Source organism: Lwoffella lincolnii, assembly GCF_037201985.1.
Lineage (GTDB): Bacteria > Pseudomonadota > Gammaproteobacteria > Pseudomonadales > Moraxellaceae > Psychrobacter > Psychrobacter lincolnii.
This window is the reverse complement of sequence record NZ_CP147511.1, coordinates 115,343-576,715: the sequence shown is the minus strand read 5'-3', so window position 1 is coordinate 576,715 and position 461,373 is coordinate 115,343. Positions and strand designations below refer to the sequence as shown.

Annotated in this window: 386 protein-coding genes, 9 tRNA genes, 3 rRNA genes, 1 other RNA gene, 1 pseudogene and 1 riboswitch (1 of these 401 running past the window's edge); of the genes and pseudogenes, 141 read left to right on the top strand and 259 right to left on the bottom strand. The window is 42.5% G+C overall.

Annotation, left to right across the window (positions count from 1 at the left end; translation table 11 throughout):
• Positions 1 to 355 precede the first annotated feature (355 nt).
• The gene (corA, locus tag WDM69_RS02560) at positions 356 to 1,402 is read left to right on the top strand and encodes a magnesium/cobalt transporter CorA (protein ID WP_143823219.1); all 1,047 of its coding nucleotides are present in this window, start codon (positions 356 to 358) and stop codon (positions 1,400 to 1,402) included.
• Here corA and folD read toward each other — a convergent pair.
• Complete coding sequence (gene folD / locus WDM69_RS02555) at positions 1,397 to 2,251, bottom strand: bifunctional methylenetetrahydrofolate dehydrogenase/methenyltetrahydrofolate cyclohydrolase FolD (RefSeq protein ID WP_338755861.1); 855 nt, start codon at positions 2,249 to 2,251, stop codon at positions 1,397 to 1,399. The genes corA and folD overlap by 6 nt on opposite strands.
• A 73-nt stretch (positions 2,252 to 2,324) precedes the next feature.
• Complete coding sequence (gene ubiA / locus WDM69_RS02550; protein ID WP_338755860.1) at positions 2,325 to 3,239, bottom strand: 4-hydroxybenzoate octaprenyltransferase; 915 nt, start codon at positions 3,237 to 3,239, stop codon at positions 2,325 to 2,327.
• 502 nt (positions 3,240 to 3,741) lie between these two features.
• Here ubiA and cspE point away from each other — a divergent pair.
• Positions 3,742 to 3,954, top strand: coding sequence for a transcription antiterminator/RNA stability regulator CspE (gene cspE, locus WDM69_RS02545; RefSeq protein ID WP_078306096.1), 213 nt, complete (start codon positions 3,742 to 3,744; stop codon positions 3,952 to 3,954).
• 114 nt (positions 3,955 to 4,068) lie between these two features.
• Here cspE and WDM69_RS02540 read toward each other — a convergent pair whose 3' ends face one another.
• From WDM69_RS02540 to WDM69_RS02525, 4 genes are all read right to left on the bottom strand, one after another.
• A complete protein-coding gene (locus WDM69_RS02540) occupies positions 4,069 to 4,956 on the bottom strand; it encodes a class I SAM-dependent methyltransferase (protein WP_338755632.1) in 888 nt (295 codons plus the stop codon).
• Positions 4,957 to 4,981: 25 nt separating this feature from the next.
• Positions 4,982 to 5,827 carry an undecaprenyl-diphosphate phosphatase gene (locus WDM69_RS02535; protein WP_338755631.1) on the bottom strand — a complete coding sequence of 282 codons (846 nt, stop codon included), beginning with the start codon at positions 5,825 to 5,827 and terminating at the stop codon, positions 4,982 to 4,984.
• Positions 5,828 to 5,870: 43 nt separating this feature from the next.
• Positions 5,871 to 6,650, bottom strand: coding sequence for a tRNA (adenosine(37)-N6)-threonylcarbamoyltransferase complex dimerization subunit type 1 TsaB (gene tsaB / locus WDM69_RS02530; protein WP_338755630.1), 780 nt, complete (start codon positions 6,648 to 6,650; stop codon positions 5,871 to 5,873).
• Between the two features lie 172 nt (positions 6,651 to 6,822).
• Positions 6,823 to 7,926, bottom strand: coding sequence for an AI-2E family transporter (locus tag WDM69_RS02525; RefSeq protein WP_078306092.1), 1,104 nt, complete (start codon positions 7,924 to 7,926; stop codon positions 6,823 to 6,825).
• Positions 7,927 to 8,131: 205 nt separating this feature from the next.
• Between WDM69_RS02525 and purM the strand changes: the two genes are divergently transcribed.
• From purM to nhaA, 3 genes are all read left to right on the top strand, one after another.
• Positions 8,132 to 9,226, top strand: coding sequence for a phosphoribosylformylglycinamidine cyclo-ligase (gene purM, locus WDM69_RS02520; RefSeq protein WP_078306091.1), 1,095 nt, complete (start codon positions 8,132 to 8,134; stop codon positions 9,224 to 9,226).
• A 103-nt stretch (positions 9,227 to 9,329) separates the two neighbouring features.
• A complete protein-coding gene (purN, locus tag WDM69_RS02515; RefSeq protein WP_078306090.1) occupies positions 9,330 to 10,046 on the top strand; it encodes a phosphoribosylglycinamide formyltransferase in 717 nt (238 codons plus the stop codon).
• A 386-nt stretch (positions 10,047 to 10,432) separates the two neighbouring features.
• On the top strand, positions 10,433 to 11,656 hold the full coding sequence (gene nhaA / locus WDM69_RS02510) for a Na+/H+ antiporter NhaA (protein WP_078306089.1): 1,224 nt from the start codon (positions 10,433 to 10,435) through the stop codon (positions 11,654 to 11,656).
• A gap of 222 nt (positions 11,657 to 11,878) precedes the next feature.
• On the opposite strand, the gene WDM69_RS02505 is transcribed toward nhaA, so the two are convergent.
• Positions 11,879 to 12,859 carry a LysR family transcriptional regulator gene (locus WDM69_RS02505; RefSeq protein WP_078306088.1) on the bottom strand — a complete coding sequence of 327 codons (981 nt, stop codon included), beginning with the start codon at positions 12,857 to 12,859 and terminating at the stop codon, positions 11,879 to 11,881.
• 112 nt (positions 12,860 to 12,971) lie between these two features.
• Positions 12,972 to 13,772 (bottom strand): lysophospholipid acyltransferase family protein, encoded by an 801-nt coding sequence (locus WDM69_RS02500; RefSeq protein ID WP_078306087.1) that lies wholly within the window; start codon positions 13,770 to 13,772, stop codon positions 12,972 to 12,974.
• A gap of 338 nt (positions 13,773 to 14,110) precedes the next feature.
• Here WDM69_RS02500 and hflX point away from each other — a divergent pair, with 338 nt between their 5' ends.
• From hflX to WDM69_RS02480, 4 genes are all read left to right on the top strand, one after another.
• Complete coding sequence (hflX, locus tag WDM69_RS02495) at positions 14,111 to 15,481, top strand: ribosome rescue GTPase HflX (RefSeq protein WP_338755629.1); 1,371 nt, start codon at positions 14,111 to 14,113, stop codon at positions 15,479 to 15,481.
• 243 nt (positions 15,482 to 15,724) lie between these two features.
• Entirely contained in the window at positions 15,725 to 16,753 is a 1,029-nt protein-coding gene (locus WDM69_RS02490) for a galactose ABC transporter substrate-binding protein (RefSeq protein WP_078306085.1), read from the top strand.
• A gap of 41 nt (positions 16,754 to 16,794) precedes the next feature.
• Positions 16,795 to 19,164 (top strand): ATP-binding protein, encoded by a 2,370-nt coding sequence (locus WDM69_RS02485; protein ID WP_338755628.1) that lies wholly within the window; start codon positions 16,795 to 16,797, stop codon positions 19,162 to 19,164.
• A 34-nt stretch (positions 19,165 to 19,198) separates the two neighbouring features.
• On the top strand, positions 19,199 to 19,570 hold the full coding sequence (locus tag WDM69_RS02480) for a response regulator (protein WP_078306083.1): 372 nt from the start codon (positions 19,199 to 19,201) through the stop codon (positions 19,568 to 19,570).
• A gap of 88 nt (positions 19,571 to 19,658) precedes the next feature.
• On the opposite strand, the gene tsf is transcribed toward WDM69_RS02480, so the two are convergent.
• The 15 genes from tsf to WDM69_RS02405 form a co-directional block, all read right to left on the bottom strand.
• A complete protein-coding gene (gene tsf, locus WDM69_RS02475) occupies positions 19,659 to 20,534 on the bottom strand; it encodes a translation elongation factor Ts (protein WP_078306082.1) in 876 nt (291 codons plus the stop codon).
• A 129-nt stretch (positions 20,535 to 20,663) separates the two neighbouring features.
• The gene (rpsB, locus tag WDM69_RS02470) at positions 20,664 to 21,521 is read right to left on the bottom strand and encodes a 30S ribosomal protein S2 (RefSeq protein WP_338755627.1); all 858 of its coding nucleotides are present in this window, start codon (positions 21,519 to 21,521) and stop codon (positions 20,664 to 20,666) included.
• Between the two features lie 272 nt (positions 21,522 to 21,793).
• Positions 21,794 to 22,243, bottom strand: a complete 450-nt coding sequence (locus tag WDM69_RS02465) for a chemotaxis protein CheX (protein ID WP_338755626.1) — start codon at positions 22,241 to 22,243, stop codon at positions 21,794 to 21,796.
• Positions 22,244 to 22,321: 78 nt separating this feature from the next.
• Complete coding sequence (locus tag WDM69_RS02460; protein ID WP_078306079.1) at positions 22,322 to 22,774, bottom strand: chemotaxis protein CheX; 453 nt, start codon at positions 22,772 to 22,774, stop codon at positions 22,322 to 22,324.
• Positions 22,775 to 22,778: 4 nt separating this feature from the next.
• Positions 22,779 to 23,141, bottom strand: a complete 363-nt coding sequence (locus tag WDM69_RS02455; protein ID WP_078306078.1) for a response regulator — start codon at positions 23,139 to 23,141, stop codon at positions 22,779 to 22,781.
• A gap of 36 nt (positions 23,142 to 23,177) precedes the next feature.
• Complete coding sequence (locus WDM69_RS02450; RefSeq protein ID WP_338755625.1) at positions 23,178 to 25,427, bottom strand: ATP-binding protein; 2,250 nt, start codon at positions 25,425 to 25,427, stop codon at positions 23,178 to 23,180.
• Positions 25,428 to 25,649: 222 nt separating this feature from the next.
• Positions 25,650 to 26,597 carry a transporter substrate-binding domain-containing protein gene (locus WDM69_RS02445; protein ID WP_338755624.1) on the bottom strand — a complete coding sequence of 316 codons (948 nt, stop codon included), beginning with the start codon at positions 26,595 to 26,597 and terminating at the stop codon, positions 25,650 to 25,652.
• A 539-nt stretch (positions 26,598 to 27,136) separates the two neighbouring features.
• On the bottom strand, positions 27,137 to 27,427 hold the full coding sequence (locus WDM69_RS02440) for a hypothetical protein (RefSeq protein ID WP_078306075.1): 291 nt from the start codon (positions 27,425 to 27,427) through the stop codon (positions 27,137 to 27,139).
• Positions 27,428 to 27,584: 157 nt separating this feature from the next.
• Positions 27,585 to 27,929 (bottom strand): hypothetical protein, encoded by a 345-nt coding sequence (locus WDM69_RS02435; protein WP_338755623.1) that lies wholly within the window; start codon positions 27,927 to 27,929, stop codon positions 27,585 to 27,587.
• On the bottom strand, positions 27,929 to 28,267 hold the full coding sequence (locus WDM69_RS02430; RefSeq protein ID WP_338755622.1) for a hypothetical protein: 339 nt from the start codon (positions 28,265 to 28,267) through the stop codon (positions 27,929 to 27,931). The genes WDM69_RS02435 and WDM69_RS02430 overlap by 1 nt, the downstream gene beginning before the upstream one ends.
• A 33-nt stretch (positions 28,268 to 28,300) precedes the next feature.
• Positions 28,301 to 28,999: a ribulose-phosphate 3-epimerase gene (rpe, locus tag WDM69_RS02425; RefSeq protein WP_338755621.1), complete on the bottom strand. Its 699-nt coding sequence runs from the start codon at positions 28,997 to 28,999 to the stop codon at positions 28,301 to 28,303.
• Between the two features lie 41 nt (positions 29,000 to 29,040).
• A complete protein-coding gene (gene ispD, locus WDM69_RS02420; protein ID WP_338755620.1) occupies positions 29,041 to 29,787 on the bottom strand; it encodes a 2-C-methyl-D-erythritol 4-phosphate cytidylyltransferase in 747 nt (248 codons plus the stop codon).
• Between the two features lie 70 nt (positions 29,788 to 29,857).
• Positions 29,858 to 30,235, bottom strand: coding sequence for an FtsB family cell division protein (locus WDM69_RS02415; RefSeq protein ID WP_338755619.1), 378 nt, complete (start codon positions 30,233 to 30,235; stop codon positions 29,858 to 29,860).
• A gap of 68 nt (positions 30,236 to 30,303) precedes the next feature.
• A complete protein-coding gene (eno, locus tag WDM69_RS02410; RefSeq protein WP_078306071.1) occupies positions 30,304 to 31,620 on the bottom strand; it encodes a phosphopyruvate hydratase in 1,317 nt (438 codons plus the stop codon).
• Between the two features lie 175 nt (positions 31,621 to 31,795).
• Positions 31,796 to 34,114, bottom strand: coding sequence for a heavy metal translocating P-type ATPase (locus WDM69_RS02405; RefSeq protein ID WP_411350513.1), 2,319 nt, complete (start codon positions 34,112 to 34,114; stop codon positions 31,796 to 31,798).
• 302 nt (positions 34,115 to 34,416) lie between these two features.
• Here WDM69_RS02405 and hpf point away from each other — a divergent pair, with 302 nt between their 5' ends.
• Positions 34,417 to 34,806 carry a ribosome hibernation-promoting factor, HPF/YfiA family gene (gene hpf / locus WDM69_RS02400; protein ID WP_078306069.1) on the top strand — a complete coding sequence of 130 codons (390 nt, stop codon included), beginning with the start codon at positions 34,417 to 34,419 and terminating at the stop codon, positions 34,804 to 34,806.
• 83 nt (positions 34,807 to 34,889) lie between these two features.
• On the opposite strand, the gene WDM69_RS02395 is transcribed toward hpf, so the two are convergent.
• The 3 genes from WDM69_RS02395 to WDM69_RS02385 form a co-directional block, all read right to left on the bottom strand.
• A complete protein-coding gene (locus WDM69_RS02395; RefSeq protein ID WP_078306068.1) occupies positions 34,890 to 35,312 on the bottom strand; it encodes a hypothetical protein in 423 nt (140 codons plus the stop codon).
• A 164-nt stretch (positions 35,313 to 35,476) separates the two neighbouring features.
• Positions 35,477 to 35,857 (bottom strand): SirB2 family protein, encoded by a 381-nt coding sequence (locus WDM69_RS02390; RefSeq protein ID WP_078306067.1) that lies wholly within the window; start codon positions 35,855 to 35,857, stop codon positions 35,477 to 35,479.
• A gap of 26 nt (positions 35,858 to 35,883) precedes the next feature.
• The gene (locus WDM69_RS02385) at positions 35,884 to 36,204 is read right to left on the bottom strand and encodes a BolA family protein (protein WP_078306066.1); all 321 of its coding nucleotides are present in this window, start codon (positions 36,202 to 36,204) and stop codon (positions 35,884 to 35,886) included.
• Positions 36,205 to 36,463: 259 nt separating this feature from the next.
• Here WDM69_RS02385 and aat point away from each other — a divergent pair, with 259 nt between their 5' ends.
• A complete protein-coding gene (gene aat / locus WDM69_RS02380) occupies positions 36,464 to 37,225 on the top strand; it encodes a leucyl/phenylalanyl-tRNA--protein transferase (RefSeq protein WP_078306065.1) in 762 nt (253 codons plus the stop codon).
• Here the strand turns inward: aat and rimI are convergent.
• From rimI to WDM69_RS02350, 6 genes are all read right to left on the bottom strand, one after another.
• Positions 37,217 to 37,684: a ribosomal protein S18-alanine N-acetyltransferase gene (gene rimI, locus WDM69_RS02375; RefSeq protein WP_338755618.1), complete on the bottom strand. Its 468-nt coding sequence runs from the start codon at positions 37,682 to 37,684 to the stop codon at positions 37,217 to 37,219. The genes aat and rimI overlap by 9 nt on opposite strands.
• 181 nt (positions 37,685 to 37,865) lie before the next feature.
• The gene (gene tuf / locus WDM69_RS02370) at positions 37,866 to 39,056 is read right to left on the bottom strand and encodes an elongation factor Tu (RefSeq protein ID WP_338755227.1); all 1,191 of its coding nucleotides are present in this window, start codon (positions 39,054 to 39,056) and stop codon (positions 37,866 to 37,868) included.
• Positions 39,057 to 39,204: 148 nt separating this feature from the next.
• Positions 39,205 to 41,337, bottom strand: a complete 2,133-nt coding sequence (gene fusA, locus WDM69_RS02365) for an elongation factor G (protein ID WP_078307178.1) — start codon at positions 41,335 to 41,337, stop codon at positions 39,205 to 39,207.
• Positions 41,338 to 41,360: 23 nt separating this feature from the next.
• Entirely contained in the window at positions 41,361 to 41,834 is a 474-nt protein-coding gene (gene rpsG, locus WDM69_RS02360; protein ID WP_078307176.1) for a 30S ribosomal protein S7, read from the bottom strand.
• 223 nt (positions 41,835 to 42,057) lie between these two features.
• Positions 42,058 to 42,432, bottom strand: coding sequence for a 30S ribosomal protein S12 (gene rpsL, locus WDM69_RS02355; protein ID WP_078307175.1), 375 nt, complete (start codon positions 42,430 to 42,432; stop codon positions 42,058 to 42,060).
• Positions 42,433 to 42,577: 145 nt separating this feature from the next.
• Positions 42,578 to 43,639 carry an EcsC family protein gene (locus WDM69_RS02350; protein ID WP_338755617.1) on the bottom strand — a complete coding sequence of 354 codons (1,062 nt, stop codon included), beginning with the start codon at positions 43,637 to 43,639 and terminating at the stop codon, positions 42,578 to 42,580.
• 296 nt (positions 43,640 to 43,935) lie between these two features.
• Here WDM69_RS02350 and WDM69_RS02345 point away from each other — a divergent pair, with 296 nt between their 5' ends.
• The 3 genes from WDM69_RS02345 to WDM69_RS02335 all read left to right on the top strand — a co-directional run bounded on the left by WDM69_RS02345 (position 43,936) and on the right by WDM69_RS02335 (position 50,289).
• Positions 43,936 to 45,738, top strand: a complete 1,803-nt coding sequence (locus WDM69_RS02345) for an anthranilate synthase component I family protein (RefSeq protein WP_338755616.1) — start codon at positions 43,936 to 43,938, stop codon at positions 45,736 to 45,738.
• A gap of 128 nt (positions 45,739 to 45,866) precedes the next feature.
• Positions 45,867 to 48,767, top strand: a complete 2,901-nt coding sequence (gene ppc, locus WDM69_RS02340) for a phosphoenolpyruvate carboxylase (protein ID WP_338755615.1) — start codon at positions 45,867 to 45,869, stop codon at positions 48,765 to 48,767.
• A gap of 85 nt (positions 48,768 to 48,852) precedes the next feature.
• Positions 48,853 to 50,289 carry a UDP-glucose/GDP-mannose dehydrogenase family protein gene (locus WDM69_RS02335; protein WP_338755614.1) on the top strand — a complete coding sequence of 479 codons (1,437 nt, stop codon included), beginning with the start codon at positions 48,853 to 48,855 and terminating at the stop codon, positions 50,287 to 50,289.
• 39 nt (positions 50,290 to 50,328) lie between these two features.
• Here WDM69_RS02335 and WDM69_RS02330 read toward each other — a convergent pair whose 3' ends face one another.
• Positions 50,329 to 51,825 carry a UDP-N-acetylmuramoyl-tripeptide--D-alanyl-D-alanine ligase gene (locus tag WDM69_RS02330; protein ID WP_411350514.1) on the bottom strand — a complete coding sequence of 499 codons (1,497 nt, stop codon included), beginning with the start codon at positions 51,823 to 51,825 and terminating at the stop codon, positions 50,329 to 50,331.
• 106 nt (positions 51,826 to 51,931) lie between these two features.
• On the bottom strand, positions 51,932 to 53,479 hold the full coding sequence (gene gltX, locus WDM69_RS02325; RefSeq protein WP_338755613.1) for a glutamate--tRNA ligase: 1,548 nt from the start codon (positions 53,477 to 53,479) through the stop codon (positions 51,932 to 51,934).
• Positions 53,480 to 53,740: 261 nt separating this feature from the next.
• Between gltX and rsmH the strand changes: the two genes are divergently transcribed.
• The 6 genes from rsmH (at position 53,741) to WDM69_RS02295 (ending at position 61,357) form a co-directional block, all read left to right on the top strand.
• Positions 53,741 to 54,790 carry a 16S rRNA (cytosine(1402)-N(4))-methyltransferase RsmH gene (gene rsmH / locus WDM69_RS02320; RefSeq protein WP_338755612.1) on the top strand — a complete coding sequence of 350 codons (1,050 nt, stop codon included), beginning with the start codon at positions 53,741 to 53,743 and terminating at the stop codon, positions 54,788 to 54,790.
• A gap of 94 nt (positions 54,791 to 54,884) precedes the next feature.
• Positions 54,885 to 55,412 (top strand): cell division protein FtsL, encoded by a 528-nt coding sequence (locus WDM69_RS02315; RefSeq protein ID WP_338755611.1) that lies wholly within the window; start codon positions 54,885 to 54,887, stop codon positions 55,410 to 55,412.
• A gap of 2 nt (positions 55,413 to 55,414) precedes the next feature.
• Complete coding sequence (locus WDM69_RS02310) at positions 55,415 to 57,637, top strand: penicillin-binding protein 2 (protein ID WP_338755610.1); 2,223 nt, start codon at positions 55,415 to 55,417, stop codon at positions 57,635 to 57,637.
• 58 nt (positions 57,638 to 57,695) lie between these two features.
• Complete coding sequence (locus tag WDM69_RS02305; RefSeq protein WP_338755609.1) at positions 57,696 to 58,793, top strand: site-specific DNA-methyltransferase; 1,098 nt, start codon at positions 57,696 to 57,698, stop codon at positions 58,791 to 58,793.
• Positions 58,786 to 59,574, top strand: a complete 789-nt coding sequence (locus WDM69_RS02300; protein WP_064637761.1) for a HinfI family type II restriction enzyme — start codon at positions 58,786 to 58,788, stop codon at positions 59,572 to 59,574. Before WDM69_RS02305 ends, WDM69_RS02300 begins: the two co-directional genes overlap by 8 nt.
• A gap of 148 nt (positions 59,575 to 59,722) precedes the next feature.
• Entirely contained in the window at positions 59,723 to 61,357 is a 1,635-nt protein-coding gene (locus WDM69_RS02295) for a UDP-N-acetylmuramoyl-L-alanyl-D-glutamate--2,6-diaminopimelate ligase (protein WP_338755608.1), read from the top strand.
• A gap of 15 nt (positions 61,358 to 61,372) precedes the next feature.
• Here WDM69_RS02295 and WDM69_RS02290 read toward each other — a convergent pair whose 3' ends face one another.
• Positions 61,373 to 61,861, bottom strand: a complete 489-nt coding sequence (locus WDM69_RS02290; RefSeq protein ID WP_338755607.1) for a ComEA family DNA-binding protein — start codon at positions 61,859 to 61,861, stop codon at positions 61,373 to 61,375.
• Between the two features lie 35 nt (positions 61,862 to 61,896).
• A complete protein-coding gene (mazG, locus tag WDM69_RS02285) occupies positions 61,897 to 62,877 on the bottom strand; it encodes a nucleoside triphosphate pyrophosphohydrolase (RefSeq protein WP_411350519.1) in 981 nt (326 codons plus the stop codon).
• A 356-nt stretch (positions 62,878 to 63,233) separates the two neighbouring features.
• Between mazG and WDM69_RS02280 the strand changes: the two genes are divergently transcribed.
• Together WDM69_RS02280 and polA are read left to right on the top strand one after the other, a co-directional pair.
• Positions 63,234 to 63,647 (top strand): Ohr family peroxiredoxin, encoded by a 414-nt coding sequence (locus tag WDM69_RS02280; protein ID WP_078307156.1) that lies wholly within the window; start codon positions 63,234 to 63,236, stop codon positions 63,645 to 63,647.
• Positions 63,648 to 63,752: 105 nt separating this feature from the next.
• Positions 63,753 to 66,707, top strand: coding sequence for a DNA polymerase I (gene polA, locus WDM69_RS02275; protein ID WP_422393269.1), 2,955 nt, complete (start codon positions 63,753 to 63,755; stop codon positions 66,705 to 66,707).
• 80 nt (positions 66,708 to 66,787) lie between these two features.
• Here the strand turns inward: polA and WDM69_RS02270 are convergent, their stop codons facing one another.
• Together WDM69_RS02270 and WDM69_RS02265 are read right to left on the bottom strand one after the other, a co-directional pair.
• Complete coding sequence (locus WDM69_RS02270; protein ID WP_078307155.1) at positions 66,788 to 67,780, bottom strand: aminotransferase class IV; 993 nt, start codon at positions 67,778 to 67,780, stop codon at positions 66,788 to 66,790.
• Positions 67,781 to 67,857: 77 nt separating this feature from the next.
• Positions 67,858 to 68,499, bottom strand: a complete 642-nt coding sequence (locus WDM69_RS02265; RefSeq protein ID WP_338755606.1) for a hypothetical protein — start codon at positions 68,497 to 68,499, stop codon at positions 67,858 to 67,860.
• 191 nt (positions 68,500 to 68,690) lie between these two features.
• Here WDM69_RS02265 and aroE point away from each other — a divergent pair, with 191 nt between their 5' ends.
• Complete coding sequence (gene aroE / locus WDM69_RS02260) at positions 68,691 to 69,572, top strand: shikimate dehydrogenase (RefSeq protein ID WP_338755855.1); 882 nt, start codon at positions 68,691 to 68,693, stop codon at positions 69,570 to 69,572.
• Between the two features lie 121 nt (positions 69,573 to 69,693).
• Positions 69,694 to 71,517: an acyl-CoA dehydrogenase C-terminal domain-containing protein gene (locus tag WDM69_RS02255; protein ID WP_338755605.1), complete on the top strand. Its 1,824-nt coding sequence runs from the start codon at positions 69,694 to 69,696 to the stop codon at positions 71,515 to 71,517.
• A 124-nt stretch (positions 71,518 to 71,641) separates the two neighbouring features.
• On the opposite strand, the gene WDM69_RS02250 is transcribed toward WDM69_RS02255, so the two are convergent.
• Together WDM69_RS02250 and glyS are read right to left on the bottom strand one after the other, a co-directional pair.
• Entirely contained in the window at positions 71,642 to 72,274 is a 633-nt protein-coding gene (locus tag WDM69_RS02250) for a hypothetical protein (protein WP_338755604.1), read from the bottom strand.
• An 82-nt stretch (positions 72,275 to 72,356) separates the two neighbouring features.
• On the bottom strand, positions 72,357 to 74,423 hold the full coding sequence (gene glyS, locus WDM69_RS02245) for a glycine--tRNA ligase subunit beta (protein ID WP_338755603.1): 2,067 nt from the start codon (positions 74,421 to 74,423) through the stop codon (positions 72,357 to 72,359).
• Positions 74,424 to 74,695: 272 nt separating this feature from the next.
• Here glyS and WDM69_RS02240 point away from each other — a divergent pair, with 272 nt between their 5' ends.
• A complete protein-coding gene (locus WDM69_RS02240) occupies positions 74,696 to 75,748 on the top strand; it encodes a metallophosphoesterase (protein ID WP_338755602.1) in 1,053 nt (350 codons plus the stop codon).
• A gap of 145 nt (positions 75,749 to 75,893) precedes the next feature.
• On the opposite strand, the gene WDM69_RS02235 is transcribed toward WDM69_RS02240, so the two are convergent.
• Complete coding sequence (locus WDM69_RS02235) at positions 75,894 to 76,826, bottom strand: substrate-binding periplasmic protein (protein WP_338755601.1); 933 nt, start codon at positions 76,824 to 76,826, stop codon at positions 75,894 to 75,896.
• Positions 76,827 to 77,233: 407 nt separating this feature from the next.
• Between WDM69_RS02235 and rlmH the strand changes: the two genes are divergently transcribed.
• From rlmH to WDM69_RS02215, 4 genes are all read left to right on the top strand, one after another.
• Positions 77,234 to 77,722, top strand: coding sequence for a 23S rRNA (pseudouridine(1915)-N(3))-methyltransferase RlmH (gene rlmH, locus WDM69_RS02230; RefSeq protein ID WP_078307141.1), 489 nt, complete (start codon positions 77,234 to 77,236; stop codon positions 77,720 to 77,722).
• 43 nt (positions 77,723 to 77,765) lie between these two features.
• Positions 77,766 to 78,380: an IS607 family transposase gene (locus tag WDM69_RS02225; RefSeq protein ID WP_338755600.1), complete on the top strand. Its 615-nt coding sequence runs from the start codon at positions 77,766 to 77,768 to the stop codon at positions 78,378 to 78,380.
• Positions 78,377 to 79,543: an RNA-guided endonuclease InsQ/TnpB family protein gene (locus WDM69_RS02220; protein WP_338755599.1), complete on the top strand. Its 1,167-nt coding sequence runs from the start codon at positions 78,377 to 78,379 to the stop codon at positions 79,541 to 79,543. Before WDM69_RS02225 ends, WDM69_RS02220 begins: the two co-directional genes overlap by 4 nt.
• 603 nt (positions 79,544 to 80,146) lie before the next feature.
• On the top strand, positions 80,147 to 80,986 hold the full coding sequence (locus WDM69_RS02215) for a DODA-type extradiol aromatic ring-opening family dioxygenase (protein ID WP_240494883.1): 840 nt from the start codon (positions 80,147 to 80,149) through the stop codon (positions 80,984 to 80,986).
• A gap of 97 nt (positions 80,987 to 81,083) precedes the next feature.
• On the opposite strand, the gene WDM69_RS02210 is transcribed toward WDM69_RS02215, so the two are convergent.
• The 3 genes from WDM69_RS02210 to WDM69_RS02200 form a co-directional block, all read right to left on the bottom strand.
• Entirely contained in the window at positions 81,084 to 82,337 is a 1,254-nt protein-coding gene (locus WDM69_RS02210) for a multidrug effflux MFS transporter (RefSeq protein ID WP_338755598.1), read from the bottom strand.
• A gap of 97 nt (positions 82,338 to 82,434) precedes the next feature.
• Positions 82,435 to 84,018, bottom strand: coding sequence for a peptide chain release factor 3 (locus WDM69_RS02205; protein WP_078307129.1), 1,584 nt, complete (start codon positions 84,016 to 84,018; stop codon positions 82,435 to 82,437).
• 321 nt (positions 84,019 to 84,339) lie between these two features.
• Positions 84,340 to 87,330, bottom strand: a complete 2,991-nt coding sequence (locus WDM69_RS02200) for an ATP-binding protein (protein WP_338755597.1) — start codon at positions 87,328 to 87,330, stop codon at positions 84,340 to 84,342.
• A gap of 149 nt (positions 87,331 to 87,479) precedes the next feature.
• Here WDM69_RS02200 and cysM point away from each other — a divergent pair, with 149 nt between their 5' ends.
• A complete protein-coding gene (cysM, locus tag WDM69_RS02195; protein ID WP_078307128.1) occupies positions 87,480 to 88,415 on the top strand; it encodes a cysteine synthase CysM in 936 nt (311 codons plus the stop codon).
• A gap of 47 nt (positions 88,416 to 88,462) precedes the next feature.
• On the top strand, positions 88,463 to 89,287 hold the full coding sequence (locus WDM69_RS02190; protein ID WP_338755596.1) for a 3'-5' exonuclease: 825 nt from the start codon (positions 88,463 to 88,465) through the stop codon (positions 89,285 to 89,287).
• Positions 89,288 to 89,461: 174 nt separating this feature from the next.
• Here WDM69_RS02190 and WDM69_RS02185 read toward each other — a convergent pair whose 3' ends face one another.
• Positions 89,462 to 89,701: a CsbD family protein gene (locus WDM69_RS02185; RefSeq protein ID WP_078307124.1), complete on the bottom strand. Its 240-nt coding sequence runs from the start codon at positions 89,699 to 89,701 to the stop codon at positions 89,462 to 89,464.
• Positions 89,702 to 89,966: 265 nt separating this feature from the next.
• Entirely contained in the window at positions 89,967 to 90,467 is a 501-nt protein-coding gene (locus tag WDM69_RS02180; RefSeq protein WP_078307123.1) for an FKBP-type peptidyl-prolyl cis-trans isomerase, read from the bottom strand.
• Between the two features lie 284 nt (positions 90,468 to 90,751).
• Between WDM69_RS02180 and WDM69_RS02175 the strand changes: the two genes are divergently transcribed.
• A complete protein-coding gene (locus WDM69_RS02175) occupies positions 90,752 to 92,896 on the top strand; it encodes a M61 family metallopeptidase (protein ID WP_338755595.1) in 2,145 nt (714 codons plus the stop codon).
• Here WDM69_RS02175 and WDM69_RS02170 read toward each other — a convergent pair.
• Positions 92,845 to 94,434 carry a DUF389 domain-containing protein gene (locus WDM69_RS02170; protein ID WP_338755594.1) on the bottom strand — a complete coding sequence of 530 codons (1,590 nt, stop codon included), beginning with the start codon at positions 94,432 to 94,434 and terminating at the stop codon, positions 92,845 to 92,847. The two genes, WDM69_RS02175 and WDM69_RS02170, sit on opposite strands and share 52 nt — an antisense overlap.
• Before the next feature lie 272 nt (positions 94,435 to 94,706).
• Here WDM69_RS02170 and rlmD point away from each other — a divergent pair, with 272 nt between their 5' ends.
• Positions 94,707 to 96,335, top strand: coding sequence for a 23S rRNA (uracil(1939)-C(5))-methyltransferase RlmD (gene rlmD / locus WDM69_RS02165; RefSeq protein WP_338755593.1), 1,629 nt, complete (start codon positions 94,707 to 94,709; stop codon positions 96,333 to 96,335).
• A 43-nt stretch (positions 96,336 to 96,378) separates the two neighbouring features.
• On the opposite strand, the gene WDM69_RS02160 is transcribed toward rlmD, so the two are convergent.
• A tRNA-Ser gene (locus WDM69_RS02160) sits at positions 96,379 to 96,469 on the bottom strand.
• 192 nt (positions 96,470 to 96,661) lie between these two features.
• On the opposite strand from WDM69_RS02160, the gene map reads away from it, so the two are divergent.
• The 4 genes from map (at position 96,662) to WDM69_RS02140 (ending at position 102,536) form a co-directional block, all read left to right on the top strand.
• On the top strand, positions 96,662 to 97,471 hold the full coding sequence (gene map / locus WDM69_RS02155) for a type I methionyl aminopeptidase (protein ID WP_078307117.1): 810 nt from the start codon (positions 96,662 to 96,664) through the stop codon (positions 97,469 to 97,471).
• A gap of 530 nt (positions 97,472 to 98,001) precedes the next feature.
• Entirely contained in the window at positions 98,002 to 100,860 is a 2,859-nt protein-coding gene (gene glnD, locus WDM69_RS02150) for a [protein-PII] uridylyltransferase (RefSeq protein ID WP_422393262.1), read from the top strand.
• Between the two features lie 115 nt (positions 100,861 to 100,975).
• Positions 100,976 to 102,184 carry a succinyldiaminopimelate transaminase gene (gene dapC, locus WDM69_RS02145; RefSeq protein ID WP_422393268.1) on the top strand — a complete coding sequence of 403 codons (1,209 nt, stop codon included), beginning with the start codon at positions 100,976 to 100,978 and terminating at the stop codon, positions 102,182 to 102,184.
• A 49-nt stretch (positions 102,185 to 102,233) separates the two neighbouring features.
• Positions 102,234 to 102,536, top strand: coding sequence for a rhomboid family intramembrane serine protease (locus WDM69_RS02140; protein WP_338755591.1), 303 nt, complete (start codon positions 102,234 to 102,236; stop codon positions 102,534 to 102,536).
• Here WDM69_RS02140 and WDM69_RS02135 read toward each other — a convergent pair.
• Complete coding sequence (locus tag WDM69_RS02135; RefSeq protein ID WP_338755586.1) at positions 102,469 to 103,296, bottom strand: transposase; 828 nt, start codon at positions 103,294 to 103,296, stop codon at positions 102,469 to 102,471. The two genes, WDM69_RS02140 and WDM69_RS02135, sit on opposite strands and share 68 nt — an antisense overlap.
• A gap of 66 nt (positions 103,297 to 103,362) precedes the next feature.
• Between WDM69_RS02135 and WDM69_RS02130 the strand changes: the two genes are divergently transcribed.
• The gene (locus WDM69_RS02130) at positions 103,363 to 104,070 is read left to right on the top strand and encodes a glutathione S-transferase (protein ID WP_338755589.1); all 708 of its coding nucleotides are present in this window, start codon (positions 103,363 to 103,365) and stop codon (positions 104,068 to 104,070) included.
• A 58-nt stretch (positions 104,071 to 104,128) separates the two neighbouring features.
• Here WDM69_RS02130 and WDM69_RS02125 read toward each other — a convergent pair whose 3' ends face one another.
• From WDM69_RS02125 to WDM69_RS02115, 3 genes are read right to left on the bottom strand one after another with little or no spacing between them, the layout of a single operon-like run.
• The gene (locus WDM69_RS02125; RefSeq protein ID WP_338755590.1) at positions 104,129 to 105,442 is read right to left on the bottom strand and encodes a hypothetical protein; all 1,314 of its coding nucleotides are present in this window, start codon (positions 105,440 to 105,442) and stop codon (positions 104,129 to 104,131) included.
• The gene (locus WDM69_RS02120; RefSeq protein WP_143823365.1) at positions 105,435 to 105,998 is read right to left on the bottom strand and encodes a hypothetical protein; all 564 of its coding nucleotides are present in this window, start codon (positions 105,996 to 105,998) and stop codon (positions 105,435 to 105,437) included. The genes WDM69_RS02125 and WDM69_RS02120 overlap by 8 nt, the downstream gene beginning before the upstream one ends.
• 40 nt (positions 105,999 to 106,038) lie before the next feature.
• Complete coding sequence (locus WDM69_RS02115) at positions 106,039 to 106,866, bottom strand: transposase (protein ID WP_338755586.1); 828 nt, start codon at positions 106,864 to 106,866, stop codon at positions 106,039 to 106,041.
• A gap of 66 nt (positions 106,867 to 106,932) precedes the next feature.
• Here WDM69_RS02115 and WDM69_RS02110 point away from each other — a divergent pair, with 66 nt between their 5' ends.
• Complete coding sequence (locus tag WDM69_RS02110; RefSeq protein WP_338755589.1) at positions 106,933 to 107,640, top strand: glutathione S-transferase; 708 nt, start codon at positions 106,933 to 106,935, stop codon at positions 107,638 to 107,640.
• 58 nt (positions 107,641 to 107,698) lie between these two features.
• Here the strand turns inward: WDM69_RS02110 and WDM69_RS02105 are convergent, their stop codons facing one another.
• The 3 genes from WDM69_RS02105 to WDM69_RS02095 are packed head-to-tail and all read right to left on the bottom strand — an operon-like array spanning position 107,699 to position 110,436.
• A complete protein-coding gene (locus WDM69_RS02105) occupies positions 107,699 to 109,012 on the bottom strand; it encodes a hypothetical protein (protein WP_338755588.1) in 1,314 nt (437 codons plus the stop codon).
• Positions 109,005 to 109,568: a hypothetical protein gene (locus WDM69_RS02100; protein WP_338755587.1), complete on the bottom strand. Its 564-nt coding sequence runs from the start codon at positions 109,566 to 109,568 to the stop codon at positions 109,005 to 109,007. The genes WDM69_RS02105 and WDM69_RS02100 overlap by 8 nt, the downstream gene beginning before the upstream one ends.
• A gap of 40 nt (positions 109,569 to 109,608) precedes the next feature.
• Positions 109,609 to 110,436: a transposase gene (locus WDM69_RS02095; RefSeq protein WP_338755586.1), complete on the bottom strand. Its 828-nt coding sequence runs from the start codon at positions 110,434 to 110,436 to the stop codon at positions 109,609 to 109,611.
• 77 nt (positions 110,437 to 110,513) lie between these two features.
• Here WDM69_RS02095 and WDM69_RS02090 point away from each other — a divergent pair, with 77 nt between their 5' ends.
• The 10 genes from WDM69_RS02090 to WDM69_RS02045 all read left to right on the top strand — a co-directional run bounded on the left by WDM69_RS02090 (position 110,514) and on the right by WDM69_RS02045 (position 123,225).
• On the top strand, positions 110,514 to 110,999 hold the full coding sequence (locus WDM69_RS02090) for a rhomboid family intramembrane serine protease (protein WP_338755585.1): 486 nt from the start codon (positions 110,514 to 110,516) through the stop codon (positions 110,997 to 110,999).
• A 58-nt stretch (positions 111,000 to 111,057) separates the two neighbouring features.
• On the top strand, positions 111,058 to 112,674 hold the full coding sequence (locus tag WDM69_RS02085) for a cytochrome ubiquinol oxidase subunit I (protein ID WP_338755584.1): 1,617 nt from the start codon (positions 111,058 to 111,060) through the stop codon (positions 112,672 to 112,674).
• A complete protein-coding gene (cydB, locus tag WDM69_RS02080; protein ID WP_338755853.1) occupies positions 112,667 to 113,803 on the top strand; it encodes a cytochrome d ubiquinol oxidase subunit II in 1,137 nt (378 codons plus the stop codon). The genes WDM69_RS02085 and cydB overlap by 8 nt, the downstream gene beginning before the upstream one ends.
• Positions 113,804 to 113,956: 153 nt before the next feature.
• Entirely contained in the window at positions 113,957 to 114,112 is a 156-nt protein-coding gene (gene cydX, locus WDM69_RS02075; RefSeq protein WP_078307541.1) for a cytochrome bd-I oxidase subunit CydX, read from the top strand.
• A 147-nt stretch (positions 114,113 to 114,259) separates the two neighbouring features.
• Positions 114,260 to 114,778, top strand: coding sequence for a peroxiredoxin (locus WDM69_RS02070; protein WP_078307539.1), 519 nt, complete (start codon positions 114,260 to 114,262; stop codon positions 114,776 to 114,778).
• Positions 114,779 to 114,945: 167 nt separating this feature from the next.
• On the top strand, positions 114,946 to 116,511 hold the full coding sequence (locus WDM69_RS02065) for a dihydrolipoyl dehydrogenase (RefSeq protein WP_078307537.1): 1,566 nt from the start codon (positions 114,946 to 114,948) through the stop codon (positions 116,509 to 116,511).
• Positions 116,512 to 116,523: 12 nt separating this feature from the next.
• A complete protein-coding gene (locus WDM69_RS02060) occupies positions 116,524 to 117,612 on the top strand; it encodes a mechanosensitive ion channel family protein (RefSeq protein WP_078307535.1) in 1,089 nt (362 codons plus the stop codon).
• 80 nt (positions 117,613 to 117,692) lie between these two features.
• Entirely contained in the window at positions 117,693 to 120,065 is a 2,373-nt protein-coding gene (locus tag WDM69_RS02055; protein ID WP_338755583.1) for a hypothetical protein, read from the top strand.
• Between the two features lie 113 nt (positions 120,066 to 120,178).
• The gene (locus WDM69_RS02050; RefSeq protein WP_338755582.1) at positions 120,179 to 123,073 is read left to right on the top strand and encodes a hypothetical protein; all 2,895 of its coding nucleotides are present in this window, start codon (positions 120,179 to 120,181) and stop codon (positions 123,071 to 123,073) included.
• Between the two features lie 14 nt (positions 123,074 to 123,087).
• Positions 123,088 to 123,225, top strand: coding sequence for a hypothetical protein (locus WDM69_RS02045; protein WP_338755581.1), 138 nt, complete (start codon positions 123,088 to 123,090; stop codon positions 123,223 to 123,225).
• A 4-nt stretch (positions 123,226 to 123,229) separates the two neighbouring features.
• Here WDM69_RS02045 and WDM69_RS02040 read toward each other — a convergent pair.
• Positions 123,230 to 123,314 (bottom strand) — tRNA-Leu (locus WDM69_RS02040).
• 395 nt (positions 123,315 to 123,709) lie between these two features.
• Between WDM69_RS02040 and WDM69_RS02035 the strand changes: the two genes are divergently transcribed.
• Positions 123,710 to 125,914, top strand: a complete 2,205-nt coding sequence (locus tag WDM69_RS02035) for a carboxy terminal-processing peptidase (protein WP_078307531.1) — start codon at positions 123,710 to 123,712, stop codon at positions 125,912 to 125,914.
• 575 nt (positions 125,915 to 126,489) lie between these two features.
• Here WDM69_RS02035 and WDM69_RS02030 read toward each other — a convergent pair.
• From WDM69_RS02030 to WDM69_RS01990, 9 genes are all read right to left on the bottom strand, one after another.
• Positions 126,490 to 127,608, bottom strand: a complete 1,119-nt coding sequence (locus tag WDM69_RS02030; protein ID WP_078307529.1) for a type I glyceraldehyde-3-phosphate dehydrogenase — start codon at positions 127,606 to 127,608, stop codon at positions 126,490 to 126,492.
• 28 nt (positions 127,609 to 127,636) lie between these two features.
• Positions 127,637 to 129,556 carry an AAA family ATPase gene (locus WDM69_RS02025; protein WP_338755580.1) on the bottom strand — a complete coding sequence of 640 codons (1,920 nt, stop codon included), beginning with the start codon at positions 129,554 to 129,556 and terminating at the stop codon, positions 127,637 to 127,639.
• 58 nt (positions 129,557 to 129,614) lie between these two features.
• Entirely contained in the window at positions 129,615 to 130,844 is a 1,230-nt protein-coding gene (locus WDM69_RS02020) for a LysM peptidoglycan-binding domain-containing protein (protein WP_338755579.1), read from the bottom strand.
• Between the two features lie 106 nt (positions 130,845 to 130,950).
• Complete coding sequence (locus tag WDM69_RS02015) at positions 130,951 to 132,384, bottom strand: bifunctional folylpolyglutamate synthase/dihydrofolate synthase (protein ID WP_338755578.1); 1,434 nt, start codon at positions 132,382 to 132,384, stop codon at positions 130,951 to 130,953.
• Between the two features lie 153 nt (positions 132,385 to 132,537).
• Positions 132,538 to 133,386: an acetyl-CoA carboxylase, carboxyltransferase subunit beta gene (accD, locus tag WDM69_RS02010; RefSeq protein ID WP_338755852.1), complete on the bottom strand. Its 849-nt coding sequence runs from the start codon at positions 133,384 to 133,386 to the stop codon at positions 132,538 to 132,540.
• 226 nt (positions 133,387 to 133,612) lie between these two features.
• Positions 133,613 to 134,425 (bottom strand): tryptophan synthase subunit alpha, encoded by an 813-nt coding sequence (gene trpA / locus WDM69_RS02005; RefSeq protein WP_338755577.1) that lies wholly within the window; start codon positions 134,423 to 134,425, stop codon positions 133,613 to 133,615.
• 332 nt (positions 134,426 to 134,757) lie between these two features.
• The gene (gene mtgA, locus WDM69_RS02000) at positions 134,758 to 135,426 is read right to left on the bottom strand and encodes a monofunctional biosynthetic peptidoglycan transglycosylase (RefSeq protein ID WP_078307517.1); all 669 of its coding nucleotides are present in this window, start codon (positions 135,424 to 135,426) and stop codon (positions 134,758 to 134,760) included.
• Positions 135,427 to 135,514: 88 nt separating this feature from the next.
• Entirely contained in the window at positions 135,515 to 136,036 is a 522-nt protein-coding gene (locus WDM69_RS01995) for a protein disulfide oxidoreductase (protein WP_240494904.1), read from the bottom strand.
• Positions 136,037 to 136,242: 206 nt separating this feature from the next.
• Positions 136,243 to 136,695 (bottom strand): CopD family protein, encoded by a 453-nt coding sequence (locus tag WDM69_RS01990; protein WP_078307516.1) that lies wholly within the window; start codon positions 136,693 to 136,695, stop codon positions 136,243 to 136,245.
• A 335-nt stretch (positions 136,696 to 137,030) separates the two neighbouring features.
• On the opposite strand from WDM69_RS01990, the gene WDM69_RS01985 reads away from it, so the two are divergent.
• Positions 137,031 to 142,535, top strand: a complete 5,505-nt coding sequence (locus WDM69_RS01985; RefSeq protein WP_338755576.1) for a UvrD-helicase domain-containing protein — start codon at positions 137,031 to 137,033, stop codon at positions 142,533 to 142,535.
• 182 nt (positions 142,536 to 142,717) lie between these two features.
• Here the strand turns inward: WDM69_RS01985 and WDM69_RS01980 are convergent, their stop codons facing one another.
• Entirely contained in the window at positions 142,718 to 144,322 is a 1,605-nt protein-coding gene (locus tag WDM69_RS01980; protein ID WP_338755575.1) for an inorganic phosphate transporter, read from the bottom strand.
• Positions 144,323 to 144,520: 198 nt separating this feature from the next.
• On the opposite strand from WDM69_RS01980, the gene WDM69_RS01975 reads away from it, so the two are divergent.
• The gene (locus WDM69_RS01975; protein WP_003662283.1) at positions 144,521 to 144,982 is read left to right on the top strand and encodes a hemerythrin domain-containing protein; all 462 of its coding nucleotides are present in this window, start codon (positions 144,521 to 144,523) and stop codon (positions 144,980 to 144,982) included.
• Between the two features lie 197 nt (positions 144,983 to 145,179).
• On the opposite strand, the gene rocD is transcribed toward WDM69_RS01975, so the two are convergent.
• Together rocD and rocF are read right to left on the bottom strand one after the other, a co-directional pair.
• A complete protein-coding gene (rocD, locus tag WDM69_RS01970; protein ID WP_338755574.1) occupies positions 145,180 to 146,433 on the bottom strand; it encodes an ornithine--oxo-acid transaminase in 1,254 nt (417 codons plus the stop codon).
• Between the two features lie 40 nt (positions 146,434 to 146,473).
• The gene (rocF, locus tag WDM69_RS01965) at positions 146,474 to 147,406 is read right to left on the bottom strand and encodes an arginase (RefSeq protein WP_338755573.1); all 933 of its coding nucleotides are present in this window, start codon (positions 147,404 to 147,406) and stop codon (positions 146,474 to 146,476) included.
• 246 nt (positions 147,407 to 147,652) lie between these two features.
• Between rocF and WDM69_RS01960 the strand changes: the two genes are divergently transcribed.
• On the top strand, positions 147,653 to 148,300 hold the full coding sequence (locus tag WDM69_RS01960; protein ID WP_338755572.1) for an RDD family protein: 648 nt from the start codon (positions 147,653 to 147,655) through the stop codon (positions 148,298 to 148,300).
• Positions 148,301 to 148,539: 239 nt separating this feature from the next.
• Here the strand turns inward: WDM69_RS01960 and panD are convergent, their stop codons facing one another.
• From panD to acs, 18 genes are all read right to left on the bottom strand, one after another.
• The gene (gene panD / locus WDM69_RS01955; protein ID WP_338755571.1) at positions 148,540 to 148,920 is read right to left on the bottom strand and encodes an aspartate 1-decarboxylase; all 381 of its coding nucleotides are present in this window, start codon (positions 148,918 to 148,920) and stop codon (positions 148,540 to 148,542) included.
• Positions 148,921 to 148,981: 61 nt separating this feature from the next.
• Positions 148,982 to 149,563, bottom strand: a complete 582-nt coding sequence (pth, locus tag WDM69_RS01950) for an aminoacyl-tRNA hydrolase (protein WP_338755570.1) — start codon at positions 149,561 to 149,563, stop codon at positions 148,982 to 148,984.
• A 50-nt stretch (positions 149,564 to 149,613) separates the two neighbouring features.
• A complete protein-coding gene (locus WDM69_RS01945; RefSeq protein ID WP_338755569.1) occupies positions 149,614 to 150,300 on the bottom strand; it encodes a 50S ribosomal protein L25/general stress protein Ctc in 687 nt (228 codons plus the stop codon).
• A gap of 297 nt (positions 150,301 to 150,597) precedes the next feature.
• Positions 150,598 to 151,548 carry a ribose-phosphate pyrophosphokinase gene (locus WDM69_RS01940; RefSeq protein ID WP_078307500.1) on the bottom strand — a complete coding sequence of 317 codons (951 nt, stop codon included), beginning with the start codon at positions 151,546 to 151,548 and terminating at the stop codon, positions 150,598 to 150,600.
• A gap of 152 nt (positions 151,549 to 151,700) precedes the next feature.
• Positions 151,701 to 151,776: transfer RNA gene (locus WDM69_RS01935), tRNA-Gln, on the bottom strand.
• 214 nt (positions 151,777 to 151,990) lie between these two features.
• A tRNA-Gln gene (locus WDM69_RS01930) sits at positions 151,991 to 152,066 on the bottom strand.
• Positions 152,067 to 152,161: 95 nt separating this feature from the next.
• Positions 152,162 to 152,662, bottom strand: a complete 501-nt coding sequence (gene ccmE / locus WDM69_RS01925) for a cytochrome c maturation protein CcmE (RefSeq protein WP_078307499.1) — start codon at positions 152,660 to 152,662, stop codon at positions 152,162 to 152,164.
• Between the two features lie 96 nt (positions 152,663 to 152,758).
• Positions 152,759 to 152,950 (bottom strand): heme exporter protein CcmD, encoded by a 192-nt coding sequence (ccmD, locus tag WDM69_RS01920; protein WP_411350594.1) that lies wholly within the window; start codon positions 152,948 to 152,950, stop codon positions 152,759 to 152,761.
• A 46-nt stretch (positions 152,951 to 152,996) separates the two neighbouring features.
• Positions 152,997 to 153,776 carry a heme ABC transporter permease gene (locus WDM69_RS01915; protein ID WP_078307608.1) on the bottom strand — a complete coding sequence of 260 codons (780 nt, stop codon included), beginning with the start codon at positions 153,774 to 153,776 and terminating at the stop codon, positions 152,997 to 152,999.
• 187 nt (positions 153,777 to 153,963) lie between these two features.
• Complete coding sequence (locus WDM69_RS01910) at positions 153,964 to 154,713, bottom strand: heme exporter protein CcmB (protein WP_338755568.1); 750 nt, start codon at positions 154,711 to 154,713, stop codon at positions 153,964 to 153,966.
• Complete coding sequence (ccmA, locus tag WDM69_RS01905) at positions 154,710 to 155,381, bottom strand: heme ABC exporter ATP-binding protein CcmA (protein ID WP_338755567.1); 672 nt, start codon at positions 155,379 to 155,381, stop codon at positions 154,710 to 154,712. The genes WDM69_RS01910 and ccmA overlap by 4 nt, the downstream gene beginning before the upstream one ends.
• Before the next feature lie 136 nt (positions 155,382 to 155,517).
• Entirely contained in the window at positions 155,518 to 158,439 is a 2,922-nt protein-coding gene (gene rapA, locus WDM69_RS01900) for an RNA polymerase-associated protein RapA (protein WP_338755566.1), read from the bottom strand.
• Positions 158,440 to 158,624: 185 nt separating this feature from the next.
• Positions 158,625 to 159,926, bottom strand: a complete 1,302-nt coding sequence (hisD, locus tag WDM69_RS01895; protein WP_338755565.1) for a histidinol dehydrogenase — start codon at positions 159,924 to 159,926, stop codon at positions 158,625 to 158,627.
• Positions 159,927 to 160,321: 395 nt separating this feature from the next.
• Positions 160,322 to 162,976 carry an ImpA family metalloprotease gene (locus WDM69_RS01890; RefSeq protein ID WP_422393267.1) on the bottom strand — a complete coding sequence of 885 codons (2,655 nt, stop codon included), beginning with the start codon at positions 162,974 to 162,976 and terminating at the stop codon, positions 160,322 to 160,324.
• Positions 162,977 to 163,486: 510 nt separating this feature from the next.
• On the bottom strand, positions 163,487 to 163,636 hold the full coding sequence (locus WDM69_RS01885; RefSeq protein WP_338755563.1) for a hypothetical protein: 150 nt from the start codon (positions 163,634 to 163,636) through the stop codon (positions 163,487 to 163,489).
• Between the two features lie 53 nt (positions 163,637 to 163,689).
• Positions 163,690 to 167,706, bottom strand: a complete 4,017-nt coding sequence (gene purL, locus WDM69_RS01880) for a phosphoribosylformylglycinamidine synthase (RefSeq protein ID WP_338755562.1) — start codon at positions 167,704 to 167,706, stop codon at positions 163,690 to 163,692.
• An 80-nt stretch (positions 167,707 to 167,786) separates the two neighbouring features.
• Positions 167,787 to 168,431, bottom strand: coding sequence for a CDP-diacylglycerol--glycerol-3-phosphate 3-phosphatidyltransferase (gene pgsA, locus WDM69_RS01875; RefSeq protein ID WP_078307486.1), 645 nt, complete (start codon positions 168,429 to 168,431; stop codon positions 167,787 to 167,789).
• Positions 168,432 to 168,659: 228 nt separating this feature from the next.
• Positions 168,660 to 170,624 carry an acetate--CoA ligase gene (gene acs / locus WDM69_RS01870; RefSeq protein WP_338755561.1) on the bottom strand — a complete coding sequence of 655 codons (1,965 nt, stop codon included), beginning with the start codon at positions 170,622 to 170,624 and terminating at the stop codon, positions 168,660 to 168,662.
• A 468-nt stretch (positions 170,625 to 171,092) separates the two neighbouring features.
• Between acs and WDM69_RS01865 the strand changes: the two genes are divergently transcribed.
• Positions 171,093 to 172,313 (top strand): NAD(P)/FAD-dependent oxidoreductase, encoded by a 1,221-nt coding sequence (locus WDM69_RS01865; RefSeq protein ID WP_338755851.1) that lies wholly within the window; start codon positions 171,093 to 171,095, stop codon positions 172,311 to 172,313.
• A 148-nt stretch (positions 172,314 to 172,461) separates the two neighbouring features.
• Here the strand turns inward: WDM69_RS01865 and ahpF are convergent, their stop codons facing one another.
• Positions 172,462 to 174,069 carry an alkyl hydroperoxide reductase subunit F gene (ahpF, locus tag WDM69_RS01860; protein WP_078307482.1) on the bottom strand — a complete coding sequence of 536 codons (1,608 nt, stop codon included), beginning with the start codon at positions 174,067 to 174,069 and terminating at the stop codon, positions 172,462 to 172,464.
• A gap of 304 nt (positions 174,070 to 174,373) precedes the next feature.
• On the opposite strand from ahpF, the gene WDM69_RS01855 reads away from it, so the two are divergent.
• Positions 174,374 to 174,598: a YdcH family protein gene (locus tag WDM69_RS01855; RefSeq protein WP_078307480.1), complete on the top strand. Its 225-nt coding sequence runs from the start codon at positions 174,374 to 174,376 to the stop codon at positions 174,596 to 174,598.
• A 243-nt stretch (positions 174,599 to 174,841) separates the two neighbouring features.
• On the opposite strand, the gene WDM69_RS01850 is transcribed toward WDM69_RS01855, so the two are convergent.
• A complete protein-coding gene (locus tag WDM69_RS01850) occupies positions 174,842 to 175,081 on the bottom strand; it encodes a hypothetical protein (protein WP_338755850.1) in 240 nt (79 codons plus the stop codon).
• A gap of 380 nt (positions 175,082 to 175,461) precedes the next feature.
• On the opposite strand from WDM69_RS01850, the gene WDM69_RS01845 reads away from it, so the two are divergent.
• Both WDM69_RS01845 and WDM69_RS01840 read left to right on the top strand, forming a co-directional pair.
• Positions 175,462 to 176,469, top strand: coding sequence for a bifunctional nicotinamide-nucleotide adenylyltransferase/Nudix hydroxylase (locus tag WDM69_RS01845; protein WP_338755849.1), 1,008 nt, complete (start codon positions 175,462 to 175,464; stop codon positions 176,467 to 176,469).
• A gap of 202 nt (positions 176,470 to 176,671) precedes the next feature.
• Positions 176,672 to 178,111, top strand: a complete 1,440-nt coding sequence (locus WDM69_RS01840; protein ID WP_338755560.1) for a nicotinate phosphoribosyltransferase — start codon at positions 176,672 to 176,674, stop codon at positions 178,109 to 178,111.
• 506 nt (positions 178,112 to 178,617) lie between these two features.
• On the opposite strand, the gene WDM69_RS01835 is transcribed toward WDM69_RS01840, so the two are convergent.
• From WDM69_RS01835 to WDM69_RS01825, 3 genes and pseudogenes are all read right to left on the bottom strand, one after another.
• Positions 178,618 to 179,172 (bottom strand): copper resistance protein NlpE, encoded by a 555-nt coding sequence (locus tag WDM69_RS01835; protein WP_240494897.1) that lies wholly within the window; start codon positions 179,170 to 179,172, stop codon positions 178,618 to 178,620.
• Between the two features lie 191 nt (positions 179,173 to 179,363).
• A complete protein-coding gene (ahpC, locus tag WDM69_RS01830) occupies positions 179,364 to 179,930 on the bottom strand; it encodes an alkyl hydroperoxide reductase subunit C (RefSeq protein ID WP_078307469.1) in 567 nt (188 codons plus the stop codon).
• Between the two features lie 562 nt (positions 179,931 to 180,492).
• Positions 180,493 to 181,152 (bottom strand): annotated as a pseudogene (locus tag WDM69_RS01825) (OmpA family protein); the annotation flags it as partial.
• Positions 181,153 to 181,446: 294 nt separating this feature from the next.
• On the opposite strand from WDM69_RS01825, the gene WDM69_RS01820 reads away from it, so the two are divergent.
• From WDM69_RS01820 to WDM69_RS01790, 7 genes are all read left to right on the top strand, one after another.
• Positions 181,447 to 182,391, top strand: coding sequence for an acetyltransferase (locus tag WDM69_RS01820; RefSeq protein WP_078307467.1), 945 nt, complete (start codon positions 181,447 to 181,449; stop codon positions 182,389 to 182,391).
• A gap of 213 nt (positions 182,392 to 182,604) precedes the next feature.
• A complete protein-coding gene (minC, locus tag WDM69_RS01815) occupies positions 182,605 to 183,420 on the top strand; it encodes a septum site-determining protein MinC (protein ID WP_338755847.1) in 816 nt (271 codons plus the stop codon).
• A gap of 236 nt (positions 183,421 to 183,656) precedes the next feature.
• Positions 183,657 to 184,469, top strand: a complete 813-nt coding sequence (gene minD, locus WDM69_RS01810) for a septum site-determining protein MinD (protein ID WP_078307465.1) — start codon at positions 183,657 to 183,659, stop codon at positions 184,467 to 184,469.
• A gap of 1 nt (position 184,470) precedes the next feature.
• Entirely contained in the window at positions 184,471 to 184,761 is a 291-nt protein-coding gene (gene minE, locus WDM69_RS01805) for a cell division topological specificity factor MinE (RefSeq protein WP_078307463.1), read from the top strand.
• Between the two features lie 124 nt (positions 184,762 to 184,885).
• Positions 184,886 to 185,545 carry a YcxB family protein gene (locus tag WDM69_RS01800; protein ID WP_078307462.1) on the top strand — a complete coding sequence of 220 codons (660 nt, stop codon included), beginning with the start codon at positions 184,886 to 184,888 and terminating at the stop codon, positions 185,543 to 185,545.
• Positions 185,546 to 185,813: 268 nt separating this feature from the next.
• Complete coding sequence (locus WDM69_RS01795; protein ID WP_143823306.1) at positions 185,814 to 186,284, top strand: Dps family protein; 471 nt, start codon at positions 185,814 to 185,816, stop codon at positions 186,282 to 186,284.
• A 79-nt stretch (positions 186,285 to 186,363) separates the two neighbouring features.
• A complete protein-coding gene (locus tag WDM69_RS01790; RefSeq protein WP_338755559.1) occupies positions 186,364 to 188,595 on the top strand; it encodes an NADPH-dependent 2,4-dienoyl-CoA reductase in 2,232 nt (743 codons plus the stop codon).
• An 83-nt stretch (positions 188,596 to 188,678) separates the two neighbouring features.
• Here the strand turns inward: WDM69_RS01790 and WDM69_RS01785 are convergent, their stop codons facing one another.
• The 9 genes from WDM69_RS01785 to trxA all read right to left on the bottom strand — a co-directional run bounded on the left by WDM69_RS01785 (position 188,679) and on the right by trxA (position 196,781).
• Positions 188,679 to 188,990, bottom strand: coding sequence for an NGG1p interacting factor NIF3 (locus tag WDM69_RS01785; protein WP_338755558.1), 312 nt, complete (start codon positions 188,988 to 188,990; stop codon positions 188,679 to 188,681).
• 15 nt (positions 188,991 to 189,005) lie between these two features.
• Positions 189,006 to 189,716 (bottom strand): phosphoribosylaminoimidazolesuccinocarboxamide synthase, encoded by a 711-nt coding sequence (gene purC, locus WDM69_RS01780; RefSeq protein ID WP_078307458.1) that lies wholly within the window; start codon positions 189,714 to 189,716, stop codon positions 189,006 to 189,008.
• Between the two features lie 83 nt (positions 189,717 to 189,799).
• Positions 189,800 to 190,099, bottom strand: a complete 300-nt coding sequence (locus WDM69_RS01775; RefSeq protein WP_078307457.1) for a hypothetical protein — start codon at positions 190,097 to 190,099, stop codon at positions 189,800 to 189,802.
• An 84-nt stretch (positions 190,100 to 190,183) separates the two neighbouring features.
• Entirely contained in the window at positions 190,184 to 191,089 is a 906-nt protein-coding gene (gene dapA, locus WDM69_RS01770) for a 4-hydroxy-tetrahydrodipicolinate synthase (protein ID WP_338755557.1), read from the bottom strand.
• Between the two features lie 277 nt (positions 191,090 to 191,366).
• On the bottom strand, positions 191,367 to 192,812 hold the full coding sequence (locus WDM69_RS01765; RefSeq protein WP_411350850.1) for a Do family serine endopeptidase: 1,446 nt from the start codon (positions 192,810 to 192,812) through the stop codon (positions 191,367 to 191,369).
• A gap of 234 nt (positions 192,813 to 193,046) precedes the next feature.
• Entirely contained in the window at positions 193,047 to 193,733 is a 687-nt protein-coding gene (tmk, locus tag WDM69_RS01760; RefSeq protein ID WP_411350601.1) for a dTMP kinase, read from the bottom strand.
• Between the two features lie 3 nt (positions 193,734 to 193,736).
• Complete coding sequence (gene mltG / locus WDM69_RS01755; protein ID WP_338755556.1) at positions 193,737 to 194,921, bottom strand: endolytic transglycosylase MltG; 1,185 nt, start codon at positions 194,919 to 194,921, stop codon at positions 193,737 to 193,739.
• Positions 194,922 to 194,982: 61 nt separating this feature from the next.
• Positions 194,983 to 196,104, bottom strand: a complete 1,122-nt coding sequence (gene nagZ, locus WDM69_RS01750; RefSeq protein WP_078307591.1) for a beta-N-acetylhexosaminidase — start codon at positions 196,102 to 196,104, stop codon at positions 194,983 to 194,985.
• 350 nt (positions 196,105 to 196,454) lie between these two features.
• Positions 196,455 to 196,781: a thioredoxin gene (trxA, locus tag WDM69_RS01745; protein ID WP_078307452.1), complete on the bottom strand. Its 327-nt coding sequence runs from the start codon at positions 196,779 to 196,781 to the stop codon at positions 196,455 to 196,457.
• A 211-nt stretch (positions 196,782 to 196,992) separates the two neighbouring features.
• Here trxA and WDM69_RS01740 point away from each other — a divergent pair, with 211 nt between their 5' ends.
• Positions 196,993 to 197,754, top strand: a complete 762-nt coding sequence (locus tag WDM69_RS01740; protein WP_078307589.1) for an RluA family pseudouridine synthase — start codon at positions 196,993 to 196,995, stop codon at positions 197,752 to 197,754.
• 94 nt (positions 197,755 to 197,848) lie between these two features.
• Here WDM69_RS01740 and WDM69_RS01735 read toward each other — a convergent pair whose 3' ends face one another.
• Positions 197,849 to 198,490 carry a LysE family translocator gene (locus tag WDM69_RS01735; RefSeq protein ID WP_078307451.1) on the bottom strand — a complete coding sequence of 214 codons (642 nt, stop codon included), beginning with the start codon at positions 198,488 to 198,490 and terminating at the stop codon, positions 197,849 to 197,851.
• Positions 198,491 to 198,723: 233 nt separating this feature from the next.
• Positions 198,724 to 200,112, bottom strand: coding sequence for a class II fumarate hydratase (gene fumC, locus WDM69_RS01730; protein WP_078307587.1), 1,389 nt, complete (start codon positions 200,110 to 200,112; stop codon positions 198,724 to 198,726).
• 155 nt (positions 200,113 to 200,267) lie between these two features.
• Here fumC and WDM69_RS01725 point away from each other — a divergent pair, with 155 nt between their 5' ends.
• From WDM69_RS01725 to WDM69_RS01650, 16 genes are all read left to right on the top strand, one after another.
• Positions 200,268 to 200,960 carry a 5-formyltetrahydrofolate cyclo-ligase gene (locus WDM69_RS01725; RefSeq protein WP_143823305.1) on the top strand — a complete coding sequence of 231 codons (693 nt, stop codon included), beginning with the start codon at positions 200,268 to 200,270 and terminating at the stop codon, positions 200,958 to 200,960.
• Positions 200,935 to 201,486, top strand: a complete 552-nt coding sequence (locus WDM69_RS01720) for a DUF2235 domain-containing protein (RefSeq protein ID WP_078307449.1) — start codon at positions 200,935 to 200,937, stop codon at positions 201,484 to 201,486. The genes WDM69_RS01725 and WDM69_RS01720 overlap by 26 nt, the downstream gene beginning before the upstream one ends.
• Positions 201,476 to 202,210, top strand: a complete 735-nt coding sequence (locus WDM69_RS01715) for a hypothetical protein (protein ID WP_078307447.1) — start codon at positions 201,476 to 201,478, stop codon at positions 202,208 to 202,210. The genes WDM69_RS01720 and WDM69_RS01715 overlap by 11 nt, the downstream gene beginning before the upstream one ends.
• A 30-nt stretch (positions 202,211 to 202,240) precedes the next feature.
• Positions 202,241 to 203,035 (top strand): phospholipase effector Tle1 domain-containing protein, encoded by a 795-nt coding sequence (locus WDM69_RS01710; RefSeq protein ID WP_338755555.1) that lies wholly within the window; start codon positions 202,241 to 202,243, stop codon positions 203,033 to 203,035.
• A 9-nt stretch (positions 203,036 to 203,044) separates the two neighbouring features.
• On the top strand, positions 203,045 to 203,620 hold the full coding sequence (locus WDM69_RS01705; protein ID WP_338755554.1) for a hypothetical protein: 576 nt from the start codon (positions 203,045 to 203,047) through the stop codon (positions 203,618 to 203,620).
• Between the two features lie 17 nt (positions 203,621 to 203,637).
• Positions 203,638 to 204,414 carry a phospholipase effector Tle1 domain-containing protein gene (locus WDM69_RS01700; protein WP_338755553.1) on the top strand — a complete coding sequence of 259 codons (777 nt, stop codon included), beginning with the start codon at positions 203,638 to 203,640 and terminating at the stop codon, positions 204,412 to 204,414.
• Between the two features lie 10 nt (positions 204,415 to 204,424).
• Positions 204,425 to 205,090, top strand: a complete 666-nt coding sequence (locus WDM69_RS01695) for a hypothetical protein (RefSeq protein WP_338755552.1) — start codon at positions 204,425 to 204,427, stop codon at positions 205,088 to 205,090.
• Between the two features lie 16 nt (positions 205,091 to 205,106).
• Positions 205,107 to 205,949: a phospholipase effector Tle1 domain-containing protein gene (locus tag WDM69_RS01690; protein ID WP_338755551.1), complete on the top strand. Its 843-nt coding sequence runs from the start codon at positions 205,107 to 205,109 to the stop codon at positions 205,947 to 205,949.
• Positions 205,949 to 206,473: a hypothetical protein gene (locus WDM69_RS01685; protein ID WP_338755550.1), complete on the top strand. Its 525-nt coding sequence runs from the start codon at positions 205,949 to 205,951 to the stop codon at positions 206,471 to 206,473. Before WDM69_RS01690 ends, WDM69_RS01685 begins: the two co-directional genes overlap by 1 nt.
• Positions 206,474 to 206,490: 17 nt before the next feature.
• Positions 206,491 to 207,282, top strand: coding sequence for a phospholipase effector Tle1 domain-containing protein (locus WDM69_RS01680; protein ID WP_338755549.1), 792 nt, complete (start codon positions 206,491 to 206,493; stop codon positions 207,280 to 207,282).
• 9 nt (positions 207,283 to 207,291) lie between these two features.
• A complete protein-coding gene (locus tag WDM69_RS01675; RefSeq protein WP_338755548.1) occupies positions 207,292 to 207,849 on the top strand; it encodes a hypothetical protein in 558 nt (185 codons plus the stop codon).
• Positions 207,842 to 208,078 carry a phospholipase effector Tle1 domain-containing protein gene (locus tag WDM69_RS01670; RefSeq protein ID WP_338755547.1) on the top strand — a complete coding sequence of 79 codons (237 nt, stop codon included), beginning with the start codon at positions 207,842 to 207,844 and terminating at the stop codon, positions 208,076 to 208,078. The genes WDM69_RS01675 and WDM69_RS01670 overlap by 8 nt, the downstream gene beginning before the upstream one ends.
• A 34-nt stretch (positions 208,079 to 208,112) precedes the next feature.
• Positions 208,113 to 210,635 carry an endopeptidase La gene (gene lon, locus WDM69_RS01665; RefSeq protein ID WP_422393266.1) on the top strand — a complete coding sequence of 841 codons (2,523 nt, stop codon included), beginning with the start codon at positions 208,113 to 208,115 and terminating at the stop codon, positions 210,633 to 210,635.
• Positions 210,636 to 210,737: 102 nt separating this feature from the next.
• Entirely contained in the window at positions 210,738 to 211,160 is a 423-nt protein-coding gene (locus WDM69_RS01660; protein ID WP_338755546.1) for a hypothetical protein, read from the top strand.
• 91 nt (positions 211,161 to 211,251) lie between these two features.
• Positions 211,252 to 212,055 carry an SDR family NAD(P)-dependent oxidoreductase gene (locus tag WDM69_RS01655; RefSeq protein ID WP_338755545.1) on the top strand — a complete coding sequence of 268 codons (804 nt, stop codon included), beginning with the start codon at positions 211,252 to 211,254 and terminating at the stop codon, positions 212,053 to 212,055.
• A 191-nt stretch (positions 212,056 to 212,246) separates the two neighbouring features.
• Positions 212,247 to 212,432 carry a hypothetical protein gene (locus WDM69_RS01650; protein ID WP_338755544.1) on the top strand — a complete coding sequence of 62 codons (186 nt, stop codon included), beginning with the start codon at positions 212,247 to 212,249 and terminating at the stop codon, positions 212,430 to 212,432.
• Positions 212,433 to 212,471: 39 nt separating this feature from the next.
• Here the strand turns inward: WDM69_RS01650 and hemH are convergent, their stop codons facing one another.
• Positions 212,472 to 213,512 carry a ferrochelatase gene (gene hemH, locus WDM69_RS01645; protein WP_338755543.1) on the bottom strand — a complete coding sequence of 347 codons (1,041 nt, stop codon included), beginning with the start codon at positions 213,510 to 213,512 and terminating at the stop codon, positions 212,472 to 212,474.
• Between the two features lie 505 nt (positions 213,513 to 214,017).
• Between hemH and metX the strand changes: the two genes are divergently transcribed.
• The 4 genes from metX to metW all read left to right on the top strand — a co-directional run bounded on the left by metX (position 214,018) and on the right by metW (position 217,899).
• A complete protein-coding gene (gene metX / locus WDM69_RS01640) occupies positions 214,018 to 215,181 on the top strand; it encodes a homoserine O-acetyltransferase MetX (RefSeq protein ID WP_338755845.1) in 1,164 nt (387 codons plus the stop codon).
• A gap of 67 nt (positions 215,182 to 215,248) precedes the next feature.
• Complete coding sequence (locus WDM69_RS01635) at positions 215,249 to 216,277, top strand: DNA cytosine methyltransferase (protein ID WP_338755542.1); 1,029 nt, start codon at positions 215,249 to 215,251, stop codon at positions 216,275 to 216,277.
• Positions 216,258 to 217,283 (top strand): hypothetical protein, encoded by a 1,026-nt coding sequence (locus WDM69_RS01630; protein ID WP_338755541.1) that lies wholly within the window; start codon positions 216,258 to 216,260, stop codon positions 217,281 to 217,283. The genes WDM69_RS01635 and WDM69_RS01630 overlap by 20 nt, the downstream gene beginning before the upstream one ends.
• 7 nt (positions 217,284 to 217,290) lie before the next feature.
• On the top strand, positions 217,291 to 217,899 hold the full coding sequence (gene metW, locus WDM69_RS01625; protein WP_078307429.1) for a methionine biosynthesis protein MetW: 609 nt from the start codon (positions 217,291 to 217,293) through the stop codon (positions 217,897 to 217,899).
• Between the two features lie 161 nt (positions 217,900 to 218,060).
• Here metW and gdhA read toward each other — a convergent pair whose 3' ends face one another.
• The 3 genes from gdhA to WDM69_RS01610 all read right to left on the bottom strand — a co-directional run bounded on the left by gdhA (position 218,061) and on the right by WDM69_RS01610 (position 221,182).
• The gene (gdhA, locus tag WDM69_RS01620) at positions 218,061 to 219,392 is read right to left on the bottom strand and encodes an NADP-specific glutamate dehydrogenase (RefSeq protein ID WP_338755540.1); all 1,332 of its coding nucleotides are present in this window, start codon (positions 219,390 to 219,392) and stop codon (positions 218,061 to 218,063) included.
• Between the two features lie 201 nt (positions 219,393 to 219,593).
• Positions 219,594 to 220,139: an META domain-containing protein gene (locus WDM69_RS01615; RefSeq protein WP_338755539.1), complete on the bottom strand. Its 546-nt coding sequence runs from the start codon at positions 220,137 to 220,139 to the stop codon at positions 219,594 to 219,596.
• Positions 220,140 to 220,225: 86 nt separating this feature from the next.
• Positions 220,226 to 221,182 carry an Hsp33 family molecular chaperone HslO gene (locus tag WDM69_RS01610; RefSeq protein ID WP_078307423.1) on the bottom strand — a complete coding sequence of 319 codons (957 nt, stop codon included), beginning with the start codon at positions 221,180 to 221,182 and terminating at the stop codon, positions 220,226 to 220,228.
• 254 nt (positions 221,183 to 221,436) lie between these two features.
• On the opposite strand from WDM69_RS01610, the gene WDM69_RS01605 reads away from it, so the two are divergent.
• Entirely contained in the window at positions 221,437 to 222,750 is a 1,314-nt protein-coding gene (locus WDM69_RS01605) for an NAD(P)/FAD-dependent oxidoreductase (RefSeq protein WP_078307581.1), read from the top strand.
• 1 nt (position 222,751) lies between these two features.
• Here WDM69_RS01605 and WDM69_RS01600 read toward each other — a convergent pair whose 3' ends face one another.
• The 5 genes from WDM69_RS01600 to WDM69_RS01580 all read right to left on the bottom strand — a co-directional run bounded on the left by WDM69_RS01600 (position 222,752) and on the right by WDM69_RS01580 (position 226,935).
• Positions 222,752 to 223,471, bottom strand: a complete 720-nt coding sequence (locus WDM69_RS01600; protein ID WP_338755538.1) for a pantothenate kinase — start codon at positions 223,469 to 223,471, stop codon at positions 222,752 to 222,754.
• An 11-nt stretch (positions 223,472 to 223,482) separates the two neighbouring features.
• On the bottom strand, positions 223,483 to 224,574 hold the full coding sequence (locus tag WDM69_RS01595) for a biotin--[acetyl-CoA-carboxylase] ligase (protein ID WP_338755537.1): 1,092 nt from the start codon (positions 224,572 to 224,574) through the stop codon (positions 223,483 to 223,485).
• Between the two features lie 64 nt (positions 224,575 to 224,638).
• On the bottom strand, positions 224,639 to 225,334 hold the full coding sequence (locus tag WDM69_RS01590; protein WP_078307418.1) for a fumarylacetoacetate hydrolase family protein: 696 nt from the start codon (positions 225,332 to 225,334) through the stop codon (positions 224,639 to 224,641).
• Positions 225,335 to 225,444: 110 nt separating this feature from the next.
• Complete coding sequence (locus WDM69_RS01585) at positions 225,445 to 226,176, bottom strand: ABC transporter permease (protein WP_078307416.1); 732 nt, start codon at positions 226,174 to 226,176, stop codon at positions 225,445 to 225,447.
• A 9-nt stretch (positions 226,177 to 226,185) separates the two neighbouring features.
• On the bottom strand, positions 226,186 to 226,935 hold the full coding sequence (locus WDM69_RS01580; RefSeq protein WP_078307414.1) for an ABC transporter permease: 750 nt from the start codon (positions 226,933 to 226,935) through the stop codon (positions 226,186 to 226,188).
• A 616-nt stretch (positions 226,936 to 227,551) separates the two neighbouring features.
• On the opposite strand from WDM69_RS01580, the gene WDM69_RS01575 reads away from it, so the two are divergent.
• Positions 227,552 to 228,991, top strand: coding sequence for an alanine/glycine:cation symporter family protein (locus tag WDM69_RS01575; RefSeq protein ID WP_143823303.1), 1,440 nt, complete (start codon positions 227,552 to 227,554; stop codon positions 228,989 to 228,991).
• A gap of 177 nt (positions 228,992 to 229,168) precedes the next feature.
• On the opposite strand, the gene WDM69_RS01570 is transcribed toward WDM69_RS01575, so the two are convergent.
• The 4 genes from WDM69_RS01570 to WDM69_RS01555 all read right to left on the bottom strand — a co-directional run bounded on the left by WDM69_RS01570 (position 229,169) and on the right by WDM69_RS01555 (position 232,964).
• Positions 229,169 to 230,041, bottom strand: a complete 873-nt coding sequence (locus WDM69_RS01570) for an ABC transporter substrate-binding protein (RefSeq protein ID WP_338755844.1) — start codon at positions 230,039 to 230,041, stop codon at positions 229,169 to 229,171.
• Between the two features lie 142 nt (positions 230,042 to 230,183).
• Entirely contained in the window at positions 230,184 to 231,032 is an 849-nt protein-coding gene (locus WDM69_RS01565; RefSeq protein WP_078307410.1) for a transporter substrate-binding domain-containing protein, read from the bottom strand.
• Between the two features lie 81 nt (positions 231,033 to 231,113).
• On the bottom strand, positions 231,114 to 231,884 hold the full coding sequence (locus tag WDM69_RS01560; protein ID WP_143823310.1) for a transporter substrate-binding domain-containing protein: 771 nt from the start codon (positions 231,882 to 231,884) through the stop codon (positions 231,114 to 231,116).
• 216 nt (positions 231,885 to 232,100) lie between these two features.
• Positions 232,101 to 232,964 (bottom strand): ABC transporter ATP-binding protein, encoded by an 864-nt coding sequence (locus WDM69_RS01555; protein ID WP_078307406.1) that lies wholly within the window; start codon positions 232,962 to 232,964, stop codon positions 232,101 to 232,103.
• A gap of 628 nt (positions 232,965 to 233,592) precedes the next feature.
• Between WDM69_RS01555 and WDM69_RS01550 the strand changes: the two genes are divergently transcribed.
• The gene (locus WDM69_RS01550; protein WP_240494893.1) at positions 233,593 to 234,198 is read left to right on the top strand and encodes a tetratricopeptide repeat protein; all 606 of its coding nucleotides are present in this window, start codon (positions 233,593 to 233,595) and stop codon (positions 234,196 to 234,198) included.
• Positions 234,199 to 234,332: 134 nt separating this feature from the next.
• Here WDM69_RS01550 and WDM69_RS01545 read toward each other — a convergent pair whose 3' ends face one another.
• Both WDM69_RS01545 and WDM69_RS01540 read right to left on the bottom strand, forming a co-directional pair.
• The gene (locus WDM69_RS01545; protein WP_078307404.1) at positions 234,333 to 234,590 is read right to left on the bottom strand and encodes a YfhL family 4Fe-4S dicluster ferredoxin; all 258 of its coding nucleotides are present in this window, start codon (positions 234,588 to 234,590) and stop codon (positions 234,333 to 234,335) included.
• A 1-nt stretch (position 234,591) separates the two neighbouring features.
• Positions 234,592 to 235,302 (bottom strand): YdcF family protein, encoded by a 711-nt coding sequence (locus WDM69_RS01540; protein ID WP_338755536.1) that lies wholly within the window; start codon positions 235,300 to 235,302, stop codon positions 234,592 to 234,594.
• Between the two features lie 122 nt (positions 235,303 to 235,424).
• Here WDM69_RS01540 and radC point away from each other — a divergent pair, with 122 nt between their 5' ends.
• The 3 genes from radC to phbB all read left to right on the top strand — a co-directional run bounded on the left by radC (position 235,425) and on the right by phbB (position 240,321).
• Positions 235,425 to 236,105 carry a RadC family protein gene (radC, locus tag WDM69_RS01535; protein ID WP_338755535.1) on the top strand — a complete coding sequence of 227 codons (681 nt, stop codon included), beginning with the start codon at positions 235,425 to 235,427 and terminating at the stop codon, positions 236,103 to 236,105.
• 197 nt (positions 236,106 to 236,302) lie between these two features.
• Positions 236,303 to 239,353: an acyl-CoA dehydrogenase gene (locus WDM69_RS01530; RefSeq protein WP_338755534.1), complete on the top strand. Its 3,051-nt coding sequence runs from the start codon at positions 236,303 to 236,305 to the stop codon at positions 239,351 to 239,353.
• 200 nt (positions 239,354 to 239,553) lie between these two features.
• The gene (phbB, locus tag WDM69_RS01525) at positions 239,554 to 240,321 is read left to right on the top strand and encodes an acetoacetyl-CoA reductase (protein WP_338755533.1); all 768 of its coding nucleotides are present in this window, start codon (positions 239,554 to 239,556) and stop codon (positions 240,319 to 240,321) included.
• Between the two features lie 129 nt (positions 240,322 to 240,450).
• Here the strand turns inward: phbB and WDM69_RS01520 are convergent, their stop codons facing one another.
• The 6 genes from WDM69_RS01520 to WDM69_RS01495 form a co-directional block, all read right to left on the bottom strand.
• Positions 240,451 to 242,973 (bottom strand): TonB-dependent receptor, encoded by a 2,523-nt coding sequence (locus WDM69_RS01520; protein ID WP_338755532.1) that lies wholly within the window; start codon positions 242,971 to 242,973, stop codon positions 240,451 to 240,453.
• Between the two features lie 181 nt (positions 242,974 to 243,154).
• Complete coding sequence (locus tag WDM69_RS01515; RefSeq protein ID WP_078307396.1) at positions 243,155 to 243,487, bottom strand: TIGR01244 family sulfur transferase; 333 nt, start codon at positions 243,485 to 243,487, stop codon at positions 243,155 to 243,157.
• Positions 243,488 to 243,627: 140 nt separating this feature from the next.
• On the bottom strand, positions 243,628 to 243,951 hold the full coding sequence (locus tag WDM69_RS01510) for a hypothetical protein (protein ID WP_143823301.1): 324 nt from the start codon (positions 243,949 to 243,951) through the stop codon (positions 243,628 to 243,630).
• A gap of 10 nt (positions 243,952 to 243,961) precedes the next feature.
• Positions 243,962 to 244,156: a hypothetical protein gene (locus tag WDM69_RS01505; RefSeq protein ID WP_143823300.1), complete on the bottom strand. Its 195-nt coding sequence runs from the start codon at positions 244,154 to 244,156 to the stop codon at positions 243,962 to 243,964.
• Positions 244,157 to 244,200: 44 nt separating this feature from the next.
• Positions 244,201 to 245,952, bottom strand: a complete 1,752-nt coding sequence (locus WDM69_RS01500; protein WP_078307392.1) for a SulP family inorganic anion transporter — start codon at positions 245,950 to 245,952, stop codon at positions 244,201 to 244,203.
• A gap of 64 nt (positions 245,953 to 246,016) precedes the next feature.
• Entirely contained in the window at positions 246,017 to 246,382 is a 366-nt protein-coding gene (locus tag WDM69_RS01495) for an ArsR/SmtB family transcription factor (protein WP_422393261.1), read from the bottom strand.
• Positions 246,383 to 246,573: 191 nt separating this feature from the next.
• On the opposite strand from WDM69_RS01495, the gene WDM69_RS01490 reads away from it, so the two are divergent.
• Together WDM69_RS01490 and WDM69_RS01485 are read left to right on the top strand one after the other, a co-directional pair.
• Positions 246,574 to 247,446 (top strand): MBL fold metallo-hydrolase, encoded by an 873-nt coding sequence (locus tag WDM69_RS01490; protein WP_338755531.1) that lies wholly within the window; start codon positions 246,574 to 246,576, stop codon positions 247,444 to 247,446.
• 120 nt (positions 247,447 to 247,566) lie between these two features.
• Positions 247,567 to 247,683, top strand: a complete 117-nt coding sequence (locus WDM69_RS01485; RefSeq protein ID WP_338755530.1) for a DUF2892 domain-containing protein — start codon at positions 247,567 to 247,569, stop codon at positions 247,681 to 247,683.
• A gap of 8 nt (positions 247,684 to 247,691) precedes the next feature.
• On the opposite strand, the gene WDM69_RS01480 is transcribed toward WDM69_RS01485, so the two are convergent.
• The 6 genes from WDM69_RS01480 to WDM69_RS01455 form a co-directional block, all read right to left on the bottom strand.
• Positions 247,692 to 248,870, bottom strand: coding sequence for an alanine--glyoxylate aminotransferase family protein (locus WDM69_RS01480; RefSeq protein WP_338755529.1), 1,179 nt, complete (start codon positions 248,868 to 248,870; stop codon positions 247,692 to 247,694).
• Between the two features lie 118 nt (positions 248,871 to 248,988).
• Complete coding sequence (locus WDM69_RS01475) at positions 248,989 to 249,489, bottom strand: hypothetical protein (RefSeq protein WP_338755528.1); 501 nt, start codon at positions 249,487 to 249,489, stop codon at positions 248,989 to 248,991.
• Positions 249,489 to 249,752 (bottom strand): succinate dehydrogenase assembly factor 2, encoded by a 264-nt coding sequence (locus tag WDM69_RS01470; protein ID WP_078307572.1) that lies wholly within the window; start codon positions 249,750 to 249,752, stop codon positions 249,489 to 249,491. Before WDM69_RS01470 ends, WDM69_RS01475 begins: the two co-directional genes overlap by 1 nt.
• Positions 249,736 to 250,668 carry a dihydropteroate synthase gene (gene folP, locus WDM69_RS01465; protein WP_338755527.1) on the bottom strand — a complete coding sequence of 311 codons (933 nt, stop codon included), beginning with the start codon at positions 250,666 to 250,668 and terminating at the stop codon, positions 249,736 to 249,738. Before folP ends, WDM69_RS01470 begins: the two co-directional genes overlap by 17 nt.
• 219 nt (positions 250,669 to 250,887) lie before the next feature.
• The gene (gene ftsH / locus WDM69_RS01460) at positions 250,888 to 252,780 is read right to left on the bottom strand and encodes an ATP-dependent zinc metalloprotease FtsH (protein ID WP_078307570.1); all 1,893 of its coding nucleotides are present in this window, start codon (positions 252,778 to 252,780) and stop codon (positions 250,888 to 250,890) included.
• Between the two features lie 375 nt (positions 252,781 to 253,155).
• On the bottom strand, positions 253,156 to 253,788 hold the full coding sequence (locus tag WDM69_RS01455) for an RlmE family RNA methyltransferase (protein ID WP_078307568.1): 633 nt from the start codon (positions 253,786 to 253,788) through the stop codon (positions 253,156 to 253,158).
• Between the two features lie 230 nt (positions 253,789 to 254,018).
• On the opposite strand from WDM69_RS01455, the gene WDM69_RS01450 reads away from it, so the two are divergent.
• Both WDM69_RS01450 and WDM69_RS01445 read left to right on the top strand, forming a co-directional pair.
• Positions 254,019 to 254,348 (top strand): YhbY family RNA-binding protein, encoded by a 330-nt coding sequence (locus tag WDM69_RS01450; protein WP_078307380.1) that lies wholly within the window; start codon positions 254,019 to 254,021, stop codon positions 254,346 to 254,348.
• 50 nt (positions 254,349 to 254,398) lie between these two features.
• The gene (locus WDM69_RS01445) at positions 254,399 to 255,094 is read left to right on the top strand and encodes a hypothetical protein (RefSeq protein ID WP_338755526.1); all 696 of its coding nucleotides are present in this window, start codon (positions 254,399 to 254,401) and stop codon (positions 255,092 to 255,094) included.
• 136 nt (positions 255,095 to 255,230) lie between these two features.
• Here WDM69_RS01445 and WDM69_RS01440 read toward each other — a convergent pair whose 3' ends face one another.
• Positions 255,231 to 256,067: a CHAP domain-containing protein gene (locus tag WDM69_RS01440; RefSeq protein ID WP_078307376.1), complete on the bottom strand. Its 837-nt coding sequence runs from the start codon at positions 256,065 to 256,067 to the stop codon at positions 255,231 to 255,233.
• A 107-nt stretch (positions 256,068 to 256,174) separates the two neighbouring features.
• Between WDM69_RS01440 and WDM69_RS01435 the strand changes: the two genes are divergently transcribed.
• On the top strand, positions 256,175 to 256,549 hold the full coding sequence (locus tag WDM69_RS01435) for a DciA family protein (protein WP_158077876.1): 375 nt from the start codon (positions 256,175 to 256,177) through the stop codon (positions 256,547 to 256,549).
• A 471-nt stretch (positions 256,550 to 257,020) separates the two neighbouring features.
• Here the strand turns inward: WDM69_RS01435 and lpxC are convergent, their stop codons facing one another.
• From lpxC to gshB, 11 genes are all read right to left on the bottom strand, one after another.
• A complete protein-coding gene (gene lpxC / locus WDM69_RS01430) occupies positions 257,021 to 257,950 on the bottom strand; it encodes a UDP-3-O-acyl-N-acetylglucosamine deacetylase (RefSeq protein ID WP_078307370.1) in 930 nt (309 codons plus the stop codon).
• Positions 257,951 to 258,148: 198 nt separating this feature from the next.
• Positions 258,149 to 259,378 (bottom strand): cell division protein FtsZ, encoded by a 1,230-nt coding sequence (gene ftsZ / locus WDM69_RS01425; RefSeq protein ID WP_078307566.1) that lies wholly within the window; start codon positions 259,376 to 259,378, stop codon positions 258,149 to 258,151.
• 130 nt (positions 259,379 to 259,508) lie between these two features.
• Positions 259,509 to 260,792: a cell division protein FtsA gene (ftsA, locus tag WDM69_RS01420; RefSeq protein ID WP_078307368.1), complete on the bottom strand. Its 1,284-nt coding sequence runs from the start codon at positions 260,790 to 260,792 to the stop codon at positions 259,509 to 259,511.
• 85 nt (positions 260,793 to 260,877) lie between these two features.
• Positions 260,878 to 261,612 (bottom strand): cell division protein FtsQ/DivIB, encoded by a 735-nt coding sequence (locus WDM69_RS01415; protein WP_078307366.1) that lies wholly within the window; start codon positions 261,610 to 261,612, stop codon positions 260,878 to 260,880.
• Between the two features lie 354 nt (positions 261,613 to 261,966).
• On the bottom strand, positions 261,967 to 262,896 hold the full coding sequence (locus WDM69_RS01410) for a D-alanine--D-alanine ligase (protein WP_078307364.1): 930 nt from the start codon (positions 262,894 to 262,896) through the stop codon (positions 261,967 to 261,969).
• 35 nt (positions 262,897 to 262,931) lie between these two features.
• Positions 262,932 to 264,392, bottom strand: coding sequence for a UDP-N-acetylmuramate--L-alanine ligase (gene murC / locus WDM69_RS01405; protein ID WP_064625373.1), 1,461 nt, complete (start codon positions 264,390 to 264,392; stop codon positions 262,932 to 262,934).
• Positions 264,393 to 264,614: 222 nt separating this feature from the next.
• A complete protein-coding gene (locus WDM69_RS01400; RefSeq protein WP_078307362.1) occupies positions 264,615 to 265,139 on the bottom strand; it encodes a GNAT family N-acetyltransferase in 525 nt (174 codons plus the stop codon).
• 116 nt (positions 265,140 to 265,255) lie between these two features.
• Positions 265,256 to 266,530 carry a DNA cytosine methyltransferase gene (locus tag WDM69_RS01395; RefSeq protein WP_078307360.1) on the bottom strand — a complete coding sequence of 425 codons (1,275 nt, stop codon included), beginning with the start codon at positions 266,528 to 266,530 and terminating at the stop codon, positions 265,256 to 265,258.
• 28 nt (positions 266,531 to 266,558) lie between these two features.
• A complete protein-coding gene (locus tag WDM69_RS01390) occupies positions 266,559 to 267,689 on the bottom strand; it encodes a hypothetical protein (RefSeq protein ID WP_078307358.1) in 1,131 nt (376 codons plus the stop codon).
• A 77-nt stretch (positions 267,690 to 267,766) separates the two neighbouring features.
• Positions 267,767 to 268,861 carry an undecaprenyldiphospho-muramoylpentapeptide beta-N-acetylglucosaminyltransferase gene (murG, locus tag WDM69_RS01385; protein ID WP_078307356.1) on the bottom strand — a complete coding sequence of 365 codons (1,095 nt, stop codon included), beginning with the start codon at positions 268,859 to 268,861 and terminating at the stop codon, positions 267,767 to 267,769.
• A 118-nt stretch (positions 268,862 to 268,979) separates the two neighbouring features.
• On the bottom strand, positions 268,980 to 269,963 hold the full coding sequence (gshB, locus tag WDM69_RS01380; RefSeq protein WP_078307354.1) for a glutathione synthase: 984 nt from the start codon (positions 269,961 to 269,963) through the stop codon (positions 268,980 to 268,982).
• 700 nt (positions 269,964 to 270,663) lie between these two features.
• On the opposite strand from gshB, the gene rho reads away from it, so the two are divergent.
• Positions 270,664 to 271,932: a transcription termination factor Rho gene (gene rho / locus WDM69_RS01375; protein ID WP_078307350.1), complete on the top strand. Its 1,269-nt coding sequence runs from the start codon at positions 270,664 to 270,666 to the stop codon at positions 271,930 to 271,932.
• Between the two features lie 180 nt (positions 271,933 to 272,112).
• On the opposite strand, the gene rplS is transcribed toward rho, so the two are convergent.
• The 4 genes from rplS to rpsP form a co-directional block, all read right to left on the bottom strand.
• The gene (gene rplS / locus WDM69_RS01370) at positions 272,113 to 272,481 is read right to left on the bottom strand and encodes a 50S ribosomal protein L19 (protein WP_078307348.1); all 369 of its coding nucleotides are present in this window, start codon (positions 272,479 to 272,481) and stop codon (positions 272,113 to 272,115) included.
• A gap of 262 nt (positions 272,482 to 272,743) precedes the next feature.
• Positions 272,744 to 273,490 carry a tRNA (guanosine(37)-N1)-methyltransferase TrmD gene (trmD, locus tag WDM69_RS01365; RefSeq protein WP_078307346.1) on the bottom strand — a complete coding sequence of 249 codons (747 nt, stop codon included), beginning with the start codon at positions 273,488 to 273,490 and terminating at the stop codon, positions 272,744 to 272,746.
• Between the two features lie 74 nt (positions 273,491 to 273,564).
• Positions 273,565 to 274,197 (bottom strand): ribosome maturation factor RimM, encoded by a 633-nt coding sequence (rimM, locus tag WDM69_RS01360; RefSeq protein WP_240494890.1) that lies wholly within the window; start codon positions 274,195 to 274,197, stop codon positions 273,565 to 273,567.
• 56 nt (positions 274,198 to 274,253) lie between these two features.
• On the bottom strand, positions 274,254 to 274,514 hold the full coding sequence (gene rpsP / locus WDM69_RS01355) for a 30S ribosomal protein S16 (protein ID WP_078307344.1): 261 nt from the start codon (positions 274,512 to 274,514) through the stop codon (positions 274,254 to 274,256).
• Positions 274,515 to 274,764: 250 nt separating this feature from the next.
• Here rpsP and WDM69_RS01350 point away from each other — a divergent pair, with 250 nt between their 5' ends.
• Positions 274,765 to 276,225 carry an ATP-binding protein gene (locus WDM69_RS01350; RefSeq protein WP_078307342.1) on the top strand — a complete coding sequence of 487 codons (1,461 nt, stop codon included), beginning with the start codon at positions 274,765 to 274,767 and terminating at the stop codon, positions 276,223 to 276,225.
• 80 nt (positions 276,226 to 276,305) lie between these two features.
• Here the strand turns inward: WDM69_RS01350 and WDM69_RS01345 are convergent, their stop codons facing one another.
• The 13 genes from WDM69_RS01345 to WDM69_RS01285 all read right to left on the bottom strand — a co-directional run bounded on the left by WDM69_RS01345 (position 276,306) and on the right by WDM69_RS01285 (position 288,940).
• The gene (locus WDM69_RS01345) at positions 276,306 to 276,485 is read right to left on the bottom strand and encodes a hypothetical protein (RefSeq protein ID WP_078307340.1); all 180 of its coding nucleotides are present in this window, start codon (positions 276,483 to 276,485) and stop codon (positions 276,306 to 276,308) included.
• 236 nt (positions 276,486 to 276,721) lie between these two features.
• Positions 276,722 to 278,413: an ATP-binding protein gene (locus tag WDM69_RS01340; protein WP_078307338.1), complete on the bottom strand. Its 1,692-nt coding sequence runs from the start codon at positions 278,411 to 278,413 to the stop codon at positions 276,722 to 276,724.
• A gap of 334 nt (positions 278,414 to 278,747) precedes the next feature.
• Positions 278,748 to 279,464, bottom strand: a complete 717-nt coding sequence (locus tag WDM69_RS01335) for a response regulator (protein WP_078307336.1) — start codon at positions 279,462 to 279,464, stop codon at positions 278,748 to 278,750.
• A 153-nt stretch (positions 279,465 to 279,617) separates the two neighbouring features.
• Entirely contained in the window at positions 279,618 to 280,034 is a 417-nt protein-coding gene (locus WDM69_RS01330) for a F0F1 ATP synthase subunit epsilon (protein WP_078307334.1), read from the bottom strand.
• A gap of 53 nt (positions 280,035 to 280,087) precedes the next feature.
• On the bottom strand, positions 280,088 to 281,521 hold the full coding sequence (atpD, locus tag WDM69_RS01325; protein WP_078307333.1) for a F0F1 ATP synthase subunit beta: 1,434 nt from the start codon (positions 281,519 to 281,521) through the stop codon (positions 280,088 to 280,090).
• Positions 281,522 to 281,551: 30 nt separating this feature from the next.
• Positions 281,552 to 282,427 carry a F0F1 ATP synthase subunit gamma gene (gene atpG / locus WDM69_RS01320; protein ID WP_078307331.1) on the bottom strand — a complete coding sequence of 292 codons (876 nt, stop codon included), beginning with the start codon at positions 282,425 to 282,427 and terminating at the stop codon, positions 281,552 to 281,554.
• A 601-nt stretch (positions 282,428 to 283,028) separates the two neighbouring features.
• Positions 283,029 to 284,573 (bottom strand): F0F1 ATP synthase subunit alpha, encoded by a 1,545-nt coding sequence (gene atpA, locus WDM69_RS01315; RefSeq protein WP_078307329.1) that lies wholly within the window; start codon positions 284,571 to 284,573, stop codon positions 283,029 to 283,031.
• Between the two features lie 97 nt (positions 284,574 to 284,670).
• A complete protein-coding gene (locus tag WDM69_RS01310) occupies positions 284,671 to 285,273 on the bottom strand; it encodes a F0F1 ATP synthase subunit delta (protein ID WP_338755525.1) in 603 nt (200 codons plus the stop codon).
• A gap of 63 nt (positions 285,274 to 285,336) precedes the next feature.
• Positions 285,337 to 285,807 (bottom strand): F0F1 ATP synthase subunit B, encoded by a 471-nt coding sequence (locus WDM69_RS01305; RefSeq protein WP_338755524.1) that lies wholly within the window; start codon positions 285,805 to 285,807, stop codon positions 285,337 to 285,339.
• A gap of 115 nt (positions 285,808 to 285,922) precedes the next feature.
• The gene (gene atpE, locus WDM69_RS01300) at positions 285,923 to 286,180 is read right to left on the bottom strand and encodes a F0F1 ATP synthase subunit C (RefSeq protein WP_338755523.1); all 258 of its coding nucleotides are present in this window, start codon (positions 286,178 to 286,180) and stop codon (positions 285,923 to 285,925) included.
• Positions 286,181 to 286,226: 46 nt separating this feature from the next.
• Complete coding sequence (gene atpB, locus WDM69_RS01295) at positions 286,227 to 287,096, bottom strand: F0F1 ATP synthase subunit A (protein ID WP_338755522.1); 870 nt, start codon at positions 287,094 to 287,096, stop codon at positions 286,227 to 286,229.
• A 91-nt stretch (positions 287,097 to 287,187) separates the two neighbouring features.
• On the bottom strand, positions 287,188 to 287,625 hold the full coding sequence (locus WDM69_RS01290) for an ATP synthase subunit I (RefSeq protein ID WP_078307319.1): 438 nt from the start codon (positions 287,623 to 287,625) through the stop codon (positions 287,188 to 287,190).
• A gap of 250 nt (positions 287,626 to 287,875) precedes the next feature.
• A complete protein-coding gene (locus WDM69_RS01285) occupies positions 287,876 to 288,940 on the bottom strand; it encodes a metal ABC transporter substrate-binding protein (protein ID WP_338755521.1) in 1,065 nt (354 codons plus the stop codon).
• Positions 288,941 to 289,125: 185 nt separating this feature from the next.
• Here WDM69_RS01285 and WDM69_RS01280 point away from each other — a divergent pair, with 185 nt between their 5' ends.
• The 6 genes from WDM69_RS01280 (at position 289,126) to gluQRS (ending at position 294,123) form a co-directional block, all read left to right on the top strand.
• The gene (locus WDM69_RS01280) at positions 289,126 to 289,698 is read left to right on the top strand and encodes a Fur family transcriptional regulator (protein WP_338755520.1); all 573 of its coding nucleotides are present in this window, start codon (positions 289,126 to 289,128) and stop codon (positions 289,696 to 289,698) included.
• Positions 289,686 to 290,513, top strand: coding sequence for a metal ABC transporter ATP-binding protein (locus tag WDM69_RS01275; RefSeq protein ID WP_338755519.1), 828 nt, complete (start codon positions 289,686 to 289,688; stop codon positions 290,511 to 290,513). The genes WDM69_RS01280 and WDM69_RS01275 overlap by 13 nt, the downstream gene beginning before the upstream one ends.
• On the top strand, positions 290,510 to 291,331 hold the full coding sequence (locus WDM69_RS01270; RefSeq protein WP_338755518.1) for a metal ABC transporter permease: 822 nt from the start codon (positions 290,510 to 290,512) through the stop codon (positions 291,329 to 291,331). The genes WDM69_RS01275 and WDM69_RS01270 overlap by 4 nt, the downstream gene beginning before the upstream one ends.
• Positions 291,332 to 291,490: 159 nt before the next feature.
• Positions 291,491 to 292,375 carry a metallophosphoesterase gene (locus tag WDM69_RS01265; protein ID WP_338755517.1) on the top strand — a complete coding sequence of 295 codons (885 nt, stop codon included), beginning with the start codon at positions 291,491 to 291,493 and terminating at the stop codon, positions 292,373 to 292,375.
• 358 nt (positions 292,376 to 292,733) lie between these two features.
• Positions 292,734 to 293,168 carry an RNA polymerase-binding protein DksA gene (gene dksA, locus WDM69_RS01260; protein ID WP_078307311.1) on the top strand — a complete coding sequence of 145 codons (435 nt, stop codon included), beginning with the start codon at positions 292,734 to 292,736 and terminating at the stop codon, positions 293,166 to 293,168.
• 58 nt (positions 293,169 to 293,226) lie between these two features.
• Positions 293,227 to 294,123, top strand: a complete 897-nt coding sequence (gene gluQRS, locus WDM69_RS01255) for a tRNA glutamyl-Q(34) synthetase GluQRS (protein ID WP_338755516.1) — start codon at positions 293,227 to 293,229, stop codon at positions 294,121 to 294,123.
• Between the two features lie 105 nt (positions 294,124 to 294,228).
• On the opposite strand, the gene WDM69_RS01250 is transcribed toward gluQRS, so the two are convergent.
• From WDM69_RS01250 to ileS, 6 genes are all read right to left on the bottom strand, one after another.
• Positions 294,229 to 294,678 (bottom strand): GatB/YqeY domain-containing protein, encoded by a 450-nt coding sequence (locus WDM69_RS01250; RefSeq protein ID WP_078307307.1) that lies wholly within the window; start codon positions 294,676 to 294,678, stop codon positions 294,229 to 294,231.
• A gap of 177 nt (positions 294,679 to 294,855) precedes the next feature.
• Positions 294,856 to 295,071, bottom strand: a complete 216-nt coding sequence (gene rpsU, locus WDM69_RS01245; protein ID WP_078307305.1) for a 30S ribosomal protein S21 — start codon at positions 295,069 to 295,071, stop codon at positions 294,856 to 294,858.
• Positions 295,072 to 295,757: 686 nt separating this feature from the next.
• Positions 295,758 to 297,152, bottom strand: coding sequence for a tRNA 5-hydroxyuridine modification protein YegQ (yegQ, locus tag WDM69_RS01240; RefSeq protein ID WP_078307303.1), 1,395 nt, complete (start codon positions 297,150 to 297,152; stop codon positions 295,758 to 295,760).
• 218 nt (positions 297,153 to 297,370) lie between these two features.
• Entirely contained in the window at positions 297,371 to 297,880 is a 510-nt protein-coding gene (locus tag WDM69_RS01235) for an FKBP-type peptidyl-prolyl cis-trans isomerase (RefSeq protein WP_078307301.1), read from the bottom strand.
• A 101-nt stretch (positions 297,881 to 297,981) separates the two neighbouring features.
• The gene (gene lspA, locus WDM69_RS01230) at positions 297,982 to 298,539 is read right to left on the bottom strand and encodes a signal peptidase II (protein ID WP_338755515.1); all 558 of its coding nucleotides are present in this window, start codon (positions 298,537 to 298,539) and stop codon (positions 297,982 to 297,984) included.
• Positions 298,540 to 298,587: 48 nt separating this feature from the next.
• Positions 298,588 to 301,449 carry an isoleucine--tRNA ligase gene (ileS, locus tag WDM69_RS01225; RefSeq protein WP_338755514.1) on the bottom strand — a complete coding sequence of 954 codons (2,862 nt, stop codon included), beginning with the start codon at positions 301,447 to 301,449 and terminating at the stop codon, positions 298,588 to 298,590.
• A 247-nt stretch (positions 301,450 to 301,696) separates the two neighbouring features.
• Between ileS and WDM69_RS01220 the strand changes: the two genes are divergently transcribed.
• The 6 genes from WDM69_RS01220 (at position 301,697) to WDM69_RS01195 (ending at position 311,163) form a co-directional block, all read left to right on the top strand.
• Positions 301,697 to 304,378 (top strand): DUF3141 domain-containing protein, encoded by a 2,682-nt coding sequence (locus WDM69_RS01220; protein WP_338755513.1) that lies wholly within the window; start codon positions 301,697 to 301,699, stop codon positions 304,376 to 304,378.
• 110 nt (positions 304,379 to 304,488) lie between these two features.
• Positions 304,489 to 305,709 (top strand): bifunctional phosphopantothenoylcysteine decarboxylase/phosphopantothenate--cysteine ligase CoaBC, encoded by a 1,221-nt coding sequence (gene coaBC / locus WDM69_RS01215; protein ID WP_078307295.1) that lies wholly within the window; start codon positions 304,489 to 304,491, stop codon positions 305,707 to 305,709.
• Between the two features lie 304 nt (positions 305,710 to 306,013).
• Entirely contained in the window at positions 306,014 to 307,750 is a 1,737-nt protein-coding gene (locus WDM69_RS01210; protein ID WP_411350852.1) for an AMP-binding protein, read from the top strand.
• 137 nt (positions 307,751 to 307,887) lie between these two features.
• Complete coding sequence (locus tag WDM69_RS01205; RefSeq protein ID WP_338755511.1) at positions 307,888 to 309,705, top strand: AMP-binding protein; 1,818 nt, start codon at positions 307,888 to 307,890, stop codon at positions 309,703 to 309,705.
• Between the two features lie 169 nt (positions 309,706 to 309,874).
• A complete protein-coding gene (gene rph / locus WDM69_RS01200; RefSeq protein ID WP_078307289.1) occupies positions 309,875 to 310,600 on the top strand; it encodes a ribonuclease PH in 726 nt (241 codons plus the stop codon).
• Positions 310,601 to 310,659: 59 nt separating this feature from the next.
• Entirely contained in the window at positions 310,660 to 311,163 is a 504-nt protein-coding gene (locus WDM69_RS01195) for a hypothetical protein (RefSeq protein WP_078307287.1), read from the top strand.
• A gap of 88 nt (positions 311,164 to 311,251) precedes the next feature.
• Here the strand turns inward: WDM69_RS01195 and hemJ are convergent, their stop codons facing one another.
• From hemJ to WDM69_RS01180, 3 genes are all read right to left on the bottom strand, one after another.
• The gene (gene hemJ / locus WDM69_RS01190) at positions 311,252 to 311,683 is read right to left on the bottom strand and encodes a protoporphyrinogen oxidase HemJ (RefSeq protein WP_078307285.1); all 432 of its coding nucleotides are present in this window, start codon (positions 311,681 to 311,683) and stop codon (positions 311,252 to 311,254) included.
• A 99-nt stretch (positions 311,684 to 311,782) separates the two neighbouring features.
• Positions 311,783 to 312,802, bottom strand: coding sequence for a biotin synthase BioB (bioB, locus tag WDM69_RS01185; protein ID WP_338755510.1), 1,020 nt, complete (start codon positions 312,800 to 312,802; stop codon positions 311,783 to 311,785).
• Between the two features lie 46 nt (positions 312,803 to 312,848).
• Complete coding sequence (locus WDM69_RS01180; protein WP_338755509.1) at positions 312,849 to 313,397, bottom strand: SCP2 sterol-binding domain-containing protein; 549 nt, start codon at positions 313,395 to 313,397, stop codon at positions 312,849 to 312,851.
• A gap of 302 nt (positions 313,398 to 313,699) precedes the next feature.
• On the opposite strand from WDM69_RS01180, the gene WDM69_RS01175 reads away from it, so the two are divergent.
• The 3 genes from WDM69_RS01175 (at position 313,700) to WDM69_RS01165 (ending at position 314,343) form a co-directional block, all read left to right on the top strand.
• Positions 313,700 to 313,790 (top strand) — tRNA-Ser (locus WDM69_RS01175).
• Between the two features lie 95 nt (positions 313,791 to 313,885).
• Positions 313,886 to 313,962, top strand: a tRNA-Arg gene (locus WDM69_RS01170).
• 243 nt (positions 313,963 to 314,205) lie between these two features.
• Positions 314,206 to 314,343, top strand: a complete 138-nt coding sequence (locus tag WDM69_RS01165) for a hypothetical protein (protein WP_205760108.1) — start codon at positions 314,206 to 314,208, stop codon at positions 314,341 to 314,343.
• A 108-nt stretch (positions 314,344 to 314,451) separates the two neighbouring features.
• Here the strand turns inward: WDM69_RS01165 and WDM69_RS01160 are convergent, their stop codons facing one another.
• The 28 genes from WDM69_RS01160 to sdhC all read right to left on the bottom strand — a co-directional run bounded on the left by WDM69_RS01160 (position 314,452) and on the right by sdhC (position 348,242).
• Positions 314,452 to 315,444: an NAD-dependent epimerase/dehydratase family protein gene (locus tag WDM69_RS01160; protein ID WP_078307281.1), complete on the bottom strand. Its 993-nt coding sequence runs from the start codon at positions 315,442 to 315,444 to the stop codon at positions 314,452 to 314,454.
• A gap of 75 nt (positions 315,445 to 315,519) precedes the next feature.
• Positions 315,520 to 316,023, bottom strand: a complete 504-nt coding sequence (gene yjgA, locus WDM69_RS01155) for a ribosome biogenesis factor YjgA (protein WP_078307279.1) — start codon at positions 316,021 to 316,023, stop codon at positions 315,520 to 315,522.
• 49 nt (positions 316,024 to 316,072) lie between these two features.
• Positions 316,073 to 316,960 carry an RNase adapter RapZ gene (gene rapZ / locus WDM69_RS01150; protein WP_078307278.1) on the bottom strand — a complete coding sequence of 296 codons (888 nt, stop codon included), beginning with the start codon at positions 316,958 to 316,960 and terminating at the stop codon, positions 316,073 to 316,075.
• 85 nt (positions 316,961 to 317,045) lie between these two features.
• Positions 317,046 to 317,894 (bottom strand): pantoate--beta-alanine ligase, encoded by an 849-nt coding sequence (gene panC / locus WDM69_RS01145; protein WP_078307276.1) that lies wholly within the window; start codon positions 317,892 to 317,894, stop codon positions 317,046 to 317,048.
• Positions 317,895 to 318,042: 148 nt separating this feature from the next.
• Positions 318,043 to 318,309 carry a type II toxin-antitoxin system mRNA interferase toxin, RelE/StbE family gene (locus WDM69_RS01140; RefSeq protein ID WP_078307275.1) on the bottom strand — a complete coding sequence of 89 codons (267 nt, stop codon included), beginning with the start codon at positions 318,307 to 318,309 and terminating at the stop codon, positions 318,043 to 318,045.
• Positions 318,310 to 318,597: a type II toxin-antitoxin system RelB/DinJ family antitoxin gene (locus WDM69_RS01135; RefSeq protein ID WP_078307273.1), complete on the bottom strand. Its 288-nt coding sequence runs from the start codon at positions 318,595 to 318,597 to the stop codon at positions 318,310 to 318,312.
• Between the two features lie 105 nt (positions 318,598 to 318,702).
• Entirely contained in the window at positions 318,703 to 319,548 is an 846-nt protein-coding gene (gene panB / locus WDM69_RS01130; RefSeq protein WP_078307272.1) for a 3-methyl-2-oxobutanoate hydroxymethyltransferase, read from the bottom strand.
• A 52-nt stretch (positions 319,549 to 319,600) separates the two neighbouring features.
• A complete protein-coding gene (locus WDM69_RS01125; RefSeq protein WP_338755508.1) occupies positions 319,601 to 320,527 on the bottom strand; it encodes an Rpn family recombination-promoting nuclease/putative transposase in 927 nt (308 codons plus the stop codon).
• Between the two features lie 32 nt (positions 320,528 to 320,559).
• Positions 320,560 to 321,066 carry a 2-amino-4-hydroxy-6-hydroxymethyldihydropteridine diphosphokinase gene (gene folK, locus WDM69_RS01120; protein ID WP_078307270.1) on the bottom strand — a complete coding sequence of 169 codons (507 nt, stop codon included), beginning with the start codon at positions 321,064 to 321,066 and terminating at the stop codon, positions 320,560 to 320,562.
• Positions 321,067 to 321,118: 52 nt separating this feature from the next.
• Complete coding sequence (gene pcnB / locus WDM69_RS01115; RefSeq protein ID WP_078307269.1) at positions 321,119 to 322,945, bottom strand: polynucleotide adenylyltransferase PcnB; 1,827 nt, start codon at positions 322,943 to 322,945, stop codon at positions 321,119 to 321,121.
• A gap of 159 nt (positions 322,946 to 323,104) precedes the next feature.
• Complete coding sequence (locus tag WDM69_RS01110; protein WP_078307267.1) at positions 323,105 to 324,550, bottom strand: phosphomannomutase; 1,446 nt, start codon at positions 324,548 to 324,550, stop codon at positions 323,105 to 323,107.
• Positions 324,551 to 324,604: 54 nt separating this feature from the next.
• Positions 324,605 to 326,371: a glucose-6-phosphate isomerase gene (gene pgi / locus WDM69_RS01105; RefSeq protein ID WP_078307554.1), complete on the bottom strand. Its 1,767-nt coding sequence runs from the start codon at positions 326,369 to 326,371 to the stop codon at positions 324,605 to 324,607.
• A gap of 77 nt (positions 326,372 to 326,448) precedes the next feature.
• Positions 326,449 to 327,336: a UTP--glucose-1-phosphate uridylyltransferase gene (locus tag WDM69_RS01100; RefSeq protein ID WP_078307265.1), complete on the bottom strand. Its 888-nt coding sequence runs from the start codon at positions 327,334 to 327,336 to the stop codon at positions 326,449 to 326,451.
• A gap of 136 nt (positions 327,337 to 327,472) precedes the next feature.
• The gene (locus WDM69_RS01095) at positions 327,473 to 328,831 is read right to left on the bottom strand and encodes a glycosyltransferase family 2 protein (protein ID WP_158077873.1); all 1,359 of its coding nucleotides are present in this window, start codon (positions 328,829 to 328,831) and stop codon (positions 327,473 to 327,475) included.
• 87 nt (positions 328,832 to 328,918) lie between these two features.
• Positions 328,919 to 330,091, bottom strand: a complete 1,173-nt coding sequence (locus WDM69_RS01090) for a nucleotide sugar dehydrogenase (RefSeq protein WP_078307261.1) — start codon at positions 330,089 to 330,091, stop codon at positions 328,919 to 328,921.
• A gap of 23 nt (positions 330,092 to 330,114) precedes the next feature.
• Entirely contained in the window at positions 330,115 to 332,160 is a 2,046-nt protein-coding gene (locus WDM69_RS01085) for a glycosyltransferase (RefSeq protein ID WP_205760107.1), read from the bottom strand.
• A 158-nt stretch (positions 332,161 to 332,318) separates the two neighbouring features.
• Positions 332,319 to 333,983, bottom strand: a complete 1,665-nt coding sequence (locus WDM69_RS01080; protein WP_338755507.1) for a glycosyltransferase family 2 protein — start codon at positions 333,981 to 333,983, stop codon at positions 332,319 to 332,321.
• The gene (locus WDM69_RS01075; RefSeq protein WP_338755506.1) at positions 333,958 to 334,179 is read right to left on the bottom strand and encodes a hypothetical protein; all 222 of its coding nucleotides are present in this window, start codon (positions 334,177 to 334,179) and stop codon (positions 333,958 to 333,960) included. Before WDM69_RS01075 ends, WDM69_RS01080 begins: the two co-directional genes overlap by 26 nt.
• A 32-nt stretch (positions 334,180 to 334,211) precedes the next feature.
• Positions 334,212 to 335,942, bottom strand: coding sequence for a hypothetical protein (locus WDM69_RS01070; RefSeq protein WP_078307257.1), 1,731 nt, complete (start codon positions 335,940 to 335,942; stop codon positions 334,212 to 334,214).
• A gap of 224 nt (positions 335,943 to 336,166) precedes the next feature.
• Complete coding sequence (gene sucD, locus WDM69_RS01065) at positions 336,167 to 337,069, bottom strand: succinate--CoA ligase subunit alpha (protein ID WP_078307256.1); 903 nt, start codon at positions 337,067 to 337,069, stop codon at positions 336,167 to 336,169.
• Between the two features lie 69 nt (positions 337,070 to 337,138).
• Positions 337,139 to 338,305, bottom strand: a complete 1,167-nt coding sequence (gene sucC, locus WDM69_RS01060; RefSeq protein ID WP_078307254.1) for an ADP-forming succinate--CoA ligase subunit beta — start codon at positions 338,303 to 338,305, stop codon at positions 337,139 to 337,141.
• A 148-nt stretch (positions 338,306 to 338,453) separates the two neighbouring features.
• The gene (gene lpdA / locus WDM69_RS01055) at positions 338,454 to 339,911 is read right to left on the bottom strand and encodes a dihydrolipoyl dehydrogenase (protein WP_078307253.1); all 1,458 of its coding nucleotides are present in this window, start codon (positions 339,909 to 339,911) and stop codon (positions 338,454 to 338,456) included.
• Between the two features lie 124 nt (positions 339,912 to 340,035).
• Positions 340,036 to 341,277, bottom strand: coding sequence for a 2-oxoglutarate dehydrogenase complex dihydrolipoyllysine-residue succinyltransferase (gene odhB, locus WDM69_RS01050; RefSeq protein WP_078307252.1), 1,242 nt, complete (start codon positions 341,275 to 341,277; stop codon positions 340,036 to 340,038).
• 172 nt (positions 341,278 to 341,449) lie between these two features.
• On the bottom strand, positions 341,450 to 344,308 hold the full coding sequence (locus WDM69_RS01045) for a 2-oxoglutarate dehydrogenase E1 component (protein ID WP_078307250.1): 2,859 nt from the start codon (positions 344,306 to 344,308) through the stop codon (positions 341,450 to 341,452).
• Between the two features lie 137 nt (positions 344,309 to 344,445).
• Positions 344,446 to 345,156, bottom strand: a complete 711-nt coding sequence (locus WDM69_RS01040) for a succinate dehydrogenase iron-sulfur subunit (protein ID WP_078307553.1) — start codon at positions 345,154 to 345,156, stop codon at positions 344,446 to 344,448.
• Positions 345,157 to 345,432: 276 nt separating this feature from the next.
• Positions 345,433 to 347,283: a succinate dehydrogenase flavoprotein subunit gene (gene sdhA, locus WDM69_RS01035; RefSeq protein ID WP_078307248.1), complete on the bottom strand. Its 1,851-nt coding sequence runs from the start codon at positions 347,281 to 347,283 to the stop codon at positions 345,433 to 345,435.
• A 192-nt stretch (positions 347,284 to 347,475) separates the two neighbouring features.
• Positions 347,476 to 347,853, bottom strand: coding sequence for a succinate dehydrogenase, hydrophobic membrane anchor protein (gene sdhD, locus WDM69_RS01030; RefSeq protein WP_078307244.1), 378 nt, complete (start codon positions 347,851 to 347,853; stop codon positions 347,476 to 347,478).
• Complete coding sequence (sdhC, locus tag WDM69_RS01025; protein WP_338755843.1) at positions 347,853 to 348,242, bottom strand: succinate dehydrogenase, cytochrome b556 subunit; 390 nt, start codon at positions 348,240 to 348,242, stop codon at positions 347,853 to 347,855. Before sdhC ends, sdhD begins: the two co-directional genes overlap by 1 nt.
• A gap of 781 nt (positions 348,243 to 349,023) precedes the next feature.
• On the opposite strand from sdhC, the gene gltA reads away from it, so the two are divergent.
• Positions 349,024 to 350,313 (top strand): citrate synthase, encoded by a 1,290-nt coding sequence (gltA, locus tag WDM69_RS01020; protein ID WP_338755505.1) that lies wholly within the window; start codon positions 349,024 to 349,026, stop codon positions 350,311 to 350,313.
• 2 nt (positions 350,314 to 350,315) lie between these two features.
• Here gltA and WDM69_RS01015 read toward each other — a convergent pair whose 3' ends face one another.
• Entirely contained in the window at positions 350,316 to 350,774 is a 459-nt protein-coding gene (locus WDM69_RS01015; RefSeq protein WP_338755504.1) for a type IV secretion protein Rhs, read from the bottom strand.
• A 245-nt stretch (positions 350,775 to 351,019) separates the two neighbouring features.
• Between WDM69_RS01015 and WDM69_RS01010 the strand changes: the two genes are divergently transcribed.
• A complete protein-coding gene (locus WDM69_RS01010; RefSeq protein WP_078307236.1) occupies positions 351,020 to 352,312 on the top strand; it encodes a replication-associated recombination protein A in 1,293 nt (430 codons plus the stop codon).
• A 148-nt stretch (positions 352,313 to 352,460) separates the two neighbouring features.
• Here WDM69_RS01010 and WDM69_RS01005 read toward each other — a convergent pair whose 3' ends face one another.
• On the bottom strand, positions 352,461 to 353,570 hold the full coding sequence (locus WDM69_RS01005; protein WP_078307234.1) for a hypothetical protein: 1,110 nt from the start codon (positions 353,568 to 353,570) through the stop codon (positions 352,461 to 352,463).
• 345 nt (positions 353,571 to 353,915) lie between these two features.
• Between WDM69_RS01005 and WDM69_RS01000 the strand changes: the two genes are divergently transcribed.
• From WDM69_RS01000 to WDM69_RS00980, 5 genes are all read left to right on the top strand, one after another.
• Positions 353,916 to 356,219: a M3 family metallopeptidase gene (locus WDM69_RS01000; protein ID WP_338755503.1), complete on the top strand. Its 2,304-nt coding sequence runs from the start codon at positions 353,916 to 353,918 to the stop codon at positions 356,217 to 356,219.
• A gap of 87 nt (positions 356,220 to 356,306) precedes the next feature.
• Positions 356,307 to 356,603: a YheV family putative metal-binding protein gene (locus WDM69_RS00995; RefSeq protein WP_338755502.1), complete on the top strand. Its 297-nt coding sequence runs from the start codon at positions 356,307 to 356,309 to the stop codon at positions 356,601 to 356,603.
• A gap of 157 nt (positions 356,604 to 356,760) precedes the next feature.
• Positions 356,761 to 358,089 carry a hypothetical protein gene (locus WDM69_RS00990; protein WP_338755501.1) on the top strand — a complete coding sequence of 443 codons (1,329 nt, stop codon included), beginning with the start codon at positions 356,761 to 356,763 and terminating at the stop codon, positions 358,087 to 358,089.
• An 8-nt stretch (positions 358,090 to 358,097) separates the two neighbouring features.
• On the top strand, positions 358,098 to 358,742 hold the full coding sequence (locus tag WDM69_RS00985) for a hypothetical protein (protein ID WP_078307227.1): 645 nt from the start codon (positions 358,098 to 358,100) through the stop codon (positions 358,740 to 358,742).
• Between the two features lie 76 nt (positions 358,743 to 358,818).
• Positions 358,819 to 359,112: an oxidative damage protection protein gene (locus WDM69_RS00980; protein WP_078307226.1), complete on the top strand. Its 294-nt coding sequence runs from the start codon at positions 358,819 to 358,821 to the stop codon at positions 359,110 to 359,112.
• A gap of 138 nt (positions 359,113 to 359,250) precedes the next feature.
• Here WDM69_RS00980 and phoU read toward each other — a convergent pair whose 3' ends face one another.
• From phoU to pstS, 5 genes are all read right to left on the bottom strand, one after another.
• Positions 359,251 to 359,961: a phosphate signaling complex protein PhoU gene (phoU, locus tag WDM69_RS00975; RefSeq protein ID WP_078307225.1), complete on the bottom strand. Its 711-nt coding sequence runs from the start codon at positions 359,959 to 359,961 to the stop codon at positions 359,251 to 359,253.
• Between the two features lie 197 nt (positions 359,962 to 360,158).
• Positions 360,159 to 361,064 carry a phosphate ABC transporter ATP-binding protein PstB gene (pstB, locus tag WDM69_RS00970; protein ID WP_411350853.1) on the bottom strand — a complete coding sequence of 302 codons (906 nt, stop codon included), beginning with the start codon at positions 361,062 to 361,064 and terminating at the stop codon, positions 360,159 to 360,161.
• A 57-nt stretch (positions 361,065 to 361,121) separates the two neighbouring features.
• Positions 361,122 to 362,009, bottom strand: coding sequence for a phosphate ABC transporter permease PstA (pstA, locus tag WDM69_RS00965; RefSeq protein ID WP_078307224.1), 888 nt, complete (start codon positions 362,007 to 362,009; stop codon positions 361,122 to 361,124).
• A 168-nt stretch (positions 362,010 to 362,177) separates the two neighbouring features.
• Positions 362,178 to 363,131, bottom strand: a complete 954-nt coding sequence (pstC, locus tag WDM69_RS00960) for a phosphate ABC transporter permease subunit PstC (RefSeq protein ID WP_078307223.1) — start codon at positions 363,129 to 363,131, stop codon at positions 362,178 to 362,180.
• A 137-nt stretch (positions 363,132 to 363,268) separates the two neighbouring features.
• Positions 363,269 to 364,426, bottom strand: coding sequence for a phosphate ABC transporter substrate-binding protein PstS (gene pstS, locus WDM69_RS00955; RefSeq protein WP_078307222.1), 1,158 nt, complete (start codon positions 364,424 to 364,426; stop codon positions 363,269 to 363,271).
• 167 nt (positions 364,427 to 364,593) lie between these two features.
• Positions 364,594 to 364,718: riboswitch (TPP riboswitch) on the top strand.
• Here pstS and WDM69_RS00950 point away from each other — a divergent pair.
• The gene (locus tag WDM69_RS00950; RefSeq protein ID WP_158077872.1) at positions 364,707 to 364,862 is read left to right on the top strand and encodes a hypothetical protein; all 156 of its coding nucleotides are present in this window, start codon (positions 364,707 to 364,709) and stop codon (positions 364,860 to 364,862) included. It overlaps the preceding riboswitch by 12 nt.
• 20 nt (positions 364,863 to 364,882) lie before the next feature.
• Positions 364,883 to 366,871, top strand: coding sequence for a phosphomethylpyrimidine synthase ThiC (gene thiC / locus WDM69_RS00945; RefSeq protein ID WP_338755500.1), 1,989 nt, complete (start codon positions 364,883 to 364,885; stop codon positions 366,869 to 366,871).
• Between the two features lie 149 nt (positions 366,872 to 367,020).
• Here thiC and ribBA read toward each other — a convergent pair whose 3' ends face one another.
• A complete protein-coding gene (ribBA, locus tag WDM69_RS00940; RefSeq protein ID WP_338755499.1) occupies positions 367,021 to 368,145 on the bottom strand; it encodes a bifunctional 3,4-dihydroxy-2-butanone-4-phosphate synthase/GTP cyclohydrolase II in 1,125 nt (374 codons plus the stop codon).
• 444 nt (positions 368,146 to 368,589) lie between these two features.
• Here ribBA and WDM69_RS00935 point away from each other — a divergent pair, with 444 nt between their 5' ends.
• Entirely contained in the window at positions 368,590 to 368,907 is a 318-nt protein-coding gene (locus WDM69_RS00935) for a PepSY domain-containing protein (protein WP_338755498.1), read from the top strand.
• Between the two features lie 154 nt (positions 368,908 to 369,061).
• On the opposite strand, the gene WDM69_RS00930 is transcribed toward WDM69_RS00935, so the two are convergent.
• From WDM69_RS00930 to WDM69_RS00920, 3 genes are all read right to left on the bottom strand, one after another.
• Complete coding sequence (locus tag WDM69_RS00930; RefSeq protein WP_422393260.1) at positions 369,062 to 372,235, bottom strand: lactoferrin/transferrin family TonB-dependent receptor; 3,174 nt, start codon at positions 372,233 to 372,235, stop codon at positions 369,062 to 369,064.
• 485 nt (positions 372,236 to 372,720) lie between these two features.
• Entirely contained in the window at positions 372,721 to 374,838 is a 2,118-nt protein-coding gene (locus WDM69_RS00925) for a transferrin-binding protein-like solute binding protein (protein ID WP_338755842.1), read from the bottom strand.
• Between the two features lie 275 nt (positions 374,839 to 375,113).
• On the bottom strand, positions 375,114 to 376,625 hold the full coding sequence (locus tag WDM69_RS00920; protein ID WP_338755496.1) for a surface lipoprotein assembly modifier: 1,512 nt from the start codon (positions 376,623 to 376,625) through the stop codon (positions 375,114 to 375,116).
• 324 nt (positions 376,626 to 376,949) lie between these two features.
• On the opposite strand from WDM69_RS00920, the gene WDM69_RS00915 reads away from it, so the two are divergent.
• Positions 376,950 to 377,708, top strand: a complete 759-nt coding sequence (locus WDM69_RS00915) for an endonuclease/exonuclease/phosphatase family protein (RefSeq protein ID WP_338755495.1) — start codon at positions 376,950 to 376,952, stop codon at positions 377,706 to 377,708.
• Between the two features lie 3 nt (positions 377,709 to 377,711).
• Here the strand turns inward: WDM69_RS00915 and WDM69_RS00910 are convergent, their stop codons facing one another.
• From WDM69_RS00910 to WDM69_RS00875, 8 genes are all read right to left on the bottom strand, one after another.
• Positions 377,712 to 379,604 (bottom strand): ABC transporter ATP-binding protein, encoded by a 1,893-nt coding sequence (locus WDM69_RS00910; protein ID WP_338755494.1) that lies wholly within the window; start codon positions 379,602 to 379,604, stop codon positions 377,712 to 377,714.
• 16 nt (positions 379,605 to 379,620) lie between these two features.
• The gene (glyA, locus tag WDM69_RS00905; RefSeq protein WP_338755493.1) at positions 379,621 to 380,877 is read right to left on the bottom strand and encodes a serine hydroxymethyltransferase; all 1,257 of its coding nucleotides are present in this window, start codon (positions 380,875 to 380,877) and stop codon (positions 379,621 to 379,623) included.
• A gap of 90 nt (positions 380,878 to 380,967) precedes the next feature.
• Complete coding sequence (locus WDM69_RS00900; protein ID WP_422393259.1) at positions 380,968 to 381,441, bottom strand: chorismate--pyruvate lyase family protein; 474 nt, start codon at positions 381,439 to 381,441, stop codon at positions 380,968 to 380,970.
• 118 nt (positions 381,442 to 381,559) lie between these two features.
• Positions 381,560 to 381,673 (bottom strand): 5S ribosomal RNA (rrf, locus tag WDM69_RS00895).
• 126 nt (positions 381,674 to 381,799) lie between these two features.
• A 23S ribosomal RNA gene (locus WDM69_RS00890) occupies positions 381,800 to 384,960 on the bottom strand.
• Between the two features lie 263 nt (positions 384,961 to 385,223).
• A tRNA-Ala gene (locus WDM69_RS00885) sits at positions 385,224 to 385,299 on the bottom strand.
• Positions 385,300 to 385,304: 5 nt separating this feature from the next.
• Positions 385,305 to 385,381, bottom strand: a tRNA-Ile gene (locus WDM69_RS00880).
• A 129-nt stretch (positions 385,382 to 385,510) separates the two neighbouring features.
• Positions 385,511 to 387,041: ribosomal RNA gene (locus WDM69_RS00875) — 16S ribosomal RNA — on the bottom strand.
• Together the 16S, 23S and 5S rRNA genes with 2 tRNA genes alongside form the textbook arrangement of a ribosomal RNA operon.
• A 769-nt stretch (positions 387,042 to 387,810) precedes the next feature.
• Here WDM69_RS00875 and WDM69_RS00870 point away from each other — a divergent pair.
• Positions 387,811 to 388,548, top strand: coding sequence for a phosphoglycolate phosphatase (locus WDM69_RS00870; RefSeq protein WP_338755491.1), 738 nt, complete (start codon positions 387,811 to 387,813; stop codon positions 388,546 to 388,548).
• Here WDM69_RS00870 and WDM69_RS00865 read toward each other — a convergent pair.
• Positions 388,531 to 390,111 (bottom strand): YifB family Mg chelatase-like AAA ATPase, encoded by a 1,581-nt coding sequence (locus tag WDM69_RS00865; protein WP_338755490.1) that lies wholly within the window; start codon positions 390,109 to 390,111, stop codon positions 388,531 to 388,533. The genes WDM69_RS00870 and WDM69_RS00865 overlap by 18 nt on opposite strands.
• Positions 390,112 to 390,215: 104 nt before the next feature.
• On the opposite strand from WDM69_RS00865, the gene hemN reads away from it, so the two are divergent.
• Positions 390,216 to 391,682: an oxygen-independent coproporphyrinogen III oxidase gene (gene hemN / locus WDM69_RS00860; RefSeq protein WP_078308440.1), complete on the top strand. Its 1,467-nt coding sequence runs from the start codon at positions 390,216 to 390,218 to the stop codon at positions 391,680 to 391,682.
• Positions 391,683 to 391,804: 122 nt separating this feature from the next.
• Here hemN and WDM69_RS00855 read toward each other — a convergent pair whose 3' ends face one another.
• The 9 genes from WDM69_RS00855 to WDM69_RS00820 all read right to left on the bottom strand — a co-directional run bounded on the left by WDM69_RS00855 (position 391,805) and on the right by WDM69_RS00820 (position 404,518).
• On the bottom strand, positions 391,805 to 392,368 hold the full coding sequence (locus WDM69_RS00855; RefSeq protein WP_078308442.1) for a porin family protein: 564 nt from the start codon (positions 392,366 to 392,368) through the stop codon (positions 391,805 to 391,807).
• A 274-nt stretch (positions 392,369 to 392,642) separates the two neighbouring features.
• Entirely contained in the window at positions 392,643 to 393,923 is a 1,281-nt protein-coding gene (locus WDM69_RS00850; protein ID WP_240494969.1) for a CynX/NimT family MFS transporter, read from the bottom strand.
• 37 nt (positions 393,924 to 393,960) lie between these two features.
• A complete protein-coding gene (locus WDM69_RS00845; RefSeq protein ID WP_338755489.1) occupies positions 393,961 to 394,584 on the bottom strand; it encodes a type IV pilin protein in 624 nt (207 codons plus the stop codon).
• Positions 394,585 to 394,613: 29 nt separating this feature from the next.
• On the bottom strand, positions 394,614 to 399,248 hold the full coding sequence (locus WDM69_RS00840; RefSeq protein ID WP_338755488.1) for a PilC/PilY family type IV pilus protein: 4,635 nt from the start codon (positions 399,246 to 399,248) through the stop codon (positions 394,614 to 394,616).
• Positions 399,249 to 399,331: 83 nt separating this feature from the next.
• The gene (locus WDM69_RS00835) at positions 399,332 to 400,177 is read right to left on the bottom strand and encodes a hypothetical protein (protein ID WP_338755487.1); all 846 of its coding nucleotides are present in this window, start codon (positions 400,175 to 400,177) and stop codon (positions 399,332 to 399,334) included.
• Between the two features lie 413 nt (positions 400,178 to 400,590).
• Positions 400,591 to 400,824: a zinc ribbon domain-containing protein gene (locus WDM69_RS10015; protein WP_078307615.1), complete on the bottom strand. Its 234-nt coding sequence runs from the start codon at positions 400,822 to 400,824 to the stop codon at positions 400,591 to 400,593.
• A 377-nt stretch (positions 400,825 to 401,201) separates the two neighbouring features.
• Positions 401,202 to 401,489 carry a (Na+)-NQR maturation NqrM gene (nqrM, locus tag WDM69_RS00830; RefSeq protein ID WP_078307616.1) on the bottom strand — a complete coding sequence of 96 codons (288 nt, stop codon included), beginning with the start codon at positions 401,487 to 401,489 and terminating at the stop codon, positions 401,202 to 401,204.
• Positions 401,490 to 401,765: 276 nt separating this feature from the next.
• Entirely contained in the window at positions 401,766 to 403,334 is a 1,569-nt protein-coding gene (gene nhaD / locus WDM69_RS00825; protein ID WP_338755486.1) for a sodium:proton antiporter NhaD, read from the bottom strand.
• 41 nt (positions 403,335 to 403,375) lie between these two features.
• Positions 403,376 to 404,518, bottom strand: a complete 1,143-nt coding sequence (locus tag WDM69_RS00820; protein WP_338755485.1) for an FAD:protein FMN transferase — start codon at positions 404,516 to 404,518, stop codon at positions 403,376 to 403,378.
• Positions 404,519 to 404,922: 404 nt separating this feature from the next.
• Between WDM69_RS00820 and WDM69_RS00815 the strand changes: the two genes are divergently transcribed.
• The 5 genes from WDM69_RS00815 (at position 404,923) to oppF (ending at position 411,051) form a co-directional block, all read left to right on the top strand.
• A complete protein-coding gene (locus WDM69_RS00815) occupies positions 404,923 to 406,605 on the top strand; it encodes an ABC transporter substrate-binding protein (RefSeq protein WP_338755484.1) in 1,683 nt (560 codons plus the stop codon).
• Between the two features lie 300 nt (positions 406,606 to 406,905).
• Positions 406,906 to 407,826 (top strand): oligopeptide ABC transporter permease OppB, encoded by a 921-nt coding sequence (gene oppB / locus WDM69_RS00810; RefSeq protein ID WP_078307778.1) that lies wholly within the window; start codon positions 406,906 to 406,908, stop codon positions 407,824 to 407,826.
• A gap of 125 nt (positions 407,827 to 407,951) precedes the next feature.
• Positions 407,952 to 408,848 carry an oligopeptide ABC transporter permease OppC gene (gene oppC / locus WDM69_RS00805; protein WP_078307624.1) on the top strand — a complete coding sequence of 299 codons (897 nt, stop codon included), beginning with the start codon at positions 407,952 to 407,954 and terminating at the stop codon, positions 408,846 to 408,848.
• A gap of 115 nt (positions 408,849 to 408,963) precedes the next feature.
• Positions 408,964 to 409,950 carry an oligopeptide ABC transporter ATP-binding protein OppD gene (gene oppD / locus WDM69_RS00800; protein WP_338755483.1) on the top strand — a complete coding sequence of 329 codons (987 nt, stop codon included), beginning with the start codon at positions 408,964 to 408,966 and terminating at the stop codon, positions 409,948 to 409,950.
• Positions 409,951 to 410,007: 57 nt separating this feature from the next.
• Positions 410,008 to 411,051 (top strand): murein tripeptide/oligopeptide ABC transporter ATP binding protein OppF, encoded by a 1,044-nt coding sequence (gene oppF, locus WDM69_RS00795; protein ID WP_338755482.1) that lies wholly within the window; start codon positions 410,008 to 410,010, stop codon positions 411,049 to 411,051.
• 41 nt (positions 411,052 to 411,092) lie between these two features.
• On the opposite strand, the gene parE is transcribed toward oppF, so the two are convergent.
• The 3 genes from parE to WDM69_RS00780 form a co-directional block, all read right to left on the bottom strand.
• Positions 411,093 to 412,976, bottom strand: coding sequence for a DNA topoisomerase IV subunit B (gene parE, locus WDM69_RS00790; RefSeq protein WP_078307629.1), 1,884 nt, complete (start codon positions 412,974 to 412,976; stop codon positions 411,093 to 411,095).
• 92 nt (positions 412,977 to 413,068) lie between these two features.
• Complete coding sequence (locus WDM69_RS00785) at positions 413,069 to 413,644, bottom strand: Uma2 family endonuclease (RefSeq protein ID WP_078307631.1); 576 nt, start codon at positions 413,642 to 413,644, stop codon at positions 413,069 to 413,071.
• A 47-nt stretch (positions 413,645 to 413,691) separates the two neighbouring features.
• Positions 413,692 to 414,324: a YqiA/YcfP family alpha/beta fold hydrolase gene (locus WDM69_RS00780; protein WP_078307633.1), complete on the bottom strand. Its 633-nt coding sequence runs from the start codon at positions 414,322 to 414,324 to the stop codon at positions 413,692 to 413,694.
• Between the two features lie 302 nt (positions 414,325 to 414,626).
• Here WDM69_RS00780 and WDM69_RS00775 point away from each other — a divergent pair, with 302 nt between their 5' ends.
• Complete coding sequence (locus WDM69_RS00775) at positions 414,627 to 415,976, top strand: AI-2E family transporter (RefSeq protein WP_240494908.1); 1,350 nt, start codon at positions 414,627 to 414,629, stop codon at positions 415,974 to 415,976.
• Between the two features lie 88 nt (positions 415,977 to 416,064).
• Here the strand turns inward: WDM69_RS00775 and pnp are convergent, their stop codons facing one another.
• From pnp to WDM69_RS00755, 4 genes are all read right to left on the bottom strand, one after another.
• Positions 416,065 to 418,170 carry a polyribonucleotide nucleotidyltransferase gene (gene pnp / locus WDM69_RS00770; protein ID WP_078307635.1) on the bottom strand — a complete coding sequence of 702 codons (2,106 nt, stop codon included), beginning with the start codon at positions 418,168 to 418,170 and terminating at the stop codon, positions 416,065 to 416,067.
• A 354-nt stretch (positions 418,171 to 418,524) separates the two neighbouring features.
• Positions 418,525 to 418,791: a 30S ribosomal protein S15 gene (gene rpsO / locus WDM69_RS00765; RefSeq protein ID WP_143823315.1), complete on the bottom strand. Its 267-nt coding sequence runs from the start codon at positions 418,789 to 418,791 to the stop codon at positions 418,525 to 418,527.
• Positions 418,792 to 419,007: 216 nt separating this feature from the next.
• Positions 419,008 to 419,163, bottom strand: a complete 156-nt coding sequence (locus WDM69_RS00760) for a hypothetical protein (RefSeq protein WP_158077877.1) — start codon at positions 419,161 to 419,163, stop codon at positions 419,008 to 419,010.
• A gap of 118 nt (positions 419,164 to 419,281) precedes the next feature.
• Complete coding sequence (locus WDM69_RS00755) at positions 419,282 to 419,809, bottom strand: type 1 glutamine amidotransferase domain-containing protein (protein WP_078307637.1); 528 nt, start codon at positions 419,807 to 419,809, stop codon at positions 419,282 to 419,284.
• Positions 419,810 to 420,073: 264 nt separating this feature from the next.
• Between WDM69_RS00755 and uvrC the strand changes: the two genes are divergently transcribed.
• Positions 420,074 to 421,948 (top strand): excinuclease ABC subunit UvrC, encoded by a 1,875-nt coding sequence (gene uvrC / locus WDM69_RS00750; protein ID WP_078307638.1) that lies wholly within the window; start codon positions 420,074 to 420,076, stop codon positions 421,946 to 421,948.
• A gap of 271 nt (positions 421,949 to 422,219) precedes the next feature.
• Here uvrC and WDM69_RS00745 read toward each other — a convergent pair whose 3' ends face one another.
• The 6 genes from WDM69_RS00745 to WDM69_RS00720 all read right to left on the bottom strand — a co-directional run bounded on the left by WDM69_RS00745 (position 422,220) and on the right by WDM69_RS00720 (position 428,986).
• On the bottom strand, positions 422,220 to 422,639 hold the full coding sequence (locus WDM69_RS00745; RefSeq protein WP_143823316.1) for a hypothetical protein: 420 nt from the start codon (positions 422,637 to 422,639) through the stop codon (positions 422,220 to 422,222).
• 217 nt (positions 422,640 to 422,856) lie between these two features.
• Positions 422,857 to 424,107 (bottom strand): beta-ketoacyl-ACP synthase II, encoded by a 1,251-nt coding sequence (gene fabF / locus WDM69_RS00740; RefSeq protein WP_240494915.1) that lies wholly within the window; start codon positions 424,105 to 424,107, stop codon positions 422,857 to 422,859.
• 281 nt (positions 424,108 to 424,388) lie between these two features.
• Positions 424,389 to 425,903: an anhydro-N-acetylmuramic acid kinase gene (locus WDM69_RS00735; protein ID WP_276206629.1), complete on the bottom strand. Its 1,515-nt coding sequence runs from the start codon at positions 425,901 to 425,903 to the stop codon at positions 424,389 to 424,391.
• 18 nt (positions 425,904 to 425,921) lie between these two features.
• Entirely contained in the window at positions 425,922 to 426,416 is a 495-nt protein-coding gene (locus WDM69_RS00730) for a hypothetical protein (protein WP_338755480.1), read from the bottom strand.
• Positions 426,417 to 426,742: 326 nt separating this feature from the next.
• The gene (gene hemA / locus WDM69_RS00725) at positions 426,743 to 428,107 is read right to left on the bottom strand and encodes a glutamyl-tRNA reductase (RefSeq protein WP_338755479.1); all 1,365 of its coding nucleotides are present in this window, start codon (positions 428,105 to 428,107) and stop codon (positions 426,743 to 426,745) included.
• Between the two features lie 120 nt (positions 428,108 to 428,227).
• Positions 428,228 to 428,986: a TSUP family transporter gene (locus WDM69_RS00720; protein WP_078307645.1), complete on the bottom strand. Its 759-nt coding sequence runs from the start codon at positions 428,984 to 428,986 to the stop codon at positions 428,228 to 428,230.
• A gap of 706 nt (positions 428,987 to 429,692) precedes the next feature.
• Here WDM69_RS00720 and WDM69_RS00715 point away from each other — a divergent pair.
• Positions 429,693 to 430,061, top strand: coding sequence for an MliC family protein (locus WDM69_RS00715; RefSeq protein WP_338755478.1), 369 nt, complete (start codon positions 429,693 to 429,695; stop codon positions 430,059 to 430,061).
• A gap of 117 nt (positions 430,062 to 430,178) precedes the next feature.
• On the opposite strand, the gene pyrE is transcribed toward WDM69_RS00715, so the two are convergent.
• Positions 430,179 to 430,853 (bottom strand): orotate phosphoribosyltransferase, encoded by a 675-nt coding sequence (gene pyrE, locus WDM69_RS00710; protein ID WP_078307648.1) that lies wholly within the window; start codon positions 430,851 to 430,853, stop codon positions 430,179 to 430,181.
• Between the two features lie 351 nt (positions 430,854 to 431,204).
• Between pyrE and ampD the strand changes: the two genes are divergently transcribed.
• Together ampD and murJ are read left to right on the top strand one after the other, a co-directional pair.
• Positions 431,205 to 431,831: a 1,6-anhydro-N-acetylmuramyl-L-alanine amidase AmpD gene (ampD, locus tag WDM69_RS00705; protein WP_078307649.1), complete on the top strand. Its 627-nt coding sequence runs from the start codon at positions 431,205 to 431,207 to the stop codon at positions 431,829 to 431,831.
• Positions 431,832 to 431,871: 40 nt separating this feature from the next.
• Positions 431,872 to 433,422, top strand: a complete 1,551-nt coding sequence (gene murJ, locus WDM69_RS00700) for a murein biosynthesis integral membrane protein MurJ (RefSeq protein WP_078307650.1) — start codon at positions 431,872 to 431,874, stop codon at positions 433,420 to 433,422.
• A gap of 54 nt (positions 433,423 to 433,476) precedes the next feature.
• On the opposite strand, the gene WDM69_RS00695 is transcribed toward murJ, so the two are convergent.
• The 18 genes from WDM69_RS00695 to coaD form a co-directional block, all read right to left on the bottom strand.
• Positions 433,477 to 434,235 (bottom strand): pyridoxine 5'-phosphate synthase, encoded by a 759-nt coding sequence (locus WDM69_RS00695; protein ID WP_078307652.1) that lies wholly within the window; start codon positions 434,233 to 434,235, stop codon positions 433,477 to 433,479.
• Between the two features lie 43 nt (positions 434,236 to 434,278).
• A complete protein-coding gene (gene recO / locus WDM69_RS00690; protein WP_078307653.1) occupies positions 434,279 to 435,172 on the bottom strand; it encodes a DNA repair protein RecO in 894 nt (297 codons plus the stop codon).
• Between the two features lie 14 nt (positions 435,173 to 435,186).
• Complete coding sequence (era, locus tag WDM69_RS00685) at positions 435,187 to 436,254, bottom strand: GTPase Era (protein ID WP_411350631.1); 1,068 nt, start codon at positions 436,252 to 436,254, stop codon at positions 435,187 to 435,189.
• A gap of 51 nt (positions 436,255 to 436,305) precedes the next feature.
• Positions 436,306 to 437,070: a ribonuclease III gene (rnc, locus tag WDM69_RS00680; protein WP_338755477.1), complete on the bottom strand. Its 765-nt coding sequence runs from the start codon at positions 437,068 to 437,070 to the stop codon at positions 436,306 to 436,308.
• An 86-nt stretch (positions 437,071 to 437,156) separates the two neighbouring features.
• Entirely contained in the window at positions 437,157 to 437,561 is a 405-nt protein-coding gene (locus tag WDM69_RS00675) for a DUF4845 domain-containing protein (RefSeq protein ID WP_078307658.1), read from the bottom strand.
• A gap of 228 nt (positions 437,562 to 437,789) precedes the next feature.
• Positions 437,790 to 438,692: a signal peptidase I gene (gene lepB, locus WDM69_RS00670; protein WP_078307659.1), complete on the bottom strand. Its 903-nt coding sequence runs from the start codon at positions 438,690 to 438,692 to the stop codon at positions 437,790 to 437,792.
• Between the two features lie 50 nt (positions 438,693 to 438,742).
• A complete protein-coding gene (gene lepA / locus WDM69_RS00665) occupies positions 438,743 to 440,542 on the bottom strand; it encodes a translation elongation factor 4 (RefSeq protein ID WP_078307661.1) in 1,800 nt (599 codons plus the stop codon).
• Between the two features lie 130 nt (positions 440,543 to 440,672).
• Positions 440,673 to 441,854, bottom strand: a complete 1,182-nt coding sequence (locus WDM69_RS00660; protein WP_240494909.1) for a capsule biosynthesis protein — start codon at positions 441,852 to 441,854, stop codon at positions 440,673 to 440,675.
• 220 nt (positions 441,855 to 442,074) lie between these two features.
• Positions 442,075 to 444,423 (bottom strand): capsular polysaccharide biosynthesis protein, encoded by a 2,349-nt coding sequence (locus tag WDM69_RS00655; protein ID WP_143823317.1) that lies wholly within the window; start codon positions 444,421 to 444,423, stop codon positions 442,075 to 442,077.
• Between the two features lie 44 nt (positions 444,424 to 444,467).
• On the bottom strand, positions 444,468 to 446,267 hold the full coding sequence (locus tag WDM69_RS00650; RefSeq protein WP_240494910.1) for a polysaccharide biosynthesis/export family protein: 1,800 nt from the start codon (positions 446,265 to 446,267) through the stop codon (positions 444,468 to 444,470).
• A gap of 35 nt (positions 446,268 to 446,302) precedes the next feature.
• Positions 446,303 to 447,412 (bottom strand): capsule biosynthesis protein, encoded by a 1,110-nt coding sequence (locus WDM69_RS00645; protein WP_169832907.1) that lies wholly within the window; start codon positions 447,410 to 447,412, stop codon positions 446,303 to 446,305.
• Entirely contained in the window at positions 447,390 to 448,061 is a 672-nt protein-coding gene (locus WDM69_RS00640) for an ABC transporter ATP-binding protein (protein ID WP_078307667.1), read from the bottom strand. Before WDM69_RS00640 ends, WDM69_RS00645 begins: the two co-directional genes overlap by 23 nt.
• Positions 448,062 to 448,079: 18 nt before the next feature.
• On the bottom strand, positions 448,080 to 448,835 hold the full coding sequence (locus WDM69_RS00635; RefSeq protein WP_240494911.1) for an ABC transporter permease: 756 nt from the start codon (positions 448,833 to 448,835) through the stop codon (positions 448,080 to 448,082).
• A gap of 240 nt (positions 448,836 to 449,075) precedes the next feature.
• Positions 449,076 to 450,122, bottom strand: coding sequence for a hypothetical protein (locus WDM69_RS00630; RefSeq protein WP_078307669.1), 1,047 nt, complete (start codon positions 450,120 to 450,122; stop codon positions 449,076 to 449,078).
• Positions 450,123 to 450,729: 607 nt separating this feature from the next.
• Positions 450,730 to 450,806: transfer RNA gene (locus WDM69_RS00625), tRNA-Met, on the bottom strand.
• 116 nt (positions 450,807 to 450,922) lie between these two features.
• Positions 450,923 to 451,290, bottom strand: an RNA gene (gene rnpB / locus WDM69_RS00620) — RNase P RNA component class A.
• 56 nt (positions 451,291 to 451,346) lie between these two features.
• The gene (locus WDM69_RS00615) at positions 451,347 to 451,595 is read right to left on the bottom strand and encodes a YfhL family 4Fe-4S dicluster ferredoxin (protein WP_078307671.1); all 249 of its coding nucleotides are present in this window, start codon (positions 451,593 to 451,595) and stop codon (positions 451,347 to 451,349) included.
• Between the two features lie 98 nt (positions 451,596 to 451,693).
• Positions 451,694 to 452,248, bottom strand: coding sequence for a pantetheine-phosphate adenylyltransferase (gene coaD, locus WDM69_RS00610; RefSeq protein ID WP_338755476.1), 555 nt, complete (start codon positions 452,246 to 452,248; stop codon positions 451,694 to 451,696).
• 337 nt (positions 452,249 to 452,585) lie between these two features.
• Between coaD and WDM69_RS00605 the strand changes: the two genes are divergently transcribed.
• Both WDM69_RS00605 and topA read left to right on the top strand, forming a co-directional pair.
• The gene (locus WDM69_RS00605) at positions 452,586 to 453,152 is read left to right on the top strand and encodes a hypothetical protein (RefSeq protein WP_078307673.1); all 567 of its coding nucleotides are present in this window, start codon (positions 452,586 to 452,588) and stop codon (positions 453,150 to 453,152) included.
• Between the two features lie 161 nt (positions 453,153 to 453,313).
• Positions 453,314 to 455,962 (top strand): type I DNA topoisomerase, encoded by a 2,649-nt coding sequence (topA, locus tag WDM69_RS00600; protein ID WP_078307675.1) that lies wholly within the window; start codon positions 453,314 to 453,316, stop codon positions 455,960 to 455,962.
• Between the two features lie 79 nt (positions 455,963 to 456,041).
• On the opposite strand, the gene ettA is transcribed toward topA, so the two are convergent.
• Positions 456,042 to 457,703, bottom strand: coding sequence for an energy-dependent translational throttle protein EttA (gene ettA, locus WDM69_RS00595; protein WP_338755475.1), 1,662 nt, complete (start codon positions 457,701 to 457,703; stop codon positions 456,042 to 456,044).
• 396 nt (positions 457,704 to 458,099) lie between these two features.
• On the opposite strand from ettA, the gene WDM69_RS00590 reads away from it, so the two are divergent.
• The 3 genes from WDM69_RS00590 to WDM69_RS00580 all read left to right on the top strand — a co-directional run bounded on the left by WDM69_RS00590 (position 458,100) and on the right by WDM69_RS00580 (position 460,442).
• A complete protein-coding gene (locus WDM69_RS00590; RefSeq protein WP_338755924.1) occupies positions 458,100 to 459,620 on the top strand; it encodes a catalase in 1,521 nt (506 codons plus the stop codon).
• 193 nt (positions 459,621 to 459,813) lie between these two features.
• Entirely contained in the window at positions 459,814 to 460,086 is a 273-nt protein-coding gene (locus tag WDM69_RS00585) for a GNAT family N-acetyltransferase (RefSeq protein WP_078307679.1), read from the top strand.
• A gap of 41 nt (positions 460,087 to 460,127) precedes the next feature.
• Entirely contained in the window at positions 460,128 to 460,442 is a 315-nt protein-coding gene (locus WDM69_RS00580; protein ID WP_078307681.1) for a 4a-hydroxytetrahydrobiopterin dehydratase, read from the top strand.
• 50 nt (positions 460,443 to 460,492) lie between these two features.
• Here the strand turns inward: WDM69_RS00580 and WDM69_RS00575 are convergent, their stop codons facing one another.
• Positions 460,493 to 460,804 (bottom strand): integration host factor subunit alpha, encoded by a 312-nt coding sequence (locus tag WDM69_RS00575; protein WP_078307682.1) that lies wholly within the window; start codon positions 460,802 to 460,804, stop codon positions 460,493 to 460,495.
• 140 nt (positions 460,805 to 460,944) lie between these two features.
• Positions 460,945 to 461,373: the 3' end of a phenylalanine--tRNA ligase subunit beta gene (gene pheT, locus WDM69_RS00570; RefSeq protein ID WP_338755474.1), read on the bottom strand. Its footprint extends 2,016 nt past the window's final position; 429 of the gene's 2,445 nt are visible here — the last part of the coding sequence; its start codon lies beyond the right edge, outside the window; it ends in the stop codon at positions 460,945 to 460,947.

Genomic DNA, 461,373 nt, shown 5'->3' with positions numbered 1-461,373 from the left:
GATGGAAAATGGGAATAATGGGGAAAATGGGGACACGGCAGATGCCAAGCAAGCTGTTTTTGATGCCATGCACCTTGACAATCTTGGTGATGAGCCTGTTGATGAGCCTGATGTCAGTTATCGTGCCAACACAATTGACAAGAACGACAACACAGATGATGCTGACAACACCAATCATGTGAACAATACCGACAATGGCATCAACATCTCTACAAATACCTGCATTCCCATCAATGCCCATGACCACCATCATGACCATGATGATAATACAGAGTCCCAAGACTTACCACACGACTATAGCAATGACAGCTTTATCTATGGCGATGCCGACAGTGAAGAAGACACCCTAGAAATCATGACCATATACGACCCCGATGCGGATCGTTTTGAAGATGTCGAAGAGTTCTCTCACCAAGAAGTGATTAACTGCCATGTTTATTCTCGTAAGACAGGTGAACAGCTGCATGAAGTGAGCATCGAAGAAGTCAGCAAAATCCTAACTCACAACAATCAATTTGTTTGGCTGGGATTATACGAACCAAGCTTACAGACCCTAAAACAAATGCAAGAATCCTTTGATTTGCATGAGTTGGCATTAGAAGATGCCGTCGCTGACCATCAGCGAGCCAAAATCGAAAGCTATGGCAATGACACCTTATTTGTGGTGGTGCAAACCGCCAAGCTAGAAGACAACCATATCCGCTATGGCAAAACAGCCATGTTTATGGGTAAAAACTTCATCATCACCATTCGCACAGGCCCATCTAACAGCTATGCCCCTGTGCGTGAACATTATCAACGCCGTCCTGACAAACTGCGTCTTGGTCCTATCTTTGTCATGCACGCCATTTTAGACTTTATCGTGGATAATTATTTGCCCGTTACTGACCGTATGGGGCGGTATTTACGAGAGCAAGAACACGCCATTTTTTCTGCTGAGTTTAGCAAATCCACTTTACGAAGTTTATATGAGCTAAAGTCCCAACTGGTACACATGCGGGCGGTGATTTTACCTGTACAAGACATTTGTAACTTTTTTATCAATCACAAAAGAAATGAGCTGATTTCATTTTTTCCAAGCTCCGCCAAACCCTACTTTCGAGATGTCAATGACCATCTGGTACAAGCCTTAGATGCGGTTAATGGGCTAAACGAAATGCTCAGCGTCGCCATGGATACCTATATGGCGGTGGTTACCATGGGGCAAAACGATGTGGTTCGGAAGCTGGCAGCATGGGCGGCGGTACTGGCTGTCCCCACCGCCATTGCAGGCATCTATGGCATGAACTTTGACAACATGCCAGAATTACATTGGCAATACAGCTACTTTGTGATTTTAGCTGTCATTATCAGCATCTGCGTAACCTTATATTATCGATTTAAAAAAATCGGCTGGCTATGACGTTTGTGCCTCTTTTGCCGCTGCCAGCGTCTGACGTATCAAGGTGTTGATGGTCATCGGTCCTACGCCACCAGGCACAGGGGTGTAAGCACTGGCAATCTTATCAATGCCATCAAGCTCAATATCACCCACACCACCATCATCGGTTGGGTGAAAACCTGCATCCACCACCACAGCACCCTGTTTTATCCACTCTTTTTTAATCAGCTCTGGTACACCCACAGCACCGACTAAGATGTCTGCTTGCTTGACATGACTCGCCAAATCAGCAGTTTTTGAATGACAAATGGTTACCGTACAATTTTCGTTAAGCAACATCATTGCCATCGGCTTACCCAAAATGGCACTGCGACCGACCACAACCGCATGTTTACCAGCCATATCAATCTTATGGTGCTTAAGCAAATGGATAATGCCTTGTGGCGTACAAGAGCCAAACGCTGGCTCACCCATGCTCATGCGTCCAAAACCCAAACAAGTTACCCCATCGACATCTTTTTTTAAATCAATGGCATCAAAACATGCCCGCTCATCAATTTGACTTGGCACAGGATGTTGCAACAAAATACCATGCACATCTGGATTGTCATTAAGCGTTTGTATTTTTGCCAAAAGCTGTTCGGTGGTGGTTTGTTCTGGCATTTGCACTCGTAACGACTTCATGCCCACTCGCTGACAAGCATTGCCTTTCATACGCACATAAGTGGCAGATGCAGGATCATCACCGACTAAAATGGTTGCCAAAATCGGCATGCGTCCCGTGCTGTCTATTAACGCTTGCACCTGCTCACTCAGCTCCCTTTCAATCTGTTTGGCAAGTGCTTTACCATCAAGTACGACATCAGCCATCATAGATTCTCCTTGTTATTAAAATGTAAAATGACCATTAAAACTGCTGTTATTTAGATACCGCCATCGCCATTTAGATAAAATTAACCCATAAAACGCTTGCCAACACCAAGGCAAACACATAGCGTCCCACCCAAACATTATGTAAAAACGCTTCAAAACAAGCAGATGGCTCTCGGCTGGCACACGCCACATCTTGCTTAACAAACATCATCGCCGCCACACTCAAGCCAAACACAGGCAACAGACCAAGCGGTGTTGGGGCAAAATAATGCCAAAACACCACAGCCAACGCCAGTAAGAACAGCGTTTGTAACACCGCAATCATAAGCACATCATGCCGTCCAAACAAAATGGCGGTTGATTTAACCCCAATCTTTAGGTCATCGTCCCTATCTGCCATCGCATACTGCGTATCATACGCCACCGTCCAGCACATATAAGCACCAAACAACAACCAGCACCACACATCAGTATGCCCAAGCACCGCCACATATGCCATCGGAATCGCCCAGCCAAATGCTGCCGCCAAAACCACTTGTGGCATGTGCGTAAACCGCTTCATAAACGGATACACAAATGCCAATGCCACAGCCACCAGCGACCAATAAAACACCTGAAGCGGTAAAAATAACAACAGCCCAGCACTCATCAGCGACAACAACAAAAATGCCCCCACCGCTTCTTTGCCTGACAACCGACCATCTGCCAATGGGCGGTTTTTGGTACGCCACACATGCCCATCTACCTTACGGTCAGCAAAATCATTGATGGCACAGCCTGCCGCGCGCATCAGTGTTGCCCCCAACGCATAAATCAGCACCACCTTAAAACTTGGCATTCCTGCCATCATGCCACGGTCTTGCCCTGCTGACATACCTGCAAATAACACCGCCCATAGGGTTGGCCATAATAAAAGCTCAATCCCAACAGGTCTATCAAAACGAGTGAGTTGAACATAAGCAAGCAATTTTTGTCGATAATTCATCGGTTCGTTATGCTTTAATTGATTGTGGTTGAATTCGTTGTATTTTAACTGATTGTGCTTTAATTGATTGTGCATTAAGTGTTCAGACTACTGTGAACGTGGACATGATGACTAAAAAAAATAAGATGACTGAACAAGCAACAATTATAACGGATATTGGCATTCATCACAGGGCAAAGCCATCTTTTTTTTCAATGATGGGTAAATAGTGCTTGCAACCATATCAAATACGTTTATACTGTCCTTGCTAGAAAGAAGTCATCAATATCGCAATATCGTTTTAAATCGCTACTTATCGTATTTTGTCAGATTTGACAGTGGCCAACCCTTTGACACTTTTCATCTCTATCATCATTCTTTAGTTTCAGATTTTGACGTATGGCCCATTAGTTGGGGGTTCATTCGAGCGTTTGCTCTGCTTAGGCATTTTTTATTTTTAAATTTTTATCTATAAGAAATAGCCAGCAGGTATCATAAATCTGTTATTTTTAGGAAAATTGATATGTCAAATACAGTTGAAGGTACTGTTAAATGGTTTAATGAAGCCAAAGGTTTTGGTTTTATCGCTCAAGAAAATGGTGGCAGTGATGTGTTCGCCCACTATAGCGAAATCCAAGGTTCAGGTTTTAAAACTTTAGCAGAAGGTCAGCGTGTGTCTTTTGAAGTAACCGATGGTAAAAAAGGCCCACAAGCCAGTAACATTCAAGCCATTTAATTGTTTTTAAATTCTTTTTGAATGTAAACAACAAAATATAAATAATAAATGAATAAAAGCAAAAACATCAGTTTTTGCTTTTTTTATGGCGGTTGTTTGACAATCACTGACTGTTCATGACAAATAGCCATCAAACCTTAACGCATCATTATGCCAACTTTTAAATGGGGTTTTACCTGCCAAATAAGGGGCATTTTTGGGGCGTTTAACCACCACCCGCCCCGTATGATGAATGGCGTTAATGGCAGTAGTGAGCATCAGACTTTCTTGCGATGCTGTGGGTGGATGGGCGATTTTATGCAATATCTGCATGTGCTTGCCCACTTTGGCATCATGGCTGTCATTGGGAAACATGGGGTCTAAATAGATGGCTGATATGTCGCACGCCTGCTCATTCAAAGCAGTCAAATAATCCACTGCATCGGCACAGACAATGTTTAATCTGCCCATCAACGCTTGCCAGTTTTTTTGTTGGCTCATGCGTTGTTTCTCAAGCAATAAGAGCATTGCCATCACAGGGTGCGATTCAACCAAGGTTACCCTTGCCCCTGCGCTTGCCAATATCAGACCATCATGCCCAAATCCTGCGGTTGCATCTATCAGTTGCTTATCAACGTTGGCTTTTATCGCTTGCAATAAAAGCTCTGATTGACGCCCAGCATTGACTATCCTTTTTTGTAACTTGTGCCAATCCAATGCCACTTGCATGTCATCTTGCCACAAACTGACGCTAACGCCCATGTTGGTCATTTTTACCACTGCTAAAGGTGATGCTGGCTGTTTTTTTATGCCATTGGCAATTTGGCGAATGGTTTTGTTATTGAGTTTTGTCATCTCGTGGTATTGCACGTTAAGCGACAGGTGTTGGTGGTTGTGCTTATTGATTTGAGTGTGTTCATCTAACCAAGCACTCACATACTCAAGTCCCAAAGACTCGCCAACCACCACCAAATTAGGCGTGGTTTTTTGTTTGTTTGTTAATTTATTTTGCCATATGGTCATATATTAGCCATGTATTTGCCATGTATTAACCTTGAATGTCATAGCCAAACACCAAAGTTGATAACAGCACAACAACGCCTGTCATGATTCTTAACCAAGCAAAAATGGTAAAATCTCGTCTAGACACCCAAGCCACCATCCAACGAATACATAGCAATGCCACCACAAACGACACCAAAACGCCTGCCCCCAGCACCCACCAGTCTTGAGTATGAGTCAATGTGTCTTGATGCTCAAGCAAATCCAACAGCCCTGCCCCCACAATCACAGGAATGCCCAAAAAAAAGGAAAATTCTGCCGCTGCCTTACGAGACACCCCCAACCACAATGCCCCAATGATGGTTGCCCCTGAACGTGATGTGCCGGGAACCAGTGCCAAACACTGAAACAGCCCAATCATCATGGCGGTTTTAAGGCTCACCTGTTCTGCTTCTTTGGCAATGATGGGCTGGGGGCGTTTTTCCACATAAAATATCAACAAACCACCCATTATCAGCATCACCGCCACCACCATGGGGCTAAACAAATATGCCTTAATCACATCAGCAAACACGATTCCCATCACCATCACAGGTATGGTTGCCACAATTAACGACAATCCTAATTGCTTAGGATTTGTCATGTCCACCACTGCCTTGCCAGTTACCAAACCCATCAGTGAATGCCATAATCTACCCCAATACTCATAAATGACCGCCAATATTGCCCCAAGTTGTATCACCACCACAAATAAATCTGCCTTGTCTTTTGTCCAAAAATTCAGCAAATCAGCGGTTAAAATCAGATAACCTGTGCTGGATATGGGCAAAAACTCAGTAATGCCTTCAACCACGCCCATGATGATGGCTTTTATTAACAACACAATGTCCACTTTTTTTACCTTTTAACTTTTTTAGTTTTATGCTTTTTTAGTTTTACGTTTTGCCTTGCTCTTTTAGTGTTTTCCAAGCATTGTGCCTAAGATACACAGGCAAGGCTTGCTCTGCTGGCACACCACCATGTTGGGCATAATGATTTGATGCCAATTTTGCCAAAATACCTGCATCAAGCGATAAGTGTGTCTGTTGTGTTTGCTCAGCAGCAGCCATCAATAACACAGCACCATTACCAACCATCGGATAATTGGCGTGCGTTTGTGCATCATAATCAAGCAAATATTCATTGGGTCGTGCTTGATTAGATTGTTTTTGATTAGATTGTGTTTGCTCTGCTGATTGCTGATTACCATGTGAAGTGCCATGTTTAACACCATGGTTCACAGGTTGCATCAGACCGTCTTGCACAGCAAATTCACCCACATAGACTTGTTGCATTCTGGCATCAAGACAGGCAAAAACATGGTCATGACCATATTGTTCATAAGCGGATTGAGCCATGATTTGCAAACTTGACACCCCAACACAAGGCACATCATAAGCAAATGACAAGGCTTGAGCCACTGCCGTATTGATTCGAATGCCACTAAATGCCCCCGGCCCTTGGTTAAAGGCAATCGCATCAAACTCACAAGACTGCAAACCTGTCTGATTGATGGCAGTGTCAATCATTGGCAACACAACTTGCGTTTGTTCACGTTTGCCAGCCACGGTGTGTGAATAGATGACTTGCTGATTGTGCCAAATCGCCACTGAGCATTGCTCAAAAACGGTGTCAATAACAAGGATAGAATTTGACTGGTTTATTAAAGATTGCATGGGCATGAATTATTTTTTAAATTATTTTGTTGATAAAAAAGGTCAGATGATAAAAAAGTCAAACGTGAGACATTCACCATCAAAGACATCACATCGCTGTTCACAACAGCGCCGACCATGTTAAAGCGAAACACCACTTTAAGCAAACACTACTTTAAGCAAACAACGAATACTAATCAAACAACGAATACTGGCGATGACCTTGATACCAATGCGAACGCAAATACGCATGATACAGATGACGAAACAGCACATTGATGATGGCAGACACAGGCAGGGCAATCAACATGCCCACAAACCCCATCAATGCTGCCCCTGCCAGCACTGAAAAAATCACCCATAATGGGGACAAACCAATCTTATCACCAAGTAATAACGGCTGTAGCACATAACCTTCCACCGCCTGCCCCACCAAAAACGCCCCCACAATCAACCCCAAATGCAGCCAATCCAACCCAAATTGAAACCAGCCTGCAATGATGGCTGCCACAAAACCAATCCCAAACCCCAAATAAGGCACAAAACTTGCCAATCCAGCAACCATACCAATGGTTAAACCAAGACCCAAGCCAATCAGCTGCAACTGTATGGCATAAATAACCCCTAACAATATCATGACCACAAGCTGACCTTGCACAAAGGACATTAACGCCTTATCCATGTCAATGAATATTTCAATGATTTTTGCCCGATAAACCTTTGGTAATGCTTGTTGCCACTGAAGCAAACGCTCATTCCAGTTTAATAAAAAATAAAACATCAAAATGGGCATCAACACAATCAATCCTGCATTGTTGATAAAGTTCATGCCTGACACCAGCACTTGTTGAAATAAAGCTTGAGCATCTTGTACGTTATAATTATTACGCATATAATCGACCAACGTCTCAGACAGACGTTTGGATTCCATCGCAGGCAAGCGAATGCGTGTGTAGTGTTGTATCACATCACGCACTTGCCCATTGTACCACTCTTGAGCAACAGGCAAATAATTCCATGCCATCTGCATCTGATTCCAAAGCATGGGGGCGAGCCACCACACCAATAACACCACCCCCACAGTGATGCCCACATACACCACCATGATGGCAAGCCATCTGGGCATAATCAAAGCAATCCGCTTGACCAAAGGGTTAAACAAATACGCCAAAATAAATGCACACAAAAACGGCATGATGACAGGCATCATCAGATACAACAAATACAACCCAATGACCATAATCGCCACCAAAAATAAACGGCGAAAAAATGGATCGATGGTGTAACGAGTTTGCATGTTAGATGTCCTTATGATAATAATGACCATAAAAATAAACCGACCGATAATGATGACGGATTTATCATGCTGTTTCCAGTTTGTTTATGTTAATCCTAAAATTGATGATGAGTAGACGAATCAGCACCAATATCTATATAATGACGACATCATCTCACCCCATCTTATAAACATGCCCACAATACCTATTTAAAGGCGACACATCATGACCCAAGCCCCCCCAAAAAACCCATCAAGCTCTCAACCTTTCAGCACTCAACCTTTAAGCTACAAAGATGCAGGTGTGGACATTGACGCTGGCGAAACCTTGGTACAACGCATCAAATCGGTTGCCAAAGCCACAACTCGCCCTGAAGTCATCGGTGGATTAGGCGGATTTGGGGCATTATGCCGTATCCCACAAGGCTACCAATCCCCACTGTTGGTGTCAGGCACGGACGGCGTGGGAACAAAACTCAAACTGGCATTAGACTTCAACAAACATGACACCATTGGGCAAGATTTGGTTGCCATGTGTGTCAATGACCTGCTTGTGTGTGGGGCAGAACCATTGTTTTTTTTAGATTACTATGCCACAGGCAAGCTGGATGTGGACACCGCCGAAGCGGTGATTAAAGGCATTGGTGATGGGTGTCAATTGGCAAATTGTGCCTTAATCGGTGGCGAAACTGCCGAAATGCCCGGAATGTATCAAAACGAAGACTATGACTTGGCAGGATTTTGTGTCGGTGTGGTGGAAGAAAGCGAAGTCATCACAGGAAAAAACGTACAAACAGGCGACATACTCATTGCGATTGCTTCAAGTGGGGTGCATTCCAATGGCTATTCATTGGTACGCAAAATCATTGACGTGGCAAACATAGACATCAACACCCAAACCATTGATAACAAACCACTCAAAGACGTGCTACTTACCCCAACTAAAATCTATGTCAACGCCATTCAAACCCTACAAAAATCCCTTGGTAACACCAACCTACACGCCATGGCACACATCACAGGTGGCGGCTTAACCGACAACTTGCCCCGAGTGTTGCCCGACAGCTTAACCGCTCAAATTGATGTCCATTCTTGGGACTTACCAGCTGTGTTTGCGTGGCTACAACAAACAGGCAACATTGAACAAACAGAGATGTATCGCACCTTTAACTGTGGCGTGGGATTTGTTGTGATTGTGCCACATCATAAGGCAGATGAAGCCATTAAACTGCTCAATGACAATGGCGAAAACGCATGGAAATTGGGTAAAATTGTTCAACGCTCTGATGATGCCAGCGGTGATGCGGTCACATATCTTTGATAAGATTTGACATGCTCTTTATTAAAAATCTTATCTTGATGTTTTTTAAGTAGGAAATAATCTCAATATCTCATCAAATTCATTCAATCATGTTCATTAAATCATGCAAACCAATTCTTTAAAAATCGCCATTCTTGTTTCTGGTGGCGGAAGCAATCTACAAGCCTTAATCGATGCCAAGCAGGCAGGTGAGTTGCCCATTGACATCGTTGGGGTCATCAGCAATAAAAATGACGCTTATGCCATTACTCGTGCCAAACAAGCGGGCATCAAGGTGGCGGTACTGTCGCACACCGACACTGGCAAAAAAATGGGCATCAAGACCTTTGAGCAACATGCCCAACGCCAGCTCAACGACTGGCAAGCGGATTTGGTGGTGTTGGCTGGGTTCATGCGTGTGCTAAGCGGTGAGTTTATCAATCAATGTCCCGCTCCGATAATCAACCTACACCCATCACTATTGCCCAAATATAAGGGACTAAATACCCATCAAAGGGCATTATCAGCCAAAGAGACCACCCACGGTTGTAGCGTGCATGTGGTTACCGCTCAGCTTGATGCAGGGCAGGTATTGACCCAAGCGGTCATGAACGTGCCAGTTGACATCACCGCCGATAAGCTACAGCAATGCGTGCATCGTCTTGAGCATCAACTTCTGCCATGGACAATCAAGCTGATTGCTCAAGGTGTGTTGCCTTTAACTGTGCTTAAACAGGCTCAATATCACCAACCTACTGACAGCTCAACCAATGCCAGCTCGCCCAGCCCCTTATCTTTTACTCAGTTGCCTGATTTACCTTGGCGGTTATTTTTTAAATGACATTGAAGCATGTTGCCATGGGCATAAGACTTAAGACATATATTACCCACGACCATGTTTTGCTGACGACAGCAAAAAATCTAAAATCTAAGATGCTGACCACACGGCACAAACACGGTAGCCATAGTGCTTATTATTGAGGTAGCCGTAGCCGTCGCTGAAGCACACGCCCTCCTTGGTCATATTAGACACATTAGGCATCAGGTGGCGTGAATTGGGGGTAAAGCATTAATTTATTACTCTTATGTAAATTACTGGTAATTTTTTATCAGCATTTGACTGGCGATGGGGCATTTACTTTATAATGTGGCTTTTTTTTAGACGCTGGTTGATTTTTGAGTATTATTTCACTTGAGATTTAATTGAAGAGTTCATTTGGGGATTTCATGCAACGCATTCGTGATTTTTTTCAGTCAGACATTGCTGGTGGCGTGGTGCTGGCATTCGCCGCTGTGTTGGCGATGATTATCGCCAACACACCGTTATACGGACATTACCACCATTTATTAGAGATGTCCATTGGCGTGCATGTGGGTGATTTTGTCTTAGATAAACATGCCATACATTGGATTAATGATGGTCTAATGGCAATATTTTTCTTTTTGGTGGGGCTTGAGCTAAAGCGAGAAATGCTGGTCGGTGAGCTGTCAGAAGTCAAAAAAATCGTCTTGCCTGCACTGGCTGCCGTTGGTGGTATGATTATGCCTGGTTTGATATATGCCGCCATTAACTGGAACAATCCTGAGTTTTTAAAAGGTTGGGCGATTCCTGCTGCCACCGACATCGCTTTTGCCTTAGGGGTCATCAGTCTGCTTGGCAATCGTGTGCCTGTTGCCCTAAAGGTATTTTTGGCATCGGTGGCTATTTTTGATGACATTGGGGCAATTTTAATCATTGCTTTTTTTTATTCTCACGGTTTGTCTTTGACAGCATTGGCTTGGGCGGGCGGTATTTTGGCAGTGGTGTTTGCCTTAAACCGCTTAAATGTTACTCGCATTGCCCCTTATCTGATTTTGGGCTTGTTTATGTGGCTTGCGGTACTCAAATCTGGCATTCACGCCACCATCGCAGGGGTATTATTGGCGTTTTGTATCCCCATGTATGATAAAGACGATGAAGAGCATTCACCGCTAGAAGATTTAGAGCATGATTTACAAGACGGTGTGGCATTTATTGTGTTGCCAATATTTGCTTTTGCCAATGCAGGCATTCATTTGGGTGGGGCAGGTTTGGGTGAGATTGCCCACCCTGTGCCACTGGCGATTGCCGCTGGGCTGTTTTTAGGTAAACCAATTGGGGTGATGTTGTTTAGCTGGTTGGGGGTAAAATTTGGACTTGCCAGCATTCCCAATGAAATTAACTGGAAGCACATCTTTGGAGTCTCGTTATTGTGCGGTATTGGCTTTACCATGAGCTTGTTTATTGGTGGTTTGGCATTTAGTGCCGTTGATAAGGTGTTTGATGAACGTTTGGGCATTATTTTGGGGTCATTGTTATCAGGCATTGCAGGCTATGTGTATTTAAACATCATCAGTAAACGCACCAACATGGATTTGGCAGATTTAGCTCAACCAAGCGACGACAACACTTATATCCCAGATGCCCATTGATACATTTCTTCGCCACCACATACCCACCACTTACTTCTCTTGCCATATCAGCCAACACCTGTTGGCTGTATGCTTGATGGGTAAAAAAGCAATCACGACTGACCCTTGTTAAAAAGGGCAAGTGTCAAAATAAAAATGCCCTGATTAAGTTGCCCATGCTGACATCACCACCAAAATCAAAAATGATGGGTAAAGAATGACGCATGGTATGTTAAAGTTGGTTTAACGTTGATTGTTAGGCAATAAGCCTTGACTTTGTTCTTCTGCCACCACTTGCCGTGCCACGTGCATGATAAGTTGACGCAACCAACGATGGGCAGGGTGGTGTTGCAACAAAGGCGACCACGCCATGGTCAATTCAAATTCAGGGATAAAAAATGGCGGTTCTTTTATGATGATGTTGTCATTATCTGCTTGCATTTTTGCCACTCGAGTCGGTAAGGTTGCAATCAAATCTTTATTGGCAGTCAACATGGCAGGCATTTGATAATGACGAGTAAAGATACTGATTTGACGTTTTTTGCCCAGCCGTTGTAAAGCTTGGTCAATCGAACCAAGACCGCCTGACTTTTCTGGATTTACCCCAAATCCCACACCCATGCCCGTCTTAGATACCCACACATGTTGAGCCTTTAGGTAGTTTTTTAAGTTAAAGCGGTTGACATAGGGGCTATCGGCAGACAACAGACAACTAAAGGTATCTCGCCACACCAACACCTGATGAAAACTTTGCGGTATTTCATTAAAGCGGTTAATCGCCAAATCCACTCGCCCTTGCTCCATATCACGGTACGACACATCAGATGGGGTCAAAAAATCCAATATCACGTTGGGTGCTTCACTACGCAAGGCTTTCACCAACCTAGGCACAAGGGTCGCCTCGGCATAGTCAGATGTCATGATACGAAACACTCGAGACGTGCTATAAGGACGAAACTCAGTACGTGGCTCTAGCACCTGTGATAAATCCGCCAAAATCTCACGAATGCGTGGCTGTAGCTCTAAAGCTCGTTCGGTTGGAGACATGCCCTCGGACGAACGTATCAACAAAGGGTCATGAAACAATTGACGCAATCGACGTAAAATATTGCTCATGGCTGGCTGAGTGATGCCCAACTGTTCTGCCGCTCGAGTAACATTTTTTTCTCTTAACAAGACATCTAAATGCACCAACAGATTTAAATCCACTTTTTGTAAATTCATACGCTTATTCCTACTGATGCCATCATGGCATAAAAAACCACCCATGACATCAAAACACATCAACAGCAGTTTTTGGGTTGGTTATTTGCCACCGTTATCTGTCCACAGTCATTTACCACAGGGCATCTGTGGGCTTTACCGTCAATACCTGTTGCTGTAACGTGCTTAGCCCCTCTTGCAGACGTTGCTGTAATAGGTCCGTTAATTCATGCTGGCTTTTGCCATCAGGATAAAGTGGTTCAAGGGGCAACACATACGCCGTGATTTCATTATCATCTAAAACGTTCATGAAACTGTCTTTAATCGTCATATCACCATAATAAGGAATTTGGGTGCTGATATGCCCATGTCTATCCACATAACAAATCACCATCGGTTGAATGGGCAAATTGGTCTGTATGGCCGCTTGTAACAACTTACCGTGAATGCGTTTAATTTTGTGTCCGTTGGTGGTGGTCGCCTCAGGAAAAAACAACACCGATGCCCCTTGTGTCATAAACTTGGCAATTTGCTCCGCCACCGTACCAGCATCTCCCGACCCCCGCTGAATAAACAAAGTGCCTCCCGCCTTTGCCAATGCTCCAACCAATGGCCATTTTGCAATCTCAGCTTTGGATAAAAAAAATGCCCCACTGACACTACCAGCGACAGGAATGTCCAGCCAAGAGATGTGATTAGATGCCCATAAACCATGGGTGGCGGGCATGGGTTTAACCGTAACCACTTGTACGCCAAACGCCAAGCACATCTTACGACAAAACACTTGAATGTATTTGGGCAAAATGTCTCTGGGTGGCTCTTTAAACGCCCCAATTTGATGTGCTTTTTTAAATCCACCAATAAAAGCATGGGTAACAGAAGCCATTTTTTTACTGCGTTGCCATTGGGTACGAATTCGATGTTGTAAGCTCATGTATGCAATAGCCCTAATTTTATGTGGTCAATTTCAGGTGGTTAACTTAGTTTGATTAATTTAATCAATAAACATGCCATCTTAGCACCAAACCCCCATGGGGTAAATAACCATCACCAGCAACCTTAATAAGACACACCTTTACAACATCTGTTAAACACCCCATAAAAAGCCGTTATCCCCCATCATTTGATTAAACCATGCCATTAAAATGTTACAAAATGCGTCTTTATTCTGCCAACCCTCCCATGTCAATATGGCTAAGCCACCATGGCGAATGACACACAACATGCAACTAACAACTAACAACACACAACTGATAAATAAAGGATAATGTCTTGCAATATTTTGACAGACACAAAGGCGGTGAACGGGCAATCTTAGTACATTTAGACATTCACCAAATCCAAGACCCTGATGATTTAGATGAATTTGAATTATTGGCAGACTCAGCAGGGGCAGAGCGATTGGCACTGGTAACAGGCTCACGGCTCAAACCTGATGCCAAATACTTTGTTGGTACAGGTAAAGCCCAAGAAATTGCCGAATTGGTACAACATCATGATGCCCAGATTGTGATATTTAACCATAGCCTATCACCATCACAAGAGCGTAACCTAGAAGCTTTGATAAAATGTCGAGTTTTGGACAGAACTGGACTGATTTTAGACATTTTTGCCCAACGAGCACGCACCTATGAAGGCAAACTGCAAGTAGAACTGGCTCAGCTGACCCATCTCTCTACTCGCCTGGTCAGAGGCTGGACGCACTTAGAACGACAAAAGGGCGGTATCGGTCTAAGAGGCCCTGGCGAGACGCAACTAGAAACCGACAGACGACTGCTACAAACTCGAGTCAATCAGCTAAAAACCAAGCTTGATAAAGTCAAACAAACCCGAACGCAAGGACGAGCCAAACGACAAAAATCCGAAACCCCCACCATATCACTGGTTGGCTACACCAATGCGGGCAAATCCACTTTATTTAACCGATTGGTTGATGAAAACATCTATGCCGCCAACCAACTGTTTGCCACCCTAGACCCTACCCTACGCCACTTAAATTGGACAGGTGTGGGACGTGTGGTGTTGGTTGACACAGTGGGGTTTATTCGTCATCTTCCCCATGAGCTGGTTGAATCTTTCCACGCCACTTTAGAAGAAACATTAGAAGCAGACCTATTGTTGCACATCATCGATTCTGCCAGTGAAGACATGCACGAACAAATCGATGCAGTCAAACAAGTATTGGCTCAAATCAATAATGACGTTCCTGTGTTGGAAGTGTATAACAAAATTGACTTGTCAGGCGAACCTGCACACATCGGCTATGCCAGTCAAAATGTCCCCAATCGTGTCTATGTCTCTGCCCAAGCCAACATGGGCATGGATAAGCTGACTCAAGCGGTGCAACAACTGCTCACAGGCGAACTTGGCCACTTCACCTTAACCCTGCCCCATGACGCAGGTCAGCTCAAAAACACCTTATATGAACTGAATGTCATCAAAAGCAAACATCACAACCCTAACACAGGGCAAGAAGTGTTTGACATCACCCTACCCATCTCCAAACTACAACAGCTGTTAGGACAAGCAGGCATCACGCCCAATGACGTACTGCCACCAGAGCAAGCACAACAACTGTTGGTTGAACCTGAATTTTTTGAAATAGACAAACAACAGGCATTTAACAAAAAAAACAAAACATAACCATTGATAATTTATGGGTTTTGTATGGTAATCAAATTTGTTAAGATACAATTTGTTAAGATACAAATAGACAAGTTTTTTACCCATCAATCCATTACCTAATACGCAGAACTCTTCCACGTTGCCTATTAAGATTTAAGATACTTAAGGCAGGAAGTCATCGTCAAATTTCCTTTGATGGATTTAAGAAATAGTTTTGGAACAGCATTCTCATCGTCATGATGTTATTAATAGGTCAATTTTATGATAAATCGCTATTTTCTAACCCTACTGGTTATTGCCCTTGGGACAACAACAGCCTGCTCACAGCAGATATCAAATACCACACCATCTGATGCTGTCAATGTTTACCCAGCCACTACGGTGGGAGTATCCATGAGTGCCACCACCACAAACGATTTTTTCCAAGACATGTACAACGCCTTTAAAACGACAGCAGAACAGCAATCATCACTGACTTTACTGCTTGATGAAGCCGATAACGACCAAGAACGCCAATATAAACAACTTGATGACATGATTGCTAAAGGTGCAAAAGCTCTGGTAGTCAATATGGTTGACGTATCTCAAGGCACAGAATTTGTCCAAAAATACTGCAATAAAAATATTCCCGTTGTTTATATCAACCGAAACCCCGGTGAAAAAAATATCGCCGACTGTCAAAATGCCTACTTTGTTGATGGCGATGCTAACCAAGCAGGAGTCATACAAGGACTAAAAATTTTAGAAAGTTGGCAAAAAAATCCTGATTGGGATAAAAATAAAGATGGCATCATTCAATATGCCATATTAGAGGGCATTCCAAACCACTCAGGAACAATGGCCCGCACCAAATGGTCAATCGGAACTATGCAAAACTACCCAACTTTACAAGTTCCTGTACATAAAATATTTCAAGATTACGCCCTATTTAACAAACAAAGAGCCAGTGACATGGTAGAGTCATGGATTAACGACCCCAATTTTACCAATGTCGAAGTACTTTTAGCAAACAATGACAACATGGCAATCGGTGCGATTGAGACTCTTAAACAGCATAATATCAAACTGCCTGTCTTTGGCATTGATGCAGGAGAAAAAGCTCAAGAACTTGTCAAATCTGGCGACATGCAAGCAACGGTATTTAACGACTATGACAATCAAGCCAAAGTGGCCTTACGCATGGCAGCCAATTTAGCAACAGAAAAACCTGTGATGGAAGGCATTGATTATCGTTTGGAATACGATACAGTGCTTATTCCTTACCAAGATATTGATGTCAAAAATAACTAATTTTTACACTATCAAAATAAAATCGTATAGGAAATATAATCATGGCAGACAGCAAGCCCACTGCTAATACCCATACCACAGGTTCAAAGTACAAAAAATACTCAACCTTAATCATATTGGTTGTGTCATTTTTGCTTTTGATTCTTGGCATGTTGGCACTTAACTTTATCTCAACCAACCGCTTTGCCACACTTACCCAAGAGCTTGATGTATCCAGTCACCAAGGGGCGATAACTCAACAATTATCCAAAAACCTACTGGACATCAACCTTTATGTGGACACAGCATTAAACCAACAGGACAACACTCAATCTACACAAAGCCCAAGCCCTATCCAAAACCCCACACAAACCATTGATTCTCAATCTACAGATTTAGCTGAGCAAAGCATAAACGACCTTGACACAGGTGATATCGTACCACTCTCAGACTTACCACAAATCGCCCTGTATAAGATTGAAGCTATTCAAGAGCAACGTGATGACTTTGAACATGCACTCAAAGCTTTTAAACAAGGTGGTGAAGTTACCCTGACATCAGGAGAAACCGTTACCTTAACCGCCGAAACTAATCCTGATGCTGTTAAAGCATTAGAAGAAATGCAAGAAATTTGGACTCCTTATTTGGGTCTATTAGATAACTTCATCGCCGAAACCAAGCAAGGCTATATTGACAAACAAACCAGTGATTATTTGGTTGACTATACTCGTCTTTATAACTTGGCATTACTGACCGAAGCAAACAACTTATCATCAGCACTAAACCAACAAGCATCTAAGCAAACCCAAATACAGATATACATTCTCATCGTAGGGGTAATCACCGCTTTTATCCTATTTTTCATGATTGTATTTGGTTCTTTACGTCAATTACTACAAGGTGATGAAAAACTTGCCATCGCACGTCAACAAGCAACTGACATTCTAAGAACCGTTAATGATGGCTTATTTTTGATTAATAAAGATTTAGTGATTGATTCAGAATACTCCAACCAGCTAGAACCTATCTTAGGCACTAAAAATATTGCTGGCAGAAAACTGACAGATATCTTAAATAACAAAATTAATGATAAAGAGCTTGAAACCACCAACACCTTCGTTGACCAACTATATAGTAATTGGGTAGTTGAAGACTTAATCAAAGAACTCAACCCATTACAAACCATCTCATACAACTATGTAGAAAATGACACACCAGTACAAAAATACCTAGACTTTGACTTTTCACGAGTTAACAAAGGTGATGAGATTGATAGAGTGCTGGTCAGTGTGCGTGATGTTACTGCTGCCAAAATCTTACAAGATAAACTGGAAAAAGAACAAGCACAAAATAACCGCCAATTTGAAATGATTAGCAACATTCTATCAATGGATCATGTTTTATTAGGTGAATTTATTGATAATACTGCTCATCGAATAGAGCAAATCAACGAAACTCTCAAAAACACAGCAGGCAATACCTCTGCCCTACACCAAAAAGCCAACAGTATTTATCGCCATATCCATGGGCTAAAAGGTGAAGCATCTGCACTCAGATTTACAGCTTACATCGATTTATCAGAAGCAATCGAACAACAAACACAAGCTTTATTAACCAATCATAGTTTAGCTGGTGATGATTTCTTACCGTTGGCAGTACATCTAGATGAATTAATGAGCTTGCATCAATTTGTCATTGAATTAAATGAACGCCTACACCTAGTACCAACATCATCAACACACAACACCAAATCAACCAAACCTATCACCATATCACAAAAAAGAAACAGCACTGCCTATGATGATGAGTTAAAAAAGCCACCTCAAGAACACAAGCCCACCATAAACACACCCACCATAAACGCACAAGAGCAATCACAATCTAACGGCTCTGATGCTTATTTTGAACAATTTGCTCAAGATATCGCCACTCGTCAACACAAACAAGTAACCTTAGATTATCAATGGCAAGATGAGGGCTTAAACAAACAAGACACCAATCGGCTTAAAGAAATCAGCATTCAACTATTACGTAACGCCATCGTACACGGCATTGAATTGCCAGATGAACGTGAACAAATTGGTAAATCTCCTGTCGGTCAACTGACACTAAATCTACAACGTGAAGCCAATGGTAAATATCAGCTGATTTGTCGGGACGATGGGCGTGGCATATCTTATGATAAGCTCAAACAATCTGCAATCAACGCAGGTCATATTACCGCTGAACAAGCCCAGTCTATGACAAAAAATGATATCTTGCAGTTGCTGTTTCTGCCCATGGTAAGTACTGCAGAGCAAGTCAGTGAAGATGCAGGTAAAGGTGTTGGCATGGATATTGTCAAACATGAGATACAAGCACTTGGTGGCAAGCTAACTATCAGCTCACAAATAAACGACCATACCCAATTTAGTATCAAAATAGACCGCTAAATTATTTAACAATCAACCCATACGAGGTTTTCTTATGTATACTTTAATGATCGTTGATGACTCAAATATCATTCGTAATCGTATTGGACGTAGCGTACTGGCTTCTGACATCAATATTGTGGCTCAGGCCAGTAATGGCGAAGAAGCTCTTAAACTGTTTGAAGAATTTCAACCAGATTTAATCACCATGGATTTGACCATGCCAAAAATGGACGGACTAGAATGTATTGAGAAAATTGTTGCCAAAAATCGTAAAGTCAGTATCTTAGTCGTCTCAGCCCTATCTGATAAAGCCACTGCCCTACAGGCACTTAAATTAGGTGCCCGTGGCTTTGTCGGCAAACCCTTTAGTGAAGAAGACTTGACCAATGCGTTGCACAAACTGATGGCAGTAAATCGTAAATAACCGTTTGTTCAAACCTTTGACCTTTACAGCACACAAAAAAACCAAGCTTTCGCTTGGTTTTTTTTATTTTTCTATTTAGACTAGAAAGTTATTTCTTAGCAGCAGCTTGGGCAGCGGCAACTTCATCAGCAAAGTTCTCTTCTTTTTTCTCAATGCCTTCACCCACTTCCAAACGTTTAAAGCCCAACACTTTGACACCTTCAGCTTTTAAAACATCACCGACTTGCTTATCATTATCCATCACATAAGGTTGACGCAATAACGTTACCTCATCTAGATATTTACGCAAACCACCTTCAATCATTTTCTCAACGATGTTATCAGGCTTGCCTGACTCTTTAGCCTTAGCTTCGATGATGTCTTTTTCACGAGCCAAAGTATCCGCTGGTACATCTGTGTCATCTACCGCTATTGGGTTAAAGGCAGCGATGTGCATGGCTAGGTTTTTATTGGTTTCTTCATTACCACCTTCGGTAGCAACCACAACACCAATACGGATACCATGACGATATGCACCCAGATTATTGCCCTCGATGACCTCAGCACGGCGAATTTGGATATTTTCACCAATCTTTTGTACCAATGCCACACGAGCTTCTTCAACAGTCTGTCCGTCATAGTCAAGCTCAGAGATTTTAGCCACATCAGTGGTGTTATTGGTCAAAGCGATTTGTGCCACTTTATTAGCAAAGTTTGTGAAGTTATCATCTTTTGCCACAAAGTCAGTTTGACAATTCACCTCTAACAATAACGCCTTGTTGCCCTCTTGAGCAATAATAATCGCACCATCAGCAGCAATGTTGCCTGCTTTTTTAGCAGCTTTGGCTTGACCAGATTTACGCAAATTATCGATGGCAAGCTCAATATCACCACCTGCTTCTTCTAACGCTTTTTTGCATTCCATCATACCCAAACCAGTACGATCACGCAGTTCTTTTACCATTTTGGCAGATACTTGTGCCATGTTGATACCTCTTATTTTTTTATGTTTTAACCCATATCACCGCTAACTTACATCACCGCTCACTTATATCAATGCTAATTCATATCAACGGTTAAGTTATCAGCGACATTTAAACTTCTTAATCTTAACTTACTGACCCACTTCTTGAGTTGCAGCGACCGCTTCAACAGTAGGTGCGTTGGCAGTGTCTTCTGGCACCACATCAGACACAGAAACGTTTTGACTGCTGTGGGCTTGTTCTTGAACTTGCTCTTGGGCTTGCTCAATTTTGCCACCTGCTTGTGCTTGGGCGTACTCTTTACCTGCGATGATGGCATCTGCCATGGCAGTCACATAATAAGTTACCGCACGAATGGCATCATCATTGGCAGGAATGACATAATCAACATTATCAGGATTTGAGTTGGTGTCCACGATGCCGATGACAGGAATGCCCAGATTTTTGGCTTCTTTGATGGCGATGGCTTCATGATCAACGTCCACCACAAAGATGGCATCTGGCAAGCCGCCCATGTCTTTGATGCCACCAAGTGAACGCTCAAGTTTTTCCATACTGCGTGTCAGCTCTAGAGCTTCACGTTTGGTCAGCTTAGCAAATGTGCCATCTTGTGATTGAGTTTCAAGCTCTTTTAGGCGGTTGATGGATTGACGCAAGGTTTTCCAGTTAGTCAGCATGCCACCCAACCAACGATGGTCAACATAAGGCATGCCTGCACGGCGAGCTTGCTCACGGATAACACCACTGGCAGCACGTTTGGTACCGACAAATAAGATTTTGTTACGTTTTGATGCCAAATTGTTGACGTAATTTAGGGCTTCATTAAAAGCTTTAACGGTATGCTCTAAGTTGATGATGTGGATTTTATTGCGAGCACCAAAGATAAAAGGTGCCATTTTTGGATTCCAAAAACGGGTTTGATGTCCAAAGTGAGCGCCTGCTTGCAACAGCTCACGCATAGAGACTTGAGTTGGGTTATTGCTTGACATAAAAGTTCCTTAAAGTTTGGGTTATGCCTCCACATTGCCAGTAAAACTGATTCATAAGCACGCATTCGCATCATAATAACTAATCATCAACATTTAATCATCAGAATTTAATCCAATCATCAGAGTTCATCAATTAATCATGAGAATTAATCAAGCTTACAAACACCCAGTTTACCGTTGGGCAATGTGTGTGTCATTGGTTGATAAATAAAATAAACCGCTATTATAAAATAACGGTCTGATCTTTTCAATTAAAAGTTTTATTGGAAAGCTTACGTTACACTGATACCAATAACGCCAGGCATTCCCCGCCATCGAAAAGGAATGATGTAACTGCGACGGTCTTTTGGTAGATAACTGGCAGGAGGCAAGCCATCAACCACCTTGGGTGTAGAGATGATGAATTCTGAGCCAAATTCAGTACGAGCATTACCCGCAATGGTATTGGCAATCTCCCCCACCAAATCTTTCATCAATGTGATGGTGGTGTCTGGCTCTTGCATGACCTTAAGCACTTCACGCAATAGATTACTAGGAGCACTGACAAACACACTACCTTTTAATGGTCCTGTAATACTAATGATGCCAGTATAATCATAAACACTGATGTCGGTATTTGAGCTGATGTATGGCGTGCCTATTTCTTCAAGAGGATAACCCACTTGCATAAAAAACGCCATCACTGAAGTGATAAACACCCCCAGCTTTTCTGCTTTAACCATAGTTTATGGTTCCGTAATTAATCTATTTATCAATAGAGTGACTGCTTGATGTTATTTTATATTAGCTGTCTTTTTGCATTAACTGTCTTTTAGACAAATAACAATCTCACCAGCATGACCTTGCCATGTGACAGGAATAATAAAAGAACGTTCTTCTCTGGGCAAGATGACACTTTGTGGCGCACCTTTGAACACAAAAGGCACTGAAATGTGGAATTCATGTCCAAATTCTGTGCGAGCATTGCCTGATATGGTGTTGGCGATTTCACCAACCAAATCTATCATCAGCTCATCGCTGACTTCTTCGCCCATTCTTAGCAAAATGCTCTCTAGTAATTCTTGAGAAGCTGTTACATAAACCACACCTTTATGAACACCTGAAATGCCAATCAATCCTGTGTATTCTTTAACATTGGGATTTTGGGTATTTTCTAACAGATATGGCGTATCAACCACCAGCTCTTCTTCGCCAAACTGGTCAAAGTAATGACGGACAATATCAACAAATATTTGCAGTTTTTTTTCTTTCATAAAACTAATCCTGAGTTAACTCATCTAAGGCAGCAACCAATTCTTCTTCTGAAAACGGTTTACATAAAAAACCACTGGCGCCTAATGACAATGCTTCAATGCCTGTTGCCTTATCAGATAAGGCAGAGACGACCAAAATTCGAACATTCTCATCAATCGAAACCAGTTTTTCAATACATTCAAGACCGTCCATGTGTGGCATAGTAATGTCCATAGTAACCACATTTGGACGATGAACTTCAAATTTTTCTACCGCTTCTACTCCACTGGTGGCAGTCGCTACCAACATAAAATGATTAGAATCATAAGCTCTTTGAATGCGGTTACGGATGATATTAGAATCATCAACAATCATAAGTTTGTACATAGTTTATCTACTCATTGGCTAAAAGTCTATGCTGGATTACTTGGGTAATTTTACATTAAAGCGAGTCAGACGACCATATTCGCTGTGTACATTTAACTTACCACCCAACTCTTTGGTACGTGACTTAATGATATCCAGCCCAACACCACGCCCACCATCTTCATCGGCTGACTCTTTGGTGGTAAATCCTGATGAAAAAAGAGTACTTAATAATTGCTGTTTGCTCAATTCTTTAACTTCATCTTCAGAATGTCTTCCCAAGCTTAACAATTTTTGGCGAATTTTATCATAATCAATGCCATGACCATCATCTTCAACAGTAAGAACAATCATATCATCTTGTTCTGCCAAAGCCATATTAATCACACCTGTGGTGGTTTTAAATGACAATTTGCGCTGCTCTGGCGTCTCAACACCATGAACAATGGCATTTCGTATCAATTGCAAGGCAATTTCTTTGATTGCAGATTGTGTGTCATTTGACATGTCCATGTCATCAATGGCATCAAAACCTTCAATGTGCATCTCAATTTGTTTGCCCTGACGTTTGGCAATATCGTCAGCAAAGTTTTTATAGTAGCTTTCAATCGACGATAATGATTTTTGTGTGGCATGATGTTCATCAAAGTCAATATCCACATTAGCAGATTGCATGCCATCTGTTTGTTGTTGTGTTAAGTGATTGGCTGTTGTTTGGGTTGATGTATGATTGGTGGAATTATTGGTGATATCTTCGACAGTAACAGTATCTTGCGATGGTTTGGTAGCGGTCGGATTGACACCAGAAGATGCCGTGATGCGTTCACCCAAAGCTTCAATGGTCTGAGACAGACTTAATAAATCATCTAAATGCACCGCCAATGGCAGAAAGTCATTACCCGATAGCTGATTTTGGTTTTGCAAGGCTTGAAGTTTGTCTTCTGCATCGGTGGCAATCTTGGTAAAGCTATGTAACTTCAAGGCGGAAGCTTCGCCTTTTAAGCTGTGCATTTCTCTATATAGCGACTTAAGTTTTCCTTCTAACTCAAACTGAGAACTGCCAGGATTTTTAAGAATGTTGTTCATCTTATCGATGTGGGCTTTGGTGTTATTAATAAAGTCATTAATTAATGCTGGGCTTACGTTTAAGATGGTGGTGAGCATCTCAACCTGCATGTCATTTTGAGCACGTTCTTTTTCAAGGCGTTGCTCTAGTAACACCGCATCAGACACATCTTGTACGTTAACCAAAATACGAGCAATGTCTTTGCCTTCATAAACACGAGAGAATCTAAAGTCCAAATAACGACTAGACACCCCATCTTCAGACTCACTGTGCAGATTGACTTTATTCAATGGGTTTAAGTCATTGACCAGTTTTGTTTTTACCCTTGGGTTATATAACTGACCGATGAATTGGCGAGTGGTCTCTAGGTCTTTATCAGAAATGCGACCACGCAATATGCTGTCAAATTTTTCACCCGCTATGCGATCTGTGCCGATAATGTCCTTAAGTGCTTTAGAGTGTTGGTTACCGATGTTTAAATCTTTATCAAGTAGGAACAGACCTGTGTTTACCGTTTCCATGATTTCTTCGGTTTCACGGCGAGCTTCGATGGTTTCAGCATCAGCAATACGCAAACGACGCAAGGCGATGAAAATAAAGAACACCAAATAAGTAACCATCACTGCGATGGCAAGAAACTGAGCAATCTCAATTCGTTTGGTAAGACCAAACACGATGCCACGGATATGTTGGTTTAAATCCTGAAAACTCTCGGTCATCACCACCGATGACGTCTTGGCCTGTTCAACAGCGACCGCCAGTTCAGTTCTAGAGTCTTTGGTGATATCACCAGAAACAGCCAAGAAATCATCAATCTTAGGTTTTAATTTTTCCCATTCTGCTTTTGACTCACCTGCCAAAGCCAAAGTTTGTGAGTCATTGATATGCGGCATCTGCTCATTAGCACCAGTAAAGTCGATGGCAACCCCTGCATTCAAAATGGCATCAAGGTTTTGGGAAATATCTGCTGACGCTTCTTTTAAACCTTGGCTCACCGTACGATAATGCGGAGAGTTGATGTCCTCACCTTGTGAGTTTTGTAAATCAAATAGATGTTTGATGGCCACCTGCTCATCAATCGAGACTTTATCAGCAACGTTAAGTAGGGCTTCATAACGAGCCAGTTGTTCTGTTGAGTAAATGGTAAATGCCAAAAAACTGGCAACCAACAGCAAAAATATGATGATCGAGATAATCAAACCTCGATAACGACCTGTGTTAAGTGCGTTATTTTTAGCCATAGATACATACCCTATAAATCATTAAAAATCTTATTACTAAAATTTTATAGTAAACATCATCTAACATGATGCTAACATTTGAAACTAGAATACCACAAATGATGACTTAATTATTAATTATTTCATAATTATTTCAGATAAATCAATAATTTTAAATTAAAAACCGATTGATAATAAGTTTGTTCAATCATACAGTATGAACTGTTTGATGATAAGTTGCTTTTATTGCCCAAACCATTTTTGCTCAATTTGTTGATATTTGCCATTTTGACGAATGTTGGCCAGTCCTTGATTGACTTGATTAAGTAACTCTGTGTTGTCTTTTTTTACCACAATGCCATAAGGGTCATCACCAAACTCTTTGTCCATCACTAAACCAAAGTTCATATCTGCCTGTTGCTGTTGATAATATTGTAAGATTCCACTGTCAAGCACCACCGCATCGGTTTGTTCATTGACCAAACTTTTGATTAGCGGAAACACCATGTCTTTGTTTGTGGTGCTAATGCCCATTTGTTGTATTATCTCTTCTTGTATTGACCCTGATAAAACTTCCACCCTATGACCATCTAAGCCTTTAAAAGACGTGATATTGGCAAGTTCAGGTTTGGTTAGGGCTGCCTGGTGTGAGACGTAATAAGAATTTGAGAAGTTGTGAGTTTTTTGACGCTCGGGGGTGATGCTGATGTGGGCAATGGCGATGTCCGCTTTGCCTTCAGCCATACTGGGCAATATCAATGACCACGGCAGCACTTCATAGGTAACGGCAAAGTGTTGATCTTGGGCGATGGCATTTAGCACATCAATATCAAACCCTGTCGGTTGTCCTTTTTCGTCCCGATAGGTAAAAGGCATGCCATCAGCATCGGTATAGACTTTATAGCTGGCTGTGCTGGTAGTATCAGCGGTATTGTTTGGGTTGTCAGCCACATCAGATGAAGCATGGGTTTGCGTCTCTCCAGAGCCACTTGTCGAACCGCCATCAGGCGAACCACCACACCCTGATAACAGACTGGCAGTTGTGAACAACAACATCAAAGATAATGGTTTGACTGAGCATTTGGCAAATGATGATTTGGTTAAGACACTTTTTCTGACAACGTTTTTGGTTAACACGTTTTTGGTTAACATGTTTTTGGTTAATACATTGATGAATGAAGAATGATTCATATTGCACCTTGGTGTTTATGGTTAAGCTAAGTTTGGTTTGGGTTTAAATTTGAGTTAGGTTGGCACTTTTTGCTTAATTTTAATCTTTTTGCTTAATTTTAATAAAGTGAACATACAATAATACTTTGATATTTATTCATAATGACAAATTTTAAGCAAAAATACAAACATTTAATCAAATTTAATAAAACTGTCAGCAACTGGTTGAGTGATGTGGCTTAGCAATAAAATTTTGTTCACCAATTTTTTATTTTTATTGAATTTATCAACATAAATTTACTAAAAATGATGCCCAAGTGAATGATGATAAGATTAAATTCTCCACAAACCACAAAAAATAAAAAAGCCTGATAAAATAAATGTAAAAGAGATAAAAAATGTCATATAAGGGATAATGTCGTTCAATGATTTTAAAAACAGCACACTTTTGTTTATTATGCCAATCGCATCAAATCATCACGCAAATAACGCAAATTGGCACTTCAACAGATTCAATAAAAAAAGACCAGTTACTGCTGGTCTTTTTTTGCTTGACATCATTAGCTGTAATGGGGTGGCTCTTCGTCATAAACGTTGGCATGCCATTGCTTAAGCTGTTGATACATGATGCTTTGAATGGCAGCGTGTATCATGTGCTGGCCAACCATACGCACTTCTTGCCCAAGCATGCTTTTGACTTTTTCTGAAAAATCAATGGTTACCATTGGCTCTTCTTTACCATGCACGTCTCTTAAAACCAAACTGCCATCTTCAAGCTCAATCAGCTCCAGCATGGTCTCTTGGGTAAAGCCTTCTTCCATATGGGTATCCACATCTGCATTATGTTGCATGATAGTTCCTTTTACTAACCAGTTTGTTGCTCTTTTTAACAACCAAATTTATTAAAAACCAACCATGTCGCAACTGTTATAATGGTTGTTTTAATCATGAATTTCAAGGGGCTAATCAAAAGGCTCATTCAAGGGCTAAGGCATGTCTCTGAACGTCTTAACGCCAATAACGTAATTTGGCCAAGGTAAACAAGAATGCCACAAACATGCCAAGATAGTACGCCTTTTTTACATCAAAACTGGGTTCTCGGTATTTGTGTGGTAAGGTTATCACGGCAGTGGCGGTGGGAATGATGATGAGCATAAATAACCATTGCTCCAAAACAGCAAGCCACGCATCTTGTCGATAACGCAATGCCGCCAACCCAAGCAACAAGCACGCCATAATCAGAGCAACAAACAGTCCCCTTGGTAAGTCATTGGGGAATAACTTATCAAAGATTGAGTGTTTGTTGGCTGTTACCGACTGTAAATCTTGTGAGTCATTTGGATTTAGGTTCATCAGCTATATGTTCCCATTAACCACAGCATGGTTACACAAGAGAGCAACAACCCAAGCGTGATGGCGTTGCGATGATGCACATCGTTACCTGTGATGCGAGTAAATACTTTTGCTCCCAGCCACATCAGCAATGGAAAACCCAGCACAAATGTGGGAATGATAATCACAGCATGAGTTACAACCTGTTGCCAAGGTTCACCAAATGCCAAGCGAAATCCATATCCCACCGTACTAAGCAACACTGCCAAGATGGCAAGTCCAATGGTGTAGCCTTTGGGAATGACAGAAACCTTGGTTTGGGTTGATGAGCGGATATTATGTGATTCAGTGTTCATCATTGATGGTCAAATTTGTTATCGCTCATGAACTGTTTATCGCTCATGATGGCAGTTAGGCGTTACTTGTGCCAGCTGTTCACGCATGTCAGCGATGGCTTTGGCATAGTCAGGTTGGTTAAAAATGGCAGAGCCAGCCACAAACATATCTGCCCCAGCTTCGGCAATGGCCCGAATGTTATCTGCTTTTACCCCACCATCAACCTCTAAACGGATACGTCTGCCACTGGCATCAATGCGTTCACGCACTTGGCGGATTTTATCAAGCGTACTGCCAATAAAGGTTTGCCCACCAAAACCTGGATTGACACTCATCAAAAGAATCTGATCAAGCTTATCCATCACATGATCAAGATGGTAAAGGGGTGTGGCGGGGTTAAATACCAAGCCGCATTCTGCACCGCCATCTTTGATGAGTTGTAATGATCGGTCAATGTGTTCGCTGGCTTCAGGGTGAAAGGTGATGATGTCTGCCCCTGCCTCTAAAAATTGCTCAATCATGCCATCAACAGGTTTGACCATCAAATGTACGTCAATGGGAGCGGTTATTCCATAATCCTTAAGTGCTTGGCATATCATGCTGCCAAATGTTAAGTTAGGAACATAATGGTTATCCATCACATCAAAATGCACCACGTCTGCCCCTGCGGTGATGACGTTGGCAACGTCTTCACCCAAACGAGCAAAATCCGCTGATAAAATAGATGGGGCTATCAGATAGTGAGAATCAGTCACAGTTTACCTCGATATTGATGGATACTTGATATTGATGGGTACTAGACATGAATGGATAATAGTGCTTCAATCATTTGTAAATCACTTGGATAAGTCAGTTTAATATTGCTACGACTGCCTTCCACAACATAAATGGGCAAACCCAACTGCTCAAAACCACTGGCCTCATCGGTGATGTGACTGCTTTGGGTAGTTATATGCTGCTTGGCAACATAACTGAGAACGTGTTGTAACTCTTTGAGCCGAAATACTTGTGGCGTTTGTGCTTGCCATAAATTTTGCCGTTGTATCGTCTGTTGTATTTGTCCATGTGCATCTACCTTTTTAAGGGTATCTGCCACAGGCGTGGCCAGTATTGCCCCATAGGGTTGCTGATGGGCAACTGCCAGCACGCTATGAATGTCATCGACCGCCACACAAGGTCTGGCTGCATCATGAATAAGCACCAAATCGTTAGGGTCAGCCCCTGCATTGGCAATGGCAATCACTCCTTGCCAAACTGATTGCCAACGCTCTTTGCCACCTTCTACCAAAGTCATGGGAACACAAAAGCTGACATCGTCAGTTAGGTGCTGTGCGATTTGTGTGGCAACGCCATCATCTTTTGCCACCACCAAATACAGATGCTTAAGCTGATTGCTCTGTGCCAACCGCAATAACCCATGTTCTAAAATGGTCTTGCCAGCCACTTGAACATATTGCTTGGGTTGATGTCCACCAAAGCGACTGCCCACACCCGCTGCCACCACCAAGCCATATACTTGTCCGTTTGCTTTAACCAGCGTCACTGTGTCCTCGACGGAATTAACTTATCCATTATCAATGTGTCCATTGTCAATGTATCTATCATCTCCATCATCAATTTATCCCTTCAGGAATTGGCTCAATCGCATCTTCAATGGGGGGCTGAGTTTTTAATACGTCATGGTTGGGGTTGGTTACTGGCACATCGGCGGTGGAAAACTGCACAAAGGTCTCGTATGGTTTGATTAATCCTAAGTCCAAACGTGCATGTTCTTCTACTGCTTCTAATCCTGTTTTTAGGTCTTTGACATCAGCAACTAAGATGCGATTCTTAGCGTGTTGCTCTTCGATTAGGGTTTCTTTTTCCTTGATTTGTTGTTGTAAGGCATTGCGTGCATCATACCCTCTACCACCAAACCAATATTGGTATTGCAATGACGCAAGCACCACCACCGCCACCAGCAATAACAACAACTGAGCTAAATACTTCATCAATCACAACCAAAACCGTATTTTCTTCACTTTTTTCTTAGCTTAACTTTTTTTAACTCAGAGCAACATTAACCACGCAATCCAATAAACTCTTGAGACCCACGATAGCTTGCTCGCACTTGCTGTTCAATTCGCAACAGCTGATTATACTTAGCAACCCTATCTGAACGACACAATGACCCTGTTTTGATTTGTCCAGCAGCAGTACCCACTGCCAAATCAGCGATGGTGCTGTCAGCAGTCTCACCTGAGCGGTGTGAAATGACGGTCGCATAGCCATGCTCTTTTGCCAAATAAATGGCATCTAACGTTTCAGATAAAGTTCCGATTTGATTAAATTTAATCAAAATGGCATTACCAATTTGCTTATCAATGCCCTGCTGTAAAATGGCAGGATTGGTTACAAACAAATCATCACCAACCAATTGTATTTTATCTCCCAGCTTCTGGGTTAGATAACGCCAACCGTCCCAATCTGATTCATCTAAGCCATCTTCGATAGAAATGATGGGATATTGTCTGACAAGACTGGTTAAATAATCAACAAATCCTTGACTGTCAAAACTTTTGTTATTTTCACCTGCCAATACATACTGCCCATGTTGATAAAATTCGCTGGCAGCACAATCTAACGCCAGATGAATGTCTTTGCCTGTTCTATAGCCTGCCTGCTCTATCGCCTGCATAATGACGGTAATGGCTTCTTCATTGCTACGCAAATTAGGAGCAAACCCCCCTTCGTCGCCAACAGCGGTGTTTAGCCCTTGCCCTTTTAGCACCGACTTTAAGCTATGAAAAATTTCTGTCCCTGCTCGCAATGCTTCAGAAAAGCTGGTAAAGCCAACAGGCTCAATCATAAATTCTTGAATGTCAACCGTGTTGTCAGCATGAGCCCCCCCATTTAAAATATTCATCATCGGCACTGGCATGGTTAAGGCAGTTTGACCACGTAAATTGGCAATATATTGGTGCAATGGCAGTTTGTGTGATTTGGCGGCAGCTTTGGCAACCGCCAGTGAAACTGCCAACATGGCATTTGCCCCAAGGTTGGCTTTGTTGTCTGTACCGTCCAGCTCAATCATAATATCATCAATGCGTTGTTGTTCATGGACATTGACATCTAATAAAGCTGCACGAATTTGACTATTGACGTTACTAACGGCTTTTTTTACCCCTTTGCCCATATAACGTTTGCTGTCGCCATCTCTTAATTCCAGTGCTTCTCTTGAGCCTGTTGATGCCCCACTGGGGGCTGATGCCCGTCCGCACGTCCCATCTGCCAAAATGACATCGGCTTCGATGGTGGGGTTACCCCGTGAGTCTAAAATTTCACGAGCTCGAATGTCTTGAATTTCATAAGTATGTTTGGCTTCTTCAGCATACATGGCAAAATCTCACAAGATGATGGCAAAATTAAAATAAATAAAGTCAATGACCAATGATAACTTGATAAATGAATAAGCTCGATTGACATATCCAAGCTTGACTGCCAACATCATACCATATTCATGCCAAACAGATGATTAAAATTTAGCCCTTTATCTCTCTTAACTCTTAACATCAGTCCTTAACATCTGTTGGTTGGTAGTACGTGAGCCGTAACGCATTCAGCAACACCGAGATGGAACTTAATGCCATGGCAGCAGCGGCAATCATGGGATTTAAAAAACCAAATGCAGCCAATGGTATGCCAATCACATTATAAATAAACGCAAAAAACAGATTTTGTTTGATGTTGGTCAGCGTTTGCTTGGCTATTTGTTGAGCATGAAACACATGCTGGAGCGACTCACCCACCAGTTTTGCAGACGCACTGTGTTGTGCAATGTCGGTGGCTTTTGCCATGGCAAAACTGGCATCTGCTTGAGTCATGGCGGCAGCATCATTGACCCCATCACCCACCATGGCAATCTTTTGCCCTTGAGTTTGCATGTTGGCGATTTTTTCTGCTTTTTGGCGTGGGTTCATCTGTGCATAGGCTTGCAAAATACCCAATTCATCTGCCATATGACTGACCACCGATTTGCCATCACCACTCATCATCACCACTTCAATGTTGGCGTGTTGTAGTGCTTTAACCGTGGCAGCAGCGTCTGATTTTAGCTTATCTGCCAAAGCAAATGCTGCTAATGGATAAGCGTCAGCACTGACCGTAACCACACTGGCTAACTGCCAAACTTTTGGCATCTGTTTGGGAAATTCAAATCCTGTCAATTCAGGACTGCCCACCTTAATCAGCCCTATCCCATCAATCACCCCCATGATGCCTTGCCCTGCCACCACTTGCACCTGATGCACAGGTAATAAAGGCAACTTGTATTGCTTCGCCAACGCCAACAGTGGCACAGCAAGTGGGTGGCTGGTATGTGCTTCAAGGCTGGCAACCAGTTGTAACACGTCTTTAAACTCAATCTGATGACTGACCAACATCTTATCCACTACTTTGGGCTTACCAACAGTGAGTGTGCCCGTTTTGTCCATCACCACCACATTGATATTGCCTGCCTGCTCTAAACTCTTGGCATCTTTAAACCACACGCCATATTTGGCCGCCAGTCCCATGCCTGCCATGATGGCGGCAGGCGTGGCAAGTCCCAACGCACAAGGGCAAGCAATGACCAACACCGACACACTGTGTAACAAACTGGTCTCAATCGACTGGGTAAAATGATAAGTTACCACGGCAGTTACAAGGGCAATCAATATCACCATAGGCACAAACACCGCTGCCACTTTGTCCGCCATACGTGCCATGGGAGCTTTTGAGCCTTGGGCTTCACTTAAGGCTTGTATCATATCGCCAAGTTGCGTCTGTGAGCCTAATGACATCACTTTATACAAAAAACTGCCATTAACCACCAACGCCCCTGCCAACACATCATCACCACATTGCTTGTTCAGTTGCCTAGATTCACCCGTTAGGTGACTTTCATCACAATAACCATTGCCTTCAATGACCTTACCATCTGCTGCAATGCGACTGCTTTGCTTGGCACGCAAAACATCACCAACCTGCACATCACTCAATGCCACTTCATGAAAATCACCCATATCAGAGCGACGCTCAACCACAGTTGGCGTTAAAGACAATAACAAATTGATGCTGTTTAAGGTATGTGATTTAGTACGATTCTCAAGATATTTGCCCAATCGCACAAATGCAATCACCATCACCCCAGCTTCAAAATACACATGCCCACCCATCACAGAGCCGACATTCATCACCCCAAGCTGTGCCAGCCACACCACCGTAGAATAGCCCCAAATTGCCAACGTACCAACCACCACCAGCACGTCCATATTTGCCATGTTCTCTTTAATAGAACTCCACGCACTTTTATAAAACGGAACAGCCAACACAAACTGCACAAAACTTGCCAAGACAAACTGTATCCAAAGTGGCGGCATCCAGCTCATGCCTTGAGCCAATAACATTCCCAACATGCCCCACAAAAACGGCAACAAACACATCAGCAACAAGATTAACCGCCACGGCAACTCATTTTTTATGCCATCTGCCTCATCAACATCTGACGCCCTGTCCAATCGATGGTCCAATTGATGGTCCAATCGATAAGCTCTGGCTTCATAGCCAATGGCATGTATCCAATCAATGATGTGTTCATCTGTCAGCTGTGGGTCAGTATGTTCAACCGTTACCATTTCACTGGCAAAATTAACCGATGCTTGTTTAACCATTGGTTTTTTATTCAATGATTTTTCAATACGAATGGCACAGTTTTGACATCTCATGCCCTGCACGACAAATTGTGAACGCAACTGTTCATTAGGACGCTCATTAGGGTTGCTAGAATCAGCACTGTCATCAGTGACGTGGTGATAATCAGAACTTGAAGAAGAACTTGAGTAAATAGGCATGGTCAATCAAACAATAAAATGATAAAGAATATAAAGAAAAGGACACAATCAAAAAATAAAAGATTTGAATTATACCCAAATAAAAAACCACCGCAATAAATATTTACAAAAATAAACCAATTTATGGGTTGCTAGCATCGGTATTTTATGACAAATTAAAGACGTGATGACCACCGTGATAAGCGTGATAATCACTGGGTATCACATCTGTCTCTTGCCTGCCTAAATGTCATTGCATGACACACATCGTGATTACATGACACACAGATTGGTAGGCATTGTTTGTTAAGAAGGAATTTACCATGAATATCATCATTAACAGCCATCATCTCACCATCACCGATGCCATGAAAGAAGCGGTCATCAACAAACTGTCAAAAGTTGAACGTCATTTTGACCAAATTCAAAGCATCAACGTGATTTTATCGCTTGATAACCATCACAGTGACAGCACCCATCAAGGACACAACTGTTATAAAGCAGAAGCCATCTTGCGAGTATCAGGCAAAGAGATGTTTGTCAGTAGCCATGATGATGACATGTATCAAGCCATCAACCAAATGGCAGATAAGTTAGATAGGCAAATTCGCAAATACAAAACTCGCATCAACCATAAACACCGCAACCAAAAACACCATTTGTGGCAATCGACTGATGAAACAGTGATTGATAAAGCAGTGGTTGCTGTTTAAATCTTACTAAGACAAACAAAAAATAAAACAAAAAAAAGTGCCTTAAATTAGGCACTTTTTTATAAGCACATGTTTGCTTACCATCAAGTACTGTTACAATGTTCTCTAATTAAAACGCTTTCAATATTTGATAAATCACCACTTTTAGGGTAGTCAGGCATATAAAAAATTAGCACACCATCATCAATACATAGACCATCATCATCAATTTTGTATTTTTTGTTGATGCCATGTAAAATATCTTTCAATTTTTTCAAGTTAACAGAAAAAATATCAACACCTTGCATATAAAAAGCTGAATTTGGCGAGTAAATTTCAATTTCTTTTACTTGATTATTAGGGTAATAAAAAATACCCACACCATCACCCCATGAAAAATCCATGGTGTTTTCTGAAAATATATTTTTTTTAATCTCTCTATATTCAGTCAAGAATTGACGAATTTCTTCTCTGCTTTTTGCTTTCAGAAAAGATGTTTGATACAAAAGTGGATAATGAAATTTCATTTTTCAATCCTTTTTTCTTTAAAATTATTAGGATTTAAAGTTTTAGAATAGTCAATCATTTCTTTAATTGCCTTATCGTACTTATCTAAGCTCAATCAGTTTAAAGCCATTGAGATAAAAGCCACTTAAATGACTTAAATAACTTAAATCTCAAATCTTAAATCTCAAATAAAGTTACTCGGCTTAATAAACGCCAAGCCAAATATCCCCACAAGAGCAATCAATGCCACAAACAATCCCATCAACACCTTGATACGTAAGTCATTCCCTGTTAAATTTGATGACCCAGCCAGTCGATATGCCTTACTGCTGGCACTGATAAAGGCAATGAACACCACCACCTTAGCAATGAGCCACTGCATGGGAACATTTAACTGTAAAAGAGGCATCAGCATAATTATCCCCGTTATCAGCATCACCCCATAAGCAATGTGAGTAATGATTTTAATCGGTTTGTGAGCCATGCGTCCTTGCCATGCCATCACGCCTTGATAAACAAACAGCAAGACAATCACCACAGCAATCAACATGTGTAGATGTTTCATGATTTTTCTCTGATTGATTTCAAAAACTACTTATTTTGACCTGCACAATTTGGACTTTTGGGCGAATCGCTGAGAATCTGCCATTCAGTTGGCGTATAAGTATGCAATGCCAGTGCGTGTACTGTACCACCACCAGATGTCAACAACTCTGCCAGCTCTTGATATAGCAACTGGTGACGAGTGGCTAAGCGTTTATCAATAAACACCTCACTGACCAAAGTTACCTTAAAATGACTTTCTTTGCCATCAAAGTAGCCAGCATGGTTCATGCTTTCGTTAACAATTTGCAAATAAACAGGCTCAAATGTTTGCAAACGGTGGAATATGTCATCTTGAATGGGAGTCATGGTTTTATACAGCTCATCTAATCAAAAAAGTCAAATCAATAACACAATCATCAACCATATCACCAGATAAGCTCAACAATATTATGGTCTAACAATATCATGTGGTTATGTGTCTAACAACTTCACACCAAACCATTATACATCAAATAAAGCTCAAATTTTGCTTAACTCGTTTTTGACATCAACCGTTGTGTGTTTTCGTTAAGTTACGTATCATTGACAATGATACTTCATCAGAGTTGAAAATGAGATAATAATTGTGAACCATCAACACATTAACCACTCTTGCCAATACGACTTTCCCAACCCGTTACATTGTGATGACAATCATGGCTTGGTTGCCATAGGGGCAGATTTATCCCCACAAACGTTACGATATGCTTATGCTCACGGACTGTTCCCTTGGTTTAATGACGGCGACCCCATCATGTGGTGGTCCCCCAACCCCCGCTGTGTCATCTACCCACACACTTACCAGCCAAGCAAAAGCCTGTCTCGCAAACTGAAAAAAAGCGATTGGCAAATCACCATCAACAGTGACTTTCTTTCGGTGATACAAGGCTGTGGTGATGCCCGTGTCTGTACCGATGGCACATGGATAACCGAAGAGATGATAACCGCCTATCACCAATTACACCACCTTGGTGATGCGGTGAGTGTGGAAGTCTGGGACGACGACAACCTTATCGGTGGATTATACGGCATCAAATTAGGGCAAGCATTTTTTGGCGAAAGCATGTTTCATCGGGTAACCGATGCGTCCAAAGTGGCATTTTTTGCTTTGATGACATTGTGCAGATTGTCTAACTTTGCTTGGGTAGATTGTCAACTGCCCAATGAACATTTGCTAATCCTTGGGGCAAGTGTGATAAGCCGTGATGCGTTTTTAACCAGCCTACCCAAACAAGTGTACCAACCAAGCTGTGACTGGTCGACACTCTATCAACACAAAATAGCGGTAAAAGCGTTATTTTTGGCTGAGCCAATTGTCAATCAACATCATCATTTGCGGTTAATCTAACCCTTTTTGTAGAATCAATGCATCAGTAAACGTTCCGTCTTTATTGTCATAATAATTTTTACGAACATGAATTTGTTTAAAATCAAACCCTTGATACAGTCCAATCGCTGACAGATTATCATTCCTCACTTCCAATAATAGTTTATCAACTTTTATATTTCTTAAAAATGTCATCACATCCATTAAAATCTGCTTTGCCACCCCCTGCCCTTGATGAGCCCTACCCACCCCAATTCGCAAAATTTCTGCCGTATCGAACATGGCTTGTGTCATACAATAGCCCATTATTTTATTATCCAATCGCATGACAAAAAAATGGGTGTGTCTTTGGCTAAAAAATTCTTGTAAAACGTCATCAGTCCAACTGCCGACAGAAAAAAGTTGCTTCTCAAGCTGAGCAATTTGAGATAAATCAGATTCTGATTGCTCCGTCAGCATATGTGATATTTGCTGTTTCATGTTTACATCACCTTTTATCTTTGCATCTATCTTTGCATCACTTTTCATCGACACTCAACACCATCTAAAAAAACAATCTCTAAAAAACAACAAACCACAAAAAAGAGCCACCGAAGTGACTCTTTTTTTTGTGGAATTTTTGTTTTGTGAATTGTCTGTTCTTAAAATAAGTCTATCAGAATCAGTCTTTTACAGATGATACTACACCAGCACCTACTGTACGACCGCCTTCACGAATGGCGAAGCGTAATCCTTTGTCCATGGCGATTGGGTGGATTAGCTCAACACTCATTTCGACGTTGTCGCCTGGCATGACCATTTCAGTGCCTTCTTGTAGGGTGATTGCTCCAGTAACGTCGGTGGTACGGAAGTAGAATTGTGGACGGTAGCCGTTTAAAAATGGGGTGTGACGTCCACCTTCTTCTTTGCTTAGTACGTAGACTTCAGCGTCAAATTTGGTGTGGGGGGTGATTGAGCCTGGTTTGGCCAGTACTTGCCCACGTTGTACTTCTTCACGTTTGGTGCCACGTAAAAGTACGCCACAGTTTTCGCCTGCTCGTCCTTCGTCCAGTAGTTTGCGGAACATTTCAACACCTGTGCAGGTGGTTTTGGTGGTGGGTTTGATGCCGACGATTTCGATTTCTTCGCCGACTTTGATGACGCCTGATTCAACTCGTCCTGTGACGACTGTGCCACGCCCTGAGATTGAGAATACGTCTTCGATGGGCATTAGAAAGTCTTTGTCAACGGCTCTTTCTGGTTCTGGTATGTAGGTGTCTAGGGTTTCTAGTAGTTCTAAGATGGCTGGTTCGCCGTATTTGCTGTCTTTGCCATTTAGGGCTTCTAGGGCTGATCCTTTGATGATTGGGGTGTCGTCACCAGGAAATTCGTAGTCGCTGAGCAGTTCACGTACTTCCATTTCAACCAGTTCTAGGAGTTCTTCGTCATCTACCATGTCGCATTTGTTCATGAATACCATGATGTAGGGTACGCCTACTTGGCGTGATAGTAGGATGTGCTCACGTGTTTGGGGCATTGGTCCATCGGTGGCTGATACGACTAAGATGGCTCCGTCCATTTGGGCGGCACCGGTAATCATGTTTTTGACGTAGTCGGCATGCCCTGGGCAGTCGACGTGGGCGTAGTGGCGGTTGGCGGTGTCGTATTCGATGTGTGAGGTGTTGATGGTGATGCCTCGGGCTTTTTCTTCAGGGGCGTTGTCGATGGCGGCGTAGTCTTTGGCTTCGCCTCCATGGTGCTTAGCAGCAACAGTAGCGATGGCGGCTGTTAGGGTGGTTTTGCCGTGGTCAACGTGCCCAATTGTGCCTACGTTTAGGTGGGGTTTGTTTCGTTCAAATTTCTCTTTGGCCATGGGGCTATTCCTCTTGATGTTAGGTGAGAGATAAAATTAAAATTTTTACTTAAGCTTATCGCTTCAATATTAAAACGATAAGCCAAATTACTGCTTTTAGATGATTAATTACTACTGATTAATGATATGAACTGGCTTGTTCTTATCCTTACTCGTCATCATCATCTTTTTTGCCATTGTATTTAGAAATGATTTCATCAGCAACAGATTTTGGAATTTCTGCGTATTTTTGGAATTCCATTGAGTATGTGGCACGACCTTGCGACATAGAGCGAAGTTGGGTTGCATAGCCAAACATCTCTGCCAATGGCACTTCTGCACGAATTTGCTTAGTCCCACCAGGCAAGTCATCCATGCCTTGAACCATACCACGGCGACGATTTAAGTCACCCATAATATCACCCATGTAGTCTTCAGGTGTTTCAACTTCAACTTTCATGATGGGTTCAAGCAGGGCAGGACTGGCATTCATAAAGCCTTTTTTAAAAGCGATAGAGCCTGCCATCTTAAATGACAATTCATCAGAGTCAACATCATGGTATGAACCATCATATAAAGTGGCTTTAACACCCACCACTGGGTATCCAGCCAAAACGCCGTTCTTCATGCGTTCTTGGATACCTTTATCAACCGCACTGAAGTATTCTTTTGGCACAACACCGCCAACAACTTCTTCTGCAAATTCATACTCAACTTCACCAGCAGGATCAAGTGGTTCAAGCCGTATCCACACATGACCGAATTTACCACGACCACCAGTCTGACGCACAAATTTACCTTCTTGCTCGACGGTTTGACGGATGGTTTCACGGTAAGCAACTTGGGGCGCGCCCACATTGGCCTCTACGTTGAACTCACGCTTCATACGGTCAACAAGAATTTCCAAATGAAGTTCGCCCATGCCACTGATGATGGTTTGACCTGACTCTTCGTCTGTGTGTACACGGAACGATGGGTCTTCTTTTGCCAAGCGGTTTAATGCAATTGACATTTTTTCTTGGTCAGCCTTGGTTTTTGGTTCAACTGCCAATGAAATCACTGGGTCAGGGAATTCCATACGCTCCAAAGTGATGACATTTTCTTCATCACATAGGGTGTCACCTGTGGTCACATCTTTTAGACCAACAAAGGCGACGATGTCACCTGCACGCACTTCGCTGACTTCATTTTGTGAATTGGCGTGCATCTCAACGATACGACCAATGCGTTCACGCTTCATTTTCACAGGGTTATATACGCTATCCCCTTGCTTGGCAACACCTGAATAAACACGAATAAAAGTCAAATTACCGACATACTTATCATTCATGATTTTAAAGGCTAATGCTGAAAACGGTTCATCATCTGATGATTCACGAGTAGCAACCGTTTCATCTTTATCATCTAAGATGCCTTTGATGGCGTCAACATCATTGGGTGCTGGTAAAAACTCGATTACCGCATCTAGCATGCGTTGTACACCTTTATTTTTAAAGGCTGTACCACATAGCATGGGTTGAATCTCAGTGGCTAGCGTACGCGCACGAAGACCTGCGATGATGTCTTCTTTTGATAAATCACCTTCTTCTAAGTATTTATCCATAAGCTCTTCAGAAGATTCAGCGGCAGCTTCCACCATGTTATTACGCCATTCATTGGCGGTTTCTTCCAAATCAGCAGGAATGTCTTGATAATCAAATTTCATGCCTTGGGTTTCGGTGTCCCAAATGATGGCTTTCATTTCAAGGAGGTCAACAACTCCTTCAAAGTTCTCTTCTGCACCGATAGGCACAACGATGGGAACAGGGTTGCCACCAAGGCGAGTTTTTACCTGCTCAACCACACGGAAGAAATTAGCACCCGTTCTGTCCATTTTATTCACAAACGCAAGACGAGGTACTTTATATTTATTGGCTTGTCTCCATACGGTTTCTGATTGAGGCTGTACACCACCAACCGCACAATACACCATACAAGCACCATCTAGCACACGCATAGAACGTTCAACTTCAATGGTGAAGTCAACGTGGCCTGGGGTATCGATGATGTTGATGCGATGTTCAGGGAATTGATTTGCCATACCAGACCAAAAACAAGTAGTGGCAGCAGAGGTGATGGTGATACCACGCTCTTGCTCTTGTTCCATCCAGTCCATGGTGGCAGCACCTTCATGCACTTCACCAATTTTATGGCTTTTACCTGTATAAAACAAAATACGTTCTGTGGTGGTGGTTTTGCCAGCATCAATGTGGGCAGAAATACCGATGTTACGGTAGCGTTTTAAGGGCGTTTTACGAGCCATAGTGTTATCCTAAGAGTGGTATGTTAAAAGCGGAAATGTGAGAACGCTTTGTTAGCATCTGCCATACGGTGTACTTCATCACGTTTTTTGACAGCGTTGCCTTTACCTTCGGCAGCGTCAGCCAGCTCACTCGCCAAACGTTGTACCATCGATTTTTCTGAGCGTTTTTTGGCAGCTTCCACCAACCAACGCATTGCCAAAGCGGTACGACGGGAGGGACGTACTTCCATAGGCACTTGGTAGGTTGCACCACCCACACGGCGAGATTTAACTTCAACCATGGGGCGAACAGCTTCTAGCACTTCTTCAAAAAATGCAACAGGGTCTTCGATATTTTTCTTGGTTTTAACGGTGTCTAATGCACCATATACGATGCGTTCTGCAACAGATTTTTTGCCGTCAACCATCACTTGGTTGATGAATTTGGCAAGGGTTTGGCTGCCGTATTTTGGGTCAGGTAAAATTTCACGGGCAGCAACGACACGACGTCTTGGCATGGTTAGTTTCCTTATTCTTCAGGACAGTCTGGCATTCACAAAATCGTGCTTATCAAACATCTTGGTTATTAAGTTGTTAAGATGATGGCTTTATCAAGCTCAAGCAAGATGGTTATCAGCCAGCCTTACTGCATATATATACAAAAAATATGCAAAAAAATTTATCATCAAATGATGACGGTGATATGGTGATTGATGGACAAAAACATACGCCATTGGTATTTTATGCCTTAGGCTTTTTCGCTCCATACTTAGAGCGACCTTGCTTACGGTCTTTTACGCCAGCTAAGTCTAAAGCACCACGGACAGTGTGATAACGCACGCCTGGCAAATCTTTAACACGACCACCACGGATAAGCACTACGCTGTGCTCTTGTAGGTTGTGACCTTCACCACCGATGTAGCTAGATACTTCATAGCCAGAAGTCAAACGCACACGGCAGACTTTACGCATGGCTGAGTTGGGTTTTTTGGGTGTGGTTGTGTAGACACGAGTACACACACCACGGCGTTGTGGGCATGCTTGCAACGCAGGAACTTTTGACTTTTCCTTGATGGTTTTGCGACCCTTACGAATTAATTGGTTAGTTGTTGCCATAAGGCATCTTTCTCCCGTTGAGTGAAATAAAAACTGGGTGAATTGGCTTGAAATGTTCATTTAAACTAAAATCACCCATTTTTAGGACAATATATTATAAGGATGTCAATGATGTTTATCAACCTTTTATTTTATCAACCTTGGATTAAGACGTTGAGACATCACCACCACGATTGTCATCGTTCGCATTGTCATCGCTGTTGACATCATCATTTAAGTCATCTGCCATCTGTTCGTTACGCTTATCGGTTAAACTTGCCAATTTAATTTCAGGAGCAAAGGTGGCTTGAGCCACACCAATGATCTCTTCAATGAGTAGGCTATTGTAGTGACAGCCTGCAACAACCGCTGTCATGGGGAATATTTTTTTTGCCCAACCCATGCTTAGGTTTTCTAAATCTAAATTCATTTTTTCTATGAGCAGGTCGATTTGTTCGGCATAATAGCTGACACTACCACCAGCAAATGCTTGGTTTTTTAATTCATGATGCAGCCCATTTTGTTCAGCATTGTCGACCATTTTACCTGCCACACCAAGCCCTGCTAAGATGGCTTGTTTTTCTTGCATTTTGCTTAAATTACTGGCAGCAATGACAGCGTAGGCTTTATTGATGCCTTCTTTACCTATCAGTGGTTGGTCATAGACGGCCGCCAGTTGATAGGTGGTGCGCAGTGATACAAGCAATAGCCACAAGGTATCTGCTAACATGCCTGGCAGTCCTGCCAATCCTGTCAGGCCGCCCAATGTTGCCAATGCTCGGTTTTGATTAGCGATGTCTCGTGCCAAGGTGTGACGGTCAATGTCTGATAGATGCTGTGAGTTTAGACGCTGTTCTTGGTTTAAATCCAGCTGACTCCAGTTGGCGGCTAAGTGAGCAATTTGCGAAAATATGGCATCAACTGCTTTTTCAAAGGTGCTGTCTGGCACGACTTTTTTGATGTATTTGCCATAACTGGCAAAGCGGTTACCCACCAGTTGAGCTGATGTGCAGATGGTTTGGTTACGAAATAAGTTAGCTTTATCAACAGATAAATCGGCGGCATGGAATTTATGGGGGGTTTCTCGTTTGATGTTAAAGGATTCAATGAGTGAGCCTAGGTTTTCTAGTTGGTCACGAGCAAACATACCCAAATTTACCAATTTGCTTTTTTTATCAAGGTTGTTGGTCTGATTGTCGGTTTGGGCAGTGCGGTCATTATCGGTCATAAGGTTCTCCAAAATTAGGGTAACACAGTTAGTCCATTTGATTATGGAAATTAGTCTGTATAATTGTCATGATAATAAGTTCAGGACAATAATTGCAAGGCAGAGTATGTTACCAAACACATATAATTAGTAACGAAATTTTGAGTAATGACAATTTTGTTTGTTTGTTCTTTATATAAATGCCACAAAATATAAACGCCACAAACATGATTTAGCAAAATTAACTTTTTACCAAGATTGCTTAACATATCATACTGCACTGCTACTTAACTCTCTATATATTTAGGTTACTTAACATGCTACCTACTTTTCTTCATTCATTTGAGTGTGAGTTTTTATCTGCTTTTTGTGCGCCTAAGTTATTACAGCGGTTAATGATTTATCAACGTTACCACAATTTACCAATAACACCCATTTGGCTTAATCATCACACAACAGATGAAGCAAGCCAGCAGTCGCATTCGGTGATTGGTCTGTTGCCCATGGTCAGTTTTCTTTATGAACGGTGTGATACGCTTTGTGCTAAGGCAGTTTTATCTAAACAGATATCCAAGCAAATGCAGGTATTTACAAAATGCGTTATCCATAGTCATGCAAATATACAAACTTTAAAACAATGGCAATCAGCAAAGACGGTAACTTTTACTCAGGCATCTGATTATCATCATTATTTATTAGATAACAAAATAAATATATCGCAACTATCAAACAGGTCAATCAACCAACAAATTATTAAATTTGAGTTAAGCCATGATGACGCTGGTTATCGACAGTTTGCTGATTATTTAATGGCATATTGTTGCCATCAGGATTATGTATCAATAAATAACACATCAAATAAAATAAATAAACCACCAAACACAGGTTATCATCATGGGTTGATGGGATTTATCAGTTATGATGCATCGGTAATTTATTTGACAAATGATTTTACAGAACAATCAAAGCAAATAAATCAGCCACAACCATTGGCATATTTTGGCCATTATCCTTTATTTTTAAGTGTAATGACTTTAAAAGATGGTAACAATCACCCCTATTATAAATGGAAACTGCATGCACAAAATGCGTGGGCAGTTTCCTTAATAGATGATGTGGTGCAATTACTAAAGGACATGTTAACTTTATCAACGTCCATCTTGACAACTTTGTCATCTCATGAACAAAACATGTCTAAACAAAGTAAGCAAGCAAGCCCACCACCATTAATACTCACACCATTATGGACAAAAACTGATTATCAACATGCTTTTGATAAGGTACAAGCACACCTACACGCAGGAGATTGTTATCAGATTAATTTAACCCAATGTTGGCAAGCTAAATTACCAATAAAAGCCAATGGTGATTTGTGTCAGTTAGTGGAATACTTACCTAAACTGCATGGCAGCACTCACGCTCCTTTTGCAGGATATTTGATGCTGGCAAATACGCCATCATTTAATCATGACTGTAAATACTTTGAGTTATTAAGTTGTTCGCCTGAGCTGTTTGTGCAGTTTCAATTTACGCTCGATGGTTTAAGCCCTTTAAAAATTACCACAAAACCCATCAAAGGCACACGGCCCAGAGGTAAGACATTAGCCGAAGACCAAGCTTTGTACAACGAGCTATTAAATAGCCAAAAAGATTTGGCAGAAAATGTGATGATTGTGGATTTGTTGCGTAATGATTTGGGTAAATATGCCCAAACTGGCAGTGTTACTGTGCCAAAGCGATTTGCTATAGAAAGTTTTAGTAATGTTCATCATATGGTCAGCACCATCACCGCCACATTAAAGCAAGATGTGCATCCCATTTGGGTATTATTTGATAGCCTGCCTGCTGGGTCAATTACTGGCACACCAAAAAAACGCTCGGTAGAGCTTATTCACCAGCTAGAGCTTATGCCTAGAGGGGCATATTGTGGCACATTGGGTTATCTTAATTTTGATGGGACGGGTGTGTTTAATGTGTTGATACGTACCTTACAAGCAAAAAATGACGGCACTGTACAATTATGGGCTGGTGGTGGCATTACTGTGGCATCTGATTGTGAGTTGGAATGGCAAGAATGCCATGATAAAGTGGGTAATTTATTGAACATTTTGTCCAATTAGATAGCGTCATTAACCAGATAAGGCAGTGTATGGCATACCATCATTATCATGGTATGTGTGCGATGGTTTAATTGATGTTGACTGTTGCCATCATGATTATTACTATGATGCAATCAAAAGGAGGTTTTATGTCGCCCACCAGTAATCATCAGTTTGCCAATAATCAGCTTGCTAATAGTCAACTTGCCAACCGCCTGGCCGATGTGGTCAATGCCACAGATAACGTTCCTACCCAAGACCAGGTGCTTGATAGCGACAAAGATGCTCCGCTATTGGCAGAAACTAAGCTGTTAAGTGAGTTGATTGTTAAAGTCATTGAATCACAAACTTCTCAGTTAGTGACTAATTTGGTGCATCAACTGTTATCTGGTGATAATCCCAAAACCACCATCACCGAAGCTTTGCCAAAACTGGACGAGACGCAAACCGAAAACTTAATTCGAGCGTGTGGGCTGTTTGCTCAAATGTTTAACATCGCTGAAGACCGTCATCATGAACGTCGTCGTGAAGCATATGAACTGGCGGACACTGTTTCACCCAATAGTTTTGCTGGTGTATTAGCAGATATCAAAGCTCAAGGAGTCCAAACAGAACAGTTGCAACAACAGTTAGAAACAATGCAGGTAAGTGCTGTCTTGACGGCTCATCCCACTGAGGTTCAGCGACAAAGTGTGTTGGGAATGCACCGCAAAATCCGCCAATTATTAGACAAACACAGCCACACTCAAGGCAACAAGCAACAACGCATTAAAGACAAGATAACTACTGTATTATTGGCACTTTGGCAGACTAATGAAACTCGCCATTTCAAAATCACAGTAGATGATGAAATTCAAAATGGCATCGCTTACTTTGACTTAAGTTTTTTTCAGGCACTACCCAATTTATATGCAGATTTACAGCGACAGTTGAATGAACATTACCCCAATGCTTGGATACCAGAGATGATTAATATCGGTGGTTGGATTGGTGGAGACAGAGATGGTAATCCTTTTGTCGATGCAGACATTTTAAAAAAAGCTTTTACCAAACAGGCTCAAACCGTATTTTGCTTTTATCATAAAGCATTATTGTCATTGTATGATGAGTTACCATTATCCATCAAACGAGTACAAGTAGATAAAAGTGTCTTAAAGATGGCAGCCATATCACCTGATATGGCAATCTCTCGTACCGAAGAGCCTTACCGCCGTGCCATTGCGTTGATGATTGCTCGCTTAAATGCTTGTGCCGATAACCTTGGCTTATCACTTCATTTTACCTATCAATTTAAGTCTTATCATGATTCTGTTAACAAGAATAATGAAATAGCAAATAATGCAACTAACCCACAAGGATACCAAAATAGCGAAGCATTTTTGGCAGATTTGAAGTGCATTAAAACATCTTTACTCAGTCATGGTAGTGGCGAATTAGCACAAACAAATCTTGATAATCTTATCCGTGCAGTATCAGTATTTGGTTTTTATTTGATGCCACTGGATTTACGTCAACACGCTGGTATTTACACCCAGACGGTACATGAGTTATTTGAAAAAGCCGACTTGGAAGATTATTTATCATTATCTGAGTCAGCACGACAACGAGTACTGTTAAGAGAGTTAGCAACTGCCCGTCCACTTTATAATCGTTATCTCAATTATAGTAAACAAACTCAAAAAGAGCTTGCCATCTTTATGCAAGCTGGCAACATAAAAGACAACTATGGTGAGCTTGCCATTACTCAAAGCATCATCTCTAACTGTGAATCCTTAAGTGATTTGTTGGCATTATCATTACTGATGAAAGAGACGGGGCTGTTAATCATCAAAAATGGCAAACCGCACAGTCGAATCAACATTGTGCCTTTATTTGAAACCATTGATGCTCTTAAAACCTGCCATCACATCATGAATAATCTTTTTACCATACCATGGTATCGCCAGCTATTAACCAGTCGAGATAACATTCAAGAAATTATGCTTGGCTATTCAGATAGTAATAAAGATGGTGGCTATGTTACCAGTCAGTGGTCATTATACCAAGCTGAAGCAGAGCTGGTGAATATCTTTGCTCAACATGGTATACGACTGCGTTTATTTCATGGACGTGGAGGTAGCGTGGGGCGTGGGGGTGGTCCATCATTTGAAGCAATTTTAGCACAGCCAGCAGGATCGGTAGCAGGGCAGATACGCATCACTGAACAAGGGGAGACCATCACCGCCAAATATGCCGATGCCACCAATGCCGAACATAATCTTGAGGCTTTGGTATCTGCCACATTAAAAGCCACTATATTGCCAAATACCACGTTAACCCCCGACCATAATCTGATGCAAACATTCTCACAAGCGGCATTTGTGCATTATCGTGAATTAATCAGTAATCCTGCGTTTATTGATTATTTCATGCAAACCAGTCCCATCACTGAAATTGCCAGCTTAAATATTGGCTCTCGTCCCGCCAGTCGTAAAACATTATCTTGCATTCAAGATTTACGAGCCATTCCTTGGGTGTTTTCTTGGATGCAAAATCGGCTCATGCTCCCTGCATGGTACGGCTTCGGTACAGGAGTACAAACCTTGCTAAAAGATGATGCTCATAATCTTCAAGTACTACAACATCATGCCAAGCACAGTGCTTTTTTTTATGCCATGCTATCTAATATGGAACAAGTGCTTGCTAAAGCTGATTTAACCATTGCTGAAAGTTATCTTGAGTTATCAGAAGACCAAGCCTATGCTAAAGTCATCTTTAGCAAGATAACCGATGAGTTTAACCTTAGCAAACAAGCCTTATTAGACATCACCCAACAAACACATCTACTCACCAGCAACCGATCGCTTGCTCGTTCACTAGCGTTGCGATTACCTTATTTAAATGCCCTAAACTGGTTACAAGTATCATTACTTAAAGAACGTCGAGGGCAGGGTAAACAAAAACCATCATCATTATTTGCTCAAGGAGCAAGTTTTGATGATGAGCGTTTATTAAAATTAACACAATTAACCATCAATGGAGTGGCGCAAGGACTTAGAAATACAGGCTAATCCCAGTAATTAGCCAACGAGAGATAAAATCAAGCCCTAAATACACCCCAAATAAAACCATCGCAACCATATAAACAGTAACCACATGACCATAACAACCACCAAAAACATGACAAATGATATCTTATTGGGCGATGACATTGATGCCGTAACCACCGCTGTGGTGCTGGCAACGTTTGGTCATCAAGTGCAGATTTACAGTCACAAACAACGACTACAAGCAACCTTAGAAAAATACAGTTTTGAGCATCAGGTGATGGCGTTATGGCAGTTGTATGTGAATAAAGGGTGTATTGAATTATCCCAGCTACCCCAAAAAATTCATGCTAATGATGCTGACATATCCGTTTGGCAAAATATTTGTCAATCAAAGGTTGAAGTGATTTGGTGGTTTGTGAATGACACCATTCAAGCCAATCAACAGCTGATTAATCAACAGCTGGTCAATCAACAAACACAGGCTCAACACGACATCATTGATTGGACAACAAATGACTGGACAGATGCCATGGTTACGGCTTGTAACACCAGTGAATACCAGTCGGTTGCCATTGTGTTATCAGGCAAACAACCCATCGGCTATTTTCATCAATTATCACAACAATTACACCGCCCTTGGGTGTATTATGTGCCGTTTGTATTTTTACAAGATGGTCAAGCATATCACTCAATGCTGTCTCCATTTTTATGGCTATTGGGTGAAAAAACACCCAACAGTGGTCAACGGGTGTCTTCTTTGACTTTATTGCAAAATCATGCCAAACAAAGTGAAGTGGCGGATATCAATACCATGGAGTTTGCTCGTAGTGGCATCATGGCGATGCTTGCCACTCGAGTCAGTTATATGAATGAGCTGTCAAGACTGGCAGACGCACATAAAGTAGACATCACACGCATCAGTCACATCATGGGATTAGACAGTCGCATCGGAGCAAGCTATTTACAAGCTGGTTGGGGCTTTGGTGGGCGAACGCTTCCTGTCGAGATGCAGCTGATTAAGCAAAGTTTTGCACAGACACACACTGACAGTCGGCTCATCACGGCAGTAGATGCCATTAATGAAGACCAAAAAGAGCTGATATTTCGCAAGTTCTGGCAGTATTTTGATGGTTTGATAGACAATAAAACCGTACTGATTTGGGGTGGCAGTTATAAAGCAGGCTCAGGACGCACACAAAACTCTGCCATTCATCCGTTATTGCGTTTATTATGGTCGTATGACATTCAAACCTTAGTGTATGCAGATAAAGCCACAGAAGAATTGCGATTGACTTATCTACAATCAGAACAATCACAACCAAATCAACCACAATCGGTTAAGCCAAAACTGACGTTGTTACAGCACCCTTATGAACGCATCAATGATGCCCATGCGTTATTTGTGATAAGCTGGGATAACGCTCAGGCGGTGCAAGTGGCTCGCATCAATGACGTGGCAATTCCAGTATTTGACGCAAAAAATTGTTTCAGCACATCTCAAGTTGCTCAGTTGGTGGGAGACTATGTGGGCATGGGCAGATAGATATAGATAATGGATATAGATAATGTGAGCATGGGTTAGTCATGCTTCGCTTTCTTTGGTCAGTGCTTCAATCAAGGTTTCCATGCACATATGCCGTGAGCCTTTAAATAATAAGGTGGCTTTGCTGGTTTGTTCTTGGTTGATGCGTGCTTGTAAAGCAGTGAGCAAATCCGTTTTATTATCAAAAGCAACCGCCTCGATACCGCCCACTTCATTTGCCCCTTTGATGGTATATGGGGCAAATTCCCCAACGGCAAATAAGGCATCAATACCAACAGTGGCAATGGTGCGTCCTAAAGCTTGGTGTTCGGCAACTGCTGCCTTGCCAAGCTCGCCCATGTCGCCCAATACCAAAATCTTATCCCCTGTTTGCGATGCCAATACTTTGGCAGCAACACGAACAGAATGGGGATTGGCGTTATAGGTGTCATCAATCAAGCGATGTTTGCCAAGTAACTGACTGCTTAAACGGCCTTTTGGTGGGCGGGTCTGCTCAAGGCCTATGATGATGTCTGCGATGTCAATACCCACAGCATAAGCACAAGCAGCAGCGGCTAAGGCATTATTGACGTTATGTTCACCAGATAAAGGCAGTTTTACGTGATGAGTAAAATGTCCAAAATGCAACATAAATTCACTGCGTTCTGGCTCAACTTCCAAGTGACTGGCACTGATGTCTGTGTTGCCAAAACCGATGACATGGCTGGTATGTTGTTCAGCGACTTTACGTAATTCATGACTAAAGTCATCTTTATCAGGGACAATGGCATGTTGTTTGTCGCTTAAAGTATGATAAATCTCAGCTTTGGTTTGACAAATACCTTGACGACTGCCAAACTCGCCCAAATGTGCCGTCCCAACATTCAGCACACAAGCCACATCAGGACGGACAATATTGCTGGTGTAAGCAATCTCACCAATGTGATTTGCCCCAAGCTCTAGTATTGCATATTGATGTTGGTCGGATAATTCTAGGAGCATCATGGGTACGCCCAAATCATTATTAAGATTACCACGAGTAATTAAAGTCGGAGCAAGACGGCTAAAAATACTACCAAGCATCTCTTTACACGTGGTTTTACCACTTGAGCCTGTGATGGCGATGATAGTAACACCACGATGAGCCATACGGCGATGAGCCGCCAACAAACCTAGGGTAATGCGAGTGTCTTCAACGACCAACTGGGGAATATTGATGGAACTCGGACGCTCAACAATGACAGCCACTGCCCCAAGACTGACTGCCCTATTGATATAATCATGCCCATCAAAGTTATTACCTGATAACGCCAAAAAAACATCACCCATCTGTAGTGTGCGAGTGTCTGTTGAAATACGACCACTGGCAAAAGATGGCATTGTGTCATCAGCAGTCAGCCATTTGCCATTCATCGCTTTGGTGGCGGTGAGTAGATTATTTGCTTGCCAAATATACAACCCTTGACTGTTCATGGTGTTTTGTTTGGTGTGTTTCTGACCATTAAATTGCTGATTGGCAAGTTGCTGATTGGCGTATTGACCATCGGTTTTCGTCATAGGGCATTGTCCTTATTATGATTATGTTGACCATCTGATGTTTTTAACATTCACGTTTTTAACATTCACGTCCATTCACGTCATTGTTATCATCAATCACGTCCGCTCACACAAATGTCCCCATCTCGCTTGCTTGTTTTTCTAATTTTTTGAGTTTCTTTTTACCCAAACCGCCAAGTACGTCAATGGCATGACGCAAGCGTACCAGTGTCATGTCTGCACCGATGACAAACATGGCGTTCATCACAGGGGTAGATGAAGCACTGCCTGCAATCGCCACAAAAAACGGGGCCATCATGTCTCGCAATTTGATGTCCAATGCCCCACTCAGTCCTTTTAAGGTGGCAAATATGTTGTCTTCTGTCCATATTGGCAAGGATTCAAGTTGCCATGTGGCAAGCTGTAAGATGTCCACAATTTGCTCTTGGCTTAAGGTTTTATGCTCAAAATCACCCGCTGTGATGGTCGGCAGATTTTGAAAATAAAACCCTGCCCAATTAACCGCATCAGAGAGCAAATGAATGCGTGGTTGAATGGCGGCGGCGATGGCGGTCAGTTTATCGCTGTCATTTGCCCAGTTTAGGATTTTATTTTTTAGCTGTTCTGGGGTCAGCTCACGCAGATATTCGCCATTAAGCCAGCTTAACTTGTCAGTATCAAAGATGGGGCCACCCAATGACACTCGTTTAATATCAAAACCATCAATCATCTCATCTAGACTAAATTTTTCTTGTTCAGATGGCAATGAATATCCCATACGACCCAAATAATTAAGCAAGGCTTGTGGTAAAAATCCTGCATCTCGATAATAGGTGATGGATGTGGGGTTTTTTCGCTTAGACAGCTTGGATTTATCAGGATTACGCAATAAAGGCATGTGGCACAAAACAGGCATTTCCCAACCGAAGTATTGATACAACAACTGATGTTTGGGTGCAGAGCTGATCCACTCTTCACCACGAATGACATGGCTAATCTGCATCAAATGATCATCGACCACATTGGCAAGATGATAAGTTGGCATGCCGTCCGTTTTTAGCAACACTTGCATGTCCACTTGTTCCCAAGGAATGGTTACTTGCCCACGGAGCATGTCATCAAAGGTGCAATTGCCTTCGCTTGGCACACGCATACGGATAACAAAAGGTTTGCCTGATTCGGCAAGTTTGTCCGATTCTTCTTTGGACAAATGGGCATAGCGTCCGTCATAGCGAGGGGCTTCACCTTTTGCCATTTGCTCAGCACGCATGGCATCGAGTTCTTGCGGGGTACAAAAACAACGAAACGCATGTCCATCATTCAACAATTTTTCGGCATACTGCTTATAAATATCACGACGCTCACTTTGGCGATAAGGAGCGTGTGGACCTCCCACGTCAGGACCTTCTGACCACTCAAGCCCAACCCATTTTAGGGCATCTAAAATCATCTGTTCTGATTGGCTGGTTGAGCGAGTTTGGTCGGTGTCTTCGATGCGTAAAATAAATTCACCACCATAAGCTTTGGCAAATACCAAATTAAATAAGGCAATATACGCCGTTCCCACATGCGGAAATCCTGTCGGACTTGGGGCGATGCGGGTTCGGACAGGACGGTGATTGACAGTGGCTGGTTGTTGATTGGGTTGATTGGGTTGGTTGGCAAGTGTGGACATGATGGCTCTTTGGTTTGTTAAAGTTGGTTTACTGACATTGAATTGGTTAAAAACATGAATTGGTTAAAAACAAGCGTGATGGCTTTATTATACTGGTTTCGTAAGATAATTTCATGTTTGCTTGCCAAAACCTGTTTTTATTCAGATTATCACCATAAAATTCACCATTTACTCTTGACCAATGATAATTGTGCGTCATAATAGTAGGTTGTATAAATTTTAGCCAAAATGTGCCTGCCTGATTTTGATGTGTGTTCTGCGATGAATGACCACTTGCCTAATGATTGCCTAACTGACGATGCCTGCTTGACTGGCAATGATGTCAGCGATGATTTTGCTCACAATTTTGCTCACAAAGACTTTACGCACAAAAGTGTGTTGTTGTCAGAGACAGTGGCAGCAGTGCTTGGGGTGAATGATTTGGCACATGCCAATTTAGCCACAGGGACATTTGTTGATGCAACTTTTGGGCGTGGTGGGCATAGCCGTTTGTTATTAAAGTATTTACATGACGATGCTCGTTTATTGGTGTTTGATAAAGACCCAGAAGCGATTGCAGTGGCACAGGCATTGGCTGGTCATGACCCCAGAGTGAAGGTGATACACGACAGCTTTGCTCATTTAACCCAACAGTTACAACGACTGGGCATTGAGCATGTCGATGGCATCATGGCGGATTTGGGGGTGTCATCACCCCAGCTTGATGATGCCAGTCGTGGCTTTAGTTTTATGCGTGATGGGGCGGTGGACATGCGAATGGACACCAGTCAAGGGCAGTCAGTGGGAGAATGGCTGTCATCAGTAGATGAGACAACACTGGCAAACATACTGTATGAATACGGTGAAGAACGCCACAGTCGCCGTATTGCCAAAGCGATTAAACAAATGGACAGCTATTCATCAACACTTGAGCTTGCTGAAGTCATCAAACAGGCTCACCCTAACTGGCAAAAAGGCAAACACCCTGCCACACAAAGTTTTCAGGCGATGCGAATTTTTATTAATAATGAGCTTGGTGATATTGACACATTTTTGCACCAAAGCATACAGGCATTAAACACAGGTGGACGGCTGGCAGTCATCAGTTTTCATTCATTAGAAGACAGACGCATCAAGCAGTTTTTGCAAAACCACAGCAAGGGGCAATACCTTGAAGATGCCATCTTGCCCATACCCCCAAAACGTCCAAAGTACTTTGCCAAACCCAAACGCATTGCCCCAAGTCGCCAAGAAATGCACACCAATCCCAGAGCCAGAAGTGCTTGGTTGCGGTTTGCGGTGCGTTCTGATGTCCGCCATCAGATGGGGTGATTTGACAGTTTTTTAAAACAACCCATTTTTAAAACAGCCCATTTTTTCAAAATAACCAAACAGCCGTTGATATGTTATTGAGTAACCCCACACCATGACCAACCACCGCCACACCCATTCATTTAAATACGATGGGCTTGCAAACAACCCCCACACACAAGTCTCCCATCATAACGCCCAACACGATGGTTCTGACCTTGCCGATTTGTTGTCACACCGTTATCGGGGGGTGAGCATTTATTTAGTGGCAATGATTGCCTTAGTCATTGGCATCATTGGCACGGGCATCAACATTGCTGAACAAACCATGCAATATCGTCAAGATTATCAAACCCTAAAAAACAAAGAAAAAACGCTCAGTCAATTACAAATCGAACACCAACGCCTATTGATTGAACAACAAACCTTCAGTGCCACCCCACAAATCGCCGCCCGTGCGGTGGCCCAGTTGCGTATGTATTCACCCAAATTGTCTGAAAAACTCATCGTTCAACCCGTCAGCATCAAAGGCATGCCACAAACAACCACACCCAACCAAAATCAACACCGCCAAAACCAACACCACCAAAATCAACAAAACATTGCTCAGTCAATCAACAACAAACCAAAGGCAGGGCAATGACCATGGCAAAGCAACCCACAAACCCAAATGGCAAAATAAGCCATACCCACAAAAAACCAGCCAACCAAACAGCAAAAGCAACCAAAGTAACCAAACTTTTGAAGCGAAACTCACCATCAACATCACCAACAGGGGCAAAACAAACAGGAACAAAACAAACACAGACAAGTTCTCAAAATAAGACAAATACAAAAATTACTTGGCTAAATAAAGTCAAACGTGAACCAACCAATGACGCTCGTCTGACAAAACGTAAAAAAAACAAGCACGCTGATGACAAGCGAGGACGGTTGGCTCGTTGGTTCATATATGAATCATCAGGAGCATCTACCTTAGGCAACCATCAAACTGATAAATTCCGCTTTTATTTTATGTGGGGAGTCAGCGCGTTGCTGTTTGCCATCTTAATCAGCAAGGCATTTTATCTGCAAGTCATCAACCCCAAGTTTTATCAAGACAAAGGCAACCAGCTTATTCACAGTGTCAGCACACAAACCGTCTATCGAGGAATGATTGTTGACCGCAACGGATACCCTTTGGCAATCAGTGCCCCACTGTCTACAGTATATTTTAGCCCCCACGACTATGCCCGTGATTTTTATGAACTCAAAAAACAATGGATTGACAGCAAACCTGGTGAAACCAAAAATAACTTAGCCAAAAAAATGCAACAGATGGATTTGAACAACTTAGCAACCACCGCCAAAGTCGATGTCAATGCCCTAAAAAAAAGCGTCAATCTGCGTGATGACATTGATGTGCATGACGATGATGCGGTTAAATCTGCTTTACCATCAGGGGCAGGGTCACATTATTTTTTGTTGTTTAACAAAGTTACCCCAGAAATTGCCAAAAGCGTTACTGATTTAAAGTTTTATGGCGTATATGAAGATAGGCTCACACGCCGTTATTACCCACAATCACAACCCAACGCACAACTCATAGGCTTTATGGCAGAAAGTGCAAGCGACCCCAAAAGTGGCTATCGAGGACGGGCAGGTATCGAACGCCAGTATGATGACGTACTGGCTGGTAAAGCAGGCAAGGTATTGGTGGTCAAAGATGGCAAACGCAACACGTTGCAAGAAGTGGCACAGATTGAACCAGAGGTGGCGGGGCAAGATGTTACCTTAACCATCGATTCTCGCTTACAATATCTGTTATATAAAGAGCTTGAAGCAGTCGGCAAATACCAGCAAGCCATGTGGGCAACGGGCATTGTGGTCGATATCAAGACTGGTGAAATATTGGGGTTATCGTCATGGCCATCTTTTAATGCCAACAACCTATCTGAGATGACAGGAGAAAGTCAACGTAACCGAGCCTTATTAGACAGCTTTGAGCCAGGGTCGGTGATGAAACCATTTACTGTTGCTGCGGCATTGGCGTCAGATAAATATCACAAAGATTCGCTGATTGACACATCACCAGGCTATATTCGCATTAAAGGACATACGATTAATGATCATGGCAATCTTGGCACAATCAGCTTTGCCACACTATTACAAAAATCCAGTACTGTTGCTTCCACCAAAATTGCCCTATCGTTACCCAGTGATGCCATCAGTAACATGCAACATAAGTTTGGTTTTGGACAAAAAACAGCCTTAAACTTTCCTGGTGAACAAAAAGGCACGGTTGTTATCCCCAAGGATAACGAAACCGCCCGCCGTGCCACAGTCAGCTATGGTTATGGGTTAGAAGTTACCTTAGCACAATTGGCTCAAGCCTATGCCACATTAGGTAATGGTGGCATTAAAGTGCCACTTAGCCTGATTAAATCTGACCCATCTCAAGACACATCGAACACAACCCCATATCAGCCAAAACAAGACAAGCCCAAAATGGCACCAAGCCCAACACAAGTTATCAGTCGTGCCGATGCCAACGCCATTGTTGATATGATGGAAGCAGTTACCCTACCAGGAGGAACAGCAACATCAGCTGCCATTGATGGTTATCGAGTGGCAGGCAAGTCTGGCACATCACGCCGTGTTAACCCAAAAGGGGGGTATTTTAGCGACCAGCATCGCACCGTTTTTGCTGGTGTTGCTCCTGTGTCCAACCCACGTTTGGTGGTGGTCATCTCAGTAGAGAACCCACAAAAGCAACACTATGCAGGTAAAGTGGCCGCTCCTGTCTTTCATAACGTCATGCAAGAAGCCTTACGCCTGTATGATGTGCCATATGACAAACCATTAAAATCCACCACAACGTCATCATGATGAGCAATTAAATCCAATAATATAAAAAAACATTCCTAGAATTAAGAGTTTATAAACCATGAAAAAAGAAATTGTTAATAATTTACTCAATACCATTTTAAAAGGCGATTGTATTGAGCAATTAACAACTGTGCCAAGTGAAAGTATTGATTTAATCTTTGCTGACCCTCCTTATTTTATGCAGACAGAGGGTGAATTATTACGCACTAATGGGGATAAATTTGCAGGCGTTGATGATGCGTGGGATAAGTTTAATGATTTTTCAGAATACGATTCTTTTTGTGAATCATGGCTAAAAGAATGCAAAAGAATCCTTAAACCTACTGGCTCTATTTGGGTTATCGGCTCATTTCAGAATATTTATCGAATCGGCCATATCATGCAGAATTTAGATTTTTGGATTTTAAATGATGTGATTTGGAATAAGACAAATCCAGTTCCAAACTTTGGCGGTACAAGATTTTGTAATGCTCACGAAACCATGCTATGGTGTTCAAAAGGCAAAAAAAATAAATTTACTTTTAATTACAAAACAATGAAACATTTAAATGATGACAAGCAAGAACGCAGTATTTGGCAAATATCATTATGTACAGGAAGTGAAAGAATTAAAGGGGAAGACGGTAAAAAGGCCCATTCCACACAGAAGCCTGAAGCCCTACTTTACAAGGTGATTTTATCATCTTCAAAACCAAATGATGTCGTGCTAGACCCATTTTTTGGAACGGGGACAACTGGGGCGGTGGCTAAAGCATTGGGACGCAATTATATCGGGATTGAGCGAGAACAAAAATACATTGATATAGCCGAAAAAAGGCTTAGAGAAATCAAGCCAAAACCTAGCGATATTGAACTGCTTTCTTTGGAGACAAAACCTCCAAAAGTACCAATGAAAACACTTATTGAAGCTAATTTTTTGAGTATTGGACAAACTTTATTTGATAAAAATAAAAATGAAATCTGTATTGTTACCCAAGACGGTAATGTAAAAGACAATGAAGAAACCTTGTCAATACATAAAATGAGTGCCAAATATCTAAAGAAAATAAATAATAACGGCTGGGATTATTTTTATTTGTTTAGAGATGGTAATTTTATTACCCTTGATAGTTTAAGATATGAATACACCAACCAATCAGGAAAACCCCATGAATGATGAAATTTCAGACCTAATAAACCAAGCGGTTTCTAATATTTTAATCAATAGCAGCAGTGAAAATAAACTAAAAAATTTGATTAAAAAGCATGAACTAAAAATACATTTTATACCAAGAAATTACCGTATTTTTGGTGGAATATTACAAAGTATGAATATCCAATTTGGGAACTTTTTAGAAGAGTTTATGACTCTTCTAATAAAATCTGACGGTAGATATGAAATTCTAGAAGATTATAGTGGTAAAAAAAGCAATAAATTTCAATTATCTACACAAAATGACAACCGAATAGACCAGTTCATAAGTTTATGCCAGTATAGCAATATAATCAATCTTGATGAAGAATTTCTAAAACTTTTAAATGAAATTAAAAATGATGATGATTTAAATCTTTCTTCAATCAGTCATGATATTGATATTTTATTTAAAAATAAAGAAACAGGTATCGTTTATTATTTGGAAGTTAAATACAATGATGACCACGATACGGGAAAATTTGTTGATATAAACAGAAAATTCATTAAAACATATGCTTATTTGGTTCGCGAACTTCCAAACACACAAATTAAACCGATACTTTTCTTTTTTAATAACAAGAAAATGAAGGGAAATATTTATGTTCCAGAAAATACAAACATCAGGCGTGGTAAATCATTTTTTGATGAGTTTTTGAAAATTAAATATGAAGATGTTGACTTGTATATGCGTACTCTTTCAGAAAGCTCAGAAAATATCAAAGCCTTTGATGATTTGTATAGAAAAATAATGGCGATAAAGTAGAGAGCTTGGATTTAAATATTGATGATTTCATCACCAAAGTAAGCAATCATCTTGTTGGTAAAAAGTAGCAAAAATTTACGTAAATATAATATATGGTTGTTTAATGTCATCATGATTCAACAAAAATTCCCCACAAGGACACCGTATCATGCCAATCACCCTTGCCCAGCTTTTTGACCACTCATCATTACATGCGATGAATACCGATGACTTACAACACGCATTAGCACCCATTTGGCAGGTGGCGTTTGATGGTTTTTGTTTGGACTCAAGACAACTGTCCAGTCAGTCGCCACAATATGACAATAAGCATGATGACAGTAAGCATGACAACAAGCCAGCTTTTGTCTTACTTGCCAGCACCACACAAGACATGGCGCGCAGTGCTGAATATGCCAAACAGGCCTTACCAAACACCGCTTTTATTTTAAGCGAGATTGACCCAATATTGTTAGTCAAACATTGTCCACAACTGTCAGATTACCCCCATATCGTACACACACCTGACATTCGTCAATTTTTGGGCAGTATGATGGCCGTTTTTCTATCAACCAAACATTCAACTAAAAACCAAGCAAGCACCCCCTTACCCACTGTGGTGGCAGTAACAGGTACGAATGGTAAAACCACCATCACCCAGCTGGTTGCCCAGCTGATGCAAAGCATGGGCAATACCAGTGTAGTCATGGGAACAGCAGGTAACGGCAAACTTGGCTCACTGACACAAGCCACCCATACCACAGGTGATGCCTTGACGGTACAACAGTTTTTTTATCAAATGGCACAAGATGGCGTGTCAATCTTGGCAATAGAAGCCAGTTCACATGGGCTTGACCAATACCGCTTGCAAGGTCTGCCCATCAAAGTTGCCATTTACAGCAATTTAAGCCGTGATCACATGGATTATCACGCCAATATGGACGAATACGCCATCGCTAAAGCACGGTTGTTTGACCGTCACCATTTCCCAAGCCTTACCCATGCCATCATCAATGCCGATGACACTTATGCCAACTTGATGATAAACACTGCCAAACATGGCGGACTGACGGTATGGACGTATTCTTTAGTCAAGGACAAAAGTATTGGCAAAGAAACAGATGCTCACTTTGTCGCTACCGACATTCAGCCAAGCCTGACTGGCACACAAATACACCTTAACAGCCCCTTTGGTCAGCTGACAGTCAACAGCCCATTGTTGGGTCGGTTCAATGTTGCCAATTTATTGGCAGCCATGGCAACATCGACTGCCTTGGGTGTATCATTAGATGCTTTACCGACACAAGTCAGCCAGCTCAAAGGGGCGGACGGACGCATGGAGCAAGTGCCATCACCGATGGGGTGTTTTATTGTGGATTATGCCCATACACCTGATGCGTTAACACAAGTGCTTAGCAGTCTAAAGCCCCATTGTATGGGCAAACTTTGGGCAGTATTCGGTTGTGGTGGCAATCGAGATAAAGGCAAGCGACCACTCATGGCACAAGCAGGTCTGGCAGTGGCAGATAAGGTGGTATTGACTTCTGACAACCCCAGATATGAAGACCCCAATCAAATTTTAAATGACATGCAAACAGGCATGACTTGTGAGCAACATTATAAAACCATCATCGAAGCTGACCGCAGACAAGCAATTGAATATGCGGTACGCCATGCCAAAAAAAACGACATCGTGGTCATCGCTGGCAAAGGACACGAAACCTATCAAGAAATCCAAGGGGTGCGTCATGATTTTGATGACCGTCAAGTGGTCAGCGAACTGTTAAAAGCCCATCACCAATAATCCAATCAGCCACGCTTAATCAATCACGCTTAATCTGTCTCGGTTATTATCCACCGTCTTTTGCCCAATGCCTTTGACCTTTGTCAGCTCATCAACATTGGCAAAACCACCAAACATCTCTCGATAAAGAATGATTGCTTGAGCCTTGCTTGCCCCAATACCCTCTAATGTGGTCAATGTGGCTTCATCAGCACGGTTAATATTAACCATCGGACGATACCGTTCATCATACTGCAATCGCTCTTGAGTAATGACGTGAGCATAAGCGGTGTGTATGTCAGCATGGCATTGATGACTGCCATGCTGACCACCATGTTTCAGATTTTTATTTGCCAAAACCTTACCCATATCAGCAAACGCACCAATGGGTAATGTGATGAACAAAGCAAATAGAAACAAAACAACCAAAAATGACATATTGGCAAACAAGACATAAAAATCAGACATTCGACAGCCTTTTTTTAGCTGTTTTTGATGCCAATATTTGGTTATTATTTGTGTCATGATGTCTGTCTTATGAGGTCTGTATCATGATTGGGTTAAGGACTTTCAAGGTCTTTTGCTTGTTCCCACAGAATATCCATATCGCCAAGGGTGCTATTTTCAGGGGTTTTGCCAATTTTAGCCAGTTCTTGTTCGACATAAGCAAAGCGTGAGCGAAACTTATGCACACAACTAAGTGTTGCAATCTCTGCATCTAATCCCAATTTGCGAGCAATGTTCACCAAGGCAAAAAAGCAATCGCCCATTTCTTTGTTCATCGCTTGTTTGTTCATCGCTTGCTGTTGATTATCGCACTGTTCTTGATTCAGTCTTTGCCTATCTTCAATCAGGGCTTTTAATTCGTCAATTTCTTCTTGTAGTTTGTCAATGGCATCAAACACCCCCACATCATCATCGCTCCAATCAAAACCAAGTTTGCTGGCATGGTGTTGTAAAGCTTGGGCTTGCATCAATGCTGAGCCTGCCTTGACCTTATCCAACTGACTGATTGCCTTGCCACGAGCCAGTTTATCTGCCAATTCTTGAGCCTTAATGCTGTCCCAACGCTGTTTAACAGCGGCTTCATCGGGTAGATTATCAGCATCAAACACATGTGGATGACGGCGGATAAGCTTCTGTTGCAAGGTTTGGATAACATCTGCCATGCCAAAACGCCCTTGCTCAGCATATAATTGACAATGAAAAACCACTTGTAACAACACATCACCCAACTCAGACTTTAATTCCTCATCATCTGTGCCACCGTCTTGCAAGTCAGCTTGTACTGCTTCTGCCAGTTCATAAGCTTCTTCAATGGCATAAGGAATCAGACTTTGATTGGTCTGTTTGATGTCCCATGGACAATCCGCTCGTAACCGTGCCATCAATGACAGTAAGTCAGCAAGTTGTCCTGTGGCAACTGGGGGATTATCAGCAGTCGGTGTGGGTGTGGTTACCACAGTGGTTATGTTGGTGGGTGGGTGAACTGAGTGGATTAATGAGTTGATTAAATTGATGTGGTTAGCTTGATTGGTCATCACAATACCTTTGTTAATCACAATGCCCTTGTTAATCGTGCCAATGACGTTAAGCAAAAGACGTTAAGCAAAAAATGTAAAATACCATTTAAACAAATTTTTGCACAAAACACACACATAGCAACAGGATAACATGCCAATTTATAGCAATATGTGCTAAAGTAGACAACGGTTTAAGAGCGGTTTAAGTAAAGTCGATGATGGTTCAAGTGTACCAATTTGAATTGAACTTGTTACTTGTCACTTGTCATTAAACCCAACTTGAATCCAAATAGAACCTAAAAATGTAACATTGAACCTTAAATACAAATACGCCATTTACTCTACCATAATCAACAAATAAGGAAAACATTCTCATGAAATCATTATATTCAACTCAAGCCACGGTAACAGGTGGACGCACTGGTAAAGCAACACTGAGCGACAGCGATTTAAGCATCAACATGGTATCACCTGGTAGCGGTCAGGACGGCAATAATCCTGAACAGTTATTTGCTGTTGGCTATGCTGCCTGTTTTGATGGGGCTTTATCTGTGGTCAAAAAATCACAAAACGTTAACTTTGCATCAACCACTCAAATCACCGTGGAGCTGTTGCAAGGTGATGAACATGATTATCAGTTGGCAGCCAAAATTCATGTCATTGCAAAAGACACTGAATTATCTTCTGATGATGTGCAAAAATTAGTTGAAAAAGCTCACGAAGTTTGCCCTTACTCTAAAGCCACCAGAGGCAATATTAAAGTAGAAGTAACATCAGAAGTTCAATAATTGCCATTTTTTACCATCAAAAGCCCCAAATCACAAATATGGTTTGGGGCTTTTATCGTTTTTTTGTTAGTTTTTTCATTTTCTGTTATTTGACACCACATGACCATGACCAACAACACCATGACCAACCATTCTGCCATGAATCTGACCCAACTTTCTTCAGCCCACCTGCATCAGTTAAATGACATGCCCAATGTGGCAATCATGGACACCACACACATTAATAAAGAACAGCCACCTTTTGTGTTGGTTGATGGCTCTTATTATCTGTTTCGTACTTATCATGCCCTGCCACCGATGACCACCAGCAAAGGTTTACATACCAACGCCATCAAAGGCACATTAAATGCACTCAACAAGCTGATGCGTCATCATCACCCCACACACATGGCAGTGGCATTTGACAGCAAATCACCCACGTTTCGCCACAAGCTGTCTTCTGATTATAAAGCCAACCGCCCATCTATGGACAGCGAACTTGCTGAGCAAATCCCCTACATTCATCGCCTTATTCAAGCGTTAGGAATTCCACTGATTCACATCGAAGGAGCAGAAGCCGATGACATCATTGGCACACTGACCCATCGTGCTTGTCAAGAAGGGCATCATGTCATCATCTCCACAGGGGATAAGGACATGGCTCAACTGGTCAATGACTGCGTGTTGCTAGAAGACAGCTTTACTGGAAAAATCACCGATGTCGCTGGGGTAAAAGAGAAGTTTGGCGTTGAGCCACGACAAATGATAGACTATTTGACCTTAATGGGTGATCGTTCAGATGGCATTAAAGGCATACCTGGAATTGGTGAAAAAACCGCTAAAAAACTGCTTAATGAACACAACAGTTTAGACCGCATCTTACAAAATGTTACCAACATCAAAGGACGAGTGGGTAAAAATTTGGTCGAATATGCCGATGACATTCCCATAAACCGCCAGTTAGCAACCATCGTTACCGATTTACCGATAGGATTGGATTGGAATGACTTGGTCATTAATACCGACCCCACCGCTCACGTTGATGAGCTAAGACAGCTTTATGGTGAGCTTGAGTTTAAAGGTGAGTTGGCATCACTTGGACACCCACACCACCCTGCCAACCGCCATCATATCCAAACACAAAAAAACCCAAATCAAGCCAACACACTCACAAACACCGTCATCAATGATGTCAAATCCAGTAAAGCCAGCCCATCACAGGATAAAGCATGGCACATCATACTGGACGACTCTGCATTTGATGCTTTGGTTAAGCGGCTTAGCACTGCCAAGCAGTTTGTTATTGATACTGAGACCACCGATTTGGATTGGCAACATGCCAAGATTGTTGGGTTATCCTTTGCACTGCAATCTCATGAAGCCTATTATGTGCCATTGGCTCACTGCCATCAAGATGACCCACTCACCAATAAACAGCTCAACCGTGAGCAAGTATTAGCAAAGCTAACACCAATTTTACAAAACCCTGCCATCGGCAAAATTGGGCAACACCTAAAATATGACGCTCATGTGCTGTCAAATCATGGCATCAACTTAAACATCAACTTTGATAATTGGCAATTTGATACCATGCTTGCCAGCTATGTCATCAACGCAGTTGCCACTCACCATGGCATGGATAACTTGGCACGGCACTATCTACACACCCAAACCATCAGTTATGAAGACGTGGCAGGTAAAGGGGCAAAACAGGTCAGCTTTGATAAGGTTGCCATTGACATCGCCAGTCGCTATGCTTGTGAAGATGCTGACGTAACCTATCAGTTATTTGAATTGTTTACCCAAACACTAAAAGATGATGACAACAACCAACGCCTATTACATCAGCTTGAAATTCCCATCGCCCAAATCCTAACGCAAATGGAATCAGATGGCATTTTATTAGACATTGATTTTTTAACCAAACTGTCTGCTCGTTTTGATGAAGAGATTGCTGTGTTAGAAAAACAGGGGCATAAGCTGGCTGGTGAAGCGTTCAATCTGGCATCTCCCAAACAACTGGGGGAAATTTTATTTGAAAAATTGGGCATCAGTGGTCATAAAAAGACCAAATCAGGACAATATTCCACCTCAGAAGCCATCTTATCCACCATTGACCACCCATTAGCAGACGTGGTACTGGAATACCGTAGTCTTGCCAAACTGAAAAATACTTACACCGATGCCCTAGCAACGGTGGCAGATGCTGACAGCCAACGAGTGCATACCAGCTATCATCAAGCATTGACCAGCACAGGGCGACTGTCATCTACCAATCCAAATTTACAAAACATTCCCATACGCACCAAGACAGGAAGACTTATACGCCAAGCGTTTATCGCACCTGCTAACCGCTTGATTATGGCAGCGGATTATTCTCAAATTGAGTTGCGATTAATGGCTCATTTTTCTGCTGATGCCAATCTTACTCGCGCCTTTAACAAAAACTTAGACATTCACACTGCCACCGCTGCTGACGTACTGGGTAAAACGGTGAATGAAGTCACTGCCACTGAACGCCGTAATGCCAAGGCAATTAATTTTGGTTTGCTGTATGGCATGAGTGCTTTTGGACTTGCTAAGCAGTTGTCCATGAGCCGAGTCGAATCCCAAGAGTATATTGATGTGTATTTTACCCGTTATCCTGCTGTTAAAGATTATATGCAAAACACCCGAGCCTACGCTTATGATAACGGCTATGTGAAGACAATTTTAGGGCGAAAGCTATACACCCCAGACATTTATCACAAAAATCGTATGATAAAACAAGCCGCTGAGCGAGGTGCCATCAATGCCCCTTTACAAGGCAGTGCCGCTGATATCATTAAGCTTGCCATGATTGCGGTCGATGCCATTATCAAAGATGGTTATGCCAATCATGCCAAGATGTTGCTACAAGTGCATGATGAGTTGGTATTTGAAGTGGATACCAACAAGGCAGATGAATTTGCCAGTGCCATCAAAATTGCCATGCAAAATGTGTTGTCTGATACCGCCAAAACCTTAGGTTGGGACATTGATTTTACAGTGCCATTATTGGTAGAAATGGGAATGGGTAAGAATTGGGACGAAGCTCATTAGCTTAAGCCCTTATCAATCACAAGACAATATTGATTATTCATACATGCCAAAAGCGGTAGATTTAGTGCTAATGACATGTTCTAGTAATTTACTCTTAGCTCATACCACCGCCCATCAATGTATAGCCGTGCAATGGGGATAATCCCACGCACGGCATTACAAAAAAATAAAGCAGATAAATTAGCCAAGTCGGCATTGGTAAGCCTACGTTCATTGACCTTTTTCCCTTGCGATTGCAACGTATCCATAACCACTTGTCGCATCACTCCTGACACACCAGATTGAATGATTGGGGGAGTATGCCAATGAGCATGATTTAATTTAATGTTTGTTCTGACATTGTTTTTGGAATTTAAGTTAGCATTTATTTTATGCTGTGGCTGATTATCAGATTGCTGTTTGTCAATTTGCGATATCGGCTCAGCCAATTGATAAAACACATTACTCATCACCCCTTCTACCCAGTTACCCATCACATCTTGCACCAATCCCTCTACCAATGTTGGTTGTTTTTGTCTGTACCTTTCTAATTCACCTGTAACCAATACGCTATCTAAACGGTTAAGTGATTTTAATCCCACCAGTGGCTTAGGCAGACAGGCTATTTGTTGGTGAATACACATGGCATCACCTGTGGGCTGTTTAGGTAAGTCATCAAAGCTCAACGATTGACCTGCCATTAATTTATCAACCAACAACTGATTAATAAAATTTTGCTGTAAATTGTTGGTTTGGGTAAAAATTGCGGTTTTGGTTTCTGTAATGTCCACCACACTGTCGCCATTTATCCAACCATAGCCACGAACAGGCTGTGATACACGACTAACCACCACCTTGATGATGCCATCACCCAAACCAAGAGCGCGCTCAATCAGTTGTTGCATCAGCATTGGCACATCAAGAGTCAGTGATAATGCCATCGCATGACTAAGCAGACGCTGACGATGATGGATAGCCCATAAAATTTGCCCTTGACATACCCCCATGGTGCTAAAAAATCCGTCCGCATAGGCAAAACCACGTTCTGCCAGTAATTTTTGGGAATAATCCTGCGTGCGAATGGTCATGGTCATGAAATTGAGATTAGTTTTGATTTTGAGTGTTTTTTGAGTGTTAAAGTGTCAAATAGCAATGCTGGTTTTATAATCAACTATTTTGATGATGAGCTGTTTCGTTTATCTAGCACCAGCATACAGCTATAAAATTGGCATTTTGCCAACGCCACTTTGACACCGCTGACGTCTTTATCTTTGATGGTCTGTCCGCTGAGCATTTGCTTCACCAAATTGCCCCCTTGGTCGCCCATCACATGCCGAGCGAGTAAATACGCTTTTTTGGCATGGCTGATGCTGGTTTTTTTCTCGCTGTCGCTGTCGTTGGGGTTGGCATAGTACCAGTCAATTTCAAAGTAATTGGCAGAATCCACGATGTCCAGATATGGTTCATCGTTTGCCATATGGCGGTATTTGGTGGCAGGACTGCTGTCAAAATCAAGACTATTTTCGTCAATGTCTTTAGGCTTGCCCAACACTGAAAAAATGGCGTCTGTGTCGCTAAGGGCAATGCGTTTGACATCACCACCGCCCCATGATGGGGTATCATAATTGATGGTGGTGCTTTGGGTAATGGCGTTGTTTTGGGTGTTTTTTAACTTGACTTTATCCACAGATTTGTCAGTATCAGCAGAATTGGCAGATGTGTCTGCCACCACTTGTTCACTGCTTTTTTGTTGACAACCCCCAAGCCCCATTAACACAGTAAACGACAAAGACGATGCGACTAAAAAAGTCATTAAGTTATGCAAGGCTGGCATATATAAGCACTCTTTGAGTAAAAAACTTCAGTTGGCTAAGTTTATTAAGTTTATTGAGTTGGCTAAGTTTATTAATGAATATGTTTATGAGCATTTCGTTAAGTTTACTTTTTTTTGTCAGTTTTGACCAGTTTTTAGATTGGCTTTTAGCAATAGGAACATCACCCATCATGCCCTTACATTTCATTGTCATTGGCAATCCCATCAGTCACAGTAAATCGCCCCAAATTCATCATGCGTTTGCCAAGCAAGTGGGCTTAGATATCTGCTATCAACGACAGTACTGCCCCAATGATGCCAATGCCTTTACTGCTGTGGTGGGGGCGTTTTTTGCTGGGGGTGGTATTGGGGCAAATGTTACCGTTCCCTTTAAACAAACTGCCCATCAGCTGTGCCAACAAACAGGCAGACTGACCGCACAAGCTGAACTGGCACAAGCGGTCAATACCTTGTATCAACAAGATGGCGTTTTGGTTGGGCATAACACCGATGGTAACGGTTTGGTCAATCATTTGCATCAACTTGGCTGGCTGAGTTCAACCAATTCTACCAATAACAATTCTAACAGCAACCATTTTGCCAGTAAAAAAGTTGCCATCATTGGGGCAGGTGGGGCGACTCGTGGCATCATTTTACCCTTGCTGTCAGCAGGCATTCATCATATTGACATCGCCAATCGCACCGTGGATAAAGCCAAACAGCTCATTTGTGATTTGCATTCAAAAGCCAAACAGATGCCCAATGACATCAAATATTTGTTTGCTCAAGCGTCATTATCTGCTTGTGCCATTGATGCACTGACGGGGCATTATCATCTCATCATCAACGCCACCTCGGTGGGGTTATCAGATTCTCGTTTGCCTTTATCAGAGCATCTTCGTTGTCAGCATGCTTATGATTTGATGTATGGGCGAGAATTGCCATTTTTGCAACACTTTGACGCATTAGGAGCAGACACCAGTGATGGCATGGGCATGTTGATTGGGCAGGCAGCGTTAAGCTTTAAACAGTGGACTGGTAAATCTATTGATACGAGCCAAATTTATAAATAAAAGTTATTAAAATAATACAATTATATGAAATAATTTTATTATTAATAGGTTTATAAAAATCTTTTGGTTATACTGAAGTTGGTTATGCCTGCTTATCAATTTACATACATAAGGAAATTCCATGCTGACTTATAAAGCCCCCTTGCGTGACATCAAATTTTTGCTAAATGATGTGTTTGATTATCCCTCACACTTTAAGACCTTAAGAAATGGCGATAATGCTGACCCCGAAACTGTGGATATGATTTTACAGGGCTTGGCAGACTTCACCGAAACTGTGCTGTCCCCTCTTTATCAGCCTGCTGATGAAGAAGGCTGTCATTTTAAAGAAGGTGAGGTAACCACACCAAAAGGCTTTAAAGAAGCATATAATCAGTTTGTTGAAGGTGGCTGGCAAGGGCTGTCTTATCCTGAAGAATATGGTGGTATGAACCTACCCATGTCATTAAACTTAATCAAGTCTGAAATGATGGGTACTGCCAACTGGCCTTGGGCAATGTATCCTGGGCTGTCCACAGGCTGTATCAACACCATCATGCAATATGGCACTCAAGAACAAAAAGACGTGTATCTGCCCAAACTGGTTGATGGCACTTGGGCTGGCACTATGTGCTTGACTGAGCCACAGTGTGGCACAGATTTGGGACAAGTCAAAACCAAAGCTGACCCCAACAAAGACGGCTCATACACACTCAATGGCACTAAAATTTTCATCTCCAGTGGTGAGCATGACCTGACCGAGAACATCATTCACATCGTATTGGCACGCTTGCCCAATGCCCCTGAAGGCACCAAAGGCATCTCATTGTTTATTGTGCCAAAGTTTTTGCCAGATGAAAACGGTGAGATTGGTGAGCGTAACGGCGTTACTTGTGGCTCAATCGAACATAAAATGGGCATTAGCTCATCTGCCACTTGTGTGTTGAACTTTGATAACGCCATCGGTTTTTTGATTGGTGAGCCTCACAAAGGACTAAAAGCCATGTTCACTTTCATGAACACCGCTCGCATTGGCACAGGCATTCAAGGCTTGGCACATTGTGAACTTGCGTTCCAAAATGCCCTACCCTATGCCAAAGAACGTCGCTCGATGCGTGCATTATCTGGCACGAAAGAAGCCAATAAACCTGCCGATGCCATCATCTATCATGCTGATGTCGCGCGCATGTTACTCACCATGAAAGCCTTTGCCGAAGGCGGTCGCTCAATGATTTATCACGTTGCTCGCTATGGTGATAAAATGGCTGAAGGCATCGCCACAGGCAATGACAAAGAGTTTCACAAATGGGACGATAAATTGGGCTTTTTTACCCCTGTTATCAAGGGCTTTTTAACCGAACTTGGTATTGAAGCTGCCAAACATGGTCAACAGGTCTATGGCGGTCATGGCTACATCAAAGAATGGGGCATGGAACTGATTGCCCGTGATGCACGAATTGCCACCCTTTATGAAGGCACAACAGGCGTGCAGGCACTTGATTTATTGGGGCGTAAGGTCATCTTGCAATCCAAAGGCAAGGTGGTGCGTGATTACACAGCAGGCATCATGAAGTGGTGTGGCGAATATGCCTTAGATAAAGACATGCGTAAGTTTGTTTGGGCGTTGACCAAGCTATGTGCTGAGTGGAATACCCTAACCGTGCGTATCATGTTAATGGCACGCAAAGACCGTGAAATCATCTCAGCTGCCAGCGAAGACTATTTGATGTATGTTGGTTATGTGATGATGGGCTATCATTGGGCTCGCATGGCGGCCGTGGCATATGACAAGCTAGAAAATGGTGGCAGTGAATCTGCTGAGTTCTATAAAGCCAAAATCCAAACAGCAGAGTTCTATTTTGATAAAATCTTGCCACGCACGTCAGGGTTAGCAGAGAGCATGGTTGCCCCAAGCCAATCCATGACCGACATGGAAATTGACAATTATTCGTTTTATGATGAATAATGGGTTTTATGATGAATAATGGATTGTGTTGGCACATTCTTGTGTTGGCACAATCACATAAAAACCCCAAGCGTTGGCTTGGGGTTTTTATGGTTTTGGATTGATGGGGGTTGTTTGCCATGGCTTATGATTTGGTAAGTGATATTGAAACAAGTAACCATTTACCATATTCATTTTTCATGGTGAAATGCCTTGTCTCAGGTTTTCCTGTGGCATTAGAGCTAAATACCGCACTGAATTTCAACGTATTTTCTCCATCTAAACGCCAACCACCGACATTATTCACCGTCAAACATTGATCTTTTGGCTCACCCACCATAAAGGGAATGATGGAATGATTAACACCATGATTGGGTGATAAAGCATCACCTGCTGCCAAATCATAACCTTGTACTTGGCATGAAGCGACCAATAGAACCTGAGAAATATTGTGCTTTGCACCAAGAATCGCATTATCTAATTTTATATCTCCAGTATGAATTGTTAAATTATTGGCAATGCTTGCTAATTGAGACTCGGTTGGGGAAGCAATGGCAGAACTGCTCATTGTCATCACGTTACCTGACGTATCATGATTACCTGTCGTCGTATTGACTGTATTTAATACTTGATTAACATTACCTGTCGTCGTATTGACTGTATTTAATACTTGATTAACCGCCCCAAGTGCTTTGTTTACCTCATCAAAAAAACCAGCATTCGCATGGTTGCTTATGATAAGGACAGATGAAGCCATCATTAGTTTTAAAATATTCATAGCATTCCTTTATTAAATGTTTAAAATGTTTAGAAACCACAATTTACCATATCAAATCCTAAATACATTAACAATCAACATATCAAATCTGCAATTCACCAATGTCTGCCACACTCAAAAACAGATTTCTCACCTGTTTAAGCAAGGCTAAACGATTGTTTTTTAAACTCACCTCATCGGTATTGACCATGACTGTATCAAAAAATGCGGTCAATGGCTCAGCAAGATTGGCTAAAGCGGTTAAAATGCCTTGATAATCAGCATTTTCTTGTAACGGTTTGGTCGCTGTTTGGGCGTTTTGTGTCGCTTTAAAAAGCTCTTTTTCTGCAGATTCGGTGAGCAGATTTTTATCAACCGTTTGGCTAATGTTGCCATCAACCTTGGCTAAGATGTTGCCCACCCGTTTGTTGGCTTGTGCCAAGCTTTGTGCTTGGGGCAAACGACGAAACGCCTGCACAGCACGGATACGCTCGTCAAAATCCAATGGCATGTGCGGATTTATCGCTTGTACTGATTGAATGGTATCCGCCGCCACACCTTGGTCTTCATACATTGCACGGTAGCGAGCATTGATAAAGTCCATCACATCAGTGAACGTTTTGCCCAGATTGTCAATTTTATTACCATAATTTTTTAGGGCTTGCTCAATTAATATCACCAAATTGAGCGGTAACTTTTTTTCAATTAAAATTCGCAAAATACCGATGGACGCTCGCCGTAAACTAAACGGGTCTTTTGAGCCTGTTGGGGCTTGCCCAATGGCAAAAATACCTACCAAAGTATCAATGCGGTCAGCCAATGCCAATGCTGTGCCAATGTCAGTCGTGGGCAGGTCATCGCCACTAAATTTTGGCAAATATTGCTCTTTGATGGCATCTGCCACCGCTTTAGGCTCGTTATTTAAGTGAGCGTAATAAGTGCCTGCCACCCCTTGTAATTCAGGAAATTCACCCACCAATGTGCTTGCCAAATCGCATTTGGATAAGATGCCTGCTCGAGTAGCATATTCTACATTAGCGCCGATTTGATTGGCAATAAAGGCACAAAGTTTGGCAATGCGTTCAGATTTTTCCCAAATTGTGCCAAGTTTTTCTTGAAATACTCGGTTTTTTAGATTTTCAGTCAGGGCAAATAAGGGTTGTTTTTGGTCTTGTAAAAAGAAAAATTCAGCATCAGCAAGGCGTGGGCGCACCACTTTTTCGTTGCCTGCGATGACTTGTGATTTGTCTTTGCTATCAATGTTACTGATAAAGATAAAATAAGGCTGTAGTTTGCCATCTTTATCGGTTAGGCAAAAATATTTTTGGTCAGCTTGCATGGTGCTGATTAGTGCTTCTTGTGGTACTGCCAAAAATCGCTTCTCAAAACTGGCTCTCATGGCAACAGGTAAATCCACAAGGGCGGTAACCTCATCAAGCAAGTCTGGTGGTACGATGGGCATCGCATTCACTTCATCGGCAAGGTGTTGTACTTGGTTTTTAATGTCAGCTTGACGTTGGTCAAAGTCAGCTTTGACAAAGGCATTATCCAAAATTGCTTCATAATTATCAGCGTGGTCAATCGCCACACATTCAGGAGCATGAAAACGATGCCCACGGGTTTGATTGCCAGTTGGGTGTCCTTGAATGATGGCATCAATGACTTTGTCATCTGCCATTAATACCACCCACTGCACAGGACGGACAAATTCATCACGGCTGTCTGCTGAACGCATACGCTTGGCTATGGGCAGGTCATCTAAGGCTTTTTGTAATATGGTGGGTAATAGGTCGTTGGTGGCTTGACCTTGCACCTGTAATTCATGGCCGACATAGTCGCCTTTATCGGTGTTGATGATGATAAGGTCATTGACATCAATGCCTAAGCCTTGGGCAAACCCTTGGGCGGCTTTGGTGGGGTTGCCATCTGAGTCAAACGCACCCTTGACAGCTGGGCCTCGTTTTTGTTCCACTCGGTCGGGTTGTTTGTTGCTGATGCCATGGATTTGTAGGGCAAGACGGCGTGGGGCAGCATAACTTTTGATGTTGTCAAAACTGATATTGGCTTCAGCCAACGCTTGGCTGACATTGTCATTTAACGCATCACGCAGTTGTCTTAGGTTTTTGGGTGGCAATTCTTCTGTGCCAAGTTCAAATAAAATCGTGGTCATGGTGGTCATTTATCCTTTTCATTACTTTTATGGCTTTACTTTTGTGGCTTTGCTTTTTATTGGGCTTTTTTGGCTTTCTTTGATTGCGGTTGATTTTATTATAACAAAACCATGATAAAAATCTGCTGATGTTTTGTTTGCTTATTGGCTTAAGCAAGTTTGTTAATCACCAAGTTTGTCAATCACCTGAGTTAAAAAACATGCTAAGATGATGATGCCCCAAAACAGCGAATAAACACATAGATAAAACAGCCACGTTTTTAGGAACGATTATGATTTATGACATCATTGGTGATGTACACGGACAAGCCAATAAGCTGATAGGACTGCTTGGCAAACTTGGCTATCAGCAACATTTTTATGAGCAAAATGATGAACAAAATGATGAACAAAATGGCATCACCACCCCCTATTATCAACCACCCGTGGGTCATCATGCTGTCTTTATTGGTGATTTGATTGATAGGGGTAAACAAGAAGTAACAACGCTACAGATTGCCTTTGCCATGAAAGATGCGGGGGTGGCGGACATCGTCATCGGCAATCATGAATACAATGCCCTTGCCTACGCCACCAAAAACCAAATTCACCATGCTGACAATGCCAACAATGCTTTCAATGCTTTCAATGCCAACAACATTGACAATCACGATGGGGGTTATTTACGCTCACATTCGGACGTGCATCGTCGTCAGCATCAAGCATTTTTGGCAGAAGTGCCGTTTGGCTCAGATGCTCACGCTTATTGGCTGTCTCGTTTTTATGAGCTACCTCTATGGCTTGAGACACCACACGCCTGCTTTGTTCATGCGTGTTGGGATACCGACAGCATGGCGGTATTAGCACCGCTATTGACCAATGACAACCGCCTTACCCCACATGCCTTACAACTGACAGGACAAAAAAACTCAATACAATACGATGCCCTAGAGCGTGTGCTAAAAGGGGTAGAAACGCCCCTGCCTGATGGCTTGTATCTGCTGGATAAAGACGGTGGCAAACGCCACAATGTGCGAGTCAAATGGTGGCTAGATGAACTTAACAACCGCCCCATTCATCAGATAGCTCACGCCCCTAACTTCGCCTTAGCCAGCATTCCCATTGATGCGATTAGCCCACCCATCGAATTTGGGTTAAAGACGGATAAGCCTGTGTTTGTTGGGCATTATTGGTTGACTGGCACACCCAAGCCGTTAAGTAAGCAAGTGGTGTGTGTGGATTATTCAGCAGCAAGTAAGACAGGGCATTTGACGTGTTATCAGTTTGACACGGACAATCCATTGCCATTATCAGCAGATAATTTTGTGCAATATCGGCAGGACTGATAAACAAAACACACGTTAATAAAGGTAAAAGCATGTCACTCATTTAGCAAAATCAAGCTTGGCACAACAAGACTTCATGAGCCAAATCAAAGACACGCCCTAACATGACCTAAAACAATCTAAATCAAACAGAAACCAAACACCGTTATTGCCCAAACCATTTTTGCTCAATTTGCTGATATTTGCCATTTTGACGAATGTTGGCCAGCCCCTGATTGATTTGATTTAGCAGTGCTGTGTTGTCTTTTTTTACCACAATGCCATAAGGGTCATCACCAAACTCTTTATCTATCATTAAGGCAAAATTTTTATCCGCTTGTTGCTGTTGATAATATTGCAAAATGCCACTGTCATGCACCACCGCATCGGTTTGATCATTAACCAAGCTTTTGATTAGCGGAAACACCATGTCTTTATTTGTGGTGGCAATGCCCATCTGTTGCATTTCTTCTTCTTGTATTGTTCCTGCCATCACTTCCACCCGATGACCTTTTAAGTCTTTAAAAGACGTGATATTGGCAAGCTCAGGTTTGGTTAGGGCTGCTTGGTATGAGACATAATAGGGGTTAGAAAAATTATGAGTTTTTTGACGTTCTGGGGAAGCACTGATATGGGCAATGGCAATGTCCGCTTTGCCTTCAGCCATGCTTGGCAATATCAATGGCCATGGCAATATGTCATAGGTAACAGCAAAGTGCTGATCTTGGGCAATGGCATTCATCACATCAATGTCAAACCCTACTGGTTGTCCGCTTTCATCACGGTAGGTAAAGGGTATACCATCAGTATCGGTATAAACTTTATAAGTGGCGTCTGTGCCAGAAGCATCAGTGGTATTGGCATTATTTGGGTCATCGGTCAAATCAGGTGAAGCATGCGTTTGCGTCTCGCCAGAGCCACTTCCAGAAACATTTTCAGAACCACCAGCAGGCGAACCACCACACCCTGATAACAGGCTGGCGGTTGCAAACAACAAAGATAATGGCTTGACTGAGCATTTGGTAAATAAGGATTTGCTGAAAGCACTTTTTGTTAAAACACGGCTGCTTAACACATTGAGAAGTGAAGAATAATTCATATTGCACCTTGATATTTATTGTTAAATTCATTACTTTTCTTAATTATGAGTATTTTACTGAATAAAATAGGCATACGATAATGCCATTATATTGATGAATAATGATGAATTTTGCCATTTTACCCAAACACGTATCAAGAAGTAAGTCCAAAAAAAGACAGGCCAGCACATGATATCATGGTGAAATGCCAATCACACCATACATCAACAGTCCAGCCTGTCTTGGCACAGTATAAAGAAAAGTAGCAAGAAAAGCCATGCTAAACAAGACCGCCAATGCCAAGATTGCATGTGATTGAATATGATGGTTTTATCACTTCAGATATTAAAACAGATAAGATAAGATAAGATAAAACAACAGAGATGAAACAGATAACATAAGACAGACAAAAAAAGGAGCATCAACCATGAGAATACGCATCATCAGCATCGGACAAAAAATGCCCAACTGGGTAGAAACTGGTTTTAAAGAATACCACAAACGCATACAACCCATGCTCAGCACGGAGCTAATTGAACTAGCTGCTGCCAAACGCCACAAAAATCCGTCTTTGGCAAATGTGGTTCAATATCGCCAAGCTGAAGGTGAAGCGATTTTAAACACACACGCCCAAGCCAGCCAAGAAAAACTGTGGGTGTTGGATATCAAAGGAACGATGCTGTCAACAGAACACTTAGCCAGCAAACTGGCAACCGCCATGCAAGACGGTAACGACATCGCTTTGGTGATTGGCGGGGCGGACGGTGTGTCGCCAGAGGTGCTTGCCCAAGCGGATTTTAAATGGTCTTTGTCTCATCTCACTTTGCCACACCCAATGGTGCGAGTAGTGTTAATGGAACAACTGTACCGTGCCATGAGCATCAATCACAACCACCCGTACCATCGAGGGAATTGAACTGTTTCTTGAAATCTAACTAAATCTATCTTATAATATCCAAATGAATAGATTAATTAGTATCAACGAAGCTTCCAAACAACTTGGCGTGTCCATCTCAACATTACGCAGATGGGACGAAAGTGGTGTGCTTGTTGCCCAAAGAACACCTAAAGGACACAGACGTTACGATATTAGTAAAATCAACCCAAACCTACTGCATGGCATAGGCAACAAAGACCGAAAAACCATTGCCTATGCACGTGTATCAAGCCACGACCAAAAGGACGATTTAGAGCGTCAAATCCAAGTTTTAGAACTCTACTGTACCAAACAAGGCTGGACTTATGAGATCATCAATGATTTAGGTTCTGGCATGAACTACCACAAAAAAGGACTTAAACAACTGCTTGACGACCTATTAAACAATAAAATTGGCAGATTGGTTTTAACCCATAAAGACCGCCTATTACGCTTTGGTGCAGAACTTGTCTTTGCTATCTGTGAAGCAAGAAACGTTGAAGTTATCATCATCAACCAAGGCGAAAACCCATACTTTGAAGAAGAATTAGCCCAAGATGTGCTAGAAATCATCACGGTATTTTCAGCAAGACCATATGGCTCACGAAGTAAAAAGAATAAAAAACTGCTTGAAGCCGTTAAGGTAGCATTGGAATGACGGTTATTCGTGGACACATCATTGAGCTAAAACCTAACAACGCCCAAGCAACATATTTCAAAAAAGCATGTGGCGTTGCAAGATTTGCCTATAATTGGGCGTTGGCAGAATGGAAAAAGCAATATGAACAAGACAAAAACTACCGTGATGAATGTCAAGCAAAAGGCATAACCATTGACGAAACCAAACTTCATAAACCCACACAAGGCAAACTAAGAAAACAGCTTAATGCCATTAAGCATGAACAATTCCCCTTTATGCTAGAAGTTACCAAATGCTCCCCACAACTTGCTATTATGCAGCTAAGCGATGCCTTTAAACGCTTTTTTAAGGGTGAAAGCAAATACCCCCAATTTAGAAAGAAAGGCGTCAATGACCGCTTTTCTCTTTCCAACGACCAATTTAAACTTAAAAGTAAAAATAACAAACCACACATTCAAATCCCCAATCTGGGCTTGGTTAGAATGACCGAACATCTAAGATACAATGGCAAAATCCTATCCGCCAAAGTCTTTACAAAGGGCGGTAAATGGTTTGTGAGTATTGCGGTTGAATTGTCAGAAACAACCAAGCCTTTACCCAAAACAAATAAATCCGTTGGCATTGATTTGGGCATTACAAGCCTTGCCACGCTTTCAGATAGTACAAAAATCAAAGCCCCAAAACCACTTAAAAACAAACTTAAAAAACTGCAAAGATTGTCAAAATCTTTATCAAGAAAACAAAAAGGCTCTAAAAATCGTGAAAAAGTGAAAACCAAGCCATCACGGCTACACTATAAGATTGCCTGCATTCGCAAGGACTATTTGCATAAGCTTACCACAAACATTGTCAAGCAATTTGACATGATTTGCCTTGAAAACCTTAACGTTAAAGGCATGGTTAAAAATCGCAAGCTTGCAAGGTCTATCCATGATTTGGGATTTTATGAATTTAAACGGCAACTGATTTATAAAGCCAACCAATGGGGCAAGAGCATCAAAGAATTGGACAGGTTTTATCCATCAAGCAAGACCTGCCACTGTTGTAATCACAAAGTAGACGAGTTGCCACTTAACATCAGAAATTGGCAATGCCCAAGTTGCAACACAATGCACGACAGGGACATTAACGCCAGTGTTAATATTTTAAATCATGCCACAAAAATTTTAACGACAATTTAGTCGTTAAAAGGCGGTGAGTTCCACCGTGTCAGTCTATGGAGTTGATGTAAGACTTTAGCCCAATGGCGAGAGCAGACAACGGTGAAGTAGAAAGAAAACGCTAAATTTGCTATTAAGTAGGTTTAGGTAGGTTTTTCAGAACGGAATTGACATCACATAAAACGTTGAGCAAAATATCACACAAAGTTGCAACCGTGGCATTTTATCGTCGCTGACGATGATATAGGTAAGGTAAAAAGCAAGTTGCCAATGACCACACATCACAGCGGTGATTGAGCAAGAAACCCAAGACGGTCGCCATGCCACTGATGATGATTTTAATGCCGAATTGGCAAAATCTCGTTTACCAACTGATGTGGTGTTTGGCCAATATTGATAATCAATTCAAAAGGCAATGGCATGAAGCACAACAGCGATAAATCCACCCCACTTGGCATCAGTAAGCTGATACAAAGGCGTATCAGCTCAGCGGTGTTAAAGACCCTACACGCAAGCAACACGGTCAGTGAGCCAGACGGCAAACGAAACGGTGAGCCAAATGATGAAGCAAATGATGCGTTAGCCACATTGTCCACATCGCTCACCGAACAACAGCCACACGCCATTGATGTCAGCAGTCTGACCTCCTTACCAGCGGTATTTATCTCGCATGGTGCTCCAACATTGGCAACCGAGCAATCTGCCACCACCCACGCATTGGCACGAATGGGGCAAAACCTACCTAAGCCTGTCGCCATTATCATCATGTCAGCACATTGGCAATCGCCCAAACTGGAGATTAACAACAACCCCAGCCCTGCCACTTGGCATGATTTTAGTGGGTTTGACCGCTCACTTTATCAGATAAACTACCCTGCCAAAGGGGCACAAGCCTTAGCAGAGACGCTCAGCGATGAGCTGGCAGGTGTGTTGGCAGAATATGGGGACGTGTTTGCCAGTGATTCTGATGAGCAAAAGGATAAAACACACGCCAACACAAAGGTCAGTACCAACCCTTTGCGGCCTTTTGACCATGGGGTTTGGGTGCCTTTGTTGCACCTATACCCGCAAGCGGACGTGCCTGTGGTACAATTATCACTGCCCACACACTTTGATTCTCATGCCTGCTATAAGCTTGGGGCGATGCTATCAGGTTTGCGTCATTTACAAATCTTGCTAATCGGTTCAGGCAGTATCACCCACAATCTAAGTCATTTACGATGGCAAGCGGACACCGAAGACAAACTCGCCAAAGACTTTAAAGTATGGCTATTACGCCAGCTTAAGACCGACATCGCAAGTGCATTGGACTGGCAGACGTTTACGGATTATCAACAAGTACACCCAAGCGATGAACATTTATTGCCGTTATTTTTTGCTTTAGGAGCAGGGCAACGAGTGTCAGTGGTGCATGAAAGCATGATACATCATAGTTTGGGTATGGACATTTATCGGTTTGATTAGGGGTTTTAATGGCACGACAAATCCCAAAATGCACAGCACCGCTTAGCCATCTTATTCTTAATCACTTTATTCTAAGCCTCTTATTCCAAGCTTAATGTTAATTCAAACTTAACTTTGGGTTAATATTCCATACCAATACCGTGCCAATTAACATCAGCACAAACATCGTCATGCCAAGCTTTGCCACAGGATTGATGGGCAGTAAATTCAGCAAAAATCCACCAAATATCCCCACACTAAACATCAATGCCCCTTGCAACGCACTTGCCATACCAGCTCGATGTTTTTGAAACGCCAACGAAATTGCCCCAGCGTTGGGCTGAGTCAAACCAAGCCCAGAAATGCACATAAAAATGCACACCAACACCAAAGGCAACCACGCCGTTGTCCCCATGGTCAAACCAAGCAACATTAGCCCAGCAGAAGCGATGACCTGTTGCATTGCCCCAAAACGCAAAATACTCACCAAGCGAAAATGGTTGGTCAGCCATTGATTGAGTTGAGTCAAGGCAATATAGCCTGCTGCATTCGCCCCAAAAACCACACTAAACGTGGACTCAGACAGCCCATAGCTTTCCATCAACAACTCTGATGCTGAGCTAATATACACAAACATCGACCCCATCAACAGACCACCGCCAATGGCAGGCAGGCTAAACCGCTTATCGGTCAACAGTTCCCAATACTGCTTAAACACTTGCTTAATAGAATGATGGTTACGGTATTCTGGCGGTAAGGTCTCTTTAAAAAACAACTTGGTTAAGAGCAAATTGAGTACCCCAAATGCAAGTAAAAACCAAAAAATGGCATGCCAATCAAAAAACCGCAAAAATACCGCTCCCAAAGATGGGGCCAAAATCGGAGCAATGCCCATCACCAACACCATCAAAGAAAATGCCTTTGCCATCTGTTTTGGGCTCATCACATCACGAATGGCAGCTCGAGTAACCACCGACGTTACACATGCCCCCAAAGCTTGCATGGTGCGAGCAATAAACAGCACATACTCACTGCTTGTGGTCACACAAACCAAGGTTGCCAACACAAATAAAGTCATGCCAATGTATAATGGCAATACTCGCCCAACTCGGTCGCTAAACGATCCATAAAATAGTTGTCCAAACACCAATCCCACAAAATACGCTGGCACAGAATTGGCAATAAAAGCGGTTGACACACCAAAGTCATCTGCCATTGCTGGTAAGGCTGGTAAATACATGTCAATTGATAAAGGACCAATGGCAACCATTATCCCCAACATCATCACCCATAGCTTGGCAAAGGTGGGGCTAGGTGTGTTGATAGATGTGTGGGGGCTGTCAGTTGATGACTGCTGGGTTTGGTTGGTCATTTGGTATTTATTGTATTTTTTGGTGTTTATTGTGTTTGCTGTGCAAGCATTGCCTCAGATGACACGACCATAGATGAGACGACTATTGAATACAAAATCAATGCTCCCGAGTCGCCCGAAATTCCACTTCAGGATACCGCTCTTGCATCAGTTGTAGATTGACACGGCTGGGGGCAAGATAGGTCAAATAGCCACCACCATCAATCGATAACTGGTCATGGGCTTTTTTCTTAAATTTGGCAAGCACAACAGGGTCATTGCAATGTATCCAACGCACAGTGGCAATGGATACAGGCTCAAAACTGCATTGTACCTTATACTCTTCTTTTAAACGATGAGCAACCACATCAAATTGCAATACCCCAACTGCCCCCAATATCAAATCATTGTTGATTTGAGGCATAAATACTTGTGTTGCTCCTTCTTCAGACAGCTGTTGCAAGCCTTTTTGTAGAGCTTTAGACTTGAGCGGGTCTTTTAGCACCACACGGCGGAACAGCTCTGGTGCAAAGTGTGGAATGCCCGTAAAATTAAGCTTTTCACCAGAGGTGAAGCTATCACCAATCTGTATCGTGCCATGGTTATGCAAACCAATGATGTCACCGGGGTAGGCTTCTTCTAGGGCTTCACGGTCGCCTGCCAAAAAGGTCAACGCATCAGAGATACGCACCTCTTTGCCAATACGAACGTGATTCATTTTCATGCCTTTTTCGTATTTACCTGAGCAAACCCTTAAAAAAGCAATGCGGTCACGGTGGCGAGGGTCCATGTTGGCTTGGATTTTAAACACAAATCCAGTAAAGTCGCTTTCGGTGGCAGATACCACACGCTCTTTGGTGGGGTGGTCTTTGGGAGCGGGGGCATGTTCGATTAACACATCTAACACCATGTTAACGCCAAAGTTACCTAATGCCGTACCAAACAACACAGGCGTTATTTCTCCTGTTAAAAAGGCATTGACATCAAAATTTTCTAGTGCCAGTTGTACCAATTCAAGCGACTCTTCAAAGGCAGTGAACATCAGATTCCCCAAACGTTGTCTGACATCTGGATAATCGTAGCCGTCTCGCACTTCGATGTCCACAATCTCACCACCATGCCCTTTTTGATAAAAGTAAGTCTTATTTTCGGTCAAATGATACACGCCAACAAAGTCTTGCCCCATACCCACAGGCCAGGTGATGGGGACACACTTGATGTTTAAAACCGTTTCAATTTCGTCAAGCAGCTCAAGCGGATCACGGATTTCTCGGTCAAGTTTATTGACAAATGAGATGATGGGTGTATCACGCATTCGGCACACGTCCATCAGTTTGATGGTGCGTTCTTCCACGCCTTTTGCCCCATCAATCACCATCAAAGCACTGTCCACAGCAGTGAGCGTGCGATAAGTGTCTTCACTAAAATCAGCGTGTCCAGGCGTGTCTAATAGATTAATCACATGGTCTTTATAAGGGAATTGCATCACGGAAGTGGTGATGGAAATGCCACGTTCTTGCTCCATGCTCATCCAGTCACTGGTGGCATGGCGGTCAGATTTGCGAGATTTGACCTCGCCTGCCACTTGAATGGCCTGCCCCCATAACAGCAGTTTTTCGGTCATGGTGGTTTTACCCGCATCGGGGTGCGAAATGATGGCAAATGTTCTTCTAGCCTTGATTTCATTTAGATGTGATTTCAATTTAAGCCCTTTTATTACCCTATTACCAGTATTGTCAACATGTACACCATATTGCTAATGATACACGCCAAAATAGGTACACGCCAAAAAATAAAAAAATAGATGCACACTCAAATCATGTTACTTATTATATCATGACAGTTTTGTCTGCTTAAAAAATAATGACATTCGCCATGCAACCAGCAACCAGCAACCAGCAACCAGCAACCAGCAACCAGCAACCAGCAACCAGCAACCAGCAACCATGCGACATTCTGTCATTTCACTGTTAAATCGTGTTACATTGTTTTGCAATATTTTTAAACGGTTCTACAATAGGTTCTACAACATTTTCCAAGTCACTTTATCCACTTGAGCATTGGCATCGTTTGCCTGTGTGTATGGGTGTTCATGGTTGGGCAAAGCGTGATTTGCTGGTTCATGCGATGATTGATTTTGCTGTTGGGCAATTTCACTGGCTAAGTCAACCGTTTGCATCTCTTTAAGTGCTTCTAGCAACAGCTCATAGTTGGGTGAGAGCATCGCCATTTGTGATGGGTTATTTTGCTTAACATTAAGCAAACATTTGTCTTCAAAATCTTGACTGGCTTGGCGGATTTTTGGCACACCTGTGTAGCGACTTGCTCCCAAAATTCGATGACTTATCTGTGCCAATTCTTCTCTATCACACGCTTGCCATGCTCGTTGTAGTCTGTCTTTATCGTCGCTGATGCCATCTTGCATCATGTGTAATAGTTTGACTGCCAACTCTGAGTTATGTGCCGCTCGAGTTAAGGCATCTTGCCAGTCGATTGATTTGTCTGTGTGGGTGTCCGTCATTTTATCAGCGTTGTCATGATGATTGGTATTGGCTTGCCTTTGCTTGTCGTCAACACTGCTGATGCTGGCTTTAGCAGGGTCATTGATGGCAGATGCTGGCGGGGTTAACCAACGTTGCAATACTTGTTGTAGTTGCGGTCGGCTAATGGGTTTGCCTATAAAGTCATCCATGCCTGATATGGCCATGTTGGCTTTTTCGTCAGCGACACTGTGAGCAGATAAAGCAATGATGGGTGTGCGGCGGCGTTTGCCATTGCTTTCGATTTTACGGATTTGTTGGGCGGTTTGGTGTCCTGACATTTTTGGCATTTGAATGTCCATAAATATCAAATCAATGTCTGGTTGACGGAAGCTACTGATGATTTCTAACGCATCAAAGCCGTTAGTGGCGGTTACCACGTCGATGCCCATTTCTGCCAATAACGCATCAAGTACCAATAAATTGGGTAAATGGTCATCAACCGCCAGTACCCGTTTGCCTTGCCATGGCAGATGCTCAGGCTTGGAAGTTGGGCGTTTTTGTGAGTCCAACCAGCCATAAAATTGCCGTTTGCCAAAAGGTTCATATAAAACAGCCGCTTGATAACGGCTCAACAATCCCATGTCTATTGCCACTTGATAACCATACAACGCCAAATCACCTTGATAATGCAGACGGATTTGCTTGAGTAAGGCAGTCATGCCATCACTGTCGGTATTATTGACAGTATCGACAATCACATAGTCATAAGGTTGGGTATGTTCTTTTAAGGCGGTCAACAACTCCGCCAAACCATAAGCTTGTGTCAAATGAATGGGCAAAGGTTGCAAGCTGGCAGTCAATGCGTGCATGACCGCATCACTTTCAAGCCATGCCAAAAGACGGTATGGCTTGCTGTGAAAACTGGCTTGCAAATCCTTAATGGGCTTGAGTATTGGCAAAGGCATGTCTGCTGCCAATGGCACATCTGGCATATTCACTTGGGTGGGCAGTCCAAACCAAAATGTTGAGCCAGATTTGGCAAGGTTATGCTGTTCATTATCCCAATAACCAATCTGACCACCCCACAACCGAGTCAACTGCTTACTGATGACCAAGCCCAAACCTGTGCCACCATATTGCCTTGTGGTTGATGGGTCGCCTTGACTAAAGGACTGGAACAGATGGGCTTGGTCTTCTTTGGCAACCCCACGCCCTGTGTCTTGAATGGCGATTAAAAGCTGATTGTCTTTATCTTCATCGACACGCACTTGTATCAGTACTTGCCCCACATCGGTAAATTTAATGGCATTACCCACCAAATTGGTCAATACCTGCTTGATGCGTAACGCATCGCCCACCATTCGCATCGGCACATCATGATAATAATTCACCGCCAATCTTAGCCCCTTTTCGCTTGCTAAAGGCGATAACATGTCCGCAACATCATAAATGACATCGTATAAACTAAATTCATGATATTCTAGCTCCAGCTTACCTGCTTCAATTTTAGAAAAATCCAACACATCATTCACCAATGCCAACAGATGAGCAGATGATTTGCGAATGGTCTGCACATATAAGTCTTGTTCATCGCTTAACTTACCATGCCGTGCCAACAGATTGCTAAAGCCATCAATGCTGTTAAGCGGTGTTCTAAGCTCATGGCTGATGTTTGCTAAAAAAGCGGACTTTGCAGCACTGGCAGTGATGGCAGCATCACGAGCGTTACGGATTGAAATGTTTTGCATCTCCATGGCATCAAAGGCCTGCCTTAAATCCGCTTCAGTCTGTTCAGCATGTTCTTTTAGCTCTTGAAAGCTTGAATACACTCGCCTTAACGTATAAACCAAATCTTGTTGTAATAGATTAATCTCCCCTTCTGACCGCACCGCAATGGGCTGATACAACGTATCAATCGTTACCCTTTGTAAATACATACGCATTTCATAAATCGGAGCAACCCAGCGTTTGGCATAACCATTGATGCTCAGCAACAACATCAAAATGGTAAACAGCCCCGTTACCGCCAACGCCAGCATAATCCTAAGATTGGCGTTATCAATCGGCTCATTATCCATGTTAATGATGAGCCAATATCGCCGATTGTTATCAGCGATGATTTGTCGTTTGTACTCTGTTCCCCCATCTTCTGTCCCCACATCATTTTGATAACCAACCGCATGGACAATTTGACCATCATCATCAATGATGCCAATGCGATGTACGTGGGTGTGCATCTTGACATTAAGCAGCGTTTGATGTAATGGTTGATATGGGGGTGATTGATACGAAGAGGATTGATGAATGGGCGTGTCTTGTTGAGCCAAAACCGATAACTGCTCACTGATGGCAGGTTCATAACGCAACAACAAAGCTTGAGCAATGGCTTGCTGTTCGTTACGACTGGCACGGCTGGTCTCAGTATACACCAACACCGCTCCCACCATTGCCAACAAACAAATGGGCAAAAACACCAATAAAATTAACTGCCCATAAGCAGAAGTTAAGTCTAAACGTTGTTTTAAACTCACAAAAAGCGTTCCTTGGTTATGATAAACGGATTATAACCAAATTATGTTTTTATGCCAAAATTCGCTACAATGGGCAGTCAACTTATTGATAAAATCAAATACTGATAAAATCAAACAAAAGCAAACATTGATACAAAACAGAGAGTCACATGAACCTTTTAAACAACCAAACCATCACCAACTTCACCACCAAAACCAGTCAGCTTGCCGACTGTGTGGGCTTAACACCACTGGTCAAACTGCAACGCTTTGGCTCACATGCCACCAATGCCACCTTGCTTGCCAAACTTGAAGGCAATAACCCAGCAGGTTCAGTCAAAGACCGCCCAGCGTTTAATATGATATATCAAGCCGAACAGCGAGGCGACATCAAACACGGTGATACCCTAATCGAAGCCACCAGTGGCAACACAGGCATTGCCTTGGCAATGGTCGCTGCCATGCGTGGCTATAAAATGACGCTCATCATGCCTGCCAACGCCACCCAAGAGCGTAAAGATGCCATGACAGCATATGGTGCAACATTGATTGAAAGTGATGGCATCGAACAAGCCCGAGACATCGCCAAGCAAATGCAAGCAGAGGGCAAAGGCGTGGTACTTGACCAGTTTAACAACCCTGACAATGCCCAAGCTCATTACTTAAGCACAGGACCTGAAATCTGGCAACAAACACAAGGTAAAATCACCCATTTTGTCAGCTCAATGGGAACAACAGGCACCATCATGGGTGTGGGAAAATACCTAAAAGAACAAAACCCCAACATTAAAATCATCGGCCTACAACCTGCCGATGGGGCAAACATTGCTGGCATTCGCCGTTGGCCAACAGAATACTTACCAGGTATTTTTGATGCGTCTTTGGTGGATAAGGTGATGGACATTAAACAGTCTGACGCTGAACAAAGCATGCGACAGCTTGCCAAAACCGAAGGTATTTTTGCAGGCGTGTCATCTGGTGGGGCAGCATGGGCAAGCCAAAAAATCGCCCAACAAATCACAACAGATGACCCACATGCACTGATTGTGTTTATCGTCTGTGACCGTGGTGACCGTTATTTATCCACTGGACTTTATTCACAATAACGACTGGCTCATCAATTTTATCCCTTTTATAAAATAGGATGCCATCAATGCCTTTTCCCCAATCGTTACTGGTGTTTGATATTGAAACCGTCCCTGACCTTGAAACAGGCAGAAGACTGTACCCCAACTTAGCCAAGCTGTCTGATGCTGACACTCTGTCTGCTTTGGCCGCCATTCGCCAAAGTGAAGCAGGCAATGACTTTATGCGACCACCTTTGCATAAGGTTGCCTGTTTGTCATTATTTTGGTTTGGCTTTACCCAACAGCCAAATCAAGCACAAATGCGACTTAAATCATTTAGCCTAGCAGACATGGACGAAGCACAAATCCTTAGCAAGTTTTTTGCCATATTTGCTGATAAACACCCCAACCGACTGCCCAATTTGGTCAGCTGGAATGGCTCAAGCTTTGACATTCCTGTGCTGATGTACCGTGCCATGCACCATAAACTGTCTGCCCCAGAGTTTTTTGACGAAAACTCCAACCGAGACATTCAATACAATAACTACCTAAATCGCTATCACGATAGGCACACCGACCTGATGGACAAGCTGAGCTTATTTGCTGGTCATAACAAACAACCGCTGGACGTGATGGCAAGCGTTTGTGGTTTTGCTGGTAAAGGGGGCATGAACGGCTCACAAGTGGTGGGGCTTGTACAAGCTGGCAACTGGCAACAATTGACCACTTATTGTGAAAGCGACGTGCTAAATACTTGGCTCATTTATCTGCGATGGCAGTTACTGGTGGGTGGACTTGATGCCACTACCCACCAGCAGTTAGAACAAATCACAGTAAACTACCTTGACACCCTGACCGATGCTCAAGGGCAACGCATTCATCAGGCATTCTTAGACGGTTGGAAGAGGTGATGGTTTATTTGCTGCATCAAATTGGTGCATAACGTAAAAGGTGCATAAAATATAAAAGGTGCATAAAAAAAGCCCCCCAAACAACTTTGGTTTGGGGGGATTTTTAATTTAACGTGCTTAATTTAGCAAAATTTAGCAAACGTTAACAGCATACAAATTACAAATTACCAAGTGTTACCAAGTGTGTTTATTTTTCTCAGTCCATGCGTCGATTTCTTGTTCAACTTCGTCTTTGGCTTTACCATAACGTTCTTGGATACGACCAGATAATTTTTCACGGCTACCATCGATTTGGGTGATTTCGTCATCGGTCAACTCACCCCACATCTCTTTTACTGAGCCAGTCAGTTGCTTCCAGTTGCTTTCTAGTGTGTTTTTGATTGAATCTAAAGTGTCATTGACGTCATTACTCATACGGATATTCCTTGTTTAAATGGGTTGGTTGATTAAAAGGGTTGTTTTATGGGTTTGTTTGCCATATTGACATATTGATAGGCAGATAATTAATCTAATATCATCTAATTCAAATATCAATAATTCACACACTTACCCTATTTTACAATATCGCTTTTAATGGCTGTTTTCTATTGACAAATTGTGTGTGATTGTGTTGATTTGTTGTCATTTTGCTAAGCATTTGTGCATTGTGGCATTGCTTAGGTACTGGTGCTTAACTGGTTTAGTGATGTACGCCACCCACGCCATGCACATGACCATGTTTGAGCTCATCAGCCGTTGCAACACGCACATCGGTAATCTCCACATCGAAGTGTAGACGCTTGCCTGCCAATGGGTGGTTGGCATCAACGATGACCATATCGTCGGTGACATCTTTGACGGTTACCAACATCACTTGATCACCCGCTTGTGATTGAAATTGCATGCCAGGTTCGATGTTATCCACACCTTGGAAGTTCTCACGGGGGACTTCTTGCACCGCTTCTTCTAAAAATTCACCATAGGCATCGGCTGGCTCAACGACGGCTTGCACTTTATCACCAACAGATTTGCCTTCAAGTTGTGCTTCTAATCCTGGAATGATGTTTTGATGACCGTGTAAGTAGGCAAGTGGTTGACCTTCTTGTGATTGGTCAATGAGCTGACCATCATCGTCTGTTAGGGTGTAGTGAAAGGTAACGGCACTGTCTTTACTGATGGGTGCTTTGTTGATGTCTGTCATGATAATTATCCTAATAAAAGAAATTTAAAAAATATAACGATTAAAACAAAAAACAGCAGATTATCTTGCTTATCTTAAGTTAATGGTTAATTGTGATGATAACCTTAACTTTCAAGAAAAGACAGTAAAATTCAAAAAAGACAGTAAAAATTTTTGAGTTTGAATATTGGTTTGAATAACCATCACTTTTGCCATAGACTTAAGCCCATATGACTTGAGTATTTATCATTTTTTATTTAATTTACCTTTTATTTGATTTGTCGTGTTTATGGGGAATCCGTTTAATGACATATGTACAATACCAATTCAACTTTGACCGTTATCGTGAGCATTTGGTCGATGTGCGCCTGTATTGGCAGGCTGATGATGATAAGCCGATGCTTTGGTTGCCATCATGGCTACCAGGCAGTTATCTGATGCGTGAGTTTGCTCGGCACATCACGGTGGTAACGTATGATGTGTATGATGGCAGTGATGTGCTTGTTGCCAAGCAGGATAATGTTGTTGCCACCAAACACCGTGCCATCAAATTAAGTAAAAACCAATGGCAATTACCCAACGTAACCACAGGGCAATGGGTGCAAGTGCATTATGAAGTGTATTGTTATGATTTGTCGGTTCGCACCGCTTATGTTGATCAGCGTCGTTTGTTTGGGAATTTTTCGTCATTGGCGTTGGCGGTGATGGGGCAGGAACAACAAGCGTGCAAAGTGTGCTTACACGTGCCAATGGGCTTTATTGATGGTTTAATGGGCTTAGTCATTGATGACTTAGCTGATGGGTTGGGCAAAAGCAAGTTTAATAAAACAGAAACAGACAAACGTTTACCCAATAAAGCAAATGCGGCGTTTACTCAGCAACGTGAAGCGTTTAAAGCATTGCTGGCATGTGGTTTGTCTGCCAGCGTCTGTCAATCGACAGATTATCAGAGTTATGAACTGGTGGCAGACAGTTATGATGAGCTGATTGATTATCCATTTGAGTTTGGGTTACAGACCCATACTCAGTTTATGGTAACGGCTCAAGATGAAGAACTTACGCAAGACAAAAAGCTCACGCTTAACAAGCAGATTTGGCATCATGTCTATATTTCAGGTCATCATCACACAGACATGAGTCGACTTCAGCGAGATTTACAACGGATTTGCCAATGTTATGTCAATGTGCTTGGCAGTACACCATTTGATGAGTATCATTTTTTAACCCATGCCAGTGGTCATGATTATGGCGGGTTGGAGCATGGCAACAGCACGGCATTGATAACCCCTAGGGCAGACTTGCCAAGTTTAACTGAGCCTGACGAGCCAAGCGATGGTTATCAACGATTTTTGGGGTTATGTAGCCATGAGTATTTTCATGCGTGGTGGGTTAAGACCATTCGCCCTGATGTGATGATGGCGGTGGATTTGACCAAAGAAGCTTATACGCCATTGCTATGGGTATTTGAAGGTTTTACGTCTTATGTTGATGATTTTATGCTACAAGCCAGTGGGGTCATCAGTACTGACAGTTACCTTAAACTGCTGACAGAGCAAATCAATCGCCATCAGCAAACCGATGGACGAGCTTGGCAATCGGTGGCAGAGTCAAGTTTTGATGCGTGGATTAAGCTGTACCGCAGTGATGAAAATACCGCCAACGCAGGCATTAGCTATTATAATAAAGGAGCATTGGTGGCATTGTGTCTGGATATTTTGCTGTTGACGCAAACTCAAGGCAAAAAGCGATTGTTTGATGTCATTAAGCAGTTTTATCAGCTTGCCAAATGTGAGCCAATCGGTCGCATTGGTATGAGCATGGACAGCTTAAATGCAGTGATGTGCGAATATCTGCCATCATCGGTGTGGCAGGCGTTTGTGGATAATTATGTTAATGGTGTCAAACCCTTGCCCATCAAAGACATGTTGGCAAGTGTGGGTGTGAGTATGGACAATCCACACAACAAGCCACACGGCAATCCACACAACAAGCCACCCAAACATCTGCCTTGGGGAATACATACCCAAAGTTCTCCAGCAGGCCTGCTTATCCAAAAGGTCAAACGTAACAGCGTGGCAAGCCAAGCAGGCCTGTCTGCCAACGATGTCATCGTGGCGATAGATGGCATCAAAGCCAGCAATGAGCAGTTGGCACGGGTGGCAAAACAGCAAAGCCAAATCAGCACGCTGACCATACGCTGTCATGCGTTCCGTGGTGATGAGTTGATTTGTGTCCATGTGCCAGCCCAAACGAACACAGGGGTATCTGCCAATCCGCCACTGGATACGGTACGATTGCAACTTAGGTCAGACTCACAAGATGGCACTGAGTTACAGACTGAATCACAAGATGCTGTGATGAATGATTCAAAAGACAATCCATCAAATGGGGCTAAAAATCAAGCATTACCATCAAACCTTTGGCTAAAGCTGGTTAATGACTTCTGTTGAGTATCCGCTTCTTGACTGACATTTTGTTGAGCATCAGCTTCTTGTAAGATTTCAGTAATCTCTGTATCACCGCTGTTAAAATGCACCCTGAGCAAACTCTGCTCATATTTGCTATCAAGCCAAGCGGTGATGCGTTGTTTATCAGTATTTTTTAGAGGTCGTTTGCTGTCAATGTTCACTTGCGTGAGCGTTTGTTGAACGATGTTGTCGCTTGGGCTTGAATGCTCACTTTGATTTGAATGAGCGTCAATCACCGTATTGTTGTGATTGGCAGTGATGTTTGGCGGTTCGTTTATTGATTGTTCGTTTATTGGCTGTTTGGGTGTTTTGTTGGCTTTAGCGTGTATGAACCTATCCCCTCGTGTGATGGTAACACTGTCAATCTGTGGATATTGAGCCAGCAATTCTTTATAAAGTTGTTTATCAGCACTGCTGGTTTGTTCAGACAGTGATGAGTTGCTTGCCAACTGTTGTGTCAGTTGTTCGTTTTCTTTACTGAGACTTTCGATTTGATTAACCAAGTTACGATAGGTAGATTGGGTCAATTCCGTTTTTAAGCTGTTGATGTCCACTTGGTTACTGCCTGTATAACGCACCTCCACCTTGCTTTTAGCAAAGCCTCTGCCAGCTAAGTTTTGGGCTAAGCGGTCTTCTAGGTGTGTAGGGAAGTGAACACCACCCACGGTTAATACCACTTCACGGGCTTGTGGACGCACTTCATGTGCCAATATTAAAAATTCATTATTAAAATCTTGCCCATCAACAAAGGCATCTACTGCTTGAGTAAAGCGGGTACTTTGTACCAAATTAAACGCCAAATAACCACTTGGCACAATCATCAAAACAGCAGTAACAGCAATCAACATGTTGGTGCGTTTTTCGGTGATTTCATCTAAAAATTTATGTTTAGGCAGATGAAAAATTTTCACAAACAGTAAGGTTGCCAAAGCAATAAAGACGCTATTAATACAATATAAAAAAAACGCCCCAAAGAAAAAACTCCAATTACCCGTGGCAATGCCAAATCCTGCGGTACACAAAGGTGGCATTAATGCCGTGGCAATGGCAACGCCCGGCACGACGTTAGAAATGCTTTTACGAGTTAAGGCAATGATGCCAGCTGCGCCACCAAAAAAGGCAATCAACACATCCCAAAGATTTGGGGAAGTGCGAGCAAGCAACTCAGGCTGTATTGCATCTAAGGGGCTGATGGCAAAGTACATGGTCGATGTGACAATGCTCAAAGCAGTAAAAATGCCCAAATTACGTAACGACAGCTTAAGTAAGTCCACATCGTTAATGCCCAGTCCATATCCAATGCCCACAATAGGACCCATTAAGGGCGAAATTAACATCGCCCCAATGACCACCGCTGTAGAATTGACATTTAACCCCACAGATGCCACTAAGATGGCAAAAAAAAGCACCCAAAGATTCGTACCCACCACCCTAACATTATCTCTGATGGTTTGGTCAATGACGCTAGGCTCAGCTTGGTCAGTATGTAAATCAAACAGCTCTTTGACTAATGGTGTCATGGTAAAAAAGGCTCATAAAAACCAAAAAAAATTTTGGCGATGATAATACGTTATGAACATATTGGCAATCACCACCACATCAAGAACCAATCCGATGATTTGCGATAAGCAAGGCGTGGCAGGTTGATGTTTTGTGATTGGGCAATTTTACGTTATCATGCAGCTTAATTTTGATGCCACTCCTTGTTATCTCAATTTTTTCTCACTTTTTTTAGGTTACTTATCCACAAGACCATCGACCCGATTAACACACCAAATTAATGAGCCAAACCATGAACCAAGCCATGAACCAAACCAACAACCCCCCAGACAGCCCAATTCATCAAGTTGCCATTCATCAAATCGCAACGGCTGGGGAACACAACCTTACTCACCCACCAAGTAAAAAAAAATCCAAACCCTCTGCACGAGTGCGTCATCGTCTAAAAGATGCCCACCCCCTGCCTTTTGTGGTCGATGGCTTATCACATGATGGGCGTGGTGTGGCAGTATATGGCAACACCCGTAATAACAATGACAACAATAACAACAATGACGATATGGGCATTGATTTTAATCACCTGCCTGATAAACATGGTAAAAAGGTGTTTGTCAACTTTGCCCTACCCCATGAAACCGTGCAAGTGCAACTGACCAACAGCCGTAACAGCTTTGAAGAAGGCGATGCCATTGCCGTGCTTGCCAACCCCAACCCAGAAAGACAACTGCCACCTTGTCCACACTTTGGTGTTTGTGGTGGTTGTAGCCTACAACATTGGCAACCTGATGGGCAGATTGCCTTCAAACAGTCAGTCTTAGCAGAATTATTGGCACATCAAGCAGGCGTACAGCCTGATAACTGGTTGCCTCCTGTGGTGGGTGACCGCCTGGGTTATCGCACCAAAGCACGCTTAGGCGTTCGCTATGTGGTAAAAAAAGACACCGCTTTAGTGGGCTTTCGTGAACGAAGCAGTAACTACCTTGCCGAGCTAAACGAATGTCATGTTCTAGACCCTCGCATTGGCTTTGACATGCAGGCGTTAAAATCACTCATCAGCTCTTTGGATACTCGTGAACACATTGCCCAACTGGAGTTGGCAATGGGTGAGCAGATAAGCAACTTACCTGATGGCAATCAACCCGTGGCATTGATTGTGCGTCATTTGCAACCGTTAACCGATGCTGATTTGGATAAGCTAAAGACATTTTTTGCTCAGCGTCATTGGCAACTGTATCTTCAGCCCAAAGGCGCTGACAGCATCTACCGCATCGCTCTACCAACCGATGACCATCTCTGTTACCCCACCAACAACCGCCATGACCAGCAGTTTGGCAATTTGTATTATCGTTTGCCCAAATATGATTTAATTTATCGCTTTATCCCCACCGACTTTACCCAAGTCAATTTGTCGGTCAATCAACAGATGACACAACTGGCATGTGAGCTGTTGGATTTGCAAGTAGGCGAACAGGTGTTGGATTTGTTCTGTGGTTTGGGGAATTTTAGTTTACCGATGGCACGTCTGGTTGGTGGTAAAGATGGTCAGCAAGGGCAAGTGATTGGCGTGGAAGGCAGTGATGCGATGACCCAAAGAGCCAAGGACAACGCTCAACACAACAAGTTACACAACACTCAATTTTTTAGCCAAGATTTGACGCAAGACTTTTCAGACAAACCATGGGCAAAAGCGGTTGATGCGTTACTCATCGACCCACCACGCTCAGGAGCATGGGAAGTGATGCAATATTTACCCCGCTTTAATGCCAAACGCATCGTCTATGTGTCCTGCAATCCCACCACACTTGCTCGTGATGCTAAGGCATTGATTGACAACGGCTATCGGCTAACACACGCAGGTGTGATGGACATGTTTTGTCATACAGGACATGTGGAGAGCATTGCAAGATTTGAGCGAGTTTAAACAAAAAAACCAGTGCCATCAGGCACTGGTTTCGTAAAAAACTTGGCGGAAGCGGAGAGATTCGAACTCTCGAAGGGCTATAAACCCTTGCCGGTTTTCAAGACCGGTGCATTCAACCGCTCTGCCACGCTTCCAATAGGACGGCTATTATAAAGCATTTTTTACCAAATGCAAGCCAATTGATGTGATTTTTAGCCAATCAGTAAACAAAAAACCATCATCACCCTTGTGCATGTCATTGACATCTTTAAAATATGATACAATACCATTTTTTATGATTATCCATTTTTAAGCCATTTGCTTAACCCATTTTGTCGAGCCATTTTATGTCCAATACTCCCAACAATGCCCCCAATATCCCAATTCAATCGACCGATGCCATTGCCAAAATGCGAGTGGCTGGTAAGCTTGCCAGCGATGTGCTGGTGATGTTAGATGACCATGTTAAAGTTGGTGTCAGCACCGAAGCCCTTAACCAAATCGCTCATGACTATATCGTCAATGTGCAACACGCCATTCCAGCCCCACTTAACTATCATGGCTTTCCAAAATCCATCTGCACATCAATCAATCATGTGGTGTGCCACGGCATTCCAAGCGATGACAAACTGCTTAAAGACGGTGATATCATCAACATCGATGTGACGGTCATCAAAGACGGCTATTATGGTGATACATCTAAGATGTGGATTGTTGGTGAGGGTTCCATCATGGCAAAACGCATTTGTGATGTGGCTCAAAGGGCGTTGTACGCAGGCATGGCAATGGTGAAAAATGGGGCATATTTGGGGGATATTGGAGCGGCAATCCAGCAAGTGGTTGAGCCAGAACGCTTTAGCATCGTGCGTGAGTTTTGTGGTCATGGCATCAGCAATCAGTTTCACCATGAACCACAGGTCATGCACCATGGGCAGGCAGGCACAGGCATTGAGCTGAAAACGGGCATGACCTTTACGATTGAACCGATGATTAATCAAGGCACTTGGAAGACCAAAATCATGCCTGATAAATGGACGGCAATCACCAAAGACCGTAAGTTATCTGCCCAATGGGAGCATACATTGGTGGTTACTGATGATGGTTGTGAGGTGTTCACCGCTCGCCCTGAAGAAGATTTAAGTTTTTTGACACCATAAGACGTTTTAGTACACAAACCGCTTACTTTTAGGCAGTTTTTTTTGTTAAAGTGAGCATCTTGACTTCCTCCCCTCCCTATCGTTCGGGGATTCCTGCTCCCAGACGGTCAAGCCCGACCGCAAGCCTAAGATAGTGGCAACCGCCCGTACGACACACCGTACATCTTAGGTTCTTATTTTAAGCTAATCCTACTGTTAGGATTGTCATAGACACGAATTAGCTTAAGTGTGTGTTTGGAAACGTCTTACCAGTTAAGTTACTGCGTACTCGCAATTTAGTCTTAACTTAACTGTGGAATGTAAGACATTGAATATAGTGAGATGAGGATAGCAAAACTTATCGCATTTAACAATTGCCTTATATCCACCGCCCAAAGTCGCAGGTTTACGGCAACGGAGGATAAAAGTGGGTATCATAAAATAGACAAGTGTTACTTTAACACTTGTTCATATGTGCAAATTTTTATATGTGCAAAAATTTGATTGATAACGATAAAAACACGCTTAAAAAAGGATAACTTGGATTTATCATGCGTTTAAATCACCTTCCTAACACCAACCATGATGTAACGGTGCTAAAACTGGCAAAGCCAAAATTGGCAAAGATTGTGCCACTTTTAGATAATGACAATGCTGATGCCAGAGGTCTTGTGTCCGAACAATTATCCATGTGGCTTAGTCAAACCTTAACCACATTGGACACCGCTTTAGCCAATGGTGTGAGCATTCGTCAAGTGGTGCAAGCTCATGTGGCGGCAGTCGATGATTTGTTGGTGGCGTTGTTTGAGCATCATCAGCTGAAAAATCATGGGCTGGCACTTTTCGCTGTGGGTGGTTATGGTCGGGGTGAGTTGGCACGGCATTCAGATGTGGATATTTTATTGTTGTATCAAGACGAACTGGCAACAGGTGTTGATAAGCATGTTGAGCAATTTGTTACCACACTTTGGGACATCGGGCTTGAACCTTCGTTGGCGGTGCGAAGCGTTAGCGATACAATGGAATCTGCCCATGACCACACCGTTGCCACGGCACTGCTAGAAGCTCGTCTGCTCACAAATGACCCTACCCTGACCTGCAATCTTGCTGCTAATTTTGGCAAGATACCCCATAACGTGGTGAATGATTGCTGGGGGCAAGAAGAGTTTTATCATGCCAAAATGAATGAGAGCAAAAAACGCCATTTGGCACACAACGCCACCGAATACAATTTAGAACCAAACATCAAATCTGCCCCCGGAGGGCTGCGTGATATTCATACGGTCGGTTGGGTCAGCAAACGCTATTTTCGGGTAAATAAGCTGTTTGATTTGGTGCAACAAGCGTTCATCACTGAGCGAGAATATGATGAGCTGATACAGGCAGAGGAGTTTTTGTGGCAAATTCGTCATCATTTGCATCAGATAACAGGGCGTAATCAGAACCAATTGCTGTTTGACCATCAGCGAGAGGTTGCCAATCGCATGGGCTATCAACAGTCAGCTACTGACCCTGCCAACACGGCGGTTGAGCGGTTTATGAAAGATTATTACCGCTGTGCCATGCACATTTCCACCTTATCTGAGATGCTCACCAATCATTATTATGAGACATTAATTGAGGCACGCCTGCCTGATGCTGATAAACCACAAAAAACCACTTTAACTGCCCTATTTAACCGCATCGGTGATCAAATAGCCATCGCTCATCATCGAGTGTTTGCCCAGTACCCTGAGGCGATATTGCACATGTTTTTGTTAATGGGGCAACACGGCATCAAAAAAGTGCGTACCCGCACACTTCGGGCATTAAAAGTCGCCGCCTGTGGCATTGACCAAGCCTATCGAGACAATCCAAAACACCAACAGCTGTTTTTAGCCAATCTCAAAGAGCAAAACTATCTGTTCCACCGATTACGAACCATGAAACGCTATGGTGTATTGGGCAGTTATTTACCAGCTTTTGGGCAAGTGGTCGGGTTGATGCAGTATGATTTGTTTCACCGTTATACGGTCGATGCTCACACGTTGTTGGTCATCAGAGTGTTGCACCGCTTTATTGACCCCAAATATAAAGAAGTGTTTGGCTTGGTCAGTGGCATTTATCAACGCATTGAGCGTAAAGAGATTTTGGTGTTGGCAGCGATTTTTCATGACATTGCAAAAGGGCGTGGTGGTAACCACAGTGTGCTTGGTGAGACAGATGCGGTGGCATTTTGTTTGGCACATGGGCTAAGTGATGCTGATGCCAAACTGGTTGGTTGGCTGGTTCGCCAGCATCTGCTGATGTCTAACACGGCACAAAAAAAAGACATACTAGACCCCCAAGTCATCACCAACTTTGCCCACATGGTCGGTAATGTGACTCAGTTAAATCATCTGTATGTGCTGACTGTGGCAGACATGACTGCCACCAATCCTAAGCTTTGGAACAGTTGGCGAGCCACTTTGATGAAACAGCTATACACACGCACTCGCAGTATTTTGCGAGCCGACATTGATGCCCCAACCAACCGCCAAGAGATGATAACTGCCACACGAGAACAGGCAATAAAATTACTTGATGACTTATACACATCACAAGACTTAAACACATCACAAACAGATGTGTTGGCCTTTGACCGAAAGGACGTTTTGATGTTGTGGGACGAGTTGGGTGATGAGTATTTTTTACGAGAAATCCCTGAAGACATCTTATGGCACACCCACGCCATTTTAACTCAGCCACCTGTTGACAATGTTGACAATGTTGATAATGTTGATAATGTTGATAATGTTGATAATGTTGATAATGTTGATAAGAGTTCCAACATCAACCGTAAACCGCTGATTGTGCTAAGAGAACATCGAGATTTGGCACTTGATGCGGTGCAGGTGTTTATCTATACCCAAAACCAAGACAATCTGTTTGCGGTAACCATGGCGGTGTTTGATTTGATGGGGTTAGATGTGTTAGACGCTCGCATCATCACAGGCACTCGTGATTTTGCCTTAGATTCTTATGTTTTGCTTGACCATCAAGGCACGTTGTTGACTGATGTTGAGCGACAAGATGAACTCAAATGGCGACTGGTAACGGCATTTGCCAACCCCACCCAACCCAAGCTTGCTCACAAACGCTTGCCAAGACAGCTTAAGCACTTTAGCGTACCAACCCAAGTCCGTTTTGAGACGGTGGCTCAAACTGGGCAACACATCTTGTATCTGACCGCCTTAGACCAACCGAGTTTATTGGCACGTGTGGGGGCAGTGTTTTTACAACATGGCATTGAAGTGCATGCCGCTCGCATCACCACACTGGGCGAAAAAGCACAAGATTTGTTTTATATCAGCGACCGTAAAGATAACCGCTTAAGCGATGATAAATTAAACACACTGACACAAACAATCATTGACATTTTAGACAATTAGTCATCTGGACAATCAGTCATCGACATTCATATGGCTAAGTTCAATCAGCTTAGCAACAGGATAAATTGCCATGAACTCAGCTTTTATCAATTCTGCTTCTATCAATTCCGCTTTTATTAATCCAGTCATAGAGCAACTACCCCCCTACCCATTTGCTAAGATGACCACATTGCTTGCTGGTATTGAGCCTGCAAAAGACCAGCCACTTATCAAATTGGGCATTGGCGAACCAAAACACCCACCACCTAAATTTGTATTAGATGCCTTGCTAGAGCATGTTGGCAAAGTGCAACATTATCCAAATACAGGCGGCATGCCAGAGCTGAGCCAAGCGATTGCTGATTGGTTAAGCAAGCGTTTTCATTTGACTGATGTTGACCCAAACCATCACATCATACCAGTGATGGGCAGTCGTGAAGCCATTTTTAGCTTTGTACAAGCGGTCATCAATCGCCATCACATCAAAAAACCTTATGTGGTGATGCCCAATCCCTTTTATCAAATCTATGAAGGGGCAACGCTATTGGCAGGGGCTAAGCCGTATTATGTGCCGTGTACTGCTGATACAAAGTTTAAAGCAGATTATGCCAATGTGCCAGCAGATGTATGGCAACGCACTCAGCTTGTGTTTGTCTGTAGCCCCAATAACCCCACAGGCTCAGTATTAAACCAAGATGACTGGCAACATTTGCTTGCTTTGGCAGATGAGCATGATTTTGTGATTGCCAGTGATGAATGCTACAGTGAATTGTATTTTGACACACCACCCATTGGGCTACTACAAGCCTGTGCCACGCTTGGACGTGATGACTATGACCGCTGCGTGGTGTTTCATTCATTATCCAAACGCTCTAATCTGCCAGGGTTGCGTTCTGGCTTTGTGGCAGGCGACGCCAAGCTGTTAAATTCTTATTTGCAATACCGAACTTATCACGGCTGTGCCATGCCCCTGCACCATCAACATGCGTCCATGACCGCTTGGCAAGATGAGACCCATGTGCAAGCCAATCGTGATTTGTATGCCCAAAAATTTGACTTATGGTTAGACAGATTGGGTAACAAACTCAATCTACGCCGTCCTGAAGCTTCTTTTTATCTGTGGGTGGCTGTGCCTGATTGTTTTGATAATGATGATGAACTTTTTGTCAAATCCCTATACAGTCAGTGTGGCATTCATGCGTTAGCAGGGCGATATCTGTCTCGTGATGTGGGCGGGCAAAATCCGGGGCAAGGTTTTATCAGGTTGGCATTGGTGGCGAGCATGGAAGAGAACCATGATGCCATTGAACGCATCGACAGCTTATTAAATGAGATAATGAGATGACACACATCAAAACAAGCGGGCACAAAGTCGGTCAATGTGAGACCAGCCAATGAATGCTCAAAATCTTTGGCAACATGCCCCCAGCACCGCTTTATTATTGGCAAGCTTTGTGGGCTTATTCACTTGGCAAGTGCTGACAGGCACCAGCATCACTGAGCCAAACACACAAGACCTGATAGCGTGGGGAGCAAATGCCTTGCCCTTAACCATGATAAATGAACCATGGCGACTGCTTACCAGTGCGTTTTTGCATGTTGGGGTGATACATTTGTTGTTTATAGGACTTACGCAAACACAACCGAAGGCGACTTCAACTGCTCTCGCAAATAATTGCTCAGCAAGCCATATTTAACTTGATACAACGTTTGCTTTAATCTTTTAGCCTGTTTGGCTAACTGCACCCAAACAAGCATAGAACAACAAATGTGATTACGCCAAATACGAGCTTTACGACACTGATTGTTTTCAATGCCAGTTAATTGCTTGATTTCTCGGTGAAACTGCTCAATCTTCCAACGGATGGCACACACCAGTCGTGTGTCATCTGATGAATCTTGAGTGGTGTCATTGGTGACAATCCAGTCCGTGCGGTTGTCATTGTAGAGCATGATGTCTTTGGTAGCGTACCATGTGTCCATTAGAACATATTTGAATTGAAGTTGTTTGTGTTCAATACTGTGTTTTAGCATGTCCTTTAAATGGTCAAGTTTGCTTTTGCCATCGGTATTTTTGTCATAGATGCGGTAGTCAATGAGCCAATACTGCTGCGTCTTTGGATTGACGTAAATACAGTTAACGATACAGATGCCCTTGATGATGCGATGGGCGTTACCACTATATTGACGGTTAACCAGTTCGATTTTATGGCTGTGATTTTTGTCTAAAATACTGTCGTCAAAGATGAGTATGCCTTCGTCATCTGGTAGGATGTCTTGTTTGACTTTCTCCCATACTAGCTTGGGTATGAGCTTGTCATCTCGAAGATACCGATTAATGCGGTCGTGGCTTATTTCTTCAGGATGATGCTTGGCATAGTGGGTAAGTGTGTAGTTATTTTGGCTTACCAGTAAGTATTGGCAGTAGTCTAGTCGGGTGATGGCTTTTGCTTGCATTCTTTTATGCTACTATATTTTAATCCGCTTACGCAAATTTATTGGTTTTGCGTAAGTCCTATTTTTATGTCAAAACTACATTTACATCATTTACAAAGTTCTCGCTCTTTTCGTATCATTTGGCTACTAGAAGAGTTAAATTTAACTTATCAATTAACCACGTATGAGCGTGTCAATGGTCTTGCTCCCAAAGCCCTGCAACAGGTTCACCCAATGGGAAAAGCCCCCATTTTACAAGATGGTGATAAGACATTGATTGAATCTGCCATCATGATTGAATATTTGATTGATAATTATGATGCCAAAGGTGAGCAAAATTCTGAACTCATCGCCCAAATGGTGCTAAATAAACAATTTCGCCCAGATTATGGCACGCCTGCTTATGAAGATTATCGCTATTGGTTGCATTTTACCGAAAGTTCACTCATGCCTTTGTTAATTATTCGGCTTTTGTTTGGCAAAATGATTAAAAAATCACCGATTGGTATCAAACAAGTTGCCAAACTGCTCAAAAAAGGCGTGGACGAATCGTATGTAAATAAAACCCTTGAAGCAGAACTCAATATGTTAGACAAACATTTGTCAAGCAATGATTGGTTGGCAGGTTCGCAGTTTACAGGGGCGGATATTCAGCTTGAATTTGCGATTAATGCAATGAAAACCACACGCCAACTTGAGCCACGTTTTGCCAATATTCATAATTGGTTAAAACGCTGTCATGCTCGTCCTGCTTACCAAAAAGCCATCGCAAAAGCAGGTGAAAATCGGTTTTGATGATGAAGTTTAAAAAAAGCAATCTTGTTAGGATTGCTTTTCTTGTATTATCATCATTTTATTCAACTTTTGCGTGATAATTGCCCATATCATCTTTTGATACATGGACATTGGCAATAAAGTGAGTTGGGTTATCTTCTGTTGCTTCACCCATTACAGCACTTTTGGTCAAAACAACGCCTTGTTTATTGGTGGCGATTTGGACTGTGGCAGTACGTCCATCAGCTCGGTTATAGTTTGCAAGTTTAATTGTATAAGTACCTTCTTGGAGTTTGGTTTTATCGCAACTTGCAAAATAATGTTCTGGACCAAAACCGTGCGTATTATCCACATCAAGATAGCCTGATTTACCTTGCATATTACGATAGAATACTTGCATATTGGGTTCAAATGTGTGTAAATCTACATCACCAGTACCATTCCATGTTAATGTTGTTGTGAAAAAGCCAGAAGATGCTTGAGCCACAGGTTTTTGTAATGTATTAAAAGAAGTATTTACATAATCGGCTATTTTGACAGAGGTTATTAAACTTTTATTTAAATAAATTTCCAATAGTCCATGTCCTAAAAAATCTTTTTTCCCATTCAATCCTGCAGGTCTCAGTAAGAATGTCGGAATTACATCAGTAACTGGTGGAACAGAGCCTACCAATCTTAAACCATTAATCACGTAGTCTTTATCAGCCAACACATGATTTCCATTGAGTGTTGGCGATGCAGGAGCAACATGTATGATATGTACGGAAGATGCGTCCATTTTTGTTCTTGCATATTGATAGGCAGAATTGGCAAATAAATTTCCTTGAGAATGGGCAAAAAATAACACTTTATAACCCTCTAATGCCCATGTGTCAATTCTAGATTGATGTTCCTTATAGTCTTCTAATGTTGGTGGATTACCGAATAGCGTTGTAAGTTTTTGAGCCATCCATACTTTTTGTCTGTCTTTAAAGGCAATAAAAATATCTGTTAGATTTGGTACAGCTTTTTTAATTTTATCTAAAAAAGTACCTTCATCATGTAGAGCTTCAAAAAATAATTCAAATCTACCCTTTAAGGCAATATCTTGCTCAAGTAATCTTTGTTCAAATACTTCTACAAAATCTGAAAAACCGTTTGTTTGATTGTAAAGTAGCTCGTATCTGATAGCTTCACCTTTTGGTGTTGTATTACCATATAAGTATTTCATATGATTTAAATTGATACGAGCTTGACGTGATGTGGTTTGAACGCCATTTAAAAACCCAAATATTATCCCTTGTGATTGGCAAATATTATTTTCTGGTGATATAGTTTCTGCATATACCACAGGTGTAAACAAATAAGTATTGATAAAAAATACTAAACCAAATGTTGCTGTTCTTTTATTCATAACAATCTCCTTTTGGGTCGGTTAGAGCGTGAACTGTGCCATCTAATGCTTTATCATACGCTAGATAGGCAAGTAATCTCTCTTTTGTGTTTGTTGTGAGAGATTCTATTTGATCAAGAATATCAAGATCAAAACTTGGGTTAATGCTATTCATGTAAAAAGCACAGTCTATGCCTTTTCCTATTTCTAAAGAAAGTTTTTTTGCTTCAAGCCGTCTTGTTTCTTCATCAGCTATCATACCGACAGTCAGCGATTTTTGCATGGCTTTTGCCATATTTTCTACTGCTTTTTTTTGTGCAGGGTCTGTATATTTTTTTGCGATATACGCATCAATATCATCACGAATGCCATTATTATTGCTATCTGTGCCTAACAATGTATTGGTTCGGTCAAGATGGTCTTGATTATCCACTTTGTCTTTCTCCTTATCATTGTTTGGTAAGTCCATTGTTGGTGGATTTGGTTCTGTCTGCGGTGGGGATGGATGGTTAGAGTTGCTTTGCGTACAGGCTGTGAGCAAACTAATACTAAGCAAAATAATCATAAAACTTCTCATAAAAACTCCTTTATTATATATTTAGATAAATAAATAGAACTTACGCAAACACAACCGAAGGCGACTTCAACTGCTCTCGCAAATAATTGCTCAGCAAGCCATATTTAACTTGATACAACGTTTGCTTTAATCTTTTAGCCTGTTTGGCTAACTGCACCCAAACAAGCATAGAACAACAAATATGATTACGCCAAATACGAGCTTTACGACACTGATTGTTTTCAATGCCAGTTAATTGCTTGATTTCTCGGTGAAACTGCTCAATCTTCCAACGGATGGCACACACCAGTCGTGTGTCATCTGATGAATCTTGAGTGGTGTCATTGGTGACAATCCAGTCCGTGCGGTTGTCATTGTAGAGCATGATGTCTTTGGTAGCGTACCATGTGTCCATTAGAACATATTTGAATTGAAGTTGTTTGTGTTCAATACTGTGTTTTAGCATGTCCTTTAAATGGTCAAGTTTGCTTTTGCCATCGGTATTTTTGTCATAGATGCGGTAGTCAATGAGCCAATACTGCTGCGTCTTTGGATTGACGTAAATACAGTTAACGATACAGATGCCCTTGATGATGCGATGGGCGTTACCACTATATTGACGGTTAACCAGTTCGATTTTATGGCTGTGATTTTTGTCTAAAATACTGTCGTCAAAGATGAGTATGCCTTCGTCATCTGGTAGGATGTCTTGTTTGACTTTCTCCCATACTAGCTTGGGTATGAGCTTGTCATCTCGAAGATACCGATTAATGCGGTCGTGGCTTATTTCTTCAGGATGATGCTTGGCATAGTGGGTAAGTGTGTAGTTATTTTGGCTTACCAGTAAGTATTGGCAGTAGTCTAGTCGGGTGATGGCTTTTGCTTGCATTCTTTTATGCTACTATATTTTAATCCGCTTACGCAAATTTATTGGTTTTGCGTAAGTCCTATTTTTATGTCAAAACTACATTTACATCATTTACAAAGTTCTCGCTCTTTTCGTATCATTTGGCTACTAGAAGAGTTAAATTTAACTTATCAATTAACCACGTATGAGCGTGTCAATGGTCTTGCTCCCAAAGCCCTGCAACAGGTTCACCCAATGGGAAAAGCCCCCATTTTACAAGATGGTGATAAGACATTGATTGAATCTGCCATCATGATTGAATATTTGATTGATAATTATGATGCCAAAGGTGAGCAAAATTCTGAACTCATCGCCCAAATGGTGCTAAATAAACAATTTCGCCCAGATTATGGCACGCCTGCTTATGAAGATTATCGCTATTGGTTGCATTTTACCGAAAGTTCACTCATGCCTTTGTTAATTATTCGGCTTTTGTTTGGCAAAATGATTAAAAAATCACCGATTGGTATCAAACAAGTTGCCAAACTGCTCAAAAAAGGCGTGGACGAATCGTATGTAAATAAAACCCTTGAAGCAGAACTCAATATGTTAGACAAACATTTGTCAAGCAATGATTGGTTGGCAGGTTCGCAGTTTACAGGGGCGGATATTCAGCTTGAATTTGCGATTAATGCAATGAAAACCACACGCCAACTTGAGCCACGTTTTGCCAATATTCATAATTGGTTAAAACGCTGTCATGCTCGTCCTGCTTACCAAAAAGCCATCGCAAAAGCAGGTGAAAATCGGTTTTGATGATGAAGTTTAAAAAAAGCAATCTTGTTAGGATTGCTTTTCTTGTATTATCATCATTTTATTCAACTTTTGCGTGATAATTGCCCATATCATCTTTTGATACATGGACATTGGCAATAAAGTGAGTTGGGTTATCTTCTGTTGCTTCACCCATTACAGCACTTTTGGTCAAAACAACGCCTTGTTTATTGGTGGCGATTTGGACTGTGGCAGTACGTCCATCAGCTCGGTTATAGTTTGCAAGTTTAATTGTATAAGTACCTTCTTGGAGTTTGGTTTTATCGCAACTTGCAAAATAATGTTCTGGACCAAAACCGTGCGTATTATCCACATCAAGATAGCCTGATTTACCTTGCATATTACGATAGAATACTTGCATATTGGGTTCAAATGTGTGTAAATCTACATCACCAGTACCATTCCATGTTAATGTTGTTGTGAAAAAGCCAGAAGATGCTTGAGCCACAGGTTTTTGTAATGTATTAAAAGAAGTATTTACATAATCGGCTATTTTGACAGAGGTTATTAAACTTTTATTTAAATAAATTTCCAATAGTCCATGTCCTAAAAAATCTTTTTTCCCATTCAATCCTGCAGGTCTCAGTAAGAATGTCGGAATTACATCAGTAACTGGTGGAACAGAGCCTACCAATCTTAAACCATTAATCACGTAGTCTTTATCAGCCAATACATGATTTCCATTGAGTGTTGGCGATGCAGGAGCAACATGTATGATATGTACGGAAGATGCGTCCATTTTTGTTCTTGCATATTGATAGGCAGAATTGGCAAATAAATTTCCTTGAGAATGGGCAAAAAATAACACTTTATAACCCTCTAATGCCCATGTGTCAATTCTAGATTGATGTTCCTTATAGTCTTCTAATGTTGGTGGATTACCGAATAGCGTTGTAAGTTTTTGAGCCATCCATACTTTTTGTCTGTCTTTAAAGGCAATAAAAATATCTGTTAGATTTGGTACAGCTTTTTTAATTTTATCTAAAAAAGTACCTTCATCATGTAGAGCTTCAAAAAATAATTCAAATCTACCCTTTAAGGCAATATCTTGCTCAAGTAATCTTTGTTCAAATACTTCTACAAAATCTGAAAAACCGTTTGTTTGATTGTAAAGTAGCTCGTATCTGATAGCTTCACCTTTTGGTGTTGTATTACCATAAAGACGTTTCATTGCTTTTAAATTATTATTTGCTTGTATTTTAGTTGTTTGCACGCCATTAAAAAACCCAAATATGATCCCTTGTGATTGGCAAATATTATTTTCGGGAGCAATATTTTCTGCTTGAGCCACAGTTGTAAATAAAACATTTACAACTAAAACTAATAAAGGTACTGAAATCATATTCTTATTCATAACAAGACTCCTTTTCGTCCATTAAACTACTTACTGTGCCATCCAATGCCTTATCATAGGCTAGATAAGCGAGCAACCTTTCTTTTGTATTGGTTGTTAAAGATTCTAATTCTAAAATAATATCCTCACTAAAGTTAGGGTTATGGTCTGCTAGATAAAAAATGCAACCACTATTTTTATCCATTTCTAAAGAAAGTTTTTTTGCTTCAAGCCGTCTTGTTTCTTCATCAGCTATCATACCGACAGTCAGCGATTTTTGCATGGCTTTTGCCATATTTTCTACTGCTTTTTTTTGTGCAGGGTCTGTATATTTTTTTGCGATATACGCATCAATATCATCACGAATGCCATTATTATTGCTATCTGTGCCTAACAATGTATTGGTTCGGTCAAGATGGTCTTGATTATCCACTTTGTCTTTCTCCTTATCATTGTTTGGTAAGTCCATTGTTGGTGGATTTGGTTCTGTCTGCGGTGGGGATGGATGGTTAGAGTTGCTTTGCGTACAGGCTGTGAGCAAACTAATACTAAGCAAAATAATCATAAAACTTCTCATAAAAACTCCTTTATTATATATTTAGATAAATAAATAGAACTTACGCAAACACAACCGAAGGCGACTTCAACTGCTCTCGCAAATAATTGCTCAGCAAGCCATATTTAACTTGATACAACGTTTGCTTTAATCTTTTAGCCTGTTTGGCTAACTGCACCCAAACAAGCATAGAACAACAAATATGATTACGCCAAATACGAGCTTTACGACACTGATTGTTTTCAATGCCAGTTAATTGCTTGATTTCTCGGTGAAACTGCTCAATCTTCCAACGGATGGCACACACCAGTCGTGTGTCATCTGATGAATCTTGAGTGGTGTCATTGGTGACAATCCAGTCCGTGCGGTTGTCATTGTAGAGCATGATGTCTTTGGTAGCGTACCATGTGTCCATTAGAACATATTTGAATTGAAGTTGTTTGTGTTCAATACTGTGTTTTAGCATGTCCTTTAAATGGTCAAGTTTGCTTTTGCCATCGGTATTTTTGTCATAGATGCGGTAGTCAATGAGCCAATACTGCTGCGTCTTTGGATTGACGTAAATACAGTTAACGATACAGATGCCCTTGATGATGCGATGGGCGTTACCACTATATTGACGGTTAACCAGTTCGATTTTATGGCTGTGATTTTTGTCTAAAATACTGTCGTCAAAGATGAGTATGCCTTCGTCATCTGGTAGGATGTCTTGTTTGACTTTCTCCCATACTAGCTTGGGTATGAGCTTGTCATCTCGAAGATACCGATTAATGCGGTCGTGGCTTATTTCTTCAGGATGATGCTTGGCATAGTGGGTAAGTGTGTAGTTATTTTGGCTTACCAGTAAGTATTGGCAGTAGTCTAGTCGGGTGATGGCTTTTGCTTGCATTCTTTTATGCTACTATATTTTAATCCGCTTACGCAAATTTATTGGTTTTGCGTAAGTCTTAGTTTAATGGCTTTGCCATGCTGGTCTTTGGTCGGGTGGCTGAGCCAATCTTTGGCTCTGTGGCATTTTTGTGCTTGTTTGTTTTATCTGCCATCGGTGGCAATCTGTTAAGCAGTTATGTGACTTGGCATCAAGTACTGCATGAAAGGCAAGCAATCGGTGTGATGGCAGGTGCATCTGGTGGCATCATGGGAATTGGTGCATCACTGTTGATACTGGCACTGTTTAAGATAAAGATAAATGGTGTTCAGCTTAATCCAAAGTCCTTAGGGTGGATAATGGCGATAAATCTGCTGTATGGCTTTGTTGTGCCTGGTATTGATAATGCTGGTCATATTGGTGGGGCATTGACAGGCATGGTATTGGCTTTGTTGGTGGGATTAACATGGCGAACATCACTCGGTCTGCAACGCTTTGGCTTTGCGTCGGGCGTGCTGGCATTGTCGGTAGGATTTGTGTGGGGCTGGTGGACATTGCACCAAAACATATTGGCAGTGATTTAAAATTAGGTTATTAGTCGTGTTTTGATTTTTATCTTTTATGGCGGTTTGGGGGTGTGTTGTGATAACAGAACATCTGGTCGATATGTCTCGATTGCAGTTTGCGGTAACGGCGTTATACCATTTTTTGTTTGTACCATTGACCTTAGGTATGGTGTGGATGTTGGTCATCATGGAATCGGTGTATGTGATGACAGGCAAGACGATTTGGAAAGACATGACCCAATACTGGGGCAAGTTATTTGGGATTAACTTTGCACTTGGGGTAACCACAGGCATTACCATGGAGTTTCAATTTGGCACTAACTGGGCGTATTATTCGCATTATGTGGGCGATGTTTTTGGAGCACCACTTGCCATTGAAGGCTTGATGGCATTTTTCTTAGAATCCACGATGGCGGGGTTATTTTTCTTTGGTTGGGATAAGCTGTCTCGCACTCAACATCTGTTAGTAACGATATTGATGGCATTGGGAACAAACCTATCTGCCTTATGGATTTTAGTTGCCAACGGCTGGATGCAAAACCCTGTGGGGGCAGAGTTTAATTATCTGACCATGCGTATGGAAATGGTGAATTTCTTTGATGTCATATTCAATCCTGATGCCCAAAATAAGTTTGTGCATACAGTGTCAGCAGGCTACACCGCTGGGGCAATGTTTGTATTATCTATCTCAGCATTATATCTACTCAAACAACGAGACGTGGAATTTGCCAAACGCAGTTTTCAGGTGGCAGCAGCGTTTGGCTTTGCGTCAATTTGTAGTGTGATTGTGTTGGGAGATGAATCTGGCTATTCGATTGGTCTGGCACAACAGACCAAAATCGCCACCATGGAAGCTGTGTGGCACACTGAGCCTGCCCCTGCTAATTTTAACTTAATTGCCAAAATTAATGAAAAAAAACAAACCAACGATTGGGCGGTACAAATCCCTTATGTCATGGGCATCATTGGCACACGTTCATTAGACAAGCCCATTCTTGGCATTAAAGAAATTAAAGAAATCAACAAAGAACGCATCATCAATGGGCAACATGCGGTGGGTCTACTTGAGCAGTTGCGACAAAATCCCAATGATGCCTCTTTGGTCTTAGAATTTGAGCAAGTTAAAGATGACTTGGGCTTTGGTCTGTTGCTCAAAAAATACACCAAAGATGTCAGCACTGCCACGCCTGAGATGATAACCAAAGCCACCGAAGATACCATTCCTAGAGTATTGCCCATGTTTTGGGCTTTTCGCATCATGGTAGGCTTGGGCTTTTTAATGCTGATATTGTTTGGCATTTGCCTGTGGCATACCGTTAAGGGTAAATTCACCGAAAATAAATGGCTACTAAGATGGGCAGTTTTGATGTTACCTGCCCCTTGGATTGCCATTGAAGTGGGTTGGTTTGTTGCTGAATATGGGCGACAACCGTGGACGATATATGGCATGTTGCCCACACATTTTTCTGTGTCCAATATCAGCGTAACCAATGTGTATCTGTCGCTGGCAGGTTTTGTGCTGTTTTATACGTTTTTGTTGATTGTGGAGATGTATTTAATGATTAAATACGTCAAAAAAGGTCCTGCCAGCTTAGGCACAGGGCGTTATGATGGGGAAGACAAGCCTGCTGTTAACTCAGCTTTTAACCCAGTCAATACATTGAATAAGCAGGAGACCGACCATGCTGTTTGATTATGAAACGTTAAAAATCATCTGGTGGCTACTCATCGGTGTGTTGCTCATTGGCTTTGCGATTATGGACGGTCATGACATGGGGGTATGTGGTTTGTTGCCGTTTGTGGGTAAAAACGATGAAGAACGACGTGTCATCATCAACACCATTGGGGCACATTGGGAAGGCAATCAAGTGTGGTTTATCACAGGGGGTGGGGCGATATTTGCCGCTTGGCCGTTGGTATATGCAACAGCGTTTAGTGGTTTTTATTGGGCATTAATGGCGGCGCTGTGGGCGTTGTTTTTTCGCCCTGTGGGCTTTAAATACCGAAGCATGATTGCCAATGCCAGATGGCGACAATGTTGGGATTGGGCATTGTTTGTGGGGTCATTTGTGCCTGCGGTGATTTTCGGGGTGGCGTTTGGTAATTTGTTTTTGGGTGTGCCATTTGAGTTTGATAACAGCTTGGTGTCTAAATACTCTGGCACTTTTTTTGCCTTGCTTAATCCATTTGCCCTGCTGTGTGGTTTGGTGAGTGCCAGTATGCTTATCATGCAAGGTGGTGTGTATCTGGCTCACCGTACTGTTGGTGATATTCAAGCTCGTGCCATTCGCCATACCCAATTGTCTGCTGTGGTCATGGTGATGCTGTTTGTGCTAGCAGGGGTATGGGTTCGTTCACTTGATGGTTATGTTATCGTCTCTGTGATAGATGGCAACGCATTACCCAATCCATTAGATAAAACGGTCATGACTCAAACAGGGGCATGGCTACATAACTTTATGACCTACCCACAAACATGGACATTCCCAATGCTGGGTGTGGTGATGCCATTGATAAGCATGATTTTATTAAGACTTAAACATACATTAACTGCATTCATTGCCTCTAGTCTGGCGGTACTTGGGGTAATCATGACCGCTGGGGTGGCACTGTTCCCCTTTATCATGCCGTCATCCAGCCAGCCCAATGCCAGCTTAACCGTGTGGGACAGTGTGTCTAGTCATCTCACCTTAATGGTGATGCTGTATGTAACCGTATTGCTACTGCCCCTTGTGATGATGTACACCAGCTGGGCATATGCGGTGATGCGTGGTAAGGTTACTAAAGCGTATATACGAGAACAAGAACATACGCTGTATTAGAGCGTATTCCATTAAAACGCATTCCCAATACCTTACCTACCCAATAAAAATAAAGACAAACGGAACGATTAACCAGCACTTGCAAACCCATCTAAAAATATCCATAATTTAATAAAATAGATGGGTTATTAGCCAATGCACTTGGAGACAATCATGTGGTATTTTGCTTGGATTTTGGGGCTAGGATTTGCGGTATTACTTGCCATCTTAAATGCGTTATGGTTAGAAAATGAGCAAGGGCGAGTAAAAGCCTTTAGCCGAAAACCCAAACATAAAGCAGAAAAAGACCTTGCTCCTGAAGAAAATTAAAAAACCGCCCAAACCAACGGATAAATGAACAAACAAATCATTGACATTCTTTGTGCAAAGTACTGGTAATTAACCGCCGTTTTTTATATAGACAACGACAGACTTTTTTATTAACCTTGATTTTTTATTACCCTTTTGGAGCATGACATGGCCAAACCCACCAGCGAAATCTTACCTTTGCCTGATTTTTCCGTGCCAATGGTACGCAAATTTGATGATAACTTCATCACCGATGACATCAGCCTTGCTGACTGGTCAAAAAATAGCCGTAAGGGGTTGGTTTTGTACTTTTACCCTAAAGACAACACCCCCGGTTGTTCCACACAAGCCACTGATTTTACCGACATGCAACACCAATTTGACAAATTAGGTTATGACGTGATTGGCGTGTCTTGTGATGGCATCGACTCACACAAAAATTTCATCGATAAAAAAAACCTACAAATCGCCCTTATCAGCGATGAAGATGAAAAACTGTGCCAGTACTTTGACGTTATCCGTGAAAAAAACACCTACGGTAAAAAAACAATCGGTTTGGTACGTTCAACCTTTGTCTATGATGCCAATGGCAATCTGACCCACGCCCAACGCAATCTAAAAGCAACGGGACACGCCGAGCGCCTTTATAAGACATTGGCACAAAATAAGACATTGGCACAAACCTAACATCGCACACTTTAGGACATGTCCCCAAGAGGGCTGACGCATCACACACCATGCGTCAGTTCCACACATCAGTCTTAAATATCAGCCCTTACTTAACCATCAGTAACGCTTAAACATCAGTAGCAACCATCTTATTTAAAACATCATCATTCATCATGGTAATCCATATGACCAACTCCCAAAAAAATGGCTCAAACAGTCCAAACAACAGCCATAACCCAAACAACAGCCATAATACAAACAACAATCATACCAACACCGCCACTCGCCATGTTGAGATTGCCATCATCGGAGCAGGAACAGCAGGCAATTCAGCTTATCGACAACTGCGTGAGCAGACCGACAGCATCGTCATCATCAATGAAGGCTATTGGACAACCACTTGTGCCACGGTTGGTTGTATGCCCAGCAAGCTGTTAATCGCTGCTGCTAAGCGAGCTTATTACGCCAAACAGTCAAACGAATTTGGGGTGATTGCTGATGTTAAAATTGATGGTAAAACGGTGATGCAACGAGTACAAAAAGAGCGAGACCGTTTTGCTCAATTTGTCCAAGACAACGTGAATGGCTGGGATAACCATCACAAAATCAATGGTCATGCCAGTATTGATGCCAATGGTTTGATACGGGTTAATGATGAGCGTATCCAAGCTGAACGCATTATCATTGCCACAGGGTCAACACCGTTTGTTCCTGATGGTTGGCAAGAGAGTTTGGGTGAACGTCTACTAACTTCTGATGGTGTGTTTGAGCTGTCCGATTTGCCAAAATCACTGGCAGTGGTCGGTGCTGGTGCGATTGGCTTGGAGTTGGCACAAGCCTTTCATCGTTTGGGGGTAACGGTACGCTTATTTAACCGCACTGACAACTTGGGCGGCCTACAGGATAATAAAGTCAATGCCAAAGCGATTGCGTGTCTGAGCAAAGAGCTGAACATGGCATTAAATAGCGACATTCAAGCCGTCAAGCTCATTGATGAACAAGAACAAAAACAGGTACAGATTGATTACACTGACACCAACGGCGACCAACAGCAATTCACTTGTGACTATCTATTGGCAGCCACAGGGCGACGCAATCAGCTGTCAAATCTGGGCATAGAACATTTAGGCGTAGAACTGGACGATAAAGGACGACCCAAACAACACAACAAACTGACAGGACAAATTGCCAACTTACCTGTTTATGTCATCGGTGATGCCAATGGCTATCTGCCATTGTTACATGTGGCATCTACCGAAGGCTATATGGCAGGGCTACAAATCAAGGCAGACATCAACAAAGAAAAGAATGATGGTGATAATTTGGCAAAACAAAAAGACACCATCAGCAAACTTGATACCCCCATCTCCATTGTCTTTAGTGAACCACAAATCGCCCAACTGGGCAAATCACTGTCAGAAATAGAAGATGAAAATCTGGCGTATGTGGTCAGTGAAGTCAGCTTTAATAATCAAGGGCGTAGCCGTGTTATGGGTGTAAACTGTGGGTTACTTCGGCTGTATGTGTGCAAAAAAAGTGATTGTGTGTTGGGAGCAAGCATGGTCGCCCCTGATGCAGAATACATCGCCCACCTGCTCACTTATGCCATTAACCATGATTTGAGTTTATATAGCCTACTGAATACGCCATTTTATCACCCAACCATTTTAGAGGGCTTACGCACCGCTTTAAGAGAGGCACAAGCTCAGATGCAGCTGCCGTATTTTGATAACCCATCAGCTTCGGATTAGTCGGTTGCCGTCATGGAATCGGTTAAGGATTTTTTTGCTCATATTTTAATCGACCTACATGATAGCCTTTATTTGGCAATTGGTGGGTCATTAGAAGAAGAAACCCGAGACTGGACATCTCGAGGGGTTGAACTTGCCAGTACAGGCATCAAAATCTTAATTCTCTTATCCATTTTGTGCTTTACTTATTGGTTGTCTATTTATATTCTCAAACACAATCGCCAACGTCTACATCTCAATCATAAAAACTACCGACTTATCCGTTCTGTTTTACGCTACTTTTGGGTAACTGCTGGTATCATAGGCATCATGAGCCAAATGACCATCACCCCAAGCACCATTAAAGCCACTGCCAAGGCCAGCATTTGGGCAGGCATCTATTATATGTTATGGGCAAGCTCAGGGCAGGTCATTAACAAAATCTTACGGCATTATGGGCTAAATGCATCGATTGAACAGTTACTTAAAAATGTCTTTTCTGTGTTGATTGTGGTCATGGGCGTTGCCAGTATCATGGCACAGTTCGGCTTTGACATCGTCTCACTGGTGGCAGGTTTGGGGATTGTGGGTTTGGCAGTGGGCTTTGCCGCTCAATCTACGCTTGCCAACTTCATTGCAGGCATGACCATTTTGGTTGAGCAATCTTTTCAAGTGGGTGACTGGATACACATTAACAACAAAGAAGGGCGTGTGGTGCTGATTTCTTTACGTACCACGCACATTCTTACTCGTGATAACATGACCATCATTTTACCCAATGCCACCGTTGCGTCTTCTGAAGTTACCAACCTAACGTCCAAAAACTTTATTCGCTTTGACATCAAAGTACGCATTGCCTTTGAAGCAGACATGGACAACGCCAAAGCGGTGATTGCCAAGGTATTAGAAGACAGCGACAGCATACTCAAACGCCCCGAACCGAGCATTACAGTAGCAGAAGTGGCAGATTTCGGGGTGTATTTTATCGTTCGTTTTTGGGTCACACCTGCCCACGTTGCTAAAATACCAGCCATTAAAGAAGACCTACAAGAAACTATCAAAAAGGCATTAGACACCGCTGGCATCAGCACGCCCTATCCGCATATGCGTCTGATACGTTAAATCATTTAATAAACAACCATCAAATCCCCACTGACTTATTAGACAAGCCATTTAAATTATCTGATGAGTTAGATGCCTTATTGGCTATTGGTTTAGATAATCAAAATTACAGCATTAACTTAACCAAACGTATTGCTCAGATAAATCCTGATGTGCAGATACAGATTGTCAGTGATGTGAGTACATTGGACAACCAAACTCAAAGCGACATCAAAGCAGGTGGTATGTATTATCCTAAAACCAATAAGATAATCATCAATCCCAGTACTCAAGATTGGCAAGGCAGATTATTAGAATTAATTAATCATAAACTGGTACACAGCATTACGGCTGATGTGATTGCTAATGGTTTGTCAAATCAAGCCAAGGAAAAAATTAAAGCATTCAATGAAATACTGTGGAATGTCTTACATGACTTAGATAGTCAAAATGAAGTGCATCAAATACTTCAGGACAGATTGTCTTATGCCATGTATTCTAATGATGAATTCTTTTCAGTGCTGATATCTGAAAAAGATGTACGTAACTTACTAAGCCAAGACACTTTAAATCAAATAGGCAGTCTTTTTAGAGAACTGTTTATAGGAGATGACAATGACACAACCAATCAGAGAACTGACTCGTCAGGAGATACTGGAAAATCACAAGGAAATGACAGTACAGAAGTTTATGCAACTTCCAGTAGAACAGCGTCAGATGTTCAAAGGGATAGTCAACCAAATCAACCAAGCCAAGACAGTCGCAGAAGTAGTCAATCTGTATCGTCAAGTACATCAACAGAGCAAACAGTCTTAGATACCAATCAAAGAGATAAGGAGCTTGTCAATGGTCGCAACAACGCAAGAGATGCTCATGTCCAAGAAAGAGACATATCTCAAACTGTATCAAACGGAGTTGACACCAGAGCAACAAAGACAGTTTCAACAAATTCCACAGCAATTACGGCAAGCAACAACTCTGTCAGAAGCCAACAAAACAGTCAAGCCAATGATACAGGTTCTGATACACAACAGGAGCGAAATGGTACAAACCCAACACCAAAACAATACACCATTTTAGCCATCAACGAATTTGTCAATAAACTCAATACCCCCAAACCATTAAAAGACTTCTATAAGTTATTGGTTAAGCAGGTTAGCAGTCATAACAAAGACTTAAGATTTGTCATGGATAACATGGGGGACAGACATCATGGTAAATATGACAACACCAATACCATCACCTTAAATACTCAGGTATTTAACAATGATGCCATCAATGACACAGATAAACTCACTGCCATTAATCATGAGCTTATCCATGCTTTAACAGAGACTGGATTAGCCAAAGGGGGTAAAGCGGTAGATGATTTACAACACATGTATGCTCAGCTTAAAGCCAAAGATAAAGGCATTTATGCAGTACAGCTAGAGACCTTTCATGAGTTCATTGCTTATGGCATGACAGATAAGGCATTTGCTGAGTTTATTACCCAAGAGTTGGACATTAAGGCATTGGGGATACCTGCTAAAAAAGGTAGGTTAAATCAGTTCTTAACCGCTGTCTTTTCTATGTTTGGTTTACATAAAAGCAGTAACTATAAGACCTTTGCCAGTCTTGTGGAACAAGTCATGCAGGTTGAGTATGATAAGGACATTGTTGATGGACAAACCAAGTATGGTCAAAGTGCCATAAAAGACATTCAAGCCAATATCAAACGTGGCACTAAAGCCATGAATGATGTTTTATTGACTAAAGCAGATGTGCATCGTGCCATGTATCGCAATGACATTGGTTGGATTGACTTTGTGTGGGGTGATACAGGCATCATCAAGACCAATGGTAAAACCAAAGGAGCTAAAGGCATCAGTCATATCATAGAAGCAAGAATGCGTAAGGATAAGATGAGTTATGCTGATGTGGTTAAGATGCTTACTCAAGATGTGATGAATATCATTGCTAAAGGAAGTACTTATTTAGCAACAGAGAATATGGTACAACTAAGGCATGATGGCTATGAAGTTATGATGAAAAAATCCACAGGAAGTAATGCTTGGATTATCACCGCATATGAATTATTTGAAGATGGTACTGGCAAGGGTGATGGCAAAACCAGTCCTACGCACAATCAATCCTATTCCGCTCGTACTGATGTGGGAGCTTCAAATAAAGTATCAGATGATGAACAAGGAGTAGGATTTGATACTTCCAAGTCTACGCACACTAAGCCTACAATGACACGTCTTAATGTGGGAGCATCTGATAAAGACAGTCTAATCCAAGACACACAAGAATTCAACCAACCAAGGTATTCCACCCTACCTAAAACCACCACAGAGCTACTTAAGGGGTTGGATAAAGGCAAGGTATCAGATGGTTTTAATACCCACTTAGATGAGCTTATACAGCGTGTGGTGAGTGATTATGAAGCGTCTGATACCAATAGAGAGCAGACAGCATCAAACATGCCTTAAATCACACCACAGGAGCAATCAAAGCAGGGTATCAATTAAGCGATAAAGAAGCCCATACTATCCAAGTATTAACCCCCATCATACAAGCTTACATCAAACAACATGCAGGGCATTTGAGTGTCTCTGAATTGTATGACATTTATCATGAGTTGTCTGACACATTAACGGTCAAAGACTTTATTGCCAATTATGACCAAGCCAGTCAAGCAGAAAAGCAACATGCTAAAAACTTAAAAGATTATGTCTTTGCCAATAAGGGTAAGAATGACACTAAGTTCTTAGTAAGGTTTGTTGGTTTGTCTGTGGCAAGTGAGCAGTTTAGCCAAATCATCAACAAACCAAGGGTAAAAAGACACGTCAATCAAGACAGTTGGTTTGATGCTGTTATGGGGGTGGCTGAAAGCATTTGGTCTTGGTTTACAGGATTGGCACAAAGAACCAAACGTGGGCATGTCAATGTGCAAGTGGCAGGGTTGTTAAATAACTTACAGCGTGTGGATAACAAGGTTAGAAACCAAAAAGACAACGTGATAGATAAGACTTGGCAATTAGCAGGTAACCCTGTGAGTCATGCCAATGATAAGTTAGCTCAAGGCATCAGACACGCTTATGTTAAATTGGATTTACAAAACAGTCAGTATGATGTTTTAAGGCGAATGGCAAAGGCATCTGATGTGGCAGTGAATTTGGACAAATACACTCAAGGAGCTGTGGATAGCTTTAGTGAACGCAAACCCAACAGTAAGTTGAATGTGGTGGCTGAGACACTCAATGAAGTGGCTCAAGGGGGTAAGTTATATGATGCGGTTGAGAAGTTATCAAGCTTAAGTACGGTTGCTCAAGGAGTACGTAAAGAGACTGACCACATGACCCAAAAGCTGTTAATGGAGCAGTTTACAGAAACGCTTAGCCAAAAGCAAAGACAACACATCACTCAAGCCATCTTAAAGACAGACATGGGAGCATTGTTAAATCATTTAACCATCAGTCAAGTACAGGCATTGATTGTCAATGATGCTAAGCGTCAAGATAAGATAAAAGAGCTTGAAAACAGATTAAGCCAACACATCAATGGCAATGACATGGTGATGCAAAGTAAGATACTTGGGGCATACATGGCAAGAGAGATTACCCCACGGCATCTGTTAAAGAATGCTCAATCCATTGCCATTGGTTTAGGCACAAAGCATCAGACAGACTTAGACAACATGGACATGGCTGTGTTTCAAGACGTGGACATTCTTAGCAGTTTGTATGCGTTGGAGTACACAGATAAGAACGTGTTAGATGGGGTAAAACAACTGTTTGAAAGTGAAAATAAAGGCATGAAGTATTTGCTTAAACAGCATCAGCAGATGGTGAATCAATCCAAAGCTGACTTTACTTTTAACATTCATAACTATGCCAAAGGATACACCCCACAGATATATAACCCTTATCGTAACTTTGAGTTTGTTTCACAAGATGATGCTGATTATGCTCATAAGATTCATGAGTTACAGTTAGATGGGTATGAGATTGTCAGCCAAGAATTGTCCCAAGATGAATTAGACACCACAGGAGCAAGGACGTTATTGCTTAACCGTAACTTTAAACGGCAAAAGTATGTTTCAGGGGCATTGGACATGTATGACAGTCATTCAAGGGGAACAGTGATTTATGATGACACCAGTCCACAAGAGCTATCAAGAGTGGCTAAAACCAATGCTCAAGCAAGACAGAAGCGTAATCAAGACATCTCTTATAAAGACTTTAATCCTTTAAATGAACCCAGTAGCATGGTGATTAACTTTGGGGTAGATGGACGCATCTTAGATTATCATTATGAGATGACAGGAGTGGTACGGGACAGTTTGTTAGAGCGTGATAATGATGTCTTTACCTTAATGGGTAAATGGTCAGGGGACTTGGCTTATAAGCCTGAAGTCAAAGAAAACCAACGCACCATCATAGAAACCTTGCATGAAGATTATATGACCAATTATGCCAGTGAACCCCATCAGTTCATTGCCTTAGACCCAAACAGTGATGACCCTAAGGTGATGCAACAATGGCGTATGTTGCCTTATGAAGCACGTGAAAGAGCCAAGGAGTTGTATGGGGGTGGGCAACCCATCATGGTGAGAGATGATTTGTATAACATGGTGTTTGGTTTTAGAAGTCATTCCATCAAAGACATGTTTGATAAGTTAGCAGGTGAGCGTAATGCTTTTGAAAAAGTCGTTGTGGGCATTTCACAGTTTTTATTGGGGGGAGAAAAAGCCAAGTACAGATTGTATAAAGCAGAGCAATGGGTACAAGAGATTGAAAAGCGGATTAAGTCATTCATTGTGATTAGAAATTATGATGTGTTAATAGGCAACATCATGACCAATAATCTGCTGTTGTTATTACGTGGGGTTAAACCCACTCAGCTCATCTCAGGGTATGTGTCTGCATGGCGTAATGGCAACAGATACGTCAAATTGCACAATCAATTAACCCAAATCAATCTTAGAATTGCCAATGGTGAAAAGGGATTAAGCCAAAAACGCAATGCTTTGTTAAAAGAGCTTGAGAATAACCCAACTCATAAATACATGCAGGTTGGGTTAAAAAGCACCATTGTTGATGATGTGGACTTACAAAATCAAAGTAATAAATATAGAACAGACCTTGAGAAACAAGTAGACAGGGTATATGACCTATTGCCCAAGCCAATAAAAGTTGGGGTGGATTGGTTGTTTATGTCAGAGAACACGCCTTTGCATGAGCTGATGGCAGATGCCACTCAGTTTAGTGATTTTGCAGCCAAGTTTGTGTTGGCAGAGCATTTACAAAAACAAGGCATGGGGTTTGATGATGCGGTGAGTGAAGCTCAAGAAGCGTTTATTAACTTTGATATACCCACCAGTAAAGCCATAGATTATGCCAATAGAATAGAGTGGGTATTTTACGCTTTACTAAGTTTGTATTCCGTATCCAAAAATACTTACATAAGACATTACGTGATAGACCTGCTCAATTAGTAGCCAGTACGTTAATGACGGAGTATTTGGACACTCAAGGGGTGATAGATGCGTCTGTGTTATTACGCTTAGGGGGTAATCCAATGCAAGCGAGTATTTTAGATGGGTGGGATGCGTTTAGAAACATCAGTACGGTGGATTTTATTTGGTAGTATGTGGTGGGGCTGGAGAGACTCGAACTCTCACACCTTGCGGCGCTGGAACCTAAATCCAGTGCGTCTACCAATTCCGCCACAGCCCCTAATGGTTTTGCGTGTTAGTGGTTGGCTATTATAGCCATTTAAAACGATTTAGCAAGCATTTTTTTTATTTTTTTTATTTTAATGGCTTTGATTGATGACTGTCATCAGCCTGACAACTTAAAAAAGTGATGATATGTGGTGATTATGCGTGTTTTGTCAGAATTTAAACAGAATTGCCATACAATATGGCTATAAAATGGTGATAAACCATTCTTCCTAATCTGTTAAACTGAGACAATTTTGGCTTAAGTCTAGATGATACATACCAAATGACATATACCAAATGACATATATTAGGTTTAAAAATGATTAGGTTTAACAATATTCGCTTTAAAACATTCACTTTAAAATATTCGCTTTAAAACAATATTCGCTTTAAAAAGGTAACTTTGTTATGACACAAAAAATTCCAACCATTTATCAAGGTTCTCAATGGTTACTAAGCATCGCCAGCATCACCATTGTGGGTATTTTGGTGGCACAAGGTCATCAAACTGCCATTGCCAAACCCACCAGTAACTTTAACATCACGCCTGAACAACGGTTGACCGCCAGACAAGTGGCAACATTACTTGACCGCAGTCATTATTTAAATCAACCTCTTGATAAAGAAATGGGGCAAAAGATGCTATCTATGTATTTAGACACGCTTGACCCCAGTCGCACGTTGTTTTTGCAGTCAGATATTAACGAGTTTAAGCGAAAGTACAACGATGATTATGCCATTCGTTTAAAGCAAGGTGATTTGTCTGCTGGTGTGGCAATTTTTGAGCGATATCTTGACCGTTCGATTGAGTATTATGATTTTGCACAGCAGTTTTTATCCAAAGATAACATCAATCTAAAAACCAAAGACAGCATCATATTAGACAGAGAAAAGGCAGAACGCTTTAATAGTGTCAAAGAGCAACAAAACTACTGGCAACGCAAACTGATTTTTGACTTGATTAGCATCACCTTAGGACAAGAAGAAGAAAAAGCCAAGGAGAAAATCTATGTCGATAATCCTGACATTGCCCTAGGACAAGATTTGTTGCGTAATGATGCGCGCACACCAAAACAAATCATGCAACAACGAATGCAACGACAATTGGGGCAACTAAAGCGTTTAAAAGATGATGAAATCATGCAGACCATTTTGGATTCAGCGGCATTAACCTATGACCCACACAGTAATTATTACGCCCCCATTCAAGCCACCGAACTACAAATTCAATCTAATTTGCAACTAGAAGGCATTGGCGTGTCCATTCGTCCAGACCGAAAAAATCCTGACTATACTCGCATCGTTACTTTAGTGGAAGGTGGGCCTGCGGCAAAAACTGGTCAAGTCAAGCCCAATGATGTGATTTTGAGTGTGGCAGGCGATGGTAAAAACATGCAAGATGTGGTGGGTTGGTCAACCCGTGAAGTGGTGGCTCTTATCCGTGGTAAGCGTGGCACGCCCGTTACGTTAAAGCTTAAGCAAGCAGGCAGTCCAGACTCTTCTGCTCGTCTTGTTACCATTGAGCGAGATGTCATCAAACAAGAAGACAGTGGTGTCAATCACCGTGTCATTACCATGTCACATAATGGCAAAGACCAACGTATTGGGGTGCTTGAGATTCCCAGTTTTTATCTAAACTATCAAGCTCGCCGTCATGGCATGGAATACCGCAGTGTCAGCATTGATACCGAAAATGCCATTAAAGCCCTTAAAAAACAACACATTGATGGTTTGGTGGTGGACTTACGCAACAATCCAGGGGGGTCTTTAGATGAAGTTGCCAACATGCTTGATTTATTCATTAAAAAAGGACCCATGGTACAAATCCGTGACAATCAAGGCAATGTGCAGGTCTATACCGACCGTGATGATGGCGAACAGCTGTATGATGGCGACATGGTGGTGATTACCAACTTAGCATCAGCGTCTGCCAGTGAGATTTTTGCCGCTGCCATTCAAGATTATGGGCGTGGCTTGGTGGTTGGCAGTACGACCACAGGCAAAGGCTCAGCCCAAATTCAGCTGGACAATCTGGCGTTAGGCAGTGCCACCTTAACTCAACGAAAATTTTATCGCATCACAGGTGGCAGTACGCAAAATAAAGGGGTTGTGCCTGATGTGGCGTTGGTCAATATCTTTGATGGGGCAACTTTTGGTGAACGCTCACAAAAGTATGCCCTAAAATGGGACACCATTAAGACCGCACCATTTAAGCCTGAAGGCAAGTTCACCAGCGACACCCTTGCCACTTTAAACCAACAGTCCAAAATACGCCAACAGAGCAACCCACAATTTGTGTATCTGTCTAAAATCAATGCCATTCGCAACATGGAAGATGATAAAAAACCCATCAAACTTGATATTGATGACCGCCGTAACCACATGAAAGAAGTGGAGCAAAAAACCTTGGCTGCTGAAAATGCCCGACGCAAAGCCACAGGACAAAAACCTTATGCCAGCTGGGACATGTATCAAGCAGCGATGGATGCTAAGTTTGAAGAGCTTAGCCGTATGAAAGAAAAAGAGCGCCCCAAAGAGCCTGAGAGCGAAGTTTATGTATTGGAAGCGGCTCAGTTGATGCTAGATGCCAGTAACGCTCAGAACAATCCTTAACGTCATTGCTCTTGAACGTCATTGTTCTTTAATGTCATTGTTCTTTAATGTCATTGTTGTTGTTCCATGGTGTTGTTGTTCCATGGTCATCTTGTAAGCATATGCTTACAATCATTGACGATTTATGCGTCTATGATGACAGGGTAAAATTTGCGATTATGGTCACACGGCACAGACACATGGAATAGCCACACGGTGCAAAGGAATGCTCTCAAGGCAAGGAATGACCGTTAAAAAACGTGATGGACGTGGTGATGTTGTGCTGTTAAACCAATAAGGGTTAAGCTTGGTTCTACCAAGCCCAATTCAAGGAAGCAAGCCCAATTTAAGGAAGAATGAACAAGGAAGACAATAACGGTCAAGGAACATGATGCTCACCCCCATGAGCGTTAAGACCACCCCAAAGCCCAAAAATCACCAAGGAATGGTGATTTAAACTAAGGACAGTTTGTAACAAACTCGCATGACCTGCCCTGTCATGTGGGTTTGTTGCGTTTATTTTTCAGATGATTCATTTAAGTTTACGATTGCCAAACCAATGCTGACAATAAGATTACCATTCAAACAACAGCCATTTAGTGCGATAGCGATGCCAAATACACACACATATCCACCAAACGGTTGGCATAACCCCACTCATTATCATACCAAGCAAATACCTTTATCATATCCCCCACTTGCATGGTCTGTAGGGCATCAACAATCAATGATTGAGGCTGATGAAAAAAATCACTGGATACCAACGGTGCATCACTGTAACCCATGATACCTGATAGTTTATCAAGGCTGGCTGATTTTAGTGTTTGGTTAATTTTATCTGGTGTGCTTATTTGTGCCAGCTGAAAAGTAACATCAATGGCGGCCACATCAATGGTGGGTACACGGATAGAATGTCCGTTGATTTTGCCCACCATATAAGGCAATACTCGCTCAGTAGCGGCAAGGCTGCTGGACGTGGTCGGTATGATATTAAACCCTGATGCCCTAGCCCGTCTCAGATCACGATGGGCTTGGTCTAAGACATTTTGGTCAGCGGTAAGTGCATGGATTTCAGTCATCATGACCGCTGTTACACCATAAGCTTGGTGCAAAGTGTCAATCAATGGCACTAAGGCTTGTGTGGTGCAAGATACGCTGGATATGATGGGCAGTTGACGGGTTAAAATCATCTCATTGATGCCCATGACCACACTGGCATCGACATCATCAAAGGGGGCAGCACCTACGATAACTTGTGTTGCCCCTGCTTGTCGATGCAAGTTGGCATCAGCGTAAGAACGGAATTGTCCTGTACATTCAAGCACCACATCAACCCCCAACTGTTGCCAAGGCAACTCTTTTGGGCTGGCGTGTTGCAACAGTGGGATATCAATGATGTTCACAATGCCATGAGCATGGTTAAACTGCCTATGTTGTTTGTCCAGTTTTTGTAGGTGTAAGTTGCCTGTTTTGCTTAGACTGGCATGTATGCCTTGTTGGCTTAGCCGTCCATGCGTGCTGTCAAATTTGAGTAAATGCAGTTTGGTGTTGGCATCTGCCAAGTCATTGATGGCAACCAACTCCAATGGACAACTGGCATCGTCGGTTGATAGCAGTTGTCGCTCCAACAAGGCACGCAGTACATTTCTCCCAATACGACCAAAACCATTGATGGCGATTTTTAAGGGTGGCTGTTTGGGGTATGAATGAGTCATGATGATGGCAATTTATGGTTTAAATGACTTATGGTTTAAAGATTAGAGCCAAACGAATGTCATTATAAGACACACGTTCGTGCAACCTGTCAAAAATGGGCTTTAGTTTGATGTTACCTTGTTGGTCAAAATCATTGGGATCATTGATGGCCATAATGGCATCATAGGCTTGATAAACGTCTGTAACCAACTTATCGTTTGGTCTTAGGTGTTCACAAGGGAAGTTGGGGTCTTCTTCTTTGATGGCTTGCAGATGACGCATGATGGTGGCTTGTGCCAGCTTTCGTTCTTGAGCTGTCTCGGCAATGGTTAGGCTCTGGGCAAGCAGACGTTTGGTGATGTCAATGGTGCTGTCGGTGATGACGCTTTGATTACTCAGATGCTCTTTTTTCTGCTGTTGTTGCTTTTTTTGTTCTTGTTTTTTTTGATGGTCAGCAATGACGGCTGAGTCATTTGTGCCACCACACTGTATGACAAAGTTTTGATGTGCTTGGGTAATGGCATCTTTATCCAGTTCATCATAGGTGGCTTGCACTTCTGCTGACAGCTCTAAAAACCGCTTATCTGCCCCACGAGCCAAAGGGTCAAGATTAAGACTGGTTTGGTTAAAACCAAGCAATTTTAACCCAGACAAATCGGTTAAGCGAGACAGTGCCACATAGCCTTGCCCTAACTCAAAGGTATTGCGAAGGTCAATTTCTGCGGCATCTAAAGTCATGCCTTGCGATTTATGCACGGTAATTGCCCAAGCTAAGCTCAATGGCACTTGCCAATAGGTGGCAAGGGGCAGTCCAATTTCATCTTCTACCACCCATTGCTCTGGGGTGGCGATGACTTCTCGTCCTGTATTTAGGCGTATCACAGGATATTTGGTTTTGATTATTTTTTCATCATCTTTTGTATCATCATCTTTTGCATCATCTTCGGTCTGCTTAGCCAGTTCATCATTGGGTTTGCTGGTCAGACTTTCGGTTAAGGAAGCATCAGTTTGAGAAGCGTCGTGCTTAGGCATGGGCTCATTTTTATCGTTGGTGGTTACAAATTTTACCACCTCACCCATCGTACCATTACACACCGATAAATCAGGAATGTTTTTCACAAACATCACTTTTGCCCCAATTTTTAAGGTCAGCTCATCTGGGGTACGGACGCTTTTTTTGAGCATGTCTATCAGCTTAGGGTCGCCATTTGCCATCGCATGATAGACTTGCGCCTCTCCAGTCAGATGGCTAAGTTGCGTGTCATTGATGCTATTGACATTGACATTATGGGTATATAGACGGGTACGGATTTGACCAATGTGGTTGTGCTGACTGTCATGTAATACTTCGATGGCATCGTGAGTAACCGACGCTTGACGGATTTGGTTTAAAATGTCATTTAAACTCAGTGAATTTGACGTGTTTTTTTGTTGGCGATGCTGTTCGGTCAAATAGCAAACATGCAGTTGTGCTTCCAGCCATGCCTTGGACATAAAGGCGAATTTATCTCGGTTGCTCTCACCTCGCTCACCCACTGGTGGTAACTGAAAAAAATCGCCAGATAACACCACCTGAATACCACCAAATGCCTTGTCATTATTTCGCACCACTTTTAGCACTTGGTTAATCAAATCCAGCTGTTTGGCATGCAACATGGATATTTCGTCAATGATAAGCACTTGCGTTTGTTCCAGCCGTTCTTTTAGGGATTTTTTGCTTTTAAGCTGGCTTATTTGCTTATCTTCCATGGTCATGCGAATGCCAATGCCCGACCAGCTATGAATGGTTGTGCCATTCATGTGGGTGGCTGCAATGCCTGTACTGGCAGTGATGGCAACAGGCACTTGTCGAGCTTGTAGATAATGGATATATTGGTTCAGCGTGTAAGTTTTGCCAGCCCCTGCCGATCCTGTCAAAAAGACATTATGTCCAGTTTTTAAAATATCTAGGGCAGTGCTTTGTTTCATAAGGCAGGCTTAATTAATAAAAACATGAATAAAAATATTGGGTAAAAATTGGGGCAAATCATCGCCAATATAGTACCCATGCTTCTGTTGTACCAACATTGGGGTCACTGTTGATTTTGTCTTTTAGAGCAATGGCGGCTATTTTGCCACGTTCAGGACCGACCATGACTCGCACACCACGGCTGGTCTGGCTGGTACTGACTTGATAACCTGCTTTTTTAAATTTGGCTGCCACTTCATCGGCTCGTTGTTGATTGCTTGCTAACGCCACTTGTACGCCAAAGTTGCCTTTAGCATCTGTTTCTTTGACGGTCTGACGGGCTTCTTTTAGCTTTTGTTGCGATGCTCGTTTGGCCTCGGCAGATTTTTGTGCCAGCAGTTCTTGCTGGCGTTTTTCCTGTTTTTCTTGTTCGGCTTTCAGCTGTTTTTCTCGCTGGGCTTTTTGTTTGGCAAGCTCTTTGGCTTTTTCGGCTTCTTTGGCTTCACGCTCTAAACGGGCGATTTGTTTGCCTGATGGAATGATTAATTGTTGCCCCAAAGTCAGCTCAGCATCGGTTGCCAATTTATTCATAGTGGCTAAGGCTTCTAGGCTAACGTTATATTGCCGTGCCAACCTTATCAAGCCATCACCCCGTTTGACTGTGTGGTTAATGGGGCTTTTTGGCGGAGCTTTGTTGGCTTGGGTGTTGTTGGCTTGGGTATTTTGTGTTGTTTCGTTGGCGTTATTGGTTGCTTGTGACGCACTGGCTTGTTGTTGATTTTTGGCAGGGGGCTGTTTGGGAGCTTGACGTGCGGTTACCACAGGGCGGCTGATGTTGTCTTGTTCTGCCGTGGTTAGGTTGTCAGCTGGTTCAGTGCCATTGTCGGTTTTGGCTTTATTTTTGGCGGCATAAATTTCACTTTCAGCACGAGCTTTGGCTAAGGCAACATCGACAGCCTTTTGGTTTTCTTCCAAAAAGACTTGCGTTCGCCTTTCTTGTTCTTTGACATTGGCAATGCGTTGCTGTTGTTTTTTTGCCAGTATCTGTTTTTCGGTTTCAATATCGGTGGTCAAAGGCTCAACCATCAAATCGCTTTCGATACTTTGGCTTGAATTTTGGCTTGAACCTTGATGATGCTGATTACTTTTCACATCATTGCTTTGCACATCACTCATCTGTACAGAGTTTGCGGTGATGTCAGTGGTTTGAGCGGTATTGTCATTGACTTTTTGCACCATGGCATATAGCATGACACTACCACCGATGAATAGCACCGCCCCTAAAATGCCCTGTCGTGATAAGCTCATGCCCACTCTCCCCTAATACACACCCATGACTTAAATTTGTTTGCCAATTTTACTACATATCCTACCCCATGCAAACCGCTTAAAGTGCAAACTGCTTCAATGGCTTTCATGCTCCTAAATAGCCCAAACTCTCAGCAATGGTATGAAAAGACCCACACACCAATATCAGCTCATCAGCGGTACTGTCCGCTTGTACTGCTTGGGTGGCACTTGCCATGTCATCATAGATATGATAATGCTCGCTTGCTAAGTGTTGGCTAAGCACTTGCTGCAATGTCTCGGCTGAGGCAGCTCTGGCATGGTTGATAACTCCCACATACCATTTGACAATGGGCAAATTTGCCTGTTGAAGATGCGTAACCACCTTATCAATGTCCTTATCCACCAACATCGAAAATAATAAGCGTATTTGCCCCTTATTGGCATCAGTGGTTTGAACGGTTGGCAACGTTCGTACCATACTTGGTAATCGCTGTTGTAACTGCTCTAATAAAAAATTGATGCCTTCTTGGTTATGTGCCACATCAAATAGCCATTGTCGTCCTCCAATATGACGCAAATCAAATCGACCCGGCATACGCACCTGTGGCATCGCCATACGAACATGCTCATCGCTAATGCTCAAACCGCTTGCCAGCACCGCACTGATGGCATTAGTAACATTGACCAAAGATAAGCTGGGATATGGTAAGTTTAACGTGATGGCAGGATTGCTGTATTGCCACTGTTGACCACAAGTTAGCTTGTTAGCACCCATATCAGCATCACGTTGATAAAAACCATAATCCCGCCCTGCCTGATAAACAGTGACGTCCAACTGCTCGATTTGCTTAGCAACTGATGCTGGCATGTCTGCTTCACCATAAATAAGCGTCATGCCTTGTCGTAAAATGCCTGCTTTTTCATAACCGATGGACTCACGGTTATCGCCCAACCAGTCCACATGGTCAATACCAACATTAGTAATGACTGCCACGTCGGCATCTATCAAATTGACCACATCTAAGCGACCACCCAAGCCCACTTCCAATACCCAAACATCACAATTGGCATTAGCAAAAATCAACAACGCCGCCAACGTGGTCATTTCAAAAAATGACAAACTGACCTGACACGCCAAGCGAGCTTCTTCTACTCGTTTAAAGGCATCAATTAACCATTCATCACTCACTGATTGCCCATCAATGCGTACCCGCTCATTAAACTTAAGCAAATGTGGTGATTGATACAGAGCAGTTTTGTGGCCTGCTTGTTGGCAAATTTGAGCAATGGTGGCCGTGGTAGAGCCTTTTCCATTCGTCCCTGCAACCATAAAAACATGAGCAGTGATTTGCTGATTGGCACTGTCGCCATCTCTGTTGTTACCCCATGCGGTGATGCCCAACATGTCGGCAACGGGACGCACTCTTGACAGCCCCATGTCTATCGCCGATATGTGAATGCCATGGATATAAGTCAGCCAGTCATCAAGTGTCTGAAACGTGGCAGGATTCAGTGAGACGTTGGGCTGGTCATTGTCAAAAGAACTTAAAGATGGCATGAACGGTAACTTCACTATCAATAAAACACCAATTATATAACCAAATACTGGCAAAATCGAGATGGCAAAATGCCAAAAGGCAACACCATTAACATGTAACAATGTGATGTAACACCATTAACATGCGATGTTAAAAGTTAACATGCAAGTAAGTTAATGGGTTAGCTTTGCCAATAATCGATGCACGGTGTCTTTGAGCTGATGGCGATGCACCACTTGGTCGATTACCCCATTCTCAAGCAAAAATTCTGCTCGCTGGAATGGCTCATCTAGCTGTTCACGCACGGTCTGCTCAATGACACGCTTGCCAGCAAAACCAATCATTGCTTTTGGTTCAGCCAGATGAATATCACCAAGCATGGCAAGGCTTGCAGTCACGCCACCATACACAGGATTGGTCAGCACCACCAAATATGGCACGCCTGCTTGTTTTAGCCGTTCTATGGCAGCAGCGGTACGTGCCATTTGCATCAATGACAACAACCCTTCTTGCATTCTAGCACCACCTGAAGCAGCAAAACACACCAACGGCAAGCGATTGCTAAGAGCAGTCTGGGCCGCCAACACAAATCGGTCTCCCACCACCGATCCCATAGAGCCACCCATAAAAGCAAAGTCAAACGCACAAGCAACCATTGGCAAATCCTTAACATGCCCTTGCATCACCACTAAGGCTTCTGACTCATCTGTCTTTTCTTGGGCTTGGGCTAACCGCTCAGGATAGGGCTTGCTATCACTAAAGCCCAATGGGTCAGTGGTGCTAAAGTCTTGCCCAAGCTCACCTGTCACATCATCAAAAAACCACATCAAGCGGTCACGAGCCGTGAATGTCAAATGGTGATCACAATGTGGACACACAAAGTCATTAAAACGTAAAGCGGTGTTGGTTATCATGCTATGACAGTGACTGCATTGGGTTGACGGCTCGGTCTCCACAGCAGTCAATGCGATGACATTATGATAATCCACGCTGGGGACAGGACGGTCTAACCACACAGACATGGTATCAGACACGGTACTGGTTGGGTTGTTTTGGGCATTATTTTTAGCATTATTTTTAGCATTGGTTTGGGTATTGCCATTTACCGTGTCGGTTATGGTTGGCGTTGCGATGTCTGAAGTGTTTTGTGTCAAACTCATGGCTGTCCTTATTGGCAATCTATATTCACAATCGACCCATAGTCAAAATCTACCAGAGCATGTTCCTAAAGGGTCGTGTGTTTAAATATCATTTAACCGCTTTAACCAAGCTGTCAAACGTCGCCAACAGCTTATCTTTGGCTTGATTGACCGCATGGGCATCATTAATATCAATGTTGGCAAAGTGGTTAACCAATGCACTGCCCACGATGATGCCATCTGCCATCTGTCCGATGGATTTGGCAGACTTCGCATCTTTGATACCAAAGCCCACGCACACGGGCAGGTCAGTCATGGCTTTTATCTGTTGTACTTGCTCGGTAACATCGCCCACATCTAAATTGCTTGCCCCTGTTACCCCTTTTAATGACACATAGTAGATAAAACCACGTCCATATTTTAGCACCTGCTCACGTCGCTCTGGCAAGGTGGTTGGGGACAGCAAAAATATCTCATCCATGTCATGCTCTGCCAATAATTCCAGCAAATCACCTGCCTCCTGTGGTGGCAAATCCACAATTAAGATACCATCAACACCCGCATCTTGACAGGCAGACAAAAAAGTTTGATGGCCAATGATTTCAATGGGATTAAGATAACCCATCAAGATAACAGGAGTGTGCTGATTGTCTTGGCGAAAAATTTTAACCATCTCAATGGCTTGGCGAGTATTTGTGCCTTGTGCCAAAGCTCGCTCAGCAGCAGTGGCAATAATCTTGCCATCTGCCATTGGATCACCAAACGGCATACCCAACTCAATGATATCCGCACCATGTGCCACCAACTCATGCATCAATGGCACGGTTGCTGTTGGATTGGGATCACCTGCCATCACATAGGGAATAACGGCTTTTTTTTGCTTTTGTTGTAACTGAGCAAAGACTTGTTGAATTTTTGACATGATTGACTCACTTAAACATCTAAAATTTGGCTGGGCTGGTTAAACATGCTTGATTAAAACGATTAAAACATTAGCATTTGACCATTTGACCATTTGACTGATTGACACACATGATTGACACACAAAAACACTTAAGACCGCCCCATTTGGTGTACAAGCGTTAACAATTGGCTTAAACTGGCTAATATACGCCAATATGCCAAAAAAATCGACCCATAACCTGACAAAGGGTGATAATTTAATTTTGCACGTTTAGATTGAGGCAAGGTAGTCAAGGTGCTGAACCACAGAATGTGAAAATGTCGTCTATGGGTAAATAAAGCACTGCCAACTCAAGGTAACTGGGCAGATGGCATGCGTCTCATGATGATGCGTTGCTTATTGCGTAGGCGTTTGTTATTTAAATTGTCTTGATAATATTTGGGATTGGGCAATAAGCAAATGAGCAATGCTGCTTCATCACGGTTGAGTTTACTGGCAGGTTTATCAAAATAATGCAGTGCCGCCGCTTGAATGCCATAAATGCCATTACCAAACTCTGCAACATTAAGATACGCTGTCAAGATACGCTGTTTGTCCCACATATGTTCTATCATCATGGTGATAAGTGCTTCATCTGCTTTACGAATGTAGGATTTTTGTGAAGTTAAAAATAAGTTTTTTGCCAACTGTTGGCTGATGGTTGAGCCACCTGCTGACACTTTACCCAAACTTTGGTTTTTTTCTAATGCCTTTTCGATGCCTTGCATATCAAAGCCATGATGACTGACAAACTTAGCATCTTCACTGACAATGGCGGCTTGTTTGGCACTCTTAGCGATGTCGTCATACTCTACCCATTGCTGGGTAACTTGTCCACCTTGTAGACGATGTGTCAACATAAACATGCTGTTGGTAATGGGCTGAGTTTGCCACACCACAAGCAATCCTGCCACCATCACATGAAAAGCAATGACCAGCAAGATGGCGGTGAATATGAGCCATTTCATAGGCTTGAGCATAATTTTTATCATGTGGCTGATTGACCCAATCAAATAAATAAAAGCTGATACAAATCTTATCTTATATGCGGAGCAATTTGCCACCCATTCACCAAGCAGGCAAATAATTGTGTAACATCAATCGCAACTTTAACGACCACAGCGGTTGAATGCCTGTCATGCCTTGAGTCATTTTTCCTTGATGCAAAATCACAAATGAAGGCGTAACTTGCCCCTGCCAATCAGCAAATATCCGTCCATGACTGTCGTTGATGGTAATAAACTCATAATGATGCTGTTGCAAATATTGACCCAGCTCAGCATCATCACCTGATTTAACAGCGATGCTGACCACAGGGTAGCCATCTTGATGTAGCTGACTGACCTTAGGCGATGTTACCGCACACACGCCACACCAACTGCCCCAAAAATACACCAACACAGGGGAATTTTGGCTGATGGCAGACACATCAACAGGCATGCCTTGATAATCCATCAAATGTAAATTTGGCTGAGCAGGCATGACAGGCTGTCGCCACCAATTCACCAGTAAATAAATGACCACAAACAACAAAAGATACTTTAATAAACCAAACAAGGTCGGTAAGATGGATAAACGGAAGTTAATCATTGTCTCCTTAATCACTGCATTTTTAACACTGCATTTTTAACACTGCATCTTTAACACTGTGTCCTTATGCCAATAAAGTTGACATGACCATGACAGGCAATCATTATTCACAATATTCATAATTCATAGATAATCATGATTGTGGCAATTATGCCAAATCATCATTGTGATAAATCATCATGATAAATCATAATCATGCCAACCATTTAAAACCCTGTACGGAACAATACCCCAGTTACCATAAACGCCAATGACAACAACGTTACTGACACAATATGCCCAATAAACAAGTGGCGTAATTTGGCATTCTCTAAATCCTTTTTTAACCGTGGAATGACGATAAGCTGAGCGGATAATGCCGTGAGTGCCGTCAGCACCAGCCACGTGATTTTTAAGCTGATAAGCACCGCTATCGGATTGTCATGATTGGTGAGCATCGCAAACTGGGGCAAGTATCTATGAGCCATATAAAAGCCTGTCAGTACCTGCACAAGCAAAGCCGTCATACCAAGCTTTTCAAAACTGCCTTCAAAGTTTAAGATAAGTCGACTGTCCTGCTCACGCACAGATTTGGGTAATACACACAAACACAGGTATAAATGCCCACCAACCCAAATGCACGCCCCTAAAATATGTAATAACAACAGCCAAAAGTTCATAAGAAAATGCCATGTGTGGTAAAAGGGTGAATTTATTGAACTTTAACATGTGAAGTAATTGAACAATTTTAAATGTTTAAATCATGTCCTGATTTTACTTGAATGACGCTTAACTAACACACGCCACAAGTTTTAATTTAATAGGATATTATAAGATATTTTTTTTGTTACTTATTCATTTTTTTGTTACTCAGTCATCATAAATATTATGAAACAGATTGAATTAAATTTCAAGAAACAGTTTAATTGTAAATAATGCCAATATCACTTATATTGATTTGGCTTATCTCAATCTATCTTAAAAATTAAATCATTCAAACATTCAGAGTTAAATCATGTTAAATATACCCGAGCTTATCGAACCTGCTTCATACCCCCCAAAAGCACCCAATCCCATTGCAGGCTTAAGCGAATATCTACAGGTAAATTTTAGCAAATATTTTGAGAATCTAACCGCAGTTAGCGACATTCAAACCATTTTAGCGCAAGTTCAATCAAAGCCAAATACCATCGTATGGCTTGACCTAGAAATTGAACCAAGCACTCAAAAACTACTCGATGGTGCGATTGTCGTTGGTCATTTATATTGGCAATTTGATGAGACGCTATTTAGCAGTTACGCAAGTCTATTTTTTGAGATTTTTCAAACTGCTGACCATTTAGCTGGGCATAATTTGGTTGAATTTGATTTACCAATACTGGTGGATTTTTTTAAGGCTATTGAGAAATTGAATGTTACCGATGATACACTGTCTCAATGGCAAGTCAAAACATGGGATACGCTTATTCTAAGTTGCCTGCTGATTCCACATCAACCTACCCATGCGTTAGCCAAACTATATAAAGCCAATACCACCCATAACAATCCTGTGTTGGACTGTGTTGAAAGTCAGATAATTTTTCAACTTTGTCTGACAGCATGGAACAATTTACCGTTAGACAGTCAGTTCTTATACCATCAACTACTGCCCAATCTTGAGAAATTATCCAATAACCAGTATTTTTGTATTGATGATGATTGCATCTTCGATTGGGATTCAATAACAAGTGAAATGCCTAAAGGCAATCAATCCGAACTGGTTGCATTGCTACAGCAAGCTTGTAACACAATTAAAAAACAAAAAATCAAACAGCAAAAAGGCATATTTAAAGAAACTCCCCATTCTTGGCAGTATCTAGGTTTGGCATGTTTTGTTAATTGGCTACGCTATTTTGATAAACCACAAGCCCGTCGCCCTGTGTGGATTACCAAACACCCGATTTATAAGCAGAGTTTTCAACACGCTGAAGACACCTTTTGGCAGATTGATGCCACTAATGAAGATTGGATTAACAGCCAATGTCAAGAATTTTTTGGTTTTGACAAATTGCGTGATGGACAAATGCAAATTGTCAAAGCCACCCTCGCCAATCAAGACATTCCATTAGGAATTTTGCCAACGGGGGGTGGTAAAAGTCTCACCTTTCAATTACCTGCGCTTATTTTTAGCAAGTACCAACGCCAGCTCACCGTTATTATTTCACCACTAAAAGCCTTGATTGAAGACCAAGTCATTAATCTTCATACCCAACTGCCCAACTATAAAAGCCGTATCGCCTATCTGACATCAGGGCAAACGCCTGAGACTCAAAAGAATATTATCACAGGCGTGTGGCAAGGTGATATCGATATCCTGTATTTAAGCCCAGAACGCTTACGTACATACAGCATTCGCCAACTGCTTAAAAATCGTACGCCTGCCTTTTGGGTACTCGATGAGGCTCATACCTTAAGCCAATGGGGCACAGATTTTCGTCCTGATTTTTTACGGATTGCTGACCACATTATTGCCTGTTATGGTTCCGAAATTGCCCAAAAAGTGCAGAATGACATCAAGGCAATGGCGAAAAAGCCCAGTAAAAATGACAATCAATTTGATTTGCTAGCAGGCAATACGCCCAAAACCGTTAATGAACCTGCTAGAGAATATGAATTTATTGCCCCAAGAGTCAGCCTTGTAACCGCTACTGCTTCTAGCCGTGTCAAAGAAGATTTGGATAAAGAATTGGTCAATAAACTGGTTACTTTAACGAATAATAAACCTTTGGTGCAATATGGTACACCTATCGATAACCTAACAATTTGGCGTGAGAATATTACCCCACATTTTGAGCAAGTGGCAAAAGACAACCGCATGACAAGAATTTATCAAATCTTGCATGAACGTCAAGCTTGGTATGAGCAAAACCATCTTGAAAACCCCGAACAAGGTATCGCTCTTGTCTACCTGAGAAACCGCAAAGCTTGTGAAGCATACGCCAAACACTTTGCTGAACAGAATCTCAAAGCGGTCGCCTATCATGGCAAACTGGATGAATCACAGAAAAAGCAAATTTTACAACAGTTCAAAAACAATGAACTGGACGTGATTGTTTGTACCAATGCCTTTGGCATGGGCATTGATAAAGCAGGCATTCATACCGTCATTCATAGTGGTGTGCCAAATAATCTTGAATCGTATGTCCAAGAAATTGGGCGTGGGGCAAGAAAATCCCATGAGCATGCTCACGCCTACATGCTATGGGACAATAGCGACATCGAAAATCAGTTTAAACAAGAACGCCTCTCTCGTATTCCCAATACCGAAACTCTAAAAAACTGCTGGGAGCAAATCAGACCGATTCTAGGCAGACAGCCTAGCGACCAATGGTTTGCAGGCAATTTGTTGTTGCCAATTTTAGGCATTGATGATGATGTGGAACAACTTAACACCCAAATTCGTGTGGCTCTATTGGCATTAGAACGCTACGGCTTATTGATTGAAAAAGAACAACAGCCTGCTTTTATTACCATTAAACCATTGCAAAGCCCCACAGCAGAGCATAATAGTAAACTACTTAAACTGTATCACCAATTACAGCAAATTAACGACAATTTACCGACCCAGACCAGTATTTATAAAACCACAGAAACACAGCCCACTCGCTACCACTTGCCTGAGCTTGCCGTGGCGTTAGGCTATTCGGTCAAGCAGTTACTAGACCTACTGCGTCAACTGGTCAAACTGGGATTTGCTCAATGGGAAATTGTGGTTAATATTCGCCTAAACCATACTGTCAGGCATCTAAAAAGTGAGTTTAATAAGAAAAAACGTATCCTTGATGCCCTAAAAGCCTTTATTAATAGCGATTTTTTTCAAGCACATTATCAACAGATGGATAGTGTGGATGGGTTTGAGCGTTTTGATGGCAAAGCCTTGGATAATTGGCTTGTGGCTCATCAGTATCAATTCCGCACCGCTAAAGACATTTTTCCAATGTTGCGAGCGTTAAATATCATTGCCACACGATATCACTCAAAGCATTATTTTACCGTCAGCTCAACCATTGAAACTAAAAACCAACTGGCAATTGAACAGCTTAGCGATGATTGGCACAACTGGCGAAACCTTGCCGAACAGCAAATCAATCAACTTGCTCCACTGCTTGATGAGTATATTTTTGCCAAGCTTGATGGCAAGGGGAAAGAAGTGGGGGTAAATTTCTCATTGGACGATATTGCTGAGCAACTCAATCGCTCACCAATAACCATTTTGCACCAACTTGAACAGCTACAAAGATTACGCATCATCGAGCTATCACGCCTTGATGATGATGCCAATGCGATTTTCTTTATTGGTGCGAATAAAACCAAAAAACCATATAACGCCGTTGCTTATCGTTACTTACAACAACATTATACTGACCGTTGTATGCGGATTCATGTGTTAAATCATTGGCTTAATAGCGACATGAACACCAAACGCTCACTGATGGAAGACTACTTTAGATATCCGTTAGCTCACGTGGTTAAGCAATATATTCCCAAAGACACCGATGTTACTCGCCCTTATCTCAAAGATTATAAAAAACTGATTTTACCCAGCCATTTAAGTAATGTACAAAAGCAAATCATTGAAGATAAAAGCCGTGCATCTATGATTTTAGCAGGACCCGGTTCAGGTAAAACCACGGTTGTCGTGCATCGGGTCGCTCATCTGTTGATGATTGAAGAGATTAGACCTGAAAAAATATTGATTTTAGCTTATAACCGTTTGGCAGTGTGTGAATTGCAAGGCCGCTTAAAAGCCTTAGTGGGGAATAATGCCAATGGCGTAACGATTTTGACTTTCCATGCCTTAGCCCGCCAAATCACAGGATTGTCAGAAAAAGATGCCACCAATGAACAACTGGACGAAATTTGTTCTAAAATTGCTCATCTAAACAAAGAAAAAAATGATGATAAACGCCGAAATAATGCCCGTTATCAATGGCTCATTGAGCAAGCAATTGCCCAGCTTAAAGAGTCTCCCCAGTATTTTCAATATATCATGGTTGATGAGTTTCAAGATATTGATGAGTATCAATATGAGCTGATTGGGCTTTTAGCCGATTTACAAGAAGTTAAAGATGACATCACTGATAACAGTTCATCAAGTAACAATTCATTAAGTAACTATGAACAGCGTGGATATCTGATGGTTGTGGGCGATGATGACCAAAATTTATACGCCTTTCGTGGGGCAAGTATTGAATTTATTCAGCAATTTGAACAACACTATCATATTGACGTTTCACAAAAATATTATTTGCTTAATAATTACCGCAGTGCAGATAATATCGTGAATCTTGCCAATGACTTTATCAGTCAGTCATTGCCTAATGAAGATCGGTTAAAAGATGCTGATAATAGCGTCCAGCCCACTCATACTCACCCAGATTTACCGATTCGCCATGGCACATTTCATCAGCCAAAAGGTATTGATATGGCAAGTTGGATTGCTCAAGATATTCAAGCCAAACTGGCTGAATTTGAAAGTTTAGAGCATCAACCAAGCATTGCCATTTTAGCCCCCGAATGGCAATGCTTTGATGCCATACAGCATTATTTAGAAATTTTAGGTATAAATAGCCAACGCTACAATGAAAGCGAGCAGTTAATTCCGTTAAATAGCTTTATTGGGCAGGCGTTGTGCCAGTTCTTAGATAATGAACGCTTAGCAATAATCACTGGACAAGTGACCATATTTTTAGAAAATTGGCGAGAAGAACAACATTTAACCGCTTTAGATAAGGCGTGGCAGGCTATCTTAAATAGCATTGCAGACTTGGCTGATGTTACCTATGAACAAGTATTGCAACGGCTTGAAATGGCACAATATGACAGTAAAAAAGCCGTTTATTTACTCAGTTATCACAGTGCCAAGGGCATGGAATTTGACCATGTCTATGTTATCGACCAAATCAGTAGCCAAGTCAGTAGCCATCAGGAAAATGGCCAAGATACGGTCAGACCTTTATATGTGGCTCTGACACGAGCCAAGCAATCACTGACCGTCTTGCAACATCAATATAATCACCATCAACGCTTAGCTGACTTATTGGCTAAACAAGGTCATCTATGCACCATTAAAACAGTCAGTAAGCCAAAATATCTAAGCTTCCACCGTTACTTACAACTTGAAGAAATCGTACTGACACCAAAAGCTTTAGTGAGTGAACAAGGGCGAGAATTTGTTACTCAAATTTTTGTTAAAGATGGCTGGGGCAAATCAGACAACGTATTTAGCCGATTTGTGGTAAAAGCCTGGAATAAACATAAGATGACATCAGGTTTTTATTCACCCCGTAATCAACTTATTTGCCAATTTTCGAGCAATTTGACCACTAAATTAGGCAATATGAATATCGAGTTGGCAGGGTTTACTACTACTCGATTCTATCAGCAGGATATGGCTTGGTATGAAAAAGCGAATTATCATGGTGTTGAAACTTCCCATTATTTGATAGTGCCGTTTGTAAAATTTAACATTTATTTATAGATAAAATTTTAATAAAAAAATAGACAGTTTAAATCTTAGCACTGTTCTAGGGTGATTGTTTCTAGGGCAATTGTTCAAATGGTCATATCCAATAAATAACCATATCACCTTTATCATCACCAAGTCGTTGCCTTTTATCAATTTTACCAAGATACTGTTTTACCAAGATACTGTCTCACAGCTTAAAAGATTGCATAAAACAACACAAAACTCAACGCTGAGATGATTGCAGCGGCTGGTAAGGTAGTTACCCACGCTAATGCAATGGGTTTCATCAAGCCCCAGTTGGCATTTTGATTGACCAAACCAATGCCCAACACCGCACCCACTAAAATGTGCGTACTAGACACAGGCAAACCCAAAAATGACGCCATCATCACCACGCCAGCGGCAGACAACTCAGCTGTAAAGCCTGAAGCAGGGTGCATTTCTGCTAAGTTTTTACCCACCGTTTGGATAACCTCTTTACCAATAAACCACAGCCCCACAATCAACGCCACCCCAAAGGTAACCATCGCTATCATCGGCACAGCCGCTTGAGCTTGTACAGATTGGGTGCGTATCACGTCCATGATGGCGGCAAAAGGCCCAATGGCATTGGCAATGTCATTTGAACCATGACTAAAAGCAAAGCCAGAAGCGGTAAATACCTGCATCCAGCTAAACATAACAAACGTGGCTCTATCAAGATTTTCGTCTGTTTTTAGGGTTTTGGCATAGACAAAGGTTGCCATCCAAATCGCCACACCAATCATGCCCATCAGCAAAAATTTGCCAAGCATGGATATCCCCAAATCTAAGTTTTTTAACCCTTTAAACAACAGCATTGCTGAGACAATCATACCAGCCAACGCTGCCACCAAAGGCACCCAAGTTTGTAGTGCTTTAAAGGCTTGTAGCTGATATTTTTTTTGCTCAATCTGATACAACTTTTTGTAATAAGGGGTTTTGAAATCAGCTTCTGACACATTTACATTTTTTATCGTAAATAAATGGGCATCTCTCACCAATGACCCTGTATAAGATAACTTTTGTAAATCACTCAATCGTTCAAAGGCTTGCCTATCTTCTTCTAAAGTCAGTTTTTTTTGCTGATTAAGTTGACTGATAAGCTCTTGAGCTGAGTCATTATAGCTTAAGATGTGCTTTTTGATGTGATAAAACAGCGCATACGACGCAATGCCACCAAGCACAGGAGACAACACCCATGACACAGCAATGCCACCTATTTTATTCCATTGAACCAATGACAGCCCTGAATCACTGCCACCAAGCATAAAGCCTAATGTAACCGATGCACCAACGATACCACCAATGATGGAGTGCGTGGTTGAGACTGGCCAGCCTTTTTTGGTCGCAAACAACAACCAAAATGCCGCTGCAACCAAAGATGCCATCATGACAAACACAAACTGTAACGGCTCAATGTGCATCGCTTCTAAGTCCACGATGCCTTTACGAATGGTGTCCGTCACTTCACCGCCAGCAATCACCGCCCCAGACACTTCAAAAATCGCTGCCACACCCAATGCTTGTGGAATGGTCAGTGTACCTGCCCCAACAGATGTGCCAAATGAATTGGCAACGTCATTACCCCCAACATTAAACGCCATAAAGACAGCGAATAATGTGGCAATAATAAATAACCATGTGTTGTTATAATTTGTGTAGCCCAATCCCCACCAAATAAAATAAAGCGTAAAACCAATCAACACTGCCGCAAACACCACATTGACCTTAAAAGAACCAACTTGCGTCGTTTGCGTTGCCCCAGAAGATGATTGCATAATATCTCCCAATGCCTAATATTAAGTACTAAAAATACGTGAATACTTAAACACTTAAAGCAAATGCACCAAATTAAAAGGTTAAAGTACGTAACTTCTAAAAATAATCAGTATGGTACTCATTTATCATCACCAGTCAATCAAACAAACTGCATTTCATGGTTTATTATATCTATTTTTAACTCAGGACATCCGTTTATGTACCGCATAGAACAGCTTCGCCCCTTATCTCGACAGCATCAGCTTGGCTTAAGCCTATCTCGTCAAGCCATGCAATGCCCCAAAGACAGCACGACTGATGACATTTTTAGGCATTGGCAAGCATTGGTGGCATATGTTCATGATGACCGAATCGCACATTTTGCGATTGAAGAGAGATATTTGGTTGCCCCTTTATTGGCAAATCATGGCAACCACCCCAAAGTGATGGCGCTTGGTAAGCAGCTGCTTGCCGAACATGAGCAGTTACGCACATTAAGTCAGCTGACTGAGTCTGCCAGCCACCCAACCATTGATGATTTACATGCCTTGGCACAAGCGTTATACGACCATATCCGCTTTGAAGAGCGAGAGGTTTTTCCAGTCATACAAGAGCTGTTGACAACCAAGCAGTTGGATACGGCATATCAGCAAACGCTTCAACATAACCCGACCAAATAACCCGACCAAATTAAGCCAAACTGATTAGACTTTTAAATTTAACCCTTTAAATACCCTTTTAATTTAGCCCATTAAAGGCTGGTCAAAAAATAAGCCGTGTTAGCAAAAGGCATAACACGGCTTAAGTTTTAAACCATAAAAAGGGCTTAAATGATAAATGGGCTTAAATGACAAACTGACCCATTAAAACCATCATATCATCTGTCTGCTTCAAACTTGGCGACCGTTTTGGCGATGATGTCCACACACTCACGCAGTTGGGTTTCAGTCATCACAAGCGGTGGGGCAAATCGAATGATGTTGCCGTGTGTGGGTTTGGCAAGCAGTCCATTTTCTTTGAGTGCCAAACATAAGTCCCAAGCCGTACTGCTGTCTTCGGTGTCATTGATGACCACCGCATTGAGCAATCCCTTACCACGCACCAAGGTTAAAAGCTCATGCTTATCCACCAACTTTTGCATCTCTTCCCGAAAGATATGCCCAAGCTTATCAGCATTGTCCGCTAAGTTGTCATCACGCACCACCTCTAAAGCGGTTTTGGCAACCGCTGCCCCCAGCGGATTGCCGCCATAAGTTGAGCCATGCTGTCCTGGGCGAATGACATTCATGATGTCATCATCTGCCATGACCACTGACACAGGATAAACGCCACCAGAGACGGCTTTGCCCAAAATTAAGATGTCAGGACGCACATTTTCATGGTCAAGGGCAAGTAATTTGCCTGTGCGAGCAATGCCCGTTTGGATTTCATCGCCTAAAAACAGCACATTATGCTTATCGCAAAGGGCTTTGGCTTTGGCAAGATAACCTTCAGATGGCACATACACACCCGCTTCACCTTGGATTGGCTCAACCAAAAACCCTGCCACATCTTGATTATCAGTTAACGCTTGTTCTAAGGCTTGAAGATTGTCGTATTCAACTTTAATAAAACCTTGGGTATAAGGGCCGAAATTTTTACGAGCATTTTCATCATTAGAAAATGAAATGATGGTGGTGGTACGACCGTGAAAATTATTCTCACAGACAATGATTTTGGCTTGGTTTTCATCAATGCCTTTTTTCTCGTATGCCCATTTTCGACAAATTTTAATGGCGGTTTCTACCGCTTCTGCGCCCGTGTTCATCGGCAAAAGTTTATCATAGCCAAAATAGTCACAGGCAAAGGCTTCAAACTCACCAAGCTTATCACTGTGAAATGCCCTTGATGTTAAGGTCAGCGTTTTGGCTTGTTCGGTTAAAGTGGCGATGATTTTGGGGTGGCAATGCCCTTGATTGACCGCTGAATAGGCAGATAAAAAATCATAATACTGTTTGCCCTCAACATCCCAAACATGCACCCCCTCGCCACGGTTTAATACCACAGGCAAAGGGTGATAGTTGTGAGCACCGTATTGCTCTTCACGGTCAATATAAGCTTGGCTGTTTGATGGTTGGTTGATAGTGTTCATACTGAAGTCCTTAAAAAAATATGTCCATGAATGATTTGAATTATTGGGTTGTGTCAGGTCTGACTAGGGTGGATTTACCAAACAAGGATTCAATAAAATCCACCATAATGACTGCGGTGCGGTTGCGTTCATCAAGGGTTGGGTTTAGCTCCATGATGTCCAAAGATGCCATCAAACCAGTATCGGCAATCATCTCCATACACAATGACGCTTCACGATAGGTAGGTCCGCCCATCACCGTTGTGCCAACCGCTGGGGCGATGCTTGGGTCAAGAAAATCGACATCAAAACTGATGTGTAAGTGCGTGTCATCATCCAAGTCTTTTAACGCTTGTTCCATGGTATGACGCATGCCATTTTCATCAATATAACGCATGTCAAAGACAGTTATGCCTTTTTCGTTGATGAAGTATTTTTCTTTAGCGTCCACACTGCGGATACCGATTTGATACACATCTTTTGGGCTAATCGCTCCTTTGACACCACCAATGGTGGTTAACGCATCAGGACCAAAGCCACAAGCACACGCCACAGGCATGCCATGAATGTTGCCTGATGGAGTCATTTCGCTGGTATTAAAATCCGCATGAGCATCAAGCCAAAGGATACGCAATTTTTTGCCTTGCTCACGGCAATGGCGTGCCACAGCGGTCAATGATGCCAAACCTAAGCAATGGTCTCCTCCCATCAAAATGGGAAAGTTGCCATTTTTAAGCTCATCATACACAGCATCGTGTGCCATTTTGTTCCATGCAACCACTTCATCAAAATGACGGTAGCCGTTCACAGGGGGCTGATTGGGGTTGGCTGGACCTTGCAAATTGCCACGGTCAATGACAGTAAAACCATATTGTTCAATGGCTTTATCAATGTCAGCAATGCGTAGAGCATCAGGCCCTAAGTTCACGCCTCGCACACCTGCGCCCACATCGGTTGGGGCACCTATTAAAGCAATGGTGGGTTTGTTTGTCATGTGTCATGTGTCCTTGATTGGTCAAATGTCCTTGATTGTTCAAATTTTCTAAGATTTATTTGAGTTAAATGGTCATCTGGGTTAAAAAAAATAGAGTTTAAAAAATTGACTATACAACATCTGCCAGTCATACTCAAACACCATATGATATAATTCACGTTGAATTGTCCCATGTACTTATACCATATATTTACCATATATTTGTACCACATATTTATTTAATGTCATTAAATTCATTCTCTTCTTATGCCAACCTTACCCCCCAAACACCCAGCCAATACCACAGGCATAAAAACTGTCAGCATCACCAACGGACAACCCACCATTGCCAAACCAACCACTCGCTTGATTGCCATCATTTATGACGGCATGTTAATTTTGGCATTGTTGTTTTTGGTGGGAACGGTGTTGTCAGTGATTGGCACACTGATGCTGCTGCCAGTTGGCACAACATCACAAGAAGCCCAAAAGTTACCAAATTGGTATCAAAACTTGATATTGACCCCCAGTTTTGTGCTAACGCTGGTGGGATTTTATGGCATATTTTGGCGACGAGCGGGGCAGACTTTGGGCATGCAGACATGGCGGTTAAAGACCGTCGGCACTGATGGCCAGCTGTTGTCATGGCAACAAAGTTTTATGCGTATCTTATCGGCGTGTGTGTTGCCATTCGTCTGTGGCTTCATTGGTTGGTTGTTGCATGGTTCACGCATGGCGATGGTATTCAGTGCATTTTTGGGCTTGCTGTTTAATTATGGTTTTTGTTGGTTAAACCGCCGTGGTTTGGCAGTGCATGACTTGCTGTCACAAACCTTAACCCTAAAAATGCCCAAAATCCAACACAAAAGCCTGTGGCAATCTTTTAAAAAACAGCACAAAAGCCACAACAAATAGCCAACCCCCACAAATGACCAACCAATAAAACCGCTGTCTGTACTAGCCACAGTGTATCGCCAATAAAAGCACATGACATGCACATTCATCACATCACCAACAAACAAAAACCGAGTCATGCCATTGACTCGGTTTGGTTTGCTTTATTCGGTTTGGGAAATTTTAAGTTTAGAACCACTTAAATTTAGAGCAACTCAAATTTAGAGCAACTTAAAGTTACCAACCGATTTAACCTTAACCTACAACACCTGCACGGGAATCACATTCGCAGTGTCTTTCACCGTATTATCTTCATTGCAATACACCAGCTTAGGCTTGTGTTGGTTGGCTTGCTGTTCATTCATGCGAGCATAGGCACAGATGATGATGATATCCCCCAAATCAGCCATGTGAGCCGCCGCTCCATTTAAAGAGATGATGCCTGAGCCAGATTCAGCACGAATGACATAAGTACGAAAGCGTTTGCCATTGGTAACATTGTAAATATCAATGGATTCGTTCTCCAGCATGCCTGCCAAATCCAGCAAATCACCATCAATGCCACACGACCCTTCATAATGCAAGTCAGCATGAGTGACTCTGGCACGGTGAATCTTGCATTTGAGTAATTCAAGCTGCATACGCTTACCTCTATGGCTTTTATGAATGGGTATCAGGTGATTTAAATCAAGACAGTTTTAATCAAGACAGCTTAAAGCTGTTAATTTGGTTACGGGCTTTTTCAATATTCCCCAGCATCAATAAAGGCAGGGCATCATAACTGGCTTGCAACGCATTATCTATCGCAATTTGCTCATCAGATGACGGTTTAGATAACACATACCCAGACACTTTTGACTTATGCCCAGGATGACCGATGCCAATACGCAACCGATGAAAATCATTGCCAATGTGTGGGGTGATGTCTCTTAGTCCATTATGACCGCCATGCCCTCCGCCCGTCTTAAGCTTGATGGCACCAGCATCAATATCCAACTCATCATGAGCAATCAAAATTTCATTAGCAACGATGCCATAAAAATTCACTAAGGGCATCACCGCTTGTCCTGAGGCATTCATAAAGGTTTGGGGTAATAACAGCCGTACATTACCCCCTTCAATATGACCATGACCAACAAGACCATGAAACTTTTTATCCATATTCATGCTGATGCCATACGTTTTTGCCAAATGATGCACAAACCAAAAGCCAGCATTATGCCGAGTTTGAGCATATTGCTGACCTGGATTGCCAAGCCCAACGATGAGTTTAAGTTGGGACATAGAATGAATGACCTAAATTGGCTGATAATAATGGATTACTTATCATCATCTTAGGCTTCATCATCGTCATCATCAGATGCTTGTGCTTGTATGTCATCACTATCGACAGCAACATCAGCATCTTCAGCTTTCACTTCATCCACTTCTTCAACTGTTGGTGCTTGCATATTAACGATGGTACGGTCAGTGCCATCTTCTTGCTCAAGCTCATAGATGACCACGCCTTCAGGCAACACGATGTCTGACAAGTGATAAGTATCCCCAATTTGCATCTTAGACACATCCACCACCAAGCTTTCTGGTAGGCGCGATGGTAAACAGATGATTTCGACATCAGTGACTAACGTAGATAAGATGCCACCTTCTTTAGTGCCTGGAGCGTCTTCTTTGCCCTCAAAATGTACAGGCACATTCATATGAATCTTCTGACCCTTAACGATACGCATAAAATCAGCGTGTAGTGGCACACCTTTGGCAGGGTGGCGCTGTAGGTCTTTAATAACCGCTTGATGTTCATCACCATCAACATTAATGGTCAAGATGTGTGAGAAAAATGCCTCGTTCTCCAATGCCTTAATAAGCTCATTATATTTAACAGCGATGGCAGTTGGTTCTTCGTTACCACCATAGATGATGGCGGGGACTAAGTTTTGCTTACGCAAGCGGCGGCTCGCACCTTTGCCTTGCTGTTCAGCACTGCGATTAACCGCATTTAATTGAAATTGATTGTTACTCATGGGATTTTCCTAAATAGGGAGAATAAAAAACGCATGGATAAAATAAGGATAAAACATGGATAAAAAAAGTGGGTTTGCGACCAACCCACCATCATGCCCAGTCCCATACTGCGACTGCTTAACTGCCCTGTTTTATCCCATCTTGTTTGTACTGGCATTTTGTTTGTACTGACATATCAATCTGCTAAATTGAGACATTGATATGCCATTGATATGATGTCATTAGAACAAAAAATGCAGACAGCTTATTGTAGCCATTTTTTTTGCTAAATGCTAGGGCAATCATCAGTAAAATACTTAGAGATAATCAAACATCGCACTGATAGACTCTTCATTATTGATACGGCGTAGGCTTTCTGCCAACATCGGAGCAATGGAAACTTGGCGAATTTTATCACACGCCTGAGCATTAGCACGTAATGGAATGGTGTCGGTAACCACAATCTCATCTAACTCAGAGCCTTCAATGTTTTTGATGGCATTACCCGATAACACAGGGTGAGTAATGTAAGCCAATACTCGTCTTGCTCCATGCTCTTTTAAGGCAGCGGCAGCTTTACACAGTGTGCCAGCGGTATCCACCATATCATCGATAATCACACAATCACGGTCTTTAACATCACCGATGATGTGCATCACCTGAGCTTCATTGGCACGTGCTCGGCGTTTATCAATGATTGCCAAGTCAGCATCTCCCAACACTTTTGCCATGGCTCTGGCACGCACCACACCGCCCACATCAGGCGAGACCACCATAAGATTTTCATAGCCTTGTTGACGCAAATCTTTGAGCAACACTGGCGTACCATACAAATTATCCACAGGAATATCAAAAAATCCCTGAATTTGGTCAGAATGCAAATCCACGGTCATGACACGGTCAATACTGACAATGTCCATCATGTCAGCAACCACTTTGGCAGAAATGGGCACACGAGCCGAACGGGGACGACGGTCTTGACGAGCATAACCAAAATAAGGCATGACAGCGGTGATGCGACCAGCACTGGAGCGACGCAACGCATCTGCCATCATCATGACTTCCATTAAATTATCATTGGTGGGGGCACAGGTGGGTTGTAGGATAAACACGTCCTTGCCACGCACGTTTTCATTGATTTCAACGGCAATTTCACCGTCTGAAAAGCGAGCCACATCTGCTTTTCCCAAAGGAATGTGTAAGTGGTCAGCGACGGTTTTTGCAAGTTCTGGGTGGGCATTGCCGGTGAATATCGCCAAGTAAGGCATGGGTCACGTCCTATAAATTGATAAGTGAGCATCCAAGCCGTTGACAAAATGAACAAAACCCAATCAAAAAATGACGCAACCATGAAAAGACACGTCAGGGAATTGACGTCAGCAGTGGCATACCACAATAAGAATTTAAAGATAGAAAAAAATGGCAGGGGTAGCTGGACTCGAACCAACGCATGTCAGGATCAAAACCTGATGCCTTACCAACTTGGCGATACCCCTAGATAATGGGTGGTTTATTATAAGCTGAATATCATAACCACAACAATGATGCAAACTATACCGAAAAAAGGGGATAATTGTCAATGTATTGGCTGATAAATAACGATCAATAATTTGTCTGTTTTAACAGATGGTGCATTGTTAAAAATCGTTAAAAGTTAAAAATCGTTAAAAATCTCTTTTTTAAGATGAAGTCTTACCATTCAAAGAGAAATGGCAGGGGTAGCTGGACTCGAACCAACGCATGTCAGGATCAAAACCTGATGCCTTACCAACTTGGCGATACCCCTGTATGGGGGGGTTATTATACATGCCTTTTTTTAATTTGCAAGTTTTTTACGCATTTTTTTAAAATACCAGTTAACTCTTATTCTAACGCATGTTCTTATTCTAACGTGGTGGTTTGATTGACTGGACTGGCTGGGGTGAATTGCTCGGAGCTGGGTTGTACCCCACGGTTGGCATGGTCTTGTTTGAGTGATTTGGCAACTTCTGGTGGCATGTAATTTTCATCATGTTTCGCCAGTACTTCACTGGCGATAAAGGTTTGACCTTGTAGCTCACCTGTTGCCACCACACCCGAGTTTTCAGCAAATAAATCTGGCAAAATACCTTCATAACGCACAGGCACAGTTGCTTTAAAGTCTGTGATGGCAAACTGCACATTAAGCGGATCGGCTGGATCACGTTTAACACTGCCAGCGACCACCATGCCCCCTGCTCGGATTCGTTTGTTTTGTGGGGCTTGTCCTGCTTGAATGGACGTGGGGTCAAAATAAAAGTCAGTCTGTTGCCCAATGGCATAAATCACCAAAACCACGGAGATGATTGCCCCAACCAAGGTTGCCATGACCCACATCAGTTTTTTTTGCCGTACGGTGTTCATCGTGTTTCTCAAAATGAAATAGGTGTGTTGGCGGTGCTAAAAGCACCCTATTTAATGATGGTTTGAATTTAACGTCTGATGTTTTAACATTTAGCCCTAACGTCTAACATTGGTACGGCGTAATGATTGCTGTCTTAGTTGTTGTAATAACTGCTTGCGTTGCTGACGGCTAAACCACATCAGCCCCAATACCATAAATACCGTAATGCCCCAACAAGACCACACATACACACCGTGCTTACCCATGGCAATAAACTCAGCAATGCTATAAAAATAGGGCTGTATCATACGCATCACCTCTTATCTTACTGATTGTCTTATCTTACTGATTGGTTTAAGATTCTTGCCGAATCAGATTTTGCACCCATGCTTTGCTTTGGTCACGTTTGAGTATCAATGTGTTGGTGCGATAGATTGCCAATGCTGCCACCAACAGATAACTGCCTATCAGCATCAATAGCAATGGTAACCACATATCAGCGGTCATTTTAGGGGCATCTCTTAAGGTGAATGTCGCTCCTTGGTGTAAGGTGTTCCACCATTCTACAGAATATTTGATAATCGGTAAATTAACCGCTCCCACCATGGATAAAATGGCAGCGGCTTTACCACGGTTTGGAGTATGCTCAAAAGCAGCAAATAACGCCATGACCCCTGCGTATAAAAATGCCAAAATCAGCATGCTGGTCAAGCGAGCGTCCCACACCCAAAACGTCCCCCATGTTGGTTTTGCCCAAATAGAACCTGTTAAAAGGCTCAACACACACAATAAAAACCCAATGGGAGCAATGGCCTGAGCAACAAGGTTGGCAGTCTTGATTTTCCACACCAAAAATATCACCCCAAGCACCGCCATTGCCATGTATATTGACATGGCAAGGCTGGCAGTAGGCACATGGATAAAAATAATGCGGTAGCTGTTGCCCTGTAAGTAATCGGGTGGTGCAAACGCCAAACCCCAAATACTGCCAATAAACAAGCAAATACTGCCTAAGATGGCTAACCACTTGACCCAAGGGGCAAAAATGGCAAAAAACTGACGTGTTCCCACTGTGGTTAAAAAGCCTTGCCACAGTCGATTAAACACACCAGAAGATTGCTTGGCAGTTGCCATAATTAAAACCTTGTTGGTTATTAAAATTGGTTGGTTGTTAACATTCGTTGTTAAAAGTTAACATTGATTGTTAAAAATTACTTGTGATAAGTGATGGTCTGACATTTTACTCAATTTTTACATAAAATTCATCTGCTATTGTTGTCTCAATAAGATTATTCCACGTGACACCAATGACCCAAAAAACCTAATGACTCATCCACACCATTTTTAGCACATATCCCACCAGCCAAGGCACAATCAACACAGCAAGGATACTGCCAGCCAATAACAACGCCAATATCGGCAACGCATTCATGCCCGTGGCGTACAGATCAACCGCTCCTGTGGCAAAAATCAAAATCGGCAGTTGTAATGGCAAGGCGATAAGTGGCACAAGTACCGCCCCATTTTTTAGCGACAGTGTCAGGCTACTGGCAATGGCACAGAGCATGAGCAACATCGGACTACCCACCAAAATGGATACCAGCAACACACCCGCTTCACCCCAAGGCAAACCAAACAACGCCACCGCAAGTAAGCTTAACATCGCCACCAACCCTGCCCCAAACAGCCAATGCAATGCCAAACGAATAAGCACCCATAAAGCAAGTGGCGCGTTTGCCGTTACCAACTGTGCCAATGTGCCATTGTCCAACGCTGGCTTAAAAATGTTCTCAGCGCCCATGACCAATGACAGCAATGCTGCTATCCACACCGCAGGGACAGCCAACCGCTTCAATAACATCGGCTCACTGCCAATCGCCAACGGAAATAAGGTAATGATTAATAAAAACATCACCAACGGATACAACCACTGTACCGCCCCTTGACGCTTAACCGCCCACTCTCGTTGCCAAAGTTGGGTAAAGCAGATGCCATGATTGAATGTGGGTTTGGCCGTCAGGGAAGTTGTGGAGGTAGGGGCAGTAGGCCCAGTGGGGGAATATTGGGTCATGGCAAATACTCACTTAAGTCCAGTTGTTTATTTGCCACACTCAACGCTTGGTGACTGGTCATCAGTACCGCTCCGCCTTGTTCACTAAACGCTTGTAGACGCTGTTCAAGCTTTGCCACCATTGCCACATCTAAGGCGGTTAAGGGCTCGTCTAACAGCCAAACGGGGGTATGCCTAGGGGTCATCACCGCCAATCGTGCAAGGTTAACTCGCCTACTTTGACCTGCTGATAACTGCTGACACAAAAAATTATCATACCCCAATAAATCCACCCATGCCAAAGCATCAGATAAAAGGTTTGCGTTAAGGGCTTGTGCATGGGTTTTGGTGTCAGTTTTGGCATCAATGCCATATAAATTGAGCAAAAAGTTCAAGTTCTGCGCCACAGTAAGATTGGGGTGAATGCCAAGCTGATGCGACACAAATAAAGGGGGGGGAGTGTCATGCCAATGTATCTGCCCATTGATGGTTGGTAGCATACCAACCAGCTGCATAAGCAAGGTGGTTTTGCCTGTGCCGTTCGCCCCAATCAGATGGCAAATATCACCTGCATTCAGTGTTAGGTTAACCCCTTGACACAGCATAAACTCACCACGCCCAACATCGACTTGTTTTAAGCTAAGCAAAGGGGGGTTATCGCTGTTGGTGATGATGTCTGGCTCAAGCACGGTATTTTTTCTCTTATTGTTTTTTTCTCTTATTTAGGCTTAAGTATTTTATTCTTAAGTGGCTTAAATTTTTAAACATAAGTATTTAAACCATAAGCATTTAAACTTAAGTAACTGAAGTTTAAGTAATTGAAGTTTAAGACGGTTTCACCGCCACCAGTACTCGAATGCTGTCAGGTGTGAGCGATAAAGCACCAAGTGCTTGTTCACCTTGGGCCTTTAGCGATTTTAGCCGTTCGATTTCTTGGTCACGCACATTGGGGTTGATGGCTTGTAATTGGCTCAAGCGGTCAATCTCTCGCTGCCATTGGGTACTAAAGCGTTCTTTGGCGGTACAACTGATGCCATCAAGCTGACTTTGTGCCAACATTTGGGCTTGTTGATAGCGGTTATTAATGACCTCACTACGAAGCTTAACCACTTGTCTGGCTCGGTTGTTATCCAATCTGCTGATATAAGGAGCCAGTACCTCAGCAGAAATGGCATCGGACAAGTCTTTGCCCAGCTCACTGATGAACACTCGCAAGGTGCGTTTGGGTAACACTGCCATCAGATTCAACAGTTTTGGGGCGATGGCATGCACTTGAAAGTTGACTTCCAACATCAATGTGCCTTCTGGCATGGCGTTGGTATGTAGCATGGCGACACAAGTATTGCCAAAACTGCTTGTACTGCCCATTTCATAGATTGCTTGCATCAAAGGATGCTCATGGGTCAAATAGGTGATGTCTTCTCGCATCAAGGCTTGGTTACGATTAAAGGTGATGGTCATGCCATCTTCGCTGATGGGCAAGCCGTCAAAATGGCCCGACTCTTTGCCATCACTTTCAGGTGGATGTAACACCCAAGTGCCATCACGCTGTTCACTGTGGTCGATGTTCGCCACCGACAAAAACCGCTCAAAAAACATGGGCAACACGTTATTATCATCAAGCTCTTGCATGGCAGCCACAATGCGACCAGCCACTTTGGGACGGCAAGAGTTATATTCCAACAACTTATCTCGCCCTGCTTGCAGTTCGGCTTCTAACTGCAGACGGGTGTGCTTGGCATCGTCTATCAGCTCGCTTAGCTGTTTATTGACCGCTTCATTAACCGCTGTCAGATGTGAACCATCTGGCACTTGTTGATTGTTGGGTAATTTGCCTTCTAACAGTGGCTTTAGCTCATAAATGAACTGCTCTTGTACCGCTTGGGCGGTGGGGGAAATTTGGTTAAATATATTTAACGCTTCATCATACCAGCGAAACAATCGCTCTTGAGCCGTGCCTTGCACATACGGAACGTGCAAAGTGATGCGTTGATGCTGACCGATACGGTCAAGGCGACCAATACGCTGTTCTAGGGTATCTGGGTTGGCAGGCAAATCAAACAATATCAAATGACTGGCAAACTGAAAATTTCTCCCTTCTGAGCCAATCTCAGAACACAACAAAATCTGAGCGCCTGCTTCATCAGCAAAAAATGCCGCCGCTTGGTCACGCTCAAGCAAACTCATCTGTTCGGTAAAGATGGCGGTTTTGATGCCTGCATGCAATCTAAGCACAGCTTCTAGGCTTTCGATGGTCGCCCCACTGCGTGCAATTAACAGCACTTTATCAAATTTTAAGGTGGTTTTAAGCAAATCAATCAGCCAAGGTACTCTGGGATCAGCTTCCAACCAACTGCCATCTGGCTGATTTTCTTCACCCCAAAGCTGTTCTTTAAGCTTACCTGTGGTTTGATAACTGCCTTGCCAATCATTTGGTAATGGCAACGGATAAGACTGGCAACAACGTCCATAAAATCCCTGCACACTGTCACGTGTGTTGCGAAACAACACACGCCCTGTGCCATGTCGGTCTAACAAATCGTTTAGCACATGCGTTTTTAGGTTATCATCATGGTTGATGTTGGCAAGTTTGCCAGAATCATGCCCAAGCAGGCTTTCTAACGCCCCAATCTGAGCGTCATTAAGTACCTTATCACTCATCAACACATGGGCAACTTGAGCGGTTTTGGCAAAGGCATCGGAGCTTGCGATAAAATCATCTAAATCATCAAAACGGTCTGGGTCAAGTAATCGCAATCGTGCAAAGTGGCTCTGCACCCCCAACTGTTCGGGTGTGGCAGTCAGCAAAAGCACACCTGCGGTCTGTCTGGCAAAATCAGCAACCAGCTCATATTTATCATTACCACCTTGCTCTGAGTCCCAATGTAAGTGATGGGCTTCGTCCACCACCAACAAATCAAACCCTGCCATCATTGCCTGTTCATACAAATCATGATGGTCAAGCAATAAATCAATCCCTGCGATGATGCACTGCTCAGTCAAAAATACATTCTGCTTTGCATCATGCTCTTTGATGGCAGCGGTACGCACCAAATCAAACAAGGCAAAATCCAGATTAAACCGACGTTTTAGCTCAATCATCCATTGATATTGTAAGCTGTCTGGTACCAATATCAACACTCGCTCAGCTTTGCCTGACAATAACTGTTGATGGATAATCAGCCCTGCTTCCACTGTCTTACCCAAACCCACCTCATCAGCAAGCAACACCCGTGGGGCGATGCGTTTGCCCACTTCATGAGCAATGTATAACTGATGTTCAATGATGTCTACCCTTGCTCCCATCAAGCCCTTTAGCGGGTGAGCATTGATGGCGGTTTGCATTCTTAGAATGTCTTGACGCAACTCATACCAATCACTGCGTGCCACACGCCCTGCCAGTAATCGCTCTAAGGGCTTAGCAAGCGTGATGGTGGCGGACAAGCGAGTTTCCATGATGCCTTTATTTTGTCCTGCCACATCATATTTCAGCACACCCATGACATCAGAAACGCCCGTTACCGTATGGTGATTGCCATCTTGATCGGTGATGGTATCGCCCACCTTAAACGTCACTCGTGATAGTGGTGCAGTCGCTTTGGCATAGGCACGAGTCTGTTCACTTTGAGCAAACAAAATATGCACACAACGGTCATCTACTGCCACCACCACGCCCAGACCCAGCTCGGCTTCAGTGTCGGATAGATATCGTTGTCCAATGGAAAATTCAGAATTCACAACGGTCATAGCTTAGGTCTTATTCATCAGTTAGGTAAAAACTTGCTGGGATATGGGGGCTGTTTGTCAAGATTGTTTATCAAGATTGTTTATCAAGATTGTTTATCAGCTTTCTTTATAGGTATGGTGGTTATCAATTTCAAGCACATTTATTTTTTAATACGCCTAACCTTGAATTAATATACCACGCAATTTTAACCTTTTTTAAGCCGATAACGAGCTGATGACGCATGGGCATCTAAGTTTTCTTGCCTTGCCAAAATATCTGCCGTTTTGGCAAGCAACTGACTGCCATCTTGGGTGCAATGAATGAGCGATGATTTTTTTTGAAAATCATACACCCCAAGTGGTGAGCTAAATCTTGCCGTTCCTGATGTTGGCAACACATGATTTGCTCCTGCACAATAATCGCCAATCGCCTCAGGGGTAAATCGCCCCATAAAAATTGCACCTGCATGACGAATGTCTGCAAGCAACGCCTGAGGTTCATCAAGTGATAACTCCAAATGCTCAGGAGCAATGCGGTTAATCACCGTGATGGCTTCTGTCCGATTTTTTACCAAAATCAATGCCCCACGATTGGCAATGGCTTGTTTGGCAATATCTGCCTTTGGCAAAACAGTCAAAGCTTTATCAATTTGTTGTGCCACCTCTTTGAGCAAAGATTCACTTGTGGTAACAAAAATTGCCTGTGCCACTGTATCATGCTCAGCTTGGCTTAATAAATCCATGGCAAGCCAATCGGCTCTGTCGTTATCCTCACCTTCAGCATACACCAACACCTCTGATGGCCCTGCTATCATGTCAATACCCACTTGCCCAAATACCGCCCGTTTGGCAGCAGCAACATATTTATTACCAGGCCCTGTGATTTTATCCACTTTGGCAATGCTGTCCGTACCGTACGCCAATGCTGCCACCGCTTGAGCTCCCCCAATGGTGAATACCTTATCCACCCCTGCCAAATAGGCTGCTGCCAACACCAACGGATTAAGTTTGCCATTTGGGGCTGGCACAACCATAATAATCTCACCCACGCCTGCCACTTTGGCAGGAATGGCATTCATCAGCACACTTGACGGATAGCTTGCCAATCCTCCTGGCACATAGATTCCAACCTTATCTAATGAAGTGACTTGTTGCCCCAGTGTATTACCCAGCTCATCTTGGTATGTCCAACTGTGTTGAACTTGTTGTTGATGAAAAGTTTGAATGCGTTTTGCTGATAGCTCCAATGCACTTTTCACATCTGATGACAGATTATCAAAAGCATGTTTTAGCGTGTCTTGAGCAATGATTAATTCATCAAAAGTTTTGCCAGGGTGATTGTCAAATTGTTGAGTTAACTTCAAAACCACATCATCACCACCTTGGCGTACCTGAGCAATGATGTCATCGACTGTCGCAAGCAACTTGGGGTCATTGACGGTTTCAAAGGCAAGTAAATCATCAAGCTCTTGCTCAAATGTGGCTGATTGGCTGGTTAAAATACGCATGGTGTGTCCTAAAGGGGTTGCTTTTAAGAGATTGTTTTTAAGAGATTGCTTTTGTCATTGTTTTAACTTTTTGCAATTTAACTTTTTGCAATAAACTTACCGTAAAAGGAAGTACATTGTCTTAATAACAATTTTAAAAAGATTTAAAAAAAATTAATCATGATTTAACCATATTTCTTCATTTCTTCCATTTGTTAATTTCGTTAATTCTGCTGGTTTTTTGTTGTTGAATCAAGGTGTTTTGATTTATGGTGGGTTTAAGTCATCAAAAAAGCCCAACAGTCATTAACTTGCTGGACTTTTTTACTGCTGTTAATCACATTCATGGCACTCAATATTTATGGTGGCAAGCATATATGGTGCTTAAGTTATATGGTGCTTAAGTATTGATGACATTAATTGGTTGGGAACGGATATGATGGTAATGCACCTGTTACAGGCAGTTTATCTATCCAGCGACCTTCATTAAGATGATTGGTGCGATTTTTAGCAATGGCATAAAAGTTCACTGGAGCGATGGGTAAGTTTAGCATGGCAACTGACCGATGTGCTTGTTCTGAAATTGGCAGACCATAAACTTCATAAACATCTTTCATATCATGACCAATAATTTTGGAAGTCAAAATATAGTTTAGGTCGATATTGCTGATGTTGTTTTGGTTGTATGCCCCTACCCCATATTTGGCTTTTTGTTCTGCGGTGGCTTTGGTTAAATCCAGTTTGTCAACCAAACGATTGCCAATGTTTAACAATTTAAAATATTCAAAAACACCCTGTAAGTCAGGTTGTGCTTGTTTTAGATGCAAGCGAGAATAAGCAAAGGCTTGTTGCATGGCAAAGGCTCGTTTACCACCATTATTGGCATAACCATCACCATTCCAAATTGCTTTTTCGGTGGCAAGGCGTAGCTCTTTGCCTGTTTTGCCTGTGGCACGAGCTTGCTGAAGTTGACGATATATCAACCAATGAGCAAAGTTATCGGTATTATAATCACCGCCAGATAACTGATATTTGCGCAACATACTCAAACCTGCTAAATGGTTGTTATCACATTCCACCATACAGCCAATTTGCTGACCATTTTCTGAGCTTTTGAAAGATAAAGTCAGCACACGTTGTACGGTGTTGTGCCCCAACTCATGCACCCAGCCCCAACCTGTATCAACACCTGTAAAAGCATCTGTGGGGTTGCCAGAACACAACCAACCACATTGAGCAATCCAGCCAATAAAATGCTGAACATTCGGCGCGTTGTGAACAGTACCCGTGCAGTCCCAACCCAAAGTGTTACAGTATTGTTTGGTGGTTGAAGCAATGGTAATGTTGTTGTAGCCATTGGCGATGTGGTTGCTTTCAAACACAAACGTTTTGATGTCATCAACATATTTACGTGGGTCATTGCCCATTGATTTTAAAGCATAAGGGGTGATTTGCTGAATGTCGCCACCTGTGAATTTAAAGGTGTTCCAGCCAAACTTACGACTTTGTAGCGAAGTGGTTGCTTCATTTATCTGAGCATCCGTGATGGGCTGAGTAAAATCATAGTGAGCGTATTTTGCTGAGCCTTTGATACGTAAGGTAATGGTTGAACCAGCAGTGGCATTATTATAATTTAATATCAATGGGCCACCAAAAGGACTATTGAGTACGCTTTCATTTTGGTCATTGATGGGTAAGCTATGGCTTTGTGGACGACGTGGGCGTTGATAACCTTCAAATGGGTTGCCCATTGCACGCAAATAGCTGGTTTGTACTCTCAATTTGGCATTGGCATTGTCTTGATTAGCGGTGTTTGGCACAACCTGTATGCTTAGTGGCTGGCTTGGAATGCTGGCACGCCCAATCAGCGTTACCCCTGATGTTTGCGGAATGGTAACGGTGATGGTTTCCCACTCTTGGCTAACTGGGATAGTTATGGCTTCAGCTGGCATATAATCACCTGCCCCTTTAGGCAAGGCAGTGATGTGTTGACGTGTATAATCCAGCCAGCTATCTGCAACATACATGGTTAAAAAAGTGGCGGTGTCTGTGGGTTTGACCTTATCATACACCACAGAAGGACGGTACATGTCAGCCAATAGCACCAAGTAACGCCAAATCTTAAGAGTCTCAATATCTTGGGATTCAAATGGTGATTTACCCGCTTCATTCATCACTTTTAAATAGTGAGAAGTTTGATTGATGGTGCGTATCCAAGGATGATTTGCATTCAATGTCGAGTCAGTGGTTGGGTTTGAGTCATTGAGTGCCGTTAGCACATCAACAATGCCGCTTAAGCGATCCGCTTTGCTTAAACTCTGCTTAAGGGTACGATGAGTCTTGATTTGCAGATGATCGCCACTTTCCCAATAATTACCATTGCCAGCGTCAACAGACAATCCCATGCCTTGTGCCAGCGTATTGGCTTTAAGACCGTCTTCAGGTCGGTTACTCCACCAACCACTTGCCATATACACCACCCCTTTACCTGCCCGCATAAACTCTCTGATACGTTGGGTGGCATTAGGTTGTGTGGCGGCGTTATCACCTAAAAAAATCACATCTACCGATTTCCAACAGTCATTATTGCTGGCAAACACATCACAATTAACAATGTTTGCTGTGGCATTCATGTACGTTTGATAGAATTTTTGTGCTTTTTTGGCATCATAATGAACGCTGGCAATCTTAACTGTTGTTAGTTTGGTTTTGGCATTGCCACTGGTTACCCAGCGTAGAGCGTTTGCTAAGATGGCTCGGTGGGCAAGATGTTTGTTTTCATTCACAATGTCTCCCAACACATCTCGACCATACATCAAACCACGACCATTATGGGCAATAGATAAAGCAGACATGGTGAGACCTGAGTCTGATTTAGCAAGTGGTATGTTATTCATCACGTCATGAGTATTAATCGGGATACTGCCGTATGTTACCGCATTGTTGGCGATGTTTAAGGTTTGATCTAATGGCTGATTTTTATCATCACTTAGGATACTGGCTAATATCGCCTGCTGACGTGCCAGTTGCGATTTGGGCAATTCGATGGCTTGAGTGGTTAAAACACTGATGTCTTGTTTTTGTAAAAATGACGCATTACCTGTACGCAATGCTTGCTCTATTCTGTTTCTTTGTGATTCTGTTGCTGAAATTTCTGGCTTGTTGTCGACAAGTGGTTTTTTGATGACGTGATTGACTGGCTTGTTGGTGTCTTTGGGCTTATCGGTATTTTTAGGGGCAACAGATGGATTTGATTGTTTTTTATCGGATTTGGCTGTTGAGTCTGATTTTTCAGAAGAAACAACGGGTGTTTTGTTATTCGACTCGATATTTGGCATCTGTGGGGTATCAGTCTTTGAAGTAACAATTTGGTTGGTAGAATTACTCAATTCCCCACAACCAACCAATAACATACTGGCAACGATGGTTGTTAGTGTAAATTTATAAGAAAGATTGGTTTTAGTAACTTGTGACCATATGCAGTCATTATTCATAAATCTGTACCTTAGAATGAATGAAAATAAAAAAGACACAGAAAATACTATCAAAAAGCCAATCAATTTATATGTTTTTTTCGTTGATTACCAAGATTTTTTATGATGAATGGTGCAAGCTTGAACAAGGAAATGACATTTTGCTCCATAGGCGGACAAGGCGGTGTGAAAACCGCCCATGCCTGCGAATAAATCAATCAATGAAGGTGAGATGATGAAGTTTCGTATATTAACCATTAACAAAGTCTTATTAACAAAGTCTTATTAACAAAATTTCATTAATAATCTCTTTACCGTAAAAACGCCCGCGCATTTCTAAACAGTCTCAACCACGCCCCATCACCATTGATGTCCCATTCGTTTGGCTTCCAGCTATGGTTATAAGCTTTTAGAGTTCTCTCTGGGTGTGGCATCATCAAGGTTACTCGCCCATCGGTACTACAAATGCCTGTTACGCCTTGTGGTGAACCATTCGGATTAAGCGGATAATGCTCGGTTGGATTGCCATGGCTATCCACATATCGCATCACCACTTGCCCATGGGCGGTCATGCCAGTGATGTCAGTGTCGCTCAAGGTGGCAAATCCTTCACCATGTGCCACCGCAATGGGTAAAATGCTGTCTTGCATGCCTTTTAACAGCACCGACTTAGTGCGTTCAATTTTGACATTGACAGTACGGGCTTCAAAGCGGGCAGATTTATTGGCGATAAAGCGTGGAAAATTATCTGCCCCCGGAATTAACTCTTTAAGCTGGCTCATCATCTGACAGCCATTACACACGCCTAAAGAGAACGTCTCTGGGCGGTTAAAAAAGCGGACAAACTGCATTCTTAGTTCATCATGATACAAAATCGATTTTGCCCAACCTGAACCAGCCCCAAGCACATCACCGTAACTAAACCCTCCACACGCCACCAAACCATCAAAATCACGCAAGTTTACTCGCCCTTTGAGCAAATCACTCATATGCACATCAACGGCATTAAACCCAACTTGGGTAAAACCACTTGCCATCTCCAAATGACCGTTGACACCCTGCTCACGCAAAATCGCCACTTTGGGTTGTGTGCTTCGGCTGTTGATATAAGGTGTTTCAATCGCTTGATTTAAATCATAATTGGTAAAGCTGATGAGACCTTGATGGTTTTTATCAGCAATTAGGTCAAATTCTTGTTGGACACAGGCAGGGTTATCACGATTTTTAGCAATATGATAACTTACTTTTGTCCACTCTTGTTGTAATTCAGCTCGGTCAAAACGAACCGTTTGAGTGGGGCTTTGGATAATTAAGCTGTCTTCATCGGTGGTTTGTCCAATCAAGCTGATGAGATGATTGATGCCCAAGGCATCTGCCAATGTCATCAAATCCACCACATGCTCAGGCAAGACTTGCACAACCGCACCCAGCTCTTCGGCAAACAGCTGACCCAGTAAGTTATCATCACTTAACACCAATTTTACCCCTTGACGACTGGTGAATTGCATCTCAGCAACTGTGGCAAGCAAGCCACCATCACCAATGTCATGATAGGCTGTGATTAAGTTTTTTTCATTGGCTTGTTGAATAAAGTTAAAAAATTTGATTAAATCTTGCGGATTGTCCAAATCAGGACAATCATCACCCAGTTGGCTTATTGTTTGTGCAAGGATAGAACCACCCAAGCGAAATTGCCCTTTGGATAAATCAATGCGATATAAGGCACTGTCGGTATTAACAAGCTCTGGGGTTAATGTTTTTGCCACGTTTTGTACAGGAGCAAAGGCGGTGATGATCAGCGACATGGGCGACACCACCGACTTATTATCATCGCCATCACGCCAATTGGCACGCATTGATAAACTGTCTTTACCCACAGGAATGGCAATGCCAAGAGTAGGACACAGCTCTTCACCCACCGCATGCACCGCATCGTATAAGGCTTGATCTTCTTTGTCTTCACCACATGCTGCCATCCAATTTGCTGATAGGGTAATGTCTGATAACTTGGCGATGTTTGCCGCTGCAATATTAGTAATGGCTTCAGCAACGGCAAGACGGGCCGATGCCTTAGGGTTGATAAGAGCAACTGGTGTGCGTTCGCCAATGCTCATGGCTTCGCCTGTCATGGGTTTGCCATCAAGGGGCATGAATGCTGATGCTGTTACTGCACAGTCCGCCACAGGAACTTGATAACGCCCAACAAACTGGTCGCGCACCACCATGCCCGTGATTGAGCGGTCGCCAATGCTGATCAAAAATGATTTATTCGCCACCGTTGGATGACGTAACACATCTTTGACCGCTTCACGCAATTGAACTTTTTCTAGGTTTAAAGCCGTTAAATTTGGTTTGCTACGGTTAAAAGAACGTTGCATTTTTGGCGTACCACCCAGCAACACTTGTAATGGCATGTCCACAGGTTGGCAATCACCGTTTGAATTTAACAGTGGGTCATCAACCACCAACTGACGCACTTCGGTTGCTTCGCCTAAAATGGCATACGGACAACGCTCACGCTCACAGATGTCATCAAACAGCTCAAGACTGTTTGGACGAATGGCAAGCACATAACGTTCTTGGGCTTCATTTGACCAAATTGCCATCGGCGACATGCCTTTTTCAAGTGATGGTACTTGACGCAAGTTCAACACCGCCCCCAATTTGTGGTCATTGACAAGCTCGGGCATGGCATTGGATAACCCGCCTGCCCCCACGTCATGAATGGACACGATGGGGTTTTTATCGTTGCCATCTTCTGCCATTGCCCAACAGCGGTCAATCACTTCTTGACAACGGCGTTCCATCTCAGCATTATCACGTTGCACAGAAGCAAAGTCCAAACCTTCATCAAATTCACCACTATCCACAGAGCTTGCCGCCCCACCACCAAGCCCAATTTGCATGGCAGGGCCACCCAAAATAATCAACAAATCACCCGCTTGAATGGCATTTTTTTCCACCAAATTGCGTTTGATATTGCCATAACCCCCAGCAATCATGATGGGTTTATGATAACCACGCATTTGGCTACCGTCCTGCTCTTTGGACGTGTCAAGTTGAAACGAACGAAAATAACCCAGCAAATTGGGGCGACCAAATTCATTACAAAATGCCGCACTGCCCAATGGAGCATCAGTCATGATTTGTAACGCCGATGCCATACGCTCAGGTTTGCCATAGTCAGCGGTAGAAACCACTCCACTCCGTCCACAATCGGATTCCCATTTTTCAGGCATGTCAGGCAGATGCAAATGTGATACATGAAATCCTGTCAGCCCTACTTTTGGTTTACCGCCACGCCCTGTCGCCCCTTCATCACGAATTTCACCCCCTGAACCTGTTGCAGCCCCCGCATAAGGCGCAATCGCTGTTGGGTGATTATGAGTTTCTACTTTCATCAAAATATCAATCGGTTCTTGATGAAAATCGTATTCTAAATGGTTATTTTGACGGTTTAAAAGCGGATAAAACCGTTGTCCATCATGCCCTTTAATCACCGCAGCGTTGTCTTTATACGCTGATAAAATGTCGTTGGGATTTTGTTGGAACGTATTTTTAATCATGTCAAACAGATATTTTGGCTGTGCTTCACCATCAATTACCCATTGGGCATTAAAAATCTTATGACGACAATGCTCTGAATTGGCTTGAGCAAACATCATCAGCTCCACATCGGTGGGGTTGCGTTTTAGCTCATTGACATAGGCATTCATTAAATAATCCATGTCTTGATGCGATAACGCAAAGCCAAACTCACGGTTGGCAGACTCTAACGCTTCACGCCCCCCTTGAGATGACAGCCCCATGACATCAACATGATTCAGATGGGCAGGTTCGTGGTCATCAAACAGATGACGGGCTTTTGTCAAATCATAAAACAAACTTTGCGTCATGCGGTCATATAACATCATCTCGACATCATGGGGCAGTGTTTCAGGCAGATTTTCTCCCACCAACGTATAAACCATTAACCGCTCCACCCGTTCGATGGCGATGTCGCAGTTATTAAAAATATCAGTCGCCTTACTTGCCCAAGGGCTAATTGTGCCAAAACGAGGGCTGACAATCAGTTGCCGTTGGCTGTCGGTGGGCTTCATCAGCTCAAACGTTTTGCCATCGTTTAACAAATCAATTGCTTTTTTTTGCTCTTGCTTGCTCAATGTGGTGGAAAAAATAAAAACCTGTTGGCTGATGATGTCGGTCAGTTGACAGTTGGTGGTTTGGTTGATGCTGGCTTGGTTGATATTAGTGGTTTGGTTAATGTTATTAAGCAGTTGATTTTTTTGAAAATCGGTTAAAAATGGGTGTCCAGCGATGAAGGTCATAAAGTGCTTCCAATGATTTAACAAAGTACAGTGATTTAATAACAATAATTTAATAAAATGATGTGATAAAAATGATTGCTCTAATTTTGCTTAAGATACGGCCAAGCCGCTTTAAGATATATCAACATCGACCACAGCGTCAATATCACCGCCGCCACCATCAGCACATAGCCCAAGGTCTCAAGCGACTGCCAATTTAATAACAGCACAATGATGGCAATCATTTGAAAGGTCGTTTTTAATTTGCCCACATAAGACACCGCCACGCTGGTGCGATTGCCAAGCTCTGCCATCCATTCACGCAAGGCAGAAACCGCAATCTCACGAGAGATGATGACAATGGCAGCGATTGCCATGATGACATTGGCATGCCACTGCACCAAGATGATGAGTGCTGCTGCCACCATCAGCTTATCCGCCACAGGGTCTAAAAACTGCCCAAACGCAGAAGAAATGCCCATTTTACGAGCAAAATAACCATCTAACCAATCGGTAATCGCCGCCAACACAAACACAGATGTCAATAAAACATGCCGAAGCAAACTGTCACTAAACTCATACATGCCAATACGAGCAATGGCGTTGTCTTGAATGGCAGGCACACCAACCCCTAAGGCTGGGGGCCAATAAGCAATCAACACAAACACAGGTATCATGATGATGCGAGCGATGGTCAGGTTATTGGGTAAGTTAAATATGCTTTGATTTGAAGATGATGCCGTCATAACGGGTCTTAGGTTGCCAATTTAGCCATAGCTTAACATGTTCACACAGACACGCCAACGAAAAAGCCACACCCAAGCGGTTATCAGATGCTTAAGCATGGCTGATGGGTGGTGTTAAGGTTGATGCTAAGGTTATGATGATGTCATTTGGTTTGGTTGTTTCATTCAGTCATGTGGCGTCATCAGTCGCCATCAAGCATGACCAATTTTTAACCAGCCTTGTTTTGACTAGCCTTTTTCTGCTTTAACTGCTTTAACCACCGCAATTAAGTTATCAACCACGTCAGCATCAGCAAGGGTAGACGTGTCGCCCAAGCCTTCATACTCACCCAAAGCAAGCTTGCGTAAGATGCGACGCATGATTTTGCCTGAGCGAGTTTTTGGCAAAGCATCAACCAAAAACATGGCATCAATGTTGGCAATCGGACCGATTTCAGCTCGCACATGACGATTAATCTCACCTTTTAAGGCATCGCTTGGCTCTTCACCTGTTCGCAAGATGACATATGCCCCCACGCCTTGACCTTTGATGTCATGTGGTATGCCAACAATCGCCGCTTCTGCCACCGCAGGGTGAGCCACCAAAGCACTTTCAATCTCTGCTGTCCCCAATCGATGACCTGACACGTTCAATACATCATCAACACGCCCTGTAATCCAATAATGCCCATCTTCATCACGCAATGCCCCATCACCTGTGAAGTAATTGCCAGGATAAGCACTAAAGTAGGTCTGCAAAAAGCGTTTGTGATCCCCCCAAATGCCCCGCATTTGCCCCGGCCAGCTGTCTTGTATCACCAGATTGCCTTCGCCTGCTCCTTGAACGGCATTGCCCTGACCATCAACAATGGCAGGCTTAATGCCATACAGTGGGGTCATGGCAGCCCCCGGTTTGAGATCGACTGCCCCAGGAATTGGGGTCATCATCACCCCACCTGTCTCAGTTTGCCACCAAGTATCGACAATCGGACAACGACTTTCACCCACCACATGGTAATACCAATCCCACGCTTCAGGGTTAATCGGTTCACCCACCGAGCCAAGCAGACGCAAGCTTGAGCGGTCAGATTGTCTGACGTAGTCATCGCCCTCTTTCATCATCGCACGAATGGCAGTCGGAGCGGTATATAAAATGCTCACGTCATGCTTGTCAACAATGTTACCAATCCTTGCCCAATCTGGATATTGTGGCACACCCTCAAACATCACCGTACTGGTGCCGTTGGCAAGTGGGGCGTATAACACATAACTATGCCCTGTGATCCAACCCACATCAGCAGTACACCAAAACACATCATCATCTTTGACATCAAAAATATCACGGAACGTTGACAGCGCATAAGTGATGTATCCACCTGTGGTATGTAACACCCCTTTGGGCTTGCCTGTTGAGCCAGAAGTATAAAGCAAAAACAAAGGGTCTTCAGCATTCATCGGCTCAGGTGGACAGTCTTCGTTGGCATTGTCAATGACGGTGTGATACCAAACATCACGGCGACCACTCATCGGAATGGACGTGCCTGTGCGATAGACAACAATGACTTTTTGTACGCAGTCAGTTCCGTCCACGTCCAAAGCCCTATCAACATTGGATTTTAGCGGGGTGTGTTTGCCACCACGCACACTCTCATCAGCGGTGATGACCAGTTTTGACTGACTGTCGATGATGCGACTTGCCAAACTGTCAGCACTAAAGCCACCAAACACCACCGAATGCACTGCCCCAATTCTGGCACATGCCAGCATGGCAGCTGCCGCCTCAGGTATCATTGGCATATACAAAGTCACACGGTCACCTTTGCCCACGCCCATTTTACGCATGGCATTCCCCAAACGACACACCTCAGCATGCAACTCTTTATAAGAGATGATTTTATGCTGTGATGGGTGGTCTCCTTCCCAAATAATGGCTGGTTTAAATAGATTTTTTTGCAAATGACGGTCAAGGCAGTTAACAGACACGTTTAACTCACCATCTTCAAACCATTTGATGCTAAAATTATCAAGGTCATAATTGACATTTTTAATCTTAGTGGGTTTTTTTATCCAATCAATCAACTCAGCACGTTTTGCCCAAAAGGCTTCGTTACTGCTGGCATCAGCAACCGATTGTTGGTAAGTTTGTTGATATTGTTCAGGCGTGGTGTTCGCCTTGGCTTTGAATTCATTACTGGCGGGATAAGTTTTTACCATGATAACCTCCTTGTCGAGTGCTTTTCGGTTAAGTACTTATTTGGTATTGATGTTTGGTTGAATTGATGACTCTTTAGCATTGATGAGTCAACGATGCCAATATCACCATCATCACTACAAATGAGTTGCGTGTCCTTGTGAGCTTGGTGAATCTGGTGCATTTACTTTGCCAATTTACTTTCTGCCAATTCACTTTCAATCCACTTGATGATAGCCCACTTTATGAATATGTCATGACCATGGGTAACTGCGGTTAAGTAAGGTGGCAAGTTAGCAAGCAAAGTGGCTTATGATAGTTTTACTAGATTTTGCTGTCATTGTAAACCGATTTGTAAACCAATTTATCCTAAAGCAGTGATTTTTTGTCATTCATTTATCATTGATTTTGAGTACTGTATGTCTTCTTCTGAGTCAAACCCATCTGATAATACCCAACTGACCACCCAAACACCCGTCATTACTCAACCAATGCTGACTCAAGTGCTGATCATTGGGGCTGGGGCATCAGGGCTATTCACCGCTTTGACCGCAGGCAAACGAGGTAGGTCAGTGCTGATTATTGACCATGCCAATAAAGCAGGCAAAAAAATCTTAATGTCTGGTGGTGGACGCTGTAATTTCACCAATCTGTCAGTTGAGCCAGAGCAGTTTATCAGCCAAAATCCACATTTTTGTAAATCAGCATTAAGCCGTTTTACCCCATGGCAATTTATTGACATGGTGGCACAGCATGGCATTGATTATCATGAAAAAGAACATGGTCAACTGTTTTGTGATAAGTCATCTAAGGACATTTTGACCATGTTACTGGCAGAATGTGATGCCGTGGGAGCAACTGTCCGCCTAAATTGTGCGGTGCAATCCGTGCATGCTTGCAAAAATATTGTTCACGATAACCATGCCAGTTCATCAGCGGTTAATTTTATCGTCCATACCAATCAAGGTGTTATCGGTTGTGAATCTTTGGTGATTGCCACAGGTGGGTTATCCATTCCCACCATGGGAGCGACAGGGTTTGGTTATCAAGTCGCTGAGCAGTTTGGACATCACATCGTTCCCACCCAAGCAGGGTTAGTACCCTTTACATTTACGGATAAATTAGGAGATGTGTTCGCCAGTTTGTCAGGCATCAGTCATGACGTGGTGGCATTTAATGAACGGATAAGCTTTGCTCGTCCCATGCTCTTTACGCATCGTGGTTTGTCAGGCTTTGCCATGTTACAGTTGTCTAATTATTGGCAACTCGGTGAGAGCATTCACATCAACTTATTGCCTGATTTGAATGTATCAGACCATTTGTGCCAATACAAACGCCGCCACCCCAAACAAAAAATTAAGACCGCCTTGGCTGACCATTTTGCCAAAAACCTGCTGTCAGCCTTGCAAGCACTTTTATGGGCTGAACATCAAGATTGCGACCTTGCCAACATCAAAGACGAGCAGTTAAACAAAATCGGACAGACACTCAACGATTGGACACTAAAACCATCTGGCACAGAAGGCTATCGCACAGCAGAAGTAACACTTGGCGGTGTGTCAACCGAATACATTTCATCTAAGACCATGCAAAGTCAACTGCAAGAGAACTTATATTTTGTGGGCGAAGTGTTAGATGTAACAGGCTGGCTTGGAGGCTATAATTTTCAATGGGCATGGGCAAGTGGTCATGCTTGTGGGCAAGTGGCTTAGACAAGTGGTTTAGACAAGCAAACCACCCATATCGCATGAATGTGTATGGGTGGTTTATGTCACTGATGACACACTTAGCATTCAATTGGCATTTAATTAAAACACTTACAATTAAAAATATTTACCATTCAAACACTTAGACATGTCATCACTGCATCACCAGATACTCAAATGCTGATAATGCTGCCTTACTGCCTTCGCCCATCGCAATATTAATTTGTTTAAATGGCACGGTGGTCACATCACCACAAGCAAAAATGCCCTTGCGGTCAGTATGGCAACGTTCATCAATTTCAATCTCACCAAAGCGGTTAACATCAACAAACCCTTTCACAAATTCTGAGTTAGGCACCAGCCCAATTTGTATGAACACGGCAGATAAATCTAGCTCTTTTATCTCACCAGTGTTCCGTTCTTGATAAACAATCGAGCTGACTTTACCATCGGTGGCCTTAATTTCTTGCGTGGCAACCGACGTTAATATATCAATGTTTGACTTCTGTTTGGCTTTATTAATCAACACTTGATCAGCTTTAAGCGAGTCGGCAAACTCAAATACCGTTACATGTTTCACAATGCCTGCCAAATCAAGAGCAGCTTCAATGCCTGAGTTACCACCACCGATGACCGCCACATCTTTGCCTTTAAAGAAAGGACCATCACAATGTGGACAATACGCCACACCATTACCAACATAGTCATCTTCACCCGGGACGCCAAGTTTTCGCCACTTTGCCCCCGTTGCCAAAATCACACTGCGGGTATCAAACTCTTCGCCTGTGTTTAGATGAATGCGGTAATTTTCATCCACCGTTTCACTCAACGATTTAACGCTGACATGCTCCTTAATGGTTACTTCATATGCTTTTAGATGTTTATTAAAGTTGGCTGACAGCTCATTGCCATTCGTCAATGGCACAGAGATGAGATTTTCGATGTCTTGGGTGTCTTTGACCTGTCCACCAACACGGTCAGCAACAATGGTTACCTTTAAGCCTTTACGTGCGGTATAAATCGCCGCTGCCACACCAGCAGGACCACCGCCAATGATGGTCACATCTTGTTGCTCTAACTGTTCGCCATCATCTTCACTTATCTCACTTAACAAATCTGGGTATTCAGCTTGCAATTTATCAATGATTTTGGCAGTATCTACCTTGCCACTGACAAAAGGTTTGCCATTTAAAAATACCGCTGGCACACCTTGAATGTTATTGGCTTGTACTTGTTCTTGGAACAAACCACCATCAATCATCTCATTGCTGATGTTGTCATTTAACACAGCAAATTGATTTAATGCCTGCACCACATCAGGGCAATTATGACAACTTAATGACACATAGGTCTGAAAGTTTAACGGCTTGTCAATGCGTTTAATCAGCTTTTGAATACTGCCATCAAGTTTCAGCGTGTGTCCACCTGCATGCAACATTGCTAAAATCAACGAACTGAATTCATGCCCACCCGGAATGCCACTAAACACAATGCCTGAATCTTGATAGCCTAAATCTTGATGAGCATCATTTTGCTGTTGGTAATCAATTCTAAAGCTAATCGGACTGGGTAAATGACCATCTACAAATGCAGGGTCATTGACATCAAAGGCAACTTTATCACTGCTACTGGCAATTTGACTTAAAAACTCACTCAATTCTTGACGCTTGTCATGCTCGCCTTGACCGATGACAAAGCGAATGGGGCGAACGATATTTTCGCCATAAGATTTAACAGCGTCTAATAAACTTTGGTCTAACATGTTGGGTCTCCGTGATTATTCCATCATTTTTGCCACAGATGAGTGACTTTGGATAATGTCATTATCCGACATGATTACCCTTTAGACAATGTTAGAAAATCAAAGTTTATGTTTTATATTTTTAATCAATAATTTATTTTTGATTTATTTTTTATCATTATTAAAGTGGTTATTATGCTGGTTACTGTCAGCAAATTTAGGTAGAATGGCATAAACCCCCTTTAAACCAATGCCATGTTGGGGGCAACGGCAAGCCAACATTCACCAATAACATTCATCAACATTCAACATAAGGATAACCATCATGTTTCCAGAACATCGTGAACTCATCACCGAACTTAAACAAACAGACGCACATTTTGCCAAGCTGTTTCATGAACATAATGACTTAGATAACCAAATTGACAAACTGGAGCGAGATGTGGTCAAACACGCCAGCCGTGAAGACGAAATCGAAAAAATGAAACGCAAAAAATTGCAATTAAAAGATGAGCTTTATCGCATTTTAGAAAGTAAAAAAGAAGAGTAAAAGAATAAATTTCCTGCAAAACTAATGGGTAACAATCACCTTATCCTTGTTGGATAAGGCTTTTGTAAAAAATCTGAATCTAATAAAATTGGGGTTTTGCAGGAAGTTTAATAAAGAAAGAAAGCATCATTGCATCTGTTTTATGAACAAAACCCTTTGCGAACAGCCCCATGCAAACCATCGTGGGAGTTTTGTAACTGCTGGTTAGTAACTGCTTTTTAAACGTCAATTTAACCCAACAATTTAGTACCAAAAATATTCTTCTCTAAATTGAGAATTAAAACACCCAATAATAAATATGACAGTAGTAACCAACCAGCCAATTAACGCATAAAGCCTAATTTGTTCACTATTCCAGTCTAACGCAAACCAGCCGATTAAAAAAAACGACTTCCAACCTTCAATGGTTTTTGCCCCACCCCAAGAAATCACCCATTTATAAAATAGGCTAATCAATAGATACATTGCTATCCAAAAAATCATACCCACAGAAGCGTCCTTTGGCTATCCAATTTCCTTTTGTTGTCCAATTTAAGGTACAATCGCACCATCTAACCCACGTGGTTCATTGTCATATGGTTCAGTATAGGACGCTCACATCAGCGATTTTGTAAAAAATTGTTTTTTACTTTTAGGAGTACGCCAGCCCTAACCACATGACAACAATCGCTCATCGCTTGCAAAATCGATATGATGACATTCCTTAACAATTTACCAAATTTTGGTTTTAGGCTATGATTTTAGGATATGATAAAACGCAACTTTTAACCGTATCACAAAACACAAGGTGACCTGTGGCAAACTTTTCTAATCAAACTTTCGCCCCATCCACAACCAATGACCATCAAGCCGATGACCATCAAATGTATGATTATTTGGTATTTATTGGACGATTTCAGCCATTTCATTTGGGACATAAATCTGTCGTTGACCAAGCCTTAAAACGAGCCAATCACGTCATCATGCTCATTGGCTCTGCCAATTTACCCAGAAGTTTGCGTAACCCTTTTACCGTAACAGAACGCACACAGATGATAAAAGGGGCATACCCTAAAGATGACGCTGACCGCATTCATTGCGTGGGTTTGGACGATGCCCTTTATAATGACACTCGTTGGCTTCAATATGTGCAAAAATGCGTCAAATCAGTAACAGGCAATTTGATGGCTAACATTGGTCTGATTGGACATTCTAAAGACAGCTCATCTTATTATCTGTCGCTGTTCCCCAACTGTGCATCGGTGTCTGTACCAAATTTTCACAACCTGTCTGCCACACCCATTCGAGATGCCTTTTTAATGGGAGCAACCCCAACAGCAGAACGTATTCCAACATCCACCCAACAGGTGTTAAACGATTTTAAACAAAGCGATGATTATCAAACATTGCACGAAGAAGCTTGGTTTATTGACCGCTATAAAAAACAATGGGAATATGCACCCTATCCACCCACGTTTATGACCGCTGATGCCCTTGTGGTACAGTCTGGGCATGTCTTATTGGTAGAACGTCGCAGTTTACCTGGCAAGGGCTTATGGGCATTGCCAGGAGGCTTTATTAACAAAAAAGAAACGCTGTTTGATGCGTGTGTCCGTGAGTTAAGAGAAGAAACTCGCCTAAAAGTGCCTGAGCCTGTTCTTAAAGGCTCTCGCCATAGTCAGCATACGTTTGATGACCCATACCGCTCAGCACGGGGACGCACCATCACGCAAGTGTTTTATTTTCAATTAAAAAACGACCCCAAAGGCTTACCAAAAGTCAAAGGGGGTGATGATGCAACAAAAGCATTTTGGTTACCATTGGCAGAGTTGGACAGCAAAAAAATGTTTGAAGACCATCATGCCATCATCACCAAAATGGTGGGGTTGTAAGGCGTATCGTAAAAAAACTTGCCTACTTTCTACTTTGTGCATCTTGTTTATTGAAATTGCATACTATTTATTTAAATTTGTTCAAATAATAGTGCCTAAATGGTCTAAAATTGCTTAATTTTTTCCACCACTTTCCCCACTCCGATAGACGGATTGGGCTTATCGTCATCAGTCGATGACAGTCATCAGAGGATTTCTGACTATGTTTACCAAAAACTTAACCAACCTTATCTTAAATGCCGATAGCTACAAAACGTCGCATTATTTGCAATATCCACCAAACAGCGAATACGTGTCCAGCTATGTTGAGGCACGCCGTGGTGATTATCCTGTGGTCTTTTTTGGATTACAAGCCTTTGTTAAAGAGTATTTAATCACCCCCATTACCCAAAAAGACATTGACGATGCCCAAGCGGTGATAGTTGCCCATGGCTTGCCATTTAATCGTGATGGTTGGCAACGACTGCTAGACAAACATCAAGGTCGCCTGCCCTTACGCATTCAAGCAGTGGCAGAAGGGTCAATCATTCCTACTGGCAATGTGTTGTGTCAAGTTGTCAATACTGACCCTGAATTTTATTGGCTCACCACTTATATTGAAACGGCTCTGCTGCGTGCTTTATGGTATCCAACCACAGTCGCCAGCGTATCGCATTACTGTAAGGGCATCATCAAATCCGCCTTAGCAAAATCAGCAGACAGCTTAGACAGCTTGCCATTTCGATTACATGATTTTGGTTCACGAGGCGCGTCCAGCCTTGAGACGGTGGCATTGGGCAGTTTGGCACATTTGGTCAATTTTTCTGGCACAGACAGTCTGACTGCGTTGGTGGCAGCCACCCGTTGGTATGGTATGAATGACGAGATGGCGGGTTTTTCTATCCCAGCTGCTGAACATAGCACCATGACCGCTTGGGGACGTGACGGTGAGCCTGCCGCTTTTGCCAACATGATTGAGCGGTTTGGCGGTGAAGGTAAGGCGTTTTCAGTGGTATCAGACAGCTATGACTTATGGAATGCCATTGATAACATTTGGGGCGATGAGCTCAAAGACAAAGTCGAGAATATGGGCGGTACGCTGGTCATTCGCCCTGACAGTGGCGAACCTGCCAAAGTGGTGCGTGAAGCACTGGAACGTTTGGCTGCCAAATTTGGCTCTAAAACAAACAGCAAAGGCTATAAGCAATTACCTGACCATATACGCCTAATCCAAGGAGATGGCATTAACCCACACAGCATCAGCAAAATCTTAGATGCCATCATGGACGCAGGTTTTAGCACTGAGAACGTTACCTTTGGTATGGGTGGTGGGCTGTTACAACAAGTCAACCGAGACACCTTAGGATTTGCCATGAAAGCCAGTAGCATCTGCATTGATGGCAAGTGGCATGATGTGTATAAAGACCCCATTACCAGCCATTCCAAACGCTCCAAAAAAGGTCGTTTGGCATTGATAAACACTGATGGCACAAATGATGGCAATCTGACCAACCATGATGTTCGCCATATTCGCACCATTCGAGAAGATGAATTGGGGAATGATACCAATCATAAAAACAACCTGCTCCAAGATGTGTTTATCAATGGTAAGTTATTGATTGATGACAATTTGACTGTCATTCGTGAGCGGGCGGGGTGGTGATTACCTTTGGTTATTTTATTGTCTTTGGCTAAAGCAATAATGAATAATTATTGGGAAATCCAACCTTAAGCCTTGCTGATGGCAAGCGAGATATCAATACTTTTAAAAGAATACTTTTAAAAGATTGTATGGTCAATTCATGGTAAAACCACCACAAATCCAAAGATGGCTGTCAGATTTTGTTATCATTAATCTCTGCCATCAATCCCCCCCATCATTGAAATTATCCCAAATAACCCATAAACCCAATGAAACAAACCGTTTTATCCCATGGTGGAATAACGCCAGTGATGGAATAACGCCAACTTCCATTTTATCCCCATCTTCTTATCCCAATAAGACTGACCAAGCTGACCAAATTTTTAACTTATCTTAACAAAAAGGGTGAGTTACAACAGTGTCTCAAAAGAAGTGTCTCAAAAAAATCGCCCTGATTAGGGCGAAAGTTACTGACATCTCTACCTAAATCACAAACGATGGTCAGACAATGACACACGACGAATCAATCAAGACACCAAATTCAATGTGTGGTCAGGCGATGGCTCTTCTCCATTTTCTATATCACGAAATTGCACGCTGTCTTTATCCATATAAATCAAATAAGGCGGTATGTCAGATTGATCTTCTGGATGTAACAACACATATCGACTGTCCAAACCATTGATGTCATATGTTCCTTTGGTTGTTATTTGACCATCAGGCTTGCCCAAATATTCTTGCTCCATCACAAATGTGCCATCAGCGTTTAGCGTCAAGTCAGTCTGAATGCCTGAACAATCTGCACAAGGCAACACACCAGAATAAGCAGATTGAGGCAACACACCCACACCATCTGTAACAGTAACTTCAGGTTGTTGACCGTCATCGATGGGGTCAGCCACAGCATCATCAGTTGAGTCGATGATAGGCTGTTCAACTGCTTGAGTGCTTGCTTCTTCATGGGTTGCTTGTTGGGTTGTACTGCTTTGATCGGCATTGCTTTTATTTGAGTTATCACAAGCAGTCAATGATAACAGTGTCAACATGGCAAACACAATGGACGATTTTAGTTTCATATTCATATTAAAAAAATCTCTTCAAAACAAGATTAACCAACATTAAACAACTTAATTTTTAACACAAAACATTATGGCATAAAATTTTTATCTCAACAAGACAATTGCCATTACCATCATAAAGGGCTGATGACATGCTTATCATCAGCCCTTTGTTGTTGTGTTGTTGCTTTTTGTATCAAAAGCTTGAATTGGGCTTAGATTTTTCCAACCAAATCAATGCTGGGCTTTAAGGTTTCTTTGCCATCTTCCCAAGCTGCTGGGCAGACTTCACCATCGTTTTCACGCACATATTGGGCGGCTTTGACTTTACGCACCATGTCTTTAGCAGAGCGACCAATGCCCAAATCATGAATTTCTGCCACTTTAATAAAACCTTCTGGGTCAATTAAGAATGTGCCACGTAAGGCAGCGTTGTCTTCTTCAATCATGATGTTAAAGCCACGAGTGATTTTGCCTGTGCCGTCGCCCAGCATGGGAAATTTAACTTTGCTGATGGCTTCTGATGAGTCATGCCATGCTTTATGCACAAAGTGGGTGTCAGTTGATACGGCATAAACTTCTACGCCTAAGCCTTTGAGTTCTTCATAATGGTTTGCCATGTCTTCTAGTTCAGTTGGGCAAACAAAGGTAAAATCATGGGGATAAAACATAAAAATCGCCCAGTTGCCTTTGACATCGTCAGATGAGATGGTTTTAAATTCTCCGTTGACAAAAGCTTCGGTTTTAAATTCTGGGATTTGTTGGTTGATGATGGCGGTCATGATGACTCCTTATCGGTTATCGGTTAATCGGTTGTTGTTAACATGGCTGTTAACATAAAAACATCAAGTCAAGCATCTTAAAAAAGTTTCTGGATTCTAGGTGCTTTATTTAAGTGCTTTATTGCTTGATTACTTGAGCTTATCATTATCATGGTAGGATAAGCGTTTCTCCAGTTTAAAGAATTTAATGTTATGATTTATTTTTTTAATGTTGAAATGCTGTCTTTATCATTTTTAAGCTTCTGAACAAATCATAAACAAGTCTAGGCAGTGCCCCTTAATGCTTAATATTAATATCAATAGCCACGCTTATTAATTATAAGCGTATTTATTATAAATAATACCCACTTCCATCATAATGACTTCCATCATGATAGCCCCCTTCATGATAATGGTCTCCATTATAATATTCTCTTTCATGATAGTATCGATTATCATCATACCGATTGTCATCATGATACCGACCTTCGTCATAATATCGATTGTCATCATAATATTGATTTTGGGGTGCATAAGCATAAGGTGATTGAGCATAAGGTGATTGAGAATAAGATGATTGCTGAATGTTTTGTGGGGCGTTGATTTTGATTTCAACACGGCGATTTTGTGCTTTGCCATATTCGGTGTTATTGTCAGCAATGGGTTGCGACTCACCATAGCCCACGGTGCTGATGCGGTGAGAAGACACGCCACGGTTGTTTAAATAACTGGCAACAGAGAAAGCACGACGCTCAGACAAACCTTGGTTATAGCCTGCATCACCCACGCTGTCAGTATGCCCCATAATCACAACGGTGGTTTGACCATATTCATTCATGGTGGCTGCCAACTTGTCTAATGTGTTGGTAAAAGTGGGCTTGATATAGGTTTTATCAGTATCAAAAGTGATGTTGCTTGGCATGACCAAATTGATATCATTGGTGCGTGGATCAAGTGCAACTTCCACCCCTGTGCCAGCCATTTGCTGTTTTAATTGTTGTTCTTGACGTTGCATATAATAGCCCACACCAGCACCGATGGCAGCACCGATGGCAGCATCACGACCTGTTCTTTCACCCCCAGTCGCCTTTGACACTCCAGCACCTAAGGTAGCACCTGCCAATGTACCAAGGGCAGTTTTATTAATGGTGGTTTGTCCAGTGGGATCAGCGGCACAACCGACCAACGCCATCGAACCCGCTAAGGTTGTGATGAGTAGTTTGGTGTTTAAAGTGGTTTTCATAATGGTATCCTTGTGTTCTGGTAATGTGTGTTTAGCCGTTATGTTTAAATGTGTGTTTATGGCAATGGTGCGTTTATTTGGTTTGTTAAATGGTTTATTTATTGTGTTTGTGGGAAATGAATCAATAAAAATATGATAACAAAAATATTTGTAATATTTTGTTACATCTGTGTATGAGAAGTGCTTATTAAGGCTTATTTTGTCATAATGGCTTAGATTATTTGGCTGGTATGGTGTTAGGTGTTGCCAAATTTTTGCCAAACTTTTACCAAAATTATGAAATGTTAATATCATATGAAACCAACTGCTCTACAACGTCTGCGACAATCTTACCCCCAATTTGCCAGCCGTCTGTCGCTTGCCACAGCAGGATTTGTCATCACTGCCAACTCAGTGATGTTGGCAGTGCCTGTGTGGCTGGCAGGTGTCATTAAAACCGTCAGTGGCAACGCCTTTGCTGATGAAGCAGTCATCAAGCTTGCCAACCATTGGATTAACACCAATAACAACATCATCGACACCCTGATGCCTGACAAAGATTGGCGTATCAGCTTACCTGATGATGTTGACACACACAAACAGTATCTGCTGGTGTGCAATCATCAATCTTGGGTTGATACCAGTGTGATACAGTATGTCAGTCGTAATTACCTGCCTTTGACTCGATTTTTTACCAAATATGAGCTGATTTATATCCCCATTGTTGGGCAAGCATTTTATTTTTTGGATTTTCCGATGATGAAACGCCACAGTAAACAAGCCATTGCTAAAAATCCTACTCTAAAAGGTAAAGATATTCTTGAAGCCAAACGAGCGTGTGATTTGTTAAAACACAAACCCTTTACTTTGCTAAACTATCTGGAGGGCACACGCTTTAGCACTGCCAAGCATCGAGCCCAAAATTCACCTTATCGACATTTATTAAAACCCAAAGCAGGCGGTCTGGCACTTGCCATCAGTGCTTTGGGTCAGCAGATTGATGGCATCTTAGATATGACGGTGGTCTACCCTGATTTCCCCAATGCTCCCCCCACTTATGCAGATTTATGGCTGGGTAATGTGCAACGTTTGGGGGTGGACGTGCGTCACATGACAATGAATGATGGGTTATTTGACGCAATCAAGCAAGGTGCTTATTCTCATGATGTCGATGCCACACAAGCATTTTATGCTTGGTTAGATGAATTATGGCAAAAAAAAGACACTCGCATGACATCGATGTTGGCGGAATTTGATTAAAGGTTGGATATGAAGCTTGACAAAGATGGGTGATGCCAGTTGCCAGCATATTGCCAACAAATCAAAATCCAACAATGAACAATGCAAAACATCAGGCATGTTTTCATTGATAATGACCACCCCATATAAAAGCATTAAGGAACATTAATGAACACAACCCATCAACCAACCCACATTGAGACCAACAACCACATTGAGACCAACACCAGCCCCATGAACCAAAAAAATGATGCCTTTACTTTTTTTGGCAAAATGTTGACCTTTTCTCGTTTGCATTTACAAAGCAATGACCTGACTCTCATCAATGCCCAACTGAAACACACCATCGATAACAAAAACAGCCAAATTCCTGTGGTCATCGACAGCGATGTGTCACAAGATTTGCCTGCATTGGTGGACATATTATGGCAATGGGGGCTACAACCGATTGGCGTGGTTGGTGGTAACTTGTCCGAACAAGCCAAAACATTGCGTTTGGCAATCTTTCCAGATGATGGCAAACGCATCGCCAGAGTTGAGACACAAGCCAAATCTCAAAAAACTCAAAAAAACAGCAAAACTGACATCAAGCCAGCCGCTGACACACAGAACATTGGCACGCAAGACACCCCATCACAAGCTGATGCCATGGACTTATCCAATGACAACACCCATTTGACCGATGCCACATTCAATCAGGTCAAGGTGGTCACGCAAATCTTACGTTCAGGACAACGCATCGAACATCTTGGTGGTGATTTAATCATCACCAACAGCGTTAATGATGGAGCAGAAGCCATCACTGACAGTAATCTACACGTCTACGGACGAGGATTAGGAAGACTGGTGGCAGGAGCAACAGGTGATAAAAATGCCAAGATTTTTTGCCAAAATTTCAATCCATCACTGGTCTCTGTGGCTGGCACATGGCAACTTCGAGATGACATTCCCAAAGATTATCTGGATAAAGCCGTACAGGTGAGTTACCAAGAAGGGCATGGCATTGTCTACACACTCATGGATTCGGCAGTAACAAGTCATAAAAACTAAAGACTCAAAGCTTAATATTAAAAGCTTAGCATTAAAAACTTAATGTTAAAAAATTAATGTCAAAGTTTCATGCCATAAACGTCAATGAACACTCAACAGCCACTAGGCGTTTTGGGTGTTTTGTGCTACCCTAAGCTCATATTTTTGGCTCATATTTTTTAACATGATTTGACTGTTTAGCATAAGAGCATGGCGAGGACATCGTCAAGGCTTTATCATCATAGGAGGAAGCCATCGTGGCAAGAATCGTTGTTGTCACTTCAGGAAAAGGCGGTGTGGGAAAAACCACCACCAGTGCGTCAGTCGCTACTGGTCTTGCCTTACGGGGGCATAAAACCGTAGTGATTGATTTCGATGTGGGGTTACGCAACTTAGATTTGGTCATGGGTTGTGAAAACCGCATCGTTTATGACTTTGTTGATGTCATCACTGGCAACGCTCGCTTATCGCAAGCGTTGGTTAAAGATAAAACGTTGGATAATCTGTTTATTTTGCCAGCCAGCCAAACTCGTGATAAAGATGCCTTAACCGATGAAGGTGTGGCAGCGGTGATGAAAGAGCTGTCTGAGCAATTTGACTACATCATCTGTGATTCACCTGCAGGGATTGAACGTGGGGCTCAACTTGCCATGTATCATGCTGATGAAGCCATCATCGTTACCAACCCAGAAATCTCTTCAGTACGAGATTCCGACCGCATCATCGGTATTTTACAAAGCCGCACCAAGCATGTGGTAGAAGACACTGGCTCAGTCAGAGAACATTTGGTCATCAGTCGCTACAACCCTGAGCGAGCTGCTGCTCACGAGATGATGGACATCGACACCATCTCAAACGACATTCTAAAAGTGCCTTTATTGGGTGTTATCCCAGAGAGCCAAACCGTGCTAAAAGCATCAAATGAAGGTCAACCTGTCATTCATTATAGCAATTCAGCAGCAGGGCAATGCTATGATGACATCGTTGCCAGATTTTTAGGAGAAGAGCGCCCACTTCGCCACATTGACGTGAAGAAAAAGAGCTTCTTGCAACGCTGGTTTGGAGGGTAATATGAATAAAAAAAGAGGATTTTGGAGCAATTTATTTGGTCTAGACACACCCACAACTGGCAGTGCCAATACAGCGACTGAGCGATTAAAAGTCATCGTTGCTAGCGAAAACCGCTTACATAACCGCTTAACCCCCGACCGTATCGAAAAAATGAAGCGAGAAATCTTAGAAGTGGTCAATAAATACGTCAATGGGGTACAAATTGATGATGTGAATATCAACCATCGTCATGAAGATAGCCTAGACGTACTTGAGATGAACATCAATCTGCCTGATAATCATCGTCGGTGATTTGCAAGGAAAATACAGATTGATAATGATTCCATCAAGTCTATCCAGCAAATTTTTGATAAAGCAAGCGTTAGCCATTTTTGATAAACAAGTTTTTTATTATTTTTTTAAGTTGTGACTTCTCATGGCATTGTACCCCTACACCCTACAGACCGTCCCATTAAACATGTCCAAACAAGAGTTTGAACAAGCTCAACTGGCATTATTTGCCAAAAGCAGCCCATCATTTGACTTGGCACAAATCAAGACCAAAGAATGGAGCATCATGGCAATCATGACCATTTTGGCAATCGTGGGGCTGGTCATGGTGTCAGGGTACTCAACCCTGTTATTTTGGTTGATGCTCATTGGTGTGGCATTGTATGTCATCATACGCACCATTGGCTTTAAATGGTATGTGCAAAAAGAATTTGAAAAACAAATGGCAACTCAAAAAATGCCCGATGAAATGAAGCAAATCAAATTGGGGGTACAAAAACAAGGGCTTATCATGTCAATGCCTGCCCCCAACCAACCACAACCCAGCAATAAAGCCATGCGTGGTCTACAAATGCGTGGCTCTGGCGTGCAACAAGCGGTCATTCCTTGGTCAGCAGTTACCAGTTGGGATGAGACTGATGAGTTTATTTTTATATTGTTTGAGTTAAAGGGTCAGCATGGCAGTCAAATCCTGCCTAAACGTCTGATAAAAGATAAATTCCCCATTGACACCGTGCTAACGCATTTGATGGAAGTCAGACCAAACAAAGGCATTCAAGCCGATACGTTGCCACAAACGTTTTAGTTATCTGTGCTGCGTCAGCCCTAAAAATAAAATATAGATTTTTATTTGATTTATTTTTCTGATTGTAAAAATGAGTTTATATTTCCCTTATCTCTGTTAGGATATAGATGGTAATAGGGCATGCTGTTTTAAACTTTGTTTTAGACTTTTAGGCTCTATTACCTATTTTTAGGAATAACACAAATTTTGTTAACAGTTTTTGTTAACATCTTTCATTAACATTCAAGCTGTTATCAACATGGCTTTTATCAACATAAGGAATAACATCATGACCACCAACCAAATTGGTTTAGAAAAAAAAGACATGTCTGCTGTGATTGAGCAATTAAATAAATTGCTGTCTTCATATCACATTTTTTATATCAATGTGCGTGGCTATCATTGGAATGTCAAAGGTGAGCATTTCTTCTCTTTACATACCAAATTTGAAGAGCTATACACCGAGCTACAACTACAGATTGATGAAATTGCCGAACGCATTTTAACGTTAGGAGGCACACCGTTGCATGCTTATAGTGATTTTGCGAAGCATGCTGCCATTAAAGAAGATAAAAATGTCTTTGATGGTAAACAATGCGTCAAAGGCTTGGTGGCAGGCTTGCAAGAATTGATTGAAGAGCAACGTCAAGTGGCACAAATAACCGAAGAAGCCGATGACCAAGGTTCTACCGATTTGGTGATTGGTTATGTACAAGCCCAAGAAAAGTTAGTATGGATGTATAATGCATTTTTGGGTTGATTACTGACGTCTTTCTCTCTTTTTTCTTTTGGGTTGTTGGCGGTTATTAATAAATCACAACAACCTAGCGAGAACACCCATGACCCACCACAGCACTTACCCAAATTTATTTAAACCGTTAGACCTAGGTTTCACCACCCTAAAGAACCGAGTGGTCATGGGGTCAATGCACACAGGATTAGAAGATCGCTTTTATCATTATGACAAGCTGGCGGCTTATTTTGCTGAGCGTGCCAAAGGCGGTGTGGCGATGATGATAACAGGGGGCATCTCGCCCAATCGTCAAGGTTGGCTTTTGCCCATGGGTGGTACGCTAAATCATCAGCTAGACATTCTTAATCATCAGAAAGTTACCCAAGCGGTGCATCAATACGACAGCAAAATCTTGATGCAAATTTTGCATTCTGGACGCTATGGTTATCATCCGTTTGTGGTGTCCGCCAGTGCCATCAAATCACCGATTTCACCGTTTAAACCACGACAGATGAGTCGCACAAATATTGAAAAAACCGTACAAGATTTTGCTGATTGTGCCACACTTGCCAAGCGGTCAGGCTATGACGGTGTGGAAATCATGGGTTCAGAAGGCTATCTGCTCAATCAATTTTTAAGTCGCCACGTCAACCGTCGTACTGATGAGTACGGGGGTGATATTCATGCTCGAATGCGTTTTCCTTTAGCGGTGGTTAAAGCAGTGCGATCAGCGGTGGGTGATGACTTTATCATCTGTTTTCGCTTATCCATGCTTGATTTGGTTAAAGACGGTAATGACATGAGCGAGGTGGTGATTGTTGCTAAAGCCTTACAAGACGCAGGCGTAACCATCATCAATACAGGCATCGGTTGGCATGAGGCTCGTGTGCCAACCATCGTTACCAGTGTGCCAAGAGCCGCTTTTGCTGACTTTACCGCTGTGATAACACAAGCGGTCAATATCCCTGTCATGGCTGCCAATCGCATCAACATGCCAAGCACCGCAGAGAGCATCTTATCCAGTGGGCAGGCGGATTTGATACAAATGGCTCGTCCGTTTTTGGCTGACCCTCAATGGGTGAATAAAGCAAAAGCAAACACACCAGAACGCATCAACACTTGCATTGCCTGCAACCAAGCCTGTCTTGACCACACCTTTGAGCATAAACGTTCCACTTGTTTGGTCAACCCACAAGCCTGCTATGAAACCGAACTTACCTATCCACCAGTTAAAAAAGCCAAACATATTGGTGTGGTCGGCGGTGGTGTGGCTGGCATGAGTGCTGCTCTGGTGGCTGCCAAACGTGGGCATCAAGTGACGTTATACGAAGCCCGAGATGTACTGGGCGGTCAGTTTAACTATGCCAAAGTCATTCCTGGTAAAGAAGAATTTTATGAAACCATTCGCTATTTTCACCATGAGTTAAACCATCATGGGGTTAAGATAGTGCTGAATACTCAAGTTACACCAGAGCTGATGGCTGAACAAAGATTTGATGATGTGGTCATTGCCACAGGGGTTGTGCCACGTTCATTGGTTGGTAAGCTCGATGGGGCAGAACGTGCCAATGTCATCAGCTATGCCGATTTATTATCTGGTAAAGTGGTGGCAGGCAAGCGAGTGGCGGTGATTGGGGCGGGTGGTATTGGCTATGATGTGGCTGAATTTTTGACCGCCACCCACACTCAAGACTTGGTCAGTCTTGCCAAGTCAGGCAAGCTCAATGACCTAGCCCATCGTCCCAAACCACAATCCATTAGCAATTGGCGAGATGAATGGGGGGTTACTCAACAAGCAGAATATGCCAAGCAAGGCGGTCTGACTCAACCACACGCCATCACCCCACATCGGCAAGTATATCTGATGCAACGCACCAAAGGACGCTTGGGCAAAGGTTTAAACAAAACCACTGGTTGGGTACATAAAGCCCATGTCAAAAACCATGGCGTTTATCAGCTCTCTGGTGTGCAGTACGACAAAATCACCGATGAAGGCATCTGGCTTATTAACGCAAGCGGTCAGGCTCAACTATTGCGAGTTGATACCATCGTGGTGTGTGCAGGACAAGTATCAGTCAATGAACTGATGCCAACTGTCCATCATCAATCTGACCAAAATCTGCAAAAAAAACATAAAAAAACCGCCAAAGACCCCATCACAAAACTGTCACAAATAATCATCGGCAATAAGAATCTCGCTCATACAGATGATGACATCACCCCATCAGTGCTTTATCAGGGCAGTCGCTATCACATCATTGGCGGAGCAAAATTGGCAGGTGAGTTAGACGCCAAGCGAGCCATTCGAGATGGGGCAGTATTGGCGGCTCAACTATGAACATTTTTTTGTTTTTTGCCATCGTTGAGAAAAAAGTGTTTTGAATATTAAATTTATTTAAATATGAATGGTTGACATGCCAATCAAACGTCAATCATGGCGATGACATCGTATGCAGGTGTCTCATAAGGGTGGCTGCTCTTTAATGCCTGTATGACTGCTGACAGACAAGCATCTGCCACCACCATTTCCACTCGCCACTCTTCATTTTGATATAAGTGTCCTTGCTGACCTGTGTGTGGTTGACTGCCTGCCAATGGCATAAACTGCCCCACCCCTTTGACTTGCCAACAGCAATCACCATAGTTGCCTATCTGACCTGCTCCAGCAGCAAACAAAGCAGACTTAACAGATTCTAACTGTTCATCAGGGATAAAAACGGTGAGTTTGTACATAAAACAGATGGCAGCTTATAACGGCACACCAATACGATTGGCAACCTCTTCATACGCTTCGATGACATCACCCAGCGATTGGCGAAAGCGGTCTTTGTCCAGTTTTTTCTTAGTGGCTTTATCCCAAATTCGGCAACCGTCAGGTGAAAATTCATCGCCCAATACGATGCGATGATGAAATACGCCAAATTCCAGCTTAAAGTCCACCAACATCAAATCACCTTGAGCAAACAACTCGCTTAACACGTCATTAACTCTATGGGTGAGTGTTTTCATTTCATTCAACTGCTCTTGGGTCGCCCAACCCAATGACACCGCCAATGATTCATTGACCATTGGGTCACCTAAGGCATCGTCTTTATAAAACAGCTCAAAGGTTGGTGGGTTAAGCGTTTGCCCCTCTTGCAACCCCAAACGTCGCACCAAACTGCCAGCGGCATAATTACGTACCACGCATTCAACAGGTATCATCTGTAAGCGTTTAACCAACACCTCATCATCGCTGAGTTGTTTTTCAAAATGGGTCTCAATGCCAGCATCAGCCAGTTTTTGCATAATAAAGGCATTAAAACGGTTATTTACCTGTCCTTTGCGTGCCAACTGTGCCACACGCTCACCATTGAATGCTGACGTATCATCACGAAAATGTAAAATCAAAAAATCACTGTCATCGGTTTCATAGACAGATTTGGCTTTGCCTTTATAAAGTAATTGTTGCTTTTGCATAATGAGAGCCTTAGTAAATTTTGATGACAAATAAAGATGAATAAACAATCGCTTGGGTTGGCTGATGGCTTATGATTGATGGTTTATGGGCTGGTTAAATCTTGGCTCGGTGTTGGCAGTTGATATTGTTTTCCTGACGCATTTTTAACATCAATCGTACTGTCGCCTAAGTCAATGATGGGATAAAGTGGCACAAATGGCTGTGTCTCTTGCTCGACTGGCAGATGAATGGGGGCAAGTAATTTGCTGTTTTGATAGTCCAAACTGCCATTATCATATTGGGCAAATAAGTTTTTGGTGCTTTGACAGCCTGTTACTAACATGGCAATACTTGCCAATAGCACGATGAAAGCGGTACGGACAAAGTGAAATAAAGTTGGCATGGCAAATCAGTCCTAATCATAAACGATTGCAAATGGTAACTTGATGATAATAAAGTCAACGAATGACAGTTATACTAAAGACAGTTAAATCAAAGCTGCTTGCTTTAGGGCAACATCGACTCTGTCATGGTGTTGTTGGGATAACCATACCAATGGCAGACGGATACCTTTATCGATTTTACCCATTTTATATAGTGCATATTTGACAGGAATGGGGCTTGATTCCACAAACAAATCTTGATGTAAATGTTTAATGCCATCATGCACCTGATGGGCAGTGTCCCAATCACCTTGTAAAGCAGCAGCAAAGACTTGGCTCATGGCGTGTGGGGCAATGTTAGCAGTGACTGAGATATTACCTTTACTGCCATAACGCATCAGCTCAAGGGCGGTATTATCATCGCCTGACAACACAGTCATGCGTCCGCTTAAGGCACGACAAAGTAACTGACCACGGTTAATATTGCCTGTGGCATCTTTGATGGCGATGATATTGTCAATATTTGCCAAACGTTCGCAAGTCTCTTGGGCGATGTCCACCACGGTACGCCCCGGTACATTATAAAGCATCTGTGGCATATCGACCGCTTGAGCAATGGCTTTGTAATGCTGATATAAGCCTTCTTGGGTGGGCTTGTTATAATAAGGGGCAACCAATAAAGCACAATCTGCCCCAGCGACCTTAGCACGGCGAGTCAGTTCAATGGCTTCGTGGGTGCTGTTTGCCCCTGTGCCTGCAATGACAGGCACTCTACCACGCACTTGTTTGACAAAAAATTCAATGACTTCGCTGTGCTCTTTGACGGTCAGTGTGGCAGATTCGCCAGTTGTCCCTACCGCCACCAAGCAATGTGTGCCTTGCTCAATTTGCCAATCGATTAGGTCAGCCAATCGTGTATAGTCTAAGTCGCCATTGGGTAACATTGGGGTAACCAGTGCCACTATAGAGCCTTGCAACACACCTTTGATGTCATCATACGCTGTGGTCATATGTTTGCCTTTTTACCGCTTGTTCGTTGTTTGCTTATCATCATTTGCTTGCTGGCAGTGCTTATCATGACTAAAGCACCCAGTTAAATGAAAGCACCAAATTAAAGCATCTATTTTGTTATTTTAGCACATCACCACTGATGGTGATAAGTCCAGTTCCAGCGATTGCCTTTATTTACATTGGCTTATATTTACATTGGCTTATTTCATTTGACATGCTGATTTGGCATGCTCAATCAGCATATCAAGCCTAGGGCGTACCCCTAAGTTAGTTAAGTTAGTCTTCAATTCTCAAGCCAATGATGGCAGGAATGCCATTACGGATAATTTCGATGGTTACCACCCCTTTTTTTGGTAGTGATTCTAAAGCATAAATAAAATCTGCGATGCTTGTTATTGGTTTTTGGTGTAAATTGGTAATCACATCACCAGCCTGCAATCCTGAGCGAGCTGCTAATCCTGTCGGTGTTACGGCAGTAATCAACACGCCATTATCGACTCTAAAGGCTTGTAACTCTTTGGCTTCCACACGGGTCAACTCACGCAAACGAATTCCCAAGGCGATGGTGTTGTTAGTCGCACCATTGTCATCAGCCTGCATGTCAGATGGGGCGGCACTTAATGTGCCATAAACTCGTTGTGGTTTTTTGTTACGTTGGATAAGCAAATCAAATCTGTCATTTGGGTGAGCTTGATTGACTTTATTGACAAAGTCATCAGCACTTTGTAGCCGTTCACCATTGTACTCTATGATGACATCACCCCGTTTAAGCCCTGCTTTACTGGCAGGTGATTCGGGCGATACTTGTGTTACCAACGCTCCTTGTGGCAATGCCAAGCCATAGGCTTCTGCCAAATTTCGGTCAATGTCTTGTGGGTACACACCAAAATAAGCTCGTTTGACCTCGCCTGTGTCTTTTAACTGTGCATAGATATTCATCGCCGCATCAATGGGAATGGAAAATGACAGCCCCATATAGCCACCTGTGCCGCTAAAGATGCGAGAGTTAATACCGATGACTTGTCCTTGACGATTAAATAAAGGACCACCTGAATTACCTGGATTGAGTGCCACATCGGTTTGGATAAATGGCACGCTGGCTTGACGAGAAAAGTTACGAGATTTTGAGCTAACAATGCCTGCTGAAGCTGAATAATCAAAACCAAAAGGTGAACCGATTGCCAATACTGATTCACCCACCTTGATGGCATTAGAGTCCCCCAATGGCAACGCAGGAAAATCATTACCTTCTACTTTCAACACCGCCACGTCTGAACGTTCATCACTGCCAATAAGCTTAGCATCTAATTCACGGCGGTCACTTAAAGTAACGGTGATGGTGTCTGCCCCTTCAATGACATGATGATTGGTCAGCATATAACCATCTTTGGTGACAAAAAATGCCGTACCATACGCATGTTCCACCGCTGGTATGGGTGGTGTGTCAGGCAGTTGTAGTCGATTACCAAAAAATTGTCTGAGCAATTCAACCGTTTGTGCTTTTGCCAGCTCTTCATGGCTGATTTCTTTGGTAACGTTAACCCGTGCAACGCCAGGGGTAACTTGACTGACCAAATCCGAAAAATCGGTGGCGGTAACCTTGGCTTGAGCAGTTGTACCTAAACTTAGGGAAACCATACCAACACCCAAAGCAGTGGCAGTTAAATTGACTGATAATGCTGTACTGACGGCAAGCATCAAGCTTACTGCGGTGCGAGTCATTAAGGTTAAGGGTTGGGCGGACTTAGCGACACGACGGCTCATAAAGCTTCCTTTTTAATTTTGTTTAAAATATGGCTGACAAGTTTGCTTTGGTGTGAATCATTCGCATTATTTTATAGCATATTGTTTGGCAATCAACAATGGACACTGTTTTAATGACGATGCTGTTTTAATGACAATGTTTTCATTAGGGGCTGACGCATGGGCTTGGTATTTTAGGGTTTTAAGCCATTGCTAAAACTTGCTGTTGCTCATACATGCCCAAATTCGCATCGCCACTTGCTCTGATGTCCCACTGGCATCAATACGGTAAATCCGCTTGGGGTACTTGTTAGCAAGGTAATCATATCCTTGATATACTCGCTCAAAAAATGCCACAGTCTGCTGTTCAAAACGGTCTGCCACACTGCGTTTACACGCTCTGGCAAGACCATCACGCACTGGTAAATCCAACCAAAAAGTCATGTCTGGTAATCGTGGAACAAATAAATCCGTTAATGTTTGGATTTTTGCCAATTGTTGCTGATGGCTTTCAACATTCCTATTATTATCATGCGTATTGTCATGCGTATCCATCATACGACCAAACCCTTGATAGGCAATGGTTGAATCGGTGAAACGATCACAAATCACCCATTTGCCCTCGTGCAATGCTGGCAAAATCAACTGTGCCAAATGGTCACTGCGAGCAGCAAACATTAATAAAAGTTCACTGTCATCATGAATCTGACTTTGTGAGTCTAATAATATCTGTCTAAGACGCTCAGAAAACTGGCTACCCCCCGGTTCACGAGTACGCACAAAATCAATGCCTTGTTCTTGCAAGCGATTGCATAAATGGCTAATGGCGGTGGTCTTACCCACGCCTTCTGTGCCTTCAAAGCTGATAAATGGTGTCATCTGTGCGATAGTCATGGTCATCACTCACTGATTTTTGATGATTTTTAAGTATTCTTGTACTGCTTGGTTATGCTCTTTTAGGGTGTTGCTAAACGTGTGTCCACCTGTGCCTGTCGCCACAAAATATAAGGCATCAATATCCGCAGGGTGCATGGCAGCGTTGATGGCAGCTTTTGATGGTAAGGCAATGGGGGTTGGTGGTAAGCCATCAATTTGATAGGTATTATAATCAGTTTTTTCATTAATGTCGGCTCGGCGAATGTTGCCATCATATCGTTCGCCCATGCCATAGATGATGGTGGGGTCGGTTTGTAATCGCATGCCTAGGCGTAAGCGGTTAATAAAGACCGCTGCCACTTTTTCTCGTTCTTCAGCAATGCCTGTTTCTTTTTCGATGATAGATGCCATGATTAGGGCATCATAGGGCGATTTGTAAGGCAGGTTCTCATCTCGATTTGCCCATGCGTCTGTTAATAATTGACGTTGTTTGTCATATAACGTGGTTAATATGTGTTTATCACTACTGCCTTTGGCAAACAAATAAGTATCGGGCGCAAACCAACCCTCTAAGTTATTGGCATATTTACCGTCTGGTGTGGTGGCATCGATACCAAGGCGTTGTTTTAAACGATTTAAATCGTCTGATTTGTCTAAAATTTCAATGGCAACGCCTTGGGTGTCTTTAATGGTGGCATATAGGTCTTTGGCAGTTTTACCTTCAATGATTTGCACCTTGACCATGGCAATATCAGCTCCCTGCTCAAGTATTTGCATGACTTGCAAAAAAGTGGGGTTAGCAGGCAGTTGATACACGCCTGCGTATAAAGGGGCATCAATTTGGGTTTTGATATAAAGCTTGGCAAGCGTGGCAGAAAACAGGGGAACTTTTGATTGCCATGTGGGGATAAGCCCATAATAACTTTGCCCACTTTCCACGGTAAATAACTGTTCAGGCTGTGTGGATTGACCCAAAAAGGTCTGATACACCACCAGCAATAATGCGCCCAATATCAGCGTTAATGCCAGTAACCACTGATAACCTTTCATCATAAAGAAAGACCGCTGTTTGTCATCTTGCTGACTCTGAGTTTTATTGGGGCAATCACACACCAAAGAGACATCAGTGGCTTTGGCTTTTTTATCCGTGCTTAGGTTGATGTCAGTTTTAACATCGATTGGCTTGTCTGTTGGCTTATGGTCATCAGTCATGGCAAAGGTCTCAACGGGCAATGAATAACCCTCATGTGCAGGTCAGATAGATGGATAAAAACTAGCTGGTTAAGCTTGCCATAAAGTCTGCAATCGATGCTTTGGCATCTGAATACAAAGGCAATTGGGCAGCCGTACTTGCCAAACAACCTTGCCAAACAGGGATATTACCTACCATATTGGCAAGGCGTGACTGATTGGGCATGGGTAAACACGTGGCAAATTGGGCTGCTTGCATGGCAGATTGAGCATCATTACACACCAACGCCATGTCGCACCCTGCGGATATGGCAGCTTGCACTCGCTTGGTAACATCACCTGCCACATGAGCTGCTTTCATGGACAAGTCATCAGAGAACAACACCCCATCAAAACCTAACTTTTGGCGGATTATCTGCTGTAACCAAATGCGAGAAAATCCAGCAGGACGGTCATCTACTTGCGAAAAAATCACATGAGCAGGCATCAGTGCATCAAGCCAAGGCAGATGACGCATAAAGGGCAATAAGTCTTGATTGGCAATGTCATCATAACATCGGTCATCAACCGCCATCGCCACATGCGAATCGGGGGCAACCGAACCATGCCCCGGAAAGTGCTTACCTGTACTTGCCATACCAGCAGATTTCATGCCATGGATAAACTCACCTGCTAGGGCAGTCACCACTTGTGGCTTGGCATGAAAACTGCGGTCACCAATCACTTGGCTGATGCCATTTAAATCCAATACAGGAGCAAAACTAAAATCAATGCCCACCGCCAATACCTCAGCTGCCATCAGATAGCCTGCATGATACGCCAATCGCAAGGCATGACAAGGGTCTGTCTCAAACCGTTGTCCAATGGCTCCCATGGCTGGCAACGGACTAAAGCCTTCTTGTAACCGTGCCACCCGACCACCCTCTTGGTCAACCGCCACTAAGATTTGCTGATTGATTGTTGTTTCGTTGGTTGTTGTTTCGTTGATTGTTGTTTCGTTGGTTGTTTCTTGATGGGTGCTTTTTTGACTGATGCTTTGTCTTTTAACTTGATGAATGGCATCACACAGCTCACGCACTTGCTCTGGGCTTTGTATATTACGGGCAAATAAAATGATGCCACCAACTTGCATCTGACCAATCAGCTCTATGTCTGCTTTATTTAGACGTGTCCCTGCCACATCTACCATCAATGCTCCGTACACCACCAACTCCCATATCATAAGACATCATAAGACAATTAAAAATGCGTCATAAGACAATCAGACGTCATCGATGATTGAACACAAAACAACCACAACCAACGTGCCATATTATCCATTTTACCAAACTGTCCATTTTATCAAAGTGCCGTATTTCCATATTACCAAAGTACCGTATTAAAGTTAATGGTTTAAGACGGTTGTTAACAGTGTTTGTTAACTGAGTGTTTGTTAACTGAGTCAACACATTCATCAACAAAAAAGCATGACCGTAAAAGTCATGCTTTATTAAGATAACTTTATAGATGACATTAAGAATTAAGACAATGGTAAAACAACCAAATGGGGATAAATCATACGTATTTGTTTAATAAGTGAGCAAGTTGTTCCTTGGGTTGTAAACCCATAACCATGTCTACTTTTTCACCATTTTTAAACATAAATAAGGTTGGAATGCTACGAATGCCATATTGGGCAGCAGATTGTGGATTGGCATCAACATCAACTTTCACAATCTTCACTTTACCTTGATATTCATCAGATAAGGCTTCTAAGGTTGGGGCGATTGCTTTACAAGGACCACACCAAGTTGCCCAAAAGTCTACCAGCACAGGCAGATCAGACTTAAGTACTTCTTGTTCAAAAGTGGCATCGGTGGCATTTACGATATTGGCAGACATAATCATTTCCTTTGTTTAAAAAATATTTAAAAAATACAAATGTTAAAGCCAAAACACCCAGATAAGACACGCACATAAAGACTTGATGCACGCACGTTAGGTTTTTGGTGAATTAACTGCTATTATCTTAACATTTTTTAGTGTGTCTGTTTGTAATACTGCGTTAATGATGTGAATGATTGCGATAAATTTTATTAAACGTGAGCCTAACATGCCCCAAACTCAGCAAAATTCGTTAAATAAGCCAACTGGCAACCTAAGCCCAAAACGCATCGATGAGCTTAACCAACAAGAACAACATCGCTTGCGTAACAAACCAGATTTTTTTTATCAATTTGCCAAAAACATCACTTTATTTGAAGATGATGACATTTGGTTGGTTGATAAGCCAGCTGGTTTGCTGAGTGTCGATGGTCGTCAGCTGAAGGTCAGCTTACTGTCTCGCCTTGAGTTTGTCAATCCAAACGTCAAGCTCATTCATCGGCTAGACATGGACACATCTGGCATCATGATATTTGCCAAATCAAAAACCGCCCAAAGCCACATCAGCAAGCAATTCATTGACCGCTTGCCCCAAAAGCACTATGAAGCGGTGGTCATGGGTGTGCTGGCAGTGGCGGGCAAAAAAGGCAGTGTCAACATTCCTGTCCGCTATGACCCTAACCATAAACCCAAACACATCACCGACCCCAATTGGCACAAGGCGGCACTGACACATTATGAAGTATTGCATCATGAGATAAGACAAGGACAGGCCGTTACTCGAGTATCGCTCAAACCTGTAACAGGGCGTAGTCATCAGCTAAGAGTACACATGACCCACCTTGGGTATGTGATGCTGGGTGACCCCATTTATGCTGATGGCATGGCACGGCAGTTGGCAGGCAGATTGTGTTTACATGCTCATAAATTACGATTAAAACACCCTACCTTAAATGTATGGATGGAATGGCAAAGTCCTGTGCCATTTTAGGCTGGCTGTTTTGGGTTGATGGGTTAAATATTGGTGTATGACATAAGCGATGATTTTAATTTCAAAAAAAATCATTAAAATGATGGTTTTAGAGTTAATGACCATAAAAAACATATAAAGCATGTGTCATTTGACTGATTGCATATATTGACACCAATAATAACATCACTCCTGATGACTTATTTATCATGTTAGCAGTCTGATTATGATTTATTTTTGAAAAAATAAAAGAATAGATAGAAAGAATGGAATAATCAAACATCATCCAAATCATCACCAATATCAGCATTGACATACTGATGTTGCTTGGGTAAACACTCAGAAATATTGGAAAAAAAGCCATAAAAAATAATATGTCTTTGGGATTAGAAATGCCGATTAAAAAACCATCTTTAACGTGATTTTTGCTTATGTTAGGTTGGTTATTCGCAATCGTTTTTTGCATGTCCACTTTATCTCGTATGATGCCTATTGAAAAATATAATAAATATAAAGAACCTATTAATGTTAACCAATTTAACGCCACCTCACTGACAGAAAACACGCCTTTCATGATGATAAAAGAGATGACAATTAACACCAAAGAGGCGGTATTCGTTCCCATGACCGTTTTTATCCCTGCAAGAAACCCATTTTTAGTGCTTGCATTAACCACCAATAGCGTTACTGGTCCTGGGGTTGCTAAAAAAAGCACAATAGATAACACATAGGTTGTTAATAATGCAAAATCAATCATTTTTTTATCCTTAATTTTTTATCCTTGATAAGATAAGGCATATTCCTAAACAAGAACATAGCATGACCATCAACCCTGATGACCCATTGCCACAATATTTATTAAAAATTAAAAAATATTTATTAAAAGATATTTATTAAAAAATCCTGCCATGTGCCAATGGCAGGATTTTTCTATCAAATTAAAGCACAAACTAAAACCATGTACTTAAAACCATGTACTAAAACATCGTCTTATTTAGGTGATACCATGTCTTCTGGGATTACCCATTCATCAAACTGCTCTGCTGTCATCAGCTCAAGTTCAACCGCCACTTGTTTTAAGGTTTTGCTTTCTTTATAAGCAGTTTTGGCAATTTTAGCGGCATTTTCATAACCAACATGGCGATTTAAGGCGGTAACCAACATCAACGAATGATGCAGATAATCATCAATTTTTTCTTTAACTGGCTCAATACCAACCGCACAGTTATCATTAAAACTGTTACAAGCATCACCCAACAATTTTATGGATTGTAGCAAGTTGTAAGCAATGACTGGTTTAAACACATTGAGTTCAAAATTACCTGATGCTCCTGCCACGTTGATGGTGGTGTCATTACCTAACACTTGTGCCACCACCATGGTCATGGCTTCAGATTGGGTGGGATTGACTTTACCTGGCATGATGGATGAACCCGGTTCGTTTTCGGGGATTTGAATCTCACCGATACCGCAACGTGGCCCTGATGCCAACCAACGCACGTCATTGGCGATTTTATTCAGACTGGTTGCCAAGGTCTTTAAAGCACCTGATGCGAACACTTCAGCATCACGAGCAGCCAAGGCTTCAAACTTGTTAGGGGCTGTGATAAATGGCAACCCCGTCAGCTCTGATAACTGAATGGCAACTTTAATGGCATAATCTGGGTGAGCATTTAGCCCTGTTCCTACGGCTGTGCCACCCAATGGCAATTCATACAGACCTTGCAAGGCGTTATCAATGCGAATCAAAGCATGGTCAAGCTGACTGACATAACCGCTAAACTCCTGACCCAAGGTTAAAGGGGTGGCATCTTGTAGATGTGTGCGACCGATTTTGACAATGTTGGCAAATTGTTTTGCCTTAGCGTCCAAGGTATCACGTAAAGCGGTAACTGCTGGGATAAGCAGGCTGTTGATTTGCCGAGCAGCCGCCACACGAATGGCAGTGGGAAAACTGTCATTGGTTGATTGGGCATGGTTGACATGGTCATTGGGGTGTACTGGCTGATAACTGCCACGCTCATTGCCAGCAATTTCGTTGGCACGGTTGGCAAGCACTTCGTTCATGTTCATGTTAGACTGAGTGCCTGAGCCTGTCTGCCAGACCACCAAAGGAAATTGATCAGTCATGCCGCCATTAATGACTTCATCAGTTGCTTGTACAATAAGGTCACATTGACGCTCTTCGATGCGGCCTAAACTGGCGTTGGTGATGGCGGCGGCTTTTTTTACCAGTGCCATGGCTTCAATCATGGGTCTGGGTAAGGTTTCGCCGCCAATTTTAAAGTTTTCACGGCTACGTTGGGTTTGAGCCCCCCAATAAGCATCAGCGGGGACTTGTATTTCACCCATGGTGTCTTTTTCGCTACGGGTGGTTATTGTTGTGCTGGTCATTGCTGTCTTTCCTTGTGTTGGTATGACTGAAATATGAAACATCAAATAACATCAACAATCCAATCATCATATTGTTGTTGTGCCATCAGGCATTTTACACCCCAACCTAACATCACGCAATTTTGCTTAAGGTTTTGTTTATGAACGACAACATAGATAACAGCAGCATAGATAACAACAACATAGACAATGACAGCATGAACAACACAATCGCTCCCATACTGCGTCGACAAATGGGCAAACAACGCCGTCAGCTGTCATCACATCAGCGTCAGCATGCTGCTGCCCATGCCAGTCTTTGGTTACACAAGCTCACCACACGCCTGCCCAAAAACGCTCGTGTGGGTATTTATTATGATGGTTTTGGTGAGATGCCTACTCAGCCATTGTTGGCATGGTGTCAGCGTCATGGCTTTAGGGCTTTTTTACCGATTGTTGGCTCTTGGGGACAGACACCACCGTCATCTGTTTTCAACCCTTATAAGCGGTTGCGATTTACGCCCATTGCATCATCTCGACTCATCAATATCCCAACTTATCGACATAAATTGGGCATGCAACAACAACATGGGCAATATTTATTGGAAGCACATCAGCTTGATGTGCTGTTTTGTCCTTTGGTGGCAGTAAACAAGGTTGGCACTCGCATGGGCATGGGGGGTGGTTATTATGACGCCACGCTTAGTAAATCACATCGTTTGCAACTGCCCAAGCCACTCATCATTGGTTGGTGTTACGATTTTCAGGTGGTTGATGCGTTGCCAAAAAAACCTTGGGACGTGCCAATGGATATGGTGGTAACTCCCAGTGGCATACGTTGGGGTTCATTCTGATATTGGCGGAGGTTATGCCAATGGGGATTTGTCTGATACTGCTTTAATGTGGATAATAAAACAAGCTGAAAAATCAAATGTCACAATAGACCGAAAATGGATTACAGAAAACAATTATCATTCAACAACCAATCCTGTTGTACACGACAATGTTGGTGTATATTCCTTATCCCAATATAAACCATCAAGACAATTCTTATGGGCAAAAGATGGTAATAGTATTAGTCAGTTTGAGAAAATTAGTCATCTAAAACTAAATTGGAAAGACACCTTACAATTTGAAAATGACAAATCAAAGAAATTTGAAAAAGTTAAAAGATACTCAGAAGAGTACCTTAAATTGTCTCAATTACCAGCTTGTAGTCGCAAAGACGGTACTTGTCCGACTAGAAGTGCAACCGATGTAATGAATGATTATAAGAAACTAAAATATGATTCTGACAAAGAAATTCTATACGATAAAGATGAACAAATAAAAATTAAAGAGTATATAGAATGGTTGAGAGGTAATGGTTATGGAATTTAAATTAAATTTTTTGATAAGTTTCTTATACAAAATAGAGAAATTTATCAATAAACACAAAAAGAAAACTATTGCTATATTTCTGATTGTTGTATACCAAATGATTTATGAAATTAGTCCATTTTTTGGAAAAACAAACATAAATATATCTGTTGAAAATGAAAATTTAGATAAAAAATATATTATTGTATTTAAAAAAGCAGACAACTTTGAGCTATGCAAGCAAGGTTACGATTCTGCTTGGATTGAAGGTAACAATCAATATTCAGACTACTTATTAAGTTTTAATTGTGATATAAACTATAATGACCTTAAAAAAAGCCATTCTAGTTTCTTCGGATTTTATTATTCAATGATCAATATTGATGATATTGTACCAAATAATACAGAATATTATGAATTAGAAAAATACTATGATAAGATTTTTCAGAAAATTGATACAATTCCAGAAGAAGATTGGCAATACCAAAATATAGATTTATCACACAAAATACAGCACACCAAGCATCAAAAACCAATTGGGTACAGAAAACCTATCTACTTTGGAATTTATGCGTTCCCAATAGGAATACCCAACCCATTTAATGTTGATAAATTATGGGAGTACAAAATAGATATACAAAGCATAAAATGCTCATCTATATGCGGTCAAGAAAATAAAATACTAGTGATAAACTATCAAGAAACCTTGTCTTGGGCTCAACCATACACAAACCCTTGGAGTTAATCTCCAATCAATACAAAACAAGACAACGATATGCAAAACACCGAAAATTTTAACATGGACTTAGATGTCTCAGGCAGTGATTTTAACACCATCGTCCACGCAGTCGCAGCCAACGAAAACCGCAAACAATTTGCCAGACGCTCCATCTACACAGGAGAAAGCCAAGCCAATAGCAACAATGGCATAGAACAATCTGATAGCAAATACCGTCTAGAAAAAGGTTTTTTAGGTGCTCACTCGGACATTGGGGGTGGGTATGAGAGTGGGGATTTGTCTAATGTTGCCTTGATGTGGATGATAAAACAGGCACAAGAAAAAGGCAACATCAAGTTTAAAGATTATAGCCAATACAAACAAATCAACAACCCCATTGTTCACGACAGTTCATTTACCCTTCCTTTTAGTCTAGGCGGTGAGTTTAGATGGGCAACTGACAGCTCAAAAGACTATGACAAAACCAAGATATTTAATAACTTTAAACATTTAGAATTAAACTGGAATGACACCAAAGCCTTTGAAAATCCAAATAATAAAAAATTAGACAAGCTACAAAATGCCACTGAAATCATCGCAAAAAATAAACAAAAAGGCTTTTTTGAAAAAGAGCGTGTGCCTTATGTTGGCAATTTGGTTAAAGATGCGGTGTTGATGGCGGCTAATGATGAAAATAAAATTATCGCCATAAATGACTATTTGTATTGGTTAAAATGTCATTATGGGATAGATTTAAAATATACCAATAAAGAAATCAAAAGTAGCGAAACAGCTTTAAGTAATAAGCAACTATGTTCAGGCATACCGCTTCATAAGCAAGTTAAGAAATAGGAGACAGTTATGACATATAATCTCATTTTAAAAAATCTTATCGCTCTACTTGCATCATTGTCAGTATGTGGATGCGTTATTGCGGAAATGGTTGGTACAAAGACAGAAATGACACTTGGACTTGGTAGCAACTTGCCAGAAAATTATCAAGGCGTTGTGATTTTTGAAAATACACCTGAACTTAAAAGAATTTTTAAACAAAACACCAAATATATTACTTGGGGTATTCGTAGTGATAGTATAAATGCCAACTCATTACCAAAAGAGTTAAACCTTAAATATGCCACAATAAATATCAATCCCGATATTTATTATAACCGTTTAATTACAGAAGCAGAACAAGATAGACTAAGAAACAACTACGCCCAATCCCTACCCCCATCTGCTTGGCGTACTTATACCATTTATCCTAAGCAGTTGTTGGACAAGGGAACTTCTATGCCAATATGGGATACTCGTTATGACAAGGTAGCTGATGACCAAAAAGCCAAAAGCAGAGTAACGGTTAGTTTATACATAGATAGTAATGGTAAGGTTAGTCAAAACATTGAGCGAACATTGGTGTTGAGTGATAGTGTTTGGTAGTAAATCAGGATAACGATATGCAAAACATCAGAGCTTTTGGAATGAATTTAGATGTCTCAAATAGCGACTTTCAAACCATCGTCCACGCTGTTGCCACCAATGAAAACCGTGCTGAATTTGCCAGACGGTCTATCTATATCAGTCAAACGGAGGCTAACAGTAAAAATGATAAAACCATCAATGACAAATACCGTCTAGAAAAAGGTTTTTTAGGTGCTCACTCGGACATTGGGGGTGGGTATAAAGATGGCGACTTATCTGATGTTACTTTGGTATGGATGGCAAATGAGGCTAATAAGCTATATAAAAGCCAAAGCACTAAAACTGAGATTAAATTAAATACCAATGACAAAAGAATTTCCAACCCTATCGTTCACGATAGTATTGGAGTGGAGAGAGCTGCTGGAACTATTATTTTTAGTCCAAGTCGTCAATTTCGCTGGGCAGGGACTGAAAATGGTAGTGTAGAGCAATTTACTAGCATTCCGCACCTAAAATTTAATTGGGAACATAGCCGATCTTATCAACCAAAGGGAGTAAACCGATTTGATGACATACGTCGCCTTAGTGGTGAGTATATGAAAAGATGGGCTTGTGGACCCTTTATTAATGATTGTCCAGAAGTTGATGAGATTAGGGCATTTAAAGGTATTGATGGAGAGGGTCAGCCCACAATCTTGTACGGCAAGGGTGCGATTGGCAATAATCAAAGATATATACTCATTCAAGATTATATTAATTGGCTTAAAAATAAGGGTTATAGTCTTGATGGTCTTTCTGTTCAAATTCAATAAGGAATAAGAGATGAAATTTATAAAAATTATGACAGTGTTTTATCTATTCACATCATTAACAGCCTGTGCCAGTCCAAAATCAGAGATTAGTACAATTACATTCAACTCTCCACACAGTCTAAATGATGATACAAGAGATCAAATTATTATTTATGAATTGTTGGAACCAATGAAATCCTATTGTGGTCTTTATTATCTAGCCATTGGGTATAATCCAGATGATAGGATAAAAAATAATGATAGATTTTTTCACTATGGAACCTGCTTGTTTAATATTAAAAAATGGAACAACATACCAAACTTAACATTTAGATATACAACAATCCCAAGAAAGCGAAATACAATTTTTTGTGACCCAGCATATCTTGATGATGAAACAATGAAAACTTGTACAAAAATGGACGACTATGTTGACAGCCTTTATAATACAATTCCACAAGATGCTTGGGAGACCTACACCATAAACACCAAAGAAATTATTGAAAATTCCATAAAAGACAAGAATCCCGTCGGAAACAAAGAGAAAAATTTTGATATTACTTCATCAAAATTTACAGAGAGAAACGACAGATATGTAGAATTAAAATTTCATACAGTTGTTATAGACAACAAAATGGAACACACAATAGATATTCTCAATTATTGGAAACACCAAAAAAAATCTCTTTGGCATTAACTTCAAATTCAACTTTATGGGACTATACGACACCGTCCCTGCCTTTGGCTCAAATCAGGATAACGATATGCAAAACATCAGAGCTTTTGGAATGAATTTAGATGTCTCAAATAGCGACTTTCAAACCATCGTCCACGCTGTTGCCACCAATGAAAACCGTGCTGAATTTGCCAGACGGTCTATCTATATCAGTCAAACGGAGGCTAACAGTAAAAATGATAAAACCATCAATGACAAATACCGTCTAGAAAAAGGTTTTTTAGGTGCTCACTCGGATATTGGGGGTGGGTATGAGAGTGGGGATTTGTCTAATGTTGCCTTGATGTGGATGATAAAACAGGCACAAGAAAAAGGCAACATCAAGTTTAAAGATTATAGCCAATACAAACAAATCAACAACCCCATTGTTCACGACAGTTCATTTACCCTTCCTTTTAGTCTAGGCGGTGAGTTTAGATGGGCAACTGACAGCTCAAAAGACTATGACAAAACCAAGATATTTAATAACTTTAAACATTTGGAATTAAACTGGAATGACACCAAAGCCTTTGAAAATCCAAATAATAAAAAATTAGACAAGCTACAAAATGCCACTGAAATCATCGCAAAAAATAAACAAAAAGGCTTTTTTAAAAAAGAGCGTGTGCCTTATGTTGGCAATTTGGTTAAAGATGCGGTGTTGATGGCGAATGGGAAGGGTGAAATCATTGCCTTGCACGACTATATTACTTGGGTAAATTGTAATTACGGATTGGCTTTAAAAACAGAAAGAAACAAGGATTTTATCCCAAGCAATCTCAGTGAAGAAAAACTATGCTCTGGAACTCCTTTGCAAAACTATGTTGAAGGAGACAAATAATGAATAAACTATTAGCCATCTCCTTATTTGGTGTAATACTGACTGGTTGCTTATTTTCATCAGCAGTCTTTGGAGTAAAAACCGAGTTATATGTAGCAAAACGCCAAGCGGATTTTTATCAACAGGCCGTCATCATAAAAACCAACAAAGCAAACAATCCATACGATTTATGGGCTAACAGCTATAATGGGGATGGTTTTGGTAGCAATCCACCAAATACCCTAACCATCAATTACGCCATCATTCCTTGGGAAAAAGATAGAGCTTGGTCAATGGGATTAGATAATTATATTAAATTACAGGCAGACAAGCTTCCCCCATCTGCTTGGCGTACGCACACCATTTACCCCAAGCAGTTGTTGGACAAGGGAACTTCTATGCCAATATGGGATACTCGTTATGACAAGGTAGCTGATGACCAAAAAGCCAAAAGCAGAGTAACCGTTACTTTATACATAGATAGTAATGGTAAGGTTAGTCAAAACATTGAGCGGACATTGGTGTTGAGTGATAGTGTTTGGTAGTAAATCAGGATAACGATATGCAAAACATCAGAGCTTTTGGAATGAATTTAGATGTCTCAAATAGCGACTTTCAAACCATCGTCCACGCTGTTGCCACCAATGAAAACCGTGCTGAATTTGCCAGACGGTCTATCTATATCAGTCAAACGGAGGCTAACAGTAAAAATGATAAAACCATCAATGACAAATACCGTCTAGAAAAAGGTTTTTTAGGTGCTCACTCGGATATTGGGGGTGGGTATGAGAGTGGGGATTTGTCTAATGTTGCCTTGATGTGGATGATAAAACAGGCACAAGAAAAAGGCAACATCAAGTTTAAAGATTATAGCCAATACAAACAAATCAACAACCCCATTGTTCACGACAGTTCATTTACCCTCCCTTTTAGTCTAGGCGGTGAGTTTAGATGGGCAACTGACAGCTCAAAAGACTATGACAAAACCAAGATACTTAATAACTTTAAACATTTGGAATTAAACTGGAATGACACCAAAGCCTTTGAAAATCCAAATAATAAAAAATTAGACAAGCTACAAAATGCCACTGAAATCATCGCAAAAAATAAACAAAAAGGCTTTTTTGAAAAAGAGCGTGTGCCTTATGTTGGTAATCTGGTTAAAGATGCGGTGTTGATGGCAGCTAATGATGAAAATAAAATCATTGCCATCAATGACTATTTGTATTGGTTAAAATGTCATTATGGGATAGATTTAAAATATACCAATAAAGAAATCAAAAGCAGCGAAACAGCTTTAAGTGATAAGCAACTATGTTCAGGCATACCGCTTCATAAGCAAGTTAAGAAATAGGAGACAGTTATGACATATAATCTCATTTTAAAAAATCTTATCGCTCTACTTGCATCATTGTCAGTATGTGGATGCGTTATTGCGGAAATGGTTGGTACAAAGACAGAAATGATACTTGGACTTGGTAGCAACTTGCCAGAAAATTATCAAGGCGTTGTGATTTTTGAAAATACACCTGAACTTAAAAGAATTTTTAAACAAAACACCAAATATATTACTTGGGGTATTGAAAGTGATAGTATAAATGCCAACTCATTACCAAAAGAGTTAAACCTTAAATATGCCACAATAAATATCAATCCCGATATTTATTATAACAGTTTAATTGCAGAAAAAGATAGACTAAGAAACAACTACGCCCAATCCCTACCCCCATCTGCTTGGCGTACTTATACCATTTACCCTAAGCAGTTGTTGGAGCAAGGCAGAGCAATGCCTGCCAAGGGAATGCCCGCCAGTCATTGGCATAAGACAAGTGTAACGGTTACTTTGTATATTGACGGTAATGGCAATATCAGTCAAGAAATTGAGCACGAACCTGTTAAAGTAGGCAATCCTTATGCTTAGTAGATGTCATAACATCATCGTTCACGCTGTTGCTGTTAATGAACATCGTAGACAATTTCACGGTCGCTCCATTTTTAATAATCAAGCACAAGCCAATCAATATAACAATAAAGCATTAAATGGCACTCACTATCTAGAATTGGGCTTTTTAGGTGCTCATTCTGATATTGGGGGCTTTGAATTGGGGGTTCATAAAATCCTTGCAATTTACCCACCCTGCCACCATTAACTTGGTCATGACTCACAAACAAGAGAACACCTTTATGACTGACATTCCATTTGACCATGACCAAAAGTTGGCTGATGACTATGACGATGGCCAACAAAAAAATCCCCCCACCCATCTTCCGTTATTGGCACTGCGTGATGTGGTGGTGTATCCACACATGCAGATTGCTTTATTTGTTGGGCGAGCCCCATCAGTCAAGGCGATTGAGCTGGCTCAAGCCGAGTATGACGGACAAATATTGGTGGTGGCACAAAAAGACTCTTTGTCTGAAGAGATTGACCAAGATAACTTATATCAATATGGTACTGTGTGTCGCATCGTCAATACCATGCCTCATGACAGCGATGATAACTGCATCAAAGTGTTGATAGAAGGACAATTTAGGGCTCGTATCGATGCCATGTATGACCATGGTCATGTGTTGATGGCGGACTTTGAACGCCAAGACATCAGCATGACCATGAACAGCAATCAAAGTAGCAACACCAAACAAGCTTTGGTGGGCTTATTTGCCAGCTATGCTGAAGCAAGGCTTAGAAACTCTCGAGAGCTTATTCGAGTTGCCGAACGCATCAATAATTTGCTTGAGCTGATGTATTTCATCTCCACTCGGGTGGCAATGGACCTCAGTGATAAACAAATGTTCTTAGAGCATGATGACTTAACCGACCACATCAACACCTTAACCGAATATTTAATCAAACAAAGCGCCGAACAAAACATCGAACAAGACATTCAAGAAGCCGTGCGTCGGCAAATGGAAAACAACCAACGTGAATACTATCTAAACGAGAAAATAAAAGCCATTAAAAGTGAATTGTCTGACTTAAATAATGATGGAACATTTGACGCAGAAGATGACTTAGAAGAATTAGAAACTCGCTTAAAAGAAGCCGACTTACCTGACGACGTGCGTAAAAAAGCCGAACAAGAATTTAAAAAGCTCAAAATGATGCCACCAGCGTCCAGTGAGTCTTCAGTGGTGCGTAACTATCTTGAATGGATATTAGACACCCCTTGGAATACCGCCAGTAAGGTCAGCATCAATTTGGACAAAGCCCAAGACGTGCTGGACACTGACCACTATGGGCTAGATGATGTCAAAGACCGTATCTTAGAATATCTGGCAGTACAATCACGAGTAAAAAAACTCAAAGGACCTATCCTTTGCTTGGTGGGCCCTCCTGGGGTGGGTAAAACATCACTGGGTGAATCCATCGCTCGAGCCACAGGGCGGAAGTTTGTGCGTATGGCGTTGGGCGGTGTGCGAGATGAAGCTGAAATCCGTGGACATCGCCGTACCTATATCGGTGCAATGCCCGGTAAAATCGTCCAGTCTTTAGCAAAAGTAGCCGTTAAAAATCCACTGTTTTTGCTTGATGAAATCGACAAAATGGCTCAAGACTTCCGTGGAGACCCAGCGTCTGCCCTGCTAGAAGTGCTAGATCCATCACAAAATCACAATTTTAACGACCATTATTTGGATTTAGATTTGGACTTATCACAAGTCATGTTCATCTGTACCGCCAACAGCATGGATATTCCGCCTGCTCTGCTTGACCGTATGGAAGTCATTCGTTTACCTGGCTACACCGAAGAAGAAAAAGTCAACATTGCTGAAAAATATTTACTTCCCAAAGCCATCAAAGACAATGGACTAAAAGACGATGAATTGGACATCACTGGTGAAGCCTTACACAGCATCGTACGACGTTATACCAGAGAAGCAGGCGTGCGTAACCTAGAACGTGAGATTAATAAAATCAGCCGTAAGGTGGTGCGTGAAATGGTGGAAAAATACGGCAAAGCTGGTAAAAAACCCAGCAAAAAGCCAACCAAAACGCCGAACGAAGAGCAAGCATCTAAACTGGTGCGTGTTACTGACGACAACATCAATGAGTATTTGGGCGTGCATAAATTTGATTATGGTCTGGCAGAACAAGACGCTGAAATCGGACGAGTTACAGGGCTTGCATGGACGCAAGTGGGTGGTGAGCTGTTGACCATCGAAGCCATCACCATGTCAGGCAAAGGTGAGCTTACCTTTACTGGCTCCTTAGGCGATGTGATGAAAGAGTCCATACGTGCTGCCATGAGCGTGGTGCGGTCTCGTGGCGAACTGCTGGGGGTAAGTTATGACACCTTTAAAAATACTGACATTCATGTGCATATGCCAGAAGGGGCAACTCCCAAAGACGGACCATCAGCAGGCATTGCTTTGACCACCGCCTTAGTATCAGCAATGACAGGCATCGCCATTCGCCATGACATCGCCATGACAGGTGAAGTTACTTTGCGTGGAAAGGTACTGCGTATCGGTGGTCTAAAAGAAAAATTACTGGCAGCACACCGTGGTGGCATCAAGCATGTGCTGATACCTGAATCCAATGAACGAGATTTGGCAGATATCCCTGATAATGTCAAAGACGGTCTGACCATTCAGCCTATTTCCAGCATTGACGAAGTACTAAAAGTGGCTTTAGTCAGTTCCCCCAAGCCCATAAAACCTGCCCAAGTAACGATAGATGCCACACAGGATAAAGGATTACACAGTTAGGTTTTTATTGACAACATTCTGCCCATTAAGTATTTTCTTAATGGGTTTTTTATGTTTGGGTTTTTTATTTTTCTATTGTCATCATTACCATCATTTATCATCATGAATCACCGTCTGTTAATTCAATTATTAAATCAACATCTAAAAAACACAGCCAATTTATCAGTCATACCGCCAAACATTTGGCTCATTGGCACGTCCCATTGTCATCTTTGTGAGCTTGCCCAAGCACAACTTCAGCTGTGTCAAAAAGTCATTGTGTTTACTTATCAACAAATAGACATTGTTGATTTATTGAGTGTTGATTTACCCAGCCAACTTGCCAATCCAAACAACGTATCAAGCAACCACTTAAATAACGACCCAGATGACAGTTTAGATAACGGTTTAAATAACAAGCACAAGCATAACCAACATGTTCAACCAGAACAACTGGCTCAATCCATTCCTATTTTGGTCAGTGAATCAGGCATGTTATGCCATCCATTTGGCATCTTAGACATTCAAAGATTACTGCTAAATTAAACAATTAAAATAAACGGCTGTTAAAATGCCACCCACAATTTTGATACTTTTGATTAAAATCAATCCATCAAAATCAATTAAGGACACCTCCATGACCACACTCACCATACTCATCACAGGGGCATCTAAAGGTATCGGCTTGGCAACCGCCAAACGCTTAGCAAAAAAAGGACACCGCCTTGCCTTGTTTGACATAGACACAGACAGCCTCGCCACCATATCAAAAGACAAAACCTTTGCCAAACTCAACAAAAAACACGCCCTTATCACAGGCACAATGGACGTAACCAACCCAAATGACTGGGATAATGCCCTTGCCACAACCTTACAATCCTTTGGTAACATACACGTTTTGATAAATAACGCAGGAGTCATCGTTTCAGGCGACTTACCTGACACCAAACTGACGCAACAGCTCAGCTTAATCGACATCAACTGCAAAGGCGTGATGATTGGCTGTCACAAAGTCGGCAAACTGCTACAAACATCACCAAGCCCTTATTCCAAAATCATCAATTTATCATCGGCATCTGCAATCTATGGTCAACCTGAGATTGCCCCTTACTCTGCCAGTAAGTTTTTTGTGCGTGGTTTGACAGAAGCTCTCAATCTGGAATACGAACCTAAAGGCATTAAGGTGATTGACGTCATGCCTTTATGGGTCAAGACTGACTTAACCGATGGCATCACCGTTACCAGCATCGACCGTCTGGGCTTACAGCTAACGGCAGATGACGTGGCAAAAAAACTGGCACAACTGTCCACCATTCCCAATCAAGACATCAACAAAGTGCATTATCCCATTGGTTTGACCAGCCATCTGTTGTATCAGCTGGCGGACATCATACCGTCGCCGATGGTGCGTGTCATCAATGGCAGGTTTGCCAGCCGATAGCAAGAAAGCTTATTTATTAATTAACATTTGCCACACAAGAATGACACGCCCAATGGCTGGTATTGATGGGGGGTTTATGGCATTGTATGATTTATGGTATTGTATGATTGTATTTTGATACAAACATTTCACCACTGTATTTAATTGACATTTACCACAAACCGTATTTACCACAAATAAAGGACATTTTTATGACCCAACATTTCAGTACCGAACAAGATGAACAAGGTCTCACCCCCATACACCGCCAGAACATGGACGAACAACGAGCCGAAGAAGTGCTGGTAGAAAACAGCTTAGACGATAAAGATTATCCCACCATTCATGATATCGCTGATGATGATGCAATCAAGCACAGCCATCAAACACCATCATAAAGCTAAGTATTATTTAAGTTATTATTTAAATAATATTGACTAAGAATTAAGGCAACCACCCCACCCTGTTAGTGTCTGTTGCCAAGCAGACACATGAGGCATGGTCAGCTCTACCAATAAATCAATGTGAGCTTGGTCAGCATTCAGTGCAGGGATATAACCATAGCTTTGACCGCCAGCATGCAAAAAAGTATGGCGATTTTCGACCACCAGCTCTTCTAATGTCTCTAAGCAATCTGATGAAAATGCAGGACTGATGATTTGCACCGATGCCACGCCATGCTGTCCCCATTCAGTCAACACCACATCGGTATAAGGCTTGACCCATTCCTGCTTACCAAAACGTGATTGAAAGGCACATAACCATTCTTCTTCTGATAACTGTAACGCCTGGGCCAATTTGTGCGCCACATAGCGACATTGTTTTGTATAAGGGTCGCCTTTGTCTTCATTAACTTTAGGGATACCATGAAAACTCATGAGCAATTTATCTGCTTTGCCATGCTCAGCTTGATAGCGACGCACGCTGTCTGCTAACGCTTGGATATAGTTTGGGTGGGCAAAATAGTCTTTCACAAAACTGATGGCTGGCAGATGACGCTTACCCATGCCCCAACGAGCAACACCATCAAACACCGCCCCTGTGGTTGATGCCGAATATTGTGGATATAATGGCAATATCACCATTTGTTCAACCCCTTGCTCACTCAGTTCGTCCAATACCTGAGACAAAGCAGGATTACCATAGGTCATGGCAGCACACACTTGTACCTTAAACGGTAACCGCTCTGCTTGTTCATCAAACCGCTGTTGTAAGGCAGATGCCTGCTGAAACAAAATTCGACGAATGGGTGAATCACCGTCCCAAATACTGGCATAAGCCTGTGCCACTCGCTTAGAGCGTATCGGTAAAACAAATAAGTTTAATATGATTGCCCACAACAAAGGCGGTATCTCAACCACCCTAGTATCCGATAAAAACTGACGCAAATAGCGACGCACAGCAGGAACAGTGGGCGCATCTGGTGTGCCTAGATTGACCAATATCACGGCAATCGTAGGGCGGTGGTGTGGTTTCATAATTCTCTCTTAATCATGCTTTTATGTGATTTGTTGTTTGTGCCTTTGCCAAAAATTTTTTTGTTCTTGATTAGGGCGTGTCCCTATTTGGATAATGTGGCTAAAAATAGATAAAATCGTAAGCCAACAAGGCAAATTGTGCAGATAATATTGGAATATTGTCAAACAATTTAACGCAGTTTTGCCAGATTTTGGCATTTTTAGCCCATGAAAACTTGGTGTTTTAAATTAGGGGCACGCCCTAACATTTTATTAAAACTTTGACAGTCTAAAACAAATTTTTACGGCTAAAACAAACGCTTTCAATAGGGATTTGAAGCGGGTTATGGTATCATGACCCATTGTGTTTTACGCATTTTTTCCGCCATTTGTCTGATTATCCAGTCCTATGACCAACACTGCCAATGCCACTGATACGCTCAATGCCACCAACACTAAGACCAAACCGCCATTTTTTCCCAAAAACTCGGTAGGGCTTGTTAAGCCCATTACTTATCATTTTGACATGCCATTGACCTTAGTATGTGGTCGGGTGTTACCCGCTTATGACTTGGTGGTTGAGACCTATGGCACACTCAATGCGGATAAATCCAATGCCATTTTGATTTGCCATGCTCTGTCAGGCAGTCATCATGCTGCAGGATTTCACAGCACTGATGATAAAAAAGCAGGTTGGTGGGATAATTTCATAGGCCCTAATAAAGCGGTAGATACCCAACGATATTTTGTGGTGTGTTTAAACAACATTGGCAGTTGCTATGGTTCAACAGGACCTATCAGCCCAAACCCTGATAATCTCGATGACCAAGGCAACCCTAAACCCTATGGTCCAGATTTTCCACTCATCACCATTAAAGATTGGGTGACAACTCAAGCCCTACTTGCTGACCGCTTGGGTATTGAAGTATGGCATGCGGTGGTGGGTGGCTCAATGGGTGGCATGCAAGCACTACAATGGTCGATTGATTATCCTGATAGATTGCGTCGCTGTGTCATCATCGCCAGCACACCCAAATTATCGGCACAAAATATCGCCTTTAACGAAGTGGCTCGTCAGTCTATTTTATCTGACCCAGACTTTCATCAAGGTCGTTATCTTGAAGCAGGCACTTATCCCAAACGTGGCTTGATATTGGCACGCATGGTTGGACACATCACCTATTTAACCGATGAAGCCATGCGACATAAATTTGGTCGAGAATTAAAATCAGGCAAGTTTTTATACGGTTTTGACGTGGAATTTCAAGTCGAGAGCTACTTACGCCATCAAGGCGAACGCTTTAGCGAAAACTTCGATGCCAATACTTATTTACTCATGACCAAAGCATTGGATTATTTTGACCCAACCAATCAGACACTCAATTTTGATGATGCCAACAATCTTCATGATGATGGTCATCATGATGCTGACACACAAAAAAATGACCTTGAAAAATTAAGTCATCTCTTAGCAAATACCCAATGTCAATTTTTATTGGTCTCATTCACAACCGATTGGCGATTTACCCCAGAGCGTAGCCGTGAAATTGTCAATGCGTTAATCAAAGCCCAAAAACCTGTCAGCTATATTAATATTGATGCGCCATATGGACACGACTCATTTTTATTTGATATCCCCACCTATCACCAAGCTGTTAAAGGTTTTTTAGAGGCAAATCTGACACATTGACAATCGCATCACCACATCAGCTTTAATCATATTAATTTTAATGTTGTCATCACAAGGGAGTCATGGGTTGAACCAAATTCAATTAAATTTTTTTAATCAAACAGACATTAATCCCTCCATAATAAACCACTCATCTTATCATAAGCTTAAAGCGATTGATTTATTTGCAGGTGTGGGTGGTATTCGTTTGGGCTTTGAGCAAGTGTTTAAGGATAAAATTGAATTTGTTTTTGCATCGGAGCTTGATAAATTTGCTGGACAAACTTATCACGCCAACTATGGCGAACAGCCACATGGCGACATTACCCAGATTGATGCCAAAGACATTCCCCCACACGACATTATTTTGGCAGGATTTCCTTGTCAAGCATTTAGCGTTGCAGGGCATCGCAAAGGATTTGATGATACTCGTGGCACATTATTTTTTGATGTAGCTCGTATTGCCAAATATCATCGCCCAAAATTATTGTTTCTGGAAAATGTCAAAGGTTTTAAAAACCATGATAAAGGCAATACATTCAAAGTAGTCAAGCAGACATTAGAAAATTTGGGGTATCGTGTTTATGCTGATATATTAAATGCCAAAAATTTTGGCGTTCCCCAAAATCGTGAACGCATTTATATCATTGCCATTTTAAATGAATTTAACCAAGATGCAAACATTGATTTTGATGAATTAAAAAAAATAAAAAAAATATCAAAAGTTGGCGATATTTTACAACATCAAGTTGATGATAAATATACCATTTCTGATAAATTATGGGCAGGGCATCAACGTCGAAAACTTGAACACAAAAAAAAGGGCAATGGTTTTGGCTACTCTATGTTTAATGCCCAATCTGGTCATACCAGTACAATCAGTGCCAGATACTATAAAGATGGCTCAGAAATTCTGATTGAACAAACAGATAAAAATCCACGCAAACTCACTCCAAGAGAAGCTGGCAGACTACAAGGTTTTCCTGACAGTTTTATTATTCCAGTCAGTGATGTGCAAGCCTATAAACAATTTGGTAATAGTGTGGCTGTGCCAGTTATTCGTGCGTTGGCAAATGAAATTTACAAGGAAGTTTTCAATGAACTTACCAAAAATTAACATTGAAACCAATAAATTAGACATTAATACAAAGTTCTATTTTTTCTTAAAATATTTGGTAAAAGCCAACTTAACAGACAATCAAATTTTAAAGTTGATTGAATACCATCAAATATTCTCAACCAACGAAACACTCAATCAATTTAAAGAAACTGTCTTACAACAGTTTTCAACGACTACCAAAAAAGGACAAAAGCAAATTGCTTATTTAACTGATATTTTTATTGAAATCCAAGATAAAAATGACTTAGACGTATTTATTTTTAGCATTAAACTGATTTTGGTGAAAGATTTATTGTTGCAAGAAGCTAAAATCAAGCAAGCTCACAGCATAGAAACTCTAAAAAATGTCAACCCCTTATCCTTAGAATACGATAAAATAACTGTCTTAAACCCCTATAAAACCCGTGTTAATGGGGCATTACTGGCTTTAATATTTTTTGAAAAATTAAATACAGGATTTTCAAAAGAAACAGATATTTTTACCAAAAACTTGGCAATACAAGCCCAACAACTAATCAAAATTGGTATTGAACCCAATCAAATTTTTATGCTGTTATTCAATGAAAGTATCAATCAATCTATTACCAGTGATAGTGGTGCAGATTATGAAAAGCGGATACTCTCAGTTTTGATAAGTCAAGGTATTAATGAAAACCATATCAAAAAAATCCATGATAAAGTTGATAAATCTACTGAATTTGACTTATTTTTTGAATTAAATAGCAAAACCTTTGGCATTGGTGCAAAACGTACCTTGCGAGAACGATACAAACAATTTATCAAAACCGCTCAAATGACCCCCATTGACGTAATGATAGAAATAACATTGGGCACAGACCTAACTGAAGAAAAAGTTAAAAGCATTGTCAATCATGACATTTATCTATTCGTGGCTGATGAAGTTTATCAACAGTTTGACTACTTACAAAAGACAGAGAAGGTCTTTTCTTGCAAAGACTTAACCATAGAAACCTTAGAAAAAATTTCCATCAAATCGATATAGGTATTTTATGCGTATTGACCACCAACTTGTTGAGCAATGGATAGAACCTAACAGCCGTGTGCTGGATTTGGGCTGTGGTGATGGTGCGTTATTACACCATCTTAAAACAACTCGCCGTATCATTGGTTTGGGCATTGAGCTTGACCAAACATCGATGACCGCTGGCATTGCTAAGGGACTGAACATCATTGAGCAAGACTTAAATGATGGGCTGGCAAACTTTAGTGATGCCAGTTTTGATACAGTGGTAATGGCAAGGGCATTACAAGCGGTAAAAAAGCCTGACCAGCTACTCCTTGATATGGTCAGGGTTGGTAAACAAGTCATCGTTACCTTTCCGAACTTTGCCTATTGGCAAAACCGCTTTTTTTTGGGCATCAAAGGCATGATGCCCATGTCAGAAGCCCTGCCCCATGCGTGGTATGATACACCAAATATCCATCTTTGCACTTTTAAAGACTTTGAAAACCTATGCCATGATAATGATCTGATTATTTTAGACCATGTGGCAGTCACTGATTCTGCTTTTGGGCAGTGGCAACTCATTGATAAATTCATCAAAAAGTCCCCAAATCTGTTGGCAGACGTGGCGGTGTATCGAGTTGCCAAACATTGACTTTTATTAATTGTTGTCTATGCCTTACCTCCCTTTCTCTGATAAGAAAGGGAGGTGCTTTACAAACAATTAAGCCAAAAAATATTGCTATTGATATGCGTGATTAACCAGCGATAAACCAAACAACAACATCAGATGACAACATAAGTCACAGACCTAAATCACAACACGCCATAATTGACCATGGCGGTTGCTACTTTGGTAAATCCTGCAATATTTGCCCCTTTTTTATAGTCAATGCCACCTGTATCAGTTTTACCATACGCCACACAAGCATCATGAATATTTTTCATGATGCGTTGCAACTGAGTATCCAGCTCATCAAAGCTGGCGTATTGGCGAGCTGAGTTTTGAGACATCTCAAGACCAGACACCGCAACACCACCAGCATTAGATGCTTTACCAGGGGCATAGTAGATATTATTTTGCTGGAAGATGGCAATGGCATTCATGTTGCTTGGCATATTTGCCCCTTCTGCCACATATTGCACACCATTGACCACCATATTATTGGCATCATCACCATTAATTTCGTTTTGGGTGGCACAAGGTAAAGCGATGTCCGCTTTAATGTGCCAAGGGCGTTGCCCTTCTAGCCACTCACCACCAAATTTTGCCACATAGTCTTTTAGAGGTTTGCGTTGAGCTTTGCACTCAATCACCCAATCAATTTTTTCTTGAGTTAACCCATTTGGGTCGTACAATGTGCCAACAGAATCAGATAATGTAATGACTTTGCCCCCCAGCTCAAGCACTTTTTTGGCAGCATAAGTTGCCACATTGCCAGCCCCTGACACCAACACCATTTTACCATTCATGCTGTCGTTGTTGGCTTTTAACATATTTTGTAAAAAATACACCAACCCATAGCCAGTCGCTTCGGTACGAATCAGACTGCCTCCATGTCCCACACCTTTGCCTGTTAACACCCCTGTGAACTGACGGGTGATGTTTTTGTACATGGCAAACATATAATTAACTTCACGCCCACCAACACCAATATCGCCTGCTGGTACGTCAATATCTGCTCCGATATATGGCATAAGCTCACGCATAAACGCATAACAAAAACGGCGGATTTCACTGTTAGATTTGCCTTTTGGGTCAAAGTCTGAGCCACCTTTTGCCCCACCCATGGGCAAGTTTGTCAAAGCATTTTTAAAAATCTGCTCAAAACCCAAAAATTTCAACACTGACACATTGACACTTGGGTGAAACCGTAATCCCCCCTTATAAGGACCTAAAGCATTGTTAAACTGCACACGCCAGCCACGGTTCACTTGTAGATTGCCGTTGTCATCTTCCCAGTTTACTCGAAACTCAATGATGCGATCAGGCTCAGTCAATCGCTCCAACAAAGACACTGCTTGATACGTTTGATTATTGTCATAAATTGTTTCAATGTCTTCTAAAAATTCAACCACTGCTTGAAGAAATTCAGGCTGATGGGGATAACGCTGTTTTAGACGTGTTAAAATTTGTTGGCTGTTCATAACTCGATTCCTTGATTCACTTGAATGTACTTTGATGTACTTTGATGTGAAAATGACCATTCCATACTACTAAAACAGCGCCCATCATGGGTTATGTCATGAATGATGGGTTATGTCATGATAAGTTATCTCATCAAAATATGATTTTTTTATTCTTTATTTTTTGGTAAGGGTAAACTGTTGTTTGATAAGGGTTTGCCGTTAGTGACTCACAGGATAAAAAATGGCTGTCAGTCCATCACCATATACGGTTAAGATGGGTTGTTTAAGCTGATTGAGTGTCAGCTTAAACTGTCCTTGTACCACTTTGGTGGCAGCAACATCAAACGCTGATCCTTGTTCATCGCACGCCATGCGAGTAGATATGATGGGGCTTAGCTCAATGTCATGATTGGTCAGTATATAAGCAGCAGACATTTGATTACAAGTATTTAAAAATTGTAGTTGTTTATCTGCGGTAAATTTAAGTTGTAATGCCCCTTGTGGGTGATTGCTTAGCTCTGGCAAGATGGGACTGCCTTTGCTGTCGGTAACAGAATTCAGTTGCCACACATGGTGTTGCAGTTTGGCATCATTGAGTGGCAATACCACCGCTTGAGCAGGGTCTTTACTGATTTGCACATCTGTTGTATGTGCTTGGCTTGTTTGTTGCAACACGCCACAAGCGGTTAAACCGATTGTCAACAACATGCCCATTGATAATCCCAATGCGTTGGTTGTCTTTTTTATCATTGTTGTGTTCATCATGTTACCTTTTGGTTTGTTTGGTTTATTTGGCTTGTTTAAATGAATTGGTCAATCATGTCAGCACATTTTAATTAAGCAAATACATTTTAAGCAAACAGTGCTGACACATCGTCTTTGTCAAACTGATACACTGCCCCACAAAAGCCACAATCCATGGTAATCACACCTTGTTGTTGGCAGATGGCTTGTGCCTCTTGTTCACCAATTTGCAAAATGCCCGCTTCACATTTGTCATAAGAGCAAGTACACGCAAAACTCAATGGCACAGGATTTGGCATGACCAAATCTTCTTCATTGTACAAGCGATACAAAATTTCATTGGCAGCTAATTTGGTCAATTCATCATCTTTAATTGTGCCAGTTAAAATAGACAGTCTTGACCATAGGTCATCATCATTGCCAAGCTCTGCTGTCAGTCGTTCTTGTTCATTTAATGGCAACATCTGCACCAAAATACCCCCTGCCTGCAAGCCATCACAGCTTAGGCAGATGAGTGTTGGAATTTGGGCAGATTGATGTTGGTAATGTGCCAAACAATCTGCCAGATTGTCATGGTTACGTTCAACAATGCCTTGATAAACATCACCTTTTTCGGAATGAATGTTAATAAACAGTACCCCTTTGCCCTGCTCTCCTAACTCGGCAAACGCATCGTTGGCACTGATTTTATTTTTCCATGCTTGTTGTTGTTCGGTGGTGTGCGATTGCCAGCTTGCCAATCCACGTACATGCCCTTGATGGTCACATTCTGCCATTGCCCAGTTAAGTAAGCTGTTATCATCAGATGATTGCAGTTGAATGGACAAGCGACCGTTTATCTTTAATGTGCCAATCAATAGGCTTGTGGCACAAAGCATCTCACCAAGCAACCTTTTTATGGCTTCTGGATAATCTTTTTGGGCAATGATGCTGGCAAAACTGGACTTTAACCGCACCACATCACCACGCACGGGCGAGTTTTGAATAAAAAAACGTTGACGCAAATCAGTCATGTCATAAATGGGGCGTTGAATGGGGGTTTGGTGATGGTTTTTATTGGGCATGAATTGTCTCTATTGGCATTGTTGGTATTGCTGGCATTGCGGATTGTTCATATTGTGGGTATTGTGGGTTTGGCAGTCATCTGAGTATTCATTTTACTTTATTTCATTTCATTTTAATATGGGGCATTGACACAAATTGCAATGTGGTTTTTATCACCAACCCATCGGATAAAGCCACTTTTTTTCTGACAATTTTGCTACAATCAACACCACCATCAGCACATAATGACAGCAGACAAAAAATGGGACACTTTATGCAAGCCAATGATTTGAACACCACAAAACCTGCCAACACACCATCAGCAAACCATCAACCTAACAACCAATATGACGGCAAACCCAATAATCATCAAAACCACATCGTCATCATTGGTGCAGGGTTGGCAGGTTGGAGCGTGGTTGATGCCATTCGAGCCAAAGATAAAGAGATTGGCATTACGCTCATCACCGCAGATACGGCAGACCGTTACCATAAGCCCATGCTGTCTACTGCCATTAGCCAAAATAAAACTCGTAAACAGCTGATACGTAACACAGGCACAGAGGCGGCGGCAACTTTAGGCATTACCTTAATGACGCACACATGGGTTACCGCCATTGATGCCAAAGAACATCGGTTAAGCTTGCTGAATCAAGCATCTTCACAATCAAACTTATCCAAACGTTCACAAAAACATGATGAAAAACACCACACCACGTTGGCCTATGATAAATTGGTGATTGCCACAGGCGCTTCGGTTGCCTTACCGCCTAACTTTGCAAAATTTGATAAAGACATTCAACAGAATCTATGGCATGTCAATCACCTTGATTGCTTCGATGCGTTGCAAACCGCTTTAAGTCAAGGCACCAGTCACATTGCCATCATCGGTGCGGGCATGGTTGGTTGTGAAATGGCAGAAGACCTAAACAACGCAGGTCATCATGTCAATTTGATTGACACACACCCAGCCCCACTTGCCAGTTTGTTGCCACCCATGGCCACCACTCGCCTTGCTGATGCGTTACGCAAAAGTGGTATTACGCTATGGCTAGGGCAACAGGTCAGTAACATCACCCAAGCCAATGACAACAACTTAGCCTATCAGCTGACGCTCATTCCCTTTGACAGCCATACAAGTGATACAACAAAAATGGTCAGCTTACAAGTTGACCATGTCATTGTCAGCACAGGTCTAAAAGTAGATTCCCAGTTTATCGCCAGCTCAGGGCTTGAGTATCACCCACGCACAGGCATTGTGGTTGATGAAACCACCCTACAAACCAGCATGGCGGATATTTATGCCATTGGTGATTGTATGTCCATCGGTGGGGTGGCTTGTCGGTATGTTGCCCCTTTAAGAATGCAAGCGACCACCATCGCTGATGACATCTTGGGCAATGAACACGCAGGCTATCAACACAAATCACCGATGATACGCCTAAAAAACAAAAGCATTTCTATCATCGCCACAGGCACACCCAATGGTAGGGGTCATTGGCAAAGTGTCAGCGATGACATGGACGGTCTAAAACTTGAACAAATCGACAATCAGCAAAACGTGGTGGCAACCGCAACCATCAAATAATTCAGCCAAAAAACCGCATTAACCCATTTAACAACAAATCATGACGGACGTGTGCCGTTTGGTTCAGATGTGGGCTAATCAATGACGCATCACCCCCTGTGATGATCAGTTCATAGTTGGTATGACGGCGATGTATCTCATTGACCGCACCCACCACTGATAGCAAGACACCACGATGCACCGCCTCAGATGTGGTAACTCCAACGTGAATGCTGTCAAACTGCCCAAGCAAAGAGCTGATTTGTCTTGTGCCTGAAAACAGAGCATCACGCTGTAGATATAAATTGGGAAAAATATAACCACCCAAATGCTCAGCATGATCAATCAAATCAATGGTCAATGCCGTACCACAACCCACAATGCACTGTCGACGACGGCAATCCACCGCCCCCAACATCTGTAGCCAACGGTCAACACCCAATTGGTTAGCGTCATAACGACTGACCAATAACCGATGATTGGACTGCACCTGCACAAATTCAAAAGGCATGCTAAGCCCAGTTAACGTATCAGCCACATTGGCATTGATGGCATCACCAAGCACCGAAGACACACCAATGAACTCAGGGGCATACCGCTCGATACGGTCAGTCAAACCCATAAGCAACTCAGCAGGGGCAAGCAGATGCTCCTTGGCATCGGCTTCAATGATTTGCCCAACATCATCTACCAACCAATATTTTAAACGGGTGTTGCCCAAATCCAGCCAAAGTTTTGCCATGTGTTTTTTCCTTATCTGCTGTCATCACAAGCAAATGCGTTTGGAATACTACCTGTCAATAAGGCGTGTATCTTACCGCCACCATCTGCCACCTGCAAACGCCCATGACGGTCAATGCCAATTGCCCGACCTGTCAGCATGGTGTTATCATCATTGGCGCTATCACCATTAAAGTGGTTCAAACGGTCTGAACGTACCTTTATCCGCTTGCCTGCCAGCACATCAACCTTGGCAAATTCACGCAAAAATTCATCAGAATATCCCCCCCCATCTTGAGGTTCACCTACTTTAGATTCACATATTAATTGGTCATGAATGAGTAAGGCATTGAGACACGCCATTAACACAGGACGGTACAAATCTTGCGGACTGACTGGTAAACAGTTAGGCAGGTTGCACATGTCAATCAACGAATTTAACCCTACTGCTTGATGCCCCATGTTTTCTTGCTGAGCTGAAGTCAGCGTTGGAGGGTTTTGCACATTGATGCCAATTCCGATGACCACACCTAAGCGTTTTCCTGCCCGCTGTACTGGCTCAATCAAAATGCCTGCTAATTTGTAAAACTGTAATTGATGACATGGTGATTGATGACATGGCAACACCTTATCAAAGTGTGATGACGTGTGCATATTGTTGGGTTGATGGCTTTTGACAACATGATAAAATCCCACGTCATTCACCCATTTTACCCCAATGTTAGGTAAGCTTTGTGATAGGCGGTGTCTATTGAGTTGGCGAATGATGGACATGTTTGCCAACTGCTGTCCGACACACAGTGATAACAGACCTGTGATGGGAGCAGTGAGCGATAAAATGTTGGCACTAAAGGTTGCTTTTGCGGTGGTTAATGGGTGGTAAAAAGAAAAATACAGATTGCCTTTGGGTGATTGCCAGCTTCTGCCATGCTGACCCCGACCAGCACTCTGGCTGTCTGCCGTTAATATGGCTGGTTGTGTGGCAGGCAGGCCTGCATTGAGCAGTTTTTCAATCAGTTCGCTGTTGGTAGAGAGCGAATTTGTGACATGTTCATGACACTCTGACAAAATATACTGAGCAACACACTCAATGGCAGTGATATGAGCAATGGATATTAGCGACATAAACAACCTTGGTTATTAAAGCTTAAATCAATCAAATTTAAATCAATCAAACTTAAACATGACACTAAACCACATCAGCAAAATATGATTCATCTTGCAACACCATTTTTAACCGTTGTCCTTTTTTCAACACCCCCACCCCACTCGGTGTGCCTGTCATCAGCACATCACCTGATTGCAGACCAAACGCATGACTGGCATCACTGATAAGTCTAGGCAAGTCAAATATCATCAATGATGGATTACCTTGCTGTGTCAGCACATCATCAATCCAAAGCTGATATGTCAGTTGACTAAAGTCATCTGTGCATTCACCCAAACCCATAGGCAACCAATCACCCAACACGCACGAGCCCATAAAGCATTTAGCACGCTCCCACGGATATCCTATTGCCTTTAACTCAGTTTGCAACTCACGTAAGGTCAAATCCAAACCCACCGTCACGCCAGCAAGCAAACCATTTTGTAAGCCATCACACACCTGCTTCACATCAGCATGGTACACATCTTGAGCCATCTGTACACACAATTCAGTTTCATAATGCACAGCATATGAGCGTTGCCTCGGCACATCATCAAACACAGCATTAATCCGCCCATCATCTGACAAATATTGCACGGTAGATGCAGGTTTGATAAATAACATCGGCGTGTCAGGCACATCATTACCCAACTCTTGGGCATGGGCGACATAGTTACGCCCCACACACACCACTTTGCCAATATTGGCAGGTTGATTGCTGTCTGGAATGTCATTCATGGCATGGTCCTTTTATGATGGTTGATGATGAATGTCTTAATGATGATAAGTGCCTTGACAAAAAAACCGCCAACATGGGGTTGACGGAAGAAAACTGATAGAAAATTGGTTCAAATTTTTGGTATGGTATTGGTTGCCACATCAGGAGGCACATAATGATGATGCCTATTAAAACGCTTCTCAAGCAAGCGAAAGCCAAACAAAATTATCCATGACAATATCAAATACAATATCCCAGCAGCAAAATACATCTCAAACACCGTATAAGTACGAGCAGAAATGGTCTTAGCCACACCTGTGATGTCCATCAAAGCAATGGTCATGGCAAGCGAACTGCCTTTTAGCATAAAAATCACTTCATTGCTATAAGCTGGCAACATGATGCCAAACGCTCGTGGAATGGTGATTCGAGTCAACTTTTGCATGGGTGACATGCCAATGGCATCTGCCGCTTCTAATTCCCCGTCAGGAATGGACTCTATCGCCCCACGGATAATCTCTGCCACATAGGCACTGGTGTTTAAGGTAAACGCAATAATGGCACACCAGTAGGGTTGTTTCAACACCGAATCCCACAAAACCGAATTGGTAACAAACTCAAACTGTGATAAGCCATAATAAATCAAAAACAGCTGTACCAACAGTGGTGTGCCACGAAAAAAGAAGATATACAAAAATGGTAAAGTTTTTACCCAAAGGCTATGATGCACCCTAAGCAATGCCAATATCAAACCAAAAAAAAGCCCCAACAACACAGAAATGGTCATCAGCTCAACTGTGATAATCAGACCTTCTAGTAGCTTTGGCATCGAATTGATGATGACGTTCCAATCCCACTGCATCGCTGTCTCCTATGCCTGTGCTTGCTGGTTATTTTTGTTTTTTAAGTGACGTTGTAGCCGTTTTTGTCTATAACGATAACGTTTGGCAGGATTGGCTCGCCATTCAAGCCACATCATCACCGCCGTAACAATCACCGTTAAGACCAAATAAATCAATGCCGCTGCCATATAAAAAGTAAACGCCTGCTGAGTGGATTGAGCCGCCCGAGAAGCTTGATACATGATGTCCTTTAGCCCAACCACTGATACCAGTGCTGTGTCTTTTATCAGTACCAAAAACAAATTACCCAAACCAGGTAAAGCCAACTTCCATACCTGTGGCAAAATAATCCGCCAAAACGTTTGCGAAGGACGCATGCCCACTGCTTTGGCAGCTTCCCATTGTCCTTTATCCAACTCTTGGATTGCCATACGCAACACTTCGGTGGCATACGCTCCAAATGCCACCGACAACGCCAACACCCCAGCCCAAAACGCACTGAGCTCAACATAGTCATGATGACCCAATGACTCTAGGATAGCCGTCAAAATCATCTGACCGCCAAAATATAAAAACAACACCAACAGCAGTTCAGGAATGCCACGCATCACCGTGGTGTACAAATTAGCAAACTGGCGAAACAGCCAAATATTTGAACGTTTACCTGCCGCTCCGAGTAAACCCAGCACCATACCAATGGCGAGGCTGGTCAATGCCAACTTGATGGTGACCCATGCTCCGTTAAATAATAAATGCCCAAATCCTTGTAAATCAAACACAATCGTTCTCTTCTGTGGCAGTCATGGAAAGTGCATAAGGCTTATTTTTGCTTACCTGTATCATTAACCTCCCTAAGACTGGTCAAGTCACAGATGACAATTTGCCCATACAAATTTGTAAAATAAGACATGAGTTTAGCACACTGTGAAATTTTGTAAAAATAAAAATAACAAAATTCAGCCAAGTTTCCTGATAAGTCCATACCGAATCATGGGCATTGACTTGTCTGTTACTCTATTACCATGTCTTTGATGTCTTGTCTCTGATGTCTTGCTTTTAGCCCATTATGCACAAAAAAAGCCAGTGGAAACATATGCACTGGCAAAATATTTTTTATCACCCATTTTTTATCACCCATGTGTGTATTTACCAACAACCAGCAAAATAACTTTAATATGTCGCAATAAAGTTAATATATCGCAACATAAGTAAATAAATACACAAATAACGCCTGACACTCACATTTTATGTTAATATTTGCAACCATGCGTCTTTAGCCATTCTCTATTAGGCACCCTAATGTGTCATTGTGCATTTTAAGGCATGTGCATAAAGACCTTTGATTGATTCAGCCATCTTAAAACATCATCTGTCTTAAAATATTAGGGAATGACCATGTTTGACTGGTTTCATGCTTTTGTCGATTGGGGTAATGGCATTATTTGGGGCTACTTACTCATTTATTTATTGATTGGGGTGGGACTGTATTTCACCGTCGCCACCCGTTTTATGCAAATTCGCCACTTTGGGCATATGTGGCAACTGCTCAAAATATCCAACCACGGTGCGCGTGCAGGTGGCATCAGCTCATTTGAAGCCTTGATGACTTCACTGGCCTCACGGGTCGGCACAGGTAACTTAGCGGGTGTTGCCATCGCCATTTATTTGGGTGGACCTGGAGCGATTTTTTGGATGTGGATTACCGCTTTGGTTGGCATGTCCACAAGCTTTGTGGAATCGGCATTGGCTCAGGCCTATAAAGTACCACACACCGATAACATCTATCGAGGTGGCCCTGCTTATTATATCGAAAAAGGACTTGGTCAGCGTTGGTTGGCAATTTTGTTTGCGTTGAGTTTGTTGGCTGCTTTTGGTCTGGCTTTTAATGGTGTACAAGCCAATACCATCGCCCAAGCAGTCAACGAAGCCTTTCATATCCCCACTTGGGTAACTGGCATTGGGCTGGTGCTGTTAACTGCCCCTGTGGTGTTTGGTGGCATGAGGTCAGTGGCAAGGGTGGCTGGTAAGATTGTGCCTGTGATGGCAATTTTATACTTACTATTAGCCGTATTTGTAATCATCACCAACCTACCCCAACTGCCATCAGCCATTACTTTGATTTTTAAATCTGCTTTTGGTCTTGAACAGGCAGCAGGTGGGGCATTGGGCTATACCATCGCCCAAGCGATGATGAATGGCATCAAGCGTGGACTGTTCTCTAACGAAGCAGGTATGGGCTCTGCCCCCAATGCTGCCGCCACCGCTCAGACTTATCCCAATCACCCTGCCACACAAGGCTTTATGCAGATGCTTGGTGTGTTTATAGACACGCTTGTCATCTGTACCGCCACCGCTTCCATCATCATTTTGTCTGGCGTGGTTGACCCCAATGTCGAGCAAGAAGGCATTCAACTCACTCAATTGGCATTATCTCAGTATGTGGGTAATTTGGGAGTATACTTTATTGCGGTTGCCATTTTCTTCTTTTCATTCACGACCATCATTGCCAACTACAGCTATGGTGAGTCCAACATTGAGTTTATTGCAGGACCTAAGGTTGCTAAAGTGGCAGTGATGATATTGCGAGTGGCAGTATTGGCGATGATATTCATCGGCTCAATCGCCAACCTACAAGCCGTATGGAACTTTGCGGATTTATCCATGGGGTTAATGGCATTAATCAACTTGGTTGCCATCGTTTGGCTATCACCTGTTGCCTTTAGGGTGTTAAAAGATTATGAACGACAGTTAAAATTGGGTAAGCACCCTACCTTTGACCCAAATGACTTTAAAAAATTGCGTCATGAAGCTAATCGTGATGCTTGGGACGATTAACCATCTGCTTATTATCACAAAAAATCCCCACTTAATGTAAGTAGGGATTTTTTGTGCAATGAACAATCTGACCAAAAAAACATTCAGGCTCAGTCATTCAAGCTCAGTATTGACTTTCGCTGCTTGTTTTCATTGCTTAATTTAGTTGCTTACTGGCTCTGTTGGTTTGGCAGCCATTTAATCCGATGGGTTTGCTTCAGCTTCAATACTGTGTGTATTGGCATCATGTGTATTGGCACTGTGCGTGTTATGTTCTGCCAGTTTCGGGAAGTTTTTGGCAACGATGTCATCGTATTTACCATTGGCTTTAATGGCAGCAAGGGCAGCATTGAATTTATCCTTTAATTCATTATCCCCTTGGCGGACAGCGATTGCCATTTGATCGTTGATGTCAATATCCCCACCTTTAAGCTCAAAATCATCAGCACTTGGTGATGCCAACCAATCCAAAGCAGGCAATTTATCTGACACCATCGCCCCAACCCGCTCATTACCTAAGTCAATAAAGGCGTTGTTTAAGGTATCATATAAGCGACTTTTGGCATTGGGGTGTTTCTGCTCTAACCACTGCGATGAAATGGTTGAACGCTGAGCAGCAATTTCGGTATTGGCAATGTCATTGGCATCATTAGGGTTAAAATGACTGTCTTTTTTTGCCAAAAACACCAAGCTATTGGTGTAATACGGCTGGGTAAAATCCACCTGTTGTTGTCTGTCTGGAGTTACCGACATGGCAGCAACAATGGCATCATATTTTTTTGTTTTTAAACTTGGAATGATGCCTTCCCAATCTTGGGCAGAGATGTCACATTTAACCTGCATTTCATCACACAGGGCATTGGCAATGTCGATGTCAAATCCGCCCAAACTGCCGTCAGCATTGGTAAAGTTAAAGGGGGCATATGACCCTTCGGTGGCGATGCGTAACACAGCAGCATCATTTGTTGAGCCAGCAACGTCGCCTGTGCTTGCATTGTCTTTAGGCGAACAAGCAGTTAAGCCTAAGCCAAATAAAACAGTTGTCAACAACGCCACGGATTTACCTTTCATTGACCAGTTCAATAAAAAGGCACTGGATATTGGCTTTAGTATGGATTTTGACATAGACATTTCCTTATATCTAACAAAAAAAGGATTCACACCATTTGCAATTTGCACTAAAGTCAAACGGCATCTGATGTAAATTTATAAATTATTGAGTAGGCACAGCACCTGCCTCACCAAAATATTCGTTATTAATGCGGTCATACGTTCCATTGGCACGAATGGCATCTAATGCCATGTCAAACTTGCCTTTAAGCGGATCACCCTTACGCACGGCAATGCCCATGGAGTCATTACCTGTGGAGATGATTTCACCAACCTGCTCATAGTCCGATGCTGCTTCTGTGCCTAACCAGTTTATTCCAATGATTTGATCAACAAGCATGGCATGCAAACGACCATTGGTCATGTCAATAAAGCCATTTTCTTGGGTATCGTATAATTGAATGTCTGCCTTGGGATATTTATCCGCCAAATATTGAGATGACACGGTAGAACGCTGAGCCCCAACTGCCTTACCATCTAAATTATCTAACGTAATCCCACTGCCCACTTTGCTGATAAGAATAATGCCAGCTTCAAAGTATGGATTGGTAAAATCAACCACTTCCAAACGCTCTGGGGTAATGGACATGCCAGCAATGGCAACATCGAACTTTTTAGATTTTAACCCAGGGATTAAAGCGTCCCAATCTTGTGAGCGAATCTCACAAGTGGCCTTCATCTCGGTACATAGTGCATTTATTAAGTCAATCTCAAATCCCACTTCTTTACCACTGGCATCTATATAGCTAAAGGGAGGATAGCTAGACTCGGTTGCCACTTTGATAACATCGCCGATAACCTCACCTTGGGTATCACCACCAGCAGGGGTGTCCGTGCTGGTGGTGTCTGTGGCGGTGTTTTGACTGTTGTTACAACCAACCAATACCAAGCCTGCCAAGCAAGCTGTCAGTGTGAAGGCTTTGTGAGACAATACGCCAGATAAATTTGTCATAAAATTTCCCTATTCATTGTTAAACCATTTATGTGATGCTGTTATCGTATAGCAACATACGCCAGACTGCAAGTAAGCAAATCATTGAGCAAAATGTTGCTGCTCAAGTTGTGCTAATTTGCCATTGTTTTTAAGTTCCGTCAATGCTTTATTAAATTTTTCTTTTAAAGCATCTGCTTGACGCACAGCAACAGCGATGTTGTCATTGTTATCAATTTCATCACCCACGATTGTGAAGTGAGCATTGTCTTTAAGCCATGTTTGTGCTGAGACTTTTTCAGCAAGCACGGCATCACTGCGGCCTGATGCCAAGTCCAGATAAGCATTTTCATACGAATCATAAAGATTGACTTGGTTGCCATTTTTGCCATCATAATGCTCAAGCAAATATGCCCCCGGCGTTGTGGAGCGTTGACCACCTAAATTAAAGCCATTGATGTTATTGACATCAAACCCCTTATCTTTGGCAGCCATCCATACCATGGTATTGGCAAAATAAGGCTGTGTAAAGTCTAGTCGTTGTTGGCGTTCAGGGGTAACAGACATGCCTGCGATGATGGCATCGTATTTTTTTGCCAATAGTCCTGGGATAAGACCGTCCCAATCTTGAGCGACAATGTCGCAATTTGCCTGCATTTGTTGGCACATGGCGTTGGCAACATCAACATCAAAACCGCCCAAACTGCCATCTGCATTGGTATGGTTAAACGGAGGGTATGCCCCTTCAGTGGCGATGCGAATGGTTACGCCTGTGGGGGGGTTGGTATTGACATCTGTGCTGTTGTTATCGGTATGTTTGGTGGGGTTGGCATGACTTGCATCATCACAAGCACTGAGTGCGATGACGCTCATCAGTGCCAATGTGGCAAGTTTAAGCCTGTTAGTAAGTTTGAGACCGTTGGCGATTTTTGTTGATACAGTTTCTACATTCATCATTTTTTGCCCTGACTTAATTCATATGTCAATATGATGTCATTATCCATAAAAAATAGGCGAATGATAACTGAGCAAGGGCTTAAAAACAAACGCTTTTATATGATAAATCGTTATGGTTAGCATAGCCGAATGTTAGCTATGCGAAGCCATAAACTCTTGTACTCTCACTGATTTTGGGTTGTCAAAAACTTCTTGTGGTGTCCCCATCTCCTCGATGCGCCCTTTGTGTAAAAACACCACTTGGCTAGACACTTCACGGGCAAAACGCATCTCATGAGTCACAATCAACATGGTACGCCCTTCTTCTGCCAGCTCACGCATCACCGCCAGCACTTCATTAACCAGCTCAGGGTCAAGTGCTGAAGTCGGTTCATCGAACAACAACACTTGAGGTTGCATCGCCAACGCACGGGCAATTGCCACCCGTTGACGTTGACCACCTGATAAATTACCAGGGTAAGCATCTTGTTTGTCTAATAGCCCAACTTTATCCAGCAGGGTTTTGGCTTGGTTAATGGCTTGCTCTTTGGGGACTTTAAGGACTTGAGTTGGCCCTTCGATGATGTTTTGCAAGATGGTTTTGTGCGGCCAAAGGTTAAAGTTTTGGAACACAAAGCCCACTTTGGCACGAAAAGCATCTAACTGTTTGCTGTTGGCGGCTTGTAAATCACCTGATTTGCTTGGCTTTAGTATCAACTCTTCATTGCCTAGGTGAATTTTGCCTTGCGATGGGTTTTCAAGCAGATTGATACACCGTAATAAGGTAGATTTGCCTGAACCCGACGAACCTAAAATCGAAATCACATCACCGTCATAAGCGGTCAGCGACACGCCTTTTAATACTTCAAGTGAGCCATAACTTTTATGGATATCATCTAACTGTAACGCAATGGGGCGTGAGTGAGTGGGGTGCGAGTGTGGGCTTGTGTTTGGGGTACTTGTACTTGGGGCGCTTGTGTTTGGGGCAATGGTGCTTGGGGTAATTAAGTTAGTCATGGCAGTCGTCATTGATTTTTACGTCGTTAGCGGGTGAATGGTTGGCGGGTGAATGTCCATATTTTATGCTGTCAATGATACGATAATTGACAGTCGTTTATGATGATAAATTATTGTCGCTGAAGCAGCATTAAAACACAAGTGCCATCGCATGTCATCACATTAAACAACATGTCATCACATTAAAAACCTAAAATCATAAAAATGGGCGTTTGGGTCATGGATAACAATGGATAACATGCGCAGCTGGCTTATCACACTAAAAGCCAATCTTGCTTAAGTGTCAAGGCATTCTTACTTAAGTATTGCTGTAGTAATTGGTTACAATCTTACTGTGTCGTTACAATATAAAAATACGAGAAAAATAAATGCTAAGTCGTTGATTTCACTATGATTTTACGCCATCATGGTGTTTTATGGATTGTAACATTGTGCATGGCTTAGGTTAAAAAATGTTTGAGTTGAGCAAATGGGAATGTTAAGCTAGGGGTATGTTTTGGCTAACATTTGTACACTCAATTGTGTGTTTAGATATGCCAAGTTAATGTTGGCTCAGCAAATGTTAGTTTTTGTTTATTAAGCTTCTTATTTATCGTTTCATGCTTATCACAGATAATAGGGAATTTTTATGGCGTTTTTTAAGATGACCGTTAAGACGACAGTAAAGGCAGTATTGATGACCGCTGTTCTGAGCTTGGCAAGTGTATCACAAGCTGAACTTATCTCAAATGTGCCACTGGATTACTCTCGTTTTGACTTAATGGGTGCTGAACAGTTGGTACAACTTGCCAACCAAAATAACCAACATGCTCAGTTTTATTTGGCAAAACGCCTACAAAAAGGACAAGGTTTCACCCCCGACCCTGCCAAAGCAGTGCATTGGTATACTCGTGCTGCTAACCAGGGCGTTATCCCAGCTCAGCTAAACTTAGGCAAAATGTATGCCATGGGGCAAGGCGTGCCTGTTAATGAACAACAAGCTCGCTATTGGCTAGAAAAAGCCACCATGCACGGCGACAACCGTGCCAGCTATCTGCTCGCCATGATTGAAGAAAAGCAACAAAAACTGGTTGATGCCTATAAATGGTATGATTTGTCAGCTCGTGATGGCATGCTCGATGAGCGAGTACGCAATAAGGCTCGTGGTAAAATTGGTCAGCTGGCACTCAACCTAAGCTCAAAAGACATCACCAACGCTCGCAATCAAGCAACCAGCTGGCTGCAAAACAAATAAATCAACTTGGCTTCCCATTGCTTCCATATGACAGCCACATAACCAGCACATTACAAGCATTCACACATCACAAGCACATGATAAACGCCCCAATTATTTGGGGCATTTCAATTATTTAGGGCATTTGGGATTTGTTACTTATTCCAAATCTTACGGTATTTTGCTTCTAACGCTTCTGGGCTTTCGACACGTTCGGGGTCTTTGATGATGCAATCAATGGGGCAGACTTTATCACAAGTGGGCTCATCATAAAAGCCCACGCATTCGGTGCATAAATCAGGGTTGATGACGTAAGTTTTTTGTCCTTTTTGGTCATAGCTGATGGCATCATTGGGGCATTCTGGCTCACAGATGTCACAGTTAATGCAGTCTGTTGTTATCTTCAATGCCATGTCAATATTCTCCTAAAAGCCAGCCACTAATACAGGCAAAATACTCACGAAACCACGCATTATAACGGATTGATGACGGTGTTGCACTTGCCACCATGCTCACCTGCTCATAGCCTTGATGATGAGCAATGGCAGATGCACGAATGGTATGAAAATCACTGGTAACAATGGCAATGTGGTCATGCAAGCCAATGCCCTGCTGGTGCAAAATCGCTTGGCTAAATTTTAGATTTTCTTCGGTGCTGGTACTGCGTCTTTCTTGATGAATGGCAGCCACTGGCACACCATGTATGCGTGTCAGATAGGTTGCCATGATTTCTGCTTCACTTTGGTTTTTACCCCGCGCTACCCCTCCACTGATCACCAACACCGCCTTAGGGTGAGTGTGATACACATAAACGGCGGTGTCTAAGCGGTTTTCCAGCGTGGGTGTGGGCTTACCTTCTGTCGTGCCTGAGCCTAAAATAATGATGGCAGACAAAGGTGTATGCGACTGCACCACATCACTTGTCATTCGCTGTTGTAATGCTACAAAAAACAACCCCAAACTTACCACCCAAGCCACAAATCCTATCCATGCCAGCCACCATAAGCGATTTGCCCATCGGTTTAATCGCCGACACACCGCTAGGCGTTGCCAATAAATGCCCAGCCACAACAACACAACCGCTAACAGAAACAGCACAACCGTGCCAAAGTGGATTTTTCCCATAGGTCATGAAAATTGACTATAATGATTTCAGATGGGTGAAATGTACCATTTTTATATGGTGTTCGCCATGTTCATCTAAATACACAAAACTGACATACATAAAACTGACGGTAAACAAACTCATGGCAATCAAAGACTGGCACGAAGATGACCGCCCCAGAGAAAAGTTATTAAAATTGGGCGCGTCTGCTTTAAGTGATGCAGAAATTTTGGCGATATTTTTGCGGACAGGGACAAAAGAACAATCCGCCATTGAGCTGGCTCGTTGGTTGATTGAGCAGTTTGGCAGTTTAGCAGAGCTGTTATCCGCCCCCAGTCATGCGGTGCTGGGGTGTCATGGCATTGGCACTGCCAAATACGCCCAAATGATGGCAAGTTTGGAGATGGGTAAACGCTATCTGGACAGTCAGCTAAAAACAGGGCAACCACTTAACCAATCACAACTGGTCAAAGATTATGTAACAACACAGTTAAGAACCCAACCCAATGAAGTTTTTGCGGTGCTCTGTTTGGACAGTGAGTTAAGGCTGATTGATTATCAGGTGTTGTTTGTCGGTGGGATTACCCATTGTTCGGTGTGCATTCGCCAAGTGTTAAAACACGCCTTAAGCCACATTGCCACATCACTTATCATCGCTCACAACCACCCCCAAGCAGATGCCACACCTTCTGTTGCTGACGACAGCTTAACCAAAGATTTGTATCAGGCTTGTCGGTTAATTGACATTGATTTGATTGACCATATCATTGTTGGCAAAAATGCCACTTTCAGCTATGCCGAAAGCGGTCATTCTCCCTTTTGAGTTTTATTTGAAATATTTGGCGGTTTGGCGAGTTGTTTGGCTGTTTATGTAGTCATTTGGTTATTTGGTGGTCATTTGGCCATTTTGTTACCCAGTATGTATTGAATCCCATCTGACTAGCCTTTAAGCTAGCATTTAAGGTTGAATGCTTGGTATTTTAGTATTTGTATTTGATTGCTTTTTGGGAAAATGTGTCTATGTTTGCTTGGATATGGTTGCTGTTGGTAATTGCACTACAGTTAGTTGCATTGGTATTGATATTTTTATGGCAACCGCCCCGTATGATGGCAACGGTCATCTTAGCCGTGGTGGTTTTGGTAACGGGGTTTTTGACCCCTTGGTCGTTACTTTTGGGCATACCGTTATTACTGGCTGCTTTGGTGATTACCATTGATACGCTTCGTCAAAACTGGATTATCAAGCCTGCCTATCACCATTTAAGTACTGCCATGCCTCCAATGAGCGATACCGAGAAAGAAGCTTTAGATGCTGGCAGCAGTTGGTGGGAAAAAGAGCTGTTTATGGGCAAACCAGATTGGCAGACATTTGCTAATTATCCCTACCCCACATTGACAGCACAAGAGCAAGCTTTTTTAGATAATGAAGTCAACACCCTATGTGCCATGGTCGATGAATGGCAGATTAACCAAAACAAAGGCTTAAGCGATGATGCTTGGCAATATATCAAATCTCAGGGGTTTTTGGGGCTTATCATTCCTAAAGAATATGGCGGCTTGGCGTTTTCTGCTTATGCCCAAAGTCGAGTGATGAGCAAAATCGCTTCTCGTTCGGTTACCACCGCCGTTACTTGTATGGTGCCTAATTCATTAGGGCCTGGTGAGCTGTTGATGAAATATGGCACAGAGGAACAAAAAAATCGATGGCTACCAGGGCTTGCCAAAGGCAAGGAAATTCCTTGCTTTGGGCTGACAGGCCCTGAAGCAGGCTCAGATGCTGGGGCAATCCCTGACACAGGCATTGTTGGTTTTGGTGAATATCAAGGCAAGCAAGTGTTGGGGCTGATGATGAACTTCTCCAAACGTTGGATTACCTTAGCACCCATTGCCACGGTGGTGGGCTTGGCGTTTAAGTTATATGACCCTGATGGGTTGTTGCCCAAATATTGTGCCAAAGAGCTTGGCATTGACACAGATGGCATTGACACAGATGGCATTGACACAGACAAGGCGCATAAAGTTGATTATGGCATCACCTGTGCGTTAATCCCCGCTGATCATGAGGGTGTGGTGATAGGGGGCCGTCATTCGCCAAGTGGCTCACCGTTTATGAATGGCACGGTAACAGGCTCACACGTGTTTATCCCACTGGATTTTATCATTGGTGGGGTGAAAAATGCTGGCAAAGGTTGGCGAATGCTGATGGAGTGCTTGGGTGTTGGGCGGGGCATTTCACTGCCTGCCCTATCAACCGCTAATGCAGAAATGGTGTATCTCACCACAGGGGCATTTGCCAAGGTGCGAGAGCAATTTAAGGTGTGTGTTGGTGAGTTTGAAGGCGTGCAAGAGGTCAGCAGTGACATCGCTGCCAATGCGTATCTACTCGAAGCTTTTCGCCATTTGGTTACTTGCGGTCTTGACCAAGGCGGTACGCCATCGGTGATGACCGCCATGGCAAAATACCACGCCACCGAGACCATGCGTGTCTCAACCAATCACGCCATGGACATCGTGGGTGGTCGTGGCATTCAACAAGGGCCACGCAACTTTTTGGCAAATATCTACCAATCCATTCCTGTTGCCATCACCGTGGAAGGGGCAAACATCTTGACCCGTTCATTAATGATATTTGGTCAAGGGGCAATGCGATGCCACCCATATCTATACGATGAACTACAACTGCTACAAACCAAGCCAACTGACAAAACCTTGGCTGACTTTGATAAACTGTTAACACAACATTTATCTTACAGTGCCAACCGTGCTGCCACCGCTTTTGTGGCAGGATTATTTGGTGGTGTAAACGACAGTCCTCCATTTGCTGACCATTTTAGCAAGCCTTATTATCGCCATATTAACCGCCTAAGTGCCGTTTTTGCCACCACCGCTGACATGGCGTTGGGCATTTTAGCAGGGGATTTAAAACGCAAAGAGATGCTATCAGGACGATTGGCGGATATCCACTCACAACTGTTTATGATGACAGCCGTGCTACAATTTTATGCCCACGGTTCACAAAGCCAAAGTGAACAGCAACATGCCAAGCTGGCATTGGATAAAGCACTATATGCCATTCAAGAAGCATGTTTTGATTTGTTTGCCAATTTTCCCAACCGTCTACCAGCCACGTTGGTTAAGTTGTTGACCTTCCCACTTGGTCGCTCGTTTGCCAAACCCACCGATGAACAGCGTCGCCAACTTGGCTCATTGTGGCTGACCGATGCTGATGATAATCCCTTTCGTCAGCAACTTAAAACCATGGTCTATTATCAAACCGACGCCGATGACGTAACAGGACGCTTAGAAAACGCCTACCAAAAACTGCTTGCCATTGAACCGTTATGGAAACGCTTTAAAAAAGCCGAAAGCAAAGGGCAATTTACTGGCATCAGCTTTGAAGACCATGTGGTAGCAGCGGTGCAAACAGGGTTTATCAGCGAAGAAGAATCAGAAGCCTTAATTGACTATAACGGCTTGCGATTTGACAGCTTGTTAACCGATGTGTTTGATGAGACACTCACGCAAGTACAGTACCGTCATAACCCACATAGCCCTGAAAACGCCATCAACAATCTGACGGCATATATGAAACGCACCATGGGCAATCTGCAAGCAACCACATCACCCCAAATCACTGACCCAAACTCATCAGTCCTTGATGTGCATGATGGCACGTCAATGGCATCAAATCAGCCGCCAAGTCAGCCACCAAGCCAACCAATGCCACAAGCCCAACCACCCATTCAAACACAACAAGCATTGTCACACTCACAACAAATAATATCAGCATCTTTTGACCATTCTTTGACATCAAACAATGATGATAACGATGGCAATGATAATCATCATATTAACCATAATGACCTTGGCAACACCACTGTGGTGCTAACAGATGACCCCTCATTGACCGATTATGCCCATCAAACCATTGACGAGCCAGCCATTGATGAGGAAAAATCATCTCAAGACAATGAGCATATAAACAGCCCATTAAGCGAGCGTGAAATGGATGCGGTGGACATCTTAAACATGCGTATGCGACAAAGACGCAATAAACGCTCACAAGATTAGTCAAACTTTGCTAAATTCACATGCCAAATTTACCCAAATTTACATAACAAAGTAGGCATTTGGCAAAATTTAGGCTAATATGAGAACATTACCACCTGATTTTGCAATGTTTGTCCGATGCCAGGAAGGTCATGGACAAGCGTTGCGTGGTAATCGTTTTTAAATCACATCATGCAATCAACGCAATGGAGAAAATAACCATGAATCACAACACCCCAAACACAAACAAACAACCCATCGCTTTAGTCACTGGTGCATTGGGTGGTATCGGCACTGCCATCTGTCGCAAATTGGTGGATAACGGCTATCAAGTCATTGCCACTTTAAGCAAACACGACCCAGAACGTATCCAACAGTGGTGTGAAGATTATGGTTTTAACCCTGATGATTTTGAATTCATCGCTTTAGATGTCAGTAACCATGATGATGCCACCCAACTGTTAGAAGCCACCTTAAACAAATATGACAGCATCGATGTTCTAATCAACTCAGCAGGCATCACCCGTGACAGTACCTTTAAAAAAATGACCTTTGAGCAGTGGAAAGAAGTCATTGATACCAACCTGACTTCACTGTATACCGTGGTACGCCCTGTGTTTTTACGCATGCTTGAACAAAATCACGGTCGCATCGTCAACATAAGCTCAGTGAACGGTTTGCGTGGGCAATACGGACAGACCAACTATTCTGCCACCAAGGCAGGCATCATTGGCTTTAGCAAAGCATTGGCACACGAAGGTGCAAAATCCAACGTTACTTGCAACGTGGTTGCCCCCGGTTACACCATGACTCCCATGGTTGCCAAAGTTCCTGAAAAAATACTTGATAAAATTCGCACCAGCATTCCCATGGAGCGTCTGGCAGCTGCTGAAGAGATTGCCGCTGCTTGTATGTATTTGATAAGCCCTGAAGCCATCTTTGTAACAGGTGAGACAATATCGGTCAATGGTGGGCAGTACATGTCCTAAACAGCAACCTACCAAACAGTAACCTGAGTAAAAAAACGCATCATATTAAAACATGATGCGTTTTTTTTGGTTTTTTTAGATGAGCCATTAGCCACTGCCCTTAATGACTAACTGTTAATGGCTGACCATTTAATAGCTGACATTTGCCCCGAGCATAAAGTTTCGCCCCATTTGTGGCATGTCTGGGAAAAATGTCTCGTGAGCAAAGACTTTATCATTTAATAGATTGTTGGCATTAAAAAATACCTGAACCGAGCCTGCTTGATGGCTTGGCTTGTGCTGATAGTTAAGCCCCAAATTCACCAAGTTATGAGCTGGGGTTGGGCGTTCAAAATTCGCCAATTTATCTTGTTTGAAGGTATGGCGATATTCCAAAGACCCTGACCAATTTGCATTAACATTGGCGGTTAATTTCATGCCAAGGCGTTTTGGTGGCAGTCTTGGCGTATGGCTGTCTGGCTGTTTGATGAGAGGACGGTTGCCATACGCATCGGTTCTGCCTTGTTTGTCAGGCAAATTGGTGAGTTTGCCACGAATATAATCACCAAATAACGCCACATGATACACATCATTAATCTGATAACCGATGTTGGCATCAAATCCATAAAATTTCGCCGCTGCTTGTTCATAGCGTGCGGTTTTTAAGTCTTTATCATGACGCATGCCACGCAAACCTTGCTTATACTGCGACAATGTTTGTAAAAATACATAGTTATCAAAATCATAATGATAGCCACCAAGACGGTAATCCCATTTATCACCTTGAAATGTCAGCCCCAAATCAATGTTGTTGGATTTTTCTTTGTTTAAAAATCGGTTACCAATTTCAAAAGAGTTGGTGGCAAGGTGCATGCCGTGAGCATACAATTCCTGAGCATTGGGCAGGCGTTCTTGATGCGACAGATTCAGCGATAATTTATGTTTGGGCGTTAATTGTAAATGCGTCCCAACAGCATACGAGCGTGCAGTTTGTTTTTGGGGGTTTAAAGTACCACTGTCAAGCAATCGTTTAAAGCGTATGTCTGGTTCATGAGCGGTTGCCAAACCTTTGTCCAAGCTCTGATAAATGGCTTTTTTATCATAATCCATGGTGATGGTTTGTTTCTCAATGCGAGCGGCGGCGTCAACTGTCAGCTTGTCATTGGGCTTGTATTCTTCAAACCAAAACACACTGCTTGTCTTGGTTTTATTATTGTGCAAGATGTTTTGGGTGTCTTGTTTATTGCCATCTTCATAACGAGGTGGCACAAGTCCGCTATTTTTTGAGGTGAGATAACCGATCCCAAACACCCCGCTAAACTTGCCCATCGGCGTATGAATGGGGGTATGTGAGGCTTCCAGACGCCACACATTGGCTTGATTGTCAAAAAAGCTGGTCTTCTCACCCCCATCTATCTCATCATGATGATAATCCGCTTTGCCCATGCTGGCTCGGATTTTATCAATGCCAGCAAACGGTGCATGGATTTGCCCTTGCACATCATAACGCTTCATTTTCAAATCAATCCACGGTTTGCCATGCTCGTGGTCGTGGTCATGAGCATGGTCATCATGTGTATGGCATTCAAGCCCTGCATTGTCAAACTCTAAGTCATCATTTTCCATCAAAAAAGGATACAAACGCAAATATGGCTTGTATTGTAAGGCGGACTGAGAAATGCCATGTACGCTACATTCTTCATATTCATGTGAATGGTTGGGCAGGCCATATTTGTCTCGGCGTAAGTTCACCGACGCCCCCAAAAAGCCTTGATTGCCAACCCATGACACGCCAAGCGTTCCTGCGTTTGATTTGGCATGGCTGTCTGGCAGATGTTTTAAGGTGTCTTTATAGATGAATTCTGGCTGAGTGTCATCGTATTCAGATTCTTCGTTAAAGACAAGGCGGTCAAAGCGTGGCGTTTTATAGTCTGCTGCTTGTTTGGACAGCCCTGCAACACGCACTGCCACATGTTCTCCCAGTGGGGCTTCGGCACTGGCGGTGATTAATTTTTCACGGTTGGCACTGCTAAGACGCACCGCCGCATCACCTTGTAATTTGCTGGGCAATTTGCTGGGTATTTTGTCATCAACGACATTGACCACGCCTGCTGAGTTGCCAGAGGCGTACAACAAGGCACCAGAGCCTCGCACAATCTCCACCTGTTTTGCCAGTGTGGTATCCACCGCTATGGCATGGTCTGGCGATAACCCAGACATGTCCACAACCTCTGAGCCGTTTTGTAGGATTTTAAGGCGTTTACCCTCCTGCCCACGAATGATGGGGGCTGATGCACCGCCACCAAAATGGTTAGAATGAACACCAAGCTCACCTGCCAAAGCATCACCTAGGGTGGTTGCTCGTTGTTGCAACTCACTTTTATGAATCAAAACACCTGACACATTAGGGCTTTCACCCAATAAGTGACTGGTGGCAGTGTCATTATTATCTGAAGTAAATGTTAAGGCATTTAGTTGAACCAAGGGCAGTTTGGCATTAGAAGGGTGATGGTTTGAGTCTGTGGTTGCGGTTGGGTCTGTGGCTGCATGGGCTGACGATACGCCCATGCTCAAATGAATGATGCTGACATTGATGGCAAACAATGCTTTTGGCAATGCTTGCGACAATGCTTGAGATAAAGAAGACTGGGTGAAATGGGTAAAATTTTTCATGATGATAGGTCTATGATGGATAACATGGGTTGGTTAATATGAAATGATTAAACTAAAACGTTATATTATTACATTTTACCAAAAAAACCCAGTTTTCATAGCTTAACCATGAATAAATTTTTTTTAAATTTTTTTGTTGTGGTCAGCTCATCTCTGAGCAACCTGTTTAACCAACATTCAGCTAATCGTCCAACAAATCCATCTGCTCAGCTGTTTGATACAACATGTTACTGCGGTTGCCAGTACGACAAAACATCAACACAGGTTTATCAGACTGGTTATAAAATTTGGCAAACTCTTCTACTTGAGTTTGAGTCAACTGCCCACCTGCAAATAAAATGGCTTTATACGCCAACCCAGCTTCTTTGGCAGCTTGTTCGATATCAGCATTGTGGGGTTGATTGGCTTCTTCACCATCAGGACGGTTGTTGATTAACGTTTTAAACCCTTGCTTGGCAATGTCTTTGACTTGTTGTGGCTGGATTTGGGCGGAGAATTGTATGGTGGTGGTCATTTGATGTCCTTATTTCATTGATTAAAGCATTTCATTGATTAAAGTTTGATTAAAGTTCAATCAAAGTTTGGCAAAGCTTATCATATCAGCATGATGACGCTTTTTTGTCATGGATTGATGCCATTTAAACCCAAACAACCCTAAGTGGGTAACTTAGCACTTGGCTTGCCTACCATTTGCATCAACTGCTCAAAGTTACTGACCACGGCATAAGTGATGGGCATGGGCTGTTTATCCGCTGTCTCATCTGTTTGACTTTGCCTTAGTTTATCAAAAAACACCCCAGCACTGGCAATCTTTTGTTTTTCACGCTCTCGTAAGTCAATGGCATGGGTTGAGCCTTTGGTTTCAGCGACAAAATACACATGATGAACGCTGTCTTGGTTAAAAGCGATTGCCCAGTCAGGATTATAGCTCCCAAATGGGGGTGGTATGGTGAAGTTTTTGGGCAATTTGGCATACACCACCACGTCATTACTCGATGATGGGGTGTCCTTTTTTGTCTTTGATAATGTTGCCGCTCGCGTCGGTTTTTGCTTTTTCGCTGATGCAGTGGGGGAACAGCTGACAGATGCGGTCAATGTTGTTATCCACCAGGTTTGGGGTGTGCATTTTGGGTATGGGGGTATCCTTTTTGGGTGTGTGGCAATGGTTTGTATTATGGCACATGATTGAGTTTATCTGCCTGAGTTTTTAAGCTGTTTTTAATTAAGCTATTTTTTAAGTTCTTGCACCGCTTTTATCGTGCTTAAATACACCTTACCAGATAACTGCTTGATGACATCGGTATGCTCGATAACGTCCATCACAGGACCTTTGATAACCGCATAGTGCAAACGCTTGTTTTGGCTGACCAAAGCGTGATTTAACTCAATTAACATCTCTTGAGCGGTCAAATCAATGTGATTGACCGCTGACATGATGATGATTATCTCGCTGGCCTGGGGCTTGGTTTTAATGGCACTAAATAATTGCATCTGTACCGATTCACTGTTACCAAAAAATAAACTTTCATCTATCCGCATAATCAGCAGGTTGTCAAAAGTTTGCACATCATGACGGTTGATGTTGCGAAAATGCTCTGTTCCCTCAAGCACACCAACAATGGCAATGTGTGGTTGGCTGGACTGCCAAATCAAACTGGCAAATGATGCCAACAGCCCCAGTACCAAACCCATGTTTAGCCCAAACACCAGCACCGCCACAAAGGTTACCGAAAAGCTGATGGCATCTAGCCTATCCACTCGCCATGCGTGAATAAAGGTTCGCCAGTCAATCAGGCCAATGACAGATGACATGATGGTTGCCCCCAATAACGCATATGGCAAGGGCGACATCAATGGTCCTAAGACCAACAACGCCGATACCATCACACCCACAGTTACCACGCTGGCGATGGGGGACTTTGCCCCAGAATCGACATTGATGGCGGTGCGAGAGACCCCCCCAGCAATGGCAAAACTCTGAAAAAAGCCTCCCACCAAATTGGCAAGCCCTAACCCCTTTAGCTCCAAACTGGCATCAAACCGCTCACGACGCAAACGGGCATAATGGCTTGCCACCGAATGACTGGACACAAAAATAATCAATGCCATCAGCCCCACATTGGGCAATAGCGTCATCAGCTCATCAACTTTAGGCATGGCAGGCAAAGACCAGTGGGGCAAACCGCTAGGAATGATGCCAATGACCTTAACACCTTGATTGCCCCAACCAAAAAGATGACTCAATCCGATAAAAACAACCACCAAACCCAACGGAAACAGTCGCTCTGCCCATTTGGTATCAGCTTGATTAAGCCAAAAGCCCCATAGCCAACCTTTGGCATGGCGATTGAGCAATAACAGCACAAAACCCACTGCCCCTAAGAGCGTGGTTAGCCCATGAAGCTGGTGAATATGACCAATAAACCCATGTAAATAACTCAACAGTGTGTTACCACTAAAAGGCACGCCAGTTACGTATTTTAGCTGACTGATGAATATCAGCACCGCCGCCCCACTGATAAAACCTGATGCCACCCCACGGCTGATAAACTGGGTAACCCAACCCAACTTTAACCACCCTGCTAAACATAACATCACCCCCACCAGCACCGCTTGTAGGCTTGCCATACTGACATAAACCGCCACCCCCCTATCAGCATAAGGGGCAAGACTACTGGCAGTCATGATGGCAGCAATGGCAACAGGGCCGACCGCCTGTACCATACTGGCACCTGCCCACGCATATACCAGCACAGGCACGATGGCAGCATACAACCCATATTCAGGAGGCAACCCTGCCAATGTTGCATAGCCCAAACTTTGCGGAATGACCAGTATCCCCACCACCAAGCCTGCAATCACATCACTGGGCAGATTGGCAAGTCGATACTCACGCAACCAAACAGGTACGGCTAACACAGAAAATAAGGACAATAGCGAAGATACTAACGGCAATTTGGTCAATGGACAACGAGACATGATGGACAACCGTCAGATGGCATAAATAGACAATAGAAGAAAAATAGACAATAAATAAAAACCATCAACGCTCCAGACAAAACCGCTGATACAATAACTGCAATAACGCCATCGCATCATCATTGGTAATGTGGTAATAGATTTGCTTACCATCACGACGAGTCGCCACCATGTTCTGTTTACGCAATATGCCCAATTGTTGCGATAGGTTGGGTTGCCCCAAACCAATTTTCTGCTCAAGTTCACTGACACAATACTCCCCTTGGGTCAGCTGACACATCAACAGCAAGCGATCAGGGTGGGATAAAGACTTCAGCAGTTGGCTGGCATCAAATATGACGGCTTGCATCTGACGCATCAAATCATCATCTTGGCATGAGTGAATGCCATTAATACCATCAATGGCAGATGTCTTTGGGGTATCATTCATGGGGGTCTCTGACTGATTCATGACGGTTTTATCATCTTAATTACATGATGGTTTATCTTATTATCAGTAATCACATGATGCGTGTCAATATTATTGCGTTTTTTACATTATATATATTTACATATTGATATGTCCATGCTAAGCTAATTTCCTTAAGATATTTAAGACAGAAATTAATCGCAGGAACAGTTATGCAAGTGCATTCTTTTTTACATCAAGATACCGAAACTTATACGCACATTTTGGCAGATGCTGATGCTGGCGTGTGTGCCATCATCGACCCTGTGTTGGACTTTGATGCCAAATCAGGGCACACGTCAACCACCAGTGCCAATGACGTGATTGATTTTATCAAACAGCACCACTGGCAGGTTAATTACATCATTGAAACCCACGCTCATGCTGACCATTTATCCGCCGCACCACACATAAAAGCCGAACTTGGCGGTAAATTGGTGATTGGTAAACACATTACTGGAGTGCAAACCATCTTTAAAGAAGTGTTTAACCTAGATGCCCACTTTAAGACCGATGCCAGTCAGTTTGATGTCTTGACAGACGAAGACAGTCAACTTAAGCTAGGCAAAATCACCATCACTGCCATGCATGTACCAGGGCATACGCCTGCTGACATGGCATATGTGGCAACTGATGAAGAAAAAACAGTGGTGTTTGTGGGGGATACGCTGTTTGCCCCTGACGTGGGAACAGCTCGTTGTGATTTTCCGGGGGGAGACGCAGGCACGCTATACGACTCTATCCAGCGTTTGCTGACTTTGCCTGATGACACCTTAATGTATTTGTGCCATGACTATCCCAGTGGCGGTCGCACCTATACCCCTTCCACCACGGTGAGCGCTCAAAAACAGAGCAACATTCATGTTAAAGATGGGATAAATAAAGAAGAATTTGTGGTCATGCGTGAACGGCGTGATGCCACCCTTGCGATGCCCCATCTGATATTGCCATCGATACAAGTCAATATCCAAGCAGGCAAGATGCCCGAACCTGAAGACAATGGCACACGCTACCTTAAAATTCCGTTAAATGTGTTGGGCAAATAACATTCAACAAATCACATAAGCTTTTTTTACCACAACACGTTTTTTATCAGAGCAAAGGAGATAATAATAAAAATCAATGTCGGACAAACCGAACGTGCGTTACGCATCATCATTGGGGTAGTGATATTGGGATTAGGGCTATATTTTCAAAGTTGGTGGGGGCTGGTTGGGTTGATAGGCTCTATCCGTTTTTGCCCCCTATACAGATTATTGGGAATAAACTCTTGTAAAAGATAATCGCCAACCTATTTTTGCTTTTTGCCAATGCCTTTTGCCAATACTTTATCCAACACATCAGCAAACCGCTGTACCGTGCCATCAATGTCTTTAAGTTTGTCCAAGCCAAACAGCCCCAAGCGAAAGGTCTTAAAGCCAGCTGGCTCACCCACTTGCAACGGTATGCCAGCGGCTATCTGTACCCCCTCTTGGGCAAAGGCCTGACCCTTGTGCATGGCATCATCATCGGTATAGCATACCACCACCGCAGGGGCTTGCCAGCCATCTGCTGCCACGCTGTCGATGTCATTATCTTCTAACAAATCACGGATACGGTTACCAAGCTCCCATTGGCGAGATTTTAGCTCATCATAGCCAATGGCTTTGGCTTCCATCACCACATCACGGAACTGACGTAAGCCATCAGTGGGCATGGTGGTATGATAGGCGTGTCCGCCATTTTCATAAGCTTGCATGATGGCAAGCCACTGCTTTAAATCACAGCTAAAGCTGGTCGACTCACTGGCATGTACCGCTTGCACCGCTTGCGTATTCATCATCACAATGCCTGCACAAGGGGTACTGCTCCAGCCCTTTTGTGGGGCAGAGATGATGACATCAATGCCTAACGCTGTCATGTTTAGCCAAACACAACCGCTGGCGATGCAATCAATCACCAATAACCCACCCACAGCATGCACAGCATCGGCAAGCTGTTTGATGTAGTCATCACTTAAGATGATGCCAGAAGAAGTCTCAACATGTGGAGCGAACACCACCGACGGACGGTATTGTTCAATTTTGGCAATGGCTTGCTCAATTTTGACAGGAGCAAAAGGCAGATTGTCCGTGGTCGGTTCACCCTCATTAACCACTTGCTGAGCAGGCAATACGTTTGTGTCATCGGTGATGTGCCCTTTTTCAAGGATTTGCGTCCAGCGATAGCTAAAATAGCCGTTACGCAAAATCAGCACCCGCTGATTGCTTGCCAGTTGACGAGCCACCGCTTCCATGGCAAATGTGCCAGACCCCGGCACAATCGCCACCGCATCAGCATGATAGACATGCTTCATCTCAGTGGATAAGTCACGCATGACCTGTTGAAAGGACGTTGACATGTGATTTAATGCTCGGTCGGTATACACCACCGAATATTCAAGTAAGCCATTGGCATCAATGGCATCAATGTCCGTACGTAAGGCAGGCATGTGGTCTCTCCTTGTGATTGTTTGTGATTGTTTGTGGTTGGTTTACCGCAAAATCTCAGCGTCCATTTGGTACAAAGTTTATCATAATTTGTGTCAAGATTTATTAAAAACCCAACCGTCACAAACGAGCCAACACATTGATAAGTTGCCAATGCCTTGCGTCTACTTGGTCTTGCCAGACATTGACTGTCAGATTCCTAGAAAATGGTTCAACAATCTTAAACCGCAACTGCACCACCATCGGATAAACCGCAGACTCTGACAGATAACCTTGCCATAGCTGAGGGTCAGTATTGTGGCGATGGTGTCTTATCAACCAAGTTGCTTCGATGGATTGATTCTGATGGGTCGCTTGTTCATAAATATTGGCAGTCATCACTGACTTGGGCGGTTCGGTCAAGTGGCTAATTCTGCCTTGTCGTATTTGCCACACACTCAATAAAACCACCATCACACCGAGTATCAGCCAACCCATTAAAGTCAAATTTTGTGTCACACAAACCATCACAACCGACAGCATGACCATCAGCACAATGCCATATTTTAACCAACTGGGTCTGATGACACAGTCAATCCGCCAGTGTGCGTCCGAGTACCCGTCCAAACCATCATCAGACATCAAGATTGCACCAGCTGTTTTAGCTTGGCAATCAGATTGGCAACGTCTGTCTCAGCTGGCTTATCCAAGTCCATAAAAAAATTAAGTAAATCTGGATCTTCATGGCTTAAAAGTTTTGCAAAGGCGTGTTGCTCAGCATCAGATGCGTGTAAGTAATGCTGTTTCACATACGGATCGATAAAAATATCCAGCTCTTTTAAGCCCCGTCTGGCCTGGTAGATGATTTTTCGTTGCTCTATCGTGGGTTCAAGCTGTGTGGTCATGTTGCTGTCCGTCATTAAAGGGTGTCTGTTGTAAAAAAACCTGTTCATAAATTGCCAATGCTTGGCAGGTCATGGCAACATTATGGGTACGAATGATGCTCGCTCCTTGTTGCACCGCCAATAACGCCGCTGCCACACCCACAGGGTCACGGTCTTTCACCGTATGCCCAATAAAAGCAGGTGTGCCACTGTTGTCTAACACTTCTCCCAAAAAGCGTTTGCGAGAGACCCCAAACAGTATCGGTAAGTCAAAACAGCCAAATGCCTGTAATTGTCTTAACAGTTGACAATGGTGTTGATGATGTTTGGCAAAACCAAAACCAGGGTCAATGATGATGTTATGGCGGTTTACCCCTTGTGCGGTCACGGCATCGACACGTTGGCTCAGCTCTGTCAGCACATCAGTTAACACATCATCATAATTTGCTAACTGATTCATGGTGGTAGGCTCACCACGCATGTGCATCAGTACCACAGGCACAGCCAAATCTGCCACCACTTGCACCGCACCTTCTCGCTTTAACGCTCTCACATCATTGATGATGTCTGCCCCTGCCTCAATTGATGCCATCATCACTTTGGGATTACTGGTGTCAATCGATAGCCACACGTCATCGCCAAGCTGGTTACGAATGGCTTGTACCACAGGCACAACACGTTCAAGCTCTTGGTCGGTACTCACCACATCAGCATTGGGACGAGTGGATTCCCCACCAATATCAATGATGCTGGCCCCTTGTGCCATCATTTGCTTGGCATGCTTGACAGCCAATGCAACACTGTCATGCTCACCACCATCAGAAAACGAGTCTGGGGTTACGTTAAGTATGCCCATGATTTGCGGTTTGGCCAGCGACAGACATTTATCACGATAACAGAGGGTGTGGTTAGGCAATGGGTGCATAGAAAATGGCATAGTAAACTCTGGATAACTTTTAACTTTTAACTTTGGCTAATGGTCAGCCATTCAATGATTAACGATGAAGATGACTGATGCTGGTCAATCAATGCAAAAAAAGCCCTTTATGCCAAGATACCAATCAAGATACCAACACGATAAAGGGCCATTGATGACCAATGTCAATGATGAGTGATGCAAAATCTGTATTGACAGATTCATTCACATCGCTTTTATTCACATCGCTGGTAAAGGCGGTGGCATGCTGCCTGATGACCCTGAATCGCTGGTATTTTCTTGAACAGCAGGCACATTGATGGGCTGATAAGTCTTAGGCTCACGAGGCTCATTACCTGCCATGATGTCTTGCAATTGGTCACGGTCAATCGTCTCCCACTTCATCAAGGCATCAACCATCATGTGCATTTTTTCTTTATTGCCCTCAATCAACTCACGGGCAATGTCGTATTGTTCTTCCAGCATGCGTCTGACTTCATCATCGACTTTTTGCTGAGTGGCTTCTGAGATGGTGCGTGAGCTGCCACCAAAGTAGCCTGATTGTTCATCATCTTCATACACCATGATGCCCATCGCATCAGACATGCCATATTTGGTAACCATGGCTCGTGCCATTTTGGTGGCACGCTCAAAGTCATTCGATGCGCCAGTGGATTTTTGATTGATAAAAACTTCTTCAGCAATACGTCCACCAAATAAGATGGCAATGTCATTGAGCATTTTTGACTTATTATGACTGGTTTGGTCATGCTCAGGTAATTGCCATGTAACACCCAACGCAAAGCCACGAGGCATGATTGTTACCTTATGAACAGGGTCAGTTCCTGGAAGTAACTCAGCCACCAAGGCATGACCTGCTTCATGATAAGCGGTGGCACGGCGTTCTTCTTCTCTTAGCACCATTGACTTACGTTCAGGGCCCATATACAGCTTGTCTTTGGCTTCTTCAAAGTCATTCATGTCCACATGGGTTTTATCCCGACGAGCAGCAAACAATGCCGCTTCATTGACAAGATTGGCCAGTTGAGCACCACTAAATCCCGGCGTGCCACGAGCCAACGAATTAACATCAACGCCCACCGTTTGTGGCAGTTTTTTAAGATGTACGTTTAAGATTTGCTCACGTCCTTTGATGTCTGGTAATCCTACTTGTACTTGACGGTCAAAACGACCTGGACGCAATAAGGCTTTATCCAACACGTCCACACGGTTGGTGGCAGCAATCACGATAACGCCATCATTACCTTCAAAACCATCCATCTCAACCAATAATTGGTTTAAGGTCTGCTCACGTTCATCATTGCCACCGCCCATACCCGCACCACGATGACGACCAACGGCATCAATCTCATCAATAAAGATGATGCAAGGGGCATTTTTTTTGGCTTTTTCAAACATGTCACGCACCCGTGATGCCCCCACACCAACAAACATCTCCACAAAGTCAGAGCCAGAAATGGAGAAAAATGGCACTTTGGCTTCACCAGCAATTGCTTTAGCAAGCAATGTTTTACCTGTGCCTGGTGGTCCTACCATCAAAATACCCCGAGGGATGGTCGCCCCAAGCTTGGTAAATTTGTCTGGATCACGCAAGAAATCCACCACTTCCACCACCTCTTGCTTGGCTTCTTCTGCCCCTGCCACATCGTCGAAGGTTACTTTGATTTGGTCTTCAGTCAGCATTTTGGCTTTAGATTTGCCAAAGCTCATCGGGCCACCGACTCGCCCACCGCCGCCACCTTGCATGTTACGCATAAAGAACAAAAATAAGCCAATAATCAATAACACTGGGAAACTGGCAATCAACAACTGCATCATCACACTTTGACGTTCAGGGGCTGCTCCTTGTACTTCAACATCATGCTCAATCAGCATGGGCATTAAACTATTATCACTAATGGCAGGGCGAATGGTCTCAAACTCTGAGCCATTCTTTTTTTCACCCTTTATTTGCTCACCATCAATCTTAACCTTGACGACTTGGTCATTTGATACCGCTGTTACAAATTCAGAATAGTTCATCGTGTCAGGTTCTGACCTTTGGTCAAAACCACTAAATATCAGCACCAGCACGCCAATGACCACCAGCCATAGTAGGGTGTTTTTTACCATATCATTCACAGTGTGTGTCCTTTACGGTGTTACTCTTGTTAGTATTACATGTGTGTTAGTATTACATGTGTTAGATGGCATGTATGAATGCCACATATGTTTGTGTTGCGGTTTATGTTGCATCAGCATCATGCCAGCTCTCAATCGCAACCAGTGGAGAGCAAAATAGACAATCTTACTAATATAGCATGATATGCGAGCAAAATCGCCACAATTCAAGTCTTAACTCACAATTCACTAAATACCATCTTATTTGTCATATGACCACCTTTTTGTCATATGATTACCTTATTAGTCATACGACAATGTGGCAATTTTTTCTTATCAATCTTTCTTATCAGTTTTTCTGATTAAACTTAACCTGGGCATGTCAATCTACTTTATCGCAACCCAAAACATCTCTCGACTGCGAGGTCTTGAAGCATCAGGCTTAATGCTACGAACCTTACTGAATTTTTTTTGCATTTGTTGTCTAAGTTCTTGTGCCCCCTCCCCTTGAAATACTTTCATAATCAGCGCACCGCCATCAGGCAACACCGACAACGCAAAATCCACTGCCAACTCACACAGATACATCATGCGTGGCTGGTCAACTGCTGAGTTACCTGACGTGTTGGGTGCCATGTCCGACAGCACCACATCTACCTGCCGCCCTCCCACTTCTGCCATAATCGCATCAAACACTGCCTGCTCACGAAAATCCCCTTGGATAAAGGTCACGTTTTCAAGTTTATCCATTGGCAAAATATCTGATGCCATCATCACCCCCGCATCACCAACGATACGCCCTGCCACCTGCGACCAGCTACCGGGAGCAGCGCCTAAGTCCACCACCGTCATGCCTGATTTTATCAGTTTCATTTTGTCGTTAATTTCGATAAGTTTGTAAGCTGCACGGGCACGATAGCCGTCTTTGTGGGCTTTTTTGACATAGTAATCGTCCAAATGCTCTTGTATCCACGCTCGACTGCTTTTGGACAATTTTTTATTTTTAATTTTGGTTGCCATGGGCGCTTCCTTTAAAACATACCAACTAAAACATACCAACTAAAACATACCAATCCAAAATACCATTTTAACATGTTAGCATGACATGGATTTGGTTGATGATTGATGGAAAACTGGTTTTACCGCTAGATTTTTACCATCAGTGCTTTATAATGGCACACAGTCATTGATAGACACCAACCTGATAAACATCAAGCTGATAAATACTCATAGGATACCAGTCAAACATCATGTCAAACATCAACACCCAAAAACTTGATAACGACACCCTAAAACGCCTAAGAGGCATCGGTCATAAACTAAAGCCCATTGTCAGCATTGGCGGACAAGGACTAAGCCCAAGCGTATTGGGTGAGCTGGAACGTGCGTTAACCGATCATGAATTGGTCAAAGTCCGTCTGCCAGCAGGTAGTAAAGAAGAACGAGATGCCCTATCTGCCCAACTGGCAAAAGACAGCCAAGCCCTATTGATACACCATGTGGGACGCATGGCCCTGTTGCTACGCCACAACCCACAAGCCAACCCAAAACTGTCTAACTTAGTGCGTTTTGGCGGATAATGACAGCGTCATCGGTCAGATTTGGTTCAGCTGTGTTCAAGCAAGTTCATGTGTCTGTCTTTTACCAAGAGTCTTATCCCTTACTTTGCCCTTCAGTGGCATTGATAACCTTACGGCAGCCACACCCCCATAACCATCTACCCACAAACCCACATATCCATGTTGCCATCAGCCAAAGGGTGGACTGTCTGTGTTTAAGCTATTTTATTGAAAAAAAACCTTGGCTGACACTAGATGACCCATCAACCACTCAGATAAAGAGACAAGATAACCTATGGGAGAAAAACTGTCTAGAGTGCTTTGTGGCATTATCAGAAGACAGCGAGTATTTGGAAGTGAATGTCAGCCCAAACGGAGCGTATAACATTTATCGTTTTGATGACTATCGCTCACCCAAAAACATGCCTCCCACACAAGACACATTAGCGTCTTTATGGATACCAATGGCACTGCCAACACAAATAACAACACCAACACCGATGACACCCATGCCAAATGACCATTCACAACAAGCATCACAACAAACAAATTGGCATTCACGTCATGTTGCCATCAAGTTGGGCGATTACCGCCAGCTTTATGCCCGTCAAAATAAAATCGCCAAATTCCACCAAATCCACCCTTGTGTGATTTTATATCGAGATGACCAACCCATTTATTATGCCCCACATCATGCCAGTCCACCTGATTTTCATGACAGACAATATTGGCAAGATTGGCATAATTACCACAATCAGCAAGATTGAGAAAATTCAAACAAGACATGGCATGACTGATAACTTATTAATAAACACAAAAAACTGGCGATAATGCCAGTTTCTTATGGGGTTGGTGATGAGTTTTGTGATGAATTATTGATGACATGGCTGGTTTGACAGTCAGTTATTCTGCCATTGCCAGATAAGTGCCAGATTCAGACGCATTGTTCAAGTAACGGTTATCACGCCATGTGGTATAAGTGACCGCCCCACTATAGGGGTTAATGTCGTTTTGACGAAAATCAGATACCCAGTTTTTGCCGTCCCAAATTTGGATATGACCATGTGGGTAGCGTGATGTGCGGTCAAACACCACCACATCACCCACTTGTGGACGGCTATTATTACTGATTTTACTAAAACCTGCTTGTGCCAAAGTCCCACGACTGGCATATTGGTAAGCAGAAGCGTTGGGAGTGAACTGATATCCTGCTGCCTGTAATGCTTGACGTACATATCTGGCACAATAGCCACTGCTACGAGAACGAGAGCCTGCTGCACGAGACGCATGAGCAGCAGCAATCGATGGGGCAGTCGTACTGTCAATGTTTAATGCCGATAAAATATTGCCCTGTTGTTGGGTCTGAGCGGCTAAAAAAGCATCACGAGTTTTTTTAGCACGTTGAGCATCAATTTGATTGTTTCTGTGTTTTGACAACTGGTTAATCATCTCTTCTATGCCGTCTTGATTGACATCTAAGTCACGACGCAACAAATCTAGCTTATCAATTTGTTTGTCCAGCTGATTTTGATGATACACACGCATGGTGGCTTGATTATTGCTGGTGGCAAAGCTGGTGATGGTGGCAAAATCAGTTGTGGCGTCATCATCGCTACCATATTCCATGTCACTTAAAGCGTGAAAACTGCTCAACGTGTCTGCCTGATGGCCAGTGATGTTAGCATGAGCTTGCACCATGCCAAACCCAAATACAGAAATCATCAATAACGCTTGCTTCATAAGTTTTACCTCATTGGTCATCTGTCATAAAACAAATACCAATGCCCTGAACTGTTTGAATGTATTAAAATAAATGTCCCACTTTAATGTCTTTTGAGAACAACCTGATGAACTTTATGAAAAAAACCCCCAATCACCTTGGAGACTACTCCGATAAAACCCGTATTGGTTCATCTGCCGTTTCTGGTCATCTCGGAGACACCTACAGAAAGTTACAAAAAGCGACTTTAGAAATCAGACAGATATTGGCCCAATGGCAACCTAACAGTATCTTAGAACAGTTGTATGTGGTGAACATCAAAGATGATGCGTTAACCTTATCTGTCAAGTCGCACACCGCTGCCAATCATTTACGCTACCAACAACATCAACTCATTGACATATTAAATGACCATGTTCGTCATCATGGAAATTCACAAACCCTTACATTTAAACAACTCAATTCATTAAGGTTTGTGGTCGTGGACTTAAGTCGTCCATGATGAAAGTATTGCTCAATTCTATCTGGTAACTGACTAATATTTCGCTTATCTTTCTGTAAAAGCCTTATGTATCAAGGCATCATCAAAAGATGGGGCAACTATAACATAGCCATTTTAAGTTGTCATCTGATGGCTTTTTTTGGGAATTTTTACTCACGCACACAAACCCAACAAAATTTACATTGTAAAGTTATGTAAAAAACATTGTTGATTTTGTCAAGTTCTGCTGTTTTTTTATGTGTGATTTGTGGTGAGTGTTTGCCTTAAGACCGTGACAATTTTCAATAAAAGGTTGAAATGCCATGATTTTACTGACCATATCAACAGGTTCAATAAAATCAAAAGCAAGCTGAATGATGCCACCACTGTATTTTGTCAATAAAAAGGGCAACCTACATAAATCTTACGTGAATGTTGCCATCATCAATTACGCTCAATCTAATTAATTAGATTATTTAAAATATAATGTTCTTAATTTTTATGTATGTCATATATTGTTACAATTTCAAAGCAATTTGGCTCATTTAAAACTGCTTTTGCCAGCCGATTGTTCAATCCATGACCAGATTTATATGCCTGATAATGTGCCAACAACGGATAACCCATCAATGACAAGTCGCCAATGGCATCTAATATCTTATGTTTGACAAATTCATCTGCCAATCTCAATCCTGTGGGATTGAGTATTTTATCATCATCAACCACAATGGCATTGTCTAAGTTGCCACCCAGTGCCAGATTATTTTGTTGCAAATAAGCAATGTCTTTGGCGAAGCCAAATGTGCGGGCAAGACTGATTTGTGAACGATAATTACCTTGGGTTATTTCGATACTGGCAGTTTGGATACTTTGATTAACCACAGGATGGGCAAAATCAATCTCAAAATCCAAGCGGTAACCGTCATACGGAGACAATGATGCCCATTTGTCATCATCATGCACTTCAATGGTGTTTGTCAAACGCAAGTATCGACGGGGCGTATTTTGTTTCATTTTTCCTGCCTGCTCAATCAACCGTACATAATCTGCTGCACTGCCGTCCATAATGGGAACTTCCGCTGAACTCACCTCTATCAATACATTATCCACACACATGCCAGCCAACGCACTCAGCAGATGCTCCACTGTGGCAATCTGCACACCATCTTTTTGTAAATTAGAAGACAGATGAGTACTGGTAATGAGTGAAGCATGGGCAGGCAAATGAGGTCTGTCGGACAAATCAGTACGCACAAAGACAATGCCATGATTTGGCTTGGCAGGTTGCAAGGTTAAAGTAACAGGTTGTCCACTGTGTAATCCGATATTGGTCACGCTGACAGTTTTGGCAATGGTATGTTGATGAGTGGGATAAGCAGATGGCAGTTTGGATAATGGGTGGTTTTTTCTTTGATGAGTCATGGCAATATTTCAATAATAAACATTCTCAATTACAAACAATTCATCATTATGCCATTATTCATGTCCTTTTGTCATATTTTGACACATTTATCATGACAATCAAGTCTTACATCAAGTCTGTCATAAATAAAAACGGCAATGAATTGCCGTTTTTAGCTCATTAGGACACATTTCTAATGAGTGAATTTGACCAACAGGTTATTTATTTTGTTGACTACGAAGATAGTCGGTGATGCTGTTGGTGCGAGGGCGGGTTTGTGATTGGGGCTGACCTGAGACAATCTGAGTGTTGCCATTGCCTAGTGGTGAGTGGCTTTGTGATGAATGGCTTTGTGATGAGCTGGCAGGTCGTCTTTGGTTACTCAACGCACTGGCATGGCTATTTGGGTCAATGGTTTGTCTGCTGTTGGCGTTGGGTATGGCATTGGGTTGCTGTACGGGCTTAGGACGGTTATCTAAGGTCAAGCCTGTGGCGATGACAGTAACATGTAGGTCATCACCCAAATCTTCATCAATGACTGAGCCATAGAAGATATGGGCATCATCTGTGTCGGTAATGCTTTCTAAGATTTCGTTAATGGTGCTAAATTCATCTAACGTCAACGAAGATGATGACATGACATTGACCAATAAACCCTTGGCATTTTCTAACAGCAAGTCATCTAATAACGGAGAGCGAATGGCTTTTTCGGTGGCTTGACGAGCTCGGTCATCACCGCTACCACGTCCGATGCCCATCATGGCATGACCTTTAGCAGTCAATGCGGTACGAATATCGTTAAAGTCAATGTTGATTTTACCGTTGCGTTCAATGGTCTCTGCTAAGCCCTGCACAGCGTGCATCAGCACATCATCAGCTTTTTTAAAGGCTTCTTCCATTGAAATATTGCCATAGACTTTCATTAACTTATCATTAGGAATGGTGATGATGGAGTCGACAAAATTGGTTAACTGTTCGATGCCATCTTGAGCAGCTTTGATGCGACGACCACCTTCAAACCTAAAGGGCGTGGTTACCACTGCCACTGTTAAAATACCCAGTTCTTTGGCAATACGAGCCACCACAGGAGCAGCTCCTGTGCCAGTGCCACCGCCCATACCAGCGGTAACAAACACCATGTCTGAGTTTTCTAACAACTTACGAATGGCATCTTCATCGCTTTCTGCTGCCTCACGTCCAACTTTAGGGTCAGCGCCTGCTCCTAGACCACGGTTGGTCTGTGCTCCTAGCTGTAGTTTATTGGGAACACTAAGACCATCTAAAGCTTGGCGGTCAGTATTCGCCACCACAAAGGTAACGTTTTTGATGCCTTGACGCACCATATGCTCCACGGCATTACCGCCACCACCACCCAAGCCAAACACAGTAAAACGAGCCCCTGTGTGCTTTATCTCTTCTGTATTATCTGCCATAGAAAACTTTGTCATGTTATCATTACTCCGTATCATTTTCGTATCATTGCCTGACTGTACTTAAACAGCCTTAAAAATATGCCAGTGAACAATCAACTGATGGCAACTTGATATTCATATTCGTTAACATCAAAATCAATCAGCATCATAAAAAGTCATGCAAAAACCGCCCAAGTCTGGACATCAGACCATGCTCTTTTTGTTCTTGTTTCAACGCTTCAAGTGAGCTACGTTGACTGTGAGCAAACTGCTCGCTTTGACTGTATATCAGCGTGCCTAATGCCACTTGAAAGCCACGCTCCTTAATCAAGGATTTAAGTTGGGCATAGTTATCTTCATTATCAAACCGCTTTTGGGGTGTGATGCTTTTGTTAAGCGTTGTATGTACCACAGGGGTTTGTAAATAACGCTTGGCAAAAGACACCATGCCATTCATCTGACTGCCACCACCTGCCAACACAAAGCCACGGGTCAGATGCTCAATCAATCCCACCTGTTCAAGCGCCATCAGCACCTGATCTAATATACTTTGATATCTTGCTTCAATGATTAAAGCCAATTCATGCAGGCTTATGGTCTTGATATCTTCGTCTTCGTTGGACTTAATTTCAATAAACTGGGCAGGGTCGACTTGTGTGGTATCGACAGTACCATGACGCTTTTTGAGCCTTTCTGCCTCATACATGTTTAGATTCAGCTCTGCTGAGATGTCCATGGTGACCTCAACCGCCCCATAAGGCAAGCACTTAGCGAACAGCAGCTTTTCTTCTTTATAAACACATAAATTGGTGGTGCTGTAGCCAATGTCCAGCAGACATACCCCCAACTTCATTTCTTCTGGCATCAACGCATACGCTGACATCGAGACCATATCAAACACCATATGGTCAACCCGTACGTTGGTGGAGCGAAACAACGACTCCATGTTTTGTCGTGTTACCACAGGCAAAGACAATAAATGGTACATCACATTAATACCATCGGCGTACGTACCAATGGCATCATTGACCATCATATCATCATCATCAATCAAGATGCCTTGCTGGGCGTATTGCATGACATAATGGTCATTGGCAATATCTTGCTCCTTGGCTTTTCCTAACGCTTCCACAATATGTTTGACGGATACAGTCTCTTCATCAATCACCACTTTGCCATGACTGTTACTGCTTTTCATCTCAGGCGTGGCAAAGCTTAACCAAATACTGTGGACACGGCAATGAGCCATGGTCTCAACCGCATAAATGGCTTGGTTAATAATCTGCTTAAGTCGCTCTGAATGAACCGCTCGGCCTTGATAAAACTCGTTGGTATTTACCTTGACCATTCCTCTGACTTGAATGTCATCTTTTGATATGACGCAAGCAACCACTGCATACACAGCAGTGGCACTTAAATGAATGACGACAAGATTTTCATGTTGTTTCATGGTAAATAATGGTAAATAATCATAAACCGTCTTGGCTGATGTGTGTTACTTTAAACAATCTGTTATTCTAAAAATCTGTTATTCGTTAAAACGATTCAGGCACTTTCCATGAAATTGCCATGCCATTTTTATAACGCAAATCTAATGCTTGCATCTCATCTAATCGTGGATACAACTCAGTTTGTAATAAATGACTTAAGGTCATCAGCTTTTGAGTGGTATTTTCACCATCAACCACCACTCTAAGCCCTGTATTAAAACGGATAAGCCACGTCATGCGTGGGGTCAAAATCATGTCCTCAACCATCAGGTCTAAGGGGGCAAACCAACTGTTGACCTGTTGCATTTGTTGCATGATTGACTTGGCTTGACTTGGATCACCTTGCAAAGTCGGCCAATGCTCATCTGTCAATCGACGCTTCTCAAGTGGCGTGAATACCTCACCTTTAGCATCAATAAATCGTTCACTACCAAACCGTGCCACAGGTTGCTTGGGCAATGCCTGCACCACAATGCCCTGTTGCCAATCCCTAGTGACTCGCACTTCATCAAGCCAAGAAAGCTGTTGGCTCACTTTAATGATGGCAGATAAATCGGTGGCAAAAAAGGTATCCGTCTGTTGTGCTAATAACTCAGACAGACGTTGATGTTCTTGTTGGGTTAATCCTGTTGGGTAAACGACAATTTTGGCAACGGGTGCTTGCTGATACAAACGATACCCAATCATCATGACCAATGCCAGCATTAAAAAAGCAAACACATAACCAAGCCAGTCCATCAATGAACGACCATGCAAATCAGTCATGTGTTGTTGAGTCATGGCACGCCCTTACTAAAACTACCCAATAAAAATAACTTAACGAAAGATTTGCCAATCATTAAACAACCCATCAACCACTTTGATGAATCACAAATTTAGTCAAAAATAGACAAAATTTGCACATACTTATTTATGTTTATGATACCGCATTTTTTGTCAAAACAATAGGCTATGGTATTGACATTTTTGTCAATTTACCAATGTTCTTCCAATTAAACATCATAGATTTTAACTGGGAACAAAATAAGTGATTGCTGTCTTAGTCGTTGTCTATATGACAGTCTAAGTTGTTGTTTATGTTTCTAATGATGGTTCTATCTATGTCTCTACCCATATTTTCAATCATGTCTTCAATCATATGTTCAAAGTCTGTGCCAAAATTTTCACACACAACTCATCAAACCCAATCCCTGCTTCTTTGGCAGCCATCGGCACAAGACTGTGGTCAGTCATGCCAGGGACGGTATTAATCTCTAACACACACAGCTTGCCATCATGCCCCTTTAAAAAATCCACACGAGACCAACCACGCCCCCCAATCGCACGAAACGCTTTTAATGCCAATTCACCCATTTGCCTCTCTTGCTCTGGCGTCAAATCAGATGGGCATTGATAAATGGTGTCATCACGCAAATATTTGGCTTCATAATCATAAAATTTGCCCTTAGGGATGATACGGATACTGGGCAGAACATGTTCACCAAGCAGTGATATGGCATATTCTCCGCCCATCATCGCTTTTTCTGCCAAAATCTCGCCATGATATTGCTTTAATTTGGGATAAATTTTTGCCAAATCACCTGCTTGCTCAACCATAAACACACCCACGCTAGACCCTTCGGCAGCAGGTTTGACAAATAGCGGTAAACCAAATTCACGCTCTACGGCAGCAAAATCGCTGTCATCATGCAAAACCACATAAGGCACATTTGGTAGCCCGAGCGACTGCCACAGCAAACGACAGCGAAATTTATCCATGGCGATGGCAGATGCCAAGACACCACAGCCTGTATAAGGCAGATTAAAGCTATCAAGCACCCCTTGTAAACTGCCATCTTCGCCAAAAGTGCCATGCAACACATTAAACACACGGTCATAGGCACGCAAATGAGATATGTCAGTATCGGCAGGGTCAAAATGATGGGCGTCCACCCCTTTTGATAATAAGGCATTTAGCACTGCCATGCCACTATTTAGCGACACTTCACGCTCTGTGCTTGTTCCGCCACAAACAACCGCCACTTTGCCAAAGTTTTGGTCATCTTTTGTATTAAGTTTGCTCATGTTTTTGCCTTTTTAATTTTTAAGCCCTTTTAAAATCACCCCAAAAACAACCCATTTTTGACCAATTCTTGACACAGTTGTCCCACATTGCCCGCCCCTTGGGTCATCAGCAAATCATTGGCGTTTAGGGTGATTTTAAGCACTTGGGTGATTTGTTCTTTGTCATTGATATTTAGCACAATCGGTTCAACCTGCCCACGCTCACGCAATGAACGCGCCAAATCATTGCTTGTTGCCCCCTTAATCAGCTCCTCGCCAGCACTGTACACATCAAGCAAAATCAGCTTATCCACCTGCGACAACACATTGACAAACTCACTAAAACAATCCCTTGTGCGACTGTAACGGTGTGGCTGAAACATCATCACCAAACGGCGGTCAGGATAGCTTTGGCGGGCAGCTTTGATGGTCATGGCGATTTCGGTGGGGTGATGCCCATAATCATCAATCAATACCACATCACCGCTGCCATCTGTTAGGGGGTAGCTGCCATTATTTTCAAAGCGTCTGCCCACGCCTGCAAATTTTTCTACCGCTTGGCAAATGGCTTTATCACTCACGCCTTCATCGGTTGCCATGGTAATTGCCCCAAGGGCATTATAAACATTGTGAATGCCGGGGATATTTAAGGTAATGGGTAAGGGTTTTTTGTCTTTTCTTAGTACGGTGAAATGGGTTTTTGTGCCGTCTGCAATCACATCTACCGCCTGCACATCGTTGTGTTTTTCAAGGCCGTATGTGATGACAGGTCTTGCAATGTCATCAATCATGGCATACAGCTCTTTGTCATCGCCACACAACACAGCCAGCCCATAAAAAGGCATGTTGTGCAAAAACTGCACATAGGCTTGTTTTAGTTTATCAAAGCTGCCTTCATAGGTCTCCATGTGGTCTTCATCAATGTTGGTAACAACACACGCCATGGGTCGCAAAGATAAAAAAGACGCATCAGACTCGTCGGCTTCTGCCACCAAATAACGGCTAGCACCCAAAGCGGCATTTTTGCCCGAGGCGTTTAATTTACCGCCAATCACATAAGTTGGGTCAAGCCCCGCTTCGGTGAGCATCATGGTTAATAAGCTTGTGGTTGTGGTCTTGCCATGAGCCCCTGCCACCGCAATGCCATGACGGTATCGCATAAGCTCGCCCAACATGTCAGCACGGCGTACCACAGGAATGTGGGCTTTTAAGGCAGCCTGAATCTCAGGGTTTTGTCGGTCAATGGCAGATGACACCACCACCACATCGGCCATTTTGATGTTGCTGGCATCATGACCGACATATACCGTTACATCTAAGTTTTCTAAACGCTCGGTCATCGCATTTGCCTTAATGTCTGAGCCAGTAACCACATAGCCTTGATTGGCAAGCACTTCGGCAATGCCACACATGCCAGCCCCACCAATACCAACAAAATGAATGTTTTGAATGCGTCGCATCTCTGGAATTTCTATTAGGCGTTTGGGGAGCGTTTTGACTTTGGTTGAATTTGGCATGACTGTTTCTCTGTTTGGGTGTTATATTTTATATTTTATATTTTAAATATTAAATGTTGAATGTTGGGTATTGAATATTAAATGTTAGATATTAAACTGGTTTTGTGGATAAATATGCCATGATATTTTTTAAACAATGACAATCACATCAATCAATTTTAATTTGACAAATCAAGGCAAAGAATTTACCCCATCAATTGTTTAAATCATCAATTGTTTAAATTAAAACCGATACATATAAACCGCATGATTAATAATTTCACCATTAATGTTTTCATTATTGGCGATAATCCCACAAAATTCAAAACCCAATCGCTTAGCAACTTGTTGGCTTGGAATATTATGCTCACCCGCCTTAATCTCCACCACATTCATGCCATAGATGTTTTTGGCAATGTCCATGATTGCACGCACCGCACAGGTCATGACACCACGCCCCCGATGGTCTTGGTGTAACCAGTAGCCAATTTCTGCCTTTTTAAGATGATGATAAATGTTATTTAAACTCACCGCCCCAATAATTTTATCATCATAAATAATATGGGTATGAATGGCTTTGTCATCGGCATATTGGTGTAAGGCAAATTTGACAAATTCACGATAGCTATTTTCACTAAAATCATTCGCCCACGGTAGCCATTTACCCAAATCATCTTTTTGGGCATTAACAATATCATTCATTTGACTGGCAAATGATGAATGTACTAAGGTTAGGCTTAATGTGTCATTGATTTTATATTGAAACATTGTATCTCTGGGATTTCCATTAGGCATTTGGATAAACGAGTGTGGTTCACTTTTAAACTTCCCAAATGGGTTTTTAATATATCAAATGACTTATGAGTGTTTAAAAAAAATAACATTTATTTTTTAATATTATCTAAAAATTTAACACATTCTTTTGCAATCGCACTTGCCAAAGGTGGTGGCACAGCATTACCAACATGCTCACAACGCTTTGAATGGTTACCAACAAATTTATAATCCATTGGAAATCCTGTAATAACCGCCGCTTCACGCACCGTAATACTTCTATGTTCAATGGGGTGAACAGGAAAATTACTGTGTCCGGGAACAAGTGTTGGGGCAAGCAATTGCATGGACAATCGCATTGTATTGCCACGAGAATAAAAACTACTGATTTTTAAATCATCTGGAATTTCGTGCATTGTCTCTTGAATATTAGACCCTGCTTTAATATATTTAAATCGCTCTACTGTTTTTGGTGAATGCTTCATTGGGTGATTATCAACATCGTCTTTATTGGTATAATCAATTTTTGACAATGCTTCACCAATAGAAATTGGCTTTAAAAACTGAGCGTTTTCAATATTTTCAAAATCCAGTTTTGTTAAAATTTCATCAGAATGGTAAATTGGAAATGGAAATTTAAAATTATTAGGCAAATCTTTACGTACCGCCACAATAATAATTCGTTCTCGTTTGGTTGATGCACCATACCAAGCCGTATTTAAAATTTTGTGCGAAACATGGTAACCAATTCTATCATAAATTTGATACAAATCATCTAATACAGAAATGAGATAATTATTTTCTTTTAAAACTGTCAATAATTTTTCTTTTTGTTTGCGTAATTCTATCCCTTTTTGTTCAAATTCAGGGGTTATTTTATTTTTTTTACGTAATTCCGCTTTTTGACCCTTATAATTTTCCAATGCTTGCCAAATTCTATCCACTTCATCACGAATTTTTTTCGGTGTGTTTTCAGACAGCACTTGACCGTTAGAAAATGCCTTAACATTTTCAATCACACTGATTTTTGGTTTGGTAATTTCTACCAATTTCAATTGTTGATGATAAAAGTAATTTCTCTCATCATTAGGAGACCGCTCTCCTGCCAAACTAAACCCTTTACAAACAATGCCACCAAACATGACATCCAATTCGCCTTGTTTTAATTTGATATTATTTAATAAATTATCTGTATCAACATTCAAAACACTGCGACAATCCACAAAGGCAGTTTGTCTAATTTCAGGATTATTTAACAATAAAGTGTCAATACAATCTTTATTATCATCATTGACATAAACTGATTTAAACCCATTTTGTTTAAACCCAATGTGTGAGCCACCTGCACCAACAAATGTTTCAAAAATGGTGTATATTTTATTCATTCTAATTCACTCTTAAACTAATTCACTCTTAAAGAATGGCTTGTAAATTGTTGATATAAGGGTTTGCCTTTGTATATCTTTGGATACTGCCTAATAAAAAATCATCATTTAACATGGACGGAATATAATTTAATATCCGATGATTGCTTCTTGTCTGAAAATCAAGACAACCAAAATCATCTCTTAAAATATTCAACCAAGAGGACAGATAGCGAGTTTCTGACTGGGTAAAAAATAAAATCTCATGATTATTATATATATTCAAAAAATCTTGCTTAATGTCTTTTAAACTTTTATTTAAGTTTATAGGATTTTCATAAAAATAATTCATCAACATGTCTGCATAAGGTTTAACATAGGATTTATACATAACTAATAAAAATTTATTTATGTCAAACATGCCCAACTCTATGCCTTTTTGTGTTGGCATATTATTACTGTCTATCAATCCAAGTGATGATAAACCAATCCAAACATTACGCCAATTTCTATTGTTAATGGTATTCGTCTTCATCATAACTTGTTCTACTTCTCTACGATTGATACAAGCGATATTTCTCAATCTTAAAAAACACAAATAACGTAATAACATGTATAATTCAAAGAGCCTTGTGTCTCTGATATAATATTGTGAGATGCTCATTAAATTATTTTGAGTCTGTTCTCTAAAATTATCCAATTCTTTTTGGCTGATTAAGCGGACAGCGTGATTTATGTCATTAATTTCAATGATTTTAGTTGTTATTGGGTACTTAAATAATGCAATATTAAAATTTCTATTTAAAAATACCGATGAGGGTATCAATAAAACACTGCTAAAATGGTCTTTTTTATAAGGGTAGTTTTTCGTAATTTGATTTTCATAAAAATACTCATATTGCAAAACTTGCCCAATACCACGCACATAATCTGTAACACCAATATCACCTGCCTTACATTCAATCAATGCTGAAATATAATCATCATAAATTAAAGTAAAATCAGCAGTAATGCCATTAATATATTTATCTTCATGAATAAGTTGCAATTTTGATAAATCTGCTGGCAAATTTAAAGCCGACAATAAATCCGCCTGAATATCAGGGCTTTTAATTATCAAATCATGAAAATATCTTTCACGAATATTATCTATTTGTAAAACGTCATTATCTGCGTTCATTGTTCACAACTTCCAATGGCGTATATACACACCTTATTAATTTACAAAATTTTACAATTTATTTAAAAATGACTGTCTTATCCTTTCACACACGCCAAAACCAGCTCTGCCACTGTCTTTGCGACATGATGTTTGGCACTCTCTTGTGCTTTTTTTGCCATATCTAAGCATTTTTGGCGGTCAAGACCAGTTAAAATCTGTGCCAATGTTTCACCAGATAAGTCATGTTGGGGTAACAAAATCCCTGCCCCTTTGTCAGTTAAGCTCTTGGCATTGGCGGTTTGATGGTCGTCCACAGCGTGTGGTAGCGGCACAAAAATCGCTGCAACGCCCACGCTGGCTATCTCGGTTACGGTCAATGCCCCAGCACGGCAAATAACCACATCTGCCCAACTGTATGCCTGTGCCATGTCATCAATAAATGGCATGACCTCAAAGACATGACGGCTTGTGTCAATCTGTGCTTGTGAATAGGCGACCAACATGGTGTTGTGGTTGTCCTTGCCACATTGATGTCGCACAGTTAGGGGTTTATCGGACAGCTTTAACAATTCAACCACCGCTTCATTGATGGCTTTTGCCCCAAGCGAACCGCCCACCACCAGCACCTTTAAAGGCGACGTATCCGCCACGTTATAACGCTCGCTTGGTGGTTTGACACTCATAATCTCATGACGCACAGGGTTACCCACCGTGATGGGTTTATCGCCCATGCCAACAAATGCCCCATCAAAGGCTTGTAATACTTTTGCTGAATGAGGAGCTAGGGTTTTGTTGCTCATGCCAGCGATGGCGTTTTGTTCATGAATGATGAGCGGTTTGCCCGATAATTTGGCAGCCAATCCCCCAGGGACGGTTACATAACCGCCAAAACCGATGACCACATCTATGTTATTGTTTTTGATGATATTTTTACTTGCCATGACCGCTTTAAACAGCATAAAAGGCAACTTAATGGCACGCACCAGCCCCTTACCACGAAGCCCTTGCATGTCAATGTGGTGCATGGTATGACCGTGTTTGGCAACAAGCTCGTTTTCCATGCCCTTTGGCGTGCCAAGCCAATGAATGACAGCTCCACGAGCCACCATTTCATCTGCCACCGCCAAGGCAGGAAACACATGCCCCCCTGTTCCTGCTGCCATCATGAGTACATTTATTTTTTTTGACATAAACTTATCCAACCAAACATCCATAAGCATAAAAGTGGTTATTTTGGATGATTTTTGACACAAGCCCAAGTGGTTTTTTGCGACATTTTGTCAAGCAATTTTATCAAGCAAATCCATACTAAATATCTGTCTTTGAATGGCTGTCAATGTTGTTTTCAATAAATTTAATAAAATCCACCGCAATGCTTGTGCCACATTGGTCATCAATCTCACGAATGCAAGTTGGGCTGGTAACATTAATTTCAGTAATATGACCACCAATGACATCAAGCCCCACAAAATATAATCCTTTTTGCATCAAAATCGGTGCAATTGTCTCGGCCAATTCACGCTCATGGGCTGTCAGTGGCATGGCAACGCCACGACCACCCGCCGCCAGATTGCCCCGAGTTTCACCTTGGCTGGGAATTCGTGCCAGACAATAATCAACAGGTTTACCACCCACAATCAAAATGCGTTTATCACCATCTTTGATGGCAGGCAGATAAGTTTGAGCCATGATGGGCAATGTCTCAAACTCAGTTAGCATCTCAAGCGTTGAGCCGATATTGGGACTGTCTGCTGTCAAGCGAAAAATACCCATACCCCCCATACCATCTAAGGGTTTGACAATCACGTCTTGCTGTTCGTGAATAAACGCACGAATATGGCGTTGTTGGCTACTGACAATGGTGGGAGTCATATGCTGACTGAACCAAGTAGCGAACAATTTTTCATTACAATCACGCACAGAACTGGGATTGTTAACCACCAACACGCCTGCCATCTTGGCTTTATCTAACAGATAAGTGGCATAAATAAATCTCATGTCAAACGGTGGATCTTTTCTCATCAATATCACATCATAATCAGTCATGCCATGCGTGGTTTTGTCGCCTAACTGATAAAAGTCATCAGGCGTGCTATCAGATTTTGCATTGACAGATAGCAACTGGCTGTCCACTTTGGCATCACCCCTATCCAACCACAAATCATGAATTTGTGCATAAGCCAATGTATGCCCACGAGCCACCGCCGCCCACATCATGGCAAGCGTTGAATCTTTTTTAAAATGAATATGACGAATATCGTCCATGATGATTAAGATATTTAAAGTTTTCATAAAGTCTCAGATGCCATGGGTTAAAGAATGATTGGTTAGAAACGATTGGTTAAATATGATTAATTAGATATGACATCATGGGTATGATGTCAAAAGTGGATATGATGACGTAAACGCCATTTATTTATTTTATCCACTTACAACTTATCCACTTAAAACAAGCCAATTAAAATAGTCCAACATACAAATTTTGCCACTTTATCAAAAAAATGTCCATTTATTGCCCCATAAATGATTGATAAGCATTGACAACGCCATCATCTTAACGATAAAATCGCCAAAATCAAAATACTCAATACCGTTATATCCAATAGTTACAACCAATAAATATACAACCAATAAATAATAGTTATGCCGTTTTGATAAACATTTTTTAGCTGACCCCCACAGCATGTGGTTTGACCACATCTTCCTTGTGTTTATCTTCTGATTGGTGATTCTTTTAATTATTACCCAAACCCTTACTCACAAGGCATGGGTGATTATGTTATTTTTTAATCCAACCAATCACCTTTATATTGATGACATTCTCACCTTTATGTATGTTTGTTCACTTGTTATTAATGATGCTCCTTGTCATCACCGCTCATATTAATATTGTTGCCACAATCACAATCACAATCATGTCATTAAAAATGCCATCAAACCCCATCATCAATTTAATAACCACTTAAATCACAACCTAGCTACGATCTATTTTATGAACTTAACCGAACTGAAAAGAAAATCCATCGCTGAACTTTTGACGATTGCCCAAGACATGGGACTAGACAACATGGCTCGCAGTCGCAAACAAGACATTATTTTTGCCATTTTAAAAACACATGCCAAAAACGGTGAATCGATTTTTGGTGATGGCGTGCTGGAGATACTGCCAGATGGGTTTGGGTTTTTACGCTCATCTGAAGGCTCTTATTTGGCAGGACCTGATGACATTTATGTCAGCCCCAGCCAAATCCGCCGTTTTAACCTAAAAACAGGGGACAGCATTGCAGGCACAATACGCCCACCAAAGGACTCTGAACGCTATTTTGCCTTACTCAAAGTTAAAGAAATCAACTTTGACACCCCTGACCGCTCACGTCATAAGCTGATTTTTGAAAATCTAACCCCCCTATTCCCCACCGAACAACTCAAGCTAGAGCTTGGTAATGGCACAACCGAAGACTTGACAGGACGCATCATCGACCTGATTGCCCCCATCGGTAAAGGTCAACGCTCCATCATTGTCGCACCACCAAAAGCAGGTAAAACCGTTCTGCTACAGACTCTTGCTCAATCCATCAGCAAAAACAACCCTGAAGTGTATCTGATTGTGTTGCTCATCGATGAACGTCCCGAAGAAGTAACCGAAATGGAACGTACCGTGCGTGGCGAAGTGGTGGCATCAACCTTTGATGAACCGCCACAACGACATGTGCAAGTGGCAGAAATGGTCATCGAAAAGGCAAAAAGATTGGTTGAGCATAAGCAAGATGTGGTGATTTTATTAGATTCCATTACCCGTTTGGCACGTGCTTACAACACCGTATTACCCTCTTCTGGCAAAGTACTCACAGGTGGAGTCGATGCCAATGCCTTAGAACGCCCCAAGCGATTTTTTGGAGCAGCACGCAATATCGAAGAAGGGGGCAGTTTGACCATCATCTCCACAGCACTGATTGACACTGGTAGCACCATGGATAAAGTCATCTATGAAGAATTCAAAGGCACAGGCAATAATGAAATCACCCTTGAGCGAGACTTGGCAGAAAAACGCATCTTTCCTGCCATGAACATCAAAAAATCTGGCACTCGTCGAGAAGAGCGTCTGATTGATGAAGACACCTTACGCAAGGTATGGATTTTACGCAAAGTACTCCAACCCATGGATGAGAGTCAAGCCACCGAGTTTTTACTTGATCGACTAAAAGAAGCCAAAACCAATGATGAATTTTTTGACCAAATGAAACGCAAATCACAAAATTAGCATCATTGGCATTTTTGCACACGATAAAAAAGTAAAACCCCCAACCAAATCAATTTGATTGGGGGTTTTAAGTATTGATTTGAGCATTGGCTACCCAAAAATAACATGAAAACCCATGGGTTGCATTGTGAGCCAAATCGCTTCTTGTTCCACCAACATTTGTCTTAGTCTATGCACCCTTTATGCGTCTTCACGGCGACCCAATTTTTCACGGATACGAGCAGACTTACCAGAACGCTCACGCAAATAGTATAGTTTGGCACGACGCACATCACCACGACGCTTAACAGTAATGCTGTCAATCAAAGGGGAATGTAATTGAAACGCACGCTCCACACCCACACCACTGGAGATTTTACGCACGGTAAAGGCAGAGTTAAGACCACGATTACGCTTGGCAATGACCACACCTTCATACGCCTGTAGACGTTGGCGTTCACCTTCACGCACCCAAATATTAACCGATACCGTATCACCAGGGGCAAAGCTTGGATGCTCACGTAACTGAGAGTTTTCAACTGATTGAACTAAGGGATGTTTGTTGCTCATGGCACTGATTCCTTATGATAAGGTGATAGAGGCTCATCGCTTATCACCTGTTTTTTATGGCAATCATCTTCTACTAAAGCAAAAAATGACAAAAAATAATAACCCATGGTAAAGTAAACCACCACAAGGCTAAAATAAAAACTAAAAATATTTGCTTAAATTGATATTCACTTAAATTTGGCACTTAAAAGCAAAATAACAACCAAACACAATAACAACCGATAAATTCACTTATCAACTTATCAATTAATTGTCTTATCAATTAATTGTCCACAAGCCAGTTTTTCTGCTGAGCATTAGGAACAAACTGTTCCCACAAATCTGCTCGTAACTGCTGTGTTCGCTTGACCTGCTGTACAAATCGCCATTTAGCAATATTGGCATGATGCCCAGATAACAGCACTGCTGGTACTGTGAGTCCTTCAAAATCCAGTGGCTTGGTATATTGAGGGTAGTCAAGTAGCCCATCGACAAATGAATCCTGCTGTGCAGACAGCTCATCACCCATCACATTGGGCAAACGGCGAATGAGACTGTCCATCAATACCATTGCTGGCAACTCACCACCACTTAGCACATAATCACCGATGGATATTTGTTTGTCAACGTACCGCTCAAGTAACCGCTCATCTACGCCATCATAACGACCACACAACACAATCATGCCATCTAATGGAGCAAACGACCGAACCACACTTTCATCAAGTGTCTGTCCTTGTGGCGACATATACACTACAGGACAATGATGAGCATCAACTTGACAACCATACTCACTTGCTAATGACTTAGCATACATGATGGCTTTTGCCAATGGCTCTGCCATTAATACCATGCCAGCACCGCCGCCATAAGGTCGTTCATCAATGCGTCGGTAATTGTCTTGGGTAAAGTCTCTGGGATTAATGTACTCTACCACCGCTTGCTTATTATGTATGGCACGGGCGGTAATGCCAAAATTACTCAAGGCAGTGAACATCTCTGGCATGATGCTAATCACGGCAAAAAACATGCAATCTTACCTAACTGACTCAACGGCATTAATTTTAGCAAGCATGGCATCAATTTGAGCGACTTTTGGCAACATCAATAATCAGCTTGCCAATCCACCGTTACCACGGCTTCATCTTGATTGACTTTAAGAACGGTTTGCTGATGCCAAGGGATTAATCGCTGTTCACCATCAATGCTATTGGCTGTGGCAGCCACAACCATGACATCATGAGCGCCTGTCTCCATAAGCTGGTCAATGCGACCAAGGTTTTCCCCTTGTGTATTTATCACACTTAACCCCACCAACTCTGACCAATAGTATTCATCTGCTTTAGGCTTAGGCAAGGCATCAGAGGATACCCAAATGCTCACACCGTGCATGGTCTCAGCGACGTTGCGGTCTGGCACTTCATCAAACTGAGCGACAATACCAGAGCCTTGCTGTCGCCAGTTAACAACCGTCAGGGGTTTAAACCCTGTGGCTGTCTTTATCCACCAAGGGGACATGGCAAAGATATCACCACGTTCATCAGTCAGACTATGTACCCATAACCAACCTTTGATGCCATACGGCTTTTTTAATTGCCCAATTTTTATCAGCTTTTCTACTGGTGGCACAGAACTGCCATCTAAGACTTTGGTTGTCTTGGCATTGCTTGCCAGCACAGACACAACGTCGGTAACGTCTGTGTCCATAACGTCTGTATTGTCAAAAAAATGAGCCATGTCAATCTTTGCTGGTATGTTTTGCTAACTTGCTTTTGTTAACTGAGCATCAAGGCTTAGGCAGTTGTTGCTTGTAGCTTTTTAAATTCTTTTGCCAAAGACTTAACACGGTCAGATGGCTGAGCCCCTTTTTCAATCCAAGCGTTATACGCTTCCATATTTAGGCGAACGCCTTCTTCTGACTCTTTTGCCAATGGGTTAAAAAAGCCAATGTTTTCAATGTAACGACCGTCACGGGCACGACGTTGATCAGCAACAACCACTTGATAAAATGGGCGTTTTTTGGCACCGCCCCGTGCTAAACGAATAACAACCATGTAAACTCTCTCTTTCGCAAGTAGACCAAAAAGGGCATAATCTTAGCATAATTGTTGTTAAAAGAAAACCAGTATTTCACTGTATTTTTGCTGACGATGTTTTTGTTTGGCTGACCATCAATACGTTGCTGACTATCCATGTGTTTATTTCCCATGTGTTTATTTATGGTGCATGGTGCGATTTACTGACAATATGATTGATTGGTAAGATTATTTTTTGTTGTTATCTTTTTAGGGTTTTTGCTGGCTTATGAAAAAAAACACCTCATTACCAACGATGCTCATTAAATTACGTCATTTGCTTCATTCCAACACTTGGCAAACCACATGGATGGTGATGACAATGGTTACGGTGAGTGTGTGTCTGACGCTGTGGTTTTTTTGGCGTAGCTTTTATTTGCCAGAAATCAAAAGCCACGCTCGTTATTTGGCAACTGAATTGATGTTGGTTGAAAAAATTCTTCATACTGATGAATGGCAATTAAATGAATCACAAAAAAAACAGCTGTTATCATCCATACATTTAATTTATGTTGATCAAGACACTGATTTTCCTGATGTAACAGAAAAGCTTGTGGTCAGCCATCTGACAGAATTGATGGAGCAAGAAATCACTGCCCAACTTGGTCGCCCTGTACAGGTGTATTTTAAATTTAAGCCCACTGCCATGCTGTGGATACAAGACCATCGTTATCCAGAATATTGGATGCGTGAATCGGTCATTCATTATTCACAATATAGCCCCACGTTGATGTTGATGTTTTTGTTGGGCATTCCCATATTTGCTTTGGTTACCATTTTGTTGTTGGTGCGACAACTCAATCGTCCATTACGTAGATTGCAAAAAGTGGCCAACAACTATATTCAGCTTGGACAAGCGACCACCCTACCCACCGCTAAAGGCTCAAGCGAGATTCGCCAAGTCAATATGGCGTTTAACCGTTTATTTACCACGTTAAGCCAAACACAAAAAGAGCGAAACATCATGTTGGCGGGTATTTCACATGATTTGCGTACGCCATTAACCCGCATGCGTCTGACAGCTGAGATGTTGCCTGATGAGTTTTTAAAAGAAGGGTTGGTGTATGACATTGAAGATATGGACGCTATTTTAGAGCAGTTTATTAGCTTTATGAAAGATGGCTCAGATGAGCCAATGCGTCTGACCGATTTGTCGGTGATTATCAATGAAATTATTGTGCAGTTCGCTCCTTTAGACATTCGCCATACCAGTAAGCCGTTGCCATTGGTGGCATTGCGTCCGTTGTCCATCAAGCGATTGATTGTTAATTTGGTGAATAATGCCACTCGCTATGGCACACCACCCATTGAGATTGATACCCACATTATTCATCATGATGCCAACTTGGCAGATGCGTTATTTGCCATGACAATAACCCCTAACCAAGCCTCTATATTGACCACAGACTTGACAGATGCAATGGTGATTAATCAAACTGCTGAGCATGATACGCTGGTGATTTGTGTTCATGACCATGGTCAAGGTGTTGCTGATGACCAATTAGCAAGGATTATGCAACCATTTGAACGGGGGGAGACTGCTCGCACCACGCAAGGCAGTGGGTTGGGATTGGCGATTGTCAATCGCATTGCTAAGTTACACCAAGGACATGTACACGCACAAAATCACCCTGATGGGGGCTTGATGGTGTGCGTGTTAATTCCGTTGTTGTCGCAAGGGGTTGAGTGATTAAGATGACTTTGGTTCAAAAAATAATGATTAAGGTGGTATTGGCTTAAGGCAAAACATACCTTACGGGATTTTAGGGGTCATTTTTTTGTACCTATGACAGGGGGTGCTTGAATGGATGTGTTTTCAAAACTGATGGGCTTGCTTAATTGAGCTTGATGTTCAGACACATCAGCAGCATGACTTGGCTCATATACAAAACCAAAATACCCCAACAGAGCCACATTGGCTATCACCAACAGACCAAAAATGTATGGCATCGCCACACTCCTTTATTAATGAACATCAATATGAATGAAAAATGAATGAAAATCGGTGAAAATGATGTGCCAAACGCCTATCCATCATTACCTATGATATCGATAAATGCTGTTAAAGACAAACCTTATGTCGGATTAATCACCCTTTTTATAGATAAAATCAGATTTTATATATTTTTTAACCACTATTATATATCTTTTAACCGTTATATTGTTTAACCGTTATTTATCAACCATCACTTTGTGTCTGTGATGATTTTTTTGGCACTGACTTCTTGTGTGAGTTCATCAGCTGCAATGGTTTGGTTTAACTGCTTTACTGGCCATGTCATGGTAAATTTCGCACCACCAAGCTCAGGGCTTTCATTAACCGAGATTTCTCCATTAAACCAAAAAGCAATGCGAGAGACAATGGATAACCCTAATCCATAACCACCCGATGCTCTTGTACGGCTGTCGTCAAGACGGGAAAATGGGATAAATACCTTATCACGATCAGCTTCAGGAATGCCTTGTCCATCATCTTCAACGGTTACATAAGCCCTGCCTTTTGCGACTCCTGCTGACACTTTAATCTTACCATTGGCGTAACGTAAAGCATTGCCCGCCAAATTCTGCACCACTCGATGTAAATATCGACGGTCTGCCATGGCTCGTGCTTTGGCATGACTAATCTCAGAGATAACTTCAATCGGTTTACCCAGTGCATTGGTTTCTTTGACAATCTGAGTGATTAGCTCTGACAAATTCACCATCTCCCAATCCAGCTTTGGCGACCCTTCTTCTAGCTTGGCATAGGTCAATATTTCATCAATCAGACCATTTAATGCTTCGATGTCTTTGTCAATATAATCACGTTGCATTTCTCTGGATTCAGCATCATCGGTATCTGCCAGCATGTCCACCGCAAAACGAATGCGTGCAACAGGCGTACGCAACTCATGCGACACTGCTCGAGTAAGCTCTCTTTGTGACTCAATCAACCTTTTGATATGCTCAACCATCGAGTTAAAAGTTGCAGACAATCGAGAAATTTCATCTTGCCCCACCACTTCAACACGAGTGTTCAATTTTCCCTTAGTCACGTTATTTAGACCAACTTGCACCAACTGCAACTTACGTTCTAATGGGAAAATCAACGCATACACACCAAGACTGATCAAAAACATGCTGATTAAAATCACACTGATGATTAAATTTAAAGGGTACCAATTAAACAGCTGTATAGGACCCACATGAATGACCGTATCGCTGATTTCTGTAGGCACTAAGATGATAAAAGCAGAGTTTTCGACACTGGCACTGTCACGAAAACGCACCACCACTTCACTACGGCGTAATCTCACTCGCTGGTCAGCATCGACATCAACATCATTGATATTGGCGAATTGTATTGGAAAGCCAAACTGGTTTGAAATGGTGGCAAGACGTTCTGTTTTTTCTTCCAAAGTGCGAAAATTGGACAAATCATCCAGCAAAAAAATCGCCAATGCACGCACTTGTTGCTCAGATACTTGTTTGATTTTAACCGTAACAATATTATTTTCTCCGGGGATACGATAATAAACATACGTCTCTTGCCTACCGCCTGATGTGCGTACCACACTTTTTTGCTTATTAAGCTTTTTAAGTTCAGTAGATGCAAAATCTATCTTATCCATCTCAATCACACGAAAAGTTTCACCAAATAAATTACTGGCATCAGACAACCAATGCTGGCGTTCTATTGGGTCAGGATGGTGAGCGATTCCCTCTGCCACCACATAAAAAGCCCCAGTTGCCATACGTTCGCTATAGCTACCAACACGCTCTTTATTAATCGTGGTCATCAGTATTTGAGCAAATACCACCACCACCAAACACACCAATAATAACCCAGCATAAATCCGCAAAAATATGCTGTGCTTTAACGTGGAATAGATTTGCATGCGTTTTTACTCTATCTAATTGACTTTATCTAAAACTGTATCAGGAATTAACTGTATCAGGAATTTTTATGCTGGTATGTCGTGGTAACATGACAATGTCTTCAGCAAATTATGATACCAAATCTCAAAATTTTTGTAACATGACAACACAAAAAAATGCCAGACAAAAAAAATGCCAGTATGAAACTGACATTTTTTAATAATCTATTTTTAAGTCATTAATTATATTGATTAATATTGTTGGTTAATGCTTCAAATCATTGCTTAATGTTTAAAAGCTATTAATTAGCTTTTAAACAATTAATGTGTTAAAAACAAGTCAACATACCACAAATCAACTGCTTTCTTTAACAAACAAATATCCTTTTGAACGCACAGTTTTGATGCGTTTAGGATTTTCTGGGTCATCGCCAATTTTGGGGCGGATACGAGAGATACGCACATCAATAGAACGGTCTTGTCCATCGTACTCAATGCCTCGCAACCGCTCAAAGATGTCCTCACGAGACAAGATGCGACCAGCGTTTGATGCCAATAACCACAACAAGTCATATTCAGCACTGGTAAAATCCACCAATTCATCGTTTAAGCTGACCGAGCGACCGCCATTATCAATCACCAATTCACCAAATTCAAGGCGTTGTGGCGCTTCTTCTGACGGCGTATTTTCTGTACGGCGTAACAACGCACGAATGCGAGCTAATAGCACTCGTGGCTGAGCAGGTTTGGCAACATAGTCATCTGCACCCATCTCCAAGCCTAACACCTGATCCATGTCATCAGTACGAGCAGTCAGCATTAAAATGGGATTAGAATAGTGTGGTCGTACTTCACGGCAGACAGTCAGACCATCACTACCTGGTAACATCACATCCAACACCACCAAATCTGGTTGCTCATTGATGATGCGTCTGATTGCTTTATTGCCATCCATCTCAATGGCAACTTCTAAGCCATTTTTACGTAGATAATCTAACGTCAACATTGCCAGACGTTCGTCATCTTCAACAATCAAAATCCTTGGGGCATTGTCTTCTTCTACTTGTGACATGTTAATTCCTTTACTAATCTAAGAACCTATCTTGTTTTATATCGTGGTGTATTTTATATCATGGTGTGTCGTTTATCACATCAGCCATCATAATCAGCGACACAAAATACCATAAAACTTTAAACCAATTGCTAATCTTATTTTTAAGTACGGTTAGGCACGGTTTTTGTACTTACGAATGGTCTGTAGTTGTGCCACTGATTCAGCAAGTGATGCCAAGGCAGCATTGGTTTGAATGCTGTCATTTTGGTTTGCCAGTTGTTGCTCAGCTTCACGGCGAGCTTCTGCAATCTTAGCTTCATCTAAATTGGTTGCTCTAAGTGCTGTGTCTGCCAATACGGTCACCACTTTAGGTTGCACTTCTAACACGCCACCAGAGACATAAATAATTTCATCTTCACCTGTGGCGGTTTTAACCTGCATGGGGCCTGGCTTTAACAAAGTAATCAATGGCGTATGCCCAGCCATGATGCCAAGCTCACCTTCCGTGCCAGTGGCAATCAACATGCTGATGTCTCCTTCAAATAAAGACTCACGAGCACTTACGACACGACATTGAAAGGTTGCCATGATTTACTCCTAACTTATTTCACTAAATGATGCTTTGGCTGATATGCTGTTGCTTATGATGCTTTGGCTTGTAGTTGCTCAGCTTTCGCCACCACTTCATCAATACCACCAACCATATAGAATGCTTGCTCTGGTAGGTCATCATACTCACCATTGATGATTGCTTTAAATCCAGCAATGGTATCACGCAATGCCACATATTTACCTGGAGCACCGGTGAATACTTCTGCCACATGGAAAGGCTGTGACAAAAAGCGTTGGATTTTACGGGCACGATAAACCACCAGTTTATCTTCTTCTGATAGCTCGTCCATACCCAAAATAGCGATGATGTCCTTAAGCTCTTTATAGCGTTGCAACACTTCTTGTACACCACGGGCCACGTTATAATGCTCTTCACCGATGACTTGTGGGTCAAGCTGACGAGACGTTGAGTCAAGTGGGTCAACCGCAGGATAAATACCTTGTGACGCAATGTCACGGCTTAATACCACGGTTGCATCTAAGTGAGCAAATGTGGTTGCTGGTGACGGATCAGTCAAGTCATCAGCAGGTACATAAACGGCTTGTACTGAAGTGATAGAGCCAGATTGCGTTGAAGTAATACGCTCTTGTAATATGCCCATTTCTTCTGCCAATGTTGGCTGATAACCCACCGCTGAAGGCATGCGCCCAAGCAATGCTGAAACTTCTGTACCAGCTAGGGTATAGCGATAAATGTTGTCAACGAATAACAGAACATCACGACCTTTACCAGTTTTAGGGTCTTTTTGGTCACGGAAATATTCCGCCATGGTCAAACCTGTCAACGCCACACGCAAACGGTTACCTGGTGGCTCATTCATCTGACCGTAGACCATCGCAACTTTTGATTTACTAAAATCTTCTGTATTCACCACACCTGCTTCTTGCATCTCATGATAAAAGTCATTACCTTCACGAGTACGCTCACCCACACCAGCAAACACAGACAAACCAGAATGCTTTAAAGCGATGTTGTTAATCAGCTCCATCATATTAACGGTCTTACCAACACCTGCACCACCAAACAAACCCACTTTACCACCCTTAGCAAAAGGACATAGCAAGTCAATCACTTTAATGCCCGTTTCTAACAGCTCTGTACTATTTGACTGCTCATCATAACTGGGTGCTTGACGGTGGATAGACCACGTCTCATCTGCATTGACCGCACCTTGCTCATCAATGGGGCGACCAAGCACATCCATGATACGACCCAAAGTCGCTGTTCCAACAGGCACAGAAATCGGAGCACCAGTATTACTCACAGATAGTCCTCGCTTCAACCCTTCGGTTGAGCCCATGGCGATGGTACGCACAATACCATCACCAAGCTGTTGTTGAACTTCTAATGTGGTCTCAGTGCCATCAACTTTTAAAGCATCATAAACTTGTGGTACGTTTTTTCTATCGAACTCGACATCAATCACTGCACCAATAATCTGTACTATTTGACCGCTACTCATTGCGTTCTCCTTGAAAATTTTATCAATCAATTATGAAACAGCAGCAGCACCACCGACGATTTCCGAAATTTCTCGGGTAATCGCAGCTTGACGCAGCTTGTTATATACCAATTGTAAGTCGTCTATTAAGTTACCAGCGTTATCTGTCGCTGCTTTCATTGCCACCATGCGTGCTGATTGTTCAGAAGCGATGTTTTCTAATACCGCCTGATAGACAATAGATTCAATATAACGGCTTAGTAAGCCATCTAGCAATGTCTGCACATCAGGCTCATAGATATAATCCCAACTATGCTCGGTCTGAATACCATCGCTGGCAAAAGTGTCTTCTGATAAAGGCACCAGCTGGCTGACAATCGGCTTTTGGGTCATGGCATTGATAAACTGATTATACACCACATATATACGGTCAAGCTTACCCTGATTAAAATCATCAAGCATCGCTTGTACTGGGGCATTTAACTGCTCAAACGTTGGACTATCACCATAATCTGTAATCGCTGATGTGACTTTGCCGCCAAAATTTTTAAAAAATGACACACCTTTTGAACCAATGACCGCAAACTCTACCGCAACCGATTGCTCTTGTTGTTTTTTGACATCTTGCATCAAGGCTTTGAACAGATTGATGTTTAATCCGCCTGCCAAACCACGGTCAGAAGTAACCACAATATAACCCACCGTATTAACCGCTCTATCAGACATGAACGGATGCTTATGGTCGCTTGATGCTTTTACCAAGTGAGAAATGACCCGACGCATACTCTCAGCATAGGGACGACCTGTCTCCATGCGGTCTTGAGCTCGTTTCATTTTACTGGCGGCGACCATTTGCATGGCACGAGTGATTTTTTGTGTGCTTTTAATGCTCGTTACTTTTGCACGTATCTCTTTTAAACTTGCCATAGATATCTCAAAATAAATGGGTGATGTAAAAAAGTTAACCGTTTCGATTCATCACTGATAACTTTATTAAGTAGCAAAACTTAAGTAGCAAAACAAAATCATCTTATGTCATCTTATATTAAACGTTGTGGCATGTTTTATCTCAGTGCCATGCAATTGACTTCCTCCCCTCCCTAAAGTGAGGGGATTCCTGCTCCCAGACGGTCAAGCCCGACCGCAAGCCTAAGATAGTGGCAACCGCCCGTACGACACACCGTACATCTTAGGTTCTTATTTTAAGCTAATCCTACCGTTAGGATTGTCATAGACACGAATTAGCTTAAGTGTGTGTTTGGAAACGTCTTACCAGTTAAGTTACTGCGTACTCGCAATTTAGTCTTAACTTAACTGTGGAATGTAAGACAATAAAAAAAAGATGATGATTTAAAATTATTTCATTGCTTGTTCTATCTTATCTCTATACTGTTGGCCATCACGCTGATAACGACCATTCTGATAATTAAGGCATTGAGATGGTCCAATGCCTTAAACTTATTTTTCCAGCTTATTGCATTTTTTTTAGCTTATTGACAGTACAAGATGAGTAACTTAACTTAGTAACTTAGTAACTGTGGTTTTGCTTAAAGGCATCTAAACTTGCTTTAAACTTATTGGCTATTTCATCATTATAATTGGCAGTGTCATTGATTTCTTGCATGAATTGTGCATGTTCGTCATTCATGTATCGCAAATAAGCAGTTTCAAAGGCACCAATTTTATCTACTGGCACATCCGCCAAATAACCCTCATTAGAAGCGAATATGACCGCTGATTGATCTGCAATCGACATTGGGTTATATTGCTTTTGCTTCATCAGTTCGGTAACACGCTCACCATGATCCAACTGTTGGCGAGTGGCATCATCAAGGTCAGATGCAAACTGAGCAAACGCTGCCAATTCACGATACTGTGCCAAGGCAGTACGGATACCACCTGATAATTTCTTAATGATTTTGGTTTGTGCCGCACCACCCACACGAGATACCGAAATACCTGCGTTTACTGCTGGGCGAATACCTGAGTTAAATAGGTTGGATTCTAAGAAAATCTGACCATCAGTAATCGAAATCACGTTGGTTGGCACGAAAGCAGACACATCACCTGCCTGTGTCTCAATGATGGGTAAGGCAGTTAATGAACCTGTCTGACCTTTGACTTCACCATGAGTAAACTCTTCAACATAATCAGCATTAACACGAGCGGCCCGCTCAAGTAAGCGTGAATGCAAGTAGAACACATCACCCGGATAGGCTTCACGCCCTGGTGGACGGCGAAGCAACAAGGAGATTTGGCGATATGCCACGGCTTGTTTTGATAAATCATCATAAACAATCAAGGCATCTTCACCACGATCACGAAAATACTCACCCATGGTACAACCAGAATATGGTGCTAGATATTGCAATGCAGCTGGCTCAGAAGCAGATGCAACCACCACGGTGGTATAAGCCAATGCCCCAGTCTCTTCTAATTTACGCACAACATTAGCAATGGTTGAGCGTTTTTGCCCAATTGCCACATACACACATTTGATGTTAGAGTTCTTTTGAGCGATGATGGCATCAATGGCAAGTGCGGTTTTACCCGTTTGACGGTCACCGATGATAAGCTCACGCTGACCACGTCCAATGGGTATCATGGTATCAACCGCTTTATAACCAGTCATCACAGGTTGGTCAACTGATTGACGAGCAATAACACCAGGGGCAATTTTTTCTACTTTATCAGTGAGTTTGGCATTGATAGGACCTTTACCATCGATTGGGTTACCCAACGCATCAACCACACGACCAAGCAACTCTGGTCCAACGGGCACTTCAAGAATACGACCTGTACAGTAGGCTTTTTGACCTTCTTGTAGGCGTAGATAATCACCCAACACCACCGCACCGACAGAGTCTTGCTCAAGGTTGAGAGCCATGCCATAAATATCGCCTTCAAACTCAATCATCTCGCCATACATGGCATCTTCAAGACCATGAATTTGCACGATACCATCAGATACGCTGACAATTGTGCCTTCATTTTTTGCAGTTGTGCCTGCGTCAAGGTCTTGAATTCTCTGCTTAATCAGATTGCTGATTTCCGCTGGATTCAACTGTTGCATTGCCTTGTTTCCTTAAATGATGATAACCAAATGGTGATAACCGTTGCCAAGCCCTATCGACTCAAGCCATGTCAATACACATATCGACTAAGCTAAGCTATGCGGTTAATTGTGTTCTTAACTGTTTTAATTTACCACGAACCGAATCATCGACCAACTTATCACCCACTTTAATGGTTGCCCCTGCAATCAGGCTTGGGTCAACTGCCTCGTGCATGATGATGGTTGCATTCATCGATGTTGCAAGTCGTGCTTGCACCAAGGCTCTTTGAATGTCTGTCAATGGATACGCAGTGGTGATATAAGCATCAATATGTTTGAGTGCTTTTGCTTTTTGGGTACGAAAATGAGTTAAAATCACTGGCATCAAACCCAAACGGCGTTGCTCGGATAATTGATACACAAAGTTTTTGATGTTGTTTGAAACAGAGGGGGCATTTTGTAACAACTTACCAAGCAAACTTTGCAACCAGCTTTCATCTGTGCTTTTAATTTGTTGGTCATATAAATCAAGAAGCACATCTGCTTTTTGCTGACTCGAAATGGCAGGATTGTCTAACATGGTCGCAAACTGTGGATCTGTTACTATGTGCCCTGCCAACACTAAGAACTGCTCCCATTGCTCAACGACCCCATGCTCATTGGCATAATCGAATGCCGCTTTGGCATAAGGTCTTGCTAACGTTGATAATTCTGCCATGATTTCCTCATCGTCTGCATGGTTGCATTTTACTATTTGTCAGTGACTTATCTTATCAGTAACTTATAACTTGGCTGCCAGTTGGTCAAGCATGGTGGCATGCTTTTGTTTGTCAATTTCTGCTTGCAGAATTTTTTCAGCACCCATGACTGCCAAATCTGCCACTTGTTTTCTTAGAGCATCACGGGCTTGATTAATCTCTTGATCAATGGCACTTTGTGCTTGTTGGCGGATACGATCGCTTTCTTGTTGAGCTTGCAATTTAGCATCTTCAATCATTTGATTGGCACTTTTATTGGCTTGCTCAATTAAAGCCGCTGCTTTGGCTTTGGCTTGACCTAATTCTTGCTCAACATTTTGTTCGGCAGAAGCCAATTCAGCTTTGGCTTTTTCGGCTGCATTAAGACCATCGGTGATTTTTTTCTGACGCTCGTTGATGACGGCCATAAAAGGGGGCCACACGAATTTCATGCAGAAAATCACGAATATTGCAAACGCAATGGATTGACCGATTAGGGTTAAATTAATATTCACGTGATCACCTCATCGTTAATGTTATCAGTTGGTTGACCGCCAAGAGTAAGCGAAAGCCAAATTTTTAATATCGCACAACGTATCAACGGTCAATGCTTACGACTGATGAAAGCCATTAACCTGCTAGAGGATTAGCGAATAATAATAACATGGCAATACCCACACCAATCATCGGCACAGCATCAAGAAGACCTGCCACGATGAACATACGAGTTTGCAGTTGTGAACCAAGCTCTGGCTGACGAGCCACGCTCTCTAGGAATTTACCGCCCAAAAGAGCAAAGCCAATGCCAGTTGCCAATGCACCAGCACCGATTAGGATTGCTACTGCTAAAACCGTCTGACCGTTTAATGTCGCTAATACTGGATCCATTGATGTATCCTCATTTACCTATTGATGAAAAAATCTAACAAACAAATTAATGTTCAGTCTGTGATGCCAATGATAAATAGATTATCGTAAGCATCATAAAAATGAACGCCTGAAGGGTAATAACTAAAATATGGAAGATTGCCCATGGCACAGACAGTGTCCACTGTATCCAAAATGGCATTAAAGCAATCAAGATAAAGATAAGCTCACCTGCATACATGTTACCAAATAAACGCAAGCCTAATGATACAGGTTTTGCCAATAAGGTTACAAATTCTAAAATGAAGTTAACAGGAATTAAAACCAGTTTGGCGATGGGGTTATTGGCACTAAATGGGTGCATGGTCAGCTCAGCAATAAACCCACCAAATCCCTTTTCTTTAATACTATAGATGATGATTAACGCAAACACCGAAAACGACATGCCCAAAGTGATATTAGGGTCGGTGCTAGGCACAATCTTCATGTACACATGATGTGGGTCATGCCCCATTGCTGCACCAATTTGTTGTGCCAAATAAGGGATATAATCCACAGGGATTAAATCCATCAAGTTCATCAAAAAAACCCACACAAAGATGGTCAACGATAGTGGGGCAATCATCTTAGATGTGCCGTTATAAGAGTCTTTAACATTATTATCAACAAAATCCACAATCAATTCAATAAAGGCCTGCAATTTACCTGGAACGCCTGATGTGGCTTTTTTGGCAACCATATAAAATAGGCCACAAAAAATCATCCCCAGTCCGATTGACCAAAGCATTGAATCCAAATGAATGGCAGTAAAGCCCATTTCTGAAGCTTCTTGAGCAGTTTCTGCCACTTTCCACCCTTGTTCTGGATGTCGTCCAAACGTCCAGTTGGTTAAGTGGTGAGAGATATAGTCTGAAGTGGTCATTTGTTCGGCTGCCATAAGGGTAACTTCTTATCTCAAATCAACTAAAATCACAATGTTAAAGTCACAATCTTAAAATCACAATGTTCGTCTGATGACTGTGTCAATATCATAAAGTTCGTAATGATATCCAGCTAAAGCCAATGTGCATTGCCATAAAACCGATAAACACTGCTAAGGCATTTAGGGGGGTTATGGTGATAAAAATCAGTGCAAAGCCCAGTAAGGAAATGGTCCATTTTGCCATTTCACCCAAATACATATGATAAACGATGCGTTGTCGTGCCTGTGAGCCTGTGTGGCGAAAGGTAAAAACGGCAAATATCCAAGTACCCAAATAATTAAGTAACGCCCCAAGGGCAAAGCCTTTTGACCAAAGTAACACACTTGCCTGCTCTGACGATGCTTGTAATGGCTTAAGCATGCTTTCGCCCATCATGACCAGGATAATGGCAATAAACAACAGCCAACATTGGCGTTTTAATGCAATGATAATGTGTTTTTTGGAACATCGTTTGGCGACCTGAGATTTGGCGATTTGAGTCATCACCTTATCCTGCACACTCGTTTTTACATGGTCTTTTTGTCATGATATTGGCTTTTTACATTGGTTCTTATCACGACACTGGTTTTTGACATTGATTTTTTGTCATACATTCATTTTTTTGTCATACATTGTTAATCCGACTCATTATAGGTAGCTTAGTTACATTTGGCAAGTGTCTGTGTCTTTTTTTTATACTTTTGTGATGCTCATTTAACTGTTCTTTTTAACTTAACGTCTGCTCTTTTAACAGTTATGTCCTTTTAACACAGTCATTGATTCCTTTGGCAATATTTTCCCATGCTTGCAAGAAGTTTTGGCTGTCGCTCATGTCTTCAATATGCACGCTGTGGTGGACAGGTTTTAATTTGTTGATAACGCCATCTTGTGGCGTACTTTGGCTAAGTAGGCACATTTGTTCGTTAGGTCGATGTTCGTTTAGCCAAATGTATTGACTGGCTTTGATGGGGATTTCATGGTCGGTGGTCAGTGTGCCTGCCAGTTGTAAATTTAGGGCATCTTCAATGTATTGAAACGCATCATGATACGCCCAATAATTGGCGATTTGTTCACCATGATAACGTTTTGCCAAGTCGTCCATCTCTTTGGCAAATTTTATGGCATTGGCTTGAAACTGCTCAGCGTATTGTGGGTTGGCTTGGCTGTGGGTGGATACCAGTACTTGTACAATGGCTTTGGCGTTGTTTGGGTCAAGCCAAATGTGCGGATCTTGTGTTGTGCTAATGTCTTTTGCTTGAACATCACGCAAGTTATGACGTACAAAGGCAGATGGCATGTCTAATAAAGAAATGGCTTTATCGCTATTTTTTAAGGTATTGGTTAGATTATGTTCAAGAGCATCGCCAAACCATACCACATAGTGACTGTCTTGCACGGTTTTTTTATCTTCAGGGGTTAAACTGCCATGATGTCCGATGTTGCCTGGTTTAAGGAGCATGGTGGCTTGTACAGGTGTGCCTTCAGTAACGGCATTGCTTAACAAATAAAGCGGATAGTTACTGACTGTTACCAACGCCAAATCAGCAGGCTGAGGTGGTGCTAAGACCACGTTACTGATGGGGTGGTCGTGGTCATGATGGTGGTCATGCTCGCCATGGTCATGATGGTCATGGTCATGATGGTGGTCATGATGATCATGTGTATGACCATCATGGTTATGGTTGTGCTGGTCGGTTTGGGTTTTCTCTGTTTGGGCTGTGGTGGTCTTTTGGCAGCCTGTCAAAAACAGTCCGCTTGCCATTAAGATACTGGATAAGACAGCGCCAGACAAGGTAAGCTTAGGGTGGGATAAAGACATAGATGACCTTAATATTTTGGACATTTTGTTTTTTACATGAATAATCAGCGAATAGCCGATGGATAAGATGAATTGTTATACTATAACAATTATATTAGAATAGCATTTTCGGTTATACTGTTTCAATCATTAATTTTTTAGTCATTCATTTTTTTAGTCATTCTCTGATGGCTTAACGGCATACTATGAACTCACCCCTTTCTTTATCTGTCCATACTGATACCGCCACCGATGTCATGTCTGATATGGCTCATAACTGTTTATCGGTGAGTGTGGCGACAGATTTTGATGTTAAACAAAAAATAGCAGAAGCCAAAGAGTCCTGCCAACAGCAGGGTTTACGCTTCACTGCCCAACGTAAGCAGATATATCGCCATATCTTAGAAGCCACTACCCCACTTGGGGCATATGACATCTTGGCACTGATGCAACAGCAACACAATGATTCCATGATGACGCAAAGTAAAAGTAAGAGTAAAAAATCGGTCGCTCCGCCCACGGTGTATCGTGGCTTGGAGTTTTTGTTAAAGGCAGGATTCATTCATCAGCTTATCTCTATTAATGCTTTTGTGCCATGTTGTCACCCCAGACAGCCACATTTGGCGGTGTTTTTGATGTGCAAGCAATGTGGGCGAGTACAAGAATATAGTCATGCGACGTTAAGAGCATTTATAGAACAGACCAAAGACGCTACTGGATTTTTGCCACATCGCAGTGTGTTTGAAATAAGTGGGTTGTGTCATCAATGTCATTGTTAACTTTATCAAATGTGGGTTATTCCGTTGGTAATTTGCCCCGTTTTTCAAAACAGAACCGTTTATCAACACAGCGCTCAACACAGCACTTAACGCAAGACTGGTTGGTCTTCGGTGTGAACATGAGCATTGATGAGTATGAAGTCATCAGCTTAATTGGTCCAAATGGGGCAGGTAAATCAACCTTGGTTAAGCTCATTTTGGGGCTATTAATACCAACCACAGGACAGATTGATAAAGCATCAGGTTTACAGATTGGCTATGTGCCACAAAAATTCTCAGTAGAACAGATTTTACCTTTACGAGTTAAAGACCTGCTACAGCAAGCCAGCAAAAACCGCTTAAACCAAAATCAACGTCAGCAGTTATTGACCGCTTTAACCATTACGCCGTTATTAACTCAGCAGTTAAGCCATTTATCTGGCGGTGAGATGCAGCGTGTGTTACTTGCCAGAGCGTTACTTGAAAAACCTGATTTATTGATACTTGATGAGCCGATGCAGGGGTTAGACCCAGAGACGGAAAGTGATTTGTATCAGTTTATTGACCATTTGCCTGATTTTTTGCGTTGTGCCATGTTGGTAGTGTCGCATGATTTGCATTGGGTGATGCAAGGCAGTCGTCATGTCATTTGTCTTAATAAGCACATCTGTTGTCAAGGACAACCTGCTGACATTGGCATGACTGATGAATTTAAACAGTTGTTTGGACATCAATATCAACAGCCTTATATCCACAAGCCACATCATTGCACACATGACCCACAACATGACCTGCAAACCATGCTGGCAACAGATAAGATGGTGGTCAAGTCATGATGACTCTGCTAAATACTTGGCTAAATATTTGGTTTCCCATCATTGCACCTGCTTGGATAGCAGGCAGTATACTGGCATTATTATCTGCCCCATTGGGCTGTTTGGTGTTATGGCGACGCATGGCATTTTTTGCTGATGCTTTGGCACATGGTACGTTACTGGGGGTGGGATTGTCTTTGTGGTGGCAATTTCCCCCAAGCATTGGCATGATTGGGGTCAGTGCCTTGGTGGTGCTCATATTGACTTGGCTAGATGATGAACGCCTGCCTGAAGATGCCACATTGGCGGTGGTGGCGGTGAGTTTGCTGTCACTTGGGTTGGTGTTGTTAACCCAACTGACGCATCAACAGGCAAATGTGTTGGGTTATTTGTTTGGTAATTTATTGGAGACCGATTGGCAGGATTTGCCGTTATTAGCGGTTGGCATTGCGATGGGTGTGGGGCTATTGATGGTGATTTGGCAGGCACAAATCAAACTTGCCACCCATCAGGCGTTGGCTCAACTACAAGGCATACAGCCAAAACGCCAGCGATTATTTTTTATGGGGGTGTTGGCAGGATTTTGTGCCCTTGCGTTGCCAGCAGTAGGCAGTTTGCTGATTAGTGGGCTATTGGTATTGCCTGCGTTGACGGCTCGTTTGTGGTCATCTTCACCCAAAGGCATGTTAATTAGTGCTTGTGTCTTGGCTCAAGTGGCGGTAACGCTTGGGGTTTGGGGCAGTGTTTGGCTAAATTTACAGACGGGTTTGTCCATTGTGTTGGTATTGGCATTGGGATTTTTTGTCAGTTTTGTGGTTGCTAAAATTTACCAAAGTTAGGCTGACTGGCTGATTTGCTCAAAAATTCATATGACATGGCATATCCATCAACTTTTTTTTTGGAATATTTGCCATTTTTTTTGCTAAAATTGTCTCATTGCTTTTTTTGATTCTCTTTGGCTTTCTCCTTGTTCTTTTTGTTCTCTCGGATTTACCGTCATGAACCCCACCTATCCACCCACCTTTATTCGCCCATCACCTATTCACCAACCCAATGCCGATGCTGTCAGCCAAGATAAATATACCGATGCGACCTGTCATATTAACAGTTTAAATATCTTACATCTGACGGATTTACATTTATTTACTGATGAAGAGCATATCGAAAGCGTGGCAGTCAATCAAAGTTTTGAAAAATGTCTTACCCATGCCTTAACGGACGATGTGCGGTGTGATTTGATTTTGATAACTGGTGATTTGGTCTCTGAAATGAACACCGCCATTTATGACCGTTTGTTTGCCAGATTGGCAATGACTGGCATTCCTTTTGCCTGCATTGCTGGTAATCATGATGTTACTGAAGAAATTGGGCATCATCTGCCTTTTGAGCAACGCACTTTTAAGTCTCATGCCCCTGACACAAGATTGCTGAATCAGCATGTCATTGAATCAGAACATTGGCAACTGCTGTTGATTGACTCTAGTGTGGCGGGCAAAGTTGGCGGACAAATCACCGCACAAACCGCATCATGGGTGGATAAGCAACTGACAAATAATCACAAATACGCCCTACTTGCCTTGCATCATCACATCAATACGGTATATTCAGATTGGATTGATCAACAAATCAGCCAAGGGGCAGAAAACCTTTGGCAAATACTGGGCAAACATGCCCATCTTCGTTGTGTGCTTAGTGGGCATGTTCATCAAGATTTGGCACATTTACGTGATGGTATTTTGACGTTAAGCACACCAGCAACCTGCTATCAATTTAAAACATTTAGCCAAGATTTTGCTTATGATTCCAATCAATCGGCAGGCTATCGTTGGCTGTTTTTGCATGATGATGGACAGATTAGTAGCCGTGTACAGCGAGTTGGCTAAAGTTCACATTCACAATCTTATCTGTCAACAATGTCTGTCAATCCAGCACCCACCTTAATGCAGACCCACCTTAATGCAATTCGACTTGTATTTTATGCAAATATCGGCTAGTATCGCCAGAATTTTTTGCCATTGGTTTTATTGGCATGTTGGTTTTATCAGTAAATTAACCGAACAGCCCAAAAGACATGGACAAAGAACATAACCAAAGCAATAAAACCAAAGCAATAAAACCAACTGGCATGTTCCTAACATCATGTTGACACTGCGTTAATGATATTTTGCCACCCCACATTCGCCCCACACACTGGATGATGGCTAGGAAAGTTAATATGGGACTTAATATAGGAAATTTAATATGAACTCAACCACTGCCCAAGATGTACAATTTTCTCCTTATCAACCCAGCGATGATGAAGAATACATGTCTGATAAGCAGTTGGCACACTTTCGCCAAATTCTGCTGAATTGGAAAAATCAACTCCTAGAAGAATCAGAACGCACCAAAGCTTATATCCATGATGAATCCAACGCCCTGCCTGACATCAATGACCGTGCCACACAAGAAGAAGAGTTTGCCTTGGCTTTGCGTACTCGTGACCGTGAGCGAAGACTGGTACATAAAATAGAAAAATCACTCGATGAGATTGACAGCGGTGATTATGGTTTTTGTGAAACTTGTGGCGTTGAGATTGGTCTGCGTCGTTTAGAAGCTCGCCCCACTGCCACCCAATGTATTGATTGTAAATCTTTGTCAGAAATCAAAGAACGCCAAGCTTTAGGGCATGCTTAGTCATGTTTAGCCACCGTCTGTTTAATCACCATATGCTTAATCATTAAAGTGGTGTGTCATGACACGCCCCATAGGTCGCTTCGCTCCATCACCCACAGGGCGGCTGCATTTGGGGTCATTGACCACCGCTGTCGCCAGCTATTGTCATATCAAATCTTTGGGCGGTGACTGGCGACTGCGGATAGAAGATGTGGATACTCAGCGTTGTGAGCCTGCTCACAGTCAATATATTATTGATGACTTGTGCCGACTGGGCTTATTGCCTGACGGTAACATCATCTATCAATCAAAACGTGGAGACATTTACCAAGAGTATATTGATACCCACCTTGCCAAACTGGTGTATGCTTGTGACTGCTCACGCAAACAATTAAGTCAATATCAGCACCAACAACCAAACAGCACCCACCTGTATCCACGCTTATGCCTGCATCAATCATTAGATAAAACCCAGCACAAGCTACGCCTACAACTGCCTGATGTGTGTATGGGGTTTTTGGACGGTATTCAAGGCGTACAATGGCAAAATCCCCAACGTACTCAAGGTGATGTGGTCATCAAACGTGCCAATGGTCTATATAACTACATCTTAGCGGTGAGCATTGATGATGGACAACAAGGCATCAGCCATGTGATGCGTGGCTTAGATATTTTGCCAATGACCACTGCCCAAATCTCTATCATGCAATATGCCAATTTACCTGCGGTATCACATTGGTATCACCTGCCCCTGTTGCACAACGACCAAGGGCAAAAACTCTCCAAACAAAACCTTGCCACCCCCATTGACACCCATGGCGATGATAAATGCCGACAGTTGCTGGCTCAAGCATTGCACCTACTCAAACAACCCCCTGTAGAGATGGCAACACCCAGCGACATGTTGAACCAAGCCATTGCTCAATGGGACAACACACCTTTGGTCAAAACCACTGTCTTAGCTGTACTGTCTTAGCTGTATAATCTGCTTATCTAAAAAGTGCGTTATCATCAATATATGCCCATCATTTTCACGATGGTAAAAATTAAGGAATAAGATACAGTATCATCAAAGCAACCATCAGCCTTGCAAAGCTTGTTTAACCAATTGTGAAATGACTGCAGGGTCTGCCCGCCCTGTGGTTTTGGCTTTTAATGCCCCCATGACCCTGCCCATGTTTTGCATGCCTGTCGCGCCTTGCTCTGCAATCTCAGCATTGACCAACTGTGCCAATTCGTCATCACTCATCTGTTCAGGCATAAAACTTTGAATGACATCAAGCTCAAACTGTTCTTTTTGAGCCAAATCATCACGCCCATTATCGGTAAAGATTGCCAAGGACTCTTGGCGTTGTTTGATTTGCTTTTGCAGGATTTCTAACGTTTCATTGTCATCTAATTCGGTTTGACGGTCAATCTCAATCTGCTTGATGACCGCTTGTACGTTACGCAAGACTTTGACTTTCTCAAGCTCACGAGCTTTCATGGCGGTTTTGACGCTGTCAGTTAAGGTTTGTTTTAGGTTCGTCATGATTTTCTCCAATGTCATGATATTCATAAGATAAAAGACACAAAAATTTTAGCATAAAAAAAACGCCACCTTAAGAGCAGCGTTTTTCATATCACAAGATAACAGTGTTTGTGATAAAGCGTGTGTCTTTACATCTTGTGGTGTCTTGTTTTTTGGTGTCTTATGTTTGATTGGTCATCAGTATTTGCGAGTGGTGCGGACAGACTCACGTTGCAGTTTCTTTTTGTAGCGTTTTACCGCAGCGGCTTTTTTACGTTTACGCTCTTGGGTTGGCTTTTCGTAAAATTCGTGTTTACGAACATCAGCCAAAACGCCCGCTTTTTCGCAAGCACGTTTAAAACGGCGAATGGCAACATCAATCGATTCGTTTTCTTTTACCTTAACTGAAGGCATGTAAGCTCCTTAAATAAGCATGAGACATTGGGGACATTGACTTGGCTGTTTTGTTAGCATTAGCCCACGATGGCAAATCGTCTTATCATATTGCCTTGTCTCGTATCGGTGGCATCAGCTCAAGTCAGAATAAATACAGCATGAAATTGAAACTTTACCAAAAAACAATGACGTTTGCAATGATTTTACAATAAATAATAAAGGCAAGGTGATTGAGAGAGCGGCAAAGCGATTAAATGTGTTTTGTTAAATTTTTATTAAAAAAAGCCATGCTGGCAATGCCCATTGAATTTCTATTCAGCAAGATTTTGCATTGACTTCCTCCCCTCCCTAAAGTGAGGGGATTCCTGCTCCCAGACGGTCAAGCCCGACCGCAAGCCTAAGATAGTGGCAACCGCCCGTACGACACACCGTACATCTTAGGTTCTTATTTTAAGCTAATCCTACCGTTAGGATTGTCATAGACACGAATTAGCTTAAGTGTGTGTTTGGAAACGTCTTACCAGTTAAGTTACTGCGTACTCGCAATTTAGTCTTAACTTAACTGTGGAATGTAAGACATTGAATATAGTGAGATGAGTATAACAAAACTTATCGCATTTAACAATTGCCGTAAAACCACCGCCTTCAGGCGGTGGTTTTACGGCAACGGAGGATAAATTTTAACTGCATATCATAATCACCGCTTAGCTATAAATCGCCTCACTCACACTTTTCATCACAAGGGCGAATTTTAGCTCATCATCACAGATGTCGCTAAATGGGTTTTTGATTTTGGCAATCCACCCCGACCCCAACGCACCATCAATGGCATTGCCTTTTTTGTCCCACATTTTGGTAAGTGTGTAAGTCAAATTGCCTTTTGGGGTCATAATCTCAATGTCATCGCCGACCATGAGTTTGTTTTTAATCTCTAAGGTCAAAAAATCATCTGAAATATCCAACACCTCTGCCACAAATTGTTGATGGTCAGTTTTTGATGAGCCGTATTCATAATTTTGGTAATCAGAATGGACATGACGGCGTAAAAATCCTTCGGTATAGCCCCGATTGGCAAGCCCATCAAGGGCGGTGATGAGTCCTGTATCAAAAGGCTTGCCTGCCAACGCATCATCAATCGCTTGGCGGTATACTTGGGCGGTGCGAGCGACATAATAATGCGATTTGGTACGCCCCTCAATTTTTAAAGAATGCACGCCCATATTGACCAAATCAGGCACCAGCTCCACCGCACGCAAGTCCTTTGAGTTCATGATATAAGTGCCGTGTTCGTCTTCATACATCGCCATCAGCTCACCCTTGCGGCCTTGTTCTTCAATGAGTACAACCTCATCGGACGGCTTTTCTACATAATCATCGTCCATGACGACATCGCCATTTAGATTGACATTGGCAATCTCACTCTGAGCTGGTACAAATAGCTCTGGGGTTACAGGAACAACATCACCTGTTTCATTCTCTACCGCTTTATAAGTGTTGTAATTCCAGCGGCAAGCATTGGTGCAAGTGCCTTGGTTGGCATCTCGTTTGTTGATATAGCCAGAGAGCAAGCACCGCCCAGAATACGCCATGCAAAGCGCCCCATGGACAAAAACTTCAATCTCCATGTCAGGCACTTCTTTGATGATTTGCTCAATTTCTTTGAGTGATAATTCACGGCTTAAAATCACACGGCTAATGCCCATCTGCTGCCAAAACTTCACCGTTGCCCAGTTCACGGCATTGGCCTGTACTGACAGGTGAATGACTTGATTGGGGAAAGCTTCTCGCACCATCATAATCATGCCAGCATCGGACATGATAAGCGCGTCAGGTTTCATCTCAATGACAGGGCGAATGTCTGCAATAAAGGTTTTTAATTTGGCGTTGTGTGCTTGAATGTTCACCACCACATAAAACTTTTTGCCAAGCGAATGGGCGTAGGCAATGCCCTTGGCAAGGTTTTCTTCATCAAAATCATTATTACGCACTCGCAGAGAATAACGGGCTTGCCCTGCATAGACCGCATCCGCCCCATAGGCAAAGGCATATTGCATGTTCTTAAATGTGCCAGCAGGACAAAGCAGCTCGGCATGAAACATGGAGCGAGTGGTTAGGCTAGCGGAAGTATTGGTCATGATAAACTCGACGTGATGAACTTAAAGTGGTGATGCACTTAAAGTAGTGATGAACTCAAAATCATGTATGAACGCCATGATAAAAACATGATAAAAACAGGTCTGTTAAAAGAGCGTCTATTATAAGGCAGATACAGCCCAAAAGATAGAAATCCGACTGATACAGTCGGATTTAGCAAATCTTACTGCAACGCCACCCCAACTTCCCCTTTTGGGGTTACTCGAAAAATATGCACTTTAAAGTTAACGCTCTGCCCTGCCAATGGGTGATTAAAATCCACTTCCACCGTGTCATCAGTGATTTGGCTGATTACCCCTGGTAAGGTATTTTTGCCCTTATCTTCAAATTCCATCATCATGCCCACTTCAGGCCTGCCCCCATCTGCCCCACCATCTATCAAAGCAAACTGAGATTTGCTAAAGGTTTGTACATTGTGTGCATTCCACTCACCAAAGGCTTGTTCTGGGGGTAAGTGAGCGGTGCGGATATCGCCTGCGGTGAGATTCATCAACACCGCCTCAAATCCCGGAAGTAAGCTGTCATCACCAATGGTGAGCATCACAGGGTCTGGACGGTTAAAGGTGGAGTCTATCACCGTGCCATTGTCCAAAAACACCTCAAAATGTAACGCCACCTGACTGCCATGGGTGATGCGAGTTTGTTCGTTAGGGGTGATGATGGGGGTGTTCATAAAAACGACCTTTTGTATTTTTTGGTTTAAAGAGTGATTGGTTTAGAAAGTGATTGGTTTGGCTGTTATGAATTTAGATGCGATGCGTTTATGCGATGCGTTTAAATGTTATGACGCTTATTTTCTAAAAAAAGCATGTCAATTAGCATCAGTGCCACACCAATCACAATGCCACAATCTGCTAAATTAAACACAGGATAATGCCACACATTGGCATAATGCACATGAATAAAGTCAATGACATGCCCATATAACAAGCGGTCAATTAAATTGCCCACCGCCCCACCCAAAATTAACGCCAACGCCACAGACAACAGTTTGGCCTGACGAGGAACGACTCGGACATACCACAATAAAAACAGCGATACCAATACCGCCAATCCTGAAAAAAACCACTTTTGCCAACCACCTTGATCCGCCAAGAAACTAAACGCCGCCCCATGATTATACGCCAATGTCCAATTTAAAAATGGCTCAAACACGGAGATGGATTCATGCAACTCTAAACGGTTTTCAAAATACAATTTGCTCACCCGATCGATGCTAATTATCAATAATGACAGAGCATACCACCCAAAGGCACGGTTACCATTGGGTGTTAGAACTTTTGGGGCTGTTGTGGCTGGTGTTGGTTGATGTATGTCGATATGTTTGTTCACAAAAAATGGCTCACTTAATGAATGAATCTGTCTGTGTTTAGGGTTAATTTAGGCAAATTTGCGACTCTCACCATGACCAACCACATTGACATAACATCGTTCACAAATGTCTGGGTGGTCGCTGTGGTTGCCCACGTCATCACGCACATGCCAACACCGCACGCATTTAGTGCCTTGTGCCACACTGACGCTGACGTTGAGATTGTCAATGTCCGTGGCATTGGCAACATTGATGGTTTCACCATCTCGCTGATATAGCTGGGCATCACTGGTGATGAACACAAATCGCAATTCATCACCTAATTTTGCCAAGCTGTCATATAATGGCCCATCTGTATAAATCTTGACGTTAGCAGATAAGTTGGCGTTGATGATTTTTTGTTCACGAGCCAGCTCAATTTGTTTGTTAATCACGTCTTTGGCGGATAATATCCGCTGCCAATCATCACTGCTGACGCTGTCTAAATTCAATTCTGTGTCCAAATTCAACGCTGGAAATTCATGCCAATGTTGGGTGAACACATAGCCATCTGTGCCTTTTAGCACTTCCCATGCTTCTTGAGCAGTAAAAGTCAAAATCGGAGCAATCCAACGTATCAGTGCATGGGCGATGTGATAAATTGCTGTTTGGGCTGAGCGTCTGGGGTGTCCATCTGCCTTTGTGGTGTAAGTACGGTCTTTGATGATGTCCAGATAAAACCCACCCAAATCTTGCGAACAAAACGCCGTTACCGCTTGGGTAACTTGGTGAAAATCCATGTTGTCATACGATTGAATGATGCTTTTTTGTACTTGCATGGCTTGGTGCATGATGAATTTGTCTAGACTGACCATGTCTGAGATTGCCACCGCATCGGTCATGGGGTTAAAGTCATCGGTGTTCGCCAATAAAAAGCGAATGGTGTTACGGATACGGCGATACATGTCCACCGTGCCTTTAAAAACTTTTGCCCCTGCACTCATCTCATAGCGATAATCACTGGACGCAATCCACAATCTGAGCATATCAGCCCCCGTTTTGTTGATTTCATCTTGTGGGGTGATGATATTGCCCAAAGATTTGCTCATTTTACGACCGTTTTCATCGACCACAAAACCATGCGTCAGCACTTGCTTAAATGGTGGGCGGGCGTAAATGGCTTCACTGGTAAGTAAAGACGTTTGAAACCAGCCTCGATGTTGGTCAGAGCCTTCTAGATACATGTCGGCAGGGTTGGTCAGTGCATCGGTTTGCTCAAGTACCGCAAAATGGGTTGTGCCAGAATCAAACCACACATCAAGTGTGTCTGTCGACTTAACATATTGGTCAGCATCATCAGCCAAAAAGTCGCTAATCTCAGCATCAAACCACGCTTCAATCCCCCCTTTTTCAATCAATTGAGCGGCTTTTTCAATCAGCGATGATGTGTCAGGGTGCAATTCACCTGTGTCTTTATGGGTAAAAAATGGAATGGGCACACCCCAAGTACGTTGACGGCTGATACACCAATCAGGACGGTTACCCACCATGGCTTCAATGCGATTTTGTCCCCATTGAGGTGTCCATATGACGTTAGGAATGTCCGTCATGGCTTGCTCTCGTAAGCCTTTTTGTTGCTTGGCTGATTTTTCTTCCTTGCTAATAAACCCTTCCATACCAATAAACCATTGGGGTGTGGCTCGGAATATGATGGGCGTTTTGTGTCGCCAGCAGTGCGGATAGCTATGTTCAATTTTGCTGTGCTTAAGCAGATGTCCTGAATGATTGAGCGTTTCAATGATTAGCGGATTGGCTTTATAGATGTGTGTGCCAGAAAAAACCTTGGCAGTATCTAAATACACACCATTACCACTAACAGGGTTTTCGGTTTCTAAGCCATATTGTTGTCCAACCACATAGTCATCTGCCCCATGCCCAGGAGCGGTGTGCACCAAGCCTGTTCCGCTGTCGGTGGTTACGTGTTCACCCAATATGATGGGTACTTGTCGCTTGGCAATCAGTGGGTGCTGTGCTTGTAACCACTCAAGTTCACTGCCTTTTATGGTGCTTACCACGCCAAGATTATTCAAATCTAATGCCATCAAAGCATCATTCACCAAATCAGTGGCAAGCAGCAAATAACCTTTGTCGGTCTTAACCACGCTATAGTTTTCTTTTGGGTGGACGCTAATGGCTTGGTTGGCAGGTAATGTCCATGGGGTGGTTGTCCAAATGACCGCTTTCACCACATCATCAACAGACACACCCAATTTATCATTATCAATAACATCAAAGCCCACATAAATGGCATCACTGATTTTATCTTGATAATCAACTTCTGCTTCTGCCAATGCCGAACCACAGTCCAAACACCAATTGACAGGCTTCATACCACGCACCACATGGCCATTGTCATAAATTTTGCCCAACGCACGCACAATATTGGCTTCTTGTTTAGGGCTCATGGTCAGATAAGGATTGTCCCAATCACCAAACACACCCAAGCGTTTAAAATCTGCCTTTTGTAGCTCAATTTGCGTATTGGCGTATTCTCGGCACAGTTTACGAAATTCAGTGGCGGTGATTTTCTGCCCTACTTTACCATGTTCACTTTCTACTTTTTGTTCAATGGGCAAACCATGACAGTCCCACCCTGGCACATACGGCGCATCATAGCCTGATAGGGTTTTTGATTTGATGATGATGTCTTTTAAAACCTTATTGACCGCATGTCCTAGATGAATTTGCCCATTGGCATACGGAGGGCCGTCATGCAAGATGTATTTTTCACAACCTTGGCGAGATTGACGAATCTGCCCATAAACATCATCTTCTTCCCATGCTTGTAGCCAGCTAGGTTCACGCTGTGCCAAATTGGCACGCATGGGAAATGAAGTGTCAGCAAGATTTAAGGTGTCTTTATAATCAATGGGCTTAAGGGTGTTGGTCATGGCGGATTTCTACTATGATGGTACACTGTGATGGTACAATGGTGATGATAAGAATGCTGATGAACAGTCAATTAACAACAGCTAAAGGTTGATGACAGTCAAACTTCAACCATCATTCATGATAAAATGGCTGTCATTATAAGCCAAAACTGCCTTTATGTACAAAGCCACTGACAATATTCACTGACAGCATTCACTGACAGCATAACCACCGATGTCATGACCATTCACTCATGCCATCATTGCCTTGAACATCATTGCCTTGAGCATCACCGCCAATCATACGGACAATCATAGGAAAGCCATCATGACCACCGCCAATCAGCAAAATCCAACTCAAAACAGCCATACTCAAGAAAAATATGCCAAGTTTTGGCAAACAGACCCCAATCAAAAAAATGCCAGCCAAGATTTACCCACCGCTTCAGATATTTTGGTCAATGCCCAACATCATCAAGATGATGTGGTGAGCTGGATTAATCTTAATAACCGCCGTTGGGCAGACCGTTTTGATTTGTTAATGCACGCCCAATCTGAGCATCACAATCACGCCAGACAGACACTTAGCAATAATACCGATGCCTTTAATCAGCATCTAACATGCCTGACCAAAAGCCTACAAAACGTCAACTCACCACAAGCCCTATGGCGTGATTGGTTATCTTATGCCACCGATGCCAGTCGCCGTGTGGTGCAAACCGCTGATATTTTGCGTGAGCGTGGTGATATTTTCTTGCAACATGAACAAGCAGGCTGTCCGCCAGTGCTTGACTATGATTATGAAGTCATCATGGACGGCAGTACCTTATCTCGCCCCAGCAATTATGTGCTGCTGAAAATTCTGCCACCACAAGGCATCACCACCCGTGAAAACGGTCGCCCCTACATCATCATCGACCCCAGAGCAGGCCATGGGGCAGGCATTGGTGGCTTTAAGCACGACAGCCAAGTCGGCGTGGCATTAAGCGAAGGACACCCTGTGTATTTTGTTGCTTTCAAACGCATGCCAGAACCTAACCAAAGCATTGCTGATGTGACTTTTGCTGAAGCTGTCTTTGTGCGTGAAGTGCGTCGTCGCCATTCCAATTCCAACGCTCCTGTGGTGGTTGGCAACTGTCAAGGAGGTTGGGCAGCACTCATCTTAGCTGCCACCAACACTGACATCACAGGACCCATCGTCATGAACGGCTCGCCAGTATCAGCATGGAGTGGTGAAGTGGGCATCAACCCCATGCGTTACCAAGCAGGCACACAAGGCGGCACATGGCTTGCCATGCTGGCATCAGATTTGGGGCATGGCATCTTTGATGGGGCATGGCTGGTGCATAACTTTGAGCAACTCAACCCATCACGCAACTACGTGGGCAAATATTATGACCTTTACAAAAACCCCACAAAAAATCGTGAGCGGTTTTTGAACTTTGAACGCTGGTGGGGTGGCTTCTTTTTGATGAATCATGCTGAAATTGAGTGGATTGTTGAAAATATCTTTGTTGGCAATCGCATCGCTCGCAATACCGCCCAAATCGAAAAAGGCACCAACATTGACTTGCGTAACATCAAAGCCCCCATCATCATCTTTGCCTCACATGGCGATAACATCACCCCACCTCAGCAAGCCATTAATTGGATACTAGACACCTACAGTGATGAAAGAGAAATCGAAGTTTGCGGACAACGCATCGTTTATATGGTGCATGACAAAGTGGGACATTTGGGCATTTTTGTCAGCTCATCAATCGCCAACCGTGAGCATAAAGGCATGGCATCTATTTTAAAGATGATTGAAGCCCTATCACCAGGGCTATATGAATTGGTCATCGAAGATTATCAAGGCAAAGGTGAAGACATGCAGTTTTATGTTACGTTCAAAAGTCGCACCTTTGACGACTTGGCGATGATTGATGACGGCCGTTTGGACGAAAAACCCTTTCAAGCAGTACATCGCTATTCTAAATCACAAGCTCGCATTTATGACTTACACATGCGTCCGTGGGTACAGGCGATGACCACACAGACCAGTGCCGAATGGTTGAGAGCCATGCACCCATTACGACTACAACGCAAACTGTGGAGCAGTCGCAATCCCTTTGCCATGATAATAAAAACCGTTGCCACCAGCATCAATCAAAATGATGACCCTATCCACTCACTCATCACAAAGACTGACTCACACACCCCATCAGCAAGCATCACATCAGCAGACATCAATGAAACAGATGTCAAAAAACAACAAGCCATCTTACAAGGCTCAGAAGCCGCCCCCACCCTACCTGCCACCGAATCTTTACAACAAAATAACCTATTTTTGCAAATGGAACGCTTATGGATAACCACCATTAACACCACACTTGACTTATGGCGAGATTGGCAAGACATGACCAGCGAAATGCTGTTTTATGGCTGGTGGGCATTACCGTGGCTGCGTGCCTATGGACAACAAGAGACCTCTCGTCGCTTAACCGATAAAGAACGTCTACAAGAAATGCCAAGCGTACAGATGGCATTAAGCCGCATGGAACAAGGTGGTTTTTGTGAAGCGGTGGTGAGAATATTGGTGCTTAGCAACACCATGAGCCAAGGGGGCATTAAGCGTGATAAGCTGATACTTATCACCGAAATACTGACACAAAGCAAACCCTTTACCGAGCTGACACATCAACAACTTGCTGAGCTGCTGCATGAACAGACCATCATCGTTCGCTTTGCCAAAGAACAAGCCATACAAACCCTACCAACATTGCTTAAGACCAAGGCGGATAAACAAAAAGCCATGGACGTGGTGCGATATGTCATTGGCAGTTACCATAAGATGCCCTTAGATATTCGCCAAGCATTATCAGAATTGTATCACGTCATGGGATTAGACAGCTTTGAAAAAGACGTGGATAAAAACCCATTAGAAGTGACTGATGTGGTGGTGGGATAAGCGTCGCCATTCAAGTTTTACCACATCTTAGCTTTACTATCTCTCAGTTTTACCACATCAAGGTTTTATCAAACTTGTTTATTTTTTGTTGTGTGCAGAGACATTTCATCATGAACAACATTCTTCTTGCCATCACAGGTGGTATTGCCGCTTATAAATCTGCCAGCCTTGCTCGCCTATTGGTTAAATACGGTCATAACGTGCAAGTCATCATGACCAAAGGCGCAACCGCCTTTATCAGCCCATTGACTTTGCAAGCATTAACAGGCAATGCCGTCCATACCCAGTTACTTGATGAAACTGCCGAAGCAGGCATGGGGCATATTCAGCTTGCCAAATGGGCGGATTTACTCATCATTGCCCCTGCCTCTGCCAACACCTTGGCACGCTTAAGCATGGGCATGGCAGATGACTTATTGACCACCGTTTGTCTTGCCACAACAGCACCCATCTTGGTTGCTCCTGCCATGAACCAACAAATGTGGGCAAACCCTGCCGTCGTCTTAAACACACAGACACTGACAGATTTGGGGTATCAAATCATTGAACCTGCCAGCGGTGAACAAGCTTGTGGCGATGTGGGTGCTGGTCGACTACCTGAGCCAGAAGCCTTGTTTGAGCAAGTGCAATGGGCATTGGCCAAACAACATCAGCCCCAATTGCTGGCAGGTAAGCAAGTGGTCATCACCGCAGGAGCAACCTTAGAAGCCATTGACCCAGTGCGATATTTATCCAATCATTCAACAGGTAAAATGGGTTATGCGTTGGCAACTGCTTGCCGTGATGCAGGGGCAGAGGTAACTTTAATTGTTGGGGAAAAAGTAACACTAACCACCCCCATTGGTGTGCAGAAAATCACCGTTCAATCAGCCGATGACATGCTACAGGCTGCCAAAAAAACAGCAGATACAGGTTGTGATGTGTTTATTGCCACCGCCGCTGTTGCCGACTACCGCACAAAAACCACCGCCCCACAAAAAATCAAAAAAACCCAACCAGCCATGACCCTAGAACTGGTGAAAAACCCCGACATTTTGGCGACCATTTCTAAAGAGAATCCTAATATGTTTATGGTTGGTTTTGCTGCTGAAACACAAGACGTTGAAAAATACGCCCACAACAAACTGATAGACAAAAAGTTAGACATGATTGCTTGTAATGATGTGTCTCGCCAAGACATTGGTTTTGCCAGTGATGACAATGCGATGACGGTATTTTTTGCAGACAAATACCAACACCCATCAGCCTCATTGGCAAAAATGCCCAAAAAAGACATCGCCAAAGAATTGGTTAATCTAATGGCTAAGGTCATGTTGCCTCACAGTTGCTAAAATCAACGGTAAAATCAATGGCTAAAATGATTTTTTCTCTTGTGGATTTTGGGTTAGTTGATGTATTTTATCAAGTAATGTGGTTTAATTGGTTTAACAATTTAGCCACTGACATTGTTTATCCACTGACATTGTTAAGTACCTGATTTTAAGTGGCTAATTTTAAACATCTGGTTTTAAGCACCTAAATTTTAAATGCCTATATTTTAAGCACGACACACATATTTTAAACACCGATATGTATCATTGATATGTTGATTGAATGGATAAAATAAAAGGACATGACATGACCGACACAACCACCATGAATGCCACCACCAGCCACCGCCTTAATTCACCTGATAACCGTCCTTGGCGAAAAACCTATGACACAATTGGTATTGTTGACCACATTAACATGCCAGCGGATAATACCTCTTTAATTGATTGTTTTGAGCGTAACTTTGCTCATCATGGCGACAAAGAAGCTTATGTTTGTATGGGGGCCAGTTTAAGCTTTCGTGAGCTGGATATTTACAGTCAGCAAATGGCGGCGTATTTGCAATCTTTGGGGCTAAAAAAAGGCGATAAAGTGGCGGTGATGTTGCCAAACATTCTACAATATCCCATTTGTATGCTGGCGGTGATAAGAGCTGGCTTGGTTTTGGTCAATGTCAATCCACTATACACCAGTCATGAACTTAACCATCAATTGGCAGACAGCGATGCTCGTGCCATCATTTTACTTGAAAACTTCGCCAAAACGTATCAAAACGTATCAAATAAGGGCAACATAGAGCATGTCATCGTTACCACCATGGGTGATATGTTTGGCATGATAAAGGGATTTATCGTCAATACCGTGGTGCGTCATGTCAAAAAAATGGTGCCTAATTGGCACATTGCAGGACACATCAGCTTTAAAGATGCCCTAAAAACTGTGCCAGCCAGCCAATACAAACGCCCCAATGACCTGACATTAGATGACTTGGCAGTTTTGCAATACACAGGTGGCACAACAGGCGTTGCCAAAGGGGCAATGTTGTCGCATCGTAACTTAGTCGCCAACTTGCTACAATCTTCAGCCTTTGTTGAAACCATATTTTCTGATGGTGAAGACTCTCAAGGGCAATATATTTTGGTTGCTCTGCCTTTGTATCACATTTTTTCTTTTACCGTGTGTGGTCTTTTGGCAATGGATAAAGGCTTTGCTGGCGTGCTTGTGCCAAACCCCCGTGACCTTGACAGCTTGGTCAAAGACATTGATAAATATCGCCCAGCATTCTTCCCTGCCGTCAATACCTTGTTTAACGGTTTGGCTCACCATGCCAAATTCCGTGAACTTAACCTAACCAACATTCGAGTGTCATTAGGAGGCGGCATGTCGGTGATGTCGAATACTGCCAATGAATGGAAAAAACTCACAGGCACACCCATTTTAGAAGGTTATGGTCTGTCTGAAACTTCGCCTGTCTTGACCATGAACCCACCCACATTGACTCAATACACAGGCAAAATTGGCATACCCGCCCCTGCCACCGACATCATTTTAGTGGACGATGATGGCAACGAAGTGACCATCGGTGAGGCTGGTGAAATCGCCGCCAAAGGCCCACAAGTCATGCAAGGCTATTGGAAGCGTCCAGAAGACACGGCTGATTGCACCACCAAAGACGGTTATTTTCGCACAGGGGACATCGGTGTGATGGATAATGATGGCTACTTTAAGATTGTTGACCGCAAAAAAGACATGATTTTGGTCTCTGGGTTTAACGTGTATCCTAACGAAGTGGAAGATGTCATGACCAATCACCCCAAAATCATGGAAGCTGGGGTTATCGGTGTGCCAGATGACAACAGCGGTGAAGTTCCCAAAATCTACATCGTGCGTAAAGACAACACCCTAAGCAAAAACGAGGTCATCAAACATGCCAGAGAGCATCTGACGGGCTACAAACGCCCACGCCATGTGGAATTTGTCGATGAATTGCCCAAATCGCCTGTTGGCAAGATTTTGCGTAAAGAGTTGCGTAAATTAGAAGAAAAAAATAATAATGGTTAAAAAAATAATGGTTAACATTTTCCAAAAAATTAAGCAACTCAAATAATAAAACAACCCAAACATAACGCCCACACCGACAGAACATTCATATGTTTTCTCGGTGTTGTTATCATTCATCGTTATCACTCATTGAATGTATGGTTTATGACACCGAAAAGCCTTGGTTAACAAGCTATGAACGCTATGGCATGACCGATGATGTGCCATTCCCTGATGCCCACATCAGTCTTATTGATGTGATGGAGCGTCAATGTCGTAAGTACGCCAAACGCACCGCCTATCTGTGTGCCAATGTGCCACTCACCTACCAAGAGCTTGAAGCTGACAGCCGTTATCTTGCCAGTTATCTACAGTCGCTTGGCTTGACCCAAGGTGATAAAGTGGCGGTGATGCTGCCTAACTGCTTACAATATCCCATTTTAACCTTTGCCATCTTGCGAGCAGGTTTGGTCATTGTGAATGTCAATCCATTATACACAACAACAGAACTGACTTATCAGCTAAGCGACAGTGGGGCAAAGGTGTTGTTCATCTTTGACTTATTCACCAAAACTTATGTGGACATGCCCAGCCAATACCGCTTGCCACACGTCATTGTGTGTGGCTTATCGGACAGTTTGGGGCAGGTTAAGGGATTGTTGGCACGGCATTTGGTGGGGTATCGCCACAAGCAATCACTTCGGCACATTGATGGCAGTACGCCTTATCAACAAGCCAGATTGCAAGGCATTCAGTACAGTTATCAGCGCCCTGAGGTTGTCGGTGAAGATTTGGCATTGCTACAATACACAGGTGGCACAACAGGGCGAGCCAAGGCAGCACAGCTTAGCCATCATAACCTGCTTGCCAATCTGGTTCAGTTAAAGGCATGGATACAGTCTGCTTATCCCAATACTGTTGCAGAGAGCAGTGCATGGTCAATGGATAATGCGTTTTTTGAGCCTGAAGTGCAATCAGATTTTGATGTGGCAACGACATTGATTGACCATGGTGGTAAAGGTCATCTGATGCTCACCGCATTGCCATTGTATCATGTGTTTTCGTTTATGATAGGGGGACTATTTGGCATGGTGTCAGGTGGTTGCAGTTTACTCATCATTGACCCATCTAACACAGATGCCATCATCAAGCAAATCAAACGCCATCAGCCAACCATGATGGCAGGGGTTAATACGCTGTTTAAAGCCTTGCTGAATCATCGTAAATTTGCCCAATTGGACTTTTCAACCTTGCAGATGACCGTGGGTGGTGGCATGGCAGTCGATGCCAAAGTCGCCGCCCAATGGCACAAAGTTACAGGCCTGCCCATCATCGAAGGCTATGGACTGTCCGAAGCATCTCCTGTGGTAACTGCCAATCCTCCCATGCTTGGGGCATACAATGGTATGGTTGGTTTGCCCTTGGTGGCGACTGATATTGTGTTGTTAGATGATTTTGAACAGCCCGTGGGCATGGGTGAACGGGGGGAAGTGTGCGTTTTTGGCCCACAAGTGATGCACAGTTATCACAACGCACCTGCCTTAAATCAAGACAGCTTTACCCAAACAGGTTACCTAAAGACAGGCGACATCGGCATCATGAACCGAGACGGTTTTATCAAACTGGTAGACCGCAAAAAAGACTTGATATTGGTATCAGGGTTTAATGTCTATCCCAGTGAGATTGAACACATCATGAACACACATGACTACATTGCTGAAAGTGCTGCCATCAGTGTCCCCAGTCAAGAACGTGGTGAAGACCCAAAACTGTACGTGGTGCTGACTGCCAAAGGTCAAACCGCCATTGACACACAGGGTGAAGCATCTGTATTTCAACAGTTGCTACAATATGGCAAAAAAAACCTAACAGGCTACAAACGCCCACGCCATATTGTGGTGATTGATGAATTGCCCAAATCCCAGTTGGGCAAAATCCGCCATCGTGAATTGCGTGAGCGAGAAGGACTGATATAGCAAGGACTGATATGGTCAATTTTACCTTGCTATTGGCATCAACCATCGATAGGATAAGCACACCTTATTACCACCCCTAAAGCCATTCATCTCACTTTTATGACCCAACATATAACCCAACATCTTTTTTAAACACACAACCTGTTAAACACACAACATAGGATAACTCATGCGTATCGATGACCGTCAAAACGACCAACTGCGAGCCGTCAGCTTTGAGAGAAATTACACCAAACACGCCGAAGGCTCTGTGTTGGTCAGCTTTGGTGAAACCAAAGTTTTATGCACCGCCAGCGTCGAAACAGGCGTTCCCCGCTGGCTTAAAGGACAAGGCAAAGGCTGGATAACCGCTGAATATGGCATGTTGCCCAGAGCCACTCACACCCGCAGCCAACGAGAAGCCACCCATGGCAAGCAATCAGGACGGACCCAAGAAATTCAGCGACTCATCGGTCGCAGTTTGCGCGCCATGGTAAATCTGGACAAATTGGGTGAAAACACCATTTATGTTGATTGCGATGTCATTCAAGCCGACGGTGGCACACGCACCGCTAGCATCACAGGGGCGGCCATCGCCGTGATTGATGCCATTGAAAACATGCAACAACGTGATGGCAAAAAACAACTCAAAACCGACCCCTTATTAGGTTTGGTTGCTGCCGTTTCAGTGGGCATTAAAGACGGAGAAATCTTGCTTGATTTGTGCTATGAAGAAGATTCAACCTGTGAGACTGACTTAAATGTGGTGATGACCCAAAAAGGCGAGTTCATCGAAATTCAAGGCACAGCAGAAGAAAAACCCTTTAACCGCACACAAATGGATAACATGTTGACAATGGCAGAAGCTGGCATCGCCCAACTGATTACCTTGCAACAACAAACATTAAATTGGTAAAGCGTTACATTGGTAAAGCAGTACATTGGTAAATTCATACTAAGATTAAGGAAAACATCGTGTTACAAGTCACAGACAGCGGGGTAAATATCACCCTATCAGGGCAAAGTAACCATCAAGGCAATGGGTTATTTTGGTTTGCATCAGCATTGCTGATTGGGGCGGTGGCGGTTGCCATGGCGATGAGCCTATTGCCAGAGCGTCTTGCCATGACTGCTCTGGCCATCTTAGTGGTGGGGAGTTTTGTGTTTAATTGGTATCGGCAAAAACAGCAAGTCAGTAAAGACATTCTTATCAGTCAAGGTATGTTGGAAGTCCGCCCCGGTGTCTTTCACTACACGCAAGCAGGGCAAAGAAAACGCCTTCTCGTCAAAGAAGATGACCAAATTATGCTAAAAGGCAAACAGCTGTTGATTTATGAGCCAAATGGGGGGTTGGCATGCCAAGTCATGGGCTTTGACGATGCCAAAGAAGCCCAAGTCATGCAACAAGTGTTGCAAGGGCAACAACCCAACAAACGCCATGTCAATATAAAAATGCAGTCTGACGAACAGCATGGGTAAAATCAGAACTGACAGCCATCATTCATCTGACTTGGCATTTATCATCTAAGCTTTCGCTTTAAAAGCTCAGCTTTAAAATGGATTAACTTTAAAATGGCTTAACAATGACCAACATCACAATGCCAATTAATAAAAAAGTTGGCAACTCATTAAACCATCGCCAAAACACATGCGATTTTAGATGGGCGTTACCAATCAGGCGTTTGCGATAATGACCACACACCAAATGATACGCCGTCAGCATGACCACCAAAGTCAGCTTGGCATGTAGCCAATATTGGGTTTTATAGCCATCCCAACCGAGCCAAACCATCAACAAACCCAGTACCCACGTCATCACCATGCCAGGGGTCATGATGCCACGATACAACTTGCGTTCCATGATTTCAAATCGTTCATGGCTGATGCCATCATCACTCATGGCATGATAAACGTACAGTCTTGGCAGATAAAACAACCCTGCAAACCAAGTTACCATGGCAATGACATGAAAGGCTTTTATCCAATTAAAGTATTCCATATGATACCAATAACACGATGAGTAAATCTAATGCGGTGTCTCTTTTATTGTGAATAGGCATATCAACTCAACCATGCTGCTATGTTGCCTAGCATATTATCATGTTGCCATCGCATCAATGACAGTGACCTGTTTAACAGGCATGGCAACCAGCCCAAGCTCACGCATCATGCGGTCATCATTGGCTTGACTGGCATTACCCGTGGTCAATAGCTTGTCTCCATAAAAAAACGAATTTGCCCCTGCCATAAATGCCAACGCCTGTTCAGCATCAGATAGATTCTCACGCCCTGCTGATAAGCGAACATAACTGGTTGGGCAACAAATGCGAGTCACTGCAATGGTGCGTATCCACTCAATCACCGACAACTGCCCTTCTACCAAAACCCTATCCCCCAGTGGCGTGCCTTTAATAGGAACAAGCAAATTAACTGGAATAGATTCAGGTGGTTTTGGCATTTTTGTCAGCTCAAGCACCCAATCAATGCGGTCATCTCGACTCTCACCCATGCCCACAATACTGCCACTACACACATTCATGCCTGCTTGACGCACATAATCTAATGTCTGCAAACGCTCATCATAACTTCGTGTGCGGGTAACTTGGTCATAATAAGCACGAGACGTGTCTAAGTTATGGTTATAGTAGTCTAGCCCTGCTGTGGCAAGCTGTTCTGATTGTGCTTGGCTCAACATGCCAAGCGTCATACAAGTTTCAAGCCCTAACGCTTTAACTTCTTTAATCAGCTCCAACACATAGGGCATGTCCTTATCACTGGGGTGTTTCCATGCTGCCCCCATACAAAAGCGAGATGACCCTGACGCTTTGGCTTGGCGTGCTTTTTGTAGCACCGTCTGTATGTCTAAGCGTTTTTGTGCCACCAAACCTGTGCTGTCTCGATGATGTCCTGATTGTGAGCAGTAGCCACAGTCCTCTGGGCAATTGCCTGTTTTAATCGACAACAAGGTGCTGATTTGTACCCTATTGGCAACAAAATTCTGGCGATGCACCGTCTGAGCTTGAAACAACAAATCCATCAACGGCAAATCAAACAACTGAGCAATCTCTTCTCGTGAAAGAATGGACGCTTGTTTTGGCTGGCTTTGAGTGGTGGTCATTGTGCGATGTCCCTATAAAAATCCCTATAAAGCACTGATTTGATGTCTATTTTTTTAGGCGACTGACCAATTTGCCCAACACATCGTTGGCAAGCTGTCCTGCTTGATGAGCATAAGGCTTGGCTTGGTCTAGCAGTGGCTTGGCTTGCTCAACATAAGGTTTTAGAGCATCTGGTACATCGGGTATGGCAAGTTTTGCTACCTTAGCAAACCATAACATCAGCCCATAATCACCTTTAACACTGACATCTTCATTTTGAATGGCGGTCATAAAAGCACGCACATCACCTTTCATCAACAGCTTAACACCTGTCATGCTGTCCTTAAAATCCACCGTCAAATCAGCATCTTCTGCTGTGCCTTGTTGCTGACTGACCTGCCCATTTTCAAAACGAAACACCCGCGCCACACCATCGGCATCACTACTAAACACAATGGTATGCGACACATCAGCCAGCAGCTCAGCAAGCTCATCATTTGCTTGTGCATCAGGATTTTGGCTAAAATCTTGGCTAAGTTTTTGTAGTCGCCAACCCAAGGTATAAAGTAGCACATCAAGGGGATTGGACTGTACGGGGATAAGATTGGGTAACATAAGATATCCTAACTGATGATAAAAAGGGGTAATTAAGAAAGGGTGATAAAGTGAACTAAAATCACTAAAATAACAAACTTGCATAGCCTAACATATTTATTTGACCCATTAAGGCAATTTTTTTGTGTGATTTGTTGCAATTATCAAATCATTTGTTATAATACCGTCCCTACAACACAGAGCAAATCCCTAGCACAGATTTGATGATGCCTTTTTAAAGCATCACTCTTGTGTGGCTGATATTTTTATGTTTGAATGTTTTTATATAAAACACATAAAATAAGACATAAACATCAGTAAACGGTGAAGTGGGTGAGTGGCTGAAACCAGTTCCCTGCTAAGGAACCATACGTATTACACGTATCGAGGGTTCGAATCCCTCCTTCACCGCCATTTATGTTAGACCAGCATTTTTGCCAAAAAATGGTTGACAATGACATATTTATCGTTATAATTGCCAACCATCATTTATGAATGTTGACAAACATGCGCCCGTAGCTCAGTTGGATAGAGCGTCTGGCTACGAACCAGAAGGTCGGGAGTTCGACTCTCTCCGGGCGCGCCATTTGTAAGCATCAATTAGACAATGATTAGACAATGAAATGATTAGACGGATTAACTGCCCATCTTGTGATGCTTGGCAGTTTTTTTATGTTTGATGGTTTTTATCACTCGTTACTGTAAACCCACCCACGTCAGAGAGTGGATATAAGACAACGTGTCTATCACATCTTAAGCTATTTTCCATTGATTAGACCAACAATATTGAATAATTGAATAACAGGTAATGTCGGTATAAACCCACCCCATGAAAACACTCAAGCGACGTATCAAAGACACTGCCCTAATCGTGGTCGGTGATGTAAAAGCTACCCAATTTAACAGCAAAAAAGGCAAACTGACCAAGTTGGTGTACAATGCAGGTTGGTTTGAACTCAAACGATAATTGACTTATAGATATAAGAACGTTCTTTGCGGCCTGGCTTGACCGTCTTGTAGAAGGAATCCCCAAACGATAGGAGGAGAAAGTCAAAACCTGATTTCTAATGTCTTATCATCTCGTTTTATCATCTGCCAACAAGTAAGTATATCCTGACTGCCAATCAGGGTATTGTAGCCATGCTCTGGGAATGTTGCTATGAATGCGTTTTCCTGTCATTTTTTGATGCGTCTTGTCTTGATATTGGATGGGTATTTGATGGTCTGTTGTGTCTGTGTCATTGCCATGGTTTGTATTTAAATGGTTAGTGTTTGAATGGTTGGTGTTTGAATTTTTCGCCAAGAATTGTTTTAACCATGTCATCAACACCGTCTTACTCACTGGGGCATAATCACTTGCCAAGTATAACGGTTCTGGCTTGGCTAGGGTTAACACGTTGACCGCCACAGTAACCAAATCACTGTCCATGATGCGGTTTGTCCAATGAATTGCCCCATTGCTTTCGTCATTGAGTGACTGTTTGGCTTGTTCAATCAAGCGCCTTCTTGTTTTACCATAAATGCCACTGGGTCTGATGATAACGGCTTGGTCTTTGAATGCCTGCTGTAATGCCTGTTCTGCTTGTAAAATATAAATAGACCCTGCATGATTAGGCACTTTGGGTGTGGTCAATACATCAACCCATTCACCATCATCTTGTCCATAGACTCCTGTTGATGAAATAAACACCATCTGCTCAAGCTTGGGCAATGCCATTGCCATGTTTGCCAGATGCTTGGCGACTGCAAGATAGGCATCACGGTAGGCATTGGCATCATAACGGTCAGGAGTAATGATGATGGCAATGTGGGTAAAGTCAGCAAGCACCGTGGCATCAAGCGTCAACGCATCGGCTTGAATGTATTTGGCATTTTGATGCAACTCATAATCATCACGATGACGACGTGCCAACCCTGTTACCAAATAACCTTTTTTTGCCAAATCATTGGTTACCGCCAGCCCAATACCGCCTTGACCAATGATAAGGTATTGCGGTTGATAATCGGTAACTGTGTTTTTTTGAGAACGGTCGTTTTTTTGAGAACGGTGATGCTGTGTGTCTGTCATGGTTAATTTCAACTATTTATACGTACAAGGGTTATTTAAAGCCATCATCATTCAAACAACACCACTTAAACAACCTCATTTAGACAATATCGCCACTTCATGAATATAGTTTTTTAAGTCGGCTTCTGACTCTGCCAACAGCTCATCATCTTGTAAGTACTTGGCATATTCAATCCATAATAACAGTTGATATAGGCTGTTTCGCTCAACCACATAAAACTGCTTGCTAAATTGCTTGAGCGTGGATTCGTCATTGATGTTTAAGCGGTCATACCACGCATCAATTTTGTTCGCTTGCTCTGGCGAGAAGCTTAGGGCAAATAATCCATCTATCAGTTCATCACGATTTTCTTCGGCCATCATTTTGCTAATGCGTTTAATTTGGCGGTTACGTGCTGAGCCATCAGGCAGATTGGCTAAGGCATTAAGCTCAGCCAATAAGAATTCACTGACGGTCAGTTTTTTGAGTTGTTTTTTGGATAAATGGGCAAGCGGTTGGGCAAGTTGTTGCAAGCGTTCGTGGGCTTTTTTTTGTTCGGTGCGTGAAACACGCATGTCATGTTGTGACCAATCAATCATAAGATACCTTAATATTTGTGTGCATATTCATATGCCAGTAATCATAAACTCACCAAAAAGATTTTTCACGGTGCTTAACATTCACCTGCATTTTATCAGGCAAATGACCAGTTAATATCTCCCCCACCGCTTGGCTGACAAATACCGAGCGGTGTTTACCCCCTGTACAACCAATGGCGATGGTCACAAAATGGCGATTGTTCTCAATAAAATCAGGCAACCACTTTAATAAAAATGTGCTGATGTCATGCGTCAGTTCATACACGGCAGGAAATTGAGCAAAAAATTCCTGCACAGGCCCATCAAGCCCTGTCAGATGATGCAAATCCACTTCCCAATGTGGATTTGGCAGGGTACGCACATCAAAGACAAAATCAGCATCTTTGGGCGTGCCATGCCTAAACCCAAACGACAGCACATGAACGATGATGTGGTTATCCACGCCCAAATGTTGTCTTAGGCTGTTTTTTAGCTCATGAATGTTTAACAAACTGGTATCAATTTTAATATCAGCATGGCAGGCAATCGGTTCAAGCAGCTCAATTTCCTTTTGAATGGCATTGGGCAGATTGCCAGCCATCGCCATCAATGGATGCACTCGGCGAGTGGCATCATAGCGTGCGACCAGTACATCATCTTGGGCGGTGGCATACACCACAGTCAAAGCGGTCTTGCCATAGGTTTGTATCAAGCTGTCATACACTTGACCAAAGTTGGATAAATCCGCTTTGGGCGTGCGGACATCTATGCCCACAGCAATGCGATGAATCTGGCTGTCATTGACCAATTTTTCTATGGCAAGTGGCACGATGGATAAAGGCAAATTGTCAAGCGGATAATAGCCAAAATCTTCTAAGGTGTTGAGTACGGAGGTTTTTCCTGAACCTGAACGCCCTGACACCACAATGATTGAGTTTGGGGCAATGAGTTTGGGCATCATATTTCCTTAACAAAATAAGCAAAACCATTAACATGGATTTAGATGAACATGGATTATTAACATGGACTGTTAACATGAATTATTAACATGGATTTAAGGTAATTTCCAAATTATCCAACAGCCTTGCCTTGCCCAAATAACAAGCGGTCAAAATCACCAAATGCTTATCATGGCGGCTAGCAGGTTGCAGTTGCTGATTGAGTACTTGCAAATAATCCACTGTAAAACCATCATAAGTTAATTTGTCTTTGGTTTTTTGTATCATCGTATCAAAATCAGCAACGCTGGCAGACTGTAACTCACCTGCAAGCTGTTGTAAGGCTTGTGCCAGCCGTGGGGCAATGGCACGCTCTTGCTCGGTCAAATACTGGTTGCGAGACGATAACGCCAAACCGTCATCGGCTCTGACAATCTCACTGCCAATAATGTCAATCTCAAAATTTAATTCTTGCACCAATTGGGCAATGATGGCAAGTTGCTGGTAGTCTTTTTTACCAAATACCGCCACATCAGGACGAACGATATTAAACAGCTTACTCACCACAAGCCCAACACCGTCAAAATGCGTGGGGCGTGTCTGACCACATAATATCTTGCTGATACTGCCTGACAGGATTTGAACATTGGGCGGATAGACAGGATACATCTCGTCCACACTTGGGGCAAAAACCAACGCCACGCCAGCTTTGGCAAGTTTTTGGCAATCGTCATCAAGCGTGCGTGGATAACTGGCAAAATCTTCACCTGCCCCAAATTGAGTGGGATTGACAAAGATACTCACCACCACAACATCGGCATGTTGTTTGGCAAGTGCCACAAGGGATAAATGCCCATCATGTAAATTACCCATGGTTGGGACTAAGGCTATTTTTTGGTGGCGTAAGGGGTTTAATTCGTTTTTTAAGTCTTTGATGGTGTGAAAAATTTTCATGTTTTTATCCTAAAGTGCATGATTTTCTAAAGACCATGCTTTACCGTGCGTATGCTCTACCATGAATATGCTAATCCATCGTAAAGGTGTGCTGTTTAAAGGTTTAATGACAGTGATTTAACCGTCTTCATTTAACCAAAAACTGATGTTAACCAAAAACTTCTGAATGTGTGTTTAATCGAGCAAGTTGCAACTCACCATCAACCATGCGATAAATCAAAACCAAATCATTTTTGACATGACAATCACGAAAACCTTGCCAGTTTCCAGTCAACGCATGGTCTTTATACTGTGCTGGTAGGGGTTTTTGCTTAAAAATACAATATAAAACTTCTATCAACTCAGGGCTTGATAGTACTTCTGATGACAGTTTTTTAATATCACGTTTATAACTTTTACTGAGCGAATACTTCATTTACTCGCTCACATCTGGATTGGTCAAAGCCATCATATGTTGTTGAAAATCAGCAACGTCATTTGCTTCAAACGTCTCACCCTGACCATCTATCAATTCCTTTATGGCATCAGCGGTCACAGTATTGGGCTGATAATCCAAACTTAATGGAATTTGTTTGCTGATGGCAATCTGTGTTAGAAACATATTAAATGTCTGAGCAGGCGATAAACCATAACTTCTGATGACATCAAATGCTTGATTTTTAATGCTTTCATGCGTGCGAAAACTAAAAGAACTGTCATACATGGCAGTGGCTCCTAATCAATGAATCTCACCACAGTATAAATGTATGATGTCATACAATGCAAGACACCTTTAATTGCCAACATCATCCATTGCTAAAATCCATGGCTAAAAACTGTGCTTCTCTGTTGGAAAGGCACGCTGTTTGACAGCACGATGATAGGCTTTAAACGCCCCAACAATGTCTTTGGTTTGGTTGCTGTCATCGGTCAAAAAGTTTTTGACAAATTTGGCAGGTTTTCGGGTATAAACGCCCAGCATGTCGTGCATGACCAGCACTTGCCCATCACAATCCACCCCAGCCCCAATGCCAATGACAGGCACAGCGAACCGCTCGGTAACAGCTTTGGCAAGCGATGCTGGTACGCATTCAAGCAACAAAAGACTCGCCCCAGCATTCACCACGGCTGTACAATCTTTCATCAATTTATCCGCTTGGGCGTCCGTTTTACCTTGTACTTTATAGCCACCAAAGACATTCACCGACTGCGGCGTTAATCCCAAATGCACGCAAGTGGGTACGCCATTGTTTGCCAAGACCTTGACAATGTCGGTAAGCTCGCTGCCCCCTTCAATTTTAACCACATTGGCACCTGCCTGCATGACCGCCTTGGCACTGGCAATGGCATCAGATACGGTGGCATAACTCATAAAAGGCAAATCGCATAAGATTAAAGCGTGAGAATTACCACGCACCACATTTTGAGTGTGATAAACCATGTCCCCAACGCCCACTGGCAAGGTTGAGCGTTGCCCTTGGACAACCATGCCCAGACTATCACCGATTAAAATGGTGTCAATGTCTGCCAACTGCATGGCGTGAGCAAAACTTGCCTCGTAACAAGTTAGGCAAGAAAATGTTTTACCCTCTGCTTTTAGTTTGTTTAAAGTAGATAGGGTGATGGGTGCTTTGGGTTTGGGGGAGATTGATGATGATGGGGCTTGGCCGCTCATAGGATTGCCTTTTTAGGGTAATGGCTGTTTAATTAAGTGATGACCGTTTCAGTCATAGCTGTTTAATTTCTTCAGCACTTAGCATGGTGGCTTGGATAATCGTTTCAACAGGGGTATTTAGTTGTTTTAAGGTCTTTGCGGTTTCAAGGGCTTGTTGTTTTTTACCTTGTTCAATGCCCTGTTCAAGGCCTTGCTTAATGCCCTGTTCAAGGCCTTGCTTAATGCCTTGCTCAAGCCCCTGTTCAATGCCTTCTTGTTTGGCGGTATTGACCACATTATAGTTATCCCAGTATATTTTTAAACTGTCTCGATATTTACTCATTTCTTGGGGATTAAAATTGGCAATTTTTGCTTTATCAAACGCTTGTTCAATCAAGCTATTTTGAAAAATGGCAGGGATATGCTGTAGGTCTTCTAAATTTTTAATAAAAAATAACCATCTGTCCAAATTGGTGTTCAATTCCGCTTCTGATTTACAAAAGTTGGGTAATTGCAAGTAAATTAAATTGAATTTTTCATAAAAAATTTGATTGTTTTGGTCTTTTAACTGAACATTATAAATGACCTCTTGGTCATCTTTATGCTCATCAAATAAAAAATCCAAAATGCTGATACAATACACCGCCTTAAGTTCATAATTCCAATCGCCTTTTTGGGCTTGTTCAATGATGGGAAATGTTGAATAATAAAGCGTTCGGTCTTTAAAAGTTCGGTCTTTAAAAAAGGTTTGTTTGGCACGCTGCAACTCAACGATGAATTTTTCACCTGCCACGCTTTCACAATAAATGTCATAGATGGCTTTACGGTCAAAATCTGTAAAGCCCATTCGCTCACTGTTTTTTAAAATTAAATCAGCAATTTGATGTTTTTTGGGCAATATTGAGTTTAAAAAATCAATTAAAAATGGTTTACTGGCTTCTTCACCAAACAGTCTTTTAAAGCCATAATCGGTAAATGGATTGATAAAAACAGGGGTCATGTATTGCTCCTTTGATGCCAGTTTATCCAAACTCATGTCAGTTTCTTCAAACCTTGCCAATTGTTACTTTCATTTAAATCCGCCAATTTTTGCCCATTAACCACCAAACACCCATCAATTTCAAGCATTGGGATTAACACAAAATTTCGTTCAAATAAGCCTTGATGTGGCACGGTCAGCCACTGATGATGAATGCGTTTATCACCATATAACAAAATATCCACATCTAAAGACCGCTCACCCCAATGACGCAATCGCACTCTTTTGGCGGTCTGTTCAAGACCTTGACAAAAATTAAGCAGCTCAAGCGGTGATAAGCTGGTATTGGCACTTAATACCGCATTGATAAAATCAGGTTGGTCGGTGATGCCAAAGGCTTTGGACTGATACAGTGATGACACTTTCACATCGGTAAAATGTGGCGACTGTTTGAAGGCTTGCATGGCGTTGATGATATGCTCGGTGGGGGTGCCAAGTTCATTGGCAATGTTGCCACCAAGTCCAATAAAACAACCTATCCAATTCTCAGATGTGTTCATAGAACCAAACTTTATTCTCTTCTTAAACCTGATTTTAACCTGATTTTATTGTTTATGTCATTGATGACATTTTTTTATGGCGACGCTGATTGGGTATGGGCAGGTAATGACTCAGCTCATTTTTAGCTTGGCTTGGTGTTAAAGGTATCACAGCATTTGGCACAGCGTTTCTTGTCGTGTTTTGTACAGTGTTTTGTATAGTGTCTTGTGCAACGTTTTGTACGGCATCTTTAGTTTTATGATGTTGGCTTATGTTTTGCGTGCTTTTTTGCTGTTGTTTGTTTTGTTTTTTGATGGTTGGTTGTTTTGGGGTCTCTTGGGTGGCATCACTGGTCAGCACCGTGAATAAAGGCGATGGCTGTTTTTTCTGTGCTTGTTCGCTCAAAGTTTGCTCGGATAAAGATAACTGTTGCAGTTGGGCTTTTTCTTTTTGACGGTGGTTGTGCTCAGCATGACGGTTGGCATTGGTCTGTGTGTTTGACTGCTCACCAATATGCAACCCAGTGTGCAACTGATGATTTGCGAATGTGTCGGTTGCCATGCGGTCGCTTGGGTCATCCATATCATATGATTGCAGACGTTGGCGACGGTGTTTGCTGCTGCGTCTCTCTTGATTGGTCAATTGGTCAATGGCGTGTCGCTGTTCACGGTCGTTCATGGTCTGAAACGTTTGCCACCATACACCCATGCCATTGGTAGGCTCACTAAAGGCGATGTCATCTTCGCCTGCCATTTCTCGTAATAACAAAAAATCAAATCCCGCTCGAAACCTTGCATGCTCGCTGATGGTTAAGATTTGCTTATGTTTGGGATTGGCAAGGCGTGGCTGTAGTAACCAAATGTCTTTAATAAACTGCTCAGCAAATCTTGGAATGGCGGTTTTTAGTCGTTGACGGTCAATGACTTTATTGGCGGCTTTTTCCTGAGCATGCGTAAAATGATGCCCTTGTTTTTTAAATTTGTTCAACTGATATAGGTAATTTTCCCAAAGTAAGGCAGCATAAAAAAAGGCTGGATTGATGCTTTTACCAGAGGCGATGCGTTTATCGGTATTCATGGCAACTTGCTTTAGCAAAGCGGTTGGGGCATTGGGTGGATAAACCATTAATTGTTCAATGGCTTGATACTCAAACAATAACGGCAACAGTGGCACAATGTAACCCCCTATGAACATTTTTTGGGTTTCATCATACAAACGATGGGGTGAGACCTGTTCAAGCAACGCCCAGTTTTTGTTGTTAAATTGTTTCGCCAGCTCATCATCAAACTCAAAACCCAATTTTGCCTTAAAACGCAATGCACGCAGCAGACGCACGGGGTCTTCTTCCACACGAACAGAAGCATGACCAAGCAATTTTAGAGTCTTAGACTGGATATCATCAATCGCCCCACAAAAGTCTTTGATTTCACCCTTAAGGGGTTGGTAATACAAAGCATTGACCGAAAAATCTCGCCGAGCAAAGTCCTGATTGATGTCGCCCCAAACGTTATCACGCATCAACATGCCATCTTCGGTGGTATGGGCATCGCCTTTGGGTGGTGCTCGAAAGGTCGCCACTTCTATCATATCACGACCAGAGAACACATGGGCCAGCTCAAAACGCCTACCAATGATGCGACAGCGTTTACCAAACACATCTTTGACTTCATGCGGTTTGGCATTGGTAACGGCATCAAAATCCTTAGGATTTTGCCCCAACAGGATATCACGCACCCCACCCCCCACCACATAGGCTTCAAATCCCGCTTTTGTCAATGTGGTAATGATTTCTATGATGGAGTTGGGCAAGTCAGCTTGGCTTATCCCCAGTATTTTGGCAGAGATGGTTTTTGCATTGGCATTGGTATTGGTCTTTGGGTATTTTTTTGAGTTGGTCATTGGTACACGACTGGCTGATATTGATTGGCTGATATTAAAAAATAATAAGCTGTATTTTAACAGACTTTACCAACAGCTTCGATATGAATGCTCATCATGCACATTGACAGCACAAAAAAGCAACGACAAAACTGGCTTAATGTCACATCAATCTGACGCTTAAACCAACACCCCACCTTGTCCTTCAATCCATTCGCTGATTTCAGTCACTTTGTCTTGTAATAAGGCAGCATCACCTTGGGTTTCAATGTTTAAACGCATCAATGGCTCAGTGTTGGACACACGCAGATTAAACCGCCAGTCACCAAAGTCTAAGCTTAAGCCGTCAACCGTGCTTTTGCTTGGATTGGCATGAGCATACTGCTTCTCAAGACGCCAAATGATGGTGGCACTGTCAATGTCAGTTAAACGAAAATTCATCTCACCTGAGCTTGGATACCGCTCAATCATCGCTCCGACAAGCTCAGACAGTGATTTGCCTGACACCGATAACAGCTCAATGGTTAACAACCAAGGAATCATACCACTGTCGCAATAATGAAAATCACGGAAATAATGATGTGCCGACATCTCACCACCATATACCGCTCCATGCTCACGCATGACTTGCTTAATGAACGAATGCCCAGATTTGCTGATGACCGCTTGCCCCCCATTGTTTTCAATGATGGCTTGAGTGTTATAAATCACTCTTGGGTCATAAACAATGCTTTCACCTGCATATTTGTGTAAAAATGCCTGTGCCAACATGCCCACCACATAACTTCCTTCAATAAACTGACCTGTTTCATCAAAGAAAAAACACCGATCAAAATCCCCATCAAAAGCAATCCCTAAATCCGCCCCATGTGCCTTGACCGCTGATGTGGTGCTGTTACGATTGGCAATGATCATGGGATTAGGAATGCCATTGGGAAAACTGCCATCAGGCTTATGATGCACCTTAATGATATCAATGGGAACATGGGCAGTTTGTTTTAAGCGTGCTTCAATGGCATCAACCACAGGGCCTGCACTGCCATTACCTGAGTTAATCACCAGCTTTAATGGTGCTAAGTTATCAACATCAATGTACGTCAATAAATGCTCGATATAGGCGGATTTGTCATCTTTTAGGGCATACTCACCTTTTTTATCGACCGTTTTAAAGTCGCCTTGCTCAGCGATTTTTTTAATGTCGACAAGCCCTGTGTCCGCACTGATGGGGCGAGAACCTTCACGCACCAGTTTAAGACCATTGTAATTGATGGGATTATGACTGGCAGTTACCTCAATGCCACCCATGGCATGATGATAACTGGTGGCAAAATACACCTCTTCTGTGCCTGTCATACCAAGGTCGATGACGTTGACACCCGCATCTTGAATGCCCTGAACACAAGACTGCTTAAGCTCAAGACTAGATGGGCGAATGTCACAGCCGATGACGATGGATTGAATAAGCTTGTCATCATGTTGTCGTGATGTGTCAAATTGCGACAATAATATTTGAGCAAATGCCCTTCCAATACGATAAGCAATACCAGTGTCTAAATTAACACCCAACTCACCACGAATATCATAAGCTTTAAAAGATGACATGGTCATGGGAGAAAAATGGGGCATATACAAATTTCCAAAGTCGTTAATATCGTTAATATCATCATTTTACTGATGATGTTATTTTATTGTTTGTGATTGTTGTTGCTTGATGTGGCTTAACAGCTGTTGTGTAGACGCATCAAACACCCCATCAGCCACTTGATTGTGTTTATTTGTTATCAACTGTTGATACACGTCATCTGCCACTTTTTTGCCCATTTCTACCCCCCACTGATCAAAAGGATTAATGTGCCAAATCGATGCCATCACATACACTTTATGCTCATATAAAGCGATTAACATGCCTAAATTATGCGGTGTCAATCTATCAATCAGTAACGTTGTGGACGGTTGGTTACCATGATAATGACGAAATTTCTGCACCTCATCTTGAGTAACATCATCATCTTGAATGACAGAAGATTGATTGGCGGCATTACCAAATGCCAGCACTCGACTTTGTGCCAAACAATTAGCAAGACTTAACTGATGTTGCTCTTTTAGATTCACACGATTGGCATGTTTCATGTTATCATCACCATGTCCATCATGGTGTTTCACGTTATCCGTGACTGTGTCATCATAGCGATTGACACAGGCGATGAAATCACAAGATACCCGTTGTGTGCCTTGATGCAACAGCTGATAAAACGCATGCTGAGCATTTGAGCCAATTTCCCCCCATAAAATCGGACAAGTGGCAAAACTCACAGGATTGCCATCGATGCTCACCGACTTACCATTGCTCTCCATTTCTAACTGAGTAAGATAGCTGGGAAAATAAGTTAGCCGTCCATCATAGGGCAATACCGTATGAGCATTGATGCGTAAAAAAGTTGCATTCCACACGGCCAACAAGCCCATCAAAACAGGCAAGTTTTGCGTGAATGGTGCTTTGGCAAAATGCTCATCCATTGCATTTGCCCCAGCCAATAACGCTCGAAATTGTTCCATACCCACACGCACTGCGATTGCCAAGCCAATCGCTGACCACAGAGAAAAACGACCACCCACCCAATCCCAAAACTTAAGTTGATTGTCAGGGTGGATACCCCACGCACTGACCTTTGATAAATTGGCAGAAATGCCAATAAAATGCCTACGTAAAGCGGCAGCTTCAGTGGTGAATTGGCAAAGCCATGCCAAAGCACTCTTGGCATTGGATAAGGTATCCACTGTGGCAAAAGATTTTGATGAGATGATAAATAGGCTGGTTTCTGGATTAAGATGTTTGAGTAAACTCTCCAGCTGACTGCCATCCATATTAGAAACAAAATGCACACGAATGTCCGTATCCGCCCACTCTTGTAATGCCGTTGTTACCATCAAAGGGCCTAAATCTGAACCACCCACGCCCAAATTAACCACATCAGTTACCGCCTTACCTGAATAGCCACGCCACATGCCACTACGAATGCGGTTTGCCATGTCCGCCACTTTATCTAAGCTGTCATGCACGTCATCAGTAATGCCATCAATGATGCCATCATTAACCAAATCAGCATTGGGCTGTTTGGGTAATCGCAACGCCGTGTGTAAGGCAGGACGGTTTTCGCTTGAGTTGACTTTTTTACCTGATAACAAATCACAAATACGCTGACGTAAGTTACAACTGTCTGCCAATGCCAACAAGGCACTCATGATGTCATTGTCCACCAACTGCTTGCTGTAGTCCATATACAAATCTGCCAAAGATGCTGAATATACTTTGGCACGGTCGCTTTGCAGCGCAGTCACGGGTGTGTTAGCTGACACGTTGTTTTGAGCAAATAGTTTGCTTAGGTTCAATGGGCGTTTGGCATGTGCCACTAACTGTTGCCAAGGCAAACCATCGATGGCAGACATGACTGCCTGACGGTCTTGTGTCCGATTTGCGTTATTTATCATGTTTGGATGGCTGTTTAAATGACCATTTGAAATGGCTATCTGGCAAATATGTGTTTAGAAAAATAATCAAAAGCTTGTAGATAACTTGGCATGTCACCAGCATCAAAGCTTTTACCCACCATGGTTGTTACACTCACACCTTGAGTTTGAATAAGGGCATCAACGGCATCAGTGAGTTGGATTTCACCACCAACGCTCGGCTGTGTCTTAGCAAGGTAATCAAAAATATCATTGGTAAACACATAACGCCCCACCACTGCCAAACGAGAGGGGGCATCTGCCAATGCTGGCTTTTCCACAAACCCTGCCACAGCAAAGCTGACATTCATGTTGCTGTTGCCATCACCATTGCCATCGGTAGATAAGTCAGGTTGCTTCTCACCCAATTTGGCAATGCCATATTTAGACACATCATCATCAGCCACCTGACTCACCAAAATCTGCGACTGCCCAGTTTTATCAAAGACTTTAAGCATATAAGCCAAATTGTCTTTGGTCATATCAGTAACAAAAGGGTCTAACAACACATCGGGCAACAGCACAGCAAATGGCCTATCACCAATAATGGAGCGAGCTTGTAATACCGCATGCCCTAACCCCAATGGCTCACCTTGCCTGATGGCAGAAATCTGCACATCTTTAGGCAACCAGTTTAAGCCATCTGCCAATGCGTCTTTGCCTTTGTGGCGTAATTGACTGTCTAACTCACTGTTCATATCAAAGTAATTTTCTATCGCTTGCTTTTGTGGGTGAGTAACCAACACAATGTGTTTGATACCAGCATCAATTGCTTCTTGCACCACATAGTGAATGGCAGGTTTATCCCCAAGTGGCAACATCTCTTTGGGAATGGACTTAGACAAGGGCAACATACGTGTGCCAAAACCTGCAACGGGAATGACAGCGTGGGTAATTTTAGACATAAAGAAGACTTCTTTTGATGATGGGTGAGATGAAATAAATTATCCCATTATAACCAACCAAAGTTTGAAGTCCAAAGGTTTATGGTTTATTAAATAAAAAAGTAAATGAACCAAAATCACCTAGAATAGAACATCATCATAACAAGCACTTTCTTACTATTGTACGATTTACATCAATAGACTTAGGTACAGCAAAAGGGGACTGTTGTTTAATTTGCTGCTCAATCGGTGGCATTTTTACAAATTTACCCTGATTAATCTGTTCAATGTGCCACAATCGCCAATTTTCCCAATAATCCAGTCTAGTTAATGCCGAATTTGTATTAAACACCCCATAAGTACTTGAATTCATCAATGAACCACACCGATGACTGCCTAAGGTCAATGGCTTTTTAATGACACAAATTCTATCTTTACCATATATCATTTTTAGGCGTTGCCAAAACTCACTATCTGCACCTGTCCTTGCCATATGCCATAACCCCGTATCTGCTATAACTTGCCTTAACCGAAACATCGGTGAAGCAGGATTTTGGCGAAAAAATGGATAACACTGTCTAGCATAATACAGCCCACCATCATCAAACTTAAGCCAATATGATGTCGTTACCATCAAATGTGAATTCTCAATCAATGGCAAAACTTGTTCAGCGATTTTTTGTGGGTGAGCCCAATCATCAGAATCATGGCATGTTAGAAACACACCAGTAGCGTATTTTGCACCTATATTTTTTGCTACAAATGTACCCACATTCTCTGGCAGAGTGATAAGCAAAATTCTAGAATCCAACTTTGCCATCTGTCGCACCATATCAACCGTACCGTCTGTACTGGCATCATCAACAACAATAATCTGGATATTTTTCCAAGTTTGCCTTATCAAACTATCCAAACAAGCTTCAATGGTTTGTTCAGCTTGATAACAAGTCACAATAACTGAAACTTTATTATTGGCTGATAACAGGCAGAAACTATTATTTTTAGATAATTCTTTTGATACTATATTAAATACTGAAAAACCCAAACTAGAAGTCTTAAGTTTTACAGTATGCAACTGATGATTTAATAAAATTTTATTAAATATCGATAACTTATCAGATAATAGTCCAAGATTATTTAACAAACAAATACCATTTATATGATTATTTAAATATAAAAATAATTGTTCATTTGATAGATTAAGTTTGAATAAATCATCTTGACAAGCAACTGATAAAAAATAATATAAATAATCAGGGTCAGCCAAATCCCTTGGATTCTCCATAAAAAAGTAACGATAAAAATTTGGAAAAAAACCAATGGTTTCTTTTATCAATTCAAGTCGGTAAGGCTTATATATTTTTATAGTTAGATAGTATCTTATTTGACGGCATGCTACCTTAGATGATAACTGACGACGTTTTATCTTAGCAATGGTAATAACCACACAACTACGAGGGTGAGGAATAACCCAAGCTTGATTAGCAACCGTACGGTACAAACCTAGCCTATTCATTCGCCACAGCTCTCTTGGTGAACACGGTGTCTTAAGATATTTATACAATCGATACTTCTGCATTAAAGCCACTAAATAACCATTAAATTACAAGTCACTTCCTGATAAATCACGAGTAAATACCTTATCTATGCTATCTTGCAACTCTTCAGCCAAGCGGTTGGCAATAATAATATCACTAACCATCTTAAAATTCATTAAGTCTTTGGTTACCTTAGAATTTAAAAAAGTATCTACCTTCATATTGGGTTCATAGATAATAACATCAACACCTTCAGCTTTAATTGATTTAATAATGTCTATTACAGCAGATTCTCTAAAATTATCTGATCCTGCTTTCATAATCAAACGATAAATACCAACAGTAGTCGGTTTTCTTTCCAAGATAGACTTTGTCAAAAACTGCTTTCTAGTCTGATTAGATGTAACAACCGCTTGAATAAGATTTTGAGGAATATCCTTATAATTTGCTAATAACTGCTGGGTATCTTTTGGTAGGCAATAACCACCATAACCAAAAGAAGGATTATTATAATAATCACCTATTCTATTATCTAAGCACACTCCTTTAATAATATCAGCAGTATCAAGGTTATGTACCTTAGCATAAGTATCCAGTTCATTAAAAAAAGCAACTCTAAGCGCTAAATAAGTATTGGCAAATAACTTAATGGCTTCTGCCTCTGTATTTTCAGTCAATAAGATATCAATATTATCTTTTATAGCACATGATGCCATCATATGGACAAATTCTTTAGCACGCTCAGATTTTTCACCAATAATAATCCGAGAAGGATAAAGATTATCATATAATGCTTTACCCTCACGTAGAAATTCTGGTGAAAAAATAATATTGTCTGAATTAAATTTCTGCTTAATTTTCTCTGTAAATCCAACAGGAATAGTTGATTTGATGATAATTAAAGCATGTGGGTTAACTGATAAAACATCTGCTATCACAGATTGCACACTGCTAGTATTAAAAAAATTAGTCTGCTCGTCATAATTGGTTGGGGTTGCAATTATAATATAGTCAGCATCTTGATAGGCTTGCTGTTTATCTAATGTAGCGATTAAATTAAGCTTTTTATTTACTAAAAAACTCTCAATTTCAACATCATCAATGGGTGATTGACGTTGATTAATTTTTTCAACCGTATCAGCATTGATATCTAACGCAATAACATGATATTTTTGTGCTAACAATACAGCATTAGATAAGCCAACGTAACCTATACCTACAATAGTAACGTTTTTCATATATAATATTACCAATGGCCAATTTATAAGATTTTAAGAGGGTTTTTATTTGAAAAACGAAATTTCCTACTCTCTTTATCATCATCTGTTTCATCATAGGAGTAATTATTCATACCTTGTCGTTTCAAGGCATTATTTACTACTAAAAAATGATTTTTCTTTTGAATATCAAGCTTTTTAATAGAGGTATTTTCTGTATGTAGTGTTCGATTATAACATATTTTATTAATATGCTTAAACTTTCCAACCTCACTAAGCTTTAAATACATATCATAATCCACTGCATTCTCTATAGTTTCATCAAATCCAGTAGTTATTTTCCAAGCACGAATTGTAAACATTCTAAAATGATGTAAAATCATTGCCGTCATCAGTTTTTCTCGAGAAAATTCAGGCCAATTATATCCATCAGCTATAAGACTACCATCTTTATTCACATTACGATTGGTGGTATAAACACAAACTAAATTTCTATCTGAAAAAAATTCTCTTAAACATAATGCAACTGCATCAGGCTCAAGATAATCATCAGAATCTAACTGACCAATATAAAATCCTCTACACATATTGACTGCGGTATTTGATGCTTTTGCAATGCCACTGTTCTCCTGAGTGATAAACCTTACCCTTGGATGGTCAGTATAATGTTTTTCTAATACTTCTAATGTTTTATCAGTAGAACCATCATTACAAATACAAACTTCTAAATCCGTAACTGTTTGATTTAACGCACTCTCAACACATCTAATAATACTATCTTGGCAATTATATGCAGGTATATATATCGAAACAAGAGGTATGGTTTTTATCACTGCTGTCTCAATTGAGGCTAACTTACGATAAAAATAAGGAATTTTACGTTCAATAATTTTACGGGTAATGGCTTGGCCCGCTGAACGTTCCGTTTCATTTTCTTTACCTGGTGGCTCTTGATGATATGCCATCGCTCCATCTAGAGAGCAAAAAAAACACCCTTCACGATAAAGTCGATAACCAAACTCATTATCTTCTCCACCCCAATGAGTAAACTCTTCATCAAACCAACCTGACTTAGACAACCATTTCTTATCAAATGCAACATTACCACCACTAAAAAATCGAAATGGTGTATTACACAATCTGAGGTTATCAGTTTGCTCAAAATGATTTAAACGCCAATCTTTAGAAATACCATCTGACGATGATGTACTGATACTATCCGATTTTACAGGTAACAGAGTTTCAAATATATTTTCATGTTCAAGGACTTGTTTAATATCCAAATGATGGCTGTCTATATACTTCCTTGGACCAATATAGGCAATATCATTATCATCAATCAAAGCTTTAATATAATTATCTACCCAATAAGGATTCGCTGCCATATCACAATCTAATATTGCTATAAAATCATATTTGGCTGTTCGAATCCCTAAATTTCTAACCGCACATAACTGATATCCATAATCTTTTTGGCGTACATATTTAATATCCAATTTATGCTCAAAATTTCTAATAACCCTAGAGATGTCTTCTGAACTACCATCGTCTGCCACAATAATTTCATAAGAGAAATGTGTTCTTTGCTTAACTAATGATGCCAATGTAATTGATAAAATTTTTGAACGATTAAATGTAGGAATAATAACACTTAATCCTTGCCTAGATTTGTCATAACTTTTTCTATTTCCATCTTTTTTATAAGACTGATACCATACATAATCATTTGTAGAATCAGGCAATGCAGGTAAAATCAAATCTTTTGGCCATTCTTTTGGAATTTTAACAGGTTTTACAGCAGCATCTTTAGAAATTTGGCGATTAATAACAGATATTTTTTCAAGTATTGCATTTCTTTCTTGTGCTTGCAATGTTGCATTCTCATTATCAAGCAAAATTTTTGTATTATTGTCTAAATATCTTTTAAATTTTCTTGCTTCTTTTTTATTACATTCTATTCTATCTATACAGCTTTGAATATTTGCGTTAACTAACGTAATGTCATATTTATCTGCTAATTTAAGATAAATTTGTAATGCTTGCTCATAATCACCACTATTAAATAGTCTATTTGCTTGTATGAAACTCATATTAATCATCTCTCCTTTTATAAGATTTTCTAAGTTTATCCAATAACAAAATCTGTGTTTTGAATAAAAATAGCTATAGAATATGACATTATGACCTTAATGTATGAGTTTATTAGCTAGTATATTTTTTAAATCACCAAAGGTTGATTAAATACATATCAAGAATCATAAAATAATAATATTGGAATTTTCGGAAGTTTTTCTAATAAAGCTGATGAAAAATTTAACTCACCATAATCAATATATTCATTTAAACGATATTTATGTGCTAAATTTGTCTGCGTAGAATCATTTAATTTAAATTCTTCAAATAAAGTTGAAGTATCCTTTTCCATCTCTTGTAACCAACGATCATGACGCATAATAGCAATTTGTGCTAAATGTCGCTTCTTACATTCTATTGCAAAAAATATATCTGACATACCTGTACATGCAAAACTATTTAATTGAAATCCATGAAATAACTTAGTGTTAAAGGCTATTGTTCCTGTACCTAATACATGAACAAGTTTGTCTGATTCTAACGACTTATAAAAAGAAAAAACTTTTCTTCTGCTAGAAAAATATCTATCTAAATCTTTTGGTAAAGTCATTCCATGAATACCAATGACAACTTTATCGTCATAATAGTTTAATTTTTTTATCATTGTATTAACATAATCTAAAGGATAAATTATATCGTCATCTACAGCAAAGTAATACGCATCTTTATTTGATGCAGCCAATTTCTCTAACATGATAAATTTACCATTATCACGCAATATGCCTTTTTTAGTTGACTGGTTTACTGTAATCTTTGAGTGATTTAAAAAATCAGGTATTTTGGCGTATCCATCTAAATAAACATAAATTTGGTCGCACTGATTTATTAGGGAGCCTATAACCCGTTTTAACTTTGATTCTCTTTGAGGAATAGAGCAAATATTAATATATACAGGTATGGTTGGATTTGCTAATTTAGTCATATCCTCATAAACTGGTAATACATCACGTATCACAGGAAATACAAATGTATTAACAAATTTAGTCATGCTACTTTTTTGATGCTGTGTAAATGTTTTAATATAGTCAGATCTTGATTTAGAATATTTCTGAAAGAAGCCACCCCCCCCCCCTTGTTTCTCATCCATTTCTATCATATCTGAAATTAAAGAACCAGCTCTCATGGTATTAAAATATAACGGCTGACTAATATCTATTATGTTTTGTTTTTTATAATATGATTTCATTCTATTATAAAATTCATCATCTGATGCTTTGGTAGTACAATTAAAAAAACCTATTTTGTTAAATACAGATCTTTTTATACCCAATGTTATTAGACCTAACTTATAATCATATTCATCAACTTTAATAATATTACAACTAATTGGGTCTATACGTGCATAAGCAGTTCTGACAGCAATTTTATTAGGATTATTTTCTAAGGCTTGAAGTGATATTTCAATCCTATTACGATGGCAAACATCATCACTATCATGAAAAAATATCACATCTCCCTTAGCATGTAAAATTCCTAAATTTTTTGCAAAATAAGTACCTAGATTATTATTCAGTTGTAAGTATCTAACTTTTTTGTGCGTAGTGCTTAATCTATGTAAAATTTTAATCGTATTATCTTGACTATAATCATCAACTATAATAATCTCTATATTTTGGTAGGACTGATCTAGCAAAGAATTTACAGCACTTTCTATATATTGTTCTGAATTATGGCTTGTCATGATAACAGAAACAAGTGTATTACTTTGGAATTTTGGCAACGATTTATAATAATCATTAACTTGCTGTATAAGATTAAACACCGTATTTTTTTTTCTCATATTCTGCTGAGATTGTATTTGCTGAAATCGTATTTACGTTAATATTTTTCTCATCTTCATGTATTTTATCAAGACATTTGTTAATATTAAATTCAACAACTTTATCACCTAAAATAGTACCTATTTTCCGATAAGCCTCTAAAGCTTGGTCATATTTCCCATCATCATATAATTTTTTAGCATCTGAAAAATTCATTCTATCTGCTTCCTCTTTTGATGTTTTTTATCTTATTTTCTAAAATCTATCAATTCTTCTACCAACTTGATAGGTAATTTAAATGTTTTATTTGGCGACTTTATCCCATCTACCAATGTCTTACCCAATCGATACGATAAATGCTTTTTCACTTTTTCAGCTTCACTGGCATCTTGGTAAGCTTCCAGTGGTGGCAACTCGTCAACTGGCTTATCTTTTTGAAACGTACGATATTCTTTTGCCAGTGCTAATGGCAAAACCGCTAAATCTTTAACAGATTTAGAATGGCTCACCATTGTCGCACCTAGGCGATAGGGTAAATCAGTTTTCACTCTATCTACTGCACCATAATACACTGACATAGTAGGTTCAGTGGGTTCATTTATTGAAGTATTTTTTTTTAATTGCTGATTTTCAAGATAATATTTTTCTAACTCTTCTTGTACTTTATGGAGTTGTGTGATAAGTAATTCATTTTCTCTTTGTACCGTATCTGTCTGTGCTGTTTTATTTTGTGCTAACTGGGTATTTAGTGTCTGAATTATTGATTTCTCGTCAGCTATCTGTTTATCTTTTTGAGCAATTTGTTTTTTTGCTTCCATGAGCTGTTGGTTAAGTTGAACGTTATCTTGCAACTTTTTAGTCAGTTCATTGGTCTTCTTTTGATTTTCACTAACTTGAGCTTGTGCATTGGCAATTTGTTTATCCTTTTCGGTAATTTGCTTTTTGATTTCTTCTAACTTTTGTTGTGCCTGTTCGGTATTTTTTAGTTTTTGGATAAGTTCATCAGAAATTTTTTGGTTTTCGATAAGTTGGGTATGTTGTTTTTTATTTTCTAAATAATATTTTTCTAGCTCTTCTTGAACCTGATGTAATTGAGTAAGAAGCAGTTGATTTTCTTGCTCTACTTTGGAAAAATTAACCTTTTGAGATTCTAATTGCTCAAGCTGTTTTTGTATCTCTTCATTTTTATAATTCAATGCTAAAGTCTGTTGTGATTGTTTAGTAAGCTCTTCATTATACCATGCTACTAGCCTAGACAGATTGTGTTGACTGTCACTTACAGCAGATTTTGTCATCTTTAGCTTTGCTTTTTTGAGTAACTTTTCGTATACAATCAGTATTTCTGGATATGCTTTGATGATTTCTTCGGTCAAAATCCGTCTGCTGATATTTTCTTCCCCATTTTCTATACGTTCTATGGGTAATTGCCATGCACTTTTAAGTTGTAATATTGTATTAACAGATTGGATTTGTGTTTTTGAGTTACCGATACTTTTAGTGGCAGCTTGACCCTCCAAAAGTATGGCATTATCACCTAAACTTTCATATGTCATGAGTAATTTATTATGGTAATTAATCCAGTTCTCTATCAGGTTATCAAGTATACTAACGGTTATTTCTTTTTGCGTTAATCCGTCTAATAAATATTTGGGGTGGTCAAAAACTAAAATAAATCGGCTATCTTGCTCAAGTTTTGCCCAATAATTCATTGCGAATAGGTTATCAGGATGATTCCAACCCCATTCTTCTTGGGATAGATTACTTAGTAACAAATCAACCGCCAAGTTATCTGCTAATTTATTGTTATCTAATAAAATTCCTGGTCTATCTGAGATTTTTTTTAATGATTCAGATACCAATTGAGCAGTGATTTGATGATTTAATGATGCGAGCGGTTTATTCAACCCTCCTTGATACAATTTATCCATTAATTCTTGTGAATATGATGATTCATGTCCTGCTTGTATAATGATTGTCATTACCATGCCTATAATCTAATAGATGCCACACTAGCATAACCACTCCAAGAAATTCACCCAAATCTACTTGAGAGCAAATTTAGCGGTAATGATGTGGTATTTTATTTTTGGAAAAGTACATACTTTTGAAAAAGCATATTCCCCATTCAAATAATGCTATTTAAATGGAGATATACTCTAATCTAAAATCCTATCATTCATAACATTGATAAACAAACATCTGTCTACCAACCTGTCACTTCTTTCACCTTTTCACCAATCTTAGATGGGTCACGAGTATAGGCGATGCCAGCATCTTCAAAGGCTTTAAATTTCTCTTCAGCAGTGCCACTGCCACCAGAGATGATTGCCCCAGCGTGTCCCATGCGTTTGCCTTTTGGTGCAGTTACGCCAGCGATATAGCCAATGACTGGCTTAGTAACGTTACCCTTGATAAAGGCAGCCGCTTCTTCTTCGGCAGTGCCACCAATTTCACCGATAAGCACAATGGCTTCAGTCTGTGGGTCATCTTGAAACAGTTTTAGGGCATCGATTTGGTTCATACCCGGAATGGGATCACCACCGATGCCAATACAAGTGGATTGACCAAAACCCAGTTTGGTGGTCTGAGCAACCGCTTCATAGGTCAATGTGCCAGAACGAGAGATGATGCCCACTTTGCCTTTTTGGTGAATGTGACCGGGCATGATGCCAATCTTGCATTCGCCTGGGGTGATGACACCTGGGCAGTTAGGACCAACCATACGCACGATGTCTTCACCTTTGGCAACTAAGTCTGCGTTATGATTTTCTAGGTAGCGTTTGACTTTCAGCATGTCCATGGTAGGCACGCCTTCGGTGATGATGACCACCAATTTGACACCTGAGTCGATGGCCTCGATGGCTGAGTCCAGCACAAATGGGGCTGGCACATAGATAACAGATGCGTTTGCTCCAGTGGCTTTGACCGCTTCATTCATGGTATTAAATACTGGCAAGTCTAAGTGTGTTTGTCCACCTTTACCTGGGGTAACACCACCAACGATTTTTGTGCCGTATTCGATGGCTTGTTCTGAGTGGAATGTGCCATTTTTACCAGTAAAACCTTGTACCAACACTTTGGTGTCTTTATTAATCAGTACACTCATTATTTTCTCCCATTCTTTTGTATGATGACGTTTTGCATGATGATGTTTTGTGATGCTTTCATATGACCATTAGGCTTTGACAGCATCAACGATTTTTTGGGCAGCGTCAGACAGGCCTTGAGCAGAGATAAGTTGTAGCCCTGATTCGTCCAATAACTGAGCACCTTTTTCAGCATTGTTGCCCTCTAGGCGTACAACGACAGGAACTTTAACGTCCACTTCTTTTACCGCTGCGATGATGGCTTCAGCAATCATGTCACAGCGAACGATGCCACCAAAGATATTAATCAATACACCTTGTACGCTGTCATCTTCTAGGATAATTTTAAAGGCTTCAACCACACGCTCTTTGGTTGCACCACCACCCACATCTAGGAAGTTGGCTGGTTGGCCACCATAAAGCTTGATGATGTCCATGGTTGCCATGGCAAGACCTGCTCCATTGACCATACAACCGATGTTGCCCTCTAAGGCGACATAATTAAGCTCAAATCCAGAAGCCTTAAGCTCACGCTCATTTTCTTGCGAAGTATCTCGCATTTGTGCAATTTTTGGTAGGCGATATAAGGCATTTGAATCAATACCGATTTTGCCATCAACACAAGCAAGCTCGCCATTTTCACGCACTGCCAATGGGTTGATTTCAAATAGGGCAAAGTCATTATCCACAAACGCTTGATAGGCCCCTGTCATGATTTTGACAAACTGATTGACTTGCTTGCCTTCTAAGCCAAGCTTAAATGCCACTTCACGTGCTTCAAAGGGCAATAGACCAATCATAGGGTCAACGCTGATTTTAAAGATTTTCTCAGGTGTTTCTTCTGCCACTTTTTCAATTTCAACACCACCTTCAGTTGATGCCATAAAAGTCACACGGCGGGTTGAGCGGTCAACCACCGCACCCAAATATAGCTCGGTCTGTACAGGATACATGTCTTCGGCAACCAACACAAAGTTAACTGGTTGACCATCAGCATCAGTTTGGTAAGTTACCAAGTTTTTACCGATAAGCTCTTCGGCAACTTGTTTGGCTTCTTCACGGCTTTTGACCAGTTTTACACCACCAGCCTTACCACGACCACCAGCATGCACTTGGGCTTTAATGACCGCAACATCTGTTGGGGTTTTATCAAACGCATCGGCAGCTTCATCACCATTATGGGCGATGATGCCTTCTTGAATGGGTAGGCCATAAGATTTTAGTAAGTTTTTGGCTTGATATTCATGTAGATTCATTGAGAGTGTCCTTTTGTCTTTTTGATTTTAATTCATGTGGTTTTCATGTGGCTTTAATGAAACTCCATACACAGTTAAACCACGATGATAAGCGTCCTATCATGATAAGGATTGGTGTGATAAACATGGACATGATAGGCGCTGGGCATTATTTATTGCGTTTTTTGCGTTGAATGGCATGAATGGCTCTGCCATCTGCTGATAATGCTGCTTCGTGTACCGCTTCTGAGACAGTTGGGTGAGCAAAGGTCATCAACTGTAAGTCTTCAATGCTAGAGACAAATTCCATGGCTATCATACCTTGGTGAACGATGTCTCCTGCACCAACGCCAACCATGTGCATGCCAAGCAGGCGGTCAGTTTTAGCATCTGCCACCACTTTGACCAGACCCATGCCTTCACCTTGTGCTAAAGCACGACCATTTGCCGCCAAGCTAAACGTGCCTGTCTTCACTTCATGACCTTTTTCAATGGCTTGTTGTTCGGTCATGCCAACCCAGGCAATCTCTGGATGCGTATAAATCACGCTGATGATGGTGTCATAGTTGACTTGTGGTTTCTCACCATGAATGCGTTCAACCGCCATCATGCCTTCTTCCATGGCTTTATGAGCAAGCATGGGTCCACGCACCAAGTCACCAATGGCATACACACCGTCAAGGTTGGTTTTACATTGGTCATCAACTTCAACCAAACCACGATCGGTCATTTTTACACCACTGTTTTCACCAAGCAATTTTTCTGAATAAGCACGACGACCCACACAGACTATCAGTTTATCAAAAGTGTCTGTACTACTTTCACCACCTTTTTCACTGGTTACTTCTACTTGGCCATCTTTGACTTGGGCATTGGTAACCTTGGTATCCACACGGATATCCAGACCTTGTTTTTTGAGCAATTTACCAGCTTCTTTGGCAATTTCATCATCTGCTGCTGCCAAAAACTCAGGCATGGCTTCATACACCACCACGTCACTGCCCAAACGACGCCACACTGAGCCAAGTTCCAAACCGATGACTCCTGCCCCAATCACACCCAAACGCTTAGGCACTTCAGCAAACTCTAATGCCCCAGTTGAGTCAACGACATACTCGCCATCAGTTTTGGCAACAGGAATCTCAATAGGGACAGAACCTGCCGCTAAAATGACGTATTTGGCAGTGATGCTTTGGGCTTCTTGTGACTCATCTAATGGGGTAAAGGTGATTTTTTTGCTATCGCCTTTACCATCTTCAAGCGTACCTACGCCTTGTAACCAGTCAACACCGTTGCCTTTTAATAAAGCAGCCACCCCACCAGTTAACCCTTTAACAATGTTGTCTTTACGTTGCAACATTTTTTTGACATCGATACTGACATCACCTGTGCTGATGCCGTGTTCACTAAGCTCATGTTGAGTGGCTTCATAACGGTGTGAGCTGTCTAACAAGGCTTTTGATGGGATACAGCCGACGTTGAGACAAGTACCGCCCAAAGCAGGCTCACCTTTATGTACTCGTTTTTCGATACAGGCAACACTCATGCCCAATTGACCCGCACGAATGGCGGCTTCATAACCACCAGGACCACCGCCGATGACGACCAAATCATAACTGTTTTTCATGGTTTTTCCTTAAAATTTTAAAATAACGTATTATCTATTTTATCTATAACATATGACCAATCACATTACTCACATTACAATGAACAGATTGCCAGATTGCCATGAGTACCATCAGTCTCAAACATCATAAGTCCAATAATAACATGGTTGGGTCTTCCACCAACTCTTTAATGATAACCAAAAACTGTACCGCATCTTTACCATCAATCAGACGATGGTCATAAGACAACGCCACATACATCATCGGTAAAATTTTTACCTCACCATTAACCGCCATGGGACGTTCATTGATGGCGTGCATGCCTAAGATGGCAGTTTGTGGTGGATTTAAAATGGGAGTTGACATCAAAGAGCCAAACACACCACCATTGGTAATGGTGAATGTGCCACCCGTCATTTCGTCCAATGATAACTTGCCATCACGAGCTTTATTGGCATACTGACGAATGCCATCTTCAACATCTGCCATGCTCATGCGATCAGTGTTACGTAAGACAGGCACAACCAAACCACGGTCAGATGACACCGCCACACCCACATCATAATAGCCATGATAGACGATATCATCACCATCAATCGAAGCATTAACCGCTGGGAAGCGTTTTAAGGCTTCAGTGGCGGCTTTAACAAACAAGGACATAAAGCCCAATTTTACCCCATGACGCTTTTCAAACTGGTCTTTGTATTTACTACGCATGTCCATCAGTGGCTTCATGTTGATTTCATTAAACGTGGTCAACATGGCGGTGTCATTGGTGGCGGCCAGCAAGCGATTGGCAACTGTCTTACGCAAACGAGTCATTGGCACACGCTTTTCAACACGCTCACCAACTGAGTCAGCAACTGGACGCCCACTGTCAGATTTGATGTTGCTGTCTGCTTTTAAGGTTGGTGATTTCATGTCTTCTTTGGTAACACGGCCGCCACGACCACTGCCTTGTACGTCAGCAGGGTTAATACCTGTCTCACGGGCGGCCTTACGCACCGCTGGGCTACCTTCAGCATTGATGTCTGTGGGTGTGTTGCCATCATCTTTGGCAGGAGAATCTTGGTTGGCTTTTGGTTTGTCAGCTTGGGTATCTTTTGCTTGGCTGTCTTCAGTTTGGCTGTCATCGGGCACAGAGCCTGTTGCACCTGCTTCAAATTGGGCTATCAGTTCAGCTGATTGTACCGTTTCATCCACACCTTTAACGATTTTGGTGAGCACACCATCATCAGGGGCAACAACTTCTAAGACCACTTTATCAGTCTCAATCTCTGCCAATACGTCATCACGATTGACTTGCTCACCTTCACTGACATGCCACTCAACAATCGTGCCATCAGCAACGGACTCTGGAAATACGGGGGCTTTGATATCTGCCATGAAAGGCTCCTTTGAAAATTTTTTTAAATGATAAGATTGTTGGTCAATTCAATGATTGTGTCTATTAATTCACTGACCACTGATTTACCGACCATACGTTTCAAGCACCATTGAATTAAGAAATCGAATTAAAAAGTCATGATTTAAAAAATACCAATTTATTCAGATTTCTTTATTCAGATTTCTCCAATCCCAACGCACGATGAACCAAGTCCTCCTGCTGTTGAGCATGAATTTTTGGCGAGCCAGTCGCTGGGGCTGCTGATGGTGGGCGTGCTACTGGATCACGCAAATACGCTTTGGTTGGGCGTGTTGCAGGCTTCGGTGGTGCAATCAGGCGGAACATATGTGGTGCCAGATAATACCAAGCCCCTTGGTTACGTGGCTCTTCTTGCGTCCATAAGATGTCTTCTAAATTGGGATATTTGCCAATCTCTTCTAATATGCGTGCCTCTGGCAATGGGTATAACTGCTCAATACGCACAATCGCCACATGCTCTAAATCCAATTCACGGCGTTTTTCAAGTAGGTCATAGTAGACCTTGCCACCACAAAAAACCAAACGAGTGACTTTGTTGGTATCGAGTGCATCTGTCTCTGATATCACTGTTTCAAACTTACCATTTGCCAGTTCTTCTAGGTTAGATACCGCCAGTTTATGGCGCAATAAGCTCTTAGGTGACATGACAATAAGTGGCTTACGAATTGGACGAATGGCCTGACGGCGTAAGACATGGAATATCTGTGCTGGTGTCGTGGGTGTGATGACCTGCATATTGTCTTCAGCACACAGTTGTAAATAGCGTTCAAGGCGAGCAGAGGAATGTTCTGGACCTTGACCTTCATAACCATGTGGCAACAGCATGGTTAAACCGCTGACACGTTGCCATTTGGTCTCCCCACTGGAAATAAACTGGTCAATAACCACTTGGGCACCATTGGCAAAATCACCAAACTGAGCTTCCCACACTATCAAAGATTTGGGTATGGTGGTGGAATAGCCATATTCAAATGCCAATACCGCTTCTTCTGATAACAGCGAATTATAAGTGGCAAAACGTGCTTGGGAGTCACTCATATGAGCAAGTGGCACATACATCTCACCAGTATTGACATTATAAAGTTCACTGTGCCGATGTGAGAATGTGCCACGCCCCACATCTTCCCCTGTGATTCGCACCAAATAATCTTCTTCTACCAAAGTGGCATATGCCAATGTCTCTGCTGCACCCCAGTTTAATGGCTCTTCGCCTGTTTGCATGGCAAGGCGTTGCTCCACCACCTTTTGTACTTGGCGTTGCAACTGATAACCTGCTGGCAGTTTTGCCATTTGTCGTCCATAAGCTTTTAACTTATCAATATCGACACTGGTGTCCCAATCATCTTCAAACTTATGCCCCAAATATGGCGACCAATCAACATATAAATCAGCATTAGGCTCACGCACCAAAGAATTGGCAACATATTCGCCTTCATCTAATGACTCACGATAACCATCTTCATATTGCTTTTCGGTTTGAGCATCAATCACCCCAGCTTCAATCAGCTTTTTGGCGTATTGTTCACGAGTGGTTGGCAATTTTTTGATGACGGCATACATCAAAGGTTGTGTCCCTGATGGCTCGTCTGCTTCGTTATGTCCGTTACGGCGATAGCAAAAAATATCCAGCACAATGTCTTTTTTGAAGGTATGACGATAGTCCAAGGCAATCTGTGTGGCAAACACCACCGCTTCTGGGTCATCACCATTCACATGTAAAATCGGTGCATGCACCATCTTGGCAATGTCGGTACAATATTCGGTTGAGCGAGCATCTTCTTGTCGTGATGTGGTGAATCCCACTTGATTATTGATGACAAAATGCACCGTACCACCTGTGGTATAAGCACGAGTTTGTGACATTTGGAACGTTTCTTGTACCACGCCTTGACCTGCAAAAGCAGCATCACCATGCACCACAATCGGCAATACGGTATTGCCAGTTTCGTCATGACGGCGTATTTGACGAGCCCGTACCGACCCTTCAAGAACAGGTGAGACAATCTCCAAATGTGATGGGTTAAATGCCAGTGCCAAATGCACTTCACCACCTGGAGTCATCACATTTGACGAATAACCGTTATGATATTTAACATCACCTGAGCCTTTTTCAGGCTGTACTTTGCCATCAAATTCATCAAACAAGCTGGCTGGGTTTTTACCCAAAATATTCACCAACACATTTAAGCGACCACGGTGAGCCATGCCAATGACCATCTCTTTTGTGCCATAGCCACCTGCACGCTGAATGAGTTCATTCATCGCAGGGATAAAACTTTCTCCCCCTTCTAAACCAAAACGTTTGACACCGATATATTTGCGTGCCAAGTATTTTTCTAAACCTTCGGCAGCGGTCAATCGCTCTAAAATGGATTTTTTCTTATCATCATCAAAGTAAATAAACCCCAAATTGCTCTCAAGCTGTTCTTCAAACCAACGTTTCTCAGCACTGGTCGTTACGTGCATGTATTCTACGCCAATGTGACTGCAATAAACTCGTTCCATAACGTCAATAATCTCACGCAAAGTCGCCTGAGATTTGCCAATGTTCAAATCACTGGTTGGAAATACCGTGTCTAAATCAGCATCACTTAACCCATGATATGCCAAAGTCAAATCTTCAACTTCAGCACGGGGGTGCAGATGCAAGGGGTCAAGCTTGGCTTTACGATGCCCACGGCGACGGTAAGCGGATATGAGTTTTTGTACCCCCATTTGATTGGGGTCAACACACTCACCACTCACGCCGTCATTGGTTACCAAAACAGATTTGTTGGCTGTTTGGTTGCGTGCCAATAACAAAAACTGGTCTTGTATTGCCAAATGGTGGGCTTCTTCGCCACTGTCATACGCTTTAAAGTATGCTTGCCAATCGGCATCAACGCTGTTTGGGTCATTGAGATACTGTTCATACAGATATTCGATGTAGCCAGCATTATCGCCTGCCAGCTCAGTGTGTCCACGTGAGACATCGAGATTAGATGTGTTCATAAGTTCCAACTTTTGATGATTTTTAGAGGTGTTTATGATTGGCTTCAATGATTTAAATTAAAAGCACACAAATTCATCTGTCTTGTCTTCTGTGTGCATTTACCTTCGTCAATCTACGTTAGTTGATGATAAACGCATTAGCCAGCTTGTTCAAGCAATAGATTACGCAAATGCCCAATGGCTTTGGTTGGATTTAAACCTTTGGGACAAACTGACACACAGTTCATGATGCCACGGCAACGGAACAGACTAAATGGGTCGTCCAAGCGTGCCAAACGGGCTTGTGTGTCATTATCACGGCTGTCTGCCACAAAACGATACGCATTTAACAAAGCAGAAGGCCCTAAGAACTTATCTGGATTCCACCAAAATGATGGACAAGACGTTGAGCAACACGCACATAAGATACATTCATATAAGCCATTAAGCTTTTCACGCTCTTCTGGTGATTGTAGGCGTTCAGCAGGGGGTGCAGGTTGGTCGTTGATTAAAAATGGATGCACTTTTTCGTACTGCTCATAAAACTGGTTCATGTCCACCACCAAATCACGCACCACAGGCAAACCTGGTAGTGGACGAATGATGATTTTTTTTGGCAATGTGTTCATGTTAATCAAGCAAGACAGACCATTTTTGCCATTGATGTTCATGCCATCACTGCCACAGATGCCCTCACGACACGAACGGCGAAATGTCAACGTTTCATCTTGTTTTTTTAGACGTAACAGCACATCTAATAACATGCGGTCTGAGTCTAATAGCTCAATCGTATAAGTTTGCATGTATGGGGCTTTGTCTTTATCGGGGTCATAGCGATAAATTTCGATGGTGCGAGTGCCTCGGCTCATGGTGCTTACTCCCATTTGTCATTTTTTGTCATTTGTGGCATCGGTTTAACAGACAATGGCACAAATTCATCATGTCGGTTAATATCAAAGACGGTCTATTTTATGGCATTATGTGTTTATGGCGTTATGTGGTCAACACTCAGTTGACCCATTAATCTAGTTTCCCTATAACCTAGTTTCAACCCACGGTTAGCCATTGTTAGTCAAACATTTATTACTCATTAAGCTTTTGTTAATTCAGCTTTTGTTAATTAAGCATCAATCAAGTATCAAACATTAGTAAACACGAACCTTAGGTTCAACATAGTCTACAGTTAATGGTGTTTTTCGCACAGGTTTATAGATGATTTTGTTATCATCAGAGTACCATAGGGTGTGTTTCATCCATTCATGGTCATTACGACCGTTTGGTGCGTAACTGTCATCTTCTGGACGGTCATAGTCATCAACATGATGAGCCCCACGGCATTCATGACGCTTAGATGCTGAAATGATGGTTGCCTTGGCAACTTCATATAAATTATACACTTCCAACGCTTCGATGCGTGCGGTATTAAAGACTTGCGACTTATCTGCCAGATGAATGTTATTGACTTTATCGGCCAATGCTAAAATTTTCTCAACCCCTTCATCAAGTAATTTTTGTGTTCGGAACACACCTGCATGCCGTTGCATGGTACGACGAATCTCATCGGCAACATCTTGAGCGTTATGCCCATCAGTGGACTGCTGTAGCTTATTTAAACGAGCCAAAGTATCATCTAACACTCTGGGGGACATGGGCTTATAATTGTGGTCATTTTGATGAAATTCATCAATGATGTGCTTACCTGCCGCACGACCAAACACCACCAAATCCAGCAAAGAATTCGTACCCAAACGGTTCGCTCCGTGTACGCTGACACACGCACATTCACCAATGGCATATAAGCCTTTGATGATTTTGCCTTGAGCATACAAGCCATCTTCATTCACGCCTGCTTGTAAATCTGGCACAATGACTTGACCGTGAATGGTGGTAGGAATACCGCCCATCATATAGTGAATGGTTGGAATCACAGGAATCGGCTCTTTGGTGATGTCAAGGTTGGCGAAGTTTTTGCCAATTTCAAATACCGAAGGCAGACGTTTCATGATGGTATCCACGCCCAAATGAGTCATGTCCATGACGATATAATCGCCATCAGGGCCGCAACCACGTCCTTCTTTAATTTCTTGGTCCATAGAGCGAGACACCAAATCACGGGGAGCCAAGTCTTTGACCGTTGGGGCATAACGCTCCATAAACGGCTCACCGTCCTTGTTACGCAAAATCGCCCCTTCACCACGACAACCTTCAGTCAACAACACGCCAGCCCCCGCCACTCCCGTGGGGTGGAACTGCCAAAATTCCATATCTTGCAAAGGAATGCCAGCTCGCACCGCCATGCCCAAGCCATCACCTGTGTTGATATAAGCATTGGTTGAAGCAGCAAAGATACGCCCTGCCCCACCTGTGGCAAGAATGGTTGTTGGTGCTTGAAATACCGCCACATCGCCAGACTCTTGGTCAGTGGCAATCACCCCATTGATGTTACCATCAGCATCTTTAATTAAATCAAGAGCAATCCACTCAATAAAAAATTGCGTGCCTTGTTGTAGGTTTTTTTGATACAAAGTGTGCAACAAAGCATGACCCGTACGGTCAGCGGCAGCACACGCACGCTGAACGGCTTTTTCACCATAATTGGAAGTATGACCACCAAAAGGACGCTGATAAATTGTACCGTCTTCGTTTCTATCAAACGGCATGCCAAAATGTTCAAGCTCATACACCACTTTGGGTGCTTCACGACACATATACTCAATGGCATCTTGATCACCCAACCAATCTGAGCCTTTGACCGTATCATAAAAATGAAAATGCCAGTTATCGTTACTCATGTTGCCCAAACTTGCCCCAATTCCCCCTTGGGCAGCCACTGTGTGTGAGCGAGTTGGGAATACTTTAGTAATGACAGCAACATTCATGCCCCCTTGGGCTAATTGCAATGAAGCACGCATACCAGAACCACCACCGCCCACGATGACAGCATCAAAGTTAAGTGTTTTGATATTTGCAATGGTGTTATCTTGTTTTGTCGCCATTATGATGTTCCTGCTATCAAATCTATTCTATGTAAAACCAAAGCTTGTAAAAAGCAAATGCTTAAAAAAAGCTGATTGGGCAAAGTTAGCTTATTTGGAAAGTTACCTGACTGGATTGCTGCTGCTTGGATTAAGGCATTTAAACCAGTTTTTATGATTAATGTGATGTTTAAACCACGTTTGCTTGACGAATCAAACAACAAACCCTGACCCCCAAAAAATCATAACGCCCCAAAATAAATAAACCAATACCGCCAAAATCATCAAAGATTGTAACAGCAAACGCAATCCTGAAGACTTAACATAATCAGTCAGTACCGTCCATATGCCCACCCAAGCATGACCTGCCAAAGCCAAAATCGCAAGCAAACTAAACACCCGCATGGGCAAACTCATCATAAACGACACCCAATCAAGATAGCTAATTGTGCCATTAAACAAGAAAAACCCCAACAACACTAAGCCATATACCGCCAACACCACCGCACTGACACGTTGCACCACCCAATCACGCAGACCTGAACCTGTCAAACCTGTGGCACTTTTAGTCCCTGAATTATTTTTAATCATTAGAACATCACCCATACAAATGAAGCCACAATCAAAATGGCCGCAACAACAAAACTCACCACCGCCGCAGTACGCCCTGACTGCAACTCTTCGTTCATGCCCATGTCTGCCGATAAATGTTTGATTCCCATCACAAAATGATAAGCGGTTGATGCCACAAACACCCATGCCACAAAACGCACCAGCACATTATCAAACGTGGCAGCAAAAGAAGCTGGCGATGCCAAAGAGTTTTGTAACATCACCAATATGACAGGAATGAGTAAAAATAAAATGATTCCAGAGACACGGTGTAAAATAGAAGCGATGGCAATGGGAGACTTGGCATTAACGCTAATCACCTGACTAAGCTGGAGATTGACGGGGCGGTTACTCTTCACAGTGGGTATCCTTTTTGCTTAATATCAAGACAGCCAACATGTCAATCTCTGACACAGGCAGGCATCTTTGACTTGATGCAAATGGTAATGATGAAATGGGGTTAACAGCGACCCAGTAAAATGACTTCAGTCCAAATGGATAAACAAGATAGCTGATAAAAATAACTTAACTTAACTTAACTGACAAAACAACTAAACAAAGTACCAAATAAAGTGGCTAAACAAAGCAACTAATTAAAACAACTTAGCTTAAAACAACTTAGCAGGCTATCAGGCAAACGATGGACAAGTCATCAACAGCATCAACAGATCACTGATAATAAAATCTTTGCTATTATAAAAGCCCTGCCCCATAATTACAAATAAATTGTTCCCAAACAACAAGAATGGTGGTTAATTATGACTGCAAAATTGCCAAGTTTTTGTTATGATGGTGCGTTTATCACTGATGATGACGTTGTTTAAACTGATTGAAGTTAAAATGATTGAAGTTAATGCTGATTCATAAATTTCTTGCATCTGTTTGTCATTAACCATTATCATTAGCCTTTATTGATTAAAGTCAATCATGAATTGATTAAATTCAATCATGACAACCAGTTCTACAAGTCAGCCATTTGCAAGTCAGCCATTAAAAAAGTCAGTTATCAACACCAGCATCACATACCCATTCATTTGCAAATTGGGATACTATTCATCAATGTGCGTCAGTCAGGCGTTATGTGTGTTTAAAACATGCAAGCGTCTGACCCAGACGCCATAGACTTCATGGAAAAAAGGACAAGACATCATGTCAAATACATCACAAAAAAACGCAACTCTTTTGGTCGATGGCAATGAATATGAGTTGCCCATCATTAACGGCACATTAGGGCGACCTGTGCTTGATATCTCCGCCTTACAAGATGCTGGCTATTGGTCTTATGACCCCGGTTTTAAAGTCACTGCACCTGTTGAATCAAAAATCACGTTTATTGATGGCAACAAAGGCGAGCTGTTGCACCGTGGTTACCCTATTGACCAACTGGCAGAGAAAGCAGAATATCTAGAAGTGTGCTATGCCCTACTCCATGGTGAACTGCCAACACAACAACAAAAAGATGATTTTTATGATAAAGTCAAACACCATGCTGGTGTGCATGAGCAGTTACGTAAGTTTTATGAAGGTTTTCGCCGAGATGCTCACCCCATGGCAACCATGGTGGGGGTAGTGGGTGCATTATCAGCGTTTTATCATGACAATTTGGACATCAGCGATGAACGTCACCGTGAAATTACCGCCATTCGTTTGATTGCCAAAATGCCAACCTTAGCCGCCATGAGTTATAAATACTCAAAAGGTGAGCCATTCATGTACCCACGCAACGACTTTAGTTATGCTGAGAACTTTTTGTACATGATGTTCGCCACACCTGCTGACCCACAATATAAAGTCAACCCTGTGCTGGTTAATGCGATGGATAAAATCTTTACTTTGCATGCTGACCATGAACAAAACGCTTCAACTTCAACCGTGCGTTTGGCAGGATCTACAGGAGCAAACCCTTATGCCTGTATCGCAGCGGGTATCGCCGCTCTATGGGGTCCTTCACATGGCGGTGCTAACGAAGCTGTCCTTGAGATGTTAGATGAAATCGGTACGGTTGATAATGTCGATGACTTTATGGAAAAAGTCAAACGCAAAGAGGTCAAACTCATGGGCTTTGGCCATCGAGTGTACAGAAACTTTGACCCCCGAGCCAAAGTCATGAAAGAGACTTGCGACCAAGTGCTTGGTGAGCTTGGCATTAATGACCCCAAACTTGAGCTTGCCATGAAGCTTGAAAAAATCGCCCTAGAAGATGACTATTTTATTGAACGCAACCTATACCCTAATGTGGATTTTTATTCTGGTATTATCCTAAAAGCGATGGGAATTCCAACATCAATGTTCACGGTGATTTTTGCCTTGGCACGCACAGCAGGTTGGATCAGCCATTGGCTAGAAATGCAATCTGCCCCCTTTAAAATTAGCCGTCCTCGCCAGCTTTATACGGGTGAAACCAAACGAGAATTCATAAACATCGAAGACCGTCAATAACCTTAAGATAAAAACGGAATACACGCCAACAAATCATCACAGTTTTGTTGGCGTTCTCGTCTTTTATAAAAATCTTCCACCATACGTGCTTGTTGCTCAACACCATAACTCACAAATGGCTTGCCTGCCTTTAACACATAACTGTATTTTCGGTTGAATAACGCTTTATAAAACACCGCCATGCCTTGCTGTACTTGCCAAACATGAGTCAATTCATGTACCAACCATGCTCGCAAACTCAAACTTTGGTTGCTAAAATCTTCTATCCAATCATCTCGATGAAAATAAATATTGCCATTGGGCGAAACCGCATAATTTTTGAGTACCCACCATGCGGTCTTAATTTGCACACTGGACGTATCTAAATCATCACCAAATACAGATTTGGCAATGGCAATTTCTCCTGTGGTCAAAGAACGAGACTTAGAACAAGATTGTTGCTGACTGGTTAAAGAAAACATCAGTGTTTGCTCACATTTCGTGGTATGAATATCATCTTTGTTATGAACATCATCAATGATATGAATAAACGCTTTTAATTCAATGGTTTTTAATTCAATATGTGTTAATCTATGATAAGAACAATGGCATGACCACATCTTATCATATTATCTTGCCTGCTTACTTATTAACATCTTGCTTATTAACATCTTGCTGATTAGCATTTTACCTATTAACCACCAACACCCAAGCCCATCAACGCCACATGACTCAAATCCCCCTAGCCCAACGCATTCGCCCAAAATCACTTGACCAAGTCATCGGGCAAACCCACCTACTTGCACACGATGCCCCCATTCGCCGTATCGTGGCACAAGGCTATCTGCCGTCCATGATTTTGCATGGCGAAGCAGGCATTGGCAAAACCACCATCGCCATGCTACTTGCTGATGCCATCGGCCGTCCATTTCGCCCACTGTCCGCCATTAACTCAGGGGTGAAAGAACTGCGTGAAGTGTTGGTAAAAGATGATGGGTTGTTTGGTGAATCACCTGTGGTGTTTGTCGATGAAATTCATCGCTTTAATAAAGCCCAACAAGATGCCCTGCTGGGTGCGGTGGAAGCAGGCGACATCACCTTAATTGGTGCAACCACCGAAAATCCGTCATTTAGTGTTAACAATGCCTTGCTGTCTCGCTGTCAGGTATATCGGCTTGAACTGTTGAGTGATGATGACATTCAGCACGTTTTGCAACGAGCCATTACTCAAGATGATATGTTTAAAAATTTAAACATTAAGCTACAGTCTTGCCAAGCCATCTTGCAATTATCACAAGGCGATGCTCGTAAAGCGTTGAATTTGTTAGAACTGACCATTCAGTCTCATCCTGATTTTAACACCAATCATCATAACCATCACAACTTACCAATCATCATTAATGATGACAAGGTGCTGGCAGTGGCAGGCTCAAGCCTTGTGCGTTATGATAAGTCAGGCGATGGGCATTACGATTTGGTGTCTGCCATGATAAAGTCGGTGCGTGGCTCGGACGCTGATGCAGGTCTTTACTGGATGGCACGCATGCTCACCGCAGGCGAAGACCCTGCCTTTATCGCTCGACGTTTGGTGATTTTGGCAAGTGAAGACATTGGTCTTGCCAATCCCAATGCGTTGCTGATGGCAGACACCGCCTTACGAAGCGTGCAATCCATTGGCATGCCAGAAGCTCGAATCATTTTGGGACAAGCATTGGTGTATTTAGCAAACAGCCCAAAATCCAATTCCAGTTATAAGGCAATTAATCAAGCAATGGCACTGGCAAAAACTGACCAATCTGCTGTGCCATTGCACCTGCGTCAGGGGGTTACTGAGTTAATGAAACACCAAGGTTATGGGATAAATTACGTCTATCCGCATGACCATCCCAACCATTATTATCCCCAGCAGTATTTACCTGATAATTTGGTCAGCACGCGCTTTTATGAATTTGCTGATAATCAAAAAGAGCAAGCCACCTTTGCGTATATACAGTGGTTAAAAAACCAACAGCAAGGCTAAAAACTGTCATCTTAAGCAAACTAAAAAACAAAAACTTGAGCAAATTGTCAGTAAATAAAAACGGACGCATGCACGTCCGTTTTTATTTACTGACAATTTTTAGCCACTGATAATTTTAACCACTGATAAATTGGTTAAATCACAAAAATTAATAACGATTTACCAACGCCAATGGTAGGTCATCTGCCATAACGCCTTTAGGTAAGAATACCACATCACCACCATTGTGCATCACATGCTCAATGATTTCACCAACCGCATCATCGTTCACACCGTCAGCTGTGGGGTCATCGCTTGGAGTTAAGGTTTGGGCAGTTTCGTCAATTTTGGCAGGTTGGATATAACCTTCTTGCACATACAGACGTTCAGCATTACCTTGATAGGCAGCTTGATAAGCAGACTGTAAATCAGTGGTCAGCAGATTATTACCACGGGCAGCTTCTATCTCTCCTTGAGCTTGTTCATACAACTCTTTGCGATAAGCTTCAACTGCAGATTGGACACTTTCAACGATGTGTTCAGCACTGCCATTTTCTAAATCGGTAACGTTATCCACACTGCCAATGATGTTCTCAGGGCGGTCACACACTTCTTTATAAAAACTGATGTTACGAGCATCACCCACCACGATGATGGGCATTTTATGTTCGCCCCACATCTCTTGCACACTTTTATCCACACGATTTAGGAATTCTTTAAGGTAATTGTCCTCATTGGAAGCGGCAGAACGGTCAGCCCCACTGGTGGTATATAATGTGGTGTTTTCGATGGGGAATGGGATATTGTCAAATTCAGTGCGTGCCACGTCTTTTTTATCAAATTCATGCACAACACGGTCGTTACTGGCTTCAATTAAGCGTGCATGCTCACGGGTAACCACAACAACATAATAATGCACCGCTCCTGCCATGTCTTTAACCAAATCACGAGTGGCAAATCGCTCCCCAATAATGACACGCTCAGTGGCATCTAATGGCAAACGAATGAGCTGAACATCATCTTCACTGGCAAAGATGGCCAAGGTATCCAAGTTATAGTTGTGATCAAGCTCATCGGTTTTGGCATGGATTTTTTCTAAAATTGTGCCAGCGACACGCTTATCATATTCGTTGGTTAAACGGTCTTCTGCTAATTTAAGTTGGTTTTTTAGGGCAATGGGGTCTTGTTGGTTTTCTGGATGTTTACGATGCGTCTTAACAAAAATACTGACGGCAGGATTGGCTTTGATTTGGCGTAGGCTTTTTAAGGTGGCTTTCATAACTTTCCTTATGTTCTTGATGTTATTGTGGTTGGGATTTGGTCGTATGTCCTAAAAATATTCGAACAAACAGCAAAAATACCCAAAAATACAATGATAAATTACCATAAAATACAATGATAAAAAATATCATGATAAAATGATGAATGGCAAATGCCATGACTAGCTTTTATTATTTTAGCAAAAAATCAGTTGCAGATGCCGTTGGTATTTGCAAGCATTTGCGGTAAATTTGTAAATAGTGTGGCAGTTTGTAACCTTTTATGGCAAGTTATCTGATTGATGACAAATCATCAATGGGTTCGGTTCGCTTTTTTAGCATCAGTTTTTAACATAAGGTTTATCATGTCTTCAGTTTCTTTACCCCCAGTTTCCCCAGATTCAGTTTTATGTGCCAAAACCGCTTTAGATGACCGTTTGATGTTGGTTGACTTTGCCCAAGCCACACCACAACAACTGCAAATGCACGTTGAGACCGCTTTGCAACACGCCCATGAGTATTTAGACCAGCTGGATAAATTGGATTTAAACAAATTGGATTTAAACCAAGATAAAAGCCCAGACAACCCAGATAGCCCCAAACATATTTATAAGCACATTAATCAGCACATTGATGTGGAACGGGCATTAACAGACATAATGACATTTGAGCATATTGGTACAGCCATTGATCGCAGTTGGGGGGTGGTGTCGCATCTAAATGATGTGATGAGCAATGATGAGATTCGCCATGTACATCATGAGTTGTTGCCCAAGTTGTCTTCTTACAGCACCAAAGTGGGACAGCATCAAGGGCTGTTTCATCGTTATCAAACTGTTTATCAAGACAAAAGGTTTTTAGCCAGTCTTGATTCTGCCAGACAACGGGCGATTTTTTTGGCATTGCAAGGATTTGAGCTGTCTGGTGTGGGGTTAGCAAAAGATAAGCAATTGACTTTTGCTGATATTGAGCGTCAATTATCCAGCTTATCGGCTAAGTTTGCTGATAATGTTTTAGATGCCACGCAAGCGTTTAAGTTGCCATTAGAGCCTGAGCAATTATCTGGCATTAGCAAAACAGGATTAGCCATGCTGGCAGCGGCTGGTGAAGCGTATCGTCAGCAATTAATTAAGCAAACCAAGCAAAATCAATCAACGCAACAAGCGTCATCGCTGGTTGATTTGCCAACCCCTACTTATGTGGCAACTTTGGACATTCCTGTGTATTTGGCGGTGATGACCCATGCCGATGACCGATTGTTACGTGAGCAGTTGTATCAGGCGTATGTGACTCGAGCGTCCGAGTTAGACACGCACACCAACAATCAGAACGAGCCATTTAATAATGCTGACATCATGGCTCAGATTTTACAATTACGCCAACAAAAGGCTCAGCTGTTAGGTTTTGATGATTACACCCAAGTGTCATTGGCAACCAAAATGGCAGACAATGCTGATGAGGTGAATGCGTTTTTACGTCAGTTGGCCATTCATGCCACACCAACCGCCAAACAAGATTTGCAATTACTGACCGATAAAGGCATTGAGTTGGGTATTTTATCAGCAGGTGAGATGCCAAAACCTTGGGACATAGCCTACCTTGCTGAAAAGGTAAAGCAAGACAGGTTTCATTTATCACAAGAAGACATTCGTCCTTATTTCCCCTTGCCAGCGGTGATTAACGGACTGTTTGCCATCGTCAAGCGTTTGTATGGCATCAGTGCCGTTGACCACAGTCAAGAAGTGCCATTGTGGCATTCAGATGTGCGATTTTATCAATTATATGATGATGCCAAGACAAATGGGGATAATCTGATAGGGGGCTTTTATTTTGATTTGTATGCTCGTCAAGGCAAGCGGAGTGGCGCATGGATGAATGGTTTTCAAGCCAGATATGCCAATCCCAATCACCCTGATGCCAATCAGTTACCTGTGTGTTTTATGGTGGGTAATTTTACCCCTGCTGACAGCAAAGCAGGCACGCCAAGCCTACTCACTCATGATGAAGTGTTGACATTGTTTCATGAATTTGGGCATGGACTGCATCATTTATTGACGCAAGTAACGATAACGGACGTGGCAGGGGTTAATGGTGTTGAGTGGGATGCGGTGGAGTTGCCCAGTCAGTTTATGGAAAATTGGGCTTGGCACAGACAGGGCATTGAAATGATTAGCCGTCATGTACAGACAGGCGAAACCTTGCCACAAGATAAGCTGGACGCCTTACTCAACGCCAAAAACTTCCAAAGTGGTCTACAAACCTTGCGTCAAATTGAATTTGCGTTGTTTGATTTATTAATACATCGTCAAGTACCTGCCCTTGATTATGCAGGCATTTTGCAAACATTAGACAGCGTGCGTGATGACATTGCTCTGTTGCCAACACCGAAATATAACCGCTTTGCCAATGGCTTTGGCCATATTTTTGCTGGGGGTTATGCGTCTGGCTATTATTCATATAAATGGGCAGAGCTGCTGTCAGCAGACGCATTTAGTAAGTTTGAAGCAGAGGGAATCTTTAATCAAGACACAGGGCAAGCGTTTCGTCAGCACATTTTATCAGTTGGGGGCAGTGATACCGCCAAAGATAACTTTAAGAAATTCCGTGGCAGAGATGCCACCATTGATGCCTTACTTCGCCACAGTGGTTTTATTCACAATGCGTTTTAATGACAATGGGTCTGATGATGCTAAGGCTGTGCAATCGCCATAGGCAAGCTCAGCAAATCTAGGCAAATGACATCAAGGAGACTTGCCATGCGGTATCAATCTAACCGCCCAAAACGTCAGTTTTTGGCTGGCGTAACCTGCCCACAGTGCCAAACTTTAGATGTGGTGGTACAGGTGCAAGTCTTTAAGCCTAAGTTTGATGAATACATTCAATGCACCCAATGTGGACACATCGAACATCGCCCACAAGCCAATGACCTAAAAAGCAAGATAAAAAGCCAAACAAATGATGAGCAAAGCACAAACGTCATCACCAGCGTATCGGCACAAAACAAACCGATAATTATCGATGCTGGCATTGCTGTTGCCAACATAACCGAGTAATCAGCAAAAAAATAGACAATTAACCCAAACTTTAAGACACATTGACAGACATTTTTGTAATAATTTGCTATATTAAAAGCAAAATATGTGCAAATATGGATTGTGCGACTCTTCGTGTTTATTTTTTTATCTGTCTGTTAAGTGAAGTTGATGCCTTATGAGTAATCATGACCCTAAATTGGATAAAGTCAACCATGAGGTAGACTTTGATAACAGTAGCATTGATTTTGATGCTGATAACCTATTGGCAGATTTTGACGATGCGTCTTTAGAGTTGGACACATCACAAAGTCATCACGAATCTGATACGTCTAATCTCGCCATCGATGTTCCATATTTCAATGACATCGATGCCAATCAGACGAATAATATTGACAGCCTTAACCCACACAATAATGCGAATAATCATACGGACAGTTTCAATGCGTCAGAATTCAATGCGTCAGACGACTTTGGCGACTTTGAAGAAATTGACTTTCATTTAGATGAGCCAGACGCCCACACATCATCTACTGAGCATGTCAATTTTGACCATGATGTTGAGATAAACAGTTTTGAGGTTGACGATTTTGAGGTTGACAGTTTTGATGTCAATGACACAGATGACACAAACACCATGGACAGCCATTTACATCATCAGTCAAAAAATATGACTGAAACACCAATATTTAATGACGACAGTTCGTTTAATCAACATTCTACTGAATTTCAGAGCATCGACACACAACCACACACACCACCACCAAAAAAGCCACCCATAGAATCAGCCATAGCCCCCACAGCGGTTACCACCACAACCACTTATCAAAATGACAACAATAACAAGGTGGCTGATAAAAATAATCAGACCAAACAGGCTAATAAAATGTCAAAACTCCTTGGTAAAAAAGAGCCAAAAAACAAAAAACCAAACGACAAAAAACCAGCACTGAAAAAATCTGTCAAACAGTTACCACCAAACTTATTAAAGCCATTAATGGCATTAATCGTCCTTGGGATATTGGGGGTATTGGCATTTTTATTCTTGGGCAATCAAGGTGAACCCATGGCGACTGACCCCATCATCAATGAACCTATGGCAGTCATTCCAGACACCCCACCAGTACCCAATGAATCCGCTGACCTAGCAGCTGCTGCCGAGCAAGCCCAACCCACAACACAAGCCGATGTAACAGCTGACACAAATGCAGATGATGTCAGCAATGCCCTTGATGTGCCAGATTCCGTATCAGTTGAAAATACCACCACTGTTGCCAAGCCTAAGCTGACGGCTGATGACATTTTAACCGCTGAGATTCCAAAAGACCCTGCCTTGATTAAAGAAGAGATTGACAAATTGCAACAGCAAGAAGAACTGTACAGTCAACAAGAAGAACTGCTTAAAGAGCAAATCAAAGACATGGAAGCGTTAACCAAAGATAAAGCGGAACACATTGCTTTGCTTGAAAAACAAATCGCTCAACTAGAAACACAAAAAACACAATAACCAGCACAATGGCACAGATTGAAGAACGTACAGAGCCATTTTTACAAAGTCGAGCACAGGTGTTTGTTTTGCCTGTCAACAGCACAGGCAATCTGCTTGATAGGGTATCTAACCGTTGTAAAAGCTTGTATCCTGACAACCATCATGCGTATCGGCAGGCGTGTCAGCGTGGTGAGTTACCTGCAGGGTCATTATTGATGCACAAACGTCAACGTGAGCATTCAGGTTTGGCGGTTGCCAGTAACCAAAACAACCCTGACTATATTGCCAATTTGCTGGTGTCTGACCACCCATACCACCCCATGCGACGGCTGTGGCTAGAGACCAGCTTACAAGCATTGGCAGAAGCCTTAATGCGACCCATTCGATACGAAGGCATACGCCACATCGCCATGCATTGTCAGCCACTGATATACACAGACCATCATGCCCATAAAAAGGGTAAAAACAGCATCAGCTTGGCACCAGAACTTGTGGTCTCTGAACTTGCCAATAAACAGCTCCAAACACATCACATGGCTGAACAGATGGCTAAGTTGGGTGTTGTGCCTGTGATGCGGTGGAAAGAAGACATTAAGCCCATCATCGTGCGTGTTTTATCACCTTTACCCAAGCTAAGGGTAGATTTGCATTTACCAAAACACTTAGCTTAAGATTTTTTAAAATCCGTTTTAAACGTTTATTTTAAATAATGCTGTTTTAAACATAAGACATATAGTGAGAACAATCATGACAACCACCTTTGACCCCAAAGCCAACAGCGTCTTTTGTCGTAAATACCAAAAAGACCTACCCAAAATGCCCAACCCTCCTTTTCCCAATGCCAAAGGGCAAGAGCTACAGAACACCGTGTCACAAAAGGCATGGCAAGCATGGCTGGAGTTACAGACCATGTTGATTAATGAAAAGCACCTTAGCATGATTGACCCAGATGCCAAAAAATACCTTAATGAACAACGAGAGCTGTTTTTGGATAATGGTGATTATGAAAAGCCAGCAGGCTACACACCGCCTAAAGTATAAAAAATTTGATGTGGCTGATGTGCAATCAACCTAAGACATGTCAGGCAACATCAAGCATAAACAAATTTTAAGTTTATCAGCCAATTGACTGATTGATTTGGCTGTTTTGCTGTTGTTCTTCTTGCTGTTGTTCTTTTTTTAATGCGATTGTGTGTTTAATATCGTTTTTTCCATTTCATCATAGCTGGTATGTTTCACATCTGTGCCACTGGCGGTATAGATAACAAGTTCGGCGATGTTTTTGGCATGGTCGCCAATACGTTCTAACGCCCTTAATATCCACATGACACTCAGCATTCTGCTGACATAGCGACTGTCTTCCATGATATAAGTCATCAAGGAGCGAATGGCACTTTGATATTCACGGTTGATGGCACTGTCATGTTGTATGACGTTAAGGGCCTTTTCAGCATCAAATTTACGAAAAGCTTCCAAAGCTTCATATATCATTAATCGCACTTGGTTGCTTAAATGTTGAGCTTCTGAATAGCCTGTTGGGGCGCTGCCTTGTGATGCCAAGTCTTTTGCCATTCTGGCAATTTTACTGGCTTCATCACCAATGCGTTCTAAATCCACCACCCCTTTGCTCATTGCCATCACCAGACGTAAATCGCTGGCAGCGGGTTGTCTTTTGATGACCAATTGCAACACTCGTTCATCCAGCTCACGCTCATACTGGTTGATTTGATTGTCAGCAATGATGACCTCTTCGGCTTGTTGTTCATTCACATCAGTCAAGGCTTGTACCGCCTTTTCTACCTGTTTTGCCGCCATTTCACCCATTTTTAAAAACAGATTGATGGCGTTTGATAATTCTTCATCGAATGCTTTTGAGGTGTGTTTGTCCATTTTTATGACCCATGTGGTTAATGGTTGTTGGGATTGATGCTTATGTTTGGTTGATTATACTTGGTTATTATGCTTGTTAAGTTGTTATGCTTGTTAATGCCTTTTTTATTACGTATGAACTGAAGATGCGTATGAATTTAAATAGGGCAAATGGTGTTTGTGTTTCTTATGTTTCTTATCATCAACATGTCCCATCATCAACCATAACGCCCAGTAATGTAGTCTTCTGTGGCTTTTTGGCGAGGATTGGTGAATAAGCCATCGGTTTCACCCATTTCAATCACATCACCAAGATACATATACACAGTGTAATCTGACACACGAGCTGCTTGTTGCATATTGTGGGTCACAATGGCAATGGTATAATCTTCTTTTAGGTCATGGATTAAATCTTCAATGGAGCTGGTAGAAATGGGGTCAAGTGCTGATGTGGGTTCATCAAGGAGCAAGACTTCAGGTTTGGTTGCCACTCCTCGGGCAATACACAAACGCTGCTGCTGACCACCAGATAATGATAGCCCAGATGCTTTTAGTTTGTCTTTCACCTCTGACCAGAGGGCAGATTTTTTTAATGCCCATTCAACTCGGTCATCCATTTCAGACTTACTTAACTTTTCATACAGTTTAACCCCAAAAGCAACATTATCATAGATAGACATGGGAAATGGGGTTGGTTTTTGAAAGACCATGCCCACTCTGGCACGCAACAAGTTAATGTCAACGCCTTTATCCAGAATATTTTCACCATCAAGCATGATTTTACCATCAGCACGCAAGCCCGGATATAAATCGTACATGCGGTTAAAGGTACGTAACAAGGTGGACTTACCACAACCTGATGGACCAATAAAGGCAGTGACTTTATTATCAGGAATTTGTAGGTTAATGCCTTTTAATGCCCTAAAATCACCATAATAAAAATCCAAATTCTCAATGGTGATTTTGGCAGGAGGCAAATTCAGATATGACATATTCATTTTTTTAATATTCTCAAAACGGGACATGCCACCAGCATGAGGATTGATGTCAGTATTGGTCTGAGTTGACATGGGTGCGGCGGGTTTTCTTCTCATTACGTCTGTCATGGTATCAGCTCTAAAAATGGTGAATATGAATACAAGTTAAAGGTTGGTCAGTGATGGTTGGATAAAATAAAGGGATTACTTTTTATCACGGCTAATAAAACGAGCAATAATATTTAAAATCAATACTGAAAAAGTAATCAATAATGCCCCAGCCCAAGCCAATGTTTGCCAATTTTCATAAGGACTCATGGCAAATTGATAAATGGTGTTGGGCAAGTTGGCGATGGGTTTACCCATATCGGTGCTAAAGTATTGGTTATTTAAAGCCGTAAATAGCAACGGAGCAGTCTCACCTGTGATGCGAGCAAACCCCAAAAGCACCCCTGTGGTTAAGCCTGCTTTGGCAGCTTTCATGGTAACCGAAGTCACCACTTTCCATTTAGGTGCGCCTAAGGCATAAGACGCTTCACGTAACTGGTGTGGCACAAGATTGAGCATATTTTCGGTACTACGCACCACCACAGGAATGATGATGAGAGCCAATGCCACTGCACCTGACCAGCCCGAAAATCCATGACCACGCACCATCAATGAATAAATGAACAACCCAATCACAATAGACGGTGCTGACAACAAAATGTCATTCATAAAGCGAGTGGCACGACCCAGCCAACTGCCATGACTAAATTCCGCCAAATAAATACCCGCCATCAGCCCCACAGGTGCCCCAATCAACAAACCTGTGGTGGCAATCATGGCAGACCCAACAATGGCATTTCTTAATCCACCATCAGTCATGGGTGGCGGTGTGTCAGCCGTAAAGACAGGCATCTGCACCAAAGAGCCAAAGCCTTTTGTCATCAAGGTAATCAAAATCCAAACAAGCCAAAACAAACCAAATGCCATGGTGATGTAGGAGAATGCCAAGCCCAACTTATTAATAAATTGACGTTTTGCATATAAAGACTTGTTCATGCGTTGGGAAAAACTGCCTGAAGAATCTGTATCTTGTTGGCTAGCCATGATGTTATCCTAATTGCACATTAAATACCGTTAAATGAAATGCCGTTAAAAACGACCATTGAACGTGTTTTTCTATCAATATCAAGCATCGAAGCAATATCAAACTTTAAAATCATGGTCATGATGTTTTGATTAACGATATTTTGATTAATAAAATATTTTCATGTCTTATCGGTTGCCTGAATGTTTATCCATACGCATCAGCATCAACTTGGATAATGACAACACCACAAAAGTAATGATGAACAATATCATGCCCAAGTGTAAGAGCGATGATAAATGCAGGTCATTCGATGCTTCGGCAAACTCATTTGCCAAGGCTGATGTGATGGTAACGCCTGAAGAAAAAATACTGGGGTTAATATTAAAGGCATTACCAATCAAGAAAGTTACCGCCATGGTCTCACCCAAAGCACGACCCAATCCTAAAGTTACCCCACCCATCACACCAACCTTGGTATAAGGCAAAACAATCTTATACATAACTTCCCATTTGGTTGCACCAATGCCATAAGCAGACTCTTTTAATAAATCAGGCACTGCTTCAAACACATCACGCATGGTGGCAGCGATGAACGGAATAATCATAATTGCCAGCACCAAAGCTGCCGTAAACATACCAATGCCTAAAGGAGCACCAGAAAATAGCTGACCAAGTAAAGGCAAATTGGCAAAATATTTGATAAAAAAAGGTTGTATGTATTTTGCCATTAACGGAGCTAACACAAATAAACCCCACATGCCATAAATGATGGAAGGAATACCCGCCAACAACTCAATGGCGATGCCCAAAGGTTTTTTTAATAATGGTGGGCATAGTTCAGTTAAGAACACAGCAATACCAAAGCTTGCTGGCACAGCAATGCCAATCGCAAGGACAGAGGTCATGATAGTGCCATAAATGGGGGCAATTGCTCCGTATTCATCGGTAACAGGATTCCATATCTGTGTGCCATAAAAATCCAATCCAAATTCCTTGATGCTTGGCCATGCCCCATAGATGAGTAACAGCATGATGCCACTTAATAATACCAACACCAATAACGCAAAAAATTTAGTCAAATTAACAAATATCCAGTCATTGCGTTTTTGTTTTGCAAGCTGAGCTTTTAACATGGACATAATGACCCCAAGAACAATCTTAAAAAAACCATCTCAAAAAATAAATCACAAACAGCCAAAGCAAATGACATTATGCCAAAAAACTAGATACCAAAAAGTAAGTCATGGAATGGTAAAGTCAAGTCATGGATAATGACTCATTGTGGCGTATAGGCAGGGCTACCGTCTGCCCCAACTATTTTTTTCCACTCATCTTTAAACAAATCAATCGCTTTATCAGAAAATGGCACATAGTCCAAATCAATGGCAGCTTGATTACCTTGGTCATATACCCAGTTAAAAAAATTCAACACACCAGCGACTTGTTCTGGGTTGCTGGGTTGTTTGTGAACCAAGATGAATGTGGCAGCAGCGATTGGCCATGCTTGTTCGGTTTCTGAGTTGGTGATGACCTTATAAAATCCTATTGCTTGCGACCAATCGACATCACCAGCAGCAGCAAAGGTATCGGCAGAGGGTTCAACAGCATGACCTTTGGCATTGACAAGCTTGGTGTGTGCTAAGTTGTTTTGCTTGGCATAGGCATACTCAACATAACCGATTGAGTTGGGGATACGACTGACTGTACTGGCAACGCCTTCATTTCCCTTACCGCCTGCACCTGTGCCACCTGACGCAGTTGGCCAACTGATGCTTTTATTCACACCCACATCATTTGCCCAGTCGCCAGAGACTTTGGCAAGATAATCAGTGAAATTAAAGGTTGTGCCAGAGCCATCAGAGCGATACACCGTGGTAATCGGAGCGTCAGGTAGGGTGACACCTTCGTTAAGAGCGGTAATCGCTGGGTCATTCCAGTTTTTAATTTTGCCCATATAAATGTTCGCAAGTGTGCCACCATCTAAGGTTAACTCACCAGGAGCAATGCCTTCGATGTTGATGACAGGCACAACGCCACTAATTAAAGTTGGGAATTGGATTAAACCGTTGGTTTGTAGCTCTTCTGGGGTCATTGGGGCATCAGACGCACCAAAATCAATGGTTTTTTCAATGATTTGCTTAACACCACCAGATGAGCCAATGGATTGATAATTTACCTTACCGCCTGTGATGGTGTGATAATCTGCTGACCACTTAGCATAGATAGGAGCAGGGTATGACGCACCAGCACCAGTGATGTTCATGGCAACGCCTTGTATGTCTTTATATTTGTTGGCAGAATCAGTTTGTGTATTGGCAACCGTGGTGTCTGTACCAATTTTTTCGGCAGTTTCTGGGGCATCTTTGGTTTGGTTACAAGCCATCAATGATAAGCTTGTTGCAACCGCTAAGACTAAAACAGAAAGCTTTTGCATAAACAGCTCCTATGAGATGAGAATTTATTAAAGGTTCATAGTTGCCTTAGAGCAAAATGGTTACCTTGGAGTAAAACTGTCTATTGCCTAGTTTACTCATCAATTATGACAATTTAATGAAATGGCGTGATTATCATTGTCATATGTCATCATATTTTGTTATGCTTAGAGCAGACTCGGGGTGCTAAAGGAGTGAGACAATGGTTAAATGTTCACTCGTTAATTTGGCTGAGACATACCCGCAGAACTTGATACGGTTAGTACCGTCGTAGGGAAGTCGTTGACATTTATTGTTTTACTGTCATTGTGTTGCTGTCATTGTGTTGCTGTGCGTCGCTATGAGCATGTATTGTTGTTAAGCATGATGGCTGGCATGATGAATTGCCATCAAGATGACACAAAATCACTTGCCACCACCGAGTCCATTTACCCATAAGCCCATCACAAGGACTCGCCATGAACGAACTCAACCCACACAAAACCCACACACACAAACCTCCTGCACATAAAACCCCCGCACATAGAAATCTCACCGATGACCGCTTTGAAGAAGAAGCCCGTGACCTGACACGTGCCTTGCCTGCCTCAAAAAAAGTCTATCTGCAAGGCTCACGCCCTGACATTCAAGTGCCAATGCGAGAAATCACACTCACCGATACGCCACTTGGTTTGACAGACGGTCAAACAGGCAGTGAATACAATCCACCATTTTATGTCTATGACACATCAGGCGTTTATACCGACCCAAATGTTACCATTGACTTAACCAAAGGCTTGCCCAAATTGCGTGAAAAGTGGATTAAAGAGCGTGGGGACACCGAAAAACTTTCCCAACTCTCTAGCCAATACGGCATCGAGCGAGCCAATGACATCGCCACTGCCAACTTACGTTTTGGGCAAATTGATAAGCCAAGACGAGCATTACGTGGTGGTTCATTCTCAGGGAATGTTACCCAAATACACTATGCCAAGCAAGGCATCATCACCCCAGAGATGGAATATGTCGCCATTCGAGAAAATCAAAAGCAACACGAACTTAGCGACATGCGTCAACATGCAGGCATGAGTTTTGGGGCAAACACACCCAAACTGATTACCCCAGAATTTGTGCGTCAAGAGATTGCCAAAGGACGAGCCATTATCCCTTGTAATATCAATCACCCAGAATCTGAGCCAATGATTATCGGGCGTAATTTTTTAGTCAAAATCAACGCCAATATCGGCAACTCCGCTTTAGGCTCAAGCATTGATGAAGAAGTGGCTAAGATGACATGGGCAACCCGTTGGGGGGCAGACACCATCATGGATTTATCAACAGGCAAGCACATTCACGAAACCCGTGAATGGATTATCCGCAACTCACCTGTGCCAATCGGCACTGTGCCCATTTATCAAGCGTTAGAGAAAGTCGGTGGTGTGGCAGAAGATTTGACGTGGTCATTGTTTGCAGATACTTTGATTGAGCAAGCCGAACAAGGCGTGGATTATTTCACCATTCATGCAGGTGTGTTGTTGCGTTATGTGCCTATCACCGCCAACCGTTTGACAGGCATTGTCAGCCGTGGTGGCTCAATTATGGCACAATGGTGCTTGGCACATCATAAAGAAAATTTTTTATACACCCATTTTGAAGACATTTGTGAAATCATGAAGGCCTATGATGTGACCTTTAGCCTTGGAGATGGACTTCGCCCAGGTTGTATCCAAGATGCCAATGATGACGCTCAATTTGGTGAACTTAAAACCTTAGGTGAGCTGACCCAAGTGGCGTGGCAACACGATGTGCAAGTGATGATTGAAGGCCCAGGACACGTTGCCATGAATCGCATCAAAGAGAACATGGACTTACAACTTGATGTGTGTCAAGAAGCCCCATTTTACACCCTTGGTCCATTGACCACTGACATTGCCCCAGGTTATGACCACATCACATCTGCCATTGGTGCGGCGATGATTGGCTGGTATGGCACAGCGATGCTCTGCTATGTTACACCAAAAGAGCATCTTGGTCTGCCAAACAAAAAAGACGTGAAAGATGGCATCATCACCTACAAAATCGCAGCTCACGCTGCTGACCTTGCCAAAGGACACCCCGGAGCTCAGGCTCGTGATAATGTGTTATCCAAGGCTCGTTTTGAATTTCGCTGGGAAGACCAATTTAATCTGTCGCTTGACCCAGATACGGCACGTGAATTTCATGATGAAACCTTGCCAAAAGACGCTCACAAATCCGCCCATTTTTGCTCCATGTGTGGCCCTAAATTTTGCTCAATGAAAATCACCCAAAATGTGCGTGATTATGCCGCAGGATTGGATTTTCAACAGGTCAAAACCAAACTGACCGAACAAGTTGGCGAAGCCTCTGTTGATGATGTGCGTGATGGCATGGCACAGATGAAGCAAAAATTTACAAATACAGGAAAACACTTATATCACAAAGTGTGAACATATCCGAATGTTGAGAACAAATGCGACACAACAAAACCCACAACATAAAAGCTGTGGGTTTTTGATTGGCAAGTGATGGCATTGATTGGCAAAAGGTGGTTAAAAGAGGCGGTTAAAAGAGACGGTTAAAAGACCATCAAAAGGCATTATGGATTTGCCACACACTCAAGCACATTTAAATCAAACCCTGATAACGCATTGAACTTTAACGGCGATGACAGCAACCGCATATCACGCACACCTAAGTGGCGTAAAATCTGTGCACCAACACCGATACTGCGATAAGGTTGATGTTGCTGATATTTAAGGGGTGAATCAGCACGGTCAGCAACGAAATTATCCAACGCTTCACCAAGATTGATGTTTCGGTTATGCCCAATCCAAACAAACACACCACGCTCAGATTGGCTAATTTCTTGTAGTGCCGATTGAATGCTCCAATGACTTTTACCACGATTGAGCGATTGCACACCAAACAAATCCCTAAGTGGCTCAAACCCATGCACACGCACCGTATTGACCCCATCAGCAGGATTGCCTTTGACCAAGGCCAGATGAGTGTCATCGGAATTTTGCTCTTGGAAACGATACGCCATAAACTCACCAAATTCGGTCTGCATCGGATAACTTGCCACCACATTGATGGTTTGCTCATTTGCCATGCGATAATGGATTAAATCAGCGATTGTGCCAATTTTTAGATGATGAGTTTTGGCAAACGCTTCTAAGTCATCACGGCGAGCCATTTCACCATTTTCTTTGATAATCTCACAAATTACCGCCGCTGGCTCAAGCCCTGCAAGATGTGTTAAATCACAACCTGCTTCGGTATGCCCAGCGCGGTGCAATACCCCCCCATTTTGAGCCACAATGGGAAAAATATGCCCTGGTTGCACAATGTCTTCAGGTTTGGCGGTGGCAGACACTGCCGTTTGAATGGTTCTGGCACGGTCAGCCGCTGATATTCCTGTCGTTACCCCTTTAGCGGCTTCGATAGACACCGTGAAATTGGTGCTAAATTTTGCCCCATTTTTATCGCTCATCAGGGGCAAATCAAGCTGACGGCTACGCTCTTGGGTAATGGTCAAGCATACCAAACCACGAGCATGGGTAATCATAAAATTGATGTCATCAGGACGCACATGGGTAGCCGCCATCACAAGGTCGCCTTCATTTTCTCGGTCTTCATCATCCATCAATATGACCATCTTGCCTGCTCGGATATCATCTAAAATCTCAGGAATGCTATTGAACGTGGTATTATTTGTCATGGTATCTACTTGTATTGTCTACTTATATTGATTGGTAAAATGGCTGACATTATCCATCATCAGCATCTATAACTTAGTTGTCTAAAACTAAAATCAGTTGTCTAAAATCAGTTATCTAAAAAAATCGGTTAGTTAAACTTTAAAAGTTGCCAGTTTACAATTTATAATAATGACTGACAATTATTTTACAAATCATCTATTATATGCTACAGATATCAGTAAATATGTCAGTATAATACAACAGCTTGTTCTAACCATACATAATTATATGGACAATCATATTATATGGTCATCATATAGTCATATGGTCTGACAAGACGAGCATTTCGCTCTGTCATTTTGTCATTGATGGTGATACATCGTATCGTGTCAAATGACAGTCATATTCACCCATCTGTGGCTTACGTATGAACGTAAATTACAATAATCAATCAGGACACTACTATGAAAAGTTTAACCAATAAACTGTTGGCTGGCGTGCTAAGTGCTGCTGTTTTGTTGCCTGCCGTTGGCATCTCCACCGCTGCGGTTGCTAACGACCGTATTAAAGCACAAGCTTATGGTGATAGCAACTTTAGCCAAAATCGTCAAAAAGCCATTCAAATGTTGGCTTCTCGTGGCTATCAAGTTGGCGATATAGAAGTTGACGACTTTTTAGGCAAGCCTGTCTTTGAAGTAGAAGCCTATAAAAACGGTGCTGAGTATGACATCGTTCTTGAATACCCATCACTTAAAATCATAAAAGAGCAGCGTGATTACTAATAAATTAATTGCTAATAAATTAATGACTAATCATGAGTGATGACCGCTAAGAGCATCACTTAGCGATGATAAAATAAAGCCCTCATGGTAGATGGGGGCTTTATTCATTGGTTGATTGGGGTTTGTCATGCCACAATCACATCAAAACCACTGGTTAAAACTTCATTTCAAGTGCCAATTGGTAATTGCGTCCAGGAGCGGCATAGCGACCATAATGCTTATCTTGGCTCAGTCCTGTATGCTGATTGACCGCCCCTTCTGCTGTTTGGCGTAAAGACTCCCAAGTGGTGTAATAGGTATCAAATACATTATACACGCCAGCACGCAAGGTAAAGTTATCTTTTATGTTCACATAACCTGACAAATCAAGTGTTCGCCACGGCGTGGATTTTGCTTTGGTGGCTTGTTTTGTTTGAATGTTGCCATTACCTAAGTTCTTATCTGCCAAAAGCTCGCTTGGATTTTTGGCATCAGAATGGGTAAACATGGCGTTTGCTCCCCATTTTTGGCTTGGGGCATCATAGCCGATCCCCACCACATAACGAGATGGCTGAATGGCATCAAACAGCATGTTTGTTCCTGCCAAAGTTGGGTTTAAGGTTTTTCCTTTAACATCAACTTTGTTATAAGCCAGTGTTGAGTATAATCCATAGGGAATGCGGCTATTGACAGCATTTAGGTCAAGTCTGCCAAGAATGTTAATGCCTGTCAAATCAGCATCTTGTCCATTATGAAAGCCCAAATCACCTTTACCACGCTGTTTGCCTGCATCAGCACCTTGGGTTAGGGTTCTAATCTCTTCACTTTTGCCAACAATCAAATCGGTATAGCGATTTTTAAAATAACTGACTTCAAGGCTGCCTAAGTGGTTATATAAAGTCGCTCCGATTTCTTGGTTAAAGGATTTTTCAGGTTTTAGTTTGGTTTGATGGACAGTCTGCTGACAAATGTACCACAGACCCTTACAGCCGTGTTGCGTGCCTTTACCGATGGTTACGCCAAAGCGTTCGCCATACATTTCAGAAAAACTTGGCATGCGAAAGCCTTGCGAGCTTCTATAAGCGATGTCTAGCCAGTTGGTGGGCTTGACCACCACGCCAAAATTCCAAGACAGCTGATTACTGGCACTGTTGTCCACCAAAGGCACATCGGATTTGTGTTTGATTCTGTCATAGCGAGCACCCAACCCCAGATCAATATATTTATTGATGGTCATGTTGTCTTTTAAAGCGATGAAATAATTATCACCGCTGATGTGGCGAGTGGTTGAGCAATCAGCATAGCTGTTGGTCTCGCTATATTTGCATTTGTCATCTTTGACCACAGTCGCTTGATTTGGCTGATAGATATTATCCGTGCCTTTATTGGCATTTTGTTGGCTATTTTTATTGGTCCAATCCGCCCATTGACTGCGTAAATCTTTATAAGCTTTAAAGCCAAGTTCGTCTATCTTGTCGTATGTTTCTTTACCCAAACTTTGTTTGATTTTCTCAAAGGGTTTTAGGGTGCTGTTGGGGTTTTGTTTATCATATTGGCCAATGATGGCTTGATAATCAATCTTATCGGTATTGGTTTGGTTGTATTTCTCTATGCCTTGCTTGATGGCAAAGTTTTGATAAGTGCTGTTTTTGGCGTTACAAGCCTGTGGATGGTCATGACCATAACCATAAGCATCAAGGCAAATGGGTTTGTTGTTTGAACCTAAAATGGGCTTAAATCTATCTGGCAAAGGATTACTTGGTGGGGTGTAATCAAGTTTTTGATAAGATTGATGGGTTGCCAAACGGTAATCTTCACGGCTAAGGCTTGAATTGAATTTATCATAGCCAACTTGCAGATTGATGTGATGATGCGTACTGCCCAACGCCAGTTTTTTGTTAAAGACGGCTTTGATTAAATTGTGCTGTTCTTTGTAGGCATTGTTATCCACCTCTTTTACCGAAAAAGGTTTATTGACATCAGGCGTACAATTTTTGTCAATGTGCGGATAGGTTGAACAGTGCGTGTTGGTCAGCTGGCTGCGTAGCGTAATGTCTTGCTTATCATAAGACACACGCACATCATCAAACCATTTATTTTCACCTTTGCTGTCATAAACATATTCAAGCCCTAGGCGGTCTTTTTGGTGTTTTTCGTCATAAAATACGCCATGAGCATAGTTGATGCCATAACCTGAATCTGGCCCAATGGCATCACGAATGCGTTCACCAAGGTTATTGCCTTGATAATAGCCATTGGCTTGGGCATGGTTGCTGAGCCTTGATTTTTCAATGTCATGAACCGTCAGATAAGCAGGCACGGTTTTATCTTGCATGGCATAGTTTTGTTTGGTGATTTCATACACACCACCGACATAGTGCTTATCGTTTAGCTGATAACCTGGGCGAAGTAGCAAGGATTTGCTGTCTTGGGTGAGTGGGTTTGGGATAAGGCGGTTGGGGCCTGTATAATCTTTGACATTTACCTTATCACGCACATTGGTTGGCGTGGCTTGAAGTTTGGTTTGACCGCCAGCGGCACACGCTTCATAATTACCATTGGCACATTCATTTGCCATTAAAAATGTGTGGTTATTTGGGTCAGTGGTTGCCACCGCTCTATCAAAACTTTGGCTGCCCTGATAGGCATCATCATGCGCCTTGTATTCTTGACCACGGCGGTCGGTGTAGATGACAAGACCGCTAAACGAGCCTGCCTTGCCTGCTGCTGCCACAGAATTAACCCATGCGTTATTTTTACTGGCATAGGCGGTTTTGGTCTGCACGCCCCAATCTTTACCATCTTTGATGATGTCATCGGCGGTTTTGGTAACAAATGCCACAGAGCCAGATAATGCCCCAGAGCCGTGTTCACTTGAATTTGCACCTTTACTAATCTCAATGGAGCGGACATTTTCGTATTCTATTTCGTTGATTGCCCCACCTGCGGCATAATTTTTGCCTGCCACAGGACCTTGTAGGGCATAGTGCTGGGCTTGATTGATGCCATCAACCAATACCGCCACACGATTTTTATCCATACCACGAATAGAATAGCCCGAGCTTGCCCCACGACCTTGCTCAACCACAGCAATGCCAGGGTCATAACGTGTTAAGTCTCGAATGTTTAGTACTTGTTCTTTATTGATGGTCTCAGCAGTTTTGACCACCTTGCCAAGCCCTGTAACTTCGTTGGCTTTACGAGTGAGTTGTTTATCAGCAACAAATCGTAAGGCTTCAAGCTCTGTGGTGGGAGCAGTGTTGGTTTTATTAGGAGTCTTTAAATCGGTAGGAATCTTTAAATCGGTGGCTTTGATGGCAGTGTCTGCCATGGCAGAAGTGGCCAGCATTAATGATAAGCATAATGTGCTTAGCTTAAAAATTGGAAGTAAATTTTGCTTCATATGATGCCCTAAATATTGATTTTCTTCCCTGCCTATCGTTCAGGGATTCCTTCTGCAAGACGGTCAAACCTGACCACAAGAATGTTCTTACTGACATTGATATCTTTATCATGCCATGTGCCATATGTACAAACTTATTCTCTCATTACCAAATCTGGTCTGCCTCTCGAACCACTGGATATATTATCACAGCAAGGGTAAGTTTGAGTAGATTATTTCTCATTGACGATGTGATGTATAAATGACCACAATCTATAAACGACAACCCAAACCCACATTGCATTGATGGGTCAGTTATCGTTTAAGCTCAAACTAGCCTGCATCGTAGACCGACTTGGCTAGTTTGATTTTTTCAGTGGTCAATCATCTTAATCATTCATATTTGATTAAGTATCCACCCCATCAGCCAAACAAACATTGTGTTTAAATTACTACTTAACTTCTTGTTGTTTTTTTGTGCCAAAGACCACAGAGACTTTGCCATCATCACCGCTGTTTTTGTGTGCAAATGACCCGCCCATCTCGGTTGCATTTGGACCATAAAAGCCCCCTGTAACCTTGGCATCTTTGATGACGATGGATTTGCCTGTACTGCTAGAATCTATCTTATAGCCCCCTGCGTTCGCTTCGGCGGTGCTGGCTGTGCCTGTCCAGCCATTACCTGCGATTTTACCTGTGATGCTAAAGACAGGCTCTGTGCGGCCTTTGGTGATAAGTTTGCCATTAACTGTTTTGCTTCCAAAGTCAATGTCAAAATTAGCAACATCTTCGGCATCGGTAAAGCTTTTTGCAGAGTCCGCTCCTGTGATGTATCCTACCCAGTTCCCCAAATATTTGGCTTTGCCTGTGGTTGGTACGGCTTTCTCAGCGGTGCGTTCGCCTTGTAAAAAGACGCTGTTGCTTGTGCCGACACTGAGCTCACCAAATTTTAGGTATTCAAAGTTTTTGCCATAGGTTTTGACACTAACTTTATCATTCACCATCAAAGTCTCGCCCGCTTTGTTTGTGGCAGACTTTGGCTTGTCTTTGGTGAATTCATTGACATATTCGGTGGCACCGGTAGGCACCAAATCAATGACGGTAGAACCCAAGACCAACTTTTTGGCATTGCCAAAGTTATCCAGTTGTTTTTCGGTAAATGGGGTGAATGTGGTTGCTTTATTTTTGTTAAATGTCCCAAGTGCATAAGCATCTAAGATGGCTTCGGTTTCCTTAGCTTCACTCTCTTGTTTGGCACCAAAGACACCAAAGAGTTTGTTGTCATCGGTTAAGAATTTACCTGCCAGCTCCTCGCCTTTTGGTCCATAAAAACCACCTTCTAGCTTGTTTGTAGCATCGCTAGTAAAGGGGTGTTGGGTTTTGCTTTCTTCTTTTTTATCATGTGCGATGGCACTGCCACGGAAGCGGTTGCCGTGGATATCAGCCTTAATATCGTAGCGTTTGGTTTTAACAGGCTTGGCATTTGATGAGCTTTTTATATTACTGGATAATTCACCTTTTAGGCTCTTTTTACTAAAATCTACCGTAAATTCACTGCTATGACCATATGCACCATTATAATCATTTGGCTTGTCTCTCTCATCAGTTAACAAAGATGAGTATTCATGGGAAGACATTACACTATAGCGATTACCAGCAGGACTTGCATTAAAACTGCTAAATGATTGTCTATCTTTGGCATCGGTCATAAAATCCCAAGTGCCTTTATACTTAACCTCAGATACAGGCAATTCTTTAGCAGTTTGTTCACCTTTATAAAATAAAGCACCATCAAAACCAGTTTTAGCTATTTTATTTGGAATGTCGATCTTAGAATAACCTGAGTGATAAATATAACCAGAACGCACATAAGTCAAATCACGAGTGCGTGCTTTATTCTGCTTATCATGTGAATAGTTAATATTTTTTTCATAAATGGGTTTAGCAAGACTTGTTAGACGATCATCAAGAGCTTTTTTAATATAAGCTTCTAATGCCGCTTCATCAAGTCTTTCATTTTCAGGGCGTTGTTTATTCTCTCTTCTGATTTGATCTTCAATATGTTGCTTCTCTTGTTTGTAAGCATTTTGTACTTCTTTGCTATTTTTGATGTTTTGCCAAATAGAGTTATCAAATGGCTTATGCTCCAAGCCACCTTCAAGTTTTACAACATCATCTGTACTGATTTGGGCATGTTCTTCCTGTTTTGGCATCCAGTTACGAAGCTTTAATTCCATTGCATAACCCATGGCAGGTTCTTGAATGCCTGAGATTTCAGCTTTTTCATTTTTATCGGTTGGCACATCTTGATATTTTGGTTCTGGTGTGCTAGCACTGCCTGCACCAGAGTTTGCATTACCTGAATTACCTGCATTGCCTGTACCAGAGTTTGCACCGCCAGCATTGCCTGCATTATCAGTACTGCCAGTACCGCCTGTATTTCCTGTACCGCCAGCATTTGGAATGGGCGTAGGGGCAGGTGGATTTGAACCACCACTGCTACCACCACAAGCGGTTAATAAGACGGCAGAGATTGCCACACACAGTGTGGTTAAAGGAATGTGTTTCATAAAATAATCCTCTGATGGGTTGATGGTATTATCTAAACAAGTCTGTTGATGCCTGTTTTGGCATGCTGACAATGTGCATTTGGCGTATTTGTTTGAGCAGTTATGATAAATGCGTTTGCGATGGACAAAATACGGCAAATTTACATTGATAAATAATAACATAAACAATAACAATTATCTATTATATTTTTGATTTTTTTCTTGATTTTTTCTTGATATTGTCTATGATAGTACATTTTTTTACAAAAAAACAAAAGCAGGGTGTGCTCATCCCATCAAAAAATGCGACTAAACTCAACAAACATTTGATTTTTATGGTAATTTGCCTTGATGTCATTGCTTTTATTGATGTTTGTGCTGATGGTCAGCCGTGGCGTGATGCCCCATTTGTGAATGTCTCTGTGCCAAAATGATAAAGACGCTTGCATTTGTTTATCATGGCGAATTTGTCCGCCGCTGGTTAAGTTTGCCCCTTGGTAATGGCGTTTGTTGATGCTGATTTGGGCACGGCTTGAAAGACCGCCCGCCCATTCTTGTCCCCACGCTGTGCGTATGCCACGGCGCTCATAGCTGTCAGATGGGTCTTGTGGCACTTTTTCATCATAAAAGTCTGCCCCCAAAAGATAATAGCGTGTGGCATTTGGGTAATAAATCAATGATGTGCTGTATAAAGTGTTGTTACTGTCAGCCCTAGGTGTCCGATGGTTGGTTAGGCGTGATATGTCTATGGCGTTTAGGCTTTGAAATTTTGGGTTGATTCTATAATCAGCTGACATGCGTATGCCGATGGTGTTGGTATAACGCTCATGCCCATAAAATCTTTTTTCACCATAGGTCTCAATGCTAAGGTCTTTTTTGGCATCAGCAAAGCCCAAATTTGCCCCCAGTCTGCCCCAATGGTCGTTGTATTTTTTGTGATTTTGATGATGTTTGCCATGGATTTGGGCGTTCGCTCCCACATATGCCCCTTTGGGCAAAGACCACTTTTTATCCGCCCCTAATTGATAGCTTAGGGTGATGGCATCAATGGGTTTGTCAAAAGTCCATTGACCTTGCGTGGTGTTTTTGGGCACCTGATTAATGTTGTCTTCTTTGGCCAGATTCATGCCTGCTTGCCATGTCCATGAATCTCGTTGTTTTAACGCTTGTCTGTACTGCCCAACAACCTGTCGCACATCATATGGTAAGTTGTCAGCATGTAATTTATTAAATTGGTCAAGGGCGGCTTCGTTTTGTTTGTCCATAAATAACGCTCTTGCCAGATGAAAACGCACCACATTATATTCAGGCACGATGGCGATGATGCGACGCAGCTCATCAATGGCTGCTTTGGCGTTGCCTTTGTCCAAGGCAGCCAGTGCATTGGCATACCCAAGTAAAATGCCATTTTGATGGTCTTTGGGCAGTTTTTGATAAATGGACAATAATGCGTGAACCCCTGCCATATGATTGGTCATGACAGCAGAATTTAGGGCGTGATTGAGCAAATTGGGGTTATCAAGCAGTAACGCTTCATCGACGATGAGCGTATCTTCGGCAGGATTTGGTGTTTGTGCCAGTGTTGGTTCTGTTGTTGGTGTTAATGTAGCATGGGGCAATAGTTCAGGCTGAGCATGGTTAATGATGGGTTCAAGGGCGGTTATTTCTTGATTGATTGACTCTTGATTGTCGGTGCGACCATCATCGGCATGGCTGATATGAGCGATTAGAAAAGTCAAGCCAGCCATAAAAATTTTTATGGGTGTTTTGCTGGGGGTGAATGTGGTATAAACAGGCGTGATTGTCATGACAGCTCCTATCAAAAAAGCGAGCATATTTTACCATTTTTTATGGTATTTAAAAATAAAAATGTGAATGATTATCATTAACTCATACTCAAAGCAAAACATAAGATAAATCATAGAAATTACACACCATTTAATCAAAACATGGTATGCTAGCCACTTCTAAAATGGTTTTATCACACTTTACCGTCATCATTTTCAAAATGAGACATTACGTGAAGTTTGAACCTAAACTCAAAGATGATAAGCCAAATTCACCTGTATTTACGCCACTTGATTCTAAGTATCTACAAGCAAGATTGTCATTGGCAAATTAAAACATATCACATGTCGACTGCTTCCCCCATCATTCTCACCAGCTATAACATTCATAAAGGCATGTCCGCCTTAAACCGTCAAGTCAAATTAGACGGCATCGCCGATGCCCTAAAACAGCTTGCCCCAGACATTCTATGCCTACAAGAAGTACAAGGGCAAAACCTAAAACGAATGGTCAAATTTAACGAATTTCCAGAGCAGTCTCAGCATGAATGGTTTGGTGAATTTTTGGATTATCAACAAAGCTACGGTAAAAATTGTGAATACAACCACGGACATCATGGCAATGCCGTACTGAGTCGCCACCCCCTAGACCCCAAGCACAACGTCAATATCACCGTCAATCAATTGGAAAAGCGGGGTGTGTTGCATTGTGAAGTGTTGCCCGATGGTTGGTCAGTGCCAGTGGTGGTGTTGTGCGCCCATTTAAACTTATTAGAAAGTGGACGAGAACGCCAGTATGACGCCATCGCCACCTACGTCAATGACGTGATAGATTCGACGCAACCATTAATTCTAGCAGGAGATTTTAATGATTGGCAAAAAAACGCCTGCCAAAAACTTGGCAATCGGCTCAACATGACCGAAGCGTTTTTATCCTGTCATGGTAAGCTATTCGCCACTTTTCCTGCCATTTTGCCCATGCTGAGCCTTGATCGCATTTATGTGCGTCATCTTAAGGTCAAACGGGCGTGGGTACACACAGGTAAGCCGTGGTCAGACCTATCTGACCATCTGCCAATCAGTGCCGAGCTGTTGCCTTTATGACAGTTACTCGTCTTCTGCCACTTCTTCTCCCAAAAATCCACCACTTTGTCTTGCCCATAATCGTGCATACACTCCATTTTGAGCCAACAGTTCCACATGGCTACCCTGCTCTACAATTTGCCCTTTATCCATCACCACCAGTCTATCCATTGATGCAATCGTTGATAATCGGTGAGCAATGGCAATCACTGTCTTACCTGACATCATGTCATTTAAGCTATCAGTAATGGCGTGTTCCACTTCACTATCAAGTGCTGATGTTGCCTCATCAAGGAGCAAAATCGGAGCGTTTTTGAGCATGACACGAGCAATGGCAATGCGTTGACGTTGCCCACCAGAGAGTTTAACACCACGCTCACCCACTTGCGTGTCTAAGCCTGTGTTGCCTTTGGCATCGGATAACTGTTGAATAAACTCCCACGCATGAGCTTGTTTGGCAGCGTTGATAATGTCATCATCGCTGGCAGTAGGACGACCGTAAGCAATATTCTCTCGCACAGTACGATGTAGCAAAGATGTGTCTTGGGTTACCATACCGATTTGTTGGCGTAAACTTTCTTGGCTCATCTGAGCAATATTTTGCTGGTCAATTAAAATCGCCCCAGAATCCACATCATAAAAGCGTAACAGCAAGTTGACCAAGGTTGATTTTCCTGCCCCACTGCGACCGACCAGCCCTACTTTTTCACCTGCTTGAATGTGCAGATTAAACTCATTTAATAAATGGTCATGTTTAGCCTGATTGTCTTTTAGATGACTGTTCTCCATCTTGATGCCATCATAAGTAAACTTAACATCATGAAACACAATCTCACCCTGATTCACCTTTAATTCTTGGGCGTTGGGCTGGTCAATAATGGCATGTGGCGTGGATAAAGTGCTGATGCCATCTTGCACAGTACCAATGTTTTCAAACAACGTTGCTGTCTGCCACATAATCCAATGGGTCAGGCCATTTAACCGCAATGCCATCGCTGTTGCTGCGGCAATTGCCCCCACTGTTATCAGACTGTCTTGCCACAGATAAATGCCAATCACTGCTGTACTGCCTATCAATACCACGCTGGTAAGATGGTTAATCACTTCCAACCAAGTAACCCATCGCATCTGCCCATGTACCGTCAGCAAAAATTGACGCATGGCATCTTTGGCGTATGTAAGCTCACGGCGTGAATGGCTAAATAACTTCACCGTGGCAATATTGGCATAAGCATCGGTGATGCGACCTGTCATCAACGCACGAGCATCAGCTTGACGACTGGCGGCCAGTTTTAAACGGGGAATGAAAAACCACAGAGACAAAGAAAACATCACAATCCATAGCATAAACGGCACAAGCAACCATTTATCCAAACGAAACAATATCACCCCAGTGGTTAAAAAATACACACTGACATACATCAGCATGTCCCCCACGGTCATGATGGTATCACGCACGGCCAAAGCGGTTTGCATGACTTTAGCAGACACTCTTCCAGAGAACTCATCTTGATAAAATTGCATGGACTGACCCAGCATGTGCCGATGAAATCGCCATCGCATTTGCATGGGGAATACCCCCTGCAACACCTGAAAATGCACCAAAGAATTCAGCCATATCCACACAGGACTTATTAATAACACCACTGCCATCAGTGTCAGCATGTCTCCTTTGGCTTGCCACAGCTCACCTGGCGAATACTCACCCAGCCAATCTACCAGATTGCCTACCCAAGCAAACAGCAACGCCTCATACACCCCAACGCCAGCGGTAAATACCATAAACAGCAATAACCAACCCCTTAATCCATGGGTACATGCCCATAAAAACTTTGCTAATCCATCTCTTGGCAAAGGAATGTCATTGTCTGGATAAGGTGGTAAACGAGTTTCAAAAAAATGAAAAAGAGCGTTCATAAATTAAAATCAATGCTTATTGATTTTTGGCATAAACAGGGAACTTAGCACACAATACTTTGACCTTTTCACGAATTGTGTCAATCACTGCTTTATCGCCCTTGCTGTCTAAAACATCACAAATCCAAGCCGCCAACTCAGTCACTTCCGCTTCTTTAAAGCCACGAGTGGTCACCGCTGGCGTACCAATGCGAATGCCTGAGGTTACAAACGGAGACTGTGGATCATTAGGTACGGCATTTTTATTGACAGTAATAAACGCATCACCCAGCCATTTATCTGCTTCTTTACCTGTTAAGCCTTGCCTAACCAAACTAATAAGCATCAGATGATTTTCTGTGCCACCCGAGATAATGTCATAACCACGCTCTTGAATAACAGATGCCATCGCCTTGGCATTTTGCACCACTTGACGCTGATAAGCCTTAAAGTCATCTTGCAAAGCTTCTTTAAAACAGACCGCCTTAGCTGCAATCACGTGCATCAATGGACCACCTTGATTGCCAGGAAACACCGCAGAATTTAATTTTTTGGCAAGTTTGTCATCACGAGAAAGTATCAAACCAGAACGGGGGCCTCGCAAAGTTTTGTGAGTCGTCGTACTCACCACATCAGCAAATGGCACAGGGCTTGGATAAATGCCAGCAGCAATCAAACCCGCCACATGTGCCATGTCCACAAACAGATATGCCCCAACGCTGTCGGCAATCTCACGGAAACGTTGCCAATCAATGATTTGCGAATAAGCAGAAAAGCCAGCAATAATCATCTTAGGTTGATGTTCTTTAGCAAGACGTTCAACTTGCTCATAATCAATCAAACCAGTTTTTTCATCTAACCCATATTGCACAGCATGATAATTGATGCCAGAAAAATTCACACGAGCACCGTGAGTCAAATGACCACCTGCATCTAAACTCATACCAAGCACCGTATCATTGGCATCTAACAACGCCAAAAATACCGCTGAGTTGGCTTGTGAGCCAGAATGTGGCTGCACATTAACATACTCAGCCCCAAAAAGCTCTTTAGCGCGTTCAATGGCAAGTTGCTCAACCACATCAACATGCTCACAACCACCATAATAACGCTTACCAGGATAACCCTCAGCATATTTATTGGTCAAATCACTGCCTTGAGCCTGCATGACCATTTGTGAACAATAGTTTTCTGATGCAATCAGCTCAATATGCTCTTCTTGACGTTGACTTTCTTGTCCCATTGCCTCAGCAAGAACAGGGTCAAAATCTTGAATACTCACATTATCATACATTTTTATGTCCTTTTATGAATAGGGGAGATAAATTGTGGGGAAGCGTTCGCATTTAAGTGTATCACGAATAACAAGCAAAAAACGACTGCTTTATCTTGCCAACAGACGTTTTTGAAAAACTGGTAAAAAAGTCTCTGTTATCAATAAAGGCCTGCCATACCAATCATAACTTGTCTGTCTTTGCCATCCTTGTTGGGTATTCATTATCACACGAGAATTAGGTAAAGCAGTCTGGCGTTTAAACAACACATAACCGATTGGCGTATTTTTTAGATGCTTTAAACGCTTGGCATCACCTTGCAAGCCAATTAAAGGAAAAACACTTCGTGCAGATACCCAAGGTTCATCATCATCACCATAAAGCCAAACCAGTCTATTCCAAGCCATCATAGGGCGACTTAGCAAACCAGACTCAACAAATCCTAGTTGTCGTTTTTGAATTAAACTTAAAGGTTCAAAGCCTTCAAACACCCTATCAACCCTTAACGGCTGATTAGCCACCTGCTCAAGCAAAGCAGTTAATGAACCTTTAGCATAAAGATAAGGCAATAAATTAACTGGCAAAGACTGATGATAACATGACATATACTTATAATAACAACCAAACTTTAAAAGATAAAGAAACAACATAAAAAACAAAAAAACACCCCCCTTCTATTGAAGGGGGGGGTATAATAAAGGGAGCTGACGATGACCTACTCTCACATGGTTAAACCACACTACCATCGGCGCTAAGACGTTTCACTACTGAGTTCGAGAAGGGATCAGGTGGTACCATCTTGCCATTGTCGTCAGCAAAGGGGGAATCCTGCAAACACAGGAGAATAGAAATGAATCTGATAAAAAGGACAAATCAAAGCCATAAAACCACAGGTAAAATCAACAACAACCACATTATAATACAAAACCAATTAGGCATTGTATGGTCAAGCCAAACGAGCAATTAGTATTGGTTAGCTACATGTATCACTACACTTCCACACCCAACCTATCAACGTCGTCGTCTACAACGGCTCTTTAGGGAAATCTCATCTTGAGGTGGGCTTCCCGCTTAGATGCTTTCAGCGGTTATCCCATCCGAACATAGCTACTCGGCAATGCCACTGGCGTGACAACCGAAACACCAGAGGTTCGTCCACTCTGGTCCTCTCGTACTAGGAGCAGATCCTCTCAAATTTCCAACGCCCACGGTAGATAGGGACCGAACTGTCTCACGACGTTCTAAACCCAGCTCGCGTACCTCTTTAAATGGCGAACAGCCATACCCTTGGGACCTGCTTCAGCCCCAGGATGAGATGAGCCGACATCGAGGTGCCAAACACCGCCGTCGATATGAACTCTTGGGCGGTATCAGCCTGTTATCCCCAGAGTACCTTTTATCCGTTGAGCGATGGCCCTTCCATACAGAACCACCGGATCACTAAGACCTACTTTCGTACCTGCTCGACTTGTGGGTCTCGCAGTTAAGCGCGCTTTTGCCTTTATACTCTTTGAACGATTTCCGACCGTTCTGAGCGCACCTTCGTACTCCTCCGTTACTCTTTAGGAGGAGACCGCCCCAGTCAAACTACCCACCATACATTGTCCTCGATATTGTGAATATCTAAGTTAGAACCCCAACATGACCAGGGTGGTATTTCAAGGTTGACTCCACAAATACTGGCGTATCTGCTTCATAGCCTCCCACCTATCCTGCACAAGTCAGGTCAAAGTTCAATGTAAAGCTGTAGTAAAGGTTCACGGGGTCTTTCCGTCTAGCCGCGGGTACACAGCATCTTCACTGCGATTTCGATTTCACTGAGTCTCTGCTGGAGACAGCGTGGCCATCATTATGCCATTCGTGCAGGTCGGAACTTACCCGACAAGGAATTTCGCTACCTTAGGACCGTTATAGTTACGGCCGCCGTTTACTGGGGCTTCAATCAAGAGCTTCGCTTACGCTAACCCCATCATTTAACCTTCCAGCACCGGGCAGGCATCACACCCTATACGTCCACTTTCGTGTTTGCAGAGTGCTGTGTTTTTAATAAACAGTTGCAGCCACCTGGTATCTGCGACTGCCAATAGCTCAAAGAGCAAGTCTTATCACCATCGACAGCGTACCTTCTCCCGAAGTTACGGTACCATTTTGCCTAGTTCCTTCAGCAGAGTTCTCTCAAGCGCCTTGGTATTCTCTACCTGACCACCTGTGTCGGTTTCGGGTACGATTCGTTTATGACCATCGTTTAGAAGCTTTTCCTGGAAGCAGGGTATTTGCCACTTCACGGTACTTGTACCGCTTGCTATCAGATCTCAGTATTAGTTCGGCGGATTTGCCTACCAAACCTACCTACATCCTTCCACCTGGACTACCATCGCCAGGCTGGCATAACCTTCTCCGTCCCTCCATCACATCATAAACAAGTATCGGAATATTAACCGATTTCCCATCGACTACGCCTTTCGGCCTCGCCTTAGGGGTCGACTCACCCAGCCCCGATTAACGTTGGACTGGAACCCTTGGTCTTCCGGCGAACGGGCTTTTCACCCGTTTTGTCGTTACTCACGTCAGCATTCGCTCTTGTGATACCTCCAGCATACCTTACGGTACACCTTCTCAGGCTTACACAATGCTCCCCTACCACTTAATTGAAACAATTAAATCCGCAGCTTCGGCTCCTAGTTTGAGCCCCGTTACATCTTCCGCGCAGGCCGACTCGACTAGTGAGCTATTACGCTTTCTTTAAAGGGTGGCTGCTTCTAAGCCAACCTCCTAGCTGTCTGTGCCTTCCCACCTCGTTTCCCACTTAACTAGGAATTTGGGGCCTTAGCTGGCGGTCTGGGTTGTTTCCCTCTTGACGACGGACGTTAGCACCCGCCGTCTGTCTCCCGGATATCACTCATCGGTATTCGAAGTTTGCATCGGTTTGGTAAGTCGGTGTGACCCCCTAGCCGAAACAGTGCTCTACCCCCAATGGTGTTCGTCCGAGGCGCTACCTAAATAGCTTTCGGGGAGAACCAGCTATCACCGAGTTTGATTAGCCTTTCACCCCTATCCACAAGTCATCCCCTGGCTTTTCAACGACAGTGGGTTCGGTCCTCCGATGCCTGTTACGGCACTTTCAACCTGCTCATGGATAGATCACTCGGTTTCGGGTCTATACCCTGCAACTCATTCGCCCTTTTAAGACTCGGTTTCCCTACGGCTCCCCTATTCGGTTAACCTTGCTACAGAATATAAGTCGCTGACCCATTATACAAAAGGTACGCCGTCACCCGACCACTTAATCGTTCTGATTGTCAAATTGTGATTTGACACGATTCATCAAGAAAGTTCTCATACGACCATTATTTTTTATGGTTCGTTCTCGCTTTCTTGCTACTTGTTCGTTAATGTAGGCTTCACAATAAACAATACGCCATGTTCTTGCTCTGGTTGAGTAAGTTGTGCCATTGTTATGGTCATCAATTCTTTGTTTTAAATTGGTGGTAAAACCAACATAAAACTCATCATGATTATCCATGTTTTGTATGACATAGACGTAGTAAAAATTCATTGTTATCCTCAAAACGATTAAGTGGTCGGGCTCCGACTGCTTGTATGCACACGGTTTTAGGTTCTATTTCACTCCCCTAACAGGGGTTCTTTTCGCCTTTCCCTCACGGTACTGGTTCACTATCGGTCAGTCAGGAGTATTTAGCCTTGGAGGATGGTCCCCCCATCTTCAGACAGAATTTCTCGTGTTCCGCCCTACTTAATGTGTCGCTTAAACAGTTTCGCATACAGGACTATCACCTACTATGGTTGGCTTTCCCACGCCATTTTGCTACTGTAAAATTGATCGGCTCCTCCCCGTTCGCTCGCCGCTACTTGGGGAATCTCTTTTGATGTCTTTTCCTCGGGGTACTGAGATGTTTCACTTCTCCCGGTTTGCCTTACACAGTAAATTGTGTAATAACCAACTTGTGTTGGTTGGGTTTCCCCATTCAGAAATCGCCGGGTCACAGGATATTGCCACCTCACCGACGCTTATCGCAGGCTGTCACGTCTTTCTTCGCCTCTGACTGCCAAGGCATCCACCATGTGCACTTCATTACTTGACCATACAATCCTAATTAGTCTTGTTTGGGTAATTGTAGTAACGATTTTACCTGTGTTTACGCTTGATTCAGTTCTCTTTACTTTAGGTGATTGTATTGGGTACAATCACCATGGTTAATAAATTACGTTGGTTAATTTATTAACCCAGACTCATTTCTATGTTGTTAAATAGTAAGTGATAAACTTCGTCAGTTTATTTTGTGAAAGCATAAATAAGAAATCTTATTTAAATTGCTTATGTATGCTTTGTTTTTGTTCGCTTGCCTGGTGGAGCCAAGGAGAGTCGAACTCCTGACCTCCTGCGTGCAAGGCAGGCGCTCTACCAACTGAGCTATGGCCCCATAAATGGTGGGTCTAATAAGATTTGAACTTATGACCCCCGCGTTATCAACACGGTGCTCTAACCAGCTGAGCTATAGACCCCGAAAGCCGTTAAAAAATTGCATCGCAATTTTTGGTCTGAACTTAAAAAATGCTTATGCTCTTTTTTTAACTTAATCTTTTAACCAAAAAACAACTTGTTGTGGATTTTTACTTACCTAAATGCTTCGTTAAGGAGGTGATCCAGCCGCAGGTTCCCCTACGGCTACCTTGTTACGACTTCACCCCAGTCATTAACCACACCGTGGTGATCGCCCTCCTAAGTTAGGCTAACCACTTCTGGTGCAATCAACTCCCATGGTGTGACGGGCGGTGTGTACAAGGCCCGGGAACGTATTCACCGCGGCATTCTGATCCGCGATTACTAGCGATTCCGACTTCATGGAGTCGAGTTGCAGACTCCAATCTGGACTAAGATAGGCTTTTTGAGATTGGCATCACGTCGCCGTGTAGCTGCCCTCTGTACCTACCATTGTAGCACGTGTGTAGCCCTGGTCGTAAGGGCCATGATGACTTGACGTCGTCCCCGCCTTCCTCCAGTTTGTCACTGGCAGTGTCCTTAAAGTCCCCGACCAAGTCGCTGGTAACTAAGGAAAAGGGTTGCGCTCGTTGCGGGACTTAACCCAACATCTCACGACACGAGCTGACGACAGCCATGCAGCACCTGTATGTGAATTCCCAAAGGCACTCTCGCATCTCTGCAAGATTCTCACTATGTCAAGACCAGGTAAGGTTCTTCGCGTTGCATCGAATTAAACCACATGCTCCACCGCTTGTGCGGGCCCCCGTCAATTCATTTGAGTTTTAACCTTGCGGCCGTACTCCCCAGGCGGTCTACTTATCGCGTTAACTGCGTCACTAAGCCTTTAAAAGACCCAACGACTGGTAGACATCGTTTACAGCGTGGACTACCAGGGTATCTAATCCTGTTTGCTACCCACGCTTTCGAACCTCAGTGTCAGTATGATGCCAGAAAGCTGCCTTCGCCATCGGTATTCCTCCAGATCTCTACGCATTTCACCGCTACACCTGGAATTCTACTTTCCTCTCACCTACTCTAGTTTATCAGTATCAGATGCAGTTCCTAGGTTAAGCCCAGGGATTTCACATCTGACTTAATAAACCACCTACGCTCGCTTTACGCCCAGTAATTCCGATTAACGCTCGCACCCTCTGTATTACCGCGGCTGCTGGCACAGAGTTAGCCGGTGCTTATTCTGTGGGTAACGTCAGAACCTATGGGTGTTATCCATAAGCTTTTCCTCCCCACTTAAAGTGCTTTACAACCATAAGGCCTTCTTCACACACGCGGCATGGCTGGATCAGGCTTTCGCCCATTGTCCAATATTCCCCACTGCTGCCTCCCGTAGGAGTCTGGGCCGTGTCTCAGTCCCAGTGTGGCTGATCATCCTCTCAGACCAGCTACAGATCGTCGCCTTGGTAGGCCTTTACCCCACCAACTAGCTAATCTGGTTTAGGCTCATCTTATAGCGAGAGCTATAAAGCCCCCCTTTCACCCTTAGGTCGTATGCGGTATTAATTCGAGTTTCCCCGAGCTATCCCCCTCTATAAGGTAGATTCCTAAATGTTACTCACCCGTTCGCCACTAATCAGTCTAGCAAGCTAGACCTCTTCGTTCGACTTGCATGTGTTAAGCCTGCCGCCAGCGTTCAATCTGAGCCATGATCAAACTCTTCAGTTTAATCGACTCATTCTTACTAGCAAATTCGCTTCGTTTGTTCATTTGTTTGAATTAACTTGGTCATTTACTGATTCGAATGATTTGTTTCTTTCGCCTTAAGCTTTTGCTTAAGTTAGCTTTGCTTAAGACTGTTTCTTTAAAAGCCATTTTTTTGTCAGTAAAAATCCACACAAGTTGTTTCTTGGTTCGTTGTTATATAGTTCTGTCTGTGTCGTCCACTAGACTTGCTTGCTTCGCTTTACTATATTATGTTGTTAATATAATTAGCGTCGCTTGTTGTTTTGCTTTTTTATTACAATGTTGTTTTGTTTGGTTGCTGTTTGTTGTTAGCAACTATCAATATCAGTTTGATACGTTTTGTCATTGTGAGCTGACCAGTTTATCATGGTTTGATTTTCTGTCAAGCTTTTTTTTAAGGTTTTTTGCTTTAATTTTTTGACTTTAAGTTGATGTTTGACTTTATGTTTAACTTTAACTTGAAGTTTGGTTGATTAAAGTTTTTTACCTTTTTTGTTTCTTAACTTAAGTTGTTGCTCTTAAGTTGTTCGCTTCCGCTTTCGGTCTGCTTGACCTTTGGCTTGGTTTGTTGCTTTAAGTGCGAGGTATTATATAGGGTTGTTGGGTAGTGTCAAGGGGTTTTTTTGGTTTTTTTTAGATTTTGTTATTTTTTAGATTTTATTATGTTGTTAGAATGGGATTATGATGGGTGGTGTTGATTGTATGTTATTTTATTATGACTGTGGGAGTATTATGATGATGGGAGTGTGTGATGACTGGGTTGTTAATTTTTGACTTGGATGGGACGCTGATTGATAGTGTGCCTGATTTGGCGGTGGCGGTGAATGCGATGCTTGATGAGTTGGGATATGAGCAGGTTGATGAGTCGGTGGTGCGTGGTTGGGTGGGTAATGGGTCTTTTAAGTTGGTGGAACGGGCGTTGTTGTCGGTGAGCAAGACGGTTGATGAGAGAACAGATGGCCAGATAACCATGGCGACAATAACGACGATGGGGCCATTAAGCGATGTGGTGCAGATGGCACATAAGGTGTTTTTGCGTCATTATGGTGCGTTATGTGATGGTGAGTTGTGTGCGATGCAGACAGTACCTTTTGCTGGGGTAGATGATGGGCTTTGGCGGTTGCGTTCGGCTGGATTTGAGTTGGCGTTGGTGACTAATAAGCCAATGCGGTTTGTGCCTAAGTTGTTAGGGCTGTTTGGTTGGGAAGATTTATTTTCGGTGGTGTTTGGTGGCGATAGTTTGCCAGTGAAAAAGCCTGATCCGTTGCCTTTGTTGATGGTGTGTGAGCGATTGGGGGTTAATGTGTGTGATGCGGTGATGATTGGGGACAGTAAAAATGATGTGTTGGCTGGTCAGTCGGCTGGAATGGCAACGGTAGGGCTAACATATGGTTACAATTATGGTGAGCCAATTGCGATGAGTGAACCAACATGGGTGTTTGATGAGTTTGGTGGGTTGGTTGAGCATTTATTATCCTCGATAGCTTAATGCTTCGGTTAGGTGAGGGGTGTCAATCTGTTCACTGCCTGCCAAATCAGCAATGGTGCGGGCGACTCTAAGTACTCGGTGATAACTGCGTGCTGATAGGTTTAGGCGTTGTTGGGCGGTTTGTAACAGTGTTTTTTGAGCATCTCCCAGTAGGGCATAACTGTCCAGCTCGCTTGAGGTAAGCTCGTTGTTGACTTTGCCTTGTCGCTGTTGCTGACGTTGATGGGCTTGACTGACTCTTGCTCGCACACTGGCAGAAGATTCACCTGCTTGGGTGGTTTGTAGGTCAGTTATGGGCATGGCAGGAACGGCGATGTGTAAGTCAATGCGGTCAAGCAGTGGTCCTGAGATTTTGTCTTGATAACGTTGAATGGCTTCAGGTCGACAATGACAGCGTCCTGATGGGTCTCCATAATAACCACATGGGCAAGGATTCATGGCAGCAACCAGTTGAAAATTGGCTGGAAAGGTGGCCTGCTGATTGGCTCGGCTGATGGTGATGGTTTTGGACTCAAGAGGTTGACGTAAGACTTCTAACACTTTACGGTTAAATTCTGGCATTTCATCTAAAAATAGCACGCCTTTATTGGCAAGGGTAATTTCACCTGGCTTTGGGCGTGAGCCACCACCCACCAATGCCACCGCACTGATGGTATGGTGAATGGCACGAAAAGGACGTGTGCCATAAGCATAATCGGTATCAGCGACTGAATAGATGCTTGCCACTTCTAAGGCTTCGTTATCGGTCAAATCAGGCAAGATACTGGGCAGTCTTGATGCCATTAGGGTTTTTCCTGAGCCTGGTGGCCCTTTAAACAGTAAAGAATGACCACCCGCTGCGGCGATTTCTAACGCTCTTTTGGCATGCAGTTGCCCTTTAACATCGGCTAAATCTGGCTGATGATGGCGTGTGTGTTGGCTTGGTTTGGCGACAACAGGGGTTAGGCGATGCTTGTCATCATCGTCTGTTAATGGGGCAAAAACCGCTTGTAAGTGTTGGCAAACGGCTTGTAAGCTGTCTGCTGCAAGCACCGTAATATCTGCCACTCGACTGGCCTGTGCGCCATTGGCTTGGGGAACGATAAGGGTCTTTAGGTTCTGGGTCAGAACAGAAGAGTGTGTTTTATCCGCTTGTTGATTGGTTTTGTGTTGGCTGGTTTTATGGTTGTCTGATTTGATGGCTCGTGCCACTGCCAATGCCCCTGATACAGGACGCAAATCACCGTTTAATGCCAATTCACCAATGAATTCATAATCGGTCAGCCAGTTTGGGTCAATCTGCCCACTGGCGGCTAAAATGCCCATGGCGATGGGCAAATCCAACCTTGACCCATCTTTTGGCAAATCAGCAGGGGCAAGGTTAATGGTAAGACGACGATTGGGAAATTGAAAGTTAGAGTTGATGATGGCAGAACGCACCCGATCTTTGCTCTCTCGTACGGCAGCTTCTGGTAGGCCAACAATGGTCAAGGCAGGCAAGCCCTGAGACAGATGAACTTCAACCATGACAGCAGGGGCATGCAATCCCACGACCGAACGGGTACTTACTTGGGCAAATGACATAGGTTTCCTTAGACCAGATTTGATTAGTCTCCGATGAATGGACTAAATTTGCTATAATAGCAATAATTTTACCGTCTAACCACTGATATCCCAAGGTAGCCAACATGCAAGAACACGCCTTTACTGAGCGACAAGATGATAGTAATGTCAATCCTTACGCTCGTCAAAACACCCAATTTACTTTAGAAAAAAATCTATTTAATGAAGAACTGATTCATAAATATAATCGCTCAGGTCCCAGATACACATCTTATCCAACTGCCTTGGAATTTACTCCAATTAAAAATGGGGTGGAAGAACAGATTTTACAAAATAGGGACACTCGTGTGCCATTATCGTTGTATTTTCATATTCCATTTTGTCGACATTTGTGCTACTACTGTGGCTGCAATAAAATCATCACCAAAAAAAACAGCGATGCGGGGAATTATTTGGCCTATTTGTTTGCTGAGATTAGACATAAACGCCAGCTATTGGGAAAAGAAAAACCCATCGTCAAACAGCTACATTTAGGTGGTGGTACGCCCACATTCATGCAAGATGATGAGTTGGCTCAATTATGGACATTTTTACAAACGCAGTTTGACTTTGTGCCAGAAAAAGAGGGCGATTATTCCATTGAAATCGACCCAAGAGAGTTAACTGACAACACGCTGATCGTATTAAGAGAGCTTGGCTTTAATCGGGTGAGCTTTGGTGTGCAAGACTTAGAAGAGAACGTACAAATTGCGGTCAATCGAGTACAACCAGAAGAGCTGGTGCGTAAAGTGATGGACGAAGCTCGGCGATTGGACTTTCATTCCATTAACATTGATTTGATTTATGGTTTGCCCCACCAAACCATTGCCAGTCTTGCTAATACAGTGGACAGAATTATTGACATTGCGCCTGACCGTCTGTCGATATTTAATTATGCCCATTTACCAGAACGTTTTAAGGGACAACGGCAAATCAAAGAAGAACATTTACCAAGTCCTGCTGATAAACTGACCATGCTTGGCAACACCATCAATGCGTTAAGCGAAGCTGGCTATCAATACATTGGCATTGACCATTTTGCCAAACCTGACGATGAAATGGCGGTGGCTCAACGAGAAGGCAAGTTGCATCGTAATTTTCAGGGTTATACCATTTTGGGAGATTGTGATTTATTAGGTTTTGGGGTATCTTCCATCAGCCAAATTAATGCCAATGGTCATCGCCATGTTTTACAAAATGACACTGATTTACAAAACTACCAACAACTGATAGATGAGCATAAACTGCCAGCGGTTAAGCACATTGATGCTGGCATTCGTGATCAGTTGCGTGGTTATGTCATCATGAATTTATTGTGCCATGATTATATTGATTTTGCTGATGTCAATCACCGATTTGGTATTGATGCGCTGACGTATTTTATTGAAGAAATCCAAGCGTTGAGGGACATGCAAACCGATAAATTGGTAGAGATAGATGCCAAAGGCATTCGAGTGCTGCCAAAAGGACGCTTATTAGGGCGTAATGTGGCGATGGTATTTGATGACTATTTGGAGAAAAAACATACAAATCGGTTTAGTAAAGTGATTTAGCACAACCACAAATTTAAATCATTCCAAAATCAATTTTCAATGCTTAAATATCGATAAAAAGCTCCAAAACAAAAAACAGCTCCCATTAAGGAGCTGTTTTTTTTAATCATTTTTATGGTGTGTTAGAATTTCACATGAGCACCGACGCTCATCAATTTGGCATTGCCATTCAACCAATCATAGCCAGCTTCGATGCCAACATTTGGTATGGGTTGAAAGCCTACGCCCACGCCACCTGCCAATGAAGTTTTGTCTTCAGTGTATTTAAAGCCTGTGGCACTGCCATCGACTTTTGTCTTGGCAACACCCAGTTTGCCTTTGGCATAAATGCCTGTGTTGGGAACACCATAGCGGTATGTGCCATAGACACCGTATGTTTTGGCATCAAATTTACCTTTAACACCATCATGGGTTAAGTCAGCTTTACCAGAACTAATAAATTCAGCTTCCACACCAAAATTGGGGTCAAAGTTATAGCCACCATAGATGCCATAAGCCATTGGGTCTTTATTGGTAATTTTTTTATTGCTTTTACTATTACTATTGATTTTAACATCTAATTTACCAGCTTTAGCACCAACATAAGGCTGACCATAAGCTGTTGAATCATAGACAGCAGCTTGAGCACCTGCGGTCATGAGACTGCCAACAGCTAGGGTGATAAGGGTTTTATATGATGTTTTCATCGTTGTGTCTCCTAATGGGTTGATGATGCCAAACTGATTGAACGGATTAACACGTTCTAAAATCATCTTGGCTAACGATGGGGAGTATAGTAACAAGATATTTCATGCTGTATGTGCAAGTTTTAAGAGAGCTGAGTTAAGTTTTGCAAGTAATATCATAAACCATGTAACAATCGAGTGTATTTGAAATGTTTTGTTAATTTTTATTGCTAAAACATGCCATATGCGATATCTAATTGATGAGATTGGTGTGCTTGAATGCCATACTTGGACACTATAAATGTGAGCCATCTATCATGACTGGACGTGTTGCCAGCCAGCCCATGAACACATTAAATACCATCAAGACAAATAAAATGACCAATGGCACATGCCAACTGCCCAAATATTCATGCAAACTGCCCATGCCCAAAGGACCAATGATGGCAATGCCATAACCAATTGTCTGTGCCATGCCAGATAGGTTACTTGCTTGCTCAGTGTCATAAGTTCGCATTCCTATCATCATGATACACATGGTGAATATCATTGCCCCACCCAACCCCATACATGCTGTCCATAACCAAGCCAAACTTGGTGAAGCAAATGCCAAACCAGCCGTTCCCACCACATTAATCAACGCTGCAAACATCGCCAATGGACGCACCCAACGTCGACGCCCCATGAATACCGTCAATGCCAAAGTTGCCAAGGGTGCCATCACTTGATAAACCATGCCTATATTGCCTGCGGTGATTGGGTCTAGCCCTTTACTTACCCAAATGGTTGGTAAAAAACTGGCAACCGTATAAAACAGTAACGACTGCAAACCCATAAAGACAGCAATCTGCCAAGCCAACGGGGCTTGCCACATACGAATGTTTGGCAAATTGCCCATGGCAAATGAGCTTGATGCTGTGGCATTAGCAGTTATGCTGGAGGCGGTTTTGTCAGCCAACCTTGAGCGTATGGGCAACCATAACAGACACGCCATGATGCCCAATACTGCCCAACTGCCCAAAGCCCACCGCCAACCAAGCCATTGTTCAATCGGCAAAACCACCCCTGCTGCCACCCCTGCCATCACTGACATGCTGGTACTGAATATGCCTGTTAGCAAAGGAATGTGCCTTGGTGTTAATTGTTTAATGGCTGGAGCAGCCAAAGTATTGGCAATGGATATGGCAAAGGACAACAGCACCGTACCAAATAAAAACGGCCACCACCCCACCCACAACACTCGCCATAAGATACCCACTGTCATGAACACAATAGACAACAGTAATAAATTGCCCAAACCAAACCGTTTGGCAAGCTTAGGTGAGACCAACGCCCCAAAGGCAAATAATACCATTGGCACTGAACCAAGCCAGCCCACCTCAACTGCACTGATGTTGAGTGCCTCTTGGATCACATTGACCAAAGACCCCAACGCCACGATGGGGCTGCGCATGTTGGCTGCCAACAATATCATGCCAATCAATACCAGCCAAAACTGACGCCGACTGACTGTATCTGCCCCAGATTGCATTTGAATGGGGTTAGGGCTGGGGTTAGGCGTTATGGGCGTGGACATAAGATGACTTTTGATGATAACCACCCCACAAACAAAATCACCAACTTTTGGCACTGATGCCACAACCGTGGTTGTTTTGCATGGTGGCAACATCAGGGGTGGCACTGGAAGTCATGCACTTTAAATTATGGCTGTCCAGATATATTTTAGACGCACCCATCAGATTGCTGTTTGGTTCTGCCACCATCATCCAATCACGTCCGATGGCGACGATGTTGCTCAGTGCTGATGTCTGTGCTGTGGCAGTCGGTGGTACCAGTGAACTGGGTGGACTGGTTGGACTGGTTGAACTGCGGTTGGTTAAGGTGATGATGTAGCGATAATTTGTCGCTGTGCTGCCTGTTGGCACATAAATTTGGGTGTTGCCCACATCATAGCAGTTATTGCCTGTGCCACAACTGCTTGGGTGAAAATTACGATAGCTTAGGCTGTTGCTACGCCACCGCTCCAGTTCAACAGCCAGTTGTTGCATTTTAGCCTGAGCTTGAGCTTCGGCATTACGAATGACAAACTGACGATAGGACGGTATGGCAATCGCTGCGATGATGGCGATGATTGCCACTGTTATCATCAGCTCGATTAATGTAAAGCCCTGATTGCTCAGTCTATGTTGCCCATTGCTGGCGATGTTGGGCAGGTTATGATGTGTTGTGCTTAACATGGGTTACCATCCAATTATCTGCTGGTGGATTAGGGCTTTTCATACCATTGTCTGGGTTGTAGCATATAGCGTTGGCTTTCGATGCTCAACTCACCTGTACCATCGCCTGCAACACTGCTAGCAGCAGAACCGCCACTGGTAGCGATGTTGGTTTGATCCAAGCCAATGATCGGCGGATTATTAGGTGAAAAACTGCCACTTTGGTTGCCAAGCCCCACGCTGGGTGGTCTGAGTCTTTTACCAGCATCAGTACCGAAATCCACTCGATTTTGTTTTTTGATTTGTTCGGTTATTGATGTGGTGTTAATCAACACACGTGCATCAGTTCTGTCTGAGCTGATGGGGCCAAAGTTAAGTTCTTGTAAGCCTTGCCCTGCACGGATAAAGCCTGCTGTGCCATTTTTAGATTGGGTGTATCGCTTTTGTGATGCGGGCGTGCCAGCAGGGTCCATACATATGCCATAAGGCAGGCAGTACATTTGTCGTTCTGTGCCACCTGCAATTTTAGCGGTACAGGCATTGGCGTTTGAGTAGCTCATGTCTGGGTTAAAGACGCTGATGTATAAGTGGTTTGCAAAGATGTCTGACTTACCCACACCTTTGCCATAACGCACATCACTCCAACCATCAAAGCGTGTTAATGGATAATACCAGCCTTGTTTAACCCCATTTATCATAAGATTCATCGTTGTGGTACGGACAGTGTCAGAATAGCCAGTAGATGGCACAGTACCCATGGTTTTTGGTAAATCAACAAGTTTGTCATTTGTTAGGTCTTTCACTTTTTTATCAAAATTACTATCAAACAAGTTAATTTTGGTAACATCGGTATCAATGATGCCATAGACACGGTCGGCATATTGGTTGTCATCACGCATCTTAGATAACGGCGAACTTCTATCACCAGAGACAATGTTAATCAGTGCAAACAATTGATTGCTGGTTGGGTTGCGATGAATGCTCACCACGGGCATTTCATAAAAGCGATGTGTGTATTTGGCGTTAGCAGTATTTTCGTATTCATTTTTTAGTAATTTGGTGATGCTACTGCTGGTGATGTTTCCATCTTTAAAGTCCACACGGAACAGCTGTCCACCAAGGTCGCCAAAGTATAAGTGGTCAGTGATGCCATCAGCGTTGCGGTCGATGGCAGAAATGCCTGCCACAATGCTATGTTTTAGGTCTGAGTTTGTTATTTTTGTTCCATTGCCATTGCCATTTGTGTTTGATGCACGCCACAGTAGCTGTCCTGATTTGGCGTCAACGATATAGACGGCGTTGCCTTTGATGTCGGTCTTATTAGAACAATTTTTTAGATTACTATCAGTTATGCCATGTTGAAAACCTTCATATTCATAGCACATGTCATAGCCACCACCAAAGATAATCACGTCGGTGCCATTGGTGTCAGATTCACTTTTTTTGATACGTGCCAGTGTTGGTTGATTCCAGATATGACCGATACGCTCAAAACCTTGCGTCTTGCTATCTATCAAAGCACTGCTTTGACTGGTAAATGCCTTGTTGGGTTTGGTTTTATCGGTGATGTCCAATGCCAACAGCCCCTCGCCGCCCAGACGCATGCCACCATATGCCAAAACCTTGTCAGCTGGCTTGGCTTTTTTGGTAGTGTAGTCGTAATCATAGCTATTTTTAAGTACCCAATGACCATCTATGCCAAATTTAGGCACACCAGGAGCACGGCCGTTAGAGTAAGTTGAGTTGGGTACTAAAGCTTCAGGCTGTGTTTGCATCATGATTCTAGGAATGATGGCAACATCTTCTGTGCCACCGCCATTGGCTTGGTCTTTGGCATTGACCAAATGCAACGCCCCATCCATACTACCAAAAAACACATAATCTTGACGGTTTGTGTCCAACACACGCCCTTTATCATCAAGACTGGCCCCATAAGAGACGGCGACGGGCTTACTGTGGATAGAGGCACCCAAGACTTTATTGGCGTTCGAAGTTTTTTTCAATACCAAGTTTTTCATCTTGATATCAGGCATGTCATACATCTCACTTAGATTTTTGGTGTATTTTTCCTTGCCATTTTCTTTGTAGGCTGCTCTCTCAAAGCCCAAAAACTGCAATAGCATAAGTTTGTTCTTTTGGGTATAGGTGTTAGTATCTACCAAGTCATCAAGACCAGTTACTGTACCCCAAAACCCATCAACAGTAATTTTCTTAAAAGTGGTGGTTGTTTGACCTTTGGCGGTTAGGTCTTCAACATAAAGGGTGCGGATATTATCAGTTGGGTTAGGGTGATTGGGGGCTTTTAAGTTGCTGTATAGGCCACCAACCGTAACCGAGTCATGTTTTTCACCTGGTTTGGCAGAGCTGGTATTCGCCCATAAATCTGCAGTACCTCCATTAAGGTTGCCCGCCACATCAGTAAACACATTGGTGGATATGTTTGTGTTGTTTTTGCCTTGTAGCGTGCCGTTGTGCAGGTTGTATTTTTTGACGTTGCCTGGCCAGATGTTGCTGTTAGACCCACCACCCACACGAGGTTCTACCGTGGGCATAAAGGCATAAGGCATCTCACCGATGGCCTTAAAGGGGTCTTTAGGCACGGTGATGACCCCTGATGGTGATGAGGGCAAGGTGTTATCTAACGATGAAATAAAGTTAACGATACTGTCAGCGATGTCTTGTGAACTTTGGGTATAAAAGAAGCCCCCTTCGCCATAGCCTTCACCTCGTTGTCCCCATTTACAGGCATTTTTGGCATCTTGAGATGCACCTTGGGTATTACAGTCATATTTTTTGGTGGCAGCGTCGTAATCTAAGCCTGCAAAAGAAGTGCCGAAGCCTGCCACCGCCGTTTTAATCGACACGCCAGCAGGGTTTTTGGTGGGGTCATTCAGGCGTTTGGCATATTCACCGATGTATTCCCACGCACCCGTTTCTTCACCAAATAAAGATTGTGTGATTGGTGGTGATGTCAGCCCTGTTGGAGCGATGGTTGATGAAAAATTACCTTTATCACCCAATGACAGGTTCATGACATTGGCTGCGATGCTTTTTCTTGAAGAGTTTGGCACACCGTCGGTCAAGAAATAGATGCCGTTGGCAGAGCATTCGCCTTTTTTGGCAATTTTGGTGTAGTTACTGCCAGTTTTGGCAGCATTTGTTGAATAATCAAACCCACCCATGTTATAACCATCTTCATCAGCGACTTTTGTTGCCTGTCGTGGTGCTGGATAGGTATTCATATAATGGCATATGACGGTACCTCTGGTATAATTCTCTTGATGTAAGAAATTATAATCTTTGCCATCTACACGTACTCCTACATGACAGCTATTATTAGACCACCACCTACGAGAAGCTTGGTGTTTATAATATCTAGAACAAGTATTATTTTTTGGGTTAAAATCTTCCCCACTGGGGCAACCATAATTACCCAAAATGTCTTTGGTTTTTAAGGCAAAGGGGCTGGTTCGATAAAGCACCAACTGACCACCCACATTGTCTTGTCCATAAAATTGACCATTCACATTACCAGCGTGGTTAAATTGGTTAAGCCATACCAAGCCAGTAACCGTCTCTAAATCCAGCGGTTCATAAGGCACTTTACTCCAACCACCAATTAAGTCACTAAATTTCATATTCAAAAGACTGCTGACATTTTGCCCATCCCATTTATTAATACAAGCAATGATGTCTTCACCCGGTCTAGGATGTTCGACATAACCCACAGATTTATTACAAGTAAAGTAAATTTGTTTATTAATATTGTGGTTGTAGTGGGTGGAACTGCCGTCATAAATCAACTTGACCTTTTCGCCTTTAGGTAAATAGTTATAAACATGCCCTGTGTTGGTACCCAGCATGGCAGCGCCTGCTTCTGCATAAGCTTGTGCGGTTGGTGTTCCCCCTGCGGCTTTGTATTCTTCTGGTTGATTTTTACTGGACGCTTTTCTGTCAGGGTTAGCTGTGCCATCTTCATTGGTAAAGCCATCGACCGATTTAAACTGTATTAATGCTTCAATCAGTTTATTGCGATGCTCGGGGGTTAATGGTTTTGCTTCCACCAAAATTGTGCCTGAATGGCTATCTACCAAGCGGTTTTGGGTGTCCGTTACCTTAAAGGGGGTATAAGAAGAATAATGCCCCAATCCCATGATGATGCTATCTGAGACGCTCTTAGAACTTAATAGTTGTATCAATGCCTCTTTCATACGTGATAAGCGGTCATAGACTATTTTATTACCATTACTCTTATCATAACATCCACGTAAATAGTAAGTGTGTGTTTTGCCATTGATGACGGTAACTTGTTTTTTTGTCGGTGGGGCATCATATTTCCATTGTAATACCTTTTTGCCATCATGATTGCTATCTATCCCTCTCTGTGCAACTGCTTCATGTGTGCAAAGCGGTTTGTCCACATCACCAGGGCTGCCGTATTTATTGTCTTTTGGCAACACAAGAGAGCTGATGCCCATCGAACCTGACGTATCAATCATCATCATCAGGCTGGTTTCACCACCTTGAGCTTGTTGATAAATCTCTAAATCACCAATATTTTTAACATCAACGTCGGCTTGTAGAGAGTTGCTTGCCAATAACGCCCACATCGCCACAAACAGATGACTAAACATCACTTTTGGCATGGATATTGATGGTTTGGCGAGTTTGTTTTTAAGTTTCATTATGTAGTGTCCTTGTGCGTCTTTTGGCTAACTGTCTATTGCCGATTGATTATCCTGCACAACAGTGGGGGTTATTTTATATCCTAAGGAACGGCGACTGTGCCACATCCAGCAGCAATTATCCCATTGCCTTTACCCAACTGGGTACAAGGGGTAACATTATTGACAAGTTCTACGGCAACTCGCTCCATCAGTTGTTTATTTGGCACACTGCGTGATGCCAAACAACGGCTTAACGCATCTGCCGTATTATTATTGATATAGCAAGTTGTTGTGTTGCCATAGGCTGGAACTGCCGATACCGATTGAATGTCAAATAGATGCTTACCTCTGGTATCCACACCGCCATCACCTGAGGTAGATAAGTTGGTTTTTTCTCTGACACTCTCAAATGGACCTTGTGAGCCTGTTGGTGTTCTGGTAACGTGCACTTGAGTAGCTACAGTCTGTCTTGCACTAAGATAGCTATCGGCTTGTTCAGGCTTACATCTACCAAAGTTATATTTAGACAGCACCCCACCATTGCGCAAAATGGTGGTTACTTGAGTGTTTAATTGAAATTGTCTTGGGTTATAACAATAAATCATCTGGTCATTATCGGCATTGGGGGAATTGTTGATAAAATGCCCAAAGATGCCATTATCACGGTTAACCATACCGACATATATGGGATCGGTTACAGGGCGATTGACGGCATCTTCTAGCTTGGCATTCGCTCCATCAGCCCCTTGTAGTAGCAAGGTATCTATCTGACTGCTACTGACCAGCCTAAGATCAGTCTGACTGCGCCTAACCGCCACCACTCCGATACTGATGATTAATATCAACACCAGCAACACGACAATCAACGCCACCCCCTGTTGCTGACGATGACCACTAAAGCCAAGACTGCTTTGGTGATATGACGGATTGGCAAAATCTGATTTCATAAACTAGTCCAATTCATTGACTCTTTTCGTTCTAAAAAATTACCTAAATCTACCCAACCACAAATTTGGTATCTTCTTTCTGCTTCATTGTTTGTTGCCTTTGCCGTTTAGCATGGGTCTTACTTGATTTCCTCCCCTCCCTAAAGTGAGGAGATTCCTTCCACAAGATAGTCAAGACTGACTGTAAACCTTAGACCGTGGCATTCGCCCGTATACGACACACCGCACTACCGTTAGGATCGTCGAAAGACACGAACTAATTTAAGTGTGTGTTTGGAAACGTTTTACCAGTTAAGTTACTGCGTACTCGCAATTTTGTCTTAACTTAACTGTTTTATGTAAGACGTTGAATATGGTGCAATGAGATAAATTCCACAGACTGATACGGTGGGACTCACCGTCTTGTTAACTACCTAGACAGTCAACCTTTTTGTTGCGTTGTTTAAAATACTGAGACTGGCGTTAATGTCCCTGCCGTGCATTGTGTTGCAACTTGGGCATTGCCAGTTTCTGATATTCAAAAGTAACTCACCCACTTTAAAACCACAGTTTGAGCAAGTTTTAGAACTGGAATAAGGCCTATCTACTTCCTTAATGTCTTTATCTTTCTTAATACTTTTGTCCCATTGTTCTGCTTTATAAATCATAGCGGTAATGTGTTGTTTTCAGTCTGCCTTGCGTATAAGTCAGTGGTTTTATGACAATGGAGAATAAAGTGTGTCCAAGACAATTAATTGTATGCCTAGATTACTGCCGATATCTAATGGTTAGATAAACGAACTACATGCTCACTTACTATGTAGATTATCATGCCAAATAAATAAATCAAGACCGCATTTATCATTACCGACGAAATGACAAAATAATCAAATAATCTGAAGATAGAACCGCCACAGACCAGATGGATATATTATCTTTACCTTTGATGACAGTAAGATAGGGATTTTTTAATTGAATCATGATATCTGTGGATAAGCACATTGCTTTTGGAGAAATTTACGTCAGTCCTATGATAAAAAACCCATCATACCGCCTTGCCAAGTTCTTTTGCTTTTTGGCGTTGCTGACTTTGTTTGGTGGTTTGCTCATTTTGGGTGTTGTTTAAAGCGTTGTTATCGTTGTTTAGGCTGTCGCATTTGTTGGGGTCATTGCCACAAAATTGACAATATTCATCACCCATCAAGTTCGCCACACCACCGCAAGACCCTTTTAATGGTTGCTTTTTAACCATGTAGCCGATGCCCATGAACAAAAAAAACAACACAAACACGGCAAAAGTGATGGCAATAATGGGCAGTAGCTGACTGAGCATGATGATTCCTAAATGGTCTTAAATAAGATTATACGGCGTGTTGGCTTATCAACACGCCCTGACAAGTTTATGGTTCATGTCATTTATGTTTTATCATAACAGAAATGACATGGCAGGCATGACAAAAGCATGTTTTAATTTTGCAAAGAGCATCAAAAATCCTGATGACAGGCACAGCTAGCAAGACACAGCTAGCAGAACACAGTTAAAACGTCTGTACTTGGGTGTGTTCGTCAATCATCATCGCACATCTTCACAAGCTTCTTCACAAGCTGCTTACAACATCACATGAATGACCATATAAACCCCTGCCCCAGTCAGATAACCCAACAACGCCAGACCGCTGATGCGTTTTAGATACCATGTAAAGGGGATTTTTTCCATACCCATGGCAGCAACCCCAGCCGCTGAGCCAATAATCAAACAGCTACCACCAGTCCCTGCGCAATATGCCAAAAAGTGCCAAAATGCCCCATCTTGTACAAATTGACTTTGCCTTGCCAATTCAGCACCTGTCAAGCCAGTCAAATCTGCCGTTGTCAATAAAGGATACATTTTCATTGCCCCTGCCACTAATGGCACATTGTCCACCAAAGATGACAGCAGACCAATGAGTATGTTAATCACGTATAAATTACCAAAGTTTTGATCCAACCACGCCCCCATATGCCCCAAATGCCCTGACGTTGCAAGGCTAGACACCGCCAACAAAATACCCAAAAAGAATAAAATGCTTGCCATATCAACTCGAGACAATACCCCCACCACGGTAACTCGTTTTTTAACTTCCCAAGAGTGATGATGATGCTTGATTTCGGTAAAAATCCACAATATCCCCACACCAAATAAAATGCCCATATAAGGGGGCAAATGGGTGATGGTCTTAAACACAGGCACAAATGCCAATGCCGACAAACCCAATGCCAATACCGATTGACGCATGGCAGGGCTGATGGGGTTGTTGGTTGATAACTGGGTTTGTGCGTTATCCTTGATGGTGTCATCAGATTTATCGGTTGAATAAGATTGTGTGGCACGATCAGCTTGATGATGCAAATCAGCTTGATGATGCAAATCAGCTTGATGATTAACAGCAGCTTGATGATTAACAGCCATCATGCCATCAGCAACAGCAGGACGACTGACCTGCTTGCCCCTGAGCATCATCGACAGCACTGCCAAAGGAACAATGGCTGCAACAAGGCTGGGCAAAATCAAATCCACAATGATGCGATTGGCATTGATTTGATGCCCAATCCACAGCATGGTGGTGGTAACATCACCAATGGGCGACCATGCACCGCCTGCATTGGCACAAATCACCACTAAGCCCACATACCACCAACGCATCTGTTTGTCAGCCACCAGTTTACGTAATAGCGATACCATCACAATGGTGGTTGTCAAATTATCTAACAGTGCTGATAAAAAGAAAGTCAAACCGCCAATGGTCCAAAGTAGGCTAACAGCACTGGTTGTGGCAATGCGTCTGGTAATCACTTCAAAGCCATCATGAGCATCTATCAGCTCCACAATCACCATTGCCCCCATCAAGAAAAACAAAATCTCAGCAATTTCTGACAAATGATGTCTTAACTCCACATTGAGCAAGGCACTGACATCAAGACCAGCACCGCCATGACCACCGTGAGCCATGTTGGTCATGGTAGCAACATCGCTAGCCACATCACCACCTGCCAGTAAAACATCTGCCCCCAACATCAATAGCGTCCATAATATGGCTGCGGTCAACAATGCTGATGCTGCCTTATCCACATGAATGTTATGCTCTAACGCTATCGCCAGATAACCCAATATAAACACCACCACCATCATCACATACATGATTTTCTCCTACGTATCATCACCTGCTGACTGTCCATCAATCATCTGCTCACTTTGCCACCTGCTCTTAACGCTTGCATGACAGGGGTTTGGGTAATTTGCCAATCATCTGGCTGATGACTGTCAGCATTGATGTCGCTGTCATTTTTAGGTATCACAAACAAGACTGCCAAGCCCTGCTCATTTGCCAGTTGCCACGCTTTATCATAAGGCATGGCGGTCAATGCCGTTGCCCAGCCATCTGCCAACGCCACCGATTTAGCCACCACCGTTACTGATGACGCACCGCCAACAATGGGTTTGCCTGTTGTTGGGTCAATGGTATGACTATGACGCACATTATCATACACCACTGAATTGCGATAGTTACCTGACGTGGCAAGGTGCATGTTGCCTTGTTTTTGTTCATTAACTGGCTGTTTGATGGCAGCCAAAGTCTGTCGGTTGTTAACTGATGAGTGCAATATTGGCGCATCTATGCCAATCTGCCAACCCTGCCCTTGCTCGTTGATGCCTGACGTGGCAACTTCCCCACCTATCTCTACCATATAATTATCAATATGAAAATCAGTTGCCAACACATCAGCAATCACATCAACCCCATAACCTTTGGCAATGGCAGAAAAATCCAACGCCACACCATCTTGATTTTTGCTAAGCTGGTCTTGCTTTAGGGCGATGCCATGAAAATTCAGCAAGCTTTTGGCAGTGGCAATGTCCGCATCGCTTGGGGGGTTTTGTAGTCTGTCAATTCGCCTACTTGTGCCAAATCCCCACAACTCAACCAATGGCATGATTGTGGGGTCAAATGCTCCCTGCGAGTCTTGATACACCTGTTGGCTGTCAGTCAATACCTTGATGAAATCAGCATCAACAGTCATGGGAGTGTTGGCAGGCAGTCGGTTAAACTGGCTGATTAAGGAATCTTGCTGATAAGTGGACATGCTGGCATTGACCTGCTCAAGGCGTTGGTCAACGGCTGTCTTAATGTTGGCATCGGTGGCTTGGGCAGTTTTGGGTAATTGATAACGAATGTGATAGCTTGTCCCCATGGTCTCGCCTTGAATATCGCCATATTGTGGTGGCTGGCGACAAGCAGTCATGACTGCCGTCATCAGCCCAATGCCCATAAAGGATACGCAAGCCCAGCGGGTTGTTATGTTCTTATTAAATGTTTTGGGCATTTTAGGCGTTATCCAACTTGATTTTTTTTATCTTAATTTGGGTCAAGCTTTGCCACTTTAACGACAAACAGGGTGATGGCAAACATTGTAACGGCAAGCACAGTAACAACAAGAAATTTCTCCTTAAAACAATGGATTGATGACACGAGATTGACGGACTTGCTGGTAAAGTCATTCTTGCTGATAAAATAATTAAAAAAATGCTTGCGAAGTATATCACAATACTGTTACATTTTTGTGATATGTCAGCATTCATTGACATTTTGTAACTGAATGATTTTTGACGTCTTCTGTGATAAAAAAGGCTGATAACGAGTCATCGTTAAAACATCACAATGTTAAACCTTAGCATTTACTTTGTCTGCCTTGTCATGGACTGACCATTTTTAACTCAAGGAATTCATATGAGCCGCCTTTCTTCTTTGATGCACTTAGCCTTACCCACAGCGGTTGCTTCTGCTCTTTTATTAACCGCTTGTGGTAACAGCCCCACAAACACCACCGACACACAAGGCAATGCCTCTTCAGACACCAGCAATATTGACCCCAATGTTTTGGCAGACACCCAAGCCATCACCATCAATAACGGTGCAGAAGTTGAGTCACTTGACCCACATAAAATCTCAGGTGTTCCAGAAGCCAATCTGATACGTCAAATGCTGGTTGGCCTGACCACCACCGACCCAGATGGCAAAACCATACCTGGCATGGCAAGTGAATGGAGCAGTGAAGATAACAAGGTATGGACATTTAAGTTGCGAGATGCCAAGTGGTCAAATGGCGATGCTGTTACCGCCAATGACTTTGTTTATAGCTTTCGCCGTGTGGTTGACCCAGCGACCGCATCACCTTATGCCAGTTATCTGGCAGATGTTAAAGTCATCAATGCCCAAGACATCATCGATGGTAAAGCCAAAATCGACAGTTTGGGGGTAACAGCCATTGATGATAAGACACTACAGATTAGCTTGTCTGAGCCTGTGCCATATCTTCCTGACACCCTATTTCACTCTTCTGTTGCACCAGTGCACCAAAAAACAGTAGAAACATTTGATACCAAATGGACAGACCCTAATAATATTGTGGTCAATGGGGCATATAAACTCAAAGAGTGGAAGGTGAATGACAAGGTTGTGCTAGAGCGTAACCCCAATTATTACGATAATGATAACACCAAAATTGACACCGCAACCTTTTTGCCAATCCCTGAAGCCACCACAGACGTGGCTCGCTATAAGGCAGGGGAAATTGACATGACTGAAAAGTCATTACCACCTGAGCAATTTAATCAGCTCAAAGCTGAATTTGGCAGTCAGGTGCATATCTCGCCATCTTTATGCACGTACTACTATGAGTTCAATACGGTTAAGCCACCATTTAATGACGTGCGTGTCCGCCGTGCCTTGGCATTGGCACTTGACCGTAATACCATCACGGATAAAGTGTTGGCTCAAGGTCAAACGCCTGCCTATCAATTTACCCCACCTGCCACCAACGGCAATGTGAAGTTTTCACCTGATTGGGAGGCGTGGGATAAAGACAAACGTGTGCAAGAAGCCAAAAAACTATTGGCAGAAGCTGGCTACAGTGATGGCAACCCTTTGACGTTTGAACTGCTATATAATACCAGTGAAAACCACAAAAAAATTGCTGTGGCGGCGGCATCACTTTGGAAAGAAGCTTTAGGCCCGGTGGATGTAACCTTAACCAACCAAGAATGGAAAACTTATCTTGATGCTCGCCGTGAAGGCAATTATCAAATTGCCCGTGCTGGTTGGTGCGGTGATTATAACGAAGCATCAACTTTCTTAAATATTTTAAAATCTGGCAATACCAATAACCACGGTAAATACAGTAGCCAAACCTTTGATAACATCATGACAAAAACCTTGGCATCAGGTGTGAATGATGCTGACCGCACCCAACTGTATAACCAAGCAGAAGCTCAGCTAGATACTGACATGCCATTGCTACAAGTCTATCACTACATTAATCCACGTATGATTAAGCCGTATGTGATTGGCTTTACAGGCAATGATGCCCTAGACAACTGGCAAATCAAAGACATGTCAATCGCCAAGCATTAATGGCTTTGGTTGGCATGGCTTAAATTGGCATGACCTTAATCAGCTTTTAGTCAATCAACCGTCAGTAACCGCAACCACAACGGATTTGCGGTTGCTTGGTTGCTTTACTGATGGTTTTTATTTATGGTTTTTATTTGTGGTTTTTAAGCCATTTAGCCACTTTTTTGCTCTTTTGATTTGCTCTTTTGATTTTCTTTTCCTTTAATTTTTTTGCCCCTTTGATTGTTTAAATTTTTTTGCTCTTTTTTTAATGTTAATCAGCATTTGTCAGCCATCACAAGCCACGCCACGAGACACATCATGTTAAAACTTATTTTTCGCCGCCTGCTTGAAGCCATACCCACCTTGTTTGTGTTGATTACCGTGTCGTTTTTTATGATGCGTCTGGCTCCTGGCAGTCCATTTAGCTCTGAGCGTGCCTTACCACCAGAAGTGCTTGCCAATATTGAAGCCAAATATCATTTAAATGACCCACTGTGGCTACAGTATCTTAATTATCTTAAGCAGTTGATGATGGGAGATTTTGGCCCTTCATTTAAATATAAAGATTACACGGTCAATGAACTGTTGGCTCAGGCGCTGCCTGTGTCAGTGGAGATTGGTTTGTATGCGTTTATCATTGCGGTGGTGCTTGGGGTAATTTTGGGGGTGATGGCGGCTTTAAAACAAAATTCATGGCTGGATTATGTGCTGATGACTTTGGCAATGACAGGGGTGGTTGTGCCAAGTTTTGTTAAAGCACCATTGCTTGTGCTGTTATTTGCCATCACGCTAAAATGGTTGCCTGCTGGGGGTTGGAATGATGGTGCGCTGCATAATTTGATTTTACCTGTTACTGCGTTGTCATTGGCATACATTGCCAGCATTGCTCGCATCATGCGTGGGTCTATGATTGAAGTGTTAAACAGTCCGTTTATCCGTACTGCCAAAGCCAAGGGATTGCCAACCAGTCATATCATCAAAAAACACGCCTTAAAACCTGCGTTATTGCCTGTCATTTCTTATTTGGGCCCTGCATTTGTGGGCATCATCACAGGCTCTATTGTCATTGAAACCATTTTTGGCTTGCCTGGAATTGGACAGTTGTTTGTCAATGGGGCATTAAACCGTGATTATGGCATGGTGCTAAGCTTAACCATTTTGGTTGGGGTATTAACCATCACATTTAATGCCATTGTGGACATCTTATATGCCGTCATTGACCCAAAAATCAAATACTGAACTTTGCTAACTTTTTGTGGATAAATCAACCTTTTTGTGGATAAACCAACCTTTTGACAATCTGACCTTTTGTTAAATCAACTTGTTAAATCAACAGCCACCAGCCAATAGGACAAGCACTGACCATGAGCCAAGCCATCACGTCTACTCAACCAATCTTAAAAAAAGAGATAAAAAGTCGCAGTCTATGGCAAGATGCTTGGCGACGCTTTTATCGCAATAAAGCGGCTGTTGCCAGTATGGTGATTTTGTTATTGGTGGGTTTGTTTGTGGTGATTGTGCCAATGCTTGCTCCATTTGGCTATGCTGAAACTGATTGGAGTCATATGCAATCTGCTCCGTCCATGACAACTCAGCATTATTTTGGTACAGATGCCTTAGGACGTGATTTGTTGGTAAGAACCGCCATTGGTGGACGCATTTCTTTGATGGTAGGCATCGCTGGGGCGTTGGTGGCGGTGCTGTTTGGTACTGTGTATGGGGCGGTATCTGGCTATTTGGGTGGTAAAGTGGATATGGTGCTGATGCGGGTATTGGAGATTTTAAATGCCTTTCCCTTTATGTTTTTTGTGATTTTGTTGGTTACCATGTTTGGGCGTAATTTGATTTTAATCTTTGTCGCCATTGGTTTGGTGTCGTGGTTAGATGTGGCTCGTATCGTGCGTGGGCAGACTTTGGGGCTAAAACGTAAAGAGTTCATTGAAGCGGCCCATGTCGGTGGTGTGTCGAACTGGCAGATTGTCATGCGACACATCATTCCCAATGTGCTGGGGGTGGTGGTTGTCTATGCGTCTTTACTCGTGCCGTCGATGATTTTATTTGAGTCATTTTTAAGTTTTTTGGGGCTTGGGGTGCAAGAGCCAATGACCAGTTGGGGTGCATTACTACAAGATGGTTCAAAGACCATGGAAGTTGCTCCTTGGATGATCATCATTCCGTCATTGTTTTTGGTCATCACCTTATTTTGCTTTAATTTTTTGGGCGATGGTCTTAGAGATGCTCTAGATCCCAAAGACCGCTGATCAAACCATTTAAAAATCAACATCAAGATTAACGCATGACTGACACATCATTAGCCACCACATTGTTAACCACCATATTGTTAATCACCACGTTGACACCGATTAGGACATCATCATGAGTTTATTAGCCGTTAAAGACCTAAAGGTCAGTTTCAGTACAGAAGAAGGACAAGTCATTGCTGTCAATGGGCTAAACTTTGACTTACGCAAGGGTGAGACGCTTGGCATCGTGGGCGAATCAGGCTCTGGCAAATCACAAACCGCATTTTCCATCATGGGACTATTGGCAAAAAATGGACAAGCATCAGGGCAAATTGAGTTTGAAAGTCAAGACCTTTTAACGCTAAAACCAAAAGAGCTGAACCGAATTCGTTCTAATCAGATTGCCATGATATTTCAAGACCCCATGACATCACTCAACCCCTACATGAAAATCGGTGAGCAACTGGCAGAAGTGTTAATATTGCATAAAGGCATGAGTAAGCAACAAGCTTGGAATGAAGCTGTTACCATGCTAGAAGCGGTGAAAATCCCTGAAGCCAAAAAACGCATCAGCATGTATCCACATGAATTTTCTGGCGGTATGCGTCAGCGAGTGATGATTGCCATGGCACTGTTGTGCCGTCCTAAGCTGTTGATTGCTGATGAGCCAACCACCGCTTTAGACGTAACTGTACAAGCCCAAATCATGACCCTGCTCAATGAGCTAAAGCGAGATTTTGGCACAACCATCATTATGATTACCCATGACCTGGGTGTGGTTGCTGGCATCTGCGATAGGGTGTTGGTCATGTATGCTGGACGCACCATGGCGTATGGACCTACCGATGAGATTTTTTATCGCCCCAGCCACCCTTATACGATTGGGCTATTAGGCGCTGTGCCAAGACTTGATCATAACGAACAAAAACTGGGGACGATTGAGGGTAATCCGCCCAACTTACTTGACTTGCCCATCGGTTGTCCTTTCTCAGAGCGGTGTGCTTTTGCATTGCCTGAGTGCATCAATGTACCACCACCGTTGGAGTTTTTGCCCAATGACCGACAGCGAGCCTGCCACTTATCCCCAGAGCATATCACTGCCCAATCTTTGGCATCATAGCCCGATGGTTTTGTTGATTATTCATGTTTAAACAGTCAAAATAACTCAGAGAATCTCATGTCTTCTAATGCTTACCCTGATAACCACACAGACACTCAGCTCAATACTCAAGCGACCAATTCCGCTAAAGCATTGCTCAGCGTGCGTGATGTGGTAACCACATTTAACATTCATCAAAAAGGGGGGCTATTTGGTAAATCTGCCACCCTAAAAGCTGTCAACAGCATATCCTTTGACCTAAATGCAGGTGAGACCTTGGGCGTGGTTGGTGAATCAGGCTGTGGCAAATCCACTTTGGCACGCACCATCATTGGTCTGGTTAAAGGACAATCTGGCAGTATTTGCTTTGATGGTAAAGAGTTGATAGGGCTGTCAGAACATGCCATGCGAGAGGTGCGTAAAGACATACAGATGATATTTCAAGACCCTTTAGCGTCATTAAACCCCAGAATGACGGTGGGCGACATCATCGCTGAACCACTTCATACCCATTATCCCAAGATGAGCAAGGCTGAACGCTTTGAGAAAGTAAAAGCCATCATGCAAAAAGTGGGCTTATTAACCAATCAAATCAACCGCTACCCACATGAGTTTTCAGGAGGTCAGTGCCAACGGATTGGGATTGCCAGAGCCTTGATATTACGCCCAAAACTGATTATCTGTGATGAACCTGTGTCTGCCCTAGATGTATCTATCCAAGCTCAAGTCATTAACCTGCTACAAGAAGTACAAGAAGAGATGGGGCTGGCATTAATATTCATTGCTCACGACTTATCCGTGGTCAAGCACATCTCTGACCGTGTGTTGGTGATGTATTTGGGCAATGCAGTGGAGCTTGGCACAGACAAACTGGTCTATGATAATCCATCGCACCCTTACACCCAAGCGTTGATGTCAGCTGTGCCACTACCTGACCCAAAAGCTGAACGCAACAAAACCATTCAATTATTAGAAGGTGATTTACCCAGTCCGATTGACCCACCTTCTGGTTGTGTGTTTCGCACTCGTTGTCCCATTGCAGATGCCAATTGTGCCAACACCAAACCAACCCTACAAGGCACACCGCATCATCAGATTGCCTGTCTTAAAAATGCGGTATGAGCCATGCAATCACCACTCACATTGGCGTATGACGTTTACCATCAACCCCCAATATCTGCCAAATCTCCTTTATGTTCAAGCCACATTTTACGGTCGCCTGCCCGTTTTTTTGCAAGCAACATGTCCATCACATTGTCAGTGGCGATGGGGTCGTCAAGGTCAAGCTGAACCAGCCGCCTGGTATCAGGGTTCATCGTCGTGTCTCGAAGCTGTTCAGCGTCCATCTCTCCTAAGCCTTTAAAACGAGTGATTTGGGCTTTTTTGCCTTTATTTTTTTGTAAAATGGCTTCCAACTCTTCATTATCAAGGGCATATGCCACCTCTTTACCAATATCCACCCGATACAATGGTGGCATGGCAACAAATAGGTGTCCTGCTTCCACAACGGCTTTAAAGTGTTTGACAAACAAGGCACACAACAAGGTTGCGATGTGCAAACCATCTGAGTCAGCGTCCGCCAAGATGCAAATTTTTTCATAACGCAATTCTGACAAGTCATCAGAATCAGGGTCAACCCCAATGGCAATGGCGATGTTATGAATCTCTTCACTTGCCAAAACGGTATCAGGCGACACTTCCCAAGTGTTTAATATTTTGCCTCGTAACGGCATAATTGCTTGAAAATGGCGGTCTCTGGCTTGTTTTGCTGAGCCACCTGCCGAATCTCCTTCCACTAAGAACAGCTCTGCCCCATCTCGTAAGTTGCCCCGACAATCCGCCAATTTTCCTGGTAAAGCAGGACCTTGGATAATTTTTTTACGCTCTACTTTTTTGGCAGATTTTAAGCGTTTGCCCGCCTTGATGATGGCAAGTTCAGCGATTTGTTTGCCAATGTCTGGATTTTGGTTCAACCATAGGCTAAAGCCATCTTTGATAAGGGTTTGTACCATCGACACGGCTTCTCGGCTGGATAAGCGTTCTTTGGTTTGTCCACTAAATTGTGGCTCTATCAACTTTAACGATAAGATAAAACACACATCACCCCAGATGTCTTCGGCAGTGAGTTTGATATTTCTGGGTAATAAATTATGCAATTCACAAAACTCTCTTAAGGCTTCTAGCAATCCTGTTCTTAAGCCATTGACGTGTGTGCCGCCTTGTGCCGTGGGGATAAGATTGACATAGCTTTCTTGAACAGGCATGCCCCCATCAGCAAGCCAACACACTGCCAAATCCAGCCCTGCTCGCTCACCTTGTTTTGCGGTGTGATTAAACACATAGGGCAACTCTGGCAGAGTGATGTCTTCTGCCAACTGTTCAGATAGATATTGCGATAAACCATCGGTAAATTGCCAAATGTCTCGTTCACCATCAATCTCATTGATAAAGGTCATGATAAGACCTGCCGATAGAACAGCTTTGGCCTTTAGATGGTGTTTGAGTTGTTTGATGTTAAATTTTGGGGTGTCAAAGTATTTGCTGTCTGCCCAAAACTGCACCCTTGTGCCACGCTTTTTCTTGTTGCTACTGGGAGCAACCGCCAATGGGGCAGTCGGTTCACCATGGGCAAAATCCATTGTAAAGGTTTCGCCATGTCGCCAAACGGTAACGTTCACTTTGTGCGATAAGGCATTAACCACAGAAATGCCCACGCCATGTAGACCACCTGAGACCTGATAATTATCGGTGCTAAATTTACCCCCTGCATGTAAGCGGGTGAGTATCAGCTCAATGCCTGATTGGTTAAATTCTGGGTGAATGTCGGTGGGCATGCCCCGTCCATCATCTTCCACCGACAGAGAATTATCAGCATGCAGGGTAACGGTGATGTTTTTGGCATAACCTGCGAGTGCCTCATCAACCGAGTTATCAATGACTTCTTGGGCTAGGTGATTGGGGCGTGTCGTGTCGGTATACATTCCAGGACGACGGCGGACAGGTTCAAGACCTTCTAAAACTTCTAGGTTTTGGCTGGTGTAACTCATAAATTTTGATAACCATCATCATTAAAGACAAATTATTAAAAATAGTTTAAAAAATAGATTATTGAAGATAAATCATAAGAACGCTAATAAACTCACAAAACCTTTAATGGATTATCTCCAAACACAATGTCTTCATAAATCGCTTCAATCGGCACAACCAAATCAAGGCTGGCAAACGCCACCGTATCACCTTTTTGATACGTTTGCCCCTGCCATTGTTGATGACGGCGATAGATAATGACTTTCATCATGGTTTGTTCAATCAGCACATATTCTTGTAGTGATATAATCTCTTGATAATCCAAAAGCTTTTTGGTTCTGTCTATAAAAGCTGTGGATTTTGATAACACTTCAATTATCAGCAAAGGCTTTTCTGCGGTCATGCGATTAATATGGGTTTGCCCACAATCCACCACCACATCAGGATAATAATAGTTGTTACTGACATTCACTCGCAAGTCATTCATATAAGGCTTGCACGGCTTATCTTTTAAATTTTGTTTTAAGGTGCTGGCGATATTGAGACAGATTGTGGCGTGATGACTACTTGCTCCACCCATGGCATATACCATGCCGTCCACCAATTCCCATTTTTCATAGGTATCATTGGCATATTGAGTTAAATATTGTTCAACGCTGATGTCATTAGACTGTGGCAATTGACCCATGTCTCTCTCCTTTTAGCAAAGCCATGTGATGCTTTTTTAACCCAAGCCTACCCAAACAAAAACTGCACCACTTGAGCCAATTTAGTGTCAAAATCGCTCATTCGATGGTCGCCACCTTCTTCAATAATCAGTTGGTGTTTATCGACACCTTGTTGACTAAAATAATCCACTGTCTCTTGATAATTGAGCAGTTCATCGCCTTTTTTAACGATGACCAATAAATTTTGGGGGTATGATGATGTTGTGGGACGATTTGCCATCAACCAATGAATGTCTGATTTGGTAACTTGCCAACCGTCTGGTGTGGTATGCCCCACATAATCATTGGACAAGCTGTCAAAATCATCGGCAAAAAAGCGTTTTAAGCTGTTCCCACTGTCGATGCTGGGATTGAGTAAGACGGCTTTTTTTCCTGTGAGATTAACCAATAAATTGGCATAAAATCCCCCAAGTGAACTGCCAACCATGCCTATGTTTGGATATTGATTGATGAGCGTTTGTAGCTTTTGTATGGCTTTATCAGGCGATAAATTCAAATTGGGACGATGCACGGTGATATGTTGATGATGCTTTTGGCAATAGTCATCAAGCAGTTGCCCTTTTTGAGCATGCTCATTGCTATTCAATCCGTGTAGGTACACAAGATGTTGGGGCTGTTTGAGATGTTTATCATTGGACATAAGTTAACCTCTGTTGTGTGAATGTGTGAATGGTCGTTAGGTTGTTTACATTGGGTTTTTTATATTAAGTTTTTCATGGTTAGTTTTTCATGGTTGGTTTCTTGCAAAACCCATCTGTTGATGACTGTAAATGGTTTATACTAACAAAAAAAAATGACCGATGATATGGCATTGTATGGGACATTGTATGGTATGGGGCATTGTATGGCATTATGCCTCTGGTGTTACATGCGACATCTTTACATGGTCTGCACATGATTTGCACATCGTCTATCGGCAAAAACACCCAAAGGATAAAAAACATGTCAACCGATGACTTATCAACTGATGATGACCATAGGGCAAACAACGCACCAAGCACCAAACCAACCAAAAATGAAACAGGCAAACATAAAATAGGCAAACAATCGCCCATACAAGAACAGTTGACCCCCTCTTTGATGAACGCCCAACCACATTTGATGATGTTGGTGGGTTTTTTACTGCTTTTAGGGTTAAGTTTTGTTTATTTAACCAATGTTTGGCTGATTGTGTTTGCAGGGATTTTGCTTGCAGTGCTGATATTAAGCCTTGCTGATATGATAAAAAAAATCCCCATCATTGGTGATGGATTTGCCAAGTTACCTCATAAACTGTCCGTAGGCATGGTGGTGGTGTCATTGTTTGCCAGTTTATTGGGCATGGCGTATTTATTTGGTGATAAACTTGTGTCACAGTTAGATGAGCTACAACAGGCTCTGCCCACCGCCATAAATAAGCTTAAAGCTTATCTGGAGAACATGCCCATCATCAATGATTGGCTACAAAATAACATAGACACCACGGACATCAGTGAGCAACCCATCGATGCCATGATACAGTCGATGTCAAGCTTATTGCCCACATCATTTTCAGGTTCTGTGGCAAGCTGGTTACAGCATACGCCTGATTTGATTGGTGGCATGTTAGGGGCCATCACCACATTCATGGCGATTGTCATGATGGGCTTATTTTTTGCCATCTCACCATCTGTCTATAGTCGAGCCTTTTTACGAATGATACCACAGGATAAACGTCCAAAAGGCAAATACTTGCTGACTCGCTCAAACGAAGCATTAAAACGGTGGCTATTAGGACAGTTATTGACCATGAGCTTTGTTGGGGTGTTCACCGCTTTGGCATTGCATGTCATGGGCGTACCATTTGCAATGGCGTTGGGTTTTTTAACTTTTTTATTGGATTTTATCCCTGTTTTAGGTCCTTTTTTAGCAGGCGTGCCTATTTTATTGGTCACTTTACTGTTCACTCCTGACATGATTATCTGGGTCATGGTGCTTTTGGTGGTGATTCAACAAGTTGAAAGTATGGCAGTATCGCCTTTGGTGCAGAGTCGTTTGGTGGATTTGCCACCTGTGACTTTATTGGCATCACAGCTTATCATGGGGGCGTTTACGGGCATTTTAGGCGTGGCATTGGCAACGCCTTTGATGGTATTGACCATCGTATGGGTGCAGGTATTATATGTGAAATTTGTGTTAAAAGATTATGGGGTCATCATTTTGGGTCAATCAAAAGATGACATCATGGCAGACCCTTATAATGCTTTACCAGACCATGAGCTTAGAGTCGATGAGATTAAAATAGACATGACTTATGTGGATATGAAAAAATGATAAAACCACACTCATCAAAGGCGTGGTTTTACCAAAAGACAGCTTGATTAAACACAAGCTTTATTAAGCATAAGTAAGTTAAATCCGTTTAATCCTGTTCAATGCCTTTCATGGTCAATTTAATACGCCCACGGTTATCCACATCTTGCACCAAGACTTTAATCGTTTGCCCCTCTGACAGGTGGTCAGAGACATTTTCGATGCGGTCATCGCTGATTTGTGAGATGTGTACCAAACCGTCAGTATTGGGCAAAATGGTGACAAACGCCCCAAAATCCACCACACGGGCTACTGTGCCTTCATAGACTTTGCCCACTTCCACTTCAGCAGTCAATGCTTCAATCTCACGTATGGCGGCTTTGGTGGCGGCTTTGTTTTCACCAAAGATACGGATAGTACCGTCATCTTCAATGTCAATCACTGCCCCTGTGTTTTCGGTTAAGGCACGAATGGTTGCCCCACCCTTACCTATCACGTCACGAATTTTATCTGGGTTGATGTCCATCACCGCATAGTTAGGAGCATGAGCATTGATTTCTTTTCGGCTGGTCGAAATGACTTCATTCATCGCATTTAAGATATGAATGCGACCTGCATGGGCTTGTTTAAGCGCCTGTTCCATGATATCAGCGGTAATGCCCTCAATTTTAATGTCCATCTGCAAGGCAGTGATGCCGTCTTTTGAACCTGCCACTTTAAAATCCATGTCACCCAAATGGTCTTCATCACCTAAGATGTCTGACAACACAGCAAAGCGATCACCTTCTTTAACCAGACCCATGGCAATACCAGCAACTGGGGCTTTTAATGGCACACCAGCGTCCATCAACGCAAGCGATGCACCACACACAGATGCCATTGACGATGAGCCGTTAGATTCAGTGATTTCTGATACCACACGGATAACATAAGGGAAGCGGTCACTGTCTGGCAACATGGCTTGCACACCACGGCGAGCCAAGCGACCATGACCGATTTCACGGCGTTTTGGCCCACTTTCACGCCCTGTTTCACCCACCGAAAAATGCGGAAAATTATAATGTAGCATAAAGTGGTCTTGCTTAGTGCCAGCCAATGTGTCCACCAAATTGACATCACGGCTATTGCCCAAGGTGGTGGTTACCAAAGCTTGCGTCTCACCACGGGTAAACAACGCAGAGCCATGGGTATAGGGCAACACCCCCACTTGAATATCCAATGCCCGCACCGTATCCAACTCACGACCATCAATGCGAGGTTTACCAGACAAAATATTATCACGCACCGTACGGTATTTTAACTCTTCAAACAACTCTTTGACTTGGGCTTCTTTATCAGCGAAACCATCAGCGTTACCATCACCTGCCAAAGCATCAATGGCAGCCTGCTTGATGTCATCAAGTTTGGTATGGCGGTCTTGTTTATCAGAGATGCCATAAGCTTCCGCTACTTGGCTGGCAAATCGCTCTTTGATGATGCCATCAGCCAAAGCTTTATCAAACTCTGGGGCAGTGAATATTTGCTTGGTTGTGCCCATCTCTTCTGCCAATGCCACGATGTTATCGATGACAATTTGTTGTTGTTGATGACCGTATAATACCGCACCGAGCATTTGGTCTTCTGACAGCTCTTTGGCTTCTGACTCAACCATTAACACAGCAGATTTTGTGCCTGCCACCACAAGGTCTAAATCACTGGTTTTGAGTTGTTCATGGCTTGGGTTGAGCACGTATTCACCATCAATAAAACCCACACGAGCAGCACCAATCGGACCATTAAACGGCGCATCAGAAATTGCCAACGCCGCTGACGCACCAATCATCGCTGCGATGTCAGCGTCTTGCTTTTTGTCAGATGAAATGACGGTGGCAGTGATTTGGATTTCATTGACATAACCTTCTGGAAATAAAGGACGTATGGGCCGATCAATCAAGCGTGATGTTAACGTTTCCATCTCGCTTGGACGACCTTCACGCTTGCCATAGCCACCAGGAATTTTACCAACAGCGTACATTTTTTCTTGATAGTTGACAGTCAAGGGAAAAAAGTCCTGCCCTTCTTTGGCATCGGCTTTGACCACCACTGCAACCAACACACTCACGCCACCCATGTGTACCAACACAGAATTGGCTTGACGAGCGATGCGACCAGTTTCTAAAACAACTTGTTGATTGCCATATTGAAATTCACGAGTAAAGGTATGAAACATTGACATAATTTTTCCTAAAATGATGAATAAAAAGTATCAGATGCGTTCTGCTTGCAACGCTGGGTTATGAGTTTAAGGCGATTGCCTTCTTGTTTATGGCTTATGGTTTATGGCATGTTTGCATGGCGATGAATCCACTGGCAGCCTCTAACGGTTGTCCGTCTGTGTCCAAACGCCCAAGCGTTAGAAGCCGTCTTATCACACACTCACACAAACAGCGTATGAACACATGCCACAGTTATTTTACAGGGAATCACAATGTTTGACCAACCTGCTGTCAAAAAAATTAGCCAACAAAAAACGGCAAGCCATCAGTTGCCGTTTTTTGTTAAATAATAACCCACTTAAATCATTAAAAAATTAACGACGCAAGCCCAATTGACCAATCAAAGTGGCATAGCGGTCAGCATCTTTACGCTTTAGGTAGTCAAGCAATTTGCGACGTTGGTTAACCATTCGAATCAAACCACGACGGCTGTGGTGGTCGGCTTTATGCTCTTTAAAATGGTCTTGCAAGTCATTGATGCGAGCAGACAGCAAAGCCACTTGCACTTCTGGTGAACCAGTGTCATTTTCACCACGTTGATATTGAGCAATGATTTGCTGACGGTCAGTATTGGTAAGCATGATATTCTCCTGCAATGCTAGGTTAGATACAGGTCATCCCTGCATTACTAGAGATGACTTAAACCAAAGATAATTTAAACCAAAGATGTCTAAACAAAGACGCCTAAAGACGGCGAATGATAACAAAAAAGCATTGGAATGACCAGTGCTTTTTGGCTTTTTGTTAACGATGCTTTATTATGATAAAGCCCCATGATGACGATGACAGTGGGTTATCTATTTATCCACTTTTTGTTCTGCCATATTTTCGGCGATGTCATCAGCAGTGCCATCGGTCAAGTTATCTTCAACTTGGTTTTCAAGCCCTGCTATTTGTGAAGGTGATTTTTGTTGTTCAAATTTGTTGTCGTTTGGATTGGATTGTCCCATCATACATTCCTCTTTTGTGATATTTGTGATAGATATTTTCAATGATAGATGATAAATAAATAATTGGTGATAGGCATTAAGGCATGGTGATGCCATACCATTAAACTGATGTCATGACAGCTTAAGCCGTTAACGCTTTATCAATGGCATCAACAAAATCATCGATGTCATTGGGATTGCGTGAAGTGATGATTTGACCATCTACCTGCACAGATTCATCGACAAAAGTCGCCCCAGCATTGACCAAATCTGTCTTCACCGATTGATAAGCGGTCAGCGTTTTGCCTTTTGCAATTCCTGTATCAATCAATGCCCAAGCAGCATGACAAATGGCAGCTAACGGCTTGTTTGTGGCATAAAAATCTTTAATCAATTGCTTGGCAACATCGTTATGGCGTAAAGTATCTGAGTTAACCGTACCACCTGGCAAGACCAAAGCATCATAACTGACAATATCTGCATCTTTAGCAAACAAATCAGCAGTAAAGGTTTGGGATTTATCAACATCGCCTTGCATGGCTTGAACTTGCTTGCTATCGTTGGTTGTGATTAAGGTGGTTTGGTGTCCTTTTTGCTCAAGTTTATTTTTAACTTCGTCGTATTCTGATTGTTCAAAATGATTGTGTAATAAAAAAGCAATGTGGCTCATGTTTCGTCCTTAATGAATGGTTGTTAACTTAAGTCAAACCCATACTAGCGTAATCACTCATCGATTACCGTCAATGGCTTGAAATAAAATGTGTGCAAACGTAACAAGTGTGATGATTTGTGAATTTTTTGGTTGGCGAGTGATGGCAATGCCCCTATACTAGATAACCCACACCAGATAAAATGAACCAGATGAACTCTTTATACTGGATAAGACAAATCACCCCCAACATACAAAACAACATCTTAAAAACGTCTTAAAAACATGACACAACCGACAAAACCTACGCCCCCTTATTCAATCGTCTCTTCAACTGCCACTCCAAAAGCACGCCTTGCTTATCTGACACACTTGATTAAACGCTTACCAAATTTGCCTGGCGTTTATAAAATGCTCGATAAGCATGGCGGTGTTTTGTATGTGGGCAAAGCAAAATCGTTAAAAAACCGAGTCAACAGCTACTTTGCTAAGACCATTGACCACCCTAAAACACGGGCATTGGTCAGTCGCATTCACGACATCGAGACACTCATCACCCGTGGTGAGACAGAAGCCTTATTGCTTGAGCAAAATCTCATCAAAGAACACCGCCCACCTTATAATGTGGTGCTAAGAGATGATAAATCTTATCTGTATGTGTTCATCTCTGCCGATAAGCCTTATCCCCGTTTGGCATACGGCCGTGGCAAGGGCAATCACCAAAAAGGGCGATTTTTTGGTCCTTTTCCATCTGCTCATGCCGCTAAAGAAACCTTGATGATGATGAAAAAAATGTTTCAGATGCGTCAATGCACCAATACTTTTTTTCGTCAACGCCAACGCCCTTGCCTTGAATATCAAATCAAACGTTGTAAAGCCCCTTGTGTGGGGTTAGTAAGCCCAGAAGAATACGCCGATGACGTACAAAATACCATTCGGTTTTTAAATGGTGAATCCAGTGATGTCCATGACACTTTAATCACAAAAATGGAGACGGCCGCCAATGCCTTAAACTTTGAGCAAGCAGCCAGCTACCGTAATCAGCTGTCCATGTTAAGAGAAGTGCAAGCCCGTCAAGCCGTCTATACCATATCAGGGGAAGCGGACATCATGGCAATCATCACCAAGGCGGGCATTGTCTGCGTCAATGTGCTGACCGTCAGAAATGGGCGAGTGCTTGGTGGTAAAAACTACTTTCCTGATTTGAACAGTCAAAATGACATTGCAGAGAATTTATCTGAATTTCTGTTGTCATTTTATTTTCAAGTCAGTGATGACCTGCCAGCAGAACTGATTTTAAGCCACATTTTACCCAACCAATCAGCGGTACAAGAAGCATTAATGACCCATTTTAACAGCAAAGTCATTATCAAAACTGCCGTGCGAGAACACCGTGCCGAATGGCTTGAATTGGCTAAAATCAATGTTAATAACGCCATTAAAACCAAATTAGGCGACTATCTGGAGCTAAATACTCGCTTCGCTCACTTAAAAGAAGCCTTAGCAGAAGTGAGCAGTCGGTCCATTGAACGCATCGAGTGCTTTGACATTTCACACACCATGGGGGAAGCAACCATTGCCAGTTGTGTGGTTTGCGACACTGGCGGATTGCGTCAACGAGATTATCGTCAATACGCCATTCATGGCATTCAAGGCGGTGATGATTATGCCGCCATGACCCAAGCCCTAAACCGTCGTTACAAAAAACACCCCCTACCTGACATGCTGTTGATAGATGGTGGCAAAGGGCAATTAAATATGGCAAAAAATGTGCTAAAAGAGCTGGGCAAGTTATCAGACACACTGCTTGTGGGGATTGCTAAGGGTGAAGGGCGTAAGGCAGGGCTGGAAGTGTTACACTTTATCGACCATGCACCATTAGATTTACCTGCCGACAGCAAGGCGTTGCACTTGATTATGCACATTCGAGATGAAGCCCACCGCTTTGCCATCACCGCTCACCGAAAAAAACGAGACAAGCGACGTAGCAGTTCAGTATTAGAAGCCATTCCTGGATTGGGAGAAAAACGGCGGCGGGATTTGTTAAATCACTTTGGTGGTATGCAAAAACTGCTGGGAGCATCACAGCAAGAATTGGTGGCGGTTAAAGGCATTGGCGATGTGCTTGCCAGCACCATTTATAAGGTGTTGCATGAATGAATGACATCAAAAACGTCCTTGATTGCTGATGCCAATGGTAATGGTAATGAAACGTTGCTCGTCATCGTCAAACCGATTATCCGCCATGGTAAATTCGTTATTATTCAAAAATACCGAACTTACTTTAGTAAAGTAATCCCATGTTTTTGCATGACTTATGATGGTTTGTCGCTATCCCATATTACGACCCCATGATTACGACCCCATGCAAAATTTAATCCGAATAAAGCCATTGTTACCGTTGGCATAACAGACACCCAGATTTAAAAAATCAAGTTGACCCTTGCCTTTTTACTTCTTCTGTTACCCATGCTTTTAGGTCTTTAGATATCAGCGATAAAGTCTCTGCCAAATAATCATCAATGCTCATCTCAAGCGACTGTATCAGCTTTTTTTGCTTATCAGACAAACCAAAGTCATCTTGTTCGCCATCACTTTGGCAAGCAAGCTTAATGGGTTCTGGCATTACCGCTGTCATACTGGCACGCAATTTTTGCTTGGCATCTTGTAAATACAACGCTTCGATGTGGGCAGTGAGATTGCTTTGGCTAAACTTAAAATCTGCCAAATCAACATCAGGGTTCAATAAGGTAACAATGTCATCTAACTCTTGATAAATGGCAACTCTCACCGTGTCAGGAATCTGTGACCAACGCTGACGAAATTGTGTAGAAAACGAAAAACCCGACATAAACCAATCACCCACTTAAAATGACTTAAATGACTTAATTGTGAAGCTTAACTATGAACGTTGTTTAACAAACATTTTTAAACGCAATCTAATCATTGGTGATTAGATTGCGTCATTATCATAGCTTGCCTTTTGGTAACTGACAACCGAAAAAATCAGTCCAGTGCTGTCAACAATGTTCATCACCATCTTTCTAATCATGTTGTTTCCATGACTGTCATGCACCAAGCCATTTTGCCAACACAAGAGAGCCATTTGTACCCCCAAAACCAAAACTGTTGGAGATGGCGTATTGTAAGTTTTGTACCGCCCTTGCGGTATGGGCAATATGGTCTAAAGCACACTTAGGATCAGGGTTATCTAGGTTAATGGTTGGTGGCAATTGTTGGTCTTGTAAGGCTTTAACGGTGGCAATGGCTTCAACCACCCCTGCCGCTCCAAGTAGATGTCCAGTCATGGATTTGGTAGAACTGACCGCAGGCATTCGTTCACACTGAGAAAAAACACTGGCGATGGCTTGACTTTCTGCCACATCACCCACTGGAGTACTCGTGCCATGAGCGTTGATATAACCTATTTGATAAGGTTCAATGCCCGCATCGTTGAGTGCTGCCATCATGGCTCGAGAAGCACCTTCGCCATTGTCTGGTGGCGCGGTAATGTGGCTGGCATCATCACTCATGCCAAATCCTGCCACTTCTGCCAAGATGACGGCTCCCCTAGTCTTAGCATGGGCAAGGCTTTCTAATACCATTGCTCCTGCTCCGTCCGACAGCACAAAACCATCTCTCCCAACATCAAACGGACGGCTGGCACAAGTCGGTTCATCATTACGAGTTGATAAGGCGTGCATGGCAGCAAACCCTGACATACCCACAGGCGTAGAAGCTTTTTCACTGCCCCCCACCACCATCACATCAGCATCACCATAAGCAATTAGCCGTGCTGCCACACCGATGGCATGGGTTGATGTGGTGCAAGCGGTCGATGTGGCAAGATTTGCCCCTTTTAAACCAAATTGAATGGCAACCAAACCCGCTGGCATATTGACAATCGAACCTGGAATGACGAAGGGGGAGACTTTTTTTGCACCTTTGTCAGCTAAGGTTAGGCTGGTGTCTTCTATCGTACCAACACCACCAATCCCAGAGCCAAACACCACCCCCACTCGATGAGCATCTGCCCCCACCAAACGAGCTGTTTTAAAATCATCTGTTTGGTCAAGCAATCCTGCATCTGCCAACGCCATGGCACAGCTTGCTAACCCATAGTGCATAAAAGTGTCATAACGTCTGGCATCTTTGCTGGTCATGTACTCATGCACATTAAAATCAATCACCGTACCAGCAATTTGTGAACGAAAATCGCTGACATCAAAATGCTCAATACGGCGAATGCCACTTTTACCTGCCAGCATGGCTTGCCAGGTGTCTGCCACCGAATTTCCTAATGGCGTGATTGCCCCCATGCCTGTGATGACCACTCGCTGATGGTCAGGACGTTGATGGTGTGGCAAGCGGTGTGGAGCGTTGCCAGTGGTGTTGATGTTATGGTTATCTGCTGCATTAAAATTGGTGTGGTCGATGCTCATACATTATCCATTAAATTGACTGTCCATTAAATTGACTATCCGTTAAATTGACTGATGCGGTCTGATGCTCTTTATCATAACACGCCCCCAGAAAAAACGCATCAGTTTACGAATGTAAACTTAAAAAATCCCATGCCATGACAATGCACTTGACCCAATCACGCAAAACACACTTGCCCCAACACCACTGCTTTTTTTGCCCCTGTAACGCTGGGCAAATTGCCTGTCTGTCCCATCAGCGTCTGCCTAGCAAGCCACGCAAAGGCAGTTGCTTCTACCCATATGGGCGGTAAGCCCAACTGCTCGGTACTGACGATTTTGCCACCAAGCAACTGCGGTATGTGCGACGCCATACGCAAAAGCAAATAATCATTATATGCCCCACCACCACAAGCAAAGACAGCCACTGGCGTGGTATCAGATGGCACGCTGGTCTTTTGAGTATTGGAATTTTGAGTATTGGGCTTGTGAATGCGGTTGATTTCGTTAGCGACACTGATGGCAGTCAACTCAGTTAAAGTATTTTGCACATCAGCAGGAGAATATCGCACATCGGGGTAATGTTGAGCAAAAGTTTGTAACTCATCATCTAACCATGGCAAATGAAACTCTTCTCGCCCTGTGCTTTTAGGAGTGGGTTTGGCAAAGTATTCATGGGCAAGCAGTTGCTTAAGCAATGGTTCAATTAATTTGCCTGATTGAGCAAACTGACCACCTGCATCATAACTGACATCACTGTGGCGAGCCACCCAAGCATCTAACAACAAATTGGCAGGACCTGTGTCATAGCCATAAGCAACCTGCCCCAGTTTCAGCGGTGGCAAAACGGTGATATTGGCGATGCCACCTAAGTTAACCAGTACCCGCCACTGCTCATCATCAGCAAACATGGCATGGTGAAAGGCTGGCACAAGCGGTGCTCCTTGCCCACCGACCGCCATATCACGGCGGCGAAAATCACTCACCACATTGATGCCTGTCCGTTCTGCCAAAACATTGGCATCCATTAATTGGGTACTAAAGCCAAGTCGTGGACGGTGGCGTACCGTCTGCCCGTGACAACCAATCGCCATGACGGCATTGGCAATGTCATCATCAACACAGCCATCATTGACGTTATTGATATTATGTTTATGGTCATGACCATCATACGCTTGGATTTGCCTTTGGGCTTTATCTAGCAAAGTCTGAACCAACTTACTGGTCTGCTCAGCATATGTTCGGCTTGCCCACCCTGCCCAATCCAACTCACTTAAAGCATCGATATCAACATCAGCCAAATAATCACCTAATGACTTCTTTTTTGGCAACATGGTTTGTGTTAGTGTGGTTTGCGTTAGCGTGGTTTGTGTGAACATGGTCATGTCCACTGGCGGTATTTGCTTAAGCTTATTGGCAAGTTGAACACAACCATTGGGCTGACATAAAGCAAGCAACACTTGCCGTAAGGGTTTGGGGAAACCCATGCTATGACTGGCAATCAGCCTAACCGCTGATTTGGTTGGCAAGCTTGTGATTGATGAGCTGGCGATGGCTTTGGTTTGTTCAGTTTGCTCAGATATGAACTGCACCAACACCGCATCCATCGCATCTAGGCTTGTGCCAGACATAATGCCAATATACAAACCATCAGCACACAGGTTTTTATTTAACTGCTTCAAACGCTCATTCAATCCAAACTCAATCCAAGATTACAAAGGTTTGACACCTTGACCAATGCCCCAAGATTGACTGCGTGAGCTATTTTCAGTAAATTCATAGTCATGAACAACGCCACGCTGATTGATATAAATAATCAAAATTTGTTCTTGTTTGCGAGCAGTAACCGCATTTTCAGATAACGCACCGCCGATACCAGCCCCTGCCACGGTTGCTAAAGCTTGACCTGAGCCACCACCAACTTGATAACCCAACACCCCACCAAGCAACGTACCACCTGCACCTGCCAAGCTTTTCATGATTTGTGAGCTATTATCGTAACGATAAATCAAGCGTGTCAGACCGTTGCTAAGGCGTTGTTTTTCCACAGGTTCACCAAACATTTGGCGAATTTGTCCTTCGCTGGTTACTCCTTTATGAATCGATGTGATTTGTTGGGCAGTCATTTGTGTGCCATGCGTAACACTGCATGCAGTTAATTGAAATAATCCCAAAGTCATCACCAGCATCATCACTTTTTTATTCATATTCATTCCCATCAAATCAGTTGACAATCAATTAACGACAATTAATTAACATTAGTAGCTAACATTCTAACATTGTGGCGTGTGGATTAATCCATTCCCATCACCAACCAAAGACTTTTAGCCATCATCATGTATGGTACATTAACCACCATCATAAGACAAGATAAGACCATTAAGAATGCTGACAAGCAACAATCACCCATAAAACAATCACCCATAAATAGCCATAAACAATAAAATCAAAACAACACAGTAAAAACAACGCATTTCAGTCAAGTGGCTTCAATCTTGATATTATTTACTTGATGTTATTTAGATGTTTTTTGCTAAGATGATGGGGGGCGATAAGCCGTTTTTAGGGTTCTGATGACATCATTTAGAAGTTGGTCATCACCTTGTTCTGCCATGTGTCGCATCAGTTTTGATGGGGCATGGGTGAGGGTTTGGGTAAGGCGTTGGCTAAAATCGGTGAGTACGTCTTCGGCGGTGGTGTTGCTTTGCTTTAGTTGGATAAGGGCTTGCTTTAGTAAGGTTTGAGCGTGTTGCTCTGCCATTTGACGATAGGTGTGAATGTCTGAGCCAACACGACGCACCGATAACCGCCGTTCAATGTCCAGCACCAACTGCGACACCAGCATCTCAGCATCAACAGCGGCTTGACGACGTTGTTCTAGGTTACCTGCGATGACATGCTGCAAGTCATCAACTGAATATAAGTAGATGTCATCAAGTAAACTGACTCGCTCATCAATGTCTCTAGGGACAGCCAAATCGACCATAAGAATGGGGCGATGTCGCCTTATCTTTAGGGCTTGTTGAGTCATGGATAAATCAATGAGCGTGTGCATACTGCCACTACAACTGCTGACAATGTCCGCTTGTGCCAAGCCATTTGCCAATGCGGTCAATGGCTGTGCGTCTATTTGGCAATGTGGGGCAATGCTTGCCAGCTCATCTGCCAACAGCTTGGCATTGTCAGCACTGCGGTTACAAATGATGATACGCTGTACACCCAAACCTGCAATATGACTGGCAACCAAACGATTCATTTCCCCTGCTGCCACCACCAGTAAGGTACATTTCGACACATCATGAAATATCTGCATTGCCAGTTTGGCGGCGGCAAACCCTAAGGTAACGGCTTGTGAGCCAACTTGGGTGTTATGGCGGACATTTTTGGCTGCCCAAAACACTTGGTCAGCAAGCCAACCAAAAGCACTGCTGACATATCCAAGCTCAAGTGATTGGCTAACAGCTTGCTTAATCTGCCCCAATATCTGCGGTTCGCCCAATATCATCGAATCTAGCCCAGCACTGACTCGTATCCAATGGGTCATGGCTTGGGTATTTTTGTGGCTGTACAAATAGGGGCTTAAACTTGTGAGTGATATGCCTTTATAATCTGCCAACCATTGATAGATGGCGTTTAGGGTTTGGGTTAGCCATGCGTCGTTGATTCTATTCACTTGACTGGCTTGATTGCTGGTTTGGTTATTGGGGTTTATGTGGTTTGGCTCTTTGGCAAGGGCATAAATCTCAGTGCGGTTGCAAGTGGAGACAATAACGCTGGCGGCGGTGATGCCAGACAGTTGTGCCAAAGCTGTTGGCATGTCGTCAGAGGCAAACGCCAATTTTTCACGCAAAGCAATGGGAGCAGTTTTATGATTGACACCAACGACCACAAGTTTCATGTATAACAGAACCGATAATTAACCGTTTGAGGGTTTATGATTAAATAAACGGCATATTATAGCATTGATAACGCCCCATGTTCATAAGCGATGTTCATAAGCGATGTTCATAAGCGATGTTCACGAGTCAAAAAAGACGTATTTACTCAGCATCGCCAAACACATAAGCACAATCACGGGGCGGATAAGTTTGCCACCACCTTTAACAACCATGTGTGAGCCAAAATACGCCCCGATACTTTGCCCCAAAATCATGGCAAGCCCCACTTTCCATAGGACATTTCCCCCCACAATAAAAAACATCAATGAAGCGGTGTTGGTTGCCAAATTCAACACCTTAGCCGTCCCAGTTGCCACGATGATGTGTCGTCCACGCAACGCCACATTGCCAAGAGCAAAAAACATGCCCGTGCCTGGACCGACATAACCGTCATACATGCCAATGATTGGCGTTATGATGCGTTGCCATGTGCTTTCACTGATTTTTGGTTGGGGCTCGACATCACCAAGACTTGGGGCAAACAAGGTATAAATGCCAATGACAGCAATCAAAAACGGAATGAGCGTCTTTAACCGCTCTGGCGATGACAATTGAACGGCCATCGTGCCTAAGCTTGAGCCGATAAAGGCGGCGATGATGGCAATCGTCAGCTCTTTTGGCTTCACCATGCCTTTTTTTATCATGGTGATGGACGCTGCCAACGCCCCTGAAGTGGCTTGCAGTTTGTTTGTTCCCAACGTCATCACAGGCGGTACATTGGCAAGCAATAATGCAGGAATGGTCAGCAAGCCACCACCGCCAGCAATGGCATCAATAAATCCTGCCATACCTGCCACCATCACCAATGCCAATATCATTTCTATCGACATGTCTACCATTCTATCGACATGTCTACCATGCAAACTTATCCCGTAAAGCCACTGGCTTAAATTAAAAGTTCTTTAATATCATATCTTTTATTAAAATGTCTTCATAAAAGTGCTTTAAAAAGCATTACGCTTTTATTACATTTAGCTACAGTTAATTACCTAAATTAGGTTTAACATACAACCATGTTTGTTTAACTCATCGTGCGTAATTCTCCACCCATAATCTTTGATTTAGGTGGAGATGTAAGCACAGGCGACCTAATCAGGGCGTTGTTGTTTTTCGATGTCATAGACACTAAATAAAAACAATGCTAAATTATACCCATATTTCAAAAAGTTAGCCGTTGCTCGTATTCATGAAAAAGTACGCAACCAGCATTTAGACTGACACCATATAAACACCATAAATTCACGCATAAACTGATTTGCGAAAACCAAGCTACCAGTCATGCACTTGAAGATTTGGGTGTAAAAAACATGGTAAAGAACCATAAAAAGCAAGCGTTAGCTGATGCACTAGGACTTAGTGTTGTATAAAGAGTTCTCTCATGCCGATACTATTCAGCGATGGTGGCATGACGAAAGGTAGCAACTCAATCTAAGCTTGGGTTGTTATGGGTCGCAAAGATTCCCCCATCATAACCGCTAGGTTTGGTGGTGGGAGTATGTCAATCATAAACAACGTTAACCAACAACTTTAATCATTGAGGTCATTATGATGAAAAACTTAACCAAACTTATCATCGCCACCCCTGCGGTTGCTTTATTAGCCGCTTGTGCCACCACGCCACCTGTTGCCACCACGGTTGGTCAAATAGAAAGTTTCACTTGTGAAAACGACGCTAACGTCAACGCTCAATATGCCACCAATGGCGACTGGGCAAACCTGACCATCACCATGCCAGAGCTAGGCTTAGACAATCAAGCCGTTACTTTAAAAAATGCCGTTACTGCCAGTGGCATGCGTTTTGTCAATGACACCAACCCCAACTCTACTTATGAGTGGCACACCAAAGGCGACATGGGCATTTTAAGCATCATTGCCACTGATGGCAACGAGTACGCAGTTTCTTGTCAAAAATAGCCTTATGGTAAAAATAGCTTCTTGGCAAAAATAAGCCAAAAGCAATGACTGATAAAGCCCTAGCCAAGTGTGGTTAGGGCTTTTTTTACCATAACGTTGAGACGATAAAAGCCAACTTCAAACGCCATACTGCTCACGATATGCCAGCATCTTTTGTAAATGCTCAGTTTGTTCATGGGTTTGTAGGTGGTTTATTAAGTCATCAATGCTTACCAATGCTTGTACAGGCACATTCAGCTGTTGTTGCAACTCAAGCATGGCAGATGTGTCCGTTTGTCCTTTTTCTTTGCGGTCAAGGGCGACAATGATGCCCGCCACACTTGCCCCCACGCCATCTAATAGTGCCATCACTTCACGCATTGCTGTGCCTGCGGTGATGACATCATCGAGTATCCAAACTGATTTGCCTGTCAAATTCGCCCCCACCAAATTGCCACTTTCGCCATGCGTTTTGGCTTCTTTGCGGTTGTATCCCCATTGGGCATTGATGCCATGGTGTTGCCAAAGTGCTTGGGCGGTGGCAGCAACAAACGGAATGCCTTTATATGCCGCTCCGAATATCACCAACTGTTTTGAGTCTTGTGTAACTTTGGCTAACGCATTGGCATAACCTTGAGCCAATAGGCTTAATGCTTGTCCTGTGGCAAGCAGTCCAGCATTAAAAAAATAAGGGCTAACTCGCCCTGATTTTAAAGTAAACTCACCAAACTTTAACACATCATTGTCTAGGGCAGTTTGGATAAAAGCAGATGGGGTAAAGTCTTGTGTGGTATGGTCAGCTGATTTGGTCATGGGTTTTCCTATCTTTTTGCCATGGGTCTTTGCCATGGTTTTTCTATATTAAAATTAAAGTGTGTTGATATGAAAGCGTGTTGATGATTCATCATGGGTAGTCAGACAAATAATGGTATGGCTGTGGTGATTGTGCCTTGCTGCTTGTATGGTATCATATCACACACCAATCTTGGCAATCGATTGCCAATCTGTCGCCCTAAATGTGGTCTGCCACAATTTTGTTGTTATCTTAACATTTGTTGTTACCTTGACACCAATCATTGACACCAACAAGGCGATGATATCAGGTGATTGTGGCTCAGCAAATGATGACAAACTAAAAAACGCATGTTTAGGATTACAAAACTTATGTCTATTATCCATATTGAAGATGGCATCATCAGCACCGCCAAACAATTGCCGTCCCCCAACCACAACGACCGCCCAGACAATACCTGTATCCGAGCCATTGTCATTCACAACATCAGCCTACCACCAGATGAATTTGCTCAAACTGATGCCAACGGTCTGCATCATGTCAAGGCACTGTTTACCAATCAGCTTCATTGGGATTCCCACCCTTATTTTAAATCCATCAAAGGCATACAAGTATCTGCCCACGTGTTTATTGAACGAGATGGCATGATGACTCAGTTTGTCAATTTGGATAAGCGAGCATGGCACGCAGGACATTCCGCTTATCTTGGGCAAACTCAGTGTAATGATTTTAGCATCGGTATTGAGCTTGAAGGCAGTGATTATCAACCATTCACCCCCAAGCAATACGATGTGCTGGCCCAGCTGATTGTGGCGATATACGACAGCTATCCTGCCACACGCCGACATCTGACAGGACATAGCGACATCGCTCCCAATCGCAAAACCGACCCAGGGGAACATTTTGATTGGGGGCGGTTGCGTCAGCAAGTGGCAAAAAGGCTGGCTGCCCAAACTTCAGATAAACAGCCAAATGAAACCAAATCGCACCACCCATAGAAATGCTATAATCACCTAATTTTGAACAAAAAAGGTCATCATGGCAAAAAGTCATTTATTCCGCTCAACTATGGTCGTCAGCTCCATGACCATGTTATCACGTATCCTAGGGCTGGTCAGAGACATGGTGCTGATGGGTGTGTTTGGAGCAGGTGGCTTGATGGATGCGTTTTTGGTTGCCTTTAAAATACCCAATTTTTTGCGACGTTTGTTTGCTGAAGGGGCATTTAGCCAAGCCTTTGTGCCAGTACTCAGCGAATATAAAGAAAAATATAACCTAATCGAAGTGCAACTGCTGATTAGCCGTGTGTCTGGGGCGTTGATGTTGATATTATCCCTGTTGACGGCAGTGGTCATCTTGCTTGCTCCTTGGGTGATTACCTTATTTGCTCCTGGATTTGTGGCTGAACCAGATAAATTTACTGCCGCCAGTCAGCTTTTACGGTTGACGTTCCCCTATTTGTTGTTCATCTCCATGACGGCGTTTGCTGGCAGTATTTTACAAAGTTATGGGCGTTTTGCTGCTCCTGCCTTTGCCCCTGTGTTGCTTAACTTATGTATGATTGCAGGGGCGTTGATATTTGCTCCGATGTTTGCCACCCCCATCATGGCATTGGGTTATGCGGTTGCCGTTTCTGGCTTGTTACAACTGCTTATCCAACTGCCTCAACTTTGGCAACAACAGTTGTTGGTCGCCCCTAAAATTAACTTTCAACACGAAGGGGTCAAACGCATCTTAAAGCTGATGTTGCCTGCCATTTTTGGTGTGTCAGTAACCCAGATAAATCTGTTGTTAAATACCGTGTTTGCGTCTTTGATGGTGGGTGGTTCGGTGTCGTGGTTGTATGCCGCTGAGCGAATGAGTGAGCTTCCACTTGGGCTAATCGGTGTGGCGATAGGCACAGTGATATTGCCAAGCTTGTCTGCCAGCGAAGCCAAAAAAGACGATATGAATTTTAAAAAAACGCTGGATTGGGCAGCACGGTTGATTGTGCTGGTGGGGCTGCCTGCCAGTGTCGCCATGTGGGTGCTGTCAGATGTGTTCATGCAGGCGTTGTTTTTGCGTGGTGAGTTCACCTTGCACGATGCCAAGATGAGTGCCATTGCCCTAAAAAGTCTGTCAGGGGGTATTTTAGGTTTTATGCTGATTAAGATTTTTGCCCCTGCATTTTTTGCTCGTCAAGACACCAAAACGCCCGTCAAAATAGGCATCGCTTCAGTCTTTGCCAACATGCTGTTTAGCGTGCTGTTCATTGCGATTTATCATCATCTCAAACTGCCACTACATGGTGGATTGGCGTTAGCAACCACAGGTGCATCGTTTGTCAATGCTGGGTTGTTGTATTACTTTTTACATCGGCGTGGGGTGTTTTGTTTTGAGCGTCATTGGTATAAATTATTTGCTCAATTTGCTGTGGCGACATTGGCGATGGTGGGCAGTCTGTATCTGTTGATGCCCTACTTCCCAACCCATGCGATGCAGTGGCAACGCTTACTTGCGGTACTTATCATCAGTGCCTTGGGGGCAATGGTGTATGGGGTGGTGCTACTTATCACAGGCTTTCGCCCAAGACATCTTAGACATGGCTAGTTAGCACAAGTTATCCATCTAAGCCATCGCATCTAAATGAACTAAAAGTTTGCATCAACCAAATTCATCATTATCTGCGTTATTCATCGCTTTTTTCATCGCTTGTACGGCTTGGCTAAGTCCCATAAATACCGCATCAGCGATTAACGCATGACCGATATTCAACTCATTAATGCCATCAATTTGGGCGATGGCGGTTACGTTATCTCGAGTTAACCCATGCCCTGCATTCACCAACATGTTAGGGGCAATCTGTCTGCTGTGGTTGACTGCATTGATGATGCGAGTCAATTCAGCTGTCTGTAAGTGCTGATTACCTGCCAGCCCTGCTTCGGCATATGCCCCTGTATGAATTTCAATCGCATTTGCCCCTATGGTTGCGGCAGCATCAATCTGAGCGATATCAGCATCAATAAATAAAGACACTTGGCAACCGACTGCTTGCAAATTTGCCACATAGCCATGCAAATACTGTAACTGCCCCACCACATTCAGCCCCCCTTCTGTGGTCAGCTCAGCTCGTTTTTCTGGCACCAGACACACCCAATCGGGCTGGATTTGCTTGGCGATAATCAGCATCTCATCAGTCGCCGCCATTTCAAGATTCATGGCAATGCTAATGGCATCTTTTATGCGTTTGACATCATCATCTTGGATATGACGGCGGTCTTCTCTTAAGTGCAGGGTGATGCCATCTGCCCCTGCTTGCTCACAGATTAATGCACCTTGTACAGGGTCTGGGTAATTCACCCCACGGGCTTGGCGTAGGGTGGCAATGTGGTCGATATTGACACCAAGATTGGGGCTGTTCATAACAAATCCTTTTTTTATACCAAGATGATTTTATAAAAGAAAATTAGGGCGATAAAAAACGGCGTTGCTGTTGCCAGAGTTTGCGACTTTGCAAAGGCTTATCATCTAACAAACTGTCCACCACTTGCCGATGCAGTTGTGTCCAAGCAGGCATCACTGGCTGTATCAAGGCAAACCAAGCATGTAACATCTCGACAAATTGAGCGTCTATCATCGCATGACTTGGCACATCATCACAACCAACATCATCACGACCAAAGTCATCAACATGACACAAACGAAAATATGCTAACTTCTCGTTAACCATTGCCAACTTCAAGACATCTGCACCCAGCCAAGCTCTTTGGCAACTGCCAGATGATGACGCTTCAAATTTGGTCAATCGCACCCAGCCTTTATTCACATGATAGCAATAATGTTGTGTGGGTAAAATGGCATTGTCTTTTTCATCAATCACAAAACTGATGCCATAGCCCAATTCAGCAAACAACAGACTTTCAAAACAACGTAATATATACGCCAATGGCAACAGTGTGTGGCTGTTTTGACCGTTATGGTTGTTTTGACTGTTATGGCTGTTTTGACAAGCATTTGCCAATAACATCAGCGTCTGTTCATAAGCCCACCACAGCATAGGCATGGGGTCTTCTACAGTCAATACTCGCCAAAGCAGTTCATTGACATACAACGCTCCATACAGATTCTGCCCTGTGATTTGCCCTAAGTTTGTGCGGTTGTGTTGTGGTTGTGGCTGACTAAACGTTTTAAGTCCACCTTTGCCAGTGGCAAACAAGGTCATGCGAGTGAGTAAAGGCATGCCTTTTTTGCCCACACCATGTACCACCCCATGCGTTGGGGTAAATAGGTGATACAAAGCACGCTTTTCTTGATAAGCCTTATGATGCAACACATAGCCGATGAGTGCTTGATGACGCATGGTGTGTGATGATGCTAATAACCCAAACTACTCAAGGCTCTTTCATCATCAGACCAGCCACGTTTGACTTTGACCCAAAGGGTGAGCATCACCTTTTTGTCAAACATCTTCTCCATGTCTTGGCGTGCATCAATGCCCACTTGCTTGATACGACTGCCTTTATCACCGATGACAATGGCTTTTTGCCCTTTTCTCTCAACAAAAATGGTGGCATCAATAAAGGTTACTGCTTGACGCATTTTGCCTGTTTTGGCATCTTTATGGGCAGGTTCATCTTTAAAGGTGTCAATCTGTACGGTCAAATCATAAGGCACTTCATCGCCTGCTGACCGCATGATTTTTTCTCGGATAATTTCACTTGCTAAAAACCGTTCCGAACGGTCAGTAATCTGCTCGGTATCATAAATGGGAGCAGACTTAGGCAAATGGCTTTTGATGATTTGTACCAGACGATTGGTATTTTGGTTTTTAAGGGCAGAGACAGGCACAATGTCAGTAAAATCAAAGCTTTCTTGAAAAGTATCCATCAGTGGTAATAATGCTGATTTATCATTTAAGGTATCTACTTTATTAATCACCAATACCACAGGCAGGTCAGTATTACCAATTTTTTGTAAGGTGAGCAAATCATCTTCTCGCCACTGGTCAGAGTCCACCACAAACAGCACCAAATCCACATCTACCAACGCCGACACAGCTGCTTGATTCATGCGTTCATTGATGGCACGAACTTGGTTATGATGAATACCAGGCGTATCAACAAACACCGCTTGCATGCTGTCGGTTGACAAAATACCGTGAATGCGATGACGAGTGGTCTGTGGTTTTCGAGACGTGATGGAAAGCTTTTGCCCAAGCAAATGATTCATTAAAGTCGATTTACCCACATTCGGGCGACCGACAATCGCCACATACCCTGCACGAAAATCGTTATCATTGGCTTCATTTTGAAAAAAAGCATCAATCACCGTCTCCTGCTTGGCTTGATGATGTGTGTCTTGAGATTGCCTTTGCTCTTTGCCTGACTGCTGGCTTTTATCATGAGCATTGGTATTGATGGTATGTTGAGATTGGTTAGTCATTGGCTGATGGTTTCTTGTATGGGGGTAAAATGAGCAATCACATAGATAAGTTTAAATTAAGATTTTGGACTTGGAATTTGAGTTAAGTAACGCCTTAGGTAATTTGTTAAGTTGGTTAATCATCAGTTCAGCTGCTTTTTGCTCAGCAATACGGCGACTTTCACCAGACTGCACAATATCTGAACAGCCTCTAATGCCCACTCGACAACTGACCAAAAATACTTGGTTCGGTGCATTGCCTTGAGTTTCTACCAACTCATAAATGGGCAAGGGCATTTGTTTGGCTTGTAACCATTCTTGCAAGCGACTCTTGGCATCTTTTAGAAGTTTTTGTTCACTGACACTGTCAATCAAATCACCATACCACTCAAGCACGCACGCACGCACCACATGAATATCCCCACTGTCAAGATAAATCGCCCCTATCAGTGACTCAACCACATCTGCCAAAATAGAAGGACGCTTACGCCCACCACCTTTACGTTCACCCACGCCCAAAATCAAATGGTTAGGCAGACACAACCGATGAGCAATCTGTACCAGCGTCTCTTGACGCACCAAAGTGGCACGCATGCGGGTGAGTTTGCCTTCCTTATGCTCAGGATAACGCTGATACAAGGCTTCGCCGATAATCATGCCCAACAAAGCATCACCCAAGAACTCCAACCGCTCATAGTTATGAACAGAATCATAAGAGCGGTGCATCAAGGCCTGATATGGCAAGGCTTGATTAACAAATTCATAACCAAGTTTTGCCATCAAAGCAGACAGATTGTTCACAAACTCTTTGGGTATTTTATCAGGCGATTTATTCATAAAAACAACGATAACAAAAAAATTTGATAACTCATAAAAAAATCAGCACCACAAATGCGTTATCATATTTAGCTAACCATGGACACTTAATTAGACGCATCGGCAGCGGTGATTTCACCTTCAAAATGATTCACAATGTCCACATTGGCAAAAAAATTATTCACCACGGTATAGTCTTTTTTGATTTTTAGATTACCTGGCTTATCGCTGATGAATTTAATCACATCTTCAGCCTTAGTATCATAGTTGGCGTTGATTTGTAACTGTCTTTGGATATTGGTTAAGTATTGCTGTTTGGTTTCTTTGTTATCATTGGCTTTTTTTAGCTCAATTGCTAAGGCTTTGGTGAGTTGATAATCACCAATATGGGCAGGAATGATTGCCATGCCCAATTTAACAAACACCACAACAGCAATGATGCCAAACACAACACCAGTCACACTTGCTCCTTGCTGTTGGCTGGGCAATTGTAAATTAAAATTTGCATTCATGGCATTTTCTCCCCTTTATCAAACATATCGTTAAAATCAATATTTGCGGTTGCTGTCAATGATACGCACTGTGGCGTGTCTCTCAGTCAATTGCAATTTTAGTCTCTTGATGTTTCAGCCCATTGCACCTTTATATGATATATGATGATACCTTTTATGATTGCATCTTTTATGCCATTTTTATGCAATTGCTGGTTTGCCTGTGCCAAGCACGCTCTTAAGCATTTCCTAATCAATCTGCCCATTACGAGTAAACGTTGGTAAGTTGAACCCTGGTTTTTTGTGCATCCAGACATACACGGCTTTACCTGCTAAGTTAGCATCAGGCACAAATCCCCAAAAACGCCCATCTTGACTGCGGTCTCGGTTATCACCCATGACAAAATAATGCCCTTCTGGTACGCTAATTTGCCAACTCTTACCCCCACTGGCAAGCACCTCTGGCGATGCCTGCTGTAAAAATTCACCATATTGTGAGCTATTAATACCCTCTAAATAGCGTACTCGGTAACCATGCTGACCAAGTTTTTCTGTTTTATATTCAGTATGTGTTTCTTCTAATACACCCAACTGAACCGCTTCTTCTTGGGTTAATTGATGACCTCCCATGTCTTGACCTGCAGGATACAGTTGTTCAGTCAGCTCAGTTGGTGGCTGATGACTGACCGCTTGCGTTGATAAAGCAGTGCCGTTGATGCTTAGCACGCCATTGTCATAACTCACCGTATCACCTGGCAAACCAATCACACGCTTGATATAGTAAATACTGGGTTGTTCAGGATAGCGAAACACCACCACATCACCATGCTCAGGGTTGCCTGTCGCCATGATTTTTTTGTAAATAAGTGGCAATCTGATTCCATAGGCGTATTTATTGACCGCAATAAAATCCCCTGTGTATAACGTTGGCACCATAGATGATGATGGAATGTTAAACGGCTCAATGATGAACGAACGCACCACCAACACCACCGCCAATACAGGAAAAAAATCATACGCCCAAGTGATGGCAAAGTTTTCATTGCCTTTGCCTTTTTGCTGACGTTGTTTAAAAATCAGCTTATCAGCAAGCCAAATTAACCCCAAAATTAAGGTGACAGGCACCAATATCAGATTAAAATCAAAATCCATAACCAGCCTATGTTATCATTGGGTTAAAGTATGTATGGCATCACAAACCATCAACCATCTACCTTTAACACTGCCAAAAACGCTTCTTGGGGAATTTCCACACTGCCCACTTGTTTCATGCGTTTTTTACCCTCTTTTTGCTTGGACAGTAGTTTTTTCTTACGAGACACATCACCACCATAGCATTTTGCCAACACATCTTTTCGCATGGCCTTGACGGTACTGCGAGAGATGATTTGACTGCCAATGGCGGCTTGAATGGCAACATCAAACATTTGCCGCGGGATAAGCTCTTTCATTTTTTCAACCAGCTGATTGCCCCGATAACGAGCATTGTCATGATGACAAATCATCGCCAAGGCATCGACTTTATCGCCATTTATCAGCACATCCACACGCACAAGTTTGGCAGGTTCATAGCGGTTAAAGCCATAATCAAGTGATGCAAATCCCCGAGATACCGATTTTAAACGGTCAAAAAAATCCATGACCACCTCACCCATGGGAATATCAAAAATCAGTTGCACTTGTTTTCCCATAAATTTCATGTCTATCTGCACACCACGACGCTCAATACATAAAGTAAGCACACTGCCCAAATAATCTTGTGGCACAAGTATCTGACAGCGAGCGATGGGCTCACGAAATTCATCAATCACCCCTGTATCAGGCAATCTTGATGGGTTATCCACATGGATAATGTCACCATTTTTCTTTTTAATTTCATAAATGACCGATGGGGCAGTGGTGATTAAATCCAAATCGTACTCACGTTCCAGACGCTCCTGAATAATTTCCATGTGCAACATGCCCAAAAAGCCACAACGAAACCCAAAGCCTAAAGCATCTGATGTGTCTGGCTCAAAAAACAATGCCGCATCATTGATTTGTAACTTTTGTAAGGCATCACGGAATTTTTCAAAATCACTTGAGTCAACAGGAAACATGCCTGCATAGACTTGAGGTGTGGCTTGCTTAAACCCTGGAATACGGTCAACATCTGGCGTTTTTTCATGGGTGATGGTATCCCCAACAGGTGCTCCATGAATGTCTTTGATGCCTGCAATCACAAAGCCCACTTCACCTGCTTCTAAGACATCAGTCTCAAGCGGTTTCGGTGTAAACACACCGATGGACGTCACAGGATGAGCTTCTTTGGTCGATTTAATATAGATTTTATCGCCTTTTTTGACCCGCCCCTGACGCACACGCACCAACGACACCACACCCAAATAATTATCAAACCAAGAATCAATAATCAACGCCTGCAAAGGCGCATCACGATCACCCACAGGAGATGGAATAAAGTCAATCAACCGTTGTAACAGTTCATCAACCCCCACACCAGATTTGGCAGACACTCTTGGGGCATCGATGGCTTCAATACCGATGATGTCTTCAATCTCTTGAATGACTCGCTCAGGCTCAACTTGGGGCAAATCAATTTTGTTCAGCACAGGCAATACTTCAAGCCCTTGTTCAACTGCCGTGTAGCAGGTAGCGACTGATTGAGCTTCAACCCCTTGAGCGGCATCAACCACCAACAACGCCCCCTCACACGCCGCCAATGAACGTGACACTTCATAAGAAAAATCCACATGCCCTGGGGTATCAATAAAATTCAGCTCATAACGTTCACCATTGGGATGATTGTAATACAAAGTTACTGACTGTGCCTTGATGGTGATGCCTCGCTCACGCTCAATGTCCATGGAATCGAGTACTTGAGCCTGCATTTCACGGTCTTGTAATGCCCCACACATCTGAATAAAACGGTCCGCTAATGTGGATTTACCGTGGTCAATATGGGCAATGATAGAAAAATTTCGAATATGAGCTAATGCGGTCACGGATACTGCCTAATCTGTTGATAAAGTACATTAATCAAGTACTGTGGGCAAACGCCCAACAAAATAGGCATGATTATAACAAGGAAAAAGATGGCTGGGGAGAGATTTTGTACTTAATCACCGCTAATATTCATTCAAGATAGTCATTCATCCAAACAGAACGTCCATAAAATGAGCCGTTTAACTGAGTTTCTTGAATAAGATATGCACGAAAATACAAATAAAAATTACCATCAGGAGGAGTAGGGTATTGCCAAAATTTATCTAAAGACTGCTGATCAGTAAGCTTAGGTATATTATAAATGGCTCTACCCATCAATTTGGTAGGTTTTTTATGATAAATGGATTGTAGCCCCGTGGTACTATTAACTGTTACCATACCAATGCTGTGCTTAATCAAAGTTGGCAAGTGCATATCACAACCATAAAATACCCGACCCATCAATCCATGTTGTTTAGCCAAATTATCAATAAATATCCGATAATTGCGATGCCCACGGTCTAGCGGGTGGTGCTTAAACACCAAACTGTGTTTGGCATCGGCATGGCTGGCAAAACTTGCCATCACCTCGCTTATGAATTCATGAACATCATCATAATCGCTGTGATGAGTAATTTGTGAATCATTATGTACTTGCAAGGTAACCAAAAAATACGCATGACTTTGCTGACTTTTTAAATATCTTTGTAAACGTTTGTCATGAGCATAATACACAAGCTTACGCCATAAAGCCTTCAGCCAAGCAGTGGCTTCTTGCCACACAGTCATATCACGGTAATGATGATAGTGTGGATAACGCTGTTGCCTAAAATACACCAATATATAATACAAAATGGCCGCCATGATGAGCCGATAAAAACAATTATTTGTATAGATAGGAGATGGATATTTGATTTTTGATAATTGCTTTACCGAATTGACATCAAGTTTAGAATATCCATTGATGCCATGAGCTTCAAAGGTAATATAATCAGGACGCAAATAGCCCTCTTCAAATACAAAAAAAGACACACCAGATTGCCGACAGAATTGGGCAGCTACTGCATGACGAGGACGACAATCGCCAAAACAGACAATGGCATCAATCTGTTGTTCTGCCACTAACCGAGCCAACCAGTCACCAAACTCTGCCACAGTACCAGTATAATCATAAGCAGGTTTGTGCCGATAAAAAAACGCATCACCTGCATTAAAATTAACCTTGCTCACTTGAATGTGCTGGGTATGCAAGAAACTGGCAAAACGATGAAAAAAAATGCCCATCTTACCCTGCAATAATAGCACATGCCGATGGGTTAATAAGGCCTGCATGGCGGTTGTCTTCATTAGATACTTTTGTTATAGAAACATGTAAGTTATATTAGCAGACATACATTTTAAAAATACACGTATGCCTAGAACAGGAGAACAGGAGAACAGGAGAACAGGAGAAATTGTACCACATATTAATATCATTAGATGGCATTATTTACAGTTAAAATACACAATACACATACAACTCAGATATCTTTAATCAGCAATCAGTAATCAGCTAACGCAAACGTTGGCGTAATATCATCAATTGGGTTGCAACTGAGCGCATGGCATTGCGTGATTTATGGGTGGTTGTGCTGATGCCTGTCTTATGCAACGCATCGGCATTATGAGCATACAAATAAGCAATAACTTGCTCTACCTGTGCCAATCCGTAGCCATTTGGCAGTCGATATAAAGGATAATCTATCAGTACCGTATATAGCAGTTGCTCCATGGTCAGTATGGTATTATTGCATGCTTTGTCTCGTTTTTTTTGTCGCCTTGCCAGATAGGCACATTTTGGTGATTGATTGATGTCTTTATCTACCGTTAACCCCCACCCTGCATAAAATGGCAAGCCATAACACACCACTGTTTTTCCACGTAATAACGCTTCAAATCCTGTTTGTGAGCTGATGGTATGCACCTCATCTACCCACATCAAGCAATCATTAATAGAGACATCTGTTGCTACTGCATCTACCAATGACAGCTCTACCTGATGAACCTTTCCCATACGCAACCCCATCTCCACATCAGGATGCGGTTTGTATAATAAATAAGCTTGGGGATTATCTTGTCGTACTCTGGCTATCAAATCTTGATTGGTAGTAATGACTGAGCCACAGTATTTAATGGATAAGTCATCTTCTACCTGTCCAACAATAAGCAGCTTTTTTTGCTTGCTTTGTTTAAGTTGTTGAACCCAAGTATGTTTACTGCCAAGCGATTGCCCCACATTGTATTTGCTCACTTTTTGCTCAAGCAATGTTTGCCAAAGTATCTGTACTCTTGCGGTTTGGTGAGGTGTTAATGGATTACAATTTATTAACAACTCTTCTAAATCAGAAGCAGTGGTGGCATTGTAATAAATACCTTGACCATCAACCACCACAGATAAAGGAGCAAGCAATGTTGCTCCCAGCCCATTGGAGCGGATAAAGCCATCTTCCATGCAATAAATAGTTAATTGTTGGTGGCCATCTTTTGGTTTGATATTTTGTTTAATATTCGCCACTTGTAACCGTTTCTCCATACCCCATACCACTAACGCATCGATATGCTTTGACGACAGAAAATTTATCAATTTTCTGATTATATTAGTGATTGACTGATGTATTAATGGGATTTGCAACATGCTGAATTTGGGGCGATCATGCCACATCAGTTGCACTTGAGTAGAGCAAAAGAAATCCTGAATAAATGGCTTTTTCCATCGGCTAACATGATAGACCAACACGTTTTTTGTTGTTTTTTGAGGTGAAATACGTTGCCATTTGAATTGCCATTGTCGGTTGGTGATTAGCCATGCCATAACTTCCTCAATGCCACATGCTTGAAAACTGGCAGGGTCGGCATATACACTGTAATCTACATAAGCAGCGTAGAATAATTGTTCAACACTCACACTTTGATGATATAAGTTTGGTGTATATAAAGCCGTCCATATTTTTTGTCGCCTTTGTATTACTTCTGCTAACACCACTTGGTTAATATGGCTATCATCAGTCAACCCCCATCCTGCATACCACGCCATGCCATGACAATGTACGGTTTTACCTAACATTAACGCTTCAAAACCCATGTGTGAACTGACGGTATAAACATCACTGACCTGCTCTAACAAGGCAATCGGATTGACTGTATCAGTGATGAGTCTGACCTGTTTAGGTAAATTTTGATTAGCAAAGTATCCACGACCAGCAGGGTGAGCCTTTATCCAAATATGGGCATTGGAATGACGCTGTATGGCGGTGGTTAACATCTTAGCAAAATTATTGGCATCAGCACTTGCCCCAGTAACGGAGGCATCACCTTGCACTTGATCAATCAACAAAATATGACGAACGGTACCAGCAGAATGCTGAACATTGACCAAAGTATCAAGATTGGGGCAAGATAATGTATGGTTATACTTAGATAGCTGATAGGAACAGACAGTTCGAATAAGCTGTTTAGCATATTGCTGATGCTTTTTATCAAACTGATGCAGTCGCTGGACAATAAGCTTTTCAAGACGAGATGATTGGGTTAAATCAAAATAGATGCCTACGTCATCGACCACAAAGCTTGCCCCATAGCGACTGCTAACACCACCATCAAGTGAGCGCAAAAAACCATCTTCAATACTGTATACAGGCATTTGCATCAAATTGGCAATGGTACTGGCTCTCTGGAAACTTTTTTTTCTTCCCCAACCAATAAAACCTTGTGGCTTTGGATTGATCATATGCCAAGGATACCAGCGTTGCAATCGACATCTTAACGCAATGGGCAATAGGACATTATTTTTTAAAATACCATCACCAACCACCGCAAGACACGCTGGTAAATTCAGCTGATGGGTTACATTATAGTCAGTCATGGCATCATTTCTAATGGCAATCACAGGAATAAGCTAACACCATGTTACAAATTTAAGATGACTTTAGCTGCCACTGCCATTTGATAAATAATTTGGGTAATGCCTCGAGCAATCTCCACATGTTTGGTTTTTACTTTTGGTAAAACCATGATTTGGTCGCCTTGTTGGATACGATAAGCAACATTCACTACTTGATTTTCACCATTTTGGTGAATGACTAAAATCTCTTTGGTATTTGCATTATCATCAAAACCACCAGATTTAGCAATATAATCCCCCACTGTTAAATCAGCGTTAAAAGTTAATGCCCCTTGCGACCTGACTTGACCATTGACCATGATTACTGATGTTTGTTCAGGAATTTCGATGACATCACCTTGCTGTAAAATAATATCCTGCCAAGAGTTTGGGACAACCACAACACGCCCATCTGGCTCTATGGTACGTGCTTTAGCAATGAACTGCTTAATCAAATTGGCATCATCTTGTCTCAGAGCCGCTTCTTCTCGAGTGGTTGATTGAGTCGCTAATGTTATTTGCTCTAAGCGGTCTAATGATTTATTTAACAGCCGTTTTTGTTCCTGTTTAACCGACTCACGATAGATAGTTAAATGTGATAGATTAGCCAATGAATTAGGTTGTAATTGTGGCACAACATCTTGTAGTTTAGCCCCATATGGCAGAATCATTGCCCCATTACCCGTATGAGCCCCTACCACTTGTACGGCAATGCTGTCTACATAACGATCAGACGTAATCACCAATTCATCACCATCATAAACAGGCACATTTTTAGCTTCTTTTAAGCCATAGTACTCAGACTTTTTAGCCTTGCCTGAACTACGAGTAATGGCAACATTAGTAGCAGTTGGCTTAGGTTTGACAACATTTAGCACATTATCGATAGTTAGATTATCTAAATCAAACTCAAAAGTATAAGGATTTTGCACTTCACCTAAGACTGTAAACGTTTTATTTTGTGCTCCCACGGTGATGACATCACCATCTTGGAACGAAAATGGCAACAAATTACCCTCTAATAAAAACTCATATAGATTTACCTGTTGCATAACTTGTCCATTACGGCGAATTTGAATATCAATATAGCTACCACGTTTGGGGTCAACGCCACCAGCACGATCAAGATATGACAGCACCGAGTCTGCTGCCAATCCTCCATAATAGCCAGGTTGATTGACAAACCCTGTCACAAACACCTTAACAGGTTGGGCTTGCTCAAGTGATGCATATACTCCTACATTCGCTCGGTAAATACGACTGACAGCGGTATTAACTACCTGTTGTAAGTTACCATTTTGTACCCCTGCCACCTTGACAGGTCCAACATTAGGTAAAAATATGTTACCCTGTGGGTCAACCGTCATGGTTGATGCAAACTGATAAGCCCCCCACATACGCACTTGTACATTATCACCAGGATTGATGACATAACTATTATTAAAAGTAGACCCTGATGTGGTGGCAAATGCCCCACGAAACAACTGCTCACCAAATACCTTGTCTTCAATGCCCACCGTTTGATAAGGATAAACCGTGTTGATTGTTGACTGCGATGGTAAACTGGTAGCACCAATCGCCTCTTGAGAGGCTATTTGGGTTGATACGCCGCTGGTGTTTGGCACAACACTGGCAACATCATACTGACCTACCTGACCATTTTGACGCATATGGTTAGCAAAAGTAGCATAATTAGCACTAGTATAGTTATTAGTGGCTGCTATTTGAGTAGCTGTGGTAGCATTTGCACTAATAGATGGCAGTATCATCAAAGTAGCTGTCCAAGTAACCGCCAATGCCAACGAATAAGAAAAGGTAGTTTCCATAACAATCGCTCGTATGATTAAAACTTTATTGTTCATCAGTTACTATGGTCTCGTATTACCGCCATTAGCAAGCGTACAAACCCATAAAATATTAATAATAAGACCAATGATATCCAAACAATATAAGCTTGTCTGGGATATCGTGCTTCTTGTGCTTCATGCGGAGCAGATAAAACAATGAGATTTTTCATTTTTCTAAAGGCTTCAAGACGTGATTTTTCAAGAGAAGACAAAGCAATTTTGTACAATTCAGCAGCAAACTCAACATCTGCCTTAATACTCTCAAACTGTATTGCCTGACGGTTAAGCTTGGTGGTACTAGGCGAAGTTAGTTTGGCTTTTTCTTCTTCAATCTGTGTCTCAACAGAACTGATTTGACTGCGAATGGATACCACTTGTGGGGCATCTGGATTAAGATAACTAAGCAGTTGTCGTTCTTCTGTACGCAAACTTGCCAGCTGTGCCTGTAGCCCCCCAATCAGCTGATTGATGGTTTGCGCATTAATTTGTGGGTCAAATATTTGGTTTTCATTTTGATAAGTAAGTAAAGCTTGTTTGGATTCATCAAGGCGTTCTTTTGCTTCGTCTAATTGGTCTTGAGCAAATTTCAACTGCTCTTGAGCAATATCTTGAGAGATGGCATTCACAAACTGCTCAGATTCCGATAAGATGGCTTGGTTTAAATCCAATGCAAATTTTGGATTAAAGCCTTCGGTACTGACAGTTAGTATATGAGTTTGTTCATCTAAATCAATATGTACTCGACTTTTAAAGTACTCAAGCAACTCTTCTTGGGTAGCATTGGGGTCAATTTCATAGATAGGATCTGAACCATCGATAAAATATGTCTCACGAAAATGAAAACGACTGTCTAACTTTTTAACCATGTCATTGGATAAGATGAACTCAGTCAGATAATTGGCATCTTCGACACTGGTATTATTCGCTCCGAGCAATGCAGCAATTCCTGTACCCATTGGTACTTGTGCCTCGCTGACTTGTTTAACCACTACATTAGATGTGGACACATATCTTGGATGAGCCATCATCAATACATAAACGATGATGAACACCCACGGAATAATCACCAAGCCAATAAATATAGAGAAGCTGATGATTTTTTTATTTTTTGGCTTGATGGACATGATTTTGATACACCTCTATGGCCTCTTTTGTGTCAGTAAATACCTGTGCAGTTTGGTTCATAAGGACAATGCCGATATCACAATTACGTTCAATATCACCTAAGTTGTGTGATACCACCAAAAATCCAGCTTGCTCTCGTCTGGCTTGTAAAATCTCTTCACTGCGTTTTCTAAAGGCGGCATCACCCACCGCCCCCACTTCATCTAGCATATAATAATCAAAATCAAACGCCAAGCTTAAGCCAAAAGTTAAACGGGCCTTCATGCCCGATGAATAGCTCTTAACAGGCATGTCAAAGTACTTACCTATATCAGCAAACTCTCGCACAAAGTTGATTTTTTCGTCAATAAAATCACTGCTGGAATATAAACGGCATACAAACATCACATTTTGGCGCCCTGTCAAACTGCCTTGAAAACCACCTGCCACGCCCACAGGCCACGAAATGGTTGAGTTTGTCCACACCTCGCCACTATCAGGCTTGTCTAAGCCACAAATGATGCGCAACAAAGTAGATTTACCTGCACCATTACGACCGAGCAAACCCACACTTTGTTTATCTTCAATAACTAAGTTCAAATCTTTAAACAAATAATGGCGACCTTTAGAGGTCATAAAAGATTTGGTGATATGATTAACTTTTATCATAAATTACTACTATTGATTTTATCGACTTCTAATCAAATCTTTTTCACATGCTTTATATAACAATAAACCAGTAAAGTTCATACCAATCATCCATTTTAAGAAGTACACCATATCAATATGATAAGCAGGATAGCTTGGAGATATTGCATGACGCATCATTTCAATATTATGAATAAATGGATTCCACAATAAATAATTTAAATAGGGCTTTGGCACAATATGAATAGAATAAATAATACCAGATGCAAAATAAAGAACTGTAAATATCAAGCCAATAATTTTACTAATTTCACCACCATAAAATCCCACAATCATCAAAATCAATGCCAAACCAAACGAAAATAAAAATAAGCTTAACCAAGCAAACAAAACCATATGTAAATTTGCCAAACTAAATGACACACCAAAAAAAGCAAATATCACAAGCAATAATACAAATGTAAAAAAATAAATGACCAACTCAAGAAAAGAACGGGCAAATATTACATCAAAATGCCGAATATGACGATACATAAGTAGACCTTGATTGGCATCAGCCGCTCCCAATGAGCGATTAGCAATACGCAACATCATTTGAAAAGGCACTAAGCCTACTACCAAAAACTGTTTATAATCCATGCCTGGCAATACCCGTTGCATTAATGTACCAAATATCACAAGATACACCATGACTTGAAACAATACTTCCAAAGGTGCCCATAGATATCCCAAGCGGTAACCACCGAAACGAGTCTGCAGCTCACGCATCAAAAGAGCATGGAACGCTGCACCCATGACCTTTAAGCCACTGCGGTGTTTAACAGGACGATAAGGCGGAAGTTGCACAGACATGAATGGCATCTCATCAACAATGGGTAAATTGGCTCAGTATCATAGCATATTTAACCAAAGCTTTTTAGCCATAAATAAAAAAACCTTTCATTTAGAAAGGTTTTTTACCCATTGACTGATTTACTGATGACATCAAACGTTTACTGTATGACGCTTTGTCATCAATGTATCATCAATATATCATTAATGTGTTTCACGACGTGCCACTAATGGTGACGTCAAGCGATACTTGGTGGCAGCATTTTTTGCGCCTGTGATGCTCATCACAAAGGTCAAAATTGTGCTGATCAACCAAAATAAGCCACCATAAAGAGCGGTTTTGCGCGCAGTGTCTTTTGCTGTTTCAATCGCTTGTGACACTTCTGCTTTAGCAGTGTTAATTTTTTCTTCTGTGCTGACACGCACATCGTTATAAGCTTCCACTGCCGTTTGGCGTACATGCAAGGCCTTTTCTTCACTTAAGCCTTGTGCTTGTAATTTGGCAATCAATTCATCACCTTTTAGCGTCTCTTCAATAGACGCAGCACGAGACTTTAGATGCTCATCAAGATTCTGCCATGTGTCAATGTTCGTAAAATCCATTGCTGATAGACTTTGTACTTCACGATTAACCATTTGCTCAATCACACTGGTGGTGGCATCAATCTCAGTATTATCAAGTTCGGTATTTTTAGCAAGCCAGTTTTGAATGTCTTCACGGCTAACCTTACCCATGGCACTTTGATAAGCAGATTCAATGCGAGAGCTGACTTCATTATTTTGTGTGGCTGCTGTACCACCTGCCACTGCCAAACCACCCACACCACTTGCAACTGAACCTACCACACTGGTCGCACCCGATGCTGTACTGGCCACGGCACTTGATGCCCCTGATAAAATATTGGTGGCACTGTTCATCGCACCATAACTGGTCAACAGCACGATACAGGCTGCTGTTAACATGCCTGTTAGTGCCGCATCTTTTGGCAAAATATCTGTGCCATCGCCAAACAGTGCTTCAGGTGCAGATGCTTTGACAGCAAAAAAACCTGCCACATAAGCACTAATCAATGCCGTGATAATGGCATAAATGCCAGCAGCAATGCCTGCACCACGCAAATCAAGGCTTAAAAAAGACCCAACGATAAGCGATATTGCAAGCATAATCATCGTTACCACAAGTCCCATAATAAGACCTGCAAAAATACCCCGCCATGATGGGCGACGTGCTGGAATGGTCTGTATACTCATATGTGATCATCCTTTTGATTGTTGAGTGACGTACTTCCCTTGCTCAAGCAAGGAGCTTCCTACCGCTAGCGTCTGACGTTCCAGACACAAAATACTCTTGGCTGTATTAAGCCAAATTAAGCTACATTGACTATCTTCTGTCATACGTGGCGTTACAAGCACCACAAGCCCATTGTCTTATTTTACAATTTACTCTATCTTTTGGAATACTGTCGGTTATTTTCCACAGCACGAACAAGTTAAAGTTGGTGGAGAATAACGACCTAATTTATATTTTATTTGTTGCCCAAAAAGCAAATTAAAGTAAATCATAAGCGTTGCTTATCATACTGATTAATTTTGATTTTCTTGTTAAGATTTAGCCAATTAATTGTATGTTAAATATTAATGTATGTTATGTTAAGTAACTGGTCAATTGCTGTGCATACAACAACAATTGACGATGGCCACTTACCAAAAGCTTATGATCAAAAATCTTATGATAGAAAATGATGGGCATAAAAAACCACCCTACGCATAGGATGGCACAATAATAAAACAATGTTTAAATAACACAATCAATTTAAATAAAATAACATCATCAATAAAATCAATATGCTGACTGATATGGTGGCGATGGAGAGACTTGAACTCTCGACCTCACGATTATGAGTCGTGCGCTCTAACCAGCTGAGCTACATCGCCAAAAATCTGAGCAAATTCGCTTCACTTTTAATTAAGGTGGGTATTATGCCCAAGCCATGCCTGTCCGTCAAGCCCAAACTGGCATAAATTCCAAAATTAAGTTTCATGATAAATAATTGGTTGGCAAACCGATAAGCCGGGTTCTGTCATGGACGAACATTCATCTAGGCGTATCGTTACCAATACGCTCAAGCAACCTACCCGTGTCCAACGCGGGCAACGCCATACGGACACCTATTTGGTCTTGCTACGAGTGGAGTTTACCTTGCCATGAGCTGTTACCAGTCATGCGGTGGGCTCTTACCCCACCCTTTCACCCTTACCCCGCTACGTCACAGACATGGCGGGGCGGTCTGCTCTCTGTTGCACTAGTCGTCGGCTTACACCGCCCAGCCGTTAGCTGGCACTCTGCCCTATGTAGCCCGGACTTTCCTCCCTACCGCTTGATGTCATCGTACGGCACAGCGTTCGTCTGGTCTGCCAAGACATCTATTATACTGGCTTTAACACTCACCGTCATGCTTTATTTGCCAGTCGGCTTTATTTGCCAGTCAGTCGTTTAAATTTTGCCATCAGCTCATCTTGAGTTTCAGCATAATCAGGGTCTTTGGGAATACAATCAACAGGACAAATCAGCGCACATTGTGGTTTGTCATGATGCCCAACACATTCGGTACACAGATTGGGATTAATTTCATAAATCAGCTCACCCATATAAATGGCATCATTGGGACAGACAGGCTCGCAGACATCACAGTTGATACATTCATCAGTGATTTTTAATGCCATAGATGACCTCTTATAAAACACGATTTAAAGCATGCTTTTTGTTCAGATGCTTTTTGTTGTTGAGACATTTTTTATTCAGACATTTTGCGTTAGGTTGCTTATTGTTGCAACTTTTGGGCAAATGCCATTTGCACACAGTCAGGGACAAATTGGCTCACATCACCGCCAAGTTTTGCCACTTCTCGCACCAAAGTAGATGACAAATATGAATGGTCTTGTGATGGCGTTAAAAATACCGCTTCAAACTCATCATCTAGCTGACGGTTCATATTAGCAAGCTGAAACTCATATTCAAAATCAGACACTGCCCGCAACCCTCTTAACACCGCTGTCGCTCCCTGCTCACGCATGAACGTCACCAACAGCCCTTCAAAACCCACCACCGACACATTGGCATACTCGGCAAACGCCGTATTCACAAATCCAATGCGTTCTTCTAAGCTAAATGTGGGGCGTTTATGATGCCCTGCTGCCACCGCAATCACCACTTCATCAAACAGTTTGTTGGCTCTTAATACCAAATCGATGTGCCCATTGGTAATGGGGTCAAACGTGCCTGGATACAGCACTTTGGTATAAATAGGCTTGGTATCATCATTGGTATCATTATCATTGGTATCATTATCATTGATATCATTGCTGGATTGGTTCATACAATGGCTCTGCTAAAATGGCTCTGCCTAAAAATAAAACACTTCAACATGCACAACACAACAACAAAAAATGGCGTTGTCGTTAAAACATGCCATGACAATTTGCAAAATTATAGCAAATATCACACTGGCGGTCTTTTTCTGTTATGCTATTAAAAAACATCGCATTAAAACGCATGATGACACACATGGCCACCATAACCACGTGGTGGCATTGATACGTTTGATTCCACGTTGTTTGATGCCACATTTTAGTCATTATGTTTGTGCATCATTTTTATCGTTTATGTTTATCGTTCATTGTGTTTAGTCATCGCCATAAAAGGAAAGGTATTTTATGGGTCTGTGGATCAGCATTGGCATTGTGCTGTTTGTGGTTGGTAGCATCATGGCACTAAAACCCAGTGGCGTAGAACAACGCCTTGATAAATTGCGTATGGGAGCAAGACAAGTTGGGTTAAACCCCAAATTGGTCGCTTGCCCTAACTGGCTGAGGGGGAGAAATGACGAGCTTGGCAAGGGCATGGTGGGGCAATATGGTTTATTGATAGACGGCGTTACTTTGCCACACAGCCGTTATCAAAACATCGACGGACAATGGCGAGTACTGATTGACAATACCCTGACAGGCAATCATGACAATCATCAAATAACTAAAAACACAATTTATGACCAGCAGTTATTTGTGTTGGATAAAACTGCCATTGATTTGCCTGATGTGATTGCCAACCATAGCAAAGGGCTTGAGACAAAAGCCAATCACATCGTACTGTATTGGCAAGATGATGCCTATGTTAAGCCCATCAGCAACCCCACTTATCATGCCAATGCCATCGAATCGGACATGCTTGCCATCAAAACAGCATTACAAACTTGGGCAAAGGTTATAAACCAAGCCCTTTAAGTCAAGCCATTTGACTGATATGGCAGTCAAAGCAAATTGTTCGCCATAGACCATTTTAAAAAATTTCTTGAAAATTCTGGTTGACAGCATCATTAAAACCAAGGTAGCTTTTAAAAGCTTTTTCCCATACCCAACTGACCACTCGGTAAAATTTGACCCTTATGCCAACAAATACCAAACAAAAATCTAGCACAAAACCAACCACTTCTGCCAAAGGCAAATCTTTGGTGATTGTCGAATCGCCCGCTAAAGCCAAAACCATTAATAAATATCTGGGCAGTGACTACATCGTTTGCTCAAGCGTAGGGCATGTGCGAGACTTGCCCACCAGTGGGGGTAAAAAAAACAGCCAATCTAAAGCCAACGACAGCCTCAGCAAAAATCTTACCAAAGAAGAAAAAGCCCACCAAGCCTTGGTCAGACGCATGGGCATTGACCCTGAACATGACTGGCAAGCAGTTTATGAAGTGTTGCCAAACAAGACCAAAGTCATCAAGGAACTCAAATCACTCGCCAAGCATGCCGACACCATTTATCTGGCAACCGACTTAGACAGAGAAGGTGAAGCAATCGCATGGCATTTAAAAGAAGTCATCGGTGGCAGTGATGACAAGTATCAACGAGTGGTGTTTAACGAAATCACCAAATCCGCCATTCAAAATGCCTTTAAGCACCCCACCAAGCTTAACACTGACCGTGTCAATGCCCAACAAGCTCGCCGTTTCTTAGATAGGGTGGTTGGGTTTATGGTATCACCCTTATTGTGGCAAAAAATCGCTCGGGGCTTATCAGCAGGGCGTGTGCAATCGGTTGCCACTCGTTTGGTGGTTGAGCGAGAGCATGACATCAGAGCTTTTATCCCAGAAGAATATTGGCAAATCCATGCCGATACCCATCGTAAAACTGGCAAAAATGCCACTGCCATACGCTTAGAAGCCATCAAACAAGCAGGTAAACCCCTAACACTTGGCAACAAAGAACAAACCGATGCCGTGTTAGCCATACTAAAAAAAGCCGATTACGTGGTTAAAGAGCGAGAAGAAAAACCCACACAGTCCAAGCCGTCGGCCCCTTTTATCACCTCAACGCTACAACAAGCCGCCAGCACTCGCTTGGGATTTTCGGTCAAAAAAACCATGATGCTGGCACAACGACTGTACGAAGCAGGTCACATCACCTACATGCGTACCGACTCAACATTTTTATCCGCCGATGCGTTAGCTGGTGTCAGAGACTATATCCAAGCCAATTTTGGCGACAAATATCTGACCGACAAACCCAACTTTTATGGCAACAAACAAAATGCCCAAGAAGCTCATGAGGCCATTCGCCCATCTGATGTCAAAGTCAAATCCACTCAGCTAAAAGGCATGGAGCGAGATGCCAGCCGATTATATGAACTGATTTGGCGACAGTTTGTGGCGTGTCAAATGCCCCCTGCCAGATACCAATCAGTAACGCTATTGGTTACAGCAGATGACATTGAGCTCAAGGCTCGTGGACGCACCATGACCTTTGACGGCCATACTAAAATTCAACCCCCTGCTAAAAATGACGACACCTTATTGCCTGAAGTCCAAGCAGGCGAACAGCTGATACTAGACAAACTTGACCCCAGCCAGCACTTTACCAAGCCCCCTGCACGCTACACAGAAGCCAGTCTGGTCAAAGAATTAGAAAAACGTGGCATCGGTCGCCCATCTACCTATGCTGCCATCATCTCCACCATACAAGACCGTGGCTATGTCAAGCTAGAAAACAAACGCTTATTTGCCGAAAAAATGGGCGATATCGTTACCAATCGCTTGATTCATAGTTTCCCTGATTTGATGGATTATGCCTTTACCGCAGGGTTAGAAGACAAGCTTGATGACGTTGCCGAAGGGGACAAAGAATACAAAACAGTGCTTGATGAATTCTATGGCGATTTTAAAAACAAACTAGAACACGCCAAACAGCCTAACGGCATGAGACCCAATGACCCCACCGATGTGCCAGACGTGCATTGTGATTTGTGTGGTCGCCCCATGCAACTGAGAACTGGCTCAACAGGCGTATTTTTGGGCTGTACTGGTTACAACCTACCGCCAAAAGAACGCTGTAAAGGCACAAAAAACTTGATGCCTGTCGAAGCCTTTAATCTGCTGGCAGATGCAGACGATGACACCGCTGAAGTCAAAGACTTAATGGAGAAAAAACGCTGTCCCAAATGTGGCACTGCCATGAATGGCTACATCGTCGATGGCGGATTAAAGTTGCACATCTGTGGTAACAACCCTGACTGTGATGGCCATGTACTCGAAGAAGGCAAATTTGAAGTCCCCGGTAGCGATGCACCCACCATCGACTGCGACAAATGTAACGGACAAATGGCACTAAAAACTGGTCGCTTTGGTCCTTATTTTGCTTGCCAAAAATGCGACAACACTCGCAAAGTACTCAAAAATGGCGAACCTGCTCCGCCACGCATGGACCCCATTGACCTGCCTCAGCTTAAATCCAATAAACACGATGACCACTTTATCTTACGTGAAGGGGCAGCGGGGCTATTTTTAGCGGCATCTAAATTTCCTAAAATCCGAGAAACCCGCCCACCCAAACTTGCCGAACTGCGTGGCGTTCAATCACAAATGGAAGATAAATTTCAATATCTGTTCACTGCTCCAGACACTGACCCAGATGATAACCCCACCATTTTGCGTTGGTCTCGCAAAAACCAAGAACAATACATCGGCTCAGAAAATTCCAAGACAGGCAAAGCCACCAAATTCACCCTTGTGTATCGTCAAGGTAAATGGATTGAAGAGTGACATGATGGCTAATGGGTTATTGGCAGTTAATTTTGACAATTAATTTTTCATGTCAATAAGATTAATTGCCAATCTTACATTAATTACCAATCTTACGATGTTTCACACGCTTGGGCGTGGCATCATCGCCCAACTGTTTCTTACGGTAGGCTTCATATTCTGAATAGTTCCCATCAAACCAAACTGGACCTTCTTCTTCAAATGCCAAAATGTGCGTGGCAATGCGGTCTAAGAACCAACGGTCATGCGACACCACCATGACCGTGCCAGGAAATACCTCCACTGCTTCTTCTAAAGCACGCAAAGTCTCAACATCAAGGTCATTTGATGGCTCATCGAGCAACAAGACATTCGCCCCTTGTTTTAAGGTTTTGGCAAGTTGCAAACGATTACGCTCACCCCCTGATAAGCTCCCCACTCGTTTTTGTTGGTCTTGCCCTTTAAAGTTAAAGCGTCCAATATAAGCACGGCTAGGTGTGGTGTATTCACCAACGGTAATCATGTCCAAACCGTCAGAAACCTCTTCCCATACGGTTTTATTGTCGTCAAGCTCATCACGCACTTGCCCAACATAAGCGACTTTCACACTCTCACCCAATTCAACTGAGCCTGAGTCTGGCATGTCTTTGCCAGTAATCATATTAAATAATGTGGTCTTACCCGCTCCGTTAGGACCGATAATGCCAACTATCGCCATCGGTGGCACAACAAAGCTTAGGTTTTCGTATAACAAACGATCGCCAAAAGATTTTGAGATGTTATTAACTTCAATGACTTTATTGCCCAAACGGGGTCCTGGTGGAATATAAATTTCGGCAGTTTCGTTGCGTTGCTGGAATTCTTTTGAGTTCAATTCTTCAAAGCGTTGCAGACGAGATTTGGACTTGGCTTGCTGTCCTTTTTGGTTTTTGCGAACCCATTCCAACTCTTTTTGTAAGGCTTTAGCAAAGGCTTCTTCTTGCTTTTGTTGCTCTTCTAGGCGTTTATTTTTTTGTTCAAGCCATTCGGTATAGTTGCCTTGGTAAGGATAACCATGACCACGATCAAGCTCAAGTATCCATTGGGCAACATTATCTAAAAAATATCGATCGTGGGTAATCGCTACAATTGTGCCAGAATAGTCATGCAAAAAATGCTCAAGCCAAGCGACACTTTCGGCATCTAAGTGGTTGGTTGGCTCATCAAGCAACAACATATCAGGCTTAGACAACAGCAGACGACACAGGGCAACACGGCGTTTTTCACCGCCTGATAACTTGCTGACATCTGCGTCCCAAGGTGGTAGACGCAAGGCATCGGCAGCTTTTTCGAGTTGGGTATTTAGGTTGTGAGCGTCCCAAGCAGTGATGATGTCTTCCATTTTGCCTTGCTCTTCTGCCAGTTTATCAAAATTGGCATCTGGCAGCGCATATTCACCATAGATTTCATTAAGGCGGTCTAAGGCATCTAAAGCTTCACGCACACCATCTTCCACATTACCACGCACGTCTTTATTTGGGTCAAGTTGTGGCTCTTGTGGCAGATAGCCCACTTTAATCCCAGGTTGTGGACGAGCTTCTCCTGAATAATCAGTATCAACCCCTGCCATGATGCGTAATAAGGTGGATTTACCCGCCCCATTCAAACCCAAAACACCAATTTTTGCTCCTGGGAAGAAGGATAAATTGATGTTTTTAAGAATTTCACGCTTGGGTGGAATGAGTTTTGACACATTGTTCATGGTGTAAATGTATTGAGCCATAAGTATGTTACCTATTTGCATTCGGTTATATTTTATTCGGTCATCATCAATGTTGCAGATACCAAGACATATTGTTGATGACATTCGCTGTTATGATGTTGTTGCTATTATTACATTGTTACCAAGCAAGAGCAATCTTTTACAGATGGATTGAGTCTTTTGTGTTTAAAAAAACAAATCTAATTTATGAAATAATTAAATTTTTCAAATTTATAATAAATAACTATAATGAAAGTGTGGCATTGCTCATGTATCAAGTTTATCAACAGCTTTATTAAAAGTCTTTATTAATGAAAAGGTGCGTGAGAAAGTGTAAAAAAGTTACGTGAGCTTGTCTACATCGATAGACCCAACATGATAAAACTTAAAGTCATGAAACCTAAAGTGGAGAACACCATGCAAAATATGAAATGCCCTTATGACCATACCAACTTGACCATGAGTAATGGTGCGCCTGTCCCAAGCAATCAAGATTCAATGACCGCAGGTGCCAGAGGGCCGCTGCTTGCCCAAGATTTATGGCTCAATGAAAAATTAGCCGACTTTGCCCGTGAGGTCATTCCAGAACGCCGCATGCACGCCAAAGGCTCAGGCGCATTTGGCACATTCACGGTAACGCACGACATCACCCAATACACCCGTGCTAAGATTTTTAGCGAAGTTGGCAAAAAAACTGAAATGTTCGCTCGTTTTACCACCGTAGCAGGTGAGCGGGGGGCGGCTGATGCTGAGCGTGATATTCGTGGTTTTGCCTTAAAATTTTATACCGAAGAGGGTAATTGGGACATGGTGGGTAATAACACGCCTGTTTTCTTTTTAAGAGACCCAAAAAAATTCCCTGATTTAAATAAAGCGGTCAAACGAGACCCACGCACCAACATGCGTTCTGCCACCAATAACTGGGATTTTTGGACACTGCTGCCAGAGGCGTTTCATCAGGTTACCATTGTGATGAGCGACCGTGGCATTCCTAAATCTTACCGTCATATGCACGGCTTTGGCTCGCACACTTATAGCTTTATCAATGCTGACAATGAACGCTTTTGGGTCAAATTTCACTTTCGCACCCAACAAGGCATTGAAAATTTGACAGATGCTGAAGCTGAAATGGTGGTTGGTAAAGACCGTGAGAGCAATCAGCGTGATTTGTTTGACGCCATTGAGCGTGGCGATTTCCCAAAATGGACAATGTATGTGCAAATCATGCCAGAAACCGATGCCCAAACTGTGCCTTATCACCCATTTGATTTAACCAAAGTGTGGCCAAAAGGCGACTATCCGCTCATTGAAGTGGGTGAGTTTGAGTTAAATAAAAACCCTGAAAACTTCTTTTTAGATGTTGAACAATCCGCTTTTGCCCCAAGCAACCTAGTCCCGGGCATCAGTGTGTCCCCTGACCGTATGCTCCAAGCACGCCTATTTAACTATGCTGATGCCCAGCGTTATCGCTTGGGTGTCAATCGTAACCAAATTCCAGTGAATGCTCCACGCTGTCCTGTGTACTCAAACCAAAGAGATGGTCAAGGGCGAGTGGGTGATAATTATGGCGGACGACCACATTATGAACCAAACAGCTTTGGACAATGGCAAGACCAACCACATTTGGCTGAGCCAGCATTAAAAATTCATGGCGATGCTAAGTTTTGGGATTATCGTGAGAATGATGATGATTATTTTAGCCAACCCAGAGCCTTGTTTGAGTTGATGAGCGATGAGCAAAAACAGGCGTTGTTTGGTAATACGGCTCGTGCGATGGGCGATGCCCCTGATTTTATTAAATACCGCCATATCCGTAATTGCGATAAATGCCACCCTGATTATGCCATGGGTGTGGCCAAAGCGTTAGGCCTTACGGTTGAAGATGCCAAAAATGCCCGTGAGACCGACCCTGCTCGCCATCTGCCCAGCTTTTTATAAGCCATTGGTCATTCTTTGGTCATTGATAACAGGTTAAATCAATGACCAATCATAAATATCAAACAATAACAGCCACCTAAATCACAACATTAGGTGGCTTTTTATCAAGCGTCTTCAATGGTTGAAACACTAGGTTACAAAGAAGTATAATCAAATATGAATCGAAAGAAAGTCACCATTTAAGGACATGAACATGACCGACATCACGCACAACCACCAAGCCAACCGTTTTGAGCTTATCCAAGATGGTCAAACTGCTTATATCAGCTATCAAGCATCAGACGATACTTTGACATATGACCATACCATCGTGCCTGACTTATTAAGCGGTCAAGGTATTGGCTCACAACTGGTCAAACATGCCCTTGATTATGCTGATGAACAAAACAAAAAAATAATCCCACACTGTTCGTTTGTCGCTCACTATATCAACAAGCACCCCAAATATCAAAAATTACTCAAATAACCCATCAACCCACAATAAAAGCAATGCCTTGGAGTTCCTTTATGAGCCACTTAACCGACGACCAAGTTGCCTTACAATTACAAGATTTAATGGGCTGGGTCAAAGACGGTAATGCCATCAGCATTACCTATCAATTTGCTGATTTTGTGCAAGCCATCAGCTTTATGACCGAGGTGGCATTTTATGCCGAAAGTTTGGGGCATTATCCAAATTGGCATCATCATTATAATTTGGTAAAAATACAACTCACCACCCACGATGTCAATGGCATCACCAGTCATGACATTCGATTGGCAAAAAAAATGCACGACATCGCTCGCACCAAGCGACTGGCAAATGAAGCAAGCGTTGATTGACACTTACTTACAAGCACATGCAAAGATGGGGTTGGCTAAGGTTTAATGGGTTATTGACCAATCACCTGCTCATCAATACACTGGTCAATACATGTGCGTAATTTTTGCCCAGCTCTAAAAGTTACCACACGCCGGGCTGAAATGGTGACTTCTTCGCCCGTTTTCGGATTCCGCCCCCGTCTGGGCGTTTTGTCTTTTAGTTCAAAATTACCAAAACCAGACAGACGTATGTCTTTGCCTTCAATCAAAATCTCTGCCATCTGTTCAAACACTGTGTTCACCACGCAACGGGCTTCTTGCTTGGTCAGACCTTGCTCAGACATCAAGCTTTCAATCAAGTCCATCTTTGTTAGGGTGCCCATGTTAGGATATCCATGCTTGACTTTGTTTGCTCTGTTTTTTGCTCTGCTTTATCATTGATATGTTGCCATATGTTAATTGCCATGATGTTGCTTATCAAAAGTTAATATCAACCTTGCAAAAAGTTAATGCAAGGTTAAGGTTAGCTGTCTCGCAACACTGCTTGATGCTCTTTTATCAACGCTTCCACAACGGTTTGTGTTAAGGTGGCTACTGACACATCATCTAGCGTATTATTGATGTCTTGATACACTAAGGCAAACGCCAATGAACGTTGCCCTGTTGGCACATGTTCACCTGCGTAAACATCAAATAACCAAGAATCCACCAACAATTCTCCTGCTGACTGTCTGATGGTGTCAGTTAATGACTGTAAGGCAATGTCTGCATTCACTAAGATGGCAATATCACGCCGTACTTGGGGAAATTTGCTTAAAGGAGTGATGTGGATGGCGTCTTTACCAAACTCAATCAATGCCTCACTTGCCAGCTGTGCCACCCATGTGGTTGGTAAATCCAGAGCATTGGCAATGCTTGGGTGTAGCTGTCCTAACCACCCAATCGCTTGACC

Coding starts and splice junctions, on each gene's coding strand:
- corA (WP_143823219.1), top strand. CDS start 356: ATGACCATATACGACCCCGATGCGGATCGTTTTGAAGATGTCGAAGAG.
- folD (WP_338755861.1), bottom strand. CDS start 2,251: ATGGCTGATGTCGTACTTGATGGTAAAGCACTTGCCAAACAGATTGAA.
- ubiA (WP_338755860.1), bottom strand. CDS start 3,239: ATGAATTATCGACAAAAATTGCTTGCTTATGTTCAACTCACTCGTTTT.
- cspE (WP_078306096.1), top strand. CDS start 3,742: ATGTCAAATACAGTTGAAGGTACTGTTAAATGGTTTAATGAAGCCAAA.
- WDM69_RS02540 (WP_338755632.1), bottom strand. CDS start 4,956: ATGACCATATGGCAAAATAAATTAACAAACAAACAAAAAACCACGCCT.
- tsaB (WP_338755630.1), bottom strand. CDS start 6,650: ATGCAATCTTTAATAAACCAGTCAAATTCTATCCTTGTTATTGACACC.
- WDM69_RS02525 (WP_078306092.1), bottom strand. CDS start 7,926: ATGCAAACTCGTTACACCATCGATCCATTTTTTCGCCGTTTATTTTTG.
- purM (WP_078306091.1), top strand. CDS start 8,132: ATGACCCAAGCCCCCCCAAAAAACCCATCAAGCTCTCAACCTTTCAGC.
- purN (WP_078306090.1), top strand. CDS start 9,330: ATGCAAACCAATTCTTTAAAAATCGCCATTCTTGTTTCTGGTGGCGGA.
- nhaA (WP_078306089.1), top strand. CDS start 10,433: ATGCAACGCATTCGTGATTTTTTTCAGTCAGACATTGCTGGTGGCGTG.
- WDM69_RS02505 (WP_078306088.1), bottom strand. CDS start 12,859: ATGAATTTACAAAAAGTGGATTTAAATCTGTTGGTGCATTTAGATGTC.
- WDM69_RS02500 (WP_078306087.1), bottom strand. CDS start 13,772: ATGAGCTTACAACATCGAATTCGTACCCAATGGCAACGCAGTAAAAAA.
- WDM69_RS02490 (WP_078306085.1), top strand. CDS start 15,725: ATGATAAATCGCTATTTTCTAACCCTACTGGTTATTGCCCTTGGGACA.
- WDM69_RS02485 (WP_338755628.1), top strand. CDS start 16,795: ATGGCAGACAGCAAGCCCACTGCTAATACCCATACCACAGGTTCAAAG.
- WDM69_RS02480 (WP_078306083.1), top strand. CDS start 19,199: ATGTATACTTTAATGATCGTTGATGACTCAAATATCATTCGTAATCGT.
- tsf (WP_078306082.1), bottom strand. CDS start 20,534: ATGGCACAAGTATCTGCCAAAATGGTAAAAGAACTGCGTGATCGTACT.
- rpsB (WP_338755627.1), bottom strand. CDS start 21,521: ATGTCAAGCAATAACCCAACTCAAGTCTCTATGCGTGAGCTGTTGCAA.
- WDM69_RS02465 (WP_338755626.1), bottom strand. CDS start 22,243: ATGGTTAAAGCAGAAAAGCTGGGGGTGTTTATCACTTCAGTGATGGCG.
- WDM69_RS02460 (WP_078306079.1), bottom strand. CDS start 22,774: ATGAAAGAAAAAAAACTGCAAATATTTGTTGATATTGTCCGTCATTAC.
- WDM69_RS02455 (WP_078306078.1), bottom strand. CDS start 23,141: ATGTACAAACTTATGATTGTTGATGATTCTAATATCATCCGTAACCGC.
- WDM69_RS02450 (WP_338755625.1), bottom strand. CDS start 25,427: ATGGCTAAAAATAACGCACTTAACACAGGTCGTTATCGAGGTTTGATT.
- WDM69_RS02445 (WP_338755624.1), bottom strand. CDS start 26,597: ATGAATCATTCTTCATTCATCAATGTATTAACCAAAAACATGTTAACC.
- WDM69_RS02440 (WP_078306075.1), bottom strand. CDS start 27,427: ATGCAACATAATGCAGATGTGGATACCCATATGGAAGAAGGCTTTACC.
- WDM69_RS02435 (WP_338755623.1), bottom strand. CDS start 27,929: ATGAACCTAAATCCAAATGACTCACAAGATTTACAGTCGGTAACAGCC.
- WDM69_RS02430 (WP_338755622.1), bottom strand. CDS start 28,267: ATGATGAACACTGAATCACATAATATCCGCTCATCAACCCAAACCAAG.
- WDM69_RS02415 (WP_338755619.1), bottom strand. CDS start 30,235: ATGAAGTATTTAGCTCAGTTGTTGTTATTGCTGGTGGCGGTGGTGGTG.
- eno (WP_078306071.1), bottom strand. CDS start 31,620: ATGTATGCTGAAGAAGCCAAACATACTTATGAAATTCAAGACATTCGA.
- WDM69_RS02405 (WP_411350513.1), bottom strand. CDS start 34,114: ATGCCTATTTACTCAAGTTCTTCTTCAAGTTCTGATTATCACCACGTC.
- hpf (WP_078306069.1), top strand. CDS start 34,417: ATGAATATCATCATTAACAGCCATCATCTCACCATCACCGATGCCATG.
- WDM69_RS02395 (WP_078306068.1), bottom strand. CDS start 35,312: ATGAAATTTCATTATCCACTTTTGTATCAAACATCTTTTCTGAAAGCA.
- WDM69_RS02390 (WP_078306067.1), bottom strand. CDS start 35,857: ATGAAACATCTACACATGTTGATTGCTGTGGTGATTGTCTTGCTGTTT.
- WDM69_RS02385 (WP_078306066.1), bottom strand. CDS start 36,204: ATGACTCCCATTCAAGATGACATATTCCACCGTTTGCAAACATTTGAG.
- rimI (WP_338755618.1), bottom strand. CDS start 37,684: ATGAAACAGCAAATATCACATATGCTGACGGAGCAATCAGAATCTGAT.
- tuf (WP_338755227.1), bottom strand. CDS start 39,056: ATGGCCAAAGAGAAATTTGAACGAAACAAACCCCACCTAAACGTAGGC.
- fusA (WP_078307178.1), bottom strand. CDS start 41,337: ATGGCTCGTAAAACGCCCTTAAAACGCTACCGTAACATCGGTATTTCT.
- rpsG (WP_078307176.1), bottom strand. CDS start 41,834: ATGCCAAGACGTCGTGTCGTTGCTGCCCGTGAAATTTTACCTGACCCA.
- rpsL (WP_078307175.1), bottom strand. CDS start 42,432: ATGGCAACAACTAACCAATTAATTCGTAAGGGTCGCAAAACCATCAAG.
- WDM69_RS02350 (WP_338755617.1), bottom strand. CDS start 43,639: ATGACCGATAATGACCGCACTGCCCAAACCGACAATCAGACCAACAAC.
- WDM69_RS02345 (WP_338755616.1), top strand. CDS start 43,936: ATGCTACCTACTTTTCTTCATTCATTTGAGTGTGAGTTTTTATCTGCT.
- ppc (WP_338755615.1), top strand. CDS start 45,867: ATGTCGCCCACCAGTAATCATCAGTTTGCCAATAATCAGCTTGCTAAT.
- WDM69_RS02335 (WP_338755614.1), top strand. CDS start 48,853: ATGACCATAACAACCACCAAAAACATGACAAATGATATCTTATTGGGC.
- WDM69_RS02330 (WP_411350514.1), bottom strand. CDS start 51,825: ATGACGAAAACCGATGGTCAATACGCCAATCAGCAACTTGCCAATCAG.
- gltX (WP_338755613.1), bottom strand. CDS start 53,479: ATGTCCACACTTGCCAACCAACCCAATCAACCCAATCAACAACCAGCC.
- rsmH (WP_338755612.1), top strand. CDS start 53,741: ATGAATGACCACTTGCCTAATGATTGCCTAACTGACGATGCCTGCTTG.
- WDM69_RS02315 (WP_338755611.1), top strand. CDS start 54,885: ATGACCAACCACCGCCACACCCATTCATTTAAATACGATGGGCTTGCA.
- WDM69_RS02310 (WP_338755610.1), top strand. CDS start 55,415: ATGGCAAAGCAACCCACAAACCCAAATGGCAAAATAAGCCATACCCAC.
- WDM69_RS02305 (WP_338755609.1), top strand. CDS start 57,696: ATGAAAAAAGAAATTGTTAATAATTTACTCAATACCATTTTAAAAGGC.
- WDM69_RS02300 (WP_064637761.1), top strand. CDS start 58,786: ATGAATGATGAAATTTCAGACCTAATAAACCAAGCGGTTTCTAATATT.
- WDM69_RS02295 (WP_338755608.1), top strand. CDS start 59,723: ATGCCAATCACCCTTGCCCAGCTTTTTGACCACTCATCATTACATGCG.
- WDM69_RS02290 (WP_338755607.1), bottom strand. CDS start 61,861: ATGACACAAATAATAACCAAATATTGGCATCAAAAACAGCTAAAAAAA.
- mazG (WP_411350519.1), bottom strand. CDS start 62,877: ATGACCAATCAAGCTAACCACATCAATTTAATCAACTCATTAATCCAC.
- WDM69_RS02280 (WP_078307156.1), top strand. CDS start 63,234: ATGAAATCATTATATTCAACTCAAGCCACGGTAACAGGTGGACGCACT.
- polA (WP_422393269.1), top strand. CDS start 63,753: ATGACCAACAACACCATGACCAACCATTCTGCCATGAATCTGACCCAA.
- WDM69_RS02270 (WP_078307155.1), bottom strand. CDS start 67,780: ATGACCATGACCATTCGCACGCAGGATTATTCCCAAAAATTACTGGCA.
- WDM69_RS02265 (WP_338755606.1), bottom strand. CDS start 68,499: ATGACTTTTTTAGTCGCATCGTCTTTGTCGTTTACTGTGTTAATGGGG.
- aroE (WP_338755855.1), top strand. CDS start 68,691: ATGCCCTTACATTTCATTGTCATTGGCAATCCCATCAGTCACAGTAAA.
- WDM69_RS02255 (WP_338755605.1), top strand. CDS start 69,694: ATGCTGACTTATAAAGCCCCCTTGCGTGACATCAAATTTTTGCTAAAT.
- WDM69_RS02250 (WP_338755604.1), bottom strand. CDS start 72,274: ATGAATATTTTAAAACTAATGATGGCTTCATCTGTCCTTATCATAAGC.
- glyS (WP_338755603.1), bottom strand. CDS start 74,423: ATGACCACGATTTTATTTGAACTTGGCACAGAAGAATTGCCACCCAAA.
- WDM69_RS02240 (WP_338755602.1), top strand. CDS start 74,696: ATGATTTATGACATCATTGGTGATGTACACGGACAAGCCAATAAGCTG.
- WDM69_RS02235 (WP_338755601.1), bottom strand. CDS start 76,826: ATGAATTATTCTTCACTTCTCAATGTGTTAAGCAGCCGTGTTTTAACA.
- rlmH (WP_078307141.1), top strand. CDS start 77,234: ATGAGAATACGCATCATCAGCATCGGACAAAAAATGCCCAACTGGGTA.
- WDM69_RS02225 (WP_338755600.1), top strand. CDS start 77,766: ATGAATAGATTAATTAGTATCAACGAAGCTTCCAAACAACTTGGCGTG.
- WDM69_RS02220 (WP_338755599.1), top strand. CDS start 78,377: ATGACGGTTATTCGTGGACACATCATTGAGCTAAAACCTAACAACGCC.
- WDM69_RS02210 (WP_338755598.1), bottom strand. CDS start 82,337: ATGACCAACCAAACCCAGCAGTCATCAACTGACAGCCCCCACACATCT.
- cysM (WP_078307128.1), top strand. CDS start 87,480: ATGAACCTTTTAAACAACCAAACCATCACCAACTTCACCACCAAAACC.
- WDM69_RS02190 (WP_338755596.1), top strand. CDS start 88,463: ATGCCTTTTCCCCAATCGTTACTGGTGTTTGATATTGAAACCGTCCCT.
- WDM69_RS02185 (WP_078307124.1), bottom strand. CDS start 89,701: ATGAGTAATGACGTCAATGACACTTTAGATTCAATCAAAAACACACTA.
- WDM69_RS02180 (WP_078307123.1), bottom strand. CDS start 90,467: ATGACAGACATCAACAAAGCACCCATCAGTAAAGACAGTGCCGTTACC.
- WDM69_RS02175 (WP_338755595.1), top strand. CDS start 90,752: ATGACATATGTACAATACCAATTCAACTTTGACCGTTATCGTGAGCAT.
- WDM69_RS02170 (WP_338755594.1), bottom strand. CDS start 94,434: ATGACACCATTAGTCAAAGAGCTGTTTGATTTACATACTGACCAAGCT.
- rlmD (WP_338755593.1), top strand. CDS start 94,707: ATGAACCAAGCCATGAACCAAACCAACAACCCCCCAGACAGCCCAATT.
- map (WP_078307117.1), top strand. CDS start 96,662: ATGTCCAATACTCCCAACAATGCCCCCAATATCCCAATTCAATCGACC.
- glnD (WP_422393262.1), top strand. CDS start 98,002: ATGCGTTTAAATCACCTTCCTAACACCAACCATGATGTAACGGTGCTA.
- WDM69_RS02140 (WP_338755591.1), top strand. CDS start 102,234: ATGAATGCTCAAAATCTTTGGCAACATGCCCCCAGCACCGCTTTATTA.
- WDM69_RS02135 (WP_338755586.1), bottom strand. CDS start 103,296: ATGCAAGCAAAAGCCATCACCCGACTAGACTACTGCCAATACTTACTG.
- WDM69_RS02130 (WP_338755589.1), top strand. CDS start 103,363: ATGTCAAAACTACATTTACATCATTTACAAAGTTCTCGCTCTTTTCGT.
- WDM69_RS02125 (WP_338755590.1), bottom strand. CDS start 105,442: ATGAATAAAAGAACAGCAACATTTGGTTTAGTATTTTTTATCAATACT.
- WDM69_RS02120 (WP_143823365.1), bottom strand. CDS start 105,998: ATGAGAAGTTTTATGATTATTTTGCTTAGTATTAGTTTGCTCACAGCC.
- WDM69_RS02115 (WP_338755586.1), bottom strand. CDS start 106,866: ATGCAAGCAAAAGCCATCACCCGACTAGACTACTGCCAATACTTACTG.
- WDM69_RS02110 (WP_338755589.1), top strand. CDS start 106,933: ATGTCAAAACTACATTTACATCATTTACAAAGTTCTCGCTCTTTTCGT.
- WDM69_RS02105 (WP_338755588.1), bottom strand. CDS start 109,012: ATGAATAAGAATATGATTTCAGTACCTTTATTAGTTTTAGTTGTAAAT.
- WDM69_RS02100 (WP_338755587.1), bottom strand. CDS start 109,568: ATGAGAAGTTTTATGATTATTTTGCTTAGTATTAGTTTGCTCACAGCC.
- WDM69_RS02095 (WP_338755586.1), bottom strand. CDS start 110,436: ATGCAAGCAAAAGCCATCACCCGACTAGACTACTGCCAATACTTACTG.
- WDM69_RS02090 (WP_338755585.1), top strand. CDS start 110,514: ATGCTGGTCTTTGGTCGGGTGGCTGAGCCAATCTTTGGCTCTGTGGCA.
- cydX (WP_078307541.1), top strand. CDS start 113,957: ATGTGGTATTTTGCTTGGATTTTGGGGCTAGGATTTGCGGTATTACTT.
- WDM69_RS02070 (WP_078307539.1), top strand. CDS start 114,260: ATGGCCAAACCCACCAGCGAAATCTTACCTTTGCCTGATTTTTCCGTG.
- WDM69_RS02065 (WP_078307537.1), top strand. CDS start 114,946: ATGACCAACTCCCAAAAAAATGGCTCAAACAGTCCAAACAACAGCCAT.
- WDM69_RS02060 (WP_078307535.1), top strand. CDS start 116,524: ATGGAATCGGTTAAGGATTTTTTTGCTCATATTTTAATCGACCTACAT.
- WDM69_RS02045 (WP_338755581.1), top strand. CDS start 123,088: ATGACGGAGTATTTGGACACTCAAGGGGTGATAGATGCGTCTGTGTTA.
- WDM69_RS02035 (WP_078307531.1), top strand. CDS start 123,710: ATGACACAAAAAATTCCAACCATTTATCAAGGTTCTCAATGGTTACTA.
- WDM69_RS02030 (WP_078307529.1), bottom strand. CDS start 127,608: ATGACTCATTCATACCCCAAACAGCCACCCTTAAAAATCGCCATCAAT.
- WDM69_RS02025 (WP_338755580.1), bottom strand. CDS start 129,556: ATGAAACAAAGCACTGCCCTAGATATTTTAAAAACTGGACATAATGTC.
- WDM69_RS02020 (WP_338755579.1), bottom strand. CDS start 130,844: ATGAGCTTATCACGACAGGGCATTTTAGGGGCGGTGCTATTCATCGGT.
- WDM69_RS02015 (WP_338755578.1), bottom strand. CDS start 132,384: ATGCCATCTTTAAGTTCTTTTGACAATGACCAGCCCAACGTCTCACTG.
- accD (WP_338755852.1), bottom strand. CDS start 133,386: ATGTCTGTGTGGTTAGACCGTCCTGTCCCCAGCGTGGATTATCATAAT.
- trpA (WP_338755577.1), bottom strand. CDS start 134,425: ATGTCAAAAATTCAACAAGTCTTTGCTCAGTTACAACAAAAGCAAAAA.
- mtgA (WP_078307517.1), bottom strand. CDS start 135,426: ATGCTCAAGCCTATGAAATGGCTCATATTCACCGCCATCTTGCTGGTC.
- WDM69_RS01995 (WP_240494904.1), bottom strand. CDS start 136,036: ATGATTAACTTCCGTTTATCCATCTTACCGACCTTGTTTGGTTTATTA.
- WDM69_RS01990 (WP_078307516.1), bottom strand. CDS start 136,695: ATGAACTTTTGGCTGTTGTTATTACATATTTTAGGGGCGTGCATTTGG.
- WDM69_RS01985 (WP_338755576.1), top strand. CDS start 137,031: ATGTTAAATATACCCGAGCTTATCGAACCTGCTTCATACCCCCCAAAA.
- WDM69_RS01980 (WP_338755575.1), bottom strand. CDS start 144,322: ATGCAATCATCTTCTGGGGCAACGCAAACGACGCAAGTTGGTTCTTTT.
- WDM69_RS01975 (WP_003662283.1), top strand. CDS start 144,521: ATGTACCGCATAGAACAGCTTCGCCCCTTATCTCGACAGCATCAGCTT.
- rocD (WP_338755574.1), bottom strand. CDS start 146,433: ATGAACACTATCAACCAACCATCAAACAGCCAAGCTTATATTGACCGT.
- rocF (WP_338755573.1), bottom strand. CDS start 147,406: ATGACAAACAAACCCACCATTGCTTTAATAGGTGCCCCAACCGATGTG.
- WDM69_RS01960 (WP_338755572.1), top strand. CDS start 147,653: ATGCCAACCTTACCCCCCAAACACCCAGCCAATACCACAGGCATAAAA.
- panD (WP_338755571.1), bottom strand. CDS start 148,920: ATGCAGCTTGAATTACTCAAATGCAAGATTCACCGTGCCAGAGTCACT.
- pth (WP_338755570.1), bottom strand. CDS start 149,563: ATGTCCCAACTTAAACTCATCGTTGGGCTTGGCAATCCAGGTCAGCAA.
- WDM69_RS01945 (WP_338755569.1), bottom strand. CDS start 150,300: ATGAGTAACAATCAATTTCAATTAAATGCGGTTAATCGCAGTGCTGAA.
- WDM69_RS01940 (WP_078307500.1), bottom strand. CDS start 151,548: ATGCCTTACTTGGCGATATTCACCGGCAATGCCCACCCAGAACTTGCA.
- ccmE (WP_078307499.1), bottom strand. CDS start 152,662: ATGAACACCGTACGGCAAAAAAAACTGATGTGGGTCATGGCAACCTTG.
- ccmD (WP_411350594.1), bottom strand. CDS start 152,950: ATGATACAGCCCTATTTTTATAGCATTGCTGAGTTTATTGCCATGGGT.
- WDM69_RS01915 (WP_078307608.1), bottom strand. CDS start 153,776: ATGGCAACTGCCAAGCAATCTTCTGGTGTGTTTAATCGACTGTGGCAA.
- WDM69_RS01910 (WP_338755568.1), bottom strand. CDS start 154,713: ATGACCCAATATTCCCCCACTGGGCCTACTGCCCCTACCTCCACAACT.
- rapA (WP_338755566.1), bottom strand. CDS start 158,439: ATGACCGTTGTGAATTCTGAATTTTCCATTGGACAACGATATCTATCC.
- hisD (WP_338755565.1), bottom strand. CDS start 159,926: ATGCGTATTTTAACCAGCCAATCAGCCACATTTGAGCAAGAGCTTGAT.
- WDM69_RS01885 (WP_338755563.1), bottom strand. CDS start 163,636: ATGGTTAATATACGAAACTTCATCATCTCACCTTCATTGATTGATTTA.
- purL (WP_338755562.1), bottom strand. CDS start 167,706: ATGACCTTCATCGCTGGACACCCATTTTTAACCGATTTTCAAAAAAAT.
- pgsA (WP_078307486.1), bottom strand. CDS start 168,431: ATGACGGCATCATCTTCAAATCAAAGCATATTTAACTTACCCAATAAC.
- acs (WP_338755561.1), bottom strand. CDS start 170,624: ATGGTAAAAACTTATCCCGCCAGTAATGAATTCAAAGCCAAGGCGAAC.
- WDM69_RS01865 (WP_338755851.1), top strand. CDS start 171,093: ATGCTGACTCAAGTGCTGATCATTGGGGCTGGGGCATCAGGGCTATTC.
- ahpF (WP_078307482.1), bottom strand. CDS start 174,069: ATGTTAGACCAAAGTTTATTAGACGCTGTTAAATCTTATGGCGAAAAT.
- WDM69_RS01855 (WP_078307480.1), top strand. CDS start 174,374: ATGTTTCCAGAACATCGTGAACTCATCACCGAACTTAAACAAACAGAC.
- WDM69_RS01850 (WP_338755850.1), bottom strand. CDS start 175,081: ATGATTTTTTGGATAGCAATGTATCTATTGATTAGCCTATTTTATAAA.
- WDM69_RS01845 (WP_338755849.1), top strand. CDS start 175,462: ATGTATGATTATTTGGTATTTATTGGACGATTTCAGCCATTTCATTTG.
- WDM69_RS01840 (WP_338755560.1), top strand. CDS start 176,672: ATGTTTACCAAAAACTTAACCAACCTTATCTTAAATGCCGATAGCTAC.
- WDM69_RS01835 (WP_240494897.1), bottom strand. CDS start 179,172: ATGAATATGAAACTAAAATCGTCCATTGTGTTTGCCATGTTGACACTG.
- ahpC (WP_078307469.1), bottom strand. CDS start 179,930: ATGACCGCCATCATCAACCAACAAATCCCAGAATTTAAAACCGAAGCT.
- WDM69_RS01820 (WP_078307467.1), top strand. CDS start 181,447: ATGAAACCAACTGCTCTACAACGTCTGCGACAATCTTACCCCCAATTT.
- minC (WP_338755847.1), top strand. CDS start 182,605: ATGAACCAAAAAAATGATGCCTTTACTTTTTTTGGCAAAATGTTGACC.
- minE (WP_078307463.1), top strand. CDS start 184,471: ATGAATAAAAAAAGAGGATTTTGGAGCAATTTATTTGGTCTAGACACA.
- WDM69_RS01800 (WP_078307462.1), top strand. CDS start 184,886: ATGGCATTGTACCCCTACACCCTACAGACCGTCCCATTAAACATGTCC.
- WDM69_RS01795 (WP_143823306.1), top strand. CDS start 185,814: ATGACCACCAACCAAATTGGTTTAGAAAAAAAAGACATGTCTGCTGTG.
- WDM69_RS01790 (WP_338755559.1), top strand. CDS start 186,364: ATGACCCACCACAGCACTTACCCAAATTTATTTAAACCGTTAGACCTA.
- WDM69_RS01785 (WP_338755558.1), bottom strand. CDS start 188,990: ATGTACAAACTCACCGTTTTTATCCCTGATGAACAGTTAGAATCTGTT.
- purC (WP_078307458.1), bottom strand. CDS start 189,716: ATGCAAAAGCAACAATTACTTTATAAAGGCAAAGCCAAATCTGTCTAT.
- WDM69_RS01775 (WP_078307457.1), bottom strand. CDS start 190,099: ATGCCAACTTTATTTCACTTTGTCCGTACCGCTTTCATCGTGCTATTG.
- dapA (WP_338755557.1), bottom strand. CDS start 191,089: ATGACCACAGCGTATGATGACATCAAAGGTGTGTTGCAAGGCTCTATA.
- WDM69_RS01765 (WP_411350850.1), bottom strand. CDS start 192,812: ATGACTCGCACCGCAGTAAGCTTGATGCTTGCCGTCAGTACAGCATTA.
- tmk (WP_411350601.1), bottom strand. CDS start 193,733: ATGACCATGACTATCGCACAGATGACACCATTTATCAGCTTTGAAGGC.
- mltG (WP_338755556.1), bottom strand. CDS start 194,921: ATGACTGATGACCATAAGCCAACAGACAAGCCAATCGATGTTAAAACT.
- trxA (WP_078307452.1), bottom strand. CDS start 196,781: ATGTCTGCCAATATCGTAAATGCCACCGATGCCACTTTTGAACAAGAA.
- WDM69_RS01740 (WP_078307589.1), top strand. CDS start 196,993: ATGCCCCAAACTCAGCAAAATTCGTTAAATAAGCCAACTGGCAACCTA.
- WDM69_RS01735 (WP_078307451.1), bottom strand. CDS start 198,490: ATGATTGATTTTGCATTATTAACAACCTATGTGTTATCTATTGTGCTT.
- WDM69_RS01725 (WP_143823305.1), top strand. CDS start 200,268: ATGAACGACAACATAGATAACAGCAGCATAGATAACAACAACATAGAC.
- WDM69_RS01715 (WP_078307447.1), top strand. CDS start 201,476: ATGGAATTTAAATTAAATTTTTTGATAAGTTTCTTATACAAAATAGAG.
- WDM69_RS01710 (WP_338755555.1), top strand. CDS start 202,241: ATGCAAAACACCGAAAATTTTAACATGGACTTAGATGTCTCAGGCAGT.
- WDM69_RS01705 (WP_338755554.1), top strand. CDS start 203,045: ATGACATATAATCTCATTTTAAAAAATCTTATCGCTCTACTTGCATCA.
- WDM69_RS01700 (WP_338755553.1), top strand. CDS start 203,638: ATGCAAAACATCAGAGCTTTTGGAATGAATTTAGATGTCTCAAATAGC.
- WDM69_RS01695 (WP_338755552.1), top strand. CDS start 204,425: ATGAAATTTATAAAAATTATGACAGTGTTTTATCTATTCACATCATTA.
- WDM69_RS01690 (WP_338755551.1), top strand. CDS start 205,107: ATGGGACTATACGACACCGTCCCTGCCTTTGGCTCAAATCAGGATAAC.
- WDM69_RS01685 (WP_338755550.1), top strand. CDS start 205,949: ATGAATAAACTATTAGCCATCTCCTTATTTGGTGTAATACTGACTGGT.
- WDM69_RS01680 (WP_338755549.1), top strand. CDS start 206,491: ATGCAAAACATCAGAGCTTTTGGAATGAATTTAGATGTCTCAAATAGC.
- WDM69_RS01675 (WP_338755548.1), top strand. CDS start 207,292: ATGACATATAATCTCATTTTAAAAAATCTTATCGCTCTACTTGCATCA.
- WDM69_RS01670 (WP_338755547.1), top strand. CDS start 207,842: ATGCTTAGTAGATGTCATAACATCATCGTTCACGCTGTTGCTGTTAAT.
- lon (WP_422393266.1), top strand. CDS start 208,113: ATGACTGACATTCCATTTGACCATGACCAAAAGTTGGCTGATGACTAT.
- WDM69_RS01660 (WP_338755546.1), top strand. CDS start 210,738: ATGAATCACCGTCTGTTAATTCAATTATTAAATCAACATCTAAAAAAC.
- WDM69_RS01655 (WP_338755545.1), top strand. CDS start 211,252: ATGACCACACTCACCATACTCATCACAGGGGCATCTAAAGGTATCGGC.
- WDM69_RS01650 (WP_338755544.1), top strand. CDS start 212,247: ATGACCCAACATTTCAGTACCGAACAAGATGAACAAGGTCTCACCCCC.
- hemH (WP_338755543.1), bottom strand. CDS start 213,512: ATGAAACCACACCACCGCCCTACGATTGCCGTGATATTGGTCAATCTA.
- metX (WP_338755845.1), top strand. CDS start 214,018: ATGCCATTGACCTTAGTATGTGGTCGGGTGTTACCCGCTTATGACTTG.
- WDM69_RS01630 (WP_338755541.1), top strand. CDS start 216,258: ATGAACTTACCAAAAATTAACATTGAAACCAATAAATTAGACATTAAT.
- metW (WP_078307429.1), top strand. CDS start 217,291: ATGCGTATTGACCACCAACTTGTTGAGCAATGGATAGAACCTAACAGC.
- gdhA (WP_338755540.1), bottom strand. CDS start 219,392: ATGAACAGCCAACAAATTTTAACACGTCTAAAACAGCGTTATCCCCAT.
- WDM69_RS01615 (WP_338755539.1), bottom strand. CDS start 220,139: ATGATGAACACAACAATGATAAAAAAGACAACCAACGCATTGGGATTA.
- WDM69_RS01610 (WP_078307423.1), bottom strand. CDS start 221,182: ATGCCCAATAAAAACCATCACCAAACCCCCATTCAACGCCCCATTTAT.
- WDM69_RS01605 (WP_078307581.1), top strand. CDS start 221,437: ATGCAAGCCAATGATTTGAACACCACAAAACCTGCCAACACACCATCA.
- WDM69_RS01600 (WP_338755538.1), bottom strand. CDS start 223,471: ATGGCAAAACTTTGGCTGGATTTGGGCAACACCCGTTTAAAATATTGG.
- WDM69_RS01595 (WP_338755537.1), bottom strand. CDS start 224,574: ATGTCGCTAATATCCATTGCTCATATCACTGCCATTGAGTGTGTTGCT.
- WDM69_RS01590 (WP_078307418.1), bottom strand. CDS start 225,334: ATGAATGACATTCCAGACAGCAATCAACCTGCCAATATTGGCAAAGTG.
- WDM69_RS01585 (WP_078307416.1), bottom strand. CDS start 226,176: ATGCAGTGGGATTGGAACGTCATCATCAATTCGATGCCAAAGCTACTA.
- WDM69_RS01575 (WP_143823303.1), top strand. CDS start 227,552: ATGTTTGACTGGTTTCATGCTTTTGTCGATTGGGGTAATGGCATTATT.
- WDM69_RS01570 (WP_338755844.1), bottom strand. CDS start 230,041: ATGAAAGGTAAATCCGTGGCGTTGTTGACAACTGTTTTATTTGGCTTA.
- WDM69_RS01565 (WP_078307410.1), bottom strand. CDS start 231,032: ATGACAAATTTATCTGGCGTATTGTCTCACAAAGCCTTCACACTGACA.
- WDM69_RS01560 (WP_143823310.1), bottom strand. CDS start 231,884: ATGAGCGTCATCGCACTCAGTGCTTGTGATGATGCAAGTCATGCCAAC.
- WDM69_RS01555 (WP_078307406.1), bottom strand. CDS start 232,964: ATGACTAACTTAATTACCCCAAGCACCATTGCCCCAAACACAAGCGCC.
- WDM69_RS01550 (WP_240494893.1), top strand. CDS start 233,593: ATGGCGTTTTTTAAGATGACCGTTAAGACGACAGTAAAGGCAGTATTG.
- WDM69_RS01545 (WP_078307404.1), bottom strand. CDS start 234,590: ATGGCATTGAAGATAACAACAGACTGCATTAACTGTGACATCTGTGAG.
- WDM69_RS01540 (WP_338755536.1), bottom strand. CDS start 235,302: ATGGGAAAAATCCACTTTGGCACGGTTGTGCTGTTTCTGTTAGCGGTT.
- radC (WP_338755535.1), top strand. CDS start 235,425: ATGGCAATCAAAGACTGGCACGAAGATGACCGCCCCAGAGAAAAGTTA.
- WDM69_RS01530 (WP_338755534.1), top strand. CDS start 236,303: ATGTTTGCTTGGATATGGTTGCTGTTGGTAATTGCACTACAGTTAGTT.
- phbB (WP_338755533.1), top strand. CDS start 239,554: ATGAATCACAACACCCCAAACACAAACAAACAACCCATCGCTTTAGTC.
- WDM69_RS01520 (WP_338755532.1), bottom strand. CDS start 242,973: ATGAAAAATTTTACCCATTTCACCCAGTCTTCTTTATCTCAAGCATTG.
- WDM69_RS01515 (WP_078307396.1), bottom strand. CDS start 243,487: ATGACCACCACCATACAATTCTCCGCCCAAATCCAGCCACAACAAGTC.
- WDM69_RS01505 (WP_143823300.1), bottom strand. CDS start 244,156: ATGTGCCATAATACAAACCATTGCCACACACCCAAAAAGGATACCCCC.
- WDM69_RS01500 (WP_078307392.1), bottom strand. CDS start 245,952: ATGTCTCGTTGTCCATTGACCAAATTGCCGTTAGTATCTTCGCTATTG.
- WDM69_RS01495 (WP_422393261.1), bottom strand. CDS start 246,382: ATGAATGATACCCCAAAGACATCTGCCATTGATGGTATTAATGGCATT.
- WDM69_RS01490 (WP_338755531.1), top strand. CDS start 246,574: ATGCAAGTGCATTCTTTTTTACATCAAGATACCGAAACTTATACGCAC.
- WDM69_RS01480 (WP_338755529.1), bottom strand. CDS start 248,870: ATGCCTGCCTTACGTACGGACATTGATGCCATTGATGCCAATGGCTTA.
- WDM69_RS01475 (WP_338755528.1), bottom strand. CDS start 249,489: ATGTCTGATGATGGTTTGGACGGGTACTCGGACGCACACTGGCGGATT.
- WDM69_RS01470 (WP_078307572.1), bottom strand. CDS start 249,752: ATGACCACACAGCTTGAACCCACGATAGAGCAACGAAAAATCATCTAC.
- folP (WP_338755527.1), bottom strand. CDS start 250,668: ATGCCATTTTCTATGCACCCATTGCCTAACCACACCCTCTGTTATCGT.
- ftsH (WP_078307570.1), bottom strand. CDS start 252,780: ATGGTAAAAAACACCCTACTATGGCTGGTGGTCATTGGCGTGCTGGTG.
- WDM69_RS01455 (WP_078307568.1), bottom strand. CDS start 253,788: ATGGCAACCAAAATTAAAAATAAAAAATTGTCCAAAAGCAGTCGAGCG.
- WDM69_RS01450 (WP_078307380.1), top strand. CDS start 254,019: ATGTCAAACATCAACACCCAAAAACTTGATAACGACACCCTAAAACGC.
- WDM69_RS01440 (WP_078307376.1), bottom strand. CDS start 256,067: ATGAAGCAAGCGTTATTGATGATTTCTGTATTTGGGTTTGGCATGGTG.
- WDM69_RS01435 (WP_158077876.1), top strand. CDS start 256,175: ATGAACTTTATGAAAAAAACCCCCAATCACCTTGGAGACTACTCCGAT.
- lpxC (WP_078307370.1), bottom strand. CDS start 257,950: ATGACTCATCAAAGAAAAAACCACCCATTATCCAAACTGCCATCTGCT.
- ftsZ (WP_078307566.1), bottom strand. CDS start 259,378: ATGACAAAGTTTTCTATGGCAGATAATACAGAAGAGATAAAGCACACA.
- ftsA (WP_078307368.1), bottom strand. CDS start 260,792: ATGAAACAACATGAAAATCTTGTCGTCATTCATTTAAGTGCCACTGCT.
- WDM69_RS01415 (WP_078307366.1), bottom strand. CDS start 261,612: ATGACTCAACAACACATGACTGATTTGCATGGTCGTTCATTGATGGAC.
- WDM69_RS01410 (WP_078307364.1), bottom strand. CDS start 262,896: ATGAGCAAACTTAATACAAAAGATGACCAAAACTTTGGCAAAGTGGCG.
- murC (WP_064625373.1), bottom strand. CDS start 264,392: ATGCCAAATTCAACCAAAGTCAAAACGCTCCCCAAACGCCTAATAGAA.
- WDM69_RS01400 (WP_078307362.1), bottom strand. CDS start 265,139: ATGTTTCAATATAAAATCAATGACACATTAAGCCTAACCTTAGTACAT.
- WDM69_RS01395 (WP_078307360.1), bottom strand. CDS start 266,530: ATGAATAAAATATACACCATTTTTGAAACATTTGTTGGTGCAGGTGGC.
- WDM69_RS01390 (WP_078307358.1), bottom strand. CDS start 267,689: ATGAACGCAGATAATGACGTTTTACAAATAGATAATATTCGTGAAAGA.
- murG (WP_078307356.1), bottom strand. CDS start 268,861: ATGTCAAAAAAAATAAATGTACTCATGATGGCAGCAGGAACAGGGGGG.
- gshB (WP_078307354.1), bottom strand. CDS start 269,963: ATGAAAACTTTAAATATCTTAATCATCATGGACGATATTCGTCATATT.
- rho (WP_078307350.1), top strand. CDS start 270,664: ATGAACTTAACCGAACTGAAAAGAAAATCCATCGCTGAACTTTTGACG.
- rplS (WP_078307348.1), bottom strand. CDS start 272,481: ATGAGCAACAAACATCCCTTAGTTCAATCAGTTGAAAACTCTCAGTTA.
- trmD (WP_078307346.1), bottom strand. CDS start 273,490: ATGTTTTTTGCCGTGATTAGCATCATGCCAGAGATGTTCACTGCCTTG.
- rimM (WP_240494890.1), bottom strand. CDS start 274,197: ATGGCTCATTTTTTTGACAATACAGACGTTATGGACACAGACGTTACC.
- rpsP (WP_078307344.1), bottom strand. CDS start 274,514: ATGGTTGTTATTCGTTTAGCACGGGGCGGTGCCAAAAAACGCCCATTT.
- WDM69_RS01350 (WP_078307342.1), top strand. CDS start 274,765: ATGAAAAAAAACACCTCATTACCAACGATGCTCATTAAATTACGTCAT.
- WDM69_RS01345 (WP_078307340.1), bottom strand. CDS start 276,485: ATGCCATACATTTTTGGTCTGTTGGTGATAGCCAATGTGGCTCTGTTG.
- WDM69_RS01340 (WP_078307338.1), bottom strand. CDS start 278,413: ATGCAAATCTATTCCACGTTAAAGCACAGCATATTTTTGCGGATTTAT.
- WDM69_RS01335 (WP_078307336.1), bottom strand. CDS start 279,464: ATGTCACAAGTAGAAGAAGACAATGCCCCAAGGATTTTGATTGTTGAA.
- WDM69_RS01330 (WP_078307334.1), bottom strand. CDS start 280,034: ATGGCAACCTTTCAATGTCGTGTCGTAAGTGCTCGTGAGTCTTTATTT.
- atpD (WP_078307333.1), bottom strand. CDS start 281,521: ATGAGTAGCGGTCAAATAGTACAGATTATTGGTGCAGTGATTGATGTC.
- atpG (WP_078307331.1), bottom strand. CDS start 282,427: ATGGCAAGTTTAAAAGAGATACGTGCAAAAGTAACGAGCATTAAAAGC.
- atpA (WP_078307329.1), bottom strand. CDS start 284,573: ATGCAACAGTTGAATCCAGCGGAAATCAGCAATCTGATTAAGCAGAGA.
- WDM69_RS01310 (WP_338755525.1), bottom strand. CDS start 285,273: ATGGCAGAATTATCAACGTTAGCAAGACCTTATGCCAAAGCGGCATTC.
- atpE (WP_338755523.1), bottom strand. CDS start 286,180: ATGGATCCAGTATTAGCGACATTAAACGGTCAGACGGTTTTAGCAGTA.
- atpB (WP_338755522.1), bottom strand. CDS start 287,096: ATGGCAGCCGAACAAATGACCACTTCAGACTATATCTCTCACCACTTA.
- WDM69_RS01290 (WP_078307319.1), bottom strand. CDS start 287,625: ATGACTCAAATCGCCAAATCTCAGGTCGCCAAACGATGTTCCAAAAAA.
- WDM69_RS01285 (WP_338755521.1), bottom strand. CDS start 288,940: ATGTCTTTATCCCACCCTAAGCTTACCTTGTCTGGCGCTGTCTTATCC.
- WDM69_RS01280 (WP_338755520.1), top strand. CDS start 289,126: ATGAACTCACCCCTTTCTTTATCTGTCCATACTGATACCGCCACCGAT.
- WDM69_RS01275 (WP_338755519.1), top strand. CDS start 289,686: ATGTCATTGTTAACTTTATCAAATGTGGGTTATTCCGTTGGTAATTTG.
- WDM69_RS01270 (WP_338755518.1), top strand. CDS start 290,510: ATGATGACTCTGCTAAATACTTGGCTAAATATTTGGTTTCCCATCATT.
- WDM69_RS01265 (WP_338755517.1), top strand. CDS start 291,491: ATGAACCCCACCTATCCACCCACCTTTATTCGCCCATCACCTATTCAC.
- dksA (WP_078307311.1), top strand. CDS start 292,734: ATGAACTCAACCACTGCCCAAGATGTACAATTTTCTCCTTATCAACCC.
- gluQRS (WP_338755516.1), top strand. CDS start 293,227: ATGACACGCCCCATAGGTCGCTTCGCTCCATCACCCACAGGGCGGCTG.
- WDM69_RS01250 (WP_078307307.1), bottom strand. CDS start 294,678: ATGACGAACCTAAAACAAACCTTAACTGACAGCGTCAAAACCGCCATG.
- rpsU (WP_078307305.1), bottom strand. CDS start 295,071: ATGCCTTCAGTTAAGGTAAAAGAAAACGAATCGATTGATGTTGCCATT.
- yegQ (WP_078307303.1), bottom strand. CDS start 297,152: ATGTTTCATGCCGAGCTGCTTTGTCCTGCTGGCACATTTAAGAACATG.
- WDM69_RS01235 (WP_078307301.1), bottom strand. CDS start 297,880: ATGAACACCCCCATCATCACCCCTAACGAACAAACTCGCATCACCCAT.
- ileS (WP_338755514.1), bottom strand. CDS start 301,449: ATGACCAACACCCTTAAGCCCATTGATTATAAAGACACCTTAAATCTT.
- coaBC (WP_078307295.1), top strand. CDS start 304,489: ATGAACAACATTCTTCTTGCCATCACAGGTGGTATTGCCGCTTATAAA.
- WDM69_RS01210 (WP_411350852.1), top strand. CDS start 306,014: ATGAATGCCACCACCAGCCACCGCCTTAATTCACCTGATAACCGTCCT.
- WDM69_RS01205 (WP_338755511.1), top strand. CDS start 307,888: ATGGTTTATGACACCGAAAAGCCTTGGTTAACAAGCTATGAACGCTAT.
- rph (WP_078307289.1), top strand. CDS start 309,875: ATGCGTATCGATGACCGTCAAAACGACCAACTGCGAGCCGTCAGCTTT.
- hemJ (WP_078307285.1), bottom strand. CDS start 311,683: ATGGAATACTTTAATTGGATAAAAGCCTTTCATGTCATTGCCATGGTA.
- bioB (WP_338755510.1), bottom strand. CDS start 312,802: ATGACCACCACTCAAAGCCAGCCAAAACAAGCGTCCATTCTTTCACGA.
- WDM69_RS01180 (WP_338755509.1), bottom strand. CDS start 313,397: ATGTTACCCAATCTTATCCCCGTACAGTCCAATCCCCTTGATGTGCTA.
- WDM69_RS01165 (WP_205760108.1), top strand. CDS start 314,206: ATGAAAACACTCAAGCGACGTATCAAAGACACTGCCCTAATCGTGGTC.
- WDM69_RS01160 (WP_078307281.1), bottom strand. CDS start 315,444: ATGACAGACACACAGCATCACCGTTCTCAAAAAAACGACCGTTCTCAA.
- yjgA (WP_078307279.1), bottom strand. CDS start 316,023: ATGATTGATTGGTCACAACATGACATGCGTGTTTCACGCACCGAACAA.
- rapZ (WP_078307278.1), bottom strand. CDS start 316,960: ATGCCCAAACTCATTGCCCCAAACTCAATCATTGTGGTGTCAGGGCGT.
- panC (WP_078307276.1), bottom strand. CDS start 317,894: ATGAAAATTTTTCACACCATCAAAGACTTAAAAAACGAATTAAACCCC.
- WDM69_RS01140 (WP_078307275.1), bottom strand. CDS start 318,309: ATGAAGTATTCGCTCAGTAAAAGTTATAAACGTGATATTAAAAAACTG.
- WDM69_RS01135 (WP_078307273.1), bottom strand. CDS start 318,597: ATGTATGACAGTTCTTTTAGTTTTCGCACGCATGAAAGCATTAAAAAT.
- panB (WP_078307272.1), bottom strand. CDS start 319,548: ATGAGCGGCCAAGCCCCATCATCATCAATCTCCCCCAAACCCAAAGCA.
- WDM69_RS01125 (WP_338755508.1), bottom strand. CDS start 320,527: ATGACCCCTGTTTTTATCAATCCATTTACCGATTATGGCTTTAAAAGA.
- folK (WP_078307270.1), bottom strand. CDS start 321,066: ATGAACACATCTGAGAATTGGATAGGTTGTTTTATTGGACTTGGTGGC.
- pcnB (WP_078307269.1), bottom strand. CDS start 322,945: ATGACCAACTCAAAAAAATACCCAAAGACCAATACCAATGCCAATGCA.
- WDM69_RS01110 (WP_078307267.1), bottom strand. CDS start 324,550: ATGCCCCATTTTTCTCCCATGACCATGTCATCTTTTAAAGCTTATGAT.
- pgi (WP_078307554.1), bottom strand. CDS start 326,371: ATGTCTGCCATCGATGGTTTGCCTTGGCAACAGTTAGTGGCACATGCC.
- WDM69_RS01100 (WP_078307265.1), bottom strand. CDS start 327,336: ATGTCTAAAATTACCCACGCTGTCATTCCCGTTGCAGGTTTTGGCACA.
- WDM69_RS01095 (WP_158077873.1), bottom strand. CDS start 328,831: ATGAATAGGCTAGGTTTGTACCGTACGGTTGCTAATCAAGCTTGGGTT.
- WDM69_RS01090 (WP_078307261.1), bottom strand. CDS start 330,091: ATGAAAAACGTTACTATTGTAGGTATAGGTTACGTTGGCTTATCTAAT.
- WDM69_RS01085 (WP_205760107.1), bottom strand. CDS start 332,160: ATGAGTTTCATACAAGCAAATAGACTATTTAATAGTGGTGATTATGAG.
- WDM69_RS01080 (WP_338755507.1), bottom strand. CDS start 333,983: ATGAGAAAAAAAAATACGGTGTTTAATCTTATACAGCAAGTTAATGAT.
- WDM69_RS01075 (WP_338755506.1), bottom strand. CDS start 334,179: ATGAATTTTTCAGATGCTAAAAAATTATATGATGATGGGAAATATGAC.
- WDM69_RS01070 (WP_078307257.1), bottom strand. CDS start 335,942: ATGACAATCATTATACAAGCAGGACATGAATCATCATATTCACAAGAA.
- sucD (WP_078307256.1), bottom strand. CDS start 337,069: ATGAGTGTACTGATTAATAAAGACACCAAAGTGTTGGTACAAGGTTTT.
- sucC (WP_078307254.1), bottom strand. CDS start 338,305: ATGAATCTACATGAATATCAAGCCAAAAACTTACTAAAATCTTATGGC.
- lpdA (WP_078307253.1), bottom strand. CDS start 339,911: ATGAAAAACAGTTATGATTTGGTCGTCATCGGCGGTGGTCCTGGTGGT.
- odhB (WP_078307252.1), bottom strand. CDS start 341,277: ATGGCAGATATCAAAGCCCCCGTATTTCCAGAGTCCGTTGCTGATGGC.
- WDM69_RS01045 (WP_078307250.1), bottom strand. CDS start 344,308: ATGAACACATCTAATCTCGATGTCTCACGTGGACACACTGAGCTGGCA.
- WDM69_RS01040 (WP_078307553.1), bottom strand. CDS start 345,156: ATGAGCCGAGGCACTCGCACCATCGAAATTTATCGCTATGACCCCGAT.
- sdhA (WP_078307248.1), bottom strand. CDS start 347,283: ATGGCGACAAAACAAGATAACACCATTGCAAATATCAAAACACTTAAC.
- sdhD (WP_078307244.1), bottom strand. CDS start 347,853: ATGATTAAAAATAATTCAGGGACTAAAAGTGCCACAGGTTTGACAGGT.
- gltA (WP_338755505.1), top strand. CDS start 349,024: ATGTCAAATACATCACAAAAAAACGCAACTCTTTTGGTCGATGGCAAT.
- WDM69_RS01015 (WP_338755504.1), bottom strand. CDS start 350,774: ATGTTTTCTTTAACCAGTCAGCAACAATCTTGTTCTAAGTCTCGTTCT.
- WDM69_RS01010 (WP_078307236.1), top strand. CDS start 351,020: ATGACTCAAATCCCCCTAGCCCAACGCATTCGCCCAAAATCACTTGAC.
- WDM69_RS01005 (WP_078307234.1), bottom strand. CDS start 353,570: ATGAAAGCCACCTTAAAAAGCCTACGCCAAATCAAAGCCAATCCTGCC.
- WDM69_RS01000 (WP_338755503.1), top strand. CDS start 353,916: ATGTCTTCAGTTTCTTTACCCCCAGTTTCCCCAGATTCAGTTTTATGT.
- WDM69_RS00995 (WP_338755502.1), top strand. CDS start 356,307: ATGCGGTATCAATCTAACCGCCCAAAACGTCAGTTTTTGGCTGGCGTA.
- WDM69_RS00990 (WP_338755501.1), top strand. CDS start 356,761: ATGAGTAATCATGACCCTAAATTGGATAAAGTCAACCATGAGGTAGAC.
- WDM69_RS00985 (WP_078307227.1), top strand. CDS start 358,098: ATGGCACAGATTGAAGAACGTACAGAGCCATTTTTACAAAGTCGAGCA.
- WDM69_RS00980 (WP_078307226.1), top strand. CDS start 358,819: ATGACAACCACCTTTGACCCCAAAGCCAACAGCGTCTTTTGTCGTAAA.
- phoU (WP_078307225.1), bottom strand. CDS start 359,961: ATGGACAAACACACCTCAAAAGCATTCGATGAAGAATTATCAAACGCC.
- pstA (WP_078307224.1), bottom strand. CDS start 362,009: ATGGCTAGCCAACAAGATACAGATTCTTCAGGCAGTTTTTCCCAACGC.
- pstC (WP_078307223.1), bottom strand. CDS start 363,131: ATGTCCATGTTAAAAGCTCAGCTTGCAAAACAAAAACGCAATGACTGG.
- pstS (WP_078307222.1), bottom strand. CDS start 364,426: ATGCAAAAGCTTTCTGTTTTAGTCTTAGCGGTTGCAACAAGCTTATCA.
- thiC (WP_338755500.1), top strand. CDS start 364,883: ATGAACGAACTCAACCCACACAAAACCCACACACACAAACCTCCTGCA.
- ribBA (WP_338755499.1), bottom strand. CDS start 368,145: ATGACAAATAATACCACGTTCAATAGCATTCCTGAGATTTTAGATGAT.
- WDM69_RS00935 (WP_338755498.1), top strand. CDS start 368,590: ATGAAAAGTTTAACCAATAAACTGTTGGCTGGCGTGCTAAGTGCTGCT.
- WDM69_RS00930 (WP_422393260.1), bottom strand. CDS start 372,235: ATGCTGGCCACTTCTGCCATGGCAGACACTGCCATCAAAGCCACCGAT.
- WDM69_RS00925 (WP_338755842.1), bottom strand. CDS start 374,838: ATGAAACACATTCCTTTAACCACACTGTGTGTGGCAATCTCTGCCGTC.
- WDM69_RS00920 (WP_338755496.1), bottom strand. CDS start 376,625: ATGACAATCACGCCTGTTTATACCACATTCACCCCCAGCAAAACACCC.
- WDM69_RS00915 (WP_338755495.1), top strand. CDS start 376,950: ATGTCGACTGCTTCCCCCATCATTCTCACCAGCTATAACATTCATAAA.
- WDM69_RS00910 (WP_338755494.1), bottom strand. CDS start 379,604: ATGAACGCTCTTTTTCATTTTTTTGAAACTCGTTTACCACCTTATCCA.
- glyA (WP_338755493.1), bottom strand. CDS start 380,877: ATGTATGATAATGTGAGTATTCAAGATTTTGACCCTGTTCTTGCTGAG.
- WDM69_RS00870 (WP_338755491.1), top strand. CDS start 387,811: ATGACTGGGTTGTTAATTTTTGACTTGGATGGGACGCTGATTGATAGT.
- WDM69_RS00865 (WP_338755490.1), bottom strand. CDS start 390,111: ATGTCATTTGCCCAAGTAAGTACCCGTTCGGTCGTGGGATTGCATGCC.
- hemN (WP_078308440.1), top strand. CDS start 390,216: ATGCAAGAACACGCCTTTACTGAGCGACAAGATGATAGTAATGTCAAT.
- WDM69_RS00855 (WP_078308442.1), bottom strand. CDS start 392,368: ATGAAAACATCATATAAAACCCTTATCACCCTAGCTGTTGGCAGTCTC.
- WDM69_RS00850 (WP_240494969.1), bottom strand. CDS start 393,923: ATGTCCACGCCCATAACGCCTAACCCCAGCCCTAACCCCATTCAAATG.
- WDM69_RS00845 (WP_338755489.1), bottom strand. CDS start 394,584: ATGTTAAGCACAACACATCATAACCTGCCCAACATCGCCAGCAATGGG.
- WDM69_RS00840 (WP_338755488.1), bottom strand. CDS start 399,248: ATGAAACTTAAAAACAAACTCGCCAAACCATCAATATCCATGCCAAAA.
- WDM69_RS00835 (WP_338755487.1), bottom strand. CDS start 400,177: ATGAAATCAGATTTTGCCAATCCGTCATATCACCAAAGCAGTCTTGGC.
- WDM69_RS10015 (WP_078307615.1), bottom strand. CDS start 400,824: ATGATTTATAAAGCAGAACAATGGGACAAAAGTATTAAGAAAGATAAA.
- nqrM (WP_078307616.1), bottom strand. CDS start 401,489: ATGCTCAGTCAGCTACTGCCCATTATTGCCATCACTTTTGCCGTGTTT.
- nhaD (WP_338755486.1), bottom strand. CDS start 403,334: ATGTATGTGATGATGGTGGTGGTGTTTATATTGGGTTATCTGGCGATA.
- WDM69_RS00820 (WP_338755485.1), bottom strand. CDS start 404,518: ATGCCCAAAACATTTAATAAGAACATAACAACCCGCTGGGCTTGCGTA.
- WDM69_RS00815 (WP_338755484.1), top strand. CDS start 404,923: ATGAGCCGCCTTTCTTCTTTGATGCACTTAGCCTTACCCACAGCGGTT.
- oppB (WP_078307778.1), top strand. CDS start 406,906: ATGTTAAAACTTATTTTTCGCCGCCTGCTTGAAGCCATACCCACCTTG.
- oppC (WP_078307624.1), top strand. CDS start 407,952: ATGAGCCAAGCCATCACGTCTACTCAACCAATCTTAAAAAAAGAGATA.
- oppD (WP_338755483.1), top strand. CDS start 408,964: ATGAGTTTATTAGCCGTTAAAGACCTAAAGGTCAGTTTCAGTACAGAA.
- oppF (WP_338755482.1), top strand. CDS start 410,008: ATGTCTTCTAATGCTTACCCTGATAACCACACAGACACTCAGCTCAAT.
- parE (WP_078307629.1), bottom strand. CDS start 412,976: ATGAGTTACACCAGCCAAAACCTAGAAGTTTTAGAAGGTCTTGAACCT.
- WDM69_RS00785 (WP_078307631.1), bottom strand. CDS start 413,644: ATGGGTCAATTGCCACAGTCTAATGACATCAGCGTTGAACAATATTTA.
- WDM69_RS00780 (WP_078307633.1), bottom strand. CDS start 414,324: ATGTCCAATGATAAACATCTCAAACAGCCCCAACATCTTGTGTACCTA.
- WDM69_RS00775 (WP_240494908.1), top strand. CDS start 414,627: ATGTCAACCGATGACTTATCAACTGATGATGACCATAGGGCAAACAAC.
- pnp (WP_078307635.1), bottom strand. CDS start 418,170: ATGTCAATGTTTCATACCTTTACTCGTGAATTTCAATATGGCAATCAA.
- rpsO (WP_143823315.1), bottom strand. CDS start 418,791: ATGCTTACCAATACTGACCGTCAGCAAATCATTGCTCAATATCAACGT.
- WDM69_RS00760 (WP_158077877.1), bottom strand. CDS start 419,163: ATGATGGGACAATCCAATCCAAACGACAACAAATTTGAACAACAAAAA.
- WDM69_RS00755 (WP_078307637.1), bottom strand. CDS start 419,809: ATGAGCCACATTGCTTTTTTATTACACAATCATTTTGAACAATCAGAA.
- uvrC (WP_078307638.1), top strand. CDS start 420,074: ATGACACAACCGACAAAACCTACGCCCCCTTATTCAATCGTCTCTTCA.
- WDM69_RS00745 (WP_143823316.1), bottom strand. CDS start 422,639: ATGTCGGGTTTTTCGTTTTCTACACAATTTCGTCAGCGTTGGTCACAG.
- fabF (WP_240494915.1), bottom strand. CDS start 424,107: ATGGGGGCAATCACGCCATTAGGAAATTCGGTGGCAGACACCTGGCAA.
- WDM69_RS00730 (WP_338755480.1), bottom strand. CDS start 426,416: ATGAATAAAAAAGTGATGATGCTGGTGATGACTTTGGGATTATTTCAA.
- hemA (WP_338755479.1), bottom strand. CDS start 428,107: ATGAAACTTGTGGTCGTTGGTGTCAATCATAAAACTGCTCCCATTGCT.
- WDM69_RS00720 (WP_078307645.1), bottom strand. CDS start 428,986: ATGGTAGACATGTCGATAGAAATGATATTGGCATTGGTGATGGTGGCA.
- WDM69_RS00715 (WP_338755478.1), top strand. CDS start 429,693: ATGATGAAAAACTTAACCAAACTTATCATCGCCACCCCTGCGGTTGCT.
- pyrE (WP_078307648.1), bottom strand. CDS start 430,853: ATGACCAAATCAGCTGACCATACCACACAAGACTTTACCCCATCTGCT.
- ampD (WP_078307649.1), top strand. CDS start 431,205: ATGTCTATTATCCATATTGAAGATGGCATCATCAGCACCGCCAAACAA.
- murJ (WP_078307650.1), top strand. CDS start 431,872: ATGGCAAAAAGTCATTTATTCCGCTCAACTATGGTCGTCAGCTCCATG.
- WDM69_RS00695 (WP_078307652.1), bottom strand. CDS start 434,235: ATGAACAGCCCCAATCTTGGTGTCAATATCGACCACATTGCCACCCTA.
- recO (WP_078307653.1), bottom strand. CDS start 435,172: ATGCGTCATCAAGCACTCATCGGCTATGTGTTGCATCATAAGGCTTAT.
- era (WP_411350631.1), bottom strand. CDS start 436,254: ATGACTAACCAATCTCAACATACCATCAATACCAATGCTCATGATAAA.
- rnc (WP_338755477.1), bottom strand. CDS start 437,070: ATGAATAAATCGCCTGATAAAATACCCAAAGAGTTTGTGAACAATCTG.
- WDM69_RS00675 (WP_078307658.1), bottom strand. CDS start 437,561: ATGAATGCAAATTTTAATTTACAATTGCCCAGCCAACAGCAAGGAGCA.
- lepB (WP_078307659.1), bottom strand. CDS start 438,692: ATGGATTTTGATTTTAATCTGATATTGGTGCCTGTCACCTTAATTTTG.
- WDM69_RS00660 (WP_240494909.1), bottom strand. CDS start 441,854: ATGCAGGCCTTATTAACCCATCGGCATGTGCTATTATTGCAGGGTAAG.
- WDM69_RS00655 (WP_143823317.1), bottom strand. CDS start 444,423: ATGACTGACTATAATGTAACCCATCAGCTGAATTTACCAGCGTGTCTT.
- WDM69_RS00650 (WP_240494910.1), bottom strand. CDS start 446,267: ATGGAAACTACCTTTTCTTATTCGTTGGCATTGGCGGTTACTTGGACA.
- WDM69_RS00645 (WP_169832907.1), bottom strand. CDS start 447,412: ATGTCCATCAAGCCAAAAAATAAAAAAATCATCAGCTTCTCTATATTT.
- WDM69_RS00640 (WP_078307667.1), bottom strand. CDS start 448,061: ATGATAAAAGTTAATCATATCACCAAATCTTTTATGACCTCTAAAGGT.
- WDM69_RS00635 (WP_240494911.1), bottom strand. CDS start 448,835: ATGGGTGCAGCGTTCCATGCTCTTTTGATGCGTGAGCTGCAGACTCGT.
- WDM69_RS00630 (WP_078307669.1), bottom strand. CDS start 450,122: ATGAGTATACAGACCATTCCAGCACGTCGCCCATCATGGCGGGGTATT.
- WDM69_RS00615 (WP_078307671.1), bottom strand. CDS start 451,595: ATGGCATTAAAAATCACTGATGAATGTATCAACTGTGATGTCTGCGAG.
- coaD (WP_338755476.1), bottom strand. CDS start 452,248: ATGAACCAATCCAGCAATGATATCAATGATAATGATACCAATGATAAT.
- WDM69_RS00605 (WP_078307673.1), top strand. CDS start 452,586: ATGGGTCTGTGGATCAGCATTGGCATTGTGCTGTTTGTGGTTGGTAGC.
- topA (WP_078307675.1), top strand. CDS start 453,314: ATGCCAACAAATACCAAACAAAAATCTAGCACAAAACCAACCACTTCT.
- ettA (WP_338755475.1), bottom strand. CDS start 457,703: ATGGCTCAATACATTTACACCATGAACAATGTGTCAAAACTCATTCCA.
- WDM69_RS00590 (WP_338755924.1), top strand. CDS start 458,100: ATGCAAAATATGAAATGCCCTTATGACCATACCAACTTGACCATGAGT.
- WDM69_RS00585 (WP_078307679.1), top strand. CDS start 459,814: ATGACCGACATCACGCACAACCACCAAGCCAACCGTTTTGAGCTTATC.
- WDM69_RS00580 (WP_078307681.1), top strand. CDS start 460,128: ATGAGCCACTTAACCGACGACCAAGTTGCCTTACAATTACAAGATTTA.
- WDM69_RS00575 (WP_078307682.1), bottom strand. CDS start 460,804: ATGGGCACCCTAACAAAGATGGACTTGATTGAAAGCTTGATGTCTGAG.